Annotated in this window: 460 protein-coding genes, 3 tRNA genes and 1 pseudogene (2 of these 464 only partly in view); 251 read left to right on the top strand and 213 right to left on the bottom strand. The window is 62.4% G+C overall.

The window, feature by feature from the left end:
- Positions 1-586 carry the 3' end of a cytochrome P450 gene (locus D1227_RS03995; protein ID WP_119403860.1) on the top strand. 749 nt of this gene lie to the left of the window's left edge, so 586 of the gene's 1,335 nt are visible here — the last part of the coding sequence; its start codon lies off the left edge, out of view; its stop codon occupies positions 584-586.
- A 91-nt stretch (positions 587-677) separates the two neighbouring features.
- Here D1227_RS03995 and D1227_RS03990 read toward each other — a convergent pair whose 3' ends face one another.
- The 3 genes from D1227_RS03990 to D1227_RS03980 form a co-directional block, all read right to left on the bottom strand.
- On the bottom strand, positions 678-1,448 hold the full coding sequence (locus D1227_RS03990) for an SDR family NAD(P)-dependent oxidoreductase (protein ID WP_119403859.1): 771 nt from the start codon (positions 1,446-1,448) through the stop codon (positions 678-680).
- 61 nt (positions 1,449-1,509) lie between these two features.
- Positions 1,510-1,677 carry a YdcH family protein gene (locus D1227_RS03985; protein ID WP_119375934.1) on the bottom strand — a complete coding sequence of 56 codons (168 nt, stop codon included), beginning with the start codon at positions 1,675-1,677 and terminating at the stop codon, positions 1,510-1,512.
- 115 nt (positions 1,678-1,792) lie between these two features.
- On the bottom strand, positions 1,793-2,428 hold the full coding sequence (locus D1227_RS03980; protein ID WP_233349609.1) for a GGDEF domain-containing protein: 636 nt from the start codon (positions 2,426-2,428) through the stop codon (positions 1,793-1,795).
- A gap of 165 nt (positions 2,429-2,593) precedes the next feature.
- Between D1227_RS03980 and purE the strand changes: the two genes are divergently transcribed.
- Together purE and D1227_RS03970 are read left to right on the top strand one after the other, a co-directional pair.
- Complete coding sequence (gene purE, locus D1227_RS03975; RefSeq protein WP_119403857.1) at positions 2,594-3,085, top strand: 5-(carboxyamino)imidazole ribonucleotide mutase; 492 nt, start codon at positions 2,594-2,596, stop codon at positions 3,083-3,085.
- A complete protein-coding gene (locus tag D1227_RS03970) occupies positions 3,082-4,158 on the top strand; it encodes a 5-(carboxyamino)imidazole ribonucleotide synthase (RefSeq protein WP_119403856.1) in 1,077 nt (358 codons plus the stop codon). Before purE ends, D1227_RS03970 begins: the two co-directional genes overlap by 4 nt.
- Before the next feature lie 13 nt (positions 4,159-4,171).
- Here D1227_RS03970 and D1227_RS03965 read toward each other — a convergent pair whose 3' ends face one another.
- Positions 4,172-5,416 (bottom strand): APC family permease, encoded by a 1,245-nt coding sequence (locus D1227_RS03965; RefSeq protein WP_119403855.1) that lies wholly within the window; start codon positions 5,414-5,416, stop codon positions 4,172-4,174.
- A gap of 121 nt (positions 5,417-5,537) precedes the next feature.
- On the opposite strand from D1227_RS03965, the gene D1227_RS03960 reads away from it, so the two are divergent.
- Positions 5,538-7,169 (top strand): DUF389 domain-containing protein, encoded by a 1,632-nt coding sequence (locus D1227_RS03960; RefSeq protein WP_119403854.1) that lies wholly within the window; start codon positions 5,538-5,540, stop codon positions 7,167-7,169.
- 120 nt (positions 7,170-7,289) lie between these two features.
- Positions 7,290-7,889, top strand: coding sequence for an NAD(P)H-dependent oxidoreductase (locus tag D1227_RS03955; protein ID WP_119403853.1), 600 nt, complete (start codon positions 7,290-7,292; stop codon positions 7,887-7,889).
- Here the strand turns inward: D1227_RS03955 and D1227_RS03950 are convergent, their stop codons facing one another.
- Positions 7,890-8,513, bottom strand: coding sequence for a COQ9 family protein (locus D1227_RS03950; protein WP_119403852.1), 624 nt, complete (start codon positions 8,511-8,513; stop codon positions 7,890-7,892).
- A gap of 120 nt (positions 8,514-8,633) precedes the next feature.
- Here D1227_RS03950 and rpsU point away from each other — a divergent pair, with 120 nt between their 5' ends.
- Entirely contained in the window at positions 8,634-8,843 is a 210-nt protein-coding gene (rpsU, locus tag D1227_RS03945; RefSeq protein ID WP_026180774.1) for a 30S ribosomal protein S21, read from the top strand.
- Between the two features lie 346 nt (positions 8,844-9,189).
- On the opposite strand, the gene D1227_RS03935 is transcribed toward rpsU, so the two are convergent.
- Positions 9,190-10,650, bottom strand: a complete 1,461-nt coding sequence (locus D1227_RS03935; RefSeq protein ID WP_119403850.1) for an ABC transporter permease — start codon at positions 10,648-10,650, stop codon at positions 9,190-9,192.
- A complete protein-coding gene (locus D1227_RS03930) occupies positions 10,650-11,618 on the bottom strand; it encodes an ABC transporter ATP-binding protein (RefSeq protein ID WP_119403849.1) in 969 nt (322 codons plus the stop codon). The genes D1227_RS03935 and D1227_RS03930 overlap by 1 nt, the downstream gene beginning before the upstream one ends.
- Positions 11,619-11,720: 102 nt before the next feature.
- Here D1227_RS03930 and D1227_RS03925 point away from each other — a divergent pair, with 102 nt between their 5' ends.
- On the top strand, positions 11,721-11,975 hold the full coding sequence (locus tag D1227_RS03925; protein WP_119403848.1) for a TraR/DksA family transcriptional regulator: 255 nt from the start codon (positions 11,721-11,723) through the stop codon (positions 11,973-11,975).
- Between the two features lie 169 nt (positions 11,976-12,144).
- Here D1227_RS03925 and D1227_RS03920 read toward each other — a convergent pair whose 3' ends face one another.
- Genes D1227_RS03920 through D1227_RS03910 form a run of 3 tightly spaced genes read right to left on the bottom strand, consistent with a single transcriptional unit; the run spans position 12,145 to position 14,104 of the window.
- Complete coding sequence (locus D1227_RS03920) at positions 12,145-13,107, bottom strand: acetyl-CoA carboxylase carboxyltransferase subunit alpha (RefSeq protein WP_119403847.1); 963 nt, start codon at positions 13,105-13,107, stop codon at positions 12,145-12,147.
- 41 nt (positions 13,108-13,148) lie between these two features.
- Entirely contained in the window at positions 13,149-13,688 is a 540-nt protein-coding gene (locus tag D1227_RS03915; protein WP_119403846.1) for a GNAT family N-acetyltransferase, read from the bottom strand.
- The gene (locus tag D1227_RS03910) at positions 13,685-14,104 is read right to left on the bottom strand and encodes a nuclear transport factor 2 family protein (RefSeq protein WP_233349611.1); all 420 of its coding nucleotides are present in this window, start codon (positions 14,102-14,104) and stop codon (positions 13,685-13,687) included. Before D1227_RS03910 ends, D1227_RS03915 begins: the two co-directional genes overlap by 4 nt.
- Before the next feature lie 139 nt (positions 14,105-14,243).
- Here D1227_RS03910 and D1227_RS03905 point away from each other — a divergent pair, with 139 nt between their 5' ends.
- Positions 14,244-14,444 carry a dodecin family protein gene (locus tag D1227_RS03905; RefSeq protein WP_119403845.1) on the top strand — a complete coding sequence of 67 codons (201 nt, stop codon included), beginning with the start codon at positions 14,244-14,246 and terminating at the stop codon, positions 14,442-14,444.
- Positions 14,445-14,500: 56 nt separating this feature from the next.
- On the opposite strand, the gene D1227_RS03900 is transcribed toward D1227_RS03905, so the two are convergent.
- The 10 genes from D1227_RS03900 to D1227_RS03855 all read right to left on the bottom strand — a co-directional run bounded on the left by D1227_RS03900 (position 14,501) and on the right by D1227_RS03855 (position 22,621).
- Entirely contained in the window at positions 14,501-14,932 is a 432-nt protein-coding gene (locus D1227_RS03900; protein ID WP_119403844.1) for a hypothetical protein, read from the bottom strand.
- Between the two features lie 33 nt (positions 14,933-14,965).
- On the bottom strand, positions 14,966-15,505 hold the full coding sequence (locus D1227_RS03895) for an energy transducer TonB (protein WP_119403843.1): 540 nt from the start codon (positions 15,503-15,505) through the stop codon (positions 14,966-14,968).
- 94 nt (positions 15,506-15,599) lie between these two features.
- The gene (locus tag D1227_RS03890) at positions 15,600-16,142 is read right to left on the bottom strand and encodes a hypothetical protein (protein WP_119403842.1); all 543 of its coding nucleotides are present in this window, start codon (positions 16,140-16,142) and stop codon (positions 15,600-15,602) included.
- A gap of 41 nt (positions 16,143-16,183) precedes the next feature.
- On the bottom strand, positions 16,184-17,242 hold the full coding sequence (locus D1227_RS03885) for an HpcH/HpaI aldolase/citrate lyase family protein (protein ID WP_119403841.1): 1,059 nt from the start codon (positions 17,240-17,242) through the stop codon (positions 16,184-16,186).
- An 85-nt stretch (positions 17,243-17,327) separates the two neighbouring features.
- On the bottom strand, positions 17,328-17,849 hold the full coding sequence (locus D1227_RS03880) for a hypothetical protein (protein ID WP_147373372.1): 522 nt from the start codon (positions 17,847-17,849) through the stop codon (positions 17,328-17,330).
- Positions 17,850-17,899: 50 nt separating this feature from the next.
- Positions 17,900-18,127 carry a hypothetical protein gene (locus D1227_RS03875; RefSeq protein ID WP_119403839.1) on the bottom strand — a complete coding sequence of 76 codons (228 nt, stop codon included), beginning with the start codon at positions 18,125-18,127 and terminating at the stop codon, positions 17,900-17,902.
- 89 nt (positions 18,128-18,216) lie between these two features.
- Positions 18,217-19,128: a tyrosine recombinase gene (locus D1227_RS03870; protein WP_119403838.1), complete on the bottom strand. Its 912-nt coding sequence runs from the start codon at positions 19,126-19,128 to the stop codon at positions 18,217-18,219.
- Between the two features lie 193 nt (positions 19,129-19,321).
- Positions 19,322-21,097 carry an alanine/glycine:cation symporter family protein gene (locus D1227_RS03865; protein ID WP_119403837.1) on the bottom strand — a complete coding sequence of 592 codons (1,776 nt, stop codon included), beginning with the start codon at positions 21,095-21,097 and terminating at the stop codon, positions 19,322-19,324.
- A 134-nt stretch (positions 21,098-21,231) separates the two neighbouring features.
- Positions 21,232-21,801 carry a hypothetical protein gene (locus D1227_RS03860; protein WP_233349613.1) on the bottom strand — a complete coding sequence of 190 codons (570 nt, stop codon included), beginning with the start codon at positions 21,799-21,801 and terminating at the stop codon, positions 21,232-21,234.
- Between the two features lie 88 nt (positions 21,802-21,889).
- Positions 21,890-22,621, bottom strand: a complete 732-nt coding sequence (locus tag D1227_RS03855) for a glycosyltransferase family 2 protein (protein ID WP_119403836.1) — start codon at positions 22,619-22,621, stop codon at positions 21,890-21,892.
- A gap of 142 nt (positions 22,622-22,763) precedes the next feature.
- On the opposite strand from D1227_RS03855, the gene hrpB reads away from it, so the two are divergent.
- Positions 22,764-25,208, top strand: coding sequence for an ATP-dependent helicase HrpB (hrpB, locus tag D1227_RS03850; RefSeq protein WP_119403835.1), 2,445 nt, complete (start codon positions 22,764-22,766; stop codon positions 25,206-25,208).
- Positions 25,209-25,273: 65 nt separating this feature from the next.
- On the opposite strand, the gene D1227_RS03845 is transcribed toward hrpB, so the two are convergent.
- The 3 genes from D1227_RS03845 to D1227_RS03835 all read right to left on the bottom strand — a co-directional run bounded on the left by D1227_RS03845 (position 25,274) and on the right by D1227_RS03835 (position 29,536).
- Positions 25,274-25,939 carry a hypothetical protein gene (locus D1227_RS03845; RefSeq protein ID WP_119403834.1) on the bottom strand — a complete coding sequence of 222 codons (666 nt, stop codon included), beginning with the start codon at positions 25,937-25,939 and terminating at the stop codon, positions 25,274-25,276.
- 187 nt (positions 25,940-26,126) lie between these two features.
- On the bottom strand, positions 26,127-27,998 hold the full coding sequence (locus D1227_RS03840; protein ID WP_119403833.1) for a ribonucleoside-diphosphate reductase subunit alpha: 1,872 nt from the start codon (positions 27,996-27,998) through the stop codon (positions 26,127-26,129).
- A gap of 263 nt (positions 27,999-28,261) precedes the next feature.
- A complete protein-coding gene (locus tag D1227_RS03835; RefSeq protein ID WP_119403832.1) occupies positions 28,262-29,536 on the bottom strand; it encodes a serine hydrolase domain-containing protein in 1,275 nt (424 codons plus the stop codon).
- A 50-nt stretch (positions 29,537-29,586) separates the two neighbouring features.
- Here D1227_RS03835 and D1227_RS03830 point away from each other — a divergent pair, with 50 nt between their 5' ends.
- Positions 29,587-29,901 (top strand): hypothetical protein, encoded by a 315-nt coding sequence (locus tag D1227_RS03830; RefSeq protein ID WP_119403831.1) that lies wholly within the window; start codon positions 29,587-29,589, stop codon positions 29,899-29,901.
- A gap of 9 nt (positions 29,902-29,910) precedes the next feature.
- Here the strand turns inward: D1227_RS03830 and D1227_RS03825 are convergent, their stop codons facing one another.
- Both D1227_RS03825 and putA read right to left on the bottom strand, forming a co-directional pair.
- Positions 29,911-30,768: a DUF3298 and DUF4163 domain-containing protein gene (locus D1227_RS03825; RefSeq protein ID WP_119403830.1), complete on the bottom strand. Its 858-nt coding sequence runs from the start codon at positions 30,766-30,768 to the stop codon at positions 29,911-29,913.
- Between the two features lie 32 nt (positions 30,769-30,800).
- Positions 30,801-33,926 carry a bifunctional proline dehydrogenase/L-glutamate gamma-semialdehyde dehydrogenase PutA gene (putA, locus tag D1227_RS03820; protein ID WP_119403829.1) on the bottom strand — a complete coding sequence of 1,042 codons (3,126 nt, stop codon included), beginning with the start codon at positions 33,924-33,926 and terminating at the stop codon, positions 30,801-30,803.
- A 119-nt stretch (positions 33,927-34,045) separates the two neighbouring features.
- Between putA and D1227_RS03815 the strand changes: the two genes are divergently transcribed.
- Positions 34,046-35,155: a glycosyltransferase family 4 protein gene (locus D1227_RS03815; RefSeq protein WP_119403828.1), complete on the top strand. Its 1,110-nt coding sequence runs from the start codon at positions 34,046-34,048 to the stop codon at positions 35,153-35,155.
- Positions 35,156-35,164: 9 nt separating this feature from the next.
- Here the strand turns inward: D1227_RS03815 and D1227_RS03810 are convergent, their stop codons facing one another.
- Entirely contained in the window at positions 35,165-36,256 is a 1,092-nt protein-coding gene (locus D1227_RS03810; RefSeq protein ID WP_119404034.1) for a substrate-binding domain-containing protein, read from the bottom strand.
- A 55-nt stretch (positions 36,257-36,311) separates the two neighbouring features.
- A complete protein-coding gene (murI, locus tag D1227_RS03805) occupies positions 36,312-37,196 on the bottom strand; it encodes a glutamate racemase (RefSeq protein WP_119403827.1) in 885 nt (294 codons plus the stop codon).
- A 217-nt stretch (positions 37,197-37,413) separates the two neighbouring features.
- Here murI and D1227_RS03800 point away from each other — a divergent pair, with 217 nt between their 5' ends.
- Positions 37,414-38,037 (top strand): hypothetical protein, encoded by a 624-nt coding sequence (locus D1227_RS03800; protein ID WP_147373254.1) that lies wholly within the window; start codon positions 37,414-37,416, stop codon positions 38,035-38,037.
- Between the two features lie 85 nt (positions 38,038-38,122).
- Here D1227_RS03800 and aguB read toward each other — a convergent pair whose 3' ends face one another.
- From aguB to D1227_RS03785, 3 genes are all read right to left on the bottom strand, one after another.
- A complete protein-coding gene (gene aguB, locus D1227_RS03795; protein WP_119403825.1) occupies positions 38,123-38,968 on the bottom strand; it encodes an N-carbamoylputrescine amidase in 846 nt (281 codons plus the stop codon).
- A complete protein-coding gene (locus D1227_RS03790; protein WP_119403824.1) occupies positions 38,965-39,969 on the bottom strand; it encodes an agmatine deiminase family protein in 1,005 nt (334 codons plus the stop codon). The genes aguB and D1227_RS03790 overlap by 4 nt, the downstream gene beginning before the upstream one ends.
- 92 nt (positions 39,970-40,061) lie before the next feature.
- Positions 40,062-43,142 carry a TonB-dependent receptor gene (locus D1227_RS03785; RefSeq protein WP_119403823.1) on the bottom strand — a complete coding sequence of 1,027 codons (3,081 nt, stop codon included), beginning with the start codon at positions 43,140-43,142 and terminating at the stop codon, positions 40,062-40,064.
- 212 nt (positions 43,143-43,354) lie between these two features.
- On the opposite strand from D1227_RS03785, the gene D1227_RS03780 reads away from it, so the two are divergent.
- The 9 genes from D1227_RS03780 (at position 43,355) to D1227_RS03740 (ending at position 54,144) form a co-directional block, all read left to right on the top strand.
- Complete coding sequence (locus D1227_RS03780; protein ID WP_119403822.1) at positions 43,355-45,076, top strand: ArnT family glycosyltransferase; 1,722 nt, start codon at positions 43,355-43,357, stop codon at positions 45,074-45,076.
- A 51-nt stretch (positions 45,077-45,127) separates the two neighbouring features.
- The gene (locus D1227_RS03775) at positions 45,128-47,866 is read left to right on the top strand and encodes a helicase-related protein (protein WP_119403821.1); all 2,739 of its coding nucleotides are present in this window, start codon (positions 45,128-45,130) and stop codon (positions 47,864-47,866) included.
- Entirely contained in the window at positions 47,863-48,156 is a 294-nt protein-coding gene (locus D1227_RS03770) for a S4 domain-containing protein (protein WP_119403820.1), read from the top strand. Before D1227_RS03775 ends, D1227_RS03770 begins: the two co-directional genes overlap by 4 nt.
- Positions 48,156-48,599, top strand: coding sequence for a tellurite resistance TerB family protein (locus D1227_RS03765; protein ID WP_119403819.1), 444 nt, complete (start codon positions 48,156-48,158; stop codon positions 48,597-48,599). The genes D1227_RS03770 and D1227_RS03765 overlap by 1 nt, the downstream gene beginning before the upstream one ends.
- A gap of 67 nt (positions 48,600-48,666) precedes the next feature.
- Positions 48,667-49,008 (top strand): ferredoxin FdxA, encoded by a 342-nt coding sequence (gene fdxA / locus D1227_RS03760; protein ID WP_119375897.1) that lies wholly within the window; start codon positions 48,667-48,669, stop codon positions 49,006-49,008.
- A gap of 156 nt (positions 49,009-49,164) precedes the next feature.
- A complete protein-coding gene (locus D1227_RS03755; protein WP_119375896.1) occupies positions 49,165-49,692 on the top strand; it encodes a CarD family transcriptional regulator in 528 nt (175 codons plus the stop codon).
- A 184-nt stretch (positions 49,693-49,876) separates the two neighbouring features.
- Entirely contained in the window at positions 49,877-50,761 is an 885-nt protein-coding gene (locus D1227_RS03750; RefSeq protein ID WP_119375895.1) for an RNA polymerase factor sigma-32, read from the top strand.
- A 193-nt stretch (positions 50,762-50,954) separates the two neighbouring features.
- Positions 50,955-53,582, top strand: coding sequence for an ATP-dependent chaperone ClpB (clpB, locus tag D1227_RS03745; protein ID WP_119403818.1), 2,628 nt, complete (start codon positions 50,955-50,957; stop codon positions 53,580-53,582).
- 211 nt (positions 53,583-53,793) lie between these two features.
- Positions 53,794-54,144: a UrcA family protein gene (locus D1227_RS03740; protein ID WP_119403817.1), complete on the top strand. Its 351-nt coding sequence runs from the start codon at positions 53,794-53,796 to the stop codon at positions 54,142-54,144.
- A 98-nt stretch (positions 54,145-54,242) separates the two neighbouring features.
- Here the strand turns inward: D1227_RS03740 and D1227_RS03735 are convergent, their stop codons facing one another.
- Positions 54,243-55,601, bottom strand: coding sequence for a peptidoglycan DD-metalloendopeptidase family protein (locus D1227_RS03735; RefSeq protein WP_233349615.1), 1,359 nt, complete (start codon positions 55,599-55,601; stop codon positions 54,243-54,245).
- 208 nt (positions 55,602-55,809) lie between these two features.
- Here D1227_RS03735 and D1227_RS03730 point away from each other — a divergent pair, with 208 nt between their 5' ends.
- The 11 genes from D1227_RS03730 to rimM all read left to right on the top strand — a co-directional run bounded on the left by D1227_RS03730 (position 55,810) and on the right by rimM (position 64,681).
- Positions 55,810-59,109: an intermembrane phospholipid transport protein YdbH family protein gene (locus D1227_RS03730; RefSeq protein WP_119403815.1), complete on the top strand. Its 3,300-nt coding sequence runs from the start codon at positions 55,810-55,812 to the stop codon at positions 59,107-59,109.
- Between the two features lie 54 nt (positions 59,110-59,163).
- Entirely contained in the window at positions 59,164-59,373 is a 210-nt protein-coding gene (locus tag D1227_RS03725; RefSeq protein WP_233349617.1) for a YnbE family lipoprotein, read from the top strand.
- A gap of 9 nt (positions 59,374-59,382) precedes the next feature.
- Complete coding sequence (locus tag D1227_RS03720; protein ID WP_119403814.1) at positions 59,383-59,736, top strand: YdbL family probable chaperone protein; 354 nt, start codon at positions 59,383-59,385, stop codon at positions 59,734-59,736.
- A gap of 8 nt (positions 59,737-59,744) precedes the next feature.
- Positions 59,745-59,984 carry a hypothetical protein gene (locus tag D1227_RS03715; RefSeq protein ID WP_119403813.1) on the top strand — a complete coding sequence of 80 codons (240 nt, stop codon included), beginning with the start codon at positions 59,745-59,747 and terminating at the stop codon, positions 59,982-59,984.
- 77 nt (positions 59,985-60,061) lie between these two features.
- On the top strand, positions 60,062-60,718 hold the full coding sequence (locus tag D1227_RS03710) for a histidine phosphotransferase family protein (RefSeq protein WP_119403812.1): 657 nt from the start codon (positions 60,062-60,064) through the stop codon (positions 60,716-60,718).
- Positions 60,719-60,783: 65 nt separating this feature from the next.
- The gene (locus tag D1227_RS03705) at positions 60,784-61,149 is read left to right on the top strand and encodes a response regulator (RefSeq protein WP_119375886.1); all 366 of its coding nucleotides are present in this window, start codon (positions 60,784-60,786) and stop codon (positions 61,147-61,149) included.
- 72 nt (positions 61,150-61,221) lie between these two features.
- Positions 61,222-62,061 (top strand): CheR family methyltransferase, encoded by an 840-nt coding sequence (locus D1227_RS03700; protein ID WP_119375885.1) that lies wholly within the window; start codon positions 61,222-61,224, stop codon positions 62,059-62,061.
- Positions 62,062-62,258: 197 nt separating this feature from the next.
- The gene (locus D1227_RS03695) at positions 62,259-62,879 is read left to right on the top strand and encodes a hypothetical protein (protein WP_119403811.1); all 621 of its coding nucleotides are present in this window, start codon (positions 62,259-62,261) and stop codon (positions 62,877-62,879) included.
- Positions 62,880-62,889: 10 nt separating this feature from the next.
- Entirely contained in the window at positions 62,890-63,201 is a 312-nt protein-coding gene (locus D1227_RS03690) for a winged helix-turn-helix domain-containing protein (protein ID WP_119403810.1), read from the top strand.
- A gap of 119 nt (positions 63,202-63,320) precedes the next feature.
- On the top strand, positions 63,321-64,064 hold the full coding sequence (locus tag D1227_RS03685) for a beta/gamma crystallin-related protein (protein ID WP_119403809.1): 744 nt from the start codon (positions 63,321-63,323) through the stop codon (positions 64,062-64,064).
- Positions 64,065-64,117: 53 nt separating this feature from the next.
- Positions 64,118-64,681: a ribosome maturation factor RimM gene (gene rimM / locus D1227_RS03680; protein ID WP_119403808.1), complete on the top strand. Its 564-nt coding sequence runs from the start codon at positions 64,118-64,120 to the stop codon at positions 64,679-64,681.
- On the opposite strand, the gene D1227_RS03675 is transcribed toward rimM, so the two are convergent.
- Complete coding sequence (locus tag D1227_RS03675; RefSeq protein ID WP_119375880.1) at positions 64,678-65,802, bottom strand: glycosyltransferase; 1,125 nt, start codon at positions 65,800-65,802, stop codon at positions 64,678-64,680. The two genes, rimM and D1227_RS03675, sit on opposite strands and share 4 nt — an antisense overlap.
- 122 nt (positions 65,803-65,924) lie before the next feature.
- Here D1227_RS03675 and D1227_RS03670 point away from each other — a divergent pair, with 122 nt between their 5' ends.
- On the top strand, positions 65,925-66,929 hold the full coding sequence (locus D1227_RS03670) for a glutathione S-transferase family protein (protein ID WP_119403807.1): 1,005 nt from the start codon (positions 65,925-65,927) through the stop codon (positions 66,927-66,929).
- 70 nt (positions 66,930-66,999) lie between these two features.
- Here D1227_RS03670 and D1227_RS03665 read toward each other — a convergent pair whose 3' ends face one another.
- Positions 67,000-67,488, bottom strand: coding sequence for an Hsp20 family protein (locus tag D1227_RS03665; protein WP_119403806.1), 489 nt, complete (start codon positions 67,486-67,488; stop codon positions 67,000-67,002).
- Between the two features lie 182 nt (positions 67,489-67,670).
- On the opposite strand from D1227_RS03665, the gene D1227_RS03660 reads away from it, so the two are divergent.
- Both D1227_RS03660 and D1227_RS03655 read left to right on the top strand, forming a co-directional pair.
- Positions 67,671-68,624 carry a class I SAM-dependent methyltransferase gene (locus D1227_RS03660; protein ID WP_119403805.1) on the top strand — a complete coding sequence of 318 codons (954 nt, stop codon included), beginning with the start codon at positions 67,671-67,673 and terminating at the stop codon, positions 68,622-68,624.
- Between the two features lie 144 nt (positions 68,625-68,768).
- On the top strand, positions 68,769-69,380 hold the full coding sequence (locus tag D1227_RS03655; protein ID WP_119404033.1) for a TIGR02466 family protein: 612 nt from the start codon (positions 68,769-68,771) through the stop codon (positions 69,378-69,380).
- A gap of 3 nt (positions 69,381-69,383) precedes the next feature.
- Here the strand turns inward: D1227_RS03655 and D1227_RS03650 are convergent, their stop codons facing one another.
- Positions 69,384-70,052: a hypothetical protein gene (locus D1227_RS03650; protein ID WP_147373253.1), complete on the bottom strand. Its 669-nt coding sequence runs from the start codon at positions 70,050-70,052 to the stop codon at positions 69,384-69,386.
- A gap of 163 nt (positions 70,053-70,215) precedes the next feature.
- On the opposite strand from D1227_RS03650, the gene ppa reads away from it, so the two are divergent.
- Together ppa and D1227_RS03640 are read left to right on the top strand one after the other, a co-directional pair.
- Complete coding sequence (gene ppa, locus D1227_RS03645; protein ID WP_119375874.1) at positions 70,216-70,749, top strand: inorganic diphosphatase; 534 nt, start codon at positions 70,216-70,218, stop codon at positions 70,747-70,749.
- Positions 70,750-70,770: 21 nt separating this feature from the next.
- The gene (locus tag D1227_RS03640; RefSeq protein ID WP_119403803.1) at positions 70,771-71,391 is read left to right on the top strand and encodes a LysE family translocator; all 621 of its coding nucleotides are present in this window, start codon (positions 70,771-70,773) and stop codon (positions 71,389-71,391) included.
- Here the strand turns inward: D1227_RS03640 and D1227_RS03635 are convergent.
- A complete protein-coding gene (locus D1227_RS03635) occupies positions 71,388-72,011 on the bottom strand; it encodes a carbonic anhydrase (protein WP_119403802.1) in 624 nt (207 codons plus the stop codon). The two genes, D1227_RS03640 and D1227_RS03635, sit on opposite strands and share 4 nt — an antisense overlap.
- A gap of 152 nt (positions 72,012-72,163) precedes the next feature.
- Between D1227_RS03635 and D1227_RS03630 the strand changes: the two genes are divergently transcribed.
- Positions 72,164-72,775 carry a TetR/AcrR family transcriptional regulator gene (locus D1227_RS03630; protein WP_119403801.1) on the top strand — a complete coding sequence of 204 codons (612 nt, stop codon included), beginning with the start codon at positions 72,164-72,166 and terminating at the stop codon, positions 72,773-72,775.
- Here the strand turns inward: D1227_RS03630 and tsaD are convergent.
- Together tsaD and D1227_RS03620 are read right to left on the bottom strand one after the other, a co-directional pair.
- The gene (gene tsaD / locus D1227_RS03625; protein ID WP_199288302.1) at positions 72,772-73,848 is read right to left on the bottom strand and encodes a tRNA (adenosine(37)-N6)-threonylcarbamoyltransferase complex transferase subunit TsaD; all 1,077 of its coding nucleotides are present in this window, start codon (positions 73,846-73,848) and stop codon (positions 72,772-72,774) included. The genes D1227_RS03630 and tsaD overlap by 4 nt on opposite strands.
- A 24-nt stretch (positions 73,849-73,872) precedes the next feature.
- Positions 73,873-74,877, bottom strand: a complete 1,005-nt coding sequence (locus D1227_RS03620) for a glycoside hydrolase family 5 protein (RefSeq protein ID WP_119403799.1) — start codon at positions 74,875-74,877, stop codon at positions 73,873-73,875.
- Between the two features lie 127 nt (positions 74,878-75,004).
- Between D1227_RS03620 and hemC the strand changes: the two genes are divergently transcribed.
- From hemC to D1227_RS03595, 5 genes are all read left to right on the top strand, one after another.
- Positions 75,005-75,967 carry a hydroxymethylbilane synthase gene (hemC, locus tag D1227_RS03615; RefSeq protein ID WP_119403798.1) on the top strand — a complete coding sequence of 321 codons (963 nt, stop codon included), beginning with the start codon at positions 75,005-75,007 and terminating at the stop codon, positions 75,965-75,967.
- A complete protein-coding gene (locus D1227_RS03610; RefSeq protein ID WP_119403797.1) occupies positions 75,960-76,682 on the top strand; it encodes a uroporphyrinogen-III synthase in 723 nt (240 codons plus the stop codon). Before hemC ends, D1227_RS03610 begins: the two co-directional genes overlap by 8 nt.
- A gap of 51 nt (positions 76,683-76,733) precedes the next feature.
- Positions 76,734-77,894, top strand: a complete 1,161-nt coding sequence (locus D1227_RS03605) for a COG4223 family protein (protein WP_119403796.1) — start codon at positions 76,734-76,736, stop codon at positions 77,892-77,894.
- 10 nt (positions 77,895-77,904) lie between these two features.
- Complete coding sequence (locus D1227_RS03600) at positions 77,905-79,377, top strand: heme biosynthesis protein HemY (protein WP_119403795.1); 1,473 nt, start codon at positions 77,905-77,907, stop codon at positions 79,375-79,377.
- 76 nt (positions 79,378-79,453) lie between these two features.
- A tRNA-Thr gene (locus D1227_RS03595) sits at positions 79,454-79,529 on the top strand.
- 244 nt (positions 79,530-79,773) lie between these two features.
- Here D1227_RS03595 and thpR read toward each other — a convergent pair.
- Positions 79,774-80,310 (bottom strand): RNA 2',3'-cyclic phosphodiesterase, encoded by a 537-nt coding sequence (gene thpR, locus D1227_RS03590; protein ID WP_119375863.1) that lies wholly within the window; start codon positions 80,308-80,310, stop codon positions 79,774-79,776.
- A 75-nt stretch (positions 80,311-80,385) separates the two neighbouring features.
- The gene (locus D1227_RS03585) at positions 80,386-80,718 is read right to left on the bottom strand and encodes a DUF2853 family protein (protein ID WP_119375862.1); all 333 of its coding nucleotides are present in this window, start codon (positions 80,716-80,718) and stop codon (positions 80,386-80,388) included.
- A gap of 386 nt (positions 80,719-81,104) precedes the next feature.
- On the opposite strand from D1227_RS03585, the gene D1227_RS03580 reads away from it, so the two are divergent.
- A complete protein-coding gene (locus D1227_RS03580) occupies positions 81,105-81,887 on the top strand; it encodes a Bax inhibitor-1/YccA family protein (RefSeq protein WP_233349419.1) in 783 nt (260 codons plus the stop codon).
- A gap of 119 nt (positions 81,888-82,006) precedes the next feature.
- A complete protein-coding gene (locus D1227_RS03575; RefSeq protein WP_119403793.1) occupies positions 82,007-82,441 on the top strand; it encodes an MmcB family DNA repair protein in 435 nt (144 codons plus the stop codon).
- Here the strand turns inward: D1227_RS03575 and D1227_RS03570 are convergent.
- On the bottom strand, positions 82,432-82,875 hold the full coding sequence (locus tag D1227_RS03570; protein ID WP_119403792.1) for a hypothetical protein: 444 nt from the start codon (positions 82,873-82,875) through the stop codon (positions 82,432-82,434). The two genes, D1227_RS03575 and D1227_RS03570, sit on opposite strands and share 10 nt — an antisense overlap.
- A gap of 79 nt (positions 82,876-82,954) precedes the next feature.
- On the opposite strand from D1227_RS03570, the gene D1227_RS03565 reads away from it, so the two are divergent.
- Positions 82,955-83,503 (top strand): hypothetical protein, encoded by a 549-nt coding sequence (locus D1227_RS03565; protein WP_119403791.1) that lies wholly within the window; start codon positions 82,955-82,957, stop codon positions 83,501-83,503.
- A gap of 21 nt (positions 83,504-83,524) precedes the next feature.
- Here the strand turns inward: D1227_RS03565 and D1227_RS19885 are convergent, their stop codons facing one another.
- A complete protein-coding gene (locus D1227_RS19885) occupies positions 83,525-83,665 on the bottom strand; it encodes a hypothetical protein (protein ID WP_158586557.1) in 141 nt (46 codons plus the stop codon).
- A 36-nt stretch (positions 83,666-83,701) separates the two neighbouring features.
- The gene (msrB, locus tag D1227_RS03560; protein WP_119403790.1) at positions 83,702-84,226 is read right to left on the bottom strand and encodes a peptide-methionine (R)-S-oxide reductase MsrB; all 525 of its coding nucleotides are present in this window, start codon (positions 84,224-84,226) and stop codon (positions 83,702-83,704) included.
- A 155-nt stretch (positions 84,227-84,381) separates the two neighbouring features.
- Here msrB and D1227_RS03555 point away from each other — a divergent pair, with 155 nt between their 5' ends.
- Entirely contained in the window at positions 84,382-84,633 is a 252-nt protein-coding gene (locus D1227_RS03555) for a DUF2312 domain-containing protein (protein WP_119375856.1), read from the top strand.
- Between the two features lie 3 nt (positions 84,634-84,636).
- Here the strand turns inward: D1227_RS03555 and D1227_RS03550 are convergent.
- Positions 84,637-85,839, bottom strand: a pseudogene (locus D1227_RS03550) (FAD-dependent oxidoreductase).
- A 94-nt stretch (positions 85,840-85,933) separates the two neighbouring features.
- Here D1227_RS03550 and D1227_RS20015 point away from each other — a divergent pair.
- The 4 genes from D1227_RS20015 to D1227_RS03530 all read left to right on the top strand — a co-directional run bounded on the left by D1227_RS20015 (position 85,934) and on the right by D1227_RS03530 (position 88,598).
- Entirely contained in the window at positions 85,934-86,440 is a 507-nt protein-coding gene (locus tag D1227_RS20015) for a hypothetical protein (RefSeq protein ID WP_199288301.1), read from the top strand.
- A complete protein-coding gene (locus D1227_RS03540; RefSeq protein ID WP_119403789.1) occupies positions 86,430-86,894 on the top strand; it encodes an ASCH domain-containing protein in 465 nt (154 codons plus the stop codon). Before D1227_RS20015 ends, D1227_RS03540 begins: the two co-directional genes overlap by 11 nt.
- Before the next feature lie 37 nt (positions 86,895-86,931).
- Positions 86,932-87,789, top strand: a complete 858-nt coding sequence (locus tag D1227_RS03535) for an SDR family oxidoreductase (protein WP_119404032.1) — start codon at positions 86,932-86,934, stop codon at positions 87,787-87,789.
- Positions 87,790-87,860: 71 nt separating this feature from the next.
- The gene (locus tag D1227_RS03530; protein WP_119403788.1) at positions 87,861-88,598 is read left to right on the top strand and encodes an enoyl-CoA hydratase/isomerase family protein; all 738 of its coding nucleotides are present in this window, start codon (positions 87,861-87,863) and stop codon (positions 88,596-88,598) included.
- 11 nt (positions 88,599-88,609) lie between these two features.
- On the opposite strand, the gene D1227_RS03525 is transcribed toward D1227_RS03530, so the two are convergent.
- Both D1227_RS03525 and D1227_RS03520 read right to left on the bottom strand, forming a co-directional pair.
- Positions 88,610-89,506 (bottom strand): tyrosine recombinase XerC, encoded by an 897-nt coding sequence (locus tag D1227_RS03525; RefSeq protein WP_119403787.1) that lies wholly within the window; start codon positions 89,504-89,506, stop codon positions 88,610-88,612.
- 306 nt (positions 89,507-89,812) lie between these two features.
- Positions 89,813-90,598: an enoyl-CoA hydratase/isomerase family protein gene (locus D1227_RS03520; RefSeq protein WP_119403786.1), complete on the bottom strand. Its 786-nt coding sequence runs from the start codon at positions 90,596-90,598 to the stop codon at positions 89,813-89,815.
- 127 nt (positions 90,599-90,725) lie between these two features.
- Here D1227_RS03520 and D1227_RS03515 point away from each other — a divergent pair, with 127 nt between their 5' ends.
- The 5 genes from D1227_RS03515 to atpD all read left to right on the top strand — a co-directional run bounded on the left by D1227_RS03515 (position 90,726) and on the right by atpD (position 97,857).
- Positions 90,726-92,894, top strand: a complete 2,169-nt coding sequence (locus tag D1227_RS03515; protein ID WP_119403785.1) for a primosomal protein N' — start codon at positions 90,726-90,728, stop codon at positions 92,892-92,894.
- 173 nt (positions 92,895-93,067) lie between these two features.
- On the top strand, positions 93,068-93,628 hold the full coding sequence (atpH, locus tag D1227_RS03510) for an ATP synthase F1 subunit delta (RefSeq protein WP_119403784.1): 561 nt from the start codon (positions 93,068-93,070) through the stop codon (positions 93,626-93,628).
- 7 nt (positions 93,629-93,635) lie between these two features.
- On the top strand, positions 93,636-95,171 hold the full coding sequence (gene atpA / locus D1227_RS03505) for a F0F1 ATP synthase subunit alpha (RefSeq protein ID WP_119375847.1): 1,536 nt from the start codon (positions 93,636-93,638) through the stop codon (positions 95,169-95,171).
- Positions 95,172-95,199: 28 nt separating this feature from the next.
- Entirely contained in the window at positions 95,200-96,084 is an 885-nt protein-coding gene (locus D1227_RS03500; protein WP_119403783.1) for a F0F1 ATP synthase subunit gamma, read from the top strand.
- A gap of 345 nt (positions 96,085-96,429) precedes the next feature.
- On the top strand, positions 96,430-97,857 hold the full coding sequence (atpD, locus tag D1227_RS03495) for a F0F1 ATP synthase subunit beta (RefSeq protein WP_233349543.1): 1,428 nt from the start codon (positions 96,430-96,432) through the stop codon (positions 97,855-97,857).
- Between the two features lie 65 nt (positions 97,858-97,922).
- Here atpD and D1227_RS03490 read toward each other — a convergent pair whose 3' ends face one another.
- Positions 97,923-98,714, bottom strand: a complete 792-nt coding sequence (locus D1227_RS03490) for an enoyl-CoA hydratase/isomerase family protein (RefSeq protein ID WP_119403782.1) — start codon at positions 98,712-98,714, stop codon at positions 97,923-97,925.
- Positions 98,715-98,826: 112 nt separating this feature from the next.
- Between D1227_RS03490 and D1227_RS03485 the strand changes: the two genes are divergently transcribed.
- Positions 98,827-99,234: a F0F1 ATP synthase subunit epsilon gene (locus D1227_RS03485; RefSeq protein WP_119403781.1), complete on the top strand. Its 408-nt coding sequence runs from the start codon at positions 98,827-98,829 to the stop codon at positions 99,232-99,234.
- A 101-nt stretch (positions 99,235-99,335) separates the two neighbouring features.
- Here the strand turns inward: D1227_RS03485 and D1227_RS03480 are convergent, their stop codons facing one another.
- Positions 99,336-100,517 (bottom strand): PrnB family protein, encoded by a 1,182-nt coding sequence (locus D1227_RS03480; RefSeq protein WP_119403780.1) that lies wholly within the window; start codon positions 100,515-100,517, stop codon positions 99,336-99,338.
- A 104-nt stretch (positions 100,518-100,621) separates the two neighbouring features.
- On the opposite strand from D1227_RS03480, the gene D1227_RS03475 reads away from it, so the two are divergent.
- Positions 100,622-101,074: an Lrp/AsnC family transcriptional regulator gene (locus tag D1227_RS03475; protein ID WP_119403779.1), complete on the top strand. Its 453-nt coding sequence runs from the start codon at positions 100,622-100,624 to the stop codon at positions 101,072-101,074.
- Between the two features lie 7 nt (positions 101,075-101,081).
- Here D1227_RS03475 and D1227_RS03470 read toward each other — a convergent pair whose 3' ends face one another.
- The 5 genes from D1227_RS03470 to D1227_RS03450 are packed head-to-tail and all read right to left on the bottom strand — an operon-like array spanning position 101,082 to position 105,417.
- Positions 101,082-101,867: a thioesterase family protein gene (locus D1227_RS03470; RefSeq protein ID WP_119403778.1), complete on the bottom strand. Its 786-nt coding sequence runs from the start codon at positions 101,865-101,867 to the stop codon at positions 101,082-101,084.
- 18 nt (positions 101,868-101,885) lie between these two features.
- Positions 101,886-102,206, bottom strand: a complete 321-nt coding sequence (locus D1227_RS03465; RefSeq protein ID WP_119403777.1) for a 2Fe-2S iron-sulfur cluster-binding protein — start codon at positions 102,204-102,206, stop codon at positions 101,886-101,888.
- 14 nt (positions 102,207-102,220) lie between these two features.
- Positions 102,221-103,462, bottom strand: a complete 1,242-nt coding sequence (locus D1227_RS03460; RefSeq protein ID WP_233352883.1) for an NAD(P)/FAD-dependent oxidoreductase — start codon at positions 103,460-103,462, stop codon at positions 102,221-102,223.
- Between the two features lie 18 nt (positions 103,463-103,480).
- Positions 103,481-104,158, bottom strand: a complete 678-nt coding sequence (locus D1227_RS03455) for a TetR/AcrR family transcriptional regulator (RefSeq protein WP_119403776.1) — start codon at positions 104,156-104,158, stop codon at positions 103,481-103,483.
- Positions 104,158-105,417: a cytochrome P450 gene (locus D1227_RS03450; RefSeq protein ID WP_119403775.1), complete on the bottom strand. Its 1,260-nt coding sequence runs from the start codon at positions 105,415-105,417 to the stop codon at positions 104,158-104,160. The genes D1227_RS03455 and D1227_RS03450 overlap by 1 nt, the downstream gene beginning before the upstream one ends.
- Positions 105,418-105,575: 158 nt before the next feature.
- Between D1227_RS03450 and D1227_RS03445 the strand changes: the two genes are divergently transcribed.
- The 9 genes from D1227_RS03445 (at position 105,576) to D1227_RS03405 (ending at position 117,425) form a co-directional block, all read left to right on the top strand.
- Entirely contained in the window at positions 105,576-106,685 is a 1,110-nt protein-coding gene (locus tag D1227_RS03445; protein WP_119403774.1) for a cystathionine gamma-lyase, read from the top strand.
- The gene (gene tsaE / locus D1227_RS03440) at positions 106,682-107,134 is read left to right on the top strand and encodes a tRNA (adenosine(37)-N6)-threonylcarbamoyltransferase complex ATPase subunit type 1 TsaE (protein WP_119403773.1); all 453 of its coding nucleotides are present in this window, start codon (positions 106,682-106,684) and stop codon (positions 107,132-107,134) included. The genes D1227_RS03445 and tsaE overlap by 4 nt, the downstream gene beginning before the upstream one ends.
- Entirely contained in the window at positions 107,124-108,218 is a 1,095-nt protein-coding gene (locus D1227_RS03435) for an aminoglycoside phosphotransferase family protein (RefSeq protein WP_119403772.1), read from the top strand. Before tsaE ends, D1227_RS03435 begins: the two co-directional genes overlap by 11 nt.
- Positions 108,218-108,940: a nucleotidyltransferase family protein gene (locus tag D1227_RS03430; protein WP_233349422.1), complete on the top strand. Its 723-nt coding sequence runs from the start codon at positions 108,218-108,220 to the stop codon at positions 108,938-108,940. The genes D1227_RS03435 and D1227_RS03430 overlap by 1 nt, the downstream gene beginning before the upstream one ends.
- Entirely contained in the window at positions 108,937-111,990 is a 3,054-nt protein-coding gene (gene addB / locus D1227_RS03425) for a double-strand break repair protein AddB (protein WP_119403771.1), read from the top strand. The genes D1227_RS03430 and addB overlap by 4 nt, the downstream gene beginning before the upstream one ends.
- Complete coding sequence (gene addA, locus D1227_RS03420) at positions 111,983-115,483, top strand: double-strand break repair helicase AddA (protein WP_158586556.1); 3,501 nt, start codon at positions 111,983-111,985, stop codon at positions 115,481-115,483. The genes addB and addA overlap by 8 nt, the downstream gene beginning before the upstream one ends.
- Before the next feature lie 56 nt (positions 115,484-115,539).
- Positions 115,540-115,857: a thioredoxin gene (trxA, locus tag D1227_RS03415; RefSeq protein WP_119375831.1), complete on the top strand. Its 318-nt coding sequence runs from the start codon at positions 115,540-115,542 to the stop codon at positions 115,855-115,857.
- 353 nt (positions 115,858-116,210) lie between these two features.
- A complete protein-coding gene (locus tag D1227_RS03410; protein ID WP_119404028.1) occupies positions 116,211-117,002 on the top strand; it encodes an SDR family NAD(P)-dependent oxidoreductase in 792 nt (263 codons plus the stop codon).
- A gap of 132 nt (positions 117,003-117,134) precedes the next feature.
- Positions 117,135-117,425 (top strand): GIY-YIG nuclease family protein, encoded by a 291-nt coding sequence (locus D1227_RS03405; RefSeq protein ID WP_119403769.1) that lies wholly within the window; start codon positions 117,135-117,137, stop codon positions 117,423-117,425.
- A 134-nt stretch (positions 117,426-117,559) separates the two neighbouring features.
- On the opposite strand, the gene D1227_RS03400 is transcribed toward D1227_RS03405, so the two are convergent.
- On the bottom strand, positions 117,560-118,321 hold the full coding sequence (locus D1227_RS03400; RefSeq protein ID WP_119403768.1) for an SDR family oxidoreductase: 762 nt from the start codon (positions 118,319-118,321) through the stop codon (positions 117,560-117,562).
- A gap of 157 nt (positions 118,322-118,478) precedes the next feature.
- Here D1227_RS03400 and D1227_RS03395 point away from each other — a divergent pair, with 157 nt between their 5' ends.
- Positions 118,479-118,937: a hypothetical protein gene (locus tag D1227_RS03395; RefSeq protein WP_119403767.1), complete on the top strand. Its 459-nt coding sequence runs from the start codon at positions 118,479-118,481 to the stop codon at positions 118,935-118,937.
- A 107-nt stretch (positions 118,938-119,044) separates the two neighbouring features.
- Here D1227_RS03395 and D1227_RS03390 read toward each other — a convergent pair whose 3' ends face one another.
- From D1227_RS03390 to D1227_RS03360, 7 genes are all read right to left on the bottom strand, one after another.
- Positions 119,045-120,313: a bifunctional folylpolyglutamate synthase/dihydrofolate synthase gene (locus D1227_RS03390; protein WP_119403766.1), complete on the bottom strand. Its 1,269-nt coding sequence runs from the start codon at positions 120,311-120,313 to the stop codon at positions 119,045-119,047.
- On the bottom strand, positions 120,310-121,293 hold the full coding sequence (locus D1227_RS03385; RefSeq protein ID WP_119375825.1) for an acetyl-CoA carboxylase carboxyltransferase subunit beta: 984 nt from the start codon (positions 121,291-121,293) through the stop codon (positions 120,310-120,312). Before D1227_RS03385 ends, D1227_RS03390 begins: the two co-directional genes overlap by 4 nt.
- 36 nt (positions 121,294-121,329) lie before the next feature.
- Positions 121,330-122,154, bottom strand: coding sequence for a tryptophan synthase subunit alpha (gene trpA, locus D1227_RS03380; protein WP_119375824.1), 825 nt, complete (start codon positions 122,152-122,154; stop codon positions 121,330-121,332).
- On the bottom strand, positions 122,154-122,483 hold the full coding sequence (gene cutA, locus D1227_RS03375) for a divalent-cation tolerance protein CutA (RefSeq protein ID WP_119403765.1): 330 nt from the start codon (positions 122,481-122,483) through the stop codon (positions 122,154-122,156). The genes trpA and cutA overlap by 1 nt, the downstream gene beginning before the upstream one ends.
- Positions 122,484-122,625: 142 nt before the next feature.
- Entirely contained in the window at positions 122,626-123,018 is a 393-nt protein-coding gene (locus D1227_RS03370) for a VOC family protein (protein ID WP_119403764.1), read from the bottom strand.
- A gap of 2 nt (positions 123,019-123,020) precedes the next feature.
- The gene (gene trpB, locus D1227_RS03365; protein WP_119403763.1) at positions 123,021-124,232 is read right to left on the bottom strand and encodes a tryptophan synthase subunit beta; all 1,212 of its coding nucleotides are present in this window, start codon (positions 124,230-124,232) and stop codon (positions 123,021-123,023) included.
- 12 nt (positions 124,233-124,244) lie between these two features.
- Positions 124,245-124,907 carry a phosphoribosylanthranilate isomerase gene (locus D1227_RS03360; protein WP_119403762.1) on the bottom strand — a complete coding sequence of 221 codons (663 nt, stop codon included), beginning with the start codon at positions 124,905-124,907 and terminating at the stop codon, positions 124,245-124,247.
- Between the two features lie 206 nt (positions 124,908-125,113).
- Here D1227_RS03360 and D1227_RS03355 point away from each other — a divergent pair, with 206 nt between their 5' ends.
- The 4 genes from D1227_RS03355 to D1227_RS03345 all read left to right on the top strand — a co-directional run bounded on the left by D1227_RS03355 (position 125,114) and on the right by D1227_RS03345 (position 129,890).
- Positions 125,114-126,292, top strand: a complete 1,179-nt coding sequence (locus D1227_RS03355) for a CaiB/BaiF CoA transferase family protein (RefSeq protein ID WP_119403761.1) — start codon at positions 125,114-125,116, stop codon at positions 126,290-126,292.
- 406 nt (positions 126,293-126,698) lie between these two features.
- The gene (locus tag D1227_RS20010) at positions 126,699-127,529 is read left to right on the top strand and encodes a glycine/sarcosine N-methyltransferase (RefSeq protein WP_199288199.1); all 831 of its coding nucleotides are present in this window, start codon (positions 126,699-126,701) and stop codon (positions 127,527-127,529) included.
- Positions 127,519-128,361: a class I SAM-dependent methyltransferase gene (locus tag D1227_RS20005; protein WP_199288300.1), complete on the top strand. Its 843-nt coding sequence runs from the start codon at positions 127,519-127,521 to the stop codon at positions 128,359-128,361. The genes D1227_RS20010 and D1227_RS20005 overlap by 11 nt, the downstream gene beginning before the upstream one ends.
- 170 nt (positions 128,362-128,531) lie before the next feature.
- Positions 128,532-129,890, top strand: coding sequence for an NAD(P)-binding protein (locus D1227_RS03345; protein WP_158586555.1), 1,359 nt, complete (start codon positions 128,532-128,534; stop codon positions 129,888-129,890).
- Between the two features lie 36 nt (positions 129,891-129,926).
- On the opposite strand, the gene D1227_RS03340 is transcribed toward D1227_RS03345, so the two are convergent.
- Positions 129,927-130,820, bottom strand: a complete 894-nt coding sequence (locus D1227_RS03340) for a LysR family transcriptional regulator (RefSeq protein ID WP_119403759.1) — start codon at positions 130,818-130,820, stop codon at positions 129,927-129,929.
- 102 nt (positions 130,821-130,922) lie between these two features.
- Between D1227_RS03340 and D1227_RS03335 the strand changes: the two genes are divergently transcribed.
- From D1227_RS03335 to D1227_RS03325, 3 genes are read left to right on the top strand one after another with little or no spacing between them, the layout of a single operon-like run.
- Positions 130,923-131,471, top strand: a complete 549-nt coding sequence (locus D1227_RS03335; RefSeq protein WP_119403758.1) for a carboxymuconolactone decarboxylase family protein — start codon at positions 130,923-130,925, stop codon at positions 131,469-131,471.
- Positions 131,472-131,531: 60 nt separating this feature from the next.
- Complete coding sequence (locus D1227_RS03330) at positions 131,532-131,996, top strand: nuclear transport factor 2 family protein (RefSeq protein ID WP_119404027.1); 465 nt, start codon at positions 131,532-131,534, stop codon at positions 131,994-131,996.
- 2 nt (positions 131,997-131,998) lie between these two features.
- Positions 131,999-132,631, top strand: coding sequence for a pyridoxamine 5'-phosphate oxidase family protein (locus D1227_RS03325; protein WP_233349424.1), 633 nt, complete (start codon positions 131,999-132,001; stop codon positions 132,629-132,631).
- Between the two features lie 67 nt (positions 132,632-132,698).
- Here the strand turns inward: D1227_RS03325 and D1227_RS03320 are convergent.
- Positions 132,699-132,789: transfer RNA gene (locus D1227_RS03320), tRNA-Ser, on the bottom strand.
- Between the two features lie 108 nt (positions 132,790-132,897).
- On the opposite strand from D1227_RS03320, the gene msrA (D1227_RS03315) reads away from it, so the two are divergent.
- The 4 genes from msrA (D1227_RS03315) to D1227_RS03300 are packed head-to-tail and all read left to right on the top strand — an operon-like array spanning position 132,898 to position 136,958.
- Entirely contained in the window at positions 132,898-133,551 is a 654-nt protein-coding gene (gene msrA, locus D1227_RS03315) for a peptide-methionine (S)-S-oxide reductase MsrA (protein WP_119403757.1), read from the top strand.
- A gap of 21 nt (positions 133,552-133,572) precedes the next feature.
- Entirely contained in the window at positions 133,573-134,418 is an 846-nt protein-coding gene (gluQRS, locus tag D1227_RS03310) for a tRNA glutamyl-Q(34) synthetase GluQRS (protein WP_119403756.1), read from the top strand.
- Positions 134,419-135,363 (top strand): DMT family transporter, encoded by a 945-nt coding sequence (locus D1227_RS03305; RefSeq protein ID WP_119403755.1) that lies wholly within the window; start codon positions 134,419-134,421, stop codon positions 135,361-135,363.
- The gene (locus tag D1227_RS03300) at positions 135,360-136,958 is read left to right on the top strand and encodes an alkaline phosphatase (RefSeq protein WP_233349425.1); all 1,599 of its coding nucleotides are present in this window, start codon (positions 135,360-135,362) and stop codon (positions 136,956-136,958) included. The genes D1227_RS03305 and D1227_RS03300 overlap by 4 nt, the downstream gene beginning before the upstream one ends.
- Here D1227_RS03300 and D1227_RS03295 read toward each other — a convergent pair.
- Genes D1227_RS03295 through ykgO form a run of 4 tightly spaced genes read right to left on the bottom strand, consistent with a single transcriptional unit; the run spans position 136,943 to position 139,268 of the window.
- On the bottom strand, positions 136,943-137,902 hold the full coding sequence (locus D1227_RS03295; protein WP_119403753.1) for an alpha/beta fold hydrolase: 960 nt from the start codon (positions 137,900-137,902) through the stop codon (positions 136,943-136,945). The genes D1227_RS03300 and D1227_RS03295 overlap by 16 nt on opposite strands.
- Positions 137,899-138,435 carry a tetratricopeptide repeat protein gene (locus tag D1227_RS03290; protein ID WP_119375810.1) on the bottom strand — a complete coding sequence of 179 codons (537 nt, stop codon included), beginning with the start codon at positions 138,433-138,435 and terminating at the stop codon, positions 137,899-137,901. Before D1227_RS03290 ends, D1227_RS03295 begins: the two co-directional genes overlap by 4 nt.
- Before the next feature lie 60 nt (positions 138,436-138,495).
- Positions 138,496-139,104 (bottom strand): HAD-IA family hydrolase, encoded by a 609-nt coding sequence (locus D1227_RS03285; protein ID WP_119403752.1) that lies wholly within the window; start codon positions 139,102-139,104, stop codon positions 138,496-138,498.
- 38 nt (positions 139,105-139,142) lie between these two features.
- The gene (gene ykgO, locus D1227_RS03280; protein ID WP_084396372.1) at positions 139,143-139,268 is read right to left on the bottom strand and encodes a type B 50S ribosomal protein L36; all 126 of its coding nucleotides are present in this window, start codon (positions 139,266-139,268) and stop codon (positions 139,143-139,145) included.
- Positions 139,269-139,377: 109 nt separating this feature from the next.
- Here ykgO and D1227_RS03275 point away from each other — a divergent pair, with 109 nt between their 5' ends.
- A complete protein-coding gene (locus tag D1227_RS03275) occupies positions 139,378-140,763 on the top strand; it encodes a lytic murein transglycosylase (protein ID WP_119403751.1) in 1,386 nt (461 codons plus the stop codon).
- Here the strand turns inward: D1227_RS03275 and D1227_RS03270 are convergent.
- Positions 140,760-142,058, bottom strand: coding sequence for an MFS transporter (locus tag D1227_RS03270; protein WP_119375807.1), 1,299 nt, complete (start codon positions 142,056-142,058; stop codon positions 140,760-140,762). The two genes, D1227_RS03275 and D1227_RS03270, sit on opposite strands and share 4 nt — an antisense overlap.
- Positions 142,059-142,189: 131 nt before the next feature.
- On the opposite strand from D1227_RS03270, the gene D1227_RS03265 reads away from it, so the two are divergent.
- The 3 genes from D1227_RS03265 (at position 142,190) to D1227_RS03255 (ending at position 145,647) form a co-directional block, all read left to right on the top strand.
- On the top strand, positions 142,190-143,077 hold the full coding sequence (locus tag D1227_RS03265; protein ID WP_119404025.1) for a motility-associated protein: 888 nt from the start codon (positions 142,190-142,192) through the stop codon (positions 143,075-143,077).
- A gap of 89 nt (positions 143,078-143,166) precedes the next feature.
- Entirely contained in the window at positions 143,167-143,691 is a 525-nt protein-coding gene (locus D1227_RS03260) for a hypothetical protein (protein WP_119403750.1), read from the top strand.
- A 24-nt stretch (positions 143,692-143,715) separates the two neighbouring features.
- Positions 143,716-145,647, top strand: a complete 1,932-nt coding sequence (locus D1227_RS03255) for a cation:proton antiporter (protein ID WP_119403749.1) — start codon at positions 143,716-143,718, stop codon at positions 145,645-145,647.
- A gap of 10 nt (positions 145,648-145,657) precedes the next feature.
- On the opposite strand, the gene D1227_RS03250 is transcribed toward D1227_RS03255, so the two are convergent.
- Positions 145,658-146,377 (bottom strand): M48 family metallopeptidase, encoded by a 720-nt coding sequence (locus tag D1227_RS03250; protein ID WP_119375804.1) that lies wholly within the window; start codon positions 146,375-146,377, stop codon positions 145,658-145,660.
- Positions 146,378-146,442: 65 nt separating this feature from the next.
- Between D1227_RS03250 and D1227_RS03245 the strand changes: the two genes are divergently transcribed.
- Both D1227_RS03245 and D1227_RS03240 read left to right on the top strand, forming a co-directional pair.
- On the top strand, positions 146,443-148,029 hold the full coding sequence (locus D1227_RS03245; RefSeq protein WP_119403748.1) for a hypothetical protein: 1,587 nt from the start codon (positions 146,443-146,445) through the stop codon (positions 148,027-148,029).
- Between the two features lie 86 nt (positions 148,030-148,115).
- Complete coding sequence (locus tag D1227_RS03240; protein ID WP_119403747.1) at positions 148,116-148,940, top strand: TIGR00282 family metallophosphoesterase; 825 nt, start codon at positions 148,116-148,118, stop codon at positions 148,938-148,940.
- Here the strand turns inward: D1227_RS03240 and D1227_RS03235 are convergent, their stop codons facing one another.
- Positions 148,941-149,771: an EAL domain-containing protein gene (locus D1227_RS03235; protein ID WP_119403746.1), complete on the bottom strand. Its 831-nt coding sequence runs from the start codon at positions 149,769-149,771 to the stop codon at positions 148,941-148,943.
- A gap of 157 nt (positions 149,772-149,928) precedes the next feature.
- On the opposite strand from D1227_RS03235, the gene D1227_RS03230 reads away from it, so the two are divergent.
- Both D1227_RS03230 and msrA (D1227_RS03225) read left to right on the top strand, forming a co-directional pair.
- Entirely contained in the window at positions 149,929-150,681 is a 753-nt protein-coding gene (locus tag D1227_RS03230; protein ID WP_119403745.1) for a YebC/PmpR family DNA-binding transcriptional regulator, read from the top strand.
- A gap of 95 nt (positions 150,682-150,776) precedes the next feature.
- Positions 150,777-151,433: a peptide-methionine (S)-S-oxide reductase MsrA gene (gene msrA, locus D1227_RS03225; RefSeq protein WP_119403744.1), complete on the top strand. Its 657-nt coding sequence runs from the start codon at positions 150,777-150,779 to the stop codon at positions 151,431-151,433.
- 67 nt (positions 151,434-151,500) lie between these two features.
- Here msrA (D1227_RS03225) and D1227_RS03220 read toward each other — a convergent pair whose 3' ends face one another.
- The 4 genes from D1227_RS03220 to amt all read right to left on the bottom strand — a co-directional run bounded on the left by D1227_RS03220 (position 151,501) and on the right by amt (position 157,049).
- Positions 151,501-151,938 (bottom strand): FKBP-type peptidyl-prolyl cis-trans isomerase, encoded by a 438-nt coding sequence (locus D1227_RS03220; protein WP_119403743.1) that lies wholly within the window; start codon positions 151,936-151,938, stop codon positions 151,501-151,503.
- A gap of 202 nt (positions 151,939-152,140) precedes the next feature.
- A complete protein-coding gene (locus D1227_RS03215; RefSeq protein ID WP_233349427.1) occupies positions 152,141-152,995 on the bottom strand; it encodes a LolA family protein in 855 nt (284 codons plus the stop codon).
- A 140-nt stretch (positions 152,996-153,135) separates the two neighbouring features.
- Positions 153,136-155,532, bottom strand: coding sequence for a DNA translocase FtsK (locus D1227_RS03210; protein WP_119404023.1), 2,397 nt, complete (start codon positions 155,530-155,532; stop codon positions 153,136-153,138).
- A gap of 182 nt (positions 155,533-155,714) precedes the next feature.
- Entirely contained in the window at positions 155,715-157,049 is a 1,335-nt protein-coding gene (gene amt / locus D1227_RS03205; RefSeq protein WP_119403742.1) for an ammonium transporter, read from the bottom strand.
- 189 nt (positions 157,050-157,238) lie between these two features.
- Between amt and D1227_RS03200 the strand changes: the two genes are divergently transcribed.
- The gene (locus D1227_RS03200) at positions 157,239-158,474 is read left to right on the top strand and encodes an FAD-dependent oxidoreductase (protein WP_119403741.1); all 1,236 of its coding nucleotides are present in this window, start codon (positions 157,239-157,241) and stop codon (positions 158,472-158,474) included.
- Here D1227_RS03200 and D1227_RS03195 read toward each other — a convergent pair whose 3' ends face one another.
- The 5 genes from D1227_RS03195 to trxA (D1227_RS03175) form a co-directional block, all read right to left on the bottom strand.
- On the bottom strand, positions 158,475-158,876 hold the full coding sequence (locus D1227_RS03195; protein ID WP_119403740.1) for a hypothetical protein: 402 nt from the start codon (positions 158,874-158,876) through the stop codon (positions 158,475-158,477).
- Between the two features lie 28 nt (positions 158,877-158,904).
- Positions 158,905-159,210, bottom strand: coding sequence for a gamma-butyrobetaine hydroxylase family protein (locus D1227_RS03190; protein WP_119403739.1), 306 nt, complete (start codon positions 159,208-159,210; stop codon positions 158,905-158,907).
- 5 nt (positions 159,211-159,215) lie between these two features.
- Complete coding sequence (locus D1227_RS03185; RefSeq protein ID WP_119403738.1) at positions 159,216-159,443, bottom strand: Trm112 family protein; 228 nt, start codon at positions 159,441-159,443, stop codon at positions 159,216-159,218.
- Positions 159,440-160,090 (bottom strand): LON peptidase substrate-binding domain-containing protein, encoded by a 651-nt coding sequence (locus D1227_RS03180; protein WP_119403737.1) that lies wholly within the window; start codon positions 160,088-160,090, stop codon positions 159,440-159,442. Before D1227_RS03180 ends, D1227_RS03185 begins: the two co-directional genes overlap by 4 nt.
- 128 nt (positions 160,091-160,218) lie before the next feature.
- Positions 160,219-161,118, bottom strand: a complete 900-nt coding sequence (gene trxA, locus D1227_RS03175; RefSeq protein ID WP_119403736.1) for a thioredoxin — start codon at positions 161,116-161,118, stop codon at positions 160,219-160,221.
- A 115-nt stretch (positions 161,119-161,233) separates the two neighbouring features.
- Here trxA (D1227_RS03175) and D1227_RS03170 point away from each other — a divergent pair, with 115 nt between their 5' ends.
- Positions 161,234-161,608, top strand: coding sequence for a hypothetical protein (locus D1227_RS03170; protein ID WP_119455209.1), 375 nt, complete (start codon positions 161,234-161,236; stop codon positions 161,606-161,608).
- On the opposite strand, the gene D1227_RS03165 is transcribed toward D1227_RS03170, so the two are convergent.
- Positions 161,609-162,115 (bottom strand): prolyl-tRNA synthetase associated domain-containing protein, encoded by a 507-nt coding sequence (locus D1227_RS03165; protein WP_119403734.1) that lies wholly within the window; start codon positions 162,113-162,115, stop codon positions 161,609-161,611.
- 51 nt (positions 162,116-162,166) lie between these two features.
- On the opposite strand from D1227_RS03165, the gene D1227_RS03160 reads away from it, so the two are divergent.
- From D1227_RS03160 to D1227_RS03125, 8 genes are all read left to right on the top strand, one after another.
- Positions 162,167-162,919 carry a DUF695 domain-containing protein gene (locus D1227_RS03160; protein ID WP_119403733.1) on the top strand — a complete coding sequence of 251 codons (753 nt, stop codon included), beginning with the start codon at positions 162,167-162,169 and terminating at the stop codon, positions 162,917-162,919.
- A gap of 3 nt (positions 162,920-162,922) precedes the next feature.
- The gene (locus D1227_RS03155) at positions 162,923-163,660 is read left to right on the top strand and encodes a DUF6065 family protein (RefSeq protein ID WP_119403732.1); all 738 of its coding nucleotides are present in this window, start codon (positions 162,923-162,925) and stop codon (positions 163,658-163,660) included.
- Between the two features lie 131 nt (positions 163,661-163,791).
- Positions 163,792-163,866, top strand: a tRNA-Gly gene (locus D1227_RS03150).
- Between the two features lie 87 nt (positions 163,867-163,953).
- A complete protein-coding gene (locus D1227_RS03145; protein ID WP_158586554.1) occupies positions 163,954-164,655 on the top strand; it encodes a metallophosphoesterase family protein in 702 nt (233 codons plus the stop codon).
- An 87-nt stretch (positions 164,656-164,742) separates the two neighbouring features.
- Complete coding sequence (ruvC, locus tag D1227_RS03140; RefSeq protein WP_119404022.1) at positions 164,743-165,231, top strand: crossover junction endodeoxyribonuclease RuvC; 489 nt, start codon at positions 164,743-164,745, stop codon at positions 165,229-165,231.
- Entirely contained in the window at positions 165,228-165,851 is a 624-nt protein-coding gene (gene ruvA, locus D1227_RS03135) for a Holliday junction branch migration protein RuvA (protein ID WP_199288299.1), read from the top strand. Before ruvC ends, ruvA begins: the two co-directional genes overlap by 4 nt.
- On the top strand, positions 165,848-166,879 hold the full coding sequence (ruvB, locus tag D1227_RS03130) for a Holliday junction branch migration DNA helicase RuvB (protein WP_119403730.1): 1,032 nt from the start codon (positions 165,848-165,850) through the stop codon (positions 166,877-166,879). The genes ruvA and ruvB overlap by 4 nt, the downstream gene beginning before the upstream one ends.
- A gap of 14 nt (positions 166,880-166,893) precedes the next feature.
- Positions 166,894-167,322 carry a hypothetical protein gene (locus D1227_RS03125; RefSeq protein WP_119375735.1) on the top strand — a complete coding sequence of 143 codons (429 nt, stop codon included), beginning with the start codon at positions 166,894-166,896 and terminating at the stop codon, positions 167,320-167,322.
- Here D1227_RS03125 and D1227_RS03120 read toward each other — a convergent pair whose 3' ends face one another.
- Together D1227_RS03120 and D1227_RS03115 are read right to left on the bottom strand one after the other, a co-directional pair.
- Positions 167,323-167,706 (bottom strand): hypothetical protein, encoded by a 384-nt coding sequence (locus D1227_RS03120; protein ID WP_119375734.1) that lies wholly within the window; start codon positions 167,704-167,706, stop codon positions 167,323-167,325.
- Positions 167,707-167,803: 97 nt separating this feature from the next.
- A complete protein-coding gene (locus tag D1227_RS03115) occupies positions 167,804-168,037 on the bottom strand; it encodes a BolA family protein (RefSeq protein WP_233349431.1) in 234 nt (77 codons plus the stop codon).
- Between the two features lie 76 nt (positions 168,038-168,113).
- Between D1227_RS03115 and D1227_RS03110 the strand changes: the two genes are divergently transcribed.
- The 11 genes from D1227_RS03110 (at position 168,114) to leuB (ending at position 177,448) form a co-directional block, all read left to right on the top strand.
- A complete protein-coding gene (locus D1227_RS03110) occupies positions 168,114-168,734 on the top strand; it encodes a J domain-containing protein (RefSeq protein ID WP_119403728.1) in 621 nt (206 codons plus the stop codon).
- A 36-nt stretch (positions 168,735-168,770) separates the two neighbouring features.
- Entirely contained in the window at positions 168,771-169,499 is a 729-nt protein-coding gene (gene trmD, locus D1227_RS03105; protein ID WP_119403727.1) for a tRNA (guanosine(37)-N1)-methyltransferase TrmD, read from the top strand.
- Positions 169,486-170,049, top strand: a complete 564-nt coding sequence (gene rplS, locus D1227_RS20440) for a 50S ribosomal protein L19 (RefSeq protein WP_119403726.1) — start codon at positions 169,486-169,488, stop codon at positions 170,047-170,049. The genes trmD and rplS overlap by 14 nt, the downstream gene beginning before the upstream one ends.
- Positions 170,050-170,352: 303 nt before the next feature.
- Positions 170,353-171,756 (top strand): hypothetical protein, encoded by a 1,404-nt coding sequence (locus D1227_RS03095; RefSeq protein ID WP_119403725.1) that lies wholly within the window; start codon positions 170,353-170,355, stop codon positions 171,754-171,756.
- Between the two features lie 143 nt (positions 171,757-171,899).
- Positions 171,900-173,297, top strand: a complete 1,398-nt coding sequence (leuC, locus tag D1227_RS03090; protein WP_119404020.1) for a 3-isopropylmalate dehydratase large subunit — start codon at positions 171,900-171,902, stop codon at positions 173,295-173,297.
- 102 nt (positions 173,298-173,399) lie between these two features.
- Complete coding sequence (gene cysK / locus D1227_RS03085) at positions 173,400-174,386, top strand: cysteine synthase A (RefSeq protein WP_119403724.1); 987 nt, start codon at positions 173,400-173,402, stop codon at positions 174,384-174,386.
- A 12-nt stretch (positions 174,387-174,398) separates the two neighbouring features.
- Complete coding sequence (locus tag D1227_RS03080; RefSeq protein WP_119403723.1) at positions 174,399-175,241, top strand: VOC family protein; 843 nt, start codon at positions 174,399-174,401, stop codon at positions 175,239-175,241.
- A 9-nt stretch (positions 175,242-175,250) separates the two neighbouring features.
- Entirely contained in the window at positions 175,251-175,883 is a 633-nt protein-coding gene (gene leuD / locus D1227_RS03075) for a 3-isopropylmalate dehydratase small subunit (protein ID WP_119403722.1), read from the top strand.
- A 15-nt stretch (positions 175,884-175,898) separates the two neighbouring features.
- Complete coding sequence (locus D1227_RS19880) at positions 175,899-176,045, top strand: hypothetical protein (protein ID WP_158586553.1); 147 nt, start codon at positions 175,899-175,901, stop codon at positions 176,043-176,045.
- A complete protein-coding gene (locus tag D1227_RS03070; protein WP_119403721.1) occupies positions 176,042-176,338 on the top strand; it encodes a putative quinol monooxygenase in 297 nt (98 codons plus the stop codon). Before D1227_RS19880 ends, D1227_RS03070 begins: the two co-directional genes overlap by 4 nt.
- Before the next feature lie 54 nt (positions 176,339-176,392).
- Positions 176,393-177,448 carry a 3-isopropylmalate dehydrogenase gene (leuB, locus tag D1227_RS03065; protein WP_119403720.1) on the top strand — a complete coding sequence of 352 codons (1,056 nt, stop codon included), beginning with the start codon at positions 176,393-176,395 and terminating at the stop codon, positions 177,446-177,448.
- Positions 177,449-177,471: 23 nt separating this feature from the next.
- On the opposite strand, the gene D1227_RS03060 is transcribed toward leuB, so the two are convergent.
- A complete protein-coding gene (locus tag D1227_RS03060) occupies positions 177,472-177,855 on the bottom strand; it encodes a nuclear transport factor 2 family protein (RefSeq protein ID WP_233349433.1) in 384 nt (127 codons plus the stop codon).
- A gap of 176 nt (positions 177,856-178,031) precedes the next feature.
- On the opposite strand from D1227_RS03060, the gene D1227_RS03055 reads away from it, so the two are divergent.
- Positions 178,032-179,066 carry an aspartate-semialdehyde dehydrogenase gene (locus tag D1227_RS03055; protein ID WP_119375721.1) on the top strand — a complete coding sequence of 345 codons (1,035 nt, stop codon included), beginning with the start codon at positions 178,032-178,034 and terminating at the stop codon, positions 179,064-179,066.
- Between the two features lie 160 nt (positions 179,067-179,226).
- Positions 179,227-180,138 carry an EamA family transporter RarD gene (gene rarD / locus D1227_RS03050; RefSeq protein WP_119403719.1) on the top strand — a complete coding sequence of 304 codons (912 nt, stop codon included), beginning with the start codon at positions 179,227-179,229 and terminating at the stop codon, positions 180,136-180,138.
- 151 nt (positions 180,139-180,289) lie between these two features.
- Here rarD and D1227_RS03045 read toward each other — a convergent pair whose 3' ends face one another.
- Both D1227_RS03045 and D1227_RS03040 read right to left on the bottom strand, forming a co-directional pair.
- A complete protein-coding gene (locus D1227_RS03045; RefSeq protein WP_119403718.1) occupies positions 180,290-180,907 on the bottom strand; it encodes a LysE family translocator in 618 nt (205 codons plus the stop codon).
- 57 nt (positions 180,908-180,964) lie between these two features.
- A complete protein-coding gene (locus tag D1227_RS03040; protein ID WP_119403717.1) occupies positions 180,965-182,083 on the bottom strand; it encodes a serine hydrolase domain-containing protein in 1,119 nt (372 codons plus the stop codon).
- A 137-nt stretch (positions 182,084-182,220) separates the two neighbouring features.
- On the opposite strand from D1227_RS03040, the gene D1227_RS03035 reads away from it, so the two are divergent.
- The 9 genes from D1227_RS03035 to D1227_RS02995 all read left to right on the top strand — a co-directional run bounded on the left by D1227_RS03035 (position 182,221) and on the right by D1227_RS02995 (position 189,637).
- Entirely contained in the window at positions 182,221-183,111 is an 891-nt protein-coding gene (locus D1227_RS03035; RefSeq protein WP_119403716.1) for an HpcH/HpaI aldolase/citrate lyase family protein, read from the top strand.
- The gene (locus D1227_RS03030) at positions 183,112-183,459 is read left to right on the top strand and encodes an ArsC/Spx/MgsR family protein (protein WP_119375716.1); all 348 of its coding nucleotides are present in this window, start codon (positions 183,112-183,114) and stop codon (positions 183,457-183,459) included.
- Positions 183,460-183,531: 72 nt separating this feature from the next.
- Positions 183,532-183,789, top strand: coding sequence for a hypothetical protein (locus D1227_RS03025; protein ID WP_119403715.1), 258 nt, complete (start codon positions 183,532-183,534; stop codon positions 183,787-183,789).
- 40 nt (positions 183,790-183,829) lie between these two features.
- Positions 183,830-184,864 (top strand): MaoC family dehydratase, encoded by a 1,035-nt coding sequence (locus tag D1227_RS03020; RefSeq protein WP_119403714.1) that lies wholly within the window; start codon positions 183,830-183,832, stop codon positions 184,862-184,864.
- Between the two features lie 9 nt (positions 184,865-184,873).
- Positions 184,874-185,284 (top strand): hypothetical protein, encoded by a 411-nt coding sequence (locus tag D1227_RS03015; RefSeq protein ID WP_119375713.1) that lies wholly within the window; start codon positions 184,874-184,876, stop codon positions 185,282-185,284.
- Positions 185,285-185,329: 45 nt separating this feature from the next.
- Positions 185,330-186,139 carry a diaminopimelate epimerase gene (gene dapF / locus D1227_RS03010; protein WP_119375712.1) on the top strand — a complete coding sequence of 270 codons (810 nt, stop codon included), beginning with the start codon at positions 185,330-185,332 and terminating at the stop codon, positions 186,137-186,139.
- 101 nt (positions 186,140-186,240) lie between these two features.
- Positions 186,241-187,521: a tRNA (N(6)-L-threonylcarbamoyladenosine(37)-C(2))-methylthiotransferase MtaB gene (gene mtaB, locus D1227_RS03005; RefSeq protein ID WP_119403713.1), complete on the top strand. Its 1,281-nt coding sequence runs from the start codon at positions 186,241-186,243 to the stop codon at positions 187,519-187,521.
- Entirely contained in the window at positions 187,518-189,008 is a 1,491-nt protein-coding gene (ftsY, locus tag D1227_RS03000) for a signal recognition particle-docking protein FtsY (RefSeq protein ID WP_233349435.1), read from the top strand. The genes mtaB and ftsY overlap by 4 nt, the downstream gene beginning before the upstream one ends.
- Entirely contained in the window at positions 189,005-189,637 is a 633-nt protein-coding gene (locus tag D1227_RS02995; RefSeq protein WP_119403712.1) for a 5-formyltetrahydrofolate cyclo-ligase, read from the top strand. The genes ftsY and D1227_RS02995 overlap by 4 nt, the downstream gene beginning before the upstream one ends.
- A gap of 11 nt (positions 189,638-189,648) precedes the next feature.
- On the opposite strand, the gene D1227_RS02990 is transcribed toward D1227_RS02995, so the two are convergent.
- The 4 genes from D1227_RS02990 to argH are packed head-to-tail and all read right to left on the bottom strand — an operon-like array spanning position 189,649 to position 195,226.
- Complete coding sequence (locus D1227_RS02990; protein ID WP_119403711.1) at positions 189,649-192,267, bottom strand: DUF4175 domain-containing protein; 2,619 nt, start codon at positions 192,265-192,267, stop codon at positions 189,649-189,651.
- On the bottom strand, positions 192,255-193,520 hold the full coding sequence (gene lysA / locus D1227_RS02985; protein ID WP_119403710.1) for a diaminopimelate decarboxylase: 1,266 nt from the start codon (positions 193,518-193,520) through the stop codon (positions 192,255-192,257). The genes D1227_RS02990 and lysA overlap by 13 nt, the downstream gene beginning before the upstream one ends.
- Before the next feature lie 12 nt (positions 193,521-193,532).
- A complete protein-coding gene (gene lptM / locus D1227_RS02980; protein WP_119403709.1) occupies positions 193,533-193,811 on the bottom strand; it encodes an LPS translocon maturation chaperone LptM in 279 nt (92 codons plus the stop codon).
- Positions 193,808-195,226, bottom strand: a complete 1,419-nt coding sequence (argH, locus tag D1227_RS02975; RefSeq protein WP_233349437.1) for an argininosuccinate lyase — start codon at positions 195,224-195,226, stop codon at positions 193,808-193,810. Before argH ends, lptM begins: the two co-directional genes overlap by 4 nt.
- Before the next feature lie 28 nt (positions 195,227-195,254).
- On the opposite strand from argH, the gene D1227_RS02970 reads away from it, so the two are divergent.
- Positions 195,255-195,845 carry a TlpA family protein disulfide reductase gene (locus D1227_RS02970; protein ID WP_119403708.1) on the top strand — a complete coding sequence of 197 codons (591 nt, stop codon included), beginning with the start codon at positions 195,255-195,257 and terminating at the stop codon, positions 195,843-195,845.
- Here D1227_RS02970 and D1227_RS02965 read toward each other — a convergent pair.
- Positions 195,842-196,672: a hypothetical protein gene (locus tag D1227_RS02965; RefSeq protein ID WP_119403707.1), complete on the bottom strand. Its 831-nt coding sequence runs from the start codon at positions 196,670-196,672 to the stop codon at positions 195,842-195,844. The two genes, D1227_RS02970 and D1227_RS02965, sit on opposite strands and share 4 nt — an antisense overlap.
- Positions 196,673-196,720: 48 nt before the next feature.
- Here D1227_RS02965 and D1227_RS02960 point away from each other — a divergent pair, with 48 nt between their 5' ends.
- On the top strand, positions 196,721-197,419 hold the full coding sequence (locus tag D1227_RS02960; protein ID WP_233349439.1) for a Fe2+-dependent dioxygenase: 699 nt from the start codon (positions 196,721-196,723) through the stop codon (positions 197,417-197,419).
- Here D1227_RS02960 and D1227_RS02955 read toward each other — a convergent pair.
- Both D1227_RS02955 and cobT read right to left on the bottom strand, forming a co-directional pair.
- Positions 197,416-198,276, bottom strand: coding sequence for an esterase-like activity of phytase family protein (locus D1227_RS02955; RefSeq protein ID WP_158586552.1), 861 nt, complete (start codon positions 198,274-198,276; stop codon positions 197,416-197,418). The genes D1227_RS02960 and D1227_RS02955 overlap by 4 nt on opposite strands.
- A gap of 249 nt (positions 198,277-198,525) precedes the next feature.
- On the bottom strand, positions 198,526-200,538 hold the full coding sequence (cobT, locus tag D1227_RS02950) for a cobaltochelatase subunit CobT (protein ID WP_119404017.1): 2,013 nt from the start codon (positions 200,536-200,538) through the stop codon (positions 198,526-198,528).
- A 137-nt stretch (positions 200,539-200,675) separates the two neighbouring features.
- Here cobT and D1227_RS02945 point away from each other — a divergent pair, with 137 nt between their 5' ends.
- The gene (locus tag D1227_RS02945; RefSeq protein ID WP_119403705.1) at positions 200,676-204,314 is read left to right on the top strand and encodes a hypothetical protein; all 3,639 of its coding nucleotides are present in this window, start codon (positions 200,676-200,678) and stop codon (positions 204,312-204,314) included.
- A gap of 6 nt (positions 204,315-204,320) precedes the next feature.
- Here the strand turns inward: D1227_RS02945 and cobS are convergent, their stop codons facing one another.
- Together cobS and rpmB are read right to left on the bottom strand one after the other, a co-directional pair.
- A complete protein-coding gene (gene cobS / locus D1227_RS02940) occupies positions 204,321-205,304 on the bottom strand; it encodes a cobaltochelatase subunit CobS (protein WP_119375702.1) in 984 nt (327 codons plus the stop codon).
- Between the two features lie 290 nt (positions 205,305-205,594).
- On the bottom strand, positions 205,595-205,888 hold the full coding sequence (rpmB, locus tag D1227_RS02935) for a 50S ribosomal protein L28 (protein ID WP_119375701.1): 294 nt from the start codon (positions 205,886-205,888) through the stop codon (positions 205,595-205,597).
- A gap of 215 nt (positions 205,889-206,103) precedes the next feature.
- On the opposite strand from rpmB, the gene D1227_RS02930 reads away from it, so the two are divergent.
- Entirely contained in the window at positions 206,104-206,973 is an 870-nt protein-coding gene (locus D1227_RS02930; protein WP_119375700.1) for a DUF3108 domain-containing protein, read from the top strand.
- 70 nt (positions 206,974-207,043) lie between these two features.
- Complete coding sequence (locus D1227_RS02925; protein WP_119375699.1) at positions 207,044-207,859, top strand: exodeoxyribonuclease III; 816 nt, start codon at positions 207,044-207,046, stop codon at positions 207,857-207,859.
- On the opposite strand, the gene D1227_RS02920 is transcribed toward D1227_RS02925, so the two are convergent.
- Positions 207,856-208,545: a response regulator transcription factor gene (locus tag D1227_RS02920; protein ID WP_119375698.1), complete on the bottom strand. Its 690-nt coding sequence runs from the start codon at positions 208,543-208,545 to the stop codon at positions 207,856-207,858. The two genes, D1227_RS02925 and D1227_RS02920, sit on opposite strands and share 4 nt — an antisense overlap.
- 107 nt (positions 208,546-208,652) lie before the next feature.
- Between D1227_RS02920 and D1227_RS02915 the strand changes: the two genes are divergently transcribed.
- Entirely contained in the window at positions 208,653-209,162 is a 510-nt protein-coding gene (locus D1227_RS02915; protein ID WP_233349443.1) for a L,D-transpeptidase family protein, read from the top strand.
- Here D1227_RS02915 and D1227_RS02910 read toward each other — a convergent pair.
- Entirely contained in the window at positions 209,159-209,827 is a 669-nt protein-coding gene (locus D1227_RS02910) for a YggS family pyridoxal phosphate-dependent enzyme (protein WP_119403704.1), read from the bottom strand. The genes D1227_RS02915 and D1227_RS02910 overlap by 4 nt on opposite strands.
- Between D1227_RS02910 and D1227_RS02905 the strand changes: the two genes are divergently transcribed.
- Positions 209,826-210,464, top strand: coding sequence for a thiamine phosphate synthase (locus D1227_RS02905; protein ID WP_158586551.1), 639 nt, complete (start codon positions 209,826-209,828; stop codon positions 210,462-210,464). The genes D1227_RS02910 and D1227_RS02905 overlap by 2 nt on opposite strands.
- On the opposite strand, the gene D1227_RS02900 is transcribed toward D1227_RS02905, so the two are convergent.
- The gene (locus D1227_RS02900; protein WP_119403702.1) at positions 210,461-210,901 is read right to left on the bottom strand and encodes an NtrZ family periplasmic regulatory protein; all 441 of its coding nucleotides are present in this window, start codon (positions 210,899-210,901) and stop codon (positions 210,461-210,463) included. The two genes, D1227_RS02905 and D1227_RS02900, sit on opposite strands and share 4 nt — an antisense overlap.
- A 49-nt stretch (positions 210,902-210,950) precedes the next feature.
- Positions 210,951-212,111, bottom strand: a complete 1,161-nt coding sequence (locus D1227_RS02895) for a porin (protein WP_158586550.1) — start codon at positions 212,109-212,111, stop codon at positions 210,951-210,953.
- A gap of 112 nt (positions 212,112-212,223) precedes the next feature.
- Between D1227_RS02895 and D1227_RS02890 the strand changes: the two genes are divergently transcribed.
- From D1227_RS02890 to holA, 4 genes are read left to right on the top strand one after another with little or no spacing between them, the layout of a single operon-like run.
- The gene (locus D1227_RS02890; RefSeq protein ID WP_119375694.1) at positions 212,224-212,655 is read left to right on the top strand and encodes a DUF3576 domain-containing protein; all 432 of its coding nucleotides are present in this window, start codon (positions 212,224-212,226) and stop codon (positions 212,653-212,655) included.
- 43 nt (positions 212,656-212,698) lie between these two features.
- Positions 212,699-215,260, top strand: a complete 2,562-nt coding sequence (gene leuS, locus D1227_RS02885) for a leucine--tRNA ligase (RefSeq protein ID WP_119403700.1) — start codon at positions 212,699-212,701, stop codon at positions 215,258-215,260.
- Positions 215,257-215,742, top strand: coding sequence for an LPS assembly lipoprotein LptE (lptE, locus tag D1227_RS02880; protein ID WP_119403699.1), 486 nt, complete (start codon positions 215,257-215,259; stop codon positions 215,740-215,742). Before leuS ends, lptE begins: the two co-directional genes overlap by 4 nt.
- Positions 215,739-216,791: a DNA polymerase III subunit delta gene (gene holA / locus D1227_RS02875; protein WP_119403698.1), complete on the top strand. Its 1,053-nt coding sequence runs from the start codon at positions 215,739-215,741 to the stop codon at positions 216,789-216,791. The genes lptE and holA overlap by 4 nt, the downstream gene beginning before the upstream one ends.
- On the opposite strand, the gene D1227_RS02870 is transcribed toward holA, so the two are convergent.
- From D1227_RS02870 to hemE, 8 genes are all read right to left on the bottom strand, one after another.
- A complete protein-coding gene (locus D1227_RS02870) occupies positions 216,769-217,686 on the bottom strand; it encodes a ParB/RepB/Spo0J family partition protein (protein WP_119403697.1) in 918 nt (305 codons plus the stop codon). The two genes, holA and D1227_RS02870, sit on opposite strands and share 23 nt — an antisense overlap.
- Positions 217,686-218,501: a ParA family protein gene (locus D1227_RS02865; protein ID WP_119403696.1), complete on the bottom strand. Its 816-nt coding sequence runs from the start codon at positions 218,499-218,501 to the stop codon at positions 217,686-217,688. The genes D1227_RS02870 and D1227_RS02865 overlap by 1 nt, the downstream gene beginning before the upstream one ends.
- Positions 218,494-219,114, bottom strand: a complete 621-nt coding sequence (rsmG, locus tag D1227_RS02860; protein WP_119403695.1) for a 16S rRNA (guanine(527)-N(7))-methyltransferase RsmG — start codon at positions 219,112-219,114, stop codon at positions 218,494-218,496. Before rsmG ends, D1227_RS02865 begins: the two co-directional genes overlap by 8 nt.
- Positions 219,115-219,116: 2 nt before the next feature.
- Positions 219,117-220,991, bottom strand: a complete 1,875-nt coding sequence (gene mnmG, locus D1227_RS02855) for a tRNA uridine-5-carboxymethylaminomethyl(34) synthesis enzyme MnmG (protein ID WP_119404016.1) — start codon at positions 220,989-220,991, stop codon at positions 219,117-219,119.
- A gap of 78 nt (positions 220,992-221,069) precedes the next feature.
- Positions 221,070-222,326: a tRNA uridine-5-carboxymethylaminomethyl(34) synthesis GTPase MnmE gene (mnmE, locus tag D1227_RS02850; RefSeq protein ID WP_411710427.1), complete on the bottom strand. Its 1,257-nt coding sequence runs from the start codon at positions 222,324-222,326 to the stop codon at positions 221,070-221,072.
- A 75-nt stretch (positions 222,327-222,401) separates the two neighbouring features.
- Positions 222,402-223,703, bottom strand: coding sequence for a transcription termination factor Rho (rho, locus tag D1227_RS02845; protein WP_119375686.1), 1,302 nt, complete (start codon positions 223,701-223,703; stop codon positions 222,402-222,404).
- Positions 223,704-223,852: 149 nt separating this feature from the next.
- Positions 223,853-224,278 (bottom strand): CopD family protein, encoded by a 426-nt coding sequence (locus tag D1227_RS02840; protein WP_119403693.1) that lies wholly within the window; start codon positions 224,276-224,278, stop codon positions 223,853-223,855.
- A gap of 27 nt (positions 224,279-224,305) precedes the next feature.
- A complete protein-coding gene (gene hemE, locus D1227_RS02835) occupies positions 224,306-225,349 on the bottom strand; it encodes a uroporphyrinogen decarboxylase (protein ID WP_119403692.1) in 1,044 nt (347 codons plus the stop codon).
- Positions 225,350-225,704: 355 nt separating this feature from the next.
- Between hemE and D1227_RS02830 the strand changes: the two genes are divergently transcribed.
- From D1227_RS02830 to dnaQ, 5 genes are read left to right on the top strand one after another with little or no spacing between them, the layout of a single operon-like run.
- Positions 225,705-226,538, top strand: a complete 834-nt coding sequence (locus D1227_RS02830) for a pyruvate, water dikinase regulatory protein (RefSeq protein ID WP_119403691.1) — start codon at positions 225,705-225,707, stop codon at positions 226,536-226,538.
- Positions 226,535-227,134 (top strand): Maf family protein, encoded by a 600-nt coding sequence (locus D1227_RS02825; protein ID WP_119403690.1) that lies wholly within the window; start codon positions 226,535-226,537, stop codon positions 227,132-227,134. The genes D1227_RS02830 and D1227_RS02825 overlap by 4 nt, the downstream gene beginning before the upstream one ends.
- The gene (locus tag D1227_RS02820; RefSeq protein WP_119403689.1) at positions 227,131-227,955 is read left to right on the top strand and encodes a shikimate dehydrogenase family protein; all 825 of its coding nucleotides are present in this window, start codon (positions 227,131-227,133) and stop codon (positions 227,953-227,955) included. The genes D1227_RS02825 and D1227_RS02820 overlap by 4 nt, the downstream gene beginning before the upstream one ends.
- On the top strand, positions 227,952-228,557 hold the full coding sequence (coaE, locus tag D1227_RS02815) for a dephospho-CoA kinase (protein WP_119403688.1): 606 nt from the start codon (positions 227,952-227,954) through the stop codon (positions 228,555-228,557). The genes D1227_RS02820 and coaE overlap by 4 nt, the downstream gene beginning before the upstream one ends.
- Positions 228,554-229,258 carry a DNA polymerase III subunit epsilon gene (gene dnaQ, locus D1227_RS02810; protein WP_119403687.1) on the top strand — a complete coding sequence of 235 codons (705 nt, stop codon included), beginning with the start codon at positions 228,554-228,556 and terminating at the stop codon, positions 229,256-229,258. The genes coaE and dnaQ overlap by 4 nt, the downstream gene beginning before the upstream one ends.
- Positions 229,259-229,262: 4 nt before the next feature.
- Here dnaQ and secB read toward each other — a convergent pair whose 3' ends face one another.
- The gene (secB, locus tag D1227_RS02805; protein ID WP_119375678.1) at positions 229,263-229,814 is read right to left on the bottom strand and encodes a protein-export chaperone SecB; all 552 of its coding nucleotides are present in this window, start codon (positions 229,812-229,814) and stop codon (positions 229,263-229,265) included.
- A 125-nt stretch (positions 229,815-229,939) separates the two neighbouring features.
- Here secB and D1227_RS02800 point away from each other — a divergent pair, with 125 nt between their 5' ends.
- The 4 genes from D1227_RS02800 (at position 229,940) to D1227_RS19875 (ending at position 233,063) form a co-directional block, all read left to right on the top strand.
- Complete coding sequence (locus tag D1227_RS02800) at positions 229,940-230,545, top strand: Tim44/TimA family putative adaptor protein (RefSeq protein ID WP_119403686.1); 606 nt, start codon at positions 229,940-229,942, stop codon at positions 230,543-230,545.
- Between the two features lie 67 nt (positions 230,546-230,612).
- Complete coding sequence (locus D1227_RS02795; protein WP_119403685.1) at positions 230,613-231,227, top strand: glutathione S-transferase family protein; 615 nt, start codon at positions 230,613-230,615, stop codon at positions 231,225-231,227.
- A 396-nt stretch (positions 231,228-231,623) separates the two neighbouring features.
- The gene (gene mltA, locus D1227_RS02790; protein WP_325048689.1) at positions 231,624-232,526 is read left to right on the top strand and encodes a murein transglycosylase A; all 903 of its coding nucleotides are present in this window, start codon (positions 231,624-231,626) and stop codon (positions 232,524-232,526) included.
- A 264-nt stretch (positions 232,527-232,790) separates the two neighbouring features.
- Positions 232,791-233,063 (top strand): Smr/MutS family protein, encoded by a 273-nt coding sequence (locus tag D1227_RS19875; protein WP_158586549.1) that lies wholly within the window; start codon positions 232,791-232,793, stop codon positions 233,061-233,063.
- Here D1227_RS19875 and hisE read toward each other — a convergent pair.
- From hisE to hisH, 4 genes are read right to left on the bottom strand one after another with little or no spacing between them, the layout of a single operon-like run.
- Positions 233,060-233,416, bottom strand: a complete 357-nt coding sequence (gene hisE, locus D1227_RS02780) for a phosphoribosyl-ATP diphosphatase (protein WP_119375673.1) — start codon at positions 233,414-233,416, stop codon at positions 233,060-233,062. The two genes, D1227_RS19875 and hisE, sit on opposite strands and share 4 nt — an antisense overlap.
- Before the next feature lie 11 nt (positions 233,417-233,427).
- The gene (gene hisF / locus D1227_RS02775) at positions 233,428-234,192 is read right to left on the bottom strand and encodes an imidazole glycerol phosphate synthase subunit HisF (RefSeq protein WP_119403683.1); all 765 of its coding nucleotides are present in this window, start codon (positions 234,190-234,192) and stop codon (positions 233,428-233,430) included.
- Between the two features lie 6 nt (positions 234,193-234,198).
- The gene (gene hisA, locus D1227_RS02770; protein ID WP_119403682.1) at positions 234,199-234,939 is read right to left on the bottom strand and encodes a 1-(5-phosphoribosyl)-5-[(5-phosphoribosylamino)methylideneamino]imidazole-4-carboxamide isomerase; all 741 of its coding nucleotides are present in this window, start codon (positions 234,937-234,939) and stop codon (positions 234,199-234,201) included.
- Entirely contained in the window at positions 234,936-235,580 is a 645-nt protein-coding gene (gene hisH / locus D1227_RS02765; protein WP_119403681.1) for an imidazole glycerol phosphate synthase subunit HisH, read from the bottom strand. The genes hisA and hisH overlap by 4 nt, the downstream gene beginning before the upstream one ends.
- A 109-nt stretch (positions 235,581-235,689) precedes the next feature.
- Between hisH and D1227_RS02760 the strand changes: the two genes are divergently transcribed.
- Positions 235,690-237,123: an amidohydrolase gene (locus D1227_RS02760; protein ID WP_119403680.1), complete on the top strand. Its 1,434-nt coding sequence runs from the start codon at positions 235,690-235,692 to the stop codon at positions 237,121-237,123.
- A 34-nt stretch (positions 237,124-237,157) separates the two neighbouring features.
- Here D1227_RS02760 and D1227_RS02755 read toward each other — a convergent pair whose 3' ends face one another.
- Together D1227_RS02755 and hisB are read right to left on the bottom strand one after the other, a co-directional pair.
- Positions 237,158-237,613, bottom strand: coding sequence for a helix-turn-helix domain-containing protein (locus tag D1227_RS02755; RefSeq protein ID WP_119375668.1), 456 nt, complete (start codon positions 237,611-237,613; stop codon positions 237,158-237,160).
- Positions 237,614-237,792: 179 nt separating this feature from the next.
- Positions 237,793-238,389, bottom strand: a complete 597-nt coding sequence (gene hisB, locus D1227_RS02750; protein ID WP_119375667.1) for an imidazoleglycerol-phosphate dehydratase HisB — start codon at positions 238,387-238,389, stop codon at positions 237,793-237,795.
- A gap of 223 nt (positions 238,390-238,612) precedes the next feature.
- Between hisB and D1227_RS02745 the strand changes: the two genes are divergently transcribed.
- From D1227_RS02745 to hslU, 3 genes are read left to right on the top strand one after another with little or no spacing between them, the layout of a single operon-like run.
- The gene (locus D1227_RS02745; RefSeq protein ID WP_119403679.1) at positions 238,613-240,508 is read left to right on the top strand and encodes a putative bifunctional diguanylate cyclase/phosphodiesterase; all 1,896 of its coding nucleotides are present in this window, start codon (positions 238,613-238,615) and stop codon (positions 240,506-240,508) included.
- 50 nt (positions 240,509-240,558) lie between these two features.
- Entirely contained in the window at positions 240,559-241,128 is a 570-nt protein-coding gene (gene hslV, locus D1227_RS02740; RefSeq protein WP_119375665.1) for an ATP-dependent protease subunit HslV, read from the top strand.
- Positions 241,128-242,432 carry an ATP-dependent protease ATPase subunit HslU gene (gene hslU / locus D1227_RS02735; protein WP_119375664.1) on the top strand — a complete coding sequence of 435 codons (1,305 nt, stop codon included), beginning with the start codon at positions 241,128-241,130 and terminating at the stop codon, positions 242,430-242,432. The genes hslV and hslU overlap by 1 nt, the downstream gene beginning before the upstream one ends.
- Here the strand turns inward: hslU and D1227_RS02730 are convergent.
- Entirely contained in the window at positions 242,422-242,769 is a 348-nt protein-coding gene (locus tag D1227_RS02730; protein WP_119375663.1) for a winged helix-turn-helix transcriptional regulator, read from the bottom strand. The two genes, hslU and D1227_RS02730, sit on opposite strands and share 11 nt — an antisense overlap.
- A 48-nt stretch (positions 242,770-242,817) precedes the next feature.
- Here D1227_RS02730 and D1227_RS02725 point away from each other — a divergent pair, with 48 nt between their 5' ends.
- Together D1227_RS02725 and D1227_RS02720 are read left to right on the top strand one after the other, a co-directional pair.
- Entirely contained in the window at positions 242,818-243,546 is a 729-nt protein-coding gene (locus tag D1227_RS02725; protein WP_407646970.1) for an SDR family oxidoreductase, read from the top strand.
- 24 nt (positions 243,547-243,570) lie between these two features.
- Positions 243,571-244,173, top strand: coding sequence for a 2-hydroxychromene-2-carboxylate isomerase (locus D1227_RS02720; RefSeq protein ID WP_119375662.1), 603 nt, complete (start codon positions 243,571-243,573; stop codon positions 244,171-244,173).
- Here D1227_RS02720 and D1227_RS02715 read toward each other — a convergent pair.
- Together D1227_RS02715 and D1227_RS02710 are read right to left on the bottom strand one after the other, a co-directional pair.
- Positions 244,170-244,907, bottom strand: coding sequence for a response regulator (locus tag D1227_RS02715; RefSeq protein WP_158586548.1), 738 nt, complete (start codon positions 244,905-244,907; stop codon positions 244,170-244,172). The genes D1227_RS02720 and D1227_RS02715 overlap by 4 nt on opposite strands.
- 158 nt (positions 244,908-245,065) lie before the next feature.
- Positions 245,066-246,064, bottom strand: a complete 999-nt coding sequence (locus D1227_RS02710) for an adenosine kinase (protein ID WP_119403677.1) — start codon at positions 246,062-246,064, stop codon at positions 245,066-245,068.
- 90 nt (positions 246,065-246,154) lie between these two features.
- On the opposite strand from D1227_RS02710, the gene D1227_RS02705 reads away from it, so the two are divergent.
- Positions 246,155-247,021, top strand: a complete 867-nt coding sequence (locus D1227_RS02705; protein WP_119403676.1) for an ATP-grasp domain-containing protein — start codon at positions 246,155-246,157, stop codon at positions 247,019-247,021.
- Here the strand turns inward: D1227_RS02705 and fsa are convergent.
- The 5 genes from fsa to D1227_RS02680 form a co-directional block, all read right to left on the bottom strand.
- Positions 247,018-247,668, bottom strand: coding sequence for a fructose-6-phosphate aldolase (gene fsa / locus D1227_RS02700; protein ID WP_119403675.1), 651 nt, complete (start codon positions 247,666-247,668; stop codon positions 247,018-247,020). The two genes, D1227_RS02705 and fsa, sit on opposite strands and share 4 nt — an antisense overlap.
- A 76-nt stretch (positions 247,669-247,744) precedes the next feature.
- The gene (locus D1227_RS02695) at positions 247,745-248,269 is read right to left on the bottom strand and encodes a hypothetical protein (RefSeq protein WP_119403674.1); all 525 of its coding nucleotides are present in this window, start codon (positions 248,267-248,269) and stop codon (positions 247,745-247,747) included.
- Between the two features lie 64 nt (positions 248,270-248,333).
- Positions 248,334-249,848 (bottom strand): phosphomannomutase/phosphoglucomutase, encoded by a 1,515-nt coding sequence (locus D1227_RS02690; protein ID WP_119404015.1) that lies wholly within the window; start codon positions 249,846-249,848, stop codon positions 248,334-248,336.
- An 86-nt stretch (positions 249,849-249,934) separates the two neighbouring features.
- Entirely contained in the window at positions 249,935-250,654 is a 720-nt protein-coding gene (locus D1227_RS02685) for a type 1 glutamine amidotransferase (RefSeq protein ID WP_119403673.1), read from the bottom strand.
- Between the two features lie 56 nt (positions 250,655-250,710).
- Positions 250,711-252,516 carry a DUF885 domain-containing protein gene (locus D1227_RS02680; RefSeq protein WP_119403672.1) on the bottom strand — a complete coding sequence of 602 codons (1,806 nt, stop codon included), beginning with the start codon at positions 252,514-252,516 and terminating at the stop codon, positions 250,711-250,713.
- A 121-nt stretch (positions 252,517-252,637) separates the two neighbouring features.
- Between D1227_RS02680 and sdhC the strand changes: the two genes are divergently transcribed.
- From sdhC to D1227_RS02660, 4 genes are read left to right on the top strand one after another with little or no spacing between them, the layout of a single operon-like run.
- Positions 252,638-253,006, top strand: coding sequence for a succinate dehydrogenase, cytochrome b556 subunit (gene sdhC, locus D1227_RS02675; protein WP_233349452.1), 369 nt, complete (start codon positions 252,638-252,640; stop codon positions 253,004-253,006).
- Positions 253,007-253,015: 9 nt separating this feature from the next.
- The gene (gene sdhD, locus D1227_RS02670; protein WP_119403671.1) at positions 253,016-253,408 is read left to right on the top strand and encodes a succinate dehydrogenase, hydrophobic membrane anchor protein; all 393 of its coding nucleotides are present in this window, start codon (positions 253,016-253,018) and stop codon (positions 253,406-253,408) included.
- Positions 253,409-253,435: 27 nt separating this feature from the next.
- Positions 253,436-255,223: a succinate dehydrogenase flavoprotein subunit gene (gene sdhA / locus D1227_RS02665; RefSeq protein ID WP_119375652.1), complete on the top strand. Its 1,788-nt coding sequence runs from the start codon at positions 253,436-253,438 to the stop codon at positions 255,221-255,223.
- 9 nt (positions 255,224-255,232) lie between these two features.
- Complete coding sequence (locus D1227_RS02660) at positions 255,233-256,015, top strand: succinate dehydrogenase iron-sulfur subunit (protein ID WP_119375651.1); 783 nt, start codon at positions 255,233-255,235, stop codon at positions 256,013-256,015.
- 53 nt (positions 256,016-256,068) lie between these two features.
- On the opposite strand, the gene D1227_RS02655 is transcribed toward D1227_RS02660, so the two are convergent.
- From D1227_RS02655 to D1227_RS02635, 5 genes are all read right to left on the bottom strand, one after another.
- A complete protein-coding gene (locus D1227_RS02655) occupies positions 256,069-256,692 on the bottom strand; it encodes a 2-hydroxychromene-2-carboxylate isomerase (protein WP_233349453.1) in 624 nt (207 codons plus the stop codon).
- Positions 256,689-257,399: a VIT1/CCC1 transporter family protein gene (locus tag D1227_RS02650; RefSeq protein WP_119375649.1), complete on the bottom strand. Its 711-nt coding sequence runs from the start codon at positions 257,397-257,399 to the stop codon at positions 256,689-256,691. Before D1227_RS02650 ends, D1227_RS02655 begins: the two co-directional genes overlap by 4 nt.
- A gap of 87 nt (positions 257,400-257,486) precedes the next feature.
- Positions 257,487-258,242 (bottom strand): hypothetical protein, encoded by a 756-nt coding sequence (locus D1227_RS02645; protein ID WP_147373252.1) that lies wholly within the window; start codon positions 258,240-258,242, stop codon positions 257,487-257,489.
- Positions 258,243-258,336: 94 nt separating this feature from the next.
- On the bottom strand, positions 258,337-258,690 hold the full coding sequence (locus D1227_RS02640; protein ID WP_119403669.1) for an endonuclease domain-containing protein: 354 nt from the start codon (positions 258,688-258,690) through the stop codon (positions 258,337-258,339).
- A gap of 194 nt (positions 258,691-258,884) precedes the next feature.
- The gene (locus tag D1227_RS02635; RefSeq protein ID WP_119375646.1) at positions 258,885-259,877 is read right to left on the bottom strand and encodes an NADPH:quinone oxidoreductase family protein; all 993 of its coding nucleotides are present in this window, start codon (positions 259,875-259,877) and stop codon (positions 258,885-258,887) included.
- Between the two features lie 135 nt (positions 259,878-260,012).
- On the opposite strand from D1227_RS02635, the gene D1227_RS02630 reads away from it, so the two are divergent.
- From D1227_RS02630 to folK, 6 genes are read left to right on the top strand one after another with little or no spacing between them, the layout of a single operon-like run.
- The gene (locus tag D1227_RS02630; RefSeq protein WP_119403668.1) at positions 260,013-260,885 is read left to right on the top strand and encodes an isoaspartyl peptidase/L-asparaginase family protein; all 873 of its coding nucleotides are present in this window, start codon (positions 260,013-260,015) and stop codon (positions 260,883-260,885) included.
- Positions 260,882-261,226: a hypothetical protein gene (locus D1227_RS02625; RefSeq protein WP_119403667.1), complete on the top strand. Its 345-nt coding sequence runs from the start codon at positions 260,882-260,884 to the stop codon at positions 261,224-261,226. The genes D1227_RS02630 and D1227_RS02625 overlap by 4 nt, the downstream gene beginning before the upstream one ends.
- A 5-nt stretch (positions 261,227-261,231) precedes the next feature.
- Positions 261,232-261,717: an RNA methyltransferase gene (locus tag D1227_RS02620; RefSeq protein ID WP_119404013.1), complete on the top strand. Its 486-nt coding sequence runs from the start codon at positions 261,232-261,234 to the stop codon at positions 261,715-261,717.
- A gap of 42 nt (positions 261,718-261,759) precedes the next feature.
- A complete protein-coding gene (gene folP / locus D1227_RS02615) occupies positions 261,760-262,554 on the top strand; it encodes a dihydropteroate synthase (protein WP_233349461.1) in 795 nt (264 codons plus the stop codon).
- Positions 262,541-262,924 carry a dihydroneopterin aldolase gene (gene folB / locus D1227_RS02610; RefSeq protein ID WP_119403666.1) on the top strand — a complete coding sequence of 128 codons (384 nt, stop codon included), beginning with the start codon at positions 262,541-262,543 and terminating at the stop codon, positions 262,922-262,924. The genes folP and folB overlap by 14 nt, the downstream gene beginning before the upstream one ends.
- A complete protein-coding gene (gene folK / locus D1227_RS02605) occupies positions 262,921-263,406 on the top strand; it encodes a 2-amino-4-hydroxy-6-hydroxymethyldihydropteridine diphosphokinase (RefSeq protein ID WP_119403665.1) in 486 nt (161 codons plus the stop codon). The genes folB and folK overlap by 4 nt, the downstream gene beginning before the upstream one ends.
- A 378-nt stretch (positions 263,407-263,784) precedes the next feature.
- Here folK and D1227_RS02600 read toward each other — a convergent pair whose 3' ends face one another.
- On the bottom strand, positions 263,785-264,552 hold the full coding sequence (locus D1227_RS02600; protein WP_158586547.1) for a LytTR family DNA-binding domain-containing protein: 768 nt from the start codon (positions 264,550-264,552) through the stop codon (positions 263,785-263,787).
- Positions 264,553-264,717: 165 nt separating this feature from the next.
- Here D1227_RS02600 and D1227_RS02595 point away from each other — a divergent pair, with 165 nt between their 5' ends.
- The 8 genes from D1227_RS02595 (at position 264,718) to odhB (ending at position 275,230) form a co-directional block, all read left to right on the top strand.
- The gene (locus tag D1227_RS02595) at positions 264,718-265,134 is read left to right on the top strand and encodes a DUF2141 domain-containing protein (RefSeq protein ID WP_119375639.1); all 417 of its coding nucleotides are present in this window, start codon (positions 264,718-264,720) and stop codon (positions 265,132-265,134) included.
- Positions 265,135-265,170: 36 nt separating this feature from the next.
- Positions 265,171-265,719: a DUF2306 domain-containing protein gene (locus D1227_RS02590; protein WP_233349463.1), complete on the top strand. Its 549-nt coding sequence runs from the start codon at positions 265,171-265,173 to the stop codon at positions 265,717-265,719.
- Between the two features lie 75 nt (positions 265,720-265,794).
- Complete coding sequence (locus tag D1227_RS02585) at positions 265,795-266,991, top strand: alkaline phosphatase D family protein (protein ID WP_119403663.1); 1,197 nt, start codon at positions 265,795-265,797, stop codon at positions 266,989-266,991.
- 51 nt (positions 266,992-267,042) lie between these two features.
- Positions 267,043-268,281 (top strand): MFS transporter, encoded by a 1,239-nt coding sequence (locus D1227_RS02580; protein WP_119375637.1) that lies wholly within the window; start codon positions 267,043-267,045, stop codon positions 268,279-268,281.
- Between the two features lie 127 nt (positions 268,282-268,408).
- Positions 268,409-269,602 carry an ADP-forming succinate--CoA ligase subunit beta gene (sucC, locus tag D1227_RS02575; protein WP_119403662.1) on the top strand — a complete coding sequence of 398 codons (1,194 nt, stop codon included), beginning with the start codon at positions 268,409-268,411 and terminating at the stop codon, positions 269,600-269,602.
- A gap of 57 nt (positions 269,603-269,659) precedes the next feature.
- A complete protein-coding gene (gene sucD, locus D1227_RS02570) occupies positions 269,660-270,562 on the top strand; it encodes a succinate--CoA ligase subunit alpha (protein ID WP_119403661.1) in 903 nt (300 codons plus the stop codon).
- Between the two features lie 89 nt (positions 270,563-270,651).
- On the top strand, positions 270,652-273,660 hold the full coding sequence (locus D1227_RS02565) for a 2-oxoglutarate dehydrogenase E1 component (protein WP_119403660.1): 3,009 nt from the start codon (positions 270,652-270,654) through the stop codon (positions 273,658-273,660).
- A 28-nt stretch (positions 273,661-273,688) separates the two neighbouring features.
- Positions 273,689-275,230 carry a 2-oxoglutarate dehydrogenase complex dihydrolipoyllysine-residue succinyltransferase gene (odhB, locus tag D1227_RS02560; protein WP_119404011.1) on the top strand — a complete coding sequence of 514 codons (1,542 nt, stop codon included), beginning with the start codon at positions 273,689-273,691 and terminating at the stop codon, positions 275,228-275,230.
- A gap of 625 nt (positions 275,231-275,855) precedes the next feature.
- Here the strand turns inward: odhB and D1227_RS02555 are convergent.
- Together D1227_RS02555 and D1227_RS02550 are read right to left on the bottom strand one after the other, a co-directional pair.
- Positions 275,856-276,392 (bottom strand): phosphoribosyltransferase, encoded by a 537-nt coding sequence (locus tag D1227_RS02555; RefSeq protein ID WP_233349464.1) that lies wholly within the window; start codon positions 276,390-276,392, stop codon positions 275,856-275,858.
- A complete protein-coding gene (locus D1227_RS02550; RefSeq protein WP_119375632.1) occupies positions 276,389-277,102 on the bottom strand; it encodes an MJ0042-type zinc finger domain-containing protein in 714 nt (237 codons plus the stop codon). The genes D1227_RS02555 and D1227_RS02550 overlap by 4 nt, the downstream gene beginning before the upstream one ends.
- A gap of 66 nt (positions 277,103-277,168) precedes the next feature.
- Here D1227_RS02550 and ftsE point away from each other — a divergent pair, with 66 nt between their 5' ends.
- Genes ftsE through D1227_RS02535 form a run of 3 tightly spaced genes read left to right on the top strand, consistent with a single transcriptional unit; the run spans position 277,169 to position 279,500 of the window.
- A complete protein-coding gene (gene ftsE / locus D1227_RS02545; protein ID WP_119403659.1) occupies positions 277,169-277,882 on the top strand; it encodes a cell division ATP-binding protein FtsE in 714 nt (237 codons plus the stop codon).
- Positions 277,882-278,751 (top strand): cell division protein FtsX, encoded by an 870-nt coding sequence (locus D1227_RS02540; protein ID WP_119375630.1) that lies wholly within the window; start codon positions 277,882-277,884, stop codon positions 278,749-278,751. The genes ftsE and D1227_RS02540 overlap by 1 nt, the downstream gene beginning before the upstream one ends.
- Positions 278,748-279,500 carry a lysophospholipid acyltransferase family protein gene (locus D1227_RS02535; RefSeq protein WP_119403658.1) on the top strand — a complete coding sequence of 251 codons (753 nt, stop codon included), beginning with the start codon at positions 278,748-278,750 and terminating at the stop codon, positions 279,498-279,500. Before D1227_RS02540 ends, D1227_RS02535 begins: the two co-directional genes overlap by 4 nt.
- 9 nt (positions 279,501-279,509) lie before the next feature.
- On the opposite strand, the gene D1227_RS02530 is transcribed toward D1227_RS02535, so the two are convergent.
- Positions 279,510-280,103, bottom strand: a complete 594-nt coding sequence (locus tag D1227_RS02530) for an HD domain-containing protein (protein WP_119376063.1) — start codon at positions 280,101-280,103, stop codon at positions 279,510-279,512.
- An 88-nt stretch (positions 280,104-280,191) separates the two neighbouring features.
- On the opposite strand from D1227_RS02530, the gene D1227_RS02525 reads away from it, so the two are divergent.
- Together D1227_RS02525 and D1227_RS02520 are read left to right on the top strand one after the other, a co-directional pair.
- Positions 280,192-280,836, top strand: a complete 645-nt coding sequence (locus D1227_RS02525) for a DNA-3-methyladenine glycosylase family protein (RefSeq protein ID WP_119404010.1) — start codon at positions 280,192-280,194, stop codon at positions 280,834-280,836.
- Between the two features lie 172 nt (positions 280,837-281,008).
- A complete protein-coding gene (locus D1227_RS02520) occupies positions 281,009-281,572 on the top strand; it encodes an HNH endonuclease (RefSeq protein WP_119375628.1) in 564 nt (187 codons plus the stop codon).
- A 70-nt stretch (positions 281,573-281,642) separates the two neighbouring features.
- On the opposite strand, the gene D1227_RS02515 is transcribed toward D1227_RS02520, so the two are convergent.
- The gene (locus D1227_RS02515; protein ID WP_119403657.1) at positions 281,643-282,080 is read right to left on the bottom strand and encodes a hypothetical protein; all 438 of its coding nucleotides are present in this window, start codon (positions 282,078-282,080) and stop codon (positions 281,643-281,645) included.
- Between the two features lie 205 nt (positions 282,081-282,285).
- On the opposite strand from D1227_RS02515, the gene pyk reads away from it, so the two are divergent.
- Positions 282,286-283,692 carry a pyruvate kinase gene (gene pyk, locus D1227_RS02510; RefSeq protein WP_233349465.1) on the top strand — a complete coding sequence of 469 codons (1,407 nt, stop codon included), beginning with the start codon at positions 282,286-282,288 and terminating at the stop codon, positions 283,690-283,692.
- Positions 283,693-283,707: 15 nt separating this feature from the next.
- Here pyk and D1227_RS02505 read toward each other — a convergent pair whose 3' ends face one another.
- The 6 genes from D1227_RS02505 to D1227_RS02480 all read right to left on the bottom strand — a co-directional run bounded on the left by D1227_RS02505 (position 283,708) and on the right by D1227_RS02480 (position 289,481).
- A complete protein-coding gene (locus tag D1227_RS02505) occupies positions 283,708-284,199 on the bottom strand; it encodes an RNA pyrophosphohydrolase (RefSeq protein ID WP_119375625.1) in 492 nt (163 codons plus the stop codon).
- 17 nt (positions 284,200-284,216) lie between these two features.
- Positions 284,217-285,518, bottom strand: a complete 1,302-nt coding sequence (locus D1227_RS02500; RefSeq protein WP_119403656.1) for a divergent polysaccharide deacetylase family protein — start codon at positions 285,516-285,518, stop codon at positions 284,217-284,219.
- 82 nt (positions 285,519-285,600) lie between these two features.
- Positions 285,601-286,923 (bottom strand): S41 family peptidase, encoded by a 1,323-nt coding sequence (locus tag D1227_RS02495; RefSeq protein ID WP_233349467.1) that lies wholly within the window; start codon positions 286,921-286,923, stop codon positions 285,601-285,603.
- Positions 286,924-286,948: 25 nt separating this feature from the next.
- Positions 286,949-288,166 (bottom strand): murein hydrolase activator EnvC family protein, encoded by a 1,218-nt coding sequence (locus tag D1227_RS02490; RefSeq protein WP_119403655.1) that lies wholly within the window; start codon positions 288,164-288,166, stop codon positions 286,949-286,951.
- An 83-nt stretch (positions 288,167-288,249) separates the two neighbouring features.
- The gene (locus D1227_RS02485; RefSeq protein WP_119403654.1) at positions 288,250-288,882 is read right to left on the bottom strand and encodes a hypothetical protein; all 633 of its coding nucleotides are present in this window, start codon (positions 288,880-288,882) and stop codon (positions 288,250-288,252) included.
- Positions 288,879-289,481 carry a hypothetical protein gene (locus D1227_RS02480; protein WP_119375621.1) on the bottom strand — a complete coding sequence of 201 codons (603 nt, stop codon included), beginning with the start codon at positions 289,479-289,481 and terminating at the stop codon, positions 288,879-288,881. Before D1227_RS02480 ends, D1227_RS02485 begins: the two co-directional genes overlap by 4 nt.
- Positions 289,482-289,602: 121 nt before the next feature.
- On the opposite strand from D1227_RS02480, the gene D1227_RS02475 reads away from it, so the two are divergent.
- The 5 genes from D1227_RS02475 (at position 289,603) to D1227_RS02455 (ending at position 293,559) form a co-directional block, all read left to right on the top strand.
- On the top strand, positions 289,603-290,742 hold the full coding sequence (locus D1227_RS02475) for an AGE family epimerase/isomerase (RefSeq protein ID WP_119403653.1): 1,140 nt from the start codon (positions 289,603-289,605) through the stop codon (positions 290,740-290,742).
- Positions 290,743-290,910: 168 nt separating this feature from the next.
- Complete coding sequence (locus tag D1227_RS02470) at positions 290,911-291,408, top strand: hypothetical protein (protein WP_119403652.1); 498 nt, start codon at positions 290,911-290,913, stop codon at positions 291,406-291,408.
- Between the two features lie 126 nt (positions 291,409-291,534).
- Positions 291,535-292,251, top strand: coding sequence for a 2,3-diphosphoglycerate-dependent phosphoglycerate mutase (gene gpmA, locus D1227_RS02465; protein ID WP_119375618.1), 717 nt, complete (start codon positions 291,535-291,537; stop codon positions 292,249-292,251).
- Complete coding sequence (gene purU, locus D1227_RS02460; protein ID WP_119403651.1) at positions 292,211-293,119, top strand: formyltetrahydrofolate deformylase; 909 nt, start codon at positions 292,211-292,213, stop codon at positions 293,117-293,119. Before gpmA ends, purU begins: the two co-directional genes overlap by 41 nt.
- On the top strand, positions 293,116-293,559 hold the full coding sequence (locus D1227_RS02455; RefSeq protein WP_119375616.1) for a bifunctional diaminohydroxyphosphoribosylaminopyrimidine deaminase/5-amino-6-(5-phosphoribosylamino)uracil reductase RibD: 444 nt from the start codon (positions 293,116-293,118) through the stop codon (positions 293,557-293,559). Before purU ends, D1227_RS02455 begins: the two co-directional genes overlap by 4 nt.
- Here the strand turns inward: D1227_RS02455 and D1227_RS02450 are convergent.
- The 3 genes from D1227_RS02450 to D1227_RS02440 are packed head-to-tail and all read right to left on the bottom strand — an operon-like array spanning position 293,529 to position 294,885.
- Entirely contained in the window at positions 293,529-294,308 is a 780-nt protein-coding gene (locus D1227_RS02450) for a glycosyltransferase family 2 protein (protein ID WP_119403650.1), read from the bottom strand. The genes D1227_RS02455 and D1227_RS02450 overlap by 31 nt on opposite strands.
- Positions 294,305-294,610: a cell division protein ZapA gene (gene zapA, locus D1227_RS02445; RefSeq protein ID WP_119375614.1), complete on the bottom strand. Its 306-nt coding sequence runs from the start codon at positions 294,608-294,610 to the stop codon at positions 294,305-294,307. Before zapA ends, D1227_RS02450 begins: the two co-directional genes overlap by 4 nt.
- Positions 294,610-294,885 carry a DUF4164 family protein gene (locus tag D1227_RS02440; protein ID WP_119376060.1) on the bottom strand — a complete coding sequence of 92 codons (276 nt, stop codon included), beginning with the start codon at positions 294,883-294,885 and terminating at the stop codon, positions 294,610-294,612. The genes zapA and D1227_RS02440 overlap by 1 nt, the downstream gene beginning before the upstream one ends.
- 90 nt (positions 294,886-294,975) lie before the next feature.
- On the opposite strand from D1227_RS02440, the gene tkt reads away from it, so the two are divergent.
- Entirely contained in the window at positions 294,976-296,949 is a 1,974-nt protein-coding gene (gene tkt / locus D1227_RS02435; protein ID WP_199288298.1) for a transketolase, read from the top strand.
- Here tkt and D1227_RS02430 read toward each other — a convergent pair.
- Positions 296,946-298,076: a citrate synthase family protein gene (locus D1227_RS02430; protein ID WP_119404008.1), complete on the bottom strand. Its 1,131-nt coding sequence runs from the start codon at positions 298,074-298,076 to the stop codon at positions 296,946-296,948. The genes tkt and D1227_RS02430 overlap by 4 nt on opposite strands.
- Positions 298,077-298,152: 76 nt before the next feature.
- On the opposite strand from D1227_RS02430, the gene D1227_RS02425 reads away from it, so the two are divergent.
- From D1227_RS02425 to purT, 3 genes are all read left to right on the top strand, one after another.
- Positions 298,153-299,220: a citrate synthase/methylcitrate synthase gene (locus tag D1227_RS02425; RefSeq protein WP_119403649.1), complete on the top strand. Its 1,068-nt coding sequence runs from the start codon at positions 298,153-298,155 to the stop codon at positions 299,218-299,220.
- Between the two features lie 86 nt (positions 299,221-299,306).
- A complete protein-coding gene (locus D1227_RS02420; RefSeq protein ID WP_119404007.1) occupies positions 299,307-299,768 on the top strand; it encodes an ABA4-like family protein in 462 nt (153 codons plus the stop codon).
- 1 nt (position 299,769) lies between these two features.
- Complete coding sequence (purT, locus tag D1227_RS02415) at positions 299,770-300,954, top strand: formate-dependent phosphoribosylglycinamide formyltransferase (RefSeq protein WP_119403648.1); 1,185 nt, start codon at positions 299,770-299,772, stop codon at positions 300,952-300,954.
- A gap of 21 nt (positions 300,955-300,975) precedes the next feature.
- Here purT and D1227_RS02410 read toward each other — a convergent pair whose 3' ends face one another.
- The gene (locus tag D1227_RS02410; RefSeq protein WP_233349471.1) at positions 300,976-302,922 is read right to left on the bottom strand and encodes a putative bifunctional diguanylate cyclase/phosphodiesterase; all 1,947 of its coding nucleotides are present in this window, start codon (positions 302,920-302,922) and stop codon (positions 300,976-300,978) included.
- A gap of 365 nt (positions 302,923-303,287) precedes the next feature.
- Between D1227_RS02410 and gap the strand changes: the two genes are divergently transcribed.
- The 6 genes from gap (at position 303,288) to thiE (ending at position 308,458) form a co-directional block, all read left to right on the top strand.
- A complete protein-coding gene (gap, locus tag D1227_RS02405; protein ID WP_119375611.1) occupies positions 303,288-304,295 on the top strand; it encodes a type I glyceraldehyde-3-phosphate dehydrogenase in 1,008 nt (335 codons plus the stop codon).
- A 21-nt stretch (positions 304,296-304,316) separates the two neighbouring features.
- Positions 304,317-305,513 carry a phosphoglycerate kinase gene (locus D1227_RS02400; protein WP_119403647.1) on the top strand — a complete coding sequence of 399 codons (1,197 nt, stop codon included), beginning with the start codon at positions 304,317-304,319 and terminating at the stop codon, positions 305,511-305,513.
- A 190-nt stretch (positions 305,514-305,703) separates the two neighbouring features.
- Positions 305,704-306,597, top strand: a complete 894-nt coding sequence (locus tag D1227_RS02395) for a fructose bisphosphate aldolase (RefSeq protein WP_119375609.1) — start codon at positions 305,704-305,706, stop codon at positions 306,595-306,597.
- 78 nt (positions 306,598-306,675) lie between these two features.
- Positions 306,676-306,906, top strand: a complete 231-nt coding sequence (locus D1227_RS02390; RefSeq protein ID WP_119375608.1) for a DUF1272 domain-containing protein — start codon at positions 306,676-306,678, stop codon at positions 306,904-306,906.
- A gap of 58 nt (positions 306,907-306,964) precedes the next feature.
- Entirely contained in the window at positions 306,965-307,750 is a 786-nt protein-coding gene (locus tag D1227_RS02385) for a glutathione S-transferase family protein (protein ID WP_119403646.1), read from the top strand.
- 42 nt (positions 307,751-307,792) lie between these two features.
- A complete protein-coding gene (thiE, locus tag D1227_RS02380; RefSeq protein WP_119403645.1) occupies positions 307,793-308,458 on the top strand; it encodes a thiamine phosphate synthase in 666 nt (221 codons plus the stop codon).
- Here the strand turns inward: thiE and D1227_RS02375 are convergent.
- Positions 308,455-308,721 carry a DUF4282 domain-containing protein gene (locus D1227_RS02375; protein ID WP_119403644.1) on the bottom strand — a complete coding sequence of 89 codons (267 nt, stop codon included), beginning with the start codon at positions 308,719-308,721 and terminating at the stop codon, positions 308,455-308,457. The genes thiE and D1227_RS02375 overlap by 4 nt on opposite strands.
- 151 nt (positions 308,722-308,872) lie before the next feature.
- Between D1227_RS02375 and efp the strand changes: the two genes are divergently transcribed.
- Positions 308,873-309,439: an elongation factor P gene (efp, locus tag D1227_RS02370; protein ID WP_119375604.1), complete on the top strand. Its 567-nt coding sequence runs from the start codon at positions 308,873-308,875 to the stop codon at positions 309,437-309,439.
- Between the two features lie 8 nt (positions 309,440-309,447).
- Positions 309,448-310,260 (top strand): inositol monophosphatase family protein, encoded by an 813-nt coding sequence (locus D1227_RS02365; protein WP_119403643.1) that lies wholly within the window; start codon positions 309,448-309,450, stop codon positions 310,258-310,260.
- A 3-nt stretch (positions 310,261-310,263) separates the two neighbouring features.
- Here D1227_RS02365 and D1227_RS02360 read toward each other — a convergent pair whose 3' ends face one another.
- Positions 310,264-312,102, bottom strand: a complete 1,839-nt coding sequence (locus tag D1227_RS02360) for an ABC transporter transmembrane domain-containing protein (protein WP_119403642.1) — start codon at positions 312,100-312,102, stop codon at positions 310,264-310,266.
- Between the two features lie 133 nt (positions 312,103-312,235).
- Here D1227_RS02360 and rpmE point away from each other — a divergent pair, with 133 nt between their 5' ends.
- Complete coding sequence (rpmE, locus tag D1227_RS02355; protein ID WP_119375601.1) at positions 312,236-312,454, top strand: 50S ribosomal protein L31; 219 nt, start codon at positions 312,236-312,238, stop codon at positions 312,452-312,454.
- Positions 312,455-312,512: 58 nt separating this feature from the next.
- On the opposite strand, the gene zapE is transcribed toward rpmE, so the two are convergent.
- Genes zapE through D1227_RS02340 form a run of 3 tightly spaced genes read right to left on the bottom strand, consistent with a single transcriptional unit; the run spans position 312,513 to position 314,779 of the window.
- Positions 312,513-313,658, bottom strand: coding sequence for a cell division protein ZapE (zapE, locus tag D1227_RS02350; RefSeq protein WP_119403641.1), 1,146 nt, complete (start codon positions 313,656-313,658; stop codon positions 312,513-312,515).
- A gap of 3 nt (positions 313,659-313,661) precedes the next feature.
- A complete protein-coding gene (locus D1227_RS02345) occupies positions 313,662-314,282 on the bottom strand; it encodes a rhomboid family intramembrane serine protease (protein ID WP_119403640.1) in 621 nt (206 codons plus the stop codon).
- Positions 314,283-314,341: 59 nt separating this feature from the next.
- On the bottom strand, positions 314,342-314,779 hold the full coding sequence (locus D1227_RS02340; protein WP_119375598.1) for a DNA-binding transcriptional response regulator: 438 nt from the start codon (positions 314,777-314,779) through the stop codon (positions 314,342-314,344).
- A gap of 227 nt (positions 314,780-315,006) precedes the next feature.
- Between D1227_RS02340 and D1227_RS02335 the strand changes: the two genes are divergently transcribed.
- Complete coding sequence (locus D1227_RS02335; protein WP_119375597.1) at positions 315,007-315,933, top strand: GNAT family N-acetyltransferase; 927 nt, start codon at positions 315,007-315,009, stop codon at positions 315,931-315,933.
- On the opposite strand, the gene secA is transcribed toward D1227_RS02335, so the two are convergent.
- Positions 315,930-318,704 carry a preprotein translocase subunit SecA gene (gene secA, locus D1227_RS02330; RefSeq protein WP_119403639.1) on the bottom strand — a complete coding sequence of 925 codons (2,775 nt, stop codon included), beginning with the start codon at positions 318,702-318,704 and terminating at the stop codon, positions 315,930-315,932. The genes D1227_RS02335 and secA overlap by 4 nt on opposite strands.
- 191 nt (positions 318,705-318,895) lie before the next feature.
- On the opposite strand from secA, the gene D1227_RS02325 reads away from it, so the two are divergent.
- The 5 genes from D1227_RS02325 (at position 318,896) to D1227_RS02305 (ending at position 322,945) form a co-directional block, all read left to right on the top strand.
- Positions 318,896-319,861, top strand: a complete 966-nt coding sequence (locus tag D1227_RS02325; RefSeq protein WP_119403638.1) for a peptidylprolyl isomerase — start codon at positions 318,896-318,898, stop codon at positions 319,859-319,861.
- The gene (gene argJ, locus D1227_RS02320; protein WP_119403637.1) at positions 319,858-321,108 is read left to right on the top strand and encodes a bifunctional glutamate N-acetyltransferase/amino-acid acetyltransferase ArgJ; all 1,251 of its coding nucleotides are present in this window, start codon (positions 319,858-319,860) and stop codon (positions 321,106-321,108) included. Before D1227_RS02325 ends, argJ begins: the two co-directional genes overlap by 4 nt.
- On the top strand, positions 321,105-321,509 hold the full coding sequence (mutT, locus tag D1227_RS02315) for an 8-oxo-dGTP diphosphatase MutT (RefSeq protein ID WP_119375593.1): 405 nt from the start codon (positions 321,105-321,107) through the stop codon (positions 321,507-321,509). The genes argJ and mutT overlap by 4 nt, the downstream gene beginning before the upstream one ends.
- A gap of 8 nt (positions 321,510-321,517) precedes the next feature.
- Complete coding sequence (locus D1227_RS02310) at positions 321,518-321,691, top strand: Flp family type IVb pilin (RefSeq protein WP_119375592.1); 174 nt, start codon at positions 321,518-321,520, stop codon at positions 321,689-321,691.
- An 87-nt stretch (positions 321,692-321,778) separates the two neighbouring features.
- Positions 321,779-322,945 (top strand): epoxide hydrolase family protein, encoded by a 1,167-nt coding sequence (locus tag D1227_RS02305; protein ID WP_119403636.1) that lies wholly within the window; start codon positions 321,779-321,781, stop codon positions 322,943-322,945.
- 9 nt (positions 322,946-322,954) lie between these two features.
- Here the strand turns inward: D1227_RS02305 and D1227_RS02300 are convergent, their stop codons facing one another.
- From D1227_RS02300 to D1227_RS02285, 4 genes are all read right to left on the bottom strand, one after another.
- Positions 322,955-323,257: an aa3-type cytochrome c oxidase subunit IV gene (locus D1227_RS02300; RefSeq protein ID WP_119375590.1), complete on the bottom strand. Its 303-nt coding sequence runs from the start codon at positions 323,255-323,257 to the stop codon at positions 322,955-322,957.
- Between the two features lie 96 nt (positions 323,258-323,353).
- Positions 323,354-323,791 carry a DUF1178 family protein gene (locus D1227_RS02295; protein ID WP_119403635.1) on the bottom strand — a complete coding sequence of 146 codons (438 nt, stop codon included), beginning with the start codon at positions 323,789-323,791 and terminating at the stop codon, positions 323,354-323,356.
- A 15-nt stretch (positions 323,792-323,806) separates the two neighbouring features.
- Entirely contained in the window at positions 323,807-324,067 is a 261-nt protein-coding gene (gene grxC / locus D1227_RS02290; protein ID WP_119403634.1) for a glutaredoxin 3, read from the bottom strand.
- A gap of 31 nt (positions 324,068-324,098) precedes the next feature.
- A complete protein-coding gene (locus D1227_RS02285; RefSeq protein WP_119375587.1) occupies positions 324,099-324,869 on the bottom strand; it encodes a ComF family protein in 771 nt (256 codons plus the stop codon).
- Between D1227_RS02285 and D1227_RS02280 the strand changes: the two genes are divergently transcribed.
- Positions 324,868-325,776, top strand: coding sequence for a methyltransferase domain-containing protein (locus D1227_RS02280; RefSeq protein ID WP_119403633.1), 909 nt, complete (start codon positions 324,868-324,870; stop codon positions 325,774-325,776). The genes D1227_RS02285 and D1227_RS02280 overlap by 2 nt on opposite strands.
- A 168-nt stretch (positions 325,777-325,944) precedes the next feature.
- Here D1227_RS02280 and D1227_RS02275 read toward each other — a convergent pair whose 3' ends face one another.
- Positions 325,945-326,613: a DUF1013 domain-containing protein gene (locus tag D1227_RS02275; protein ID WP_119403632.1), complete on the bottom strand. Its 669-nt coding sequence runs from the start codon at positions 326,611-326,613 to the stop codon at positions 325,945-325,947.
- A gap of 327 nt (positions 326,614-326,940) precedes the next feature.
- On the opposite strand from D1227_RS02275, the gene D1227_RS02270 reads away from it, so the two are divergent.
- Positions 326,941-328,377, top strand: a complete 1,437-nt coding sequence (locus D1227_RS02270) for a S41 family peptidase (protein WP_119403631.1) — start codon at positions 326,941-326,943, stop codon at positions 328,375-328,377.
- Positions 328,378-328,381: 4 nt separating this feature from the next.
- Here the strand turns inward: D1227_RS02270 and D1227_RS02265 are convergent, their stop codons facing one another.
- The 3 genes from D1227_RS02265 to D1227_RS02255 all read right to left on the bottom strand — a co-directional run bounded on the left by D1227_RS02265 (position 328,382) and on the right by D1227_RS02255 (position 332,520).
- Positions 328,382-329,926 carry a DUF4332 domain-containing protein gene (locus D1227_RS02265; RefSeq protein WP_119403630.1) on the bottom strand — a complete coding sequence of 515 codons (1,545 nt, stop codon included), beginning with the start codon at positions 329,924-329,926 and terminating at the stop codon, positions 328,382-328,384.
- Between the two features lie 79 nt (positions 329,927-330,005).
- Positions 330,006-331,415, bottom strand: a complete 1,410-nt coding sequence (locus D1227_RS02260) for an HWE histidine kinase domain-containing protein (protein WP_119403629.1) — start codon at positions 331,413-331,415, stop codon at positions 330,006-330,008.
- Between the two features lie 124 nt (positions 331,416-331,539).
- The gene (locus D1227_RS02255) at positions 331,540-332,520 is read right to left on the bottom strand and encodes an NAD(P)H-quinone oxidoreductase (RefSeq protein WP_119403628.1); all 981 of its coding nucleotides are present in this window, start codon (positions 332,518-332,520) and stop codon (positions 331,540-331,542) included.
- 115 nt (positions 332,521-332,635) lie between these two features.
- Between D1227_RS02255 and D1227_RS02250 the strand changes: the two genes are divergently transcribed.
- Together D1227_RS02250 and D1227_RS02245 are read left to right on the top strand one after the other, a co-directional pair.
- Complete coding sequence (locus D1227_RS02250; protein WP_119403627.1) at positions 332,636-332,806, top strand: DUF1192 domain-containing protein; 171 nt, start codon at positions 332,636-332,638, stop codon at positions 332,804-332,806.
- A 109-nt stretch (positions 332,807-332,915) separates the two neighbouring features.
- Positions 332,916-333,467: a DUF1465 family protein gene (locus tag D1227_RS02245; protein ID WP_233349480.1), complete on the top strand. Its 552-nt coding sequence runs from the start codon at positions 332,916-332,918 to the stop codon at positions 333,465-333,467.
- 187 nt (positions 333,468-333,654) lie between these two features.
- On the opposite strand, the gene D1227_RS02240 is transcribed toward D1227_RS02245, so the two are convergent.
- The gene (locus D1227_RS02240) at positions 333,655-334,113 is read right to left on the bottom strand and encodes a winged helix-turn-helix transcriptional regulator (protein ID WP_119375578.1); all 459 of its coding nucleotides are present in this window, start codon (positions 334,111-334,113) and stop codon (positions 333,655-333,657) included.
- Positions 334,114-334,226: 113 nt separating this feature from the next.
- Here D1227_RS02240 and D1227_RS02235 point away from each other — a divergent pair, with 113 nt between their 5' ends.
- The 4 genes from D1227_RS02235 to D1227_RS02220 all read left to right on the top strand — a co-directional run bounded on the left by D1227_RS02235 (position 334,227) and on the right by D1227_RS02220 (position 337,002).
- Positions 334,227-334,625, top strand: a complete 399-nt coding sequence (locus D1227_RS02235; protein WP_119403626.1) for a hypothetical protein — start codon at positions 334,227-334,229, stop codon at positions 334,623-334,625.
- Positions 334,626-334,722: 97 nt separating this feature from the next.
- Positions 334,723-335,685: a malate dehydrogenase gene (gene mdh / locus D1227_RS02230; RefSeq protein ID WP_119403625.1), complete on the top strand. Its 963-nt coding sequence runs from the start codon at positions 334,723-334,725 to the stop codon at positions 335,683-335,685.
- A 150-nt stretch (positions 335,686-335,835) separates the two neighbouring features.
- On the top strand, positions 335,836-336,426 hold the full coding sequence (locus D1227_RS02225; RefSeq protein ID WP_119403624.1) for a peroxiredoxin family protein: 591 nt from the start codon (positions 335,836-335,838) through the stop codon (positions 336,424-336,426).
- Positions 336,427-336,495: 69 nt separating this feature from the next.
- Complete coding sequence (locus D1227_RS02220; protein ID WP_119403623.1) at positions 336,496-337,002, top strand: hypothetical protein; 507 nt, start codon at positions 336,496-336,498, stop codon at positions 337,000-337,002.
- A 162-nt stretch (positions 337,003-337,164) separates the two neighbouring features.
- Here D1227_RS02220 and D1227_RS02215 read toward each other — a convergent pair whose 3' ends face one another.
- Positions 337,165-337,647: an arsenate reductase ArsC gene (locus D1227_RS02215; RefSeq protein ID WP_119403622.1), complete on the bottom strand. Its 483-nt coding sequence runs from the start codon at positions 337,645-337,647 to the stop codon at positions 337,165-337,167.
- On the bottom strand, positions 337,644-339,365 hold the full coding sequence (locus D1227_RS02210; protein WP_119403621.1) for an amidase: 1,722 nt from the start codon (positions 339,363-339,365) through the stop codon (positions 337,644-337,646). Before D1227_RS02210 ends, D1227_RS02215 begins: the two co-directional genes overlap by 4 nt.
- Before the next feature lie 79 nt (positions 339,366-339,444).
- On the opposite strand from D1227_RS02210, the gene D1227_RS02205 reads away from it, so the two are divergent.
- Positions 339,445-341,661, top strand: a complete 2,217-nt coding sequence (locus D1227_RS02205; protein ID WP_119403620.1) for a prolyl oligopeptidase family serine peptidase — start codon at positions 339,445-339,447, stop codon at positions 341,659-341,661.
- A 409-nt stretch (positions 341,662-342,070) separates the two neighbouring features.
- A complete protein-coding gene (locus D1227_RS02200; protein WP_119375570.1) occupies positions 342,071-342,955 on the top strand; it encodes an SDR family NAD(P)-dependent oxidoreductase in 885 nt (294 codons plus the stop codon).
- On the opposite strand, the gene D1227_RS02195 is transcribed toward D1227_RS02200, so the two are convergent.
- Positions 342,952-343,248 (bottom strand): hypothetical protein, encoded by a 297-nt coding sequence (locus D1227_RS02195; protein WP_119403619.1) that lies wholly within the window; start codon positions 343,246-343,248, stop codon positions 342,952-342,954. The genes D1227_RS02200 and D1227_RS02195 overlap by 4 nt on opposite strands.
- Between D1227_RS02195 and D1227_RS02190 the strand changes: the two genes are divergently transcribed.
- The 3 genes from D1227_RS02190 to D1227_RS02180 all read left to right on the top strand — a co-directional run bounded on the left by D1227_RS02190 (position 343,247) and on the right by D1227_RS02180 (position 346,233).
- Positions 343,247-344,221, top strand: a complete 975-nt coding sequence (locus D1227_RS02190) for a DMT family transporter (RefSeq protein WP_119403618.1) — start codon at positions 343,247-343,249, stop codon at positions 344,219-344,221. The genes D1227_RS02195 and D1227_RS02190 overlap by 2 nt on opposite strands.
- Positions 344,222-344,307: 86 nt before the next feature.
- On the top strand, positions 344,308-345,087 hold the full coding sequence (locus D1227_RS02185; RefSeq protein WP_119403617.1) for a hypothetical protein: 780 nt from the start codon (positions 344,308-344,310) through the stop codon (positions 345,085-345,087).
- A gap of 129 nt (positions 345,088-345,216) precedes the next feature.
- Positions 345,217-346,233: an SDR family oxidoreductase gene (locus tag D1227_RS02180; RefSeq protein WP_119375566.1), complete on the top strand. Its 1,017-nt coding sequence runs from the start codon at positions 345,217-345,219 to the stop codon at positions 346,231-346,233.
- 3 nt (positions 346,234-346,236) lie between these two features.
- On the opposite strand, the gene D1227_RS02175 is transcribed toward D1227_RS02180, so the two are convergent.
- Both D1227_RS02175 and D1227_RS02170 read right to left on the bottom strand, forming a co-directional pair.
- On the bottom strand, positions 346,237-346,776 hold the full coding sequence (locus D1227_RS02175) for a hypothetical protein (protein ID WP_119403616.1): 540 nt from the start codon (positions 346,774-346,776) through the stop codon (positions 346,237-346,239).
- Between the two features lie 174 nt (positions 346,777-346,950).
- Positions 346,951-347,136 carry a DUF1674 domain-containing protein gene (locus D1227_RS02170; protein ID WP_119375564.1) on the bottom strand — a complete coding sequence of 62 codons (186 nt, stop codon included), beginning with the start codon at positions 347,134-347,136 and terminating at the stop codon, positions 346,951-346,953.
- A gap of 111 nt (positions 347,137-347,247) precedes the next feature.
- On the opposite strand from D1227_RS02170, the gene htpX reads away from it, so the two are divergent.
- From htpX to tilS, 15 genes are all read left to right on the top strand, one after another.
- Positions 347,248-348,156, top strand: a complete 909-nt coding sequence (gene htpX, locus D1227_RS02165; RefSeq protein WP_119403615.1) for a zinc metalloprotease HtpX — start codon at positions 347,248-347,250, stop codon at positions 348,154-348,156.
- Positions 348,153-349,436 carry an RsmB/NOP family class I SAM-dependent RNA methyltransferase gene (locus tag D1227_RS02160; protein WP_119403614.1) on the top strand — a complete coding sequence of 428 codons (1,284 nt, stop codon included), beginning with the start codon at positions 348,153-348,155 and terminating at the stop codon, positions 349,434-349,436. Before htpX ends, D1227_RS02160 begins: the two co-directional genes overlap by 4 nt.
- Before the next feature lie 112 nt (positions 349,437-349,548).
- On the top strand, positions 349,549-350,046 hold the full coding sequence (locus D1227_RS02155; RefSeq protein ID WP_119375561.1) for an outer membrane lipoprotein: 498 nt from the start codon (positions 349,549-349,551) through the stop codon (positions 350,044-350,046).
- A gap of 93 nt (positions 350,047-350,139) precedes the next feature.
- Positions 350,140-350,808 carry a ribulose-phosphate 3-epimerase gene (rpe, locus tag D1227_RS02150; protein WP_119375560.1) on the top strand — a complete coding sequence of 223 codons (669 nt, stop codon included), beginning with the start codon at positions 350,140-350,142 and terminating at the stop codon, positions 350,806-350,808.
- Positions 350,809-350,833: 25 nt separating this feature from the next.
- Positions 350,834-352,561 (top strand): heparinase II/III family protein, encoded by a 1,728-nt coding sequence (locus tag D1227_RS02145; protein ID WP_233349486.1) that lies wholly within the window; start codon positions 350,834-350,836, stop codon positions 352,559-352,561.
- Positions 352,558-354,435, top strand: a complete 1,878-nt coding sequence (locus tag D1227_RS02140) for a polysaccharide biosynthesis protein (RefSeq protein ID WP_119375558.1) — start codon at positions 352,558-352,560, stop codon at positions 354,433-354,435. The genes D1227_RS02145 and D1227_RS02140 overlap by 4 nt, the downstream gene beginning before the upstream one ends.
- An 87-nt stretch (positions 354,436-354,522) precedes the next feature.
- Positions 354,523-356,109 carry a bifunctional phosphoribosylaminoimidazolecarboxamide formyltransferase/IMP cyclohydrolase gene (gene purH / locus D1227_RS02135; RefSeq protein WP_119403613.1) on the top strand — a complete coding sequence of 529 codons (1,587 nt, stop codon included), beginning with the start codon at positions 354,523-354,525 and terminating at the stop codon, positions 356,107-356,109.
- Between the two features lie 12 nt (positions 356,110-356,121).
- Positions 356,122-356,556: a YbgC/FadM family acyl-CoA thioesterase gene (locus D1227_RS02130; RefSeq protein ID WP_325048687.1), complete on the top strand. Its 435-nt coding sequence runs from the start codon at positions 356,122-356,124 to the stop codon at positions 356,554-356,556.
- Positions 356,557-356,743: 187 nt separating this feature from the next.
- Complete coding sequence (gene tolQ / locus D1227_RS02125; protein WP_119375556.1) at positions 356,744-357,481, top strand: protein TolQ; 738 nt, start codon at positions 356,744-356,746, stop codon at positions 357,479-357,481.
- A 3-nt stretch (positions 357,482-357,484) separates the two neighbouring features.
- A complete protein-coding gene (gene tolR / locus D1227_RS02120; RefSeq protein ID WP_119375555.1) occupies positions 357,485-357,925 on the top strand; it encodes a protein TolR in 441 nt (146 codons plus the stop codon).
- Positions 357,926-357,929: 4 nt separating this feature from the next.
- The gene (locus D1227_RS02115) at positions 357,930-358,841 is read left to right on the top strand and encodes a hypothetical protein (protein ID WP_119403612.1); all 912 of its coding nucleotides are present in this window, start codon (positions 357,930-357,932) and stop codon (positions 358,839-358,841) included.
- Positions 358,842-358,866: 25 nt separating this feature from the next.
- Positions 358,867-360,228 (top strand): Tol-Pal system beta propeller repeat protein TolB, encoded by a 1,362-nt coding sequence (tolB, locus tag D1227_RS02110; RefSeq protein ID WP_119375553.1) that lies wholly within the window; start codon positions 358,867-358,869, stop codon positions 360,226-360,228.
- A gap of 139 nt (positions 360,229-360,367) precedes the next feature.
- Positions 360,368-360,925: a peptidoglycan-associated lipoprotein Pal gene (gene pal / locus D1227_RS02105; protein ID WP_119376053.1), complete on the top strand. Its 558-nt coding sequence runs from the start codon at positions 360,368-360,370 to the stop codon at positions 360,923-360,925.
- Between the two features lie 104 nt (positions 360,926-361,029).
- On the top strand, positions 361,030-361,968 hold the full coding sequence (ybgF, locus tag D1227_RS02100) for a tol-pal system protein YbgF (protein WP_119403611.1): 939 nt from the start codon (positions 361,030-361,032) through the stop codon (positions 361,966-361,968).
- Positions 361,956-363,173, top strand: a complete 1,218-nt coding sequence (gene tilS / locus D1227_RS02095) for a tRNA lysidine(34) synthetase TilS (RefSeq protein ID WP_158586546.1) — start codon at positions 361,956-361,958, stop codon at positions 363,171-363,173. The genes ybgF and tilS overlap by 13 nt, the downstream gene beginning before the upstream one ends.
- Here tilS and D1227_RS02090 read toward each other — a convergent pair.
- The gene (locus tag D1227_RS02090) at positions 363,154-363,924 is read right to left on the bottom strand and encodes a formyl transferase (RefSeq protein ID WP_119403609.1); all 771 of its coding nucleotides are present in this window, start codon (positions 363,922-363,924) and stop codon (positions 363,154-363,156) included. The two genes, tilS and D1227_RS02090, sit on opposite strands and share 20 nt — an antisense overlap.
- Positions 363,925-363,987: 63 nt before the next feature.
- The gene (glmM, locus tag D1227_RS02085; protein ID WP_119375549.1) at positions 363,988-365,334 is read right to left on the bottom strand and encodes a phosphoglucosamine mutase; all 1,347 of its coding nucleotides are present in this window, start codon (positions 365,332-365,334) and stop codon (positions 363,988-363,990) included.
- A 140-nt stretch (positions 365,335-365,474) separates the two neighbouring features.
- On the opposite strand from glmM, the gene D1227_RS02080 reads away from it, so the two are divergent.
- Together D1227_RS02080 and glmS are read left to right on the top strand one after the other, a co-directional pair.
- Positions 365,475-366,035, top strand: coding sequence for a hypothetical protein (locus D1227_RS02080; protein WP_119375548.1), 561 nt, complete (start codon positions 365,475-365,477; stop codon positions 366,033-366,035).
- A gap of 152 nt (positions 366,036-366,187) precedes the next feature.
- Complete coding sequence (gene glmS, locus D1227_RS02075; RefSeq protein WP_119403608.1) at positions 366,188-368,026, top strand: glutamine--fructose-6-phosphate transaminase (isomerizing); 1,839 nt, start codon at positions 366,188-366,190, stop codon at positions 368,024-368,026.
- Between the two features lie 318 nt (positions 368,027-368,344).
- On the opposite strand, the gene D1227_RS02070 is transcribed toward glmS, so the two are convergent.
- Complete coding sequence (locus D1227_RS02070) at positions 368,345-368,959, bottom strand: TetR/AcrR family transcriptional regulator (RefSeq protein ID WP_119375546.1); 615 nt, start codon at positions 368,957-368,959, stop codon at positions 368,345-368,347.
- A 77-nt stretch (positions 368,960-369,036) separates the two neighbouring features.
- Between D1227_RS02070 and D1227_RS02065 the strand changes: the two genes are divergently transcribed.
- The 3 genes from D1227_RS02065 to D1227_RS02055 are packed head-to-tail and all read left to right on the top strand — an operon-like array spanning position 369,037 to position 371,000.
- Positions 369,037-370,026 (top strand): NAD(P)H-dependent glycerol-3-phosphate dehydrogenase, encoded by a 990-nt coding sequence (locus tag D1227_RS02065; protein WP_119403607.1) that lies wholly within the window; start codon positions 369,037-369,039, stop codon positions 370,024-370,026.
- Positions 370,027-370,326 (top strand): YciI family protein, encoded by a 300-nt coding sequence (locus tag D1227_RS02060; RefSeq protein WP_119403606.1) that lies wholly within the window; start codon positions 370,027-370,029, stop codon positions 370,324-370,326.
- Positions 370,323-371,000 (top strand): glutathione S-transferase, encoded by a 678-nt coding sequence (locus D1227_RS02055; RefSeq protein ID WP_158586545.1) that lies wholly within the window; start codon positions 370,323-370,325, stop codon positions 370,998-371,000. Before D1227_RS02060 ends, D1227_RS02055 begins: the two co-directional genes overlap by 4 nt.
- On the opposite strand, the gene D1227_RS02050 is transcribed toward D1227_RS02055, so the two are convergent.
- From D1227_RS02050 to D1227_RS02025, 6 genes are all read right to left on the bottom strand, one after another.
- Positions 370,978-371,793 (bottom strand): sulfotransferase family protein, encoded by an 816-nt coding sequence (locus D1227_RS02050; RefSeq protein WP_119375542.1) that lies wholly within the window; start codon positions 371,791-371,793, stop codon positions 370,978-370,980. The genes D1227_RS02055 and D1227_RS02050 overlap by 23 nt on opposite strands.
- A gap of 41 nt (positions 371,794-371,834) precedes the next feature.
- Positions 371,835-372,368, bottom strand: a complete 534-nt coding sequence (locus tag D1227_RS02045) for a TerB family tellurite resistance protein (protein ID WP_158586544.1) — start codon at positions 372,366-372,368, stop codon at positions 371,835-371,837.
- Positions 372,369-372,456: 88 nt separating this feature from the next.
- Entirely contained in the window at positions 372,457-374,673 is a 2,217-nt protein-coding gene (locus tag D1227_RS02040) for a PQQ-dependent dehydrogenase, methanol/ethanol family (RefSeq protein WP_119403603.1), read from the bottom strand.
- A gap of 112 nt (positions 374,674-374,785) precedes the next feature.
- Positions 374,786-375,667: an orotidine-5'-phosphate decarboxylase gene (gene pyrF / locus D1227_RS02035; RefSeq protein WP_119403602.1), complete on the bottom strand. Its 882-nt coding sequence runs from the start codon at positions 375,665-375,667 to the stop codon at positions 374,786-374,788.
- Entirely contained in the window at positions 375,664-376,494 is an 831-nt protein-coding gene (locus D1227_RS02030; RefSeq protein WP_119375538.1) for a S1 family peptidase, read from the bottom strand. Before D1227_RS02030 ends, pyrF begins: the two co-directional genes overlap by 4 nt.
- A gap of 14 nt (positions 376,495-376,508) precedes the next feature.
- The gene (locus D1227_RS02025) at positions 376,509-376,940 is read right to left on the bottom strand and encodes a DUF350 domain-containing protein (protein ID WP_119375537.1); all 432 of its coding nucleotides are present in this window, start codon (positions 376,938-376,940) and stop codon (positions 376,509-376,511) included.
- 77 nt (positions 376,941-377,017) lie between these two features.
- Here D1227_RS02025 and D1227_RS02020 point away from each other — a divergent pair, with 77 nt between their 5' ends.
- A complete protein-coding gene (locus D1227_RS02020) occupies positions 377,018-377,803 on the top strand; it encodes a 3-hydroxybutyrate dehydrogenase (protein ID WP_119375536.1) in 786 nt (261 codons plus the stop codon).
- Positions 377,804-377,807: 4 nt separating this feature from the next.
- Here the strand turns inward: D1227_RS02020 and D1227_RS02015 are convergent, their stop codons facing one another.
- The 4 genes from D1227_RS02015 to D1227_RS02000 all read right to left on the bottom strand — a co-directional run bounded on the left by D1227_RS02015 (position 377,808) and on the right by D1227_RS02000 (position 382,260).
- On the bottom strand, positions 377,808-379,202 hold the full coding sequence (locus D1227_RS02015; protein ID WP_119403601.1) for a vWA domain-containing protein: 1,395 nt from the start codon (positions 379,200-379,202) through the stop codon (positions 377,808-377,810).
- A gap of 78 nt (positions 379,203-379,280) precedes the next feature.
- Complete coding sequence (locus D1227_RS02010) at positions 379,281-380,552, bottom strand: HlyC/CorC family transporter (protein WP_119403600.1); 1,272 nt, start codon at positions 380,550-380,552, stop codon at positions 379,281-379,283.
- A 3-nt stretch (positions 380,553-380,555) separates the two neighbouring features.
- A complete protein-coding gene (aroB, locus tag D1227_RS02005) occupies positions 380,556-381,674 on the bottom strand; it encodes a 3-dehydroquinate synthase (protein ID WP_233349488.1) in 1,119 nt (372 codons plus the stop codon).
- A 4-nt stretch (positions 381,675-381,678) separates the two neighbouring features.
- Entirely contained in the window at positions 381,679-382,260 is a 582-nt protein-coding gene (locus D1227_RS02000) for a shikimate kinase (protein WP_119375532.1), read from the bottom strand.
- Positions 382,261-382,354: 94 nt separating this feature from the next.
- Here D1227_RS02000 and D1227_RS20315 point away from each other — a divergent pair, with 94 nt between their 5' ends.
- Together D1227_RS20315 and D1227_RS01995 are read left to right on the top strand one after the other, a co-directional pair.
- A complete protein-coding gene (locus D1227_RS20315; RefSeq protein WP_267896304.1) occupies positions 382,355-382,489 on the top strand; it encodes a hypothetical protein in 135 nt (44 codons plus the stop codon).
- Positions 382,479-384,239, top strand: a complete 1,761-nt coding sequence (locus tag D1227_RS01995; protein ID WP_147373251.1) for a hypothetical protein — start codon at positions 382,479-382,481, stop codon at positions 384,237-384,239. Before D1227_RS20315 ends, D1227_RS01995 begins: the two co-directional genes overlap by 11 nt.
- Here D1227_RS01995 and D1227_RS01990 read toward each other — a convergent pair.
- Entirely contained in the window at positions 384,236-385,042 is an 807-nt protein-coding gene (locus D1227_RS01990) for an enoyl-CoA hydratase/isomerase family protein (RefSeq protein WP_233349489.1), read from the bottom strand. The two genes, D1227_RS01995 and D1227_RS01990, sit on opposite strands and share 4 nt — an antisense overlap.
- A 202-nt stretch (positions 385,043-385,244) precedes the next feature.
- Between D1227_RS01990 and D1227_RS01985 the strand changes: the two genes are divergently transcribed.
- A complete protein-coding gene (locus tag D1227_RS01985; RefSeq protein WP_119403597.1) occupies positions 385,245-386,570 on the top strand; it encodes a dicarboxylate/amino acid:cation symporter in 1,326 nt (441 codons plus the stop codon).
- A 24-nt stretch (positions 386,571-386,594) separates the two neighbouring features.
- Here D1227_RS01985 and D1227_RS01980 read toward each other — a convergent pair whose 3' ends face one another.
- Both D1227_RS01980 and lepA read right to left on the bottom strand, forming a co-directional pair.
- Positions 386,595-387,686 carry an alkene reductase gene (locus D1227_RS01980; RefSeq protein WP_233349491.1) on the bottom strand — a complete coding sequence of 364 codons (1,092 nt, stop codon included), beginning with the start codon at positions 387,684-387,686 and terminating at the stop codon, positions 386,595-386,597.
- Positions 387,687-387,769: 83 nt separating this feature from the next.
- Positions 387,770-389,575 (bottom strand): translation elongation factor 4, encoded by a 1,806-nt coding sequence (lepA, locus tag D1227_RS01975; RefSeq protein ID WP_119403595.1) that lies wholly within the window; start codon positions 389,573-389,575, stop codon positions 387,770-387,772.
- Positions 389,576-389,683: 108 nt separating this feature from the next.
- On the opposite strand from lepA, the gene D1227_RS01970 reads away from it, so the two are divergent.
- Entirely contained in the window at positions 389,684-390,796 is a 1,113-nt protein-coding gene (locus D1227_RS01970) for an aromatic ring-hydroxylating oxygenase subunit alpha (protein WP_119403594.1), read from the top strand.
- 3 nt (positions 390,797-390,799) lie between these two features.
- On the opposite strand, the gene D1227_RS01965 is transcribed toward D1227_RS01970, so the two are convergent.
- On the bottom strand, positions 390,800-391,678 hold the full coding sequence (locus D1227_RS01965; RefSeq protein WP_119403593.1) for a 3-hydroxybutyryl-CoA dehydrogenase: 879 nt from the start codon (positions 391,676-391,678) through the stop codon (positions 390,800-390,802).
- Between the two features lie 216 nt (positions 391,679-391,894).
- Here D1227_RS01965 and D1227_RS01960 point away from each other — a divergent pair, with 216 nt between their 5' ends.
- Positions 391,895-392,638 carry an SIR2 family NAD-dependent protein deacylase gene (locus tag D1227_RS01960; RefSeq protein ID WP_119404003.1) on the top strand — a complete coding sequence of 248 codons (744 nt, stop codon included), beginning with the start codon at positions 391,895-391,897 and terminating at the stop codon, positions 392,636-392,638.
- Positions 392,639-392,710: 72 nt separating this feature from the next.
- On the opposite strand, the gene D1227_RS01955 is transcribed toward D1227_RS01960, so the two are convergent.
- The 6 genes from D1227_RS01955 to D1227_RS01930 all read right to left on the bottom strand — a co-directional run bounded on the left by D1227_RS01955 (position 392,711) and on the right by D1227_RS01930 (position 396,112).
- The gene (locus D1227_RS01955) at positions 392,711-393,640 is read right to left on the bottom strand and encodes an electron transfer flavoprotein subunit alpha/FixB family protein (RefSeq protein WP_119403592.1); all 930 of its coding nucleotides are present in this window, start codon (positions 393,638-393,640) and stop codon (positions 392,711-392,713) included.
- Entirely contained in the window at positions 393,640-394,386 is a 747-nt protein-coding gene (locus D1227_RS01950; RefSeq protein ID WP_119375522.1) for an electron transfer flavoprotein subunit beta/FixA family protein, read from the bottom strand. The genes D1227_RS01955 and D1227_RS01950 overlap by 1 nt, the downstream gene beginning before the upstream one ends.
- A gap of 188 nt (positions 394,387-394,574) precedes the next feature.
- Entirely contained in the window at positions 394,575-394,832 is a 258-nt protein-coding gene (locus D1227_RS01945) for a DUF3297 family protein (RefSeq protein WP_119375521.1), read from the bottom strand.
- 49 nt (positions 394,833-394,881) lie between these two features.
- Positions 394,882-395,310 carry a hypothetical protein gene (locus D1227_RS01940; RefSeq protein WP_119403591.1) on the bottom strand — a complete coding sequence of 143 codons (429 nt, stop codon included), beginning with the start codon at positions 395,308-395,310 and terminating at the stop codon, positions 394,882-394,884.
- The gene (locus tag D1227_RS01935) at positions 395,303-395,884 is read right to left on the bottom strand and encodes a cob(I)yrinic acid a,c-diamide adenosyltransferase (RefSeq protein ID WP_119403590.1); all 582 of its coding nucleotides are present in this window, start codon (positions 395,882-395,884) and stop codon (positions 395,303-395,305) included. Before D1227_RS01935 ends, D1227_RS01940 begins: the two co-directional genes overlap by 8 nt.
- A gap of 24 nt (positions 395,885-395,908) precedes the next feature.
- Positions 395,909-396,112: a twin transmembrane helix small protein gene (locus D1227_RS01930; RefSeq protein ID WP_119375518.1), complete on the bottom strand. Its 204-nt coding sequence runs from the start codon at positions 396,110-396,112 to the stop codon at positions 395,909-395,911.
- Between the two features lie 405 nt (positions 396,113-396,517).
- On the opposite strand from D1227_RS01930, the gene D1227_RS19870 reads away from it, so the two are divergent.
- Together D1227_RS19870 and rpoH are read left to right on the top strand one after the other, a co-directional pair.
- A complete protein-coding gene (locus tag D1227_RS19870) occupies positions 396,518-397,123 on the top strand; it encodes a hypothetical protein (protein WP_158586543.1) in 606 nt (201 codons plus the stop codon).
- Positions 397,124-397,241: 118 nt separating this feature from the next.
- A complete protein-coding gene (gene rpoH / locus D1227_RS01920) occupies positions 397,242-398,129 on the top strand; it encodes an RNA polymerase sigma factor RpoH (RefSeq protein WP_119375517.1) in 888 nt (295 codons plus the stop codon).
- A gap of 3 nt (positions 398,130-398,132) precedes the next feature.
- On the opposite strand, the gene D1227_RS01915 is transcribed toward rpoH, so the two are convergent.
- Positions 398,133-399,335 (bottom strand): hypothetical protein, encoded by a 1,203-nt coding sequence (locus D1227_RS01915; protein WP_119403589.1) that lies wholly within the window; start codon positions 399,333-399,335, stop codon positions 398,133-398,135.
- Positions 399,336-399,497: 162 nt separating this feature from the next.
- On the opposite strand from D1227_RS01915, the gene D1227_RS01910 reads away from it, so the two are divergent.
- On the top strand, positions 399,498-400,304 hold the full coding sequence (locus tag D1227_RS01910) for a TrmH family RNA methyltransferase (protein WP_119403588.1): 807 nt from the start codon (positions 399,498-399,500) through the stop codon (positions 400,302-400,304).
- 7 nt (positions 400,305-400,311) lie between these two features.
- On the opposite strand, the gene D1227_RS01905 is transcribed toward D1227_RS01910, so the two are convergent.
- The 6 genes from D1227_RS01905 to D1227_RS01880 all read right to left on the bottom strand — a co-directional run bounded on the left by D1227_RS01905 (position 400,312) and on the right by D1227_RS01880 (position 407,514).
- Positions 400,312-401,607, bottom strand: coding sequence for an adenylosuccinate synthase (locus D1227_RS01905; RefSeq protein ID WP_119403587.1), 1,296 nt, complete (start codon positions 401,605-401,607; stop codon positions 400,312-400,314).
- A gap of 83 nt (positions 401,608-401,690) precedes the next feature.
- On the bottom strand, positions 401,691-403,157 hold the full coding sequence (locus D1227_RS01900; protein WP_119403586.1) for a flavin-containing monooxygenase: 1,467 nt from the start codon (positions 403,155-403,157) through the stop codon (positions 401,691-401,693).
- A 78-nt stretch (positions 403,158-403,235) separates the two neighbouring features.
- A complete protein-coding gene (locus D1227_RS01895) occupies positions 403,236-403,823 on the bottom strand; it encodes an acyloxyacyl hydrolase (protein WP_119375512.1) in 588 nt (195 codons plus the stop codon).
- Between the two features lie 69 nt (positions 403,824-403,892).
- Positions 403,893-404,504, bottom strand: a complete 612-nt coding sequence (locus D1227_RS01890; protein ID WP_119403585.1) for a flavodoxin family protein — start codon at positions 404,502-404,504, stop codon at positions 403,893-403,895.
- A gap of 108 nt (positions 404,505-404,612) precedes the next feature.
- Complete coding sequence (gene serA, locus D1227_RS01885; RefSeq protein ID WP_119403584.1) at positions 404,613-406,208, bottom strand: phosphoglycerate dehydrogenase; 1,596 nt, start codon at positions 406,206-406,208, stop codon at positions 404,613-404,615.
- 133 nt (positions 406,209-406,341) lie between these two features.
- Positions 406,342-407,514, bottom strand: coding sequence for a phosphoserine transaminase (locus D1227_RS01880; RefSeq protein WP_119403583.1), 1,173 nt, complete (start codon positions 407,512-407,514; stop codon positions 406,342-406,344).
- Between the two features lie 189 nt (positions 407,515-407,703).
- Between D1227_RS01880 and D1227_RS01875 the strand changes: the two genes are divergently transcribed.
- Positions 407,704-408,609, top strand: coding sequence for a DMT family transporter (locus D1227_RS01875; RefSeq protein ID WP_119403582.1), 906 nt, complete (start codon positions 407,704-407,706; stop codon positions 408,607-408,609).
- A gap of 72 nt (positions 408,610-408,681) precedes the next feature.
- Positions 408,682-409,524 (top strand): TauD/TfdA dioxygenase family protein, encoded by an 843-nt coding sequence (locus tag D1227_RS01870; RefSeq protein WP_119403581.1) that lies wholly within the window; start codon positions 408,682-408,684, stop codon positions 409,522-409,524.
- A gap of 64 nt (positions 409,525-409,588) precedes the next feature.
- On the opposite strand, the gene D1227_RS01865 is transcribed toward D1227_RS01870, so the two are convergent.
- The 4 genes from D1227_RS01865 to ftsH form a co-directional block, all read right to left on the bottom strand.
- Complete coding sequence (locus tag D1227_RS01865; protein ID WP_119403580.1) at positions 409,589-410,401, bottom strand: PhzF family phenazine biosynthesis protein; 813 nt, start codon at positions 410,399-410,401, stop codon at positions 409,589-409,591.
- Between the two features lie 139 nt (positions 410,402-410,540).
- The gene (locus tag D1227_RS01860) at positions 410,541-411,206 is read right to left on the bottom strand and encodes a peptidoglycan DD-metalloendopeptidase family protein (protein WP_119403579.1); all 666 of its coding nucleotides are present in this window, start codon (positions 411,204-411,206) and stop codon (positions 410,541-410,543) included.
- Complete coding sequence (gene thiD, locus D1227_RS01855; protein ID WP_119404002.1) at positions 411,203-412,030, bottom strand: bifunctional hydroxymethylpyrimidine kinase/phosphomethylpyrimidine kinase; 828 nt, start codon at positions 412,028-412,030, stop codon at positions 411,203-411,205. The genes D1227_RS01860 and thiD overlap by 4 nt, the downstream gene beginning before the upstream one ends.
- 69 nt (positions 412,031-412,099) lie before the next feature.
- Positions 412,100-414,019, bottom strand: a complete 1,920-nt coding sequence (gene ftsH, locus D1227_RS01850) for an ATP-dependent zinc metalloprotease FtsH (protein ID WP_119403578.1) — start codon at positions 414,017-414,019, stop codon at positions 412,100-412,102.
- Positions 414,020-414,228: 209 nt separating this feature from the next.
- On the opposite strand from ftsH, the gene D1227_RS01845 reads away from it, so the two are divergent.
- On the top strand, positions 414,229-415,533 hold the full coding sequence (locus D1227_RS01845; protein WP_233349492.1) for a TAXI family TRAP transporter solute-binding subunit: 1,305 nt from the start codon (positions 414,229-414,231) through the stop codon (positions 415,531-415,533).
- Between the two features lie 7 nt (positions 415,534-415,540).
- On the opposite strand, the gene D1227_RS01840 is transcribed toward D1227_RS01845, so the two are convergent.
- Both D1227_RS01840 and rlmN read right to left on the bottom strand, forming a co-directional pair.
- Positions 415,541-416,008 carry a hypothetical protein gene (locus D1227_RS01840; RefSeq protein ID WP_147373250.1) on the bottom strand — a complete coding sequence of 156 codons (468 nt, stop codon included), beginning with the start codon at positions 416,006-416,008 and terminating at the stop codon, positions 415,541-415,543.
- A 131-nt stretch (positions 416,009-416,139) separates the two neighbouring features.
- Positions 416,140-417,297 (bottom strand): dual-specificity RNA methyltransferase RlmN, encoded by a 1,158-nt coding sequence (rlmN, locus tag D1227_RS01835; protein ID WP_119403575.1) that lies wholly within the window; start codon positions 417,295-417,297, stop codon positions 416,140-416,142.
- 106 nt (positions 417,298-417,403) lie between these two features.
- Between rlmN and D1227_RS01830 the strand changes: the two genes are divergently transcribed.
- Positions 417,404-419,224: a flavin-containing monooxygenase gene (locus tag D1227_RS01830; RefSeq protein WP_119403574.1), complete on the top strand. Its 1,821-nt coding sequence runs from the start codon at positions 417,404-417,406 to the stop codon at positions 419,222-419,224.
- On the opposite strand, the gene D1227_RS01825 is transcribed toward D1227_RS01830, so the two are convergent.
- On the bottom strand, positions 419,221-419,721 hold the full coding sequence (locus D1227_RS01825; RefSeq protein ID WP_233349493.1) for an invasion associated locus B family protein: 501 nt from the start codon (positions 419,719-419,721) through the stop codon (positions 419,221-419,223). The genes D1227_RS01830 and D1227_RS01825 overlap by 4 nt on opposite strands.
- Positions 419,722-419,957: 236 nt before the next feature.
- On the opposite strand from D1227_RS01825, the gene D1227_RS01820 reads away from it, so the two are divergent.
- A complete protein-coding gene (locus tag D1227_RS01820) occupies positions 419,958-420,476 on the top strand; it encodes a sigma-70 family RNA polymerase sigma factor (RefSeq protein ID WP_119375498.1) in 519 nt (172 codons plus the stop codon).
- A 102-nt stretch (positions 420,477-420,578) separates the two neighbouring features.
- Complete coding sequence (locus D1227_RS01815) at positions 420,579-421,250, top strand: ChrR family anti-sigma-E factor (RefSeq protein ID WP_119375497.1); 672 nt, start codon at positions 420,579-420,581, stop codon at positions 421,248-421,250.
- A gap of 7 nt (positions 421,251-421,257) precedes the next feature.
- Here D1227_RS01815 and D1227_RS01810 read toward each other — a convergent pair whose 3' ends face one another.
- Positions 421,258-421,605 (bottom strand): DUF2794 domain-containing protein, encoded by a 348-nt coding sequence (locus tag D1227_RS01810; protein ID WP_119403573.1) that lies wholly within the window; start codon positions 421,603-421,605, stop codon positions 421,258-421,260.
- 357 nt (positions 421,606-421,962) lie between these two features.
- On the opposite strand from D1227_RS01810, the gene D1227_RS01805 reads away from it, so the two are divergent.
- From D1227_RS01805 to D1227_RS01790, 4 genes are read left to right on the top strand one after another with little or no spacing between them, the layout of a single operon-like run.
- The gene (locus tag D1227_RS01805) at positions 421,963-422,691 is read left to right on the top strand and encodes an ABC transporter ATP-binding protein (RefSeq protein WP_119403572.1); all 729 of its coding nucleotides are present in this window, start codon (positions 421,963-421,965) and stop codon (positions 422,689-422,691) included.
- On the top strand, positions 422,688-423,452 hold the full coding sequence (locus D1227_RS01800) for an ABC transporter permease subunit (protein ID WP_119375494.1): 765 nt from the start codon (positions 422,688-422,690) through the stop codon (positions 423,450-423,452). The genes D1227_RS01805 and D1227_RS01800 overlap by 4 nt, the downstream gene beginning before the upstream one ends.
- The gene (locus D1227_RS01795; protein ID WP_119403571.1) at positions 423,449-425,338 is read left to right on the top strand and encodes a Gldg family protein; all 1,890 of its coding nucleotides are present in this window, start codon (positions 423,449-423,451) and stop codon (positions 425,336-425,338) included. Before D1227_RS01800 ends, D1227_RS01795 begins: the two co-directional genes overlap by 4 nt.
- Positions 425,335-426,393 (top strand): DUF4340 domain-containing protein, encoded by a 1,059-nt coding sequence (locus tag D1227_RS01790; RefSeq protein ID WP_119403570.1) that lies wholly within the window; start codon positions 425,335-425,337, stop codon positions 426,391-426,393. Before D1227_RS01795 ends, D1227_RS01790 begins: the two co-directional genes overlap by 4 nt.
- Here D1227_RS01790 and D1227_RS01785 read toward each other — a convergent pair whose 3' ends face one another.
- From D1227_RS01785 to D1227_RS01755, 7 genes are all read right to left on the bottom strand, one after another.
- Positions 426,394-427,224: a glycosyltransferase family 2 protein gene (locus D1227_RS01785; RefSeq protein WP_119403569.1), complete on the bottom strand. Its 831-nt coding sequence runs from the start codon at positions 427,222-427,224 to the stop codon at positions 426,394-426,396.
- Positions 427,221-428,492, bottom strand: coding sequence for an O-antigen ligase family protein (locus D1227_RS01780; RefSeq protein WP_119403568.1), 1,272 nt, complete (start codon positions 428,490-428,492; stop codon positions 427,221-427,223). The genes D1227_RS01785 and D1227_RS01780 overlap by 4 nt, the downstream gene beginning before the upstream one ends.
- 34 nt (positions 428,493-428,526) lie before the next feature.
- Positions 428,527-430,500 (bottom strand): threonine--tRNA ligase, encoded by a 1,974-nt coding sequence (gene thrS / locus D1227_RS01775; RefSeq protein ID WP_119375489.1) that lies wholly within the window; start codon positions 430,498-430,500, stop codon positions 428,527-428,529.
- Between the two features lie 13 nt (positions 430,501-430,513).
- The gene (gene yidD, locus D1227_RS01770; RefSeq protein ID WP_119375488.1) at positions 430,514-430,840 is read right to left on the bottom strand and encodes a membrane protein insertion efficiency factor YidD; all 327 of its coding nucleotides are present in this window, start codon (positions 430,838-430,840) and stop codon (positions 430,514-430,516) included.
- Between the two features lie 123 nt (positions 430,841-430,963).
- Positions 430,964-431,413, bottom strand: coding sequence for an iron-sulfur cluster assembly scaffold protein (locus D1227_RS01765; RefSeq protein ID WP_119375487.1), 450 nt, complete (start codon positions 431,411-431,413; stop codon positions 430,964-430,966).
- Positions 431,414-431,468: 55 nt separating this feature from the next.
- Positions 431,469-432,107, bottom strand: a complete 639-nt coding sequence (locus D1227_RS01760; RefSeq protein ID WP_119375486.1) for an exopolysaccharide biosynthesis protein — start codon at positions 432,105-432,107, stop codon at positions 431,469-431,471.
- The gene (locus tag D1227_RS01755) at positions 432,088-432,645 is read right to left on the bottom strand and encodes a SixA phosphatase family protein (protein ID WP_158586542.1); all 558 of its coding nucleotides are present in this window, start codon (positions 432,643-432,645) and stop codon (positions 432,088-432,090) included. The genes D1227_RS01760 and D1227_RS01755 overlap by 20 nt, the downstream gene beginning before the upstream one ends.
- Positions 432,646-432,754: 109 nt before the next feature.
- On the opposite strand from D1227_RS01755, the gene D1227_RS01750 reads away from it, so the two are divergent.
- Positions 432,755-433,204: a DUF3617 domain-containing protein gene (locus tag D1227_RS01750; RefSeq protein ID WP_119375484.1), complete on the top strand. Its 450-nt coding sequence runs from the start codon at positions 432,755-432,757 to the stop codon at positions 433,202-433,204.
- Here D1227_RS01750 and cysS read toward each other — a convergent pair.
- Positions 433,201-434,586, bottom strand: coding sequence for a cysteine--tRNA ligase (cysS, locus tag D1227_RS01745; protein ID WP_119403566.1), 1,386 nt, complete (start codon positions 434,584-434,586; stop codon positions 433,201-433,203). The two genes, D1227_RS01750 and cysS, sit on opposite strands and share 4 nt — an antisense overlap.
- Positions 434,587-434,956: 370 nt before the next feature.
- Here cysS and folE point away from each other — a divergent pair, with 370 nt between their 5' ends.
- Positions 434,957-435,571 carry a GTP cyclohydrolase I FolE gene (gene folE / locus D1227_RS01740; protein WP_119376049.1) on the top strand — a complete coding sequence of 205 codons (615 nt, stop codon included), beginning with the start codon at positions 434,957-434,959 and terminating at the stop codon, positions 435,569-435,571.
- Positions 435,572-435,735: 164 nt separating this feature from the next.
- Positions 435,736-436,113, top strand: a complete 378-nt coding sequence (locus D1227_RS01735; RefSeq protein WP_119375482.1) for a VOC family protein — start codon at positions 435,736-435,738, stop codon at positions 436,111-436,113.
- A gap of 26 nt (positions 436,114-436,139) precedes the next feature.
- Here the strand turns inward: D1227_RS01735 and D1227_RS01730 are convergent, their stop codons facing one another.
- Positions 436,140-436,688: an RDD family protein gene (locus tag D1227_RS01730; protein ID WP_119403565.1), complete on the bottom strand. Its 549-nt coding sequence runs from the start codon at positions 436,686-436,688 to the stop codon at positions 436,140-436,142.
- Between the two features lie 103 nt (positions 436,689-436,791).
- Between D1227_RS01730 and D1227_RS01725 the strand changes: the two genes are divergently transcribed.
- Positions 436,792-437,217 carry a hypothetical protein gene (locus tag D1227_RS01725; RefSeq protein WP_119375480.1) on the top strand — a complete coding sequence of 142 codons (426 nt, stop codon included), beginning with the start codon at positions 436,792-436,794 and terminating at the stop codon, positions 437,215-437,217.
- A 15-nt stretch (positions 437,218-437,232) separates the two neighbouring features.
- On the opposite strand, the gene D1227_RS01720 is transcribed toward D1227_RS01725, so the two are convergent.
- Together D1227_RS01720 and D1227_RS01715 are read right to left on the bottom strand one after the other, a co-directional pair.
- Positions 437,233-439,395, bottom strand: coding sequence for a TonB-dependent receptor (locus D1227_RS01720; RefSeq protein WP_119403564.1), 2,163 nt, complete (start codon positions 439,393-439,395; stop codon positions 437,233-437,235).
- 70 nt (positions 439,396-439,465) lie between these two features.
- Positions 439,466-439,771, bottom strand: coding sequence for a hypothetical protein (locus D1227_RS01715; RefSeq protein WP_119403563.1), 306 nt, complete (start codon positions 439,769-439,771; stop codon positions 439,466-439,468).
- A 122-nt stretch (positions 439,772-439,893) separates the two neighbouring features.
- Between D1227_RS01715 and D1227_RS20310 the strand changes: the two genes are divergently transcribed.
- Positions 439,894-440,724: a transglycosylase SLT domain-containing protein gene (locus D1227_RS20310; RefSeq protein ID WP_147373248.1), complete on the top strand. Its 831-nt coding sequence runs from the start codon at positions 439,894-439,896 to the stop codon at positions 440,722-440,724.
- 7 nt (positions 440,725-440,731) lie between these two features.
- On the opposite strand, the gene D1227_RS01700 is transcribed toward D1227_RS20310, so the two are convergent.
- The 3 genes from D1227_RS01700 to D1227_RS01690 form a co-directional block, all read right to left on the bottom strand.
- The gene (locus D1227_RS01700; protein WP_119403561.1) at positions 440,732-441,370 is read right to left on the bottom strand and encodes a hypothetical protein; all 639 of its coding nucleotides are present in this window, start codon (positions 441,368-441,370) and stop codon (positions 440,732-440,734) included.
- Positions 441,371-441,397: 27 nt separating this feature from the next.
- Positions 441,398-443,614, bottom strand: a complete 2,217-nt coding sequence (locus tag D1227_RS01695) for a tetratricopeptide repeat protein (protein WP_158586540.1) — start codon at positions 443,612-443,614, stop codon at positions 441,398-441,400.
- Between the two features lie 111 nt (positions 443,615-443,725).
- A protein-coding gene (locus tag D1227_RS01690; protein ID WP_119403559.1) for a YiiX/YebB-like N1pC/P60 family cysteine hydrolase crosses the window boundary here: on the bottom strand, positions 443,726-443,884 show its 3' portion. 564 nt of this gene lie beyond the right edge of the window; only the last 159 of its 723 coding nucleotides appear in the window; its start codon lies beyond the right edge, outside the window; the stop codon is at positions 443,726-443,728.

The following is a 443,884-nucleotide window of genomic DNA, read 5'->3' as shown; positions in this document are numbered from 1 at the left end:
CCTGATCAGCCTGCTCGCGCATGGCGAGAAGACCCGGAACATGACGCCGATGGAGTTGCTCGGCAACGTCATCCTTCTCATTGTCGGCGGCAACGATACGACGCGGAACTCGATGTCGGCCTCGGTCTACACGCTCAACAAGTGGCCGGATCAGTATGACAAGCTGAAGGCCGACCCCTCGATCATCCCGAACATGGTGTCCGAGGTCATTCGCTGGCAGACGCCGCTCGCCTATATGCGCCGCACCGCGCTGGAAGACGTCGAGATGCACGGCAAGACGATCAAGAAAGGCGACCAGGTCGCCATGTGGTACGTCTCCGGCAACCGCGACGAGCGTTTCTGGGACGAAGACCCCAACCGCCTGATCATCGACCGCAAGCAGGCGCGTAACCACCTCTCCTTCGGCTTCGGCATCCACCGCTGCGTGGGCAACCGCCTCGCCGAGCTGCAGCTGCGCATCCTGTGGGAGGAGATCATGGAACGTTTCGAGCATATCGAAGTGCTCGACGAGCCGGAGCGCACCCCGCACTCCTTCGTGAAGGGCTACACCTGGATGCCGGTGATCCTGCACCCGAAGAAAAAATAGGCTGACCGACAAGCCAGACAGACAAAGCCCCGCAAGCTGACGCTTGCGGGGCTTCTACTTGGGACCTCTGATGTGATGAGGATGAGGCCCCTTACTCATCGACCTCGATCAGGCCGGACAGGCGCGTTCGCCCGCCATCCATGACCAGGGTCTCGCCTGTTATGATCGCGCTGGCCGGCTGGGAAAGGTAGAGCGCGGCATCCGCGATCTCGTCCGGCTGGCTGGCGCGGCCCATGGGCGTGCGTCTTTTCAGCCATTCACTCTCGACACTTTCGGCACGCGGGCGCAGCGCGCAGATCGCATTGACCCGGATACGCTTCGGCGCCAGCTCCACGGCGCCGGCCTGCATCACCCCGAGAATGGCATTCTGGACAACGGCATCGCCGAAATCCCCGTAATTCATCTGCTTTGCCGACAGCGACATGATGAAGGTGACCGTCCCCATCTGGGCGCGGCGGCCCATCGTGTCGCCGGCTTCCTCGACACGCGCAGCGACATGTTTCTCGAAAATCTGCAGCGTCATCACCGCGCCGCGCACAGCCCGCAGCTGCAGCTTGTCGAACTCGCCGGTTTCCAGCTCGGTCAAAGGCATGGCGGGTGCGACAGGCGGAATGCAGATAAGATGGTCGACCTGGCCATAGGCCTCGATCGCAGTGGACAGGCAGTTCTTGAGGCCGATCCGGGTGTGCAGCTCTTCATGCTGGACGATGGCCCGGTCGCGCAGGCTGTCGGCGACCCGCTCGACGCGCTTGGGCTGCGGGTCGCAGGCGATGACAGCGTGCCCGGCTTCGCAAAAGCGCCGGGCGATCGCCTCGCCGGTCTGTAGCCCGAGGCCGAGAATGAGTGTGACAGGTTTTTCCATGGTGTCTCCTGATCCGGCAGGATCAGACCGTCCGGATCAGGGTACGCCGGTCTGGTCTTGCCTAGTTCGGGCGGAGAGTGACCAGTTCCTCTTTAATCTTCAGTTTCTTCCTCTTGAGATCATGCAGTCGGATCTCATCGGCAGCAGGACGCTTCTGTTCTTCTTCAATGGCCTCATCAAGCTTGCGATGGCGCGTGTGAAGTTCTTCGATACGACCTTGGATTGACATAGATCAACCTCCTTGCTTGCTGCTGAAAAACTGTGTCTTTCGCATCACAGTAAACCACAAGAAATCGGACTGGTCACGGGGATTCAGATGAAAATCGAGCCAGAAAACGACTCTTTCAGACCCTGGCTGATTTCCGGGCAGTCTTGGCGCGAAACATGGCTTCGTCGGCTTCTGCAATAAGCAAATCAGCAGAGGGCTGGCCGGTCCATTCAATGACCCCGCAGGAGGCGCCAAGCTGGACGGGTGCGGCATCAGGGTCGGCGCCGCTGACGCTCAGCCCGTCGATGCGCTCAACCAGGGAATCGGCCTTCTGGCGGGCATCGGCAAGCCCGGCATGGGTCAGGATCACACCGAACTCGTCACCGCCAAGACGGCCGACAATGTCGGTCTGGCGAACCTGCGCAACGAGGATGTCGCAGACCTGCTTGAGCGCGGCGTCGCCGGCGGCATGGCCGAACCGGTCATTGACCTCCTTGAAGCGGTCGAGGTCGATATAGACGAGGCAGAGCGGCGCGCCATGACGGGCCGCCAGCGCAATCTCGCGCATCAGCTCCCGCTCGAAGGCACGCCGGTTGAAGACCGGGCAGAGCGAATCGCGGTCGGCCAGCGCTTCGACCGCATCGAGACGATGGCGCAGGCGCGCCTCTTCTTCCCGTAGCCAGATGACCTCTTCGGCCAGCGCGCGAAATGCCGCCCGGGCCGCGACATCATGGTCAGACAAGTCGACGCCGAGGGCGTCCAGCAGGTCCATGGCAGGTGATCCGGCCGCGGATTTCACCCTGGTCTGCCTGCCATTACCGGTCTCATTCCCCATACGATTCCTATACGCCAAACTGCCTTGTGCATCCAGCGATCACAGCCGCTTGACGGGGCAAGGCCCTCGCCTATTTTGGGCCGCTTCCTGAAAGGGGGCCAAATGAGCGAACGGGATCCCGTTGTCGGTGTCATCATGGGCAGCCAGTCTGACTGGCCGGTGATGAAGCTTGCCTGCGAAATGCTGGAGACGCTTGGCGTGGCGCATGAAGCGCGGATCGTTTCGGCGCACCGCACACCGGACCGGCTGGCCGACTATGCGAAAGCCGCAAAGGACCGCGGCCTCAAGGTGATCATCGCCGGCGCCGGCGGGGCCGCTCACCTGCCCGGCATGACCGCCGCCATGACCCCGCTGCCCGTGCTCGGCGTGCCGGTGCAATCGCGCGCGCTGAGCGGCCAGGACAGCCTGCTCTCGATTGTGCAGATGCCGAAAGGTGTCCCGGTCGGCACGCTGGCCATCGGTGAGGCAGGCGCAGCGAATGCCGGCATCCTCGCCGCGTCCATCATCGCGCTGGAAGATCCGTCCGTTGCCGCGAAGCTGGACGCCTTCCGCCAGGCACAGACCGAGAGTGTGGCAGAGGTTCCGGAAGGATGACTGCCCTGCCGGCAGGCGCCGTGATCGGCATCCTTGGCGGCGGCCAGCTTGGCCGCATGCTCGCCTCGGCAGCTGCCCGGCTCGGCTTTGACGTGCACATCCTCGCCCCCGAGGACGATCCGCCTGCCGCGCGCGTCGCCGCCAAACACTGGCAGGCCGCCTATGAGGATGAGGACACGCTGACGGCGTTCGCCAGGGCCTGCGATGCCATCACTTATGAATTCGAGAACATCCCGGTCGCCTCGGTCGAGTTCCTCATGGAAAAGGGCGCCATCGTCCGGCCCGGTGCGAAATCCCTCGAGGTCTCGCAGGACCGGCTGAGCGAGAAGCGCTTCCTCAATTCCATCGGGATCGAGACCGGCCATTTCGAAGCGGTGGATTCCGCCGATGACCTGGAAAAGGCGCTCACCCTGCTCGGCGGTGAGGGCCTGCTCAAGACCCGCCGCGATGGCTATGACGGCAAGGGTCAGGTCCGCCTGAAGACGGGCGATGACCTCGCCGCCGCCTATCGCGCCATCGGCGACGTGCCGGCCGTGCTGGAAGCCTTCGTGCCGTTCGAGCGGGAGATCTCCGTTGTGATCGCACGCATGGAAGACGGTACAACCGCTGCGTTCGAACCCAGCATGAACGACCATTCCGGCGGCATCCTGCGCACATCCATCGTGCCATGCGGGCTTGGCGAGGACATTATCGATCGCGCCCGCAGCCTGGCCGAAACGCTGGCCCGGGAAACCGGCCATGTCGGCGTGATGGCGCTGGAACTCTTCGTGCTGGAAGACGGCACGCTGCTCGCCAATGAAGTGGCCCCGCGTGTCCACAATTCCGGCCACTGGACGCCTGAGGCCTGCCTGACAGGCCAGTTCGAGCAGCATATCCGAGCGGTTGCCGGCTGGCCGCTCGGCCCTGTGACACGCGTCTTCGATGCCGAAATGCGCAACCTGCTCGGCAAGGAAGCCCTTAGCCCCCCCGATACCTATACCGAGGATGCGGTGCTCACCCTCTATGGCAAGCGCGAGGCGAAGGCAGGCCGCAAGATGGGCCATGTCGTCTGGCGGACCGGGCGCGCCTCGTAAGGCGCGGAACCCGTCAGAGAAGCGACGTCGAGAGCAGGCCGAGGCAGGATACCAGCCCCACCCACGGCACCCAGCCAGGTACGCTGAACACCCATGGGGCGGGCCTGTCGCCCTTACGCTTCAGCTGGACCAGCGCGAAGTTCACGATGGCAAAGACGCTGAGCACCAGCGCGGATGTCGTCTGCGCAAGCGCCTGCACCGGCAGCAGGAGACTGAGCACAAGCGTCGCCGCAACGACAAGGCCTGTCGCGACCAGCGGTGTGCGCGTCGTGGGATTGACCCGCGCCAGTACCGGCGGCAGGCGCCCCCTGTCGGCGAGGCCATACAGCACGCGCGAGGCCATGATCATCTGGATCAGTATGCCATTGAGCGCCGCGATCCCGGCCACCAGCGCAAGCCCGCCGCGCGCGACATCCGCGTCCGCGCCAAAGACGAGCGTCAGCGGCGCGGTCGACTCGCGCAGCGCCTCCAGCGGCACGGCCAGCACGATGACGGAGGTCACGGCAAGATAGAGCAACGTCGAGATGGCCAGCGTGTAGAGGATGGCGCGCGGCATGTTTTTCTGCGGCGCCTTTGCCTCCTCGGCGACATTGACCAGGTCCTCGAAGCCGACAAAGGCGAAGAAGGCGATCAGGCCGCCGGATGCGATGCCCGTCCAGACAGACAGCTCCAGCGGCGGGACGAGTTCGCCGACCCGCGACAGCAGCTCCGGATGGGCGGTCAAGGCATAAGCGATGACGAAGACCAGCCCACCAATTTCGATCAGGGTGAAGGCGGCTGCAATGGCGACCGATTCCAGAATGCCCCAGGCCGCCAGCACGCCAAGGCCGAGCACAATCACAGCAATCAGCAAGGCCGGCGGCCCGGGCACAAGCTGCTCGATATAGGCGGCAGCCCCGATCGACACTGTTGCCGCCGAGACCAGACCAGCCAGCGCAATGGTCAGGCCGACCAGCAGGGTCAGCCATGGCAGGCCGAGCCCGCTCTCGACAAAGACTGCCTCGCCCGCGCTGACCGGATAGCGGGTGCTGAACTCGGCATAGCTCAGCCCGCTGAAGGTCACGATGGCCGCCGCCAGCAGGAAGGAGAGCGGCGCGTACATGCCCGCCTCTTCAGCCGTCAGCCCGATGAGAACATAGATCCCTGCCCCGATTGTGACGCCGAGGCCGTAAAGCACCAGCAGCGGCAGGGTCAGCCGCCGGCTGAGCGCATAATGCGGCGGAGCGGCCTCAGGCGGGGTCGGGTCGCTGGATGACATGGTGTGACACTAGCGGCTCAAGCCACCGCAACCCAATAAGGACAAGGCCGTATGCGCCCGAAATATAGCTAATTCCCGTTACTGGAATATGTTTGATCCTGATCGCATCGGGGGGGCCTGAATGGCTGAAGAAAAATCGACGTTCGGCCGGCCGCTCAAGGCCTTGCGCATCCAGTTCCGCTGGCTCTTGCGCAAGATGTCGAACAGCATCGACCATACAGAAGTCATCGACCATGTGCGCAGTGAAGGCCTGCTGTCCGGCCGATACGTTTTCATGATCGTGATGTCGTGTGCGATTGCGACGCTCGGCCTCCTGCTCTCCTCACCGGCCGTCATCATCGGCGCCATGCTCATTTCGCCGCTCATGGGACCAATCATGCTGATGGGCTTTTCGCTCAGCATCCTGGACTGGCCGGCCCTGCGGCGGGGCATGCTGTCCATGGGATGCGGAACAGTTGCAGCAATTGCCATCTCCTTTCTGATCACGCTGGTTTCGCCATTGAGCGATGCGACACCGGAAATCCTCGCCCGCACGCGGCCGAATTTCTTCGACCTCCTCGTCGCCGTCTTTTCCGGTCTCGCCGGCGGATATGCCGTGATCAACCGCAAGGGAGAGACGATTGTCGGTGTTGCCATCGCCACCGCCCTGATGCCGCCTTTGGCGGTAACCGGCTTCGGGCTTGCGGTCGGATCGCTGTCAATTGCGGGCGGGGCCTTTTTCCTTTTCATGACCAACCTCTTGGCGATTGCCCTGTCGGTAACCATCCTGTCGCGGCTCTACAGTTTCGGCGCCGAGCACGGCTCGAAAAGCACGCTCTGGCAGACGGCGCTGGTCGTGTCGGTGTTTGCCGCCCTGTCGATTCCGCTCGGCCTCGCCCTGCGCGACATCGCCTATGAAACGCGGGTGCTGAACCTGGTGAAGTCATCGCTGCTGGATCCGTTCCAGGAAAGCAGGGCCCGCGTGGCGGACGTCTCTGTCTCCTTCCCGAAAAATGGCGACCTCACCGTTCAGGCAACTGTGCGCACGCGCCAGCAGGTCGCGGGCGCGGAAGCAAGCCTCGCTGAGAAACTCTCGGCGGAGCTTGGCCGGCCGGTCCTTGTCGATCTCGACCAGGTTCTCGTGGATGAGGACAAGGCGCTGGAAACGGAGAGCTTCATGCGCCTGGCTGACAGCTCCATCGGTGCGCCGCTCAGGGAAGAGATTTCCCGACTGGAGTCGATGACCCGACAGAGCCAGGGCGCAAGCGCACTGCGCGCGGCCATCCCGTTTGAATACACAGCGGCAGACATAGACAGCGACGCCCTGCGCGCGACGATTTTCGCCAAGCCGACGGACACGCTTTCCCTGTCAGCCTTCAGGACCATAGAATCTCGAATGTCCTCCAACTTCGCAGACTGGACGGTCGTCATCATTCCGCCCGTCAGTGAACTGCCTGCCATCGCGTTCGAAACCGGTAGCGCCGACATCAGCGACCAGGGCGAATCGGTCCTTGGCGACAGCGTCTGGGCCTTGCAGCGCTGGGGCGCCGGCGCGGTGGAAGTCGTCGGCTATGCATCGACCTCGGGCGAGGTGCAACGGTTCGACAATCGCAGTCTGGCAATCCGGCGCGCACAGGCGGTTGCCGATCGGCTGCAGGCGCTTGGATTCGAGGCGACGCCCATCGGCGAGTACCGTGCCTTCCGCCAGACCGCCGACGAACGCGAACGCGGCTATCGCAGTTTCCAGGCAGTCATCATCCGGCCCGTCAGCTGACCGGTCTCACGGCGGGCGGCCTGCTGCAGACTGGTCAGGATTGAACCGGACCAGGCCCGTACACCGCATTCCGTCAGCGGAACGGTTGCGCCGCAGGTCCAGGCCTGCTTGCTGGGCCGGATGACCAACATCCTGCTGATCAACGGCCATCAACCCTTCCCGACCTCCCCCGGCAAACTCAACGCCGCGCTCACCGCCTTCGCCGCCGATTTCTTCGCGGCCAGGGATTGTCCGGTGCGCTGCGTGGAAACGAAGTCGGCCTGGGACCTGGAGACCGAAATCGGCAACCAGCTCTGGGCTGACCTGATCATTGTCCAGTTTCCCCTGAACTCGATGGGGCTACCCTGGTCGCTGAAGCGCTATTTCGATGAAGTCTACACAACCGGCATGGATGGGCGCCTGGCAAAAGGCGACGGCCGCACCCGGTCGGATCCCGGCCGGCAGTACGGGTCTGGCGGGCGCATGCAGGACACGCGGTACATGTTGTCGGTGACGTCCAACGCGCCTCAGACAGCTTTTGAAGATGCGGCGCAGACGCTGATTTCCGGCCGGTCGATCGATGACCTGCTCAGCCCGGTGCATATCAACTTCGCCTTCTTCGGCGCATCCGCCTGCCCGACCTTTGCCGCCTATGACGTCAGCAAGGGCGGCAGGACGGCTGAGGATTTCAGACGGTATGAACACCACCTTCTGGCGGTTTACGACCTGCTCAGGGCCTGATCAGCCCCGCCCGCGCAGCCGGTCGAGCAGCTCAAGCGCCGGCTTGGCGAATTTCGAGCCGGTCTGGCCGAGTTTCATCGCCCCCTGAAGGCGCTTTTCGATGAAGGCGTCGAGATCGTCCTCCGAGGGCTCGTCGAGCCAGTAGAGCACGATGGGCGGCAGCACGGTCGAGAGCAGGCCGCGCTTGGTCTCGCGGTTATAGTCCGTGGCGGTATCGCCCGCGGCAGTCCAGATCGTATCGGCAACCTTCCAGGTGCGTTTCGCCGCATCCGGGGCATGCCAGGGCAGGAAACCGCGCGTCGAGGCGCGCTTCACCGCTGGCCGGTAGGGCGCGAGCGCCGCGAGCCAGGCCTTGATGCCCTCTGCCACCCGTTCATGCGTGCGCAAGCCGGAGAGATCGGCGGAGGCGAGTGTCTCCAGCATCTCTTCCTCGGCCCGGTCGAAGAAGCGCTCGATCAGGTCCGCGACGCCATTGGGCGCGGCGAGTGCTTTTTCTTCGGAACTTATGCCCGCCTCGCGCGCTGATAGGGTAAGGGCGTGGTCCGTCCAGCCTTCGTCTTCGACGATGGGCAGGAGGGCATCGAGCCACTTGTCCTGAAGCTGGAGTGATGGTCGTACTGTCATTGCTGGCTCCGGGAGTAGGCAAGCCTCATATTTGGTGATATAGGCCCGCCATTCGTCGTTTCACGCCAGAATTCCGTTCGGGCTCTGACAGGCCCGGGCAAAACCAATGGAGATTGACCCATCGTACAGATCGTTGTCCGCGACAACAATGTCGAACAAGCCCTTCGCGCGCTGAAGAAGAAAATGCAGCGTGAGGGCCTTTTCCGGGAAATGAAATCCCGTACGCATTTCGAGAAGCCTTCCGAGAAGAAGGCTCGCCAGAAGGCAGAAGCTGTGCGCCGCGCTCGCAAACTTGCTCGCAAGCGCGCCCAGCGCGAGGGCCTGGCATAGACACCAGCCCGCCAGTTCTGGCGTAGAGATGAGACCCCTTCGGCGCGAGCCGGAGGGGTTTTTCTTTTGGGGTCAGCGCGCACAGCGCTTCAAGGCGCACGGCCGTACCGCCAATGCCAGAGAACAATCATCGCTCCAACCGGGAGCCCAACGGCAACTGAAAAGTTGGGTGTGACATCCCATGTCGCGACGATCACAACCCCAAGACTTAGGACGAACCAGAGCCACTTTCTCCGGAACTTGCTTGAGCTGAAAATCTGACGAACAGCAAATGCCCATACCGCCAAGCCAAAAATAATCACTGAAATGAAGATGGCTGGCAGGAACATAATGCTTCAATACAGGTCTAGCTGCCCGCCTCGCCCTTCTTCCCCGGAATGAGCTTCGTGAACCACTTACCGACATCGCCGACGCCCGCGCCGTGCACAGCCCCGGCCCGGTAAACGCGCGAGGCGAGCCACAGCACCAGCAGCGTCGCGGCGACCATCATCACCAGAAGTCCGACCACTTCCCAGAGCGGGGGTTGGGCCGGCACCCGCAGGATGAGCAGGAAGGGCGTGAAGACCGGGATCCAGCTCATCACCGACAGGATCGGCGATTCCGCATCCGAGATCGCGACCACGATCATGAACATCGGCACCATCAGCATCACGATGAGCGGCGTCATCAGCGTCTGGGCTTCCTGGATCGTGTCACAGAGCGAGCCCAGCGCGAGGAAGACCGCGCCATACATCAGGTAGCCGAGGATGAAGCTCAGCACGGCCGGAACGAGCAGGCTGGGCTTGGCAATGGCACTGACCACGGTGAACAGCATTTCGCGCGCTTCGGGCGGCATCGCGCCGGAAAAGGCATTGCCGACCACGAGCGCACCGATCACCCAGACGCCCATCAGCGTTAGCGCGACAGCCAGCACCGCCAGCAGCTTTCCCGCCAGCATGTCCGGCAGCTTCACCGAGGTCAGCAGCGAGTCGAAAATCTTGTTGGACCGCTCCTCGATCGTGCCCATGAGCAGGTAGTTCACGACCGAGAAGATCAGGAACCAGAGCAGGAAGGCGAGCATCACAGCCGCGAAGAAAGGCGCGCGGTCGGCCAGCGTGACCTGTGAGCCGGTTGCAGCAGCAGAGGCCGGGCGGGCACGCTTTTCTGAAATGCCCCGGCGGCGGCTTTCGGCCTCACTCAGGATACGCGGGCTGACGCCAGCCTCGGCAAAGACGCGCCGTTCCGTCAGCGTGCGCTCGGCTGCGCGCACCTTGGCGAGCAGCGACTGGGCGGTGATATTCTCGCTCCAGTATTCGATGTCGCCGTCACCTTCGGGCACGAAGATCGCGGCAAACAGGGTCTGCGGCCCGTTCGGGCTGTCCACGGCGCGCTCGCCCAGCAGGTAGGGCTGGATCGCCTCTTCGGTGCGCCCGGGCGGATCGACATAGATGAAATCGGCCTGCGGCAGCTCGATGGACGTCCCGCCCGCCTCGGCCAGCGCCTCGTCGACCGTGGCGCCATTGTCGATGGCGGCATCGAACGCCTCCACCTTCTCATTCGGTTCACCATTCAGCACGCCGACAGGGTCAAGCGCGGTGCGGGCGATGCTGATCCGGTCTTCCTCGATCTCGGCCTTCAGCGCATCGGTAAAATCGGTGCCGCTCTCGATGACGGTGTAGTAGCGTGTCGGCTGCGAGGCGGCCGCCCAGGTCGGCGCCATCATGCCGACGCCCATCAGGATCGGGGTGAGCAGCAGGCCGAGCCAGAAGCCCCAGGCCTGCACATAGCCGAGATAGTCCCGGCGCGCGACGAGATAGATGGACCGCATCAGGCTGCCTCCTCCTTGGCTGCATGGGTGGCGAGCGACTGGCGCAGATCCTCGGCCTCGGCGTCGGAGACGAGCGAGACGAAGACATCGCGCAGGCGTGCATCCTCGGGCCGGAAACTGGTGATCGGCGCGCCGGTATCGATGGCTGCCCGCAGCGCATCCTGCGCATCGCGCCCTGACGGCAGGGAGACACGCCAGGTATCGCCATGCTTCTCATTCTCGCCAAAGCCCTTGGCCGTCATGGCGCCATCGAGGTCAAACCCGTCGCTGACCCCGATCAGCACGGCCCGGCCGAGCGCCCCGAAGGCCTCGTCCAGCGTGCCGTCAAAGACCTTGCGCCCGCGCGCCATCATCACGATGGAATCGCAGAGCCGCTCGGCATGCTCCATGACATGGGTGGAGAAAAGGATCGTCGCGCCGCGTTTGTGTTCCTCGATGATCAGGTCTTCCAGCCCCTGCTGGTTGACCGGGTCGAGGCCGGAAAACGGCTCGTCCAGGATCAGGAAGTCGGGCCGGTGGGCGAGCGAGGCGAGGATCTGTACCTTCTGCGACATGCCCTTCGACAGCTTGGAGATGCGAGAGCGGCCGAACTCGGTCAGCCCCATCATCTCGAGCAGCTCGTCGGCGCGCTTGCGGCTTTCGCCGGCGCTCATGCCTTTGAGCCGCGCGAAATAGGAAATGATCGCGCGCGGGCTCATCTTCTTGTAGAGGCCGCGCTCTTCCGGCAGGAAACCGACATGCCGCAGGGATTCGATGTTCGGCCGCTCGCCGAACAGGCGCACCTCGCCTTCGTCGGGCGACAGCACCCCAAGCGCCATGCGCAGGCTGGTCGACTTGCCCGCGCCATTTGGCCCGAGAAAGCCGACAATGGCCCCCTGCGGAACGTTCAGCGACAGGTCACGGACGGCGGTAAAGAAGCCAAACCGCTTGGTCACGTTTTCCATTTCGAGGGGTGCTGACGAGGTCATGCGGCCTCCACTTTGCCGAGTCTTCTCGACTCTCGATAATCTATGACCCACCTATTCGACTAGCCCTTGCCAAGCGATTAAATCGGTCGCAGGCTTCAGCAGATGAAGTCTCCACTAGATCATCGCCAGGCCGACAGGATCGGCATGTCCAGCGCTCCGTCCGACCATGCGTGCGCGGATAGTGAGATCACGGGCGGCCAGGCCCGGGAAGACGACATCAAGCGCATCGACGCCGCTCTGCGCCGGCTTGAGGATGGCCGTTTCGGCCTCTGCCTCTATTGCGGCGACCAGATCAGCATGAAACGCCTCGACAAGGACCCGGCCATCATGAGCTGCGGGACGTGTAACGAGGACTAACGTCCGACCCCACCCCGACCCTCCCCCAAAGGGAGGGGGCGCAAGCCTGACAAACAACGCTCACCAAGCAGGCGAGTGAACTGACATATGACCAGATCGCAACGCCATCCCCCTCCCCTCTGGGGAGGGTCGGGGTGGGGCCATTGCAGCAAATCCAGGAAAAAAGGGCCTAGTTCAGCCCCTCGCGGCCGATGGCGTAGAAGCGGTCGCGGCGCTGGCGCTTCAGTTCTGCCGGTGACAGGCCTTCCAGCTCGCCCAGCGCCTTCTCAATGGCCCGGCCGGCCTGGCTGATCGCGCGCTGCGGGTCGCGATGGGCGCCGCCGACCGGCTCCTTCACGATCGCGTCGATGACTTTCAACTTCAGGAGGTCGTCAGCCGTGATCTTCATGGCTTCGGCCGCATCGCGGGCCTTGGCCGCGTCGCGGTAGAGGATGGAGGCGCAGCCCTCCGGCGAGATCACCGAATAGATGGAATGCTCCATCATCAGAACCTTGTTGGCCGCCGCGATGGCAATCGCCCCGCCCGAGCCGCCCTCGCCGATGATCAGCGAGACCATGGGCACGTCCAGCGTCAGGCAGCGCTCGGTCGAGCGGGCAATCGCCTCGGCCTGGCCGCGCTCCTCGCCGGCCTTGCCGGGGAAGGCGCCGGCTGTGTCGACAAAGGACAGGACGGGCAGTTTGAACCGGTCGGCCAGCTCCATCAGGCGCACCGCCTTGCGGTAGCCTTCCGGGTGGGCCATGCCGAAATTGTGGCGCAGGCGGCTCTCTGTCGTGCGGCCTTTTTCATGGCCCATGATCATCACGCTGCGGCCCCGGAAGGTCGCCAGGCCGCCAATCACGGCCTCGTCATTGCCGAACACCCGGTCACCGGCCAGCTCCTGGAAATCATCGAACAGGTGCTCGATGAAATCGGTGCAGTGCGGGCGCTCGGGATGGCGGGCCACCTGCGTCTTGCGCCATGGCGACAGCGAGGAATAGGTGTCCTTGAGCTGCTTGGCAGCCTTGTCCTTGAGCTTTTTCAGCTCGTCGGAGATGGACGGGCCTTCACCTGTCGTGCTCAGCGATTCCAGCTCGGCAATCTTGGTCTCGAGCTCGGCAATCGGCTTTTCAAAATCGAGGTATGTCGTCGGCATGGGGAATAACTAGCGGCAGTCGGCGCAGAATCCTAGAGTTTTCAACTGCCCCTTGTGCGCTCGAAATAAAGGACATCCTTGCCGTCTAGGCGGACCGTCCCGGCCTGGTGATAGCCGATCCGGGCCGCAATCCGGCGCGAGGCGTGGTTCTCCTCGTCGATGATGCAGACGCTTTTCGGTTCATCGACCTCGATATCGAACCAGTCGTGGATGGCTTTCACCGCCTCGCTCGCATAGCCCTTGCCGTGCAGGGCTGGCGAGATGACCCAGCCGCATTCCGGCAGGCCCCAGAAATCGGGTTCGGAGTCGCGGTGGAAATCGGCAAAGCCGACCTCGCCGACAAAATCGCCCGTGCGCCGGTCCTCGACGAACCAGTAGCCATAGCCGAGCGTCGCCCAGAGGCCCCGGCTCCCCAGGATGCTCCGCGTCCAGACCAGCTGCGGCGGGCGGGCAAGCCCGCCAATGAAGCGGATCGTGTCGGGATGGCTCCAATGCGCCCTCAGCGTCTCGAAGTCGGAGGCCTCGACGCCGCGAAGCCTCAGCCTTTCAGTCAGGATGACCGGGACCGGCCGTCCGCTCATCCCTGGCCGGCTTTCATCTGTTCGAGCATCGCCTTCATCGCGCCGTGCACGGCCTGCATGCCCTTGAGCGGGCGGACCATGACCTTGAAATCGGTGATCAGGCCAGCCTCGTCCCATTCGATCATGTCGATGCCGTTGACGGTGATCCCGTCCATCTCGCACTCGAATTCGAGGACGGCCCTGTCTTCGCAATCGAAGACGCGGACATAGCGGAACGTGTCATTGGCGAGCGTCTGGCCGGCGGCGCCGAGATACATCATCGTGATCGCCTTGCCCTCCTGCGGGGTGTGGACGACCGGGCTCTGGAAGACGACATCGTCATGCAGCATGCCCGAGAGCTCTGCCGGGCCGTGCGAGCCGTGGAAATAGTCCATCCAGCGCTGCACGTTTTTCGAATATCCGGTTGTCGCGACCATTTGGGGCTCCCTCTCTTTACCTGTCTGCATAGCCTGAAGCGCACCGCCTGCGATAGCCCTGGTGCTGGTACAGTCGGCCACCCTGTGGTTTGGTAGCGATCAGGCTGGGGTGGCGCTTCAGGCAAAGGAGGGCCAACCGATGAGTGTTGCCCGCGTTACAGAGATTACCGCCAGCGGAAAGTCGATCGAAAAGGCCATCGAGGAAGGCATCGAGCGCGCATCCGACACGCTGAAGAATGTCGAGCATGTCTGGGTGTCCGACATCAAGGCACGCGTGAAGAATGGCAAGATCAACGACTATTACGTCACGATGAAAGTGACGTTCGTTCTGACTGACTAGGCGCAAACGCCAACCGGCCCTCGCCCTTTGAGAAACTCAGGGTGAGGGCCCCGTGCCTATTCCCCCCGGATCGGCTCGCCGGTGAGGAACTCGCTCGGCTGCTCGAAACAGTAGCCCCGCTGAATGACCCAGCTGGAGGGAAAGTCCGGCTGCACGAAGACCATGTCGAACGTGCCCCAGTTCCAGCGCGCGTCGCCGGTCTCGGGGTCGGTGATCGCGAAGTCGCAGCGTTCGACTGCGGCATGGTCGGGCTCGATCCAGATCCCGGAATAGGCCCCGCGGCCCTCGGTCTGGCCAGCCAGCCCAGTGACATAGCCAATGCCGAGCACGGCACTGCCCTCGATCGGATAGGTCAGCACGGCATGGCCTTCCGGCGTGTCATGGTCATAGACAACCTCGCCAATCGGCGTATTCCACGCCTCGTCGGCCCCGGCCAATCCCGCAGCCAGGCCGGCCGCAAGGCCGGCGGCGATCAGAACTCGTTTCATGTGCGTCCCCTTTTCAGATGATGGACAGCGCCCTCAGCCCTGAAGGCAATAGGTCAGCGGATAGACAACATTAAGGCGGCGCACCTGGCGGCCATCGACCACTTTCGGCGCGAAGGTCAGCGTCTTCGCCGCCTCATAGGCCGATGCATTGAAGGCCGCCGACGAACAGGCCGTGAGGATGTCCTCCGGAACGCCGGACGGGGTGACATCCATCATCGCATAGCACTGGGCCTCCAGCCCCATGCCCGCAGCCGATTGCGGATAGACCGGACGCGGCGGGGAGACCGGCCGGTCATCGCGCGCCACGACTTCGGTCGTGACCGGACCGCCGAGCAGTTCGTCGTCGGACATCGTCTTCTTCGCCACTTCCCCAAGACGCTGCTGCCAGCCATCGGGATAGACCACCTCGGCAGGCGGCGCGCCGACATGGCCGCAGGCGGCAATCTTTCCCGCCAGCGAAACCGGGCCGGTCGCGGATGCAGACACCGCCGTGTCTGGCGCAGGCGGAGGCGTTGCACAGGCCGCCGCAAGAAGACCGGTGGCGGCAAGGGCAGCGAGGGAAACGGGCTTCATGGGGACGGCCTCACATCATGGTTAATGAAAAACCGACCTTACCAGCCCAGCCCGCGCCGCCAAGCCCGCCACGCGCCGTTTGGGCGCGGACGGCCTATTCTTCCTCTGGCGCCAGGCAGTACTGGACCGGGATGATGATGTCGTCGGTCGCCGAGGTATCGGCGCCGTCGCCGGGCGTGAATTCCAGCGGGCCGATCATGGCGCGGGTAGCGTCCGCGAATTGCGGCAGCGTGCAATTGGTCATGATCTCTTCGGTGGCGCCGTCTTCATTGACGTCGAACATCACCTCGCAGACGCCCTCGACGCCGAGAACGTTGTAGAGCGCGGGATAATCCGGCGCGAGCGCTTCGGTCGGCACCGGCATGATGACGTCGCCGCCGGGCATGTTGGCGGACTCGATGCGTTCGTCCCAGCCGTCCGGGGTCTGCATGGTGACGGTCTTGGTGCCGCCGCAGGCCTCGATGTCGGTATGCTGGCTCAGCACGGCGAGAACCTCACCGGTCAGCGGCTCGGCCAGGCGCTCATTCAGCGAGTCGACGGTTTCCTTATTGAAGCCGTGATAATCCATTTCGGCCTGGGCCGTACCGGCGACAAGCAGGCTGGCAGACAGGACGGCGATGGAGGGGATGAGTTTCATAGGCGTGTCTCCTTGATTGCTCTTGGACCACGCCCCCTATCCTAACCACCCGCATAGGCCTTTGCCAAATCGGGGTCTTTTTCCGCCACCAGGTCGGCCAGGTCGGAGATCACCTTGGCCTGCTTCCAGGTCGCATCATCCTGCATCTTGCCGTCGAGCATCGCGACGCCCGTTCCGTCCGGCATCGCTTCAAGGATGCGGCGGGCGAACTTCACCTCATTCGGATCTGGCGAGAAGACGCGCTTGGCGATGTCGATCTGGTTGGGGTGCAGCGACCAGGTGCCCGAACAGCCGAGCAGGAAGGCATTGCGGAACTGCTGCTCGCAGGCCGCGTTGTCGGAGATGTCGCCGAACGGGCCGTAAAAGGCATTGATCCCGGCCATGCGGCAGGCATCGACCATGCGCGCAATCGTGTAGTGCCAAGGGTCCTGCTGGGCGCTTTCGCGGGCCGAGCCATCCTCATTCGGATCGTCGATCACGCGGTAGAAGGGGTGGCCGCCGCCAACGCGGGTCGTCTTCATCTTGCGGTCGGCGGCAAGGTCTGCCGGGCCGAGCGAGATGCCCTGCATGCGCGGGCTGGCCAGCGCAATCTCCTCGACCAGCGCCATGCCCTGCGCGGTCTCGAGAATGGCGTGGAACAGGATCGGGCGCTTCAGGCCCGCCTTGGCTTCCAGCTGGGCGACATACTGGTCGGCGAAATGGATGTCCCACGGGCCTTCGACCTTGGGCAGCATGATGACATCAAGCTGATGGCCGGCCTTCAGGACCAGTTCGGAGACATCATCCTGGAACCAGGGCGAGTTCAGCGGATTGACCCGGCTCCAGAAGCCCGTGCCCTTGCCCTGCCAGTCATACATGGACGCCATCTCGATGGCGCCGGCGCGCGCAGCATCCTTGGCGTCGGACGGGATGGCGTCTTCCAGATTGGCCAGGACCACATCAACGGTCGGCGCGATGTCCGGCACCTTGGCGCGCACCTTGTCGAGGTGCGAGGGCACGAAATGGATCATCCGCTCTAGCCGGACCGGCAGCTCGCGCATCGGTGCGGGTGCGCCGATCGCCAGTGGCTTGAAGAAATTCCGGGGTGTTTTCCGTGACATGCGCCTCTCCTCCTGCTTTTGCGGTGCAACATAGAGGAGCGCGTGGGCCGGTCAATCGGTTGACGCTACGCGAAGGCGCAGGACTTCAGGGCCGGGTGAAGCTGTAATGATTTTGCCGGAAGAAGGCCTCGTCATCCTGCGGCTTGATCATCTTGGTGATCTCGAAGGCGTGGTCGCCGATGAGGTAGGTGTACTTGCAGGCGCCCGGCTCGTCATTCTCCTGGCATTCGGCCTGCGCGACCAGCATCAGGCCGTCTTCGGTCTTCATCCGGCGGATCAGTGTCTCATCGTTCAACCGGCGGCCATCGTCCGACACGGTGATTTCCGCGCGGCCACCGGCTTGTTCATTGTCCGGGAAAGTGAAATGGAGCTCGAACGTCCGCTCATTCTGGCCGACCAGCAATTCGACCGGCACGGTGACCTGGCTCTCACCGTCGCGCGGATCGAGATAGGTCAGCTCGCCCTCCCAGTCATCTCCGACCAGGACGGCAAAGTCGTCAGGACTGGCCGTCGGCGCAAACGGAGCCTCGGTGCCGTTGCCCGAACTGGCATTGCCGCAGGCCGCCAGAAAGGCAAGCCCGGCGAGAGCCCATCGATTGCGCAACATGAAATCGTCCCTGCCCATCCCCTCATTTACGCATGAGGCGCGTCCGGGTTTCAATCCTCGATCGGACGGCTTGCAGTTCGCTCATAGGCCAGGGCGCTGCGAAAGAAGAGCGCGCAGCCATAAATCACCAGGCACGCGGTGATGGCTTCCAGCCCCCAGAAGATCAGCCCGTGCACATGCAGGGCATACAGGACCAGCGTGACAAAGCCGAGCGCGAACGCACCGGCGACTTCAGCGATGAGAATGGTAGCGGCAATGGCCTTGATGACGGCGAACATGATCTCTCCAGCAATCGACAGTCTAAACGACCGAAGCAATAATATACGCGATCCCCGGCGCTGTGGGAGAGGCCGCGTGCAAAATCTCTTCAGCGCGCCAGCGGATGGGCCGTCTCCAGCAGTTCTGCCAGCTCGTCAGTGAGGACGTGTGTATAGATCTCGGTGGTGGAAATATCAGCATGGCCGAGCAATGTCTGGACCGATCTGAGGTCGGCGCCGCCCTGCAGAAGGTGGGTCGCATAGGCATGGCGAAGGGCATGCGGATGCACCCGGTCGGGGTCGAGCCCGGCAGCCAGGGCGAGGTCCTTCAGCAGCTGGCCGAGGCGCCGGCGCGTGAGATGGCCCTCCTTGCCGCGCGACGGAAACAGGTAGGCGGCCGCAGACTTCGCCTTCAGCGTGCCCTTGGGCAGGGTCTCCTCGCGCTGGGCCAGCCAGGCGAGGATGGCGTCGAGGGCGGGTGTACCGAGCGGGCAGAGCCGGTCCTTGCCGCCCTTGCCGCGAACGATGATGTCGCTGGTCTCCCAGCGGTCGCCGCGCCGGCGGGGCAGGTTGCCGAGTTTCAGGCTGACCAGTTCCGAGACCCGCAGCCCGGCGCCGTAAAGCAGCTCGACCAGGCAACGCAGCCGCATGTCATCGCCGCACGCCTCGATCAGGCGTGACATCTCCTCGCGCGAAAGCACATCGGGAATGTCGCGCCCCGCTTTCGGGCCTTCGAGTTTCGAGGTCGGGTCGTCCTTGCGGTCACCCTCCTCGAACAGGAAGCGGCAGAAGCGGCGGAGCGAGGACAGCTTGCGGGCCTGGCTGCGCGGAGCAAGACCCTGGTCGGCAAGCCAGCGCGCATAGCGGGCGACATCTTTCGCAGAAGCGCGGGTGAGCCGTCCTTTCAGAAAAGAGGAGGCATCGGCCAGGTCGCGGCCATAGGCATCGAGCGTATTGGCAGAGGCGCCGCGCTCGGCGCTCATCATTTCAAGAAAGGCATCGATGCGGGCCGCGTCACTCATCGCAGGGAGTCTGGCGCGCAGATGCTTAATATCGCGCTTATGAAAACGGGCGCGACGTAGCCGCCGCGCCCGGATTTTGTGGTCTCCGGCCTGAACCAGACCGGAAATAGACTGGAATCATACCGGATTCATACGGAAATTGTACTGTTTCCGGACTCCCCGAGCGGGCGAGTTTCCAACAGTGCGTCCCGGCTTACTCCGCCGGATTTTCCTCCGTCTTGTCGATCACCGGATGACCATGATCCGGATCGTCATTCATCCGGTGCATGGCCAGAACGACACCCGAAAGGGCGAGAATCGCAATCAGGTTCGGGAAGGCCATCGACGCATTGGAAATATCGCCGAGCAGCCAGAGCCAGTCGGCCGAGGCGACGGTGCCCAGGAAGATGATCACGACCCAGACATAGCGGAAGGGGTGCGTCGCCCACTCGCCGACCAGATATGTCGCCGCCTGTTCACCGTAATAGGACCAGCCAATGATCGTGGTAAATGCAAAGAAAAACAGCGCTATAGGCACGATGAACTCACCGCCCGGGAAGGCGGCCCCATAGGCGCGGGTCGTAATGGCGGCGGAGTTGGCGTCGGTCTCCCAGGCATGGTCGACAGCGACCATGGACTTGTCGATTTCCGCCTGGAGCGCCGTCCAGGCTTCGCCGCCCTCGGCCTCAAGCGCCGCGACCTGTTCGACGGTCATCGACTGAAGCGCCGGCGGATGGGCCGCCTCGATGGCGATGTCCTCAAATGTCACGCCCGAGGCGCGGCACTCCTGCAGCCAGGCAGCGGCAACCGCCCCATTCTGGGCAATCGTGCGCTCGCGGCCTTCGGTATAGGCACTCGGGAAAAGTGCCCCCTCATCAAGGCCTTCCGGCAGTGCGTAATCAGCTGCGATACAGCTGTTCGCCGCCATAAGGGCGGGGCTTTTCTTGAAGTCGCCAACCACGGTCAGGATGACCAGCGCGGTCATTGTGCAGATCACGATCGTGTCGATGAAAACGCCGATCATGGCGATCTCGCCCTGCTGGACCGGGTTCTTGGTCCGGGCGGCCGCGTGCGCAATCGGGGCAGACCCCTGACCGGCCTCGTTCGAGAACAGGCCGCGTGCGATACCGTAGCGAACCGCCTGCATGACCCCGTAGCCAGCTGCGCCGCTTGCGGCTTCATGCCAGCCAAATGCATGGCTGAAGATTTCGCCGAAGGCGCCGGGCACCTTGTCGATATTGATGATCAGCACGATCAGGGCGGCCAGCACGTAGAGCCCCGCCATGACCGGTACCACCTTGCCGGCAAAGCTGCCGATGGACTTGATGCCGCCGATGATGACGGCGAAGACCAGACCGGCCAGAACGAGCCCGATGGCCCAGGGCGGAATGGACAGGCCGAGCGTCGATGAGCTCGTCTCGGTGACCGATTCCATGATCGAATTGGCCTGGATCGCGCCGCCTGTCGCCGCCGCCGAGAACAGCGTACCGAGACAGAAGATGACGGCCAGCCAGCCCCAATGCTTTCCGAGGCCGTTCTTGATGTAATACATCGGGCCGCCATTGATGCGGCCGTATTCGTCGGTCTCACGATACTTCACGGCGAGCGAGCTTTCCGAGAAGGCGAGCGCCATGCCGAAGATGGCCACGATCCACATCCAGAAGATCGCACCCGGCCCGCCCAGCGTGATCGCCGTTGCGACGCCAGCAAGGTTACCTGTACCGACCTGGCCCGACAGCGCCGTTGAAAGGGCCTGCCAAGGCGTGATCGCCCCGTCCTCGCCCTGGGCCTTGCGGCCCTGCCAGACTTCGACCAGCGCCGGCACGAAGCGGCGCAACGGCCGCGCGCCGAGGCGGATCATCATGAACAGCCCGGTCCCGAGCAGGACTACGGCAAGCGGACCGATCTGGCCCGGAACGACGACGGCGTCGCCCCATGTGCCGCCCCAGATGAATCCGGCGACATTCTCGATGAGTGTGATGATATCCAAAGCTGGCCTCCCCGGCTCCCTGAAGCTCCTGTTGGGTGACCGACACTAGACGTGTTTTCGCCGCTGTGAAGCAGGACGGGGCAGATTTTACATCTGCCCCGCCCGTTGGTGATCGATTTTTGCCCGGATTCAGGTCAGGCGCTGAAACCTTCCCCGACACCAAAGTCGCGGCGGGCCGAAACAATTGTCACAACAACACCGGCCAGCACATCGAGCAGGGTCATGATCATGATGATGAAGAAGACCGAGGTCGCGAAATTCGGCAGGAGCAGGAATTCAACGAGGCAGACGATGAAAAGGATCATCGAGATCGCGTGATTGATGATCGTCGCCGTGCCGGTCGAGGTCGATTTCAGGATTTCCATGAACAGGAGCGCGATCGAGAACAGGATCAGCATCTCGCCATTGGTGACCGCCCAGTTGACGCCGGAGATCATCGGCATCGTCAGCATCGGATTGTTGAGCAGGTCGAGAATCGGCGATGCATTCGCGATCACGGCACTGTCAGGGTCGCCGGAGCCACCGAAAGGCAGCGCAATCAGGTTGTAGATGGCAACCGGAATGACCAGTAGCGGAAAAATACCGAGTAGCACACGCATGATGAATCCCCTGGCTGTTGTGGGACGGCGCTCAGCCGCCGCGCGTTTCTTGCGGCCCTCGGCCTGGGCGATTGCCGCCGCACCGAAGAATCCTTTCATACTCATGCCTAGCGTCCCCTTTCGCTGCTGTTAAGCACGAAGTTCTACATCAGAAGGCGCAAAGACGGCAGAATTCAGGTCAGGGAAGATACGGTCAGATCTCGTCCGCGCCCTCGGGATTCCGGCGCCGCCGGATCAGCCAGGTGACGCCGCGAAGGTCGGAGAGCGCCGCCCAGAGCCGTCCGAAATTCGTGTACTTGGACCGGCCCGCGCCACGTTCACGGTGATTTACGTCCATATATTCAACGTCATAGCCATCGGCCCGGACGAGCGCTGGCATGTAGCGGTGCATGTGATCAAAATAGGGAAGCGTCAGGTAAACCTCGCGCCTGAGCACCTTGATGCCACAGCCGCTGTCATCGCAATCGTCGCGCAACATGCGCTTGCGGATCGAATTGGCAAAGCGCGAACCGAAACGCTTCCAGGCGGTATCCTTGCGGCTCGCGCGGCGGCCCATCACCATGGCGAGCTTTTCAGGGGCGTCCTGCCGCGTCAGGGCGCGGTACAGGTCTGGCAGGTCGGCCGGGTCGTTCTGGCCATCGCCGTCAAGCGTGCCCACCACCCGTCCGCGGGCCGCCTGAACACCGGTCCGGATGGCACGGCTCTGGCCGGCATTCTTGCGGTGGCTGAGGATGCGCAGCGCCGGAAAGGTTTCCTTCAGCTCAGCGAGTTCAGAGCGGGTCTCATCGGTTGAAGCGTCGTCGACGAAGATCATTTCGTAGGCGCGTCCATCCAGCGCTGTCGCGATCTCGCGGGCCAGCGCTTCGACATTTCCGGACTCATTATGCACCGGTACGACAACGGAGAATTCTAGCGTTTCTGCCACGGCTTCTGGCCTCCCGCGGAGGATCTTGGGGTCTGACTGGTGGCCCTCTTTAAGCGCTTCGCCGGAAAAGCGAAACCATGGAAAGCCGCGCCGGCTGCCAGTGCCCGTGTCAAAGCGCAGCGATTCGGCTAGACGGGCGAAGATGGCCAGCCCGACCGACCTGCCGATTGAGCCGCTGCTTGCAGACATCTGCGAGGCCGTTCGCACGCACCGGCGCCTGGTGCTGGCCGCTCCGCCCGGGGCCGGCAAGACGACACGCGTCCCGCTGGCGCTGGCCGGTCTGATCGATGGGTTCAAGGCCCTGCCCGGCAAAGTGGTCATGCTTGAGCCGAGACGGCTTGCGGCGCGGATGGCGGCCGAACGCATGGCCGCAACGCTGGGCGAGAAGACCGGCGGCCGGATCGGCCTTGCGACCCGGATCGAACGCAAGGTTTCAAAAGACACCGTCGTCGAAGTCATCACGGACGGCCTGTTCACGCGCCGCCTGCTCGCAGACCCGACGCTGGAGGGCGTTTCGGCCGTGATCTTTGACGAGATCCACGAGCGCAGCCTGAATGCCGATCTCGGCCTCGCGCTTGCCCTGGAAACACAAGCCGTGTTTCGCGACGACCTGCATATCATCGCCATGTCAGCCACGCTGGACACCGGGAAGGTCGCCGCGAAGCTGGAGGCACCCGTGATCGAAAGTCGGGGCCGGCAATACCCGGTCGAGACGAAGTATCTCGGCCGAACGCGAGAGCGGATCGAAGACCAGATGGCCACCGCGATCGACAAGGCCGTGCGCGTCGAAACAGGCTCTGTCCTCGCCTTCCTGCCAGGGGCGGGCGAGATCCGGCGGACCGCCGAGCGGCTTGGTAGCCTGCCGGGCGGTGTCACCGTCCACCCGCTTTTTGGCGCGCTCTCACCCAGGGAGCAGGATGAAGCCGTCCGGCCTGCGCCCGAAGGCCAGCGCAAGGTTGTGCTTGCAACCGACATTGCCGAAAGCGCGCTGACAATTGATAGCGTCCATGTCGTCGTCGATTCCGGCCTCGCCCGCGTGCCGGAATTCGACCCAGCCAGCGGGACGCAGGTTCTGCGCACCATCCGGGCGGCGCGGGCCAATGTAGACCAGAGGCGCGGACGGGCCGGTCGGCTCGGCCCCGGCGTCTGCTACCGGCTTTGGGACGAGGAAGAGACACGCGGGCTGATTGCCGCGCCATCGCCGGAAATCCTGAATGCTGACCTTTCGGGGCTGATGCTATCCCTGGCCGAGTGGGGCGAAGACGACCCGTACCGCCTGACCTGGCTGGATGCTCCGCCGAAGGGCCGTATCGACGCGGCCCGGGAGGCGCTTACAGCCTATGGCGCGCTGGACAGCGCCGGCAAGCTCACCGCCCGGGGCAAGCGCATGGCCGCCCTGCCGCTGGACCCGAAATATGCAAGCCTTGTCGCGAGCGCGGACACCGAAGGCGAACGAGCGCTTGCGGCCGAAATCGCCGCACTGGCCAGCGAAGCCGGAATCGGCGGCAGTTCGGCCAATCTCCTGGACCGGCTGGCCGGTTTCAGACGCGATAGCAGCCCGCGCGCCAAGGCGCTGAAGCAGCAGGCGCGCCGCTGGGCCGGAAACGCTGAGGCGTCCGGGGACCCGGCGCTGCTGCTGGCAAAAGCCTGGCCCGGACAGATTGCAAGGCGCCGCGACGGATCGCAGACGAGTTACCTGCTGGCGAATGGCCGGGCTGGCGAGCTCGCAGCCGACTCGGCCCTGGCCAAGGCGCAGTGGATCGTCGTGGCCGATATGGTTGGCGCGGCAGGACGCGCCCGCATAACGCTGGCAGCACCGATTGGCGAACAGGATGTCCTCGCCCTGCAGCCCCCTGTCACCGAAGAATGGGCAAGCTTCGAACCGGCATCCCGCAGCTTCAAGGGGCGCCGCGTGAAGGCTATCGGCCGGATCGTGCTCTCCGAGACGCCGCTGCCGCAGCCTTCCGGCGATGTGGCGCGGGCCGCCTTTATCGAATTCGTGCAGCAGGAAGGGTTTGAAGCCGCGGGCCTGGATCAGCCCGCGCAGACATTCCTCGCGCGGCTGCGCCTGCTGCATGAGGCTTTCGGCGATGACTGGCCCGCGCCGTCCGAAGCAGAGCTTGCCGCGCGCGCCGATGACTGGCTCGCCGCAGCGCTCGGCGGCGGCGCATTCCGGATGCCGTCGGACGGCGCGGTGCTGAACGCGCTGAAACAGTCGCTCGGCTGGCCGAAGGTACAGGAGATCGACGCCCTTACGCCAGCTTCTATCCCGCTGCCCAGCGGGCGGGACGCACCGGTCGACTATCTCGATGACAATGCCCCGCTGGTCGAGGCGAAGGCGCAGGAGCTCTACGGCCTGACCCGGCAGCCTGCCATTGCAGGCGGACGCGTACCCGTGACGCTGCAGTTGCTCTCGCCTGCGGGCCGGCCGATCGCGGTGACGAAAGATATCGCGGGGTTCTGGGCGGGCGGCTATCGCGACATGGCCAAGGATATGCGGGCCCAGTATCCCAAGCATGACTGGCCCGACGACCCGGTCAAAACAAAGCCGCATGCGGGCATGACCAAGAAAAGGCTCGGCAGATAAGCGGCATACCCATCGGCAGCCCTCAGCCAATGGCTGCAGGCGGGATGGCGTGTCTCAGCGCTCGTTCAAGTGGTCTGTGCGGTAGCGCCTTCCAGGCGAGACGCCGCGTCTGCCGTCTGCAGGGCTACAATCTTCCTCACCATGCTTGAGGCGTGGAAGAAGAAGGCGCTGAAATAAAGGGCTGAGGCGGTCAGCTCCAGATATTCCTCCGCCGTCCGGTGGACATGGTTTGGTAGAGGGACCTGAAAGTAGTCGCCGTCTCCCATATCCATCACCAGATAAAGGATGTGGGCAAGAAAACCGGCGACAAGCAGGCCGAGCACCACACCGCGCAGTGTCTCGATCCGGTTGAGAACAAAGATGCCGATACCTGCGCTCGCGATGAGAAGCATTTTAGGATGATCATCGTCGCCTGTGATCTTCACTGAATGCTCGTGGATCATGAAGAGCTCATCCAGCGCAACAATCCCGATAACGGCGGAGCCCATCAACCACAGGGTGGCAATCCTGGGCTTTCCGATGCGCAATACGCCTATCATCAGCGCCATGGAGGAAGCCGCCCAGAGCATGCTGCCGTGCATGATGTCGAGCGGCGACCCTTCCATCCAGACAACCTCATCGGTACGAAGCTGGAAGACCGTTGCTGACATGAAAAAGGCCGCCAGGAAGCCAGCCAGGATAATGGCGGTCCACTGATCTTCGCGGCTGAACCCAGCTGCAAGCTTTCTCATCACGTCCTCTGGAAGTCCCCACCCCGTTTATTTCACTTTTATTACACATCCTCCACCACAGCAAGAAACATTCCGATGTCGGATCAATAGTGCATCGAGTTGCAGGTCCGGGAGCCCAGGCTTGGACAATAAAAAACCCCGCCAGTTGGCGGGGTTTTCCAGAATGACCCTGGATTGAGGCGGTGCCTTACTGGCAGGCCAGGCATTCGTCATAGTCGGTCTTGGGGACCTCCATGCCTTGCGCCTTTTCCTTGTCTGCCGCACCAGCCCAGCTGGCGCGCTGGACGGACTTGGACCGGCAGTAATAGAGCGACTTCAGGCCCTTCTCCCAAGCGGACCAGTGCAGCATGTGCAGGTCCCATTTGTCGATATCGGCCGGCAGGAAGACGTTGAGCGACTGGCTCTGGCAGATATAGGGCGTGCGATCGGCGGCCAACTCGATAATCCAGCGCTGGTCGAGCTCGAAGGCAGTCTTGAAGACGGCCTTCTCATGCTCGTCGAGCGCTTCGAGATGCTGGACCGAGCCTTCATTCTCCAGGATGGACGACCAGGTCTCATCGGTATCGAGATCCTTGGCGGCAAGCACGCGCTGCAGCTGCGGATTCTTCACGGTGAAGGAGCCAGACAGCGTCTTGTGCGTATAGACGTTCGCCGGGATCGGCTCGATGCCCGCTGAGGTGCCGCCGCAGATGATCGAGATCGACGCGGTCGGCGCGACGGCCATCTTGTGGCTGAAGCGGGCCATCATGCCGGCATCGCGCGCATCCTCGCAGGGGCCGCGCTCCTTGGCAAGCTTGACCGAGGCCTGGTCGGCGCCGGCGCGGATGTGCTTGAACATCTTCTCGTTCCAGACCTTCGACATCGCGCTTTCCATCGGCACGTTCATCGTCTGCAGGAAGGAGTGGAAGCCCATCAGGCCGAGACCAACCGAACGCTCGCGCTTGGCAGAATAGACCGCGCGGGCCATCTCATCCGGCGCGCGCTCGATGAAGTCCTCAAGGACGTTATCGAGGAAGCGGTAGATGTCTTCCAGGAAGTTCTCGTCTTTCGACCATTCGAGGAATTTCTCGGCATTGACCGAGGACAGGCAGCAGACCGCCGTGCGGTCCTCGCCCTTGTGGTCGACACCGGTTGGAAGCGTGATTTCCGAGCAAAGGTTCGACTGGCGGACCTTGAGGCCAAGCTTGCGCTGGTGCGCCGGCATGGCGTTGTTCACCGTATCGGTGAAGAGCAGGTAGGGCTCGCCGGTCTGGATGCGCAGCTCAAGGATCTTCTGCCAGATCTTGCGGGCATTCACCTTGCGCAGCACTTCGCCATTCTTGGGCGAGCGCAGGCCGAACTCTTCATCATTGCGGACCGCTTCCATGAACTCATCGGTGATGTTGATGCCATGGTGCAGGTTGAGGGACTTGCGGTTGAAGTCGCCCGACGCCTTGCGGATTTCCAGGAACTCCTCGATTTCCGGGTGGTGGATGTCGAGATAGCAGGCCGCCGACCCGCGGCGCAGCGAGCCCTGGCTGATCGCCAGCGTCAGCGAGTCCATCACGCGGATGAATGGGATGATGCCGGAGGTCTGTCCGTTCTGGCCGACTTTCTCACCGATGGAGCGGACATTGCCCCAATAGGTGCCAATGCCGCCGCCATTCGAGGCGAGCCAGACATTCTCCGTCCAGGTCTCGACGATATCGTCGAGCGAATCGCCAACCTGGTTGAGGAAGCAGGAAATCGGCAGGCCGCGATCGGCGCCTCCATTCGACAGGACAGGCGTTGCCGGCATGAACCAGAGGCGCGAGATATAGTCATAGATGCGCTGGGCGTGATCCTGATCGTCAGCGAAGGCCTTCGCGACGCGGGCGAACATGCCCTGATAGGTCTCACCCGGAAGGAGGTAGCGATCCTCGAGCGTCTTCTTGCCGAACTCGGTCAGCAGCGCATCGCGCGAATTATCAATCGTGATTTCGATGTCTGAAACCAGCTTCAATTCAGGACGCGCCTGACCCTTCGGCTTACCCCGGCGAAGGCTGGCTTTCGTGGTGGTGGCAGCATTGCTCGCAGACATCGTCTAACCTCTTCATCGGCCCGTTAAATATAGGGATGATGCCCCTGAAGCGCCATATATCCGGTGCCTCAGCCCTTCCCCAATACTAGATATAGTGTTCCCAAGGTTAATGCTTGGTCAATGGGGCACACGGAAGATTCAGCACCTAAGCGGTGGAAAACGGGTAAAGCGAACGTTAACACGCCCCCGCCATGCCCACCATGATTGACAATCTGTCATGCACAGAAATGCGCCGGCCTGTGGATGGCCGCGCGAAGAAAAAATCAGAGTGAATTTGTTTCGGTGCCAGACTCATCGGGAATCGATGCGAATCGGGTTTCGGGGAAGCGCGCGGCGAGCGACTGATTCCATCTAAAGAGCTCAGGCCAGTTCTCCCCTTCATTCGACATCAGCCCCAGACGGACGATGACGAGGTCGCGCGAAGGCACCACGAATATCGTCTGGCCCTCATGGCCCTCGGCAGCGAAGCTGTCCCAGGGCGGGGCGTTCCGCTTCTGATAGGATGGGACAGGGTCCGCGCCGCGCGTCGTGATCCACCAGCCAGCCCCGTAGACATTGGCATCCGTGGCGTCGGGGTCCGTGCGGGAGAAGTCGACCCAGCCTTCGGGCAGGAGCCGCTCACCCTCCCACACACCGTCGCGCAGATAGAGATAACCGAACTTCGCAAAGTCCCTGGCCGACGCCCAGACCAGCGAGCCGCCGAGATATGTCCCAGCCGAATCGAATTCCGGCTGGGCGTCCATGCCGAGGGGGTCGAACAGTAAAGCTTTGATCACTTGAGCAGACCAGCTTGGGCCGCTTCCAGCTTCGGAACACAAATCCAACTTCGGGTGACTGCAATTGGTTTTATCGCTGATGGTTTTCTGCAGCGCCCGTCCGAGCAGGTGGTACCCCGCCGTCGAATAGTTCCACACCGTCCCCGGCTCGTGGATGAGGGGGAGTTCGGACACAATATATTGTGTCACGTCGAACCTGCCCGGCCCATACATCATCTGGATGACGTCATTCTCCGCCATGCTGGTCGCGCCGATCTCGAGATAGTCGAGCCCATCGGTCATGGTCAGCCACTGGCGCCAGGTGATTTCGCTGCGCGGATCGTCAGCCTCGAAAGGCGATGGCATCGGCGCATCGATATCTTCGATCAGGCCGAGCTGAACGGCACGGCCCGTCAGCGCGGAGGTGATCGACTTCGCCATGCTCCAGGACACCTGTTTGGTGTCCGGACCGAACCCGTCGCGATAGGCTTCGAGCACAAGCTTGCCGCGATGGATGATGACGACGCCCCGCGTCTCGCCCATCACATCACTGAGCTCGCGCGCCATCGCTTCGTCGATTTGCGCCCGGACATCATCCGCGATCCCGGGCGGCAGCTCGCCCTGCTCCCAGCCCTCGGTCGGCCAGGCAAGCCCGTCGGGCTGCGGCGGAAGCGGCACGAGGGACTGGGCAGTGGCAGGCAGAATGGTGGCAAAAGCGAGCGCGAGGCTTGCCAGCAACCGCTTTTGGCCAAGCCAGAACCGGCCATATCCCTTGCCCAACATACCGCGCCTCCCTATCCCTTTTATCGCTGAGGGCAGATTAGGGGCGTGTGATGAAGCTCGTCAAAGTGTTTGCGGTGATTGCCGTCGTGCTCGCGATCGGCGCGGGGGTCGGTTGGCAGGTCTGGCTCAAGGACCAGGTCGCCTATGCCAAGGTCGCCACCGCCTATGGCGCCAAGATGGTCTGCTCCTGCCGCTTTGTGGCCGGGCGCGAAATGGACAGCTGCATGCAGGATTTCACGGCCGATATCAGCGCCGTCACAGTGTCCGAAGATGAGGCGACGATCACGGCCAGCGTCCTCGGCGGCGCGATCAAATCGAGGGCCGTCTTCGAAGACGATCTCGGCTGCGCGCTGGTAAACGACTGACGCCTGGGGTCAGGGCAGGATGGGCTCGCCGCCAAAAGCATCCGCGTAGGCGGGCTTCAGCTCGCTTTCAAAGGCTTCGTAGCTGACGCCAACCTCGTACACGCCTTCGGCATAGGCGCCGACTTCATAAGGCGCGAAATGGTAGATCATGCCCCCCGACCTGGCCGGATCGGACGAGCGGGCGAAAGTAAACCCCTGGAAAACGCTCTCATTGCCCTCGAAAGCCGGGCCGACCCAGGCCGTCATCATTTCGTTCTCGCTGATCCCTGTGCCCTCCAGCCGGATGCGTTTCTGTTCCAGAAGGCCGTCCTTCAGGGCGAGGGTCATGGCTGCACGAGCCGCTTGCGGATCATCGAAGAGATCCTCGAACGTGACCAGAATGCTGTCTTCCCGGTCCCAGTTGAGCACATCGAAGAAAACATTCGGATGCGCGCCGCCCGTATAGGTCGCATAGGTCCCGAGATAGGCGGCGAGACGACCCTCGCGCGGGCCGACCTCGATCCACTTCACGTCGAGCGAGTGCGGCCGGAAGTCATAACCTTTTTCCGCAGCCTCGGCCTTGTCGGCTTCGGCAGTGGCGATGAAGGCCTCGGTCCCGCGATTGGCGCGGCTGCGAATCTCATCGGCGAGGTCAGGATGAAGGGTATCCAGGTCCTTGGGTAGGCTGATATCGATCGTCGCGGCCTGTTCGCCGTTCACGATCGCAACTTGCGGCGAGGAATTGAACAGCTCGTCCGTACTCGCAGCCGTGCCCTTTGCATTGGTCTGCGTGTCTGGCTCGGCAAGCTCGGACGATGATGAAGGAAGCTGTTCGGCCCCACAGGCCGCGACGGCGAACGCCGCAATTAGTCCTGACCAGCGAAACACTTAACGACCCACCATTGCTGTTTACTCAGCTGTTATAGACTCAAAAGTTCGGGGTCACCACCTTGGGCCGTAATATTGTTGGTTAACACACGTTCTGCCGCAAACCGTAGCAAATAGTGCGGTCCGCCCGCCTTCGGTCCGGTCCCTGACAGGCCCTCGCCGCCAAAGGGCTGGACGCCGACAACAGCCCCCGTCATGGAGCGGTTTATGTAGGTATTGCCAGCATGAACCACCGCGCGGACCTTCCGGGCGAAACTCTCAAGCCGCGAATGGACCCCGAGCGTCAGCCCGTAGCCTTTCGCCTGCAGCGCTGCGCCCACCTTGTCGATATTGTCGGGGTCGTAGCGGATAATGTGAAGGACCGGGCCGAACGTCTCCCTTTCGATCTGGTCCAGGCTGTTGAGCTCAATGATGGCGGGACCAAAGAAGTGCCCGCCATCCGGCGCATCCATTTGCTTGAGAAGTGTCGCTTCGCCTTTCATGCGCGCAACATAGCTGGTCAGCATCTCGTGCGCTTCGGCGTCGATGACCGGCCCGACATCGGTATCGGCATGGCCGGGATGGCCCAGCTTCAACTCGTCCATGGCACCCATCAGGCCGTCGATCAGCAGGTCAGCGGTGTCATTCGGCAGGAACAGGATGCGCAGCGCCGAACAGCGCTGCCCGGCAGACCCGAAGGCCGAGACCAGCACATCGTCAATCACCTGTTCGCGCAGCGCCGTCGTATCGACGAACATGGCGTTCAAGCCGCCCGTCTCCGCGATGAACGGAATGATCGGTCCATTCCGGTCGGCCAGCGTCCGGTTGATGAGACGCGCGGTGTCCGTGCCGCCGGTAAAGCAGACGCCGGAAACGCGCGGATCCGCAGTCAGCTTCGCACCGACCGTTTCGCCGCGTCCCGGCAGCAGGTGTAGCGCCTCGCCCGGCAGGCCAGCGGCCTGGAACAGGCGCACGGCCTCATAGGCGACCAGCGGCGTCTGCTCGGCCGGCTTGGCCACCACCGTATTGCCCGCACCCAGCGCCGCTGCGATCTGCCCGGTGAAAATGGCCAGCGGGAAATTCCAGGGCGAGATACAGGCAAAGACGCCCCGGCCATGCAGGGAGATATGGTTTGTCTCGCCAGCCGGTCCCGGCAGGCGCGTCTGTCCTTCGAATTTTTCTTCGGCCTGGACGGCATAATAGCGGCAGAAATCGACGGCCTCGCGCACTTCGGCGACTCCATCGCCAAATGTCTTGCCGCCTTCTTCAGCCATCAGGGCGCAGAGGCGGTCCATATTGTTTTCGAGCGCATCGCCCATCGCGGCCAGAATCCGCGCGCGGGCCGCACCGCCGCGCTTGTCCCATTCCGGCTGGAAGCGGACAGCCACGTCCAGCGCTGCATCGACATCGGCCTCGCTGGCTTCGAGCACTGTGCCGAGCGTGCGCGACAGGTCGAAAGGCGGCGAGACTGGCTGGCCACCCGTTGTCTTTGGTTTGCCGGAGATGATCGGCCCTGCTTCCAGCGCCGGGCCTGTTTCCAGCTTGGCGACATTCTGCTCGAGCACATCGCGCTCGCCAGCCTGTGAAAGATCCACGCCGATCGAGTTGCGGCGAAGCGGCCCGTACAGACGCGGCGGCGTCGGTATGCGCGGATGCCGCCGCGGTCCCGCTTCAACCTTGGCAATCGGGTCGTCGACAACTTTCTCGACCGGCACATCCGGATCGAGGAAAGAGTGAACGAAGCTCGTATTGGCGCCGTTCTCCAGGAGACGGCGAACGAGATAGGGCAACAGGTCCTTGTGGGCGCCAACGGGCGCGTAGACGCGGACCTTGCCACCCTTTTCGGCCGCGCCATAAAGCGGCTCACCCATGCCATGCAGGCGCTGGAACTCGTAATTCGTGACGCCCTCATCCTCGGCCATCATCAGGATCGCCGCCAGCGAATGAGCGTTGTGCGTCGCAAATTGGGGATAAAGGCGCGGGCTTGCCCGCAGCAGGGCGTGGGCGCAGGACAGATAGTTGAGATCGGTGCCCGGCTTGGTCGTGAAGACCGGGAAGTTGACCATGCCCTCTTCCTGGGCGTGCTTGATCTCAGTGTCCCAATAGGCGCCCTTCACCAGCCGCACCATCAGCCGCGTGCCGGTCTCGCCAGCGAGCTTCGACAACCGCTCGATCACTTCATGGGCGCGTTTCTGATAGGCCTGCACGGCGAGGCCAAGCCCCTGCCATCCCTTCAGGACGGGCTCTCTCATCAGACGTTCCAGCAGCTTCAGCGAGATGACCAGCCGATCGGCTTCCTCGGCATCAATGCACAGATTGATATTATGCTTGGATGCCTCTTCGGTGAGGGCAAGGAGCTTTGGATAAAGCTCCTCCATCACCCGGGCCTGGTTTACCGCTTCATAGCGCGGATGCAACGCTGACAGCTTGACCGAAATGCCATTCTTTTCTTCCGGCGCGTATTTCGGGTCGCCATCGCCGCCGACCGTCTTGATCGCCTCCATATAGGCGGTGAAATAGCGCTCGGCGTCCTCGCTCGTGCGGGCCCCTTCGCCCAGCATGTCGAAGCTGAAATTTGCCGCGTCGCCTTCCTTGATCATGCGCCGGCCGCGTTTCAGCGCTTCCTTCACCGTGCGGCCAAGGACGAACTGCTCGCCCATGATCCGCATGGCCTGCAGCATTGCCGTCCGGATGACCGGTTCGCCGCTCTCGCGGATCAGGTTGTGCAGGAAGGTCGCCGGCCCCTTGCGGGCATCCTCCGGCGGGCCGATCACCCGGCCGGTCAGCATCAGCCCCCAGGTCGAGGCGTTGACCAGCCAGCTGTCGGACTGGCCGGAATGCGCGCCCCAGTCGCCGGATCGGATCTTCTCGGCAATCAGCTCATCGCGCGTCTCGGCGTCAGGCACGCGCAGCAGGGCTTCGGCAAGGCACATCAGCGCGAGGCCCTCGGCATTCGAGAGGCCGAACTCCTCGAGGAAGCTCTCCATCATGCCTTTCGGCCGACCAGCCGCGCGGGCTTTTTCCACAAGTTCCCGGCCGCGCCGGACCGAGGCGGTCCTTGCCCGCTCATCGAGCGGAAACGATTTCAGAATGTCCGCAACGAGGGCTTCCTCATCGGCGAACTTGCGGGCATCCAGCGTATCCCAGCTGCTTTCGGCTGTGTTTCCAAAGTCTGGCATGGTTGTGCTCCCTGCTCGAACCTGCTGCACTCTCGTTATAATTACAATCTTCCCGCAGGTTTACGCCCGCTGGAATGCGCCTAAAAGTGTCGCGCTGCGGACAGCTGCAAGGAGACCCGATGCGTATCATGCTCATTACCGATGCCTGGGAACCTCAGGTGAACGGTGTCGTACGCACGATGAAACGGGTGATCGCCGAATGCGAGGCCATGGGGCATGAGTGGGAAGTCGTCTCGCCTGCCGACGGTTTCACGACCATCCCGCTGCCGACCTATAGCGAAATCCGCCTTGCCCTGTTCGCCCGCAAGGCCATTTCCGAACGGTTTGAAAGCTTCCAGCCCGATGCCGTCCATATTGCAACCGAGGGCACGCTGGGCCTCGCGGGCCGCGCCATGTGCCTGAAGGAAAAGCACCCCTTCTCGACCTCCTATCACACGCGCTTCCCGGAATATGTCTCTGCGCGGTTTCCCATCCCGACGGCCTGGGGGTATGGGTTCGTCCGCTGGTTCCACAAATATTCCGGCAAGGTGATGGTCGCGACACCGTCCATGCGCAAGGAGCTGGAAGATCACGGCTTCAACAATGTCGTCTCATGGACGCGCGGCGTGGATGTCGACCTGTTCCACCCCTCGCGGCGCATCGAGGAGGGCCAGCCAGGTGACCCGTTCGAGGGCCTGCCGCGTCCCATCTTCCTGAATGTCGGCCGTGTCGCGGTCGAGAAGAATATCGAAGCCTTCCTGAAACTCGACCTGCCCGGCTCGAAAGTCGTTGTCGGCGAAGGCCCGCAGCTTGAAGAACTGAAGCGGAAATATCCGAAGGTGAAATTCCTCGGCGCGAAGTTCGAGGAAGAGCTGGCGACCTGTTTTGCGAGCGCTGACGTCTTCTGCTTTCCAAGCCTGACCGACACGTTCGGCCTCGTCATCCTGGAAGCGATGGCCGCCGGCACACCGGTCGCCGCCTATGACGCGCCGGGCCCGCGCGATATCATTCCTGGGTCGAATGCCGGCGTCATCGGTGAGGACCTGCAGCAGGCCTGTGTCGACGCGCTGAAGCTCAGCCGCGAAACCGCGCGCACCTATGCCGAGGGCTATAGCTGGAGAGCGTGCGCTGAGGCCTTCATCGAGAATCTTGATCCGCTGCCGGTGCCGGAACGCAAACGCTTCTGGCAAAAGATCCGCCTGCGCCGGCGCAAGAAGAAACCGCCCGTGGAAACGCCGCCAGAGGCTTAGCCCAGCTGCCTAGCTGTCAGCGCCCATCGGGATCATGGCGAGGGCATGCTGGCGCTCGGCTTCGCGCTCTTCGGCCGAAAGCGGAATAAGCCCCTTTTCCACCAGGTAGCCCGTCGGACCCCAGGCGTCTTCCTGGGTGAACTCGCTGACGAAGCCCTCAATGCCCGGCACGAGCGGGAGGTTCTGCTTTTTCACGTAGAAGAACATGGACCGGGAAATGCCATACCGGCCGCTGGCGATCTGATCGAAAGTCGGATCGGTGCCCTCGATATGCGCACCTTTCAGGCGGTCGAGATTCTGCTCCAGGAAGGAGTAGCCCATGATGCCAATACTGTCGGGGTTCTTCATCAGGGTCTGGACGATGGCCGTGTCGTTCTCGCCGGAATCGATCCATTTGCCGTCCATCCGGATGGTGGTGGCGCGCTTGGCAAAAAGGGCCTTGTCCGTTTCCTTCAGTGCGGCGACTTCTGGAATTTCCTCGGCGCCGCCTTCCATGGCCAGCTCCGCAAAGGCGTCACGCGTACCAGAGGTCGGCGGTGGGCCGGAAACGAGGATCGGCATGTCCGGCAAATGGTCTGCGACATCCTTCCAGGTCTGGTGCGGATTCTTCATCCAGCCGCCTTGGCCGTCCGGAATCTGTTCGGCCAGCGCCAGGAAAATCTCCGCCTTGGTGAGGTCCAGTTCGGGCGAGCCTTTGGCATTGGCCAGAACGATGCCGTCATAGCCGATTTTAACCTCGACGATCTCGGTGATACCGGCCTTGCGGCAAAGCTCGATCTCGGAGGGTTTGACCGGGCGGGAGGCATTGGAAATCGATGGCTGGTCCGGTCCGATACCCTGGCAAAATGCCTTGAAGCCGCCGCCCGTACCGGTCGTCTCCACGATCGGCGTCGGAAACTCTGAAATCGCCCCGAACTGTTCGGCGACCGTGGTCGAGAAGGGCGCAACCGTTGAGGAGCCGACAATCTTGATCTTCTGGTCTGGCGACGCTGCAAAGACAGGTGGGGCGCCGCTCTGGGCATCGATCTGCGAGAGGTCGACCTCGGGTGCACACGCGGCAGCGGTGAATGCGAGGCTGAGCAGGGCGAGAAGAGACCGCATGAAGAGCACCTTCCTGAACTTCAAGTCTGCCTCAATTATCGAAGTTTTGTGACAGTCAGATGTGAGCCGACCGGTTTTCTGCATGCGCGGTGTCATCGAGCCCTATGGCAGTTCCGAAGCCGAAGCGGCGGCAGACCTTTACCAGCCGCTCACTGTCCGCTGGCGGGCCGCTCAGGAAAACACGCCCGCCCGGCATCTCAGTCGCTGATCGTCCATCGACCTGGCGAAACAGCACCCGCAACGTCTGACGGGCTATGGCTGCGCCTGAGTCGATGTACCTGACCGGACGCGGCGCTGCCGCCGCAAGCTGATCGCGCACCAGCGGAAAATGCGTGCAGGCGAGGACGATGGTATCGAGCTGGTCGCCGCCTTCTGCCTCGAAAAGCGGGCGCTGCGCTTCTGCAAAACCGTTGGCGTCATAGGGCTCACCTGCCGCATGGGCCTCGGCAAGACGGACAAGTTCAATGCTGCCGTGCAGGATCACGCTGACATGGCTGGCAAAATCGCGAATGAGGTCTGCCGTGTACTGGCGCCGGATTGTGCCAGGCGTCGCGAGCAGGCCGATAACGCCGGACTGGCTCTCCGCCGCAGCAGGCTTGATCGCCGGGACCGTACCGACCACCGGGATGGACAGCGCCGCGCGAACCTGGTCCAGCGCCAGCGTGCTCGCCGTGTTGCAGGCAATCACGAAGACATCCGGACGTGCGGCATCAACCAGCCGCGAGGCGATCTCGGGCAGACGCTCGCGAAGCGCTGCATCGGATTTGTCGCCATAGGGAAAGAAGCCGGTATCGGCCGCGTAGTCGACCGCGATGCCGGGCGCCCGCGCCATAATCTCACGCGCCACGGTCAGGCCGCCCATGCCAGAATCGAAGACCAGCACGCGTCCGGCCTCCGGCACGGGCACAATGCGGCTCGACAGGATGGTTTCGTTCGGCATCAGTGCGAGACCTCCGGTTCGAAGACCATAGGATGCTTCGCTTCAGGCGTTAATATGGCGTTGGCGCGACATCGGCCTCGGCCCGGACCGCGGCCCGGCAGGCGCACAGAATGCTGCACCCGCGAAGGTCCGCAGGTGACGCTTGCGCAAAAAGCTTGAAAAAGCACTCAATAAAGGTTATGTTGCACCGCAGCATACGCGCAAAGGAGCGCCTTTGATGACGACCGCCGAAGCAAAACTCAATCCGATCGACCTCTGGACCGAGTCCCTTGCGGCATGGACAGATCTCAGCCGAAGCGCTGGCGAAGCCTGGCTTGAGACCGTCCTTTCCATGCATCCGGACTCCGAAAAGACGACCTCGGAAGACCTGACCCGCGACGTCTTCCGCAAGCTGGCAGATCTCAACCTCCAGCACTGGGAAAATACGGCCAAGGTCCTCGACGCCATGCCGAGCTGGATGCGCTGGCCGCAGACCGTTCCGGGCGGCGTGGTGACCGACTGGTTCGACCAGGTGCGCCGCAACGGGCCGCAAGTCGACTTCACGACAATGTTCGACATGTCGAAATTCATGCCGGAAGCGGCCGGCGACGTGCTTCGCCGCCCGACAGGCATCGAGGCGCCTGACGGCAGTGCGGACGACCTGACCCGCATCAAGGGGATCGGCCCGAAACTGTCCAAGACGCTGAACGATCTCGGCATCTACCACTTCCGGCAGATCGCTGCCTGGGAAGAGCCCGAAGCCAAGTGGGTCGATGACTTCCTCGCCTTCAAGGGCCGGGTGGCTCGTGAGCAGTGGATCGAGCAGGCGCAGAAGTTCATGTCGAACGGCGCGCTGCACTAAGCCGCCGCAAAAAGTGTATAGTAGAAAGCGGGCCGGGTCTGATTGACCGGCCCGCTTTTTTTATTCCGCCGCGCTCAATCGCGCTTCAATCGAACAGGACGTCGTAGAGATCGGTGCGCCGGTCGCGAAAGAAGCCCCAGGCGGCGCGATGGCGGTCGAGGAAGTCGAGGTCGAATTCGGCGGTAATGACGCCTTCTTCGTCCCGGCCAAGCTCGGAAACGATCTCGCCGGCATGGTCGGCGATGAAGCTCGTTCCGTAAAACACCTGTCCTTCCTCGTCTCCGGTCCGGTTGGCGGCGACGACGGGAATGACATTGGAGACGGCATGACCCTGCATCGCCCGGCGCCACCGGGCGGCCGTATCCAGGCTTGCATCATGCGGCTCCGAGCCGATGGCTGTTGGATAGAACAGGATGTCGGCGCCCATCAGCGTCATCGCGCGCGCGGCCTCCGGGAACCACTGGTCCCAGCATATGCCAACGCCGAGCCGCCCTTTCATCGTGTCCCACACCCGGAAGCCCGTATTGCCCGGCCGGAAATAGAACTTCTCCATATAGCCTGGCCCGTCCGGGATATGGGACTTGCGGTAAACGCCGAGCGGGGTGCCGTCAGCGTCAATGATGACGATGGAATTGTAGTATTCCGGCCCGTCCTTTTCATAAATCGAGACCGGGATGACGACGCCGAGCTCTTTCGCCAGGACTGACAGCTGCTCGACCGCCGGATGCTCCGCCCACGGATAGGCTGTAGCAAAGAATTTCTCGTCCTGGACCTTGCAGAAATAGTGGTCGCAGAAGAGTTCGGACGGCAGGATCACGTCGGCGCCTTGCGCGGCGGCATCGCGGATCAGGCCCGATACCTTGTCGATATTGGCCTGCATATCCTTTGAAAAAGAGGCCTGCAGCGCGGCAACCGTCAGCGTACGGTTCATGGAAGGGCTCCTTCGGTTTCGGGGACCTGCTGTGTCATGCAGTGAAAACTGCCGCCGCCGGTCAGGATGTGATTGGCCGGAAGCGAGATGACCTCGTGGTCCGGCATGATCGCTTGCAGCTCCGCCTCTGCGCGCTTCGAATGCTCGTCTTCATAGACGGGCAGAATGACCCGGCCGTTCGAGATCAGAAAGTTCATGTGGCTGGCCGGAACAGGCTCCCCATCCTCATCCTCTATCCGTCCGGGCGAGGGGATGGTCGAGACCTGGAGCTCGGCCGCGCGCAGTTCGCTTTCGATCGCGCGCAGAATGTCAGCATTCGGATCATCATCGCCGGACGGCGTCTGGCAGATCACATGACCGGGGGCGACGAAGCGGGCAATGTTATCGACATGGCCATCCGTGTGGTCGCCGAGCAATCCGTCGCCAAGCCAGATGATGCGCTGGGCATTGAAGGCCTCTCTCAGCGCGGCTTCAGCCTTGTCTTGCGTCCACCCCGCATTGCGGTTGGGATTCAGAACGCACTGTCGGGTCGTAATAAGATTGCCCTCGCCGTCCTGTTCCACAGCGCCGCCTTCAAGCACGAAGTCGAGACGCTTGAGCGGGTGACCTTCCAGTCGCGCAATGGCCGCAGCGGTTTCTGTGTCGCCTTCCAGCTCATACTTGCCGCCCCAGCCATTGAAGGTGAAGCCAAGCCCCTCCAGCCGGTTGCGGAACTTCACGAAGACCGGTCCGATATCGCGTAGCCAGATATCACCCATGGGCGCGTCGTAAAGTTCTGCCAGGTCCCCGATCAGCTCGACGGCCTCGGGCCGCGAATGCGGCGCGCCGATGACCAATTTCACCGTCACGACAGGGGCCAGTGCCTTGATCAGCGCCGCGATCTCGCGCTGGGCGCCTTCATAATCTTCGGCCCAGGCCTCGCGCAGGTGAGGCCAGCCAACCCAGACGGCGGACTGGGGCGCCCATTCAGGCGGAGTGTGAGCGAGTGTAGTCGTCTTCATGTGGCGCGACTTGCCATAGCTTCCCCAAAAGAGAAAGGGCGGCCCGCATGGAGCCGCCCTTCCGTATTGTATTCGCGCGGTTAGCGACGAGCTTAGAACTCGTAACGCACACCGAAGCGGATTTCGTAGCGCGACGCATCGCCCTGACGGGTTTCGCAAGGCTGGGTCGGCGTACCAGAGGCATCGACCGTGCAGACCGACGGGAAGCCAGGCTCGCGAAGGATGCCCCACTCGTCGTTCAGCAGGTTGGTGAAGTTGTCGACCACCATGAAGCCGGACACGGTGTGATCGTTCGGCAGCAGGAATTCCTGCTCGACTTTCACATCGACCTTGCCCCACCAGGAGCCTTCTTCGCCGTTACGCACAGCGCCGGCGGCCAGGAAGGGATTGCCTTCGAGGAACGGCGTGAAGCCCGTAACAGAGTTCGGATCGATATCCGCGACCAGGCTGTAAGGACGGCCCGACGAGAGCTGACCGAAGGCCGAGAAGCTCGTCACATTGTCACCGAAGAAGGCACGCTCATAATTCACGAGGCCCGTGAAACGGTGCTTGGTGTTGTAGTCGGAGATCGCAGCACTGGTGTCCTGCGGGTCGCCGAAGGCACGGTTCACATAGTTGGAGAAGGCCACCGACGAGGTCATCGGGTGCACATCTTCAGCGTCGGTGTAGGCGTAGCCCAGCGACCAGTCGAGACCGAAGTCGTACTCTTTGGCGATGGAGCCAGACAGCACGAGGGATTCAGCATCGCTCGGGGAGTTCGTCAGCACGAATGCCGGCTCACGAACACTCGAGTAGGTCGGATAGACACGGCCATCCGGGCCGGTCGTCGTACCGGTCTGCTCGAGGTCACCGCGGATCCAGACGGCGCTGTTCTCGGTGATCGTGTAGAGCGCGTCAGCAGACACGACATACTCGCCACCCAGGGCCGGAACGTCGACGAATTTGGTCGCACCGAGCGCCAGCTTCACTTCGTACGGAATCTCGAAGTTCGGATCGAGATAGTTGATCTCGAAGTTGGAGCCTTCGCCAGCGGCAACAGCGTCGATCATCACTTGCGGGACGCAGTAGCCCGGGCCGGTCGGAACGCCGTCTTCACACATGCCGTAGGCAACGTCGGTCAACAGCGAGGTCACGCCGTTTTCGAGACCGAAAGCTCCGCCGTCGGCACCGAACTGGAGAACGTTGTTCGCCGAGTAGGTGTTGGACAGCCAGACATTCGGGTTGCCGCCGGAGTAGATGCCGATACCGCCGCGAACATCCAGGTCGTCATTCACGTCCCAGGTGAAGGCAACACGCGGTTGCAGAAGGCCTTCGCCATCCAGGGTCTGGCCGTTGGAGAAGCCGTAATCAGCCAGGAAGTCCGGGTTGGTTTCCGGCTTGTCATCGGTCGTGTACCAGTCATAGCGCAGACCGGCGATGAGCGTGAAGCCGTTTCCGAAGTCGTACTCGTCCTGGGCGTACAGCGTGTTGATCGCATAGCCCCAGTCTGCGGCCGCATCGTTCGGATCACCGGACGGTGCGTTGTTGTAGTTGACGTTGTCGGCTAGGCCGAGGCGGAAGTTCTCGATCGCCCGGTCAAAGGCGCCAACCGTATTCGGGTTCCGGTCGAAATCGATTTCGGTTTCGACGTGCTGGACGAACAGGTTGAACACGTCGAGCGACTCTTGCTCATAACCGAACGAGAAGTTGTGAGCGCCAGCCGTGTAGAAGCCCTTCAGTGCGAGGTTGAAGGTTTCGTAGTACAGCTTGTTCGCCTGACGCGAGTCGTCGCCGCCAAGGTAGACGTCGACGTCGTCGGTTTCGATCGTGATTTCACCGAAGTCCGTGCCGCCGACAGAATTCTGACGGTTGTCGAGTTCGGAATAGCCGACGCGGATTTCCGTCGAGAAGTTGTCGGTCCAGTCCGAATAGAGCGAGCCGACATAGGCCGTCAGTTCCGCACCACGCTCATAGAGGTGATTGGAGAATTCCAGCTCGTCACTGTCACCGTCGGACTGGCTGATGTTGAAGCCATCGTTCCAGTTATAGGTGAAGCTGGCACGGTGGTCGTCGGTGATGTTCCAGTCGAGCTTGACGAGGATCTTCTCGTCTTCGTTGTCGAAGCTGGACGGGATTTCGCCCGGATCGTAACCGTAGATGTCGCGAGCGATCGCTGCGATCTCGTCGACTTCGGCCTGCGTGATGTTCACTTCGTTCACGGCACCCGAGCCAATCGGGCCGCGGTCGAAGAGGTTTGCACCTTCGAGCTTTTCGTAAGCGGCGAAGAAGAACAGCTTGTCCTTGATGATCGGGCCGCCAAGACCGAAGCCATAGCGGTACTCGTCATAGTCGCCGGTCGTGATCTCGTCGCCTTCAAGGCTGTCGGCGCGCAGATCGTTGCTGGTGTAGTCGCCGAACGCGTAACCATGGAACTCGTTCGTACCCGACTTGGTGACGGCGTTGATGTTACAGGCCGAGAAGCCGCCATACTGGACATCAAACGGTGCCAGTTCGACAGAAACCTGGTCGATCGCGTCATAGGAGAACGGGATACGCTCGGTCGGGTAGCCGTTGGAGTTGAGGCCGAAATTGTCGTTGAGCTTCACGCCATCGACGGTCAGCGAGTTGAAGCGCGAGTTCTTGCCGCCACACTGAACGGCGTTGAGGTCGCCGCGGGACTCATCGACATAGACGCGCGGGTCGAGACGCAGAACGTCGGTGATGTTGCGGTTGATCGCCGGAGCGCTCTGCAGGGTCTCGAGGCCGAAAGAGGCCGACGGACCGACAGCAACCGGGGCCAGCTGGGAAGCTGACGCCGTGACAACGATCGTATCCATCGTACGGTCGCCCTCGGAGAGAACGAAGTCGAAGTCGGACGTGTTGCCCAGGCTGAGCAGGACGCCCGTGATTTCCTGGCTCTGATAGTCGTCAGCCATGACGGTCACGGTATAGTCGCCGCCAACGCCGAGGTTGCGGATCACGAACTGGCCGGCCGACGTGGTCGTGGTCGTCCGGGTAAGCCCGGTCGCCTCGTCACGGACGATGATGTCGGCATTTGCAATCGGCGCGCCTTCGGAATCGACGACGTTACCGCGGATGCCGGACGTGGTGACCTGCGCCTCGGCAGGTGCGACGATCGCGGCGGTTGCCATAATGGCCGCAGCGACGCCGGAATGAAGCTTCCAGTTTGACATGAAGAACCCCTTCTTCGGTTGGACGGCTTCGGCCCCTTCAGACACATGCCAAAGCCAATTACAGCGGGCTCTATTAGCCATGTGTAACAGTTTTGTGACAGATTCATAACGCTTCTGTGCGGTGCAACATTCGCCCATAAACCCTTGCAAAAAAGCCACACCAGCCGAGCGGGGCTGGTCAAAGTCTGACGCCCGCGCTAGCAGCATTCCAAATGGTAAACAGCGTACACGACAGAGACACGGCCGCGCGCTTTACAGCCCTGATTCTTATCGGGCTTCTGATTGTACGCCTCATCTGCATACTTTTGACGCCGCTCGAGCTCTACGCCGATGAAGCTCAATACTGGCGTTGGGGTCAGTCGCTGGAGTGGGGGTATTACTCCAAACCGCCGCTGATCGCCTGGCTCATCCACGCGACCACGTCGGTGTTCGGCGACTCTGCATGGGCCATTCGCCTGCCCGCACCGTTTCTGCATACCATTGCCGCCTGGTGCCTTTTCCTGCTCGGCCGGAACATGGCCGGTCCCAAGGTCGGGCTCATGGCCGCCATCGGTTACGCGCTCATGCCGGCCGTCTTCCTGTCATCGACGGTCCTGTCGACCGATGGCGTGCTGATGCCCATCTGGGCACTGGCGCTCTGGCTGACCTGGCGCGTCCGGCAAGGCGAGGCGGGCTGGATCGGCTTTGTCTCGCTGGGCCTCGCCATCGGCGCAGGCTTCCTGGCGAAGTATGCGATGCTCTACTTCGTGATCGGGCTTGCGCTGATCATCGTTTTCGACGGCCCGTCACGACGCCATTTCCTGAGCCTGAAAGGCGTGGCCGCCGCGCTCACCGCGCTCGCAGTCTTCGCGCCGCACCTTGTCTGGAACGCACAGAATGATTTCGCGACCGTCGGCCACACGGTCGACAATGCCAATCTTGGGGGCGACCTTTTCAATCCCGAGCACGCCTTCAAATTCCTCGCAGACCAGATGGGTGTCTTCGGCCCGATCAGTTTTCTCGGTCTGGTCGCCGGGCTGACCTTCATGAACCGAACGGTCAGCGGAGAGGCGGCGCGCAAGGAATTGTGGCTCGCCTGCTTCATCGTGCCAGTCCTGGCGATCATCCTCGGCCAGTCGATCCTGTCGCGCGCCCATGCCAACTGGGCCGCCACCGCCTATCCGGCGGCGTCCGTCTTCATCGCGCTGGTATTCCTGCGGGCGAAACCCAACCGGCCGCTCTGGTTCTGGATTGCAGGGCTGACCGCCTTCGGCTGCCTGCTGATACCGGATTTCACCATCATGGCGCGGCTCGGCCTGGGGCTCACTTTTGCGGCCGCCATCACGGCCGCCGCCTTCCTGGCCCGCTTCAAGCCGGAAGGCCTGTTCTGGACGGGGCTCGGCATTCACACGCTGATCGGTTCCGCCACAATGGCGATCATGATCTTCGCCAACACCATGGTCGGCCCGCTGGGCCTCGACAATGCCTTCAAGCGCACGCGAGGCTGGGACGCGATTTCCGACCAGCTTGTCGGTTTCGTTGACGAAAACGGCACGCCCAGCGCGCTCGTCGTTGACGAACGCGAAATCTGGCACGGTCTGGACTTCTACCTGAAAGACCGCATCGAGGCGCCGCTCCTGCTGTGGCGCTACAATGAAGGCGCCCACAGTTTTGCCGAGCAGCGCCCGCTGACCGATGCGCTGGACGACAATGTCCTGATCGCCAGCTACAGGCCCAACCGGCGTCCGGCGATCGCCGCAGACTTCGAGACCTTCGCGAGAGTCGGCGAGGTCAGTGTCGATCTGGGTGAACGTTCGAATGGCTGCCCCATCGTCCGCCGCCTGGTGCTGTATCGCGCATCTGGCTTTGACCCGCTGCCAAGGACGCAGGACTGGGTCGAACGCTTTGACAACCAGACGATGGGTGCACCCGAGCCTTGCCCGGCTGCGGATTGATCGCCACTCTTTCCTTGAACCTTCCCCCCTTTCCCTGAGACTCTCGACGATATGAGTTCCCTGAAGGCCGTTCTCGGGCCGACCAATACAGGCAAGACGCATTATGCCATCGAGCGGATGATGGGCCACGCCACCGGCATGATCGGCCTGCCGCTGCGCCTGCTGGCCCGCGAGGTCTATGATCGCGTGGTCAAGGCGAAAGGGGAAAAGGCCGTTGCGCTCATCACCGGAGAAGAGCGGATCGAGCCACCGAATACGCGCTACTGGATCTGCACAGTCGAGGCGATGCCGGTCCACAAGCGGGTCGACTTCCTGGCCGTGGACGAAATCCAGCTCGCCGAGGATGATGACCGGGGCCACGTCTTCACGGACCGGATCCTGAAAGCGAGAGGCATGTCCGAGACCATGCTGCTCGGCGCCGAAACCATGCGCGGCGTGCTCCGCGAGCTCGATCTCGAAGTCGACACGACAACCCGCGAACGCTTTTCCGAGCTCCATTATGCCGGCCCGGCCAAGATTACCAAATTGCCCAAGCGCTCAGCCGTCGTCGCCTTCTCGACCGAACAGGTCTACGCCATTGGCGAGTTGCTGAAGCGCCAGAAAGGCGGGGCGGCAATCGTCATGGGCGCGCTTAGCCCCCGCACCCGCAATGCCCAGGTCGACCTCTACCAGTCTGGAGAAGTCGACTATCTCGTTGCTACAGACGCAATCGGGATGGGGCTCAATCTCGATGTCGACCGGATCGCCTTTGCCGCGCGCTCGAAGTTCGACGGGCGCCGTCACCGCTGGCTCTCGGCCGCAGAAGCCGGACAGATTGCCGGGCGCGCCGGACGCTTCCGATCAGACGGCGAGTTTGGCGAGACCGGTGACTGCCCGCCTTTCGAGGAAGACGTGATCCATGCCATTGAGGAGCACCGCTTCGACCCTGTCGATGAGCTGCAATGGCGCAATTCCGACCTCGACTACCGCTCGATCAAGACGCTGATCGCAAGCCTTGCCCGTCCGTCCGGTCACCCGTCGCTGCGCCAGAATCCGCATGCGCTCGACGAATGGGTGCTGCGCCGGATGGCCGAGGATGCCGGGATTGGACCCGATGTGCGCGGCGAGGCGAAGGTTCGCCGTCTCTGGGACCTCGCCCGCCTGCCGGACTTCCGAAAGGCAGGCCATGAAGGCCATGGGCGCCTCGTGCTGGGCCTCGCTGAAACGCTGGCCGATCCGGATGCCCGCCTCGGTGACACGGCCATGGCCAGACGCCTTGAGAACCTCGAAGCCAATGTGCCTGACATTGCCAGTCTCCAGCACAGGCTTGCCATGATCCGCACTTGGACGTATGCGGCCCACCGCGATGACTGGCTCGAGAATCCAGCCTATTGGCGCGACAAAACACGTGAAATCGAAGACAGATTGTCTGATGCCCTTCACGCCGCGCTCACATTGCGCTTTGTTGACCGCCGCACGACGGCCCTGCTTGCCGGACTGAAGAGGGAAGACCTGCTAGTGACCGAATTGTCGGAAAATGGCGAAGTGACTGTTGAAGGCCACGTCGTCGGCAAACTTGTCGGCCTGCATTTCGAGCCGGCCTCGACGGCCAAGACGCTCGAGGGCAAGGCCGTGCGCTCGGCCGCCGTCTCGGCGCTGGGGCCGATCATGGCCGAACGTCTCGGCGAGATCGCTGGCGCGCCGGCCGAAGCGTTCAACCTGACGGATGCCGGGACGATCACATGGAAGGATGCCGAGATTGCGCGCCTGCTGCCCGGGCCGGACTGGCTGGCGCCAAGGCTGGAGCTGATCGGCGCCGACGATGCCGAAGCCCATCGCAAGGACGCCGCCCTGAAGCGTGTCGAAGAATGGCTCGGCGCCGAAATGCTGCGCGTCCTGCCAACGCACGCCAAGCTGAAGACCGGCGAGACCGGCAAGGAACTGGAAGGGATGGCGCGCGGCCTCGCCTTCCGCCTGCTTGAAAGCGGCGCAGCGATTGATCTGCGAGAGGAAAGCCCGCCGCCGCACGTCACCAAGGAACAACGCGAGGCCATGAAAGCGGCCGGGCTGCGGACAGGCCGCGTGGCAGCCCATATTCCCGAAGCGCAAAAGCCGGCAGCCCAGCGCATGATCGCTATCCTGCAGGCCAGCCAGACCGGCGAAGGCCGCCGTGTCGCTCCGGAGGGAGCAGGCTCCTTTCCGCTCGATGGCGAGTGGGCCGAAAGCGAGCTGCACTCACAGGGCTATCTGCGGTTTGGCAAGCGCGCCGTACGGGCCGATCTCGCCGAACGCCTCGGCTGGGAGATTTCCAAGCGTCGCAAGGAAGCAGGCACCCCGGCTTTCGAACTACCGGCTGAGCTTGCCTCTGTCGTCTCCTGTCCGGGCGACGAGTTTCCCGCCATCGTGAAAGGCTTTGGCCTCGCGCCGGCTGAAAAGGATCCGGAGACCGGCGCCGTCACCAAGTGGCGCTATCTTTCACGCCATCGTTCTGACGGGCCGCCGCGCGGCAACAAGCCCGCCGGCAATCGCCCGCCCAAGGGCAAGCAAGGCAAGCCGCCAAACAAGGGCCGTCCGCAACGCGCCTCGCGGCCGGCACCGCGCCAGCCGGATCCCGATAGCCCGTTCGCGGCCCTGGCGAGCCTTCTGCCACCGCCACCGCCCCCTAAGCCGAAGAAGAAGAAAAAGAAGAAGCCGCCCCAACCGCCTTCTAATTCTGCGCCTGAGGCCCCGGCAGAGACCGCCAGCGATACGAAGGATGCGCCGGCAAACCCGCCACAGTCCCTGCCCGAGACGCCGGAGGCTTCCTCATAAGCGAGGATGTCCGCCTCGATGTCTGGCTCTGGCGCGCCCGTTTCTTCAAGACGCGGTCGCTTTCCTCGGGCTTCATTTCAAGACGGGGCGTGCGCGTCACCCGCGATGGCGTGACAAGAAAACTAAACAAACCAGCGAGCAGGCTTGCAGTCGGAGATGTTGTAAGTTTGCCGCTGGGTGCGCAAATAATAGAGCTGCGTGTGGTAGACTTCGGTACGCGCCGCGGCCCTGCTAGCGAGGCTCAGCAGCTATATGAAAGGCTCGAAGCCCGGGATACAGGAGATGGGTGATGCTTGAAGCGCTGAAAAGATGGTTTGCGGGACGGTCGGCACCGGTCGATCGCGACCTTGATCCGCAGGTCGCTGCGGCAGCATTGCTGGTCGAAGCCGCGCTGGTCGACGGCGTGTACGCCAATCTTGAAAGCGATCAGATCGCTGAAATCCTGCTCGAAAGCCTCGGCCTTGATGCTGATCGCGTCGATGAAGTCCTAGCGCAGGGCGAAGAACTTGCCGAGGATGCTGCGGGCGCCCACCAGTTCACCCAGCATGTGAAGAAGCTGCCACTGCTCGACCGCGTGCGCGTCATCGAGGGCCTCTATCGTGTATCGCTGACCGATGGCGCTGCCTGCAAGTTCGAGGAAGCTTTCATCCGGCATGTCGCCAGCCTGCTGCATGTCGATGACATTCGCCGGGCCCAGGCCAGGCGCCGCGCTGAATCGCGCCAGCCTCAGTGATTGACACCGAAGGCCGAAGCCGCCAAATGCTGCGCGCAAAACTCCAGAACAAAGCCCAGAAACGCCCATGACCTATATCGTTGTCGACGCCTGTATCCGCTGCAAATACATGGATTGCGTCGAAGTCTGCCCGGTCGACTGCTTCTATGAAGGCGAGAACATGCTCGTCATTCATCCCGATGAATGCATCGATTGTGGCGTCTGCGAACCGGAATGCCCGGTCGAGGCGATCAAGCCCGACACCGAGGACGACCCGGACTCCAAGTGGCTGAAGCTGAATACAGAATACGCCAAGGTCTGGCCGAATATCACCCGGATGAAAGAGCCGCCTGCCGACCGCGAAGAGTTCGCGCAGGAAACGGGAAAACTGGAAAAATACTTCAGTTCGAATCCGGGCACTGGCGACTGAAGCAAACTGCTCGTCACAAGGCAGTTGTGAAATAGTCGTTTTTCTGATATATATTAACGGTCAAACCGTTTGAGGGAGCCCGAACACATCTCCGGATCGACTTAAGATGTCACCGGAGGGTGAGGGCTCTTGTTGCGTAGAAAGGCACACGATTCCATGGCAAAACAAGCACAGGGTGATATCCAGGAAATGGACTTCAAGATCAGTCAATCCGTCGTCTACCCGGCACACGGGGTCGGCACGATCACCGCGATCGAGAAGCAGACAGTCGCTGGGATGTCGCTTGAAGTGTACGTTGTTTCCTTCGACCAGGACAAGATGATCCTTCGGGTTCCGACCAACCGTGCAGAAGCCTCCGGCATGCGCGCCCTGGCCGGCTCCAAGCTCGTCGACGACGCCCTGAAAACACTCGGCGGCAAGGCCCGCATCAAGCGGACCATGTGGTCACGCCGCGCCCAGGAATACGAAGCCAAGATCAATTCCGGTGACCTGATCTCGATCGCGGAAGTCGTTCGCGACCTGCACCGCGGCGAAGACCAGCCGGAACAGTCCTATTCGGAACGTCAGCTTTATGAAAGCGCGCTGGACCGCATGGCGCGCGAACTGGCCGCTGTCGAGAACACCGACCACGAGACGGCCATGGAGCGCCTGGCCAAGTCGCTGGCCAAGAAGAAAGCCGCCTAGGTCCGGTCAACGGCCCAGCGCCGATCAGAAAATTGGAAGCCCCGCCTTGATGAGGTGGGGCTTTTTCTATGGCTGCTATTGGAAATATCATTCCTTCACGGGCGGACTGCGGGTGATCCGCCTCTCATGGGAACCCGTAAGAAGGGCGTTAGGAACAAACAATTGCACCAGCAAGGAGTGACCCATGGCCTCTTCCACCCTGTCCGAACCCGCAGATCGCAGCTTTGTCCGGAGCGCCATGAAAAAACCCATGCTCAGCCAGGAGCATGAGCAGGATCTCGCAATACGCTGGCGGGATGAACAGGACGAGGCCGCCCTCCACGAATTGACCGGCGCATATATGCGGCTGGTCATCTCCATGGCGTCTAAGTTCCGTCATTACGGCCTGCCGCTGGCTGACCTGGTCCAGGAAGGCAGCGTCGGCCTGATGCAGGCTGCTGCCCGTTTCGACCCCGACCGGCAGGTTCGCTTTTCAACTTACGCCTCCTGGTGGATCCGGTCTTCGATACAGGATTACGTCCTGCGGAACTGGTCGATCGTGCGCACCGGCACGACGGCGGCTCAGAAGTCCCTCTTTTTCAATCTCAAGCGGCTTCGCGCGAAAATCGACGACACTGGCGACGGCGTCATGAGCGTCGAGAACCGAAACTGGATTGCGACCCATCTCGGCGTGCCGGAGCGCGATGTCGAGGCGATGGCCTCCCGCCTGTCAGCCTCAGACCGTTCGCTGAATGCGCCGCTTGCGACCGACAGCGAAGCCCAGTGGCAGGACCTGCTGGAGGATGAAACGGCGGTTACGGAAGAGCGCGTCATGGAAAGCCGCGATGGCGAGCGTCGCAAGCAGTGGATCGCTGAAGCGCTCAAGACGCTCAACGAACGTGAGAACCTGATCATCCGCGAGCGGCGCCTGACCGACACCACGGTCACGCTCGAAGTGCTTGGCAAGCGGCTCGGCATCTCCAAGGAACGGGTTCGCCAGATCGAACACCAGGCGCTCGGAAAGCTGCGCAAGGCGCTCGTTTCCATTGTGGGCGACCCGGAGGACACAGGCCTTATTCCTGTCAGCTGACGCCGGCCGGAATCTGTCGTCCATATTTCGTATCCAGACTTCAGGGGGCCATCTTGCGGCCCCCTATGTATATTCCCATATCCCTTTCGAAGCCTGTTGCCGCTAAGCGGGACAGGTGGAATACACGTCCGGCGTGCGCATTCTCCATGGCGGCTGGATGGACACGACAGTCTGCCTTTGAAAGGGGATAAACATGAATTTCGACACCTATACCGAACGGGCGCGCAGCGTGCTGCAATCGGCGCAAACCGCCGCACTTGCCGCCGGCCACCAGATATTCCTGCCCGAACACATCCTGAAAGCCCTGCTCGAGGATCGCGACCAGCTCGCGGTGAACCTGATCCGCGCGGCGGGCGGAAAGCCCGAGCTCGTCCAGCAGAAGACCGAAGAAGCCATCCGCGCACAGCCATCCGTATCGGGGGGAGACGCGGGGCTGCGGCTCGACCAGAAAACAGCCAAGCTCTTTGCCGACGCCGAAGCGGGCGCCAAGAAAGCCGGCGACAGCTTCGTCACAGTCGAACGTATTCTTGTCGCCCTGGCCGCCCTCACCGGCTCGAAAGCGGCCGATGCCCTGAAGACGGGCGGTGTGACGCCGCAATCGCTGGAAACGGCCGTCGCACAATTGCGTCAGGGACGGACCGCCGACAGCGAGAATGCCGAGGAAGGCTACGAAGCCCTCAAGAAGTACACACGCGACCTGACGGCCGATGCTCGCGCTGGCAAGCTGGATCCTGTTATTGGACGTGACGAGGAGATTCGCCGTGCCGTCCAGGTCCTGTCGCGCCGCTCGAAGAACAATCCCGTGCTGATCGGTGAGCCCGGTGTCGGCAAGACCGCCATCGCCGAAGGCCTCGCGCTGCGCATCATCAATGGCGATGTGCCCGAAAGCCTGAAAGACAAGCGTCTGCTCGCCCTCGACATGGGCGCGCTGATCGCGGGTGCGAAGTTCCGCGGCGAGTTCGAGGAACGGCTGAAAGCCGTGATCAAGGAAATCGAACAGGCCGAAGGCGGCGTGATCCTGTTCATTGACGAAATGCACACCCTGGTCGGTGCCGGCAAGACCGATGGCGCCATGGATGCGTCCAACCTGCTGAAGCCGGCACTCGCGCGCGGTGAGCTCCACTGTATCGGCGCGACGACGCTCGATGAGTATCGCAAGTATGTGGAAGGCGATCCGGCCCTCGCCCGCCGTTTCATGGCGGTCTATGTCGATGAACCGACTGTCGAGGACACGGTGTCGATCCTGCGCGGCCTGAAAGGCCGTTATGAAGCCCACCATGGCGTTCGGGTTTCGGATGCAGCCATTGTATCCGCTGCCACGCTGTCCAATCGCTACATCACGGACCGGTTCCTGCCGGACAAGGCCATCGACCTGATGGACGAGGCTGCGTCCCGCCTGCGGATGCAGGTCGACTCCAAGCCGGAAGCGCTCGACGAGATCGACCGGCGCCTGCTGCAGCTGAAAATCGAGGCCGAAGCCCTCAAGAAGGAGAAGGACCAGGCCTCGATAGACCGGCTGGAAGCCATCGAGACACAGATCGACGATCTGCAGGCCCAGTCCGACGAGCTCACCACCGCGTGGGCCGCCGAGAAGGATAAGCTGAAAGGCGCCGCCTCCGCCAAGGAGGAGCTCGACCGGGCTCATGCCGAAATGGCGGAAGCCCAACGGCGCGGCGACCTTTCGCGGGCCTCGGAGCTGAAATACGCCGTTATTCCCGAGCTTGAGGCCCGCATTGCCGCGGTCGAAAGAAGCGAAGGCGATGATGGTGAGGCCAAGGAAGGTCTGGTCTCGGAGGTCGTGCGGCCCGAGCATGTCGCCGCCGTCGTGTCCAAGTGGACCGGCATCCCGGTCGACAAGATGATGGAAGGCGAGCGCGAGAAGCTGCTGCGCATGGAAGACGAGCTGCGCAAGCGGGTTGTCGGCCAGGATGAGGCGCTGGAAGCGGTCTCGAATGCCGTCCGGCGTGCCCGGGCCGGCCTCCAGGATCCGCACCGGCCTGTCGGCTCGTTCCTGTTCATCGGCCCGACCGGCGTCGGCAAGACCGAGCTGACCAAGGCGCTCGCCGAATTCATGTTCGATGACGACACCGCCGTGCTGCGGCTCGACATGTCCGAGTTTCAGGAGAAGCACTCCGTTGCCCGCCTGATCGGCGCCCCTCCGGGCTATGTCGGGTACGAGGAAGGCGGCGTGCTGACCGAGGCGGTCCGGCGCCGGCCTTATCAGGTGATCCTGTTCGATGAGGTCGAGAAGGCCCACCCGGACCTGTTCAACACCTTGCTGCAGGTCCTCGACGACGGTCGTCTGACCGATGGCCAGGGCCGGACGGTCGACTTCCGCAACACGATCATCATCATGACGTCGAACCTCGGCGCCGACGCCCTCGCAACGGGTGAGGCTGGCGAGATCAGCGATGCCCAGCGCGAGGCTGTGATGGGCGCTGTGCGCGCACACTTCCGCCCTGAGTTCATTAACCGGATTGATGAGATCGTCTTCTTCAAGCGGCTTGGTCGCGCAGAGATCGACCATGTTGTCGACATCCAGATGGACCGCCTGGCGAAACTTCTGGCCGACCGCAAGATCAAGGTCGACCTGTCCAAGGCGGCTCGCGACTGGCTGGCCGACCGCGGCTACGACCCGGTTTACGGCGCCCGTCCGCTCAAGCGGGTCATCCAGAAAGAGCTGCAGGACCCGCTTGCCCGCCTGGTGCTTGAAGGCAAGGTCTCTGACAACAGTACCGTAACGGTCGACGTTGAAGGCGGCAGCCTGTCGATCAATGGTGTTCCCAACGACTTTGCCAAGGGCGCTGCAGCGCTCAACTAAAGCCCGGTATCACCTCACTTTTTGTTTCAGCCCCGTCAGTGCTTTGGCGGGGCTGAACTTTTTTCGGTATGTTCAAATGCATGGGTGTCCTGCACTTTTATGCCTTTAAAAATGCTGCGGGTGCGAGAAAGTAATATTGCACCCGCGAAAAGCAGGGCACTCAGGGGCGGACAACGATCCGCAATGCTCAACTGCAAAAAGGGCAATTACCATGAAGAAAAGCGTTTCCTCCATTCTGTTCGCACTCTCGATCTTCGGCGGCGTCGCACATGCCGACACCGTGTACTCCGAAGTCAGCGCGACATTCACCTATGACAAGGCCCTTCTGGCATCCGAAGACGGTGCTGCGAAGGTGCTCGACAGCATTGAAACCCAGGCCGAACGGGCCTGCCGCAAGGTTTCGGCCGTTTCCCTCGGCCTGACCGTGGACAAGGTTTGTGCACAGGACCTCGTGTTCCAGGCTGTCGATCAGATTTCCAACACGAACCTGTCGTCGCAATACGCGTCTTCGGTCTACTACACCGACTCCGTATCCGAGCGTCTGCAGCTGGCTTCGCGCTAAGCCGCAGAAACGAAGCCTGCGCGCTTCGCAAAAAAATAGAGAACGCCCCGGCCTTTGATTTCGACCGGGGCGTTTTTTTATGCGCGGCAATTGAGCAATCAGGGCGCCGGCGGTGTATCGCCCGGTTCGATGGCCGTGTCGCGGTCCCCGGACGCCATCATCTGGCCGCCCAGGCGGAGCGCATCGATGCTGGCGCGAACCTGTTCAAACTCAGCCAAGATTTCCGGGCTCTCCGACAGCTTGCGGCCCGTCGGCAGTTTCAGCGTCATCGCATTGACCTGCTTGCCATTGATCAGCACCTCATAATGAAGGTGCGGCCCTGTTGATGCGCCGGTGGAGCCGACATAGCCGATAATATCGCCCTGGCGGACCCGGCGCCCGGACCGGATGCCCGGGCCAAAGCGCAGCATGTGCGCATAGGCCGTCTCATAGCCATTCTTGTGCTGGATGCGGACATAGTTGCCGTAGCCGCCATAGCGGTTCGCCCGTTCAATCGTACCATGTCCGGCCGCATAGATGGGCGTTCCGCTCGGAGCCGCGAAATCGGTCCCCTTGTGGAGCTTGTTGTAGCCGGAGATCGGGTGGCGCCGGTATCCGAAATTTGACGACAGGCGCGCGCCATTGATTGGCGTCTTCATCAGGAACTTTGTTGCCGCATCACCATTGGTGTCGAAGAAGTCCGTCATCCCGTCATCGCCGGGCGTGAAGCGGTAATAGGCCTTGTCGAGCGCCTTGCCGTTGATCGCCGCGTAGATCACATCGCCGGTCCGCACATGATTGCCGCGCTCATCGACAATTTCTTCGTACACCATCTCGAATTCGTCACCGGGATGGATGTCGCGCTGGAAATCGAGGTCGAAGGCGAAAACACGGGCAAAATCGACCACCTGCTGGTCACGGGCGCCCTTGCTCAGCGCGGTTTCGTAAATGCTGGTATCGATGGTTGCCGTGATACGTCTTGCGACCGGCTCGGTGTGCGCGCGCAGGAGCAAAGGGCGGAAACTACCATCCGGCATCCGGCGCGACATGATCTGCTTGCCAGCCTCATTCGACATCGACAGCGAAGCCAGCTGCGCCGTCTCACCGTCCCCGCGGAAATAGGCATTCACCTTCAACCCGGCAGGAACGCGGCGCGGGTCGACAAGGTCTGCTTCATAGAGCGCCTTCAGCGACAGGGCCGCATCGGACCGGTTCGCACCGAGATCCTCAACGAGTTCGATCAGCGTCTGGCGCGGGCGCAGCGCCGCCTCCCGGCGTTCAGCCACCACCGGATCGCCAAGCTCCTCAGCCGTCAGCACCGTCGCCGCCAGCGGCGTTGCGAGCGTGACAGGCACGGGCGTCTGCGCCTCGGCTTCGCGCGACTGGCCGACAAGGTAAAGCGTCGAGACCGTCGTTACGCCGGCGAGGGCGGTCAGGAGGGCGAGGCTGGTCATGCCTCGTGACAAACTGATACTCAACTGGAGGGCCTCCTTGGTCAGTATTCCATCAACCCGATGGGGTAACAGTATAGCAAACCCCTATCGGCATCTCCATCCTCGCCATTTTAAGGCGAAAGGATTAAGTAAACCGGCCCGGAAGCGTTTTAATTTCGCGACCGGCTTTCACGCAAGTGGGCTGATGCGTTTGAAAGCAGCAACAGTCATTAAACTTTGGGCAGGTTAGGATATGGCGAAACAGGGTTCGCGCGCACGGCCATGGCTGCTTACCGCCCTGATCCTGCTTGGCGGTCTCCTGCTTTTGATAGCCGCAAGCTGGGCTTTCCGGCGACCCCTGGCCGGCTGGGCTGTCTCACGCTGGTGCACTTCGCAAGACTTTGTCTGCACGCTGAAAGTCGACGCGCTTGGCCCCGGCGGGATCGAAGTTCGCGACCTGGTCATGACCGGGCCAGACGGCAGCGTACCGCTGCAGGCGGCAGCGGCGCGGATTGATCTTGATTGGCCCGGCCTGTTGCAGCCCCAGCCCCGCCGGGTCACGGTAACCCGGCCTGTCTTGAGAGGGCAGTACGAGGCTGAAGGCGACACGCCGGTCAGCTTTGGCGGCCTCGAAACACTCATTCCGACGAGCGGGGCCCCGTCGGCCGATCCACCGACCGTGGCCATTTCGGACGCGCGTCTTGAACTGTCCACGCCGGCCGGACCGCTCGTGGTCAGCGGGCAATTTACCGGCCGTCTGCCTTATGAAGGCGAGGTCCGGGTGGAGATTGAACCGGTGGAGTTGAACACAGGCGATGAACGCCTGATCCTGAAGACCGGCATGGTGGATCTCAGCTTTTCCGGCCTGCGGGTTGATGGTGACGCCACCCTTGATCTTGTCGAGGTGGAGTTCGAAGGCCTGTCTGTGCGCGATGCACGGCTGACGCTGGATATGGCCGGATCGCTCCAGCCAGCCGCCAGCTGGACAGCGGGCATCGGCCGCCTTGCCTATCGCGGCATGAGCCTGACCGGCGCAGATTTCTCCGGCGAGATGAAGGCGCGCGGCCCGTCTCTCGGTCCACGTGAGCGTGCGCTGTCGGGACTGGAATCGCTGAGCGTATCGGGGACGGTCGAAACAGTTGAAACGGCCTTTCTGTCTGCTGGCCATTCAGACGTGTCCATCGATCTTTCCCGCGAAGGTAAAGACCGGTTGATGGCTGATTTCGCCCTCGATAGCGCCGACCTCCAGCAGGCCCGGCTGGCAGCGAGGCGGGCGACCTTGTCCGGTCAGCTTCACACCGAAGACAGCCTCTCGGCCTTCGATGCCAGCGGCGATCTTGTCCTGGAGGGCGCGGCGCTGAGCGCATCGCTGCGCGAAGCGATCACCAGGCGGCTCGCCCTCGATATCGCTTTCGATGCGCATGCAGACGCTTTCGCCGGCTGGCTCGACAGGGCCGCCTCGCAGTTCAGCTTCGGAAGCGGTGTGGAGGCCCGATGGGGCGGCGAGGATGCCTGGTCCGTGGTCTCGACTGGCACCGTCACCGCGAAAGGGCCGCAAGGGGCCGTCCTGACGCTTGCGCCGCAGGGCACCCAACCAGCCGTCAACCTGTCCGACAGCGGGACGGAGCTGACCGGCCTCATGAACCTGACCGGCGGCACCGCGCCGCGGATCGCCGGCCTGATACGGTCGTTGCGGTTTGGCGGCGGCACGCCTTTGCGGATCGAAACCGGCGGCGCATCGCTCAAGCCCTGGACGGCCGGCGGGCTGACCCTGGCAGCAGACCTCAATGAGATCGGCCTTACAACGGCAGGCGCTGTGCCGCGCCTGAAAGCAGTTGGCGAGATTCGCGTCGATGGCCCGCTCTACGGCATGGACCTGTCCGACACGCGCCTTTTTGGCGGGGTCGACGCGGTATTCGACAAGGCCGGCCTGCGGGTTCAGGTCTACAAGACGCGCTGTCTTGGTCTCGACACAACGGGCGTTCGCGTCGGCGGCGGCATAAGCATCGCCGACACGACCTTGCAGCTTTGCCCAATCGACGGGCGCGTCATTCAAAGGTCCAACGGCGTGGCCTCTGGACGCTTCGACCTCAGTTCGGTTTCCATACCGTTCTCGTCGAATTCGACGGATGGCATGTTGTCGCTGGAAGATGCGACGCTGGACTGGCGCGCGGGTGACCGGGCCGCCATCGAGATTGAAGCCAGCCGCATGAGTGCGCCGCTGACGATCGGCGGCAAGACTCTGGTGATCACATCCAGCGACCCGACTCTGGGCCTCGAAAGTGGGCGGCCCATCACGCTCCGTGCGAATGTCGGATTCAGCGAGTTTTCGGGCAGCATCCTGCCGGCCGATCTGAGCCTGGCCAGCGCCTCACTGGATGCAACCCTTCCACCTGCCGGCCTGCGCGGATCCGGACAGGCCGTTGATGTCAAAATGCGCGATCGAGGCGACGACCCGCTCTATGAACCGCTGACAGGACAGCTCAGCGCGACGTTCCGGGATGGCATCATGACGGTCAGCGGTCCGCTGACGACCCCGCGCGCCGGCCAGACCGTGGCCAATGCCGAACTGTCGCTCGCCCTCGACACACTTGATGGGACGGCCAGCGTCTCCACGCCGCCACTGGTTTTCCAGCCGGGCGGCTTTCAGCCCACTGCACTGAGCGAACGGGTACGCGGCTTTCTTTCGAACGCCCAGGGAGAGCTGTCCGCCCATGCCGACTTCACGATCGATGGCGGCAAACCATCGGGCACTGGCTGGGTCTCGGTCTCGGACTTTGGGTTTGACACACTTCGCCTCGGGGCCGTGCGAGGCGTCAATGGCCGGATCGCGTTCGATAATGTCCTGACACTGTCGAGCCCGCCCGGCCAGGAGATCAGGATCGGGCAGATCAACCCGGGCATCCCGCTAGAAAACGGGCTGATCGTCTTCCAGCTGATCAGCGCGACGGAAGCCATCCTGGAGCGCGCGCAATGGCCCTTCGCGGGCGGGCATCTTTTGGCAGGCCGGTCCAACTGGACGATTGCCGGCACGCGAGACGTAATCAAGGTTTCCGCCGAAGCGCTCAGCCTCACAAGCCTGGTCGATGTCTTCAACCTGCCGGACCTGAAGGCTGAAGGGACGGTGTCGGGCACCTTCCCGGTCGAGATCGCAGGCCCCAACACCTATATCCGCGACGCGGTCCTGACGGCGGACGATCAGGGGGGAACAATCGCCTATACCGGCAAGGCAGCCGAGTCGGCATCCAAAGCCGACAGTCGCGCGGAGCTCGCCTTCAATGCCCTGCGGGACTTCCGTTTCTCGGTGCTGGAAATCCGCGCTGACGGCAATCTCAGCGGAGACATGCTGATCACGATGAAGCTTGCCGGTTATTCACCGGCCGTACTGCAAGGCGCGCCCTTCGTTTTCAATATCGGCGTGGATTCAAAGCTCATGCAGCTGATCCGCTCGAGCCAGAGAGCGACCGGCACCGACTGGCTATATGACGTCGTGGCCGAATCTGTCGCCGCGCGGAACCAGGCAACACCTGAAAACGCTGAGCAGAGTGAATAGACAAGTCACGAGCCATTCAATTATCGTTCAGCGCACACAAGCCATGATGGCAGGATGACCAGAAAGATGACCCACTTGAAACGCCTCCCCGTCCTTGCCCTTGGCGCAGCCGCGCTTGCTGCGGCATGCACCCCCACCGTCCGCCTGGAAGCCCCGCGCGAGCCGATTACGATCAATCTCAATGTGAAGATCGACCAGGAAGTCCGCGTGAAGCTCGACAAGGAAGTCGAGGACCTCATCTCTTCCAATCCAGACCTGTTCTAGGAACCCGCCATGACCGCTTTTTTCCGTATTCTGATAACAGCCGTCCTGGTGGCCGGGGCCGCCGTCATGTTTGCCGGCAGTGCCAATGCCGGTGACCCTCAGATCGAGGCCGCCAAGGACCAGGGAGTCGTTGGTGAGCGTATCGACGGTTATCTGGGCATCGTCGATGGGGGCGCTGACGCCTCGCTCATGCGCCTTGTCCAGGACATCAACAACAAGCGGCGCGCTGCTTATGACAAGCTGGCCGAACAGACCGGCACAACGACAGAGCAGGTTGCCCGCGTCACGGGCGAAAAGCTGATCAGCCAGGCCGCGCGCGGCGAATATGTGATGGATGAATCCGGGACCTGGACGAAGAAATAGGTTTCTTCATGACACGCACCACGATCGCGACCATAGCCGGCGCCATCATCGCTCTCCTTGTTGCGGGCTGGGCCGTCGCGGCGATGTGGAGGGATATGGGCGTCACGCTCAGCCTGCATGGCTGGATCGCCTATGGCCTGGGCGCCGCAGGCAGCCTTGCGCTCTCTGGCGGCCTGTTCTGGCTACTTTTCCACTCCGCAAGATCCGGACATGACGATCTTGAGCGCCCGGAAGACCTCGACGGGTGACAAATCGCCCGCTTTAGGGCAAGCCAAGGGCCAAACGAATCGGTTAGCGTTTCTGCCTGACCTAAAGGGGCCAAGCCATGCAAGCCACGATCGACCCGGCACACCTGTCTGCCTATATCGCATCGCGAATCTGCCACGACCTCGTTTCATCTGTATCGTCCATCACCAACGCGCTCGACTTCATGAACGAGCCGCAGGAATCGGAGATGCGGGCGCAAGCTGAAAAGCTGCTGCATGACGGCGCCGACAGCGCGGCCTCGAAACTGAAATTCCTGCGCTACGCTTTCGGCTCGGTCGGCCTGTCGAAGGGCGCCGCCGACATCCACGACGCCAAGACGATCACCGAACGTTTTGTTGAAAGTCACAACTACAAACCAGCCGTGGTCTGGGACATCGAGACCGAGCATCTCAGCTTTTCCCATGCCCGCCTGATCATGAATATGGTGATGATGGCCGTCGACTGCCTGCCGCGCGGCGGGACGATCACGGTGAAGGTCCGCAACCAGCCCGAGGGGCTCGGCGTCAGCGTCACGGCCACAGGTGAGCGCTTCAAGCTGCGCGACGACACCGCCGATGCCGCCGCCGGCAAGGAGCCGCAGGACGGCTGGTCGGCCCGCACGGTCCAGCCGCTTTTCACGCGCATCATCGCAGAAGGTCTTGGCGGCCAGCTTTCGGTCGAGAAGCGCGACGCCGAGATTGCGGTCCTCGCGACCGGCCTGAGTGCCGAGGGATAAACGGAGCGTTAACTCGATTGGCGTCAACTGGCGTCTTGATCGACGGTACATACCGGGGTGAGGCAATGAGATCCTGTTTGATCGTTGATGATTCGCGCGTGGTCCGCAAAGTCGCCGGGCGCATCATCCGTGACATGAATTTCGACGTCATCGAAGCAGGAGACGGCAAGGACGCACTCGACTCCTGCCGGTCGAACATGCCCGATGCCATCCTGCTCGACTGGAACATGCCGGTGATGAACGGGCTGGATTTCCTGCGGGCGCTGCGCCGCGAGGAAGGTGGCGACAAGCCAGTCGTCGTGTTCTGCTCAACCGAGAATGATGCCGAACACATCGGTGAAGCCATGCGCTCCGGGGCCAATGAGTACATCATGAAGCCCTTCGACGCAGACATCATCGAAAGCAAATTCGCGGAAGTCGGCCTCGTCTAAAGCAATTTATTAACCTGAAGGCGCCATCTGTTAACGCCTGAAGAATCAAGATGGGCCGTCGGAAGACCGATCATGGACGAGTCAGTGTATCAGGAAATAGCCGACCTGGCGCGCGAAGGCGCCGGCCTGCTCATTCCGCAGTCCCGGTCCTATCTTATCGAGGCCCGGCTCGCGCCGATCCTGCGACGTGAAGGCTTTTCCGAGGTTGCCGAACTGGTCGCCTGTCTGAAGGCCCGCCCGAACACGAAGCTTCACAAGGAAACCGTGGCGGCGCTGACCTCGAAGCTCACGAGCTTCTTCCGCGAACGCGACATGCTGGAGCGTATCGCCTCGCATATCCTGCCGATGATGGCGGAATCGGCGGGCGAGGAGCCCTTGCGCATCTGGTGTGCCGGCGGCGCGGGCGGCCATGAAGCCTATTCACTGGCAATCCTGCTCGAGGAATCCGACCAGCTCCGCGACCGGCCGATTGAAATCCTGACAACAGATATCTCGGACGCCTGCTCGGAAGCGGCCCGGGCCGGCAAGTTCGGCCATTTCGATGTCCAGCGCGGCCTCTCCATCCACCGGTTGCTCGAACACTTCGCCCGCCAGCCGGACGGCCAATGGCAGGTGACCAGCACGCTGGCAGACCGCATCGGCATTCGCACGCACAACCTGCTGGACGATGCCAGCGGCCTGGGCCTGTTCGATGTCATCCTGTGCCGCAATGTCATCAAGGACATGACCCGCGAGGCGCGTAACCAGACCCTGCTGAACCTGGCCCGCCAGCTCACTGACGGGGGCGTGCTCATCCTCGGCAAGGATGAGACGGCGACCGGGCTGATCGACGGTCTGGAGCCGTCACGAGACCTGCGCGGCGGGTACACCCGCAAGGTCGCCCGCGGCGCGCTCGCGACAAAAGCCGCCTGACGGCCAGACGCGCCGGCGCATCGCGCCCTGAAGCCCTTCCCTGAAATCATTGCGCGGCACGGCGCTGGCGACAGCGCGCCCGAACCCATACCCGCCGCCCTCTCCCGCAAGACATGTCGACCGGCCACGACAAGACGGGCTTGATTTTCGAACATCACTCAATTACTTTGTAATTCAAAGTTATTTGGAGAGCGAAAATGTCAGCCAATTTTTCCGATGATCTGGCCTATGTGCGCGAAGTCGCCGAGTCCGGCGCATCCGCTCCGCTGCTGGGCGGCCGTTTCCTTGTCTGGTGGGGGCTACTCGTCACGGCGGCCTATCCTGGACACTACGCCATCCTCAAGGGCGCCGGCGGCCTGAACGCCGATGCCATCGGCATGATGTGGATCGGCTTCATCGTCATCGCCCTGGCCGGCCATTTTGCACTGGTCTTCCTCTTCCCCTCCAACAAGCCGGGGGCGTCCTCGGCCGGAAACCGGGCATCGGCCAATGTCTGGATGGCATCGGGCTTTGTGCTGTTTTCCTTCTTTACCGGGGTCATGATCAAATCCTTCCTGGACGGCGCCGCATCGCCCGGTTTCAACTGGTCAATCCCGCTGGTTCTCGGCGTCTACGGCATCTCGCAGCTCGTCAGCGGCCTGATGGCGCGCTCATTGGGGCTTATCGTTGCTGGCTGGGGCGGGATCGCCTTTGTCGGAATCACCGTCATCATGATGCACACGCCGGAACTCTTTCTTGCCGCCGCCGTCGCCGCCGCGCTGATTGTCCTGCTGCCGGGAATCATGATGCTTCGTGAAGAACCGTCCACGACGGTCTGAGGAGGCTGTCATGAGCGACGACAACCCGTTCGACCATAGCCAGATCGATGACGTCATCCATGGCCGCCTGCGGCTTGGGGTCATGGCCTATCTGTCATCGGTCAGCCCGGCCGTGTTCGGAGAACTGCGTGACAAGGTCGGCGCGACGGACGGCAATCTTTCGACCCATCTGAAAAAACTCGAAGAGGCCGGCTATGTCCGCCAGGAAAAGCGCTTTGTCGGCAAACGCCCGCAGACCCGCGTGTTCCTGACCGATGCGGGCCGCAAGGCCTGGCTCGACTGGATCAGTCGCATGCGCGCGATCATGGACGCAGCCGAATAACGATTTGGTCATGATCGGAACGCCGGCTGGCACGCCCTGTTACCTGAAGGACAGGTTGCGCGGCGTTCAGCCGGGCCTTGCTAGAAAGAGGGGGTAGAAAGACAGGAGCACAACCACTCATGGCCCCTCTTAAACGCCTTGGATTAGTCCTCGCATGCACGACCGCTCTCGCCGCGCCAGCTGTGGCGCAGCATTCCTTCCACCGCGGTGGTGATGGCGCAGCCATCGTCTATGCCCACCCCGACTTTCGCGGCCAGTCACTGCGCGTCACCGGCCCGATCACCCACCTCAACCGCTACCGCTTCAACGACAAGGCCTCCTCCATCCGCGTGACGGGTGGCAGCTGGGAAGTCTGCGTCGATCCAAACTTCCGCGGCCGCTGCGAGATCATCAGCTACCGTGAGGGCCAGCTGAACGACTATCGTCTGAACGACAAGATCACATCGATCCGGCCGGTGACCTATCGTGGCGGCCGCTATGATCGCGATGACAGGTATCGTGACTGGGACCGTGATCACCGCCGCGGCGATGACCACTACCGGGGCGGGCGCGATCACGAATATGGCCGCCGGCATGGCGGTTATGCCCGCAATGCGCCGGTCGTCCTGTTCCAGCATCCCGGCTTCCGGGGCGACGCGCTGCCCGTCGATGGCGCGATCCCGCATCTCAACCGGCTGCGCTTCAACGACAAGGTCTCGTCAATCGCCATCAATGGCGGCGCCTGGGAAGTCTGCTCGGATCCAAACTTCCGCGGCCGCTGCGAGATCATTACAGGGTCGGTGGACAATACGAGCTATTACCGGCTCAACGACAACATCACCTCGATCAGGCCCGCCGGGCGCCACTATGGAAAGCGCTGGTAGTGAGGCTCATCAAGGGGCTTCCCGGCAGCGCCCGGCGCGGCTAGGAAGCCCCGATGAGCAAGACCGACGCGAACGCGGACAGACTGATCGTGCTGGGCATCATCGCCGGCGCGCACGGCGTTCGCGGCGACGTGCGGGTCAGGAGCTTTACTGAGGTGCCTGAAGACATCTTTTCCTATGGCCCGCTTCTCTCCAATGACCGCGACGTCCTGCTCGAGGCGAAAAGCGTCAAACCCGCCAAGGATCACTACATCGTCACCCCGAAAGCGCCGAGATCGAAAGAGGACTGGGACGATCTGAAAGGCGCGCGGCTGCATGTGCCACGATCGCGCCTGCCGGCACCCGACGATGACGAGTTCTACATCGAGGACCTGGTCGGCCTCGACGCCGTCTCGCGAGACGGCTCAGCGATCGGCAAGGTGAAGGCGGTGCACGATTTCGGCGCCGGGGACCTTTTGGAGATCGCCCCTAAAACGCCCGGTGAGCCGACTTTCTTCGTGCCGTTCACGATGGAGGATGTTCCCGAAGTCCACTTCGCGACCGGGCAGGTCATCATCCTTGATGCGGCAAGCTGGGCCGACAGGTCGGATCCGCGCGAGGAGGACAAGGGCGACTAGATCGTCCCGGCATCCTTTGCGAGGTCCAGCAGGTAGGATTCCAGCTTGCGGCTCTGCTTCTGGAGATTGAAGCTCTCCATCGCGAATTCACGGCCAGCCTCGCCCATTCTGGCCGTGCCGTCGACATCGCTCAGCATGCGGGCCAGTCGGTCGGCGAGGGTGACCTCATCGCCTTCATCGACCAGGTAGCCGGTCTCGCCATCCTTCACGCACTCGGTAATCCCGGCATGGCGGGTCGCCGCCAGCGCGCAGCCCGACAGCATGGCCTCGATACAGACCAGCGGCAGGCCTTCGGCATCGCCCGATTTCGCCCGCCGCGACGGCACGACCGCGATGCGCGCCTCGGCCCAGTGTTTCGGCATGTCGTCGGCTGGCACCCAGCCGGGCAGTTCGGCGACGATTTTCGCCGCCTGCAGCTTCTTGACCAATTCGTCCTTGAGCTCGCCATCGCCAATCAGGCGGATCGTCCAGCCATCCAGTTCCTCGCCGAGGCGAGACAGGGCGCCGATCAGCGTGTCGATGCCTTTCTTTTCCGTCCAGCGGCCGGCAAAGACGAGCAGGTTCTTCTTTTCGCCCGGCTGGAAACGGTCGGGATCGGCGGTGTTGTGATGCACCACCATTTTCTCCTCCGGCGCCCCCTTGGCGAGGAGTTCGCGGCGTATGAAGTCCGAACAGGGCAGGATAAGCTGCGCCTCGTTCCACAGCTTCGCCCGGCGCCGGTTGTAGACCCGCACGAAGCTGTCCTTGGTGTTCGATGTCTTGGTGGCGTCACCGCCATAATACGTCACCGCCAGCGGCAGATTCAGCTTGCGCGCGAGCGGCAGCGCATAGGCGCCGGACTTGCCGAAACTGGCGTGGATGGCGACCGGGGACACAGCCTTCAGCACCTGCTCCAGCTTGGCCGAGACGGTGCCGAGCTGCTTGAAGGCCGATTCCCCACCTGGGCCATGCAGGCGGCCAAGCTGGATCACCTCGGCGCCGTCTGGCACCGGGCCCTTCAGTTCGTGACCGATATAGACGGGTTTCAGCTTGGAGAAGGCCGAGTAGCCTCGCGGAATGAAACTCTCCGACGGTGTGAACAGCTTGTCGCAATAGGCAAGGAAGCGCTTCGGCTCACTCACGATAAGCACCTCAATCTAGGAACCATCGTTGAGTATGGCAGCTGACAGCAACCGTCAAACACGTCTTGGCAGCAATAGCAGCTTCGCCTAAGACCCCGCTTCAGTCTGAGAAGGACACCGACATGACTGCTTACCGTTTGTTCGGCGCCGAAACCTCTCCATACTCGCTCAAAGTGCGGTCTTTCCTGACGTACAAGGGTATCGATTTCGACTGGATTGCCCGCTCTCAGGCGACCGAGGAGGAATTCCAGTCCTTCGCGCGCGTGCCGACCGTACCGCTCCTGGTCTCGCCAAATCGCGCGCCGAATCAGGATTCGACCGATATCCTGTCCTGCGTCGAAAACGACCATGCCGAGCCTTCGTCTGTGCCGGACGACCCGGCCTGCGCCGTGCTGGCCCTTATCCTGGAAGACTATGCCGATGAGTGGCTGAACAAGGTCATGTTCCTGAAGCGCTGGGGCCAGAAGCCGGACCGCGAAGCCGCGGCCGACCGCACCATGGAGCAGCTTTTCGACGGCAAGCTTCCGCGCGCCAAGAAGAAAACCCGTGACCAGATCATCAAGCGGATGCGGGACCGCCTGCCGCTGGTCGGGGTCGAGAAAAAGAACGAGAAGACGCTGAATACCTCGTTTGAGCGCTTTGCGACGCTGCTGAACAAGCATCTCGAGCACAATCTCTTCATCTTCGGCGGGCGCCCGTCCGTCGCCGATTTCGCACTCGCTGGCCAGTTCTCGCAGATGCTGATCGACGAGACGCCGGGCGCCTGGCTGCGTGAGAACACGCCCTTCGTGACGGCCTGGTGCGAATTCATGGATTCTCCGAAAGCCGGTGCGCCGTTCAAGCCGCTTGAAGAGCTGAAGGAGACCCTTCTACCGATCTTCAAGGACGAGATCACGCAGACCTACCTGCCCTGGGCGAGCGCCAATCTTGCTGCGGCCCAGGACAAGCAGGACCGCACATCGGTGAAGTTGGAGAAGAAGGCGTTTGAGCAGGTCACCCAGCACTACGCGGCGACCTCCTTCAAATCAGTCCAGAAAGCCGTGCGGCGCCTCAACGAGAATGAAGCCTTGTCGAGTTTCCTTGATGAAGCTGGCGCGAAGGATTTCTTCGAGCCCTCGAAGAACTGACCACCTGAAAAAAAACACCCCGGACCTTCCGGCCCGGGGTGCTCATTCCTGTCAGGGAAATCAGTGACGCTTAGGCGGCAGAGACTTCCTTCTTCTCGCCTTCGACCAGTTTCGGCTTCGACTTCTTGGCCGAAACCGTACCGATTTCGATCTTGCGCGGCTTCTTGGCTTCGGGAAGCTCGCGGACCAGATCGATGCGCAGCAGTCCGTTCTTCAGGCTGGCACCGGTCACAATTACGTGATCAGCGAGCTGGAAACGGCGCAGGAAACCGCGCTCGGCAATGCCGCGATGCAGGAACTGGCGCTCATTGGCGGCCTCGTCCTGAACCTTCTTGCCAGCCACGGTCAGCAGGTTTTCATTGGTTTCGATTTCGAGATCTTCCTCGGCAAAGCCGGCAACGGCGATCTCGATCGCGAAGGCATCATCGGCCACACGCTCAATGTTGTAGGGCGGATAGCCTTGCGTGCCGTCGAGACGGCTCGCAGAATCGATGAGATTCGCCATACGGTCGAAGCCCACCATGGTGCGGTAAAGGGGGGTAAGGTCAATCGTGCTCATGTCACAGTCCTCTCTAAGCAACTGCGTCCGGCGACCGGCCGGACTCGAGTTTTCGGCTCATCTGTCGCTCCGGCCCGTTCATCGGCACCGGCAGATTACCGGTCCGGACCCGCTTGGCAGCGCCCGGACATAATGTATTTGGGAAGACTCAACTGCTGTTCAAGAACCTGAAAGGATGCAGGATGAAACGGATTTTAGGAACGAGCCTCATTGCGCTGGCGCTGGTTGCGTGCAGCAACGAGCCGGAATTGAACGAATCGGCATCGGCCCCGACACCACCGGCTGAGACGCCTGAAGCCTCCGCAGACACCAGCGAGCCTTCCACAGATGAGCAGGCGAGCTTCACCGTCGCGGATGCCATGGCCGGCTCCTGGCGCACCGACGAGGAAAAGGCGCGGGACGCATTTCGGCACCCAGCAGAAACGCTGGAATTCTTTGGTGTCGATGGCGATGAGACCGTTGTCGAGATCTGGCCAGGTGGCGGCTGGTACTCCAACATCCTGGCGCCCTACCTGCACAAGAATGGCGGCCAGTTCGTCGCCGCGACCTTCGACCCGGCCGCATCTGAACGCGCCGCCGAAATCGTCGAATCCTACAAGGCGAACTATGCCGCGAGCCCGGAAACGTTCGGCGATATCCAGTATGTCGTCTATGGCAGCGAGGCCGCGCCGATGGGCGAGCCGGAGAGCGCAGACATCGTTCTGACCTTCCGCAATGTCCACAACTGGATGGGCGGCGGCCATGCCGACAAATTCTTCGAAGAGGCCTACCGCATCCTGAAGCCGGGTGGCACACTTGGCGTTGTCGAACACCGCCTGCCCTCCTCCATGGAGCAGGATCCGTCTGCCGCCAGCGGCTATGTCCATGAGGACTATGTGAAGGGCCTTGCCACGGCGGCCGGTTTCGAATTCGTGGAAGCCAGCGAGATCAACGCCAACCCGGCCGATACGGCCGACCATCCCTTCGGGGTCTGGACGCTGCCGCCCGTCTCGCGGACGGCAGACAGGGATGGCAATACGCCCGAAGGCTTCGACCCTGCAGCGTATCTCGAGATTGGCGAATCCGACCGGATGACGCTGAAATTCGTCAAGCCTGCTCCGGCTGAAACGCCAGAAGAACCAGCTGACGGCGAATAGACCGCCGGCACATCATTAGCCGCTCTCTCCGCCCTCGATACATTACCGGGTGGGGAGGGCGGCTTTTCGTTGCGCGCCACAATTCAGCAGCCGTCAAAGGATGACGGCTTCACGCAGCCGCTTCTTGTGCCTAAAAGCCCGGCCATGACGATCCGCACCCTGTTCCCGACCAGCCTTTATTCCGCCCGCCTGCCGGATGATGACTGGCTTGAGGCGCTGGAAGAGGCGTGCTGGATGATCGAGGAGGGCGACGCCGCCGGGCATGCCTGGTGTGAGGAGAAGGGCTACCCCGGCTACACCTCATACGCCTCGCTCGACGACCTGCCCGCCCGGGCAACGGCTTTCGAGGTGCTGGCCGAATGGCTGGAGGGGCAAGCCTGGACCTTCGCGAAGGCGCTGCACTGGGACGTCGATCGCAAACAGCTGAGCCTCGACGCCATCTGGGTGAACATTCTGGGCGAGGATGGCCACCATTCCGGCCACATCCATCCCGGCAGCATCATTTCCGGCACGGTCTACATCACCATGCCAGACGGCGCCGGCGACATTAGGTTTGAGGATCCGCGTCTGCCGATGATGATGGCGGCACCGCCGGAGACGGACGATGCGCCGGAGGCGGCGCGCCGTTTTGTCTATGTGCCGCCCAAAGCGGGCGACCTTCTCATGTGGGAAAGCTGGCTACGCCACGAGGTGATGCCCGGGCGCACCGAAGACGCCCGGATATCGGTCAGCTTCAATTTCGGCCTGAAACGCTAAGGCCTACTTCGTGCGGCGCACCTTGTAGGTTCCCGAAGGCCCATCATCGAAGCTTAGGCCCGGGCTTCCGACCAGAGACTCCTTGATCGTCGCTGCAGCAGGAAGCGAGCTTGGCGGGCGGACAGTCGCCGCCATTGTCTGCTCCCACTCTTGCCCATCAGCGGTAATAAAGAAGTGACGGCCGGCATTGTTGCGCAGGATACGGACGACGGAAACATTGATAGAATCGTCAGCGCCCGAAGTCTCATCGCGCTTGAAGACGCGCGCCCAGATTGGCGTACTCTCGTCCTCGGCCTCGGCTTCAGCCGGCGCCTCGGGTTCCGGCGCCGGCGGTGCGGCGGCCCAGTCCGGCACAGAGGCCGTGTTCCGGCCATCGCCAGAGCTTGCGGCTTCACTGGTCGCGTTCGCGCCCGGCGCTGTCGCAGCGACATTGGCGGCAGGGCCCGACGCATCCGCGCTGGCCGGCGAATCCGCCATGGCCGCATCGTCATCGAGCGCATCTGACAGGCTGCGCGCCGCCGCCTCGAAACAGGCGAGGCGTTCTGCCGCATCTTCGATACTCAGACAGGCTGCGGTCCGCTCGGCAGCGCTATTGAGGTCCTGCTCCTGCGCCTGAACGGGCAGGAGCACTGCGAGAGAGAGAGCCGCCAGGGCGAGAAATCTATTTTGCACGATAAGTGTCCACCATTACCTAGATGTCTGCTTTTAGGCGCTATGGCGCCGAATTCCAAACGTTCCGCGCAGACTGCACCCCTTGACGGTCTCGCCCGTCTTGTGCAGTGCAGCGCGGTTGATGCCGGGATGGCCCCGGCCTGACCGTTTGACAGGAACTGACATGGACATTTCGAAGATCGCTTCCGGAAACAATGTGCCGGACGACCTCAACGTGCTGATTGAAGTCCCGCTGGGGGGCGAACCGATCAAATACGAGATCGACAAGGCTTCGGGCGCCATGTTCGTCGACCGCTACCTCTACACATCGATGCGCTATCCCTGCAATTACGGTTTCGTGCCCCACACGCTCAGCCTCGACGGCGATCCGATTGACGTCATGGTCGTCGGCCAGCGTGCCCTCGTTCCGGGCGCCGTGGTCCGTGCTCGTCCGATCGGTGTCCTGCTGATGGAAGACGATGGCGGAGAGGACGAGAAGATCCTGGCCGTGCCGCACCAGAAACTGACGCGCTATTACGAAAAGATCCACAACTATACCGACCTGCCGGAAACGCTGTGCGACCGGATCGAACACTTTTTCGCGCACTACAAGGACCTTGAGCCGAACAAGTGGGTCAAGATCACGGGCTGGGAAGGCGTCGAGAAGGCGCGTGAACTGATCAACGCATCCGTCGAGCGGTTCAAGCAGACCGGCTAGCCAGGCAGGAGGCCCGCTGAGGTGGAGTTCGGCGTCTGGCTCGCCATGATTGGCCTGTTCCTGGCGGGCGGACTCACACCGGGTCCGGCGGTCATGCTGGTCGTCTCCTCCTCGCTGCGCTACGGCTTCCGGCCGGCCATGCTGCCGGCGATCGGCGTCTCGACCGCCAATCTCGTCTGGATTTCTCTGGCTGCAGGCGGTGCTGCTGCCATCGCTGCCCAGTTTCCTTCAGGTTTCCTCGTCCTGAAACTGGCCGGACTATGCTTTATCGGCTGGCTCGCCATCGGCCTGATACGGGCCAGGCCGCGCGACCTTCGCCTGTCACGTGAAGCCATGCCGAAGCGCGCCGCGCTTTTTGGAAAGGGGCTCGGTCTTCAGCTTGCCAATCCGAATGCGCTGGTCTTCTTCGGCGCGCTATTGCCCGGCTATTTCGACGCCAGCCGACCGCTGATCCTGCAGGTCGTGATCGCCATCGCGACCATCACCTTCACCGAAATGCTCGGCCTCGCTTTCTATGCCGCCGGAGCCGACCGGCTGGCGCGCAGCTTTGCGACGCCCAGCTTTGCCAAGTGGTTCAATCGGGGCGCAGCCGCGCTGATGTTCAGCTCGGCCGCCTTCGCGGTCTGGGCGACCAGTCGTTAGGCCTCGACCACCGAAAACTCACCGTTATCGGAATCGCGCCAGTGCAGCTCTCCTTCGGCAATGGCGAACCATGCGCCGTGCAAGTCGAGCTCGCCGGCTTTCACCCGTTCCTCGACGAAGGGGAAGGTCATCAGGTTTTTCAGCGACGTGTCGATGCCGGCAAATTCAAGCGCCCGCTGCGGGTTGTTTGCCTTTTTGGCCAGGATGTCGTCTCGCGCCTTGTCGAGCAGGCGGACCCAGGGGGCGATGAACTGGCCGATCGGCTTGTCGCGCGCAGCAGACAGCGATGCATTCACCCCACCGCATCCGCCATGCCCCATGACGAGGATATGCTTGACCTTCAGCGCCGTCACGGCGAATTCGAGCGCCGCGCTGACACCGTGGAGGCCCTCGGTCGTTTCGTAAGGTGGGACAAGATTGGCAACGTTACGGACAACGAAAAGCTGGCCGGGCGCCGCGTTGAAAATGTCGGCCGGCTCGGCACGGCTGTCGGCGCACGCAATGATCATGATGTCAGGATCCTGCCCGCGTCCGAGTTCCTCATAGAGGTTTGCCTGGTGCTTGTAGACGCCACGGCGAAACGCGCGGTAACCGTTCTTCAGATCTTCTGGTGTGCGCATTCATCACTCCTTGGTCGCAGATTTGCGCAGGCAATAGTCAGGCTTTCCACTTTCTGCAAGCAATCATGAGACGGTCCGTTCACTTTCGCCCAACCATTTCGGAGTATCGAGGTCATGGCCGCCCCTGTCCATGGCGGCTAACGGAGATCCACATGGCCGAAGCCGAAAAGACGACAACGCGGAAGAAGACGACGCGCCGGCGTCAGGGGCCACGCCGCAGCGAAGCCTCTCGCGCGGCCATCCTTGATGCGACCCGCGAAGAGCTTGCCACCGCGGGCTGGCGCAAGTTCAGCGTCGACAGCATTGCCCGGCGCGCCCATGCCTCCAAGCAGACCATCTATCGCTGGTGGCCGGCGACTGGGACGATGTGTCTCGAAGCGGCGACCTCGCTGCTGCAGCCGACGCAGACCTCCGGCACCGATCCGGTCGAGCGGATCGCCTCACTGCTGATGCCATTCGAAGCGGCCACGCGGACCGGCAACGGTCACGCTGTCCTTCGCGGCGCGCTGATGGCGGCCTCCGATGAGAAGGAAGCGGGCGATGTGTGGCGCAACTGGATGAAGTCGAACGTTCGCGCGCCCTTGCGACTCATCCTGGCCGAATTGGCCGCGAAGAAGCGTGTGCGGCGTGACTACGACCTCGATGAAGCCGTCAATGTGCTGATCTCGCCAGCCTGGCACAATCTGCTGATCATGCGCGCGCCCCTCAAGGATGGTTTTGCCCAGGAGCAGGCCGTCAGGCTGCTACGCGTCCTGGCGCCCTAGGCTTTCGCGCCGCGCTTGCCGCCGCCATAGGCCGGATCGGACATGGCGCGGGCCTCATCGAGCGGCCAGCGTGGGCGGGCCGAAAACATCATCGCGTCAGCCGGGACATCGCCAGCCGACAGCCGCTCGGCGCCAGCCAGCGCGATCATCGCCGCATTGTCCGTACAGTGACGCAGGGGCGGTGCAATCAGCCGCGCGCCATGTCGCACCGCGACCTCATCGAGGGCCTTTCGGATGGCGGTATTGGCGGCAACGCCGCCGGCCACGACGAGTCGCTCGCCATCGAAGCCGGCCATGGCCCGGTCCGCCTTGACCGCCAGACAATCGGCTATGGCCGTCTGATAGCTGGCGCAGAGGTCAGCCACATCCTGCTCGGACAGGTCTTCGGCCTCGATGATGCGGGCCGCCGCTGTCTTGAGGCCTGCGAAACTCATGTCGAGGCCCGGCCTGTCGAGCAGCGGGCGCGGCAGCTTGTAATGTGATGGATCACCCGCCTCAGCAGCCTTTTCCACGGCCGGTCCCCCGGGAAAACCGAGATGCAGGAGCTTGGCGAGCTTGTCGAACGCCTCGCCCGCCGCATCGTCGATGGTCGTGCCGAGACGCGTATAATTGCCAAGGCCCTTGACGAGGATGAACTGGCAATGGCCGCCCGACACAAGCAGGAGCAGGTAGGGAAACGGGCAGTCCTCGGCCAGGCGAGGCGAGAGCGCGTGGCCTTCAAGGTGATTGACCGGAATAAAGGGTTTGCCCGCGGCAAGCGCGATCGCCTTGCCGGTCATCATGCCGACCATGACTCCGCCAATCAGGCCCGGCCCCGACGTTGCCGCGACAGCGTCGAGATCGGTCACGGCCAGCCCGCTTTCCTCAAGCGCCGCGGCCACCACCTTGTCGGCAATATCGGCATGGGCACGCGCTGCGATCTCCGGCACCACACCGCCATAGGGCGCATGCGCCTCGACCTGGCTGCGGACAATCTCCGAGAGGATGGTTGCCTTTCCGTCCTCCAGGCGCAGAACGGCTGCGGCGGTCTCGTCGCAACTGGTTTCGATGCCGAGGACGGTATGGCGTGTCATGGCGCTGATTTAGGCGCTGGCGGTCTAATCGTCCATCAACGCCGACAGCATCGAGTGAATCCACGTCTCGCGATCGAGATTGTAGGCCCTGAAGGTCGTCGCAAAGTCCCAGTAGCACCAGCCGATGTTCCGCTCCTCGGCGAATTCGCGCATCGCGCGGGTCCAGCCGACGCGCTGGTCGAGCGGGACGTCCTCATAGACACCGAACTCGCCGAGCAGGATCGGATAGCCCTGCTGGTTGGCGAAGCTCGCCGCCATGTTCGCGCCCATTTCCATCAGCTCGCGGTCCTCGTTCGAGCCCCAGCGCATGCCGACCGGCGGCGGATCGTCGGAGAAGGACGCGCCCTGGTGGGTAAAATCGTAGGGTTCATAGGAATGGAAGGTCAGGATGATCCGGTCGTCTTCCGGCGGCCGGCTCTTGAGCAGCGCATCAAGCCCACCCCATCCGGCGCTGCCGACAACCACCCAGCGGTCGGGATGCTTTGCGCGGACAATGGCCAGAAGTTCGCGATTGATCGCATCGGTCTTGCGAACCGTCATCCGGTCGTTCGGCTCGTTAATGAGTTCGAAGATGACGCTGTCCGGCGCGCCTTCAAAATGGTCTGCGATCTGCGTCCAGATGGCACCGAGACGGGCGCGATGGGCATCCGGCTTCTTCATCAGCGCGTTGTAGTGATGCACATCGACGATGATGTTGAGACCGGCCTCCGTCGCATCGGTGACGATCTCGTCGACCCGGTCCATGAGATCCGGATCGATCGTGTAGGGCGCGCGCTCATCGGTGTGTGCACTCCATTTGACCGGAAGGCGAACCGTGTCGAAACCGGCTTCCTTGAGGCGGACAAGATCGGCCTGCCGCACGGTGTAGCCCCAGTCGCCCTCATTCGGCGCTTCCAGCGCGCCGCCAAGATTCATGCAGCGCTCGACCGGCGAGGGCTGGGCACGGGCGATCTCTTCGGCACTGGCCGAGGGCTCGCCCTGGGAGCAGGCGGCAAGCAAGAAAGCAAGAGCGGCAATAAGCGGTCGCATGGCGTCCTTCTGACCTGATTTCGTTAAGAAAGCGCCTGTCCGGCGCGCACTGCGCCGCAGCCCCGCTCTCTTGTCATGACAGGTGTCTCACTTTAGCAGGGCCAAATCTGGACAGGCAGGAGGCAGGATGACGGCAGTATCCTCATCGAAGCTCACCTTGAAGATCGGCACGCGCGGATCGCCACTGGCGCTGGCGCAGGCGAACGCCGTGGCGGCCGACCTCGAGCGGCTCTCGAACGGCGCGGTAACGGGCGAGATCGTCTCCTTCACCACGGGCGGCGACAAGCTGACCACCGAGCGCCTGATCAATGCCGGCGGCAAGGGCCTCTTCACCCGTGAGATCGACGCGGCCGTCGATGATGGGCGCTGCGATATCGGCGTTCACAGCCTGAAGGACGTGCCGGGCGCGCTGCCTCACGGCCAGGCGCTGCTGGCTTTCCCCGAGCGCGAGGACCCGCGCGACGGCTTCATCAATCGCGACGGCCTGAAAGGCCCGAAGGACCTGCCGAAAGGTGCAACGGTCGGCACGGCCAGCCTGCGCCGCGAGTCTCAGACGCTCGCCATGCGCCCCGACCTCAACATCGTCACCTTCCGCGGCAATGTGCAGACCCGGCTGAAGAAGCTCGACGATGGCCTTGCCGAAGCCACCTACCTCGCCATGGCCGGACTGAACCGCCTCGGCATGGCGCATGTCGCGACGCCGGTTCCGATCACGGAAATGGTCCCCGCCGCCGGACAGGGCATCGTCGCTATCGCTGCACGCCCGGACGACCTCGACCAGGACGTGCTTGACCTCATCCACCAGCTCAACCACCCCACAACGCGTCTGGCCGCCATGGCCGAGCGCGCCTTCCTCGTCGAACTTGACGGCTCATGCCGGACAGCCATGGGCGGGCACGCCTGGCAGGAAGACGGCGTCTGGAAGTTCGCCGGCGAAGTGCTGAAACCCGACGGCTCGCACCGCTGGGCCTTCCAGGGCGTGGCCCAGGCTGACGCCAGTGAGAGCGAGATGGCGGCGCTTGGGCGTGGCGCCGGCCAGCAGATTCGGGCGTCTGCGGGCGGCAACCTCCCCGCCTTCGACGATGGCTGACACCGCCCCGCCCATCATCGTCACCCGTACCGAGCCCGGCGCATCCGAAACAGCAGCACGCCTGCGCGAGAAGGGCCTGGAGGCGATCCTGTCGCCAGCCCTTGAACTGACCAGCCGCGATGAAGCCTTGCCCGACCTCTCAGAGTTTGGCGGCCTCGTCTTCACCAGCGCGAATGGCGTGCGCTTCTTTGCCGAGGCAAGCGAGGCGCGCGACCTGCCGGCCTGGTGCGTCGGCCCTGCCACCGCATCCGAAGCGCTGCGCGAGGGCTTCAGCCCGGTGCACCAGTCCTCGGGCAATGCCCATGACCTTGCCCACTACATCGCCCATCACTGGTCCGGGCCACGCAAGGCACTGCTGCACGTTGCCAACGCGGCGGCCAAGGGGGACCTTGCCCGCGCGCTGGAAGCCGAAGGGTTCGTGGTGACTTTCGCGGCACTCTATGAAGCCCGTCCGGCCCCGGCCCTGTCGCCGGACGCGCTGGCCCAGCTCAAATCCGGCGCGCGCACGATCTGTCTTGTCCACTCCGCAAAAGGGGCAAACGCCTTCCTTTCCCTTGCAAATGGTCTCAATCTTTCGAAAACGGAGTTTGTCGTAATTTCACCGCAAGCGGCGGCGAGTCTGGAGCAGGTCCCATCGGGGGGCGTTCATGTGGCCAGGCACCCCGATGAGGCGCACCTGATGGCCTGCCTCGACGAGGCGCTTGCCGGGCGGTGACAGGACGACAATGACAAGGACAGGCGGCTGGGGAGCGTGAAGAGGTAAAGCATGAGCGACCATCCAAGCCATTCCGTCCCGATCGATGCGGAGTATGAACCCGCCGATCCGGCCGAAACGCCCTCCACCAATGAAACGTCAAAGAAATCCGGCGGTCCGGGCTGGATATCCCTGACCATTGTTGGACTGCTGGCCCTCGGTGCGCTTGGTATGTCTGTCTGGTCCTCCGGCCTTCTCGACACAACCGACCTGCCCGGCCCGAACGAGACGGCGCTGGATGAGATGCGTGACCAGCAGGCTGATTTGCAGACGCGCATCGCCAATGTCTCCGCGCAGGTCGAAGGCCTCATCGACCGGATTGATAGCGAGATCACACGTATCGACGGACAGATCGCGAGCCTGCCGTCTGCCGCGTCGGCAGAGAGCACCGACTTGCCGGACGGCGTCGACGCCCGTCTGGCCGGCCTCGAATCGCAGATCGCCACCCTATCCGAGAACCAGACCGGCGGGATCGATCCGGCCCGGATTGACGCCATCGAACGGGCGCTTGAGCGCGCGAACCAGGGCGGCGGCGCCAGCAATGCCCAGCTGGTCAGCCTGCGCACGGAGCTCGAAACCCTCCGTTCGGAACTCGCCACGCTGGAGGCAACCCAGCGCGACCTCGCAACGGAGCTCAATGATGTGCGCACGGACTCGGCGGCTGCGCAGCGCGCGTCCACCTCTGCCGTGAGTGCGTCGCTCGCCCTGTCGGCCATCCAGGCGGCCGCCAACCGCGGCGAGACCTTCGAGGCCGAATACCGCCAGCTTCGCGAAGCGCGCCCGGACGACCCGGACATTCAGGCCCTCTCAAGCCTGGCTCAGATCGAGGTTCCAACCCTGGCTGCCCTGAAGGCCGAATTCCGGCGCCTACAGAACACCGCGGCGGCGCGCGATACCGAAGACGCGTCCGGCATGGGCTGGGTGAGCACGGTGTTCGGGGATTCCGTCAGCATCCGGCGCACATCCTCCGACAGCGACACTGCCGACCGGCTTGCCGATGCCGAAGCCGCGCTCGCCCGTGACGACCTTGCGATAGCCATCGACGCAGTTGAAAATCTGCCGGGTACGACGAAGCCGATCTACCAGACATGGCTGGCCGATGCGCGCCGCCGCGCCCGGCTGGAACAAAGTCTTGAGGAATTGCGCCTTAAATTGATCGCAGCGGGACAATAGATACTTATTCATGATCGTACTCTTTCTCGTCATCCTCCTCATCGTCCTCGCCGGAGTTGCCGTGCTGTGGGCGGCCCGCCTGCCCGGCAGCGTGCTGATCACGCTCGGCCCGGAGACTGCTGTGGAGCTGAAGCTCGTCGTCGCGATCCTCGGTGTCGTTCTGATCGGCGCAGCGATGGCGGTGATCTGGGGCGCCCTGACGGGCCTGCTGAGGCTTCCGGGCCGCTTTTCCGAAGCGCACCAGGCCAAGAAGGCGCGCAATGCCAACAAGGCGCTGGCTGACGGGCTTCTGGCTGCTGAGGCGGGCGACGTGCGTCTCGCCAAGAAGTACGCCAGCAAGGCCGACAAGCATGCCGATGACGAGCGGCTGAAGCTGCTGCTGGAAGCGCGCACGGCGGAAATCTCCGATGACTGGTCGGGCGCCGAGCGTGCCTGGGGCCAGCTTGCCCGGCTTCCCGGCGGACAACTCGCTGGCCTCAAGGGCGCCGCCACAGCCGCCTCCGAGCGCGGGGACGTCGCCGCCGCCGAAGCCCGCGCCCGCGAAGCGCTGGCCCTCAGAACCGAAGCCGACTGGCCGTTCAACGCCCTGTTCGACAGCCAGATCGCACGCGGCCACTGGCAGGAAGCGCTCGACACACTGGCCACAGGCGAAAAGCGGGGCGCCATCAAGGGCGACAGCCTGCGCCGCCGCCGGGCCGTTCTCTACACCGCGCAGGCCTGCAGCCTGCCCAATGCCGAACGCCGCGACGCCCAGAAACTGCTGGCCGATGCCATCCGCTCGGCCCCGACTTTCCCGCCGGCTGCCTATCATGGCGCGCGCCACCTGATGATCGACGGCAAGGTGAAGGCCGCCCAGGGCGTGCTCGAACTTGGCTGGAAGGCCAATCCGCACCCGGCCCTGGCCCATCTCTGCCGCCGCCTCGACCCGGCCGACACGCCAAAGACGCAGATTGCCCGGCTGGAATCGCTGATCGCGACCAATCCCGAAGCGCGCGAAAGCCGCATCCTCAAGGCGGAGATCGCCATGGCGGGACGCGACTGGATGAGTGCCATCCGCATCCTTGCCCTGCTGGTCGAGGAGAAGCCGACCGCGCGCCTCTGCCTGCTGCTGGAACAGGCGCTCAAGGGCTATGGCGATGCCAAGGAAGCCGAGCGCTGGGGCCGTATGGCCGCGACGGCCTCACGTGAGGCCGAATGGTCCGACATCGACCCGAACGGCAATGCCTTCGACTATTCCCGCCGCGACTGGGCGCGCCTTGTCTACAGCTTCGGCGATGCCGGCACGCTGGTTCATTCGCGCTATGAGACCTATGGGCGTGAGCTCGAGGCCGGACGCCACATCGCCCTGCCCGCCCCGGCCCGCCGCGCCGCGCCATCGCGCCAGGTCGCCGCGGCCACGCCGCAGCTCGCCAGCGCGGAAAAGCCGGTCAAGCTGTCAGAGCCGCCGGTCGACTATGTTCAGGACGCTGAAGACGAGCGCTGAGCAAGGTTGGCGCGAGTGAAAAGCAGGCTTGCGGCGCGAGGCATCAAACGGTATGGAGGCGCCTCCAATTCGGATAGCCGCCTTAGCTCAGCTGGTAGAGCATCGCATTCGTAATGCGAGGGTCAGGTGTTCAAGTCACCTAGGCGGCACCATTCAAATCCATTTCGCTGCGCGAAAAAATCGATCCGGTGGATCGATTTTAGGATTTGAATGCCCCGGCAGGGGCTATGCTTCATTTGCGAAACACATACCCAAACTGAAGTACTAATGCGCCCACCAGAAAGAGCGCAACACCTGTCCAGCCACCCACAAGCAGCCAGAGCACCACGAGAAGAGCCAGTACTGGGATCGCGATCAAACAGCGCAACAGAAGTCCGCTTTTCCCTTTCATCCAGCTCACCCCAGCGGATACTCTGCCACCGCGTCGTACACGCTCTTCTTGCCCTCACGCGGGATGCTCTCGAAGAGATGGAATCGGTCGGCCGTCCAGGGGCCGGCGCGCAGGACCTGCCACCGCTCCGACCAGGCCATCGCCGCCTCAAGCGGGGTATTGTTGAGATAGGCGAGCGTGATATGCGGCTTGAACGGCTTGTCATCCTTGTCGAGCCCCATGCGCGCGGAGATCTTGCGGCATTCACGGGCAAGCGCGTCGAGCGCAGGCGTGCGTTTCACCGTGGCGAAGACGGCATGCGGCTCCTTGCGGCCGAACCAGCCGACGCCTTCGATCTCCAGGTCGAGCTGCGGCGCGGCCAACGCGCCGATTTCCTCGTCCAGCATTTCGGCGACCGGTTCCTTCATCTCGCCAAAGAAGGCCAGGGTAATGTGAAAGTGCTCGCGGTCGCGCCAGCGCGCACCGTCGAGCCCGGTGAGCAGCGGCTCCAGCCGGTCGGCAATCGGATCGGGGACGGGAAGGGCGGCGAACAGTCTGATCATGCAGTATCTGAAACAGAAAAAGCCCGGCCATCAAGACCGGGCTTCCCGAAATGATTGCGGTGCGACGCTGGTCGTTTAGCCGGCCAGTTCGTCCAGTTTTCCAAAGTGTTCGGCAAGCAGATAATAGAAGGTGACGCGGGACTTGTTGCCGCCCTCCGGTTTCATCTTCTCGCAGATCTTGCCCATTGCTGCATCGATCTCGTCATTCTTCTGGGCAAGCCCGAGCTTGCCACGGCAGAACTTTTCGCGGACGCGCTGAAGTTCGCCCGGATCGGAGCAGGAAACCAGCGACGAGTCACGGTTTCTCAGAGCAATACCCAAATGGCCGACGATCTTCTCAGCAGCCTTCTGGTTATATCCCTTTGCATATTTTTTTATGTTGTCAGCGTACGCCGATGCATCAGCCATAGGATCAATTCCCCTTCGAGTTAAACGTACGTCCCTGCTGTAGTTACCACAGCAAAGATATGCTGCTATCAGCTTTTGGCAAAGTCAAACCATACTTTTCGGGAGGCCTCATCCTGATCGCGCAACTGTAACGTGTTCGAATCTTTTCGGGCACTACGGCCTTTAAAGGCCAGGCACCCGCGAATACATCACTATTTTGCGGACTTTTGCGGCAGTGCAGCATAAGCCTAGCCCGGCCGGCATCTGAATCGGCTGTTAACCACTGCTCTGATTACAATACTGAAAGCTGAGTCGCGAGGACCGGTTTTCCTTGAAGTGGCGGGCCGTTTCGCCCATATTATCGACAATCGGCATAAGTGTATGCCGGCCTTTCGAAAGAGGGATAAATGAACAACTTCAACTCATCTGTCGCCCGCAGCAGGACTATGGATGCGAGCATTGACCAGGGCCTTCGGACCTTCATGCTCGGCGTCTATACGAAACTGACCTACGGCATCGCGCTTTCCGGCGTGCTCGCCTTCGCGGCCGGCACCTGGGACCCGCTCACCCAGCTGATCTTCGGCACGCCGCTCTATTACGTGGTTGCCTTTGCGCCGATCGCTCTGATCTTCGGCTCGATGTTCTTCATGAAGAACCCATCGCCAACCGGATCGGCCATCCTGTACTGGGCCATCGTGACCTTTGTCGGCCTCGGCCTTGGCGTCTATTTCTACATGGCGTCCAACAATATCAGCACGCAGACAGCCGGCGGCATTTCGCAGTCGCTCAACTACATGACGATCGCGAAAGCCTTCTTCATCACGGCGTCGGCCTTCGGTGCCCTGTCGCTTTGGGGCTATACGACCAAGCGTGACCTGTCGGCGATTGGCAATTTCGCCATCATGGCGATCTGGGCGCTTGTGGCAGTCTCGCTGATCTACATGGTCCTGCCGATGATGGGCATCCTGCAGCCGTCTTCCGGCATGGAATGGATGATCTCCGGTGGCTTCGCACTGCTCTCGGCCGTGCTTGTCGCCTGGCAGACCCAGGAACTGAAGGAAGGCTACTACCAGCTTTCGCATGATGGCCGCAGCCTGGCCGTGATGACGAACTGGGGTGCGCTCAACTTCTTCATCATGTTCGTGAACATGTTCCGCTTTGTGCTGATGCTGCTCGCCTCGCGCGAATAGCGCCGCACACATTCAGCATGCAGAAGCCCCGGAGCGATGGCTCCGGGGCTTTTTTCTTGACCTCGACCCGGCCCGATGACAGGCTGGAACAGAAAGGGAACCCGAGCAGGGAGGCTGCCATGGCGGATGATCATCTCAACCCTTGTGCCAGTGATATCTGCCGCGGCGTGCTGCGACTGTTCGCAGACCTGAATTTCGCCGGCGTCACGGAAATGACGCTCGCCAATGGCCGGCGCGCGGATGTCGCCGCGATCGGCCCGAAGGGTGAGATCACCATTGTCGAGATCAAGAGTTCGGTGGCCGACTTCCGCTCCGACGGGAAATGGCCGGAATACCAGCCCTTCTGCGACCGCTTCTATTTCGCCGTCGGCCACGCCTTTCCGCATGACCTGATCCCGCAAGACGCCGGCCTGATCGTCGCTGACGGGTTCGGCGGCGCGGTGCTGCGGCATCCGGAGGCGACGCCTCTCGCCGCAGCCCGGCGGAAGGCCGTCACCCTCCGGTTTGCGCGGCTCGCGGCCAGCCGTTTCGTGCAGCTATCGGCTCAGCCGTAAGCGCCGGAGACTGTGAGGAAGACGACGCATGCCGTCACGAACAGCGCAAACAACGCCGCATTCCGGGTCGAGGGCGCAACGGCGTCCGCTTCATCGCCCGACTGCCGGGTCCGGCGAGCCTGACGGGCGAAATAAAACAGCTGGTGGACCAGGAGCAGCAGGCAGAGCGGCAGGGCCAGGCGGCTTGCCGCCACAAGGGCGCACCCGGTTAGGAAGGTCAGGCCGGCGCCGGCCAGCAGCCAGAGGTCGCGGGCAGTATCGTCCGGAGCTTCATCCTGCAGCGCCTCGGGGTCGAGATCGCGCGTCGCAGCCTCGAGGTCACTGGTCATCCGGCCAAGCCGCCAGGAGAACCAGGCGCTGTGGACGCCAAATGCACCGCCCGCAATCCATAAGAGCCCGATGGCCCGCAAAAGCCAGACAAGGACGGTTTCCATGCACCGCATCTAGCCGTCGCGCAGCCCGCCGCACAAGCGGAGCTGGACGGGCTGACCCAAAATGCCTAGCTCAGAGCGCATGAGCCTTGCCTACCCCCTCGCCCTGACCGCAAAGGACGCCCTGAAAGGCGCAGGCAAGGCTGCGCGCACCCGCTATGACGCCGAGGCGCTGACGGATGACCGGCCCGTCCTGTCGCTGGAGACCGAGTGGCTGAAGCCGGACCCCGCCGAGGTCCCGGCGCTGGTCAAGCAAGCCGAAGCGGGGGAGGCGAAAGGCTTCATCCAGGTTTACGAGGATGCCGACGGCGCGCCCGTGCTGGCTGTCACCTACTGGAAGCTGGGCGACCCTGTCGCGAAGAAGTCGAAGAAGGCCGAACCGGAAGCGTCCCCAAAACCTGCGAAGGCCGAGAAGAAGCCGAAAGCAGATGAGGATCACACCGACGACCTCTATTTCCGCCATGGCCGCACCCGCAAGTCACGGCGCAAGAAGCATGTCGATCCGCGCCAGATGGACCTGTTCACCCGGCCCGACCAGCGCGGCTATGAGCGCGAAGACCCGAACAATCCCAATACGATGCTGACCGAAGAAGAAGGCGACGGCACCACGTTTGGCGGTTCAAGCGGCTGAACCGGTCACAAGGACGCCGCGCTAGAGCAGATATTGGGACAGCACGGCAGCAGCCGCCAGCGTCATGGCAATCATGAAGACGCCGAGCAGCACCTTGAGCGCAGGCCGCTCATCAAGCGGGACGTCCCGCCACCAAGACTGGAATGTATTTCTCTGAGCCATGCCGGCTGATTAGCAAATCGACCGGCAACCCTCAAATTACGCGGGCTTGAAGGTCAGCGCGACGCCATTGTTGCAGTAGCGCTTGCCCGTCGGTGCCGGGCCGTCATCGAACACATGGCCCTGGTGTCCGAGGCAGCGCGCGCAGTGATACTCTGTGCGCACAATGAAGAATTTGTGGTCCGGCTTGGTGGCGAGGTTGCCCTCGATATAGGACCAGAAACTCGGCCAGCCGGTGCCGCTGTCATACTTCCATTCGGACTTGAACAGCGGCAGGTCACAGCCCTTGCAGTGAAATACGCCGTCGCGCTTTTCGTCATTCAGCGGCGAGGTGAAGGCGCGCTCTGTATCTTCCTTGCGAAGGACACCGAAGGCGTCTGGCGAAAGGCGCTCGCGCCACTGCTCTTCCGTGAGCGCACGCCACTCGGTATCGGCGAAGACCGCCTGGGCCGCACTGGCCTCTTCAGCCTGGCCTTTTGAGTTTGTGCAGGCGGCGAGCACAGCGCCAGCCGCGCCGCCGAACAGGATGTTTCGTCTGGAAAAACGGGATGTCTTGCTGGTCATAAGGCCGATATAGGCGGCGTTTCGGCCCGGTCGACACACAAATGCGTGTGGAATTCTTGAGGTTTCGCGAGGCGCCCATGCAAAGCAGGGTCGCCAAGACCGCGGCAAGCCTCTAGAACCCCGCCCGTCGACAAGGGTTAACCGGAGCAAGCCCCATGGAAGATGGAAAGCTGACAGATGCCGCGCGCGAAAAGCTGCGCCTGACCGTCGAGCGCATCGAGCGCCTCGAAGTGGAAAAGAAGGAAGTCGCCGACCAGATCAAGGACGTCTATGCCGAGGCGAAGGCCATGGGCTATGACCCCAAGATCCTCCGCCAGGTCGTGCGTCTGCGCAAGCAGGACCGCGATGAGCGCCAGGAACAGGAAAGCCTGCTCGAAACCTACATGATCGCCCTCGGCGAGGCCTGAGGCTCAGCCGCCGCGCCAGTGTTCCGGGCGCGGACCAAGGCCGATCGCACGCGCTGGCAGCCGCCGGAGCAAGGGTACGGCGTTCAGCAGTTTCACCGGTCACGGCACCGGCAACTCGCCCTCTGCCTCGAGCGCGGGAATGACGAACCGGTTATGCGCAAGAACCTGGGCGGACTGGGTGATTTTCGCTGGCCATTCGCGCCGTTTCTGGACCGCTTCCAGCGTTTCATGACGAACCGATCCGGCTTTCAAATCCTTGGCAAGGATCCGCGCTGCGGCCACCGCATCCTGTAGCGCGAGGTTGATGCCCACTCCGCCAACCGGCGACATGGCGTGCGCCGCATCCCCGATGGCCAGAAGGCCTTCACGCCACCAGCACTCCAGCCGGCTGACCTGCACATTCAGCGTCTTGATATCCTCCATGCGCTCGATGGCCTCTGCCTCGTCGCCAAGATGCGGGGCAAGGTGAGCGATGCGGGCGCGGAACGCCTCCAGCCCTTCGCCACGCACAAGGGCATCCGCGCCTTTCCGGATAACCAGCGCGCACTGCCAGTAGTCACCGCGGTTGAGCGTTACGAGAAAGCCGCCAGCCTTCATGTAGCCGAGCGACTCCCCCTCGCCGTGACGGTCCTCGCGCGGCAGGCGGAACCAGAGCACGTCAATCGGCGCGCCCTTCTCCTCGATCTCGAATCCCGCCGCGGGGACCAGCGTGGAGTCGCGCCCGTCACAGGCCACGGTCAGCGGCGCATGGATTTCGAATGTCGTATCGTCCGTGCGCGCCCAGATCCCGCAGACGCGGCCCTCATCGACGAGGAGTTCGTCGGCACGGGTCGACATCATCAGGCGGAAATTCGGCAGCTTGCGCGCTTCGTCGGCGAGGAAATCCAGAAACTCCCATTGCGGAACAAAGGCGATGTAGCGGGCCGCGACCGGCAAGTGTGTGAAGTCGGCAATCTCGAAAGCCCGGTCGTTCAGGTGCAGGGCAACGCGTTCTGTCTTCTGGTGCGGGCGCTTCAGGAAAGCCTCCAGCAGGCCCAGCTCATCCAGCACCTGCATGGTCGACGGGTGGACCGTGTCGCCGCGAAAGTCGCGCAGGAAATCGGCATGCTTTTCGAGAACGGTGACGTCGATGCCCTGGCGGGCCAGCAGATAGCCGAGCATCATGCCCGCCGGTCCGCCGCCCGCGATGCAACACCCGGTTTCCATCCGCTCGCTCATCTTCCACTCAACCTCCCGACTGACTGAAGATAACGCTTCGCCTTTGTGTTCGGTTCAAACCGCACTAAGACCTCTTCCTGTCATGCCACGCGAAGTCGACGAACGGAAGAAGCGCAAGGCCCTGCGCAAACTGCGCAAGGCGGCTGAGCTGGCTGCGCGCGGCGAAGGCCCGCCCCTGTCGGACTGGGAAAGGGAGTTCCTCGAAGAGGTCGAGCAGCGCATCGAGGAATTCGGTTCCGCCTTCGCCGACCCTGACAAGGGCAGTCTCGAAGAGCCCATGTCGGCCCTGCAGACCCAGAAACTGCGCGAGATCGACAAGAAGGCGCGCGGCAAGGCCAGCGGCTTTAAGCAGCGCAAACCGCTCGGCGCAAAGAAGAAACCCGCCTACACGCCGCGCGTGCGCCAGCTTGATGAGGATATAGAAGAGGCCGGGAACAGCCCGCCGCCTCCGTCTCCACCCGAGAAAAAACGCCCGGAGCTTGGCATCGTGAAGGGCAGCGACCTGATGAAGAAAACTGCGCCTGCCCCTCCAAGGCCGCAAAAACGTCCGGCATTCCGCGTTATCGAAGGCGGCAAGGATGACGCCTGAGCAGCGCGCGGCCTGGGATCGCTTCCAGGCCGACACAGGCGATCTCAGAAAGCCCTATGACATCTTCGCTTTCGGCGACGGGCCGGAACTGGCGCGCGAGCTGCTGGATCTTGTCCTTGCCGGAACCAAGCAGGCGACAGCGAGCCGTTTCGGCCTCTACCAGAAGATCGGTCTCCGCCCGCCCGCCACGGGCGACCTTTCGCTCGTCCTCGATGAGCAGGACCGGCCAGCCTGCGTCATCGAGACGACACGTGTCGACATCGCGCCTTTCAACACCGTCACGGAGGATTTTGCCTGGGTGGAGGGCGAAGGCGACCGCTCGCTCGACTACTGGCGCGCCGCCCATCTGTCCTATTTCCACCGCGAGTGCGGGCGTGAGGGCACGATCTTCTCCGAGGACGAACCCATCGTCTTCGAGCGCTTCCGGCTTATCTGGACTCTCAACCCGGAATGACGGACGCTTCCGTCCAAAGCTAATGGAGCCCAAACCCATGAAGACAGTCGTGATCACAGGCGCCTCAACCGGCATTGGCCGGGCCGCTGCCGAACACCTCGCCGCCAATGGCTGGAAAGTCTTCGCGGGCGTGCGCAAGCATTCCGATGGCGAGCCCCTGAAGCAGGCGAGCGAGAACATCACCCCGCTGATCCTCGACGTCGCCAAGCCCGACCAGGTCAAGGCCGCAGTGACCGCCGTCTCCAAGGCGCTGGAGGGCAGGACACTGGACGGCCTCGTCAACAATGCCGGCATCGCCAATATGGGTCCGCTCGCGCTCCAGCCGCTCGACCAGATCGAGCAGCATTTCGAGGTCAATGTCTTCGGCCTGATGCGCGCGACGCAGGCCTTCCTGCCACTGCTCGGCATGGACGAGGCGCGTGAAGGAAAACCGGGACGGATCGTCAATATCACGTCGGTGGGCGGGCGGCTCTCGGCTCCGTTCCTCGGCGCCTATGCCGCCACCAAGCACGCTGTCGAAGCGCTGACAGACAGCCTGCGCCGTGAGCTGGTCGTCTACGGCATCGACGCCATCGCCATCGGCCCCGGCGCGGTCAAGACACCGATCTGGGACAAGGCCGAGGACATGAACAAGCACGAACCCTATGCCAATACGATCTGGGCAAAACCGATTGAAAAGTTCGCCGATGTCATGCTGAAAGGCGGACGCGAGGGTCTGGAGCCGAAAGTGATCGGCGAGACCATCGAAAAGGCGCTCAGCGATGACAGCCCCAAGGCCCGCTATGCGCCGGTCCCCAACAAGCTGACCAACTGGACGATCCCGACCCTGCTGCCCAAACGCACCGTCGACAAGGTCATGGCCAAGCGCTTCGGGCTTTCCGGCAAGGACGACTGACCGGCCCCTGCGTCACCAATTGATGGACGTGCCCGGCCCGCTAAGGTCCAGTCCCAAAAGGGAGGACCATCATGACCGAACTGGTGACACGCAGGGATGAAGACGGCATCTGCTGGCTGACACTCAACCGGCCGGACAAGCTGAATGCGCTGACGGTCGGCATGTTCAAGGCGCTGCGCAGCCATGTGAACGATTTGCGCTCAGATGACAGCATTGGCTGCGTCATCCTGAAGGGGGCCGGCAAGTGCTTTTCCGCCGGTCATGACCTTGCCGATATCGCCTCGGGTGAAGAGGTCCCCTCACGCGGCTGGCATTCGGAAACGCTGCGCCTGATGGAGAAACTGCCCAAGCCGGTGATCGCGGCGGTGCATGGGCACTGCTATACGGGCGCGCTGGAAGTGGCGCTGGCGGCCGACTTTATCCTCGCAGCGCAGTCGGCCCGGTTTGCCGACACGCACGCGAAATGGGCGCTCACGCCGATCTGGGGCATGAGCCAGCGCCTGCCCCGCCGCGTCGGTATTGCGACGGCCAAGCGCCTGATGTTCACCGCCGAGACGGTCAAGGCAGATGAGGCCCTGCGCATTGGACTCTGCGAAGCGGTGTATCCGGACGACAGTTTCGAGGCGGAGCTTGGCGCCTTCGCCCGGCGTATCCTGGAAAACTCTGCCTTCAGCCACGCCGCGAACAAGCGGCTTCTGGAAGCAACCGACATGGATGCCCTCGATGCCGGCCTGCAATGGGAAATCATGGAGAATGAAGGCGTCGGCCCGGACATGCAGGACCGCATCGCCGCCTTCACGAAGAAATAGGTCCGGTTTTCCTAGGCCCTCGGATGCGCCTTGGCGACGACGGCGCGCAGGCGTTCGGAATCGACCCCGGTATAGACCTGCGTCGTGGACAGGCTGGCATGGCCGAGCAGGGTCTGGATGGCGCGCAAATCGGCGCCTTCAGCCAGCAGGTGCGTTGCAAAGGCATGGCGCAGCGCATGCGGCGTCGCCGTCTCGGGCAGGCCGAGTGCACCGCGCAGAACAGCGACATTCTTCTGAACGATGGCTGGCTGCAGGCGCTTGCCGCGCACACCATAGAAAAACGGGGTATCCTTGCCGATCCGCCACGGACAGAGCGCAGCATATTCGTCCATCGCCTGTCGTACGGCCGGGATAAGCGGCACGATCCGCACCTTCTGGCCCTTGCCGTCGACACGCAGGCGCTCGGGCGCGGGCACGCTGTCGCCATTGAGGTTCAGCGCCTCGGATATGCGCAGCCCCCCGCCATAGAGCAGCGTCAGCACGGCGACATCGCGGGCGGCGACCCATGGCTCCTCGGCAAAGGCTTCGGCGGTCTCGATCATGTCGCGCGCCGCTGCCACGGAAACCGGTCGCGGCAAACGCGCGCCACGCTTGGGGCCCTGCAGGAAGGCGATCTCCGGATTCTCGATGCCATGATGATGGTCGAGCCAATGATAAAATGTCTTGATGGCCGAGAGCAGCCGCGCAATCGAGGCGTCCGAGAGCCCGTCGCGGCGGCGCCTGGCGAGGAAGGCGCGGATGTCGCTGGCGTGAAGGTGGCGGAAGATCTTGATGCCAACCTCTTCGCCCAGATGGCCCTCGAGGAAGCCGAAAAAGCTGGTGAGGTCATGGCCATAGGCCTCGACCGTATTGTCGGAGAGCCGCCGCTGCTGGCGGACATGCTCGAGAAAGGCGGACAGGATTTCCATCCGCCGGAGTGTCTGTGGAAGGGATTAAGGAGGGATTGAAGGCGCGTTTCAGCCAGAATTGATGGACATTGGCGCTAACGCCTTTCTGCCTAACCGCTGGATACTGCCATGATTAGTGAGACAATCATTACAAGAATGCCGACGAAAAAAGCTGGAAAGACGACGAAACCCGGGATTAGGTCCGCAGCGGCGAGCGCGACAGATCCGAGGAACAGGAGGTAAAAAGTGATGTACCCCGCCACCGCATATTTGTGGAACATCCACCGCAATATCTCGCTCCCGTATTCCCGATAGAAGATAACCGCCTTATCGCCCCGTGAACACCGGGTCGCGCTTTTCGATGAAGGCCGCGGCGCTCTCCTTGGCGTCCTCGGTCGCCATCAGCCGGCGGATTTCGGTAATCGCCCACAGCCCCGTATCGCGCCAGTCCGGGTCCAGCGTGCGGCGCAGGCCCGCTTTCAGCGCCTGAACGGCCTGGGGCGGGTTGGCAGCGATCTTCTGGGCAATCCCGAGCGCCGTCGGCAGGAGGTCGGCCTGTGGCACGACCCGGCTGACAAGGCCGATCTCCTTTGCCCGCGCCGCATCGATGATGTCGCCGGTAAAGAGAAGCTCGCTTGCCTGCTCGCGACCGACAAGCTGCGCCAGCCGGCCAAGCCCCGGCGCGTCGCAGCAGAGCCCGCGCTTGACGAAAATCTCCCCGAACTTTGCCGTGTCGGCCATGACGCGAATGTCCGCCATGATGGCGAGTTCAGCCCCCCAGCCGAGGGCGAACCCGTTGATGGCGGCGATCACCGGGATGTCGGTGTGCAACAGCGCGTCGGCTGCTGGCGTCAGCCCGCCCGTCTTCTGCGAGCGCTTGGCCATGCTTTCATCCGATGGCGCACCCTTTGAGAGGATCTGCTTCACATCATCGCCGGAACAGAAGGCCCGCTCACCCGAACCGGTGATGATCATGCAACGCGCCTCGCTTTCACGCACCGCATCCTCAAGCGCGGCATAGAGCGGATAGTCCAGCGCGTTCATCGCTTCCGGCCGGTTCAGGGTCAGGACGCTGACATGGCCATGCGTCTCGATCTTCAGGATCTCACTCATGCGTTCCTCCGCTTGTTCTTTTGCCGGGAAGCCTGCCACCACGGCCCGCCGCGTCAATCGTGACGCCGCGCCAAGCAGCAACCGATGGGTGACGGAATCGGCTGGCCGGACTAAACCCTGCTGACACATGAAACTCGCCCGCATCCTCTTCCCGCTGCCCCTGCCCGAGCCGTTCGACTATGCCATTCCGGACGGTCTCGACGTGCAGCCTGGCAGCTATGTCCGCGCCCCGCTCGGCAAGATCGAGCGGACCGGCGTTGTCTGGGAGGTGAAAGAGCGCGCAGAAGACGATACGCGAGAGCTGAAGCCGGTCCTCGATGTCTTTCCTGTCCCTCCGATGACCGAGGCGATGCGGAAATTCGTGAGCTTTGCCGCCCGCTACAATGTCGCCCATCCGGGCCATGTGCTGGCCATGGTGCTGCGTGCCCGTGGCGGGCTCACCCCGTCGCCGACGCAGACGCTCTACGTGCCGACGGGGCACCGCTCCAACCGGATGACGGATGCGCGGATCAAAGTCCTTGAGGCGGCCCGTGAGGCGGGCCCGACCAATGCCGCGGAGCTGGCCCGGCAGGCGGGTGTCTCGCCCGGCGTGGTGAAAGGCCTTGTCGATGTCGGCTCGCTGGAGGCCCGCGAGGTCGAGACCGACCTGCCCTACCCCCAGCCGACCAATTTCGCACGCGGCGAGCATCTGACAGGCGAGCAGCAGGAGGCCGGCGAGACGCTGCGCGCGGCCATCGCAAAAGGCGGTTTCCAGCCCTTCCTCCTCGATGGCATTACCGGTTCGGGCAAGACGGAGGTCTATTTCGAGGCCATCGCCGAGGCCCTGTCGAAGGCAGGGGACGCGCAAGTGCTGGTCCTGCTGCCGGAAATCGCACTGACACAGGCCGTGCTGAAACGCTTCGAAGCGCGCTTCGGCGCCCCGCCTGCGCCATGGCATTCCGGTCTCAGCGATGCCGAGCGCCGCCGCACCTGGCGCGAGACCGCGCATGGCCGCGCGCGCATCGTGATCGGCGCGCGCTCGGCGCTGTTCCTGCCTTTCCGGAACCTCAAGCTCATAATTGTCGATGAGGAGCATGACACCAGCTTCAAGCAGGAAGATGGCGTCACCTATCATGCCCGCGACATGGGCGTGATGCGCGCCAAACTGGAAGACGCGGCGATTATCCTGGCGTCCGCGACACCGGCGCTTGAAACCGTGGTGAATGCCGAACAGGGCCGCTACCAGCGCCTCAAACTCTCGGCCCGGCCTGGCGCGGCAAAGCTGCCGGACATAGAACTCGTCGACCTTCGCACCGATCCGCCAGAGAAGGGTCACTGGCTGTCCTCCAGGCTCACCCATGCACTGACTGAAACCTTCGAGGCGGGCGAGCAATCGCTGCTCTTCCTGAACCGGCGCGGCTATGCGCCGCTTGTCATCTGCAAGGCCTGCGGTGAGCGGCTGAAAAGCCCGGCGACGGAAAGCTGGCTGACCGAGCATCGCTATACAAACCGCCTCGTCTGTCACCTCACCGGCTGGTCGATGCCGAAGCCGGCGGCCTGCCCGATGTGCGGGGCAAAGGACTCGCTGATGGGGGTCGGCCCCGGCGTGGAGCGCGTGGCCGAGGAGGTGCGACAGCTGCTGCCCGGGGCCCGCGTGGAGATTTTCTCCTCCGATACCGCCCAGACCGGCGAGGATACGCGCGGCATCGTCGAGCGGATGGCCGCTGGCGAGATCGATGTACTGGTCGGCACGCAGATCGTCGCCAAGGGCCACAATTTCCCGAACCTCACCCTGGTCGGCATTGTCGACGCCGACAGCTCGATGAAGGGCGGGGATCTGCGCGCGGGCGAGCGGACCTTCCAGCTCCTGTCACAGGTCGCCGGCCGGGCAGGCCGCGCCGAACGGCCCGGCCGCGCGCTGGTACAGACCTACGCGACCGAGAACCCCGCCATGATCGCCCTGGCCGAGGGGGATCGTGACGGCTTCCTGCAGATCGAGCGCGATGTACGCGCCGAGCTTGGCCTGCCGCCTTTCGGCCGGATGGCGGCGCTGATCCTGTCGGCCCCTTCGGCGGAGATGATCGAGGAAGCGGGGCGCATCACCGGCGCGGCGGCGCCGAATGGCGAGGGAATCACGGTTTACGGCCCGGCCCCGGCCCCGATCGGGATCCTGCGCGGACGCCACCGTATCCGCTTCCTCGTCACCAGTACGCGCGAGATCGACCTGTCGGCTTACATGGCGGCTTGGCTGAAGGGACTGAAGCTCCCGACCGCCGTGCGAGTCTCCGCCGATATCGACCCATATTCCTTCCTCTGATTGAGGAATGTGCCAATCGGTCGCAATTCTACCGCTGCGGCCATGTTGTCAGGGTTCAGACGAAGTGCTAAGCGCCCCTCCATGCATCGGGTTGGGGCTCATTGCCTGCCAGCCCATATGCTTGTGTTTCACTCTCGGGGCACTTCCGCCCGACAACAGACGGAACTTAGGTCTTGGCCGCATCTTCCGCCTCCCATGCCAATGAAACGGCGCGCCGCTATGCGAGCGCCCTGTTCGATCTCGCCAAGGAAAAAGGCGAACTGGAAACGGTCTCGAAGGACCTCAAAAGCCTGATCGCCATGGCGGCAGGCAGCAAGGACCTGTCCGTTCTCCTGGAGTCGCCCGCCTTTGCGCGCGAGGACAAGGCCAAGGGCCTGGTCGCCGTCGCCGCCAAGGCCGGCCTCAGCAAGCTCGCTTCCAATTTCCTCGCCACGATGGCCACGAATGGCCGTTCCGACGAGGTCCTGGGCGCAGCGAGCTACTTTGACGAACTCTATGCGAAACATCGCGGCGTGAAGCGGGCCCTCGCCCGGACCGCCGAAGAGATGACCGCCGACCAGCGCAAGAAGCTTGAAGCTGTGCTGAAGAAAGCGGTCGGAAGCGATGTGGAACTTGAAACCGAGGTCGAACCTGGCCTCATCGGCGGCATCCAGCTGCGCGTCGGATCAACCCTGATCGACACCAGCGTCGCCTCGAAACTTGACCGTATGAACACCGCCATGAAGGGAGCTTAGAAGCTCGATGGACATCAGCGCTGCAGAAATTTCAGGCATCCTGAAATCCCAGATCGAAAATTTTGGCGTCGAGGCAGAGGTCTCCGACGTTGGCCAGGTGCTGTCCGTCGGTGACGGCATCGCCCGTATTTACGGCCTCGACAATGTCCAGGCCGGTGAAACGGTTGAGTTTGACGGCGGCATCAAGGGCATGGCCCTGAACCTGGAAGCCGACAATGTCGGCGTCGTGATCTTCGGCGACGACCGCGGCATCAAGGAAGGCGACACCGTCAAGCGCCTCAACGAGATTGTGGCCGCACCGGTCGGCAAGGGCCTGCTTGGCCGCGTCGTGAACCCGCTGGGTGAGCCGATCGACGGCAAGGGCGCCATCGCCGACGTCGCTTCGCGGAACCGCGTTGACGTGAAGGCCCCGGGCATCCTGCCGCGCAAATCCGTGCACGAGCCGATGATGACCGGCCTGAAGGCGATTGATGGCATGATCCCGGTCGGCCGTGGCCAGCGCGAGCTGATCATTGGTGACCGCCAGACCGGCAAGACCGCCATCTGCGTCGACACCATCCTGAACCAGAAGCAGACCAACGATGCCGCGAAAGACGACAGCGAGAAGCTGTTCTGCGTCTATGTCGCCATCGGCCAGAAGCGCTCCACGGTGGCCCAGGTCGTCAAGACGCTCGAAGAGCGCGGCGCCATGGACTACACGGTCGTCGTTTCGGCCACCGCGTCCGAGCCGGCCCCGCTGCAATACCTTGCTCCGTTCACCGGCTGCACGATCGGCGAATGGTTCCGCGACAACGGCATGCACGCGCTGATCATCTATGATGACCTGTCCAAGCAGGCCGTTGCGTATCGTCAGATGTCCCTGCTGCTGCGCCGCCCGCCGGGCCGCGAGGCCTATCCGGGTGACGTGTTCTACCTCCACTCCCGCCTGCTCGAGCGCGCGGCGAAGCTGAACGAGAACCATGGCTCCGGCTCGCTGACGGCCCTGCCGATCATCGAAACCCAGGCCAACGACGTGTCGGCCTATATTCCGACGAACGTCATCTCGATTACCGACGGTCAGATCTTCCTCGAGACCGACCTCTTCTACCAAGGCATCCGCCCGGCCGTGAACGTCGGCCTGTCGGTGTCGCGTGTGGGCTCTGCTGCGCAGACCAAGGCGATGAAGAAGGTTGCCGGCTCGATGAAGGGTGAACTCGCCCAGTATCGCGAGATGGCCGCCTTCGCGAAGTTCGGCTCCGACCTCGACGCTGCGACCCAGCGCCTCTTGAACCGCGGTGAGCGCCTGACCGAGCTCCTCAAGCAGCCGCAATTCTCGCCGCTGCAGATGGAAGAGCAGGTTGTCGTGCTTTACGCCGGTACGCGCGGCTATCTCGACGGTGTTCCGACCCGTCAGGTGACCCGTTACGAGAAGGAACTCCTGACCCACCTGCGCGGTGCGAAGAAGGACCTGCTCGCCAAGATCCGCAAGGAAAAGGCCCTGACCGACGAGATCGATGCCGAGATCAAGGCAACGCTCGACGAATTCACCAAGGCCTTCGCCTAAGTCCGACCACGCTATCAGGAGCTGAGCGATGCCCAGCCTCAAGGATCTGAAAAACCGGATCAACAGCGTGAAATCCACGCGGAAGATCACCAAGGCGATGCAGATGGTTGCTGCCGCCAAGCTGAAGCGTGCGCAGGAAGCCGCTTCGGCGTCCCGTCCCTATGCCCAGCGCATGTCGGCCGTGGTGGCCAACCTCGCCGGCTCGATGGGCGAGGGCGCGGGCGGACCGAAGCTGCTCTCCGGAACGGGCAAGGACGCCACCCATCTTGTCGTCGTGATGACCGCCGAGCGCGGCCTGTGCGGCGGCTTTAACTCCTATGTCGTCAAGGAAGCGCGCCGGGTCATCCGTGAGCTGATCACGGGCGGCAAGACGGTGAAGATCCTGACCGTTGGCAAGAAGGGCCGCGAACAGCTGAAGCGCGAATATGCCGAGCTGTTCATCGGCCATGTCGACCTCTCCGACGTGCGCGGCAATGACTATACCGACGCCGGCATCGGCCTCGGCAGCGAGATCACGCAGCGCTTCGAGGATGGCGAGTTCGACGTCGCAACGCTCGTCTACAGCCAATTCAAGAACGTGCTGACCCAGGTCCCGACCGCCCAGCAGCTGATCCCGGCAAAGGCGCCGGAAGATGCCGAGACGATCGACCTTCAGGGCGCGATCTACCAGTATGAGCCCTCGCAGGAAGAGATCCTCGAGACGCTGCTGCCGCGCTACATCAATACGCAGATCATCTCCGCAATGCTGGAAAGCGGCGCTGGCGAGCAGGCCTCGCGCATGTCCGCCATGGACAACGCGACCCGTAATGCCGGCGAGATGATCGACGACCTGTCGCTGCAATATAACCGGGCCCGTCAGGCCCAGATCACCAAGGAGCTGATCGAGATCATCTCCGGTGCCGAGGCCCTGTAGGATAAGACGATGGATTTCTGGGTTTACGAACACTTCTCCAACAAGCGTGCACGCATCCACGCAGGCGATTGCCGCTATTGCAATCATGGTCAGGGCGTCGGCGGCGACCAGACCAATGATGACGACAAGTGGCACGGCCCCTTCGCGACCTTCGCCGAGGCGGAAAAGACCGCCAAGTCGCTGAAGCAGAAAGACACCCGCGCCTGCGGCGTCTGCAAGCCTGCCGAAGCCGAAGCCAAGGCTCCGGCCGCTGCGCCCGCCAAAGAATCTGCCCCTAAGCCGGCGGCAACATCCAAGCCGGCTTCCAAGCCAAAAACATCACCCGCTCCCAAGGAGACGCCTTCCATGAGCAGCTCTGCAGCCGACGCCACCGGCAAAATCTCTCAGGTCATCGGCGCCGTCGTCGACGTTGAATTCGACGGCCAACTGCCGGACATCCTCAACGCCCTCGAAACGGACAATAACGGCACCCGCCTGGTGCTCGAAGTTGCCCAGCACCTCGGCGAGAACACGGTCCGTACCATCGCCATGGACTCCACCGAAGGGCTCGTTCGCGGCCACCCGGTGAAGGACCTTGGCGAGCCGATCCGCGTGCCGGTTGGCCCGGAAACGCTCGGCCGCATCATGAACGTCATCGGTGAGCCGATCGACGAGCGCGGCCCGGTCAACACCAAGCAGCGCGCGCCGATCCACGCCCCGGCCCCGGAATTCGTCGACCAGTCGACCGAAGCCGAAATCCTCGTCACCGGCATCAAGGTCATCGACCTTCTCTGCCCGTACGCAAAGGGCGGCAAGATCGGCCTGTTCGGCGGTGCCGGCGTTGGCAAGACGGTTCTCATCCAGGAACTGATCAACAACATCGCCAAGCTGTTCGGCGGGTATTCGGTCTTCGCCGGCGTCGGCGAGCGGACGCGCGAAGGCAACGACCTCTATTACGAAATGATCGAATCCAACGTGATCGATCTCGACGGCGAAAGCCGCGTGGCGCTGGTCTACGGCCAGATGAACGAGCCGCCCGGTGCCCGTGCCCGCGTCGCCCTGACTGGCCTCACCCAGGCCGAATACTTCCGCGACCAGGAAGGCAAGGACGTCCTGTTCTTCGTCGACAACATCTTCCGCTTCACCCAGGCCGGCGCCGAGGTGTCCGCCCTTCTCGGCCGGATCCCGTCCGCTGTGGGCTACCAGCCGACCCTGGCAACCGACATGGGTCAGCTGCAGGAGCGTATTACTTCCACGACCAAGGGCTCGATCACCTCGATCCAGGCCGTCTACGTTCCGGCTGACGACCTCACCGACCCGGCCCCGGCCACCTCCTTCGCCCACCTTGACGCGACCACGGTTCTCAACCGCGCGATCTCGGAAAAGGGTATCTACCCGGCCGTTGACCCGCTCGACAGCTCCTCACGGATCCTCGACCCGATGGTCGTTGGCGAAGAGCACTATGAAGTCGCCCGCGGCGTGCAGGAGATCCTGCAGCGCTACAAGGAGCTTCAGGACATCATCGCCATTCTCGGCATGGACGAGCTGTCGGAAGAGGACAAGATGGTCGTCGCGCGTGCCCGGAAAGTGGAGCGCTTCCTGTCCCAGCCGTTCGACGTGGCCGAAGTCTTCACCGGCTCGCCGGGTGAGCAGGTCAAGCTCGAAGACACGATCAAGGGCTTCAAGGGCCTCATCGCAGGCGAGTATGACCACCTGCCCGAGCAGGCCTTCTACATGGTCGGCAACATGGACCAGGCAATCAAGAAGGCCGAGAAGATGATGGAAGACGCGTAGGCGTCACTCCCACATCACTATTGAATTCAGCAGCCGCATCGGAAACGATGCGGCTGTTTTTTGTTTCAATTCCCCGAATAGTCCGGCTTGCGCCCCTCCAGGAAGGCTGCGACCCCCTCCCTGAAATCCTCTGACTCCTGCGTCAGCAGGAAGGCTTCGAGGTCGCGATGGGCTGTCGCGCGGGCGAGGGCGTGCGCGGCGACATTCACGTCCTGCTTGACCATTTTCAGCGCCGTCGGCGGCAGGCCGGACGCCCTCTCGGCGACCTCCAGCGCATGGCGCAGCGCGCCGCCAGGTTCGGTGAGATGGTCGCACAGCCCCCAATCATAGGCGGTCTGCGCCGGCACTTTCTCGCATAGTGCCGCGAGGCGCTTGGTGCGCGCGGGGCCAACCAGCGCAACGAAGCGGGGTATCGAGCCCCAGCTCATATTCATTCCGCGCTCGACCTCTGGGACGTAGAGCATGGCCTCGCGCGAAGCGACACGCAGGTCGCAGGCCGCCGCAAGCGCCATCCCGCCGCCCACGCACCAGCCCTCGATCGCGCAGATTGTCAGCGCGTCGACATCCTCCCAGGCCTGACAGAGGCGCGGGCCGGCCCGCAGCAGGATCCGCCGTTCGCTGAGCCCGGCATCCGCTGAAGCCGCCCGCTCCGGATCCTTGAGGTCCGCACCAAGCGTGAACTGGTCGGCCCGCCCGGTCAGGACGACCGCCGAGACGTCAGGCGCGTCATGGAACTGGCGCGCGGCGTCTGTCAGTTCCCGGATGAGGGCCTGGCTAAGCGCATTCGCACGCGTGCCCGTATCGAAACGAACGATTGCAACGCGGCCTTGCCGCTCGATTGTCACCAGATCGCCCATCGCTCCCTCCTTTCGCATCTCACCTTTCTCCCGCCGCGACAGCACGTCCCGGTGGACATTGGCGTCCCAATCAGTATTGAGATCGCAGCACAGTAATCCGGATTGACCTTCGATGGCTGAAAAACTTCACTTCTCGCTCGTATCGCCCGCCAAGGAGCTGTTCTCCGGCGAGGTGGACCATGTGATCGCGCCCGGCACCGAGGGCGAGTTCGGTGTGCTGGTGAACCATGCGCCCTTCATGTCGACGCTGAAGAATGGCGTTGTCCGCGTCCTCGAAGGCGACAGGACCACGATGCGCCTGTTCGTGCGCGGCGGCTTCGCCGATGTCACGCCGGCTGGCCTGACGATCCTGGCGGAAGAAGCCGTCGATCTCGCTTCGGTCAATGTGGCCGACGTCGATGCCGAGCTTGAGGAAGCGAAGACGAAGCTCCTGTCCGAAGGCAAGGACAGTCCGCATCACGGCGCGCTGCAGGCCCATGTCGACTATCTGAGCGACCTCAAGGCCGCCGTCGTCCACTAGGACACTACACCTGCTAAAGTCACGCCCGTCCCGTTCCGCCCGCCAGGGCGGACGACACGTTATGGCTGGTGCAATCGCGCATCCTCTGCGGCGCAACCCTCTCAGGCCAGCTCCAGCATCCGCGCCCGCGTCTCGTCGCGGTGCTTCTTCAGGTACTTCATGAAGGGCGTGCCGCCCGTACCGACATCGGTATCGTTACCGGCCGCCATGCGAGACTGCCGGTTGATATAGCTTGCCGCATATTCGAGGTGGCGGGTCCTGAAGTCCGCGACCGCCTGGATCAGGCCGTTATAGGCATCGATCAATCCCCGCGAACCGGCGCGCCGCACAAAGTCTCGCAAGCCGCTCGCCTCACGCACATCATCAATGAACGCGCGATGGTGCGGCGGGCGGTAAATATGTAGCTCATCGAGATAGGTACGCATCGGATCGGCGGCATGGCCGACCCCCAGCAGCGCATCCATGGCCGGCACGATGGAGGATTGCGAACCGGTCTGCCCGCGAAACGCGACAGGCTGGCCGTCATGCGCGCTGACACCTTCATAGACGATGCCGTCCGGCAGGGCCGGATTGTCCTTCCAGCCATGAATGTAGGGCCGTACACGCTCGAAATAGATATAGGGATCGCATTGTTCAGGCATGCGGTCGAAGATGGCATTGATCTTTGCCCAGACGCCCGCCATCACTTCGAGGCGGCGCTGCACCGTGCCAGCATCGCCTGCTTCGACGGCCTCGATCACCGGCCCGAAGGCGGCCAGTGCCTCGCCGGCGGCTGCTTCAATGGCAACATGGACGAGCACGAACCAGGCCTCGTCGATGCCGCTCGCGAAATTCTGGATCATGTAGACATTGTCGAGATCGATGGGCGCGGCCGCATCGAAGCGCGCCCAGTTGTCCAGCACATAGCCGCTATAGGGCAGGAGCGGCTGTTGTCCGAGCCTGTCGGCAAGCCAGCTGATCGGCTGGGCAAGCTGGCGCGGCAGCACGGACGGCGCTTTTGCCTCGCCCCAGACATAGGCCTGCACCATGAAGGAATAATGCACCATTGCCATACGCGCTTCAGCGTCGCTGAGCGCATCGACATCGCCTTGCCGGAGAGTATCGGGCAGCTTGTCGAGCAATAGCGCCCGCGTACGTCCGGTGGGCAGGATCTGCGGCAGCCTCATCGCGACGTCCCGTGCCTCGGCAAAAGCGCCGGGCAAGGTCACCTCGCCTGCCTCATACTTGCAGAGAAAACCGCGCTCGGCGGAAACGTCATAGGATTCGAGCGGCCGGATCGGCATTTGCGGACCTCCATTGCGTGTTCTTTATGATCGCCGCAATGATAATCCATTCTGAGGCGCTTTTTCTTGCTTTTCTCGTCTCCTGATAGCCATATATGCAATTAATGATCACACTAGACGACATGAACCGTCGAATATTGCACACCCTCGAAAACGAAGGGCGGCTAAGCAATGTCGATCTCGCCGCCCGGGTTGGCCTGTCGCCCTCGGCCTGCCTGCGCCGCGTCCAGGAGTTGGAGCGGTCTGGTATCATCAGCGGCTACCGCGCCATTATCGACCGTTCGAAACTCGGCTCCGCCATCACAATCTTCGTGATGGTCGGCCTGGCGGCGCACCTGAAGAAAGATGCCCGCGCTTTCGAACAGGCCATGAACCACGCCCCGGAAGTGCGCGAGTGCCATAACATCACCGGCAATGTGGAATATCTGCTTCGAGTGGAGGTGGCAGATCTTGCCGCCTACAAGGCCTTCCATGCCGACACGCTGGGCGTCCTGCCGCAGGTTGCCAGCATCACGTCATACATTTCGCTTGGGTCTTCGAAGGATATGCGGGCCTGACGGGCCGTTAGCCGAACACCGCCACAGTCTGACGGCCGATCAGGACCGGATCGCCGGAGGCGTTCCACAGGCGCATGGACTGGCTGGAATAGCCGTGACGGGTCGCCTGCGCCTCATGATGGGCGATGAACCAGCCTTCCGTGGTGGTGATCTCCTCGCTGAGGAATTCCGCCATCCATGTCATCGAGCTGATCGGCGCCGGCTCGGTCATCATCGACATCGCGGCTGGCGGCGGCGCATCGGCGAGCGACAGCAGCGTCGTCGCATTCCACAGCGCCCCTTCATCCTTGTGGCGCAGCCAGAGCGTCATGTCGCCATGTTCTGCGCCGCTCATCGGACGGTTCCCGCCCGCGAGGCGAATATTAAAATGGTTCGCGAAATTGGGCCGCCGCTCGCCGAAGAAGGATGGGCAGTCTTCCGGGCCCTTCACGTCCGGACAGGCCCGCGAGCGCTGGTCGAGCTTCGAGGGGCGCTTTGCTCCGAAGGTGAAGATGCAGCGCGCCATGATGCCTTCTTCAGTCACCAGGTCGGCATTCACGAAGGCCGATGACTTGCCGCGGCGAAGGACGCTGGGCGAGATCACGACGTCCCCGCCGACAGGCCCGATAAAGGCCACCTGGGCGGCGCGGACGGGCATGTCCGGAACCAGCTCCAGGGCCGATTCCAGGCACAGCGCCGCCGTCAGCCCGCCATAGGTGGTACGCCCCTGCAGCCAGTCGTCAGGAACCTTGGCCTCGATCCGGCCATGGGTGCCGCGCTTGAGACCGGCAATGAGTTCGCTGTAGAGCGGCATGGGCGCACGCGCGAGCAGCTAGTGCTGGCTCTCCGGCGTGGTCACGCGCAGGCCGTCCAGGTCATCCGAGACGGTGATCTGACAGGACAGGCGCGAATTCGCCTGAACGTTCTCAGCGAAGTCGAGCATGGACTGTTCCATGTCTTCCGGCTGGCCGACCTTGTCCATGAAAGCCTCGTCGACATAGACGTGGCAGGTTGCGCAGGCGCAGGCGCCGCCGCAATCGGCGTCGATGCCGGGCACGGAATTCTTGATCGCCGTCTCCATGACGGATTCGCCGTTCTTGGCCTCGATCTGGCGCTCGTTACCGTCATGGTCGATATAGATGATAGTAGGCATGCAGTCGGTTCTCCTCAGGCGGCTTCGGCCGCGATGTCTTTCATACTCTTGGATGTATCGCTGAGCTGGTCTGGTGCAATGACGGCTCCGTTCATGATCAGCTTCTTGGATGCGATGAATTCGGGTGGGCTGTTGACCGCGTCGACGGCGATCAGGCGGCCATTCTTCAGGTAAAAGGCTGCAAATTTATTTCCGGCCCGGTCGCCGCGCACCACCACCTCGTCATGGCCCTGCGACAGGCCGGCAATCTGCAGCTTGATGTCATACTGGTCGGACCAGAACCACGGGCAGTCGATGGCCGGGCGCGGCTTGCCCATGATGGCGGCCGCAGCGAGCTTGCCCTGCTCGATAGCATTGTGGACGCTTTCCAGCCGCCCGGTGCGGGCATAGTGGGCGAGCGGGCGCACGGTGCAGTCACCGGCCGCGAAGATGCGCGGGTCGGATGTGCGGGCATCCTCGTCGACAATGATCCCGTTCCGGCAGGGCAGCCCCGCCGCTTCGGCGAGCTCCACATTCGGCACGATGCCGATTCCGGCGAGCACCATGTCAGCGGGGATTTCCTCGCCATCGGCGAGCACCGCATGGGTGACCTTGCCGCCCTCACCCTTCAGCTTCGAAAGCCGCGCGCCGAGGCGGATATCGACGCCGTGGCCGCGGTGCAGCTCCTGGTAGAATTCGGAGATGACGGGGCTCGTCACGCGCTCCAGCACGCGGCCCGCCATTTCCAGAACGGTTACTTCAAGGCCAAGCTGGCGCGCCACAGCCGCCGCTTCCAGGCCGATATAGCCGGCCCCGACAATCACCAGCCTCGTGCCGGCGATCATTTTCGGCCGGATGTGTTCGACATCGGAGATGCCGCGCAGGTCGAAGACGTTTTCGAGATCCGCCCCCTCGACCGGCAGCGCGCGCGGGCGCGACCCGGTCGCGATGATCAGCGCGTCATAGGCCAGCTTGCCGCCATGTTCGAGATGAACCTCGCGCGCCGAGCGGTCAATCTTTTCGACGCGCTGGGAGAGCAGCGTCTCGACCTTGTTGTCCTCATACCAGGCGGCCGGTTTGAAATAGAGGCGGTCCTCGGCCATCTCGCCCTTCATATAGGCTTTCGACAGGGGCGGGCGCTGATAGGGCAGTGCCGTCTCGTCTCCGACCAGCGTGATCGCACCTTCATAGCCGAACAGGCGCAGCGACTGCACAGCCTGTGCGCCAGCCTGGCCGCCACCGATGACGACAATATTTTCTGCGGTCGACAGGTCCAAGGCCTGCACTCCCTCCCATTATGTTTCCGCTTTCATGACGCAGGCGTCACGATTTTTCAACCCAGTGCTTGCAAGTGCGCCAATACGTCCCTGCAGCTCAGTGTTTGCAGCGGGATTAAGCCGATAGGAGAGCAAGGTCAAATGCTGCCGAATGCCGCGGGAAACAGCGCCTGACCCCTCCGTATCAGCCTGTCCGGATTCCCGCAGGTATTCGAGCTGGTAACGGATGACGATGATCGAATTGATCGCCAGATCCTCGATCTCGTCCTCGCCGACATCGAGCAGACCGTGATCGCGCATCGCGCGGAAGAAATCGCAGAAATTCTCCAGCGACTGGCGGTAGATATCGGGCAGGCGCTCCTCCAGCGCGTCGGTATGGGCGCCATAGTCCGCCTGGTCACGGTAGAGGAAGCGGAAGTCGCGTAGCTCGCCCGCCAGCGCCTCGAGATAGCGGACATAGCTCGCGATCACATCCTCGCCGTCCGGGCGGATCCTGAGGCGCGCGGCATTGCGCTCGAGGAAACGCTCCGTGATCGCCTCCAGCAGGTCCCGCTTGGTCTTGAAGTGGTACCAGAGATTGCCTTCCGAAATGCCGACCGCCTCGGCCAGCATGGCGGTGGTGACATGGCCATAGTGCAGCCGGTTGAACAGCTGCCTGGCCGTGTCGACAATCTTCTCGCGCGTCCTCGCCGCCATCAGGTCTTCGGATGAAGCCGGACGGGCAGTTCGGTATAGCCGGTCACGAAATTCGAGCTGACGCGCACCGGCTCACCAACCAGTTCGATCCGGTCGAAGCGGGCCAGGATTTCCTCCCACAGGATGCGCAGCTGCATCTCGGCGACGCGGTTGCCCATGCAGCGATGGATTCCGAAGCCGAAGGAGACGTGGTGGCGCGCCCGCTCGCGGTCGATGCGGAACGCGTCCGGCTCCTCGATCACGTCTTCATCGCGATTGCCCGAGCAGTACCACATCACGACCTTGTCGCCCTTGCGGATCGTCTTTCCGCCGAGCTCGAAATCCTCCAGCGCAATGCGGCGCATATGGGCGAGCGGTGTCTGGTAGCGGATGATCTCGGAGACCATATTCGGGATGAGCGACGGGTCGGCCTTCAGCTTGGCATACTCCTCCGGATGCTTGTTGAGGAAATAGACCCCGCCGGAGATCGAATTTCGCGTCGTGTCGTTGCCGCCGACAATGAGCAGCATCAGATTGCCGAGCAGCTCCATCGGGTCATCGATCATGTGCCGCGTCTCGTCATTGTGGGCGAGCAGCGAGATGAAATCGAATTTCTGCGGCTGGTGGGCCCGCTCGACCCAGAGCCGGGAGAAATATTCCAGGCACTCGGTCAGGTGCTTCATCCGCCATTCCATGTCCGCGCCCTTGACGCCAACCGCATCCGACGTGGTCGCGACGTCCGACCAGAAGGGCAGCTTGTGGCGATCCTCGAAGGGGAAATCGAACAGCGTCGCCAGCATCTGCGTCGTCAGCTCGATCGAGACTTCGTCGACCCAGTTGAACGTCTCTCCAACCGGCAGCGAGTCGAGAATGTTGCACACCCGCTCACGGATCAGCGCTTCCAGCTCCGATAGCTGGCTCGGCGCGACCGCTGGCTGGGCCGCCCGGCGCTGAACATCATGCTTGGGCTGGTCCATCGCAATGAACATGGGCGGCTGGAAATTGTCCGTCGGGTCGCCGATCACGATGCTCGGCTCGGATGAGAAGACCTTGTGGTTGGAATCGACCGTGACGATGTCGTTGAACTTCGTGATCGACCAGTACGGCCCGAACGGGCTGTCGGGCAGGAAGTGGACCGGGTCCTCATGCCTCAGCCGGCGGAACACCTCATGGTGAAGGTTGTGTTCGAACAGCGCCGCTTCGCTCGGATCGACCGACTCGATCGGCCCCTTCAGGTTTCGCGACAGGATATCCTCATCGATCTGCATCGTGTCTGGCATGGTCTTCCTCCCTGTATATTTATTTTTTTAGGGTACATACCCTAGAAACTGATCATCTGCAATTCAGACCTGTCCCGGCCGGCATTTTTCTTTGTCCGGTGTCCGGCGCCGCGCTATGCCGGACGCATGATTGAACGACCCAGCTTTGAGGTGCAGCGATGACGGATACCGCCCAGCGGATGATGGCCATGCTGCATGCGCGCGCCGCAAAACTGCAGAAGGGCGAGAGCCTTGCCCCGCCCATTGTGAATGCCGCGAAATACGCCCTGCCGGGAGAGCCGGACCACGCCTTCCCCTATGGCCGGTTCGACAATCCGACCTGGGCTGCCGTCGAAAGCGCCATCGGCGTGCTGGAAGACGCGCCGACGATCTGCTTCCCGTCCGGCATGGCGGCGGTGACCGGCGCGATCATGGCGTGCCTGAAACCGAAAGCGAAGCTGCTCCTGCCATCGGATGGTTATTACACTGTGCGCGTTCTGATGGACGAATTCCTGCGCCAGCACGACATCGATGTGACCGAAATCCCCACCGCGCAGATGGACGCCCAGGACGTCACCGGCTTTGATCTTGTCTGGCTGGAAACCCCGTCCAATCCTGGCCTCGATGTCTGCGACATCGCCGCCATCGCCAAGCGCGTCCATGCCGCTGGCGGCCTCGTCTGCGTCGACAACACCACCGCCACCGCCCTCCTACAGCCCGTGCTCGACCTCGGCGCGGACCTGACAGTTTCATCCGATACGAAGGCGCTGTCCGGGCACTCCGATGTCCTCTTCGGTCATGTCGCGAGCCGCGACGCGGCGCTCATCGAGCGGGTCCGCACCTGGCGCAAGCTGTCCGGCGCAACGCCCGGCCCGGCCGAGGCCTATCTCGCCTATCGCGGCCTGATGACGCTGGACCTCAGGCTGGAGCGGATGTGCACCAATGCCGAGGCGCTGGCCAACCTCTTCTACACCCACAAGGCCGTTGAGGCCGTGCGCTTTCCCGGCCTTGCCGACGACCGGTCCTACAAAACCGCCTCCCGGCAAATGGCCCGCCCCGGCTTCGTGATCGGCATCACCTTTGCCGATGCCGCGACCGCCGAGCGCTTCATCGATGACTGCCCGGCCATCTTCGCGGCCACCAGCTTCGGCGGCATCCAGACCAGCGGGGAGCGCCGCGCGCGCTGGGGCGATGATGTGGCCGAAGGCTATGTCCGCCTGTCGGTGGGCTGCGAGCCGACCGGGGCGCTGGTGGCGGCGATCTCGGACACGCTGGATACGCTGGCATGAGCCACCTGGAAGTCTTCCTGCCGGATGAGGCCGCGACCGGCCGTCTCGCGCGGCGCCTCGCCCCGCACCTGAAGCCGGGCGATGTGATCGCGCTTCGCGGCGGGCTTGGTGCCGGCAAGACGACATTTGCCCGCGCGCTGATCTCGGCCCTCAATGGCAGCGAGACCGACGTGCCGAGCCCGACCTATACGCTCGTGCAGACCTATGACACGCCGGGCCTCACCGTCTTCCACTTCGACCTTTACCGGCTCGATGACCCGGACGAAGTCATGGAGCTTGGCTGGGACGAAACGATGGACGGCCTCGCCCTCATCGAGTGGCCGGACAAGGCGGGCAGCCACCTGCCGCAATGGCGCCTCGACCTCACCCTCGAACAAACCGTGGATGGGCGCACAGCGAGGCTGGAAGCTTTCGGCGAAGACTGGCAGGCTCGCCTCCATGGGATTTGACGCAAACAGGCTGCTGCAGGTCGAAGCGTTCCTGGCCCGTGAGGGCTGGGGCGATGCGGCCATCGACTGGCTCGGCCAGGACGCCTCCACGCGCCGCTATGCCCGGCTGACACGTGGCGGCGAGACCGCGCTCCTTATGGACGCGCCGCCCGTCGAGGATGACCCCTGCACGCCCGCCATGACCGATGCCGAGCGGCTGGCCGGCGGGTGGAACAAGCAGTCCCGCCTCGCCGCCTCCCGCGTCGAGGCCTTCGCGGCGATTGGCGGCTGGCTGCACGAGCATGGCTTCAGCGCCCCGGAAATCTATGCTGGCGACCCGGAGCTTGGCCTCGCCCTGATCGAGGATTTCGGCACGCTGAAGGAATTCGCCCGCCTCATCGAACAGGGCGAGGATGAGGTGACGCTCTACACCGCCGCCGCCGAAGCGCTGGCCGATCTGCATGCGCTGGAGCGGCCGGTCATCCTGAAAGGGCTCGGCTGCGACTGGCCGCTGCTCGCCTTCGATGACCTTGCCCTGCGCGTCAACGCTGATCTCTTCGCCGACTGGCTGCCCTTGCTCGATCCGCGCATGAAGATGTCGGATGCTGCGCGCACGCGGTGGGAAAGCGAACGCGACGCGCTGATCGACATGGCCCGCGACTTCCCGCGTGAGCTGACCCTGCGCGACTATCATGCCGAAAACCTGATCTGGTTGCCCGAGCGCGAAGGCCGCGCCCGGATCGGCCTTCTGGACTTCCAGGACGCGGTCATCGGCTGGGATGCCTGGGACATGGCGATGCTGGTGCAGGATGCCCGCCGCGAGGTGACGCCTGCCGCCCGCGACGCGGCCATCCGCACCTATCTGGAGAAGTCGGGCAAGGCCGAAGCGGATTTCCGCGAGCGGCTGGCCGTTATCGGCACGCTGAACGCGCTTCGCATCGCGGGGATATTCGCCCGTCTCATCGCCCGCGACGGCAAGCAGCGCTATCACGACTTCCTGCCCCGCCAGAAACGCCTGCTCGCCCGCAACCTCCAGCACCCCTCGGCTGCAGGCATGGCCGATTTCGTGCGCGACGTGGCGCCGTTTGTTTTCGAGGAGGCGTGATGACCGCGATCCCCCACACCGCCATGATCCTCGCCGCCGGCCTTGGCACGCGCATGCGGCCGCTGACCGACAACACCGCCAAGCCACTGATCGAGGTCGCCGGCAAGCGGCTGATGGACTGGCAGGTCGGCCCGCTGATCGAGGCCGGCGTGAAGCGGCTGGTGGTCAACACGCACTGGTGCGCCGACCAGGTCGAAGCGCATGCGAAGGGTTATGGCGGGGTCGAGGTCGTCTTTTCCGACGAACGTGAAGAGGTGCTGGAAACCGGCGGCGCACTCGCCAAGGCGGCGCCGCTTCTGGGCACGGACCCGGTCTTCGTGGTCAATACCGATGCGTTCTGGGCGCCGAATGATGCCGCCCCGCTCACCCAGCTCGCCGCCGCCTACGACCCGGCACGCATGGACGAGATCCTGCTGCTCGCCGACCGGGGCCGGTGTCTCGGCTTTGCTGGCGCGGGGGACTTCTTCCTCAGTGATGACGGCTCGATCCGCCATCGCGGTGAGGCCCCCGAAGCGCCCTGGGCCTATGCCGGGCTGCGCATCGTCAATCCAGCCCTGTACGCCGCGTACACCCCTGAACCGTTCTCCGCGTTCCGTATCTGGAGCGCGCTTTTGCCGAAGGGCCGGATGCATGGCGTCCCGCTCGACCGTTTCTGGCTGCATGTCGGTGATCCACAGGCGCTGAAGGATGCGAAAATGTGGATGTGGTGTCACGGCGCATGACGGCTCCCGGCCTCTTTGCTGACGGCGCGCCCCGCGTCTGGACCATCCCGCCGGGGGCGAACTTCCTCAAGGCTTTAGCGACGGCGCTGGCCGCCGAAAAGGGCCTTAGCGAGAAAGCCGATGCGCTTGCCGACGACCTGATCTATGTGCCAAACCGCCGGTCGGCCCGCGCCCTCGCGCTCGCCCTGTTCGAGGCGGCTGGCCACAAGCCGATCCTAATGCCGGATATCCGCCCGCTCGGCGATCTTGAAAGTGACGAGCCGCCGCCCGGTCCAGAATCGGCGCTGGCGGACCTGCCACCGGCCGTCTCGCCCGCCGCCCGGCTGGGCCGCCTCGCCGTACTGGTACGCGCCTTCTACGAAAAGCGCGGCACATCCATTCCGCCCGCCTCGGCCCTCGCCGCCGCCCGGGAACTCGCCCGCCTGCTCGACCAGGCCGCCCTCTCTGGCGGGGTCGACTGGGGCAAGCTCGACACGCTGGTCGCTGACCGCCAGCTTGCCATTCACTGGCAGCAATCGATCGATTTCCTCGAGATCATCGCAACGCACTGGCCCGAAGACCTCGAGCGCAACGTCCAGATGGACCCCTATGCCCGCCGCCTGGCCGCGGCCGAGGCCACCGCCGAAAGCTGGCAGGCCAACCCGCCAAAAGGCGACATCATCATCGCCGGCTCGACCGGCGCAGACCCGTCCGGCCGGGTCCTGATGAAGGCCGCCATGACCCTGCCGCGCGCGCTGATCGTGCTGCCGGGCCTCGACCGGAATGTCAGCCCGGAGGCCTGGGGCCGGATCGCGCGCGCCCCGAACCATCCGCAATTCACCATCGCGCGCACGCTCCGCACGCTCGGCCTTGCCCCGCACGAGGTCGCCATCTGGCCGGGCATTCGCACCGACGCCAAGGCCGACGCCCGCCGCGCCCTCGTCCACGAAGCGCTCGCTCCGGCGGATGACACCTCCGGCTGGCTCGACCGGCTGGACATCCTCTCCGGCACGCAGGACCGCGCCGCCTTCGCCCGCGACGGCTTTGCCGGCATGACGCTGATCGAGGCCGATGATGAAAGCGACGAAGCCTGGTGCGCCGCCCTCCTCCTGCGCGAAACGCTGGAAACCGAACGCGAAACCGCAGCCCTTGTGACACCCGACGCAGGCCTTGCCCGGCGCGTCTCGGCGCTGCTCAAGCAGTGGAACGTCAATGTCGCCCCATCCGGTGGTGTACCGCTGCTGCAGACGCCCGCCGGCAGTCTCGCCGCGCTTGTCATGGAATGGGCCTGCGACCCGACCGATCCGGTCGCCATGCTGGCCGTGCTGAAGCATGACCAGGTCGCCTTCGACCATGATGTGGCAGGCTTCGAGCGCTTCTTCCTGCGCGGCCCGCGCCGCTGGACGGACTGGGAAACGCTGGAAGCCCACATCGAGCGCACCGCCGCCGACGAGGAGAATGCGCGCCGCTCCGGCCTCCAGCCACATCATGGCGCAGCCGCGCTGAAACTGGTCGAGGCCCTGCAGGCCCAGATCGATGCGGCCGGATTTCCCGCAGACGATGCGCCGCTTGAGGGCCTTGCCTTCCTCGAAGCGGTCAGCGAACTGATGGGCAGCCTTGGCGCGACACCCCTGCCTTGGGCGGGCGCCGATGGTGCGCAGCTGTCCACGGCCATGCGCGACTTTGCCGATGTCACGGCCAGCATGGAGGCGGCCGGGCCGGAGATCTGGTCCGAACTCTTCAAGACCTATTGCTCCACCGTCCTGGTGCGCGAGGAGGCGCGGGATCATCCCCGCCTGAATATCTGGGGCCCGCTCGAGGCGCGGCTGCAGACCGCCGACCGACTGATCCTCGCCGGCCTCAATGAAGGGGTCTGGCCGGCCCAGCCGCCCGCCGACGCCTTCCTGCCGCGCGCCTTCCGCGCCGAGATCGGCCTGTCGGATCCCGATGAGCGGATCGGCCTTTCAGCGCATGACTTCGCCCAGCTCGCCGCCGCGCCGAATGTCACGCTTCTGTCGGCCCGGCGGCGCGAAGATGCCCCGGCAATCAGCTCACGCTGGCTGTGGCGGCTGACCACGCTCGCGCGCGGCGCCCTCGGTGAGGATGGAGCGAAAGCCGTGCTTGGGCCGGAAGCCGGCCGCGACCCGCGCGACTGGCTGGAAGGGCTGCGCCATCCGCCCGCACTGGAAGGCTTCAGCGCCGAGCCGCGCCCGAAACCATCGCTTGAGGCGCGCCCGTCCGGTCTGTCCGTCACGCGGATCGAGACGCTGCAACGCGACCCCTATGCCATCTACTGCCAGTACGTCCTTGGGCTGACGAAACTCGACGCCCTCGACATGCCGGTCGATGCGCGCCCGCGCGGCACTGCCATCCACGCCGCGCTGGAAAAGTTCGAGGAAAAAGACGTCGAGAAGTCCGCCGACAATCTCATCGCCATGCTTGAGGCGGAATTGCGGGCGGCAGGCGAAGCCGAGGAGGTCATTCTCGGCGCGGTTGCTTCACGGCGCAAGACCGCGGAGGACTATCTCGCCTGGCGCAAGGCGCGGCTGCACCTTATCGCTGGTGATCCGTATACGGAGGTCAAAGGCACCCTCAACGTCCCGCTTGGCGCCGGGCATTTCAGGCTTTCGGCCACGGCGGACCGGATCGAGAAGCATCAGGATGGCGCGCTCGCTATCCTCGATTTCAAGTCCGGCGCCCCGCCCGGCGAAGGCGAAGTGCGCACCGGCCTCAACCCGCAAATGCCCCTGCAGGCCATCATCGCCGCGGAAGGCGGATTTACGGACAAGGGCATCGCCGCAGCCCCCGTCCGTGAGCTGACTTATGTCCGGTTCGGAACGAAATTCGATGTCCGCCATATCGGCGACAAGGCGGGCAGCGCGCACCATGAGAAGCCGCTGGAAGAGATTATCGAGGAGACGCGCGAGGGCTTCCTGAAGCTGATCAGCCGGTTCGCGAATCCGGACCATCCCTATGTCAGCATGCCGCGCCCGAAATGGGCGAAGTATGGCTCCGACTATGCCCGGCTCGCCCGGCGCGACGAATGGGCGGCGGAGGATGGCGATGACTGACAAGGCCAATACCGCTTTCGTCAAGGCCATCCACGCGCAGGCGCTTGCGGCCCAGCCGGACCGGTCGGCCTGGGTCGAGGCACATGCCGGCTCCGGCAAGACCAAGGTGCTGATCGACCGGGTCGCCCGCCTGCTGCTGCGCCGCGAGGATGGCCGCAGGGGCGCAGACCCGGACACCATTCTCTGCATCACCTACACCAAGGCAGCGGCCAATGAGATGCTGAGCCGCCTGTTCGACCGGCTCGGCAGCTGGTCGGTCATGGAGGATGCACGCCTCGCCGGAGAGCTGGCCCGGCTCGAGCAGCGCGCGCAGGAGAGCTACTCGGCGGAAGATTTGCAGGCCGCGCGTGCCCTCTTTGCCCGCGCCCTGGAGACGCCGGGCGGCCTGCGCATCGAGACCATCCACGCCTTCTGCTCACGCATCCTGCGTCGCTTCCCGCTGGAGGCCGATGTCTCACCGGGCTTTGCGGAGATGGAAGACCGCGACGCCGACCATCTGTGGGATGAGAGCCTCGCCGGCGAGATTCTCGGCGCCGCCGAAGATCGGCTTCAGACGCTGGCGACGCTGTCCGAGGCCGGCGGCGGGTTTGGCGCAGCTGCCCCGCTCTCCAGCCTGCGCGGCGCGCGCGGCGTGCTGACCGGCGCCGATCCGGACGCACTCAAGGCGGCGATAAAGAACACGGTCGAAGCACCGGACGAAACGGTCGAGGAGATCATGGACAGGGCCGTCGGGACCGGCTTGCCGCGCGAGATGCTGGCCGGGATTGCCCAGGGCCTCGGCGACCTGTCCAAGCCGGGGGCGAGCGATGCGCGCCTGCTTGAAACACTCATCGTGATCCTGTCAGACGCGCCGCCGGACAAGCGCTGGGCGGCTTACCAGTCCATCTTTCTGACCAGCACCGGGGCCATGCGCGCCAGTAATCCGTATACGGCAGGCGCCGCAAAGGAGGTGCCGGGCCTTGCTGACGCCTTCCAGATGAAGGATGGCGAGGGCCGCGAAGTCGCTCGCTTCCGGGGCCTTCTGGGGGACATGATCGCCCGCCAGGCCTATGAACGCACCGCCGCGCTTGTCGATGTCGGCCTGCCGGTGCTGTCGGCCTTCCGGTCTGGCAAAGCGCAGCGCGCCGCCCTCGATTTCGACGACCTCATCCAGCAGACCCGCGCCCTGCTGACCGCCGGCGGGCTGGCCGAATGGGTGCTTTACAAGCTCGATGGCGGGCTGACCCATATCCTGCTCGACGAGGCACAGGACACCAGTCCCGCCCAGTGGGAAATCATCAATGCGCTGGTCGCCGAGTTCCGCGCCGGGGCCGGTGTCGAGCGCGCCGTCGATCCGCGTACGCAATTCACCGTGGGCGACAAGAAACAGTCCATCTACTCCTTCCAGGGCGCCGATCCGGATCGTTTTCTCGACGAGAAACGCCGCTTTGCCGAGGCCGAGGAAACCCTGCACGGCCAGGCAAACCTGCCCGACATGACCATGTCCTTCCGCTCGACCCCGGAAGTCCTCTCCTTCGTTGACACGGTCTTCAACAGTTCCCGTTTTGCGGGTGATCCGTTCTCGGAGCATCCCCCCGAAGAGGCCGACGATCTCGCCCATGTCGCCAACCGCGCCAGCGAGGCCGGACGGATCGACCTCTGGCCGATCGAGCCGCATGCGGAGGATGATGACAGCGACCCCTGGGACGCACCGATCGATCACCTGTCTGAAAGCTCGCCGAAGAACAAGCTCGCCACGCGAGTGGCGCGTGAAATCCGCCGCATGATCGATACGGGCGAACCTGTCTGGCGCGGCGGGAAACGCCAGCCCGCCAAGGCGGGTGACATGCTCATCCTCGTGCGCAAGCGCGGCACCCTCTTCGAAGCGCTGATCAAGGCGCTGAAAGCCGAACGCCTGCCCGTCGCTGGGGCGGACCGGCTCGTCCTGCTCGACCATATCGGCGTACAGGACTGCCTGAACCTTATCCGCTTCGTGCTGATGCCGGGCGATGACCTGACGCTGGCGGAAATCCTGCGCGGGCCGTTCTGCGGGCTGGTCGATGACGATCATGAGCTCTTCGCCCTCGCGCATGGCCGGGGCAAGGGAGAGCGCCTCTGGGACCGGCTTCGCACCAGCCCCGATCCGCGCTTTGCCGATGCGAAAGCCTTCTGCGAGGACCTGCTCGCAAACCGCCACCTGCCGGCCTTCGACCTGATCATCCGCGCCCTCGTCACCCGGCATGATGACGGCCTGTCGGGCTGGGATCGGCTGATACAGCGCCTTGGCGAGCCGGCGCGCGACCCGGTAAATGCGCTGCTCGACCGCGCGCTCGGCCATGCCATGGGCGAGGCCGCCAGCCTTCAGACCTTCCTTGCCGAGATCGAGGGCGATGCCAGCGAGTTGAAGCGCGACCTTGCCGAGGCCCACGGCCAGATCCGCGTGATGACGGTCCACGGCGCCAAGGGCCTGCAGGCGCCGATCGTCATCCTGCCGGACACAACATCCGGGGAGAAAGCCGACACGGCGAGCCTCTTCCTCGTCGATGACAATGTCCCCGTCTACAGCCCGCGCAAGGCCGACGATCCGCCCGTCATCGCCCGCGCGCGTGAAGCCCGCACCGCCGCGCAGGCGCGCGAAAGCCGGCGGCTGCTCTATGTGGCCCTGACCCGCGCCGAGGACCGGCTGATCATTGGCGGGGCCTTTGCCGGCAACCGCAAGGCATCCGGCTACGCCAAAGACAGCTGGTACGATCTCTGCCGCAACGCGATGCTGTCGCTGACCGGCGCCGAGGATGTCGGCGAGGGGCTGACCTATGGCGAGATCGCCGCGCCGCTCGGCAAGGGCAGGGGCGCCGGCAGCCGGCCGCCAGACGCGCCGGCCTGGGCAAGGCAGGCCGTCACCCGCATCGACACTGCCCCGCGTGTCACCGCCCCGTCGCGCCTGCTGACCGATACCGCACCCGTCACCCAGCCCTTCGGCAAAGCGCGCGCGGCGGCCCTGAAGCGCGGCCAGCTGATCCACGCCCTGCTGCAATACCTGCCCGAACGGCCCGAGGCCGGCCGCGAGGCCGAGGCCCGCGCCTGGCTGGACCGCCACACCGATCTTGCCCCCGACATCCGCGCCGAAATCCTCGCCGTCACCATGGCAACGCTGAACGAGCCCGGTTTCGCCGCGGTTTTCGCGCCGGGCGGGCGGGCCGAGGCCTCCGTCGTGGGCGAACTGACAAGCGGCGGCGAAAAACTCATCATCAATGGCCGCGTCGACCGGCTGGTCATCACCGGCACCGACATCCTGCTCGTCGACTACAAGACAGACCGGCCCGCGCCCGCCAGTGCCGAAGCCGTGGAACCGTCATACCTGCTACAGATGGCAGCCTATCAGATGGTGCTGGAAAAAGCCTTCCCCGGCCGCACGGTGCGCCCCGCCCTGCTCTATACGGACGGGCCGAAACTGTTCGAGCTTCCGCCCAGCCTTTTGCAGAACTCACGCAACCGTTTAGCTGGTGGCATTTGAAGAATCTTGGCAGTCACTATCTATAGACTGTAAGTTTCGAGCCAAAGGAGGCATGAATGGCCGCCGAACACATTACCGATGACAATTTCGACACCGCCATCGAGGGCGACCTGCCCGTCGTGGTGGACTTCTGGGCCGAATGGTGCGGACCCTGTAAGCAGATGTCGCCGCACCTGGAAGCCGTCGCCGAGGAACTGGCCGGCAAGGTGAAAGTCGCCAAGATCAATGTCGACGAGAACCCGGTCGCTGCGTCCAAGTTCGGCGTGCGCGGCCTGCCGACGCTGATGATGTTCAAGGACGGCAAGGTCGCCGCCACGCATCTCGGCGCGATGTCGAAGCAACGCATCGCCGAATGGATCAAGGAAAGCGCCTAAGCCGCGCGCTCTGACCAGGCAACGAAATCCAAAAGCCCGCCCGGTCCGCCGCGGCGGGCTTTTTCTTTGTTCAAGCCTCCTGAAACGCTTCACCACGGCTTGACCGTGGTGCCCATCTCCCACCGGCCCCTTCAGGAAGTCCACCCCTCTCACATCGTCATCCCGGATGTGCCGAAGGCGCTGTCCGGGACCCAGCTCGTCTATAGTGTCTGCTTGATCTGGGTCCCGGACCAAGCCTGAAGGCTTGTCCGGGATGACGGCCTGGAGAGCACCCTCCCCACAAATTCCCCATGGACGCCGCGCGCCTGCGCATTTACTTCACGGGTGAAGAAAAAATTGGAGGAGACCGTCCCATGGAGCCCTATCAGCCGCTATCCCGCTCGATCAAAGGCAAGACCGCCCTCATCACCGGCGCGGCCTCCGGCATGGGCCGGGCCACCGCCCACCTGTTCGCGCATGAGGGCGCGAATGTCGCCGTCACCGATCTCAGGCAGGACGCCGTCGACAAGGTGGTCGACGAGATCAAGGCCGCCGGGATCGACCATGTGAAGGGCTGGGCCATGGATGTTGGCGACGCCGAGGCCATCAAGCGCGTCGTCAAGGAAGCCGCCGAGCATTTCGGCGGGCTGGAAATCCTCGTCAACAATGCCGGTTTCGCTATCCCCGCCGATGTCGCCGAGGAGAGCTATGAGGACAGCTGGGGCCCCAGCATCAATGTCATGCTGACCAGCCACCAGCGCGCCATCCGCGCCGCCCTGCCCTATATGCGCAAGGCGAAGTTCGGGCGCATCGTGAACGTCGCCTCGACCGAAGGCCTCGGCGCAACGCCCGGCAATTCGCCTTATGTCGCCGCCAAGCATGGTGTGATCGGGCTTACCCGCGGGCTCGCCTGCGACCTTGGCCGCGACGAGGACACCGACATCACCGTCAACTGCATCTGCCCCGGCCCGATCCGCACCGGCATCACCGCCGGCATCCCGGAAGAACACAAGACCATCTACGCCAAGCGCCGCGTCCCGCTGCGCCGCTACGGCATCCCGGAAGAAGTGGCGAACATGACGCTGTCCGTGGTCCTGCCGGCCGCGAGCTTCCTGAACGGCGTATTCATCCCCGTCGATGGCGGCCTGACGATCAAGAACGCTTAGAAGCTGAAGACACACGTATCCGCAGATACCTGCGAACGCAGGTATCCATGGTGCGGATTTCGATGTGAGTGCTTGCCTTGCCACTATTTCCATGGACCCCTGTTTTCACAGGGGTCTGCGGAGAGGGAGGCCGTGAAACCATTCTACACCTACATGCTCGCGAGCCAGAAGAATGGCACGCTCTACACCGGCCATACCGACGACATCTCCGGACGCGTGTGGGCGCACAAGAACGGCCTAGGCTCCATCTTTACGCGCAAATATGGCGTGACGCGGCTTGTCTGGTACGAACCTCATGCGACCCGCGATGCCGCCAAGACGCGCGAATACCAGATCAAGAAATGGAAGCGCGTCTGGAAGATTGAACTGATCGAGGCGAGCAATCCGGAGTGGCTGGATCTCTACATGAAGCTAAACCACTGAGCCGCGTGGCCACTACCTCTCCGCCGGTACCTGCGAAAGCAGGTACCCAAAGTGCACACGGCCCCCCAAGAACAAGCGTTCACACCTTGGACCCCTGTTTTCACAGGGGTCTGCGGAGATGTGTTTCTGCGCCCCTACCCTTCCTCATGCAGCGGCAGGACCTGGCCGGTTACCGCGCCGCCGTCGATGACGAATTCGCTGCCGGTCGAGAAGGTCGCCTCGGTCATCAGGAAGCGCACCATGCGGGCGACCTCCCTGGCTTCTCCAAAGCGCGGCAGGGGCTGGGCGGCGACCACCTCATTGCCCATGCCTTCGGTCATCGGGGTCGCGATCGGGCCGGGATGGACCGAGACCACCCGGATGCCGCCATCGGCAAGATCGAGCGCCGCCGCCTTGGTCAGCCCGCGCACGCCCCACTTGCTGGCGACATAGGCGGCAAGCCCGCCATAGCCCTGCAGGCCCGCCGTCGAGGAGGTGTTGACGATCACCCCGCCGCCCGCCTCGCGCAGCGCCGGGGCGCAGACATGCAGGCCAAGGAAGACGCCGGTCAGGTTGATGTCGATCAGCTTGCGGAACGCCTCCGGCGAGCAGGCCTCGACGCTCGCGAAATCGGCGATCCCGGCATTGTTGAACAGGGCATTGAGCCCGCCAAACGCCTTGGTCGCGGCCTTCACCGCAGACCGCCAGTCCGCCTCGCGCGTGACATCGAGGTGATGGTAGACGGCCTTGTCGCCCAGCGCGGCAGCGAGCGCCTTGCCCTCCTTGTCGAGCACGTCGGCGATCATCACATGCGCCCCGGCCTCGGCGAGCAGGCGGGCGGTCGCCCCGCCAATGCCGCGCGCGCCCCCCGTGATCAGGAGTTTGAGCGTATCTGGGGCGATTGTGTTGACGGTCATTTTCCTCTCCTCCGCATGGGCCATTCGGCTCGTTTATCGGGCGAAGCCTAGCACCGGCGAGCGCGCAGCGCGCTTCGGGGAATCCCTTATTCGCTTTCGCGGCTTGCCCACCGGGCGAAACCTGGCAATCTTGGTGAATCACGACCGGGAGGGGAAAATGAAATCGCTTGTCGTTCCACTGGCCCTGCTGGGCCTAGCCGCCTGCGCCACCGAAACTGTCGCGCCTGCGCCAGAGCCAACCACACTATCAGATGCCGAATTCAAGACGCTCTGGAATGCGGCCTACAATTCGAAGCCTGAGTCCGGCGCCGAGACCGCCTTCACGGCGATGCTGGAGCGCGACGACCTCACGCCCGCCCAGCGCGGCGAAGTCTATTATGGCCGTGGCACAATGCGCGGCATCTATGTTCGCGACTGGCCCGAAGCCTTTCCGCAATGCGCGCTTGGCGACTTCATGAAAGCCAAGGACCTGCCGCTCTCCGAGGCGCGCATGCAGCAGATGAGACAGAGCATGGAGTACCAGGTCTCCCGCCAGCAATATTTCAAGGACGCCCCGAGGCTGTGCCAGGAATGGGCGGCCGAAGCGGCCGTGTGGCTGTACGCGCCGGCGGAGTGAGGCTCATTTCTGGGACCAGACCGGAATCAGACTGAAAATGTACCGGAATTGTACTGGAATCAGACTGTTTTAGTACCGTGCCGCCCCGGGGGAATTTCCGGGGACGTTCAGGCTGGCAGCTCTTCATTCAGGGCGAGGACTTTTCCCGCCAGATAGAGCGAGCCGCAGATCAGGATACGCTCCGCCCCGGCCCGGACCGCCGCTTTCATGGCCGCTTCGAAGCCCTGGTGGGCTTCGGCCTCGGCCCCCGCATCCCGCGCCGCACTGGCCAGCGCCTCAGGGCTGAAACTGTTGTCATTATTGGTAATCGGGCAGGTGAAGACGCGCAGGCCGGGGCGCTTCAGCGCCGCGAAAAAGCCCGCTGCATCCTTGTTGGCGAGCATCGCCGAGACCAGCATCGTCCGCTTGGCCGGCTCCTCCCGGTCGAGCGTGTCGAGCACCCCGGCCAGGGCGCGCCCGGCATGCGGGTTGTGTCCCCCGTCGAGCCAGACCGGCATGTCATCGGCAAGCGCCGTGACCGGGCCCGGCGAGAGGCGCTGCATCCGGGCGGGCCAGTGGGCCGAGGCGGCGCCGGCGCGGATCGCGTCGTCTGTAATGCCTTGAAGTCCCGACGTTTTCAGTGCTTTCGCCGCCAGCGCTGCATTGGCGAACTGGTGCTCTCCGGCAAGGCCCAGCGGCGGCTCGATGGCGGCGATTTCGGCGGCGGTGACAAAGTCGATCACGGTGCCGAGCTTCGCCGCCTCGGCCTTCAGCGCGGCCTCTGCCTCGCTGCCCTGGATCGCGGACACGGCGGGGCAGCCGGGCTTCAGGATACCGGCCTTGTCGGTCGCGATCTTGGTGATCGTGTTGCCGAGGAATTGCTGGTGATCGAGGTCGATCGGGCAGAAGACCGAACAGGCTGCCTGTGTAATGACATTCGAGGCATCGAAGCGCCCGCCCAGGCCAACTTCAAGGACCAGAAGGTCGGCCGGTGTCTCGGAAAAGGCGAGGAAACTCGCCGCCTGCGCCGCCTCGAAATGGGTGATCGGCCGGTAACCGAGCAGGGCAGCCTCGACGCGCTCGAGGCAGTCGACGAGATAATCGTTTGAAATCAGGGTACCAGCAAGCCGGATGCGCTCATTGAAGCGGACGAGGTGAGGCGATGTGGCCGTGTGGACGGTGAGCCCCGCTGCCTCGGCCATGGCGCGGATAAAGGCGACAGTGGAGCCTTTCCCGTTCGTCCCGGCGACGTGGATTGTCGGGGGAAGGTCGAGATGCGGATTGCCCAGCGTCTCCAGCACGACGAGCAGCCGGTCAAGCGCCAAGATCCGGTCGGACGGATTATATCGCTCAAACCGTTTAAGCGCCGCTTCGACGCCCAGCTGCGCGTCAATCAACCCTTGCCGGCCTTCTTGTCTTTCTGCGGCGCTGGCACGTCTGCGGAGGGTGCGTTCACCGGTCCGATGGCCGTGCTTTCGGAAGCGCGCTTGGGCAACAAGTGCCGGAGGATACGGCCCAGAACATCCTTCATCTCGCGCCGGTCGCAGACGATGTCGACCTGGCCTTTTTCGCGGAGGAATTCCGAGCGCTGGAAGCCTTCCGGCAGCTTCTCGCGGATCGTCTGCTCAATCACGCGGGGGCCGGAAAAGGCGATCATTGCGTCAGGCTCGGCGATATGGACATCGCCCAGCATCGCATAGGAGGCCGAAACACCGCCGGAGGTCGGATCGGTGAGAATAACGATATAGGGAAGGCCGGCATCGCGGACCTCGGAAATGGCGAGCGTGGTCCGCGGCATCTGCATCAGGGATAGCGTGCCCTCCTGCATCCGGGCGCCGCCGGAAGCGGTGCAGACAACAAACGCCGCCTTGCGGGCGACGGCCAGCTGGGCCGCGGCAATGAATGCTTCGCCTGCCGCCATACCGAGCGAACCGCCCATGAAGGCAAAGTCCTGCACCAGGATCACGGTCGGCTTGCCATTTACCCGGCCGAAGGCGGCGGCCATGCAGTCATCCTGCGCAACCGGCGGGCTGCCTTCCGGGCTTTCTTCCTTTTCGCGCCCGGCAATCTTCGCCTTCGCGGCTTTCAGGCGGGAGGGATAGGGCTTGTCGTCCTTGAACTTCAGCGGGTCCTGCGCAACAGGCGGAAGTTGCAACGGCTCCCAGCGCTCCTGATCGAACAGGAGGCGGAAGCGGCGGCGCGGCGAAATCCGTAGATGCGCGCCAGCCGGCGTCACATACCAGCTCTCCTCAAGGTCGGAGCGATAGACGAGTTCCCCGCTTTTCGGGCACTTCACCCAGAGATTGTCCGGGGTGTCTTTCTTCGAGGACAAGAATGTCTTCAATCCCGGCGTGCGGAAATTCGTAAGCCAATTCATTTCGCTGGACTCCCTGAATGGTCCAATACGTTATAGTTACGACGATACGCCTTTGAGCGCGGTCGACAACTCTTTGGCCAGCCCCCCAATCCGCCCGGCTATACTGCCAGTGTCTCCTGACTCAAGAGCCAAGCGCACATGATCCACGAAAGCGGTGCCAACCACAACCCCATCAGCGATACCGGCCATGGCGGCCGCCTGTTCACCTGTGCGCACGCCGAACCCGACGCAGACGGGAAGACCGGAGACTTTCTGGGCCCGCTCGACGCCTTCACGAATGTCTTCCGGATCGGCTGAACCTGCACCAGTTACGCCAGCAACAGCGACATAATAGAGAAAACCGGACGCGCCTTCGGCCACCTTGGCGATGCGCTTTTCCGTCGTGGTTGGCGTGGCCAGACGAATGACGGAAATACCATATTTTTCATAGGCTTCGCGCAGCTCATGATCTTCCTCGGGCGGCAGGTCGACAAGGATCGTCCCGTCAATCCCGGCATCGGCGGCTGATTCGGCAAACGCGGCATAGCCCATATGAAAGACCGGATTGGCATATCCCATCAGGATGAGCGGCGTTTCCTTGTCCTCGGCGCGAAACCGCTTTGCGAGGGCGAGGACATCGGCCAGCTTCGTTCCGGCCTTCAGGCTGCGCTGTCCGGCCAGCTGAATCGCCGGACCGTCAGCCATGGGGTCGGTAAAGGGCGCGCCCAGCTCAATGATATCGGCGCCATTGTCGCGCAGAGCGCACAGCGTCTGATAGCTCGTTTCGAGATCCGGGTCGCCCGCCATGACATAGGTGACGAGTGCGGCCCGCTTCTCGGCGCGCACGCGGTCGAACCGGTCGGTAATTCTCTGTGTGGGCATTACTGTGCGGGCGCCTTCGTATTCTCGTCGAGCCAGGTGGCGAAGGGTGCCGGCATTTGGCTGACCGGCATCGCGACCATAGCCGGGACATCATAGGGGTGGATATTATTGACGAGGGTTTCCAGCGCGTTCCAGCACGGCGCAACCGATTTCAGCCAGAGAACATGCTCGAAGGCCTGTTCGACAACGCCTTTCCAGAGATAGGTCGAGGTCACGGGCCCTTCGATATTGGCACAGGCGGCGAGCCGTTGCTCAACGGAGGCATCGGCGATCTTCTGGGCCACGTCCTTCGACGGGCAGGTAATACGGATGAGGAGGGCTTCGGTCATGTTGAAATCAGCCGGTTTTCTAGCGGTTATCCTAATCTGATCACCGATATTGCACACCGCCGGGCATGCAGAAACCCGGTTTAGGCGCAATCTCGGGCGAACATCTGCGATTCCATCACCTTCATGTCCTTAAGCTGCCCATTCATTCTGGATCGTGGCAGACGACGCACACCTTGTTGCCGTCAGGGTCCCGGAAGTAAGCTCCATAATAGTTCTCATGGTACTGGGGACGAAAACCAGGACTGCCCTCATTCCCTGCCCCGCCTGCCAGCGCCGCAGCATGCGCAGCATCGACAGCAGCCCGGCTCGGTGCCAGCAGCGCGATCATCTGTCCGTTACCAGAGGATGCTTCCTGTCCGTCAAACGGTTCCGCCAGTACAAAAAAGGGCCGTCCGCCATCGCGCCCGGTCCACATGACGAATTGCTTTGACTTCGCCGGGTCGCGCGGCGGATAGCCGAGCGCTGCCATGACAGGCGTATAAAACGCTCGCGCTCCTGCCTTGTTCTTCGTCCCCAGCGTGACGTGCGAGATCAAGATCAGATATCCATGCCCAGATGCTCGGCCACCGAGAAGATGTCCTTGTCGCCGCGCCCGCAGAGATTCATGATCAGCAGCCCATCCTTGCCGAGGCTGTCGCAAACCTCGCCCAGGCGGGCGATGGCGTGGGCGGGCTCAAGCGCCGGAATGATACCCTCAAGACGCGTGCAAAGCTGGAAGGCATCAAGCGCTTCCTTGTCGGTGCAGGTCAGGTATTCCGCCCGGCCGGTGTCGCGCAGGAAGGCGTGTTCCGGACCAATACCGGGATAGTCGAGCCCGGCGGAAATCGAGTGCGCATCGATGATCTGGCCGTCATCGGTCTGCAGGAGGTAGGTCTTGTTGCCATGCAGGATGCCGGGCTGGCCACCATTCAGGGCGGCGGCATGCTCGCCGGTCTCGATGCCATGGCCGGCCGCCTCGACGCCGATCAGGCGCACACCCTCATCCTCGATGAAGGGATGAAACAGGCCGATCGCATTGGACCCGCCGCCGATACAGGCCATGACGGCGTCCGGCAGGCGGCCTTCGCGTTCGAGCATCTGGCGGCGCGCCTCCTTGCCGATCACGGACTGGAAGTCGCGCACCATCTCCGGATAGGGGTGCGGGCCAGCGGCGGTGCCGATGACATAGAAGGTGTCGTGGACGTTGGTGACCCAGTCGCGCAGCGCCTCGTTCATGGCATCCTTCAGCGTGCCGGTACCGGAAGAGACCGGAACGATCTCGGCACCAAGCAGCTTCATCCGGAAGACGTTCGGCTTCTGGCGAACGACATCGGTCGCGCCCATGAAAACGGTACAGGGCAGGCCGAAACGGGCACAGGCCGTCGCCGTTGCAACGCCGTGCTGTCCGGCGCCGGTCTCGGCGATGATCCGCGTCTTGCCCATGCGCAGGGCGAGCAGCACCTGGCCGAGACAGTTATTGATCTTGTGCGAGCCGGTATGATTGAGCTCGTCGCGCTTGAAGTAGATCTTCGGTCCGCCGAAATGCTCGCTCATCCGCTCGGCATGATAGAGCGGCGACGGGCGGCCGACATAATGCTCCCAGAAATCGTCCATCTGGGCGGCGAAGGCCGGATCCTTCTTGGCGGCGCGGTATTCTTCTTCCAGCTCGAGGATAAGCGGCATCAGCGTTTCAGCGACATAGCGTCCGCCAAACTCGCCGAAGCGGCCTTTCTCGTCAGGCCACTGTGCCCATGTGTTAAGCTTGTTCATTTGACGCTCCCGTCAGGCGGCCTTCGCAGCAGCGATGAAGCTGCGGATCAAGACCTCGTCCTTTACGCCCCTCTCGCTTTCGACACCAGAGGACACATCGACCGCATCTGCACCTGTTGCAGCGATGGCGGCCGCGACATTCTCGGGTGTTAGCCCGCCAGCCAGCATCCAGGGCTTCGGCGCGGCCCAGCCCTGCAGGATAGACCAGTCGAAAGCCTGGCCATGCCCACCGGTCCGATCAGCGCCCTCTGGGGGCTTCGCATCGATAAGAAGCCTGTCGGCGGATACAAAGCGTGCGACAGCTTCGAGGTCGGCCCTGTTCTCAACGCCAACGGCTTTCCAGATTTCTGTGTCTTTCGGCATGGCGGCCCTGAGCTTTGCGACGAATTCCGGCGTTTCCTGCCCGTGCAGCTGAATAGCGTCTGGCCGCACCGTATCGGTCAGCGATTTCAGGACAGCGATGTCGGGATCGACGACGAGTACGACCGATCGCAGCTGCGCCTCTGCAGACACCTTCAGGAGGTCAGTCAGGCGCTCAGGTACGGGCTCGCCATGCGGGGCAATGAAGCGTGGGCTTTTCGGCACAAGGTTGAAACCAATCCAATCCGCGCCGGCCTCAGCCGCCACGTGGACCATCGCTTCATCCCGCACGCCACAAATCTTCACCTTTGCCATGGCGCGCTGGTTGGCGCGGGCACACTGGAGAGTCAAGCAAATGGGGCCGTAAAGCGCTTGCGGGCACAGTTTCAGGCGCAGGAGGCACAGGAGGCACAGGAGGCACAGGAGGCACAGGCGTGTTGACGCCGCGTCACTGAAACGCAAGGCATTTACGAACCGCGCCGCGCTGGCAAAATGGCCGGGTACAGACAACGGAGTTTCACATGCCTGCCGTTAGCCCCCTGTCCGGAATTCGTGTAGCCGACATGACAACCGTGCTGTTCGGACCCTACACGACGCAGACACTTGCCGACCTTGGGGCCGACGTGATCAAGCTTGAGCCGGAAACGGGCGACGCCTTCCGCCAGGTTGGAAAACCGGCCAACAATCGGGACATGGGCCCCTGCCATCTGACCGTGAATCGCGGCAAGCGTTCTGTTGTCTGGGACATGAAATCGGAGGCCGGCATGCGCGCTGTGCGCAAGCTGCTCGAGACCAGTGACGTCTTCATCCACAATATCCGGCCCGATGCCGTGGCCCGTCTCGGCCTGACCTTTGAGGAGGTCAAGACCATCAAGCCCGATATCGTCTACGTCCACTGTCTCGGCTTTGGCACGGACGGGCCCTATGCGGGCCGCCCAGCCTATGATGACCTGATCCAGGCATTATCGGGCGCGACAAGCCTGCTACCGCGTGTCGACGGCAATGAGGCGCCGCGTTTCCTGCCGACCGCCTTTGCCGACAAGGTCTCCGGCCTGCACGCCGTCCACGGGGCACTGGCGGCTCTGAGGCATCGCGACCGGACCGGAGAGGCGGTCCACGTCGAGGTTCCAATGCTGGAATGCGTGACGAGCTTCCTGTTCGAGGAACATTTCTACGAGGCGACCTTCGATCCGCCCGTCGGGCCGCACTGCTACCAGCGCCAGGTTGACCCGGCCCGCCAGCCTGTCCGGACCAAGGATGGCTGGGTCGCCATCGCGCCCTACATCGATAGCCGATGGGTAAAACTTTTCGATGTCATCGAGGCTCCAGAAGAACTCGAGGATGATCGGATCTCCGACTATAAGGGCCGCTACTACAATCAGGCCTACATGATGTCACGCGTGCAGGCCCATTTCGTGAACTACACGTCGGAAGAGATCCTGCGCAAACTGGCCGATGCGGACATTCCTGCGGCAAATGCGACTGATATCTCCAAAGTTCAGGACGACCCTCACCTAAAGGCGATCGATTTCTTCCAGCGCCGGGAGCATCCGAGCGAGGGCGGCTATTGGGAAGTGCAGCCGCCGCTCAAATTCTCGGGGCTGCCAAAGCGCGAAATCCCCCCAGCGCCGCGCCTCGGACAACACACCGAAGACGTTCTCGCCGAATTGGGACTCGCGCGGGAGTCGCTCGAAGATTAGTTATCGCGCCCGCCAATTCATGCCGTTTTGCGCCCAATCCTGCCCAAAAACCGCGCAAAATACTTTGACGCAAAAAATTCTTGGTTGTTTCACAGTTTATATCTGCAACTTACCGCGAAAAGCGCGATCTCTTTTTATACGTTGTTTTTAATATGCTTTATTTTCCCGCCAGAAACTTGGGAGCTTCGGCACACGCGTTAAGCGTGAAAAACGAAGCATTTCCCGAAGCCTTGGCGCTCAAAACTATTTTGACCTTTCGACCTATTTCTGAGACGTGAAACGTGTGGCCAGCGGCCGCAAGCCGCGTGAGCCGCCACACTGGATTTGATTGTGAGGTCCTTGGCCGGCGCGCCCATTCGGGTCGCCCACCTCACTGCGAAAACCTGAACTGCGAGAAGGAGCGATCATGGCATCTGCGTCCAGCACCGAAACGGCGGTGAACACCGAACAGAAATACGGTGACGACCCGCTGGCTGTCCGCGAGACAGATCACTATCAGGAAGAATACATCGAAGGTTTTGTCGACAAGTGGGACTCCCTGATCGACTGGGATTCCCGCGCGGAAGGCGAGGGCCAGTTCTTCGTCGACATCCTGCGCGCACGCGACAAGCACACCGTTCTGGATGTCGCGACCGGAACAGGCTTTCACTCCTGCCGGCTGATGGAAGAAGGCTTCGATGTCACCAGCGTCGACGGCAGCGCCGAAATGCTGATGAAGGCGTTCGAGAATGCCGGAAAGCGCGGCCAGGTCCTCAAGACCTGCCAGGCAGACTGGCGTTGGCTCAACAAGGATATCAAGGGCAAGTTCGATGCGATCATCTGCCTGGGCAATTCCTTTACCCATATCCACGACGAACTCGACCGCCGGAAGGCTCTGGCGGAGTTCTACGCCGCGCTGAAACATGACGGCATCCTGATCCTCGACCAGCGCAATTATGACCTGCTGCTCGACAATGAGGCTGCGAACAAGCCGAAACACAAATACTATTATTGCGGCAAGGACGTCGTCGCCGAGCCGGAATATGTCGATGAGGGCCTTGCCCGCTTCCGTTACAGTTTCCCGGACGGGTCACAGTACAATCTGAACATGTTCCCGCTGCGTCGGCGTTACGTGATGAAGCTGCTCAAGGAAGCCGGTTTCGAAAAGATTCATACCTATGGCGACTTCCAGTCGGACTTCGAGGAGAGCGAGCCGGACTTCTTCATTCACATAGCGGAGAAGCGCGATGAAGACTGACACACGCGCCGAAGACGTCGCCGTCGCTGAAGACTATTATGACAGCGACGACGCTGACCGCTTCTATTTCAATATCTGGGGCGGCGAAGACATCCATATCGGTCTCTATGAATCGTCGGACGAGGCGATCGCGACAGCAAGCCGGCGGACAGTCGAGACCATGACGAAGATGATGGGTCCGGCAGGCAAGGCCGCCCGCATCGCCGATCTCGGCGCAGGCTATGGCGGCTCGGCCCGCTATCTCGTTCGCGAAGCGGGCGCGCGGGAGGTCGTCTGCGTCAACATTTCCGAGACGCAGAACCGGATCAACCGGGAGAAGAATGAGGCGGCCGGCCTCAGCGACCGTATCGATGTGCTGCACGGCTCCTTCGATGATGTACCGGCCCGCGATGAAGCCTTCGACATTGTCTGGAGCCAGGACAGCTTCCTGCATGGGGCGGACCGCGAGCGTATCATTGTGGAATGCGAGCGCATCCTGAAACCCGGCGGACGGCTGATCTTCACCGATATCCTGCAGACGGCCAATGCCCCGGCGGATAAGTTGCAACCGATCTTCGACCGCATTCACCTGTCCAGCCTCGGCTCGATCGATTTCTACGATCAGGCCGCATCCGGCGCCGGACTTGTACCAGGCCCGCGCAAGGAGCTCGCCGAAATGCTGCCCGCTCATTATGGCCGTGTCCGTGAAGAGCTGATCTCGCGCCGCGAAGAGCTTAAGGGCCTCGTTTCCGACGACTATGCCGACCGGATGATCGAAGGGCTTGGCGCCTGGGTCGATGGCGGCAAGTCAGGCTGGCTCAGCTGGGGCATCCTGACCTACGACAAGCCCTGATCCTATCGGGCGTCCGGCAGGCCACATCATTCTAGCGCCTGCCGGCGCTATTCCAGGATCGCTTGACGTGAAACGCTGGATTGGAATTCCCCTCTCCGGAGTTTGCGCGCGACAAACCCTGCAAATGCAATAGAAGAGAAATCTTCTGGCACATTCCGGGGACCTTTGCGGTGAAGGACTTAAACGCGAGCACGCGCGGCAACAACGTGTCCGCCCTGCCGGAGCAGGCTGACTATGACGTGGTTGTTCTCGGGGCGGGTATTTCCGGCATCACACTGGCCTACGACTTCGTGCGGTCCGGCCGGTCCGTCCTGCTCGTCGATGAGTATGAAACGCCAGGCGGCAATCACATCTCTGTCAATCTGGATGGCCGCTCCTTTGATATCGGTGCCATCTTCTTCTGGACCGGTTATCCGCAGTTCGAGATGTTCCCCGGCCTGTCGGAGCTTGTTGTTCCGGTAAACTGGTCCCTGCAGCGGGTGACGCCCGACATGCGCATCGCCCGTTACCCGATCGATCTTCGCGGCGATCTGCTGGCGCGCCCGCTCAAACACAAGGCAAGGATGGCCCGCGACCTCCTTCGCATGCGCCTGCGTGGCCAGTCCCGCCGCAGCGCCCTGACCTTCCTTGAGTATTATCTTGGCCAGACACTGATGGAAGACAGCGGCATCCTCAACTATGTCGAGCGCTTCTATGGCGTTCCCGCTGACGAGATCAATTACGACTTCGCTCGCAGCCGAATGCGCCCGGTCGAGCGAGCCGCAAGCTTCTCCGGTCTTGCCTCGCAATCTTTCCGGAAAATGTTCGGCAAACGCCAGCACCTGGCCAGCGAGCAATGCGTGGCGCGCCCCAAATCGGGTTTTCCTGCCTATTACGACGCAGCCATCGGGCAGCTGCACGGCATGGGGGTCGAGACCCGGCTTGGTGCGCAGCTCGGCTGGTCTGCCTCGGCGCAAGCCAGGCACGCGCTTCGCATCGATGGCAAACCGGTGAGCGCCCACCGGATTGTCAGCACGATGCCGCTTGGCAGAACCGCCGAGCTGGCCGGCGTTGAGGCCGATGACGCCCCGCGCTCGAAAGGCCTGCATACCCTGTTCTGCCAGTTTCGCGGCCAGCGCGGCTTCGACTCGCTGATCCTCTACAATTTCCACAAGGCCGGTCGCTGGAAGCGGCTCACCATGCACTCGGACTATTATGGCAAGGCCGATGGCTGGGAGTACATGTCCATCGAGGTCACCGCCGATTCGGCGGAAGAGACGCCCGAGGCGCTTTTTGCAGACTTCCGCAGCACCGCCCGAGCCTTCGGCCTGTTCGATGGCGAGCTGGAACTTATGGGACACCGGCACACGGCCTTCGCCTACCCAGTCTACAGTCATGGAACAGCGCTCCGGCGTGACTCGATGATCGACGCGCTGGCGAGAGCCGGGATTGAAACGGCTGGCCGGCAAGGCCGGTTCCAGTATCTGCCGACGTCCGCCGAGGCCATCAAATCGGTCCGCGGCGACATAAGCGTGTTGCCCCAAGCGTGAGCAGGACGTGTGGCGGTGATGAGGAACAGCTCCGCCTCAGCCGGTATTGCCCGACAGTGCAGCGCTCAGGCGTGGCGCGGCGAAATCGATGAATGCGCGCAGCTTCTGGGGCAGGATCCCGCCTCCATAGAGTAGGTGAACCGGCCAGGCTTCGGGTTCATCGCCGGTCAGAACGATTTTCAGGCGTCCGTCAGCAACGGCTTCGGCGACCTGGTATGAAAGAACGCGCGTTAACCCCAGACCAGCCGCGGCCGCACAAATCGCGGCATCCGCTGTATTCACAATCAGCCGCGACCCGATCCGGACCTGCCGGTCACCAAACCGCCATCGATCCGCGCCCATCAGGTTTTCGAAGGTGATGCAATCATGATGCGCCAGATCCTCGGCACGCGCTGGCTCCCCCTGCGCGGCGAGGTAAGCCGGGCTGGCACAGACTACCTCCCTTACCGCACCGACCCGGCGCGCCCTGAGACTGCTGTCTGGCAGATGACCGATCCGGACAGCGAGGTCGACATGCTCTTCCTGGAAGCTGACCATCCGGTCGCCCTGGTGCAGGCGAACATCCACATCGGGATAAGCCATCAGGAACGCCGTGATCAGAGGCACCATGTGAATTCTGCCGAAGACGATCGGCGCGGTCACGGTCAGGAGGCCTCTGGGTGCACTGAACTCCCCGGCCGCGGCGCGTTCGGCTTCCGCCACCTGCTCCAGGATGCGCCGGCAGGCGGCGACATAGGTCACGCCCGCTTCGGTCAAGGCCAGGCCGCGCGTGGAGCGCGTGACGAGCTGGGCGCCCAGCCTCTCCTCCAGCTCCGCCACTCTGCGGCTGACCGTCGCCAGCGGCATTCCCAGTTCACGCGCTCCAGCCGTGAAACTGCCGGCGTCGACGGCCGTGACAAGGATGGACATGGAGTCGAGACGGTCGACCATTTCTACCACTTTTTGAGAGGCTATATCCCACTGATACGGCCTACATCCAGATTTTGGAAGCCATATCTTGGGGGTCCCGAAGACAAACCCAAGGAGACCCCTATGTCCCGTATTCAAATTCCCGCCACGATCGACGCCGCGCCCGAAGCATCGAGGCCCCTGCTGGAGCAGGTCAACAAGCAGCTCGGAAGCACGCCGAACCTGTTCCGGCTTGTCGCCCAGAGCCCTGCGGCACTGGAAGGCTATCTCGGCCTTTCCGGCGCACTCGGCAAAGGCCGCCTACCAGCTGCCACACGCGAGCGGATCGCCCTGGCTATCGCAGAGTACAATGGCTGCGGTTATTGCCTTTCCGCCCACACCTATCTCGGCACGAACCTCGCCAAGCTGTCGGCAGAAGAAATTGCGGCTAATCGCAAAGGCAAATCGACCGATCCCAAAGCCAATGCCGCTGTGGTCTTTGCCCTCAAGGTGGCCGAGAGCCGCGGGCATGTCGCCGATACAGACCTCAGCGCCGTCCGGGCGGCTGGATACGACGATGCGCAGATCATCGAGATCGTACAGAACGTCGCCCTGAACATCTGGACCAACTACATCAATGAAGTTGCCCGGACCGACATCGACTTCCCCGTTGCCGAGGGCGTTGCCGCCTGACCATCGCACAAGGGCGGCGGGTCTCGTACCCGCCGCCATTTTGAAATCATGGAGCCAGAGATGAGCCGCCCGCCGCTTCCCCCATTCACAGCCGAGACCGCAGCACAAAAAGTGCGCCTGGCCGAGGACGCCTGGAACAGTCGCGACCCCGAAGCCGTCTCGCTCGCCTACACGCCGACGAGCCGCTGGCGCAATCGTAACAACTTCCTGAACGGCCGCACGGAGATTGTCGCCTTCCTTGCCGAGAAATGGCGAAATGAGCATGAGTACCGTCTGATCAAGGAGCTGTGGGCCTTCGAGGATAACCGGATTGCCGTGCGGTTCGCCTATGAATGGCAAGACGGGACCGGCCAGTGGTTCCGTGCCTATGGGAACGAGAACTGGGCGTTCGATGAAAGCGGCCTGATGGCCAAGCGTTACGCCAGCATCAACGACCTTCAGATCAAACCGGAGGAACGGCTATTCTTCTGGCCGCAAGGCCGGCGTCCTGACGACCATCCCTCGCTGAGCGCGCTGGGGCTCTGATCGTGGCGCAGCATCCGAAAGTCCCCAGCGATATAGCCTTCTCACCCGCCGTGAAGGCGGTGCAGGACGCCAAGGGCTCACGCGAGGCCTATGCCCGCATGGAAGCGAGCCACCCCTGGCAGACCACGGTTACGCCGGATCTCGCCCGGTTCATCAGTGAACAGACCAGCTTCTTCCTTGGAACCGCGAGCGCTGCAGGCCAACCATATATCCAGCATCGCGGCGGACCGGCGGGCTTTCTCAAAGTGCTTGGGGACCAGCAACTCGGCTTTGCCGACCTTGCCGGAAACAGGCAATACATCACGCTCGGAAACCTTTCGGAGAACGCCCAGGCATTCATCTTCCTCATCGATTATGAGCAGGCGCGACGCGTGAAGCTCTGGGGCACGGCGCAAGTAGTTGAGGATCAACCGGAGCTCATGGCGCGCTTGAGAGTTGAGGGCGGAAAAGGCCGGCCTGAACGTGCGATCCTGTTCAATATTGCGGCCTGGGACGTAAACTGCCCCCAGCATATTCCGCGACGGATTGATGTGGCGCGCGTGGCGGCAGTCCTGGCCGATCGCGACGCGCAGATTGCCCGGCTGGAATCCGAACTGGACGAATACCGCTCGCGGCAGGGCAAAGACCGTCGCTGAGGGGCCGCAGCCCCGTCAGGCGTTCGCCCTGGAGGTTGGCAGAGAGGTCTGTATTTCGAAAGAAAACTGGCGGTGAGACAGGGATTCGAACCCTGGATACGGGGTTACCGTATACACGCGTTCCAGGCGTGCGCCTTCAACCACTCGGCCACCTCACCATAAGGGCGCGTCTATATCGGAAGGTTGCCTGTTCCTGCAAGCCTGAGATTGTTAATCTACTGCACTCGCCCCATATCACGCCCCAGACCAGCAAAGGACGCCTGACCATGTTCTTTTCCCGCAAGCCCGCAGACATGCCGAAAAAGGGCGAAGCCCTGCCCGGTCGGGACAAGCCAATCCCCACCGCCGATATCCATTTCGTCAATGGACGTCCCCTTGATGCGAAAAAGCCCGAAGGCTTTGAGGAAATCGTCCTTGGAATGGGATGTTTCTGGGGTGTGGAGCGTATCTTCTGGCAAATGGACGGCGTCTGGCTCACCCAGGTTGGCTATGCTGGCGGCGAAACGCCAAACCCGACCTACGAGGAAACCTGCACCGGTCTGACCGGCCACACGGAAGTTGTTCGGGTGATCTACGATCCGGCGAAGGCCGCCACCGCGTCCATCCTGAAAGCCTTCTGGGAAGGCCATGACCCGACCCAGGGCATGCGCCAGGGCAATGATGTCGGCACGCAGTACCGTTCCGCCATTTTCGCCACGACCGAGGACCAGCTGGCTGCGGCTGAAGCATCGAAACAGACCTATGAAAAGGCCCTCAAAGCGGCCGGACGCGGCGGCATCACGACCGAGATCGGCATGCTCGATACCTTCTACCACGCCGAGGACTACCACCAGCAATACCTGGCCAAGAATCCCGGCGGCTATTGCGGCATTGGCGGCACAGGCGTGTCCTGCCCGATGCCGACAGGTGTCAGCGCCTGAGCAGTCTGCTAGGCGGAGCGTGTGACCGCTTTCGTAACTCGCTTTGCCCCTTCGCCGACGGGCTACCTGCATCTTGGCCATGCGGCCTCGGCTTTCCATGTCTGGGATGCTGCCCGGCGCGCTGGCGGGCGGGTACTGCTGAGGATTGAGGATATCGATCCTGGCCGCTGCAAGCCGGAATATACCGAAGCCATATTTGAAGACCTTGCCTGGCTCGGCTTCGAGTGGGATGGGCCTGTACGCATCCAGTCCAAACATTTCCAGGACTATGAGCGCGTCGTGGGCCACCTGACCGCCCTCGGCCTGACCTATCGCTGTTTCCTGTCCCGCAGCGACATCGCCGATGAGCAGGCCGCTGCCGGCGTGCCGCCCGGCACACCATTCACCGGCTCAGCGCTGCCCGCCGATGCCGAAGCGGAAAGGCTGGATCGCGGCGATGCCTTTGCCTGGCGCCTGTCGCTGGAGAAGTGCAGGGACTATCTCGGCCCGGCCTATGACCAGCTATCCTTCGAGCTCATCACGCAGCCGGGGGAACACCAGACCATCAAGGCAAGGCCTGACATCCACGGCGATATCAATCTTACCCGAAAGGATTCGCCCACTGCCTATCATGTCGCGTCCACGCATGATGATGCGCTTCAGGGCATCACCCACGTAATCCGCGGCGAAGACCTGAAGGACGCAGCCCATATCCACGTTCTGCTGCAGGCGCTGATGGACTGGCCACAGCCGGTCTACACGCACCACCCTCTCGTCATGGGGCCGGATGGCAAGCGGCTCGCCAAACGTTTTGCATCTCAAAGCCTTGCGAGTCTCCGGGAAGACGGTCTATCGCCCGACGATGTGCGCCGACTGGCGGGAGTTTGAATGACCGAAACCGAGCTGCATCTTCCCCCGCCTCGCGCCTGGGTTGGCCCGCTGCTTCTGCTGGCGGGCGGCGTATTCATTGGCCTCGCCCCAATTGGTCTGCGCCTTGGCCTGGATCACCTGGGGCCGCAGGCGATTGCCTTCTGGCGCTACGTCTTCGCGATTCCGCTTCTCTTCATCCTGCTGGTGGCGATCGAGCGTCGCATGCCCGCGAGGATCAATGGCTATGTCGTACTGGCCGGGACATTCTTCGCCCTAGACATCGCCCTCTGGCACTGGGGCCTGACGCTGACGACGGTTGCCAATGCCACCTTCATCGTCAACCTCGGCAATGTCTGTGTCGGCTTCATCGCCTGGCTGTTCCTGAAGGAAAAACCGAAGCCGATCTGGTTCGCGGCAGTCCTCGTCGCCGTGATCGGCGCGGCGGCCCTGTCGCTCGGCGGGGAACCAGGCGGCAAGAGCGATATCAGGGGCGACGTCCTTGCCATTGGCGCCGCCATCATGGTGTCGGGCTACATGCTCTGCTCAAAGCTGGCGCGAAACCGGCTCGGTGCCATGGACGTGATCTTCTGGCTGACCGTTGTCGAGGCCGTCGTCGCCGGATTCATGGTCATCATCTCGGGTGAATCCTTCATGCCGCCCGCAATGGCAGGCTTTGTGGCCCCGGCCTTCCTTGCCCTTGCCGCGCAGATCGGCGGACAGGGCCTCATCATAGCCGGTCTCGGCCGCACGCCAGCGGCGATCGCCGGGATCATTGTGCTTATCCAGCCTGTCGTCGCGGCCGCGATATCGTGGCAGTTGTTCGATGAGTCACTGACCGCAATACAGGGCGGTGGCGCCGCGCTCATCCTTTTCGGTATATGGATGTCGCAACGCCGCCCGCGCCGGCGCCCAGCCGCACCTGAATCAAAACCGTTACAAGACGCCGTTAGGAACGCTCAATGAAACGACCGTCCGCACTTCATCGGGAGACCCGCATGCGCATTCTCTTCTTCACCCTTGCCGGGGCGCTGACCCTTGCCGCCTGCGCGACTTCCGTCGGCGCGACAGAAAACCGGGCGGCGACATCAGCGCCAAACGCGCCTGCGGGACTGGAGCGGGCCGGCACAACACCGCAGCAGTCCAGCGACAGCTATTACACGTCCGCCGCGGCCAGCGTCGCTCAGCGCGCCGGAGACGATTTCGCCCCGAAGGCAAAGAATATCATCCTCTTCATTGGCGATGGTATGGGTGTCTCGACCGTCACGGCGGGCCGGATCTATGCCGGCCAGCAAAAAGGCCTTGATGGCGAAAGCTACAGGCTGGCCATGGAGAGCCTGCCTTGGTCGGCCTTCTCCAAGACGTATAGCCACGACTCACAGGTCGCTGACAGTGCCTCGACGGCCACGGCCATGCTGAGCGGTGTTAAGACGCGTTCGCGCACGCTCGGCCTTCGCTCGGGCGTCTCATATGGCAATTGCGCCTCGCAGGACGGACAGGGCACCGACAGCCTCTTCGAGATTGCCGAAGCCGCCGGCCTTGCGACCGGTATCGTATCGACCGCGCGTATTACGCATGCCACGCCGGCGGCCACTTATTCCGAAGCCGCCAATCGCGACTGGGAAGATGATGCCGAAGTCGGAGACAGCGGCTGCAAGGACATCGCCAGTCAGCTCATCGAATGGCCGGCCGGTGACGGATTCGAAGTCATTCTTGGTGGTGGCCGCGGTGCCTTCATGCCCGCGAGCGTGACCGATCCTGAAACCGGCGAACCGGCTGGACGCCGCGTCGATGGCAAGAACCTGACAGACGTCTGGCTCGCCAAACCCGGCGAGCGGGCTTTTATCGTCGATCAGGCTGGCTTCGACGCGACCGATTTCAACAGTGAGGCAAGGGTGCTGGGACTGTTCCAGCCGTCCCACATGAATTACGAGCTCGACCGCGCCGGGGACACGGCTGGCGAGCCCTCGCTGGCGGAGCTGACGCGCGCGGCAATCACCCGCCTGTCACGCAGCGAGCAAGGCTATGTCCTGCTCGTCGAGGGCGGCCGGATCGACCATGGCCACCACGCGACCAACGCCGCCCGCGCACTCGGCGATACGGCCGCGCTTGACGAGGCCGTCGCCGCCGCCCTGGAGATGACGAGCGAGGACGACACGCTGGTCATCGTCACCGCCGACCACTCGCACACGCTTACGATTGCGGGCTATCCGGTCCGCGGCAACGACATCCTCGGCAAGGTCGCCTACGGCCCCGGCGGCATGGCGCGCGCCGATGATGGCAAGCCGTACACCACGCTCGGCTATGCCAATGGCAGCACTGGCTGCAAGCCGGGCGAAGAGGATTGCGCCCGCGAAGATCTCACCAGCGTCGACACGACCGACAAGGATTTCCACCAGCAGGCGCTGGTCTTCCAGGGCTCGGAAACCCATGCCGGTGAGGACGTCCCGCTCTATGCGCGCGGCCCGGGCGCCGAACTGGTGCGCGGCACGATCGAGCAGAACGAGATTTTCCACGTCATGGGCCGGGCCAGCGGCCTCGTGGCCTATGACGAGGACTGATCGCCGGCTCGTGCGAGGGAGCGGATCGCTTCGGCGACCGCTTCTCCGTGCGAGTGATGGGGCATGTGCCCGCCATCGGCCAGCGGGACGAGTGTGAAATCCGCGATCTGGTGCTTGATCTTGCCAGCATGGAGCGTCGGATTGATCACCGTATCCTTTGCCCCTGAAAACAGGATGACCGGGACGCTGATCTCGCCATACCGGTCCTGCTGGGCGGCGAGTTCCGCCTTGAGGGCATTCACGTCCCTGGCATTCGCGCGAAACTCCGAGGGCCGGAAAAGCAGGCCGAGGCCTGCATCCTCGTAATAACCATCAGGCGCGTCGCCCGGGTCGAACACGTCGTCGATCCCGTTCTTCACCTGCGCCGGTCCGGCGATCGGGGCGAGCTGCGCGAAGGCAGGCCCGACAAGCGGTGGTCCGGCATACTGATTGTACCACGCCACACCGCCGCTTCCCCAGTCGTGGGTGACCGGCGCCAGCAGGACAAGCCCTTCGACAAGGCCCGGATAATCGAGCGCCAGGCGAAGCGCGACAGCCCCGCCGAAGGAGTGGCCGACGATGACGGCCTTCTCGCCGGGCGCCAGCGCCTCAAGCACGCCCGCCATCTGCGCGGCCTGGACACCGAGCTCATTGCTGTTATCGGGGCGCGCTGAATAGCCATGACCCGGACGATCCGCCATCAGGACGCGATGGCCCTCATCGAGACGCGGCGCCAGTGTAAAGGTGAACTCACGGGCGTTCGCGGAAGCGCCATGGATCATCAGGACGACAGGACCAGCTTCGCCCGAGCGGATCACGTGGACGGCGCCGTCGTCCAGATCGACATGCTGGCCCGCAGCCGGCCACCGGTTCTCGGCGCGGCTTGTATAGATCGCGCTATGCACGCATGCGGCGGTGACGCTGCTCGCCAGCAGCACGAAGACAAGCGCGCCGAACAGCTTCAAAGCCCCTGACCGGTCTGCTCTTTTTCAAGCCTTGCAACGGCAGATTTCGCCGGGCCGAGCGTCGGATGTACGTTCAGGGCTTCCTTGTAGGCCTCAAGCGCCTCTTCTCTGGCCCCCAGCTCCTCGAGCACGCGGCCGAGTCCGGTCCAGGCGCCGAAGTGGCGCGGCTCAAGGCGCAGCGCCTCGTTCACGTCGCGCAGGGCCTCGCCCATCTTTTCCTGCTGCAGGAAGACAGAGGCGCGGCGGTTATAGGCTTCGGCATAGCCGGGCTGGATCGCGATAACGCGGTCATACAGCTCCCGGGCAAGGTCCAGGTCGCCGAGCGACTGCGCTGTGACGGCCCGCTCCATGACAAGATCGGCCGCCGCAGATCCACTCTCCATCCAGGCCGCCCAGATATCGAGCGCAACACTGGTCGCCTCTTCCTCGGTGGGGGCATTCTTCAGCTCTTCAAACATCTCGTCAGACGGGCCGAAACTCGGTCCGCTGACAAAGATGATGCTGGCAAGGGCGAGGGCCTGGAACATGGGCATAAGTATGAGCCTATAGAGGGCTCGGGCAAGGCCCGATTGCGGCGATGTGGGGGCAGCCGGCTACAGGAAGCCGCGATCCTTTAGCGCCGCTTCCAGATTAGCTGCGTCCTTGAAGTGATGGGCGTCGAAGCCGAGCGCCGCCGCGGCCTCGACATTCCTCAGGCTGTCATCGATGAAAAACACATCGCCGGGGGCCGGATGCCCCATCCGTTCGAGCGCAATCTCATAGATGCGCCTGTCCGGCTTCACCACGCCTTCTTCGCCCGAAACGACGACATCGCGAAGCCGCCTCGTGACAGGGAAGGCCTCAAGCATGTCGGGCCAGACTTCTGCCGGCATGTTGGAGAGACCGTAAAGCGGCTGGCCTGCGGCGTGGAGGCGCTCAACGATATCATCGGTCCCGTCGATATAGCCGTCGAACATGTCGAACCAGCGAAGCCGCCAGGCATCGATCGCGTCGGCATAATGCGGATAATCGGCTTTCAGGCGAGCGGCGTTCTCTTCCATGGGCACGCCAAGATCATGCTCGACATGCCAGGCAAGCGTGCACACCTCGTCGCAGAAGCGGCGGGCCTCTTCTTCTGTCGGGAAGATTTTGCGGTACAGGCGGATTGGCTGCCAATCCACCACAACATTGCCAAGATCGAACAGGACGATGCGCTCAGGCACAGGGAATGCTCCCCGGGCCACGAACGTTCATCTTCTGCTTAACCCTGTTTTGCTTTAAAGCGAGGATCGGTCTTGTTGATGACGTACACACGGCCCCGGCGGCGCACGACCTTACAATCGCGGTGGCGCGTCTTCAGGGCTTTGAGTGATGATTTGACTTTCATGGGGCTGGCCCTGCGATATCGTGGAAACTCGAAAGGCGCTCGAATAATCAAACGCCCCCGCAGAGTCAACGCCACAACCACACCAGAACGGTATAAGGACGTACCCTAGATGACGCGACTTCCCTCAAAACCGCAGCGCTGGGTCTATGCCGCGGCCTTGATCGCGCTGATCGGCGCCTGCGCGGCGACCCCGCAGACAAAGCCCGCAACACCCGGCAACGGCGCATCAGGGGGCAGCGGACCCTCTACACCGCCAGCATCTGGTCCAACGCCGGGCGATCCTGTCGGCACGCCGGATGTCGCTTTCAGCGGCGCGACCGGCCCGTTCACCCCGTCCGGCAATCGCGACATGGATATCTGGCGTGAGGACTTCGCCGACCGGGCCAAGGCGCAGGGCCGCAATCCGGCGGTCGTCTACGCCATCCTGGAAGGCATCAGCCCGCTGGAACTATATCTCAGCGAAGACGTGAACGTCGCAAGCACCGGCATTGCCGACCAGGCCGAGTTCGCCAAGGCCATCTGGGACTATCTGCGCACCGCGGTCACCGAATCCCGGCTTCAGACGGGCGCTCAGAAACTCGCTGAGTATGATGAGGTTTTCGATGTCCTCGAGGAGACCTATGGCGTCGATCGGGCCGCCATCAGCGCGATCTGGGCCATGGAAACGAATTTCGGCTCCTATATCGGCAACTACGATGCAGCAAACACGCTGTCCAATATGGCTGTCGAGGGCAGGCGCCGCAGTTTCGCGGAAGGTCAACTGCTTGCCCTGATGAAGATCGTCGAAAACGGTTTCGCCCGGCGCGAGCAGCTCGGTTCGGGCTGGGCCGGCGCAATGGGCCAGACCCAGTTCATGCCGTCGACCTATCTCAGCCACGCGCAGGATTACGACGGCGACGGCATCGCCGATGTGTGGAGCTACGCCCCGGACGCGCTCGCCTCGGCCGCGCACTATCTGGCCGCTTCCGGTTACCAGCTTGGCGAGCCCTGGGGGATCGAGGTACTCGCGCCGTCCGGCTTCGACTGGGCTTACGCAGACGGCAACGACCGGCGCATGTCGACCTGGCGCTCTCTGGGCCTGTCACCGATCCGCGGCGGCGCCTTCGGCGTGGATGATGGCGAATATGCGGAGCTCTGGCTGCCGGCTGGCGCAACCGGCCCGAAATACCTTTTGTTCCGGAATTTCGACGTCTTCAAGACCTACAACAATGCCAATTCCTACGCCCTCGCGGTTGGTTTGCTGGCGGACGGAATTCGTGGCCAGAGAGGCCCCGTCGCCGTCTGGCCCACCGACATTCCACGTCTCAGCACGCAAGAAGTCATGACGCTGCAGCAGACGCTGAACGAACTTGGTTACAGTGCCGGACCGGTTGACGGGATCGCTGGCAGCGGCACGCGAAAGGCTCTGCAGAACTTCCAGAAGGACCGTGGCATGGTCGCCGATGGCTATGCGTCCAGACCGGCTCTCGACGCAGTGCTGGCGGCGGCCAGCTAGTCGAAAAGTCCCGGCCCCTCATCATCGGGGTCGTCCTCGAGCACCTGATTGGCCGGGAACACCTTGCGTGCGGCAGCCGCCATCATAAGCAGCATCACGCCCGCGCCAATAAAGGGCGCGGCGGTATGGACGTTTTCGTACATCCAGGGTCCGAAGAACGGGCTCACGATGAAGCCCATTCCATTGGCTGAAATTACGAGACCAGCGACATTGCCCTGCAAGCTCGACCCGACGGCCAGCGATGCCCCGCTCGAAAACCCCGGCCGGGCCAGGCCCTGGCCAATGCCGACAAAGAACTGCGCGAGCACCAGCACGGCGAATTCGCGCGTTGGCACGATCAGGAAGGCACCGAGCGACAGGATCAGTGCGCCTGACACCATCAGTTCGCGATTGGTCATCTTCAGGCGTGGAATGATCACCAGCTGCGCGATCAGGGTGCCTGCGGCGCCAACTGTATAGGCCGGCCCGGTGAACTGCATCGCCTCGGCCCCATCGACATCGATCTTGTCCATGATGGCGAAGGCGAAGGTCTGGGTCAGCACGCCCGTCACGATCGACAGACTGATTGCAAAAAGCAGGAAGGGCAGGACACGCGGGTCGCGCCAGAGCCCGTCGCCCTCGCGCTTGCCGCCCTTGCGCAGGCCTGCCTCGCGCCGCGGCGGATTGTGTTCGGGCAGCCGGGTGAAGATCAGGAATGACATGACGGCCGCGATCGCGCTGATCATGAAGACCGGCGTCAGCAGCCCGAAAACAGCGCCAGCCGCCGCGGCGAAGGCCGGGCCGGCGACGGCGCCGAAGCTGAAGCCCGACGTCAGCGAGGCAATTTCCTCGGTTCGCTGATCGCGCCGCGTGCGGTCTGCGACATAAGCCTGGGCAGCCGGGTTGGTGCCCGAACCGAACAGGCCGAACAGCGTGCGTGAAAAAAGCAGGCAAAGGAAAATCGCAATGGCGCCCTTGATATGACCGGCCATGGCGAGCGCGGCGAACGTGCCGAAAAGCAGCATCGACACTGAGAAACCCAGCATGCCAAGAGCCGCTACCGGGCGGCGGCCCCAGTCATTGCTCTTCCGTCCCCAGAAGGAAGACGTGATCGCCCACATGGTGGCCGACAGCGAGAAGATCGCCCCAGCCATCCAGTCGGGCAGGCCAATCTCGCGCGACAATGGAGGCAGGATCGCGCTGACCAGCATGGTGTTGCCAGCCCCGACGGCGAGCAGGGCAAAGAACAATAGCCGGAACGCGCCGCGCCGGTCGGGCCGGTCCTGTCCAGGGTCTGGGATGGTCTCAGTCGACATGCTTCCTCATCGGCTGCCGTTCCGGAAAGATCAAGCAGCGACCTTGCGGCACGCAGCGGCCAATCCCGTGGAAACGCAATATAAAGCCTCGGCTGCCAGTGTTGGCGAATTCCAATGTGACCGGACCCTTCATGACGCAGATTCTCGGCCTCATCACCGTCTTCCTGATCATCATCGGCGCGCTCGCGTTCAGCGGCAGCCCGGCGATCGTCGACGCGCTTCCCTTCGAGCTCGCCCTGATTGGCGGTGCAGCGGCGGGCACGCTGCTTATCGGCAACTCGCCGCAAGTCGCAAAAGCCGCAGCAGGCGGGTTCGTCATAGCGATGAAGGGTCCCAAATGGCGCCGCAGCGACTATGGCGACCTGCTGACCGGCATGCATGATCTGATGCGGCGCGCCCGAAGGGGCGGGATCGTCGCCATCGAGGCCGATATCGAGGCGCCAGCCTCCTCGCCCGTCTTCACCAACCGACCCAAACTTCTGGCCGATGAGACGGCGCTGTCGATGATCGTGACCAGTTTCCGCCTGATGTCGCTCAATCCGGGCGGGCGATCGCCTGTGGCGCCGCACCTGCAGGAAAGCCTGACCACGGCCGCAAGCGAGCGGCACCGGGCCGTCTCCGCGCTGAACACGCTTGCCGATACACTGCCCGCGCTGGGTATCGTCGCTGCGGTGCTTGGCATCATCAAGACAATGAGCGCCATCGATCAGTCACCCGATGTCATTGGCCCCATGATCGCGGCCGCCCTGCTCGGCACCTTTCTCGGTGTCTTCCTGGCTTATGGGGTCGTCGGCCCGATCGCCGCGCGGTTCGGCCAGATCGTGGATGAGGACATGCAGTATCTCGAGACCATCCGGACGCTTATTCTTGCCTATGATGAGGGCAATGCGCCGATGACCGCGGTCGAACTGGCGCGGGCGCGCCTGCCCGTCCATGTGCGGCCCTCAGTGGAAGAAATGGACGCCTCGCTTTCGACCATAGAGAGCCTCCCGCCGCGCATGCGCGGGCGCATCGCCTGAACGCCTTGAAAAGAATGATGCTTGTGGCTGGTTTTTGACGTGGCGACGCCCTAGGTGTTAGCCGGTGACTGAGGGCAGAGGAGCTTGGGATGTCGCGTTTTGACGAGCTGATTACCACGGTCGAAGCCTATCAGGCGCTCGCTGCCGAGAATTACGCTCGCGTGCGTCAGATGGCCGAAGAAATTCGCGGCGGGCTTTGCGACTATCTCGATGCCGCCGACGGCATCTGCGTCCGGCTTGTTCCGCCTGCCGGTGAATTCCAGCCCAAGGACTATGGTGATCACGCCTTTTCGATGCCGCCGCGCGGCTTTCGCCCGCTTGGGCCGATTGCATTCGGACTGGCTGTGCGCGTCAGCCGCGGAACCGACTGGATCCGGGTCACAACCCAGTGCCAGAAAATTGGCGACTTCTTCATCCTGGACATCCAGGGCGGGGAATCCTTCAAATTGAGCCTTCCGCTAACGAAGGATGACTCCGCGACACTGTTCGAATATGTATATCAGCACGTACTGAACTGGTTCCAGTCGAAGATGGATCAATATCAGCAAGGGGAATACGGCACCCGCGAGATAGGTTTTGATTTCTCGCGCGAGCCTGAAAGCGCGAAGGCCTGACCTGGCCGCTCCGCAATCACGAAAATGCCAGATCTCAACCTCCACCTCGCTGCCGCAGGCTCCGACAGCCTGATCTTCGCCTGCGCCCTTATTGGCGCGCTGGGCCTCGGCGCCCAATGGCTCGCCTGGCGCCTGCAGGCCCCGGCCATCGTTCTCATGGCGCTTGCCGGCCTTGCCGCCGGCCCGCTCTTCCAGGTGCTTTTCGGCACGCCCCTCCTCGACCCGTCGGAAACCTTTGGTGACCTGCTTCGCCCAATCGTGTCGCTCTCGGTTGCCGTCATCCTGTTCGAAGGCGGGCTCATCCTGAAATTCGAGAACCTTCGCGATGCCGGTGCGTCGGTGCGGCGAATGGTGTTCTTCGGCGGCCCGCTGGCCTGGGTGCTCGGCTCATTCGCAGCGCGCTATGCCGCAGGCCTCGACTGGGCCAGCGCGATCGTCATAGCCGGCGTCATGGTGGTGACCGGGCCGACCGTCATCATGCCCCTGATGCGCCAGTCCAAGCTGTCGGGCCGGCCAGCCCAGTTCCTGAAGTGGGAAGGCATCGTCAACGATCCGATTGGCGCCCTCTTCGCGGTTGCCGCGTATGAAATCGTCCGCGTTGCCTCGCAGGGCGATTCCACGCTCTGGGCGGGCATGTGGATCCTCATGGCGGCCGGGATCGGCACTCTGCTTGGCATTGCCTTCGGGCTTGGCATGTCGCGCGCCTTCAGGGCCGGCTGGACACCGGAATACCTCAAGGCTCCGCTGATTTTTGCCTCTATCATCCTCTGCTATGCCATCGCCGAGGAAGTCGAGCATGAAACCGGCCTCGTGGCCGTGACCGCCTACGGTATGACGCTCGCCAATTCACGTCTCGCGGACCTTTCGGAACTCAGGAAGTTCAAGGAAGATATCGCCGTCCTCCTGGTGTCAGGCGTGTTCGTCATCCTGACGGCGGACCTCACACCGCAGATCATTGCATCTGCGCTGAACATGAATACGCTGCTCTACCTCGTCTGCATGCTGTTCCTGGTCCGCCCGCTTTCCGTCTGGATCGCGACGGCTGGAACACTCAGCCGCAATGAAGCCCTGCTGCTTGGCTGGATCGCCCCGCGCGGGATCGTGGCCGTCGCCGTCTCCGGCCTGTTTGGCTCGCTGCTGGTCGACCTGTCGCGCGAAGGCCGGTTCTTCTTCTCAGGCGCCGACCAGATCGTACCGCTGGCCTTCGCCATGGTGTTCACGACCGTTGTGCTGCACGGGTTTACCATTGGCCCCCTCGCCCGCCGCCTGGGCTTGGCGCGTGCCGAAAAACCGGGCGTGCTGCTGGTGGGCGCAAACTCCTGGAGCATAGAATTCGCCAAGGCCCTGAAAGCCAGCAAGATCGATGTCATCGTGGCCGACAGCAATTACCGCCGCCTCAGGCCAGCGCGTGAGGCCGGGCTCGATACTTTCCTCGGCGAAGTCCTGTCAGAAGACGCCGAGATCAAGCTTGACCATGCGCGCTTTGCAACCGTTGTCGCCCTGTCGACCAACGACTCCCACAATGCGCTGGTCTGCAACCAGTTCGCCCCGGAAGTCGGACGCCACCGTGTCTACCAGCTTTCACTGTCTGAAGGCGATGAAGTGGACGAGAAGTCCGTGGGCTCGGCCGCGCGCGGCCGCACGCTCATCCGTCGGGGCCGGACCTATGACGGCCTGATCCGCGACCAGTATCGCGGCTGGAACTTCTCGCGCACGCGCCTGACAGACAAGTATACGCTGGAACAATTCCTGGCCGAGCGGCCCAAGGGCGACCTCGTCGCGGAAATCCGGCCGGACGGCACGCTTGTGCTCCTCGGCCCGAGCCGTGAAGCGCGCGGCGGTGAAGGCGCGACGATCATCAGTTTCGCCCCCGACCAGCAGCCGACGACCCAGCCTGCCAAGCCGGTCGAGACCAATGGCGAGCAAAAGCTGAAAGCCGAAGGCGACAAGGCCTGAATGAAGCCGACTAGGCAGCGACCGCGTGCAGGTCGCTGCCATGCTTGCGCAGCCAGGCGCGCTCGCGCTTCCAATGCGGCCGGCAGCGCGCCACATGCGCCCAGAAGCGCGGACTGTGGTTCATTTCCAGCAAGTGGGCGCACTCATGCGCAGCGACATAGTCGAGCACGTCCGGCGGCGCCATGATCAGGCGCCAGGAAAAGGCGATCCGGCCATCCGAGGTACACGACCCCCAGCGCGAGCGCGTATCCTTGATACTGACACGGCGCACATCGACGCCCAGGACACCGCAATAGGTTTCGACCGCCCGTGTCAGGTCTTCGCGGGCCGCAGCCTTGAGAAAGCGCTCGGCACGCCGGCCGATCGTTCCGGCATCGCCTGGCAATGAAAGCGTCATCGGGTCGCCATCCAGAAGGCGGGCGCGCCGGCCTGGCCCGTCCAGGCTGATCCGGCAGTCCATCCCGCGCAGGCGGAAAGTCTGTCCGTCGGCGAGCCGGACCTGAGGCGGCAGGGCGCGAAGCCGGCTCGCGGCCCAGTCGATCCGGTCCCGGGCAAATCGCGCGGCATCTTTCGCGAGGCGCTTCGATGGCGCAACCGCCACCGCTTCTCGGCGCTTTTCATCCAGCCTGAGAATGAGGCGGCGTGCCCGCGGATTGATCTCAATGCGTACTGGAACCTCAAATCCGCACGACGAGGTAAGGATCACGGTCTGGTCATCGGCGCCAATCATGCTAATCCTCGACTCACGGCGCTATAGATTCTAGCCAATGGATACACTCTAGGGGAACCCAACTCATGAAATATCTTCTTTGCGGTGTCGCCGCAGTCGCGGTGCTGACCGGCTGCAACAAGACGACAGAGCCGGGCGAGGAACCGCTTGGCGAGATTTCGCTACGTGCCGGTGACCCGGCTGAGGCGGATGCCGTCATTACGGCAATGTCTCTGTCAAACTCCGGCGACGGTATCGTCCAGTATGGCAGCAAGTCTGTCGATGGCGCGAAAGCAACCTTTTCAGACGTCACGATTACCGGCGATGAAGACGCCGCCGTGACCGCCAGCTCGCTCGAGTTTGAAGGTCTCGACATGGTCGACGACAAGGCCTCCTTCTCGCGGATGACTCTGAACGGCATCAGCATCGCTGACCCGGAAGACGACACCGGCAGCGTCAAGGTCGCCAAGATCGAAGTGCTGAACCCGACACCGGAGCTGGCCGCATGGCTGTCCTCGAGCTTCGGGGCTGGCGAACCTGCGCCTTTCCCATCGGCCGACATGCTCGGCTTTGCGTCCTGGTCGATCAGCGACGTCTCGGCCGCCTTCTCCGATGAAGATGGCGAAGGCACCTTCTCGATCGCGAACTTCGAGGTTCGCGACCTGGTTGACCAGAAGGCCAAGAAGGCCGTCCTGTCAGGCCTTTCATTCGACTTCATGGCCGACGAAGGCGGCGAAGAAGTCCCGGTCAAGATGAGCCTCGACAGCGTATCCCTGGCGAATCTTGATCTCGGCATCCTCGAAGTCGTCCAGCAGAACATGGGCAATGAGGACGAACTGGCCTCTGCCGTCATGAGCAAGATGTACGAAAATCCGATGGAACCGGGTTACGACAAGATCACGCTGAACAACTTCTCGCTGGAAGCCGCCGGGGCAACTTTCAAGATGCCGTCGATGGATGCTTCCGTTGAGCGCAACAGCGATGGCAAGCCGGTCAAGTTCGTGACCAAGCCGTTCTCTATGACGCTGGACGCTGACCCCGATGGCGGCGAAGCCGGTGCGGGCCTGGCCCAGGGTCTCAGCATGGTCGGTTATGAAAGCGTCGAGATCAAAGGCGCAAGCGTCGCCGATTATGATCCGGAAAGCGACATCGTCGAGATGGACGCGAAGGACAACTATTTCGAGCTGGTCGACGGCGCGAAATTCTCCTTCGGCGCCAAGCTTGGCGGTTATGCCGCTTACAGCAAGGCCGCCGCCAGTTCACTCGACTTCGACGCCCTGGCTGAAGGCGCAGAGCCCGACCCGATGGCCTTCCAGAACGCGATCAGCGAACTCGACTTCTACGACTTCGAACTGTCCATCAAGGACAACAGCCTGATGAACCGCATCTTCAATGCGACGGCGGCCCAGTCCGGCCAGGATCCCGAGCAGATGCGTCAGCAGGTTGCCCAGATGGCCCAGATGGCACCGATGATGGCCCAAGGCTCCGGTGTGGACATGGCCATGGTCAGCGAGCTTTCGCAGGCTGTGTCGGCCTTCATCAGCGATCCGGGCACGCTGACGATCAAGCTGAACCCGGAAGAGCCGCTGTCGGCTGAAACCCTGGCGGCGATGGAAGATCCCAGCATGCTGACCAAGGACTATCTGGGCTTCTCGGCGACACACAAGAAGTAAGCCGACCCCAGACCCTGATTGAAGGCGCGCCGGCAAACACACCGGCGCGCCTTTTCATTTGTACAGATGCGGCGCATATCAGCCGCATGAGACTCGCTTTTTTTGGAGATGTGGTCGGCAAGCCCGGCCGCGCCGCCGTCCTTGACTACCTGCCGGGCCTGCGGCGGGATCTATCGCTCGACTTCGTCGTGGTGAACGCCGAGAACGCCGCAGGCGGCTTCGGCCTGACGGAAACCATCGCCATGGACTTTTTCCAGGCTGGGGCCGATTGCCTGACCCTCGGCGATCATGCCTGGGACCAGCGCGAGGCGATGACCTATATCCAGCGCGAGCCGCGCCTGCTGCGCCCGATCAATTATCCCGATGCGGCAGAGGCGCCGGGCAAGGGGGCCCATGTCTTCGTTCTTGATGACGGCCGGCGCGTCGGCGTGGTGCAGCTCCAGGGCAATGTTTTCATGCGCCAGCAGCTGGAGAATGCCTTCCACCATGCCGATCGCGCACTCGATTCCATGCCGCTCGGCGTGGCCGTCGATGCATTGATCGTGGACATGCACTGCGAAGCCACCAGCGAAAAGATGGCGATGGGCCATTATTGCGATGGACGCGCCAGCCTCGTTGTCGGCAGCCATACGCATGTGCCGACGGCGGACCTCATGATCCTTGAGAATGGCACGGCCTACCAGACCGATGCCGGCATGTGCGGGGATTATGACAGCGTGATCGGCATGAAAAAGGACAATTCCATCAGCCGCTTTGCCACCCAGCTGCCTGGCGACCGCTATGCGCCCGCACTGGGCGAGGGCACGCTTTGCGGCGTGTTTGTGGAAACCGATGATCGCACCGGCCTCGCCCTGCGGATCGAACCTCTTCGCATGGGCGGACGGCTTGCCGCCTCAGTGCCGCAAGTCTAGTCAGGCGCTCTGCTTTTCGGGGTGGCGGGTGTCCGGAACGGCCACTTTTGAAGCGCGCGTGGCTTCTCCCATATGCGTCGCCTTGCCGAACAGCCCGCCCTGGATCAGTGAACCGGCGCATTCGCGCGCCCAGTGAAGCTCGCGCGGGGTCTCGACGCCTTCAAACAGAAGGTGGGCGCGGATTTCATGCAGCTTCAGGATGATCTGATGGGCAAAGCGGCGCGTGTCGTCGCCTTCCATCATGTGCCGGAACCAGCCGGCATCGATTTTTACAATATCCGGCTTGATGTCGACGACGCGCAAAAGGTCGGAACTGCCGACCCCAAAATCATCGATGGCGATCTGGAAGCCGAGATCTCGCAGCTTCTCGGTGATCCGGATTAGCGCATCCTTGTCGCCGCCCTCTTCCTCGGTGATTTCGAAAACCACTTTTGCAGGCTGGACGCCTTGCTCGCGCACGAGGTCGGCATATTGGTCCAGCCCGGTCAGCATCTGGTCGAGATAGTCGCAAGAGCCGGGATTAAGATTCACGAACAGGCTGGTATTGCCGAGCTGCCAGGCTGCCGTATTGGCGATATGCAGGCACAGGCAGGCCCAGTCAGCCACGAAACGGTCGCGCGAGGACAGGCGCGAGAAGAAGTCCATCGGCTCGATCGGCTTGCCCTTGAAGATTGGCCTGGCCAGCGCCTCGACCCCATAAAGCATGCCGGCATTGTTATTGATCGCGTAGATCGGCTGGAACGCGGAGCGTATCTCGAACAAGCCGAAATCGAAGGCCCGGTGTCCGCCATCGAGCTCGAAAATGCGCTGGGTCAGCCGGGCAAGGTTCATAAGATTTCCCTAATGCGTCACAGGGCGTTTTTCGCAGGCTCGAATTAACATCTTCCTTGCAGAAACTGTCAGTCTGCATCGATATCTTTTATTATAACGCTGCCTCGGTTAGATCGGCGGCACCTCTGAACCAAGCCCTCCAGGAGAAGAACTTCACATGGCTGGACATTCAAAGTGGGCCAACATCCAGCACCGTAAAGGTGCCCAGGACAAGAAGCGCGCGGCGCTCTTCGCGCGCCTGTCGAAGGAAATCACGATTGCCTCCAAGCTTGGCGGACCTGACCCGGACGCCAATCCACGTCTCCGGCTCGCCATTAACAATGCGCGCGGCCAGTCCATGCCGAAGGACAATATCAAGCGCGCCGTCGACAAGGGCCAGGGCGGCGCCGGCGAGGAATATTTCGACATTCGTTATGAAGGCTTCGGGCCGGGCGGCGTCGGCATCATCGTCGAGGCCTCGACCGACAACAAGAACCGGGCCGCGAGCGAGATCCGCGCTGCCTTCTCCAAGAATGGCGGCAATCTCGGCGAGACGGGCTCTGTCTCATTCGGCTTCGAACAGGTCGGTGAAATCGAGTATCCCCCGGAAGCCGGTGACGAGATGGAAGTCATGGAAGCGGCCATCGAGGCGGGCGCGACCGATGTCGAAAGCGACGAAAGCGGCCACTGGATCTATACTGAACGAGAAGACCTGATGGACGTCGCCTCGACGCTGGAAGGTAAATTCGGCGAGGTTGAAGCCAAGTCGACCAAGCTGATCTGGAAGCCGCAGAACATGGTTTCGGTCGAGGGCGACCAGGCCGATACGCTGATGAAGCTGCTGGATGTGCTCGACGAGCTCGATGACGTGCAGAATGTTTACGACAATTCGGAGCTTTCTGAAGCCGAAGTTGAAAGGCTCTCGAGCTGAACACCTTTGCGTGAGCCAGCGCACCTCTGCCCTCCAAACTGGTACAATTTGTGCCATATAGAGCGGGAGTTTAGTAAACAGGGGCGCTGGATCCGATGACCCGATCGCAATCCTTCTACATAGCCATTGTTGCCGGAGTCGCAGCGGCCACTACCGGATTCGTATGGAGCGCCGTCGCCGATCAGTCCGCAACCGATGTGCCCAGCGAGGAAACGCGTCTTGAAACCGCGATCTTCGCTGGCGGCTGTTTCTGGTGCACCGAGGCCGACTTCGACAAGGTCGATGGCGTGATTTCGACCATTTCCGGCTATACGGGCGGCACGGTCGAGGAGCCCACCTACAAGCAGGTCACGCGCGGCGACACCGGACACTATGAGGCGGTGAAGATCAGCTACAACCCGCAGCAGGTCAGCTATGAGGAGCTGGTCGAATACTATTTCCGGACCATCGACCCGACCGATCCGCGCGGCCAGTTCTGCGACAAGGGCTCAAGCTACCGCACGGCGGTCTTCGTCAGCAGCGAGCGCGAGCGCAGCGTTGCCGAGACCGAGATCGAGATGATCACCCAATCGGGCCAGCTGCCGGGCCCCGTTGTCACCAAGGTGCTCGATGCGAGTGAATTCTGGCCGGCCGAAAGCTTTCACCAGAACTATTACCGGACCAATCCGATCCGCTACAAATTCTACCGCGAGGGCTGCGGGCGTGACGAACGCCTGAAAAAGCTCTGGGGCGAAGACGCCGCGATCAACTAGGTCCGATCGACGCCATCAACAAAGAAACCCCGCGCAAGTTGGATGCGCGGGGTCTTTTTATTCTGTTTCAGGCGGCTGGTTTGATCTCGACCAGTTTCAGCCCGAAATGCAGGTCTTCACCGGCCAGGGGATGGTTGCCGTCGGCCGTGACCGTCTCGTCATTCACCGCGACGATCGTCAGGTTCAGCGTGGAGCCATCCTGCTGTTGGGCGGCCAGCGTCATGCCGGGTTGGGGCGTATTGTCTTGCGGCAACTGCGCACGCGGGATGTCGATGACCATTTCTTCGCGGCGTGGGCCGAAGGCGTTGTCAGCACTTATGGTGACCGAACGCTCACCGCCGACTTCCATTCCGTCCAGTGCGGTTTCGACTTCCGGGAATATTTCGGCGCTGCCAATGGTAACGGCGACAGGCGCGTTTTCTTCGGTCTGCCCGACGACCCGTCCATCGGAGGTTTTAACGGTGTAATCGATAAGGACGGTGTCGCCCGTTTTTGCGGCTTGCATGGTGATGAATTCCTATCTGGAGTGACAAGGTCAGGCGCGCCAGGGACGACGCACCGGCGCGAATGCGGGCGCCTGCGATCAGTATTGGTCGCAACCCAGGCCCTGACTGTCAAATTCACACCCCATCCGGAGCCCCCGGGGCTGGGCCGCCCCCCCCCCCGACAACAAGGCGGCGCCAGCCCGGACTCATTGGACAGACGGTCTACCGCTCGTCTTCCTCTTCATCCGCCGGGTCTTCAAGAATGAAGAGCCGCGGATCGAGGCGCACATTGGTCTTCACGTCATCAAGACGGACAAGCGTCGTCTGGCGGTTCGCATCCAGCGCATTCCAGCTCAGCAGCGCATAGGTCTCGCTGTCGAAATAGAGCGTCAGCTGTCCTTCGGCCTCATCTGACCGGCTTTCCAGGGTGATGGCCACCTGGTTGTTGCGGCTTCTTACATCGATGACCCGTGCATCGGTCTGGAAATCAAGCTCGTCATCCAAGATCAGGCCGAGCGGGGTCGAGGCCAGCGGAACCCGGTCAACGGTCTCAAGCTCGCTGTCTTCCATCGCGACGGTCGTGCCGTCGGCAACGATGAGGATCGGTGTCGGATCGTCATAGTCAAACCGCATCCGGCCGGGACGGCGCAGGGCGAAGTCACCGCGCGTCACGCTGCCATCGGGTGAGACCTGGACGAAACGCCCCTTCGCAGTCTTGGCTGCGGCGAGCGCACTGGCGGCCTTGTCGAGAATGGCCTGGCGTTCCGCGCCGGTGAGACTGCCATTGCTGGCAGGCGCAGGCGGAATGACCTTTTCCATGGTCTCGTTCGGTTGTGAGGATTCTTCGGGTTCCGGCTGATCGTTCTCGAAAGTGATCGGGGCCGGTGTTTCGGCTTCAGCTTCGTCAGCCTCGGCATCATTGCCCGACGGCTGCTGGGTCTGCACCGGTGCGGCCTGCGCGCTGTGAATCACGACAGGCGAGGCAACCGGCATGAGAAAAGCCGGGTCCACCTCGAAGGCGAGGGGTACGCCACTCATCATGATGACGGCGGCAAAAGGTGTCAGCAAAGACGTCATATCGTCCTCCTGTATTGGCACGCTGAGATAATCAACGCACCCCACAGAAAACAGGGCCGAAAAAAGGTATTTCCGCCGCGATTCGTTGTGCCGCGTTCAGATTCTGGCTGACCGGTTGCGCCCGGCCCTGGCCATTCCAGTCAGTCGGACGGATTGTCCCTCGCCAGGATCTCGCGCTTGCCGGCATGGTTGGGCGCGGAAATCACGCCTTCTTCCTCCAACCGCTCGATGAGCGTGGCCGCCTTGTTGTAGCCGACCTTGAGCCGCCGCTGCAGGTAGGAGGTCGAAGCGCGCTTGTCCCGGATGACGATCGCCATCGCCTGCGCGTAGAGGTCATCGTCGCCATCACCCGTCGACACGCCGAGCATCGCATCCATGATCGCACTGCCGGTGCCGCCTTCCTCGGGCTCTTCGAGGATTTCGGTGTTGTAGTCCGGTTCGCCCTGCTCCTTCAGCCAGTTCACGACGGTCTCGACTTCCTCATCGGAAACAAACGGACCGTGCAGGCGCTTGGTCTTCACGCCGGCCGCCTGGTAGAGCAGGTCGCCCATGCCGAGCAGCTGTTCCGCGCCCTGCTCGCCAAGGATGGTACGCGAGTCGATCTTGGTCGTGACCATGTAGGAGATCCGGGTCGGGAAGTTCGCCTTGATCGTACCCGTGATGACGTCCACCGACGGGCGCTGCGTGGCGGTGATGAGGTGAATACCGGCGGCCCGCGCCATCTGCGCCAGGCGCTGGATGCAGCCTTCGATCTCCTTGCCCGCGACCATCATCAGGTCGGCCATCTCGTCGATCACGACAACAATGTTCGGGATATGATCGAGCGGGAGCATCTCCGTCTCGTGGATCGGCTTGCCGCGGTCGTCATAGCCGGTCTGGACCTTGCGGGTCATATGCTCACCGCGCTCTCGGTACTTCGCAGCCTTCTCGTTGAAGCCGGCAAGGTTCCGCACGCCGGCCTTCGACATCAGCTCATAGCGGCTTTCCATCTCGCGCACCGCCCATTGCAGGGCGCAGACAGCCTTCTTCGGATCGGTCACAACCGGCGCCAGCAGGTGCGGGATGCCCTCATAGATGGAGAGTTCCAGCATTTTCGGGTCGATCATGATGAAACGGCACTGCTCGGGCGTCAGGCGGTAGATCAGCGACAGGATCATCGCGTTCACGCCGACCGATTTACCCGAACCGGTCGTACCCGCGATCAGGAGGTGAGGCATCTTTGCCAGATCAACCACGGTGGGCGTGCCGCCAATATCCTCACCAAGCGCCATCGGAAGCGAGGCTTTCGAATTCGTATAGGCGCCAGCCGAAAGCAGCGAGCGGAAATAGACCGTTTCGCGTTCCTCATTCGGCAGTTCGATACCGATGGCATTCTTGCCCGGAATGACAGCCACGCGCGCCGACACAGCACTCATTGAACGGGCAATGTCGTCGGCGAGAGAGATCACGCGGGCCGATTTCACCCCGGCCGCCGGCTCCAGCTCGAACAGGGTGACAACCGGGCCGGGGCGGACTTCCTTGATCCGCCCGCGCACGCCAAACTCGCGCAGCACTTCCGACAGGCGGTTGGCCTGGGCGAGCAGGCCGTCCTCATCAACCGCCGCACGGCGCTCCGCTGGCAGCTGCAACAGGTCGATCGAAGGCAGGATTTTCGCGCCGCGGCGGGACTTCTTGCGGATGGACGGGCGCTCGGGCTCGGGCGCCGGGCTCTTCGCCGGTGTCAGCTTCGGACGGGTGACTGCACTCGGCAATGCGTCCTCATCGTCGTCCAGCAGGTCCTCATCCGCATAATCGTCATCCAGCTCAGGCTCGATGGTTTTGCGCTTCGAGGGTGTCTCCGCCTTGCCCTGGATACTCGGGGCATAATCGTCCTCGTCCTGCTTACCGCGCCGGGCGAGACCGCCAAACATCGACCGGCCGAGGCCACCGAACCGGCGCAGCATCCGTCCGCCGGAACTGGTCGCCGCGCTTTGTAGCAGGCGGGCATCGCCGCGCCGGAAACCAAGGGCACTGAAGGCCAGGAAAGCCGCGAAGACGCCAAGGAAGAAGCCGGCCAGGACAGACGGGAAGGGCAGGAGCAGGGCCTTGAAGGGCACCACCGCCACGTCATAGATCCAGTCGCCGACGACGCCGCCAAGCCCGGACCAGAGCGGCCAGGAGGCAGGAACCGGGAAGGATGCCAGTGCACCGGCAAGGACCGGGATGAACAGGACGCCATAGGCCCAGCGCCGGATGCGCGGCGCACCGATCAGGACCGCACGCATCGCGCCGCCGACCATCAGGGCAAGGCCTGCCATCCAGGCCGCGAAGCCGAGCACCTGCAGGGCAAGGTCGGCGAGGATCGCCCCTGTCCCGCCGAAGAGGTTCTGCACCTCCATGCCGGTCGCCGCATTCCAGCTGGGGTCCGTAGATTCATAGGTGCCGACGCTGCCGCACAGGAAAACGCCGATGCCAAAGGCCGCCGTTCCCGTGAGAATCCGCCAGACGGGGTCAGTCGCTTCGCGTACGCGCTCGCGTTCTGCAATCGAATTAGCCATGTCGCTGTCCACCATCCTGATAGATGAGATTTTCGGACAAATTGCCCGGATGCTCTTAACACCGCGCAAACGCGGCAGGCTTGAGGCCGCAAAAAGACTCAAAAAAAAATCCCCGGCCAGTTGCCTGGCCGGGGAGGTCTGGGAGGAAACGCTTCCCGAGAAGAAGCGAACCCGTGGAGGCGTTATCCGAATTCCGGATAGGCCTCGAGACCAACTTCGGACTTGTCCATGCCGGCGAGTTCTTCTTCCTCGCTCGGGCGGACGCCGATGGTAACTTTCAGAGCCATCCACACGACCGCCGAGGCAATCGACACGAAGATGCCGCAAGCCAGGACGCCGATGAACTGACCGAGATAGCTCGGCGTTGCGGCATCGGTGGTGTCGATGCCGAAGCCACCGCCATGCGACAGCGGAACGATCATCGTGCCCCAGATACCGCACACAAGGTGAGCCGGGATGGCGCCGACGACGTCGTCGATTTTCAGCTTGTCGAGCAGCGGAACCGTGAGGACGACCAGCACACCACCGATCGCACCGATCAGGATGGACAGACCCATGGACGGCATCAGCGGCTCAGCCGTGATGGACACCAGACCACCGATGGCACCATTGAAGGCCATCGTCGCATCGACTTTGCCCTTGTAGAGGATTGCCGTCAGGATCATCGCGGCGAGCACACCGCCACAGGCAGCCATGTTCGTGTTGGCGAAGATGATGGCAACAGCATTGATGTCATCGAACGTGCCGGCAGCAAGCTGCGAGGCGCCGTTGAACCCGAACCAGCCGAACCACAGGATAAACGTACCCAGCGCGGCCAGCGGGATGTTCGAACCCGGCATCGGGTGGACTTCACCGTTGACGAACTTGCCGACGCGCGGGCCGATGATGATGGCACCGACGAGAGCTGCCCAGCCGCCCGTGGAGTGCACGAGGGTCGAACCGGCAAAGTCAGAGAATGCGAACTGTGCATCGAGCGCACCGCCGCCCCACTCCCAGGACGCCACGATCGGATAGATGAACGCGGTCAGGAATGCCGTGAAGATCAGGAACGGCCAGAGTTTCACGCGCTCTGCGACCGTACCGGAAACGATGGAGGCGGCCGTCGCGACGAACACCATCTGGAAGAACCAGTCTGACGCGGACGCATAGCCCGTTCCAAGGTCGTCAGCAGGCGACCAGATAAAGCTCGGAACACCGAACCAGCCGCCGGCAATCGTGGCGCCCGGATAGGCCATGTTGTAGCCGACAAGCCAGAACATGATACCGGCGACCGAAAACAGGGCCACATTCTTCATGGACTGCATGGCCGCGTTCTTCTTCCGCACGAGGCCTGCCTCGAGCATACAGAAACCCGCCGCCATGAACATGACGATGAGACCGCCGATCAGGAACAGATAACTATTGTCTACATATGCGCTTACTTCGGACGCTTCCTGCGCGGACGCCCCTAGCGCCCCGAAGGCAGCGAGCGGCACCAACGCCATGCCCCGCTTTATGCCCTTAACCAAACTACTCATGCCCTTCTCCCAATTGGTTGGTATGACGTGGGCCAACTAAACGGACCTGCCCCGGCATCGACCAGTGACATTAAGCTGGCGTCATATAGCGGTCGTTCGAGTGACCAAAATTCGGGCACCCTGCGACCCAAACGCCCGTTTCGGCGTCAACTCTGGACCCGTTTACCGGGTCTGCTAAGAACCGGAGCCATGAGCGCGAAAGAGACAGAAGTCCTTATAATTGGTGCTGGCCCCGCCGGGGCATCGCTCGCGCTTGCCCTTGCAAAGGCGGGGTTCGAGACCCTGGTCGTCGATGCCCGCGACCCGAAAGGCAAACGCCCGGCGGACACCCGTAATTATGCCGTGGTGACAGGGAGTTGGCGCCTGCTGAAGCGGATCGGCATTGCCCCTGTGCTTGAAGGACAGACCCAGCCGCTTCATGGCCTGGAAGCCACCGATGGCGGGACCCACTGGTTCGGCCAGCCGCATGTCCTTTTCGACGACGAGGACCTGCCAGACCGCGAAGACGGCGAAACGCTGGGACACATGGTGGAAGCGCCCGTCCTTCAGGCAGCTCTTGATGCCGCCATGGCCGAGCAGGAGGGCCTTACCCTGCTCGCGCCCGCCCGTTTCGTCGGCTATGAGGCCGGTCCGGGCGGTGTCACCGTCACCCTGGACTCGGGCGAGACGATCCATGCGCGGCTTCTCATCGGCGCCGACGGGGTTAACTCACCCGTCCGCGAGGCGGCTGGAATTCAGACCGAAGGGCGCGACTACCAGAAGTCGGTCTTCGCCGCGAACGTCACCCTGTCGCGCCCGCATGACGGGATCGCACGACAGCTTTTCACACCGGAGGGCCCGTTCGCGACGCTGCCCCTGCGCGGCGATCGCGCCAATCTCGCCTGGTATATGAAGCGCGGGGCCGCCGAGGCGCTGGCAAAGATGACGCCGGAGGCCGTAGAGGCCGAGCTCAATCACCGCTTTGCCGACTTTGCTGGCGAGATGAAGATATACGGACCGATGGGCTCCTATCCCCTGATCCTGAAGATCGCCGAGCATATGGTGGACACGCGCGTGGCCCTGGTGGGCGATGCCGTGCGCCGGATCAACCCGCTGGCCGGGCAGGGGCTGAACCAGGGCTTTCGCGATATCGCCGCGCTCTATGATGCCATTATGGATGCCGACCGGGCCGGACTTGATATCGGATCGGAGCAGACGCTGTCGGCTTACCAGGCGTCGCGGCGCTTCGGCGCAAACACCGCCGCACTCGGCATGGATGTCATCGACCGGCTTTTCTCCAATGACTCGATGCTGACCAAGCCGGTCAGGAGTCTCGGCATGCTGGCGGCTGAGCGGATCGCGCCGGTCCGCAAGCGGCTGGCCGGCATCGCAAGCGCCTCATTTGAAGGGCTTCCAAGCCTGATGCAGCCGCTCGATGCGGCCTGATCAGCCCCACAGGAAAAGCCCGCCGAGGATCAGCAGCGGGATGACCGCCAGGCCGAACGTGTTACGGGCGAAGACGAATTTCTCGATCCAGGCGTCGAGGCGCGGATCGCCGCTGGACCGGGTCCTGGTGACCATCTCGACATTCTGACCTTTGATCTCTGTATCGTCGCTGATGATGTAGCTGGTCAGGGACCCTTCCGCGATGAGGCACCCGAAATAGAAGACCGCGGCCCAGGCAATCGCACCGAAAGCGACGGCCATGACCGTCCAGCCGATCTCGAATGCCTGGAATTGTCCGAGCTGCCAGAGCGACACGATGAGGACCGTAGCGCCGACGATCACGGCCAGCAGCATCAGGGATCGCAGCTTGCCAAAGTCGACGCTCTTTTCTTCTTCGGCCATGTCGCGTCCCCTCTTGCGGTCTTGCCAGTCAGGCGGCCTCGCCCAGCTCGCGCAGGTACTTCCATGTGTAGAGCCCGCTCGAATGCCCATCAGAGAAATGGATCCGTACGGCATAGCGCCCGACCGGATCGGCCTTGGTCACGCTGATATCATCGGCTAAGGGCGGCTGCGGCGGACGCGGCCCGGCGCCATGCCCGCGCACTTCGGCTGACGGGCTCTGCTCACGCAATTTCTTGAAAGGGATGTCGAACGTCGCGTCGTCCTCGAACGTCACTGACAGGACACCGGCTCCGCGGCGGAACTTCAGCTCTGTCGGCCATGGCATGACGGTCATCGCGACTAATCCTCGTCCAAGGCGCGCGCTTCACTTTCGAGCATGATCGGCAGGCCGTCGCGGATCGGAAAGGCGAGCTTGGCTTTCGACGAGACAAGCTCCTGCTTTGCCCGGTCATAGGTGAGGGGCGCGCGGGTCACCGGGCACACCAGCATTTCCAGCAGGCGCGGGTCGGTCTTCGCGCCAGCGTCCTCTGTGGGCGCCTCAGGTTCGGGTGAATTTGTCTCGTTCATTGCAGGGTCGATGAATCGTCGCCCGAGATGTCCATGTCAAGCAAGGCGATGAGCGCATCGCAACGCCCGCACAGGTCAGACGCCTCAAGCAGGGCCTGCTTTTCCATGGGCGAGAATGGGCAGCCCGCCGCCAGCGCATTGACCAGCGTCTCCAGCGGCGCGGTCTCGACGGCGTCCCAGTCCACCTCCATCTCATTTACAGCCACATATTTCTTGAGCGCTTCAGCCAGGTGTGCCCGGTCCGGCAGGCAGGTCGGCTCCGGTTCGCTCAGATCGGCGGCAAACCGGCTCCAGTCCGCGCGGACCTGACGATAGGGCGTGGTAACGTCGAGTTCCTCGACCACGCTGAACCGGCAAATGCCCGACAGGTTGATCAGGTAGCGCCCGTCTTCGGTTTCGGAATAGGAGGTGACGCGGCCCGCACAGCCTACTCGTGCAAGGTGCGGCGCCTGCTTGCTGCCGCCCGCCGGCTGGATCATGCCGATCAGCCGATGCCCCGACATCGCATCATCAATCATGTTGAGATAGCGCGGCTCGAATATGTTCAGCGGCAGGGACCACCGCGGGAAGACCAGCGCACCGGCGAGAGGAAACACTGGCAGCGTATCCGGAAGGTCTGCTGCCTTTCTGTAGCCGTGTCTGGTCATTGGAACGGGTCCTCCTGACAACAGCCCCTTCCCCCATGGTGGCGCGAAATGTCTGAAAGTCGAGGGCTGCGCCGCTAATTCGCTGCACTGTTTCAGCGAGGGCGAAGCTTTCAGGCCCCGCCCAGCCGTCAGGCGAACATCAGGGAAGACAAACGCCGGCGGCCCTCAATCGTTGCAGGCGATTTCGGCCCCGCAGCTTCGAACAGCTCAAGCAGCTTTGCTTTCGCCTTGCCGTCTTCCCAGGCGAGATCGTCGGCCAGGATTTTCAGCAGGTGGTCGGCCGCTTCCTTGTGCTTGCCACGCGCGATCAGCGCTTCAGCGAGCTCGAAGCGCAGCGCATGGTTCGAACGGTCTTCTGTGACCTTGTCGATCAATGCGTCGAGTTCGTCATCCTTTGGTGCATCGGCGCTCAACTCAATGGCCGTGCGCACGCCCTTGATCGCCGGATCAGACTGCTTGTCCGGGCCAGCCATGTCGAGAATCTGCGCGGCGCGTTCGGCATCGCCATTGGCAAGGTAGCAGCGCGCCAGGCCGGCGATCGCGGCAACATTCTTCGGATCGGCTTCGACGACAGCGCCGTAATACTGGGCGGCCTGGGCAACGTCGCCGCCCTGAAGCAGCTTGTCGGCCTCTTCGATGGCAGCCTGCAATTGCTGGCCCTGATCGGTTCCGCCGAGAATCTTGGAGATGAATTCGCGCAGCTGGCCTTCCGGCAAGGCGCCCTGGAAGGCATCGACCGGCCGGCCCTTGTCGAAGGCAAAAACGGCCGGAATGGACCGCACACCCAGCTGGCCGGCGATCTGCGGGTTTTCGTCGATATTGATCTTGACCAGCTTAACCTTGCCCTGCTGGTCGTTCACGACCTTTTCAAGCACCGGCGTCAGCGATTTGCACGGCCCGCACCACGGCGCCCAGAAATCAACGAGCACCGGCGCCTCTTTCGAGGCCTCGATGACGTCGGTCATGAAGGTCTGGTCGGTGCTGTCCTTGACGTTACCGCCCGGTGTGCCGAGTGAGATGTCTTCCATAGCAAAGCGCCTTTCGAACTTGTCGCCGCGAATTTGGGATCAGACCCGGAAAAACGCAACATCGCGGGTTCATTCGGGCAGCACCTCGTCCGGCGGCTGTGCTATGAAGTACCGCATGGACCCAAAGATCACCGGCTTTGACAGGATCAAGTACCTGCTTGTCGCGCTTGGCGGTGCGGCGGTCGGTGGCGTCGTGATGTTTGGACCGGCAGAGCTGCGAGAAGAGATCCCATGGCACCGCGAACTTGGCATGGGGTTTATTGCTTTTGCCGCGCTGATGCTCGCCGCGCTTTTCTTCGTGCGCGCCAAGGCCCTCCTCCTCGCCATCGTCTCCGGACTTGTTGCGGCCGGTGCCATCTTCACGGGCGCCGCTGGCGAAGACCTTGCGACCTGGCAGCGCGGCCTCTTCATCCTGCTGGGGGCCGGCGGCGGCATCTTCGCCATGGCGTGCCTGGTCAGCGTGTTTTCTGGCGAGGACCCGTCGGCCTGATCAGCCGGTCACAAGCGACGCAAAATCGACTTCTGTCATCTCATGGCCAGTCAGGGCAACGAATTTACGGAAATCCTCTCTTGGGATGGCGGTCGTTGCTGTGTTCACCAGCGGGTGAAAATTCAGCGGATCGCACCGCATCAAAGCCGCATCCACGATGAACCGCACGCGCTTGCCTGTGTCGTTCATCAGCGCGAAGGCGGTAACAGAGCCCGGCGTCACGCCAAGGCATTCCACCATCAGCTCGGCACTCGCAAAGGAAAGCCTCCGCGTACCGATCAGCTTGTGCAGCTGGTTGAGCTTCAGCTCGCTGTCGGCATGCGCGGAGATAAGGACGATGGTCCCGTCCTTGTCCTTCATGAACAAATTCTTGGTATGCCCGCCCGGCATGCTGGCCTTCAGGTCGCGCCCCTCCTCGACCGTAAACGTCGCCTCATGCCAGCGGGTCTCATGGCGAAGGCCATGCTTATCAAGAAAGGCGAATAGGTCGTCAGGGCTTGCGGTCATGGCGGTGTTTCAGGCAATCAGGGCTTGACCGTCAAGCAGGGGCCACTGCGAATGAGTGACAATTGGGGTCTTTATTGTGCAGATATGGCGGGCCACACCGCTTTCATTCTGTTTGATGACGGAATCTCCGACGAAGTAGATGACCTGCCACAGTCATTCGGGTTGAAGATCCGGGTGAAGCTCAAAGATCCCCGGCCCGACGGCCTGACGACGAACGAGGAAGCGCCCACGCTGAATGAGCTGGAAGACCGGATCAAGGAACGTGTTGGTGACCGGGGCGGCATCCTGCTTGGCCGCGTGACCACGAACAGCATCCGCTGGATCCTCGGCCTAGTCCATTCCCCTGACGTTGAGCCCGATATCCGGGGCGTACTGGACGCGGCCGGCTACACCGCGGACATTTTCATTTCTCCCGACCCAAAGAAGAGCGTGTACTGGGACGATCTTTATCCCGACGTCGAAAGCCGTCGCGTACTGAAAGATATGCTGGTGCTGGAGCAATTGGCCGAGCATGGCGACGATCAGGATATCGTTCGACGGGTCGATCACTGGTCGTACTTTGGAAGCAAATCGACAGCACAATTGTTTCGCGATCGGCTGGAGAGCGACGGTTACTCAATCGCGGCGTTCGAAAAGCTGGGCCCGCCCCTGAAAAGAGAGTGGCTTGTCCATAGCCATAATGAGTGCTCGATGCGCCTGTCAGACATTACCCGCCACACCCTGCGCCATCTCAGGAGTGCCATTCATTATGGCGGCAGGTATGATGGCTGGGAAACGCGCGTCGAACGTAATGAAGAGGCCTGACTTATGCACCTGGATTGCTACAAGATCTATGACCGCGCGCCGGAGATCGTGCCCGGCCGCTCGCAGCGCGAATGGATGGATGCCTTCCCGGACCGTCACCCGTATCGCTGCCTGCCGCTGACCATGGCAAACTCCACCGGCTGGGAAATCCTTTGCCCGATGGATCTCAAGATCGTCTGGGATGGCGGGCCGATGGAGCACAATCTGCACCTGTTCACCCGCAAGGCCGACCAGCGCTACTTGCCCTCCTTTGCCGACAGCCACTTCCGGCGCGGCATTGTGACCATGCATACCGGCCACCTGTTCCGCACGCCGCCCGGCTGGGGCATCTGGGCGTCCGGCCCGCCCAACTTCCCGAAGGATGGCATCGCGCCGCTGACGGGCCTCGTCGAGACAGACTGGCTGCCCTTCCCCTTCACCATGAACTGGCAGATGACCCGGCCCGGCGAAGTCGTCTTCAAGAAGGGCGAGCCCTTCTGCTTCATCATGCCCTTCGAGCATGGCAAGACCGAGCAGATCCAGCCCGAGCGCAAGATGCTGCACTCCAATCCGGAGCTGGAAAAGGAATATCATGCCTGGCAGACCAGCCGCGGCACCTTCAATGAAAAGCTCAAGGCGCTCGATTCCGAGACGGTGAAGGCCGGCTGGCAGCGCCATTACATGAAGGGCCAGAAGGTCACGGGCGACAAGGCCGAGGCGCACCAGACCAAGCGCCGCCTCAAGCCGCCCGTGGACGTGTGAGCCCGCAGGGCAGGGGCGTACGAAGACCGATTGCACCTTTGCGTGCGAATCCCCCTTGCAAGCCCTCCGCTTTTGCGCTTAAAGCCGCGGTCTCGCTGGTCGGCACGTGCTGGTCAGCTACCCCATCGGATGCGGGCGTAGCTCAGGGGTAGAGCACAACCTTGCCAAGGTTGGGGTCGTGAGTTCGAATCTCATCGCCCGCTCCAGTTTTTCTGCACACGCGACCGGCCGACATGCGCCTGTCTTGCGCCTTTAAGGTTGGCGCCACATGTTTTGTGCCGGAAGGAGTGATCATGACTGAAGCCATCATTTATGCCATCGGCGATGTGCATGGTGAGGCTGAACGCCTGATGGCGTTGCATGAAGCGATCTTCACCCGCCACGCATCGCGCAGCGATGACCGTCCGATAAAAATCATCCACCTCGGCGACTATGTCGACCGGGGGCCCGACAGTGCTGGTGTCATCGAGATACTGCGTGATCTCGAGAAGCGCGCAGATGCCGGAATCGTCAATCTGCGCGGCAATCATGAGCAGATGATGATCGATGCTTATGACATGGGCTCCGATGAGCGCCTGCACTGGTTGATGAATGGCGGTGACGCGACGATCGAGAGCTATGCGCGCCGCGGCTTTTCGGATCCGCCCGAGGCGGACCTCGACTGGCTGCGCAATCTGCCGACGTTACACCTGGAAGCGGATTCGAAGATCGCCTTCGTCCATGCCGGCGTCGACCCGCGCACCTTCCCCGATTGCGAGGAACGCATCCACATGTGGACGCGCTCGCCGCGCTTCATGGACCCGAGCCGCTGGGATATAGGCGGCCTTGATGGCTGGCGCGTCGTGCACGGCCATACGCCCACCCAGGATTTCGAGCCGAAGGTCGCGGGCGAACCGGCGCGCCGGTTCAATCTCGACACCGGCGCGGTCTATGGCGGCAAGCTGAGCGCCGGCATCTTTGCGCCCGGCGAACCTGTGGAGTTCCTCTGCGTCTGACGCTCAGCTCTTGCCACAGAGAACAAATGCGGAAAATTTGGGCGGTGTTAACCGAACCGGGTTTCAGCTTCGCCTATGACAGACGCCATTCGCATACTCGGAATCGACCCCGGCCTGCGCAATACGGGCTGGGGCGTGATCGAACAGGCCGGCTCCAGGCTTTCCCACATCGCCAATGGCGTGATCCGGATCGACCCGAACCTGTCACTGGCGGCGCGGCTGGGCGGCATTCACCGCGAGATCTCCGACCTCGCCAACGCCTACTGGCCAACCTGCGCGGGCGTTGAGGAAACACTGGTCAATGCGAACCCCCGATCGGCGCTGAAGCTTGGCCAGGCCCGAGGCGCGGCGATGGCAGCGCTTCACAGCGCCGGGCTTGCCGTCCATGAATATTCCCCGCGCACCATCAAGCTCGCCGTGGTCGGCACGGGTGGGGCGGACAAGACGCAGGTTGCCTTCATGGTTTCGCGGCTGCTGCCAACCGCCGGAAAGCTGGCTTCTGACGCCTCCGACGCGCTCGCCTGCGCCATCTGCACCGCCCACCATGTCACGACCCGAACCCGGGGGGCGGCATGATCATCGGCCGGTTGAGGGGTGAGATCGCGACGGTCGGCACCGACAGCGTGATGATCGATGTCAACGGCGTTGGCTATGTGGCGCTGGCCGGTGGACGGCTGCTTGGCAAGCTGCAGCCCGGCAAGGAAGCAACGCTGCATATCGAGACGCGTGTTACCGAAAACTCCATAACCCTCTTTGCCTTTGAATCCGACGAGGCGCGCGCCTGGTTCGTCCGCCTGCAGGATGTACCCGGCGTGGCTGGCAAGTCTGCCATGGCGATCATGGACGCGCTGTCGCCTGCCGAACTGCAGGACGCCCTCGCGCTGGGAGACGCCGCCTCGATCACGCGCGCCAAGGGTGTCGGCAAGAAGCTGGCCGAGCGCATTGTCGGCGAACTGGCCGGAAAGGCCCCGCCCATGGGCCGCTTCGGCGCTTTCCGCCCGCATACCGAAGCCAATGGCGCAGCCCCCGAAGCCGCCATAGCGACCGGCACGCGCAGCGAAACGATCTCGGCCCTGGTCAATCTTGGCTATTCCCAGTCCGATGCGGCCCGCGCCGTCGCCACGGCCATTCGCGAAAAGCCTGACGCCGATACCGGCGCCCTCATCAAGGCGAGCCTCAAGGAGCTGGCACCGTGAGCCGCGAAGGCAGCCTCAACGATCCTGAACGCCAGGCCGGCGATGCGCTCGACCGCGCGTTGCGCCCGCAGAGCTTCGCCGACTATGTCGGTCAGGAAGCGATCAAGTCGAACCTGAAAGTCTATGTCGAGGCTGCGCGTGGGCGCGGTGAGGCGCTCGACCATGTCCTGCTGTTCGGCCCGCCCGGCCTTGGCAAGACGACGCTTGCGCAGATCGTGTCGAAGGAACTCGGTGTCGGCTTCCGGTCCACCTCCGGGCCGGTGATCGCGAAGGCGGGTGACCTCGCCGCGATCCTTACCAATCTCGAGGAAAACGACGTCCTCTTCATTGACGAGATCCACCGCCTGCCGCCCGCCGTGGAGGAGATCCTGTATCCCGCCATGGAGGACTATGCGCTCGACATCGTGATCGGGGAGGGGCCGTCGGCGCGGTCGGTCCGGCTGGACCTTGCCCCCTTTACCCTTGTCGGCGCGACAACCCGCGCGGGCCTGCTCGCCAATCCGCTGCGCGACCGGTTCGGCATTCCGATGCGGCTCAACTTCTATGAGCCAAAGGAGCTTGCCCGCATCCTGATGGCCGCAGGACGCAAGATGGGCGCCGACCTGTCGGAAGATGGGGCGCTGGAAATCGCAGGCCGGGCGCGCGGCACACCCCGGATCGCGATCCGCCTCCTGCGCCGGGTCCGCGACTTTGCCGAGGCCGAAGGCGCCCGGATCGACAAGGCGGCGGCTGGCCGGGCCCTGTCACGCCTTGAGATCGACGAAGACGGCCTCGACGCGCTGGACCGGCGCTACCTTGCCGCCCTGGTGAAAACCTATGCCGGCGGGCCAGTTGGCGCCGATACGCTGGCAGCCGCGCTGTCTGAAGCGCGCGATGCCGTGGAAGACGTGATAGAACCCTTCCTCATGCAGAAGGGCTATGTCGCACGAACGCCGCGCGGACGCATCGCCGCCCCGCTTGCCTATGAGCGAATGGGCCTCTCCGCACCGGACATCAAGAGCCAGCCAGGGCTCTTCACCGAGAAGTAAGGGACACATCGAGGATGCTGGACGGATTGCGGGATTTGGCTCAGGCGCTGTCGATCGCGCTGTTCGGATTTTCCAGCGGCTGCGCCTGGATTGCCGCCATTGTGGCGCCGAACACATCATATGACCGGCTCGACTACAGCCGCGCTGACGGCCATGTCCGGCTGTTGCTGGTCAACGCCTCCGGACATGTTGCCTTTGTTCTGTTGGCCGCGTCTGCGCTGGCTTTTCTGTCTGGAGCCGTCGGTGCGGGCATTGTTGGCGCGCTGGCCGCTGGCGGCTTCTTCTCCAACCGCTGGACGCTCGCCCCGCGCACCAAGGCCGAGAAGGCGCCGAAGGGCATTCGCGCCCGCGACAAGACAAAACGCGTCGTGGCCGTCTCGCTGACGCTGATCTTTACGCTGGTGGCCGTGATCGCGACGGCACTGGCCATCGCCCGGATCTAGCTACTGCTGGACCAGCCAGAGCACGCCGATTGTATGCAGGTAGAGGAATGCCTCGGTCGAGCGGCGGGCGGCGCGCATCGCGACTTCACCGGCACGCTTGCGATTGACCGCAATCATCAGGACGCAGGCCACGAGGCCCGGAATGACGATCCACCAGGCTATCGCGAAGGCTGCAATGACGGACGCAATCAGGATCGCATAGGCCACCGCATCGAGCGCCCGGGCCGTGAATTCGTGGTGCCGGCTGAACGTGTTCAGGAGTTTCGGATTGCGATGCAGCTCGTCAGCGTCGATCGCAAATACGCGGTCCTCTTCCTGCTGGAAGCGGACCACCCGGGCCGGACGACCCTGGTCATGGGGATTCGGAGCTGTTCTCAGGAACATGGGACAGGACCTCTTCTTGGATCCGACCATAACCCAAAGCCCTTAACGCTTGTTCGGTGAAACAAATGGAATTTTCCGATTGCCCGGTAAGCTTCGTTTAAGCCGTTTCCGACCGCGCCTTTATCGATAGCGCATGCAGCCCGGCTTCGAATTCCTCGGCCAGCGCCTTGTTCACCGCACGCTGGATGGCGACGCGGTTCATGCCGTCAAACTGGCTGGAAACGATCTTCACTGTATAGTGGGTCTCGCCTTCCGGGCTGGCACCGGCATGGCCCGCATGTTTTGCACTGTCATCGATCACTTCCAGCGATGACGGGGAAAAAACCTGCATTAACCGGGTCCGAATCCGTTCTGATCTGCTTGTCAATTCTAGCCTCGTTAACGTCTACGCACTATGTTCCTGCGCCATGGCTGACGCATTCTCATACCGTGTGAAGTTCACCGATATAAGGGTCAAACCGCCCAAGGAGGATACCGAACGGCAGAAAGCAGCCGAGACACGCGAGTGTCATCGGGAAGGCTGCGACCTGGCCGGCTCGCATCCGGCGCCCAAGCCGCGCGGGCTCGAAGGTGTCTACTGGTTCTGCCAGGCGCATGCCGGTGAATACAATCGCAATTACGACTTCTTCGCCGGCATGTCCGAGGCTGAACTCGCGCAGTTCAATGAAATGGCGCGCCACGGCTTCCGCAAGACCTGGAAGTTCGGCACCGGCCCGATGGGCAAGGACAAGGCCGCTCAAGCGCACGACCCTCGCCACTGGCGGGGCCGGGACTTCTTCGAAGAGAACTCTGCCGCCCGAAAGGCCCGGCGCAAGGAGCAGCAATCCGCGGGTGTCACCAACCGTGCCCTGCAAGAGCTTGACCTCGAACCGGGGGCAACAGCCGTCGAGATCCGCACGCGCTACAGCGAATATATCCGCAAGTTTCACCCCGACTCGAATGGCGGCGACCGCTCGACCGAGCACATGCTGGCCCGTGTCCTGCGCGCCGGCAAAACGCTCAAGGCGGCGGGCATGATGAAGGGCTAGGCTTTTCAAGCCGGCTTTTTCCTGCACAAAGCGCCCATGTCCTTCGACGTCTCGATCATCACCCTCTTTCCGGAGGCCTTTCCCGGCTTGCTGGACGTGTCCATTCTTGGGCGCGCCAGGGCCGAGGGCATCTGGTCGCTGGATGTGACCGATCTCAGGACGTTCGGCCTTGGCAAGCATCGCCAGGTCGATGAAGTCCCCGCAGGCGGCGGGGCCGGCCTTGTGCTGCGCCCGGACGTGGCTGCCGCTGCGATCGACAGCCTGGAGCGCAATGACCGCCCGCTCATCTATCTCAGCCCGCGCGGAAAGCGGTTCGACCAGGCCATGGCGCGCGAATTCGCCGCCGGGCCGGGCCTGATCTGCTTTTGCGGGCGGTTCGAGGGCCTCGACGAGCGGGTGATCGAAAAGCGGGACATGATCGAGGTCTCGCTCGGCGACTTCGTGCTTGCCGGAGGCGAAGCCGCTGCGCAGGCCGTGATCGAGAGCACGGTGCGGCTGCTGCCGGGCGTTGCGGGCAACAAGGCTTCGCTCGAAGATGAAAGCTTCTCGAACGGGCTATTGGAATACCCGCAATATACTCTGCCCCGCGTGTGGGAGAATGAGGGCACGCCCGAGGTGCTGCTCTCGGGAGATCATGGGAAGATCGCCGAATGGCGGCTCAACCGCAGTAAACTGTTGACAGAAGCCCGCCGTGTCGATTTATGGGCCGCTTACCTCAACGGGCAAGATTTACGAGCGTCGGAGACGGACGATGAACATGATTGAGCAGCTCGAAGCTGAAGAAGTGGCCCGCGTCACTTCCGGCAAGGACATTCCGGAGTTTTCACCCGGCGACACGGTCTCCGTGAACGTGCGTATTCGCGAAGGCGACCGTGAGCGCGTGCAGCGTTTTGAAGGCGTCTGCATTGCCCGCGCCGGTGCCGGCATCAACGAGAACTTCACGGTTCGCAAGATTTCGTTCGGCGAAGGCGTCGAGCGTGTCTTCCCGGTCGTCTCGCCGATGATCGAAAGCATTGAAGTCAAGCGCAAGGGCCATGTCCGCCGCGCGAAGCTCTATTACCTGCGCAACCTGCGCGGCAAGTCGGCCCGTATCGCAGAGCGGACCACCGGCCACGGCGTCGAGACCCAGGAAATCACCGTTTCCAAGACCGAGCGTCAGCGCCAGCGCGCCGAGCAGAAAGCCGCCCGCAAGGAGCAGGCTGCCAAGGACCGCGCCGAGCGCGAGGAAGCCAAGCGCAAGGAAGAGGCGGCCGCTGCAGCCGCTGCTGAGGCCGAAGCCAAGGCCGCTGAAGAAGAAGGCGGCGCCGAGGAATAGGCCGCTTCCTTTTTCGCAAGACAGATCGAACCCCGCCCTCAACCGGCGGGGTTTTTTCTTGGCCGGTTCCCGGGCGGCATCCCGACATGCTTGACGCCGAATTTACCTCGGCACAGCGCTTGCAATTCGGTCCTCAGAACAGGCATTACGGCAGGCTTTTCCCGGAATCGGACAGGCCCGGCAGGTTTGCCCGCTCGCCTGCGACGCGAATTGCCTTCGGTTCTGGGCGTTCGTTTCGTATACGAAACAAAGAGTTGAACGCGATGGCCGCAGAGCCGGCCCTCTCGCAACGGGGAAAGTAGAATGACGTTGAACTCGAAACTTCTGTTGAGTGCCGCCCTGATTGCAGCGCTTCCGTTGACCGCCCAGGCCGATGGCGAAAAGGGCACCTGGGACAAGGAAGCGGTCGGACAGCGCTATGTGCCGGCCGGCTCCGACACCGACGAGCGCATCCTGACCGAAGAACAGGTCCGTGACATTGTCAGGCGCAGCGGCAATGAGGGCCCGGCCGATGTGCGCTATCTCGGCGGGCCGGAAAAGGCCGTCGACAGCGAGCTTTGCTGCGAGACTGTCGAGGAGCAGGTCACCGAAGAAACCGAAATCGAGGAAACGACCACCTATTTCGACGCCGTCACCCGGCGCGACATCATCCAGCCGGTTGAGCGCACCATCATCCAGCCGGTCGAACGCCGCATTGTCAATGAGCGCGTCGAGGATATCACCGAGCCGACCCGCTATGAGGAAGAGCGCCTGCCAGTCCGCTATGAGAAGGACCCGGTCCCGCCTGTCCGCGAAACCGTCACCGAGGATGTGACCGTTGAGGAAGTCGAGGACGTCACGGAGTCCTATTATGACGTCGTCACCCGCCGCGACGTGATCCAGCCGATCGAGCGCACCACCATCGTGCCGGTCAAGCGCCGTATTCTGCGCCCCGTCACCGAAACAATCGTCAACGACACCCGCTACGAGACCCGCCGTGCGCCGCTCATCATCGAAGCCGACGATGTCCCGCCGGTGAAGGAAACGATCACCGAACAGGTCAATGAAACCCATCGCGAGGACGTCAACGAAACCGTTGTCGACGCCGTGTCCGAGCGTAACATCTACCAACCGGTCATTCGCACGCAGGTGCAGCCGATCGAGCGTCACATCCTGCGCCCGCAATCGGAAACGGTGACCAATCCGGTCCGCTACGAGGAAGAGCGTCTGGCCAAGCGCGTGGAGACCAAACAGGTCGCGCCTGTCCAGGAAAAGATCATCCCGAAGGTCACCGAGCGCACCGTTCTCGAAGTGCAGGACGAGTATGCCGACCAGATCCGCCGCACCGTGATCCAGCCTGTTGTCATCACCAATGTCCAGCCGGTCGAACGCCGCATCCTGCGTCCGCAGACCGAGACCATCACGGCCCCGACCCGCTATGAGGAAGAGCGCCGCGCGGTCCGCATGGAAATGCAGCTAATCCCGGAAACCCGCGAGACCTATCATGAGCAGGTGACCGAAGAGTATCGCGAAGAGGTCAGCGAGACCTATTTCGACGCGGTGACCGAGCGCCATGTGATCCAGCCGGTCACGCGCCGCATTATCCAGCCGGTCGAGTATCGCTATCCGAACCCGGTGACAGAGACCGTCACCGCCCCGACACGCTACGAAACACGCCGCGCCTCACTGGTTGTGCTGCAGGTCGGCGAGAGCTGCGGCTGCAACTAGGCCGCCATCGCAAGACTCATCCTTGAAACAAGGGCCGGCCCGCAAGGCTGGCCCTTTTGGCGTCTGCTGTAACGCGCCGCGAGGCATATCTTGCCTATTCGGATGAGACATGGTGTTTTGCGCCGCAACAGGAAGTGGACCCCATGGCAGGCAAGACACTCTACGACAAGATCTGGGATGCGCACGTCGTCCGGACCGATCCGGACACCGGTGAATCGATCGTCTATATCGACCTGCACCTCATTCATGAGGTGACGACCCCGCAGGCCTTTGCGGGCCTGAAGGCCAATGCGCGCAGCGTGCGCCGCCCGGAACTCACACTCGCCGTTGCCGACCACAATACACCGACCGAAAACCAGGCCGCTGGCCTCGCCGGGGTCAAGGACGAAGCCGCCCGCAACCAGCTGACGGCGCTGACCCGAAATGTCGCCGAGTATGGCATCGAGTTTTTCCCGATGGGCGACATCAACAATGGCATCGTCCATGTCGTCGGCCCCGAACAGGGCCGTACCCAGCCCGGCATGACCATTGTCTGCGGCGACAGCCACACCTCCACCCATGGCGCGTTCGGCGCCCTGGCCCATGGCATCGGCACCTCCGAGGTCGAGCACGTTCTGGCCACGCAGACGCTGCGGGCGCGCAAGTCGAAGAACATGGCGATCGAGGTCAGCGGCGAGCTGCGCGAAGGCGTGACCGCCAAGGACCTCGCCCTGCATCTGATTGCCGTCATCGGGACCGCTGGCGGGACCGGTCATGTCATGGAGTATCGCGGCAGCGCCGTCGAAGCGCTGTCCATGGAAGGGCGGATGACGCTCTGCAACCTCTCCATCGAGGGCGGCGCCCGCGCGGGAATCGTTGCACCGGACGAAAAGACCTTCGACTACATGAAAGGCCGTCCTTCGGCGCCCAAGGGTGCGGCCTGGGACATGGCGCTCAATCACTGGCGCACGCTGAAATCCGATCCGGACGCCGCGTGGGACCGCGTCATCGAAATCCGCGGCGAAGAGGTGGAGCCCACCGTCACCTGGGGCACGAGCCCGGAACAGGCGATTCCGCTGTCGGCCAAGGTGCCGGACCCGGCGAGCATGCGCGACCCCGTCAAGAAAGCGGCTGCCGAGCGCGCGCTCGACTATATGGGCCTTGAGCCCGGCGCCCCGATTACAGGTACGCCGGTGCAGCGTGTGTTTATTGGATCCTGCACCAATTCCCGTATCGAGGATTTGCGCGCAGCGGCAAGAATTGCCGAAAACTCAAAGGTTGCCGAGGGCGTTCGCGCCATGGTCGTACCGGGCTCCGGCCTTGTGCGCGCGCAGGCCGAAGCCGAAGGGCTCGACAAGGTCTTCATCGAGGCAGGGTTTGAATGGCGCGAGCCGGGCTGCTCCATGTGCCTTGGCATGAACCCCGACATCCTCGCCCCGGGTGAGCGCTGCGCCTCAACCTCGAACCGGAATTTCGAGGGCCGGCAGGGCCGGGGCGGTCGCACGCATTTGATGAGCCCGACGCTGGCAGCCCGCGCTGCGATCAATGGCGTGATCGGCTAGGACCGGCAGGCCAGTCAGATGTGAGGGCCGTGTCCATCCGGTCCGGTTCAGCTGGCCTATTTCGCTCCCGCCTGACATATAGATCCCAGAGGGAGAGACGACATGACCAAGACAATTGACCTGACCGGTGGGGTGACTCTGGATGGCCCGCGCGGGCGCACCTATGCCTCCATCCTTGAAACCGTGGGCTCGACGCCACTCGTCGCCGCGCCGAAATTCGCCGCTGCGAAGAACATCAAGGCGGATCTTTTCTTCAAGTGCGAGTTCTTCAATCCGCTCGCCAGCGTGAAGGACCGGATCGGTCTCAACATGATCCTCGCAATGGAGTCGGCGGGCACGATCACCCCCGGCAAGTCGACCCTGGTCGAGCCGACTTCAGGCAATACCGGTATCGGCCTGGCTTTCGCCGCCGCCAATCGCGGCTACAGGCTGATCCTGACCATGCCGGAATCCATGTCCATCGAACGGCGCAAGATGCTCGCCTTTCTCGGTGCAGAGCTTGTCCTGACGCCGAAGGAAAAGGGCATGAAGGGCGCTATCGCCAAGGCGCAGGAGATTATCGAGACAACGCCCGGCGCTGCCATGCCGAGCCAGTTCGACAATCCGGCCAATCCGGCGATACACGAGAAGACAACCGCGCTGGAAATCTGGGAGGATACAGGCGGGGCGGTCGATGCCGTGATTGCCGGGATCGGGACGGGCGGCACGCTGACCGGTTGTGGCCGTGTCCTGAAAACAAAGAAGCCATCGCTGCAGATGATCGCCATTGAGCCTGAAGACAGCGCGGTCCTCTCCGGCCATGAGCCCGGCCCGCACATGATTCAGGGCATCGGCGCGGGCTTCATTCCGCAGAATGCCGATACCAGCTTGATTGATGAAGTCGTCACCGTGACCAATGAGGAAGCCTTCGCCACGGCGAGAGAACTTGCGCGCCTTGAAGGGATTCCGGGCGGGATATCGTCCGGCGCGGCCGCTGCGGTCGCGGCAAAGGTGGGGGCGCGTGAGGAATTTGCGGGCAAGACGCTCGTCGCGATCCTGCCGAGCTTTGCCGAGCGCTATGTTTCGACGGCCTTGTTCGAAGGAATCTGAGGCGACGCCCGAATGATAGACGCACTCGACCATATCGTCCTTGTCTGCCCGGAGATCGAGGCCGGTGTGGCCATCTACAGTTCACTTCTCGGATGTGAGCCCAGCTGGCGGGCCAGGGCTGACGGCGCCGCTACAGCACTGCTCAGCGTCCAGAATACAGCCTTAGAACTGATGGCCCCGTACGGGGCCGGCCCGGTGGCCGACAGATTGCGCGAAATCATCGCGGAGCGCGGCCCCGGGCTGACCAGTCTTGCCTTCCGGACCGGCGATATTGCCGGAACGCACCACAAACTCGCCCGCAGGGGCCTTATGCCCGACGATATTACGGATGGCGAAAGCACGAATCTCGGCGATTCCTCCGTCCGGCGCTGGAAACGCTTCCGCTGCAGCGATGAAGCCATGGCCGGAATCAAGACCTTCATCCTGCAGCCGGAATCCGCACTCAAGATCGCCAAGCCAGCGTCTGGCGCGGTGCAGTCACTCGACCATATCGTGATCAACACGCCGAATCCTGATCGGGCCCTCGGCCTCTATGGCGCAAAGCTGGGTCTTGATCTGAGACTTGATCGGACGGCTGAGCAGTGGAAAACGCGCTTTCTCTTTTTCACGACAGGCGGGCTCACCTTCGAGGTTATTCACCGGCTTGGTGAGGCGCATGATCCCGATGGGCCAGACTCGATATGGGGCCTGACCTGGGCGGTTGACGATCTTGCCGCCACCCATGCCCGCCTAAGCGAAACCGGCCTCGACATCTCAGACATCCGTACCGGCCGGAAACCCGGTTCCTCGGTCTTCACCGTCCGGAATGGCACACTTGGCGTGCCGACCCTGTTCATTTCACATTCGCCGCGATAAAGAGCCTGCATGAAAGCCTTCACGACCCTGACCTCCACCGCCGCTCCGCTGACCCATCACGGCCGGCTGATGGCCAATGTCGATACCGACATGATCATCCCCAAGCAGTTCCTGAAGACGACGGAGCGCGAGGGCCTGTCGGAGGGTCTGTTCTATGAACTCAAGACCAAGGCTGATGGCAGCCCGGATCCGGACTTCGTGCTGAACAAGCAGGCCTATGCCAAGGCGGGCATCCTGATTGCAGGCGAGAATTTCGGCTGCGGCTCCTCGCGCGAACATGCGCCATGGGCATTGCTGGACCAAGGCATCACTTGCGTGATCGCCCCCTCCTTCGCCGATATCTTTCACAATAACTGCTACAAGAACGGCATCCTGCCGATCCAGCTCCCCTTCGAGATCTGCGAGCAGCTCGCCGGTCAGGCCGGCGGCGCGAACCACAAATTCACCGTCGACCTGCAGCACCAGCTCATCACGACGCCGGATGGCCAGGAGATCAGTTTTGAAGTCGACCCCGGGCGCAAGGCAAACCTGCTGGAGGGCCTGGACGAGATCGGCCACACGCTGAATGCCGCGAGCGCCATCGAAGATTTCGAAACGCGCCGCAAGTCGGCCATGCCCTGGCTTGCTGCCGAGGCCAGCTAGGGCCGTTCGACCGCCATGAAACGCCAGACCGTTCTTGCCCTGATTGCCAGCCTGCTCTTCGCAACCGCCTGCGCGACGGATGTTCTGTCGACCGAGCCGGAGGTCGATATCGACCCGGACAAGGTCAACAACCCGACCTATCCGCCCGAGGATCCGGAATGATTGTCATCGAGGGCACCGTGCGCATCGATCCCGCCCGCATCGAACAAGCCCGGCCCGAAATGGAAGCGATGATCAAGGCGAGCCGCGCCGAGCCGGGCTGTATCGACTATGCCTACGCCATCGACATGCTGGATCCGGGCCTTGTGCGGGTCGCAGAACGCTGGGAAAGCCGTGAGGCGCTTAAGGCGCATTTCGCCAGCCCCCATATGGCCCATTGGCGCAGTGTGATAGCCGGTCTCGGACTGACCGACCGGTCCCTGCGCCTTTATGAAGCCGACCCGGAAGATATCTGATCGCAAGTCCGGTCTGGACATTGCGCACCATCCCCGCCTAAAGCGACATCCGACATGACACAGACACTCCTCCTCCTCCCCGGTGACGGCATCGGTCCTGAAGTGACCGCGGCTGCTCAGCGCATCGCCGAACTTGTTGCTCCGGACGTCACGATTGAAAGTGCCCTTGTGGGCGGAGCGGCCATCGACGCCTCGGGCGTGCCGCTCACCGATGAGACGCTGGACAGGGCCAAGCGGGCTGACGCGGTCCTTCTGGGTGCGGTTGGCGGACCCAAATGGGCCGACGTTGACCGCGACAAGCGCCCGGAAATGGGCCTGCTGGGCCTTCGCAAAGGCCTCGATGTCTTTGCAAACCTGCGCCCTGCCTATTGTTTCGAAGCGCTGGTCGATGCCTCCAGCCTGAAGCGCGAGCGCATTGAGGGGCTCGACCTGATGATCGTGCGCGAGCTGACATCGGGGGTCTATTTCGGCCAGCCGCGCGGCATCGACACTGACAAGAACGGTGTGCGCCGCGGCTATGACACATCGGTCTACACCGCGCCGGAAATCGAGCGCGTCACCCGTGTCGCCTTCGAAATCGCCCGTGGCCGCGATGGCCGGGTCTGCTCGGTCGAGAAATCAAACGTCATGGAAAGCGGCCTATTCTGGCGCCAGGAAGTGACCGCGCTCCACAAGACTTTCGGCGAGGGTGTCGAGCTCAGCCACATGCTGGCCGATGCCTGCGCGATGGAGCTGGTGCGCAACCCCAAGCAGTTCGACGTGATCCTCGCCGACAATTTGTTCGGGGATCTCCTGTCGGACGAGGCGGCCATGCTGACGGGGTCGATCGGCATGCTGCCATCAGCGAGCCTCGGCATTGAAGGCACGCCCGGCCTGTTCGAGCCGGTTCACGGCTCGGCGCCGGACATTGCAGGGCAGGGCCTTGCCAATCCGTGCGCGGCGATCCTGTCGCTGGAGATGGCGCTACGCTGGTCGCTCGGCCGCCCGGACGCCGCCGACCGGGTGATGAAAGCCGTCGCCGACGCGCTGAAATCCGGCGCGAAGACCCGTGACCTTGGCGGCGACATGTCCACCACCGCCATGACGGACGCGATTATCGACTGTCTGTAGATACGCGGAACGGCGACCTGATCCTAGCTGTAATCGGCAATCCGGCTCATCAGCTGGCCGCGGAATTCGAAGAAGCTCGCCCCGCGCACCTTGATCGTCTCGCCAGCCTTCACGCCATTCGGCAGGTCGACAGCTGCCTTGCCCTCGAACTCGATCTCGGCGGCGGCCTTGCCCTGGCCGATCACCAGGCTGACCAGCTTCTGGCGCCGGTATGAGAAGGCGTTTCCGGACAATTCGGCGACCTCGCCCATCTTGTCCCGCCCCTCAAGCGTCATGGTCTGGCCGGAGTTCGAGATGTTCTCGAAGACGACATCCTCGGTCACGCAATCGAGCATGCCCTCGATATCGCGGGAGTTGTAGGATTTGATATATTTCGAGATCACGTCTTCGATCAGGATCGTCTCCATCGGTGATGCGTTACAGGTGGCGCACTCAACATTTGCCGAAAGTGCATTACATGCAGGTGAAATCAAGCCTGAGACTGCGGCGCGGCCATTCGGGCCGCTGACGCAAAAGACTGACAATTGATTGAGAAGCGGCCTTTTCTCGGCTATTGGGGGCGCTTCGGAAAAGGACAGACAATATGGCACTCAAAGTCGCAATCGTCGGCGCAACCGGAAATGTGGGTCGCGAGCTCCTCAATATCATGGAAGAGCGCGATTTTCCCGCAGATGACGTCTTCGCTGTCGCCTCACGCCGTTCGGTCGGCCGTGAAGTCAGCTATGGTGACCGCAAGCTGAAATGCCAGGTCCTCGATGACTTCGACTTCTCAAAGGTCGATGTCGTCCTCATGTCAGCTGGCGGCAGCACATCGCGCCAGTGGGCAGAGAAAATCGGCAAGACCGGCGCTATCGTCATCGACAATTCCTCAGCCTGGCGCATGGACCCGGACGTCCCGCTGGTCGTGCCGGAAGTGAATGGCGAGGATGTGCTCGGCTATTCCAAGAAGAACATCATCGCCAATCCGAACTGCTCGACAGCGCAGCTCGTCATGGCGCTGAAGCCCCTGCACGATGCCGCCAGCATCAAGCGCGTCGTTGTCTCGACCTACCAGTCGGTGTCCGGCTCAGGCAAGGCGGGCATGGACGAGCTCTGGAACCAGACCAAGGGCATCTTCGTCAACGACCAGCCCGAACCGCAGGAGTATCCGCGCCAGATCGCCTTCAATGCGATCCCGATGATCGGTTCCTTCCTCGACAATGGCTTCACAGACGAGGAGGCCAAGATGTGGAACGAGACCCACAAGATGATCGACCCGGCCATCAAGCTGACGGTCACCTGTGTGCGTGTTCCGGTCTTCGTCGGGCACTCGGAATCGGTGAACATCGAATTCAACAAGGCGATCACGCCGGAAGAGGCGCGTGAGGCCCTGCGCAATTTCGATGGCGTGCAAGTGATCGATAATCCGGAAGAAGACCAGTACATCACCCCGGTCGAATGCGCCGGTGAATGGGCAACCTTCGTTTCGCGCATCCGCAAGGATGACACGGTCGAGCACGGCCTGTCGCTCTGGGTCGTGGCCGACAATCTTCGCAAGGGCGCAGCGCTGAACGCTGTCCAGATCGCCGAGGAGCTGATCAAGCGCGGCGTGCTGAAGCCTGAGAGCGTGAACGCCTAGAAAACGGGCAAAGGCGGGGGCACCCGCCAAACCTCAAAAGACTGAAAGCGCTGCCTGTCCGGGCAGCGCTTTTTCTTTTGGCGGCCGGCACTTTCCAAGAGCAGCATTGGCCGCAAGAAACAGGTAGCCATCAGCTTGGCGTGGTACTACTTGCCAGCGCATGACGCGCGAGCTTCGCCTTGGTTTTCTATGCGCCCTGGGCGCGTACCTGCTCTGGGGCGGGTTGCCGCTCTATTTTCGCGCGCTCGACCATATCGAACCGCAGGAAATGCTGGCCCATCGCATCCTGTGGGGCCTTCCGACCGGACTGGTCTTCATCATCATTGCGCATCGCTGGAAAGAGTTTCGCGGCGCGCTCACGCGGTCAAACCTGACCTGGCTTGCCCTATCGGCCATACTCATCGCGACCAACTGGCTGATCTATATCTGGGCCGTTTCCGCCGAGCGGGTGACCGAAGCCAGCCTGGGCTATTTCATCAATCCGCTGGTCAGCGTCCTGATGGGAATGGTGTTCTTCTCCGAGAGCCTGCGCCGGGCCCAGTGGGTCGCCATTGCCATTGCCGTTGGCGGCGTCAGCGTGATGACATGGGAACTCGGCCGCCTGCCCTGGGTCTCGCTTTGCCTCTGCTTCAGCTTTGCCTCCTATGGCGCGGTCCGCAAGAAGGTCGCGATCGACAGCCGGGCCGGTTTCACCATTGAGACAGCCATTCTCGCCCCGCTGGCCTTCGCCTGGCTGACCTGGTTCCAGTCAACGGGGCAAGGCGGCTGGGTCGGTGACTATGGCTGGGACTGGCTCACCCTGCCGCTGGCCGGGCCGATCACCGCCGTCCCGCTGATCCTGTTTGCCCTCGCCGCCAAGCGGCTGAAACTCGCGACGATCGGCATGATGCAATACATGACGCCCACCTTGCAGTTTCTCATCGCCGTGCTCGTCTTCCGCGAGCCTTTCAGCAGCGTGGAGGCTATCGCTTTCGGTCTGATCTGGACGGCGCTGATTGTTTTCACCACCGACAGCGTAATCGGTGAACGCAAGGCACGACGCCTCGCGCGGGCAGCGCGGCTGGCGGAGTAGGGGGGCCAAAAAAGGGAAACCCCGGCTCCATGGGGGACACGAAGCCGGGGCAGTGTATGATGGTGAAGATGGGAAGTCCAAATTCCCCCGCAAAGAAGCAAGTCCCGTGCCAAATTCTCCCCACAGGGGAATTTCAATTTTCGGAAAAATTTCATCCCGGGTGTGTAGAAATCGCTATCCATAGGGCGATGGATGCCAGCGCGGCGGCAAAGCCGATCCGAACGCCAAGCGCCTGTCTCCACTCCGAAATTTTCTCGCCAAGGCCTGAGCCGAGCAGGACCAGTAAAACGTGAACGGCAATCGCCACGGCGATGTGCAGGCTTCCCAGAATGAGAACCTGTCCCGCAACAGGCCACTGCTCGCATGTTGCGAATTGACCCACCACAGCAACGTAGAAGACGAGCGCCTTGGGATTGAGGAGGTTGGCAATGAAACCGCGCCGGAATCCGGCCATGTGATCGGCCTCGCCGACGGCTTTCTCGCCGCCATCGGCAAACGCCTCCCAGGCGAGGTAGAGCATGAAGGCCACCCCACCCCAGCGCAGCGTGTGATAGATGGCCGGATTGGCCGATACGATGGCGGAAACCCCCGTGGCCGCTGCGACCAGCTGCACCGCGAGACCGAGCGTGATCCCCAGCACGGCCATGAACCCCGTCCGCCGGCCCTTCTGAGCCGAGAGCGCGGTCAGCCAACCCATGTTCGGGCCGGGCGTCAGCTCAACGACAGCCATCGCGACAAGGAATGCAAGCCAGTCAATGTTGCAAGGCACGTTGGTCTCCGGAATTATACTGGATTCAGACCGTTTCTGGACTGTTTTGGTACCGGGTCAGAGACAACCGTAAAGCGCATCGACCAGCCGCCGGGCACGGGGGTCACCCTGCAGGAAACTCGACTGTCGATTCATCACATACGCCGCCGACAGGTGCCGGTCGGGATCGCCGAGGGCAAGCGATCCTCCCCAGCCAGAATGAGCCAGCGTCTCGGGATTGGGGCCGTAAATTCCCAGATTGTTCCGCATGACGCCGGAGGCAAATTCAGTCACGAAGGGCAGGACGAGATCCTCGCCCATCACACGGCGCCGGGTCAAGGCAGAGAACGACTCCTCTGGAATCAACGTCTTGCCGCCGAGCGTCCCCTGATTGGCATAAATGCCGTAGAGCTGGGCGACCGACTTCGCGCTACCATGACCATTGGCGGACGGAATCTCGATCTCCCGCCAGATCGCGCCGCCACGGTCCGGCGAGGCCCACTTGGTGAGGAAGGCTACCTTCTTGAATTCATTGATGTCACCGAGCTGCGGCATCTCTCTCGGCCGCATGATCTCAGCGACCCGCTCATGATCCTCAGTCGGCAGGCCGATCTGAAAATCGATTCCGTTCGGCGTACAGAAATCCTCGCGGAGGATGGTGCCAAGGCTGCGGCCGCTGATGCGCTGGACAATTTCCCCGGCAAGGTAGCCCCAGCTCAGCGGGTGGTACCCGTGCGCCGTCCCCGGTTCCCAGAGCGGCTCCAGTTCGGCCAGCGCTGCAGCAAGGGCGGGCGGATCGAGCCAGAGCGCCGGATCGATCGGGTCCTTGAACCCGCAGAGGCCAGCCTGGTGAGAGAGCATCTCCGCAATGGTGACATCGCCTTTCCCTCCGGCGGAAAACTCTGGCCAGATGGCGCTGACCCTTGTCTCATACCCGTCCTCCAGCGCGCCGATAGCAGAGGCGATGACCAGCGCAGCGATACCTTTTGTCGTGGAATAGACCGGGACGATTGTGTTTTCATCCCACGGCGCATCCTTCTTGCGGTCGGCATATCCGCCCATGAGGTCCACCACGATCTCCCCATCGAGTATGGCCGCAAATCCGGCGCCGAGTTCTTCGCCGGCGGCGAAATTTTCCTCGAAGACTTCCCGCACAGGCTCGAAGCCCGGGGCCACGGTTCCGCGAATCTCGCTCATGAACCAACTCCTTCAAACTTTCCCGGGAGCGATACACAAGCGAGCCGGGAAGAAAACCCTGCACATTCCGCCGCACTGGACAGATTGCGGCGGAAAAGGCATCGAAAGCGCCAAAGCGTTTGAGGGATGAAAGCAGAATGACCACACAGACCACCCATCGCCCCCGCCGATCCTGCCTCTACATGCCCGGCGCCAATCCACGCGCCCTGGAGAAGGCAAAATCACTCCCCGCCGACACCGTTATCCTCGACCTGGAAGACGCGGTTGCACCAGACGCCAAGGAAGAAGCGCGCGAGACGGTGTGTTCTGCAGTAAAAGCGGGCGGATACGGCAAGCGCGAAGTGGTCATTCGCGTTAATGGACTCGACACGGAATGGGGCCTCGACGACATGAAAGCTGCCGTCGCGGCTGGCCCAGACGCCATTCTCGCCCCAAAGGTGATCGACGGGGGAGACATCGACCGGCTCGATGATGCCATGAGCCGCGCAGGCGCGCCGAAAGAGATGGGTCTCTGGGTCATGATCGAGATGCCCAAGGCCATCCTCAACATCATGGATATCGCCGAAGCCGCCGGCCGTACGCGCCTTTCAGCCTTCGTCATGGGTACGAACGACCTCGCCAAGGAACTGCGCGCCGTCAACGATCCTGCCCGCACCGCCTTCCAGACATCGCTCGGCCTGACTATGGCGGCCGCCCGGGCCTTTGACATTGTCGCAATCGACGGCGTCTACAACGATATCTCGAACGCCGAAGGCCTGGAAAACGAAGTCCGTCAGGGCCGCATGCTGGGTTTTGATGGCAAGACCCTGATCCACCCTTCACAGATCGAAACCACCAACCGCATTTTCGCCCCTGAAGAAGCCGATGTTCAGCAGGCCCGCGACGTCATCGCTGCCTTTGCGGATCCGGGCAACAAGGGCAAGGGTGTTCTGAAAGTAAACGGAAAAATGACCGAGCTCCTCCACCTCGAAGAAGCAAAACGCATCGTCGCGGTTGATGAGGCTATAAAGGCAATGGAGTCCGCATAGATGACCTACACCCTGCTTCACCACACAGGCTGCAGCACTTCGCGCAATGGCCTCGCCCTGCTGGAGGAGAACGGCATCAAGCCCGAAATTCGCAAATACATGAACGCTGGTGATGCCCTTACAGTTGACGACCTCAAGGACATCGCAAAGAAGATGGGCGATGTGTCGCCGCGCGCCTTCCTGAGGGAAAAGGATGCGAAGAAATTCGAGATCTCCGACACGCTGGGCGATGAAGAGCTCTTTGAGGCTATGGTCCAAAACCCTCGGCTCATTCAGCGTCCGATCGGCATAAAGGACGGCAAGGCGGTTCTCGGCCGCCCCATCGACAAGCTGCTGGAAATTGCCTGACTCCGCACCGATCCGTAAAATTCAACACATCTCGTAAGAGCGGCGGAAAAGTCTGTTTGCCATAAGGCACGCATGACAATCGCCCTGTTCATCGCCGCCGCTCTGTTTGGCTTGTCGCTGCTGCTCTTTTTTGGGCCGCAAATGGTCGCCTATGGCAAGGCCGGCTTGCGCGATGCGCTTGACCGGCCCGAAGCGAAGATCATTGCCAGCGGTCTCGTCACGGCCATGGCCCTGCTGCTTTTTGCCCCGCTCGTTGGTTCCGGCTTGATTTCAGACGGAGAGACAGGGCAGGTGGTCGCAACAACTCTGACGGGGCTATTGCTTGGCTGATTGCCGACGCTCGCCCCAGAAAATCTTCCGAGGGCAAGCCATGACAAAATCCAATCCGGGCCATTATTTCGAAGACTTCAAGCCAGGCATGGAGCTTGTCCATGCAACGCCGCTCACAGTGTCGGCGGGCGACATTTCGTTGTATCGCGCCCTGACCGGTGCGCGCCATGCGCTGTACTCAGCCGAAACGTTCGCCGCCGCCAACGGCTTTCCTGCCCTGCCGGTCGACCCGCTGCTCGCCTTCCACGTGGTCTTCGGCAAGACGGTACCGGACATCTCGCTGAATGCGGTTGCCAATCTCGGTTATGCGGACGGGCAATTCCTGAAGGACGTTTATCCGGGTGATACGCTGACGGCGATCTCCGAGGTGATCGGAATCAAGGAGAACTCCAACGGCAAGACCGGTGTCGTCTGGGTCCGCACGCGCGGCGAGAACCAGAAAGGCGAAACGGTACTCTCCTATGTCCGCTGGGTGATGGTGAACAAGAAGGATCCTTCCAGTCCGGCGCCCGACCCTGTCGTGCCGGACCTACCGGATGCCGTTCACGCGTCCGCGCTCACCGTCCCGGCCTATGACGATTGGGACGATGCACTGGCGGGATCGAAATGGCGTTATGGCGACTATGAGATCGGCGAGAAAATCGACCATGTCGACGGCATGACCGTAGAGGAAGCAGAGCACCAAATCGCCACGCGCCTCTACCAGAATACAGCGAAGGTTCACTTTGACGCCCACGCGCAGAAAGAAAGCCGGTTCGGCAAGAGATTGATCTACGGCGGCGTCGTCATCTCGATCGCCCGCGCCCTGTCATTCAACGGACTGGAAAGCGCTGCACAGATGCTGGCCATCAATGCGGGCACCCATGCCGGACCGCTCTTCTCAGGCGACACGATCTACGCCTGGTCGGAAGTCCTCGACAAGGCCACGCTGAATGACACGACCGGCGCCCTTCGCCTGCGCCTGGTGGCGGCGAAGAACCACCCGTGCACCGATTTCCCGCTACGCGGCGAAGACGGAAAGTATGCGGGCAATGTCATTCTCGACTTCGATTACTGGGCTGCCATCCCTATCTAGTCGCACAGAATGATCAATCTCCTCGAAGGCCTTTCCCTGTTTGGCGTGGCGATCGCCACCATGCTGATGGCCATTGCCAGCCTGCTTGGCACAATGACCCTGAAGCAGGTCGTCGAGCTGGGCCATGTCGATGCACGCATTCTTTGCAACCTGACAGGCATCACCGATCCGCGCGAATTGCAGGATGTCTTTGGCCCACCGACCATGAACCGCGTCTGGCATGGGCTGACACTGGCCGATATCGAACGTGAGCGCCGGCCAGCCGGCTATCTCGTCAGTGACGACCGCGTTGACTGGATCTCGATCGGCGTAGCGTTCCTTGCTCTTTTCTGGCGGCACCCCGTTGCGGACCTGTTGCTGATCGTTGCTGCGGTGTCACAGATTGCCGGCTGGGTGATCGCATCGAAGCTGCCGAAGTAGATTCCGGCTTTCTCTGTTCTCATTCGCACCCTACATGACCTATCCATGAAGGTCTGGAAAATGAATGGCGCAGGCAATGCCTTCGCGGTCTTTGACGCGCGGGACAGGAAATTCGCGCCCGATGAAAATCGCATCCGCGCTATAGCGGAACAAATGAAGGCCGACCAGGTCATGTCGATCGAGCGTGACGCGACCGTCGATGCCTTTCTGCGCATCTGGAATTCTTCGGGCGAAGAAGTCAGCGCCTGCGGGAACGGCACGCGTGCTGTCGCGCACCTGCTTCTGGAAGAGTCCGGAAAACCGGAAGTGAAAATTCGCACCCAGGCCGATGTACTGAAAGGTCGGCGCGCGGGCGAAAACCTCGTCACCATCGACATGGGTTCTCCACTCATGGCGTGGGAAGACATCCCGTTGTCAGAAAAGATGGATGTACGCGGCGTGGACGTCCGCATCGGCCCGATGGACAAGCCCTATCTTTCCAAGCCCGCCGTTGTTTCCATGGGAAATCCGCACGCAGTGTTCTTCGTCGACGATGTCGATGCCTATGACATCCCGCAGATCGGACCTCTCGTCGAGTGGCACCCGCTTTTTCCAGAAGGCACGAATGTCGGATTTGCACAGGTGATCGACCGGCAGACCATTCGCCTGCGCGTCTGGGAACGCGGGGCAGGCCTCACCAAGGCTTGTGGGACCGGGGCCTGTGCGGCGCTGGTCTGCGCCGCACGCGCAGGCAAGACTGACCGCAAGGCCAAGCTCATCCTTGATGGCGGAGAGTTGACCATCGACTGGCGGGAAAGCGACGATCATGTCTTCATGACCGGCCCGGTCGAGCTGGAGATGACGTTCGAGGTCTGACGGCGGGCCCTGAAGACCAAATTCGCTGACCTCCGATCCTCCGCCCGCAGCTGATAAGTCTTGAATAAGCGGGCCAGACGCGCGATCTGAGCGGCTTGGCCATGACGACGAAGCCCCCCTCCCTTGCCCAGCCCCAGGTAATCACACTGGGCTGCCGCCTGAACTCCTATGAGTCCGAGGTGATGAAGGGGCATGCCGAAAAAGCCGGGCTCGAAGACGCGATCATCGTCAATACGTGCGCCGTGACCGCCGAAGCCGTCCGTTCGGCGCGCCAGACGATCCGGCGGGCCCGGAAGGACAATCCGGATGCGCAGATCATTGTGACCGGCTGCGCCGCGCAGATCAATCCGGATGAATTTGCCAATATGCCAGAGGTCAGCCGCGTGATCGGCAATCAGGAGAAGATGCAGGCCGGGACCTGGTCCTCGCCAGCACTGCGCCATGGCGATACAAAAGTGCTCGTCAACGACATCATGTCGGTCAAAGAAACCGCGGGCCACCTGATCGACGGCATGGAGGGGCGCGCCCGGGCCTATGTCCAGGTCCAGAACGGCTGCGACCATCGCTGCACTTTCTGCATCATCCCGTTCGGCCGGGGGAATTCGCGCTCAGTCCCGGCCGGAGACGTCGTCCAGATGATCCAGCGTCTTGTCGACACTGGCCACTATGAAGTCGTGCTGACTGGGGTCGATCTGACCAGTTGGGGAGGCGACCTGCCCGGAAAGCCCCAGCTTGGAAACCTGGTGCGCCGCGTCCTGAAACTGGTTCCGGACCTCAAGCAGCTGCGGATTTCGTCAATCGACGCGATCGAGATGGATGACGCCCTGTTCGAAGCGATGGCCGATCCGCGCATGGCGCCTTTCATGCACCTTTCCCTTCAGCATGGCGACAATCTCATACTGAAGCGAATGAAGCGCCGGCACTCGCGCGAGCAGGCGATTGAGCTGGCCCAGAAGCTACGGGGAATTCGGCCCGACATCGCCCTCGGTGCGGATATCATTGCCGGATTTCCGACCGAGACCGAAACTGCGTTCGAGAACTCCCTCAAGCTTGTTGATGAGTGCGGTCTCGCCTTCCTTCATGTCTTTCCATACAGCCCGCGGCCCGGCACACCGGCCGCCCGGATGCCTCAGCTGGAAAAGGCCGTGATAAAAGCGCGCGCATCCCGGCTTCGAGCGGCGGGCGCAGCAGCGCTTCACCGCCATCTCGATCGTCATGTCGGTCAGCTTCGCAGCGTCCTGGTGGAGCAGGAAGCCAGTGGCCGGCTGGGTGATTTTTCTCAGGTCTGGCTGCAGGGCTTCGACCGGCTTGAAGCTGGACGTCCGGTTGAGGCAAGGATAGTCGAGCACGATGGACAAAAACTGATCGGTGAGCCCGCATGATCCTCTGGTTCGGAAAAAAGAAGAAAAAGAAGGAACTGGAAGAAGCCGGCACAGAGATGCAGGCGCCGGAACTGTCGGCCGACGAACTCGCAGCTCGCGAAGCTGCTGAGAAGGAAGAGGCTGAACGCAAGGCCGCCGAACAGGCCGAGATTGAACGAAAGGTCGCCGAAGCCAATCGTGCATGGGAAGAGCGTCAGCAGCGCGAGCGAGAGGCCGCGGAAGCTGAACGCCGGCGACTTGCCGACGAGGCCCGAAAAACTGAAGAGGCGCGCGAAGCGGCCCGAAAAGCTGCGGAAGAGGCCCGCCAGAAAGCTGAGGCTGATGAGGCAGCCCGCCAAGCGGCCGAAGAAGCTGAAGCGGAGGCCCGGCGGCTTGAGGAAGAAGCCGAAAAGGTTCGCCAAGAGGAAGCCGAGCGTGTCGCAGCCCAGCAGAAGGCCGAAGCTGAACTCAAACTCCTGGAAGAACGCCGCCGCGCCGAAGCAGCACGCGAAGAGGAAGCGCGCCGCAAGGCGGCAGCTGCGGCTGCCGAACCAGACCCATATACCGAGGTCAAATCACCCGGCTTCTTCAGCAAGCTTACCACCGGGCTTTCGAAATCCTCATCCAAGCTTGGTGCCAGCCTGACGGGCGCGTTTAACAAGCGCAAGCTGGACGATGACGCCCTGGAGGAGCTGGAAGACCTTCTGATCACATCCGATATGGGTGCGCGGGTGGCGGCAAAAATCACGTCCAACCTTGCGAAGACCCGTTTCGACAAGGACGTCACTGATCAGGAAATCAAGGAAGCGCTCGCTGAAGAAATCGAGGCCATCATGGCGCCACGCGAGCAAGTCGTCGACTTCTCGGATGGCCCAACACCTCGCGTCGTTCTGTTCGTCGGCGTGAACGGTTCGGGTAAGACCACCACAATCGGCAAGATTGCGTCGAAACTCAAAGAACAGGGCGCCAAAGCCGTTCTCGTCGCCGGCGACACGTTCCGGGCGGCCGCTATCGAACAACTTACGGTCTGGGGTGAGCGGGCCGGAATACCTGTCATGTCAAAGCCAACCGGTGCGGATGCCGCCGGACTGGTCTACGAGGCCATTGAAAAGGCAAAGGCCGACAACCTGGACTTGGTCCTTGTCGACACGGCAGGCCGCCTGCAGAACAAGGCGGAGCTGATGTCGGAACTGGCGAAGATTGTGCGCGTAGCGCGCAAGCTCGACCCTGAAGCCCCGCACGATGTGATCCTCGTTCTGGATGCAACTGTCGGCCAGAACGCCCTCTCGCAGGTGGAGGCATTCCGGCACACAGCAGAGGTTTCCGGGATCGTCATGACCAAGCTCGACGGCACGGCGAAAGGCGGCGTGCTCGTCGCGATCGCAGAAGCACACGACCTGCCTATCCATTTCGTCGGGGTTGGAGAAAAAGCCGAAGACCTGCAGCCTTTCAGTGCAGCCGCATTTGCGAAAGCCCTTGTCGGAATGGACGAAAAGGAGCCGGCGTGACCGCGGACGGCAAATCCACGCTCCGCGCAGACCTGAAAACGCTGCGTGAAGAGCTTCATGCCCGCGATCCGGATGCTGGAGAGACGCTTGCGGCGAAGTTTCCCCTGAAATTGCTGGAGCGGTATGGGCCGATCGTGTCTGGCTACTGGCCAATCAGCAGCGAGATCGACCCGCGCCCGCTTATGCAGAAGCTCGCACAGGCTGGAGCGAAACTGGCGCTGCCGCGCATCGATGAGGACGGCACCATGTCCTTTCGTCTCTGGCACGAGAAGGATCCGTTGGAAGCGGGGGCATTTGGACTGAATGAGCCGCCGCATTCAGCCCCCCGCGTCCAGCCCACGCTCATCCTCATGCCGCTTCTTGCCTTCGACAAGGTCGGCAACCGGATCGGCTACGGAAAAGGTCACTATGACCGCGCGCTTGCATCACTCCGGGCCGATGGGCGGATCTTCGCATGCGGCCTCGGCTTTCACGGCCAGATGATGGACGAACTGCCAGCCGAACCGCATGACCAACCGCTCGACTGGGCCGTGACTGAGCGCGGATCCGTCCCAATCTTCATGATGCGCAATTTCGGCAACAACGACGATAGTGACGGCACCGGCGGAAACGGCCCCAGCGCCGCCTGATCCAGACGCCGCTAGAACCGGTCGAGCAGACGCTCCAGATAGTCGCGCTCTTCCTCATCGGGTGTCTCGCCATAGCGCCGGCGAAGCTCTTCAAGGATGTCCTTGGCGCGCTGGCGTTCTGCCTCGTCGGGGATGTTCACATCGCGCCCGTCAGACACGCCACCAAGCGGTCGCCCGAAGGGATCGGTTTCGTTTGACCCGCCACCATACTCGTCACCAAGGCGCTCACGGCGCAAGTCGTCTAGCTGACCGGCCAGCCCCTGGGCGAGATCGAGCAGCGATTCGGTAGCTTCATCCTGGTTGCGCTGAGCACGCATCGTATTGCCGTCCCGAAGCGCGTCGGCCGCACGGCGCTGGGCGCGTTCAATGGCTTCAATCGTCTCCTCATCCAGCTCGCCAGCAAGACCGCCGAAGCCTTCGCCATCTTCATCCTCGGCGCTGCCGCGCCCGAGACGTTCAGCAAATTCTTCGACCCGGTCACCGAGCCCATCCTGGCGATTGGCCAGATTGCTTCCTTCCGAGCCTGGATCCTCGCTTCCCTCACCGAACGGTGATTGACCGGGCTGGGTTCCGGACCCTGGACCTTCGCCACGCTGTTCGGCCAGAGTGTCGTCGTTCAATTCGCGCTGTTCGCGCAGCAGATCCGACAACTCCCGCAGCGTTTCCGACAGGTCCTGTTCTTCCTGCGGAACGTCTTCCTGGTTTTCGCCCTGCTGCTGGCCCGGCATGCCAGGTAGGCCGTCGCCACTGCCGCTACCCTGCTGGAATTGAAGGTTCTCCAGCATGTTGGTGATGTCGGCGAGCAATTGTCGCGCCTGATCCGTCGCGCCTGTTTCCGTCAAATCGGACAAGGCATCAAGCATGTCGGCAAAGTCAGACCCGCCGAGGCCTTGTCCGCCACCTTGCTGGGCACTGTCGGTATCGTTGGGCGGCGCCTCGAGTCCATTAGCGAGAGCCTCAGCCATCCGGGCGGCCAGATAATTCTGCGCCGCCTGCTTGAAGGCCTCGAGGCGCCGATTGATCTCGGCTTCAGAGGCGCCGTCCCGGAGCGCTTCTTCCAGCGCCTCGCGCGCCGCCTGCAGAGCGCGAAGCGCATCGGCGGCACTGCCGTATTCCGCGCGGAGGGCCAGCGACCAGAGAATGGGCTCGGTCGTGTCCGCTTCATCAGTGGAGTCCGCGACCTGAAGCATCGACTCCACATGCCGCAGACCGAGATAAATGCTCACATCCTCGAAATAATAAGCCGGCTTGTAGGTCACCGCCTCGATCATGCGGGCCGCGCGCTGGATACCGTGAGGCGCATAACCGATACGCTGCGTGGCTGCGGTGTAGACGGCGCCCGCAGTCAGCGCCTCGTCATTTACCGGAATCGCATCATAGGGGGCATCTTCGCGCAGGATGGTTACGCGGATATCCTGGATCGCGCGAGCGAGTGGTTGCAGCAGCAGCTTCTCCGGGATGACGAAATCGACCGGTTCACTAAGACCTACCTGGCCAGCGCCATCGGTTGCACGAAGGCGCATTTCGGTCTCAAGACCCGCCCAGCGGTGACGGGTCAGATCGATTGCGGTTGTATCTTCGGCCTCCTTCGGCGAAATCGCCGGCATCTGGACCGCGACGGAATCGGGCTCTCCGTTCCCGCCGGCATCTGTTCGGGAAAAAACAAGCTCAAGGCGCTCAACCCCGTAATCGTCGGAAATCTTCCAGCCGAACTCTGTCTTGTCGTTTGGCAACAACTCGGGCGCGGACACCCATTCGACGCTCGGCGGCGCATCGGGTGACGCCCTGACCACCCAGGACGCCCGCTTGCCCCACCAGGTGACGCGAATCTCGCTATCCGCGTCGATGATGGCTCGGGCCTCATAAGCGCCTTCAGGCGTAACATCGAAACGCATACGCTGGTCGTTGCCGGCTGAATCGACAAGCAGCTTAGGCGCAGACGGAGCCTGGGCCCGGACCGTAATTTCCGATCCGGCAGGGACACGAACCGGCTTTTGGGCATCGCGAAGGAAGATTGGCGGACGCCCGGTATGCCGCGGCGGAGTTATCCAAGCTTCGATGCGTATCGAATCCGCGCCAAAGAGGCTGCCGATATCCGGTGAAAAAGCGCGCTGCATGCGTTCACCGGCGGAATTCCATGCCATCAGAAGGGCGACGGCGACGAGGCCCGGCACAATGTAGCGGAGGTAAAGTGGGTCAAAGGCCTTCCATTCGGCAGCAAAGCTCGGAACGTTCAGGCGTCGCGCCGCATCCGTGAGGCGCGTCTCGTGCGCCCGCCATAGTGACACCCCGTCCGCATCCGGCCGCGAGGGCCGGTCTGACAGCGTTGTGAGTGGTCGCAAGTCTGACTGACGATCCAGCGCATCAACGGCCTGCTTACGCGTCGGACCGGCATAACGTGCCCAGCCAAGTCCGCCGAGTACGACCAGGCCTGTCACGAAGACGATCAACGAAAGCGAAGCGAATTTCTCGCTTGCCGCGTCGAAGACGCCGGTCAGCGCAAAGATCAGGAAAAGGCCGACCAGAATCGCGAATGGCCAGAATGCGCGCGCGGCGGCCAGACGCCAGAGATTGCCGCGTGTTCGCGCGATCTTTGGTTCAACGCCGGGGATACGCTTCAGGTCAGCCAATCAGGTGTCGTCTCCAGGGCAATCATCTCGTCAAAGGTAGGCCGCCTGCGGACAATGGCATACTTGTCGCCATCCACAAGCACCTCAGCGACCAATGGTCTCGCATTGTATTGCGACGAAAGAACGGCGCCGTATGCACCCGCAGACATGAAAGCGAGGCGCTCGCCCGGACGGATGACTGGCAAGGGCCGCTCGGTCGCAAACTTGTCAGTCGACTCGCATATCGGGCCGACAACATCATAGTTGATCTGCTCCGTGCCGTCTGGACGCTCCTCCAATGGCAGAATATCGTGATGCGCCTGATAAAGCGCGGGCCGCATAAGGTCGTTCATACCAGCATCGACAATCAGGAAGGTGCGCTTGGGCGCTGGCTTTGTGAACAGGGCTTCCGTGATCAGGACGCCTGCATTCCCCGCAATAACGCGGCCAGGCTCCAGAATGACCTCAACGCCAAGCCCCTCGGTTACCTGGCGGATCATGTTTGCATATTCGGACGGCGGTGGAAGGTCGTCGCCAGGCTTGTAAGGGATTCCCAGGCCGCCCCCAAGGTCGAGCCGCGTGATGGCGTGCCCGGCATCGCGCAGGCGGCGAACCAGCGTAACAACACGCTCAAAGGCTGCCCGCATGGGCGCGATGGCATCGATCTGGGAGCCGATATGCACGTCGACCCCCACTGCCTCGACGCCGTCGAGCTCTGCAATCCTGGCATACAGCGCGTCGGCCGCTTCCCATGGCACACCAAACTTGTCGCCCGCCTTGCCCGTGGAGATATTCGGGTGACCGCCAGCAGCCACGTCCGGATTGACGCGAACGGCAATCTTGGCAGTCTTGCCTAGTGACGAAGCAACATCCGATAGCACTTCCACTTCGGCTGCACTTTCAACATTGAACTGATGGATTCCTTCTTCGAGACCGAGCCGCATTTCCTCCCGTGTCTTGCCAACACCTGAAAAGACAATCCGTGAAGGAGGTATGCCGGCGGCCCGCGCGCGTTTCAGCTCTCCGCCGCTAACAACATCCGCTCCGCAGCCTTCCGCGGCCAGCGTCTTCAGGACGCCGAGATTGCCATTGGCCTTGACCGAATAGGCAATCAGGCAGGACATTCCATCAAACGCCTCACCAATCACCCGGGCATGCCGCCTCAAAGTCGCAGATGAATAGACATAGACCGGCGTTCCGACCTCGTCGGCAATCGCATCGAGCGAGACGTCCTCACAATGGAGGCGTCCGTTCCTGTAATGAAAATGGTGCACGTACGTTCTGGCTCAGCCGGGTTCGATCTCGCCGAGGCCGCCTTCGTCCACATCCACTGTCGGATCCGGCTTGGGCGTCTCGCCGCCTATAGAATTGTAATACGCTTCATCCTGCGGCTTTTCGGGCGCGAGCGCGAATTCGACAGGTGCCGCGACCGGCGTCTGGGCCTCTTCAGTCGGCGGGTCGGAAAAGATTGGTGGTGGCCGCTGAAGGTCACCACGAATGCCGCAGGCTGTCAGAAGGGCTGTCGCGCCCAGTGCGAGGGTCAGCTTGATGGGTGTTCGTTTCATTCGGGTGTTCCGGCCTCCAGGCCCAGTCTGGTCTTCCACAATTGCACCTGCTCGCTGACGCGGACAGGTGAAGTACCGCCATAGCTCTGACGGCTGGCGGCCGAGGCTTCAACGCTTAGCACGGAGAATACGTCTTCCGTAAGGCGTGGTTCGACTGTCTGCAGTGATTGTAATGGCAACTCTGACAGGTCCTTGCTTTCGGATTCTGCCATGGCAACGATTCTGCCGGTAACATGGTGGGCGTCACGAAAAGGCATTTTAAGCTCGCGGACGAGATAGTCGGCAAGGTCGGTCGCAGTAGAAAAACCCTTGGCGGCGGCGTCGCGCATCCGGTCCTTGTTGAAGGCAACGGTGTCGATCATCCCCGCCATGGCCCTCACGCAGAGTCCAAACGTGTCGAAGGCTTCAAACGTCAGCCGTTTGTCGTCCTGGAGATCCTTCGCGTAGGCAAGCGGCAGCGCCTTCACCGCGCCCTGAAGGCTAGCAAACTGTCCGGCGATCAGGGCTGCCTTTGCCCTTATAAGCTCGGCCGCATCCGGATTGCGTTTCTGTGGCATGATCGAAGATCCTGTGGACCAGGCATCAGACAGGGTCGCAAAGCCAAACTGGGCGCTGGTCCAGAGAACCAGCTCTTCAGCCAGCCGCGACAAATGCGTCGCCGCAATCGACAACGCCGCCAGCGCTTCAAGCGCAAAGTCACGCGCCGAGACTGCGTCGAGCGAATTCGCCATCGGCCGGTCGAAGCCAAGCGCCTCGGCTGTCATGTCTCGATCGACCGGGAAGCCTGTACCTGCAAGCGCCGCTGCGCCAAGCGGGGATTCATTGAGCCGAACGGCCGCATCGCGCATCCGTCCTCTGTCGCGCTCTGCCATCTCGACATAGGCCAGCAAATGGTGGCCCAGCGTAACAGGCTGGGCGGTCTGCAGGTGCGTGAAGCCTGGCATGACGGTGTCGGTGTGCTCACCTGCCCGGCTGATAAGGATCTTCTGCAGCTCCAGCAGGCCTGATTGCGCTTCGGTCAGCGCACCCCGCGTCCAAAGTCGGAAATCCGTGACCACCTGGTCATTGCGCGAGCGGGCTGTGTGCAGCCTGCCTGCGGGCTCGCCAATGATCTCCTTCAGCCGCGCCTCGACATTCATGTGAATGTCTTCCAGTTCGACGCGATAGGGGAAGGCTCCCGACTTCACTTCTTCCAGAACCTGGTCGAGACCGGCCTGGATCGCTTCATTGTCTTCTTCAGTGATGATCGCGCATTCTGCGAGCATGTCCGCATGGGCCCGGCTGCCAGCTATGTCCTGGACGGCCATGCGGCGGTCAATGTCGATCGAGGCGTTGATGGACTGCATGATATCGGACGGTTGCGCGGCAAAGCGTCCCCCCCACATCTGCTGGCCTTTACTGTCCTTATTGCTCATATCTCTGTCCTGAAACTCGGAGCGACCAATGACCCGCATAGCGAAATACGCCATACCGGCCATGATCCTCGGACTCGTTCTCGCGGTGTCTTTTGCACTGCTGAGCGCGACATCCAAGGGGGGACGTTCCGATCCGGTCGCAAAACTTGCCACAGGCACGCTTTCGAAGCTCGATGTTAGCGACCGCGGCAGGGCGATTTCAGGCGCAACTTTTGAGGGTCCGGACGGAGAATCGATGACGTTGGCGGATTTCGGCGGCAAGGTGACGCTGGTCAATTTCTGGGCGACCTGGTGTGGGCCTTGCGAACGGGAGATGCCGTCCCTTGCTGCACTGGAACGGGAAAAGGGCAGCGAAAAGTTCCAGGTTATCGCAATCAGTGTCGATGCCGCCGAGGACAAGGATTATGCCCGCGAACGCCTGGGCGAACTTACCAGTGGCGTACTCGATTTCTATTTCGCGCCGCCCGAAAACTGGGACATTGTCTATGAGAGTGGCACCAAAGGATTTCCAACGACCGTAATCTACGATGCCAACGGCAAGGAAATTGCGCGGCTGGCCGGAGAGGCCAATTGGAATTCCTATGAAGCGGCCGCCCTGATCGACGCCATCACCGACTAGTTTACGCCGGACAGCTCAAGCTGAACTCGGGAAATCTGTGCCGCGACCTGGTCGACAGGGGCTGGCGCAGAGTTGGCCAGGGGCGCTTTCGGCCACATCGCTTTGAGCACGCCCAACTCCTGACGGACTGAGTCGCCCGCGGGCCCCTCAAGATCGCCCGCATAGTCCTCTGCGACTGTCACGAAACCGTAAGCGTCCGCAAATTCCCCCGCATTGACAATCTCGCCATCTGTCACGCCGATGCGATACTCTTCAAGCGTGGTGTCGAGCAGAAAGTTGAGGATGTCCTTGCTGGAACCGCCAACCTCGTCGGCCAGCACGGAAAGATTGTCTTCTGCTTCTGCGAGTTTTTCCTCGATCTCTTCGGACGCTGTTCCCGCCTCGAGGGCGTTCGATATTTCTACGAAGAGGTCAGCCTTGAACCCGCGCTCATCGAGACCGGCGCGCTCCTCAGCATGGGTTTCCGAAACAGGATGGAGCAGATGCTTGGCGGCCTGGTCGGGCGCACCGGCACGATAGAGCGCAAGACCTGCCGCAACGTGGCCGCGCATGAAGGCCAGGCGATTCTCGATAGGCAGCGTATCCATGCCGTGCGCGCCATTCTCGCCGCCTTCGCCTTCACCGCCCTCACCGCTCTCGCCACCTTCTCCGGCATAACCCGCCTCGCCGGCATAGCCGGGCTGGCTCGTATCGCTGGATGCCTCACTGGAACTGTTGACCTGTGTTGCGGCATCATCTCCCTGGCCGCCGCAGGCGGCGAGGGATGTCGACCCGAGAAGGGCCGCCGTGAGACCGAAGCGAACCATGTCACGGGGCGTAAATGTCATTGCGGGCTCCAAGAATGTCTGGGATGTCTCTATAGTAACGTTCGTTTAATGCAATTCATTCTCAAGCTCAACGGCGGTTCCATGTATTTTTCAGTGCCCGGCCTTCTGACCGCGGAAGATGTCGCAAGGGTTGGGGAGAAAGCCGGCCAGCTCGACTGGGCCGATGGGCGCTCGACTGCAGGGCGCACAGCAAAGACGGTAAAATCGAACCTTCAAGCCGACATGAACAACGAGCTGGGTCTGGGCGTCCACGATTTCCTTATGCGCGCCATTTCGGGAAGCAGCCTGGTCAAGCGGCTCGCCCGGCCAAAACGATTCTCTCGTCTCATACTCAGCCGAACGGAGAATGGCGGGCATTACGGCTTTCACGTCGATAATGCCATCATGGGCAGGGATGGGCACCAGTTGCGGACCGATCTGTCCTTCACACTGTTCTTATCGGATCCTGGCTCCTATTCCGGCGGAGAGCTGAACCTTGCCATGTCTTCCGGCGACATCGACGTTAAACCAGAAGCCGGGACACTGATCCTCTACCCCTCCGGCGCCATTCACCAGGTCCGGCCTGTCACGTCGGGATCGAGGCTTGCCTGCATTGGCTGGATCGAAAGCCGGATCCAGCGGGCCGATCAGCGCGAACTCCTGTTCGACCTCGAAACCGTCCGCTCAAGCCTGAAGGCGGCCCATGCCGACCAGCGGCTTTTGCTCGACAAGTCGATATCCAATCTCACAAGGATGTGGGCGGACTAATTGCCGCGCGGTCGAAGCCGGAATGCGAATAGAAGCGTCCGCTGGCGGTCGCTGAAATTGTCGTCAGCGATGATGAAGAGCCGGCGCTCACCATCTGGTCGATCCACGACAGCAATCCCCTCAAAATTATCGACGGTCAGCGGTTTGGACAGCCTCCCAAGCACGCGCATTGTGCCATCGTCTGCAGTCTCTGAAACCAAAATCGAATTGCCCGTCAGAGGGTTATAAGCCCTGTGCAGGCTGAAGAGCGTGCCATCCAGCGCATCAAGGCCGACGAGCGGCAAGCCTTCGCCGTCCAGCCAGGGCCGGGCGGCAAATTGAACCTCGCCGCCAGCATCGACGACCGCAACAGGCCCGAGCTGGTCGATCACGCTTTCCAGTCCGATCATGAGCCGGCCTGATTGCATGGAAAGCGCCTCGGCGCCGGAATTGTTACGAATGGACGATCCAAGCGAGGGTGGCGCGTCGGGGATCTCGGCGACAGGGACGGCCCGCGCATTGCTCCCGCAAATACCGCGTGCAAAGGCCATGACGCGGTGATGCCGCTCAAAAATGACAAGCGCGATATCACCCGAGAGTTCGAGGCCCTCGGCATCGGCCTCCAACTTTCCCGTCAGGATCTCGCCGCTTTCATCTCGCAGAAAAGCGAGGTCGGCGCGCCACGTGGGCGTCAGCGTATTCTGATCAAAGCCGATTTCGACGAAGGCGCCCCCATCAGAGATTGCCAGCAAGTTGCCGCTCGCCATGACTTTCAGTCCCGACAAGCCGCCGAACGAGCTGGGCGAGGCCGACAAGGTCCAGCCGCCAAGAAAGTCCATACCGGGAAAGGCCTTGGCTATCGCGTCCGGCTCGCCCAACGAAACGGGCTCAGCGGACAAAAGAAACGACAGTTCAAAGCCGTCGTCTGGACCATTGGGGCATGAATGGCGAATGATGTCCTGGCGATGATCGGCAAGGTGCCACACTTTTTCATCAGGAAGCGGCGCGAACTGTTCAGGCGCAGCTCCTCGGCAGCTGCATGCCATCAACGCCGACAGAGCCAGACCTATACACGCCGACACCCTCATGGCTCACGCTCCCTGCAAGCGACGGCCGGGCTAATCGGCCTAGGACTTGGATGCCTTCCGGGCAATCTCCTGGAAACTTGTCGTACGCACATCGCGTCCGGACCCGATTTTCGAACCATAGCGCGGTCCGCCCGCACCCGAACCGGACACGCCGCTTGAAAAGCTTCGCGTCTCACCACGCAGAGGCGGCACGGACATCGCCGTCGGGTCTGGCGCGTTACCTTTCTCATCGAAGAGGCTGGCGAGCTGCTCCGTCATCGCGCCACCGAGCTGTTCGGCGTCGACGATGGTCACGGCCCGGCGATAGTACCTTGTCACATCATGGCCGATACCGATCGCGATGAGCTCGACCGGACTGCGGTTTTCTATCTCGGCAATGACCTGTCTGAGATGGCGCTCAAGATAGTTTCCGACATTCACGCTCAGCGTGGAATCGTCGACTGGCGCCCCGTCCGAAATCACCATCAGTATCTTGCGCTGTTCCGGGCGGCCGAGCAGTCGGTCATGTGCCCAGAGCAGCGCTTCGCCGTCGATATTTTCCTTCAGAAGCCCCTCACGCATCATCAGGCCGAGATTCTTCCGCGCCCGGCGCCATGGAGCATCCGCCGACTTGTAAATGATGTGGCGCAGGTCATTCAGGCGCCCCGGGCCAGCCGGCTTGTTCGCCTTGACCCAGTCCTCCCGGGACAGGCCGCCTTTCCAGGCCTTGGTTGTAAAGCCCAGAATCTCCACCTTGACGCCGCAACGCTCCAGCGTGCGGGCCAATATGTCGGCGCAGAGTGCCGCAACCATGATCGGGCGGCCGCGCATGGAACCGGAATTGTCCAGCAATAGCGTGACAACGGTATCGCGGAACTCGCTATCATCTTCCTGTTTGAACGAAAGCGGGACAGTTGGATCGGTGATCACCCGGGTCAGGCGCGCTGTATCCAGAACACCTTCCTCAAGGTCGAAGGACCAGGACCGGTTCTGCTGCGCCATCAGCCGGCGTTGCAGCCGGTTTGCCAACTTCGAAACGGCGCCCTGAAGCGACTGCAACTGATGGTCCAAATAGGCGCGCAGGCGCGTCAGCTCCTCTGCATCGCAAAGATCCGGCGCATTGGCGACTTCATCGTGGGCCTTCGTATAAACCCGGTAGACGAAGGACTGCTTTTCATCGCCGTCGCGGAAATTCGGCCGCAGCGGCTTCGACCCGTCATCGGTTTCGTCGACGTCCTCGTCACCTTCGGCCTCGGCGTCAGCATCAACTTCGACATTGCTTTCTTCGCCTTCGACTTCGTCGCTGTCGCCAGCCTCCATTTCCTCGGTGGAGGTGCCCTCGGTGTCTTCGCCGGAATCGGGTTCGTCGCTTGAGGTGTTCTGCTCTTCGGTTTCGGCCTCGTCTTCCGACTCGCTTTCGTCTTCAGAGTCTTCACCGGACTCGTCGCCCTCGGTCAGATCCTTGATGAGCTTCTGAATGGTTTTCGCAAAAGCTCGCTGGTCATCGAGCTGATTGACCAGCGTTTCGAGCGACTCGCCACCGCGCTCATTGATCTCGTCGCGCCAGATCGAGGCAATGCCCTCAGCTTCAGGCGGTAGCGGGCGACCTGTTAGTTTTTCGCGCAACAGGAATTCGACAGCCGGCGCGATGGGCGCTTCGGTGCGGTCTTCCATACGCGTGTAGCCAGCCTTCTCGCAGCGTGCAGCGAGCGCCGCATCGAGGTTGCGGGCCGTACCGTCCATGGCCCGAGAGCCGATTGACTCGATCCGGGCGCGTTCTGCCGCATCATAAACCTGGCGCGCCATCTCACCTTGAGGCCGATCAGCATTATGGGCAACGGGGTCATGGTGCGCCATGCGAAGCGACAACGCGTCGGCCTCGCCGCGCGCGCGGGCGGCCTGCTGTTCAGTCAGTTCACGAGGCGGGGTTTGCAGGACCAGCCGATCACCTTCGGCTCGTCCGGCCTCCGCACTGAACGATGCCTCGACGTCACGCGTCTGGCTCATCGCCTTGGCTGTTGCAGCAAGCGCCTGCTTGAAGAGTTCGAACGGCGTATCGTCGGTCTTGGCCATAGCAATCACATAGCGTGCCATGGCGCCGTTGCGAAGACGCAACGCTGGGAAAAGCAGACAGGAATCCGCCCTCCGCAGCGTTATGCCCTTCAGGGGAATTATGATAAAAACTTCGCGTGTCAGGAGGGGACGCAAAAATGAGAGCAAGAAAGTGGATTCCGCTGGCGGCGGGCGCGACCGTTTTTTCTATGGCCAGCTGGGGGTTTGGGGGTGAAGATGTCGCTCAGGGACACCCTTGGCATCATGAAGATATCACCGAACGTGCCCTGACCGGAGCAGACGCATTATACGCTGATCCGCCCGTCGAGTTTACGGCAAGCGCCGCCGCATCGATTGCCTGGCACGCGGATTTCATCGATTCCTATCTCTATAATCCAGTCTTTTGGGCCCAAGGCGCGTATCAAAGCTCTGCGGTCCAGCGCACCAAGGCGGCCCTGGTTGGATTTAAGGATCTCGCGAAGCTCCACTTCGACGACACGTTTACCAATAGCGGTTTGCAGGCCAATTGGGAGCGCTATGCGATGGGCACGCTCATTGGCCTGGTCTGGGCATCGGAGCTTCCGGAGAATGAAGGGATCGCGGCCGGCCACAACATTCTCGGTGTCTCATTTCATGCCGTGCAGGACTTCTATTCCCATTCAAGTTGGGAATCCGACACGCGTTATCGATGCCTGACCTACTTTCAGACACCTAAGGACCAGCGCGACCGCCTGAATCTATACTCGGGCGCTTATGAAAAGCCGTCCTCCGGCGCACCGGCTCATCACGGGGCATACTCGCTCTCGTGCAGCATCCTGCGGGGCGATGACATGGATTCGGCCCTCGGCACGCTGTGTGGTGGTCTGTCCCCACTCCAGAATACGAGCATTTGCGACAAGTTTCGCGCCTGTAGCGGTGCAGAGCAGGTGATCGCCCGCCTGGAAGACCCAGTCTCAGACGGCCAGACGACAATCTGGACCAACCCTCCGGGCATTGCCATCGACAATACCGCCCTCACCCGCGCGCAGGCTCCCAATCGGGGGCTGATCGGCGCAGACGGGCAGTTTCTCGATGGCAGGGACGGTATCCATTTTCCGAAGGAGCGTTGCACCACCATCATCGCATCGGAGGGCGGCTCGGTCTGCCAGGCGGGTGGCCACGAAGATGCCGACCTTGTGTTCGCGGCCGGCAAGGACGTCGCGATCCGCGCAACGCAGGAATGGGCCGACTATCTCGAAACCCAGATGAACAAGCTCGGCAAGGGTGCCTTCTGGAACAAGCTCAAGACCCGCGGCTCAGCAGATGCCGCCCGTTACGCTCAGTTCGAGGACTTCTCCAAGCTGCCCTACCAGTTCCTGGCCGCTGGCGATTACCCAATTGGCAATCCGCGCCGGGATCTTGATCAGCCGGCATCCGCGGCTCGCGGATGGTTCCTGCGCCTGCGAATTCGCACCGCCGACGAAATCGGCGCGGGCACCGATGCGGATATCTATGCCCGCGTCACCACAGAGAGCGGCACGCAAGATGTCTTGCTGGACTACCTGCCCACCGACGACAAGGACGGCAGGACAACAAACCGGTTGCTAGTCTACAATGACTTCGAACGCGGGGACGATGACGTCTACACTATCGGCCCTTTTCAATCCCGCCCGGTTTCGATCGCCTTACACAACGAATCAGCCGGTTTCACGGATGTCCTCGATGCCTTGGCTACTGATTTTACGAACGGCGTCAGCGAAACACTGACAGATGCACGGCAGGCGCTGATCAGCCTGATTGGCGGCAAACCCGACTTCGTCGGTTCGCGGAACAGAAATTATACCGCCGAAACACTGAAGCAGCGCATGAGTGGCGGTCAGTTTTCAGACTCGCTGGATGTCGATGGCGGCGATGAAGGCCACCATGCCGTTCACTTCACCATCCGTGACCGTTCATCCACGCTGACGGAAGACGAACGCGAAGATGGCTGGGTCGCCGCGGAGGTGAGGCTCGTCAAGCTCCATACAATCGAGGAATCCGAGGTCGACCGCGGTTCGGATTCCGACGAGCCATTCGTCATTTTTCATATCGCCCCGCTGAACGGGCTGCAGAACCAGTCTTACACGTATTTGTCTGCGCCCTTCGAAGACATGGACGATGATGAAGAGGAACCTTTCCCGTCCAATGACAAGACCCGTCGAACCATCAAGATTCCGCCCGAAGGAATCCTGGTTTTATCGACCGCCGTCTACGAAAGCGATGACGAAACCAGCGGTGACCGCCGAACACTCATGACCAAATTCGTCACCGGCATGGATGAGGCAACACAGCGCCCGGCCTCCGAGTTCACGGATGCGCTCGGCCGGTCGATCGCAGAGGACTGGGTTGTCGACTCCATTGAGGCCTACGCATTCCACCGCAGCGCTCATCCACTCGCCGGGCCAGTTCTGGCGCGCACCCAGGTCGGCGAAATTGACGGCGACGAAACCAGCGAGGCCTATGTCCTCGACTGGAGCCAAATGACCGATTTCGCGGCCGCCGGCGTCGATCCGATTCTGAGCCTGGAAGCCGAAGCCCCAAGCGCGAAGGCAGTGCTTGAAGGCAAGTGGCATTCCAACAAGTTCCAGTGCGGGGGCGAACTACCTTATGTCCGTGTTGAAATCGATCTGAAGGAAGACGACTCGCCGCGCGATATCATCGCCCGCAAGATCGATGCGGAAGGCGACGAGTGCATTAACGAGGAAGATGGCGAAGAGGGCCAGACCTTCCGCGGCCGCTTTGAGAATGGTGTGATCATGGGCGAGCGCTTTATCAGGCCTCCGCCGGAACACCGTCCGATGGAATACGACCCCGACTCTCGGCCGCTCGATCGCATGCCCAATTACGCCGATACAGCTGACGATCCACAAATTGCTCTGGAAGGCAACTGGTTCGTTACTTGGAGCAATTCTGACGAAGCGCCCGCGTTGGTTGCTCTGACCAAGGGCGGGTCTCGCAAGTGCTGGGACTACGAAGATGGCTGCTGGTACCACTGGAAGCGCGAGCCTGATGCCGCATGGAAGGCCATCCTTTTCCAGCCCGACGGCTCAAGCAGCTCGTCTGACGAGATTACCATGTCTGCCGGCGGCGCAATGACTGTTGACTGGTCTTATTCCCACCTTGGGAACTGGGGCGGCAAATCCACGCTTCAGGCCTCAGACAATTCGATTCGTGGCTCATGGCGATACAGCGACGAGGAGAATGGTGAGGAACACTGGGTCAGGATCAACAGCGCGATCAACGAGGTCGAAGTGCGCCATGGCGACGAGATCGAAAGAAAGCCAGTTGGCGAGCCTGTCACAGTGCGCACCCAGTGGCGCAACACGACCTATCACATGCGCGGCAATCGCTCAGGCTTCAGCATCCGATTCTTCGGGCCAAACCTGTGGGGCGTGCAGCGCGTTTTCATGCCGCGTTATCGAGACCTCGAAGTGAGCGGAGTGCGCTATGTCTGCGAATGGGACGGCGAAACCGGCTATGAAAGCCACCCCAATTGGGGAGTCTGCATTGACCAGGGCGGCGTTCGCGGCATTCAGGTGAATTTGAACGTCTGGCCAAAAGCAACAACCGGCCCGCATGAAATCTTCATCAATGGCGAAGCGATACCTTTCAACCTCGTCGTAGAAAACGAGCCGCTACGGTATCCGGAGTGGCAACCGATGAAGATGGAATTCCAGTCCTGTTCGGTCCTGCAGGAGGTCGACCGGGGCTGGGACGATCAGCCGTTCAGGTTGGTCCGGCAGGATTTCAGACCTCGCGAGGAACGAGGCGAGGACTGACGGGCGTCAGGCGACACGCACCATCAACGCGCTTTCCGGCAGCTCCTCATTGAAGCAACGCTGGTACATCTCTGCGACCAGTGGCCGCTCAAGTTCGTCGCACTTGTTGAGGAAGGTCATCCGGAATGAGTGACCGAGGTCTCCAAAGATCTTGTAGTTCTCCGCCCAAGTGATCACCGTCCGCGGGCTCATCACGGTCGAAATATCGCCGTTCATGAAAGCGTTCCGTGTGAGATCTGCCAGCCGCACCATCTTTGACAGCAGTTCCTTGTCGAGGTCTGGTGCTTTGGTCGCAACGATCTCCACCTCGGCATCGTGCTCGAGATAGTTCAGGGTGGTCACAATGCTCCAGCGGTCCATCTGGCCCTGATTGAGCTGCTGGGTACCGTGGTAAAGACCCGTCGTATCGCCAAGGCCGACCGTGTTTGTGGTTGCAAACAGCCGGAAATAGGGGTTTGGCGAGATGACGCGGTTCTGGTCGAGTAGGGTGAGGCGGCCCGAGGCCTCCAGCACGCGCTGGATAACGAACATCACATCAGGCCGGCCGGCATCATACTCGTCAAAAGTGATCGCAACCGGACGCTGCAGCGCCCAAGGAAGGATGCCCTCACGGAATTCGGTCACCTGCTTGCCGTCGCGCAGGACAATCGCGTCCTTGCCGACCATGTCGATCCGGCTGACATGGCTGTCGAGGTTGATCCGGATCATCGGCCAGTTCAGCCGCGCGGCGACCTGCTCGATATGGGTCGACTTGCCGGTACCGTGATAGCCCTGAACCATCACTCGGCGATTGTGTTCGAACCCGGCAAGGATCGCCATCGTCGTCTGGGGATCGAACCGGTAAGCTTCATCGATTTCCGGAACGTACTCCGTCTTCTCCTTGAAGCCATGAACGACCATGTCCGTTTCGATGCCAAAAACGTCTCGGACCTTGATTTCTTCTGTTGGCTCAAGGCCGGTCAGAGCATCCGTGTCGCTGGTCAGGCTCATAGCATCTTTTCTCCGAACATCACTTCTCGTCTGTGAGATGGGGTTCTAACACGCGAATGGAATGCGACTAGTGCGACACAGCGTAAAGATCAATTACCCGATTTCCAGACGACTTTGGCGAGAGCGACTGTCACTAAAGGGCCTGGAAGAGGAACCCCATCAAAGGACAGGATCTGCAGCTCGCAGTGAAAAATGACCCAGGACAATCTCGCAACCTGGCTCCGCGCTGGTGATCGGCCAAAAAAAATGCGCCCCAAGGGACGCATTTTTATTTCGTGAGCCTAAGGCAATTAGGCTTCGACACCCTCTGCCTTCTTCGCGATATCGCGCTTGATCTTCAGTGCCTTCTCGGAAAGCTTTTCGTCCTTCGCTTTTGCGAGGTAAGCGTCCAGCCCGCCCAACTTGTCGACGGTGCGCAGGGTCTTGGCCGCGATCCGCATCGGAAAGGCACGGTCCAGCGCTTCGGAGCGCAAGGTAACTCTCACCAGATTCGGCAGGAACCGGCGTTTGGTCTTGATGTTCGAGTGGCTGACATTGTGGCCGATAATCGGCTTGACGCCAGAAAGTTCGCATTCGCGTGCCATGGGGCGCTCGCTCAATCTATGTGATAGGAGTAAATCTGAAGCGGCGCTCATACGCGGCGCGGCGGCATCCGTCAACCGCCAGGCTCAGCATCAGCGGCATGGCGCAACAGTGATTTATTTGCGGCAAATGGAAGGCCCCCCTGTTCAGGTCTCATTCTGGAAGGCACATATAGGGTCTATCGGTCGATAGGAGATAATGAAGGACATTCGCGACCATGAAAAAACTGATCGCTGCAACCAGTCTCGTTGCCCTTGTCTCGGCCGGAGCCGTCATGGCCGACACGGTGCCAGACGCATCCCCGCTTACCGCCATCAAGTCTGGTGAGCCCATTCGCATGACCTACGAGGTCAAGGCATCAGCATGGGCGCTGATCATACCGATTACGGGCAAAGCCAATTTCCGGCTGGACATGAAGCCAAACACCTACGCCATCAAGGGCAAGGTGAAGACGACCGGTCTCGCTGACATCCTCGTCAATTACGACATGGATCTCGCTGCAAGTGGCTACGTTCGTGACGATGAACTTCAGACCTACGCCTATGTCTCACAGAACAATGACGGCAAGAAAAACCGTCGGGTCGAGATGACCTATGGGCAAAGCGATGTTGCAATGACAGCAACCCCAGCGTTCGGCAATCTTGGCGAACCGCCGGCGACGCCCGAGCAAAAGCTCGATGCGCGCGACCCGCTGACCGCCTTTCTCGGACATGGCTTCATTCCGCGCGCCGCGGGCGACGACCCATGCGGCGGACCGATGAAAATCTTCGACGGGCGCCAGCTGACCTGGCTTCACTTCGAGAACCACGGCCTGAAGAAGGTGAAGACGGACGGTTTCAAGGGTGAGGCCTATGAGTGCCACGTCTCCATGGACAAGATCGCCGGATACAAGAAGGGCGAAGCCAACAAGGATACGCTCACCGGTATCGATGGCCCGCTCCGGATGTGGATGGCGCCCTTGCCGAACGGCACAATCATGCCCGTCAAGATCCAAGCGGACACCGACAAGATTGGTACCGTGACGCTGCAGGTTTCGAAGCTGAAATTCGAGCCGCTGGAAACGGAAGTCGCCGCAGGGTCGAACTAGTCTCGAGGCGCCCGGCGGCCCTGCGCGCCCGCGTTGACCAGAAGTGGCGGCGCGGGCTAAGGGCACTGTTATGGCTCTCCACCCCTTCAAGATAAGCACTTGGAACATCAATTCGGTCCGCCTGCGCGCGCCGAATGTCCAGCAATTTCTCAAAGCTGAAGCACCAGACGTTCTCTGCCTTCAGGAGATCAAGTGCCAGACCGGCGAGTTTCCGGCGAAGGCCTTTAATGAGGTTGGATACACTCATCACCAGGTTCTGGGGCAGGGCGGCGGACATCACGGCGTCGCAATCGTTTCGCGCCACCCGATCGAAACCCTTGAACCACAGCCGCTTTGCCGGGAGGGACATGCCCGGGTACAAGCAGCGCGGATTGAGGGCTTCGAGATTCACAATATCTATCTGCCGGCTGGCGGCGACGTCCCGGATCCGGACGAGAACGACAAATTTGCACACAAGCTGGACTTCCTGGCCAGCATGGCGCGTGACTACTCAGCGCTGGCGTCAGACGCCTCCCCCCGAATCCTGGTTGGCGACCTGAATGTCGCGCCTCACGAGAATGACGTCTGGTCGCACAAGCAGCTGCTGAAGATCGTCTCGCATACACCGGCGGAAACAGAAGCCCTTGAAAAGGCGCGCGAGGCGGGAGGTTTTTTTGACATCGCGCGGGAACTTCATGACGACGGCCAGAAACTCTACACTTGGTGGTCTTACCGCGCCAAGGACTGGGCAGCATCCAATCGCGGGCGCCGGCTCGATCACATCTGGGCCAATGATGCGGCCATGGGCCTGGCCGACCTCGACAGCTATTCGATCCACCTGGCTTGGCGCGGCGGCTGGAAGCCATCCGACCACGCGCCCGTCAGTTCGAGCTTTCAGCGCCCCTAACCGGCGTGCAGGCGGTAGCCGCCGGTTTCCGTGAGAAGAAGTCTGGCGTTGGCGGGATCGGGTTCAATCTTCTGGCGCAGCCGGTAAACATGCGTTTCCAGCGTGTGAGTGGTGACCGCAGCATTGTAACCCCAGACCTCTGAAAGAAGCTCATCGCGCGGCACTGACTTTCCACCCGCTCGATAGAGATATTTCAGGATGTTGGTTTCCTTCTCCGTCAGCCGGATCTTGCGTTCATCCTCGCGCACCAACAGCTTCATCGCCGGATGAAACTCGTACGGGCCGAGCATGAAAGTCGCATCTTCGCTCTGCTCGAAACTGCGAAGGTGAGCTCGCACGCGCGCGAGCAGAACTGAAAAGCGGAAGGGTTTGGTTACATAGTCATTCGCACCAGAGTCGAGGCCGAGGATGGCATCGGCGTCTGTATCCTGGCCCGTCAGCATCAGGATCGGGGCACGCACACCGCGGGCCCTCATCAATTTGCAGGCCTCGCGACCATCCATGTCAGGCAGTTCGACATCAAGGAGAATGAGGTCGAGGCGGTCACTTTCCGCTCGGGACAGAGCCTCGGATGCTGTTGCCGCTTCTACAGTTTCGAAACTGTCGTGTACCCCGAACTGTTCGGCGAGAGCAGCGCGCAGGTCTTCGTCGTCATCGACAAGCAGGATTGTCTTCTTGCTCATCATTGGCCATCTCCAAGGCTGGGTAGTGAATGAAACTGCGTTGCAAACCGGATGCACGCTATCAGCAAATCTTTAGATGACGGTCATATCACATTTTTGGGAGCGATCTCGTGACGGCACACTTTAGGGCATCTGGAAATGGCAATCTCGTGGGCGAGGGCCTTGCCATGAATTGCGCCTATGGCAAGAGCGGCATGATCGATGCGAGCGTGAAGGCTGAAGGTGACGGCGCTTCGCCCGTTGGACTCTGGGCAATGAAACGAGTGTTCTGGCGGCCCGACCGGCTGGCTCGGCCCCAAACCGGCCTGACGACCGTCCCGCTGCGGCCCCATGATGGGTGGTGCGATGCACCGAACGATCCCATGTACAACAGGCCAGTCCGCCTGCCTTACCCTGCGAGTTGCGAACGTCTGTGGCGCGAGGATCCGGTCTACGACGTCATCGTCGAACTCGACCACAATTCTGCGCCCGTTATCCCCGGCGCCGGCAGCGCCATCTTCTTCCATCTGGCTCATGACGACTATCGCAGCACCGAGGGCTGCATTGCGGTCTCAAAGTCCGACATGCTGGAAGTGCTGTCGCGCTGCGGTCCGGGCAGCATCCTTGAAATTGCTGACTAGTCGGATTCCCGCTCGCCGAAGAAAGCGCTGCCCACACGAACATGAGTCGCACCGAATGATGCTGCCAAAGCGTAATCGGCGCTCATTCCCATTGAGAGCTTCTCAAGTCCATGCCGCGCCGCCAGCTTCGACAGCAACGCAAAATGCGGCCCGGCCGGCTCATCGACCGGCGGAATGCACATCAAACCAACCAGCCGCCCAGGATAGGTGTCTCGCGTGAGGGCGACGAAGTCAGCCAGGCCGGACGGCAACACGCCGGCCTTCTGCGGCTCCTGGCCGGTGTTGACCTGGATAAACACATCCGGTGTGCGACCGATCTTCTCTGCAGCCTGCGCAAGTGTTCGCACAATCTTCGGCCGGTCGACTGTCTGGATAACATCGAACAATGCGACCGCATCCTCGGATTTGTTGCTTTGCAACGGCCCAATGAGGTGGAGCGTCAATCCCTCGATATCACGACGACCTCCCCAATGCTCCTGAGCTTCCTGAACACGGTTCTCACCAAAAATCCGGTGCCCGCATTCAAGCGCTGCTTCAATTCGCTCATCGGGCTGGCGCTTGGATACGGCGATCAGTTCGATCGGGTTATCAGACGCCGCCTCCATTGCTGACAGAATGGAAGCGCGGTTTGCGGCTATCGCATCAATAAGGGTGGTGCTAGGCATGAGCGCGATGAAGCATGAAGCTGCGGCCGACCGCAAGTTCAGGAATGCCGTGCGTATCGCGCGCGGCCATCTGCCGCCATCCTTGCCGGCTGGGCTGTTCGTCACCGATCCCGATCGAACGCCTGACTTGCTTGAAACGATTGAGGCGCTACCTGCTGGAATTGGCGTTTTATTCAGGCATTTCGGCCGTCCTGACCAATTGAAACTGGCCCCGCAGCTGGGCAAACTTTGTCGCGCGCAGTTTCGGCAGCTTATCGTGAGCGCGGATCCGCTTCTTGCTATCCGTATTGGTGCGGGCGGTGTTCACTGGCCTGCCCGGCTTACACTTGCCGCCACCAAAGTCCTGCGCTCCCAGAAGCTTGGCATACAGACAATGAGCGTCCACTCAGTCGAAGAGTTGCGCCGCGCGCGATGCCTGGGGATGGACGCGATTCTGGTATCTGCGATTTTCCGATCTGACAGCCCAAGCGCAGGAACGCCAATCGGGCTTTCACGGTTTGCCTCATTCGGGCGCAACGCCGGAATGGCCGTCTACGCGCTGGGAGGGGTCACATCAGAAAATGCCGAGCGTGTCAGCAAACTGTCGGGCTTCGCCTCGGTATCAGGACTGGGCGAAGTCTACAGGCCGGAAGCTTAGAACTTAAAAGCAGACCGCAGACGGATGCCAGTTTCAACCGCCTCATCCTGCAACTGGTCGAAAGCTCCGTTGAGCTCGTTCGCGCCAACACTGACGGAACCGCCAACACTTATGCGCGGCGTAATACGAAACTCTGCACCGGCGCGCATTTCCTCACGGGCCAACGGCGAGTCGTCTGGGCGAGACGTAAGGTCGACGCTAAGTTGCCACTTGTCGCCTTTCACCCAAGCCAGCCGAACTTCCTTGCTCGGACTCGTCTGCCAGATGGGCATTTCGCTTGACGGCGAACTGAGAGTGAACTGCCGATACCAGTCGGGCTCCGCCTCATCAGTCTCTGCAACCGTGGGCGCACCCAGCTCAACGGGCTCAGCCTGCGCGGCCGCATGGCCCGCAGCGCAAAGCGCAATCGCTGAAACTGTTGCTATTCTCAGTCGCATGACTCACCTTCTCGTCCCCAATTAAGCAGTAAAACGCGTTAAGAGAAGATTAATTGCTGTTTATCCTCAAGAAATCGCCCTTCAGTGTGATTTCTACCACAACACCCCGGCCCCCAAAGTCTCTGCCCGCAGATGAGAGGACCTCGTCCTGGTACGCAACTGCAAGCTCCAGACCATTTGCAATGTCACGACGCGCGGCAAGGCTTATGCCATCGCCCACCAGGCCCGCAAGATCATCCTCTGCCTCACCATAGTTGAGCGAAATCTCCGTATCGGCCAGTTCTGTTGCGACGCCAATCTCCCAAGCCGTGTAGTCGGCGCCAGCAAAGCCATTGTCGCTTTTGATCCAGGATCCACCGACCTCGAAGCTGTCGAATTCGAGATTGGCGCCCGCCGACCATGTTCCAACACGGTCGCGCGCGCTGGAACCAGCAAAGTCGATTTCGGCTCTCGACCAGGCTAATCCCGCATCGATTCGGACGCCAGAGTCACGCAGCCGCCGCGACAAGTTCAGCGCTAATTCTACCGCATCGGAGAGGTCGGCAGACATGTCCCGTACATTCCGATCCAAACCCGCCGCCTCTGCGTCCGGGGTAAACGATGCGCCCGCCCGGAGGCCCAAAATTCGAGGCGTAGCATAGCTAATTTTTGCTGATGGGCCGGTCAGGTCATGATTGGTCCGGATAATCTTGATGCCGTCTGGATCGAGATACGCGTTGCTAATCGACGCGTGAGTCAGAGCGCTCGGAGCGCCCTCGCAGAACCGCGCCGCGGCTCCACGATCGCGGCCAATGCGCAACTCGCCATAACCGCCATCGAACTCAAGATACGCCGCCTCAAGCTGGCCGCGCGCACCCGTATCTCTCGTCGATCCCTCTCCTGAAAGGCCGGAATAAGCACCACTAGGCCCGGGCGCTCCACCAAACCGACCGAGGAAACCGGGCCGCGCCGGATGATCACGCTGTCCACGAAGTGTAAGCCTGCCGCCGATCTGAAGCCCATTCTGGAGAACCTTTTCAAACCGGTTGTCCAGCGTGACTTCATAAAGAACGTCCTCGCTATCGGTCCCCGCCCTGGTGTCATGGAACGCCGCAATGACGGTTACGGCTTCAAGATCGGACTCGAACTCGATCGGCGCCGATTGCGCCATGGCCAATGGAGAAAGCGCCGCTCCAGCAAGCATTGCGCCGCCCAATACCGTAATCCTCATGCCTTGGCCTCCAATAGTTTCTGCCGCCGACCGCAGAACGGCTCTGGTCCGTGAAGTCCCAAATGCTATACAGACCCGGAATGATAAAGATATTGCCGACAGGATCCGTGTCATGAAGCGTACAATCCAGACGTTTGTTGCAGTCGCCAGCGCCTTTGCCCTCTCCGGCTGCCTATTCGGAGGCGGGAGCGGTGACCAGCAATCCAGCGTCGTCCAGGACCTCCGCGGCGGGGTGAACCCCTATCTCTGGCGCGCCAGCCTCGATACGCTGAGCACATTGCCGCTCGATGGCGCCGATCCCGTTGGCGGCATCATCAACTATGACTGGAAATCCTATCCGGGTGCGGAAGGCGAGCGGATCAAGGCAACAGTCTACATCCTAGATTCCCGGCTTCGCGCCGACGGCGTCAAGGTTTCGGTTTTCCGCCAGGTCAATGACAATGGCGAATGGCGAGACGCGGAAGTTGATCCGGAAACCGGAATCCAGCTTGAGAATGCGATTTTGACGCGCGCACGCGTTCTGAAATCTTCTGAGCTCAGCTAACCAGTCCACACTGAAGAAAATCATTTGTCGGGAGGGGCCGAGAGTGCCGTCTCGTTACGATCCGCAGGCTGCAGAAGCCCATTGGCGTCAGGCCTGGAAAGAAGCCGACCTGTTTCGCGCGAAATCGCCCAGCGAAGCCGGCGATAAGCCGAAGTGCTACGTCCTTGAAATGTTCCCGTATCCATCGGGACGCATCCATATGGGACACGTGCGAAATTATGCGATGGGCGACGTCGTTGCCAGGCACAAGCGGGCGCATGGCTACAATGTGCTCCACCCGATGGGCTGGGATGCATTCGGGCTTCCTGCCGAGAATGCCGCAATAGAGCGCGGCATTCATCCCGGTGACTGGACTTACAAGAATATCGCCGCCATGCGGGCCCAGTTCGACAAGCTGGGCCTCACTCTGGACTGGAGCCGGGAGTTCGCAACGTGCGACGAAGCCTACTATGGCGAACAACAGAGGATTTTTCTCAAACTCCTTGAAGCCGGGCTGATCTATCGTAAAGCCAGCAAGGTCAACTGGGATCCAATAGACAATACCGTGCTCGCCAACGAACAGGTTATCGACGGCAAAGGCTGGCGAAGCGGCGCGCCGGTTGAGCAACGCGAGCTGACGCAGTGGTTCTTCAAAATAACGGACTATGCGGAAGAGCTGTTGAGCGGCATCTCGACCCTTACGAATTGGCCGGAGAAAGTCCGGACAATGCAGGCAAACTGGATCGGCCGTTCCGAAGGCCTCCAGATGCGCTTCCTTTTCGAAGGCGGCGCCCCCGACGGCTTTGAAGAGGGAATCGAAATCTTTACGACGCGGCCGGACACGCTGTTCGGCGCAAGCTTTGTCGCCCTGTCACCAGATCACCCTCTGACCCTGCAACTCGCCACCAACGATTCTCGCATCGAAAGCTTCCGGAAGGATGCCGCCCGGATCGGCACCAGCGAAGAAGCAATCGAGAAAGCGGAGAAAGTCGGCATCGATACAGGTCTTCGGGTGGCCCACCCGTTCGACCCAGCTGTGACGTTACCCGTGTGGGTCGCCAATTTCGTTCTCATGGGTTACGGAACCGGAGCAATTTTTGCATGCCCTGCACACGACCAGCGCGACCTTGATTTCGCGCGCAAGTACGACCTGCCGGTCAGACCGGTCGTCCTTCCGCCCGAGGCAGATGCGACGAGCTTCGATGTCGACAGCGAGGCTTATGTCGGCCCCGGGACAATTTTCAATTCGGACTTCCTGAACGGTCTTAGCATTGAGGACGCTAAGTCTGAGGCGACCAAGCGCATCGAATCCATGGGCCGGGGTCACGGCACCGTAAACTATCGGCTTCGGGACTGGGGCGTGTCTCGTCAGCGCTATTGGGGCTGTCCGATACCGGTCATCCATTGCGGGGACTGCGGCATCATTCCGGTGCCCGAGGCCGAATTGCCGGTTGTCCTGCCAAAGGATGTTAGCTTCGACAAACCGGGCAATCCGCTGGCCCACCACCCCTCCTGGAAACACGTAGCCTGTCCGAAATGCGGCAAAAAAGCCGAGCGCGAGACCGATACACTCGACACCTTTGTCGACTCTTCCTGGTACTATGCGCGCTTTGCCAGCCCCGAAAACCGTGAAGAACGAGACTATTGGCTCCCCGTTGACCAGTATGTCGGCGGCGTTGAACATGCGGTGCTGCACTTGCTTTATTCGCGCTTCATCGCGCGCGCCCTTCGGGATGTCCGCGAACTCGACCTGCCGTCCGGCGAGCCTTTTTCCGGTCTCTTCACCCAGGGCATGGTGACCCACGAGACCTACAAAGGCCCCGATGGAAAATGGGTGGAGCCGTCCGAGGTTGAGAAACGCGGCGAAGCATTTGTGCTTGCGGGCACAGGCGAACCTGTGACCGTTGGGCCCATCGAGAAGATGTCCAAGTCGAAGAAGAACGTCGTCGATCCAGACGAAATCATCGCGACTTTTGGCGCCGATACGGCCCGCTGGTTCGTTCTTTCCGACAGCCCACCGGAGCGTGATGTAGAGTGGACCCAGTCAGGCGCGGAAGGTGCGGCACGTTTCGTCCAGCGTGTCTGGACCATATTTGATCGTATTTGCGAGGCAGGCCCGGCAGACGAAACCGCAAACGCCACGCCATTGGTCAAGTACTCCCATCGCATGGCAGCAGCAATCGACAAGGCAATTCTCGAGTTTCGTTTCAATGCCGCGATCGCGGCCTGCCATGATTGGGTCAACACGCTCAAGAAAGCCGAGAGCGCTGCAGAAGAAACAATCGCAACCCGCAAACTAAGCGCCCGGATGCTAGCCGTCTGCCTGACCCCCTTCATGCCGCACCTGGCGGAAGAATGCTGGATAGCGCTGGGCGAGAAAGGTTTCGTTTCGGATGCCGCATGGCCAATGTCGGACCCGGCCCTGATGGAAGAAACAACCGTTACACTTCCCATTCAGGTCAACGGCAAGCGCCGGGGCGAGATTGCGATTGAAAAGTCAGCGGCCAAGGACGAGATCGAGAAAATCGCACTCGCGAGCCCGGATATCAAAGCTTTCCTTGATGGAAAGGTAATCAAGAAAGTGATTGTCGTCCCGGGCCGGATCGTGAATATCGTAGTGGCATGAAACGGCTTATCTCCGTCCTCCTCGTCGCCACGCTAGCGGTCTCCGCGTGCGGATTTCGGCCCCTGTATGCTGGCCAAGATCCCTCAGGCTCCTTCTCGGGCCAATCAATAGCGGTAGACAATATACCGGGACGTTCAGGCTACATGTTGCGTCAGGCCCTTTTGCGCGACCTGGCGATCGGATTGCCCGGAATTGAAAGCGGCGCGGTCCTAACCGTTACGCTTGACGAGCGCGTTGAGCGCGCAACCCTGCTTCCAGACGGTGCGGTATCACGGTCGTACTACACGGCTACGGGTGATTACGTCCTTCAGACAATTGACGGCCCGATTATCGGCAATGCCGAATCCCAGGTTCCGTTTGCAGCGACCCAGTCTCCCTACACAGATGTTTCAGCGCAAAGTTACGCAGCCGAGCGCGCGATGGAAGAGTTGGCGAGAACAATTGTCGACCGCCTTCGCATCCAGGTACAGTCCGAACAATGATCATCAAGGGTTCTGCGCTGTCTGGCCAGATCCGAAGCCCTGATCCCGCCATCTGGTGCGTCCTCGTTTTTGGCGACGATGACGGCGTTGTAAGTGACACGGCAGATCAGATTGCTGCGGGCTGGTCGAAATCTGCAGGCGGACAGGCAAATGTCCTGACGCTCGACGACGACGACGTTCGTCGGGATCCAGCGCTACTGTTCAATAAAATCGAGACATCCTCTTTGCTGGGGGAAGTCGACATCGTTCGGATCCGGACCTCGGGAGAAAAGGTCGCCAAACCGATCCTGGACCTGGTTGAGCAGGCCGATGCCGCTGGAACACCATTCACCAACAAGCTCATTGTGCTGAACGGCGCCCTAAACAAACGGTCGAAACTCCGATCAGGACTGGAATCAGCTAAGTCAGCTGCAGCTATTCACGTTTTTGCTGATAGCGAACAATCCATGCGGGATCTGGTAGCCTCCCGGCTTGAGGCGGATGCTGTAGCAATTGAAACAGATGCACTAGACCGGTTCACAGCACAATTGCCGGGTCACCGCGGCCTGGCCAACCAGGAAACCGAAAAGCTCGCCCTCTATGGTCGCAATCTTGGTCGAGCGATTTCGGTGGATGACATCCGGCGCCTTTCCCTCACCGACGCCGACTCAAGTCTTCGTGACATGATTCAGCACGCCTTTGACGGAAACGGGCCGGCTTGCCTGTTGGAGTACGAGCGCGTCATGGAAGCGGGTACGTCAGCGATTTCGATTCTGCGCCTCATTGATATGGAGGCCAAACGCCTGCTACAGGCTCGCAGCCTGTTAGGCACAGGAGGAAACATCGGCATGAAGCTGAAACCCCCGGTGTGGCAGTCGGAATGGGCCGCCTTCCGTTCGAGATTGGATCGGTGGTCAGCAGCCGCGCTGACAAGGCTTCTCGCCTCGCTCAACGATCACGAACTCCAGGCAAAGGAAAGCGGACCAGCGGCAGACGCTGCAATCCGGATCCTGCTCTTGAATATCGTCAAGTCTGCGGCGGGACGCGCTAAGATGACCGCTTCGCGGTAAGCTTCCGGCAAAGATCGTCCAGTTGCTCCAAGTCCCTGTATTTTATGCGTAATTCACCACCCGTCGCTTTGTGGCGAATATCAACGTCCAGGCCGAGCGCGCGCGACAAGTCCGCTTCAAGCGCTTCTGTATCGACATCCTTTTCGCTTGTTCCAACCTTCCGAGCGATCGCATCCAGAGACCCGTCATCCTTCGCGCGCTTGACCAGGCCCTCCACATCACGAACGCTTAGATTCTTCTGGACCGTCATTGCGATTACGGCATCCGGATCGGGCGCACCCAAAGCGGCTCTCGCGTGACCGGCTGTAATGCGGCCTTCTCGCAGGTGATTGCGCGCTGTTTCTGACAGGTTGAGCAAGCGTATCGTATTAGCGATATGGGCCCGGCTCTTGCCGACGCTTTCGGCCAGTCCTTCCTGCGTGCGACCGAACCGCTTCATCAGTGCGCCGTAGGCTTCGGCTTCCTCAATCGGATTAAGGTCGGTCCGTTGAACGTTTTCAATAATCCCGATCTCGAGCAATTCGAGTTCATCGAGATTCCGAATCATAGCTGGTATTTCGGTCAGACCCGCCTGCTTCGCAGCGCGCCACCGGCGCTCCCCGGCGATAATCTGGTATTTCCCGGTCTCCTTCGGATCCGGCCGGACAAGTATGGCTTGCAGCACACCCTTTGCCCGGATGGATTCGGCCAACTCCGTAAGCTCTGTCTCGCCAAAATAGCGTCGCGGCTGTTGCGGGTTTGGCCGAATGTCGCGGATGGCGATCGTGGACGCGTCGGTGACCGGCGGCGCCTCACCCTCTTCACCCGAGTAGGAACCAACCCCCTCGACCTCACCGATCAGGGCCGACAGGCCACGTCCAAGCCGTTTGGCTTTTGGTTTGGGTTCTGCAGCCATTACGCAGCCGCCCTCATCCGTTCCCGTTGCAACATCTCGGACGCCAGGCGGATATAGGCCTCGCTGCCCGGGCAACGATAGTCATACAGCAAAGCAGGCTTGCCAAAGCTTGGCGCCTCGGAAAGACGGACATTGCGAGGAATCACCGTCTTGTAAACCTTGTTCCCAAGGACTTCGCGCACCTCATCCGCGACCTGGTCAGAGAGATTGTTGCGCTTGTCGTACATCGTCAGAACCACACCCTGTATATCAAGCTGGGGGTTGAGTCCGGAGCGGACCACTTCCACTGTCCGAAGCAACTGGCTCAGGCCCTCCAGCGCCAGAAACTCGCACTGCAACGGAACCAGCAAGGCGTCCGCGGCGGTCATCGCATTAATCGTTAGTGACGATAGGGATGGTGGGCAATCGATCAATATAAAGTCATAACGCTTATCCGGATCATGGGCGACCTTCGCCACGTGGTCCCGTATGGCTTCTCGAAGGCGGTAGGACCGGCGCGGATCTTCAGCAAGCTCCGTTTCAACCCCTGAAAGATTTTCGTCGCCCGGGACAATTTCCAGACGCGGAACAAGCGTGGTCAGGATCGCCTCGTCAAGAGGAGTCCGATCTACAACGACATCATAGCTCGTCAGCCTGCGGTCGGCACGCATAATTCCGAGCCCCGTCGATGCATTGCCCTGGGCATCAAAGTCCACAACCAGGACCCGCCTGCCGACAGCAGCCAGCGCCGTTCCGAGATTAATGGAGGTAGTCGTCTTGCCGACGCCCCCTTTCTGATTGGCTATTGCCAGAATACGGGTGCCGGTATCAGACACGTGTCGCCTCCATTATCTTTAAAATGACCCCGGTCTCATTTGCACGACTCGGAATCGCCTCATAGGCGAGATTCCAGCATTCCTGTGCTTGCGTCAATTCTTCTCGCCAGTGCTCGCCTTTAAAGAAGAGAGCTGTTGCACCTTTGCCGATCCAAGCCGAAGCGTATTCAATCAGCCGAGGCAGCGGCGCCAGAGCGCGAGCTGTAACAAAGTCAGCGGGTTTGACTTCGAGCGCCTCGACACGGTTGTTCGATACACTTGCCGACAGGCCCAGGTCCGAGATGACCGCAGACAGAAAAGCGCACTTCTTCCCCACCGATTCGACCATGGTGACATGTCCCTCGCCATCGGCTGCTGCGCAAGCCAATACCAGACCGGGAAAACCTGCGCCTGAACCGATATCCAGCACCTGCGAATCCAGCCCCACCACAGGAATAAGTTGGGCGCAATCGAGGACGTGGCGGGCCCATATGTGATCCATCTCCCTGGGCCCGATAAGATTCATACGCTGCCGCCATTGCTCCAGCAGCCCCACATAGCGCTCCAGTTTGACCTTTGTTTCACGTGAAACACCGAGCGCGTTTAACGCTCGTTTCGCCTCGAGCTCAGTCATACCTAACCTGCCGCGCGTTCTGGCTGGCGACGCTTGACATGGGCAAGCAGTGACACGAGTGCGCCCGGCGTGACCCCCTCAATCCGGGCGGCGTGTCCAAGGGTGGCCGGGCGAACCGCTTCAAGTTTCGATCGAACCTCGTTCGACAGCCCCCCGACGGCAGAATAGTTTAGGTCTTCCGGAATCTGCAGATTTTCGTCGCGTCTCAACTGCTCAACATCGGCTTTCTGACGCTCGAGGTATCCAGCGTACGTCGCTTCAATCGCGAGCTGTCGGCGAACCCTTTCCGTCAGACCCCCTGCCTCGGGAAAAGCGGCGATGATCTGATCAAGAGAAATATCTGGATAGGCCAGATAATCCCAGGCGCTGCGACGCTGGCCATCCTGATTGACCTTCCAGCCAAGCTTCGAGGCCTCGTTTGGCGTGAGAGAGAGCGACTTCAGTAGTTGGCGTCCGCTTTCGAGACTCTGGTGTTTCACGTGAAACATCTTCGCGCGGGCACTCCCTACGACGCCCAGGTCGATTCCCTTATTCGTTAGTCGCTGGTCCGCATTGTCGGCCCTCAAGGCCAATCTGTACTCCGCGCGCGACGTAAACATCCGATAGGGCTCGCTGACGCCATGAGTAATCAGGTCATCAATGAGAACCCCAATATAGGCTTCCGCCCGGTCGAATGCGGCGGCGGGCTCTCCACGAACAAGCCGTGCCGCATTCAGTCCGGCGACAAGACCCTGTGCACCGGCCTCTTCATACCCTGTTGTCCCGTTGATCTGGCCGGCGAGAAACAGGCCCGGCATGGATTTGACTTGAAGACCGTGAGTAAGAGCGCGCGGATCGACATAATCATATTCGATCGCATATCCCGGCTGTATGATCCGCACATTCTCAAGACCAACAATTGTGCGGATAAAGGCCTCCTGAGTCTCGGTCGGCAAGGACGTCGATATTCCGTTCGGATAAACAGTGTTGTCGTCCAGTCCTTCGGGTTCGAGAAAAACCTGATGACGATCTTTGGAAGCAAACCGATGAACCTTATCCTCAATTGACGGGCAATACCGGGGGCCGCGCCCCGCAATCGCCCCTGAATAAACGGCAGAACGGTGGATATTGTCCGCGATGACCTTGTGCGTTTCGGGGTTGGTAAAGGTAATGCCGCACGAAATCTGAGGAACGCCGATACGCTCGCTAGCGAAAGAAAACGGTGTTGGCTCATCATCAGCCGGCTGTAACTCAAGCTGGCTCCAGTCGATCGTCTTTCCGTCCAGGCGGGCAGGCGTGCCGGTCTTTAGGCGGCCCATGGGTAGGTCCATCGCGTAAAGCCGGTCGGACAACCCAATTGCGGGCTTCTCGCCAATCCTTCCGGCCTCGATTCTCTCCTCGCCCCGGTGGATTACTCCCTTAAGGAAGGTTCCTGTCGTAATCACAACAGCAGAGGCCCGGTAGCGCTTGCCGGTCTGTCCAACCACTCCACCCGCCTTACCGCCCTCAACGATCAGATCTTCCACGCCATCTTCGACAAGAGTGAGATTCCCGTAATCAGCCAGCTCTGACTGCATGGCCTCTCGATAGAGTTTCCGGTCAATTTGAGCTCTTGGTCCCCATACCGCTGGGCCCTTCGAACGATTCAGCAGTCGAAACTGTATACCCGACTGGTCCGCCATTCGTCCCATGAGACCGTCGAGTGCATCGATCTCGCGAACGAGATGGCCTTTACCAAGACCGCCAATCGCCGGATTGCAGGACATCTCTCCAATCGTCGAAAGCTTGTGAGTGATGAGTGCCGTGTTCGCCCCGGTACGCGCAGCCGCAGCCGCAGCTTCACATCCGGCATGCCCGCCCCCCACTACAATAACATCAAAATCAAATGCGCCTGGCATTCGCGGCTCCGCTAAATTGCAAAGATCGATGAGCGGGCCGCTATACAACATCTAATCGTCGAAACACAGGGGCGCGACTCATTTCCCAATACAGAAGGACGAGAATACGGCGCCAAGAATCTCTTCTACGCCGATTTCTCCAATAAGCCCGGAAAGCTGCCGGGATGCTAGCCGCACATCTTCCGCCACCAATTCCGCCCCACCCCCGCGCGTTATCAGGTCGCTTGCCTGTTTCACGTGAAACAGTGCGGATTCCAGAGCCAGCCTATGCCGGCGCCGTGTAATAAGGGGCGCCCCAACTGATCCGGCCTTTGCGCAGATTATGTTTGCAATTATGCGCTCCAATTCACGGATCCCATCTCCTGTTATCGCGGAGATCACCATGGCACTATCGGGCCACTTAGCGTTTTCACCCGCCAGATCGATTTTGTTGACCACGAGAAGGTCGTCTTCTCCACACTCGGAAAAGTCCGTGCGATCGTCGGCAGCGCGAACCTGGATCCGGAGATCTGCGGAGGCCGCCCTTTGCTGTGCTCTCCGAACGCCCTCGGCTTCGATCACGTCGGCAGCCTCCCTCAGGCCTGCGGTATCCGCAACCCAGGCGATCTGACCACCGATTTTCAACCGAACCTCAACCACATCCCGAGTCGTCCCCGGAATATCGGAGACAATGGCTGCCTCCCGGCGCGCGAGCTTGTTCAATAATGACGATTTTCCTGCATTCGGCGGACCAACGATCGCGATATGAAAGCCATCCCGAATTCGTTCACCGACCGAGTCATCGGCCAACGCCTTCTCGAGACTCGCCTCCATCTCGCGAAGTGTCCGCGCAACTGGTTCTCTGGTTTCATCGGGCGCATCGTCTTCGTCGGGAAAATCGATGCTCACTTCCAGCAACGCTAGAGCGTTTAGAAGCGACGATCGCCAGACCTCATATTGCCTGGACAATCGGCCGTCGAGTTGATCGAGGGCTAAGTGCTTTTGCGCGCGGGTCTCCGCATCGATCAGGTCCGCAACGCCTTCAGCTTCTACCAGGTCAAGCTTTCCATTCTCAAACGCACGCCGGGTGAACTCGCCGGCTTCCGCAAGCCGGGTATCCTCGAAACTGCAAATAGCGTCGAGCGCATGTTCAATAACCGCAGCGCCACCATGCAGATAGAGTTCCGCGGTATCTTCTCCGGTGTACGACGCAGGCCCGGGCATGAAGACCGCCAGTCCTTCATCGATCACTTCACCGGATCTGTCCCGAATACGGCCATAGACTGCCTTTCGCGGCGCAGTCCATCCAGGCACAAGTAATTGGTTGCATATGACACGAACGCCAGGACCACTGATGCGAATGATCGCGATCGCGGATGGCGGCGGCCCGGAAGCGAGCGCGCAGATCGTGTCGCGCGCAGCCGTCATCGCCTAGTTCTTCATTGCCTCGAAGAATTCGTCGTTCGTCTTGGTCTGACGAAGCTTGTCGAGCAGGAAGTCCATAGCATCTGACGTCCCCATGGGATTGAGGATGCGGCGCAAGATATAGACTTTCTGCAGCTGCTCCTTCGGCGTAATGAGCTCTTCCTTCCGGGTACCCGACTTCATGATATCCATGGCCGGGAAAGTCCGTTTGTCGGCAATCTTCCGGTCTAGAACGATTTCAGAGTTACCCGTACCCTTGAATTCTTCGAAGATAACCTCGTCCATGCGCGAGCCGGTTTCGATCAGCGCTGTCGCAATGATGGTTAGTGAGCCACCGTGTTCGACATTCCGAGCTGCACCGAAAAACCGTTTCGGACGCTGGAGCGCATTGGCGTCTACACCACCTGTCAGGACTTTCCCTGAACTTGGCACCGTTGTGTTATAGGCGCGACCAAGACGCGTAATCGAATCGAGCAGGATGACGACATCACGTCCATGCTCGACAAGACGTTTGGCTTTCTCGATCACCATTTCCGCGACTGCCACGTGACGTGTTGCGGGTTCGTCGAAGGTTGACGAGATAACCTCGCCCTTCACAGACCGCTTCATGTCAGTCACTTCTTCCGGACGCTCATCAATCAGAAGAACGATGAGATAACATTCCGGATGGTTCTCCTCGATCGACGCAGCCACGTTCTGGAGGATAACGGTCTTACCGGTGCGCGGCGGAGCGACGATCAGTGCGCGCTGACCCTTACCAATCGGAGCAACGATATCGATTACGCGTCCGGTCCGGTCCTTCTTAGTCGGATCCTGGCTCTCCATCTGAAGGCGCTCTTCTGGATAAAGAGGCACGAGATTGTCAAAGTGAACTTTCTGGCGAGCCTTTTCGGGTTCCTCAAAGTTCACCGAGTTAACACTCATCAGCGCGAAATAGCGCTCGCCATCGCCCGGCTCCTTGATCGGGCCCTCAACCGTATCACCGGTTTTCAGACCGGCCTGCTTCAAAAGCTTCGGATTTACATAGATGTCGTCCGGGCCGGGAAGATAGTTGGACTCTGGCGACCGCAGGAAACCAAACCCATCAATCAGAACCTCAAGGACACCCCGCCCGATAATAACAATGTCGCGCTCTGCGAGCTCGCGCAAGATCGCATAGAGCATGTCTTGCGTTCGCAGTGACGACGCATTTTCCACTTCGAGACTCTCGGCATAAGCGAGTAGCTCAGTCGGGCTCTTTGCTTTGAGATCGCGAAGATAAACGTGGCGTTGGGAGTCGGTTTCAGATTCAATGACGATGTCGGACATGGACACTCTGTATGGGGATACCGGCCGATAGGCTGGAACAGGGAAATCATAAGTCGCAAGGGCCCAGGACGGGCAGGGACTTTATCTGCCTGCTTATGATCTCTGACAACCGCCGCGTCAAGACGTCATCGCCAGCAGCATGCCCGTCCTCAGAACGGCCGGACGATCACCATAACAACGATGACAATCATTAACAGAAACGGGACTTCATTCAGCAATTTCAGTTGCTTTGCCGGCAGCGTCTCGCCGTTGTCGATCTTCTTTCCCATCGAGATAAAGTAGCCGTGCAATCCGGTCAGGATCAGGACAAAGAGGAGTTTCACGTGAAACCATCCTTGCGATAGCAACCCGTGATTCATAGCCACCATCGCAATTCCCAGGACCCATACGAGGATCACGGACGGATTCAGAATAATTATCCGCAACTTGTTGGAAGCAGACTTCATCGTCTCGAAAAGCGGATCTCCGGCCTTCGCTGTCAGCTGATGCAACTTGTAACGCGGATAAATCAACATGCCCGCCATAAAAGCGATCACAAAAATAAGGTGGAATGCCTTCAGCCAGAGGTATGTCATTAATTTAATCCGTATACTGAATGACGTTCATTTCGCCCGGTTTCGGATTATCTCCAGCACCCTTTCAACATTCTTGATCGGGGTTTCTGGCAGGACACCGTGGCCCAGATTAAATATATGGGGCCGGTCACGATAGGCCTCGATCAACTCAATGACGCGCCGATCCATCTTTTCCCCGCCTGCGAGGAGCAGCAGAGGATCCAGATGACCTTGAACAGGAAATCTGTCCGGCAGTTCCCGATTTACAAAGCCAGGAGAAATCGCCGTGTCCAGGCCAACGGCATTGACGGCGGTCGCATCGACATAGGCGGGCAGCATCGTCCCTGCCCCACGCGGAAAGCCAATGATGGGCACGTCGACACCAAGCTCACGCAGGCGCGATACAAGCTTGCGATTGGGTTGTACAATAATCTGTTCGAATACGTCATTCGCTAGACCCTCCGCCCAGGATTCGAACATCATCAAGGCATCAACGCCAGCTTCCGCCTGCGCAGCCATGTAATGAGCGGTCACTTCGACGAGATCGTCCAGTAGAAGATCGAGCCCTGCCGGGTTTTCATGCGCCCAGAGCCGAGCCGTATTCTTGTCGGTCCCGCCTCTTCCTTCAATTGCATATAGCCCGACGGTCCACGGCGCACCGGCAAAGCCAATCAACGTCTTTGACTGATCGAGCTTGTCCCGCACACGCGACACCGTTTCATAGACAGGTGACAACCTTTCTTTGGCTGTCTGTACAGGAACCTTGTTGAGCCGGCCGCCAGGCTCAACAGGTTCAACGATTGGTCCCACACCTTTTTCAAACCGCACGCCCTGTCCGAGCGCGTCGAGCACCAAAAGAATGTCCGCGAACAGAATTGCACCATCCATGTCATAGCGTTCAATCGGCTGAAGGGTAGCTTCTGTCGCCAGCGATGGCGTGTAACAGAAATCAAGAAAATTCTTCGCGCGTGATCTTAGCTCTAGATATTCTGGAAGATGTCTGCCCGCCTGCCTCATCATCCAGACGGGAACGGGGTCATGTCTGTTGCCAAGCAGTACGTCCAGCAGAGGTTTTGTCACGTCGTTAGCCATCTGGCTCCCTTCAAACTTTCCATTAGATTCGGCTCTTATCACTCTTAGCCACTGGAAATCGTGGACAAACCGTCTCAGGCGGTGTTGTCAGCATGAATTCCACAGCGAGTCCAACGGCGGTGCTAGAAATTTACCCTTCATTAAACCTTTGGAATCGCCGTTAATTTTTGCTTAACCATTTAGGCGCGGTCCACCGCTTGGAACAGGATGAGACTCCAGCCTGTTGGAATCAGCTGCATGTGGATTGCCGGTGAACAATAGTGGGCAAAATGATTCTCCCACAACGTGTCCACAGGGGTTGTCGATTTCATCGCTTCCCGGCAGTTTCGCGCGAACCTCATGGTCCGGAGAATCAATGCGCCCGAGCATATACTTCAATGTCCACCTTGTTTCGGATTCAACTGGCGAAACGCTGAACGCAGTCATGCGTGCGGCTGCTGCGCAGTTTGAAAATGTTATTCCGCTTGAACACAATTACTACCTGGTTCGTTCCGAGCGCCAGCTGGAAAGGGTCATGCGTGATATCGAAGCGGCACCGGGGGTCGTCTGGTTCACCATTTCGGACGAGGCGCTTCGAATGAAGCTGGAGCAATTCTGCCGGGCCAAGCAGGTACCAGTGCTGGCCGTACTCGACGCTTCGATCCATCTGCTGAGCCGACATCTCGGCGTCGCAGCAACCGACCGGGTGGCTGGTCAACACGCGCTGAATCAGGAATATTTTGAGCGCATCGAGGCAATTAACTTTGCACTCGCACATGATGATGGCCAAAACCTGCAGGGCCTCATCCATGCTGACGTGATTCTTGTAGGTGTCAGTCGTACGTCAAAAACCCCAACCTGCGTCTATCTCGCCAATCGGGGCGTAAAGGCCGGAAACATTCCGCTTGTGCCGGGCGTGCCGCCGCCTGCTGTTCTCGATCAGATTGATCCAGTGAATGGACCGCTTGTGATCGGTCTCAAGATTGGCGTTGAGCGCCTCGTCCAGATTCGTAGCCAGCGGCTTATCGCCCTCAATGAGACTTCAACAACCGATTACACGGACGAAGAAGCCGTCAGGTCCGAAGTGACCGAAGCGAGCCGCCTTTTCCAGCGCAAGAAGTGGACGATGATCGACGTTTCCCGGCGAAGCGTCGAAGAAACGGCCGCCGCCATTCTGAACAAACTCAATGAGCGCCGGGGACAGGGATGAACAAACTTTCTGTGATTCTGGCGTCTGGCAGCGCCAGTCGACGAAGCCTGCTCGCAAATGCGGGTGTCGAAGCAACAGGCATTAAACCCAATGTCGACGAAGACGCCGCCAAAGCGGCTTTTCGGGCGGAGGGCATGCGTGTCGCTGACCAGGCGCTGCGCCTGGCCGAGCTAAAGGCCATAAAGGTGTCCCGCAATCATTCAGGTCTCGTCATTGGCGGCGACCAGATGCTGAACTTGGACGGCGAGCCGCTCGACAAGCCTGCCGACATGGCCGAGGCGGCCCGTCATCTTCGGCGGTTCTCGGGCAAGGTTCATCGGTTGGAAACGGCAATTGTTATTGCAGAGAACGGCGAGCCCGTCTGGCGGCATCTGACGTCTCCAAAACTGACGGTTCGCCCGCTGGATGACACCTTCATCGATCACTATCTCAAGGCTGCAGGACCGGATATCCTGAACACGGTCGGTGCCTACCAGCTGGAAGGTGTGGGAGCACAACTGTTCAGCAGAATCGAAGGTGACTATTTTTCGATCCTTGGGCTGCCCCTGCTGCCTTTACTGGATTATTTGCGTGTTCGAGGCGTAATAGCAGCATGATGCAGCGTTTAGCCGTCATCGGAGATCCTGTCGGGCACTCCTTGTCGCCGCAAATCCATATGACCTGGATTGACGCGCAAGGACGCAAGGCCTCCTACGAATCCATCCGTGTACCAAGGGGCGAAACCGCGGCGGCACTCGCGGATTTTTCCCGAAAGAAATTCCGCGGTCTGAACGTCACCTTGCCGCACAAGGAAGCCGTACTGGAAACCGTTATCGACACTTCGCCGGCCGTTGCGGCCATCGGCGCCGCCAATACCTTGACCAGGAACACGGACGGAAGCTGGCGGGCTGACAATACTGACGCACCCGGACTAATGGCGGCACTGCGGCGCGCGGGCATTGGCGACGTGTCAGACAAGACCGTTCTTGTTCTTGGCGCGGGCGGGGCTGCGCGCGCGGCGCTCTATGCGCTCGACCGGGGTAGGGCAAACCTGATCGTCCTTAACCGGACGGTTGAAAAGGCAGGCAAGGTGATTGGAGCGTGTTGCCGTCGGTCCCATCGTTTCGGTCCATTAGAGGACCTCGCGCTACATGCAGTCAAAGCTGACTTCATAATCAATACAACAAGCGCCGGTCACGGCGGGGAGTTTCTCGATCTACCTGAAGGAAAAGGCCGTCTATTTTTCGAAATGAGTTACGGCGCGCCAGCGAAAGCTCAGCTCGCGCAAGCCAGACGTATGGATTGGATTGCGGAAGATGGGCTGGGCATGCTGGTCTGCCAAGCCGCAGAAAGCTTCGCCATCTGGTTCGATTGCGCATTGCCAGATGTCGAAATCGCCCTTGAAGCTTGCCGTGAAACGCTGAAACTGAACGAATGATCATTCTCGGTCTGACCGGATCCATAGGCATGGGGAAAAGCGCTACAGCGGCCATGTTCGCTGAGGCCGGCATACCTGTTTATGATGCGGACGCGGCGGTCCACTCGATTTACCAGAAGGGCGGACTTGCGGTCGAACCGCTCGGCGAGCGCTTTCCCGGAGTCGTCGTCGACGGGGCGATCAATCGTCAGCGCCTGCGGGACTTCGTAATGGAAGATCCGGAGGCAATGAAGGCACTTGAAGCCATCGTTCATCCTCTTGTTGGCGAAACTCAGGCGCGCTTTCGAAGGGATGCGGTTCATTCGGGAGCCGCTCTGGCGGTTCTGGATATCCCGCTTCTTTTTGAGACGGGCGGCGACCAGCGTTGCGACTATGTAGCCGTCGTGACCGCCCCGCCCGAAGTGCAGAGGGCGCGTGTGATGGCGCGGAACGAAATGAGTGAGTCGGATTTCGAGAAGATCGTCGCCAAGCAAGTACCCGATGCCGAAAAGCGGGCCCGAGCGGATTTCGTTATCTCTACAGCCTTCGGTTTCGAATTCACGCGAACCCATGTACACGCAATCATAGAATTGCTGACCCGGATGGAGCATGACGAGCGATGACGACTCTTCTGCGCGAAATCGCCTTTGATACGGAAACAACTGGTCTGGACTGGGCGGGCGAAGACCGCATCATTGAGGTCGGTGCGGTGGAACTCATCAACCATGTCCCGACGGGCCGGACGTTCCATGAGCGGATCAATCCGCGCCGGTCCGTTTCGGCGAAGACGATTGAGATTACCGGTATCACCGACGACATGCTGGTGGACAAACCCTACTTTGAGGACCCCCGAATCGCTGATGCGCTGATCGAATTCATCGGAGATTCGCTCATCGTCGCGCACAACGCGGCCTTCGACCGCGGGTTTCTCAATGCCGAGCTGACCCGCTGCGAAAGGCCCATCTTTCCGGATGAGCGGTGGGTCGACACGCTCGATATTGCCAAGAAGCGCTATCCCGGCGCGCCTGCTTCTCTGGATGCGCTCTGCAAACGGTTTGATATTGGCCTTGAAGCGCGCTCACTCCATGGCGCTCTGCTCGACAGCCAACTTCTGGCTGAAGTCTACCTTGAGCTTCGCGGAGGAAGGGCGCGCAGTTTCGATTTCTCTGATGGTATGTCCGACGGCGAGCGTGCGCGTTTCCGATCGGCACGACAGCGTCCGCAGCCGCTCGCCTCTTTGATCACCTCAGCAGAGGCCGAAAAGCACGCTGCGTTCGTTTCCGAGCTTGGCGAAAGCGCGATCTGGTCGCGCTACAATCGCTAACCGATCAGAACTGGTTTCCGCCGCCGTTTTCCGGCAGCGTCTCGGCCGGACCTGATTGCGGCTGCGGCTCAGTCGGCTGAGGCTGGCCAGCAGCTTGCGCGGCGGTACCCTGCTGACGCTGCTGACGATAAAGAGCAGTGAAGTCGACTGGATCGATACGAAGGGCCGGGAATCCGCCCTCTTGCGTGAGGTCTGCAACAATTCGCCGCGCAAAGGGGAACAAGAGCCGCGGGCATTCAATCAGGAGCATCGCCTCCATGTCAGCCTGGGAAGCGCCACGCACCTGGAACATACCGGCATACTGAAGCTCGATCAGGAAAAGGGCATGGTCCTGCGTTCCAGCGCGAGCATTCAGTTTGAGGATGACCTCGAAGACGCCATCCTGTTGATTCTGCGGTATCGCCTGGACATCGATCCCGAGGTCGACATTCGGCTGCTCGTTGACGCGGACGCCAGGATTTTCGAAGGACAGGTCCTTGATATACTGATTGAGAACCCGCAGGCTGGGTCCTGTTGGCTGCTGCGGTTGTGGTGCTGCGTCCGACGTGTCGCTCATGAGCAGATTTTCCTCTACAATCTGGGTGTGGCGCCTACCATGTGCCCAATACTTGCGCAACACTGGGTGGCACAGCGGAAAAGTCCCCTATATGGGAAGAGTAACATAACGCTTTCGGAGACTGCATGTCGTCCTCGATCATAGAACTGGCCCTTTTGGCTGCGATTGCTGCATTTGTAGGCTGGCGCCTGTATACGACGCTTGGCAGCGACAATGGCGCACCCGACGGGCGTGCGCGCTCTGAGGCACCATCGCCGCGTCCGGTCAACGAAACGCCGCGCCGCCCAGCGGATAGCCCGCTGCGCCCGGCCTTCACGGGACCGGCAGCCGCTGGGCTTGAGGCCATTCATGCTGCAGACCCCTCTTTCGACCCGAATGAATTCATTCAGGGCGCCCGCGGTGCATACGAAATGCTGGCCGGCGCCTTTGCTCGCGGGGACCGTGATACGCTGAAGCCGTGGCTCGATACCGATGTGTACGAAGCATGGGATGGAGCGATCTCGGAGCGCGAAAAAACCGGGGCCGAAGCGCCTCAGCTCCTGCGTATTCGCCACAGTGAAATCGAGGAAGCCCGTCTTGATGGAGACATTGCGCGCGTCACGGTCCGTTTTGAAGCTGAACTCGGTGATGGGGACCTGACGCGAAAGTCCGAGGAGTACTGGACCTTCATGCGCAATATTTCTTCCGATGACCCAAACTGGTTGCTCGACGACGTTGATATTGCGGGCTGATCCGGAATTGCGGTGACTCGGGGCCGCAATCAGCGCATTCTGCGGCGCGCTACCTTGGAGGCGCCCGATGAGCTCGGATCTCAAATTCTACACCAATCCCATGTCGCGTGGCCGGATCGTCCGATGGATGCTCGAGGAGGTCGGCGTACCATACGAAACCATCGTGGTTGAGTATGGTGATGCGATGAAGGCGCCGGACTTTTTACGAATCAACCCGATGGGCAAAGTGCCCGCAATTCGGCACAAGAGTTCGATTGTCACAGAGTGTGCAGCTATATGTGCGTATCTGGCCGACATTTTCCCCAATGCAGGGCTTGCGCCCCCGATCGATAGAAGGGCGGCTTATTATCGCTGGTTCTTTTTTGCTGCGGGGCCTGTCGAAGCCGCCACAATGAACAAGACTCTGGGTGTCGTTCCGACGGATGAACAGCGCAGGATGGTTGGTTATGATCGTCTTGAAACCGTGCTTGATACGCTTGAGGCGGCGGTAAAGGATACACCGTACCTTGCAGGAAGCGACTTCTCGGCAGTCGATGTTTATGCGGGATCCCAGATCGGATGGGGCCTGCAGTTCGGGACGCTCGAAAAGCGACAGGCCTTCATCGACTATTGGGATCGGTTGAGTTACCGGCCGGCAAAGGTTCGCGCCGATGAACTCGATGACGCACTGGTTCCGAACTGACCCTCTGAACCAAGAAAAAAAGGACCGCGATTTGCGGTTGTCGGCGTCGCAGAAGCTGGGCACTCTCTGCTCATGCGTGCTACCCTCGTCTTTCTCGCATCGCTGCTTCTTGTATCGGCTTGCGCATCCGCGCCTGAACCACCTTCCTTCCCGTCAGGACCGAATGGAAGAGGCCCTGCGGATGAAACCTACACTCCCATGCGGGCGCCAGTCCCGGCGGCATTTGCGGCCCTTCCCGGCTGGCAGTCTGCTGACCTGATGCCGGGCCTGTCCGCTTTCCGCAAAAGCTGCGAGCAGTTCGAAGGGAGAAACAGTGCTTCCTATCTATCAGATTCCGCACAATGGGCTGGCCGCGTAGAGGATTGGTTGCCTGCCTGCGCGACCTTGGATGTCGCGATGGACTCGGAGAGTGCCCGTGCCGTGATGCAGGCATTGTTTCAACCGGTGGAAATTCGGAGTGCGAATGGCGAGTCGCGTTTCACAGGCTACTTCGAACCGGTCTATGAGGCCCGCTACAGCCCGCAGTATCCATTTACCGAACCGGTGCCAGCGCTTCCTGGCGACCTCGTCTCCGAGGGCGGAAACCGCGTATATCAAAAGCTTTCCAGAGGCGGGCGCAGGCCGTATCCGGCGCGCAAGGAGATTACGCAGCGCGGCGTCACCCCGCTGGCCTATGCGCACCCGGCGGACGTCTTTTTTCTGCAGATCCAGGGGTCGGGGAAACTCGTATTTCCCGATGGGCGCACAGTGAAAGCCGCCTATGCCGCCCACAACGGGCAGCCATTCAAGTCCACGGCCAATTGGCTTTTTGAGCGCGGCTGGATCTCGAGCGGCGAACGTTCAATGCAAGGCATACGCGCCTGGATGGACCGGTCGAGTCCGGAGCGCGTCCGCCAGGCGATGAATGCCAATCCGCGCTTTGTGTTTTTCAAACTGGAACCGGCTGACAACAATGCCAGTGGGCCGAAAGGCGCGATGAGCGTTCCTTTGACCCCGCTGGGATCCATGGCGGTTGATCGCTCGCACCACCCGCTCGGAGTCCCTGTCTTTGTGAAGACGAAAGCACCGGGTCTTGGCGGCGAGTGGTCGGGGCTGCTGAACGCGCAGGACACCGGCGGCGCGATCAAGGGTGCTGTTCGCGGTGATATCTATTTTGGTACTGGCCCCGCTGCAGGTGACCGGGCTGGTACCATGAATGCGCCCGGCCGGCTTTGGGTCTTGCTTCCACGGGCTGTCGCAGCCCGCTTGGCCGGGCCCAGTGCACAAGCCGGCCTTGGTCCGAAGACCAGCGCGCCTTAAATCGCACGAATGAGCAAGCGGCGACTTTCCGAGGAAGAACAGAAGGTCTGGGACCGGGTCCGAAAATCCGTTCGCCCGCTAAAACCCGGCCGGCCAGCCAAAGCCATTCAGGACCCGGGAGATCCCGGCTTGCTGAAGCGGTCCCGCTCTGCGCCAGCGGCACTTTCATCGACGAGGGAAGGCTCCACGGGGCCGACTGAACCGAAGCGAAGCGCGCCAGTGCCTCAAGACCGTGGCTCAGAGAAGAAGATCCGGCGCGGCAAAATGGAAGTATCAGCAAGCTTCGACCTTCATGGTCATACTCAGGAATCGGCCTGGTCTGCCCTCCCGGCATTCCTCATCCGGGAGCAAGCGCGCGGTTCGCGCTGCGTTATCGTTATTACGGGCAAGGGAAAGCTCGGCGAGGGCGTTCTACGCCGGAACTTCCTGCATTGGCTGGACATGCCAGAAGCGAGGCGCCTTGTTTCTGGCTATGCGCAGGCGCACCCGCGCCATGGAGGAAAAGGAGCGTTCTACGTGTTCATCCGCCGGCGTTAGGCTTTCGTTTGCCGGGCAGCCTTCTCGGCCAGGCCCGACACGCCGCGCCGTTCGGCCAGGGCGTCGGCCACCATGTCGAGCGGTACGCCCTTCGCCCTCAATCCGACAAGCAGGTGGAAGATCAGATCGGCCGCTTCAGACGCCGTTTCCTTGCGCCCCTCTGCAGCAATTGCGAGCGCAACTTCGGCTGCTTCTTCGGCGATTTTTTTGCCGCAACGTAGTTCACCGCTGTTGAGCAGTTTGGCCGTATATGACTTTTCGGGGTTCCCGCCAGCACGGCTGTCGACGGTCTCAGCCAGTTTGGCGACAAGGCCTGTCAGGCGGTCGGCGGAGCCAAGTGGTTGTTTAGCCATGTTTGTCTGCCTCAAGTCTCGAAAGGTCTGACCGGAGCGCCCGCATCTGCGAGCGCTTGGCGTGCTTCAGCAAGTGTCACCTCTCCGAAGTGGAAAATCGAGGCCGCAAGAACAGCATTCGCGCCGCCTTCAAGCACGGCTGGTGCAAGATCCTGCGCTGAGCCAGCGCCGCCCGAGGCCACAACCGGAATGGACACTGTCTCTGTGATCGCCTTGAGCAAGGGTATGTCGTAGCCCGACTTCGTCCCGTCCTTGTCCATGCTGGTAAGCAGGATTTCGCCGGCACCGCGCCGCTCGGCTTCTGCTGCAAACTCTACCGCATCGATACCGGTTGGCTGGCGACCGCCATGCGTGAAGATTTCCCAGCTATCGCCGGATTTGCGGGCATCGATCGCCACCACAACCGCCTGGCTGCCGCCTTTGGCGGCGCATTCGGCAATAACCGCCGGGTTTGCAACTGCCGCGGAATTGATCGCGACCTTGTCGGCGCCGGACCGGAGCAGTTGAACAAGGTCTGCCGCCGATCGCACTCCGCCGCCCACGGTCAGCGGCATGAAGCACTGCTCAGCGGTTCGCCGCACAACGTCCAGCATTGTTCCGCGGCCTTCGTGACTGGCGGTGATATCCAGAAAGCAGAGCTCGTCAGCGCCCTGCGCGTCGTAAGCCTTTGCAAGCGCAACCGGGTCTCCCGCATCGCGCAAGTCCACAAAGTTGATGCCTTTGACGGTGCGTCCGTCTTTCACATCGAGGCAGGGAATGATGCGGGTTTTCAGCATGGCACGTCAGGCCTTCGCCGCCGCAATGGCTTCGGCGGGCAGGATGTCTCCGTCATAAAGTGCGCGACCCAGTATCGTGCCGGCAATTGGGCGTTTTCCGCCAGCGCGACGCAACGATTCTATATCTTTTACGCTGGCAACGCCGCCGGACGCGATCACGGGAATCGAAACAGCGTCGGCTATCTCACTGGTGAAAGCGACGTTAACCCCGGTTTTCATCCCGTCCCGAGAAATATCTGTGACGACGAGACCGGCAACGCCGCATCCCTCAAAGACCCTGGCGAGCTCAACGGCTTTCATATCCGATGTTTCGGCCCAGCCCTCAACGGCGACATAGCCGTCTTTCGCGTCGATGCCGACGACAATGCGTCCTGGCAATTCACGCGCTGACGACTTCACGAGATCCGGATCGCGCAGCGCGGCCGTACCGAGGATCACCCGCGAGATGCCGGCTTCCAGCCAGGCGTCGATCTGAGCGCGCGTGCGGATGCCTCCTCCCAGCTGGACCGGGACATCGGTCGCCCTGAGGATGTCGCGGACGGCCTCTCCATTGGCGCTGTTACCCGCGAAAGCGCCATTGAGATCAACCACATGGAGGCGGTCAAACCCGATTTCCCTGAAGCGGGACGCCTGGTCTGCCGGGTCCGGATTGAACGCCGTCGCTTTATCCATCTCGCCCCGCAGCAAGCGGACACACTGGCCGTCCTTCAGGTCGATCGCAGGATAGAGATTAAACGCGGTATTCATGACGGGTCCCAGTTCAGGAAATTTGCAAGCAGCCGCAAGCCGACCCGCTGGCTCTTTTCCGGGTGAAACTGAGTGCCAAAAAGATTATCTCGCGCAACGGCTGCCGTGATGGGCCCGCCGTAGTCTGCCGTGGCAGCAATGTCTGCCTGATTGGCAGGGACCATCGCATAGGAATGCGTGAAATAGACGTGAGGGTCATCGCCAAGATTCTTCAAAACCGGATGATCCTGTTGCAGCACAAGGCCGTTCCATCCCATATGCGGAACCGCAAGGCCTTCGTCTGGCTCTATTCGTCGAACGTCGCCAGCAATCCAGCCAAGCCCGCGCGTTTTGCCGTCCTCTAGGCCCCACTCGGCCATGAGCTGCATGCCGACACAAATCCCGAGAAACGGTTTGCCCCCCGAAATTACAGCAGCTTCCAAGGCATCCGTCATGCCATCGACAGCCCGCAAACCTGCAGCGCAATCGGCAAAGTGTCCGACGCCGGGAAGGACGATGCGGTCTGCTCGCGCGACCCGGCCGGCATTGCTGGTCACATCAATCACGATATCTGAACCGGCAAGCGACGCGGCTGCGCGCAGTGCACGTTCGGCAGAGTGCAAGTTACCGGAGCCGTAATCGATAAGGGCAAGCGTGGTCATCACGCGCGCTCATAGCGGCGGCGGCGACGCGTGGAAAGAGGCTGCTACCTTGATCAGATGATTTCACTGCAGCAAGCTGCCGCAATAAAAGACCCTCAGGAGCCCCCTCATGCGTGCCTTTCCTTCAATATGCCTAGCTACGTGCGTTGCCCTTTTGCCCGCTTGTGCAACGGCCGACCCATCCACGAACCAGGCGACAAGTCTGGTCGAACAACGTTCAGGCCTCACAGCCAATGTCGCGACCAAACTCTGGGACTGGGCGGAAGTTGGCTACCAGGAAACGAAATCCTCTGGATTGCTTCAAGATACGCTTGCGGGTGAGGGTTTTGACGTGGAAGCGGGCGTAGCCGGAATTCCGACGGCATTCGTGGCTGAATATGGAACGGGCGAACCCGTTATCGCCATACTCGCAGAATTTGATGCCCTGCCCGGTATCAATCAGAGTAGCGCGCCTACGCGTGACCCCGTTGAAGGAAAACATGCCGGACAAGCCTGTGGCCATAATCTCTTTGGCGCCGGATCTGTTTCTGCCGCCATCGCAGTCCGCCACTGGTTGGAGAGCACAGGCACCGAGGGCACGATCCGCGTCTACGGTACACCGGCAGAGGAAGGCGGAAGCGGCAAGGTCTATATGACGCGCGCCGGTCTTTTCGACGATGTCGATATCGCGATGCACTGGCATCCGGACGATCAGAACTCCGCTGCGGCGAACACATCGCTTGCCAACCGCTCTGCCAAATTCCGGTTTCACGGCATTTCGGCTCATGCAGCCGGCGCGCCAGAGCGTGGACGCTCAGCACTGGATGGCGTCGAGGCGTTCAACATGATGGCCAACATGATGCATGAGCACATGCCGCAGGATGCGCGGATGCATTATGTCATCACGGCCGGCGGCAATGCTCCCAATGTAGTGCCGGATTTTGCCGAAGTGTTTTACTATGTGCGTCACCCCGAGGCAGATGGCGTGGACGAAATCTGGGCCCGCCTCGAAAAGGCCGCTGAAGGCGCAGCGATGGGCACGGGCACGACCGTCGACTGGGAGGTCATCCATGGCAACAACCCGCTTCTCGTGAACGAGACGCTGGCCCGCATGATGGACAGAAAACTGCGCGAAATGGGCGGGATTTCCTACACTGCCGAAGAACAGGCCTATGCTGAACAGATCGCAGCGAGCTTTGACAAGCCTGACCTCAGCCTTGGCTCACAGGAAGAAATCCAACCATTCGAGATCTCACTTGGTTATGGCTCGACTGATGTTGGTGATGTTTCCTGGGCAGTGCCGACCGTGGGCCTGAGGACCGCAACCTGGGTACCAGGAACATCGGCCCACAGCTGGCAGGCGGTGGCCGCGAGTGGGATGTCCATTGGCCACAAGGGTGCTCAGCTCGCCGCCGAAACCCTGACAGCAGCAGCGATCGAGCTTTACCAAAACGAGGACCTTATCGAATCTGCCTGGACGGAGTTCGAAGACAAGCGCGGACCGGACTATGAGTACAGGTCCCTCCTGGGTGATCGCGACCCACCCCTTGATTATCGAAAATAAGCCTGGCGATTGCGGGCTTTGCAACGAAGCTTTGTCACACGCTTTCGGTCTGCTGGTAGCGTGTCACAAGCTCGACAATGACAAGGGTGAGGGCGTGGCCCGCCACGCCCACGGTCCACCAGATCGAGGGCCAAAGCATTAGATACGTCCCGCCGCCAGCACCTATGCTGATCCCGGCAAACAGGATCATGCCGAACACGTAGCTTGCGAGACTGATCCAGAAAGAAAGCCGGAGCGCGGCGAGCCCCTTCCTCTGTTTTTCTTTTCGTTTCCGGGCGGCGTCGGCCTTCGTGTCTGCCGTCAGCACATACACATCGACATTAAAAGCGGCAGCCAAAGCCATCAGCGATTCCCTCGAGGCGGCCTCTCCATTCTCGATGCGCTGGATTGTCCTCACGCCAATCCCGGCCAGGTCCGCCAGATGTTCCTGGGACCAGTGGCGTTCATCCCGCCACCTTCTTATTTTCGCTGCATCCGGGTTCAGTCGCATGCCCTGCTTCTCCTCGGCATTAATCTATTGTGCGGGCCGAGAGTGGCTCGAAAACCCTGCCAGGACCACGTCAGACAGGCGTCACCGGTCCGCCAGTAGACTGCCGCGTGCACGACAAAAAGGCTTCGGCACCGAGATGTCCGATGATCGGCCAGTCGACGATGGTTCTTGTGCCGAATTTAAAGGCTTCCTTTGGTGCTGGCGGGCTTACCCTGGAGGCGCGGGTCGGGGGCGACTGCCATCCGGAGGGCACGGGCCGTCGCCTTGAAGCAGCTTTCGGCGATGTGGTGATTGTTCTCACCGTAAAGATTTTCAACGTGAAGGCACATGCCGCCATTGCCGGCCAGGGCATGGAAGAACTCCTTGAAGAGTTCGGTATCCATTTCACCGATCTTGTCGCGCAGGAAATCTACCTTCCAGATCAAGTACGGACGCTTGCAGAGGTCGATCGAGGCCCGGCTAAGAGTCTCGTCCATAGGAATGTAGGCGTGCCCGAACCGATTGATGCCGGCAAAATCGCCAAGCGCCTTCTTGATCGCCTGGCCAATCACAATCCCCGTATCCTCGACGGTGTGGTGGAAGTCGATGTGCAGGTCGCCTTTGGCCTTGACGGTTAGGTCGATGAAGCTGTGGCGCGACAGCGAGTCCAGCATGTGATCGAAAAAGCCCACACCAGTTTCGATGTCGGACTTTCCGGTTCCGTCGAGATCGACGGTCACAGCGATGTCTGTTTCGCGCGTTGTGCGCGTAACGGTGGCGGTTCGATGATCAGTCATGTCGTCCCAAATAAGGTGTCGAGAAGTATTCAGCTACAACAGATTCATTCACGGAATTCTAAAGTTTCAGTGGGACGGATGAGGTCGAGATACTTTAGTTTTAGTTTCAGAACCATTGAGGCCGACCCTGCGAGGACTCGTAAATCTCTCCCGCCTGCTTTCCAAGGCCCGATTTGCAATCCTTTTGCCCGCCAGCGCCGCCATTGCGGCTTTGGGGTTGTCGATGCTGTTCGACCTTGCCTATCTGTCTGCATCCGGTTCGCGGATGGATGCACAGAATGCGCAGGTTGCAGAGCGGCTTGCGAAGCTGGTAGGGCCGGAAATCGCCACGGGCGATATGGAAGAAGCGACCCGGATCATGGCGCAAATGGCTCCGGACGCGGCGCTCGTTGCTGATGCTGGCGGTAATGTTCTTGCGGGAAGTGCCCCCGAAAAGTTGATCCGGCGCGGAGATGCATTTCCTGTGCTCGGCCCGAATGGTGAGCGCATCGCGACCTTGTATGCGGGCAACATTGTACCGCGCGGTCTGCTCATACCGCTGCCAATCATGCTCAGTACAACACTGATTGTAGTGGGAATCGCCTATTGGTTGGCCAGTTATTTTTCACGCACCACGAGTGGGCAAGTGGAAGGTCTGGCAGAGACGCTGCGCCAGACGGCGGAAGGGCGCCTGTCGCGGACGAGTTCCCCGAATATTGTTTTCGAGGAGTTCCGTAGGCTCCAGGTCGTGATCGTCCGAACCATCCGCAAGCTGCGGGCAGACAATGAGCGTTTGCTGCAGGCCGCTTTCACCGATGAGCGCACCGGGCTCGGCAATTCCGCGAGGCTGACGCAGGAATTGACGGAAACGATCGCCGCGAGCTCCTTCGAGGAACCGGCAGCCTATGTCTTGCTTGAAGCCGAGGGGCTTCAACAGTTTTCCGAGGGCCATGGTACCCTGCTTCCTAACGAGGTCCATACCGCCATCGCCAAGCGGCTGACCCATTTTGTGTCAGCACAGGAAAAAGACTACTCCATGCCGCTCGGCAGCTGGCCGGTGTTTTCGCTCCAGTCTGATGAATTCGCAATTCTGGTTGATCGTATCGGTGGGCGTGCCGAAGTCATGCGTTTTGTGCGCGCCGTTCTCGATGCGCTCCGTCAGCCATACGAGATCGCAGGTCAGAGCATCCGGCTCCCGGCGCGCGCCGGGATCGTGATCATCCCCGAGGATGGTCAGGCGCCGCAAGAGATCAGGAAGCGGGCCGAGTCGGCGCTTTACCAGTCAAGGCGCGCGGATGACCTCGATATTCAGTTCTACTCTCCCAAGCTTGATCGCCAGACGGCTGCGCGAAAGCGCCTCGAGTCTGAAGTGCGCGCCGCCGTTGAGCAGCGCCGGTTCATCCCCGTCTTCCAGCCCAAGATCGATCTGCGAACAGGTCGCATTGCTGGCGCTGAAGCCCTGGCGCGCTGGAAACTCGAAAGCGGCCGCATTGTCTCTCCGGGCGTGTTCATCCCGGTCGCCGAGTCAACGGGTCTGATCGGTGAAATCGGTATGCAGATTACCGAACAAGCTTGTCGAGCGGCCGCCATGTGGCACAGCCGCGGTTTTCGCGACGTATCGGTTGCGGTGAACGTCTCGCCCCTGCAGTTCGAGGATGATGATCTCGGTGCAATGCTCATTCGTGCGATGAGCGAAGCGGGCCTTCCGCCTCGTCTGCTGCAGCTCGAGATCACGGAAAGCGTTGCAGTGTCCGACCCGGAACGTCTCAAGGACGTCATCGGACCTCTAAAGACGATGGGTGTTCGACTGGCCATCGACGATTTCGGCACGGGTCATTCCAACCTGTCCATGCTGGGCCGTTTGCCATTCGACGTCTTCAAGATCGACCGCGCCTTCATTTCCAGTCTGTACACAGACAAGCAGGCACCCGCCATTGTCGAAATGATTCTCGGCATGGCTGAAACCCTGGGCATGGAGACGGTTGCCGAAGGCGTTGAGACCGAAGCGCAGGAATCCTTCCTGCGCCAGAGGGGCTGCGACCAGTATCAGGGCTTTTATTACAGTCCTCCGGTCTCCCTTGAAAAATTCATCCAGATGCTGGCGGCAGACCGGGCCGGTGCTGCAAGCCAGGCTGGCTAAAGGCCGCACGGCCCTTGCGATTTGGCGCCGCGTGCGCCACATCACCTGCCGTGACAGATAACGAAACTTCCCGCTCCCCGCTTTGGCATGGCACGACAATTCTCGCCGTGCGCACCGAAGATAAAGTTGTCATCCTGAGTGATGGTCAGGTCTCCATGGGCCAGACCGTCATGAAAGGAAATGCCCGCAAGGTGCGCCGCCTTGGCAGCGACAACGCAATCCTGGCCGGCTTTGCAGGTGCAACCGCCGATGCTTTCACCTTGTTCGAACGCCTCGAACAGAAGCTCGAGCGTCACCCTGGCCAACTCCAGCGTGCCGCCGTTGAGCTGGCCAAGGACTGGCGCACCGAGAAGTACCTGCAAAAGCTAGAGGCGCTTCTGATTGTTGCCGACAAGGACGTGACACTCGTCATTACAGGCGCAGGCGATGTGCTAGAACCGGAGCATAATGTCGTCGCGGTCGGATCGGGCGGAAATTATGCCTTGGCGGCAGCGCGAGCCCTTTATCCTTATGAAAAGGATGCTGAGACGCTTGGTCGGCAGGCAATGGAAATAGCTGCCGACATCTGCGTCTACACAAACTCGAATTTCACGATTGAGACATTGGACCTGAAAGCCTGATGGACATGCTGACCCCAAAGGAAATCGTTGCCGAGCTGGATCGCCACATTGTCGGTCAGGCCGATGCCAAACGGGCCGTGGCTCTGGCGCTGCGCAATCGCTGGCGGCGCAAGCAGGCGCCGGAAGAGCTGCGCGATGAGATAACGCCGAAGAACATCTTGATGATCGGCCCTACGGGCGTCGGGAAGACGGAGGTCTCGCGCCGTCTGGCAAAACTTGCCAACGCACCTTTCCTGAAAGTTGAAGCGACGAAGTTCACTGAGGTTGGTTATGTTGGGCGCGATGTCGAGCAAATCGTTCGTGACCTCGTTGAGTCAGCTGTGAGCATGGTCAAGTCGCAGCGCCGAAAGGCGGTTGAAGACCAGGCCCGCGAAGCAGCCGAGGACCGGCTACTGGACTCTCTCGTTGGGGAAACGGCCCAGAGCTCCACCCGTGAAGTTTTCCGACGCAAACTCCGCGACGGGGAGCTGGACGACAAGGATATTGACATCGAACTCGCTGATACAGGCGGGTCGATGCCGATGATGGACCTTCCTGGCGGCAACGGTTCGATGGGCATGGTCAATCTCGGCGACCTCCTTGGAAAGGCCATGGGCGGACGTACCAAAAGGGTACGGACAACTGTCCGCGACGCCTACAAGCCACTTATCGGCGAGGAGGCTGACAAGCTGATCGATGAGGAGAGTGTCACGCGTGAGGCGATACGGCTTGTCGAATCCGATGGCATTGTTTTCCTTGATGAGATCGACAAGGTCGCCGGCGCGAACCAGAGAAGTGGCGCAGATGTTAGCCGCGAGGGTGTCCAGCGCGACCTGTTGCCCCTGATCGAAGGAACGACCGTGTCGACACGGCGCGGACCGGTCCGGACCGACCACATCCTGTTTATCGCGTCCGGGGCCTTCCATGTTGCCAAGCCATCGGACCTGCTGCCGGAGTTGCAGGGTCGCTTGCCAATTCGTGTCGAACTGAAGGCCCTGACGCGCGACGACATGCGGCGGATCCTGGTCGAACCCGAGGCCTCGCTCATTCGCCAGCATGAGGCGTTGATGAGTTCCGAGGGCATCGAACTGAAATTCGAGGATGCTGCGATCGATGCGCTGGCCGATATTGCCGTGCGCGTGAATGATACGGTTGAGAATATCGGCGCGCGGCGTCTGCAGACCGTCCTTGAGCGGTTGCTTGACGAGATCAGTTTCACCGCGCCCGATCGTTCAGGCGAGACGGTGACGATCACACAGGATTATGTCGAAGCCCAGCTTTCCGATCTTGCCGGCAATACGGATCTCTCGAAATTCATCCTTTAGCGGCGATGACAGAACGGCGAACCGGCAGGTGCTTCTTTCCCCAGTCCCGGAAGGTGACCAGGGCCGGCGCAAACTCTCTGCCCTTCTCGGTCAGAAGATACTCATAGCGCTTGGGGCGTTCGACATAGAGCTTGCGCTCGAGGATTCCGGCGTCCACCAGCCGCTTGAGCCGGCTTGAGATGATGTGCCGGGTTGCACCGGTGCTGGCGGCAAACTCTTCAAACTTGGAACTGCCAAGGAAGCAGTCCCTCAGGATAAGCAGTGTCCACCGATCGCCGACCAGGGTCAGCGTGCGGGCGACAGGGCACCAGTTTTCGTCAAGCTCGGACCATTTCATGATGACAAACCATATACTGATTTGGTAAAGTTCCAAAATGGAATGGAAATTGGCATGAAGCAGGCAGCAGTTATCATTGGCGCAGGAGACGCGACAGGCGGGGCAATTGCAAGGCGGTTTGCGCGCGGCGGATTGACCGCAGTTTGCGTTCGCCGGACCAAAGAGATGGTCCAGCCTCTGGTCGAAGAGATCCGAAACGCAGGCCGTGAGGCCGAAGGATTTGGGTGCGATGCCCGCTCCGAAGAAGAGGTGATCGCCCTGTTCGACAAGGTAGAGGCTGACATCGGAGCGGTTCAGGCGGTTGTCTTCAATATTGGCGCCAATGTGAACTACCCGATCTCTGAAATGACAAGCAGGACTTATCGGAAGGTCTGGGAGATGGCGGCGTTTGCGGGCTTTCTGACGGGTCGGGAAGCTGCACGAGTGATGCTACCACGCCAGGCGGGAACGATAATTTTTACCGGTGCGACGGCGTCGCTGCGCGGCGGGGCGGGCTTCTCGGCGTTTGCTGGCGCTAAGTTTGCCCTGCGTGCGCTTGCCCAGTCCATGGCCCGGGAGCTTGGGCCTCAGGGCATCCATGTGGCGCATACCGTCATTGATGGCGCGATTGATACAGCCTTCATCAGGGACAATTTTCCTGACCGCTATGCCCTCAAGGAAAAAGACGGCATTCTTGATCCCGAAGCCATCGCCGAGAATTACTGGGTTCTACACAATCAACCCCGGTCCGCCTGGACCCATGAGCTTGACCTGCGCCCGTGGATAGAAAAGTTCTAAAACGAAACTGAAAGGGTCTGCATCATGTCACGACCGCTCGAATTCTGCTTCGACTTCATAAGCCCATACTCCTACATCGCGTTGCATGCACTTCCGCGCTTTGTCGAAGGAAAAGACATCGACGTGGTATACAAACCCGTCTTTCTAGGCGCGATCATGAGGGGCACAGACAACCGTCCTCCCGGTTTCGTGCCAGCGAAGAATGCGTACATGCAGACAGATATTCAGCGGAGCTGCCGGCGCTATGGAATTGGATTTCGTATGCATCCCAGCTTTCCCATGATGAATACCCGACCGGCGTTACGCATAGCCTGCGCTCTGGCCGGCTCTCCGTCGGATCAGTCAGACTTCATCCGGGCTGTGTTCCACGGTGTGTGGGCGGCGCCCGAACCGCTCGAAACCGACGATCTCGAGCAGATTGGTGCTGCCTGCCGCGCGGCCGGACTGGATGCTGAGAGATTGGTTTCGCTTGCTGATGGCGCTGAGGCGAAGGCGCTACTGGTACAAAATACCGATCAAGCGATCGCGCGCGGCGCTTTCGGGGCGCCGAGCATGTTCGTTGGTGACGAGCTGTTCTTTGGTCACGACCGGCTGGACTATGCGGTCGAGGCTGCGGTTTCCGCCTAGGCCCCGGGCCGGCTTCGGCTTTTGCCCAGCGCCCTGGAGATCATGACGCGCACCGAATCTGCCCGGAACGGCTTTTCAATAAGGTAAGCCGGCTCACCCTTCTCGCCCCGAAGCAGTGACTGGGGAAAGGCCGTGATGAAAATCACAGGAATACCGTACATGCTGGCAATGTCATGGGCAGCGTCAGCGCCCCGCCTTTCGTCGCCGAGCATAACATCCGACAGAAGCAGGTCTGGCCGGCGCTCCCGGCATGCACGTATCGCGTCGCTGGCAATACCTGTCGTCCCTATCACATTGTGGCCCATCTCCCGCGCAATTTCCGCTAAATGAGCAGCGATCATCGGTTCGTCCTCAATAATGAAAATGTCCGCGGGATCGGAGCTTGCATCGCCAGAGCGAGAGGTTTCCAGCAAATTCCGGATTTCGCTTTCTGTCATACCGGAAAGGCTGGCGGCGTCCGAGGCTGAAAGCCCTGCAATACTCGTCAGGAGTTGCGCGCGGCTGGGAAGCGGCGCCACCCCTTCGAACGGTCCGCTGTTTCCCGAACGAGCCAGCACCTGCTCGATGGATCGAAACAGATCGAGTCGTTCAAGAGAAGATGGGGCATTGTCGGCTTCGAACGGTTTCAGTGCTTCCTTGACGATTGCATCGCCGGTTTCCTGGCACCCCGTGGCGGCCCTGGCGTAGCGCCGCAGACCGGGAAGCTCTGAATCGATGTAGTCTGCGTGTTTCACAACACTTCTCTTGTCTACTTTGCCGGAGGCGAGGGACCGGAAAAGATATAGGCTCAGTCGCCAGCAAAGTCTGCGTTTTGCACGCAGTGTGCGGTCATGAAATTGCAGTTGGACCGCGAAATCATCTGCCGCCGCAGCCTATCGGGCCAGGCACGGGCTCAAACCGAAATCGCCGCTTTCCGGGCAAGCTCAGCATATGGCGTTTCAGGTCTTGGTCCGTAGTGGGAGATAACCTCGGCGGCGGCGATGTGACCCAGCTTTGCGCACATGGTCAGCGGAAGGCCCTTTGACAGTCCGAACAGGAAGCCAGCCGCGTACTGGTCACCAGCACCCGTCGTATCGACGACTTTGTCGACGGGCTCGGCGGCGACGGATACTGGATCGCCGTCGCCAATCACCACAGATCCTTTCTCGGACCGGGTCACCGCCGCGAGCGCGATATCGCCGCGAAGCCGGGACACCGCGTCGTCAAAGTCTTCTGTCTCGTACAGGAAGAGGAGCTCGTCTTCGTTGGCGAACAGGATATCCACGTGATTGCGGATGAGGTGGAGAAAGCTGTCGCGGTGACGTTCAACGCAGAAACTGTCTGACAGGGTCAGCGCAACACGCCTCCCCGCAGCCTTCGAGATCTCCGAGGCGTGGACAAAGGCCGCCTTGGCCGGCTCCTGATCGAAAAGGTAGCCTTCCAGGTAAAGGATCGACGCCTTGCGGACCATGTCTTCCTGAACGTCTTCAGGCGAGAACATGACTGACGCTCCGAGAAAAGTGTTCATGCTGCGAGCGCCATCAGGCGTCACGAAGATGATCGACCGAGCGGTGGCTGGACCGTCGAGAAGCGGTGACGTGGTGAACGGAATGCCGCTATCGTTCATGTCCTTGCGGAATACCTGTCCAAGGGCGTCATCAGCGACCTTGCCAATATAGCCAGCGCGTGCGCCGAAGCTTGCGAGTCCGGCAATCGTGTTCGCGCCGGACCCGCCCGACGTTTGATGGGCATTGGAAACCGCGCGAGTCAGCTCGTCGGCACGCGGTTCATCGACCAGGGTCATACCTTCCTTGCGAATCTCATACTCCGTCAGGAATGTCTCTTCCACGGGGGCGATGACATCAACGATCGCATTTCCCAGACCAACGACGTCGAACTCGGTATCAGACACACATGCCTCGCTTCGCTACTTTAAACCCTCGCTGGCTTCGCAAACATAGACCATGGACGCAAGCCAAGTCGTCATATATCGCCCTTCGCGATGAAGATCGCCTATCTTTGCTCCCAGGACACTTTACCCGGCTCTCCCGACCGGCGGGCTGATGCGTTCGAGCATGACCTGATCGTGGCGCGAATGAGGGAGGGGTTTGGCGGCCATGGTGCTGAGATCACAGCGGTTGCTTGGGATGGGCCGATTTCCCAATGGAAGGCTTACGATGCCGCGCTTGTCGGGACGGCCTGGGATTACTGGGACCGGGTCAACGAGTTTCTCAACGCGCTCGACTGGATCGGGGCAGCAATCCCGCTTTTCAATTCAGCTGAAATTATTCGCTGGAACTGCCGAAAGACTTATCTGAGGACACTGGAAGAACGCGGGGCGGATCTGATACCGACGGTTTGGCTGGACGACCCGTCCGGCGTTGATGCGGCAGGACTGTTTGATGCGCTCGACACCGACAGGCTGGTTTTCAAGCGGCAGACCGGAGGCGGTGCACATGGCCAATTCAGGCTGAGGCGCGGCGAGGCGCTTCCCCAAATGACCCAACCCATGATGGTCCAGCCCTATCTGCAGACCATTGAACGCGAGGGCGAGCTCAGCTTCATTTTCATAGATGGGCAGCTCTCCCATGCGCTTCTCAAGCGGGCTGCACCGGGCGATTATCGAATCCAGTCGCTCTATGGCGGCACGGAGACGGCGATCGAAGCCAACAATGCCGATGTGAACGCAGCCCGAGGAATACTCGAAACCCTGGATCAGTTGCCGCTTTACGCACGGGTCGACATGCTCCGCGGCAATGACGGGAAACTCCTGCTGATGGAACTCGAACTCATCGAGCCTTATCTCTATCCGCAGGAGGGCCCGGGCGTCGGGCGAATGATGGCCGACGCCCTGATGAAGCGGCTCTAGACCGAAATGCCGGCCTTTTCCGCGTCGGCCAGGAAGGCGGCAAGCCCCTTGTCCGTCAGCGGGTGGTTGATCAGCCCGCGCAGTACGCTAGGCGGCACGGTTGCGACGTCTGCGCCCGCCAGCGCGGAGTCTTTCACGTGATTGGCATTGCGGATCGAGGCGGCGAGGATCTGTGTCTCGAACATGTAATTATCGTAGATGGTTCGAATATCCTCTATCAGCTCCATGCCATCGATGTTGAGATCGTCGAGCCGGCCAATGAACGGCGAGATGTAGGTAGCGCCGGCCTTGGCAGCGAGCAGCGCCTGGTTGGCTGAAAAGCACAAGGTGACATTCACGGCAGTGCCTTCATTCGTCAGCGTCCGGCAGGCTTTCAGCCCATCCATGGTGAGGGGCAACTTGACCGCGACATTGGGCGCGATCTTCTGCAGCGTCCTGCCTTCGCTCACCATGGCGTCATACTCTGTCGCAACAACTTCGGCGCTGACATGCCCGGGTGTCAGCTCACAGATTTCGGCAATGACGTCGGAAAATTTGCGGCCCGACTTAGCCACCAGTGACGGGTTTGTGGTCACACCATCGATCAAACCGGCTTCAGCCAGCTCCTTGATTTCACTGGTGTCGGCGGTGTCGACGAAGAATTTCATGTCAGGCTCCTCGAAATTTCAGTGGCGGGTCATATCAAGATGCCGGCGCCGCCGCTAGGCCGGAGCGGTTTCCTGCTCAGTTGGCAAGCGGCTCGAAACTGGCAAACAGGCCAGTACCTTCGAAGGCGACACTGCCGCAATCCTGGTCCTCCGCACCGGTCTCGGCCGAAGCCTGGCAGCGCAGGTCCTGAACGCGCAGTGAAACTTCCGCGCAATTGGTATCCGGAGAGAGGCGAAGCTCTGTGGCATTGGTCAGGCGGTCGACGAACAGGAAATCCCGGACAGACACGCTGGAACTGACAAGACGGCCTTCATCCGTCACGGCGCCAAAGGTTATGCGCGGCCTCTCGAAGCCAAGGGGTGCGACGAATACCGCTGCGACAGTGCAGCGCGCGCTGTCGTCGCCTGGAAGAGCGGCAAACCTGATCGTCAGGCCGTCACTGGGCGTTGTGGCACAGGACTGCGAAATCTCCACTTCCTGAAGCGTTGATCGCGGTTCCTGTTCGGTACGCTGGCAGACGGAAGTTTCGGTTTCGCCTCCACCGCCACAGGCGGTTGCAAGGCCGGCAAAGCTGGAGAGGGCGAGGACTTTCAGGCGCATCGACGCTTCCTTCCTGTGATTGCTGCAGTCGCCCTACGTCAGGCGATGCGGACGCCGGGCGCGATCAGATTTCCTGATTGTAGGCGCCGACTTCCTTGTGCTTGCCTAGGCGCGGTTTGACCTCCTTGTGGAAGAGGTCACGCATGTCATCGGCCGACTGCAGGCTTTCTACGACCACGACCAGCTCCGGCTTGTTCGAAGACGCGCGCACCAGCACCCATGAGCCGTCATCCAGCGTTACACGGGCACCGTTGACCGTGTTCACATCGACAACCTTGCGGCCAAGAATTTCGCCGCCGGCCATGCCTTCATATTCGGCAACCATCTTGTCGATCACGCCATACTTGAGCTCGTCATCGCAATGCGGCGACATGGTGAGCGAGGTATAGGCTGTTCCGAGTTCGTCGCGCAGGTCAGCCATCGTCTTGTCCGGATTGCGGTCGAGCATCTGCAGGATCGCACCCGCCGCGACCAGGCCATCATCGTAGCCTAGCCCGATCGGGGGGCGGAAGAAGAAGTGGCCCGATTTCTCGAAGCCGGCCAGGGCGCCAAGATCGGTCGTGCGGCGTTTGATATAGGAGTGGCCGGTCTTGTAATAGTCGACCGTCGATCCGTTTTCTTTGAGAACGGGATCGGTCTTGTAGAGGCCTGTCGACTTCACGTCGACGACGAAGTTCGCGCCGGGATGAACGCGTGAGAGGTCACGCGCGAGCATCAGGCCAATCTTGTCGGCGAAGATTTCCTCGCCCGTATTGTCGACCACGCCGCAGCGGTCGCCATCGCCGTCGAAGCCGAGCGCAACGTCCGCGCCGTGTTCCTTCACGGCCTTTGCCATGGCGTGCAGCATCTCGCTGTCTTCGGGGTTGGGGTTGTACTTCGGGAAGGTATTGTCGAGGTCGCAATCCATCTCGATCACTTCGGCGCCCATAGCCCGCAGCGCTTCCGGCGCAAACGCCCCGGCCGTCCCGTTGCCGCAGGCCGCGATGACCTTGATCTTCCGCTTCAGGCTGATGCCTTCGGCCACCGAGGCGATGTACTTCTCTCGCAGTCCGTCCACGCGAAACGTACCGCCGCCTGCGCGGGGCTGGAAGTCACCGTTCAGGACGATTTCCTTGAGGCGGCCCATTTCGTCCGGCCCGAATGTAAGCGGTTTGTTGGCCCCCATCTTCACGCCGGTCCAGCCATTCTCATTGTGGCTTGCGGTGACCATCGCGCAGCAGTCGGCGTCGAGCTCAAATTGCGACCAGTAGACCATCGGGCTAAGCGCAAGGCCAACATCCAGGACCTCACACCCGCCCGCGACGAGGCCGAGCTTCAGCGCGTTCTTGATTGGCAGGGAAATGGACCGGAAGTCGTGGCCGGTCACCACTTTCGGCGTGACGCCCAGCTCGTGAAACAGCGTTGCCATGCCCAGGCCGAGCGCTTCGGCGCCAAGCAGGTTCAGATCAGGTGCCTTGGGGTTATCGGGGATGCCGAACCACCAGCGCGCATCATATTCGCGAAAACCGGTCGGTTTGACGAGCGGCAAGGTCTCGAACTCGATTGTGTTCGGGGCGATGTCGGCGCGCGGTTTCGGCATCATGGGCGGTCAGCTCCTTTAATCCTGTGCGTGTGGATTTGCACGGAAGCGTGAACAATTTCCAGCCCCGGCGGGACTTATTTCCGTCAGCGAGCCGATTGCGACAGGAATTGTGCCATCCAACGGCCGACCAGGGCATTGTCCACCGGCACTTCCAAACTGTCACACGCCTCATCGACGCGCTCAGCGCTGAACGCGGTGCCCCGGCGGACATTGTAGAGCGCGCAGCAAAAGCCTGAAGAGAATTCCGGGTGGCCCTGAAAGCTGATCGCGGGCGTGTCACCATAGTCGAGCGCGGCGAAGGGGGTAAAATCAGAGCGTGCGACGACTTTCGCACCGTCAGGCAGGCTCAGCACCTGGTCCTGGTGGCTGACCCCGAGCGAGAAAGTCTTGCCATTAAGACCGGTCATCCAGTCCGGCTGGTGGCAAACATCATAGATGTGCCGTCCAAGGCCCCAGCCCTTGTCAGATTTCTCAACCCGCGCACCCATGGCGGCAGCGATGGCCTGGTGTCCGAAGCAGACGCCAATCTGCGGGATCTTCGCATCGCCCGCCCGGCGAATGAAGTCGAAGAGCGGCGCCATCCACTCATGGTCTTCATAGACCCCCGCCGCGGACCCGGTGACGAGCACGGCTTCGACGGTGTCGAGCGACGGAAAGGGCGCGCCTTCGACAACCGGGGCGCTCTCAAAGGTGATGTCCGGCAAGTGCGGGCCAATCAGGCTCTCGAACATGGCCGGATAACGAGGCCAGTCAGCCCGGATCGCCTGCGGCGGAAGGCCTGTTTCAATGATGGTTAGCTTCATGGCGCTTGCGTTAGCCGAATTCCGGAAGCTGTAAAAGCGGCGAAGATTGTCGCCAGTCAGGGGGCGCTGTTTCCTGCCAGCGGTGACTGGCCATCCGGCGTTTGCTCGATCCACGTATCGATCCTGTCCTCAAGCGCATCGAGCGGCATGGAGCCGGCTCCAAGGAGCACGTCGTGAAAGGCGCGAATGTCGAAGTCCTCACCTAGCGCGTCTTTCGCGCGGGCGCGCAGCTCTAAAATCTTCAGCTCGCCCACCTTGTAGGCCGTCGCCTGGCCGGGCCAGCCGATATACCGGGTGACTTCCGTCTGGATGTTCAGCGGCGCGAGCGCTGAGTTTTCCTTGAAGCAGGCTTCGGCCTCCTCGCGCGACCATCCATACCAGTGCATGCCGGTATCTGCGACGAGCCGGCAGGCGCGCCACATCTCGTAGGAGAGCGCCCCGAATTTTTCGTAGGGCGTGCGATAGATGCCAGCTTCTCCAGCCAGCGTCTCGGCATACAGCCCCCAGCCCTCCCCGAAGGCTGTTGCGTAATAGCTACGGCGGAACCGGGGCATGTCCTCCATCTCCTGAGCAAGCGCGATCTGCAGGTGATGGCCGGGCACGGCCTCATGGGCTGACAGCGCTGGAAGCTCGTAGAGCGGCCGCTGGTCCAGAGCATAAGTGTTGACGAGATAAGTGCCCGGAATTCCCCGCGCCGGATCACCGCCTGAATAACGCCCTGTGGTATAGCCCGGCGCTATCGATGCCGGCACGGGTTCGACGCCATAGGTCAGGCGGGGCAGCTTTCCAAAATAGGCAGGCAGGATCGCGTCCAGCCGTTTGGCAATCAGGGCCGCCTTCTCTAGCAGGTCTTCCGGCGACTTCGCGTAGAACTGAGGATCGCTACGCAGGAAGACCAGGAACTCCTCGAACGTTCCCGGATAATTCACAGCTTCCATGACGTCGTGCATCTCCGCCCGGATGCGGGCGACTTCGGCCTCGCCGAGCGCATGGATCGCTTCTGGTGTATACCCGGCCCCGGCCGTGTGATGGGCGATGGCGGCGACGTAGTAGGCCTTGCCATCCGGCAGGCTGCCGATACCGGGTTCGGGACGAGCCTGCCCGGCGTATTCATCTTCCAGGAAGCGTTGAAGCCTCCGGGTCGCCTCGACGGCGCGGGTCACGGCCTTGCGGCCAGCCGCGCGCAGCCCTTCCTTGGTCGATCCGTCCAGTCCGGGAGGTAGCGTCTCGAATGGCGCCCAGAGGCCGCTGTCCTCGGGGTGGTCGACAATCTGCGCAGCGACTTGCTCCATCACGGTTTCAAGTGGGTCAGTATGCGATACCCATCCCGTCCGAAGGCCGCGGCGCATGTTATGGATGTTCTGGTCGAAATAGCGCGGCAGGTCATTGAGCCTGGCAATCCACGCCTCCGCATCTTCGACAGTATTCAGCCGCAGACTGCTGGCTGCAAAGAAGGGCTCAGCATGGAAGCCCCAATCTCCGGTGAACGGGATGCGGGCGGTATCGAAAGTATCCTGCATGATCAGTTCGTCGAGCAGGGCGTCGAGGATTTTCGTGTCGATGGAATCCGGTTGCCCCAGCGCCGCAAGCCGCCCCTTGAGGAGGCGGGCGTGATTGGCAAGCTGAGCTACACGCGTGCGCGAGACATCAGGCCAGCGCCTCGGCGCACGATCTTCCATCTCGGCGCGCTCGCCCGGGCTGACGGCCGAGACCATGGCTTCGTATTCAGCAATGATGGAGGCGAGCGGCGCGGCCTCCTCGGCATTGGCCTGTTCTCCGGCGGACGAAGGACGGAAATCCTGTGCGGACGCAGCTGACGTAAGGGCAAATATGCCCAGAAGCGCTGAAATGACTGGCTTCATCGCATGAAGGCCCTTCTTGTCGCGTTGACACGGCGGCGCACAATTCTAGAACCCGCATAGCAAACCAGCAGGATTCGGGAGAGGCTTAATGTCAGGCTCAGAGTGGACGGATCCCCGTCCAATGTCACCCCACCTCCAGATCTGGAAGTGGCACTGGACGATGGCCGCATCGATTTTTCATCGGGTGACGGGCGTCGGCAATTATCTTGGCGCCTTCCTTATCAGTGTGTGGGTCATATCGATCGCCGCAGGCCCGGAAGCCTACGGTGTCGTCGAGGGCATCATGCTCTCGCCGGTCGGGCAAATTCTCCTCTTCTTCTGGCTGACCTCGCTTCTCTTTCATTTTGCAAATGGCATACGGCACATGATCTGGGACGGCCCGAAGGCCGGGTTCAACCCCAAGACGGCGAGTGCCTGGTCGGTTTTCAACTTTGCCTTTGCCATTGTGGCAGCAGCAACGATCTGGTCGCTCGCGACCAATCTGTTCTAGGGGGCGAGGATGAGCACTGACTTCAAGACACCCACCGCCGCCGCCCGGGGCCTCGGATCGGCCAAGTCTGGTACGGAGCATCATATCCGCCAGCGCGTCTCCGCTATCGCGCTTGCCTTGCTCGTGCCGTGGTTTCTGTTCGCTGTTATCGCGGCTAGCCGGTCCGGTTTCGACGGCGCAACGGCCTTTTTCGCACAACCATGGAACGCCATCCTGATGATCCTGACACTGGGTGCGGCGTTCTATCATATGCGCCTCGGTATGCAGGTCGTCGTCGAGGACTATCTCGGTAAGGCAGGGATGAAGCAGGGCCTGCTCATCCTGAACACATTTGTCTGTGTCGGGCTGTTCGCCGCTACGGCGCTCTCGGTCCTGAAGATCTGGATTACGGCCAGCGTTTGAGGCGCGGCCCCCGAAAGGTAAGGCATCATGTCTGACTACAAATTCGTCGATCACACTTATGACGTTGTCGTTGTCGGCGCCGGCGGCTCCGGCCTTCGTGCGGCGCTCGGCGCGGCCCAGGCCGGCCTCCGGACCGCTTGCATCACCAAGGTTTTCCCGACCCGCTCGCACACAGTTGCCGCCCAGGGGGGTATCGCCGCCTCGCTCGGCAACATGTCCCAGGACGACTGGCGCTGGCACATGTACGACACGGTGAAGGGCTCTGACTGGCTCGGCGACCAGGACTCCATCGAATATCTCTGCCGCAACGCCCCTCAGGCCGTTTACGAGCTTGAGCACTGGGGCATGCCTTTCTCGCGCACCGAGGAAGGCAAGATCTATCAGCGCGCCTTTGGCGGCATGACCAAGAATTTCGGCGAAGGTCCGGTCCAGCGGACCTGTGCCGCGGCCGACCGGACCGGCCACGCCATGCTGCACACGCTGTATGGTCAGGCGCTCAAGAACGATACCGAGTTCTTCATCGAGTATTTCGCGCTCGATCTCATCATGGATGAGGAAGGCGCCTGCCGCGGCGTGACCGCGTGGAAGCTCGATGACGGCACGCTTCACCGGTTCCGCGCCCAGCGCACCATCCTGGCGACCGGCGGCTATGGCCGGGCCTTCTTCTCCTGTACGTCTGCCCACACCTGTACGGGCGATGGCAACGCCATGGTGCTGCGCGCCGGCCTGCCACTGCAGGACATGGAGTTCGTCCAGTTCCACCCGACCGGCATCTATGGCGCAGGCTGCCTGATCACCGAGGGGGCACGCGGGGAAGGCGGCTATCTCACCAATTCCGAAGGCGAGCGCTTCATGGAGCGCTATGCGCCATCGGCCAAGGACCTCGCATCGCGCGACGTGGTCTCCCGCGCCATGACCGTGGAGATTCGCGAAGGCCGCGGCGTCGGCGAGGAGAGCGACCATATTCACCTTCACTTGGAACACCTGCCGCCAGAGACGCTTGCCGAGCGCCTGCCGGGCATCTCTGAGACCGCACGGGTCTTCTCGGGCGTCGACGTTACCAAGGAGCCGATCCCGGTCCTGCCGACCGTCCACTACAATATGGGCGGCATCCCGACCAATTATCATGGCGAAGTCCTGACCAAGAAGGGCGCCGACCCGGACAGCGTCGTGCCGGGCCTGATGGCCGTCGGCGAAGCGGCCTGTGTGTCGGTGCATGGCGCCAACCGTCTCGGGTCCAACTCGCTGATCGACCTGGTTGTCTTCGGTCGTGCTGCCGGCCTGCGCTGTGGCGACACAGTCGATGCCGGCGCGAGCCAGCCGGAGGTTCGCGATGCGCAGACCGATTCGCACCTCGCCCGCTTCGACCGTATCCGCAACGCCTCGGGTGACCAGCCGGTCGCAAAGCTCCGCCTGGAGATGCAGCGGTCGATGCAGACCAACTGCGCCGTCTTCCGTACCGGCGAAGTCCTGGAGGAAGGCGTCAAGAAGATCGAGGACGTCTACTCCAAGCTTGGCGGGATCGATGTGAAGGATCGCGGCATGATCTGGAACACCGACCTGATCGAGGCGCTGGAGTTCGACAACCTGATCGGCCAGGCCGCCGTGACCGTGAACAGTGCGGCCAACCGCAAGGAAAGCCGCGGCGCGCACGCCCGCGAGGACTTCTCCGACCGCGACGACAAGGAATGGATGAAGCACACGCTTGCCTGGGTCGACGAGGCCGGCAAGGTCACCATCGATTACCGTCCGGTGCACGAGTACACCATGTCCAACGACATCGAGTACATCGAGCCCAAGGCCCGCGTTTACTAGGAACTCATCATGGTACAGCTCACCCTCCCGAAAGGTTCCGCGCCCAAGAAGGGCAAGGAGTGGCCGAAGCCCGAAGGCGCCAAGAACACCCGCGCGTTCAAGGTCTACCGCTACTCGCCCGAAGAGGGCGGCAACCCGCGCTGGGACACCTATCATGTCGACATGGACCGCTGCGGTCCGATGGTTCTCGACGTCCTCATCTGGATCAAGAACAATGTCGACCCGACCCTCGCCTTCCGCCGCTCCTGCCGTGAAGGCGTCTGCGGGTCCTGCTCGATGAACATTGGCGGCCAGAACTCCATCGCCTGCACCAAGGGCTGGGACGAGGTGGCCGGACGCACCATCACCATCGCCCCGCTGCCGCACCTGCCGGTGGTGAAGGACCTGATCCCGGACCTCACCAATTTCTACGCCCAGCACGCCTATGTGCAGCCCTTCCTCAAGACCGACACGCCGGAGCCTGAGAAGGAGTGGAAGCAATCCGAGGACCAGCGCAACGAGCTGAACGGCCTCTATGAGTGCATCCTGTGCGCCTGCTGCTCGACCTCCTGCCCGTCCTACTGGTGGAACGGCGACAAGTATCTCGGCCCGGCCGCGCTGCTGCAGGCCTATCGCTGGCTGATCGACTCGCGCGACGAGGCGACCGGTGAGCGGCTCGACGACCTTGAAGATCCCTTCAAGCTCTATCGCTGCCACACCATCATGAACTGCGCCCAGGTCTGTCCGAAGGGGCTGAACCCGGCCAAGGCCATCGCCAAGATCAAGCACATGATGGTCGAGCGGGTTGCCTGATCGGCGCAGTACAAACCAGACATCAGAAAAGCCGGGCCCCAGAGCCCGGCTTTTTATTTGGCGCGCGCCCGCTTCACAGCGTCGGCGACCAGGACCAGCCGGTCATTCCCGAAATACATGTCGTCGCCGACAAACATGGTCGGCGAGCCGAAGCCGCCACGCGCGATCAGTTCATCTGTGTTGGCGCGGAGGGCGTCCTTGATCGCCGGGTCCTGTATCCCGGCCATCACGGCGTTAGCATCGACACCGGCCCGCGCGCAGACTTCGCGGACGACTTCGTCCTGAGAAATGTCGAGATCATCGGTCCAGTAGGCCTTGAAGGCGGCCGTGGCGAAATCGACAAGTTTCCCTTGTGGTTTCAACAGGATACAGGCGCGCATCACTTTCACGCTGTTCACCGGGAAGACGCTTGGCGGCATCTTGATCTCAAGGCCTGAATAACGCGCCCAGTCCTGCAAATCCTTGCCGTGATAGCGCGCCTTGGGGTTCGGCCCGGCCTTGCGGGCCTCGTAGACGCTCTGGTTCACCGCATTGAAGACGCCGCCAACCAGGATGGGCCGCCAGTCCACCTCCACATCCAGCTCCTCCGCGAGCGGCTGGGTGTTGTGAAAGCCGAGCCAGGTCCACGGGCTGGAGCAATCGAAATAGAAGGTGATCGTGTCGCCCGGCCCGCTCAAACCACGCCTCCGAACAGCCGTCCGACACCGGCTGTCAGCGCCATGGCCGCAGCGCCCCAGACGACGACACGGATCACCGAGCGGGTCTTCTTCGCCCCGCCCGCCCGTGCGGACACAGCACCGAGCAGGGCGAGGCTGGCCAGCGATGCAGCGACCACGGATGGCGCCACATAGGCCAGCGGGGCAAACGCGGCGGCGACGAGCGGCAGGGCCGCGCCGACGGAAAAGCTCGCCGCCGACGAGACGGCCGCCTGCACGGGTCTCGCCTCGACGATCTCCGACAGGCCGAGTTCGTCGCGCGCATGGGCCTTCAGCGGATCTTTCTCCATCAGCTGTTCGGCGACCTCGCGCGCAGTGTCCCGGCGCACGCCGCGGGCGACATAGATATTAGTGAGTTCTTCCAGCTCCTCTTCCGGCATTTCGCGTAGCGCCTTGGCTTCCTTGGCGAGGTCGGCCTTTTCGGTGTCGCTCTGCGAGCTGACGGAGACATATTCGCCGGCAGCCATGGACATGGCGCCCGCCGCGAGACCGGCAAACCCGGCGAGCATGATGTCGGCCCGCCCGGCCGAGGCCGAGGCAAAACCGACGACGAGGCTCGCGGTCGAGACGATCCCGTCATTGGCGCCCAGCACGGCGGCGCGCAGCCAGCCGACGCGGTGCACGTTATGATGTTCTTCATGGCCTGAATAAGAGGCGACTTCTGTCATGCGCTTTGCCCTTTTCACCCACCTCTAACCGTTTCATCCCCACAGCCTATCCGTACTTCCCCGCACATGGGGCGGGCAAGCCTGTCGTCAGGATAGTGTGAGCCGGGCAGGCGTGGGCCTCGGCGGCCCGCGCTGGGCTTCGATGCCGATAAACAGCAGCAGTTCCTTCAGGTCCGGCGGGGTATGGTGGCTGCGCATCCCCGGCGCCGGGCCGGGACGGATCGGGTTGATCCGCCCGGGCAGCTGGTTGGAGCGGCGATCACGCTCAAGGAAAATGGCATGGCGCCTGGCGATCTTTTCCGGTGCTGCGAGCGCTTTTTCCAGCGCCCGGATGCGACCCGTCAGGGAGCTGGCACTGACGTCCGGTGCTGGTGCAGGTGTTACAGGAAAGGGCCGGTCGAAAGACAGGATGCGCGGGCCGGCGCCTTTGGGTTTCGGGCGCGCGGGCACGGCCGTGTCAGCAAAGATGGAGCGGGGGATGCGCAGCGGTTCGAAGAGGATGAAGTGGTTCTTGGGCTGATCCCCGCGGGGCTGGGCCTTGCGATGAATCGGGCTCAAGGCTGAGCCCATGGTTTGGCCACCGCTGCGCGCAGCTTCGCGACAGGGTTTGTTCAGGGCTTCGGTGACGTCCATCTCCCGCGCTATCAGCACGATGAGGTGCCGGGTCAACGCTTCGGCCGGGCGCAGGATGCGAAGGACGGCGATGCGCACGCCGCGGCTGACGCGCTCGGGCGCGCTGTCCTCATCCATGCCCAGCATGCCGGCCATGACCAGCACCATCCGCCGCAAAAGCGGCCAGGCTTGGGCCATGGCGCCCTGAAGGTGTCTGTCGAGTCCCGTCATGGTCTCGCCAGAGTACATTTATGGGCTGGCTGTGGGATATTTTTGCTGGGACGGATGTGTCGCGGCCCTCTCCCGGGTCAGGGGAAAGGGAGGACTATTGCTGCAACCTTTCGATTTCATCTTGTATGGCGGTCAGAAGATGATCCGGACTCATTGCGATCTCCGCGGAAAGCCGGAGGACCCTCCATCCTTCATTGACAAGGCGTGCATCGCGCTCCGCGTCATTGAGCTTTACAGCTTCGAGATCATGAATACTGCCGTCGACTTCGATCACGAGGCGAATTGAGCGAATGGCAAAGTCTACGGTCAGCCCGGCGATCGGAACTTGCCGCCGGACGGCAAAGCCTTCGCGGCGTAGCTGGCGCAATGTTTCCCAGGCTTTGCGCTCCGGTAGGTTAGCCGACCGCCGTAGGCGCCGGGCGCGCTGAATCTCGGTATAGTCGGGCATGGTCCCCAGAATACATCCGCGCGCTTGTTTGGCTAGCGACCAGCCCTCATCCCCGACCCTTCTCCCGCTCTCGGGAGAAGGGGGCGATGGCGGCCAGGTTTGTGTGGCACGTTAAGGCGGGCGCTTTCCCCTCTCCCGGGTTCGGGAGAGGGGCAGGGGTGAGGGCGACGACGTTAGATGGGGAGACCAGCCATCTAAACCGTCACGACCACCTTGCCCTTGGCCTTGCGTTCCATCAGTTCGGTGATGGCGTCCGGGGCCTTTTCGAGCGGGTAGGTGTTGGAGACGTGCGGCTTGATCTTGCCGGCTTCATACATCGCGAAGAGTTCCTTGATGTTCTCTTCATTGGCCTTCGGATCGCGGGCCACGGCCGCGCCCCAGAAGACGCCGACAATGTTGCAGGACTTCAGCAGCGTCAGGTTCAGCGGCATCTTCGGAATACCGGCCGGGAAACCGATGACAAGGAAGCGGCCATCCCAGTTCATCGCGCGCAGGGCCGGCTCGGCATAGTCCCCGCCCACCCCGTCATAGATGACGTCGACGCCGCCGCCGCCAAGCTCCTTGATCTTGTCGGAGAAGGCTTTCTGCTGGTCCCGGTCGAGCGGGCCGCGCGGATAGACGATGCCGTGGGCCGCGCCCTTTTCCTTGGCGAGGTCGACCTTGTCCTGGCTGGAGGCGGCCGCGATGACTTCCATGCCCATCGCCTTGCCGAGCTCGACAGCTGCAAGGCCCACGCCGCCGGCTGCGCCGAGCACGAGCAGCGTCTCGCCGGGCTTGCACTGGCCGCGATCCTTCAGCGCGTAATAGGAGGTGCCGTAGGTCATCAGCAGGGCCGCGCCTTCCTCGAAGGACATGCTTTCCGGGAAGGGGCGCACGCGGTTCTGGTCGGTGACGACCTCCTCGGCCATGCCGCCCCAGCCGATCGAGCCCATCACCCGGTCGCCGACCTTGACCTTGGTCACCTTGTCGCCGACCGCCTTCACGATGCCGGAGATTTCCCCGCCGGGTGAGAAGGGCCGCTCGGGCTTGAACTGGTACTTGTCCTGGATGATCAGCACGTCGGGATAGTTCACGCCGATCGCCTTTACATCGATGACGACATCGTCCGCGCCGGGGGTCGGGCTGGGCACATCTTCAAGCACGAGGCTATCGGGGCCGCCGGGGGTCTTGGATAGAAGGGCTTTCATGAGCGTGTTCCTCTTGCTGGTGTCTCTTGGCACTGTCGTGTGGGACTTGTATTTGACGGCGCAAACCTATCCATGGCACCGCGCGCTGTGAAGCATGACGCGGCGAAAACAATCGCGCTAGTACAAGGATGTAGAATGGCGAAGAACTGGGCGCTGGCATTGCATGGTGGGGCGGGGCCGCTTCGCAACCTCGACCATGCGCGCGCCGAGCGGCATATGGCCGGCCTGCTGCGCGAGGGCGAGACGCGCCTGGCGCGCGGCGAGGCGGCGCTTGAAGTGGTGCACCGGCTGGTCGAGGCGCTGGAAGCCTGCGGCCTGCACATTGCGGGCAAGGGCTCGTCACCGAATGCCATCGGCCAGTGGGAGCTGGATGCCGCGATCATGGACGGGCGCTCGCGCAATGCCGGGGCGGTTGCCTCGCTGCGCGGCTACAAGAGCCCGATCACCGCAGCGCGGCTGGTCATGGAAAAGACCCCGCACGTGCTGATCGTCGGCAAGGGCGCGGCAGCGATTGCGCGTGAGCACAAGCTGGAGCGCGTTCATAGCCCCAAGCAATACTACACGCCCGTCATCACGCGGCCGGTCAAGAAGGGCGAGCTGGCGCATGGCACGGTCGGCGCGGTGGCGCTTGACCAGCACGGACGGCTGGCGGCGGCCACCTCCACGGGCGGCCTGCTCGGCAAGACGCCGGGCCGGGTCGGCGATACGCCGATCATTGGCGCGGGCCTCTGGGCCGACGAGCGCGTTGCGGTCTGCTGTACCGGCCAGGGCGAGTACTTCCTGCGCACGAATGCCGCCGCCGACGTCTCCTCACGCTTGCGCTATGCCCGTCAGGGGCTGAGCGAGGCGATTTCCGGGTCGCTGGAAGACCTCAATCTGCTCGGCGGGGATGGCGGCATGATCGGCATTGACGTGCTCGGCCATGTCGAGGTCGTGTTCAATGCCGAGACGATGAAGCGCGGTGTGGTCACCAGCAATGGCCGGTTCGAGGTGGCGACGAAGCGATGAGTGGACGCGATCTCGGTTTCTTCATAGCGGGGCTGCTCGTCTTTTTCGTCTTTGCGCTGGCCGTGCAGATGCGGATCATGACCGGCATCGTCCTGAAGCGGGCGGCGAAGGCGAAGTTCGAGGGCCTCGAAGAGGGCCCGGCGCGCTTTGCCGTCGTGGCGGCATCGCGGGAGCAGGCGCTGGAGGGCGGTGATGTTGCAGGCGATGCGGCGGCCTGGCTGGCCTCGGAATATCCGCGCGCCATTGGCCACCTCCGGCTGGCGCGCAAGGCGAGTATCATGCTGGGCGGGCTGTTCCTCGGCGTTGTCGCGGCTTGGAGGTTTACGGGAGGCGCGGACTGATGGCGATGCGTGGTTATTTCGCAATCGGGGCGGAGGGCATTTCCAAGCCGATGAACCTTGGTGCGCTGATGCGCACGGCGAATGCGTTCGGGGCGAGCTTCGTCTTCTCGGTCGGCGCCGAGCCGAAGCTGAAAGTCGCCTACAAGGCCGACACATCGAAGACGTTCGAGAGCGTGCCCTATTATCAGTGGGATGCGATTTCCGACATGGCGCTGCCCAAGGGCTGTCAGCTGGTCGGCATCGAGCTGACCGACGACGCGGTGGAGCTGCCGGAGTTCCGCCACCCCAAGGCGGCGGCCTATGTGCTTGGGCGCGAGCGGGGAGACCTCAGCCCGGAGATGCTCGCCAGGTGCGACCATGTCGTGAAGATCCCGACCAAGTTCTGCATCAATGTCAGCCTCGCCGGGGCGCTGGTGATGTATGACCGGGTGCTGTCCATGGGCAGCTTCCGCGACCGCCCCGTCATGCCCGGCGGGCCGAAGGAGGGCTAGGTCATCAGACGCGAAGACCGCATCCGCCTGAGAGACGAACTATTGGCCGAAGCCAAACGGCGGACGCTCATCATGGGCATCCTGAATGTGACGCCGGACAGCTTCTCCGATGGCGGCCAGCATGACGGCTTCGAGGAGGCGCTCGCCCATGCCTGCCTGATGGCGAGCGAGGGCGCTGACATCATCGATGTCGGCGGGGAATCGACCCGGCCGGGCGCTGAAAAGGTCAGCGAGGAAGAAGAGCTCGCCCGCACGATCCGGGTCATCGAAGCGATTGCCGGGGCAGACCGCGCGCCCGTCTCCATCGATACCTACAAGGCGGGTGTCGCGCGAGCGGCCTGCGAAGCGGGCGCGGTCATCATCAATGATGTGACCGGCGCCTCCGATCCTGGCATCGTCCCTGCGGCTGCAGAGGCCGGCGCCGCCTATGTGCTGACCTATCATCGCGGAGCAACGGATCCTGAGGTCAATGCGGCCAGGGACATGCTCACCTTCTTCGAGAAAGCCATCGCCCAATGCGAGGCCGACGGCCTGCCGCGCGATCATATCATCCTCGATCCTGGCGTCGGTTTTGCGAAGACCTATGAGCAGAATTTCCAGGTGCTCGGCGCGGTCGACGGCCTTGTGCGCACCGGTCTTCCGGTCCTCATCGGCGTGTCGCGGAAATCCTTTATCGGCAAACTCTATGGCGCGGATGTCGGCGACCGGCTGACCGGCTCACTGGCCGCCGGGCTCGACAGCGTGCGCCGGGGCGCCCATATGCTGCGCGTCCATGATGTCGCCCAGCACAGACAGGCGATCCAGATGTGGGAGGCAATCGAAAATGCGGCGCACTGAGCGGGTCTTTGTCGAAAATCTCGGCATTCACGGCTTTCACGGCCTTTTCAGCGAGGAAAAGACCCTCGGCCAGAAATTCTATGCCGACATCGAATGCCTGATCGCGCGGACCGAACCGCCATCGGATGCGATGAAGGATGCGGTCGATTACGGCAAGCTGTGCGACCTCGCTCATGACATTTCCGCCAGCGGACCGTTCAACCTGGTCGAGACGCTGGCCGAACGCATCGGCCATGGCGTGATGGAAAACTTCCCGCTGGTGAAAAGCGTGCGGGTACGCATCCGCAAGCCGAAGGCGCCGATCCGGCACTTCCTCGACAATGTCGGTGTCGAGATCACGCTGGAGCGGGATGCCCCCTCACCGGTATGAAGGAAGCCGCCCTCGCCTTCGGCTCCAATCTGGGCGACAGCCGCGCCATGATCGAGCGGGCCATCGCCGTGCTCGGCGAAATGGCGGCGGTTCGTGTAACGCGGATTTCCAGCTTTTACCGAACGCCGCCCTGGGGCGTCGAAGACCAGCCGGATTTCATCAATGCCTGCGCGCTGGTCGAGACGAGCTACTCGCCAGAAGCGCTGCTGGCGGCCTGCAAGGATATCGAAAAGGCGCTTGGCCGCGAGGACGCCACGCGCTGGGGCCCGCGCCTCATCGATGTGGACGTGCTCTGGATGGCGGGCGAGACGCGCGATACCGCCATCCTCTCCCTGCCGCATCCGCGCCTGACCGAGCGGGCCTTCGTCCTGGTGCCGCTGGCGGAAATTGCGCCGGACCTTGAGATCGGCGGTGCGCGCGTGCAGGCGCACCTTGCCCGTTTGAAAGCCGATGATCGCGATGCCGTGATTGCCCTGGAATAGAGGTACAGGCCAAGCGTTCGCCCGAAGGCGTTGCGCCTGACCTGATTGTCCTGAAAATTCTCCGGCCCGCCTACAGCGGAGCGCCGGGCCTAGCCGTTATAGATCGAACCTGCCGGTGCAAAGGCCATGATCATGGTCACTGCGGCGAGAAAGCCGAGGACGGCGAGACTGAAACCCTTTGCGAGGAGCTGTGTGATGTGCGTTGTCATTTTATTGTCGCTTCCTGCGTGTCTGAACCCTTCCGGGGGCCATTCTTGTTGCGGCCCTTCAGATAGGAACTTGTCCTGCAAGCAACATGCTCAGTTCGGAATAGGTTCCATGTCAGGCGAGAATGAGGCCGTTTCCGGGCAGTTAACAATAAGTAAATGACCGGATGCCTTACGGAGCAAGTCCGGCATCTTTGACCGCGCCCTGATAGGATCGTGAGACGGGAACATCTTCGCCCGACTTCAACTGAAGCAAGACTTTTGCGCCCTCCCGGCGTGCCGATTTGATCCCGCTTCGGGACACCCACCAGGACCGGTGGACCCGCAGGCCGTCGACGCTCTCAAGCTCCCGTTCGGCGTCTGACAGCCGCATCAGGATGAGGTCGCTGCCAAGATTGGTGTGGACGCGCAGGTAATGGTCTTCCGAGGAGATCGCCCAGAGTTCGGCTGTGCGGAACTTCACCGGCATGCGCTCAAGGAAGGCAGCCATCGCGTCGCGATCGTTCACCCGGTGTGCGAAGTCCGGCCCGGCCATGTTGAAGGCCTTTGACAGCGTATAGCCGAGTAGGGTCATCGCGGTGGAAATCACCAGTACGTAGCCGTAGAGGATGAAGATCGGACCGGCTGTCACGCTGATATAGCCACCCGACACGTATTGCATGCCCAGCATGACCAGCGTGACGCCAGCGGCCGTGACCAGCGATGTGATGATGATCATCAGCCAGGCCGGCCCATTCGGTCTCAGCTTGTAATAGGCCCAGACAGTCGTCTCGCCGAAGATCGAGCCGGCAATGATCAGCAACCACCAGAAACCGAATATGACCCAGAGCGGCGCGTTCAGGCTGGTGCCGAATGGCCGCAGGAAAGCCAGGAACAGGGCAATGCCGCTCAGAATGGCGAGTTCGCGCAGCCGCTTCTTCCAGTCAATCGCGATACGCAAGCGGAACTCCCTTTTCCATTCACGCTTCGCGAATGACATTGACGTCATTTGGCGAAGGATTCCAGCCATTTGGCGCATTCCGGCTCGAAGCGTCCAGAGGGCCGCGCCAGTCTCTCCCTGTCGGCAGCGACCTGCCGCCTGTTCAACAGATCAAGGGAGATCCCCATGAAACGTATCGCGACTGTCCTCGGCCTCGCGGCCTGCCTCTCACCGGCCGCCTGGGGCGCCAGTCTTGAGCTGACCGTCACCAATGTCGAAACCGCCGATGGCGCGGTTCATGTGGCCGTGTTCGACAGCCAGAATGGCTGGAAGTCCAACAGCGCGGTCGAAGGTGCCGTCGTCGATGCCGCGACCGGCAGCGTCACGCTGACAATCGATGGCCTCGCGCCCGGCGAGATCGGCATCAAGCTCTATCACGATGTCGATGGCGACGGAGACCTCGACACGCGCAGCTTCGGCATACCGTCAGAGCCCTATGGCTTTTCCAATGACGCGCCGGTGCGTTTCGGCCCACCCGGCTGGAAGAAGGCGAAGTTCACGCTCGGCGACGGCGCCAACACCCACACGATCAAGCTGCGCTAGGCCGCAGCCGCGACACCCTCTTGCGGAGATAAAATCATGAGCCTCACAGACGTTTCCTCCCAACCCACGCTTAAATCCCGCCTTGGCCGGATATCAAAGAATACGTGGATGATCTCGATCGCGCTGGTGGTCTACGCCGCGCTGAGCATCGCGATCCTGATGCATTTCCAGGCGGTGCCGCGCTTCCGGATCGACCTGTCGCCACTGCTGCGCTCGGAGACGGCGGTCCAGATCCACGTGGCAGCCGCGGTAACGACGCTGCTGGTCGGCACGGTGCTGATGTTCGCGCCGAAGGGCTTCCGCCTGCACCGTACGCTCGGCTGGACCTGGGTCGTCGCCATGGCCGTAACGGCCGGCTCGTCCTTCTTCATCACCATGATCTTCGAGACCCATTTCAGCCCGATCCATGCGCTCTCGGCCTGGACGATGATCGGTCTGCCCATGGGCATCGCCGCCATCCGCCGGCGCGATGTCGCCAAGCACCGCAAGGAGATGACGGGCATGTTCGTCGGCGCGATGCTGATTGCCGGCCTGTTCTCGATGCTCCCCGGCCGGCTGATGTGGGAGGTTTTCTTTACCACCTGAGCCAGTTGGACCCTTTCGGACATCGGCGACGCCCGGCATAAAGGCCGGGCGTTGTCATTTTCGAGGGAGGCATTCATGGCGGTCAGGGCGGTAACGGGACTATTGGCGGGCGCACTGATGCTGTCGGCCTGTGTGACGCAGGAAGGCGGGTCTGTCCTGCCAAACATCTTCGAACCGGCCCCGAAATCCGCCGTCGAGGCGCTGAATCGCTATTATGATGATGTCCCCGCCTCAAGCCTGCCGCGCGCGCCGGAGGGCGTGGCGCTGCCCGGCGAGGATGCCGTCATCAGCCGCATTCTCGTGGCCTCCTGCAATGATGAGGAGCTGGAAAGCCCGACCCTGGCGCAGCTCGCCAGCGAAGAGGCCGACCTTTTCCTGATGATTGGCGACAATGTCTATGGCGACCGCGACGGGCGCGCCTATTCGATCAATGAGCCGGAGCTGGACGAATTGCGCGAGAGCTTCGCGGAGCTGGCCACCCGCGAGGAATTCATCGCCGCACGCGAGAAATTCCCGATGATGGTGGCCTGGGACGACCACGACTATGGCGCCAATGATTCCGGCAAGAACTTTCCTTTCAAGGCTTTCGCCGAACGCATTCACGAGACCTTCTGGGGCCTCGACGGCGAGGATGTCGGTCAGTGGCCCGGCACCTATTATGCGCGCAGCTTCGGCCCCGAGGGTCAGCGCGTGCAGGTCATCGTGCTCGACACGCGCTTCTTCCGCTCCGACCTGACGCCGACCGACGAGTACGGTGCGCCCGGCAAGGAGCGTTACATCCCCACCCCAGCCGATGAGCCGCAGGACATGCTCGGCACCGAACAGTGGACCTGGCTGGAAAACCGGCTGCAGGACCCGGCTGATATCCGCTTCATCGTCTCATCCATCCAGGTGATGCCGACCGTGCACGGCTGGGAGGCCTGGTCGACCATGCCGGTCGAGCGCCAGCGCTTGTTCGACCTGGTGAAGTCCACCGAGGCCGGCGGCGTCGTCTTCCTGTCCGGTGACCGCCATAGCGGCTTCGTTTATGAAGAGCGCGGCGCGCTGCCCTATGCGGCCAATGAGCTGACAGCCTCCTCGCTGAACCTTTCCTTTGCAACCGAAAGCGATGAGCGCGATACGCGCCAGATCGGCGCGGCCTTCCCGCCGGAGAATTATGGCGCCGTCGAGATCGACTGGGCCGGCAAGACCGTCTCGCTCATCCTCAAGGATGGCGAAGGTAAGACGGCACGGCGCAACGACATTGCCTTTTCGGACATTGGGGTAGACTAGACCGCAGGAAGACCGGCGCCGATTCGCGCCGCGTAGCGTTGAGGAACGGCCATGGCTGACTATCGCAATGTCTGGGCGCTGATCGCGGCAGCGGCGTTCCTGCAGCTGGGCGGCGGCATCCTTGGCGTGGTGACCCCGCTTGGCCTGGAGACGCTGGGCGTCTCGCCAGGGCTGATCGGCGCGATCGCGGCGGGTCATGCGGTCGGCTTCATGGTCGGGGCCTGGTACTCCTCCACGGCCATTATCCTGTTCGGCAATATCCGCGTCTTCTCGGCGGCGGCTGCCGTCTGCGGGGCCAGTGTCCTCGCAATGCAGCTGGCGCTCGACCCGATCGGCTGGACCATTGTCCGCATTATCCAGGGCGCTGCGTTTGCCTGGATGTTTTCCTCCATCGAGTCCTGGCTTGGCGCGACGGTGTCGGCCAAGAGCCGGGGCAGTGTCAGCGGATTCTACCACCTGATCGCCAAGGTCTCGCTCGTGCTCGGCCCGTTCTTCGTCGCCGGTCTCGCGCCCATCGATTTCCGGCCATACCTGTGGTGTGCGATCTTCCTGGTCCTGTCGCTGCTGCCGGTCTGCCTGACGCGCCGGGGCGAACCGCCGCCGCCTGGCACCGAAGCCTTCCGGCTGACGCGCCTGTTCAAGCTCGCGCCGGCTGCCGTGATTTCGGTGTTCCTGGCGGGTGTCATCAATAGCGGCACCATGGCCCTCCTGCCTATCTATGCTGGCGTCGCGCTGCCGGATGTGGCGGGCGGCGCGACCGGGGCAGCCGCCCTGGCAGCCGCTGCTGCGTGGATCGGCGGCCTGATCAGTCAGTGGCCGGCCGGACGTATATCGGACCATTTCGACCGTAGGGTCGTCATCGCGGCCATGGGCGCTATTGCAAGCCTCGCCGCCCTGGTGCTGGGCCTGATGCCGGGCCTGCCCTCGAACATCATTCTCGTCGCACTGGCGGTCTGGGGCGCCGGGTCGCTGTCCTTCTACGGCATCGGTGTCGCGCATGCGATCGACCGGGCCGAGGCGCCGCAGATTGCGCGCGTGATGGCGGGACTGCTCTTTGTCTGGGCCTTCGGCTCGGTGATCGGTCCGCCGCTGTCCGGTTTCGCCTTCAACCTGCCCTTTACGCAGGGAGGCCTCTTCCTGCTGGCCGCAATTCTGTCCGCCCTGCTGAGCTTTTCAATGCTGTGGCGACGGGCCTCACGCAAGGATGTGCCCCAGGAAGATCAGGAACCGTGGAATATTGCGCTTCCGTCCACCGCAGAAGTCGCCGAAATCGACCCGCGTACGGAATAAACGGAGGCTGGGTTCATCTAACGGACCCATTCGGTTGCACCAGCAGTTTGCGGTGATATAAGGCGACGAGTTTTACAGGGCCATCCGGGCCCGCAATGCCCATTGATCCAAGAGGCGATTTCCACTCATGAACATTCACGAATATCAGGCCAAAGCCGTCCTGAAATCCTATGGCGCGCCCGTTGCTGCCGGTGTGCCGGTCCTTTCGCTCGACGATGTCCAGAAGGCAGTCGATACGCTGCCGGGGCCGCTCTGGGTCGTCAAAAGCCAGATCCATGCAGGCGGACGCGGCAAGGGCAAGTTCGTGGAGGCTGAAGCCGGCGAAAAGGGCGGTGTCCGCCTCGCCTTCAACAAGGAAGACGTCTTCAAGTTCGCCGAGCAGATGCTGGGCAAGCACCTCGTCACCGCGCAGACCGGCAAGGACGGCAAGCAGGTCAACCGCCTCTATATTGAAGACGGCGCCGACATCGACCGCGAGCTTTATCTCTCCCTGCTGATCGACCGCGCGACCGGCAAGCCGGCCTTCGTCGCCTCGACCGAGGGTGGCATGGACATCGAGGAAGTCGCGCACGACACGCCGGAAAAGATCCTCACCCTGCCGATCGACCCGATGGCGGGCGTCACCGACAAGGACAGCGCCCAGCTCTGCGATGCGCTGAAGCTTGAAGGCTCGGCGCGCGAAGACGGCATGAAGCTCTTCCCGATCCTCTACAAGGCCTTCACCGAGAAGGACATGTCGATGCTGGAGATCAATCCGCTCATCGTCATGGAGGACGGCCATCTGCGCGTCCTCGACGCCAAGGTTTCGTTCGACGGCAATGCCCTGTTCCGCCACCCGGACATCCAGGAGCTGCGCGACAAGACCGAGGAAGACGAGAAGGAAATCGAGGCCTCCGAATGGGACCTCGCCTACATCGCCCTCGACGGCACGATTGGCTGCATGGTCAACGGTGCGGGCCTGGCCATGGCGACCATGGACATCATCAAGCTCTACGGCGAAGAGCCGGCGAACTTCTGCGATGTCGGCGGCGGCGCCGGCAAGGAGAAGGTCGCAGCGGCCTTCAAGATCATCATGAAGGACCCGAATGTGAAGGGCATCCTGGTCAACATCTTCGGCGGCATCATGAAGTGTGACGTCATTGCCGAGGGTGTGATCGCCGCGGTGAAGGAAACCAACCTCGCCGTGCCGCTGGTTGTTCGCCTCGAAGGCACGAATGTCGATGAGGGCAAGGCCATCATCGCCAATTCCGGCCTCAACGTGATCCCCGCCGACGACCTCGACGACGCGGCGAAGAAGATCACCGAAGCCATCCGCGCCTAAGCCAAACAGGATTGACGCGCCTCAACAGCGCGCGAACAGATTTCAGGGACCACATTCATGTCCATTCTCATCGACAAGAACACCAAAGTCATCGTGCAGGGCCTGACCGGCAATACCGGCTCGTTCCACACCAACCAGGCACTTGAGTATTACGGCACCAAGATGGTTGCCGGTACGCACCCCAAGAAGGCCGGCCAGAAATGGGTGTCCGACAAAGGCGTCGAGCTGCCGATCTACGCCAATGCCGGCGAGGCCAAGGAAGCCACCGGCGCCACGGCGTCGGTCATCTATGTGCCGCCGGTCGGCGCAGCCGCCGCCATCGAGGAAGCCATTGACGCGGAAATCCCGCTGATCGTCTGCATCACCGAAGGCGTCCCGGTTCTCGACATGGTGCGCGTGAAGGCCAAACTCGAGAAGTCGAAGTCGCGCCTCATCGGCCCGAACTGCCCGGGTGTGCTCACCCCGGAAGAGTGCAAGATCGGCATCATGCCGGGCAAGATCTTCCAGAAAGGCTCTGTCGGCGTCGTCTCGCGTTCCGGCACGCTGACCTATGAAGCCGTCTTCCAAACCTCGAATGTCGGCCTCGGCCAGACGACGGCGGTCGGCATTGGCGGTGACCCGGTCAACGGCACAAACTTCATCGACGTGCTGGAACTGTTCCTCGCCGATGACGCCACCGAATCGATCATCATGATCGGTGAGATTGGCGGCTCGGCTGAAGAGGAAGCTGCACAATTCCTGAAGGACGAGGCGAAGAAGGGCCGCAAGAAGCCGATGGTCGGCTTCATCGCTGGCCGCACGGCGCCTCCGGGCCGCACCATGGGCCATGCCGGTGCCATTGTTTCGGGCGGCAAGGGCGATGCCCCGTCCAAGATCGCAGCAATGGAAGAAGCCGGTATCAAGGTGTCACCGAGCCCTGCGCGCCTCGGCGATACCATGGTAGAGGTTCTTAAAGGTTAGTCCCGGACTATATCAGGTTCGGATGGCGGCCAGACGAGGCCCAAAAGACCCCGCCGGGCCGTCCACACAAGTAACAGGACGGTGTTGAGATGGCAGATGACGGATCACCGGTAACCGGAAAGCGCAGCGCGCGTAACAGCGCCATGCTTGATACGGCATTCCTTTATGGCGGCAGCGCGGTCTGGATCGAGAAGATGCAGGCCGCTTATGCCCGTGATCCCGGTTCGGTGCCGGAAAGCTGGCGGGATTTCTTCCGCGAGCTCGGCGATGGCGGCGATGCAGCCGAACGCAATGCCGATGGCGCAAGCTGGAAGCGTGATCGCTGGCCGGCCCCGGCCGATGCCGACCAGGTCGCAGCCTTTGACGGCAACTGGGCCGCGCTTGAGCCGAAGCTTCGTGACAAGATCAAGGCTGACAAGCCGGGCGCCTCGGAGGCCGATCTCGAGATCGCGGTGAAGGATTCAATCCGTGCCGTGCAGATGATTCGCGCCTACCGCGTGCGCGGCCATCTGGCTGCCCAGCTCGACCCGCTGGCCATGGAGAACAAGGACACCCAGCCCGAGCTGGATCCGGCAAGCTATGGTTTCACTGCGTCCGATATGGACCGGCGCATCTTCATCGACGGCTATCTTGGCCTCGACTATGCGACCATTCCAGAAATGGTCGACATCCTGAAGCGGACCTATTGCTCGACCATCGGTGTCGAGTTCCAGCACATCTCCAACCCGGTCGAGAAGGCCTGGCTGCAGGAGCGGATCGAGGGCCCGGACAAGGGCGTGGCGTTCACGCCGGAAGGCAAGAAGGCGATCCTCGCCAAGCTGATCGAGGCGGAAACCTTCGAGCGCTTCCTCCACCGGCGCTATCCCGGCACCAAGCGCTTCGGCCTTGATGGCGGCGAAGCAGCTGTCCCGGCGCTGGAGCAGATCATCAAGCGCGGTGGCGCGCTCGGCGTGAACGAGATCGTCATCGGCATGCCGCACCGCGGACGCCTCAACATGCTGGCCGCCGTGATGGGCAAGCCGTACGAGAAGATCTTCCACGAATTCCAGGGCGGCTCAACGCAGGGCGCTGAAGGCTTCGGCTCCGGCGACGTGAAATACCACCTCGGCGCGTCCTCCGACCGCGCCTTCGACGGCAATGACGTCCACCTGACCATGAACGCCAACCCCTCGCACCTCGAGGCGGTGAATCCGGTCGTGCTCGGCCGCGCGCGCGCCAAGCAGGCGATGGAAGCCGAAGAGACCGGCACGCTGGACCGTTCGCACAAGCTGCCATTGCTGCTGCACGGCGATGCGGCCTTTGCCGGGCAGGGCGTCGTGTCGGAATGCTTCGCGCTGTCGGGCCTGGCAGGCTATCGCACCGGCGGGACGATCCACTTTATCGTCAACAACCAGATCGGCTTCACGACGAGCCCGATGTATTCGCGCTCCTCGCCCTATCCCTCGGACGTTGCGCTGATGGTGCAGGCGCCGATCTTCCACGTAAACGGCGATGATCCCGAAGCGGTGACCTATGTCGCCAAGGTTGCGACCGAGTACCGGCAGAAATTCGGCAAGGACGTCGTCATCGACATGTTCTGCTACCGCCGGTTCGGCCACAATGAGGGTGACGAACCGATGTTCACCCAGCCGGTCATGTACACCAAGATCAAGGGCCATGAATCGACCCGCGAGATCTATGCCAAGCGCCTTGTTGAAGAGGGCCTGGTCACCGCTGACGAAGTCGAACAGCAGATCAAGGATTTCGAGGATTTCCTCGACAAGGCGTTCGAGGAAGGCAAGGGACTGAAGACCGAGAAGGCCGACTGGCTGGACGGTGAATGGTCCGGCCTCGGCCTGCCTGAGGATGATGAGCGCCGTGGCAAGACCGGCGTTGCGAAGAAGAAGCTCCAGGAAGTCGGTGAAAAGATCACCACGATCCCGGACAATGTCGATGTCCACAAGACGCTGCGCCGGGTGATCGATGCGCGCCGCGAGGCGATCACCTCCGGCAATGGTCTCGACTGGGCCACGGCCGAGCACCTGGCCTTCGCCACGCTGCTCGATGAGGGTTTCCCGGTTCGCCTGTCGGGCCAGGATTCCGGCCGCGGCACCTTCTCCCAGCGCCACAGCCACTTCGTCGACCAGCATAGCGGCGACCGCTACACGCCGCTGAACAATCTCGGGCCGGACGCCGCGCACTATGAAGTGATCGACTCGCTCCTCTCCGAGGAGGCGGTGCTGGGCTATGAGTATGGCTATTCGCTGGCCGATCCGAACTGCCTTGTCCTCTGGGAGGCGCAGTTCGGCGACTTCGCGAATGGCGCGCAGGTCTTCTTCGACCAGTTCATCTCCTCGGCCGAGCGCAAATGGCTGCGGATGAGCGGCCTGGTCTGCCTGCTGCCGCATGGCTATGAGGGCCAGGGTCCGGAGCACTCGTCTGCCCGGCTCGAGCGGTTCCTGCAGATGTGTGCCGAAGACAATATGCAGGTGGTCAATCTCACGACGCCGGCGAACTATTTCCACGCCCTGCGCCGCCAGATCCACCGCGATTTCCGCAAGCCGCTGATCATCATGACGCCGAAATCGCTTTTGCGTCACAAGCTGGCAGTGTCCTCGCTGGACGACCTGAACACCAAATCCTCCTTCCACCGCGTTCTCTGGGACGATGCCGAGACGCCGGGCCGCGAGGGCAAGGTGAAACTCGTCAAGGATGAGAAGATCCGCCGCGTCGTGCTGTGTTCGGGCAAGGTCTATTACGACCTGTTCGAGGCGCGCGAGGAAAAGGGCACCGACGACATCTACCTGCTACGCGTCGAGCAATTCTACCCCGTGCCGCGCAAGTCGCTGATCCAGGAACTGAAGCGGTTCAAGGGCGCCGAGATGGTCTGGTGCCAGGAAGAGCCGCGCAATATGGGCGGCTGGACGTTCATGCGCGATGAGATCGAGTGGACCAGCAATCAGGCCGGCTGCAAGCATCCGCGCCCGAAATATGCGGGCCGCCCGCCATCGGCGGCAACAGCGACCGGCCTGCTCGCCCAACATAACAAGGAAAAAGATGCTCTCATCGCTGCTGCGCTGGGTGACCAGCCGGTGGAAGACAGCATCGTCTCCGCCTGACCAGAACAAGATACGAAACGGACTAGACATGACTGACATTATCGTGCCGCAGCTCGGCGAAAGCGTCACCGAGGCGACCGTCGGCCAGTGGCTCAAAAAGGCAGGCGATTCGGTATCCAAGGACGAAGTCCTGGTCGAGCTTGAAACCGACAAGGTGTCTGTAGAGGTTGCCGCAACGGCAGACGGCACCCTGTCGGAAATCGTCGCCAAGGAAGGCGACACGGTCGAGATTGGCGCTGTCCTCGGCCGCCTTGGCAGCGGCAATGGCGCCGCAAAGTCCGCCAAGAGCGACGACAAGAAAAGCGAAGAGACCAAGGAAGAAGCGCCCAAGCCGAAAGCCGAACCGGCCAAGGCCTCTGGCGGTGGTGACCTGGTCGACGTGGCCGTGCCGGCCATGGGCGAAAGCGTGACCGAAGGCACGATCGGCGAGTTCCTGAAGAAGGTCGGCGACAGCGTCTCCAAGGATGAGACCATCGCCGAGATCGAAACCGACAAGGTCGCCCTTGAAGTCCCCGCCAGCGCCGATGGCACGATTGCCGAAATCCTCGTCAGCGCAGGCGACACCGTGTCGCCGGGCTCCGTCATTGCGCGGATCAGCGCCGGGGCGGGCGGTGCAGCTGCCGCATCCTCCGGGTCGAAGCCCGCCGCGGCTGCCGAATCGGCAAAGCCGGCACAGTCGACCGCCGATGACCGCCCGGTTTCCCCGTCCGTGCGCCGGATTTCATCCGAAGCCGGTGTCGATCCGCAGAACATCCCCGGCTCCGGCCGCGATGGCCGCGCGACCAAGGCCGATGCTCTGGAATTCGTGAACAAGGCGGCCCAGCCGGGCGGGTCCCAGCCGCAGCAGTCGAAAGCCCCGCGCGAGATTGGACCGCGCGAGGAGCGCGTGAAGATGACGCGCCTTCGCCAGACCATCGCCCGGCGCCTGAAAGAGGCGCAGGACACCGCCGCCATGCTGACCACATTCAACGATGTGGACATGTCTGCCGTGATGGACCTGCGCTCGCGCTACAAGGATGTCTTCCTCGAAAAGCACGGTGTGAAGCTCGGCTTCATGGGCTTTTTCGTGAAGGCCTGCGTCAATGCGCTGAAGGAAATCCCGGCGGTCAATGCCGAGATCGACGGCTCTGACATCATCTACAAGAACTTCTACGACATGGGCATCGCGGTCGGCACCGACAAAGGCCTTGTTGTGCCCGTCGTGCGCGACTGTGACGAGCTCTCGCTGGCCGGTGTCGAGAAGGCGATCGGCGAGCTTGGCAAGAAGGCCCGCGACGGCTCGCTCTCGATTGGCGACATGCAGGGCGGCACCTTCACCATCACCAATGGCGGCGTCTATGGCTCGCTGATGTCGACGCCGATCCTCAACCCGCCGCAATCGGGTGTGCTCGGGATGCACCGCATCGAGCAGCGTCCGGTAGCGATCAATGGCAAGGTCGAGATCCGCCCGATGATGTATCTCGCGCTCTCCTATGACCACCGGATCGTGGACGGCAAGGAAGCGGTGACCTTCCTGGTCCGCGTCAAGGAAGCGCTTGAAGATCCCGAGCGTATGGTGCTCGACGTCTAGGCGCTGTCAGACCAACGTCTTTGAAATGCGTCCCCTCGGCCTCGCCGCGGGGCCCATTCCCAAATTTCTCCGCAGATTACAGGGCGGGTGATGGGCACCATGGGCAAACCGTGTTGAAGTGAGCACTTAGCCATGCCGCACAATAGCAATGATCGCGGCAGCGCTAAGAATGATGCTGCTTGCAATGACCGCCACGCTCTCGACTTTTGACAAGCTTGGAAATTTCACGGTTCTCTCCTTTCAAAATCATGAAACCGAGAAAACCGATTAGTTATGTGGGGCAGGTTTTTTTGGGCAGGTCAAGCGAAAGCACGGAGGGTATGAAGGTTGGGCAGCTGACTTTTAATCAGGTGCTCTCCAAAAGATTTCCTATCTTTTTCCGTGCCTTATGTGACCCTGCTCCACAAACCGAGATGCTTAAGGGATCGAAAAAAAGCCCATTAAAACCGTGCGCTATAAGACTTTTGGTTTTGGGACTTAGTCCCACAAACCACGGCTCATCACGAATTGTTACAGGCCAGACTTCTGCCTGACACCAAGCTCTTACGCTTTGTTGTTCTCGTCGCCGTTTGGCGGGCTCGTGGAAGGGGTCTCTTCAGGGCTGACCCGACTTGGAAAGCCTTTCCTAGTCCAGCGCGCCGACATAGGGCAGGCCGCGATAGAGCCCGGCATCGTCCATACCATAGCCGACAAGAAACCGGCCCGGCGCATCGAAGGCGTGGAAGTCGACATCGTCCTCGCCTTTGGGGGCCCATGGCTTGCGCGCCAGGGCGACCGTGATCACCTCGCGCGCGCCCTTCGTCATGAGGTGCGAGCGGGCAAAGGCGAGTGTGCGGCCGGTATCGAAAACATCGTCGATCAGGAGGACGCCGCGATCCTTGACGGGCCGGACAATATCAGCGCGCACCAGCACCCGGCCGGAGCTTTCGCGCTCATCGCGATAGCTTTCCAGCCACAGCGCGTCGAGCATCGGATGGATATCGCGCCGGGCGAGCGCCTTCATCAGGTCGCTGGTGAACGGGGTGGCCCCGACCAGGATGTTGATCGCCGTCCAGTCACCCTGAAGGCGCGGCGCAAGCCGCTCGGCCAGGTCGTCCACCCGCGCCATCAATTCGTCTTCGGGCAGGACAACGTCGATTTTCGGCAGGGTCTTGGCAGTCAATCGTCCACTCCGGCTTGCAACTCGTCGTCTGAAGTCCCGGCGTCCGCCACAGATTGCGGGCCGCCGCTCGCTTCATCCTCTGTTGCGAACTGCAATTCAAGCTCGAATGCCTCGAAAGGCGGGTTTTCGACCCGGGTCGAGAAGCTGGCGGTGCGTCCGGCGGGGATCTGGCCCGGCGTGATCGGAGCAAAGGATTCGCCGATCATCGCGCCGTTCTCGTCCAGAAGCAGCACGCGCACAAAGGGCGCCCGGCGCTCGCGGCCCGACGTGTTCTCGACCTGGCCGGTGATTTCGAGGATCGGCGTCGTGCCGTCGAAATAGCGCTCGGCTTCGGTTTCGAGGAATTCCAGTCCGAACCGGTTCACGTCGAGGCCAATGGCCTTGAAGGTCGCCGCCGATTGCGGCCAAGCCTCCACGACCCGGTCGCGGAAGACGATACCGCCGGCCAGCGTTGCACCGAACAGGCTGCCAACAATCAGCCAGGCCATGACCGCGGCCGAGCGGCTGGCACGCAGGCGCCGCTGGCGGACTTTTTCACGATACGCCTCATGCGCCCCGGCAATCGGGCCCTTTTCGCCCTCGGCCTGTCCTTCCGGCCCGACAAACCATGAGTGATCGCAGGCAGCGCACTTCACCGTGCGGCCCGATTCACCAATTGTCGATTCATCGGCGAAATACTGTGTCTCGCAGTTCGGGCAGGTGAGGATCATGGCTTGGACATTCGCGCAATTCGCTGGAATAGTCGATTACAACCTTGCAGGATTGAAAGGTCGTTAATGAACCGTTTCAACCCGGATATGACCGGAGAGCCGGCGGTCGAACTCAATGCGGTGTCGCTTCGCTACGACACGGCGGACGAAGTGCTCAGTGACGTGAATATCCGCTTGCGGCCAGGCTCATTCACCTTCCTGACCGGTGCATCGGGGGCCGGCAAGTCCTCTCTGCTGAAGCTGATCTACCTCGCGCATGCGCCGACGCGCGGGGAAGTACGCCTGTTCGGCCAGTCCACCGGCATGCTGAAGCGCCGACAGCTGTCCGCACTGCGGCGCCGGATCGGCGTTGTCTTTCAGGACTTCCGCCTGCTGGAGCACCTGACGAGTTTCGAGAATGTCGCCCTGCCGCTTCGCGTGCTCGGCCAGAAGCCGGAGCAGTACCGCGACGAGGTCGCCGACCTGTTGCGCTGGGTCGGCCTCGGGGAACGGATGCATGCGCTGCCGCAGTCCCTCTCTGGCGGGGAGCAGCAGCGCCTGTCGATTGCGCGGGCCCTGATCAACAAGCCCAACCTGCTGGTCGCCGACGAGCCGACCGGCAATGTCGACCCGGAAATGGGCAAACGCATCTTCCGCCTGTTCGTCGAACTTAATCGGCGCCTCAACACGACGATCATCATTGCGACCCATGATCTCGGACTGATCCGGGAGTTTGAAGCCCCGGTCCTTCGCCTGCAGCATGGCCTTATCGTTCAAGACGTGGAACACCAGCCAGCCTGATGCCCAAGCCCACACCCCTCCTGCCGGAAAGCGATGCCCGGGAAGCGGCGCTGTTTTTTGTCGTGGCCGCGCTGTGTTTCCTGGCGGTGCTCGCCACGCTGACGGCTCGTGGGACCTATACGGCCGCGCGGGCCTGGTCGGCGCAGGTCGAGGGCGAGATGACAGTACGCCTGAGCGACACTGACCGGCGCGGGGCCGAAGAAGCGGCGACTATCATTCGCGGGATGAGCGGGGTCCGCTCGGCCGACGTGCTCTCGCAGGAGGATCTGGAGCGGCTGCTGGAGCCGAGCTTCGGGCCGGGCGGCATCCCGGCCGGCGTGCCGATGCCCTTGCTGATCGCCGTCGAGACCGCGCCCAACAGCGTCACCACCGCGCTCGCCATCACCAATGCGCTGACGGCGCAGGGCTTCAACGCCGTCGCCGAATCGCACGCCGACTACGCCGCTGAAGCAAGGAGTGCCTTGGGCACACTCCGGGTCGCGGCCATCGGCATCGTCGTCCTGCTTACCGCCACCGCCATTGCAGTCATTGCCTTTGCAACCCATGCTGCCCTGCTGGCGCGCAAGGATATTGTCGACGTGCTGCACCTGGCGGGCGCGGAAGACCGGTTCATCGCCCAGCTCTTCGAGCGGCGGTTCTGGACGCTCGGCCTCAAGGCCGGCGCGGCCGGATCGGTGGCGGCGCTCGCGGCGACGGCCTTGATCATCTTCTCAGCCCAGAGCAGCGCTTCGCAGAACCAGCTCCTGCCGCAATTATCGCTCGATTTCTGGGATCTCGTCATTCTCGCCGTCACACCAATTGCTGCGGGACTCGCGGCGCGGCTGGCGGCTGGCGGAACGGTCAATCACGCGCTAAAGGCGGTGTTGTGAACACGCTCCGGTCTATTGTTTTCGTTGTCTGGCTGTATGCCGGTATGGCCGTAATCGGCATCGGTGCACTGCCGACCATGCTGCTGCCGCGCCGGATCGCCCTGGGTGCGATCGCCTTGTACGCGCAGTATATTCGCGTCGGCCTGCGGATCATCTGCGGCATCCGTGTCGAGCTGCGCGGGCGGGAGAACATTCCGGACGGGCCGCTCCTCGTCGCCGGCAAGCACCAGTCCATGCTGGACGTCTTCATTCCCTTCATCCTGTTCCGTGACCCGGCCGTGATCATGAAGCGCGAATTGCTCTGGTACCCGGCGCTCGGCTGGTATGCGCTGAAGACACGGATGGTCGCAATTGACCGGGCGGGTACGTCGAAGACGCTGAAAATGATGCTGAAACAGGGCGAGGCCTGCGCCAAAGCCGGCCGCCAGCTGCTCATCTATCCGGAAGGTACGCGCACGAAGCCCGGCGATGCGCCGGACTACAAGTCGGCCGGCCTCACCGCGCTCTACAACCGTATGAATGTGCCCGTCCTGCCGCTTGCGACCAATTCAGGCCTCTGCTGGAAGGCGCGCGGCCTGACCCGGCGTCCGGGCCTCATCGTCTATGAAGCCCTGCCGCCGCTCGAAGCCGGTCTCGACCGCAAGACCATGTTCGCCCGTTTGCAGGAGGAGCTTGAGGCGGCGTCGAACACGCTGATCGATGAGGGCCTCGCCGTCCAGGGGCGCACCCGGGACGACCTGGCTGGATAAGCCCGCCGTTCAGTCCTTGTTGCGCAGGTAGATCGAGTTCTTCGGCTTGGAAAAGACGCGCTCCACCATCGGTTCGAAGAATTCCAGCGGTTCGCTTTCATACTCCGGGTCGAAGGCGGCCTGGTCGTATTTGTGGCAGAACTCGGCGCACCGCTGGTAATAGGGGTGGTCCTTGAACTGCTCGCGCATATTCTTGTCGAGGCCGAGATATTCGAAGAAGTAATAGCCCTGGAACACGCCATGATTGGCGACCATCCAGAGGTTTTCCTCCGACACGAAGGGCTTCAAGATCGCGGCGGCGACGTCGGGATGGTTCATGCTGCCGAGTGTGTCGCCGATATCGTGCAGCAGGGCGCAGACGACATATTCCTCGTCCCGGCCGTCGCGATGGGCGCGGGTTGCGGTCTGCAGCGAATGCTCCAGCCGATCGACCGGAAAGCCGCCAAAGTCGCCATCGAGCAGGCGCAGGTGGTCGAGGACGCGCTTGGCGAGCCCCTTGTTGAAGATGCGCGAGTGCTCCGCGATAATTTCCCAGTCTTCCTTCGTGCCTTCCAGCATTTCGCGGAACTGGGCGCGCCCGCCTGCTGCGTGTCCGTCAGCCATGGTTTCCTCCGGTTTATCTGTTCTGCCGGGCAGGATACCGTCTCTGGCAACTTGTTCAATCTCCATGACACGGGATCTGCCCTTCGACATGACCGGACCCAGCAGCGAGACCTTGATTGAAGCCTGCGAACACCTGTCTGCCCGCGATGCGGCGCTGGCGCGTGCCTTTGCTGACTATGGCGTGCCTGCATGGCGTACGGCAGAGCCTGCCTATGCCACCATTGCCCGCATGATTGCCTTCCAGCAGATCACGACCAAGGCCGCGCGGACCATCTGGGACCGGGTCGAGGCGCAGCTTGGCACGGTCTGCACCGAGGCTGTGCTCGGCGAGGATGAAGACGCCCTGCGCACCTGCGGCCTGTCACGCCCGAAAATCCGGCATCTGCGCTCGATTGCCGAAGCCGTCGAAAGCGGCGCCCTCGACCTTGAACGGGTCCACGCCGCCGAAATGGACGAGGCGCGTGCTGAACTCGTTGCGGTGAAAGGGATCGGACCGTGGACGGCGGACTTGTTCCTGATGGCGTGCGGACGGCTGGATGCTTTTCCGGCGGGCGATGTCGGCCTGATGGAGGCCTATCGCCTGTTGCGTGACCACGATGAGCGCATGGAGTCGAAGGCCTTCACTACGCTGGCTGATTCGTGGCGGCCCTATCGCGGTGTCGCGGCGCACCTGCTCTGGGCGTGGATCAATGCCGAGCGGGCGAAGAATTATGCTGCTGACGGCGGTGGCTGATCCCAGCAGTGGCAACAGGTTCGGGGATTTATGCCCTCCAGCTCTAGCCAAAGTCCGAAACTGTCATAAACTCTTCGTCAGGAATCATTATTGATCCTTTCAAATCAATGGAGGTGCGTGTTCACTAGCCAGGTGCGAAAACCATTGAGCAGGACAATTGGAGGGCTGAGATATGCCTGAGGTCCTGACGAGCCCGCCCCAGGGCCGGCCAGCCCTTGTATTGAACGCGGACTACCGCCCACTCTCCTATTATCCGCTATCGCTCTGGCCCTGGCAGGACGTCGTAAAGGCCGTCTTCCTCGACCGGGTCGATATCATCGCTGAATACGATACGGTCGTGCGCTCCCCCAGTTTCGAGATGCGCCTGCCATCGGTCATCGCGCTGCGCGAATTTGTGCGCCAGGACCGCTCGCCAGCCTTCACACGGTTCAACGTCTTCCTGCGCGACGGCTTCCAGTGCGTCTATTGCGGCTCACGCGAGGAGCTGACCTTCGATCACGTCGTCCCGCGCTCCAAGGGCGGGCGCACGAGCTGGACCAATATCGCGACGGCCTGTTCGCCCTGTAACCTGAAGAAGGGCGGGCGGATGCTGTCGGAATCGGGCATGCACATCACGCGCAAACCGGTCCGGCCGTCGAATTACCAGCTGCAGGAGATCGGCCGGCGCTTCCCGCCCAACCACCTGCATGAGACCTGGATGGATTATCTCTATTGGGACGTCGAGCTGGAGCCGTAGGCCGCCCTGGGTCGTCGAAAAAAAGCCCCGCCGCCGGGAAGGCGCGGGGCTTTCGTCTGTCTGGCCGGTATTATTCGTAGGTCAGGTCACTTTTTGAGATTGTATCGATATCGGCGACGGCCTCAGGCCCAGCCTTCCGGATCTGCCCGATCTCATATTTGGTCAGGGCATCAGGGATATCGCCCTCGATCCTTGCCGATGACCTGGCATCCATTCTGGCTTTGCCGTCGAGCGCGGCGCTCTGGCCGGTGCGGTCCTCTACGGTCATGCCAGCCTGAGTTTGTGCGCGAGTATCAGCACCGGTCTTGCTGTCTGGCATGTTGTACTGGCCCGGATCGACCTTGATGTCTGCACTGACACCCGTGCGGGTTTCGGCGCCATCATTGGCAAAATCGGTTTCGATACTGGTGTCGGTATCGATTTCCGCCTCTCCGCCGACAACCTGCGCGGCAGCCGGTGTCATGGCGAAGGCGAGGGCGGTTGTTGCGCTCAGCAATGTCCGTTTCATGGCATGTCTCCTTATAGCTTTCTGCTCACTTGATTAACGGAGAGCTCGCCGCCGGTGTTCCGGTCGCCAACACGGGTTTCGGGACTGCGCTGCCAGATAGCCTGCCATGGCTGGGCTATCCGGACTGACAGAATTTATGGTAGCGCTCCCTTTTTAAACGCCGAGAATGCGGTTAGGTCTTTCGGAACAGCTGGAGGAGGCTCCCATGGCGTCAGGATTGCCGCGTCTTCGTGGACGAAATGCGAAGATCGTCGCCACGCTCGGACCCGGCAGCCGGGGCGCGCGAACCGTACAGCTCCTGGCTGAAGCGGGCGCGGATATTTTCCGGCTGAACTTCAGCCATGGCAGCCATGAAGACCATCGCCGCTCGCTTGAGGCGGTGCGCATGGCGGAAAAGGCCATCGGCCGCCCGCTTGCGGTGCTGGCGGACCTGCAGGGCCCGAAGGTCCGCGTCGGGGACTTTCCTGACGGCAAGCTGAAGCTGACATTTGGCGGCACCTACGCGCTCATTGCTGCGAGCGAGACAGACCAGCCGGAAACCATTCCGGTTCCCCACCCGGAAATTCTCGGCGCGCTGGACGTCGGCGACCGGATTCTCTGCAATGACGGCATGATCATCCTTGAGGTCATCAAGGCGGGGAAGCATCCGGTCGTGAAATCCGACCTGCCGGGGGAACTTGGCAATCGCAAGGGGTTCACCGTCCAGGGCAAGGCACTGCCCGTCTCCGCGCTGACGGAAAAGGACCGTGAGGATCTCGACTATGCGCTGGAGATTGGCGCCGACCTGATCGCGCTCAGCTTCGTGCAGTCCGTGGCCGACCTCAACGAGGCCCATGCGATCATACAGGGGCGCGCACCGCTCATCGCCAAGCTGGAAAAGCCCGCCGCTATTGCCGATCTGGATGCCGTCGTCGCGGCGGCCGATGGCGTGATGGTTGCGCGCGGCGATCTCGGCGTCGAGTTCCCCGCCGAAGAAGTCCCGATCATCCAGCGCCGTATCGTGCGAACCGCGCGCTCCAAGGGGAAGCCCGTCATCGTCGCGACCCAGATGCTGGAATCCATGATCGACAATGCCGCCCCGACGCGCGCGGAGACCGGCGACGTGGCTACCGCCGTTTATCAGGGCGTCGATGCGGTGATGCTGTCGGCGGAAACCGCGGTTGGGCGTCATCCGGCCACCGCCGTCGCCATCATGGGCAAGATCATCCAGGCGACCGAGCATGCCGAGGACTATCGCGACTCGCTTAAACAGTTCATGGGCGACCGGAGTGTGGAACTGACGGTGGACGTCATCGCACGGGCCGCCCAGTCGCTCGCCTATGCGGAAAAGGCAACAGCCCTCGCGCTGCGGACCGGCTCGGCGCTCCGTCTTGCCCAGTTCTCCAAGCATCGCGGGCGGTACATGATCCTTTACGGGTCTGCCGATGAGGCACGCCTGCGCAAGGCGCAGTTGCTCTGGGGCGTGCATCCGATCCATGTCGCAAACATCGAGGCGGGCGACTGGCCCGTCACCCTCCTGAAGACCGCCGAACTGGACGGTTCGGTCGCCTATGCGGCCTGGAAGGGCGATGATGATGAAGCGGCCTGGGAGATGGGCGTGCGGCGCGGCTAGGCTGGTGCGGCTGCGCTAGGCAACATCCGTCCACTGGCGGAACCGCTCGGCAACGGCTTCATAGACCGGCCGCTTGAACGGGACGATCAGGCCGGGAGCTTCGTTCAACCGGGCCCAGCGCCAGGCGTCGAATTCCGGCGTGTGCTTGTCGAGGCGGATGTCGCTGTCGGAGCCCTTGAATCGCAGGGCGAACCATTTCTGGCGCTGGCCGATAAAAGGCCCCGGCATCCGCCGGCGGATTTCGGCCGGAAACTCATAATGCAGCCAGTCCTCGGTCTCTTCGAGAACATCGACGAGTTTTTCCGAAACGCCGATTTCTTCTTCCAGCTCGCGCAGCGCGGCGTCGGCCGGGTCTTCACCTTCGTCGATACCGCCTTGCGGCATCTGCCATTGGAAAGCCCCGCGTCCGTTGATACGGCGCCCAAGGAAAACATGACCGGCTGCCGAGAACAGCGCGAGTCCGACATTCGGGCGGTAGAGTTTCGGGTCGAGAGCGGTCTGTGTCACCTTAGATTAGGTAGCCCTTATCCGCCGGTTTGCCCACCCTGCGCTGTATCAATTCCAGCAGTGTCGATGACCGGGGTTTCGCTCTTGATCGTCCGTGTGGCCGCCGAGACCGGGGCGAGGGCGATACCCTTTTCGTCAAGACGTGCCGTCCAGGCTTTCAGGATGTCGATGGTGATGGGATAGGCAAAGCCGGTGCCGAGTGCGCTGCCGTCTTCCATGGCCAACGCTTCGAGTTCCAGCAGCTTGGTCTCGATGTCCTCGCCATCCGGGCGGGCATCGATGGGCGTATTGGCGGTGCGAAAGCGCAGGCCGGTTTCGCTCGCGGCGTCCGGGAAGGTCGAGCGCGACAGGCTGCCATCCTCGACGAAGGCAATGCCGCGCGCTTTGAGCAGGCCGGCGAGTTGGGCGGTCGCTTCCGCTTCCGTCGCAAACTTGCTGCCCTGATAGTTGATGACGCCGAAATAGCCGGTCGCGCGGGACATCAGATAATTCAGATTGCTGGTCAGCTGGCTCTCGCTGTGGCCGCCGTAAAGCGTCTGCGGGTGCGGGCGCTCGCGTCCAAACTCGTAAGGTTCCATCGGCACTTCGAGCAGCACTTCATGGCCAGCGGCCCGGGCCTGGTCGATCCAGCCCTGCAGGTTGCGGGCGGTCGGTGCGAAGGACAGGGTGACCTCAGGCGGCAATTCCTCGATCGCCGACTGGGTGTGGCGCCAGTTGATGCCGAGGCCGCCGACCACGATTGAAACCGTGGGGCGGTTTTCAGGATTGGCGAATGGACGGGCATAGGCGCCGGCCGGAGTGCGGCCATCGTCTGCGATTTTCGGCAGGTAGCCAAGCGAGGTGCGTTCCGTCACCGCTGAGATCGGTGCGCGGGACAAAGATTTCAGTTCGCGGGTTTCCTGCCAGGACCGCCCGGCGGAAACCGAGACGCCGTTGATGCGGACGGTTTCGGCATCGTCGGCGCTGGCCGAAGCCTTCACCACAGGGGCGCTGTCACCGGAATAGGAAACGCCGAGGCTCGGCCCTGATTCGTCGCCAGAATCATCTGCCGTGCCGTCGGTCTCGCTCGCGCTGGCCGTCACGATCGGGCGCATATCGCCGTCGCTCGATGCAAAGCGTGTCTTCAGCCGTGGCCGGTCTGGGCCGGCCGGTTCGAACAGGGCGATCTGGCGGGCCGGGCTCGCCTCGCTGGCGTCGCCAGTGACATGGATGATGCCGCCGACAGACAGGGCAAGCGCTGAAAACGCCAGGAAACTCAAAGCTGTATGGGCGACTCCGCTGCGAAACGGCGACGGGTCCCTGGCCGCACGATTACTCATGAAACGCCTCTTGCAACTCGACAGAAATCTGACAGCGAACGTTCAGATTGCAGCCGATTGGTTAAGAAGTCGCAAAGACTTCTTAACCGGCGTTAGGATTGCGCGCGGCTGTCAGCTGTCCACCATGCAGGACTTCGAGCGCCCGGTCGAGCTGGTAATCCTTGCCGTCATAGTCTTCCGGTGGCTGGTCGTCCGGCAGATGCGGAATACGACGCTGGGCGCCTTCCTCATTGGAGAGGGCGTTGGGAAGGTCGGCCTCGGAATACCGGCGGATCTTGTCCAGCTGGTCTTCGGAGATGCGCGACTGGGCGACTTCCAGGTCCGGCTCGATGCCGGTCGCCTGGATGGAGCGCCCGGACGGGGTGTAATAGCGCGACGTCGTCAGCCGGATGGCGCCGCGGTCCGAGCCAAGCGGAATGACGGTCTGGACCGAGCCCTTGCCGAAGCTGGTCGTGCCGAGAATGGTGGCGCGACCACGATCCTGCAGGGCGCCGGCAACAATTTCAGAAGCTGAGGCGGACCCGTTATTGATCAGGACGACCATGGGCACGTTCTTGAACACTTCGCCGCTGCGGGCATTGTAGCGGGCGATGTCGCCCGGCCGGCGGCCGATCGTGGAGACGACTTCGCCGCCCGACAGGAACTTGTCGCTGATCGAGATGGCCTGGTCGAGCAGGCCGCCGCCATTGTTGCGAAGGTCGAGAATGATGCCTTTCGGGCGTCCGTCGATCGCGCGGCTCGATTCCTCTATGGCGTCCTCGAGCAGGTCGGTTGTGCGCTCATTGAAGGTCGAGATGCGGAAATAGGCGATATCGCCATCCTTGACTTCCCAGGTCACGGATTTCGGACGGATCACTTCGCGTTTCAGCGTGACGTCAAACGCGTCCTCGCCTTCGCGCAGCACCGTGACGATGATTTCAGAGCCGGGCGGGCCGCGCATGTCGCGCACCGCATCGTCGATGTTGAGGCCGACGATTGGCTGGCCGTTAATCGCGGTGAGCAGGTCACCGCTTTCCAGTCCGGCGCGGCTGGCGGGCGTGTCGTCCATCGGGGTGACGACCTTCACGAAGCCGTCTTCCATGGTGACCTCGATGCCGAGGCCGCCATATTCGCCGGAGGTCTGCACCTGCATCGCTTCGAAATCGTCGGCGGACATATACGAGGAGTGCGGGTCGAGCGAGCCGAGCATGCCATTGATGGCCGCTTCCATGGCTTCTGCTTCGTCGATCTCGGTGACATAGTCGGCGCGGGCGCGCGCCAAGACTTCGGCAAAGAGGTCGAGCTGTCTGTAGGTTTCCGCACGGCTGTCTGCCGGTTTCGATTCCGGCCAGGCGAAGGCTGAAACACCGACGGCCAATCCACCCAGCACCACCCCAATGGCTGCACCTGTAAGCATTGCCCGCATTGTCTGTTTCTCCCTTTCAGCGGCTCTAGCCGCCCTTCATCCAGCGCGCTGGATTCATTGGTTCGCCCGCCTTCCTGACTTCTAGATAGAGTTCAGGCGGCGGAATTTCACGGTTTGGCATGCGACCAACCGGCTCACCGGCCTTCACCGTCTGGCCGGGCGTGCCGTAAATACGGCTCATCCCGCTCAGTAGAATATGGTAGCCATCACTTGTGGAAATGATCAAGAGCTGGCCGTAAGTGCGGAACATGCCGGCATACTCGATCGTCCCGTCGACGGGGGCGACAACGCCCGAATCCGGACGCGGCTGTATGTAGAGCCCTTTCGAGGACTCCCCGTCCGGCAATTTCTGGCCCCAGCTTCGCGAGACCAGCCCGCTGACGGGGCGCAGCAGTCCGCCAATCTTGTCCTGGCCAAGCGGCGCAAGGTTTGCGGCCGCCGTTGAGGCACGCGGGGCATCGGACCGGATGCCGGAACTCGTCCGGTTGGCCGCGAGCATGATCCGTCCGTCCGGTTTCATGCCGGGGGCGCTTGGTGCGCTGTCTTCGAGGGCGACCAGCAGCTGGCGCAGCGTCTTGGCTGCGGCGCCGATCTTGTCGACCCGCATGCGCAGCAGTTCAGCCTCGTTGCTGACGCTTTCGAACTGGGCGCGCTTGGTTGCGACGAGTTGTTCGATCTCCGCCTTCTTCAGTGACAGGCGGGCTTCATTGGTCTCAAGCCGGGCTTTTTCCCGCCGGACCTGCGATTCGAGAACCTTCAGCTCGGTGATCTCGGTGGTCAGCCTGTCAGTGCGCTCTTTCAGCACGGGGGCTGTGGCACCCATGACAATGGCTGCCCGGATGGCGTCATTGGCTTCATGCGGTGAGGCGATGAGGGCAGGGGGATGGTGGCGTCCGGAGATGGCAAGACTGGCCATGATGTCTTCAAGATGCTCATCGCTGGCGATCAGTTCCTCGCGTGCGGCCCGCAGGCGCACGGAAAGGTCGATCAGCTTGCGTTCGGATGCGGCGGCCTGTTCCTCCCGGCGGCGGCTCTCCATGGCGGCAGCGATCAGGCTGGATTCGAGGTCGGCGACACTGCGAACGGCGGTGTTCTCGGCCTCTTCCAGCGCTTTCAGCTGCCGCAGGGCCGCATCGCGTTCGGCCTCAAGCGCCTTCAGCTCCTCACGCGTGAATTCGCGCGGGGTCGCCGCCAGCAGCAGGCCGGCCATGGACAGCATGAGAAGGCGCAGTCTGAATGACATTCCGTTGAGAATGCCACAAAGTGAATGACCGCAACATTAATCAGGGCGGCGCAATCAGCAGTATCCTGTGGTTTGCCGGGCGTTTATTCCTCGCCGGTCAACGCATCGATCTGAGCGGACCAGTCCCGCGTCTGCACCGCCGGGACGTCGCAGCGTCTGGAGAGGTTCCCGACAAGGGCTACGCCAAGCAGCTGGTCGAGCTGGTCGCCATGTTCAATGCCGCTATCAAGCCAGGCCTGCAGTGCATCCGAGGCCGGCGCGTCAAGCATCTGCAGCGCATAGGTTTCATCGTCTTCGAGTGTGCAGTCTTCCGGTATGCCGCTGCCATCGAAGGCTGCTCCGCGCGGAATGAGAAACAGCGTCACATCCGTCATGGCCGTGTCTGACGTGGAGATAAATTGCGCCCAGCCATAGGCGCGCGCCTCGCCAGCTTCGGCCATGAGCGCGGCCCCGTCGACATAGACCCCGCTCGCGGGCAGCACCACCTCGCTCCGTTTCCGGGTAAGGGCGGCAAGCTGGAATTCGCCCAGCGGGCCGGTTTCGGCGGAAATATCGGTGCCCGGCGCTGAAACGCGGGCGCCTGTCGCCGGCTCGCCTGATGCCAGGTAGACAACCTTACCCACGGTGGCGGGGACAATTGTCACGGTCCGATTGATGCAGCCGGGCAGGAGTGCCAGGCCGGTAAGCAGGAAGAGGCTGGTGACAGGTTTGATCATTCTGAATTCGCGCCTGGCTCAAGCGGCTGCAGCGTGACAGCCGACACGAAGAGGGCGCGCTCCTTTTCGGGCACGACCGGACGAATGGCGATATAATCGTAGCCCGGGTCGGTGCCCTGATTGCGGGCGGGTGGTTCGTAGACGAAGGAATAGTCCTGCAGGGTACGGGTCAGGTTGAAGGTCTGCCAACCGGAGCCTTCGCCGCTGCCGGCCCAGTAATGCAGGCGCATCTCGGAGGCGCCATACTTGTCTGCGGCCCGGGCGGTCACGGTCACGCGGACGGGACGGCCGGCGAAGGCGACTTCGAGATCCGGCGCGAGGACGAAATGCGGGCCCTGCAGCGGATCTTCGCTCAGCGTATCGGCCAGCGCTCCGATCCTGACGACATCGCGTCCGTCTGCGCGCATCAGGTCGATGTCGACATCGCCGCCGGCGACAATGCGGCTGAGCTGCGGCCCAGACACTTCAATGCGTGAATAGTCCGTCCCGCCACCGCTGACCGGTCCGCTCGGATCCTCGCCAAGCCCGGGCGCCAGGCCAAGGACAACCATGAAGACGGCGACCATGAAGGCTGCGATGAAAAAGACCCTGTCAGACATGCGTTCGGTGTGGTCCCGGCTTTGCGAGGGCGGTCGTGGGTGAAACAATGTTGACGGCTTGATAGCAATGGCGGCACCAAGAGGCGAGCCGAAAACCCATGAAATGTGAGGGGAATCGCGAATGACATCATCTGCGCTGAAGCGCCGGGCCAGAGAAGCCCGTGACTGGATGATCGAGTCCTGCTTTCCGCTTTGGGGCAAGGAAGGCTCGGCCGGCCACGGCCTCTTCCGCGAAGCCCTGGACATGACGCACCGACCTGTCGAGGCCGACTCGACCCGGGTACGCGTCCAGGCACGCCAGACCTATCTCTTCTGCCTGGCCCAGGATTATGGCTGGGACCGCGACCGCGCCGAACGGCTGGTGCAGATGGGCGTGAACGCGCTGAAGGGTGCGTGCCTGCGCTCCGATGGCCTGGCCGGGCGCATCCTGGCGACGGACGGGTCGGGCCTGACCGATGCGCGCGCCGACCTCTACGACACCGCTTTCGTACTGTATGCGCTCGCCAACGCCGCCCGCCGCGGACAGGAGGCAGCCCTGCCAGCGGCGCACGCCATCCTGAAATCGGTCGATACGATGCTGGCTGATACGGCGCATGGCGGCTACGCCGAGATGCTGCCGCGCGGCAGCCAGCGCCTGCAGAATCCGCACATGCACCTGCTGGAGGCCTGTCACGCGCTGCACGCCGCCGAGCCGGAGGGCGCCCACCTGAAGCGCGCCGGTGCGATCGTCGACCTGTTTGCCTCGAAAATGCTCGATCCGGACACCCACACGCTGGGCGAATATTTCCGCCCGGACTGGTCTGCTGAAACGGGTGAGGCGCATGATGTCGTTGAGCCCGGGCACCAGTTCGAATGGGTCTGGCTTTTGCAGCGGCATGCGGCGTTGACCGGGGAGGACCTCAACCCGGCCATGGTTCATCTCTACGATTTCGGTCTTCGGACGCTCGATGAGGAAGGACGCGCCTTCACGGGTGCGAAGCGTGACGGTTCCGTATGTGATCATTCGCGGCGCACCTGGATGCAGACCGAGGCGCTGAAAGCTCACCTCGCCATGCTGGAGCTCGACCGCGATGATGAGGCGCATGACCGCCGGGCCGTCCAGTGTTTCGACGTCCTGATGGACGAGTATCTGACGCCCGAAGGCGGGTGGATCGACAAATTCGATGAAGACGGCCATGTCGCAACTGAATCCATGCCCGCCTCGACCGGCTATCACGTCGTCCTGGCCTTCGATGAACTGATCCGGGTCACCGGCGTCTAGATTTCGCAAAGCTGTAGTGAATACTGCGATTGCCGGATTCTGGTGAAGGGCTGCACAGTTTCCCGTGGCGCGGGACTGCCAGGGAAGCGCGGTACGCCTTCCGGCTTACGGTTTTTTAAGTTCAGGCGGCAAGATTCGGCGGACATCAACTGCAGTGCTAGGATTGCCATGCAAGTTACAAATACCTCCTCGATTGTCGCCTCGATCGCGGCGCAACCAAATCAGCCCGTGCACACGGCCGGGATCAGCGAGCAGGATTTCGGCAAGGCCGCGACCGGAAAATTTGGCGAAATCCTCGAGAATTACGACCTTCAGAACATCACGCCGCGAGACATCGACAAGCTTGCCGATCAGCTCACGGAAGCCGTTTATCCCTTCAGTATGGACATGATGCTCCTGCGGGCGCGCGGCGCGGAGTTTCAGTCGCATATGCCGGACTTCGGGGGCGTGCCAGCCAGCCCCGACGAGCCGGTGAACCTCATCCGTTCGGTTGAGACCAGCATCGAAGCCTCCCGCCGCCATGGCGATCCGACAGAGGCGGCCCAGCACCTGCTCGATTTCCTGATCAAGCTCGACGAGGCGCCCGATCTTATCCTTGCCCAGCAAGGCCCGTCGAGCGCGCATGAGAGCATGTATCGCCAGTTTGTCGAGGCGAGTGCAGCCTAATGGATGCGCCGGGTATCTGGCGAGCAAGCCGCACGTTTCTTGCTTTGCATGGGCGCCAGTCGCTTGGATTCGGCATGATCATGCTCTAAACGGCGGCAACTTGCAGAATTTGAGACAGGAAGACCGATGCCAACGCTTGCCTTGATCCGCCATGGCCAGAGCCAGTGGAACCTTGAGAACCGCTTCACCGGCTGGTGGGATGCAGACCTGACCGAGAAGGGCGAAGCCGAAGCCCGGCATGCGGGAGAGCTGCTGCGCGAGGCCGGATTTGCGCCGCGTCAGGCCTTTTCCAGTGTCCAGACCCGCGCGATCCGCACGCTCTGGCTGGCACTGACGGAAATGGGCCTGGTCTGGCTTCCGGTCGAAAAGAACTGGCGCCTGAATGAGCGTCACTATGGCGGGCTGACGGGCCTCGACAAGAAAGAGACCGCCGAGAAGCATGGCGATGAACAGGTCCATATCTGGCGCCGCTCCTATGACACCCCGCCGCCGCCGCTGGAGAAGGGCTCGAAGTATGATCTGTCCGGTGACCCGCGTTATGACGGGGTCGATGTGCCGGACACTGAAAGCCTTAAGCTCACCCTCGAGCGCGTCCTGCCATTCTGGCACGAATCGATCGCACCCGTCCTGAAATCGGGCACCGATACGGTGATCGCGGCCCACGGCAATTCGCTGCGCGCGCTGGTCAAACATCTGTTCGAGGTCCCTGATGAGACGATCACTGGCGTTGAGATCCCGACCGGCAACCCGCTCCTGATCGAGCTCGATGACAATCTGAAGCCGATCAGCGCGCGCTACCTCGATGCCTCGCGGGCGACCGAGCTGCCAGCCATTCCGGGCTGAGGACGAACAGGTCTTGCCGAATTCACGCTACATCCTGCGCGCGGCTGCGCCCGACGCGATCGGCATTCTCGCCGATGTCGCGGGCTATATCGCACGCGCCGGCCTGAACGTGATCGAGAGCCAGGATTTCGGCGACAGCGACACCGCCCGCTTCTTTATCTGGGTGGAGTTCGAATCGCCGGATGGCTTCGACCGTGCGACCTTCGAGGCCGGATTCAATGCGCTGGCCGAGAAGCGCTCCATGACCTGGTCGCTGCGCCGCAAGGCGGACCGGCCGCGTGCACTGATCATGGTGTCGAAGGGCGATCACTGCCTGAACGACCTGCTCTATCGCCACCGGCGCGGCCAGCTCGGCGCGGAGATCACGGCGATCGTATCCAATCATGAGGATGGCCGCTGGCTGGCTGAGCGCCATGAGCTGCCCTACCACTATGTGCCGGTCACACGGGACACAAAGCTGGAGGCCGAGGACAGGCTGCGCCAGCTGATCAGAGAGACGCAAAGCGATTTCGTTGTGCTTGCGCGCTACATGCAGGTGCTTTCGGATGGCCTGTGCCGGGAGCTGGAAGGCCGGTGCATCAATATTCATCATTCCTTCCTTCCGAGCTTCAAGGGCGCCAAACCCTACCACCAAGCGCACAAGCGCGGGGTCAAGCTGATCGGCGCTTCAGCACATTACGTCACAGCCGACCTCGATGAAGGTCCGATCATTGCGCAGGATGTCTCGCCCGTGGATCATCGTCTCACGCCGCAGCGCATGGCGGAGATTGGCCGCGACATCGAGGCGCGTGTCCTTTCGCGTGCTGTTACGGCACACGCGGAAGGCCGAGTGTTTCTGAATGGCATAAGAACGGTGGTGTTCGAATGAAGACACAGGATGAAGGGCATATGCGACGGGCGATCGAGCTGGCGCGTGCACAACATGGCCGGACCGGCCAGAACCCTTCCGTCGGCTGTGTCATTGTCGGGCCCGATGGCCGCAGGATATCGGAAGGCGCCACCGCGGATGGCGGGCGCCCGCATGCCGAAGAGATGGCGCTCGGCCCGCTGCAGGGCCGCGGTGCCAAGGGCGCGATCGCCTATGTCACGCTCGAGCCCTGCCGTGAACGCACCAATGGCGAATCGGCGTGCTCGAAGCGCCTGATCGAGGCAGGCGTGTCGCGCGTCGTGATTGCGGTGATGGACAAGCACCCCAAGGGCTCCGGCGGCAAGGCCGCGATCGAGGCGGCCGGAATCAGCGTCGAAACGGGCCTTTGCGAAGCCGAAGCGGCCGCTCTTTATGAGGACTTCTTCGCCTCGCTTGCCTGATCGCCTGCGCGCGGATCATCCCATTCGGCGGCAATGCCGGGCTGGCCGCGCCGCACCAGCCAGAAGACTCCGAACAGGTCGAAAATCCCGGCGCCGAGACGGCCCAGGAAGCCGTATTTTGACGCGCCATGCCAGCGCCGCCGGTCATTGACCAGCTCCTCGCGGACCTCCCAGCCTGCACGTTTCATCAGCGCCGGCAAAAAGCGGTGCATGGAGGCGAAATAGGGCAGCTCCCGGAAGGCATCGGTGCGCATCAGCTTCCAGCCGCAGCCGGTATCGGTCGCATCGTCACGCAGCATGAACCGGCGAATGCCATTGGCGACGCGAGACTGCAGCCACTTGAAGCCGGAATCGTTGCGGCTCTTTCGCTTGCCCGCGATCAGGCCGAGCTTGCCGGTCCCGCCGGGCGCGACGATCTCGTCCCAGAGGCGGCGCGTGTCGGCGATGTCATTCTGTCCGTCGCCGTCGAGCAGCTGCGTCCAGCGGCCGCTGACAGCCCTTAGGCCTGTCATCAGGGCGGCGGACTTGCCCGCCCGCTGGACATGGGTGCGCACGATAATCCGCTCAGGCGTGGCGGCCTGCGCTTCGGCGAGTTCGTCGCCGGTCGAATCATCCGAACAGTCATTGACGCAGACGATTTCATAGTCGAGCCCGTCGAGGGCTGCGTGAACCTCGTCGATCAGGGGAAGGACGTTTCCGGCTTCATTATAGAAGGGGATGAGGACGCTGAGATCGCGCTGACGCGTCACTGGCCGGCCTCGATGCGTTCGGCGAGCGCCTCGATCCGGGCGGCCGCGTCGGCCAGCGCCGAAGCCGCTTTTTGCTGCGACAGGTCTGCCGGTGTGCCACGATGGGCCGCTTCCAGCTCATCGAGCAGCGACAGCGCTGCAACCAGAAGCAGGCGCGCTTCGCCTATGTCTCCGACCGCTTCGGCAATCTGGCGCACACGCTTGTCGAGATTTTTCGACAGGGCGACCAGGCGTTGTTCCTGTCCCGGCGCACAGGCGACCGAGTAGTCGCGTCCGCGAATCGTGATGTCCGCCTTGGCCATCAGCTTGATCCTTCCCGGTTCAGGGCCGCACGCACTTCCTCAATGGCCGCGCCGAGCGCTTCGGAGGCTTCGTCGGCGAGAGCCTGCAGCTGGCGTTCGCGGGCGAGCGAAGCATCCAGTTCGTCGGCCAGACGTGCACGATCGGCGACCATGGCTTCAAGCTCCCGGCGCACAACGCCGGGGTCGCCAGCCCTCTCGAAAAGGCTTTCGAGTGCGCCCTCCAAACGGGACAGCGCGGAATCGAGGCGATCTGCAGCAGCGTTGACTTTGTCCATGACATTTTCCGATAGCAGGATGCAGGCCAAATCGCCAAGCAGGTTGACAGCAAAGCCTGCACCCGTCCAAAGCGAAACAAACAACGGGGAATGATCATGTCAGTCGAACACAAGGACATGGCGAACGCCATCCGAGCTCTTTCCATGGACGCGGTCGAACAGGCCGAATCAGGACATGTCGGTCTACCGCTGGGCATGGCTGATATCGCTACCATCCTATGGACGCATTACCTGAAGCATGACCCGGCCGATCCAGCCTGGCCAGACCGCGACCGGTTCGTCCTGTCGGCTGGCCATGGCTCGATGCTGATCTATTCGCTGCTGCACCTGACAGGCTATGAAAGCGTCAGCCGCGACGACATTCGCAATTTCCGCCAGCTCGGGAGCAAGACGCCCGGCCACCCTGAGAACTTCGTGACTCCCGGTGTCGAGACGACGACCGGACCGCTCGGGCAAGGCATAGCGACGGCCGTCGGCATGGCGATTGCCGAACGCCACCTGAATGCGCGCTTCGGGGACGATCTCGTTGATCACAAGACCTGGGTCGTCGCGGGCGATGGCTGCCTCATGGAGGGCGTCAGCCAGGAAGCGATCACGCTCGCCGGGCATATGAAGCTCAACAAGCTGATCGTGCTGTTCGACGACAACGCGGTCACCATCGACGGCTCGACCGACCTTTCCGACAATACCGACCAGTGCAAGCGCTTCGAAGCGGCTGGCTGGGCGACGAAGAAGATTGACGGCCACAACACCGAAGAGATCTACGAAGCGCTGGAATGGGCGCAGAAGCAGGACAAGCCGGTCATGGTCGCGTGCAAGACGATCATCGGCTATGGCGCGCCGACCCTTGCCGGCACGGGCAAGGCGCATGGCGGCCCGTACGGCGCCGATGAAGTGGCTGGTATTCGCAAGAATATCGGCTGGGACCATCCGCCCTTCGAGATTCCGGAAGACATCGAGCATGCCTGGAAGCGCGAAGGGGCGCACGCCCAGCCGCTGCATGCCGAGTGGTCGTCCCGGCTTGCCGCGTCCAAGGACAAGGCCGCGTTTGAGAAGGCGATTGCCGGCGAGATCGGTGACATCTCCGCCGTCGTGCGCGCGCACAAGAAAGCGGTTGTCGAAGGCGGCGAGAGCAAGGCGACCCGGCAATGGTCCGGCGCTGTGCTGGAAGAGCTGACCAAGGCTGTCCCGGAAATGGTCGGCGGTTCGGCGGACCTCACCGGTTCGAACAACACCAAGACAAAAGCCACTGAGCCGATGACACCGGCGAACTGGGGCGGACGCTACATCCATTATGGCGTTCGCGAACATGGCATGGCGGCCGCGATGAACGGCATGTCGCTGCACAAGGGGATCATCCCCTATTCCGGCACCTTCCTTGTCTTCGCGGACTATTCCCGCGCGGCCATCCGGCTCGGCGCGCTGATGGGCGCGCAGGTCGTGCATGTCATGACCCATGACTCCATCGGCCTCGGCGAGGATGGCCCGACCCACCAGCCGGTCGAGCAGGTCGCAAGCCTGCGCGCGATGCCGAACATGCTGGTCTTCCGCCCGGCGGACGGTGTCGAGACGGCGGAATGCTGGGAACTGGCGCTGAAGAACCAGACCGGCCCGTCGACCATCGCACTGACGCGCCAAGGTGTTGCCAGCGTGCGGACCGAGCATGTCGAAGAGAACCTCTCGGCCCGCGGGGGCTATGTCCTCTCACCGGCGAAGGGCGACGAGAAAGTCGTGCTGATCGCAACCGGATCGGAAGTCGGCATCGCCGTCGAAGCGCAAGCCGCGCTTGAAGCCAAGGGGATCGGTGCGCGCGTCGTCTCCATGCCCTGCATGGAGCTGTTCGAAGCCCAGGATGCTGCCTATCAAAGCCGGACGCTGGGTGGTGAGCTGCCCAAGGTGGCCGTCGAGGCCGGTGTCCGCTTCGGCTGGGACCGCTGGATCGGGCATGATGGCGGCTTTGTCGGCATGGACAGCTTCGGTGCCAGCGCCCCTTACAAGGACCTATACAACAAGTTCGGCATCACCACCGACGGTGTCGTGGCCGCCGCCGAGGCGCTCGTCTAGTCACCTGTATAGGTTGCGCGCGGACGGATCAGCTGGCCCGAGGTCAGCTGTTCCATGGCGTGCGCCAGCCAGCCGACAATCCGGCCGCTCGCGAACAGCAGGAAAGGCGCATCATCTGGAAGGCCAAGCTTCAGGGTGAGCGCCGCGAGCGCCATGTCGACATTGGCCAGCTTGCCGGAGGCCTCTTGCGCGGCCTCGATGGCGGCCTTGAGCGGGTCCCCTAGATCCATCCAGTCGAGTAGTGCTCGCGCCCTGGGATCGCCATCGGGATAAAGCGCGTGCCCGACAGCAGCCATATATTCTCCCCGCGCCGCGATTGCGCCGAGCGCCGCCTCAGGGCCGTCGCGGCACGCGGCTTTCAGATAGGCGAGCGCACGGGCCGACGCTTCACCATGTCTTGGGCCGGTCAGTGTGGCGCATCCAGCCAGCGCGGCCGCGGCCAGCGAGCTGCCCGTCGAGGCAGCCACGCGCGCGGCAAAGGTGGACGGGTTGAGTTCGTGATCGGCCACCAGCACGAGCGCCCTGCGGATGAGGTCGCCTGCCTCGTCCCCGACCAGCCAGTAGCTTGCAAGCCGGCCGTGAAAGGCGTCCGGGCCGGATGACCGCGTGATCGCTTCGGCGGCGCCATTGAGAATGACCGCGCCGTCCCGTCTCAGTGCGGCCGGGCTGCGGCCATGACCCGGCAGATCCCTTGCGGCCCGGGTCGCCAGCCATGACAGCAAGCGCGCCTTGCCCGTCTCGCCGCGCGCCGGTGATTGCGGCGTCGAGGTCGTATCAAGGCTATCGGCTTGCCAGAGCAGGGCGGCGGCTTCTTCCAGCGGGGCAGTTTCAGCGAGCGTTACCGCGTCCGTTCCGCGATAGATGAGCTGGCCGTCGCGCACGGTCGTAATCGCGGTCTGCATGACCGGATCGCCCCAGGCGATGGTGCCCTCTGCAATCGCGCTACGCGCCCGGCCTGTGCGCCGCCGTTTCAGGAAGGCGTCGATATCGGACCCGGAATAGACGCTCGATCGCGGATCGTCTTCAGCGGGCTGCGACCTGATCAGCCCTCGGCTGACATAGGCGTAGAGCGTCTGCGGCTTTACGCCGAGACGGGCAAGGGCAGCATCGCGGGTCAGCCAGCTCATATATTGATTATATTGATCAAGATTGACGTTAACCAGACTCCATAGCCATTTCTCGCCGCAGAGAAGGAGAAAAGTCATGGATAGTGGACTTGAGAACATCGTCGCCGCCGAAACCGTCCTGTCGGACGTCGACGGGCAGGCTGGACGCCTGATCGTCCGGGGCTGGCCCGTGGAAACGCTCGCAGCAGACAAGCCGTATGAGGCCGTCCTCGGCCTGCTCTGGGATGGATTCTTTCCCGAACTCGGCAACGATGCAGAGATCCAGGCGCAGCTTGGCCGAGCGCGCGCGGCAGCCTTCGCGCTTGTCGGCACCTTTCCGATGGAGAGCGGCGTGGTCGAGGCGCTGCGCACCGGATGGTCGCTGCTGAACGATAGCGAGGCTTTTGATGACGCCATCGCTTTTCCGGCTGCGGCGGCGGTCTTCACGGCGGCGGCTGTGCGTCATGGCCAGGGCCTGCCGCCCATCGCGCCTGACCCCGCCCTGTCGCAGGCGCAGGACCTGCTCCGGATGATGCGGGGCACACCCGCCAGCGATGCCGAGGCGAGGGCGCTGGATGCCTATCTCGCGACGGTCAGCGACCACGGCCTCAACGCCTCGACCTTTGCGGCCCGGGTGATCGCCTCGACACGCGCCGGGCTTGGCTCAGCGGTGCTTGGCGGGATCTCGGCGCTGAAAGGCCCGCTGCATGGCGGTGCGCCCGGCCCGGTTCTCGACATGGTGGACGATATCGGAACACCGGATGCGGCCGAGAGATGGATCGATGCAGCGCTGGCGCGCGGCGAGCGCCTGATGGGGTTTGGCCACCGCGTCTACCGGGTCCGTGACCCGCGAGCCGACGCCCTCAAGGCAGCCGTCTCGAAACTGCCGGGCACGGCCGGACGGATTGCATTCGCCGAGCATATCGAGACAGTCGTGCTGCAACGCCTGGCGCGTAAGTATCCCACCCGACGGCTGGAAACGAATGTCGAGTTCTACACTGCCGTCCTGCTCGAAGCGCTCGACATTCCGCGTGAAGCTTTCACCGCCATCTTCGCGACCGGGCGTGTACTCGGCTGGATCGCTCATGCGAGCGAGCAGATTGGCGAAAAGCGGATTGTCCGCCCCAAATCGGTGTATCGCGGCCCGGTCCCGGAATACGCCTGACGCGTCATTTGCTTTCGCCCCTTCCATCCGGGCGTGATTTGTGGCTCTTGGCCCGCATCAGGCTGAAGGAAGGGGCGAGCTCGCTGATGACCTGGGAATTACTGTTCACACTGATTAATGCCGTGGTGGTGCCCGCATGGCTGCTGCTTGTTCTGGGGCCGACTTGGCGCACGACGCAGATCGTCGTGCATTCCGGCATCTATCCGCTCGCACTCGGCTCGATCTACGCCATCTGCCTGATCGCGTCGCTCTTTTTCGGCGTGTCCTCGGACGGCGTTGGTTTCACCTCGATCGCCGGTGTTTCGGCCCTGTTCGACCACCCGAACGGTGTGATCATCGGCTGGTCCCATTACCTCGTCTTTGACCTCTTCGTCGGCGCGTGGATCGGCCGGGATGCCATGCGCCGCGGCCTGCCGCACCTGGCCGTGGCGCCCTGCCTGATCGCCACCTTCATCTTCGGGCCGGTCGGCCTGCTGGCCTACATGCTCGTACGCTTCAGCCGTGGGCAGGGCATCAGCCTGTTTGAAACCGGCCAGGACGAGCGCTGACATGATTTCGATCGGTACGCCGCTAACCGCGTCCGCCACGCGGGTCATGCTGCTGGGGTCGGGCGAGCTTGGCAAGGAAGTCGTCATCGAACTGCAGCGCTATGGCGCCGAAGTGATCGCGGTCGACCGCTATCCGAACGCGCCCGCCATGCAGGTCGCCCATCGCTCGCATGTCATCGACATGACCGATCCGGCGGCCCTGCGCGCCCTGGTCGAACAGGAGCGCCCTCACCTGATCGTGCCCGAGATCGAGGCCATTGCCACAAATGAGCTGGCAAAGATCGAGATGGAGGCCGTCGCGACGGTCGTGCCGACGGCCCGGGCAACGCAGCTGACCATGAACCGCGAAGGCATCCGCCGCCTCGCAGCCGAGGAGCTTGGCCTGCCGACCAGCCCGTACGCCTTTGCATCATCCGGCGATGAGCTTGCCGAAGCGGCAGACAAGATCGGCTATCCGGTGTTCGTGAAGCCGGTCATGTCGTCCTCCGGCAAGGGCCAGTCGCATGTGAAGCACCCGGCGGAGATCGACCATGCCTGGGTCTATGCTCTGGAGGCCGGGCGTAAGCGCGAAACACGTGTCATCGTGGAAGGCGAGGTCGATTTCGACTTCGAGATCACGCTGCTGACGGTGCGCGCCGCCAATGGCACGGTCTTCTGCGAGCCCATCGGCCACCGCCAGGAAAGCGGCGATTATGTCGAGAGCTGGCAGCCTCAGCCGATGAGCGAGGCGGCGCTGAAGGCCGCAAAGGACATGGCCAGCAAGGTCACCGACGCGCTGGGCGGGCTCGGCCTGTTCGGGGTGGAGATGTTCGTGAAGGGAGACGAGGTGTGGTTCTCGGAGGTCAGCCCCCGGCCCCACGATACCGGTCTTGTCACATTGGCTACGCAAGCCCAGAGCGAGTTTGCCCTGCATGCGCGTGCGATCCTCGGCTTGCCGGTTGATGCGAGCCTTTCAACGCCCGGTGCCAGCGCGGTCATCTATGGCGGCGTTGATGCAGAAGGCGTGACGTTCGAGGGCCTCGACACGGCGCTTTCGGTCCCGCAGTCGCAGCTGCGCCTCTTCGGAAAGCCGGAGAGTTTCGTGCGCCGGCGCATGGGCGTGGCAGTTGCGGGTGCTGACAGTGTCGAAACGGCCCGCGAGCGGGCGCGGAAAGCAGCCGGGGCAGTCAAGGTCAAGGCTGACTGAGCACCGCGATTCGACGCCTGGTCAGACCGCTGATTGTTTGAGGCGAGGCTCTGGAAAGAAGCGGGCGACCTCGGCTTCCGGGACAGGCGGTGCGTAGAAATAGCCCTGGATCAGCCGGCCGCCCAGTTTTTCCAGAACCGCCGGCTCTTCCTTCTTCTCGACGCCCTCAATCACACAGTCCAGGCCCATGTCGCGGCTGAGAGTGAGAAGCGACTTCACGATCTTGTGGCTCGCCGGGGTCTTGTCGATGCAGGAAACGAAACTGCGGTCGATCTTGATCTTGGTCAGCGGCAGGGCGTGCAGCTGGCTGAGACTGGAAAAGCCGGTACCGAAATCATCGAGTGCAATGCCGCATCCAAGTTGCCGCAAAAGCTCGACGGCGGCCTTGGCCTGATCGAAATCGTACATCATCGCAGTTTCAGTGATTTCAAGATCAATGCGTTTGGGGTCGATCGCGCTGGCGTTGATAATCCCCAGAATCCGCACGATCCCCTCGGACGAACTGATATCATGCGTCGAAAGGTTGAAGGACAGGCGCATCTCGTCGGGCCACTGTTCTGCGGCGGCGAGCGCCTTCTCCAGCAGGACCCGCGTCAGTTTCTGGACAAGGCCGGCGCGTTCAGCGACCGGAATGAACAGGCCTGGCGATACCCGGCCGAGAACGGGGCTGGTCCATCGTGCCAGCGCTTCGAAGGCCACCGCCTTTCCCGTGCCGCTGTCGACGATGGGCTGGAAGTAGACCGCCAGTTCCCTGGTAAGGTCCGCCTCGCGCAGGACCCGTTCGATGCGGGTGCTCTGTTCGATCTGCAGGACATGCCTGGATGAGAACAGCATCGCGCGGCTCCTGCTCTCGCGCTTGCTGCTATAGAGCGCGTAATCTGCCTTTTCGTACAGATCCTGCGCGCTCGTCCCGGTGTCCGGAAAAATCGCGAGACCAAGCGACCCCGTTATGCGGATCGTCGCTTCGGGCATCACAAAGGGGGCGCGCAACTGCGCACAGATACGCTCGCCCTGGGCCAAGACGTCTTGATTGCTGCTGCAATCGGGGAAGATCAGCGCAAACTCGTCCCCGCCCAGCCGGGCGACCAGCATTCTCTCGCCAGAAAAGGCCTCAAGGCGCTTGCCGACATTGGTCAGCAAGGCATCGCCGACAGCGTGACCGTAGACATCGTTGACCGGCTTGAACCCATCCAGGTCGAGCACGCCGACGGCAAGGCGCGTTCCATTGGCCTGCGCTTCGGCAAACTTTTCCTCCAGGTGGGCAAAGAACTGCCGGCGGTTGCTGAGGTCTGTCAGGCTGTCGAGATTGGCCAGCCGAAAATTCTCCCGGTTTGCAGCCTCAAGCTTGGTTTGTGCCTCGACCGAACTGGCGAAGTGTCCGGACTGCACGAATACAACCACTACCAGAGAGATCACCACGACAAGCATGATGAACGCCATGGCAACATGAGATGGTGAATCGGACAGGCTATACATTGCGACGAAGGGAATGTTCGCGCCAATCGCCACAATGAAGGCGGCCGATCTCATATGCAGGAGGCAAATGACGACGCTGACGCCGGTGATGCCGAGAAAGAAGGCGATGATACTGTCGATTTCCCGCGACGAAAATTGCGACAGGGTCAGCGCCCAGGCCGTGATTGACAGTGCCATCACCGCAGCGAGAATATTGGTCCGAACCAGCGCTCTGCGGGCAACCTCGGCTGGCGGGCATTCATGTCTGGATTTCCACCAGCTCAGCAGACGGATCACGCAAATCAGCGAAAAGGCCGCGGGCACATAAAGCGTGAGCCATCGGGGCGCGGAGCCCCAGGAGACCACGGTCAGCGCCCAGGCATTCACGAGGACGACGCCGTACATCATCGGGACCTGGCGCGAGAAGACCTGGAACTGTGCCTTGACGAGTTCCGGTTTGTTCCTCGGAACAGCCAGGAGACTGCCGACCCGTTCTGGTATGAACTTCAACAATTCGGGACGCCCCTCCCAACGATCTTCCGGAACTGCGAATCCGGTTGTCTGTTACCCTGGCAAGAATTTCTGAAATTTAGGTTTAACTTTACTGTCGAAAGGTGGTCTATTCTGTAGCTTGAACTGCAGAGGTGAGCTGACAGTATTTACTCGGAAATGTTGACCGGCCGCCGGGAATCCAGAGGCGCAGGTTAGCTACAGATTGTCCGGATGCATCCGCCGAGCGTCAAAAAATGCGGCAGAAAGCGCGACACAAGGCCCCCTTCTCTAGGGCAATGCTGGACGTGTGCGCGCGAGGCGTCTAAACCCCGGCGCAAAGCCGCAATTCTGCGGACGAGACATTTATCTTGAATGGAGAGGAAAACATGGCGGTTCGTGTAGCCATCAACGGATTTGGCCGGATTGGCCGGAATGTATTGCGGTCGATCCTCGAGCATGGGCGCACGGATATCGAAGTCGTCTCGATCAACGACCTCGGCCCTGTCGAAACCAATGCGCACCTGCTGAAATACGACTCGGTCCACGGCACGCTGCCAATGGACGTCACGGTCGACGGCGACACGATCAAGGTCGGTGGCCAGTCCTTCAAGGTGACGGCGATCCGCGACCCGAAAGAGCTGCCGCACGCAGCCAACAATGTCGATATCGCGATGGAATGCACCGGCATCTTCACCGACAAGGAGAAAGCGTCGATGCACCTTGAGGCGGGCGCCAAGCGCGTTCTCGTCTCGGCCCCGGCTTCGGGCGCGGACAAGACGATCGTCTATGGCGTGAACCATGACGTGCTGACCAAGGACGACATGGTCGTCTCCAACGCATCGTGCACGACGAACTGCCTCTCGCCGGTCGCCAAGGTGCTGAATGACGTCATCGGTATCGAGAAGGGGATGATGACGACCATTCACTCCTATACGGGTGACCAGCCGACGCTCGACACGATGCACAAGGATCTTTATCGCGGCCGCGCGGCAGCGACCTCGATGATCCCGACCTCGACCGGCGCCGCAAAGGCTGTCGGCCTCGTCCTGCCGGAGCTGAATGGCAAGCTGGACGGCTTTGCCATCCGCGTACCGACCCCGAACGTTTCGGTGGTCGACCTGAAGTTCATCGCCAAGCGCGCCACGACGGTCGAGGAAATCAACGACGCGATCCGCGCCGCCGCCGATGGACCGCTCAAGGGCATCCTCGGTTATACGGATGTGAAGAACGTCTCCATCGACTTCAATCACAACCCGCATTCCTCGGTCTTCCATACCGACCAGACCAAGGTGATGGACGGCACGCTCGTCTCGGTCCTGTCCTGGTACGACAATGAGTGGGGCTTCTCGACCCGGATGAGCGACACCGCCATCGCCATGGCGAAACTCATCTAGCTGACACCCCGGAGCGTCTTAATGACTGACTTCAAACGCATCGACGACGCGGACCATCTGGCCGGCAAGACGGCGCTGGTCCGCGTGGACTTCAACGTGCCGGTCGCCAATGGCAAGGTGACCGACGACACCCGGCTCCGCGCCGCGCTGGACACGGTGAATGCCCTGTCAGGCAAGGGCGCGAAAGTCGCTTTGCTCGCCCATTTCGGGCGGCCGAAGGGTGAAGTGAAGCCGGAGCTCAGCCTCAAGCCGGTCGCCGAAGCGTTTGCGGGCGTGCTCGGGGCACCGGTCGCGTTTGCTGCTGACTGTGTCGGCGAAGTGGCCCAGCACGCGATCGACTCCATCCAGGGCGGCGGCGTCGTCCTGCTGGAGAATACGCGCTTCAAGCCGGGCGAAGAGAAGAATGACGAGGCGCTCGCCACGGAAATGGCGAAGCTGGGCGACCTCTACGTCAATGATGCCTTCTCGGCGGCCCACCGCGCCCACGTCACGACAGAGGCGCTGGCCCGCAAGCTGCCGGCCTATGCCGGACGGGCGATGGAGCGGGAACTCGACGCGCTGGAAGCCGCGCTCGGCAATCCTGAGCGTCCCGTGCTGGCCGTTGTTGGCGGCGCCAAGGTGTCGACCAAGATCGATCTCCTGAAGAACCTTGTCAGCAAGGTCGACGCTCTGGCGATTGGCGGCGGCATGGCCAACACCTTCCTCGCTGCGCGCGGCCAGCCCGTTGGCAAGTCGCTGTGCGAGCATGACCTTGCCGGTACGTGCCGCGAGATCGAAGCCAATGCCAAGGCAGCGGGCTGTGACATCATCCTGCCGCAGGATGTCGTCGTGGCGAAGGAATTTGCTGCCAACGCCCCGCATCGCACCTGCCCGGTCGGCGACGTGGCGGACGACGAAATGATCCTCGACGCCGGCCAGCAGACGGTAGGCATCATCACGATCGCCATGGATGCGGCCAAGACGCTGGTCTGGAATGGCCCGCTCGGGGCATTCGAGATCGAGCCCTTCGACAAGGCGACGGTCGCAGCTGCCCGTGCCGCTGGCGTGCGCGCCAAGGCGGGCAAGCTGGTCGCGGTCGCTGGTGGCGGCGATACGGTCGCGGCCCTCAACCATGCCGGTGTGGCCGACGATTTCACTTTTGTCTCCACCGCCGGTGGCGCATTTCTTGAATGGATGGAAGGCAAGGCACTGCCAGGTGTTGAGGCGCTAAAGGGATAGACATGACGGTTCGAAAGCCGCCGTTTCAGGTAGATCTTGAAGCGGGGGCCGGAGCCAACATGCTGGTAGCGCTACCAACCAATTTCAGACAAGCCAGGTCAGATGCCCCGCGATTCCCGTTGGAATCGCGGGGCGTTTCGTTTTGGCGCAACTCAATGACTTAACTCCCGGGACAAGAAGAGACGGACCCATGCAAAACGAAAAAATGACAAAGCAGGCAGCGGAAAAAGACGGCTTTATTGCCGCGCTCGACCAGTCGGGCGGTTCGACGCCGAAGGCGCTTCGCCTCTATGGCATTGAGGAAGACGCCTATTCGAATGACGAGGAGATGTTCGGCCTGATCCACGAGATGCGCGCGCGGATCATCAAGTCGCCGGCCTTTAATGGCGACAAGGTCATGGGAGCGATCCTGTTCGAGCGTACCATGGACGGCGATATCGATGGTGTGCCGACCGCGAAGTATCTCTGGGAAACCTGCAGCGTCGTGCCATTCCTGAAGGTCGACAAGGGCCTGGCGGATGAAAAGAACGGCGTGAAGGTCATGAAGCCGATGCCGGATCTCGACGCGCTGCTTGAGCGGGCCGTCGCCAAGGGAATTTTCGGCACCAAGATGCGCTCCGTCATCGACGCGGCGAACAAGGACGGCATTGCTGCCGTCGTCCACCAGCAATTCGATATCGGCCGCCAGATCCTGCAGCACGGCCTGGTTCCAATCATCGAGCCGGAAGTAACGATCTCCATCGCTGACAAGGCCGAAGCCGAAGAGATCCTGCTTGCCGAGATCAAGCAGCAGCTCGATGCCCTGGGCGCCGACCAGCAGGTCATGCTGAAGCTGACGCTCCCGGAAAAGGCAAACCTCTACAAGCCGCTGGTCGACCATCCGCGCGTGATGCGCGTCGTGGCCCTGTCCGGCGGCTATTCGCGCGAAGAGGCGTGCGAGCGCCTGTCGAAGAATACTGGCATGATTGCCAGCTTCTCGCGCGCCCTGACCGAAGGCCTCTCGGCCCAGCAAAGCGATGAAGACTTCAACAAGACACTCGGCGAATCGATCGACAGCATCTACCAGGCCTCGAAAGCCGGCTGATCCAAGCCTGACAAATGTTTAAGCGAAAAGGCAGTCTTTCGGGGCTGCCTTTTTTCGTGTCTCGCTTAGGCTGTCGGCATGCTCGAAATGCGCCCTTCCTGTGAGACGTGCGACAAGGACCTGCCGGCCGACCAGACCGGCGCGATGATCTGCTCGTTTGAATGCACCTTCTGCCAGGCGTGCGTGCGCGACGTCCACAAGGGCGAATGCCCCAATTGCGGCGGCGGGTTCTCGCCCCGGCCGCGCCGCAAGGGCGAAGCGCTGGAGAAATACCCCGCCAGCACAAAACGGATTCACAAACCGAAATAGGCTTGCTTTCCGCAAGGCGACGAGAGGCCCAGTCCTTCGCGAAAAGGAAGGACACCTTATGCTGATCGTCTACGAACACCCACTTTCGCCCTATGCCCAGAAAGTGAAGATCTCGCTCCGGGAGAAAGGCATCGATTTCGAAACCCGCCTGCCCAGCGGTATCGGGACAGGTGATACGCCGGACGAGTTCATGAACGGCAATCCGCGCGGCGAGGTCCCTCTGCTGCGCGATGGCGATACCGCGATCTTCGATTCGACGGTGATCCTTGAATATATCGAAGACAAATGGCCGATCCCGCCAATGCTGCCGGCCGCCCCTGCCGACCGTGCGCGGGTGCGCATCATCGAGGATGTGATGGACTGCCATTACGAGCCGATCAATTGGGGGCTCGGCGAGCTCAACCACTTCAAGCGCGCAACGGGCGCGCTGAAGGAAAAGATCGAGTCGCGCGCGGCCCAGCAGGTGGCCGGGCTGCATGCCTGGCTGGAGCGCGAACTGGGCCGGCGCGACTGGTTCAATGGCGAGACCTTCGGCTGGGGCGATCTCTCGGTTATTCCTTATGTGAACGGTTCGGCCGGGTTCGGCCTCACCCCGCCTGAAGGCAGCGCGCTGGCCGCCTGGCAGGCCCGGGCCATGGCCCGCCCAAGCGTTTCGACGGCCGCCCAGGAAGCCCTGGACTCCATCTCCGGCATGCAGGATGTCAGCGGCGCTGTCGAAGCGGGCCTGTTCAAGCGTGAATACCGCGACCATCGCCTCGAATGGATGATCAAGTCAGGCGGGCTCGACGTCGTCCTGAAAGGGCTGGAGAAGGACAATATCCGCTTCACGCCGGACTTCAGCTGAGCGGGCTTTCCTCTTCGCGCCCGGCGGTCTAGTCAGGGCGCCATGACAGAGCCGAAACGCCAGCGCACGCGCCTTTACCTGATCACCCCGCCGGACATCGAGGATGTGGCGGGGTTCGTGCGCCTGTTCGAGGCCGCGCTGGAAGGCGGCGACGTGGCCTGCTTGCAGGTGCGCATCAAGCCGGACGGGCAGGTGGACGAGGCGAAGACGAAGGCCGTGGCTGAGGCGCTGCTGCCGCTTTGCCGGGACCGCGACATCGCGCTCATCATCAATGACAGCGTCGGTGTCTGCGCCGAAATCGAGGCGGACGGTGTTCACCTCGGCCATCTCGACATGCGGGTGAAGGATGCACGCAAGCGCCTCGGCAAGGCTCCGATCATCGGAGCGACGGCGAAGAACTCACGTCATGTGGCGATGGAAGCTGGTGAGCAGGGCGCCGACTATGTTGCCTTCGGGGCGTTCTTCCCAAGCCAGACCAAGGCCGACACCGTGCCCGCCGAGCCGGAGCTGCTCTCCTGGTGGCAGGCCGTGATGGAAATTCCGTGCGTCGCCATCGGCGGGATCACGCCGGACACCGCAAAAGAGATATCGCTGGCGGGGGCTGATTTCGTGGCGGTGAGCGCAGCCGTCTGGTCGCACGCCGATGGTCCGGCCGCCGCCGTGGCCGCTTTCAATGCCGCGCTGGATGAGGCCGAAGCCGCGTTCTAGGCCTTCGTCTTGTCGAGCCGCAGGACCGACAGGGCGAGCTCTGCACCGACCCGCAGGGCCAGCAGACGCAGGATGGTGGCAATCGGTGTCCAGATGACGCCCCAGAGCGCGCGGTCCCAGTCATTGTCGAAATACATGATCCAGTGCCACTCGGTGCGCAGGCCCCAGAGCACGATGAATATGATCCCGACATAGAAGAGGAACTTGGTCAGCACCTCGCCCATTGGTTTCTCGAAGCTCAGGAAATTCGACAGCATATCCATGTGTTTCCCCGTTGCGCTGGCCTGCTGCAAGTCATTCAGAAGAAAGCTGAAAATTCAGTGAGTGTCCATACAAGCAGCCAACCGCTTCTTGACCAGTGCGGGCCACGCGGCTACCTCGCGCCCACTAGGACCAGCAGGAGTCTCTACGAAGATGGCCAAGATCAATGGCAATGAAATCAAGCCGGGGAACGTGATCGAGCATCAGGGCAGCGTCTGGCGCGCCGTGAAAACGAACTCCGTGAAGCCCGGCAAGGGCGGCGCATTCAATCAGGTCGAGCTGCGCAATCTGATCAACGGATCGAAGCTCAATGAGCGGTTTCGTTCCTCCGAGACCGTGGAGAAGGTCCGCCTCGAGCAGCGCGACTACCAGTTCCTGTTCGATGCCGGTGAGGCTTATGCCTTCATGGACCAGGAGACCTTCGAGCAGATCGAGATCCAGAAGGATTTCATCGGCGACCAGGGCGACTTCCTGCAGGATGGCATGACTGTGGTCATCGAATTCTACGAGGAAAAGCCGATCGGCATTTCCCTGCCCGACCAGGTGATCCTGACCATCGAGGAAACCGAGCCGGTCGTGAAGGGCCAGACAGCGGCCAACAGCTTCAAGCCGGCGGTCTGCGAGAACGGCATCCGTGTGATGGTCCCGCCATTCGTGGGCGTGGGCGAGCGCATCGTCGTGCAGACCTCCGACACGACCTATCTCAAACGCGCTGACTAAGGTCTGACATGTCCAAACCCTCACCCGTCGGAACCGTGATGATCAATGCTGCCCGCCTGGCCGGTCGCTCGCTTGCGCGCGACTTTGGCGAGGTGGAGAATTTGCAGATCTCCAAGAAAGGCCCGGCGGACTTTGTCTCGAACGCGGACCATCGCGCCGAGGACATCATCTATGACAGCCTCTCCAAGGCGCGCCCCGGCTATGGCTTCGTCATGGAAGAGCGCGGCGTGGTCGAGGGTACGGACAAGTCGAACCGCTTCATCGTCGATCCGCTCGATGGTACGCTGAACTTCCTGCACGGCCAGCCGCACTATGCGGTCTCCATCGCGCTAGAACGCGAGGGCAAGCTGTTCTGCGGTGTCGTCTATGATGTCGCCAAGAATGAGATCTTCTGGGCCGAGACGGGCCGCGGCGCCTGGCTCGACCAGCGCAAGCTGATCGTCGCGGGCCGCAAGCGCCTTGAGGAGGGCGTCTTTGCGACCGGGACGCCCTGGGTCGGCAAGGGCGAGCATGCCCACCGCACGTTTTCCCAGGAAATCGCGTCTGTCACGCCCGTGACGGCTGGCATTCGCCGTTATGGGTCTGCGGCGCTGGATCTTGCCTATGTCGCGGCCGGACGGTTTGACGGCTTCTGGGAGCGCGGCCTGAAGCCGTGGGATATCGCTGCCGGCATCGTGCTGGTGCGCGAGGCCTATGGCCAGGTCGAGGAAATCGATGGCGGCGACGTCCAGACGACGGGCAACATTATCGCCGCGAACGAAGCCCTGCTGCCGAAGCTGAAAGAGCGCCTGCGCAAGGCCAAGGCTTTCGGCGAGGACTAAGGCCTACTCCGCCGCCTGAGCGGCGAACTGCATCTCGGCCAGCCGCGCATAGAGCCCGCCTTGTGCGACGAGCGCATCGTGCGTGCCCTGCTCGACGATCGCGCCTTTGTCCATGACAACGATCCGGTCGGCCCGGCGGATAGTCGACAGGCGGTGCGCGATGACGAGCGTCGTGCGCCCTTCGGCTGCCGTGGAGATGGCCTTCTGCACCAGCCGTTCGCTTTCGCTGTCGAGGGCGGAGGTGGCCTCATCCAGCAGCAGGATCGGCGCTTCGCGGACCAGCGCGCGGGCAAGCGCGATGCGCTGGCGCTGGCCGCCCGACAAGGAGCGCCCTTTCTGGCCGATATGTGCGTCGAGGCCGCCTTTCTCCTCCAGGAAGCTCCACGCCTCAGCCATCTTCGCAGCCTTGACCAGCTTTTCGTCGCTGACCGGGCCGACCGACCCGAAGGCGATGTTCTCACGCGCCGTACCGGTGAAGAGGGCCGATTCCTGTGGGGCGTAGGCAAAGAGGCTCCGCCAGAGGGCGGGGTCGATGCTGGCAGCGGCGACGCCATCGACAAGGATACGCCCCGACTGCGGGTCGAACAGGCGCAGGGCCAGCCGGAAGACCGTCGACTTGCCAGCGCCCGACGGGCCGACCAGCGCCACGAATTCACCGGGCTCAATGTCCAGCGAGAAGTCTTTCAGCGCCGGCAGGTCGCCCGTGTCATAGGCAAAGCCGACCTTGTCGAAGACGAGATGGCCTGTGGACGGGCTGGCGAGCGGGGCAGACTGTTCCGGCGCGCGGATGTCGGGCGTTTCCTTCAGGATTTCGCTTGCCCTGTCCGAGGCGCCGGCTGCGCGCATCACCTCGCCCCAGACCTCGGCCAGCATGCCGAAACCCGAGCCGGCATAGAAGGCGTAGAGGATCATCTGCGTCAGCTCACCCGGTGTCATGGTCTCATTCGCCACAGCGCGGGCGCCGAGCCAGAGGATGCCCACCATACCGCCCAGCAGCATGATCGAGACCGCCAGGATCATGAAGGCGCGCGCGGTGATGCGCTTCAGCCCGGCCTTGAAGACGGCTTCTGCGGCGGCCGTGAAGGACAGGCGCCGGCGTTCTTCCTGCCCATAGGCCTGAACCAGTTCGATCGCATCCAGCGCTTCGCTCGCATCGGCCCCGGCTTCGGCCAGCCGCGATTGCGCCTTGCTCGAGGCGCCCCGGATGATGCGCCCGATCACGAGGACAGGCAGCATGGCCAGCGGGATCATCAGGAGCAGCGTGCCACCGAGCTGCCAGTTCGTGACCAGCATCATGATGATGGCACCGGTCGTCGACAGCAGCGTGCGCGAGGCCAGCGAGGCCGATGAGCCAAGGAAGGTCTCGATCAGGGAGACGTCCGCTGTCAGCCGCGAGACCGCCTCGCCGGAGCGGATCGATGAATGAAAGCGCGGCGACAGGCTGAGCAGCTTGGCATAGAGATCGGTCCGCAGGTCGGCGGCAACCCGTTCGCCGAAACGGGAAACGAAGTAGAAGCGCAGCGCGCTCAGCACGCCCATCGCTACCGCCGCGGCGAGGACATAGAGAAAATAGCGGTCGATCGTCGCCAGCAGTTCTGCGCCGCTTGCGCCGCCCCGGCCTGCATCGACAGCTTCACCGAACAGGAAGGGGATGGCGAGCGATGCCATGGTCGCCACGACAAGGAAGACCAGGGCAATGAGGACCAGTCCGATATGGCGCTTTACATATGGCCAGAGCAGGGCCAGCGGCTTGATGCTGCGGGCCTTCGGGCGGTTCTTGATCGCGTCATCGGACGCCGTTTCCCGGCGGTCTTCGGTTACGCTGTCGCTCGTCTCGCTCATTCCATTACACCTTGCTTGCCGTCAGCCCCTTGCAGGCGTGGCGACTTTCCCTTATGACGCCGCTTTCCGAATTTCACAGAGGCCAATGCGCGCAGGTAACGCGATTGGCCGCTGACGCGAAGGACTAGAGACGATGAAAGCCGAAGGCCATCCCGACTATCACTTCATCACTGTCGTCATGACTGATGGAACCGAGTACCAGACCCGTTCGACCTACGGCAAGGAAGGTGACCGCCTCGTGCTGGACATCGACCCGAAGGTCCACCCGGCCTGGACCGGCGGCCAGCAGAACATCGACCGCGGTGGCCGCGTGTCGCGCTTCAAGGACAAGTTCAAGGGCTTCGGCGTCTAGTCGCGCGCGTTCCGAACACACTGTGTTTCTGAAAACCCCTGCCCGCCGGCGGGGGTTTTTATTTGGCGTCTCGCTCCAGGTCCTCCGCACGCGGGGGCACGCGATGTTCGAGCGCCAGATATTCCTCCGAACGCATTTCATGCAGGCGGCTGGCCGTGCGCTGGAATTCGAAACTGCCATCGCCGGATGGGTAGAGATCGTCGGGCTCTGCCGCTGCCGTGGCAACAAGTTTGACGCGGGCCTCATAAAGCGCATCGATCAGGGCGACGAAGCGGGCGGCCTCATTGCGCTTGTCCGGTGACAGCGTGGGCACGCCGCCGAGCAGGACGGTGTGGAAATTGGCCGCGACGGCGAGATAGTCACGCGCGCCGAGTGGCTTCTCGCACAGCTCTGAGAAGGTGAAGCGCGCGACGCCGGCCGCTTCCTTGGGCACCAGGATCTTGCGCCCCTTCACATGCAGGAAGCACTGGTTTGGATGCGCGCCCAGCGTCAGCCGGTCAAAGGCCTCATCGAGCCGGGCTTCGCCATCGTCACCCGTCAGGACGTGCCAGACAGGCGCCTCGGTGAGGCGTTCAAGCCGGTAGTCGCGTTCCGACGACAGCTCGAAGACTTCGCACTGTGCCTTGATCATCTCGATGAAGGGCAGGAAGAGCTGGCGGTTGAGCCCATCCTTGTAGAGATCGTCCGGATGGCGGTTCGAGGTCGCGACGACGGTGACGCGATCCTCGAACAGGTGCTCGAACAGGCGCCCGAGGATCATGGCATCGGCAATCTGGGTGACCTGGAACTCGTCGAAGCAGAGCAGTTTCGCCTCGGACGCGATCAATTTCGCCACTGGCGGGATCGGGTCGCTGCCGGCACCTTTCACCCGGTGAGCGGCTCGGCGGCGCTCGCCCTCGTCCATTTCGCGCCAGGCGTTCATCTCGTCATGCACCCGGCCCATGAATTCGTGGAAGTGGACGCGCTTGGATGCAACGGGGGCCAGTTCATGGAACAGGTCCATCAGCATTGATTTTCCGCGGCCGACACCGCCCCAGAGGTACAGGCCGCGAATGTGCGGAGGCTTGCGGAAAAGGCCGCCGGATGGCGCATTGCGGATGCGGTCGAGCACGCCGTCCAGCTGGCGGGCAGCGGCGAGCTGGGCCGGGTCTTCGCTGAGCTGGCCGGCCTTCGCGCGCTGGCGATAGGCGTCTTCAACACTCATGGCTCAGCCTCCTCCAAAGAAAGACGAGACCTGGCTGGCGAAATAGGACAGCGATGCCGGCTCGACGGCGATGGTTGCGAGGACGCCGGCCAGCGCGCCGCCAATATGCGCTTCATGCCCGAACATGCGGTTCTCGCGCTGCGCCAGTATGGTGCTGATCACGATGAACAAGACGGCGAAGACGAATGCCGGAAGCGGCAGGATGAAAAAGATCCAGAGCAGGGTCAGCGGCGCAAACAGGCAGAAAGAGAAAACGACACCTGATACCGCGCCCGAGGCGCCGAGGGCCCGATAGGTGGGCGTCCGGAAATTCTCCAGCAGCGCCCAGAGATTCCCGCCCAGCAGCGAGGCGGCGTAGACGATGAGGAAGCCCGCCGTCCCGATCGTGGTTTCAACAACAGCGCCGAACTGGAACAGCACGAACATGTTGATGAAGAGGTGGAAGGTGTTCAGGTGCAGGAAGCCGGACGTCACGAGCCTGTGCCATTCGCGCTTCTCACGGATCGCCGCAATATCGAACACATTCGCCATCAGGAAAGCCGGGTTCAGCCACGCATAGAGGCTGGCCAGCACATTCGCCGCGATAAGCGTCAGCGTTGCCGGAAATAGCGATAAGGACTCCATGTCTTCTGCCTAGCTCAAGCAGTCCTGAAACGCATGGAGTTTTTGTGTGGTGCGCTGTCTCAGGCGGCCGTGCGCGAGGATTGCGCGCCTGCATTCTCCATCAGGTCGAACATGAAATCGAGCATCGCTTCCGGCCGCTGGATGAACCGGTTATAGGGCAGACCCGCCTTGAAGACCGGTTGCGGGGCGATATTGCAGCCGCAGCGCACAGCCGTCTCGACAATCTTGTCGCGGTCGGGGTTGGCTGTGGAGACAGCGATCCGGTGACCGCCCATATTCGCGATACGCGCAATGGTCATGTCGCCATCATAGCTGTCCGGCAGCGTCAATTCGGTGATCACCAGATCGAATCGCTCAAGCCTCAGGCGGCGCTCGGCCTCCATCAGGGTGTGAGCCAGGACCAGGTCGATCTGGACACGCGCCCGCGCAGCCTTGTCAGCCGCGATGTTCAGCATGTCCCGGACCGGCTCCTGATCTTCAATCCAAAGAACTTTCATTGACTCTACCCTGTTCAAGCAACTCCGGAGCACCATCAGCGCTCCCCCTCAGTTGTGAACAGACTGGCAGCTACGCATTACGGGTTGGTAAAGCGAAACTTGCTGAAATGTTTACAATTCAAAGTCTTGCATGACCGCTAGAGGGGCGGTGCAGGGCCCGGAAACTGTGTTAGAGTAAGGGTTTGAGGGAGATGTGGCGTGGTTTTGCAGCCCGCTGAGCACGTGAGATGACGGAAGAAATTCTCAAAAAAAATTCCACCGCGTCGGCTTTCCTGAAAGACCTGGACGAGCCTGATCAGCATATTGTCGATACGCTGATCGAGGAGCGCTGCCCGAGCTTTGCCGGCCACTGGAGCTGGCCCATCGTGCGGCCGGTCCTGTATTCGGCGCTCGGCTACCGAAAAGCGCGGCGCATGGCCGATACGTTGATGACGCTGTCCGGGCGCCAATCGTTTGAATATCTGTCGCAGCAGCTGAATGTCAGCCTCGATCTGCGCCATCTCGACCGGCTCCCGGAAAAAGGCCGCGTCGTCATCGCCGCGAATCACCCCACGGGCCTGGCCGACGGGGTCGCTGTCTGGGATGCGATTGTGCGCAAGCGCGAGGACGTCGTGTTCTTCGCCAATGCCGATGCGCTGCGCGTCAATCCGGCTTTCACCGACGTCATGATCCCGATCGAATGGGTTGCGAGCAAGCGCACACCGGCCAAGACGCGCGAGACGCTGCGCATGGCGGCCGAAGCCTTCGAACAGGAAAAATGCATCGTCATCTTTCCTTCGGGCAAGCTCGCCAAGAAGATTGATGGTGAACTGACCGAGCAGGAATGGTTCCCGACCGTGGTGAGCCTGGCGCGCAAGCAGAAGGCGCCGATTCTGCCGCTGCATATCGAGGCGGCCAATTCCTGGCTGTTCTACAAGCTCAGCCAGATCAATGGCGAGCTGCGCGATATTACGCTCTTCCATGAATTGCTGAACAAGAAACGTGCCGAATTCGACATGGCGTTCGGCCCCATCATCCCGCCCGAGCGTCTATCCGGTGATGCCACCATCGTGACGGAACTCCTGCAGGAGCACGTCGCTTATGCGCTGGGGGAGACGCCAGACCTGGACTTCATGCCAACGCGCCCGGCTGCGACAGCCGTACCGCCAGCCTAGAGGCGCTGCTGGTCGGCGCCTGTAAGCGAGCCATGGCAATGCTTGTACTTTTTGCCTGAACCGCAAGGACAGGGCGCATTGCGCGGCGTTTTCGACCAGTCGGCCTCGGCCTGGTGCAGCGGTGGGCCAGCATGCGGGTCGTTCGGCCCTTCCACGACATCCGGGGTCATCTCATTGTCGCCGGTGTCGGGATCGAGGTGTGTTTCCCGCACGCCTTCGCGATTCAGGAGCTGCTCTCGGGCGGCAGCCAGTTGCGCGCGCTGCTCGTCAGTCGGCGGCGGAGCAATGCGGATATTCATCAGGATGCGGGACACTTCGACACGCATCGTGTCGAGCAGGTCGTTGAACAGCTTGAAGGCTTCTTCCTTGAACTCGTTCAGCGGGTCGCGCTGGCCGTAGGAGCGCAGGTGGATGACAGACCGCAGCTGGTCGATCTGTTGCAGGTGCTGGCGCCAGCGCTGGTCGAGGACCTGGAGCAGGACCTGCTTTTCCACCATCTTGATCTGCTTGGCGCCGGCCTGTTCGACCTTCTGTTCGAAATGCTGGTCGGAGGCGACGCGGATACGCTCGGCGATCTCTTCATTGGCAACGCCTTCCTCGGCGGCCCATTTCGCGATCGGCAGGTCGAGGTCGAGCTCGTTCTTCAGCGTCTCGGTGAGCCCGTCGACGTCCCATTGCTCGGCAAAGGCCTTGGGCGGCATGGCGCGGGCAACCCAGCCATCAATCACATCGTGGCGCATGTCGGTGACAACGTCGGTGACGTTCTCGGCCACCATGAAGTCGCGGCGCTGCTCGAACATCGCCTTGCGCTGGTCATTGATGACATCGTCATACTTCAGGACGTTCTTGCGGATCTCGAAGTTGCGCTGCTCGATCTTCTTCTGGGACGTCTCGATCGCCTTGTTCATCCAGGGGTGCGTGATGCCCTCGTCTTCCTTGATGCCGAGGCTCTTCATGATCGAGTTGAGGCGGTCGGCAGCGAAAACCCGCATCAGATCGTCTTCAACGGAGATGAAGAATTTCGACTTGCCCGGGTCACCCTGGCGGCCTGTCCGGCCGCGTAGCTGGTTGTCGATGCGCCGGCTTTCGTGGCGCTCGGTGCCGATGACGAAGAGACCGCCCGCGGCGAGGGCTTCCTTCTTGCCGACTTCAATGGACGCCTTGATCTCGGCTTCCATCTGCGCGCGCTCTTCCTCGGTCGGCTCGCGGCCGTGCTTGGACTGGAATTCATCCTCGGCCTTCCACATGCGCATTTCGAAGTTGCCGCCAAGCTGGATGTCGGTGCCGCGGCCAGCCATGTTGGTGGCCACCGTGACAGCGCCGGGCAGGCCAGCTTCTGCGATGATCTCGGCTTCGTGCTCGTGGTGGCGGGCGTTCAGCACATTGTGCGGAATCTTGGCCTGGGTCAGCAGCGTCGAGATGATCTCGGATTTCTCGATCGAGGCGGTGCCGAGCAGGACCGGCTGGCCCTTGGCGCGCGCATCGCGGACTTCCTTGATGATTTCCTGGTACTTCGCCTTGGCGATCCGATAGACGACATCGTCCTCGTCGATCCGCTGGACCGGCTTGTTGGTCGGCAGCTGGAAGACTTCGAGTTTGTAGATGTCGGCAAATTCGTCAGCCTCTGTAATGGCCGTACCGGTCATGCCGGCCAGCTTTTCATAGAGGCGGAAATAGTTCTGGAACGTAATCGAGGCGAGCGTCTGGTTTTCGGGCTTGATATCGACGCCTTCCTTGGCCTCGATCGCCTGGTGAAGGCCTTCCGACAGGCGGCGGCCTTCCATCATGCGGCCTGTAAACTCGTCGACCAGCATCACCTGGTCATCCTTCATCAGGTAGTGCTTGTCCTTGAAGAAGAGCTTGTGGGCCCGGAGCGCCTGGTTGGCGTGGTGAACGATGGTGATGTTGTGCGGATCCCAGAGCGAGCCTTCCAGCAGGCCTGCTTCCTCGAGCATCCGCTCCATCTTCTCCATGCCGTCCTCGGTGTACATCACCGAGCGCTGCTTTTCGTCGAGTTCGATATCAGTCTCGTCGTCGAGCTGCGGGATCAACTTGTCGATGGTCCGGTAGAGGTCGGAGCGGTCGTCGGTCGGACCGGAAATGATCAGAGGCGTGCGCGCTTCATCGATCAGGATCGAGTCGACCTCGTCGACAATCGCATAAGCATGGCCGCGCTGCGCCATCTGCTCGATCGAATATTTCATATTGTCGCGCAGATAGTCGAAGCCGAACTCGTTGTTCGTGCCGTAGGTAATATCGCAGGCATAGGCCGCCTTGCGCTGCTGGTCGTCGAGGCCGTGCACGATCGTACCGGTCGTCAGGCCAAGGAAACCGTACAGCTTGCCCATCCATTCCGCGTCGCGGCTGGCGAGGTAATCGTTGACGGTGATGACGTGGACGCCCTTGCCGGCGAGCGCATTGAGGTAAACAGCGAGCGTGGCCACCAGCGTTTTGCCCTCACCGGTGCGCATTTCCGCAATCGCGCCCTCGTGCAGGACCATGCCGCCGATCAGCTGGACGTCGAAATGTCGCATGCCGAGCGAACGTTTCGAGCCCTCGCGGACCACTGCAAAGGCTTCCTCAAGCAAGTCGTCGAGCTTCGCGCCCTGCTCGAGACGCTCTCGAAATTCTGTGGTTTTGGCCCTTAATTCCTCGTCGGAAAGTGCCTCCATTTGTGGCTCAAGCGCGTTGATCTTCTCAACACGCTTGCGCATCGGCTTGATTTTCCTGTCATTGGAAGAACCGAAGAGTTTACGGGCAACTGAAAGCATTGAACCGGGTACCAAACTGCGCTGTTGACTTGGTTAGGCCCTCCTGCCTTCAAGTGATTGACAGAAGGTGCACACTAGCTTCGCGTGCGCGCCGGGCAAACTAACCTCTCGACCAGTCGCCGCCGGAGACTTAAGAAGCCGCTCAGGGGGTGTCAATGCAGGCGGCTGCAGCATCAACATTGGGAATTTGCATGAAATCCTCCCGTTACTTCATTCTGGGCGCCGCGCTCAGCGGCATGCTGGCTCTGACCGGATGCGATCCTGTCGGCACGCCAGTCCGCGACAGGCAGGTCGGTTTCGACGCCTCAACAGCAGCTGTCGTGAACGGAGAGCCGATCTATATCTCGGACGTTGAGCTTGAAGCCGTCGCCCAGGGGCGCATCGAAGCCGGCGAGTCCTTCGGCCCTGACCATACCGAATACCAGACCGTGCTTGAGCAACTGATCGACCAGCGCCTGCTGGCCCAGGAAGCGGTGCGCCGCGGTCTCGACCGGTCCCCCCAGGCCCAGCGCCGGCTGGAGACGGCCCGCGAGCGCCTGCTGGGCAATTTCCTGATGGAGAACCTCGTTTCGACCGAAGTCACTGAGGCGGCCATCGACAAGATGTATGACGAGCAGGTCAAGCTGCAGCAGCTCGATGACGAGGTGCGCATCCGCCATATCCTCGTCGAGACGCAGGAAGTGGCCGAAGAGGTCCTGCGCAAGGCCCGTGGCGGCGCCGATTTCACGACGCTCGCCTTCGAAAACTCCAAGGACACCCGCACGCGCCTCGATGGCGGCTCTTTTGGTTGGGTCGCCCCGAACGAGATGATCGATCCGTTTCCATCGGTGATCGCCGACACGCCCGTCGGCGAGATTTCCGAGCCGTTCGAGTCCGAACAGGGCTGGCATATCCTGAAGGTCGAAGAGCGGCGCACGCGTCCGCCCAAGACGAAGGACGAGATGCGCCCGGAAATCGTGACCTATCTGACCTTCACGGAGATCAGCAAGATCCTGCGCCAGCTGCGCGCGGACGCATCGATCCAGCAGCGTGATGGCGGCCCGCCGGACCTGTCCTACCTGGAAGAGCCGGACCCAACCGAGCTGCTGGACGAGCCGGACGCCAGCAGCGAAGACCCGGCCCCATCTGAAAGTGCCGAGGACGAACCGATTCAATGAAGCTGAAACCGTCTCCCTTCGCCCCGGCGGCGTTTCCCACGCTGCCGGCCGTCAAAGGCGTGCTCGCGGCGACCGCGTCCCGGGGATTTTACGCCAGGCGCGGTGTCGAGCGCGACGATGTCTTCCTGTTCGTCCTGCCGGACGGCACAAGCACGGCCGGGGTTTTCACGCGCTCGCACACGGCTTCGGCGGATGTCGACTGGTGCCGTGTGGCGCTCAAGGCGGGAAAGGGGAAGGCGAGGGCGCTTGTCGTGAATGCCGGCAATTCCAACGCCTTCACTGGCAAGGCCGGTGTGCTCAAGAACGATGCGACGCTGAAGGCGATGGTCGAGACCCTGGGTGTTCCGCGCGAGGAGTGCTTCCTGGCAGCGACGGGCGTGATCGGCGAGCCGCTGCCGGACCCGAACTATATGGGCCAGATGCTGCCGGACCTGTCGGGCCGGCTGGCGCCGCCGGACTGGGAAGCGTGCACCCGCGCCTTCATGACCACCGACACATTCCCGAAAGCCTCCGGCGGCAGTTGCGAGATCGACGGGGTCGAGGTGTCTGTTGCCGGCATTCTCAAGGGCTCGGGCATGATCATGCCGAACATGGCGACGATGCTCTGCTACGTCTTCACCGACGCCGCCTTGACGCCCGAAGTGCTGGATACGCTGTTGCGCGGCTCGGTGGACCGGTCGCTCAATTCGGTCACGGTCGATGGCGATACATCGACATCGGACAGCTGCATGCTGTTTGCGACAGGCGGGTCCGGCGCGCCGCTCATCGAATCGGCCGACGATCCGCGGCTGGAAGCCTTTCGCGCGCTGATCGACGAGACGTTCCGCGACCTTGCCCACCAACTGGTGAAGGATGGGGAGGGGGCCTCGAAATTCGTCGAGATCCGTATCGAAGGTGCCGTCAGCGAGGCGTCCGCAAAGACGATCGGGATGCACATCGCGAACTCGCCGCTGATCAAGACCGCGATGGCAGCGGGCGATGCCAATTGGGGCCGGATCGTCATGGCGGTCGGCAAGTCGCTGGAGCCGATCTCCAAGGATGAGATGCGTATCTGGTTCGGGGACCATCTAGTCGCCGAGGGCGGTATGCGTTCGCCCGGCTATGACGAGGCAAGAGCCAGCGCGCACTTTGCCGGAGACCACATATCGGTCCGCGTCGATGTCGCCGCCGGGGATGCTGCCTGGACGGTCTGGACGTGCGATCTCACACACGCCTATGTCGACATAAACGGCGCCTACCGGACATGACAAAACCTCTGGTTTTCGTCGTGGCTGCAGCGCTCATGGATGCGCAGGACCGGGTCCTGCTGGCCCGTCGCCCCGAGGGTAAATCGATGGCCGGTCTTTGGGAGTTTCCCGGTGGAAAGGTGGAATCCGGCGAAACGCCAGAAGCGGCGCTCTGCCGCGAACTGAAGGAAGAGCTACAGGTTGAGGCAGCGCCGGGTGATCTGCAATCCTTCAACTTTGCCAGTTTCGATTATCCGAAATTTCACCTGTTCATGCCATTGTATATACTCAGGGTTTGGAAAGGCGAACCTGTTCCGCTCGAAGGCCAGGCCATCGAGTGGGTCAAGCCCACCGACCTGAAGACTTATCCGGCCCCGCCAGCGGACATCCCGCTTTTCGAGGCTTTGTCAGAGCGTTTTTAGGGGGCGGCATGGTCCAGCGTCTCATCAGCAAGTTCCGGCGGAGCGACAGCGGCGCAAGCGCCGTTGAGTACACGCTGCTGATCGGCCTTCTCGCGCTCGCGGTTGTCGGCGGCATTGCGGCCATTGGCGACACGACTTCCGGACACTTCAATTCTGTGAATGAAGGTTTCCCTGACGCCTAGGATTCGGTCGGGACTTTCCCCAACGCGACATTGACGCCCTGAGGCGGGCCTGCCTTTCTGCCGGTAGCAAGACACCGGGAGGACAGGATGGGCGAAGCACGGCCTTTCAAAATCGACATTGCAGACGAGACGCTCAAGCGCATCCGCGAGCGGATTGCTACCTATCGCTGGTTTCCCGCGCCGGCGGCGGGCGGCCCATGGCAATTTGGTATGTCAGCCGATGTGATGAAGGATATCCAGGCGCACTGGCTGGACCGCTATGACTGGCGGGCGGCCGAAGCCGAGCTTAACCGCTACCCACACTTCAAGGCGGAGATTGACGGGCTCGATATCCACTTCCTGCACATTGTCGGTGAAGCTGAAGGCAAGCGGCCGCTTCTGATGACCCATGGCTGGCCGGGTTCCTTCTTCGAATTCTATGACGCCATCGGCCCGCTCGCTTTCCCCTCGCAGCATGGCGGCTCCGTCGCCGATGCCTTCGACCTCGTCATCCCTTCATTGCCGGGCTACGGCTTTTCCGGAAAGCCCACAGCACCCATCGGCCAGCGAAAGACGGCGAACCTGTTCAACACGCTGATGCGTGAGGTGCTGGGCTACGAGACCTATCTTGCGCAGGGCGGCGACTGGGGCAGCCTGGTCACCTCATGGCTCGGATTCGAGCATCCGGCGAGTGCGCCGCAAGGCGGCTGCCGGGCAATCCATCTCAACATGATGGGCCTGCGCCCGGCCGCTGCCTCACCGCAATCGGACGCAGAGAAAGAATGGGTCGCCAAAAGCCAGGCCAGCATGCAGGCCGAGGGCGCTTACCTCATGGAGCAGGCGACCAAGCCCCAGACACTGGCGATGGCGCTGATGGATTCACCGCTCGGCACCGCCGCCTGGATCATCGAGAAGTTCCACGGCTGGTCGGACGTGCCCGACGGCAATCTCTTCAGCGTCTATTCGAAAGACCAGCTCATCACCAATGCGATGATCTACCTGGTGAATGATGCGATCGCGACATCGGTCTGGTACTACGCGGCGTTCTTCCTGGAGGGCGGCGGGACACTGCCTGAGGGCCAGCGCATCGAGGTGCCGACCGGTTTCGCCAATTATCCCGGCGACACTTACATGCTGATGCCGCCGCGCAGCTGGTGCGAGCGGGCCTACAATATCCAGCATTGGGCGGACATGCCAAAAGGCGGGCACTTCGCAGCGATGGAAGTGCCAGACATGTTTGTCGATGATCTCAGAAAGTGGGCGCGGCCACTTTGAGGGGGCTTGCTAGACGACCAGCCCGATCAGGAAGATCAGCAGCTGGATGAAGATGGCAAGGCCGGCCAGCGCAACCACCGTTGCGATCCAGGCGCCGCCCATTCCCATGATCATGCCAATCGCGATACCTGCGCCGGCGCAGAGAACCAGCGAGACCAGCCAGTTGATGCCCATCGACAGGGTAAAGACCATGTAGCCAACGGAAATCAGCAGGATCAGCGCGCCCCAGGCGCTGGCCTTCATGAAGCCGTCATACATTTTCGACTGGGCGTCGATCTTCATTTCGCCGTGCGTGTATTCGCTCGAAGCCATCTGGCGCTCTCCGTACCTGAATCGAAGCCGTTTTTATTGAGCATGCGCGCGCCGTCAAGCGGCCAAGCCGTCGCATCTGTCCGGTTTGGACAGTTCCTAGTTGAGTTTTGACTTGTCGTCTTGGCGCGGCGGCACGAAAGCGGGCGGTAGCGGGGCGGCCGGCACGCCTTCTTCCTGCAGCGCCTCGCGTTCTTGCGCGGTCGTCTCGCCCCAGATCGGCCGGTGGTCGCGCTCGCCATAATACATGCTGCGTGCTTCCTCGGCGAAGCCGTCGCCCACATAGTCATAATTCTCGGCGATGTGCTGGCGCGCCTTTGCCGCGAGCTTGCCGAACACCCGTTCCGGGTCGGAGGCGCCAGACTTTTCCGAAGGGCGCACCGATGGTGCCATGATCTGCTTGCGCACGTCGGCGCCGCCGCAGTTCGGGCATGTGATAAGATGCCTGTCACGCTGTGTCTCGAAGGCATCAGAAGACGCAAACCAGCCCTCGAAACCGGCCTCGCAATCCCTGCATTCCAGTGCATAGCGGATCATCGATTATGCTCCCCGTCAGACGGCCTCGATCATCGGATCGAGCTTGCCAGCGCGTTCGAGGGCCATCATCTCGTCGCAGCCGCCAATATGGGTGTCACCGACGAAGATCTGCGGGAAGGTCCGCGCGCCATTCGCCCGCGAAACCATTTCCTGCTTCTTGTCAGGGTCCATACCGGCATCGATTTCTTTGAAGTCGACGCCCTTCTGCTTCAGCAGGCTGATGGCCCTTGTGCAAAAGGGGCAGAAGGCGCGTGTGTAGATGGTGACCTCTTGCATGTCTGCTCCGGAAAATATCCTGTTGAGCCCTCTATATGGTGACATCCGTCGGCCTGACAACGCGCGCCAGCACCAGCACGCTGACTGAGGCCGCCTTGCCCTTTTTCAGGGCACGGGTGCATGCCGAAAGGGTTGCGCCGGTCGTGTAGACATCGTCCACCAGCAGCACATGCGCTCCTTCGATCCGGTCGGCGCGCGACGGGCGCACGGCGAAGGCGCCCCGCACGTTCCGGCGCCGCTCACGGGCGGTGAGACCGCCTTGGGTCGGGGTTGGCCTGCGCCGGACAAGCGCGTCGGCCGCGAAGGGCTTGCCAGTGCGCTGTGAGAGGGCGGCCGCCAGCCAGCCGGACTGGTTGAAACCGCGGCTGGCCAGGCGCCTGTAGTGTAGCGGTACCGGAACAATCAGGTCGGCCGCCGGGAGGATGTCGGCGGCCGAAAGTGCCATCCAGGCGGCATAGACAGGCAGGCCGTCACGCCGGCCCGCGCGCTTCAGGTCCAGCACGGCCTTGCGTGAGGCATCGTCATATTCGAGGGCCGCGCGGGCCGCCTGCCACGGTGGCGGCTTGGCCGCGCAGGCGCCGCACAGCGTCGCATCACCGAGATCGCTCTCGGCTGGCATCGCGCAGAGGCGGCAGCCGCTGCCATTCAGGAAGCTGAGCTTCGCGAAGTCTTCCGGCGGGATCAGGCCCGGCCCGACATGGCTCTGGCCGGTCAGCAGCGAGCGCGGCGGCCAGATGAAATCACCGAGTGAGCGCAATCCGGCCTTTGCTGAACGGCTCAGCCGGTCCATATCGAGCCCCATGGCCACTGCCCCACCCAAGCTGTTCGACCGAAACCTGGTGCGTCTGCACCGCGACCGGGCGGCTGCCCGTTACGATGACTATGCCTTCCTGAAGGAGCGGGAGTCGAGTCAGCTCGTCGAACGGCTGATGGACACGACCAAGACGTTCGAGCGCGCGCTGGACCTTGGCGCCCATGTTGGCCGGGCCGCGCAGAAGCTGCGGGCCTCCGGCCGGGTCGGAGCCGTGGACGCGGCGGATGCTTCGGCGGAATTTGTCGCCAGGATGAAAGCCGACGGCCTTGAGGCGTTCCAACTCGACGAGGAAGAAGATGCTTTTGAAACAGGGCGGTATGACCTTGTGACGTCGGTGCTCAGCCTGCACTGGGTGAATGATCTGCCGGGGATGCTGGTGCGGATACGGCAGGGGCTGAAGCCGGACGGGCTGTTCCTTGGCTGCCTGTTTGCCGGCGGGACGCTGGCCGAGCTCAGGGCCTGCCTGATCGAAGCTGAGTCGGAGATCCATGGCGGCGCGTCGGCGCGGCTTTCGCCGCTGCCGGGCCTGCAGGACATGGCAGCCCTGATGCAGCGGGCTGGCTTTGCCCTGCCCGTCGCGGACATTGACACGGTGACGGTGCGCTATGACGACCCGCTCAAATTGATGCGTGATATCAAGGGGATGGGTGAGCAGGCCGCCTTCCTGACCGGCGAAAAGGGGCCGCGGCGGCCGCTGTCACCGGCCGTGCTGATGCGGATGAGCGAGCTCTATGCCGAGCGCTACAGTGATCCGGATGGCCGCCTGAGGGCGACCTTCAACATTGTCTGGCTGTCCGGCTGGGCCCCACATGAGAGCCAGCCCAAGCCCCTGCGCCCGGGAAGCGCGCGCCATAGCCTGGCGGATGCGGTCAAGAACTTCCCGCGGAAGGATTGAGGAGCGATTGTGGGACGGACGGTCTTAAAACAGTACGATTCCAGTACATTTTCAGTCTGATTCCGGTATGGCTGCCGTCTGTTCCTGGCCCCCTCAGCCCGACAAGCAAAGAAAAAGCCCGCCACGAGAGTCGCGGCGGGCTCTTTAACGTCCGGATGCGGAACGCGGCTAGTTCTTGAAGGCCGAGAAGATATCGTCGGCGTTCGGCTCTTCCTTGTTCCGGTCGTCTGAGGCCGCCTGCGCGTCGGTATCCTCGGCGGGCGCGAGGCCCGGGCCTGAAACTTCCGACTGCTTCTGAGCGTCCATCTTGCGGCGCTTGTCGGCGGCCTTGGCGATCACTTCGTCGAGTTCGATCTGCGAGCACAGGCCCAGCGTCACCGGGTCGACCGGTTTGATGTTCTGCGAGTTCCAGTGCGTCTTGTCGCGCACATTGGTGATCGTCGCCTTGGTCGTGCCGATCAGCTTGGAGATCTGCGCATCGGTCACTTCCGGGTGGTTGCGGATGAACCAGGCGATCGCATCGGGCTTGTCCTGGCGGCGCGCCACCGGGGTGTAACGGGCGCCCTTGCGCTTGGGCTGCGGGATGTGGGCGATCTTCGACTCGGCCTTTTTCAGCACATAGTCGGGGTCTGCCTCGCCCTTGCGGATTTCCTCGCGCGTCAGCTCGCCGCCGGAGATCGGATCGACGCCGCGCATGTTCTCGGCGACGTCGCCATCGGCGATGCCCTTCACCTCGAGCGTATGCAGGCCACAGAAGTCGGCGACCTGCTTGAAGGTCAGCGTCGTGTTGTCGATCAGCCAGACGGCCGTCGCCTTCGGCATCAGAATATCGGCCATTTTGGGCTCCGTTTGCTTGGTCCCTGAAACGCAGCCGCCCGGCCTTGCGGGCCGGGCGGTCAGGGTTCCGGGACGGAATAGTGTCCTAACGACGCGTAGTATAATGGTTCGGGGTCGGATTGGGAAGTCAGGGTTTGTAGTGAGGCCGGCTCCACGGAATTTAATTGCCCGGCGGTGACGTGCAGGAGACGTCCGGTCGACGGATGGCGCAGGGATGGCGGAAGCCGATGATGACGGTTGCCTGCATTACGCCAAATGACGAGCCGCCATACGCAATTGACGAAGCAGTAAGCGGCGCATAGCCAGTCACGTCCTGGAGAGGAAGCGATGACGATGGTGAGAGCTCTGATCGTGGCGGTGACGGCTTGCCTGGCCGCGGCCTGCGCAAGCGAAGAGAAGGCGCCCGCCTTCGACCGCGCCGCATTCGGCGACACGCAGGAGATCACCGGCTTCGCAGCCTTGCCGGAAGATGTGCTCGGCCTCTGGCGGTCTGAGGGCTATGGCTGGATTTTCGACATCACGCCGGACGGCATGACCCAGTACCAGGTCACGCAGTCCTTCTGCTTCGAGACGCCTGAAGCCGCCCGGGGTCTAACCGATACGCTGGCGCTGGACTACCGTTATTACCGCGCCGGGCCGGGCGGCGATGCGCTGATCCTGCAGCTGCTGCCCGATGACACCGAAATCTTCAACACGCGGATCGATGCGCTGCCCGGCGCCTGCACGGACGTTTCGCCTGAACGCGCAACGCCGAGCGCCGTCTTCGACTATTTCGCCGAGCTGGTGGCGGAGAATTATGCCTTCTTCGAGGTGCGCGATATTGACTGGCAGGCCCGTGTCGCGGCTGCGCGCGGCGACGTGTCGGACGATATGGCCGACGCGGCGCTGTTCGATGTCCTCGCCGGCATGATCGACGGGTTCAGCGACTCCCACACCAAGCTGATTGCGCCAATGGGAGAGGGGCTTCGCCGCCAGCAGGACGGGCTTGGCGAAACGCTCTCCTTCATCCGGGGTGAGGGCCGCGAGACCGAATGGCTGATCGGCATCTTCACGGCGCTGCAAGAGGAGATCCTGGACGCCGGCAGCCAGCATGTCGGCAATGACCGCATCCTCTGGGGCACGATCGGCGATGGCCGGGTCGGTTACATCCAGATCCTCCAGATGGGCGGGTTCAGCGGTGTGGACATTGGCGATCCCACCTTTCGCGAGGCCGAGTTTTCAGTCTTCGACGAGGTGATGGACGCGGCGCTGACGGCCATGGCCGAAAGCGAGTTCGTCATCCTCGACCTCTCCAATAATCGCGGCGGCTATGACGCCATTTCCCGCCGCCTCGCCAGCCGTTTCGCTGACCAGGCCTTCGAAGCCTATGCGACCGAGGTTCCGGGAACGGGCGTGCCTGCGCGTGAGCGGGTCATCGCGCCCGCCGGCCACATTCGCTACACAGGTCCGGTCAAGCTGCTGACCAGCGATGTCACGGTAAGCGGCGGCGAGATTGCCACGGTTGCCCTGCGCCAGCTGCCGAATGTGACGCATTACGGCGCCACAACGCGCGGCAGCTTTTCCACGGTGCTGTCAAAACCCGTGCCGAATGGCTGGGTGGCCGAGCTGTCGAACGAGCGCTTCCTGTCGCCCGATGGCGTGCTGTACGAGGAAACCGGCATCACGCCGGACGTGGCGCTGGAGGTTTTCCCCCTCGATGACCCGATTGGTGGACACCGGCGCGCGGTCGAGGCGCTGCTCGCGTCGGGCGAACCGGCGGAGTGAGCCGCTAGACGGCCTCTTTCGCAAGTTCGATCCAGTGCAGGACTTCTTCCGGGTCGGGCGCGTTGTTGTCATTGATGATGCGGCGCGTCTCCGGCTTTTCGAAGTGCGCCTTGGCGGCGGCGAAGAGCTCGCCGGCCCGGGCCTCTGCGACATCGTCGATCGAGCGGAAGCCGGCGCCGACCAGAAGCTGGACATCGTGAACCCGAAGGCTCGGCAGCGCCATTTTCAGCGCGGTCTGGTCCTGCCAGTCGAGAACGGTTTCGGCGGTGATGTGGCCAACATCAAGGGCTTCGGCGGTGGTCACCGGATCGATCCCCATCAGGTCCCGGATGGTCTCGATCCCGATGGCGTTGAGCCGGGCGGCCGTCTTCTTCCCGATGGACGGCGCGTCCACGACATCGCTGTCGAGCGTCAGGCGGGAGTCCTCGGCCACGTCCGGCTCTGCGCGCGCGGGGGCTTTGGGCGCAGGTGCGGCTTCGGGCGTTTCGGTGACGGCTTTTTCAACCGCGGCAGAGGATTTCGGCGGCGCTGAAGCGCGAGTCGCATCTTGCGATCCTGTAGCAGTCTCGGGCATGGCGGCCCGGGGCACATGTTTCGAGCCGAGCGGGGCGAGCGGCTTCGCATCGAGCTCTTTCAAGGGCACGCGCAGCACGGTTTTGGCGTGCATTGCGCGGATGGCCTTGTCGTCATCGGGCAGGGTTTTGACCACCTTGCCGGTCTCGGTCAGCTCCTTGTACATCGCCGCCACCGTCTTGCGGTCGGCCGCGTTCTCCATCTTCTTCGTGACCCACTGGACCGGGATATCGAGCGTAGCGAGATAGCCGCGCACGGTGATGTTGACCTTTTTCGGCGTCACGGCGGCCTCGGCGAAGGCGCGTGAGAACAGGACGCTCATCCCCTTGGTCGCATAGGCAACGAGGTCGGAAATGATCTCGAGCAGTGTCTCGTCGAGGCCGGCTGGCGGGTTCTTCGCCCCGGCATGGATGTCGTAATGGTCGATGAAGTCCTGATAGTGCGGATGCGAGCGCTGCGCGCCGGCGAGCACCATGTCGGAGACAAAGCCGGACCCCATGCCAGCCTCAATGTCGGGATAGCCCTTCAGCTCGATCCGGCGGACGATCTCCGCCCGGGACTTTGCGATCGACCATTCCAGGGCGCGGTGAATGGCCCCTTCTTCCTCGCTCTGGCCGGTATGGAAGGGCTGGATCGGGTCGGCGTAATAGTGGCTGAGCACGCCGAGCGCATAGGCGGCATGGCTCCACTTCTTCTCGCGCAGGGCGCCGACGGCCTTGCCATACCATTCAGCCGCCGCGTCGCGAGCCCCGCCCCATTCGCCTTCGGAGACGTGCAGGACGTGATTCCGGAAATCCTTGAATTCGGTATCGGGAGCCTTGGCGCCCGCCAGCAGCGAGGCATGCTCGCTCAGCATCAGGTCATGCCAGCCGTCTGCGTCCTTGGCGTCCAGCAGGCCGAGCGCATCCATCACGATGAAGTGGTGGGTCGAGCGGCAGTGATGGGCGGTGATGACGTTTCGCAGCAGATTGGCCATGGCGCGTTCCCCGGATTAACCCGTTGATAACGCCAGTATTCTGGTTAATGTGCGCTTAACCCTGGTTAACCTTTGGGGCTCAGCCCTGCGGGCGGCCGGGCGGCTTCATGGCCGCCGAGATCGTGCCGAAAAGCGTATCGTTGCGGAAGGGTTTCGGCACGATCGCGCATTCGCGAAGGATGTCGGGCAGCTCGTCCAGTTCCTCATATCCGGTGCAGAAGACAACCGGGATACCGGAGGACACCAGGTCCTCGGCCAGGCCGTAGGACCGCTCGCCCGAAAGATTGCTGTCGAGCAGCGCGATGTCGAGTTTCAGGTCGCCGATCATCTCCCGCGCGCTGGCGACGGAGTCGACCGGGCCGATCACTTCGAATCCAGCGTCCTGAAGGCGGACCTCAAGGTCCATGGCGGTCAGCGGCTCATCCTCGACGACCAGTATCAGAGGCTGCGCCTTGCGAGGCTGGGTTTGTTTTTTGGATTCGGCTTGCCGCGCCATTTCGTCAGGCTGGGCATCGCTTGCGGCGATCTCGATATCGACCTGCAGCCCGGTCTCATGCCAGGTCCGCTTGAGCGTGCCGCCCGGCGCGCCGGCAATAATCCGTTCCAGCAACCGTGTGCCGAAGCCAGTCTGCTCGGGTGCGGCCACCGCCTGTCCGCCCGATTCCCGCCAGCAGATATGCACCGCATCGCGCTCGCTGGTCCATGTCACGTCAAGGTGGCCGCTCTGATGCGACAGGGCGCCATACTTTGCGGCATTGGTGGCCAGCTCGTGGAAGATCAGCGCCAGCGACTGGGCTGCGTCAGGGGCCAGCAGCACACTGTCACCCTTGAGCGTGACCCGGCATTCGTCACCAGAATTGAAGGGTTCGGTCTCCTCCTGCAGCAGCGCGTGCAGGTTTGCGCCGTCCCAGCGGGACGCGGCCAGGAGACTATGGGCGCGGGTGAGCGAGCCGATGCGGCCCTCAACGGCTTCCTTGTAGCCTTCAACTGTTTCAGCACGCGTCAGGCTGACGACCGATTGCGCGACAGCGAGCACATTCTTCGCTCGGTGGTCGATCTCCCGCATCAGCAGGGCCTGGCGTTCCTCCAGGCGCTTCTGTTCGGTGACGTCCGTATTCGTGCCAAACCAGCGGATGATATTGCCGTCGCTGTCGCGGATCGGAACGGCGCGTGACAGGAACCAGCGATACTCCCCGTCCTTGCTTTTCAGCGGGAAGGTGTCTTCCCACGGCTCGCCTGTCTCGAAGGCCTGGCTGATCCGTTCGATGACACGGTCGACATGGTCGGGATGATGGACCTGCCGCCAGCCCCAGCCCTGCATCTCCTCCAGCGTGGTTCCAGTGTAGTCGAACCACCGCTGATTGTACCAGAAGATCCAGCCATCCGGCCGGGTCATCCACGCCAGTTGCGGGATTGAATTGGCCAGCATGTGGAAGTCGGCTTCCAGCTGTTCATAGCTGTGCTGAAGGGCCTTGTAGCGTTCGGGCATCGCCTTCCTGCGGTCGCGGTAACAGCAGGCATATCCCTGCGCAGGGATACTTTTACACACTCATAGCGTGTGAACCAGTCGATTCATGAGGTTCGCTGCGGGTGACCGGCGGTGCCGGGGGAAATCAGCCCGCGACGTTGAGCAGAATCTTGCCGATATGTCCGCCCATGGCCATTCGCGCCTGCGCAGCCTCAGCCTCGTCGAGCGGATATGTCTGGTCGATGACGGGGCGGATGTCGCCAGAGGCCACGAGCGGCCAGAACTGTTCCTCGATGGCCGCCCGGATTTCCGCTTTTTCCTCAACGGGACGCGCGCGCAGCGTCGTGCCGGTCAGGATCAGCCGCTTCATCATCAGGTAGATCAGGTTCACCTCGACCTTCGAGCCGTTAAGGTAGGCGATGTTGCAGATCCGGCCGTTCACGCGGGCGGCGGAGATGTTCTTCTGGACATAGTCGCCGCCCACCATGTCGAGGATGACATCGGCGCCGCCGCCGGATTTGACCACCTCTTCGAAGTCCTCTTCCTTGTAGTTGATGGCGCGGGTCGCCCCGAGCGTCTCGGCGGCCTTGCACTTGTCCGCCGAGCCAGCCGTCGTCCAGATTTCGCTGGCGCCGGCCTGCTTGACCATCTGGATCGCCATCGAGCCGATGCCCGACGTGCCGCCATGGATGAGCACGGTTTCGCCCTTCTTGAAGGCGCAGCGCATGAAGATGTTGGCATAGACCGTCATCATCGCCTCAGGCAGGGCAGCGGCCTGCAGCAGGGTCAGGTTTTCCGGCACCGGCAGGAGCAAACCTTCATCGACGGCGCAGAACTGCGCATAGCCGCCCCCAGCCAGCAGCGCGCAGACGCGGTCGCCTTCGCTCCAGCGCGTCACCTTTTCACCGATGGCTGCGACGGTGCCCGAACATTCCAGCCCCATGATCTCGGAGGCGCCAGGTGGCGGGGGATAATGGCCAGCCCGCTGGACGAGGTCGGCACGGTTGAGGCCGGCAGCGGCAACCTTCACAAGCACCTCGTGCGGCCCGATCTCCGGGCGGGGGACGTCTGCCAGCTGCAGCGGCTCGTCATCCTTCACCACAATCGCCTTCATTGTCTCGCTCATGTCCTGTCCTCCTGGGGCGCGGTTAAGCCTGACATCCGAGTTCAAGGCTTGATTTCGCCGCGCGCCTGTCCTTGCCTGAGGGCAGAAGGCCTATAGGGATGGAGGCGCGCAATCAATGTTCGAGGACGAACTCCCGAAACCCGCCAAGCTCGACCTGGAGAAAATGTCGGTCGACGAGCTGGAGGCGCGGATCGAAACGCTGAAGGCGGAGATCGCCGCCTGCGAAGCGGAAATCAGGAAAAAACAGGCGCACAAATCGGCCGCCGACGATTTCTTCAAGCGATGAGCGTGCAATCTTTAAGACCCCTTAAACCTCGCGCGCGTTAGATTGTTGGGTGGACTCGCGTCCACCCCAGCATGCGCTGCAGATCACAGGCAAAGACCCGGAAGACTTCATGGCAATCACACCCGACCACAGACTGGACGATACTGACTGGACCATGCCGGAATTTGCCGCGAGCCGCGTTTTCGAACGTGTCTTTGTCGACGGCATGGCGCTGGTTGAGGAAACCGCTGCCTATCTGGACGGGCCGGGCCGTGACATGGCCAGGACACTGCCGCGCGAGGCGGGGCTGACCTATGCGGCCTGGAGCATGGAGCTGACCTCCAAGCTCATGCAGGCGGCGAGCTGGCTGGTGATGCAGAAGGCTGTGCGCGACGGTGACATGCCGCGCGAGGACGCGCTGGCGCACAAATACCGGATCAGCCGCGACGGCCCGCCGCTCAATGTTGCCGATCAGCGCGGCCAGGGCCTGCCCGATACATTCCTGAACCTGGTCGAGAATGCCGAGAACCTGTTCGGCCGGATCTGTCGTCTGGACGCTGCCATCTATGTCGATGGCCATTCGGGCGAAGCGAGCCCTGTGAAGCGCCAGATCGAGGAGCTGAAAGCGGCCGCCGAAGACGGGGCGTTCGACCCGCTTCGCATCTGGGGCCGCGCACGGTAGACGCACTTTCGTCCTGAGCGCCCCACCCCGACCCTCCCCAGTGGGGAGGGGGATGATGCTGCACGCTGGTTTGACGTTAGTGCGCACGCCCGTGGTTCGACTTCGCTCACCATGCGGGCTTTGGAATATGAGAGATTTTCGCCCCCTCCCCACTGGGGAGGGTCGGGGTGGGGCACTGGTGCCTGGCCTAGCGCCGCAGCACGATCCGCATGTTCTCGACCGAGACTTCGCGTCCGTCTTCGGTGACGAAGGCGATGCGAACGGCCTGGCGGCTCTGGCTGTCGGTGAAGCTGATGGGCGGCTGGCCCTCGCTTTCGAGCCATTGGTCGCCCCACTGGTTGAGCGCGATCAGCACGGGGCGCAGCGCTTCACCCTTGGTGGTGAGTACATATTCCGGACGTGCCCGGCGGCCTTCGACCTTGTAGGTGCGCTTGGCGAGCAGGCCGCTGTCCACCAGGCTTTTCAGGCGCCCTGACAGGATGGTGCGCGGTGTGCCGAGCTCGGTCTGGAAATCGTCGAACCGGCGCACGCCATACAGGGCCGAGCGCAGGATGAGCAGCGTCCAGCGGTCGCCGATCTGGTCGACGGCGCGCGCCAGGTTGCAGCGGTCGGGCGGGACGGGCGATTTGCGTGATAGCGGAACCATACCGCAGTCTTGCATGGGTTCGTCATCCAAATCCAGCTTCAAATTCGGATTCCGTCGAGACACCCGGCCGGCGATCCGCTAGATTGACGCCGTCCAGCAAGAGAGCGCCTGTCATGCCCGCGCCCAAGAAATACATCGACAAACGCATCGCGAACGCCCTGATCCCGAAAGCTCAGGCCAAGGGGCTGATGGGCGGGCTGACCGGCGCGGTTGCCAAGCAGACAATGGGCGGGCTCTGGGTTGGCGGGAATGCCTGGCTGACGGCGAAAGAGATCAGCTTCGAGCCGAATGGCCTGAACCGCCGCTTCCATCTCAATCCGGACGAGCTGTCAGCCTCGGTCAGCCTGTCCGAGGTAACGGCGGTGAACTGGCGCAAGGGGCTGTTCACCAGCATCATCGACATCGAAACCGAAGACGAGCGGCTGACGCTGCGCTGCTACAAGTCGAAAACCTTCGCCCGGGCCATTGAGGACGCTGTTTCGGCCGCAAAAAACGCGTCAATCGGCGCCTGAAGGCGCCTTGCGGCGATGGTCGCAGTTTCCTTCATCGAAAATCTGATCTAGGTGGACGGCAACTCTGGATACAGACACTGCAGGAAGGAGGCCTTTGATGGCTCGCAAGAAAATTGCACTTATCGGTTCAGGCATGATCGGCGGCACGCTCGCCCACATCGCGGCGCGCGAGGAGCTCGGTGACGTGGTCCTGTTCGACATCGCCGAGGGCCTGCCGCAGGGCAAGGGCCTCGATATTGCCGAGTCGACGCCGGTCTACAATTCGTCCGTCGACCTGAAGGGCGCCAATGACTATGAAGGCATCGCAGGTGCCGACGTCTGCATCGTCACCGCAGGCGTGCCGCGCAAGCCGGGCATGAGCCGCGATGACCTGCTCGGCATCAATCTCAAGGTCATGAAGGCCGTTGGCGAGGGCATCAAGGCCCATGCGCCGAACGCCTTCGTCATCTGTATCACCAACCCGCTCGACGCCATGGTCTGGGCGCTGCAGCAATTCTCCGGCCTGCCGCACAACATGGTGGTCGGCATGGCAGGCGTGCTGGATTCCAGCCGGTTCGCCTACTTCCTGTCGGAGAAGACCGGCGTTTCTGTGGCCGACATCCACGCCTGGACGCTCGGCGGCCACGGCGACACGATGGTCCCGATGGTGCGCCACTCCACGGTTGGCGGCCTGCCGCTGCCGCAGCTGGTCGCGCAGGGCTGGATGACCCAGGAAGAGCTCGACGGCATCGTCGACCGCACGCGCAAGGGCGGCGGCGAGATCGTTGCGCTGCTGAAAACCGGCTCGGCCTACTACGCCCCGGCCGAATCGGCGATTTCCATGGCCAAGTCCTACCTCAAGGACCAGAAGCGCGTCGTTCCGGCGGCCGCTTACTGCAAGGGCCAGTTCGGTGTCGATGGCATCTATGTCGGCGTGCCGGCCCTGATCGGCGCAGACGGCGTCGAGAAGATCGTCGAGTTCGATCTCAATGACGACGAAAAGGGCATGTTCCAGAATTCGGTCGACGCCGTGAACGGCCTGATTGACGCCTGCAAGGGCATTGACGGCTCGCTGAAATAAGCGCGGACCCAGCGCTCTGAACTCGAAGGCCGGGCCGAAAGGTCCGGCCTTTTTTGCTGTCTTCACGACCGTGTGAGCGCACGGCTTTGTCATGTGCGCGCCGGGCGGGGCTGTACTAGCCTGCGGGCATGGATTGAAGGAGACCCTGACATGTTCCGTAAACCCCTCGCCGCCCTCGTCTTTGCCGCCGCGCTCGCCCTGCCGGGGGCTGCGCAGCAAAGCGCCGTTACGGCAGATGAGATGATCGGCCCGATGGTCGGGGCGCAGGCGCCCGCCGGCACGGTGGTCACGGCCGCTGGCGACGAGACGGGCCTTGCCGCCCTCGCTGGCGAGAACGGCACCGCCATCGCCTTTGTCCGCTCGCTCGACTGGTGCCCCTATTGCAAAGCGCAGGCAAAAGGCCTCGAAGCGGCCCGGGCCCCGCTGGAAGAAGCGGGCTGGTCGCTCGTCCTGGTGTCCTATGACAGCCCCGAGACGCTGGCAGGGTTCGCCGGGAAGAATGGGCTCACCTACACCATGGTCTCAGATGCGGACTCAGAGGTGATCCGCGCCTATGGCCTTCTCAATGAAGAAATGCGCGAAGGCTCGAAATACTGGGGCATTCCGCATCCGGCCGTCGTCTTTGTCCGCACCGATGGCACGGTCGGGGCCGTGCTGCGCGAAGAAGGCTACGAAAAGCGGCCGGAAGTCGAGGCAATCACCGAGACAGCATTGTTGCTCAACGAGGCAGCGGGCAGCTGACCGGCACTTCGCCAGCCGGTTCCCGGAATGACTGGCCAAGCCATGCCGGTGTGCGTAAGGCTCGCTGGCATGGCGACGACGCTGATTCAACAGATAGAGGAAGCCGCGCGGTTTACGGCCGTTCACGCAGCCTCTGCGCCGGAAGACACCGCATCGGTGCCCTGGCTGCTGACGGGTGCGGTCTTGATGGTCCAGCAGGCCTGCACGCGGGCGCTGAGCGAGGCGGGCGCCGAGCTGCCGGCCATGCCCGGCCCGGCGGAACTGGTCGCGCGCGTGGCTGATGCCGAGCACCTGGCCCAGCCCTATACGGCGCCGCTCAAGCCGGCCCATCACCGCGCGCTGGACGCCGTCATTGCCGCGCGCAACAGCTTCATGCATCCAAGGCCCGATGGCCTCGCGATCGATGCGCGCGCCCTGCCGGATGGCCTTGAGGTCGCGACCGGGCTGGTGCGTCACTTGCTGCTGACCCAGCCTGTGCGCCCATCCATGGTAAGCGAGGCCGAAGCCGCCTCGATCCGGCATTCGCTGGATCTCATCGACATGTCACTGGATTTCTGGCGGACGGTCCTGGCCTGACCCCGGCCCCGCCCCGACCCTCCCCTATGGGGAGGGGGATGATGTTGCAATCTGGTTTGACGTCAGCGCGCACGCCCGTGGTTCGACTTCGCTCACCATGCGGGCTTTGGAACATGGGAGACTGTCGCTCCCTCCCCTCTGGGGAGGGTCGGGGTGGGGTTGCTAGCGCGTCGTGTGGATCGCCTGCGCGGCCGCTTTCAGCTCGGTGTCCGACAGCCCGTCGAAATCGAGCGCGGCGAGTTTCTGCAGGCGTTTTTTGAGGTCCGAATACACGTCCTCGAAAGCGAGGCGCTGGCGCATGGTCGATTCGATATAGGCGGGGTCTGGCATGCCCCAGTGCACCTGGACCGGATGTCCGGGCCAGTATGGGCAGGATTCGCCGGCCGCACTGTCGCAGACCGTGATGATGACATCCATTTTTGGCGCATCCGGCCCGGCAAAGACATCCCAGCTTTTCGACTCCAGCCCGGACACGTCATGCCCCTTGGCTGACAGCACGCTGAGGGCCATGGGGTGGACTTCGCCGCGCGGCCGCGAGCCTGCGCTATAGGCTTTCAGCCCCGGTATCGAATTGGCCACCACTTCCCCGACGATGGAGCGGGCGGAATTGCCTGTACAAAGGATCAGGATGTTGCGTGTCGTCAAAGCACCGGCCGTGTATCTGCCACGCCCAGTTCCTGTTCCAATGCGGCGCCAAATGCAAGCAACTTTGCTTCCTCGAAAAGCGGGGCCCAGAGCGACACGGCGACCGGCGTCTGTGCCGGGGCGGCATCGGGGGCCTGTTCGGCGCCGAAAATGGTCCGCGGCCTGGTCTCCTGGAAGCCTGCCCGCATCACCAGGCAGGGATGGCCGGTGAAATTTGTCGGGGTGAGCATGCCGGAGGCAAAATTCGGCCCGATGACGAGATCGACCCCCTCAAAAGCTGCCTCCATGTCCTGCATCCAGCGCCGCCGCAGCCGGTCGATCTGGATGAGGTCGACACCGGTCAGGAAGCGGATGGCGCGGAAACTGTTCGGCCAGGCGGCTTCTTCCTGCCAGACCATCAGGTCGTCCTGGCCGGACAGGGTCAGCTCCTCGAAGGCGGCGGCGGCTTCGGCGAGCAGCTGCTGGACCAGCGGGGCAGACGGCAGTTCCGGCAGCCTGAACTCCACCACCTCGGCACCGAGTGCCAGGGCCCGGTCGAAGGCGGTGAGCTCCGCTTCGGTCGCGTTCTCGCGCCAGGCCTCGTTGAAGCCGAGCTTCAAGCCGGAGAAATCGCTCATCGGCGCATAGGAGAAGCTGGTGGCAAGCGAGCTGGCATCGGCCGAATCGTGTCCGTTCAGGGCCCACATGACCATGGCGAGATCCTCGACGCTGCGGGCCATGGGGCCGACCTTGTCGAGCGACCAGCAAAGCGCCATGCCGCCGGCGCGCGATACACGTCCAAATGTTGGACGCAGGGCCGAGCCACCGCAGCGGTGCGAGGGCGAGACCAGCGAGCCGAGCGTCTCTGTGCCGATCGCAAAGGCGCAGAGGCCGCCTGCGACCGAGCTGGCAGACCCGGCGCTGGAGCCGGACGAGCCTTCGCGCGGATCAAACGGATTGCGCGTTACCTCGCCGAACCAGATGTCGCCATAGGCGAGCGCCCCGCAGGTTGTCTTGCCGAGCAGGACGGCGCCGGCCCCGGCGAGCTTCTGGACGATCGTGCAGTCTTCATCCTTGACCGGTGTATTCTTGTAGGGCGCCGCGCCCCAGGTCGTCGCCGCGCCTTTCGCGTCGAACAGATCCTTCAGGCCGTAGGGAATGCCGTGCAGGGGGCCGCGATAAAAACCGGACGCGATCTCGGCATCGGCGGCGTCCGCTTCGGCGCGGGCGCGGTCCGGCATTACGGTGATCCAGGCGTGAAGCGTCGGGTCCAGCCGCTCGATGCGGGCAAGATAGATGTCGGTCAGCTGGCGCGATCTCAGCAGGCCCGCCTTGATCCAGGCCGCCTGCTGGGCGACGGGCGCGAAGGCGATGTCGGCTTCGTCGGCCGGGACCGGGCGTTGCGGCAGGTCCGCGGTGCGCAGCGTGCTCTCTGTTCCGGTCGGATAGGTCTTGCCCGGCAGGCGCGGATCGAAGGTCTGCGCCGGAGCGAGGCTGTTGGGCTTCTCGAAGGCGCGCAGCTGCTGGATTGCGGTCAGCTGGTCCTCGATGGTCGGGATCATCTGCTCGCGCTCGGCCTCAGTGTAGGCGACCCCCGCGAGCTTTTCGGCTTCCGCGATCCTTGCCGGTGTCATCGTGCCGGCTCCCTCTTCCTGGGCGCTTGCCCGTCCTGCAGCGGCCAGCCCGGTCAGTCCGGCTGCGCCAATCTTCAGCAGGTCCCGTCGCGTGTTCTTTTTCATGACATTCCCTGTTTTCGTAGCCCGCGAGGAGACTAGAACCATTTCCAGGAAATACCAGACGATACCGGAGACCCGTTTGATGAGACTGTTCCTGCTTGCTGGCGCTGCCCTGTTGGCCGCCGCCGGTTGTCAGACCGCCTATGAAACACCAGACACCGAGGATGCTGCGACCACCGTGACCACTGCAGACAACGCCACCGCGACCGATACGGCCCCCTTGCTGCCGAACGGCGAGCAAGACCCCTACCTCTGGCTTGAGGAGGTGGAAGGCGAGGATGCGCTCGCCTGGGTGCGTGCGCAGAATGAACGCACGCTTGGTGAGCTGCAGGCCGACCCGCTCTATGAGGGCTACTACCAGGACGCGCTCGATGTGCTGACCTCCGACGAGCGCATTCCCTACGGCACGATCCGTGACGGCATGGTCTACAATTTCTGGCAGGACGAGACGAATGTCCGCGGTCTTTGGCGCCGCACGCCGCTGGAAAGCTATGCAAGCGACAGCCCGGACTGGGAAACCATCGTCGATTTCGACAAGCTCGCCGAAGAAGAGGGGAAGAACTGGGTCTACAAGGGCGCCAATTGCTTCCAGCCGGAAGAGGGCGGCAAGTGGCTTTGCATGGTCTCCCTGTCCGATGGCGGCAAGGATGCCGTGATCCAGCGAGAGTTTGACCTGTCAACCAAGACGTTTGTGGAAGATGGCTTCATCACCCCGGAGGCCAAGCAGGGCGTGGCCTGGGCCGATGCCGACACGCTGTTGATCGCGACCGACTGGGGCGAAGGCACGACCACCCAGTCCGGCTACCCCTTCATCGTCAAGCGCTGGACACGCGGCACGCCGCTCGCCGAGGCCGAGGAAGTCCTGCGCGGCACGGAGAACGATGTCGGCGTCTGGCCGGTCGTCTTCGAGAAGGAAGATGGGACACGCCTGCAGGGCGCCGCCGAGGCCGATACCTTCTTCACCTCGACCTATTGGTGGCTGCCGGACGGCGAGCGTGAGCCGGTGCAATGGCCGATCCCGCCGAAATCCTCGCCACAGGGCATCTATCAGGGACAATTCCTGCTGACCCTGCAGCAGGACTGGGCACCTGAAGGCCAGCCGGTGGCCTTCAAGTCCGGCGATCTCGTCGCCTTCGATCTTGAGCTTTTCCTCGAAACCCGTGCGCTTCCGGCCGTCGAGCTGATCTTCAGCCCGAATGAAAGCCAGGCGGTGAACGGCGTGGCTATCGCCGATGGCGCCGCGCTCCTGTCGATCGACGAGAATGTCGTCGGCAAGGTGCTGAAGCTTGGCCAGGGGCTAGGCGGCTGGACCACCAGCGAGATCGAGCTGCCCGGCAAGGGCCAGGCTGGCATCGCCTTCGCGGACAAGGATGTCGACACGGTCTTCCTCAATTATGAGGGCTTCCTGACGCCGGATTCGCTTCTGCGCTACGATGTGAAGACCGGCGAGGCCTCACCGCTGAAAAGCCTTCCGGCCAAGTTCGACACAGACGGCCTCGCGGTCGAGCAGTTCTTTGCGACCTCGACCGACGGCACGAAGATCCCGTACTTCATCATCCACCGCGAGGACATGCCGCTCGACGGCACGACGCCGACGCTGCTCTATGGCTATGGCGGCTTCCAGGTCTCGATGAACCCGTCCTATTCGGCGGTGCGCGGGCGTCTCTGGCTGGAGCAGGGCGGGGCCTATGTCCTCGCCAATATCCGCGGCGGCGGCGAATTCGGCCCGGCATGGCACCAGGCCGGCCTGAAGCAGAAGCGCCAGATCATCTATGACGACTTCATCGCTGTCGGCGAGGACCTGATCGCGCGCGGCATAACCTCCAGCGACCATCTCGGCATCATGGGCGGCTCGAATGGCGGCCTGCTGACGGGCGTGATGCTGGTCCAGCGCCCGGACCTCTGGGACGCCGTCGTCACCCAGGTGCCGCTGCTCGACATGCTGCGCTATCACAAGCTGCTGGCCGGGGCCTCCTGGGTCGATGAGTATGGCGATCCGGACGTGCCGGAAGAGCGCGCCTTCCTGGAGACGATCTCGCCCTACCAGAACTTCGATCCGGACGCCGATTATCCGACGCCGTTCTTCCTGACATCGACCAAGGATGACCGGGTCCATCCCGGTCATGCGCGGAAAATGGCAAAACTGTTCGAAGTGACGGAAAAACCGTTCTTCTATTACGAGAATATCGATGGCGGTCATTCGGCGGCCGCCAACCAGAAGGAAACGGCCCGTCGCTCGGCCCTGGAATATGTCTATCTCCAGCGCCGCCTAACAGTGACAGGCTCCGCACAGGACTGATGAGGCGGGCCCGGCTCGCCGAGCCGGGCTTTCCTGTCCCATTTCGGGACTCGCCTGCCTGATGAATTCCGTTTGGCCGGAAAAATGCCGGTTCGCCTGAAAGGCGTTTTCTGTAGTGTTTTCAACAGGTTCGGCGGCACAAGGGGCTTGCTGAACTGGCAAAAAGGCCGTATACGTATATTCACGGGGGTCGGGCTGCGCTTCAAGGCGATGAGCCGCATTGGGCGCGATTTTACCTCAAGCTTAGACACAAGAACCGTCGGCTCTTCCCCAAAGGCCGGTCGGTAACGTCCCCAGCCGGCTCCTGCCTGACGAGGCAGGAGCCGGTACCTTCCACCTTTCCGTAACGCGAGTCTTGACTAAGCCGCCCGGCGGGCGCCCCTTCGCAAGAAACAGTGCGGAGGAAAACATGGGCGACCTATCGGGAAAAACAGCGATCATCACCGGCGCGGCGAGCGGCATTGGCTATGCCGGCGTCGAGGTCTTCATGCAGGCGGGCGCGACCATTGTCGCCGGTGACCTGCAGGACGAAAAGGGCAAGGCGCTGGAGACGCGCTTCGGCTCGGACCGGGTGCGCTATGTCCATTGCGACGTCACGAAGACCGATGATCTCAAGACGCTGTTCGCGACCGCCGAGGACGCATTTGGCGGGGTCGATATCCTCTGGAACAATGCCGGCCATGGCGGCACGCCGACCGGTGTCGAGGAGCTTGACGAGGACGGCTTCGACCAGACCGTGGCCCTGCTGCTGAAATCGGTCTTTGTCGGCACCAAGCTCGCCGTGCCCTACATGAAGAAGCGTGGCGGCGGGTCTGTGATCAACACCTCGTCTATCTCGGCCGTCTGCGCGGGCTATGCGCCGATCACCTATTCGGTCTGCAAGAAGGGCGTCGCGCATTTTTCCAAGCTGGCCGCGGCCGAGCTGTCGAAGCACAAGATACGCGTCAATGCGATCCTGCCGGGCTTCATCGCGACCTCGATTTTTGGTGCGTCGCTCGGCCTGTCGCGCGAGCAGGCCGATCAGATGGCTGCCCTTGTCGAACAGCAGGGCGGGCGCATGCAGCCAGCCGGACGCACGGGAACGGGCAAGGATATTGCGGAAATGGCCGCCTTCCTGGCGAGCGAGAAAGCGAGTTTCATCACCGGCGGCGAATTCCTCGTCGATGGCGGCATGACGGTCGGCCCGCGCCATAGCTGGGACGAGACCGATGGCGGTCCACTGCTCGACGCGCTCGGCATCACGCCGGAACAGGCCGAGCAGATGCAGTTGGCGATGCAGGCCCAGGACGGTTAGTCGCCGTTCTCCTGCGCGGCCGAATCGGCCAGGCCCGGAATGCTCTCGACCGCGCGCAACAGGTCGTTGAGCGTTTCGGCATCGGCAACGGGCCGTCCCCGTTCGTCGAACAGGGCGAATCCATTCTCTGTCTTGCGCAATGGGAATTTGCGCCAGTGGGCACGCGTGCGGTACAGCCATATTTCTTCCGGCTCCGCACCGCTCGCCGACCATCCTGTCCAGACATGATCCGCCGGGACACTGCGCCAAAGCTGGTCGATCTCGTCGAGGTCCTGTTGGGAAAACCGTTTCATGAGTGACAGTCCGCCTTCCGATCCTGCTTCAGAACCTAAGCGCCCGCGCTTGTCTGGCAATGCCCTGGGCGCGGTGTTCATGGTCCTCTCGGGAATCGGATTCACAATCTATACCGTTCTGGCCAAACAGCTGTCGGTCGACGTCCATCCGGTCTTCCTGGCCTTCTGGCGGTCGGCCTTCGCGCTCATCTTCTCGGTGCCCGTCATCCTGCGGGTCGGCCTGCACCAGATGAAGACGAAACGGCCCGGCCTGCTGTTCGCCCGGTCCCTGTTCGGCACGCTGGGCTTCACGCTGGCCATGGTGGCGGTCTCCGACCTATTCACCCTGTCGCTGTCCCAGTTCAACGCGATCAGCTTTTCGCGGTCGCTCTTCGTGACGGTGCTGGCCGCCATTATCCTGCGCGAAATGGTCGGGCCGCACCGCTGGGGCGCGGTCGCGGTCGGTTTTGTCGGTGTCCTGATCATGGTGGTGCCGGGCGTGTTCATGTTCTGGAACCCGGAGGCCGGGTCCGGCTTCCAGCTCGATGGCGGTACGCTGAGCGCCATTGGCAGCGCCTTCTTCCTCGCTTTCGCGATCGTGCTGGTGAAGACGCTCAGCGCCGAGCTGTCGGCGGTCGCGCTGCTGACCTATGCCAACATCCTCTCCACCGTGCTGCTGCTGCCCTTCGTCTTCGTCTTCTGGTCCATGCCGGACCTTGAGACCTGGGGCTGGATCTTTTTCATGGCGATGACCGGCTTCGTTTCGCAATTCTGCTATATATCGGGCGTCAGCGTCGGCGATGCGTCTTTCATTTCGCCGCTAGATTATCTGCGCCTGCCGATGGCGACTGTGGCGGATCTTCTCGTTGTCGGGCTGTTGCCGGGCATCAATGTCTGGATCGGTGCGGGCATCATTATCGTGTCCGCTGTCTACATCACGATCCGCGAGCGCAAGCGCCAGGCCCAGCCGGTCACGGTCCTGAAAGAACGCTAGTTTCATGAATTTCCGGACAGGATTTTTGATTGCGAAGATGTCACGTCTGTGGTCGTCTGGACCTCAATCCAAGGCTGGAGGGTTATATGGCGGATCGCAATCTTGATATCGGTTATGTCTTCGAGAAGACGTTCAGCATCATCGGGCAACGGTTCTCGGAACTGGCGCTCTTGTCGCTGATCTTTGTCGGTATCCCGAACATCATATTGGCCTGGCTGTCGGCACAATGGCTCGAGCAGGCTGTTTCCTCCGGCAGTGCATTTGCCGCTTTCTCGCCCGGCTTCCTGATCATGAATTTCCTGGTTGGCCTGTTGCCACTGCTGCTGCAGGCGGCGGTGGTTCATACGACGGTCGAGACCATGTCCAACCGGCCATCGGACGTGGCCAGTTCCATGTCCGTCGCGTTCGGCGTGTTCCTGCCGCTGATCCTGCTCTCGATCATCCTCAGCGTTGCCTATGGCATCGGCCTGATGCTGCTGGTCGTGCCGGGCCTCATCCTGATGACGCTCTGGGCGGTTGCCGTCCCGGCCTTTGTCGCTGAGCGGACCGGGATCATCGGCGCGCTCAGCCGCAGCTTCGAACTGACCGAGGGCCAGCGCTGGCGGATCTTCGCCCTGATGGTGCTCGCCTTCATCGCCATGATGATTGCCGGGCTGATCATCGGCATGCTCAGCTTCGGCGCCATGGCGGGCAGCCAGTCCTATGAGAGCTTTGCCAGCTTCAGCCTCTGGAGCGCGCTGCTCAACGCCATCCTGGCCATGGCGGCCGGCGTTGTGGGCGCAGTCGGTGTGTCGGTGCTGTATGTCCACCTGCGCGACCTAAAGGAGGGCACGTCGCTCGAATCGATCGGGGATGTGTTCCGCTAGGCATTGAGGGCGTCACTGGGCGCGCACACTGGCCGGTGCGGCCTCACCGTTCGGGAGCGATAAAAAAGCTCAGCGAACGCTGAACAAGTCTGTTATTGTTCAAGGGAGTTTTGCCCCAGGAGGCTCCCCATGAAGACAGTTCTTGTGACCGGTGCGACCGGTTTCATCGCCTCGCATCTCATATTGAAATTGCTGGACGCAGGTTACGCGGTTCGCGGAACGGCGCGATCGGCAAGCAAGGCGGAGCGCCTGAACGAGGTGCTGTCGAACTATGCCGGCAAGCCTGTAAACATCCAGGTCGTTGCGGCCGATCTCAGCAAGGATGATGGCTGGGCCGAAGCGGTCGAGGGGTGTGCCTATGTCCAGCATGTCGCCTCGCCGTTTCCGGAAGTTCAGCCCAAGAACGATGATGAGCTTATCCGGCCCGCGCGCGATGGTGCGCTTCGGGTGCTGAAGGCGGCCAAGGCAGCCGGCGTCGAAAGGGTCGTCATGACCTCTTCGATGGCGGCTATAGGCTACGGCTGGGGCGATCAACGGCCAGCCAAATTCGATGAGAGCCACTGGTCGAACGCCGACAATATCAGCGACAACACGGCCTACACGCGATCCAAGACGATCGCGGAGCGGGCTGCCTGGGACTATATCGACGCAGAAGGCAAGGGGCTGGAGCTCGCCGTCATCAACCCGGTCGCCGTTCTTGGACCGGCGATGAGCGAGGATGTCTCCTCGTCGCTGCAACTGATCAGTCAGCCGCTGGAGGGCAAGTTGCCAGCCTATCCGAAACTGAGTTTCGGCATTGTCGACGTTCGCGATGTCGCCGAGGCCCATCTGCGGGCGATGACGTCAGCCGAGGCCGCCGGAAAGCGGTTCATCGTGGGCGACAGGGTGATGTGGATGGAGGAGGTCGGTGCGGTGCTTCGCGAGGCCTATCCCGACCGAAAGATCCCGAAAGGGGTTCTTCCCAACTGGCTGGTGCGGCTCTTGTCATTCGCCAATCCGCCGCTGAAGCAGATCCTGCCGGAGCTTGGCCAGGAGCGGGACTTTTCGAATGACCGATTGAAGCAGGTGCTGGGCATCACGCCGATACCAGCCGAGGATGCGATTCGGGCAAGCGCTGACAGTCTTATCCGGCTCGGCGCGGTGTGAGGCTTACTGGCAGCCGCAGGGGCCGCCGCCACCGCCTCGCTTGCCGCGCTTGCCCTTGAAGCCGCCGCGGAAGGAATAGCGGAACGCTGCCGAGGCCGAGGCACTGGCCGATGCGGATGCCGAGGCGCTGGCATAGGCAAACCCGCCGCCACCGCCATAATAACCGCCATCGACACCTGCGCCGACGCCGCCATCAAAGCCTGAAATATTGATCGACAGGCCGCGCTCGACCGGCATGTGATAGACAACCTGCTTGGGCGGCGCTGCTGGCGTGCAGCACGCCCCACCCGTCGTGTAGCGGCGAACGTATTGGCGGGTCTGCGACTCGTCGACATACCGCCGGGTGACCGTCTCGGATGGCGGGCAATACCAGTCGCTGCCGCCGATCAGTTCACAGCCTGGCGTCGGTTGGGTCGTGGTGTGGGCCTTGAGCGGCGCGGGGCCCTTCTGCACGGGCCGGCCGGGATAGCCGTCCGCGAAGGCGGGCGCGGCAAAAAGGGCCAGCGCCGCGGCGCACGCAGCAAGGCTGTAGCATTTTGGCATGCGATTCGCCTCCTGAGCGAAATCTGCGATCAACTCATCGCAGGTCGAGCAAGGCCGGGGCCAGTCCCGGCTTCCGTTCAGTAAACGCTTCAGGTCAGGCCGGTGCAAACAGGTTAACCCAGCAGGCGAATCGGGTTCGCGGCTTGCGTGGTGGCCGCGACGCAGCGCCGGGCGTCAGAAATCGTAGGCGATGCCTTTGCGTTCCCAGTCTCCGAACCGGGTTGGCTCGACAGCCTTCGGACCGCCGGTTTCCTTCTGGCGCTGGGCTTCCAGCTCGGCTTCGAGTTTTTCCTGTTCCTCGCGGCGGGCCTGGGCTTCGGCGAGGGCACGTTCGGCTTCTGGGGTCAGTTTCCGGCTCATGACTTTTCTTTAATTCCGCTGAAGGAGGACTCCCACATGCGTTAACACTTTCCATATACTCGCTTGTCAGACACTTAAACTGAAGCCGATACCGATCAAGGAGCTGATCCCGTGGGCACAATGAAGACCTTCCTGCTGCTGGCGGTCATGACCGCCCTGTTTATGGCGGTTGGATACCTCGTGGGCGGCGTGACAGGTATGACCATCGCCTTCGGTGTTGCGCTGGTGATGAACATCTTCTCCTGGTGGAATGCCGACAAGATCGTGCTGCGCATGCAGGGCGCGCGGGAAGTCACCGATGATGAGCGCTCGCCGGTCCTGCGCACCTTCGTGAACGATACGCGGGCGCTGGCAGAGCATGCCGGCATGCCGCAGCCCAAGGTCTATGTGATCGATACCCCGCAACCCAATGCCTTCGCCACGGGCCGCGACCCGAAGCACGCCGCTGTCTGTGCGACCACCGGCCTGCTCAACGCGCTCACCCGTGAGGAAGTCGCCGGCGTGATGGCGCACGAGCTGGCCCACGTCCAGCACCGCGACACGCTGACGATGACTGTCACCGCGACCATTGCCGGTGCCATCGGTATGCTGGCCAATTTCGCGCTCTTCTTCGGCAATCGTGAGCGCGGCGGCCTGATCACATCCATCGCCATCATGATCTTCGCGCCCATGGCGGCCGCGCTGGTCCAGATGGCCATCAGCCGCTCACGCGAATATGAGGCGGACCGGCTGGGCGCGGAAATCTGCGGCAATCCACACTGGCTGGCCTCGGCGCTGGAGAAGATCGACCGCGGGGCCCGCTCGACGCTGAACCAGCGTGCGGAAGCCAATCCGGCCATGGCGCACATGTACATCATGAACCCGCTGGCGGGCAAAGGTGCCGACAATCTCTTCTCGACGCACCCGTCCACCGCCAACCGTATCGAGGCGCTGCGCAAGCTCGCCGCCGAGATGAATATCGCTCCCTCGGGCAAGCTTGCCGAGCCGGAACCGGCCCGCGCCGCCGGCCCCTGGGGATGAGTGGGGCGAAGGCAAGACAGGCTGCTGCAGACCTCCTGATCGAGACGTTCGACAATCGCCGGACGCTCGATGAGGCGATGACTGTTTCAGAGTCCTATTCCCGGATGCAGGGGGCTGATCGCGGCTTCGCGCGAGCCATGGCCAGCGCAGCCCTGCGCCAGCTGGGCCGGATCGACAAGGGGCTCGCGCCTTTCCTCAGCCGCCCGCTCGAGACGGCCACACCGCCCGCGCGGGCCCTGCTGAGGGTCGGTGCGGCGCAGGCCTGGCTGCTCGGCACGCCGCCCCATGCCGTGGTCAGCGAGACAGTTGCCGCCGCCAAGGGATGGGCCCGGGCCCGCTCGGCATCGGGCTTTCTCAACGCCGTCCTGCGCAAGGCCGTGAATGACCGCTCCCACTTCGACAAGGCGCCCGTCACGGCCGTCTGGCCGGACTGGCTGACGGTCGAGATGATGACCAGCCTCGGTATCGAGGCCGCAACCGCCCTGGCGGAGGCGCAATCGGTTGAGCCGGAGCTTCACCTCACGCCAAAGGATCCCGATGAGATCGAAGCACTCGCCGCGCGCCTCGGCGGGAAGGTGCTGTCCGGCATGAGCATAAGTGTGCCCGCAGGCGACGTTTCGGCCATCGATGGCTATGAGTCTGGCGAATGGTGGGTCCAGGATGTGGCCGCAGCCCTGCCTGTGCACCTGCTTGGCGTGCGGCCGGGCGAGGCTGTCCTCGATCTCTGCGCGGCGCCCGGTGGCAAGACAATGCAGCTGGCGGCAACGGGGGCGCAGGTCACCGCGCTCGACCGCTCGGCCACGCGGCTGGAGCGCGTGCAGGAGAACCTTGCCCGCACAAAGCTCGATGCAAATGTCGAGATCGTTGCCGCGAAGCTTGAAGACTGGACGCCGCCAGCGCCCGCCGACAGGGTCCTGCTGGACGCGCCCTGTTCGGCGCTCGGCACCCTGCGGCGCCATCCCGAAGGGGCCTGGATCAAGTCATCGGACGATATTGCCCGCTTTCCCGAGGTACAGGCCCGGCTCCTGCGCAAGGCGGCCGGCATGCTGCGTCCGGGCGGAACGCTCGTCTATTGCGTCTGCACGCCGCTCAGCCGCGAGGGCCGTGACGTCGTCAATGAGGTGGTCGCTGACGGGCAGCTGAAGCGCGTGCCGATCAGCCCGCAAGAGGCCGGCGACTTTGCCGGCGGCCTGACGCCTGAGGGTGATCTCGTCACCCTGCCCAATGCATTGTACGGGCATGATGTTTTCCACATTTCGCGTCTTGAGCGAGCTGTTTGATTAAAATCATGAAAGCTTCGCGTGATCGCCTTAAATTCGCCGCCGCGGGTTCATACCTCGTTCAGCGGCCAGATCCGATAATCGTCGGGTTCTAAGTGCAAAGGAGCACCCTATGACGACTGAAACAGCAACCGTTAAGACGCCGAACAAGATGATGGCCGGCGCCTTTGCCGCCCTCACGCTTGCGCTCGCGGGCTGTGCCAGCGGTTATGGCGCAAATACCGTCAACTCATCCGATGTCGGCTATGCATCGACTGTCCGCGAAGGCACGGTGACCGCCGTGCGCGAAGTCGTGATCCGTCCCGACAAGTCCGTGATTGGCGTGGCGACCGGCGCCGTCCTCGGCGGCCTTGCCGGTTCCGAACTCGGTGGCGGCGACAAGGCCCAGACGGCCGGTGCCATTGGTGGCGCGGTCCTCGGCGGCATCGCCGGTAACGAGGTTGGCAAGGGCGTCAATACCCGCAAGGGCTTTGCCTACACGATCCGTTTCGACAGCGGCGAAGTGAAGGAAATCGTCCAGGGCAACGACATCTACATCCAGCCCGGCACGCGCGTGAACGTGACTTTCCGCGCCGACCAGGTCGTGGTTTCGCCGGCTGGCTACTACTAGGCCATAGCCTGAAGGCCACAGGGCCTTCACGAACGACATCCGCTAGCCGCCGTCAGCCTTGTGCTGGCGGCGGTTTGGTTCTAGGCGATAGACATGCGTGACGTCCTCATTTCCCCCTCCATACTGTCGGCTGACTTTGCCAAGCTTGGCGAGGAGATCCGCGCCATAGACGCCGCGGGCGCCGACATGATCCATATCGATGTCATGGACGGGCACTTCGTCCCGAACCTGACATTCGGCCCGCCGGTGATCGAAAAGCTGAGGCCGCACTCCGACAAGCCGTTTGATGTGCACCTGATGATCGCACCGGTTGATCCCTTCATCGACGATTTCGCCAAGGCCGGCGCCGATATCCTGACCGTTCACCCTGAAGCCGGGCCGCATATACACCGGACGCTGCAGGCGATCCGGGCGGCGGGCATGAAGCCAGGCGTCGCCATAAACCCCGGCACGCCGGCCGATGTGGTCGATCCGATCATTGACGATGTTGATCTAATTCTGGTCATGTCCGTCAATCCAGGGTTCGGAGGCCAGAGTTTCATTGACAGCCAGCTGCGCAAGATCGAAGCCTTCCGCAAGAAAATCGACGAAAGCGGGCGCAAGATCATCCTGGAGGTCGATGGCGGGCTCAATTCAGAGACAGCCCCCAGGGCTATCGACGCCGGCGTTACGGCGATTGTTGCAGGTTCCGCTGTTTTCAAGGGCGGGCCTTCCAGTTACGCGGGCAACATCGCGGCCCTTCGTGGTGAAATGGTCAGCTGAACCGAACAAGCGGATCGGGCGATTGATGTCAGCCGAGTATGCGAAATCTGGCTCCCAGCCGCGACGTAGCGCCGAAGAGGACGCTGAGCTATGGGCGCGTTTTACCGGCAAGGCGGGCGAGGAAGCCACGGCGAGTCCGATCCATCGCCTGAAGATTGCCGGATCGGCCCCAGACGGTTTTGGGCTCTACCCCCGCCCGGCTGCCCCGCCTGACGAATTGCGCGGCGAAAGCCTGATGCGCGATATCTGGCGCATCGGCATGGCCAAGGTCGAGATGCCCGGCGGGCGCCCGCCCTGGTCGGAGCCGCTCCCCTCGCGCCACTTTACCGACCGCGTGCACCGCTTCGACTGGCTCGGTGACCTGTTCACGCAGGGCGATGCCGGCGCTGACCGGGCGCGTTACCTGGTTGATGACTGGATCGAGAATTTCGGCCGCTTCAATGGCTTTGCCTGGCGGGCCGGCTGCACCGCAGACCGCGTCTGGAACTGGATGCTCTGCGGGCCGGGCCTGTTCGAGCACGGCCCGGAAGAGGCGGTGCAGCACCGGCTGGAAGTGTTCGGCCGGCAGGTCCGACATGTCGACGCCCTGCACGAGGATTGCAGCGAGCCAGCGGCCCGCTGGCGGATTGCCGCTGTCATGGCCGCGCATGCGATCTGCGTGCGCCGCGGCAAGGGGCTCGATGAAGCTTTCGAGCGGCTCGACAATGAATGCACCGCGCAGATCCTTCCCGATGGCGGGCATGTCAGCCGCTCGCCCGCACGGGGCTTGCGCACCATGCTCGACCTCTGCGTCCTCAAGGACCTGACCGAACGATCAGAGCGTCCGGTGCCCGAATTCATGCTACGGTGGATTGAACGGCTGGGCGGCATGATCGGATTCTTCAGGGCAGGAGACGGTGCATTGCCTCCGTTCAATGACAGCCAGGAAAGCCTGCCCGAGACCGTGGATGCTGCGCTTTCGAGGCTGCAGGCTCCGCCGCGCCGGTTCACTGTTGCGCCCAAATCCGGCTTTCACAAACTCCAGAAGGGTGAGACCTGCCTCATCCTTGATGCGGGCAACGCGCCGGAAGAGCCGTTTGGCGACGGGGCCCATGCGGGCGCGCTCGGCTTCGAGCTGCATGATGGCGAGGCCCGCCTCATCACCAGCTGCGGCTACAGCCCGGAAGTGGACATCGACTGGCAGGCAGCCGTCCGGCGCACCGGCGCCCACTCGACCCTGATTATCGCGAATGAGGATTCAGCCCCCTTCCGGCGCAATGAGGACACCGGTCTGGTGTTTCCGGTCGGCCCGGAAGGGATTTCGGCCAAGCGGCTGGAAGAGGCAGACGAGATCTGGCTCGACGCCCAGCATGGCGGCTACAAGAAGACATTCGGGCTGCTGCACCGGCGCCGGCTGTTCATGAGTGGCGATGGCCGCCGGCTGACGGGTGAGGATTCACTGGCCCGGCCGGTCTCGCAGGGCACCGCCGACAGTGACCGGACCATTCCATACGTTGTACGATTCCACCTCCACCCAACGGTGACGGCGACGATGGGCGACACCGCCATCCGCCTCGAAAGCGAGAGCGGCTCGGTCTGGCGGTTCAAGACCAGCCATGAGGCTGCGCGGCTGGAGAAGACAATCTATCTCGCGCGCGGAATTGTCGAACAGAGCTGGCAGATCGTCCTTAGCGGCCGGGCCAATCCCGACAGCGACGGGTCAACCCCGCCCAATGCCGTGCGCTGGGCCTTCCTCAAGGATCGGCCCGCATGACACCAAGGAATGAAGCCCGCCGCGCCATGGCGCTGACGCTCGCCTTCGACACGATGGCAGCGACGATTGCGATGGCGGTGGCGATCTCGATCCGCTGGCTGGCCACCAATGGCGCGCCGCCAGATGCCTGGCGGTCCGGGGCCATGGCCACGATCACATTCGCGATGGTGGCGCTGACCGCCTTCTACATCATGCGTGTTCACCGACAGGTCTGGCGTCATGCCGGCTGGCCCGATGCCGTGAAAATCATCCAGGGCGTCTGCGTCGCCACGCTGATGTTCCTGCCGATCATGTTCCTCTGGAACCGGCTTGTCGGCTTTCCCCGCTCGGCCATCATCATTGCCGACATCCTCTGGCTGAGCCTGCTCTTCCTCGGCCGGATGGTGGCGCTGGCGCGCTCGACGAACCGCCCGTTCCAGATCTTCTTCTCCAATGCCCGGGCCGATGCACCGATCGCCGTACTGATCGCGAAGGCGACCGAAGCCCCCGCCATCCTGCGCAAGGTGAATGAGAACGATGAAGGCGCGCGCGTGCGCATCCTCGGCCTCATCGAACCGGACGGTGTCGAGCTTGGCCGCGCCATTCGCGGGGTTCCGGTGATGGGCGGGCTCGACGATCTCGGCAAGGTGCTGGACGTCCTGTCGGTCCGCTATGGCAAGACACCGCTCGTTGCCGTGGCCGGTGTCGCCCGTGAGCGCGTCTACATGACCCGCATCCTCGAGGAGGCGGCCAACCAGAAGGCCGAGATCATGACGCTCGAGGCCGGCGGCGAAGGAAACGGCATGCTGCCGGTGCGCCCGTCGGACCTGCTGCGCCGTCGCGAACGCGTGCTCGACAGCCGCCCGGTCGGCGAGCTGATCGAGGGCTCGAATGTCTTCGTCACCGGCGGCGGCGGTACGATCGGGTCGGAGCTGGCGCGCCAGTGCGCGCGGATGAACCCCGCCTCGCTGACGATTTTCGACGCGTCGGAATACAATCTCTACGAAGCTGATCTCGCCCTTCGAAACGAGTTCCCCAATATCGACATTCATACCGAGCTTGGCGATGTGCGCGACAGCCACAGGGTGACGAGCCTGATGCAGGCGATCCAGCCCGACATCGTGATCCACGCCGCGGCGCTGAAGCATGTGCCGCTGATGGAACGCAATGTCTGCGAGGCCATCCTCACCAATGTCGGCGGCGCGCTGCAGACGGCACGGGCGGCGGTCGACTGCAAGGTCGGCAAGCTGGTTTTCGTCTCCACAGACAAGGCGGTGAACCCGGACAATGTCATGGGTGCGACGAAGCGCCTGGCGGAGATCGCGATGACCCGGCAGGCCGAGGCGTCTGACCTCGCCGTCTCCATGGTCCGCTTCGGTAATGTGCTTGGCTCGTCCGGGTCGGTCGTGCCCCTGTTCGAGCGCCAGATTGCCAATGGCGGCCCGGTGACGCTGACCCATCCGGATGTGACGCGATACTTCATGACCGTGGAGGAGGCCTCCGCCCTGGTCCTGCAGTCGGCGACGCATAACGGCATGCCGGGGACCGCATCGCTCTATGTGCTGGACATGGGCGAGCCGGTGAAGATCAAGGCGCTGGCCGAGGCGATGATCCGCCTGAAAGGCCTGGTGCCCGGCCGCGATATCGAGATCCGCACAACCGGCCTTCGCCCGGGCGAGAAGATGCACGAAATGCTGACCTACAACCATGAAGAGGTCTACGCGATCGGCATCGAGGGCATCTACAAGGTCGGCTCGCGCCAGGTTGTTGCCAATGACTTCGACGAGCAGCTCGACGAACTGCTCGACATGGCCCGCCAGCGCCGGCGGAAAGAGGCCATCGAGATCCTTTCGCGGCTGGTGCCGGAGTACAAGCCCAAGCGCATGCCTGCCTGACGCCATATGCCAAGTTGACCTTGCGGGGGTTCATGATACGGCAGGCGCGTTGTTCTCTGCCCAATTCAGGAAAAGTGTCCCCAAGCCATGTCCGAGCGTTTCCAAGTCCGCCGCGCCCTCCTGTCTGTATCCGACAAGACGGGCCTTGTTGAATATGCGCAGCGCCTGGCCTCGCACGGGGTCGAGCTGGTCTCGACCGGCGGGTCGGCCCGCACCCTGAAAGAGGCGGGCCTCGCTGTGAAGGATGTGGCAGACCTCACCGGCTATCCGGAAATGATGGAAGGCCGGGTCAAGACGCTCCACCCCGCCGTGCATGGCGGCCTGCTTTACCTGCGCGACAAGGAGAGCCACGTCGAGGACGCCGAGCGGCACGGCATCGAACCGATCGATCTGGTCTACATCAATCTCTACCCCTTCGAGGCGACGGTCGCGTCCGGCGCCGGTTTCGAGGAATGTATCGAGAATATCGATATTGGCGGGCCGGCCATGCTGCGCGCAGCTGCCAAGAACGGCCATTCGGTTGCCGTCTGCACTGATGCCGATGACCTGGCGGGCGTCCTTGCCGAGATGGACGATAATGATGCGACCGTCTCCGCCGAACATGGCCGCCGGCTTGCCGCGAAGACCTATGCGCGTACGGCCGCCTATGACGCGGCCATTTCCGGCTGGTATGCGAGCCAGCTGGAAGAGACCGCGCCGGATTGGATCGGTTTTGGCGGCGGGCTGCTGCAGGGGCTTCGCTATGGCGAAAATCCGCACCAGTCGGCAGCCTTCTACCAGACGGGCGAGAAGCGCCCCGGCGTTGCCAATGCGCGCCAGGTCCAGGGCAAGGAGCTGTCCTACAACAATATCAACGATACCGATGCGGCCTATGAGCTGATCGGTGAGCTGGGCGAAGAGACCCCGGCCGTCGCGATCATCAAGCACGCCAATCCGTGCGGGGTGGCGCTCGGGGAGTCGCCGATCGAGGCCTATCGCGAGGCGCTGGCCTGCGACCCGACCTCGGCCTTTGGCGGCATCGTTGCGCTGAACCGCATGCTCGACGAGGCAACGGCGGAAGAGATCACCAAGATCTTCACAGAGGTCGTGATCGCGCCGGGCGCGGACGAAGGCGCGCTGGCTGTGTTCGAGAAAAAGAAGAATTTGCGCCTGCTGCTTGCCAACGGCCTGCCCGACCCGGCGGCGAAGGGCCGGATGGTCAAGACGGTTGCGGGCGGCCTGCTTGTCCAGGACCGCGATTTCGGACGCATCACGCGCGATGAGCTGCGCGTCGTGACGGAAAAGGCGCCCGATGAGTCCCAGATGGATGATCTTCTCTTTGCCTGGCGCGTTGCCAAGCATGTGAAGTCCAACACGATTGTCTATGCCCGCGACCGCGCGACCGTCGGTATCGGCGCTGGTCAGATGAGCCGCATCGACTCTGCCCGGATCGCTGCGCGCAAGGCCGAGGATGCGGCGGAAGCCGCTGGCTGGGATGCGCCTCGCACCAAAGGGTGTGTCGCCGCCTCGGACGCCTTCTTCCCCTTCCCGGACGGCTTGTTGCAGGCTGCCTCGGCCGGGGCGACGGCGGTCATCCAGCCGGGCGGGTCCATCCGCGACGATGACGTGATCGCCGCCGCCAATGAAGCTGGCATCGCCATGGTCTTCACCGGCATGCGGCACTTCCGGCACTAGGAGGGCGGGCTTGTGACCTCTCCCTTCGACGAACTGAGACAGCACTGGCTGAACGTCCGGGTCTATTATGAAGACACCGACTTCACCGGCATGGTCTATCACGCCAACTATCTGCGCTATTTCGAGCGCGGGCGTTCGGAATTCCTGCGCGATGCCGGGGTGGCCCACCAGGCGCTGCTCGACCGGCCTGACCCCGCCGCCTTCACGCTGACCAATGTGAATGTCGATTACAGGCGCGCCGCCCGGATCGACGACCTCCTGTCCATCCGCTCACGCTATCTCGGCTGCCGGGGGGCAAAGGTCATTTTCCAGCAGACAGCGTTCCGCGGCGAGGAGGTCATCGCCGAAGCGGACATCACAGCGGTGATGATTCATGCCGACGGGCGCCCCCGCAGGCCGATCCCGGATGTCGTCGAAAAGCTGGCCGGATTTGTCTACCAGCCGTGAAACCGGGCGGTTTACTGACAAAACGTTAACCAGATCACTCCATTGCTGCACCCGCTGCCATCCTCGGCAGTAGCGTCAAGTTTCCGCCTGATTCTCATTGGATATGGGACAGGCTTGCCTGAACGGGCCCCATTCGGCTGCGTGCCTGGCGCACCGGCTGATGCAGAGACATGGAAAGAGGACCCTCATGAATTTACTCGCGCTTGCGCAGCAAATTGGCGACGGAGAGGCGCTCGGAGCGGCCGCGACGGAAGGCGGCTTTTCCTTCTTCGGCCTCCTCATGGAAGCCGACATCGTCGTCAAGTTCGTGCTGATCGCCCTTTTTGTCGCCAGCCTCTGGTCCTGGGCGGTGATCGTCGAGAAGCTTTTCACGGTGGGCAGCGCGCGCAAGAAAGCCAAGCAGTTCGAGGATGCCTTCTGGACCGGCCGGGCCGATGATCTCGATGGCCGTCCCGGCACAGGCAACAGCGATCCGGCCTCCCGGCTGTTCGCCTCGATCTCGCGTGAGTGGAACGATGCGCGCCGGCTCGGCCCGTCAGACGACCCATCCATCTTGGTCGACCGTGCCGAACGCTCCCTGCGGGCGGGTGTCGACCGTGAAGTCGGACGGGTCAGCAAGGGGCTCGGCGTCCTGGCGACCATCGGCTCGTCCTCACCCTTTATCGGCCTGTTCGGCACGGTGTGGGGCATCATGAACGCCTTCATCAACATCGCTGAGAAGCAGGACACCAGCCTGACCAACGTCGCCGGCCCGATTGCCGAGGCGCTGTTTGCGACCGGCCTTGGCCTGATCGCGGCGATCCCGGCGGTCATCTTCTACAACAAGTTCACCGGTGACCTGAACCAGTTCGCCGACCGCCTGGACACCTTCTCGCAAGACCTGCTGGTGCGCCTGTCGCGCCGCTCGACCGACGGAGGGGCATAAGCCATGGCCGGAAGCTGGGCATCTGGAACGCCAGGCAAGTCGCGCGGGCGCCGCGGCCTCGCCGCAGAAATCAACGTCACGCCGCTGGTCGACGTCATGCTTGTGCTGCTGATCGTGTTCATGATCACCGCGCCGCTGCTGACCACGGGTGTCGAAGTCTCGCTGCCAAAGGCGAGCGCGGAGAACCTCCAGGCGCCGAAGTCGCAGCCGCTTTCCGTTTCGCTGAACGCCAGTGGCGAGATCTTCATCCAGGATACGAAGGTCGGCCCGGATGAGCTTGTCTCCACCCTCTATGCCATTGCCGGCGAGGGCTATGAGGAGCGCATCTACCTGCGCGCCGATTCCGGCGTGAACTACGGCGACGTGATGAACGTCATGACCCGCATGCAGCGCGCCGGCTATCGCAATATCGCGCTCGTGACCGACCCGAAGGTGAACCAGTAAGCCCATGATCCGCGGACTCCCCGCCTCCATTGCCTTGCACGCCGTCGTCATCGGCGCGGGCTACCTCGCCTGGCCCTATGTCGGGACCAGCGTGGTCGAGGACGAGTTCGTGATCGTTCCGGTGGAGCTGGTCGATGTCGGGGAAATGACCAATGTCGCCCCGGTCGTCGAGCCGCCGGAAGAGATCGAGCCCGAGCCTGAGGAAGAGCCCGAACCGACCCCGCCGGAGCCCGAAGAGTCCGAGGCCCCGGAAGAGATCGAGCCCGATACGCGCGACCTTCCCGAAGATGATGTCTCAACCGCCTCGCAGGCCGCGCCCGCCGAGGAAGAGCCCGAAGACGTGATGCCGGACCTCGAAGCCGAGCCTGAGGAAGAGCCCGAGCCTGAAAAGAAGGAGCCGGAACAGCCGAAACCGGAGCCGAAGGCCCCCAATCCGGTCCAGAAGCGCAACCCGCTGGACGATTTCCTGAGTGATGCGGAATCGACCTTTGAAAGCGAGCGCCAGACCAAGCGCGAGACCCAGCCGCCCAAGCTGCCGGAGCGCCAGCTGCTGAACAACACGCCGCCTGCGCAGGACCCGCGAAAGGGCGCCGGCGAGCGCACGGCCAATACGGTGCGCATCGAACAGCTGCTCTACAATCAAATTTATCCGTGCTGGGATGGCGTCGCCGACCAGCCGGATCCCGAGCGCTTGAATGTGAGCATGCGCGCTGAGCTGGATGCCGAGGGTAACCTCATCGATATCGAACTTGTGCGCCCGTCGCGTGCGCCGATTGGCGACCGGTCAATGTCACTGGCCGTCGAGCGGGCCCTGCGGGCAGTACGCAAGTGCCAGCCTTACAGGCTGCCGCGCGACGACTACGAAATCTGGAAAATTGCGAACATCAACCTTGGTCCCGCGTTCACCGCTGACTAAAGACTAACAGGCGAGGAGCCATGATATGCTGAACAAACTAGCCGCCAGCCTGCTGATCGGACTTGCGATGCTCGTCCCCGCGGCGTTTGCGCAAGTGACCGTGAACATTTCCGAAGGCGTCCTGAAGCCGACACCGATCGCGGTGCCGACCTTCAACGTCTCGAATGGCGCGGACGAGCAGCTCGCCGCCGAGATCACCAAGGTCGTGCAGAATGACCTGGTCTCAACCGGCCTGTTCACGATCACCCCCGAAAGCGCGCATATCCAGCGCGACCTGTCCATCGATAACCAGCCGCGCTTTGCCGACTGGAAGATCATCCAGACGGATGCGCTCGTCGTCGGCCAGATCGACATGGTGACCGTGGAGGGCGTCGAGTTCGTGCGTGCCTCGGTCCGCCTCTGGGACGTCTATGGCGAGGAGGTCATGCGCCTGGAGGGCCAGGCCGGGCGGCGTTTCACGGCTAAACCCGAGGACTGGCGCCGTATCGCGCACAAGATCGCCGACACGATCTATACGCGCCTGACCGGCGAGGATCCGTATTTCGACACGCGGATCGTCTATATCGCCGAAACCGGACCGAAGGATGCCCGCGTCAAGCGCCTTGCCATCATGGATTCCGATGGTGCGAACGTGAAATACCTCACCTCCGGGACCTTCACCGTGCTGACGCCGCGCTTTTCGCCGTCGAACCAGCAGATCACCTACATGTCGTATGAGAATAACGAGCCGCGCGTCTATCTCTTCGACATCCAGAATGGCCGTCAGGAAGTGCTCGGCGATTTCGAGAACATGACCTTCGCCCCCCGGTTCACCCGCGACGGCGAATCGGTCCTGCTGACCCAGGCGATCGAGGGCAATTCGGATATTTATATCCGCAATCTCGTCACCCAGCGCACGCGCCGGCTGACCGACCATCCGGCCATCGATACCTCGCCGTCCATGTCGCCGGACGGCCAGCAGATCGTGTTCAACTCCGACCGTGGCGGCAGCCCGCAGCTCTACATCATGAACGCTGACGGATCGCCCCTGACCTGTCCGTCGGGCGGGCGCGACACGGCGTGCCGGATCACCTTCGGCTCGGGCCGCTACTCAACACCGGTCTGGAGCCCGCGCGGGGACCTGATCGCCTTTACCAAGCAGTCGCGCGGCCGTTTTCATATCGGCGTTATCGGCGTCGACGGGAAGGGCGAGCGCATCCTGACCGAATCCTATCTCGATGAAGGTCCGGAATGGTCGCCGAACGGCCGCGTCATTACGTTTTTCCGCGAGCAGGCGCCGGGCGCCGGTCCGAAACTCTGGTCGGTTGACCTGACAGGACGCAACCTGCGTCCGATCCCGACCCCGACCGATGCATCGGACCCGGCCTGGTCGCCGCTTTTGAATTAAGTCTTGCGGGCCGCCCGCCATAGTGCTGAAAATGTCACGTCCCAGCTGCCTCGGCAGCAAACGGCATGGCTTCAGCCACGAAGTTGACAAAATCGGCGACTACACGCGCTCGCTGAACGACCATAGCAAGGAGTTATCAATGCGTCGTATTGCTCTTACCACCTCCGCAATAGCGCTCTTTATTGGCGCCGCTGCGTGCTCTTCCACGCCAGAACCGGAGCCGGTACAACCTGAGCCGGTTGTCGAGACCAACACGGCGCCTGTGGAACCCGTCCAGGAAGAAACCATTGAAGAGCCGAAGCGCGTCGTTGACGCCGGCCCGGCTGCTGGTTCGATCCAGGACTTCACCGTGAACGTCGGTGACCGCGTCTATTTCGATCTCGACCAGGCAAGCCTCGATCCGGACGATCAGGAAATCCTGCAGCGCCAGGCGGCATGGCTGCAATCCTATCCGAACGTCCGTATCCTCGTTGCAGGCAACTGCGATGAGCGCGGCACCCGCGAGTACAACCTCGCCCTCGGTGCACGCCGCGCCAACACGGTGAAGCAGTACCTGCTCAGCCTCGGCGTTGACCCGGCCCGCATCGACACTGTTTCCTACGGCAAGGAGCGTCCGATCGACTCCCGCTCGAACGAAGCAGCATGGGCCCTGAACCGGAACGGCTTCACGCAGATCCTGTCCGGCGCCAGCAGCTAAGACAATCTGTCTTCTGTAATGATTAAGCCGGGCGCCATATTTTGGCCCCGGCTTTTTCGTATGCAGATCAATTAGAGTTCTACGCAGTCTGGAGTGCCTCGATCATGGTGCGTTTCGCAACGGTCGCCGTCCTTGCAATGACCTTCTCCGCTTTAAGTCCGCTGGCCGTCGCCCAGAGCGCGCCGATCCAGCGGGGGGCAACAAGCGGTGACCTGGCCCAGCAGATGGCCGATATCCGTCAGCAGAATGCCCAGCTCATGGTTGAGAATGACCGCCTCGAGCAGGAAATTGCCGATGCGAACGGCAAGGTCGAGACGCTGGAATTCCTGCTGTCCCAGACCCGCGAAGAAATCAACCGGATGCAGGAGGACGACTCCCGCATCGGGTCTGCCATCGAATCCCTCAACACCGAGAATGAACGGCTCACCGAACGGGTGAAGGCCCTCGAATCCGATTTGTCGGCCGTGATAGCCATGCTCGAAGCCGGCAATGCGCCGGAGGGTGAAGCGGCTGCAGAGCCAGCGGAGGACGAGGCCGGAACGGACGCGCAGCCCGAGCGGCGCGTGGTCACCCAGTCGTCGGCAAGCAGCGATGGCGGCAACAATCCGCAACTCCAGGGCTCGCTCGGTACGTTGAAGGCGAGCAACCTGCCGGGCGAGGCAGGCCCGCTCTTTTCCGCCGCCAAGTCCAAGCTCCTGAATTTCGATTTCGAAGGCGCCGAAGAAGCTTTCCGCGCCTTTCTCGTCCAGTTCGGCGACGATCCACAGGCCGGTGAAGCGCAATACTGGCTGGCCGAGTCGCTCTACCAGCAGGATGCCTATGCCGAATCCGGGCAGGCCTATACGCAGATGATCCGCGAATATCCCGACCATGCCCGCGCCCCGGACGCACTGGTAAAGCTGGCACGGTCGATGCGCATCGTCGGTGACCTCGACAAGGCGTGCAATGCGCTCGACATCCTGCCGCAGCAATATCCCAATGCGTCTGGCGTGACCCGCAACCTCGCGGCGCTCGAGCGTACGCGTGCAGAGTGCGACAACTAGAAACTTATATTTCCGATCTGATCGACCGAATGGCGGCAGGCACGAATGGCCCTGTCGCCATTGCTGTTTCCGGCGGCAGCGACTCGCTCGCCCTGATGCTGCTGGCCCAAGCCTGGTCGCGGCGTAGCGGGCGCGACCTGATCGTGCTGACAGTCGACCACGGCCTGCGGCCGGAAGCGCGCGAGGAAGCCGAATGGGTCACCGCCAAAGCTGCATCGCTCGGCCTTTCTGCGCGCGGCCTCACCTGGACGCCGGACAAGCGCAGCCAGGACGCCGCAAGGCAGGCGCGCCATTCCCTCCTCGCCGCTGCGGCGCGCGAAGCGGGGGCAGGGCTGCTGCTGCTCGGTCATACGCGCACCGATGTCGAGGAAACCCTGCTCATGCGCCTTGCCAGGCCCACCACGCTGGCTGGCGCTGTCGGGCCGCAACCAGTCTCGGTTTCGCCGGTCTGGCCTGAAGGGCGCGATATCCTGCTTGGCCGTCCGTTAATCGCGGTAAGGCGCGGGCACCTCATGGCAATGCTGGCCGAGCGCGGCGAGTCCTGGGTACAGGATCCGAGCAATGAGTCCGACGCTTATGAGCGCGTTCGTATGCGAAAGCTGGCCGGACAGCTGGACGCGGCCCGCCTCAGCCGGATCACGGATGATGCGATGCGCCTGCGGGCCGTCGAGGACATCCAGCTGGCGGACATGCTGTCGGCCTGTGTGCGTATCGATCCAGCGGGCCTTGTCGAGCTGCAGATGGGCCGACTGGCCGGCAGCCTGCGCCTTCGCGCCCGGCTCCTGTCGATCCTGCTGCAAGCGGCTGCTGGCAGTGACAGCCCGGTCGCGCCTCAGCCTTTGCTGGCGCTCGCGAGTGACCTCGCCAGTGGCGGTCCGAAGAGCCGTCTCACCCTCGGCGGTGCCTGGCTGCAGAGACGAGGCGGGACGCTGATGATCGGACGCGATCCGGGCGAGGTCTGCGCGGGCTGGCAGGATGGCATCTGGGATGGGCGTTACCGGCGCGCGGCGCCAGGAGGCGCAGACGTGGAGGAAAGCCCGTTCCTGGTGCGTCATGGGATGCCGGACGACCCTTACGAGGAAATCCTGACCGGTCGGCTCGTCCTATGGGAGAAGGCTCTTCGGATGGGTGCTGGTCTGGGCGTTGAGCTTGCCGGTACGGGCGCGCAATCGCCTTCTCCAGTCGCTACCACACGCCCCGGCTGAGGCCAGTCCAGACATAACCGCCGAGCGTGGGCGCAAACCATTGGCGCGATGGCAGGTTTACGTGAACCGGCGAGAGCGTGCCGGATACCGCATCTTCCATGGCCTTGATGACGATGTCGCGGCTCCCGGCGGCAAGGCGCCAGAGATAGGTGTGGAAATTGTCGCCGGGCTTCGGCTCAAGGCGGGACTGGTAAAGGATGCCGCCCGTATCGACGCCTTCGTCGACAAGATGAACGGTTGCCCCGAAATGCTCCGGCTCACCGTTGGCGAGCGCGAAATAGCCGCCAAACATGCCGCGATAGGCCGGATTGATGCCTGAATGGTAATTGATGAACGGGGCGTTGACGGCGCCCAGCGTCTTCTTGCCGATCATTCGCGTCGACACGACAAAGACAGCCGACGGATCGAGTGTTTTCAGAGCGCCGCGGCAGGCCTCCGAATTCACGGACGGGACACGAATAATATCGTCTTCATCCGGCGCCTCCGGCTTCAGGCCTTCAGACGCAATGAGATCATCGATGATCGCTTGCGTGCCGCGCTTGGTCAGCTTCATCGGGATGCGCGCAGCCTGCATGCTGGCGACCTTGAGCGGGCCCAGCATCTTCATCCGCCGCTTCCAGAGCACCGATTCCGGCTCGCCGTCTTCCGTGATGATGGCAAAAGGGCCAAAGCGCTCGCGAAGCGCATTGATCATGATCCAGCTGTGCGGACCGCCGGCGGTCAGCGCGACGATCGAGTGGGGCGAGGACATTTTTGAACTCCCGAAACGGTCCAGTCGGGATTTCGCATGCAATTCGCGTGCTAGGGGAAATCGTCAGCTTGCGGAGCGAACAGCGTCTGCCACTTCGTTCACCGCCTTTTCCATGTCATCAGCCTTTTCGGCTTCGGCCATGACGCGAATGAGGGGTTCGGTGCCCGACTTGCGGATGACCAGACGGCCTGCCTTGCCGAGACGGCCTTCGACGGCCGAGATCGTTTCCTGAACGGTTTCATTCTCGAGCGGATCGCCGCCCGAATAGCGGACATTGACCAGTTTCTGCGGGATCGGTTCGAAGACCCGCGAGATTTTCGAAAGGGGCTTCTCGCTGCCAACCATGACAGCGAGGACCTGAAGTGCAGCGATCAGGCCGTCACCAGTTGTCGTATAATCGGACAGCACGATGTGGCCGGACTGTTCCCCGCCGAGATTGAAGCCGCCATCGCGCATGCGCTCGACGACATACCGGTCGCCCACCTTGGTGCGCTCGAGAGAAAGACCCATCGCCGCCAGGTGCTTTTCGAGGCCGAGATTGGACATCACCGTCGCAACAACGCCGTTCTTGGCCAGCAGGTCACGCTCTTTCCAGTGCGTTGCGATCATGCCGATCAGCTGGTCGCCATCGATTGTGTCGCCTTTCTCGTCGATCAGGATGCAGCGGTCGGCATCGCCGTCGAGCGCAATCCCGATATCGGCGCGATACTTCAGCACCGCTTCGCGCAGGGCGCGCGTGTCGGTGCTGCCAACCTCGCTGTTGATGTTGAAGCCATCCGGGGACACCCCGATCGGGAAGACTTCGGCGCCGAGTTCATAAAGGGCTGTCGGGGCGACCTTGTAGGCTGCGCCATTCGCGCAGTCGACGCAGACGCGCAGGCCAGACAGGCGCATGCCACGCGGGAAGGTAGCCTTCACGATCTCCACATAGCGCGCCTGCGCATCGTCGACGCGGCGGGCACGGCCGAGGGCGGAAGGCGCAGCCAGCTTGTCGTCGAGCGCGCGGTCCATGCGGCTTTCGATTTCCAGCTCGATCTCGTCCGACAGCTTGTAGCCATCCGGCCCGAACAGCTTGATGCCATTGTCTTCGAAGGCATTATGGCTGGCCGAGATCATAACGCCGAGATCGGCGCGAAGCGAGGTCGTCATCATCGCAACGCCCGGCGTCGGCAGCGGCCCGAAAAGGGTCACATCCATGCCGACCGAGGTGAAGCCCGCGACCAGTGCCGGCTCCAGCATGTAGCCGGACAGGCGCGTATCCTTGCCGATGACGACGGAGTGGCGCCGGGACTCGTCGCGCCGGAAGTACTTGCCGGCGGCCATGCCCAGGCGCATCGCGATTTCAGGCGTCATGGGCGGCGTATTAGCCCGTCCACGAATGCCATCGGTGCCGAAATATTTGCGCGACATGTCCTGCTCTCCGTTCGTGCCATCGGGGCCACGCTCAAGCCAATGCCAGCTTCGCGGTGCCCTGCCAAGCGGGGTTTGCTCTTGCACAGACGGCTTAGGATTGCATGAATGGGGCCATAGAAAGACAAGGGAGAATGGTAATGGGTGCCTTCAAGACCGTAATCGCCCTCGCCGCAGGTGTATTCATGGCGGCGTGTGCAACGTCCATTCCAGGAGATCAGAGCGTTGCGGACTATTGTGCTTCGTCTGATCGTGCCGGCGAGGCCGTGTGCCGCCTGAATGTTGAAGTGGATGGCAATACGACGGCCATCGCGAACACGAAGCTCAGCCTTGAGGAGGCTCAGGCCCTGGCGGCTGCCGCCAAGACCTCGGCCGATGAAGCCGGCGCTGCCGCGGCGCAGGCCCAGGCGTCTGCAGACGCGGCGATGTCCCGGGCCAACCAGGCGCTGAACATGAGCGACCTCGACTGCATGACAAACACGATCAACCAGTCAGCCGTTGGCTCGTGCCCGACGGGCTACACTGTCATGGGCTGCAGCCAGACGCGCTACACGCATGCGGCAGGCGGGCTGTCCTTCCTGCGCGAGGTGAACAATGACCAGTGCCGCTTCAACAGCAAGGTACTGGAAATGGATGTGCGCTGCTGCCGCCGGGCTGATGCCGGCGCATCACAGCAATCGAGCATGCCGGACAATTCCTGAGCGTCATTGCTGCGCTGCACAAGTCAGGGCCGCCCCATTGAGGGCGGCTCTTTGATTCCTGTAACAAATCGGCATGTTAATTGCAGTGACGAGGGCCCGGCCTGTTTCCTAAAGGCAGTGCCTGAAGAGTAAAATTAGCGAGTTGAATTGGCATGTGCGGAATCATCGGAATTCTTGGAAACGAACCGGCAGCGCCCCGCCTGATCGAGGCGCTGAGGCGTCTGGAATATCGCGGCTATGACAGCGCCGGTATCGCCGCGCTGAGCGCCACCGGCGCGCTGGAACGCGTGCGGGCGCCCGGCAAGCTGAAAAATCTCGAGGCCGAACTTGAAACCACGCCGCTCCAGGGCACCCAGGGTATCGGGCATACGCGCTGGGCGACGCACGGCTCGCCAACCGTCGGGAACGCACACCCGCACGTGTCCGGCAAGGTCGCCGTCGTGCACAACGGTATCATCGAGAATTTCCGCGACCTTCGCCAGATGCTCGAGGGCAAGGGCCACAAGTTCGAAACCCAGACCGACACTGAGACCATCGCCCACCTGATCGCCGCCAACATGCAGGAGGGCATGAGCGAGGTCGAGGCTGTCAAAGCCGGCCTGTCGAAGCTGGAAGGCGCCTTCGCGCTGGCTTTCCTGTTCGAGGACAAGCCGGACCTGATGATTGGGGCGCGCAAGGGCTCGCCGCTGGCGATTGGCGTCGGCGACGGTGAAATGTATCTCGGCTCCGACGCGCTGGCCGTCGCGCCCTTCACCAACCGGGTGATCTACCTGGAAGAGGGTGACTGGTGCGTCCTTCATCGCGAGAGCTATGAAATCTTCGACGCGAAGGGCCATCCGGTCGAGCGCCCGGTGACCATCGTGCAGGGCGCAGGCGCGGCTGCCGAGAAGGGCAATTACCGCCACTTCATGCAGAAGGAAATCTTCGAGCAGCCCGACTCCACCGCGCGCACCATTGGCGCCTATCTCAACGTCCTGAACCAGACGGTCACGCTGCCGGAAGAAAATGGCGAAGCGATCGACTGGAAGGAGATTACCAGTCTCCAAATGGTCGCCTGCGGGACCGCACACTACGCAACGCGTGTTGCTGAATACTGGTTCGAGCAGGTCGCCGGGATTCCGGTGAAGACCGACATTGCGTCCGAATTCCGCTATCGCGATCCGGCCCTGCCGCGCACCGGTGGCCTTGCCATCTTCGTCAGCCAGTCCGGCGAGACGGCCGATACGCTGGCGGCGCTGCGCTATTGCAAGGCGCAGGGCCTGAAGACGGCGGCCGTCGTCAACGTGCCGACCTCGACGATTGCGCGTGAGGCCGACCTTGTCCTGCCGACCCTGGCCGGTCCGGAAATCGGCGTGGCCTCGACCAAGGCCTTTACCGCCCAGCTTTCCGCGCTGGCGGCGGTTGCGATTTCAGCGGGCCGGGCCCGCGAAATGCTCTCGCGCGATGCAGAGATCCGCCTGGTGCGCGCGCTGACCGAGTTGCCGCGCCTGATCTCGACCACGCTGGCCCTCGATGAGCGTATCGAAGCGCTGGCTCGCGATATCGCCAAGGCAACCGATGTCATCTATCTCGGCCGCGGCGTGCATTATCCGATCGCGCTGGAAGGCGCTCTCAAGCTGAAGGAAATCAGCTATATTCACGCTGAAGGCTATGCCTCCGGCGAGCTGAAGCACGGGCCGATCGCGCTGATCGATGAAGAGACGCCCGTCGTCTTCGTCGCGCCGTTCGATGGCCTGTTCGACAAGTCGCTCTCGAACCTGCAGGAAGTTGCGGCCCGCCGCGGTGAGGTGATCTTGATTTCCGATGAGGCGGGCCTGCGCGCGGCGGGTGAAGCACCCGCTCACAGGATTGAGCTGCCCGACTGCGACCCGTTCATTGCGCCAATCCTGTATTCGATCCCGGTGCAGCTGCTGGCCTACCATGTCGCTGTCGAGAAAGGCACGGATGTCGACCAGCCGCGCAATCTCGCCAAGTCCGTGACGGTCGAGTAGCGCCTTCGCTTTCAAGCCATTGAAAAAGCCCCGGCAGCGTCATGCTGTTCCGGGGCTTTTGTTTATGCGTCGGGTTGGGCTTCTGGGAGGAAACCAGGTCAAACAATCGATCCGGCCATGATGATGGCCAGTCCGGTCACGCAGACAGCCAGCGGCAGGCTGAGCATGGCGGCGATGAAACCCTGTTTTGCTTCGGCGTGGGAGGAAACGCTCATTGTTATTATCCTTCTTGGGTCTGCAGGACGGACATCTCGTCCGCCCTTGCATATCCATATAGCAAGGGTCGGAATAATAATCAATGAATGATTTGAAAAATATTCAGCGTTCAGGTGTTTTGGTGAATTCCACGCCGTGTTTCAGGCCTGCGATCAGGATGTCCAGCACGCCATAAAGCTCACGTCTGAGCTTCTGGAGCGTCAGCAGGGAATAGAGCTGCGGAAAGCGGAACTTCATCAATGCCGACTGGATCATCTCGGAGACGAAGGTCACATCCTCCATCGGGGCAAAGATGCCCGCCGCTATGCCGTCTTCCAGGATCTGGTTGAGATAGATGCGCTCCTGCGCCAGGCCCTCATTGAAGAAGAGCGGGCGCTCATCACTCAACACCTCTGCCACCTCAAGGATCTTCGCATCCTTCTGGATAGCGTCGAAGGTGTGCGTCAGGCCGTGATTGAAGAATTTGCGGAGCCTGTCCGGGGCGGGTATCGTTTCGCGCGCAATCTCGGCATATGTCTGATAGAGTTCAACATTGAACTTCCGGGCCATCGCCTCGGCAATGTCGATCTTGGAGGCAAAAAATCGATAGATGTTGCCAGCAGACATGCCGCAATCACTTGCGATTTCAGACATCGTCGTCTTGCCGTAACCGTAGTGAACGATACGGTTCATTGCAGCTTCGAGGATTTGCTGTCTGGTATCGGTTTTGTCATTCATGGGACACAGATTAAGGGAAAAGTCTGAATGATCAACGAATTCTTCAGCGCATTCGCCGTCGAATGCAGCGGGGCCGTATGCAGACGATAGGCGTTCTCGGCGCCGGCGCCTGGGGAACGGCGCTGGCCTTTACCGCGCTGGAAGCCGGGCGCTCGGTGCGGATCTGGGCCCGCGAGGCCGATGTGGCGGGCAGTCTTTCGCGCGGTGACGGCAATCCGGCCTTCCTGCCGGGCATCGACCTGCCGTCTATGCCGGCCTCGACAGACCTGTCCGACATGAAGGGCGCCGATGCGCTGCTATCGGTCGTGCCGGCCCAGTTCGCACGCGGCGTCTTCACCGAACTTGCCCCGCATATCGCAGAAGGCACGCCCATCCTGCTGTGCTCCAAAGGGATCGAGCAATCCACGCTGAGCCTGATGACGGATGTCCTGGCGCAGACGATCCCGCAAGCCGTGCCCGCCGTCCTGTCCGGGCCGAGCTTTGCTGCAGACGTCGCGCGGGGCCTGCCAACCGCCGTGACCCTCGCCTGCCGGGATCGCGCGCTGGGTGACAGGCTGATGGCGGCCATCGGCCGGCCGACCTTCCGGCCCTACTGGTCGCGCGACCTGATCGGCGCGGAAGTGGGAGGCGCCGTCAAGAATGTCCTCGCCATCGCGTGCGGCATCGTCGAAGGCCTGCAGCTCGGCAAGTCGGCTCACGCCGCCCTGATCTCGCGCGGCTTTGCCGAGATGACGCGGCTGGCCGTCGCAATGGGCGGCGAGGCACAGACCATGGCGGGCCTGTGCGGGCTTGGCGACCTTGTCCTGACCTGCTCGTCGGTCCAGTCGCGCAATATGAGCTTCGGCAAGGCGCTCGGCGAGGGCCAGTCCGCCGAGTCGATCCTGGCCGCGCGCAATTCCGTCACAGAAGGCGTTGCGACCGCCCCGGCCCTGATCGAGCTTGCAAGAAAACACGAGGTGCAGATGCCGATCTGCCAGGCGGTGGATGACATCCTCGCCGGCCGCTCCAGCCTCGATGACGCCATGACGGCGCTTCTCTCCCGGCCGTTCACACAGGAAGGACTCTAGATGCCGCTTTTTCTGCTCAATGCCCGCGACAAGCCCGGTGCCCTCGACGTGCGGATGTCGAACCGCCCTGCCCATCTCGACTGGGCCAAGGCACATGCAGACCGCATCCTGATGGCAGGCCCGGTCTTTGCTGACGATGGCGAGACCTTTGCCGGCTCGACCTTCGTTGTCGAATTCGACAGCCTGCGCGACGCCGAAGCCTGGGCCGCGCAGGATCCCTATGCGAAGGCCGGCCTGTTTGCGAGTGTTGAAATCATGCCGTTCAAATGGCTGCTCGGCGAAGGGAAGCCCTCCGCATGAGGCGCTTTGTCAGCGGCAATCTCAATTATTCGAGCTGGTCGATCCGGGCACTTCTGATGGCCCGGCATGTCGGCCTTGAAGTCGAGGAAGAGATCGTCCCGCTCGATTTTCCGGACACAACCGAGCGTCTGGCCAGGATCAGCCCGACCCGCAAGGTGCCGCTGCTGATCTGGGACGATGAGGCGGTCTGGGATTCGCTGGCCATCATCGAGTGGCTGGCCGAGCGGTATCCCGGCGTCTGGCCTGCGGATGCCCGGGCGAGGGCGCGCGCACGTTCGATTTCCGCCGAGATGCATGCCGGCTTTCCGACCCTGCGCCGCGCCTGCCCGATGGATATCCGGGCGCGCCATGACACGCCTGAAATGACGGCGGACCTCAAGGCCGATATCGCTCGCGTTGACGAACTCTGGAGCGATGCGCGCGCCGAATTCGGTGAAGGCGGCCCGTTCCTGTTTGGCGAATGGTCGGCCGCTGACGCCGTCTACGCACCGGTCGTGACCCGCTTCATCACCTATGACCTGCCGAGGAGCGAGGTGGCGCAGGCCTATATGGATGCCGTCATGGCGCATCCCCTGATGGTCAGGCTGGCGAAAGAGGCCGAGGCCGAACCCTGGTGGATCAAATATACGCCGGATGGGCGAAGCTCGGGCTTTATCCCTTCGGAAAGCTCATGAGGTCGTAGCCGAGATCGTAGCGGAACAGCTCCTTGACCTTGCTGCGGTAGATCTCCAGCGCTTCGCCGGAGAACTGCTCCTCGATCGGGGTCTTTCGGAACTGCAGCACATTCGCTTCGGCGGTGGGGTCGACCTTTTTCGCCATGGCTTCCTTGGTGCCGGCCTTCAGCGCGGCATCGATCGACTCAGGTGTCAGGGCGATTTTCCAGTGGGCGGCCATGCCGCCAAGGATGGCGCGGGGATTCGCGCGCGTGTCCTCGTAGTGGACGCGGTAAATCTTGTCGCCGGCCGATTCCATCACCTCGCCCCAGCGGTTCCAGAACCGCGCCAGCCAGTAAAGGTCACAGCGATAGACCGACCCTGACGGATCGCCGCGCAGATAGTCGAGCCAGTCGACATTCAGCTCGTGATTCCACTTGGCATGGTGGCTGGCCAGGATGCTCATCGGATGGCGCACGAAGAGCACGTATGGCGGCAGGCCGGCCAGACCCCGCGCCCAGCCCCAGTCGGCGAGGCGATGCGGGATGGTGTGGCTGAAGGCGAGGCGCGGAAGGGTCTTGAAGGTTGGCTTGTCCTTGGGCCAGCCGATATAGGGCCGCACTGCATCCTCGGAGAAATATTTCGGGCGCTCGACACCGAACGTGTCGGCCAGCGCGACCGAGAACATGTACTTGACCCAGTGCGTGCCGGAATTCTTCGATGTCACGAGAATGCCGTCAAAGGCGCGGTGGCGCAGGATGGAGAAGTTTCCCCAATTGTCCTTGCGAAGGCGTTTGGCGTAGCTGGGTTCCATCAGACCGCTTCTATTGATGGCCGCGCCCGCTGCCAAGCACTTCAGTTCAGGCCGGCCTTGCGGCGCCAGATCTGGATGAGATCGCGCTCATCGGTGGTGACCCGGCCATCGGCGACGGCGACATTTTCCAGCATCGCGCAGAGATCGTCGAATTCCTTCGGCCCCATGCCGGGCGAGCGGACGATGACATCGCTCATCCGGGCCATGACGGCATGCGGGGCAGGGGCTTCGCGTGCGCGCCAGCCCGCTTCCGTCAGCCATTCCTGCGCCTCTTCATCGGTGAACCCGAAATGCTCGATCATCTCGGTGCGGATGGCGGCTTCCTGCGTGTCGCTGATCGTGCCGCGTGTCCGGGCGATTTCCAGCATCATGATGGCGGCTGCCTCGCGCGGGTCAGTGACCGCGCGCAGCCCCGCCTGTCGGGCCTTGTTGCGAAAGCCGTGCTTGCGGGGAAGGTTCGCCACGGTCTTGGCCGCCTCGTAACCGCCGCGGGCAGCGCCGGATATCATCTTTATCCGCCAGTACCAGACGGCGAGGAAGGTGATGAGACTGATCAGGGCGAGCAGGATATGCATTCTAAAAAACTCCCCGGCAGGAGGGCCTGCCGGGGAGTGTAAGCCTTGCGCCTCGCGATATGAAGCGTCGAATTGTTGCTGACGGCGGTTACTGTCCGCCGCCGTCATTGCCACCCATCTCGGCCTGGGCTTCCTTCATGTGGGCCTGCGTCACGACATAGGCCCGGATCGCTTCGGCATCCTCAGGCGTCAGCACGTCGGCGAAGGAGACCATGCCGATATCGTTCAGATTGCCGTCGATCACGACGCCCTTCCAGGCCTCTTCGCTGGCGGTGTAGGTCGACCAGCGCAGGTCCGGCAGAACGCCCGAGCTGATGCCGAGCATGCCGTGGCAGACTGCGCAGTTGCGCGAGAAGTGGACGAGGCCGGCTTGCAGCATCTCCTCGTCGCCGAAAGCCTCGGCCTTGGGCTCCGGATTGACCAGCAGGCTGGTATCGAGCGGCGGAATTGTCGCCTCGCCGCCCAGCTTGAAGGTAACCACCTTGCCGACAGCCGGCGGGACGGCATCCTTGAACATCATGCCGGCCGCAAGGCCAAAGGCATGACCCCAGCCGGTCGTGATCGTTACATATTGCTCGCCATCGATCTCGAAGGTGGACGGGCCGGACAGGGCGCCCGAATTCAGCTGCGCGCTCCAGAGCTGTTCACCGGTTGCCGCATCATAGGCGATAAGCGATCCGTCCAGCTTGCCCTGGAAGACAAGGCCGCTTGCTGTCGACAGGAGACCACCATTCCAGGCGGCTGTGTGCTCGACCGTCCAGCGGGCTTCCTGCTTGACTGGATCCCATGCGACCAGCGTACCGGTCGCCGCTGCCCGCAGGGCCTGGACCGTGCCCGCCGGATAGCGAAGCGGCATGCCGGCGGAAAAGTCCATGCCGGTATTCCACTTGGCTGGTTTCGACTTGAAGCGCGGGTCGGTGATATAGGCCTGGCCGATCGTCATGGCCGGGATATAGACCAGACCAAGGTCCGGGTTCATCGCCATTGGGTGCCAGTTGTGCGCGCCATAAGGGGCAGGCACCTGGATGAAGCCATTATAGGTTGCCGGGTCATTGTTGCGCGCTTCCGGATTCTCGATCGGGCGGCCGGTCTCGTCCAGGCCTTCAGCCCAGTTCAATGTCGAGTAGGGCTCGCCGGAAATGAATTCGCCGGTCTTGGCGTCCACGACGTAGAAGAAACCGTTTTTCGGTGCCTGCATGGCCACGCGGCGCGTTTCGCCGTCCGGGCCGAGAGGCAGGTCGGCCAGCATGATGTGCTGGGTCGCCGTATAGTCCCAATTGTCGCGCGGGGTCGTCTGGAAGTGCCAGTTGTATTCGCCTGTGTCGGCATCCACGGCGACCATGGACGAGACGAAGAGATTGTCCCCGTCGCTGCTCGGGTCGCGCAGGTTGGCATTCCACGGCGAGCCATTGCCGACGCCGAAGATGACCTGGTCGTTGACGGTGTCATAGACGATCGAATCCCAGACCGTGCCGCCGCCGCCATCGGTGACCCAGGCGCCATCATCGCCCCAGGTGTCGTTCGCCAGCTCGGCGAAGATGGCATCCGAGGCCGCGCCGTCAGGCTCCTTGTTCGGATTGGGGACGGTGTAGAAGCGCCATGACAGATCGCCTGTCTCGGCATCATAGGCAGACAGGTAGCCGCGCACGCCAAGCTCGGCGCCGCCATTGCCGATCAGCACATTGCCCTTCACGATGCGTGGTGCGCCTGTGATGGTGTAAGGCTTCGACTGGTCGACAGTGACCTTGCTCCAGACGACTTCGCCGGTCTTGGCGTCCAGGGCCTGCAGGCGGCCATCGATCACGCCGACATAGACCTTGCCGTCATATACCGCGACGCCGCGATTGACGACGTCACAGCAGGCTTTCACGCCAACGGCGCGGTCGACGTCCGGGTCGTGAACCCATAGCTCTTCACCGGTGACCGGGTCGAGCGCGTAGACGACCGACCAGCTGGAGGTCAGGTACATGACGCCATCGACCACGATCGGCGTCGACTCCATACCGCGCCCGGTTTTCAGGTCATAGGTCCAGGCCGGTGCCAGTTCGGAGATGTTCTCCTTTGTGATGCCGGTCAGCGTGGAATGGCGCTGCTCGTCATAGGTGCCGTTATAGGTCAGCCACTCTTCCGGTGTCGCGGCCGCATTGAGCAGGCGCTCATCGTCGACGGCTGCAGCGCCTTTTTCAGGGCTGGTTTCCGTTCCTGCCGGTGTTTCCGGCGTGGTCGGCTCATCGGCCGGATTGCCGCATGCCGAAAGCCAAAGGGCTGACATTGCTGCGGTCGCTAGTACTCGCCTGATTGTCATGGTCGCTCCCCGTCATTTCCTCTCTCGCTGCTCCGTCTGTTTTGCGAAGTCAGCCTCACAGAGGCATGCTACGGGATTGGTGTTCATTGTCGAGATAGACGCAAGGTAAGGCTCAGGTGCCGGCTGCAGCGACCAGGTCGGCCTGGGCTGCAGCAATCGCTTCAGTGACCGCGATACGCCAGCCGTCGAGCGTGTCCGCTTCAGCAGAGCCGGCCGGGAAGTTCACCGAGCGCGATGCGCTGACAACGCCGCCGACCAGCCGGTTTCCCTGTTGGCGAAAGCCGGCAAGCGCTTCTGCGGCGCCAGCGCCCTGTGCGCCATAGCCGGGCACCAGGAACAGGGCGTCAGGCGCGAGTTCTCGCAGGCGGCGGGCCTCTTCCGGGCCGGTCGCGCCGGTCACCAGCATCAGGCCCGACCAGCCGCAGTCGCCCTTCAGCCGCTCGACCATCGGTGCCAACGCTTCGACGACGCGCTCGAAGAGCGGCGCGCCTTCCAGCGATTTCGACTGGAAGTCCGCCGATCCGGGATTGGAGGTCCGGGCCAGAACGATCACGCCTTTGCCGTATTGCTCGGCGGCCGCGACATGCGGCTCGATCGTGTCGAGACCCATATACGGGTTGATGGTCAGCGCATCGCAGGGGAAGGGCGCGCCGGCTTCCAGGAAGGCCGAGACATAGCCCTGCGCGGTGGACCCGATGTCGCCGCGCTTGGCGTCCATCAGGACGACCAGACCGGCCTCACGCGCTGCCTCCAATATGTGGGTCAGCGCGCGCATGCCTTGCCATCCATGGCGTTCGAAAAAGGCCGATTGCGGTTTGATGACGCCGGCCCGGCCCCTGACGGCCTCGACCATGGCAAGGCCCCAGCGCTCTACCCCTTCGGGCGTGTCGCCCCCGAACAGCGCTGGGATACGTCCCTCATGCGGGTCGATGCCGACACATAGCGGGCCGAACCGGTCAGCGGCTTCAAAAAGCCGGTCGGCAAATGCACTCATGAACTGTTTCCGACTTCGCAGGCCACTTTCACCACCTGCAGGCTCTGGCGGGCCCGGTCGGCCATGCCGCCATAGGAGTCCGGCGTGATCGGGAGCGGGCGCTCACCAAGCGGCTCAATGCCCTGGTCGTCGAGGAACCGGCTGATCGCTTCCGGCGAGGCGCTGTAGATGCGTCCGCGGCGCGGGCTTTCGGCGATGATCACACCGCGCACCCGGCCTTGATCGTCATAGACGGGGCCGCCGCTGAGGCCGCCAAGCGGGCCTTCGAGGTCGCTGGTGCGGCCGGTTTCAGCCCAGGCGAGCACCGATTCCTCGCCGCTGCGCAGCCCGCTCATGACAAGGCGCGAGCGCGCGATCAGGCGGGACGAGGCTTCGCCAGGCCGGCCCTGCGGATAGCCGACATGGAAACCATAGGACCCGATGCGCAGGTCCGGGGACGTGTCGAGCGCGACGGGGGCAAGGCTGGGCCTGGCCACCAGCAGGGCGAGGTCGCTACGCTCGGAGACCGAGACATTCTCGACCGGCAGGTACTGTCCCGGCGCAACGAGCAGCGAGACATCATCACACCCTTCGACGACGTGGCGGGCAGTCAGGTAATGGCCTTGTGTATCGATCGAGAAGGCGGTGCCGATCCCGTCCTTGGGCGATTCGACGCGGACGAGGACGGTTTCATCGAAAGCGGAAGGCGGTGGCAGTGTGGCGCCTTCCCGCTCAACGGAGTCCGGCGTGGCGGGCGGTGCGTCCTCGTCCGGTGTATTGGCGAACACGCCGCCGACAATCGCGAGCAGAGCGAGCGTGTAGACCAGCCAGTCGGGGATGAAACGCAAAAGCCGTCCTCCTCCTAGAACCTCTGCAGCGCCGGATCCCAGAGCCCGGCGGCCAGAAGCATTGCACTCGCAAGTTTGGTCGAAATCAAGACTATTGCGGCGCCTGCCTCATCATCCTGTATGCGTTTTGGAAGGTCGCGGAGCAAGAGGTCGGTCAGACGATAGGCCAGCAATTGCAGGATCAGCGCGACAACGCCCCAGAGGATCAGGTCGAGCAGTGAAACGCTTGAGGCCAGGCAGGAGGCCAGCGGGATGGCGAGGCCGATGAAAGCCCCCGCCAGCGCCAGGCCGGCGGTTGCGTTGCCACCGCGCACCAGGGCGAGTTCTTTCCACGGCGTCAGCAGGACATAGATCGTCGCCGCAAGGATAAACAGCGCGCCGGCTGTCCCGGTCCAAATCAGGAAAACAGGAAATCCCGCCTGAAAGGACTGCAAAACTGAACTCATGCGCGCCTCGGTCTGTTGTCTTGTAAAGCTTTGTCCTAAACAAGCCGGAAGCCTCACTCAAGAACATAGGAGCAAACATGCTGCATCGCGGTAAGACGGCGCTGGTCACTGGATCCACGAGCGGAATTGGAAAGGCCATTGCCGAGGCACTCGCCGCGGAGGGCGCGAACATTGTCCTGAATGGGCTCGTCAAGCCGGGCGAGGACGACGCGCTGGTTGCCGACTTCGAAAAGCGCTTCGAGGGCAAGATCGGCTTTTCAGGCGCCGACCTGACCGATCCTGAGGCCATTGAAGGCCTGATCGGCTATGCCGCCCGCGACTTTGGCGGGGTCGACATTCTCGTCAACAATGCCGGTGTACAGCATGTTTCGCCGATCGAGGATTTTCCCGTCGCCAAATGGGATCTGATCATCGGGCTGAACCTGACGGCTGCCTTCCATACGACGCGCATGGTGATGGGGCCGATGAAGGAGAAGGGCTGGGGCCGGATCGTCAATACGGCGAGCGCGCATGCCCTCGTCGCCTCGCCCTTCAAGGCTGCCTATGTCGCGGCCAAGCACGGCATTGCCGGGCTCACCAAGGTCGTCGCGCTGGAAGGAGCCCAGCATGGCGTGCGCTGCAATGCGATCTGCCCGGGTTATGTGCACACGCCTCTGGTCGATGCGCAGATTACCGATACCGCCAGAGCGCGCGGCATCTCCGAGGAGGAGGTAAAAAGAGACGTCCTACTCGCCGCTCAGCCGACCAAGCAGTTCGTCACGGCCGAACAGGTCGGCGCCATGGCCGTCTTCCTGACAAGCCCGTCCGGCGACCAGATCAACGGCGCGCTGATGCAGATGGATGGCGGCTGGGTCGCGCAGTAGCGCGCTAGCTCTCCGCACCCTCCACTTTGCAGATGCCGGCCTTGTAGTCGCCGACAATGCGGATGACGTCGCCGCCGTCGGGCTCCTCGCGCTGGCCGGTGACCAGCTCGTTCAGCACCCGTTCGACCAGGCTGTCGAGGCGGGTGACGACATAACAGTCCACCGTCGGTTCGGCGTGCGGATTGCCGACGCCGCTATCGTCGGTGAGGAAGAGGTAGCGCCCGCCGGTGATCTGTCCCATGGCGCGCATCAGGAATTCGGCGGTGTCGTCGACGCCAGAGGCGGCCAGTGGAACGATATGGATGCCGCGCGTGCGTGAGAAGAGCGCGCTGTCCCAGGTCGCCTGGATGTCTTCATCGTGCGGCGGCGCGTCGGCGACGAGCATGTTCACCTTGATGGCGCCGTCGCGCCAGTCGAAGTCCAGACCGGCCTTCATGGCATCCTGCATGGCCTCCGGAAAGTCGCCGCCGCCCTGGGCTTTCTGGGCCTCGAGATCCGCCATGAAGGCCTCGAGATCACCGGTGAAGTCGAATTCGCGCACGACGTACTGGTCGCCTTCATCGCGATAGACGATCAGGCCCGCATGGATGTCCAGCGACCCATGGCCTTCGCGCACGCGGTCGAGAATGGCGAGGAGTTCGCTCTGCAGGTAGCGCATCTCGTCGCTCATCGATCCGGTGGCATCGATGGTCAGCAAGAGGTCGAGCTTCTCGATCTTCGGCGCGTCGCTGGCAAAGCTCAGCGTCAGCTTGTCGGGCGCGCTGTCACCGCTGAGATCGAGCGTGTGGCTGATCCCCTGCGAACCGGGCGCAGACGCCTTCAGCGTGACCGCACCGCCGAGGGCATCGAATTGCGGATAGAGGAAGACGCGGCCCTTGGCGCCAGTCACCAGCGGGAACATGGTCTCGCCATTACCGTCCTGGACCAGGATTTCCGCAAACGGCATCGGCTTGCCGAGCCGGTCGGTCAGGACGATCTCGATCCGGTCGGCCGCATCGACGAAGGGCAGGTCCTTGCGGCCAAGCGGGCCCTGCAGCGCCTTGTCGAGATAGGCCTTGTAGAGGCCGGGATTGAGGACGTCGTCATAGTCACCGGCGGTCAGCGTCCCTGACTGGGGAAGCGGGCGTTCGCGTTCAGCATCAGGCGATTCCGGTGCAGGCGCGATCATGCCATCTGCCTTGGCAGACGGTGCCGCCTCTTCAGCCATCACAGGAGGTGGCGGAGGTGGCGGGGGAGGCGGTGGCGGGGCGGACGGGACCGGCGCGGGGCCGGCATCGTCGCCGCCCGAACCTGTTACGACAACATCATCCGGCCCTGCGGCGGTGACATCGCCCGTGGCGCAGGCGCTCAATCCTAGCAGGCCTGCAACGGCCAGTGCGCTCCATGATACCGTCTTCATCTGTGTCCCCTTCGATGGCTTGCCCCGAAGCTAGTCTGCGAAATCTGACACAATCAAGGCGTTGGGGAGGCGATCTCGTCAGACAGGCTCCGGTTCTTCGGGGATGGGCGAGACACGCAGGCCGGTAATCTGGTTGCGGGTCTTGCGGATCACATCGAAGCGGTGGCCGTGAAAGGCAAAGCGCTGGCCCGGCTCGGGAATGGTCTGGGCCTCGTGGATGACGAGGCCGGCAACGGTTACGGCTTCGTCGTCGGGCAGGTTCCAGCCGGTCGCGCGGTTGAGGTCGCGGATCGTGACCCAGCCTTCCACCATGACGGACCCGTCCGATTGCGGCCGCACGCCCTGAACGGGCACGTCGTGCTCGTCGCGGATGTCGCCGACGATTTCCTCCAGGATGTCTTCCAGCGTCAGCAGGCCCTGAAGCTCGCCATACTCGTCCACGACAAGGGCAAAGTGGTTGCGCTCGGTCAGGAACAGGTCGAGCTGGTCCTGCAGCGGCGTTGTCTCGGGCACGAACCAGGGCTCACGCAGGAGATCCTTGAAGTCGATATCGTCGATCGTGCCCTTCTGCTGCACGACCGCGCGCAACAGGTCCTTCATGTGAAGGATACCCGTGATCTCGTCTTCCTCTGCATTGTAGAGCGGGATGCGCGTATGCGGGCTGTTGAGGGCCTGGCGTATGATGTCGCCGGGCGGCAGGGAGGCGTCGAGCATGGTGATGTTCTTGCGGTGGATCATCACCTCTTCGACGGTCATGTCCTTCAGGTCGAGCGCGCCGACCAGGCGGTGACGGTCCGCCTCGTCCACGCCGCCTTCGGAATGGTGGAAGTCGATGGCGCCGCGGATTTCCTCCTCTGCCGTGAAGGAGGCATCGGGCGCGCCGGCGCCGACCATGCGCAGCGTGGTATTGACCACGGCCTGGATGAGCACCGTGATCCAGGCAACGGCGGCGACGAGCCAGCTGATCGGCTTGCCAACGGACATCGCCATGGAGTCGGCGCGCGTAATGGCATAGGTCTTGGGCAGCACTTCCGCGAAGACGAGGACGAGGACGGTCATCACGGCTGTTGCCACGGCCACACCCATGCCGCCGGGCATCAGGCTCGCGAACAGGTTCGTGGCCAGTGCGGAGGCAAGGATGTTGACGAGGTTGTTTCCGAGCAGGATCGCGCCGATCAGGCGCTCCCTGTCGGAGATCAGCGAATTGACCACCGCGGCGCGTTTGTTTCCTTCGCGTTCGAGCGCGTGAATCCGGTTGCGGGAAGCGGCGGTGAGGGCTGTTTCAGAGCCCGAAAAAAAGGCCGACATCCCGAGCAGAAGCAGGATGGCGACAGCGGTTCCGATAATCATGGCTCAGCCCTGCTGAAGCTCCTCATTGAGAAATTCGCGGACATCCGAAAGATCGGCGTCCGGTTGTATGAAGGCCTGGCCCAGTCCCCGCGCCAGGATGAGTGGAACCCGGCCGGCCCGGACCTTCTTGTCCTGCTTCATGGCTTCCGTCAGCCTGTCTGCCGGGTAAGGCCCCCCGTTCAGGCGCTTTAATTGTGTCACAAGCCCTGCCGATTCAAGCAGGCGCGATGCGCGGTCTGCATCCTGGCCCTTCATGAGGCCCTGCCGGACCGAGTAGCGCAGCGCGAGCGCCATGCCGGCGGCAACCGCTTCGCCATGGAGCAGGGATGGCTGGAATCCATTGGCCGCTTCGAGCGCATGGCCGAATGTGTGCCCGAGATTGAGAAGGGCGCGCACGCCCGCCTCGGTCTCGTCCTGCGACACGATCCGCGCCTTGGCCGCGCAGGAGACCGCAACGGCCTCGCTGAGCGCTTCGGGCTGAAGGGCGACCACATCCTTGCCGTTGCGCTCCAGCCAGTCGAAGAAGTCCGGATCGTCGATCAGCGCGTATTTCACGATTTCGGCATAACCCGCCAGCCGCTCGCGCTCGGGCAGGGTTTTCAGGGCGGCTGTGTCTGCCAGCACCAGCTGGGGCTGGTAGAAGGCGCCGATCAGGTTCTTGCCCTGGCTGGCATTGACCGCCGTCTTGCCGCCAACCGAGCTGTCGACCTGCGCCAGCAGCGTGGTCGGGACCTGCACGAATTTCATGCCGCGCTTCATCAGCGATGCGGCGACGCCTGTGAGGTCGCCGACAATGCCGCCGCCCAGCGCGACCAGAACATCGTCCCGGCCTGCGCCCTCCGACAAGAGCCAGTCGAGCACGTCTCCTAGCACGGCCCAGGATTTCGAGCCCTCGCCCGGCGGGACCGATTTCATCCGCATCGCAAGGCCGGCGCGCGACAGGCTTTCAGAGAGGGTGTCTGCGTAGAGCCCGCCCACCGTGTCATCGGTCAGGACGAAGACGCGCGGCTGACGCACCATGGGCGCAATCAGCGTGCCTGCCTCTGCCAGCAGGCCTTCGCCGATCAGGATGTCATAGCTTCGGTCGCCGAGTTCGACCCGGACGCGTTTGGTGTCACTCATCGTTTCAGGCATGGCGGGCTTTCGACCAGTCATCAAGGGCGCGCAGGATCGACTCGACGGTCGCCTTGTGCGGGCCTTCCTCGCTTCGCACGACCAGGTCGGCCTGCTCATAGATCGGGGTGCGCTCGGTCAGGAGGCGGCTGAGAACGCCCTTCGGGTTTTCGGCTTTCAGCAAGGGCCGGTGGCCGCGCCGGGAGACGCGCCGCCAGAGTGTTTCCAGGTCTGCATTGAGCCAGATCGTCACGGCCTTCTCGCGCAGCAGGTCGCGTGTTTCGGGGTCGAGATAGGCGCCGCCGCCCGTCGCCAGGACATGTGGTTCTTCATTCAGAAGGCGTTCGAGCACGCGTCGCTCCCCGCGCCGGAACTCGGCTTCGCCATGCAGGGTGAAGATGTCCGAAATGGAAAGGCCAGCGGCCTTCTCGATCTCATTGTCGCTGTCGTAGAACTGGCGGTTGAGCCGGTCGGCGAGCCTTTTCCCGACCGTTGACTTGCCCGCGCCCATCAAGCCGACCAGCGCGATTGTGCGGTCGGAAATGGCCGCCTCAATTCTGCCAGCGTCTATTGCGTTATTGCGGTGTGCGCTCATCGGGTTTTCGCTTCTCTACTGACTGTCCTATACAGTCTCGCACGAAGCGGGCAACAATTCCGGCAGATTCGATCTGCGAGAAAGAGGTTTGGCATTGCGCAAGTGGCTAATTCTGTTCGTTGTCCTGATTCTGGGCGTCATCGGTCTTCTCTGGTGGCTCGGCAATCAGGTCGATCAATCCATGCCTGAAGATGGCGAGGTCCGCATGGAGATCGACAATGTCTTCTAGGTTCAGGGCTTTGGCCCTGGGGCTGGGCGCGGTTCTGATGGTCCTGCCCGGGCAGGCGCAGATCGAATCGAGCGGTCTGGGCGATGTCGACCCGTGGGGAGCGAAATTCCTTGAGCGCGGCGAGCGCGGCTTCGGACAGGGGCTGTGGTCGTCGTCGGATCCCGAATACCTGATCGCGCTGTTCGAGCGCATGGATGTCTCGCTGATGTCCGAAAGCGAAAAGGCGCTGCTCAGCCGTGCCTTGCGCTCGCCATCGGCCTCTCCGGGCGGTGATCTTGCGCCGGCCCTTCAGGAACTGCGGATCGAGCTGCTGCATGCACTCGGTGAGCGCCGGGCGGCCGCCAGCCTGGCAGAGCAGGTCGATGTGCCGCCAGCGGATGTCGATCCTGACATCATCCTCTCCGACAATCGCCTGGCGCGCGGCGAGGTCGATCTCGTCTGCGCGCAGATGAATACGACCGGTGAGGGCCGTTTCTGGTCCGAGCTGCGGGCGATCTGTGCGCTCAAGGCCGACGCACCGGAAACCGCCGAACTTGCCATCGAGATTGCCGGACAGCAGGAAGGCGCCGAGCCCTGGTTCACCAATGTTGCCTTCGCCATGCTGAGCGAGGCAGAGGATCGCCCGCCGGCCCGGTTCGGGTCCGGGCTGGAACTGACGATATCGCAGATGGCCGGGCTTGAGCCGGACAGCGAAAGCCTCGCTGCGGCGCGCCCCGATATTGCGGCGCTGATCGCCGAGGATACCGAGCGTCCGATCCGTTTGCGTCTGGCCGCTGCTGGCATCGCCGCAGAAGCCGGTGAGATTTCCGCTGTCCAGCATCGCCAGCTGTACAAGACCCTGATCGAGGAAGAGGGTTTCGAGCCGGAATCGGCCATAGAGGCCGCTTTCGTCGTGCTTGCAAAGGCGCCCGAACCCGAACCGGTCGTCCCGGACCTGGCGCCGGTGACATCGCCGCCGACGGGCCCCGTTGACCTGCGGGCCATGGCAAACGCGGCGCCCGAGCCTGCCGCGCCGGACGTCCCGGCCCCGGAAGAGGGCGATGCGGTTGACGAGATTTCGCTGGCCGAGGAGCAGGCGCTGGCCGTGCGCGAGGCACTTCGCGAAGCCGCCATCGATCCGGTCAGCTTCGCGGCCAGGGCTCGCCTGTTCGCCCCGGCCCTTCAGTCCATACCGGCCAATGAAGATACTGCGCAGGCTGCGATCCCCTTCGCGGTTGCAGCGCTTTCCAACGGGACGGTCAATGTCGCCCGGAAATGGCTTGCTGGCGTGCCGGATGATGCCGATGACCGCGTTCGCTTCGAAGCGGCCATGCTGGAAGGCTACAGCCTCCTCCTCGCGCAGCAGCGCTCATCAGCAGACACCGCGCGCATCGTCGCAACGCTGCTGGAGACCGGCTATGAGCGCGAGCAGATTTCGGATTCGCTGCAGCTCTTCTCCGTCTGGGCCGGCTTTGACGTCCCGATGCCCGTCCTGGCGCGGTCCGCTCTGGCCCAGTCGCAGATAGAGGCCCGCCCCGTGGAGCCGGGTATCCTGCTGGCCATCGATACGGCCCAGCGCGCCGGCGCAACGGGTGAGGCCTTGCTGACCATCCTCACGCAGACCGACGGACAGGTCGAGACGCTGTCGGGCGGCGCGCTTGCCGGCTTGCTGAATGCGCTCGTGCGGATGGGCGCAAGCGACGAGGCACGCGCGCTCGCCTTCGATGCCGGCCAGCTCTGGACTTATGCGGCTGGCCCGGCCCGCCGCTAGCGGCCCTTGAAGTTTGCCGGGCGTTTCTCGAGGAAGGCCATCATGCCTTCGCGCGCATCTTCAGACCGCATCAGCGGCAGGAGCTGCAGGAAGACATGGTGGACATGTTCGGTGAACGGCTCCGACAGGCCCATACGCATCAGGCGTTTGGTGGCCTGGACAGCCAGCGGGGCGTTGGAGGCGATTTCCGCCGCCATGGCACGGGCTTCGTCCATCAGGCTGTCATGGGCGACCACCTTGAAGCAGAGGCCATAGTCGAGGCACTCCTCGGCGCTGAGCGTGCGGCCGGTGAAAATCAGCTGCGCGGCCTTCTCCCAGCCCAGCATGCGCGGCAGGAACCACGTGCCGCCGCTTTCCGGCAGGATGCCGCGTTTGGTGAAGGCGGCCGCCATCTTGGCCTTGTCCGACATGATGCGGATGTCGCAGCCAAGGGCGGTGTCCATGCCATAGCCGGCCGCGCCGCCATTGATTGCGCAGATGGTGGGCGTGTCCATGTTGAAGAGGATGGTCGGCGGCGTGTTGCGAAGGTCCAGATGCGCCGATGAGACGGCGCCGGAGCCGATGCCTTCGCCCTTGGTCGCGCTTTCAAGGTTCAGCCCGGCGCAGAAGGCCCGGCCCGCCCCCGTCAGGATCACGCAGCGCACGTCCGGGTCGGCGTCGGCCTTGAGCAGGGCCTCGCTGAGCCCGTCCAGCATTGGCCCGGAAATCGTGTTCATCCGGTCCGGTGCATTGAGGGTGATGGTCGCGACATGATCGCTGACCTCATAGATCAGCTCTTCAAAACTGGCGGCGGTGTCCGGCATGGCGGTCTCTCCCATTTGTTTTGGCGCAGTCTACCGGCACCGGCCCTGGCTGCCTATCGGTGACGTTGCGGCGGCTATCCGGACTTTTGCGGATATCCGTGCGTATTGGGGCTGGTAAGAGTTCGCCCCGCCGGGCCTTTGATCGTTGGGGCCTGTCTGGCAAACAAACGTGATCATTAATCGGAGGCCGGTGGGGCACACGATGAACAGAATGCTTCGCCTGAGCGATATTCGCGGCCTCATCCGGTCCCACCTCTGGGCCCAGATCCTTGTCGCGATGATCTTGGCGATCGTCGCCGGCATTCTTCTCTCGCCGGGGTCTGGCAGCGTTTTCGCGGTGCTGCCGGGCCAGGTCGACAATCTCGGCGAATGGGCTCGCCTGCCCGGCCGAATTTTCCTCAACATGATCCAGATGGTGGTGGTGGCGCTGGTCGGTTCGTCGATCATTCTCGGCATCACGTCCTCCAGCGATCCGGAATTCCTGAAGCGGGCGGCCTCGCGGATCGTGCCCTACTTCGTGTGCACATCGGTGCTGGCCGTGCTGATCGGTATTGCGGTGGCGAAGCTGATCGAGCCGGGCCAGTATATCGACAGCACCACGCTGGATATCGTCAATTCGGGCAGCGCGGCCGGGGCCGGCGGTGTGGCGGCGATGCCTGAATTCTCGGCGACCGACCAGATCGCAGAGCTCATTCCCTCCAATCTCCTCTCGGCGGCCGTCACCAAGAACATGCTGCAGATCGTGGTGGCGGCGGTCTTTACCGGCATCGCGCTGATGTCGCTGCCTATCGACAAACGCGAGCTGGCGCTGCGCCTTGTCCAGCTGGTCCAGGATGTCTCGCTCAAGATTGTCGGCTGGGCGATGCGGCTTGCGCCGCTCGCGGTGTTTGGCCTGATCATGGATTTCGTGCTGCGCGTTGGCCTCAGCGCGCTGCTGGGCCTGTCAGCCTATATCGCCACCGTCATTACCGGCCTGATCATCCTGCTTCTGGTCTACCTGCTGATCGTGCTGGTCTTTGCCGGGCGCAATCCGCTGAAGTTCGCCGGCCAGATCGCCGATGCCCAGCTGCTCGCCTTCTCGACGTCCAGCTCGGCGGCAACCATGCCCCTGTCGCTGCGGATCGCTGAAGACCGGCTGCGGGTCAGCCCGCCGGTTTCGCGCTTCCTCATTCCGCTTGGCGCGACGGTCAACATGGACGGCACGGCGCTTTACCAGGTCGTCGCCGCCCTGTTCATCGCTCAGCTCTACAATGTCGACCTGTCCACCGTCGAACTCGCCGTCCTGATCTTCACCGTGGTCGGCGCCTCGATCGGCAGCCCGTCAACGCCCGGCGTCGGCATCGTGATCCTCGCAACCATCCTGCAGGGGCTGGGCATACCGCCAGATGGGGCCGCCATCCTGCTCGGCGTCGACCGGATTCTCGACATGTGCCGGACCTCGGTAAACGTGTCAGGCGACCTGACCGCCTGCGTCGTTATGGACAAGTGGCTGGGCGAACGCCACGCCATGCCGGAAGCGGTTCACTGACGAGGCGGCTCGGGGCGCGCCCCGTCACGCTTCTTCCATGGTCGGAAAATCGGTGTAGCCGCGTGCGCCGCCGCCATAATACGCCTTGAGCGGGGCTTCATGTAGCTCGGCATCGGCTTTCAGACGTTCGACCAGGTCGGGATTGCCAATGAAGGGGCGGCCGAAGGCGATGATGTCGCCGGTATTCTTTTCGCGCGCCTCGATCGCCATGTCCCGTGTGTAGAGGTTGTTGAGGATCGTCGGCCCATTGAACTGCTCGCGCAGCTTCAGTACGTCAAAGTACGGCTCGGGTTTGCGGGTGACGCCCGTGTCGCCTTCCACCAGATCAAGCCAGCCAATGCCGAGTTCGTTCATCACGTCGATGACATGTGTAAAAAGCGGCTCCGGATCGGTGTCCCAGGTGCCATAGGCGTGGCCGAGCGGTGCGAGGCGGACCATGATGCGCTTGCCATCCCAGACCTTGAGGCAGGCCTCCAGTATCTCTTTGAGGAAGCGCGCGCGATTCTCGATGGAGCCGCCATATTCGTCCTCGCGCTTATTGGTCATGTCGTTCAGGAAGGCCGAAATCAGGTACGAGTGCGCCGCGTGGAGCTCGATGCCATCGAAGCCGGCCTCTTTCGCGCGGGTTGCGGCGGCCTCATAGGCGCCGACCATGCCCTTGATCTCCGGTTTCGTCATGACGTGGACCGGCTCGTAAGGCTGCGGCCCGGCCTCGGTGAAGATCTCGCCGGGCTGGCTGTACTCGGACGGGGCCACGGGTGCGCTCTTGCCGTCTGCGCTCAGCGATGAGTGGCTGAGGCGCCCGGCATGCCAGAGCTGGCTGAAGATGAGGCCATTCTTCGCGTGGACCGCGTCCGTCACCTCTTTCCAGCCCGGAATCTGGGCGTCTTCCCAGAGGCCCGGCAGGAAGGGGCCGCCCCGCCCGCCCGGAACGACGGCGGTCGCCTCGGTGATCAGGAGGCCGGCACTGGCGCGCTGTGAATAGTAGGCCGCCTGAAGCTCCCCAGCCTTGCCATCCTGCGTGGCGCGCGCCCGCGTCAGCGGCGACAGGGCGATCCGGTTCTTGAGTTTCAGGCCGTTGAACTCGACAGGGTCGAACAGGTCTGTGTGCGCCAATTTTGCCTCCCGCATATGTCTTTTACGGGCGACTCTATCAGCGCGCAGGCCGAGTTCTATCCATCACGTCGGGGGAGCTGGCCTCAATCGTCATCCATCCGCAGGGCCGCGACGAAGGCTTCCTGCGGGATTTCGACCTTGCCGAACTGGCGCATGCGCTGTTTGCCGGCCTTCTGCTTGTCGAGCAGCTTGCGTTTGCGGGTCGCGTCGCCGCCATAACACTTGGACGTCACATCCTTGCGCAGGGCCGAGATGGTCTCGCGAGCGATGACGCGCCCGCCAATGGCGGCCTGGATCGGGATCTTGAACATCTGCCGGGGGATGAGATCCTTCAGCCGCTCGCACATCTGGCGGCCACGGCCCTCGGCGCGGTCTCGGTGGACGAGCATGGAGAGGGCGTCGACCGGTTCTTCATTCACCAGGATCGACATCTTCACGAGGTTGCCAGCGCGGTGGCCGATGATCTCATAGTCGAAGCTCGCATAGCCCTTGGAGATGGATTTCAGCCGGTCATAGAAGTCGAAGACGATCTCGTTGAGCGGCAGCTCATACTTCACCATCGCCCGGCCGCCGACATAGGACAGTTCCTTCTGGATGCCGCGCCTGTCCTGGCAGAGCTGCAGGATCGAGCCGAGATATTCGTCCGGCGTGTAGATGGTTGCGGTGATCCATGGTTCGCGGATTTCGGCGATCTTGACCACATCCGGCATGTCGGCGGGATTGTGCAGCTCCATTTCAGAGCCGTCGGTCATCGTCATCTCATAGACCACGGATGGCGCCGTCGCGATCAGGTCGAGGTCGAACTCGCGCGAGAGGCGCTCCTGTATGATTTCAAGGTGCAAGAGGCCGAGGAAGCCGCAGCGGAAGCCCATGCCAAGGGCGGCGGAGGTTTCCATTTCCCAGGTGAAGGACGCATCGTTTAGGCGCAGCTTCGACATCGCCGCGCGCAGATCGTCGAAGTCGCCCGCATCGACCGGGAAGAGGCCGCAGAACACCATCGGCACGACTTCCTTGTAGCCTGGAAGCGGCGTGTCGGTCTGGTTCTTTTCGTCCGTGATCGTGTCGCCCACAGCCGTGTCGGCGACTTCCTTGATCGAGGCGACGAAGAAGCCGACCTCGCCCGGCCCGAGCTCGTCGACATCTGTCGGCTTCGGGCTGAACACGCCGACCTTGTCGATCTCATAGGTCGACTTGGCGCGCATCATGCGGATCTTCTGCTTCTTCTTCATCACGCCATCGACGATGCGCACGATGACGACAACACCGAGATAGGGATCGTAATAGGCATCGATCAGCGAGGCCTTGAGCGGCTTGTCCGCATCGCCTTCCGGCGGCGGGGGCAGGCGCTTGACGATGGCTTCGAGGACATCCTCGGTGCCGATGTTGTTCTTGGCCGAAATCTCGATAGCGTCCGAAGCGTCGAGGCCGATAATGTCCTCGATCTGCTCTTTCACCCGTTCCGGCTCGGCAGCTGGCAGGTCGATCTTGTTGAGGACGGGCACGATCTCGTGGTCCTGCTCGATAGCCTGGTAGACATTGGCGAGCGTCTGCGCCTCGACGCCCTGGGAGGCGTCCACCACCAGCAGAGAGCCTTCGCAGGCCGCCAGGCAGCGCGAGACTTCGTAGGAAAAGTCGACATGGCCGGGCGTGTCCATGAGGTTCAGGACATAGGTCTCGCCATCCTTGGCCGTGTAGTTCAGCCGGACGGTCTGGGCCTTGATCGTGATGCCGCGTTCCTGCTCGATATCCATGGAATCGAGCACCTGTTCGCGCATCTCGCGATCGGAGAGACCGCCCGTGACCTGGATCAGCCGGTCAGCGAGGGTCGACTTGCCGTGGTCGATATGCGCCACGATGGAAAAATTGCGGATCTTGTCGCGGGGTGTCATGAGGCGGCATATAGCGGGGCTCGGGCCTTCCGCCTAGCGTTTGCGTGCTGTCAATCGTGAAGACTACGCGCTTTCTGCACCTGATTTATCGGTATAGAAGACAAGCCCATGGCAGATACGCAGACCCTCATCGACCAGAAGACCGAAAGCCAGCCGGGAATCACGTCCGAAGGCTGGCTGACCGATAGCTGGTATCTCGGCTGCACCTCGAAGGAGCTGAAGCCCGGCGGGCTGCTCCACCGGATCATGCTCGACCAGCCGATCGTGATCGGCCGGACGGAAGCGGGCGAGGCGTTTGCGCTGCGCGATATCTGCCCGCACCGGCTTGTGCCGCTCAGCGCCGGCAAGATGCTGGACACTGATGGCGAGCCGACCGTCGAGTGCCCCTATCATGGCTGGCGCTTCGGGACGGACGGGGTCTGCCGCCACATGCCGTCGGTGCTGGAAGAACAGCCCTATGAGGCAAGCCGCTTCAAGGTGCGCCGCTATCCGGTGCATGAGAAGAACGGCATGATCTTCGTCTTCATCGCGCATGATCCGAAAGTCTCGGGCGAACCGGACGTTCCGCCGCCGGATTTTGGCGAGCTGCCGGACAAGCCAAAATTCGTCATTCAGGAAGACTTCAACGCCCACATGGACGACGCCGTGGTCGGCCTGATGGACCCGGCGCACGTCGCGTTCGTCCATTCGCAATGGTGGTGGCGCCCGCCAAGCGTTGGCCTGAAGCTCAAGGAAAAGCCCTTCGTCCCGCGCGACCGGGGCTGGGCCATCGACCGTCACCAGCCTTCATCGAATTCGCTCGCTTACAAGGCGGTATTCGGCGGCAAGGTGACAACGGAAATCATTTTCCAGCTTCCCGGCTATCGCTGGGAGATCGTCGAGAATGAGACCGCCCGGCTGCTGACGCTGACCTGCCTGACGCCGATCTACAAAAAAAAGACGCGCATCACCCAGGTCACCTGGTTCTTCGGTGCGCCGCTGCTCAATCTCGCCATTCCGATCTTCAAGCCGGCCGCCCGGAAATTCCTGCGCCAAGATGGCGATATCGTCGACCTGCAGAATGAGGGCATGAAGTATCAGAAGGCGATGATCTGGATCGACGATATCGACGTCCAGGCCAAATGGTATCGCACGCTGAAGAAGGAATGGACCGCCTCACGCACTGAAGGGCGTTCTTTCGAAAACCCGATCGAACCGGTCACGCTGCGCTGGCGCAGCTGATATCTAGCGTGTCGGGACGGGGACGTCGCCGCGATAGTCGTAGAAGCCGCGCTTGGCCTTGCGGCCGAGCCAGCCGGCCTCGACATATTTCACCAGAAGCGGACAGGGGCGGTACTTTGTGTCGGCAAGGCCGTCATGCAGCACCTGCATGATCGAGAGGCAGGTGTCGAGGCCGATGAAGTCCGCCAGTTCCAGCGGGCCCATTGGGTGGTTCGCGCCGAGCTTCATGGCGGTGTCGATGCTCTCCACGGTGCCGACGCCTTCATAGAGCGCATAGACCGCCTCATTGATCATCGGCACCAGGACCCGGTTCACGATGAAGGCCGGATAGTCCTCGGCATTGGTCGTCGTCTTGCCCAGCGCCTTGGCGAAGCCGAGCGCCATTTCATAGGTGTCCTGGTCAGTCGCGAGGCCGCGGATGACTTCCATCAGCTTCATCAGCGGCACAGGGTTCATGAAGTGCAGGCCGATGAACTTTTCCGGACGGTCCGTTGTCGCTGCAAGACGCGTGATCGAGATGGACGAGGTATTGGTCGCCAGATAGGTCCTCTCGGGGACAACATCGCAGAGCGACTTGAAGATCGCTTCCTTGACTTCGCGCTTCTCGGTGGCCGCTTCGATCGCCAGGTCCACCTTGCCGAACGGTTCGAGCGAGGTGCCGGGCTGGATGCGTTTCAGGGCCGTTGTCATGTCATCAGGCGAAATCATCGAGCGCGAGACCTGGCGGCTCATGTTGGCCTCGATGGTTTTCATGCCTTGCTCGAGGGCGTCCTCGGAGACGTCATTGAGGAAGACATCATACCCGGCGAGCGCACAGACATGCGCGATCCCGTTGCCCATCTGGCCGGCGCCAACAACGCCTACAGTGCCGATATTGCTCATTCCGCCCTCCGAGAGGCCATCCGCTCTGTCAATCTCGTAATCTCGTAGACTGATTGTGCGGCGCAGAAAAGATCAAGGCCTGTCAGCAGATGTGTAATCAGTCGCCAGAGGGTTGTGACCCACCGGGCACAGGCTCATGGAGGCGGACTGGCGCACAGGATGTTGTTTGCGGCGGGAGTCTGGATGCGCCCAAAAGCCTCGTATAAGATCAGCTGCATGAGCAAAGCCAAGGAACTCGCGGGCCTGATCCGGCGCGCAGAACGCGTCATGGTGTTTACCGGCGCAGGAATTTCAACCGAAAGCGGCATTCCGGACTTCCGGTCACCGGGCGGTGTCTGGAGCAAAATGAAGCCGATCTACTTCCAGGACTTCGTGTCGGACCGTGACGCCCGCCGCGAAGCCTGGACGCGTGTCTTCAACAAGTCGGCCGGGTGGGTCGGCGCCCAGCCGAATGCCGGTCATCATGCGATCGCTGAACTCGTCAGGCAGGGCAAGGTCAGCGCCGTCGTGACGCAGAATGTCGATAACCTTCACCAGGAGTCCGGTGTGCCCGACTACAAGGTGATCGAGATCCACGGCAATGCGTCCTACGCAAAATGCCTGCAATGCGGCATGCGCTACGAGCTGGAGGAGCTGCGCGCCCCGTGGGAAGCCGATGAGGAAATCATCTGCGTGAATTGCACAGGCTTGATCAAGACGGCCACGATTTCCTTCGGCCAGTCCATGCCCGAAGTCGAGATGGAGCGCGCGACCGCCGAGGCCGAGGCCTGCGACATGTGCATCGTCCTGGGCTCGTCGCTCGTCGTCTATCCGGCGGCGGGTATTCCGGTCATGGCAAAGCGCGCCGGGGCAAAGCTGGTCATCATCAATCGCGAACCGACCGACATGGATTCCTATGCCCACATGGTGCTGAACGTCGAGATCGGGGCCTTCCTCGACGAGGTCATGAAAGAGCTCTAAGCGGCTTGAGATGACAACAAAAAAGCCCCGGATGAAGCATCCGGGGCTTTCTGAACTTGGGTTGCCGGGCGCCTAGAGCGCTTCGGTCAGCTCCGGCACGGCGTTGAAGAGGTCCGCGACCAGGCCATAGTCGGCAACCTGGAAGATCGGGGCTTCCTCATCCTTGTTGATGGCAACGATGATCTTGGAGTCCTTCATGCCGGCAAGGTGCTGGATCGCGCCGGAAATACCGATCGCGATGTACAGCTCAGGGGCAACGATCTTGCCGGTCTGACCGACCTGGTAGTCGTTCGGGGCGTAGCCCGCGTCGACGGCAGCGCGCGAGGCGCCAACACCAGCCCCCAGCTTGTCAGCCAGCGGAACGATCAGGCGGTCGAACTCTTCTTTCGAGCCGAGCGCACGGCCACCAGACACGATGGTCTTTGCGGAGGTCAGTTCCGGGCGGTCAGACTGGACGATCTTCTCGTCGACAAAGGCCGATTTGAACGGACCGGCCGGGGCGTCGATGCTTTCGACCGATGCCGAGCCGCCTTCGCCGGCCGCGTCGAACGACGTGCCGCGAACGGTGACGACCTTCTTTGGATCGGAAGACTTTACCGTCATCATCGCATTGCCGGCATAGATCGGGCGCTCGAACGTGTCGGTGCCTTCGATGGCCGTGATGTCGGAGATCTGCATGACGTCAAGCTTGGCCGCGATGCGCGGGGTAACGTTCTTGCCCATCGTGGTGGCGGGCGAGAAGAGGGCATCATAGCCATCCATCAGCGGGACGATCAGCGCTTCCATGGCTTCGGCGAGCTGCTTTTCGAGGGCATCGCCTTCGGCGTGGAGCACCTTGCGAACGCCATCGATCTTCGCGGCGGCTTCGGCAACCGCGCCAGAGCCTTTGCCAGCGACCAGCACATCGACGTCGCCGCCGAAAGCCTTTGCCGCCGTGACGGTCTTGTGGGTCGCGTCGAAGAGCGACTCATTGTCGTGATCTGCAAGTACCAGAACAGCCATTAAATCGCTCCTTCAGCTTTGAGTTTCGAGACAAGCGTGGCGACGTCCTCGACCTTCTCGCCAGCTTCGCGTTCCGGCGGCTCGGTCACCTTGACGACGGTCAGGCGGGCGGCGGTATCGACGCCATAATCGCCCGGCGCCTTTTCATCGATCGGCTTTTTCTTCGCCTTCATGATGTTCGGCAGCGAGGCATAGCGCGGCTCGTTGAGGCGCAGGTCCGTGGTGACGATGGCCGGGGTCTGCAGCGAAAGGGTCTGCAGGCCGCCATCGATCTCGCGCGTGACGTTTGCCTTGCCGTCTTCCAGGACGACTTCCGAAGCGAAAGTGCCTTGCGGCCAGTCCAGCAGAGCGGCAAGCATCTGGCCGGTCTGGTTGGCATCGTCATCGATGGCCTGCTTGCCGAGGATAACGAGGTCCGGGCTCTCTTCGCCAACAACGCCCTTGAGGATCTTGGCGACGGCCAGAGGCTCCACCGCATCGTCCGTCTTGACCAGGATGCCGCGGTCGGCGCCCATGGCGAGCGCGGTGCGCAGCGTTTCCTGCGCCTGTTGCGGGCCAATCGAGACCACGATGATCTCTTCGGCGGCGCCTTTTTCCTTCAGGCGGACCGCTTCCTCGACGGCGATTTCGTCGAACGGGTTCATCGACATCTTCACATTGGCGAGGTCGACGCCTGTCTGGTCCGACTTTACGCGGACTTTTACGTTGTAATCGATCACCCGTTTGACGGGCACGAGCACCTTCATCGGCTGGCTCCCATAATTGCGATCTTGAAGTCTGGCGTTGACCTAGAGAACTCGCGGGAAACAATCAAGCTTCCCGCTAACGTAAAGGTCAATTCGTCGCGCAAATTTGAGATACAGGAGGCTTGCCAGCCGGAAGCGCTGGCCCCTTGGCAACGATTGGCGTTGCAATGGGTGTGGCGAGAACTGCCTCAGTCTTCGGTCTTGTTCTCGACATCCTCAAACCAGACCTCGACAGGGCCTTTCAGGGTCAGGGTCAGCGGATTGCCGCGCCGGTCGAGGGACTTGCCCGCGACGACCTTGATCCAGCCTTCCGACAGGCAGTACTCGACGACATTGGTGCGTTCCTGGCCCTTGAAGCGCACGCCGACGCCGCGCGAGATCAGCGCCTCGTCATAATGCGGGCTGCGAGGGTCAAGGCTCAGGCGGTCTGGTGGTGTATCGCTCATGGCGCGATGGTTTGCCCTGAAGCCGGCAAATGCTCAAGCCCTGATGCTGCTAGCCGCGCTTGTAATAGACAGACCGGTTCGACGGCGCAGAGCCATCCGGCAGGTAAACGGTCTGCACGATGCGCATGGTTTCGTCGTCGATCAGGGTGCGGGTCGCCTGCATGAGCTTCTCGCCCTTGAGATAGGCCGACGAGTTCAGCTCGCTCGGGCTTTCGGCAGTGATCACGAAACTGTCGATCAGGTCGGTCCCCTCGAACGGCACGGCGACACCATCGGCCTTGCCGCTGAAGGATGCGGTATGGGCGTCGCCGGCCTTGTCTGTCCATGCCATGTCGAACACGAGCAGGCCGACTTCCTCGCGGATGATGTACTGACCCGAGGCGGGCGGATCGCCTTGCTCATACCGGCAGGAGGCGGGGTCGAGTTCCCAGTGGCCGAGAAAGCGGGCATATGGCGGCGCCGGCGAGGATTCAGCCATCGCCGCGATTGGCCCCGGGCACCCATTTTATGTCGGCCGCACCATTTTCATTGGCGGCCCTGCAGGCCACGAACAGCCAGTCCGACAGCCGGTTGATGTAGGCGAGGGCGGGTGCGCTGACCGTTTCGTCTTCAAGCCCCGCCAGCCGGGCAATATCGCGTTCGGCGCGCCGGCAGGTCACGCGGGCGACATGCAGATAGGCTGCGAGGGCCGAGCCGCCTGGCAGGATGAAGCTGTCCAGCGGCGGGATGTCCGCATTCATCGCGTCAATTTCCCGTTCCAGCCGCTCGACCTGGGCCTGGACGACCCGCAGGGGCTCCCAGCCAAGATCCTTTCCGCGATCCGGCGTTGCCAGGTCGGCGCCGAGGTCGAACAGGTCATTCTGGATGCGATGGATGGCTTCTGCCAGGTCGCCTTCCGCGGTCGTGGCCGCAACGCCGAGCGCCGCGTTCACCTCATCGACACTGCCATAGGCGGTGACGCGCGGGTTCCACTTGTCGACCGGCTCGCCCGTGGCCAGGCGGGTCTTACCCTTGTCGCCGGTGCGGGTGTAGATCTTGTCGAGCTTGACCAAGACAGGCCTCCATTAGTGGCGCGGTCAGCCGAAGGCGCCTGCGACGAAGCCGATCGCGCAAAGAAGGGCGATGGCAATCGCCTGGACGAGGACGCGCATGCGCATGAGTTTGTTCGACCGGCTCGGCTGGTTTTCGTCCGTCCGGGTCAGGTTGACGAGGCCAAGCACAAGGATGACCAGCAGGACGGCCAGCGCCAGGTAAAAGCCGATTGTAAGAAAATTCGCCATGTTGAGTCTTTCAGTATGGTTCTCGCTACTTAGGGCGTCTGGCCGGTGAAGTCATGCCCGCCCGGTTGCGCCCCCTCGTCGCAAGCGGCCAGGCGCAATGGAGCTAACGAAGATTTCACCTCGCACGCCGTTGCGGCAAGCAATCGAAAGACGTATTTTACAACTGCTGGAACATTTCGTGACAGTGCTTGAGAGGCGCAATAGTAAAGCCTCAGTCTACAAGGCAACCGCGATGCAATCGCAACAGAACAAGCCTTCAACAAAACCGGCAGCCAAGCCAGCTGCAAAGCCCGGCAAGCCATCGATCCCAGGTAAGCCCCGGGCGAAGTAATTCAGCAGGCAGGCGCCTAGACGAGACCCGGATGCCGCCCCCGCATCCGGGTCTCAATCGTCTCGAATACAGTGATGATGGAGTGCAGGGCTTTTCAAACCTTGAATTCCTTTAATTTTTATTTGGTTGCACGTTCTGAAAACCAGTATCAAGATTCGAATGTCCCGACTGATTCGGTGACGCTAGAAAAGTATAGTCCCGTTTCACTTTGCTCGGGGGTAATACATGCCAGCAAAAGCCACAAAACCGGCAGCAAAAACGGCTGCCAAGACTGTCGCCAAGAAGGCGGCTGTGAAACCAGCGGCGAAGAAAGCCGCCGCCAAGCCGCCAGCCAGGAAACCAGTCAAGACAGCTGCGGCGAAGGCCAAGCCAGCCACAGCCAAGGCGGCGAAGCCTGCTGCGAAGGCCGCCGCCGTGAAGAAACCGGCTGCGAAGAAGCCGACGACCAAAAAAGCTGCAACATCCAAGAAGGTGGTCGCCGCAAAGAAGCCTGCGGCGGCCAAGAAACCTGCAGCGAGGAAGACGGCGCCCAAAAAGGCTGCCTGATGCCCGGTTCTGGACCGAATGAGGCTGTTCGGCCAGAACCGGCCGGACAGCCTCTTTTTTTTTGTCGAAAAAATTCGCTGCGGCCTTCATTTGGCCGGGTTCATCGCCCATTTATGAGCATACGTGATAAATGAGATGCGCAAACGGGGGAAAGACGCCGCCAATGATTGGGGCTAGACACTTTCTTCAGAACCGATGCGGAACTGATGCCGGACTTTTGGGTCAGTCTCCGTAGACAGGAGAAAAACGCCGATGGCAAAGACAACATCAATCGCCCTCAGCCCGGAACAGGGCCTCAGCCGGTATCTCACAGAGATCCGGAAATTTCCCATGCTCGAAAAGGAGCAGGAATTCATGCTGGCCAAGCGCTGGCAGCAACATGAGGATACCGACGCCGCCGAGCAGATGGTGACCTCCCACCTTCGCCTCGTCGCCAAGATCGCGATGGGCTATCGCGGCTATGGCCTGCCGATGGCCGAGGTGATCTCCGAAGGCAATGTCGGTCTCATGCAGGCCGTGAAGAAATTCGATCCGGACAAGGGCTTCCGCCTCGCGACATATGCCATGTGGTGGATTCGCGCCGCGATCCAGGAATACATCCTGCGCTCCTGGAGCCTCGTGAAGCTTGGCACCACGGCCGCGCAGAAGAAGCTGTTCTTCAATCTTCGCCGCATCAAGGGCGAGATCAATGCGCTGGAAAGCGGCGATCTCAATCCCGACCAGGTGAAGGAAATCGCCGAGCGCCTGAATGTGTCCGAGAAGGACGTGCTCAGCATGAATGGCCGGATGAGCGGATCTGACGCCTCGCTCAATGCGCCCATGGGCCAGGAAGGCGACATGGAATGGCAGGACTGGCTGACCGATGACGATCCCGGCCAGGCCGAATCCTATGCCAACCGGCAGGAATTCGACAGCCGGATGACGCTTCTCCAGGAAGCCATGGCGGACCTGTCGGAGCGCGAGCAGCACATCCTGCAGGAACGCCGCCTGACCGATGAGCCGAAGACGCTGGAAGAGCTGTCAGAGGTCTACAATGTCAGCCGTGAGCGCATTCGCCAGATCGAGGTCCGCGCCTTCGAGAAGATCCAGAAGGCGATGAAGCGCATGGCGAAAGAGCAGGGCCTGCCGGCGGGTGGCTGACACCTAGTCCGCCAGACCCGGATCTTCCTTGTCCTCGGCCTTCGGGTCGAGGAATTCCGGCGCCTTGACGCCCATCAGGACCGCCGCAATCAGCGCACCCACCGCCACAGTGAAGACAATGACGGCCACCAGGCCGCCACCGACCCCGAGCGTGCGGCTGAGATAGTTCACGATATCCTCATACCGGAACACGCCGATGGCGGCGGCGATGGCGCCTGCCGATTTCAGCGCGGTCTCGATATGGCTGGGATAGGTGCGCAGGTGGAAGAAGATGAGCAGCATCGCCCAGACCCCGAAGCCAAGCGCAAAAAGCGGCGCGGTAATCCGGTAGGCGTTGGACAGCCCGTCACCGGTCAGCAGGGATGAGGTGGAGAGATAGGCCGCATTCATCAGTGGCCACAGCAGGACGAGCGCGCCGCCCGCTGCCAGCGGGAAAGATACCTGCTGGACCGTCTTGCCATAGAGCTGGGTCAGCGGCTTGCGCAGCCAGACCAGCAGGATGCCGATAAACAGCAGGGTCAGCAGGAACACCATCTTAACCGGTAGCACATAACGGTGAACCGAGGCGAGCAGGGATGGGTGGCTGGCCTTCATCGCATTTACCCGGGCGCGGAAATCGGTCTTGGCCTTGCAGCAGGCTTCGATGCTGGTCACCGTGCCTGTCGGAAAGCAGAGCTTCTGTTCCTGCGCGGCAACGCCATAGCGCAGCCATTCGTCTTCGCAGCGGGACTGGAAACGCTGCAGGCCGCCTTCGCTGGCCGCATTGATCTTCAGCTGGATCAGCACCTCGCCAATCGCCGCGCGCCGCAAGGCCGGGTCTTCGGAGGGCACGCCCTCGTCGCTGACGATGGCATCGGGCGCAACCTCGAACAAAGACCGCGTATTGGACCCGGCAAAGGCGTTCGACAGGGACCAGGAGAGGAAGCCGATGATCCCGGCCACGGCAATCAGCGTGATCCGTCCGTGGGGAACCCGGCCTGCCGCCAGCGCATCCACGATCAGGACGGCAGGCCGCCAGAAGGCGATCAGGGCGAGCGCGCCTGCAACCGGGAAGAACAGGAAATTGTGGGCGAACATGGTCGCCATCTGCAGGGCGAGGCCATCGGGGCCGAACTCATAGACCAGCACGCCCGTCTCGAACAGGAAGGCCAGATAGATCAGCGCGAAAAGCAGTGTGACCGCAATTCGCGACCCGGCATGTGTCATTGTCTTGTCCCTCGCCCGCGCCCCTGCGGCCATTCGGGACACTAGCCGGAATGGCACGATTGGGGAACCGGCTGGTTAATCCGGGCCTCGCGCTGACGCGCATGCTTCGCTAAACGGCTGTCTTCGCCAGTCCAGACGTTCGCCAGGAGTGCTCCTTTCCGCATGAATGAGGTCATCCATATCGACGATCCCGCCGATCCGCGCGTGGCGCCCTATGTCTCGATCCGCGAGCGGGACCTCACCGGCCGGCCCGACGGCCGCTTCATTGTCGAGGGAAAGGTAACGCTTTCAATCCTGGCCGAGCGGTCGCGCTTCACTATCGACAGCGTTTTCATCGGCGAGACGCGGCTTGAACCTCTGGCGGATATTCTGGCGGGCCTGCCAGGCGATGTGCCCATCTATGTCGCGCCGCAGACAATAATGGATGCGGTGGCCGGATTTCCCATTCACCGCGGCGTGCTGGCCTGCGCGCGAAAGGGTGAGCCGATTGGCCTGGAAAGTCTGCTCAGCGGCGAGACACTGCTGGTCCTCAATGACATCTCCAACCACGACAATGTTGGCGCGGCTTTTCGCAACGCCGCGGCCTTCGGCGTGGATGGGATCATCCTTGATGAACGCAGCTGCGACCCGCTCTATCGCAAGGCCATCCGTGTGTCCGCCGGCAGCGCGCTCTGGATGCCCTTCCACCTTGGCGGGACGGGGGCCGATCATATCGCCGCCCTGAAGGACGCAGGCTATGACATCTGGGCGATGACGCCGCGCGCCAGCGCCACGCCCATCGGCGACATGCCGGTTTCAGGGAAGGTCGCCGTGCTACTCGGGGCTGAAGGTTCGGGCCTGCCGGATGGGCTGATCGGAGCGGCGCATCCCGTACGCATTCCCATGGCGCCGGGCTTTGACAGCATCAATGTCGCAACAGCCGGTGCTGTCGCCCTCAGCCGGATTTTCGAGGCGCGGCAAACCGCTTGAAGGATGGTCAGGCCCGCTCGAACGGGTCACGCATCAGGATGACGTCTTCGCGTTCCGGCGAGGTGGACACCAGCGCACATGGCTTGCCGACGAGTTCCTCAAGGCGGCGGACATATTTGACCGCTTCGGCCGGCAGGTCTGCCCAGCTGCGGGCGCCGCGCGTGGAATCCTTCCAGCCCGGCATGCTCTCATAGACCGGCTCGACGGCGGCCTGGTCGGTGAGACCGGCCGGGAAATAGTCGATTTCCTTGCCATTCAGCTTGTAGGCCACGCAGACCTTGATCTCCTCGAAGCCGTCGAGAACGTCGAGCTTGGTCAGTGCAAGGCCGGTCACGCCCGAGGTTGCGCAGGCCTGGCGGACCATGACGCTGTCGAACCAGCCGCAGCGCCGGGCCCGCCCCGTGACGGTGCCGAATTCATGCCCGACGGTGCCGAGGCGCTGGCCGATTTCATTATCCTGTTCTGTCGGGAAGGGGCCCGAGCCGACGCGTGTCGTATAGGCCTTGGCGAGGCCGAGCACGTAGGAAATCGCGCTGGGCCCGACGCCGGACCCGGCCGAGGCATTGCCCGCCACGACATTCGATGAGGTCACGAAGGGGTAGGTGCCGTGATCGACATCGAGCATGACGCCCTGGGCGCCTTCGAACAGGATGCGGCGGTCGAGCTTGACCTGCTCATCCAGTAGTTTCCACACGGGCTTGGCAAAGGGCAGCACTTTCGGCGCCAGCTCCAGAAGGTCCACCTTAAGCTTCTCGGCATCCGGTTCAGGCAGGTCGAGACCGGCGCGCAGCGGACGGTGGTGTGCCAGCAGGCGCTCCAGCTTGAGGTCAAGAGCGGCCGGATCGGCGAGGTCGGCAACCCGGATGGCGCGCCGGCCGACACGGTCTTCATAGGCCGGGCCGATACCGCGCTTCGTGGTGCCGATTTTGGAGTCGCCGAGCGCCGCCTCGCGGGCGGCGTCGATATCCTTGTGCCAGGGCAGGATAAGGCAGGCATTGTCGGCCAGGATCAGGTCGTCCGGGCCGAGCATCACGCCTTCCTTCATCATGCCATCGATTTCCGACAGCAGCTGCCAGGGGTCTACGACGACGCCATTGCCGATCACCGAGAGCTTGCCACCGCGCACGACGCCCGATGGCAAGAGGTTCAGCTTGAAGGTCTTGTTGCCAATGACCAGCGTGTGGCCGGCATTGTGGCCGCCCTGGAAGCGAACAACCGTATCGGCCCGGCTCGACAGCCAGTCGACAATCTTGCCCTTGCCCTCATCGCCCCATTGGGCCCCGACAACGACCACACCTGACATGGGCTCATACTCCTTGAAATCCCGTGCGCCACAGACAGTGTTTGCACGCGAATATCAAGGGGCGAGTTGCGCTAGCGCGACGATCAGGCGAGTTCGTAATCCTCGACTTTCACGTCCTGCACGGCCGCAGCATAGTCCCGCGTGTGAGAGGACCAGTTCTGAGTGATTCGGCCGTCCTCGGTCTTGTACCAGGAATTGCACGCTGGATCGGCCCAGACCGTCTTCTGGAGCTGTTCCTGGATTTCCTTGTTCCAGCGGTCCTGCGCGTCCTTCTTCGGCATCATGGCCGACGCCGACTTTTCATCCAGCGTGAGCAGCGCCTTGATCATGTACTCGACCTGGCGCTCCAGCATGAAGGTGATGGAGTTGTGGCCGAGATTGGTGTTCGGGCCATACAGCACGAAGAGGTTCGGGAAGTCGGCGACCGTGATGCCGCGATAGGCCTCCGGGTGGTCGGACCATTCCTCGTTGAGATGCTTGCCGTTCAGACCTTCGACATCGACCGACCAGTTCCAGCCAGTGGTCTCGAAGCCGGTTGCAAAGACGAGGATATCGAACTCGCGGTGGACACCGTCCGGTGTCGTCACACCGGTCTCGTCGATCGACTTCGGCGCCTGGGTGACGAGCTCGACATTGTCCTGCTGGAGCGCGGGGAAATAGTCGTCGCCGATCAGGATGCGCCGGCAGCCCACAGGATAGTCGGGCGTCAGCTTCTTGCGCAGTTCCGGATCCTTCACCTGGTCTTTCAGGTGGTTGGTCGCAATCGCCGTATAGGCGTCGCGACCGGCCTGGGTCCATTTGAAGGCCTGCCAGAAGAAATGATCGGCATTGTCATAGATCAGCTGGCGGTTGCGGGCGCCAAGGTCCATTGCCGTTTCCGGCTCGGTGAACATCAGGGCCTGTTCCTGTTGCGTGATGGGGACATCGCGGCGCGGGATGACCCAGTTCGGTGTGCGCTGGAACACGGTCAGCTGCTTGGCGACCTTCGCAAGTTCGGGAATCAGCTGGATGGCACTCGCTGCCGAGCCGATGACGCCAACGCGCTTGCCTTCGAAATCGACGGAATGATCCCAGCGCGCCGAATGCATCTTCGCGCCTTTGAAGGCGTCGATACCGTCAATCTTCGGCCAGTTGGGCCGGTTGAGCTGGCCAAGGGCGCCGACAAGGATCTCGCCAGTATAGGTCTTGCCGCTCTCGGTCGTGACCGTCCATTTCTTGGTCTCGTCATCCCATTTCGCGCTCACGGCAGCATCATTGAGATGAAGGTTCGGCCTCAGCTGGAAGCGATCGGCGATTTCTTCTGCATAGGCCTGGATTTCCGGGCCCTGTGGATAGGCGCGGGTCCAGTTGATGCTCTGAGCAAAAGACAGCTGGTAGAGCGCTACCGGAACGTCGCAGGCGCATCCCGGATAGGTGTTCTCATACCAGGTGCCGCCGACTTTCGGGTTGCGGTCGAGCAGATCAAAGGAATGTCCCGCTTCCTGCAGCTTGATGGCAGCGGTCAGGCCGCCGAGGCCGGCGCCAATGATGATGGCATGTTTCTGCGCCATTCAATCCTCCCATGTCATTTGTTGACGGGGAGGATTCGCCTGATCTCGTCTGAATGCAAGTGTGACGGCGGGTAAGCCTTACCCGCCGAAACGGTAATAGGCGCGCAGCCCGATACTATCGACGCCCTGATTGCGCCCATTGCCGAGGATCTGGCCGTGGGACAGGTGCTCATACTGGAGCTGAAGGCCCCAATTCTCACCGATGTCGCGATTGACCGCGAGGCCGGTCCGGAAGAGGTCCTCCGATCCATACAGGACGTTTTCCTGCGAGAAGGCATTGCTTTCCGGGCTGCCTTGCGGGAACGGGCTGGCAACCGCGCCATCGTGGATGGCGTAGCCGAGGCTTGGCTCCAGCGACCAGTCTTCGGCAAAGTCCCAGTTCCACATCAGGCCGACCGCACCATAGCTTGTGTCGCCTGACACATTAATCGATGCCAGCGCGTAAGGGCGGGGTGCCCAGATGTATTTCAGAAACTCCGGTGAGGCGAAAACGATTTCGCCTTCGACCGTCGGGCCGTCCTCCTTGTCGGCGTTCTTGCAGTCGATCACGCAGATATTGTGCTGCATGACGCCAATGCGCGCTTCCTCGACGAGCTGGGCTTCTGCGGTCTGGGCAAGCGAGACGGCCGAGAGGGTAAGAGCACTGCAGACAAGGAGACGATTCATGGAAGGGACCTCTGAAAAATTGACCCGCCCCAGAAAGGCCGGGGCGGGCCTGAGGTCAAGTTAATCTCTTCAGGCGGTTTCCAGCGCCTGGTCCACTTTGCCGCGAACCCAGCGCTTTGTGGCCTCAGCGACACGGCGCCCGAAGTCTTCAGCTGTCTCGAGGTCTGCGCGGTCCGGGGTCTGATCGGCTGGCAGGTCCGTCAGCGACTGGGTGCCCAGCCCGATCATGTGGCCGGCCCGGTTCCAGGCGGTCTCGTAGTCGCTCTGGCTCGTATTGTAGCCGGGGAAGGCACCGTAGTTGACCCAGATCATACCTTGCTGGCCGGCGAAAATTGCCAGTTCCTGCAGCGTGTTGAGCTTGTCACCCGCCAGCGAGCCGGAATTGGTGAAGCCGGCGGCGATCTTGTCCCGCCAGCCCTGCGCCATCCAGACCTTCGAGGCCGCTTCCATGAACTGCTTAAAGACCGCGGAGGCCGAGCCCATATAGGTCGGAGCGCCAAAGACGATGGCGTCTGCCTCGGCGAGTTCGGACCAGGGGCCCTTGTCCGGGCTTGTCAGGTCGTCAGCCTTGTAGAGCGTGACGTCTGCGCCACGGACAGCCTGCGCGCCCTTGAGGATATGGCCGGCGACCTTGGCGGTGTGGCCATAGCCGGAATGATAGATGATGGCGACTTTCGTCATTGGGATGCTCCTTCGAAATTGCGTTCATCTGATGGACGCGAGATGGAGCAGCCCGTTCCGGCTTTCATCGGCCGGAACGGGCATAAGTCTTATGAATGGGATGTATCCCTAGAAGTGCAGGACCTTCGCGTAGCGTACATGCGGCAGCGAATCGATTTTCTGCGTGACGTCGGCGGCCGGTTCACCGTCGATGCCGATCAGCGCGATGGCTTCGCCGCCTTCAGCCTGCCGGCCGAGATGGAAGGTCGCGATGTTCACATTCGCTTCGCCCAGCATCACGCCCAGCGAGCCGATGAAGCCCGGCTTGTCGAGATTGTTCACGTAGAGCATGACCGGGGAGAAATCGCCTTCAAGCGGCATTTCCTTGACCTCAACGACGCGCGGACGCCCCGCCGATACGGTTCCGGCCAGCGAGCGCCAGCCTGCCTGGTCTGAGTTTGCCGTCTTCGGCACAAGCACCTTGATCCGGATCAGGCTGTCATAGACGGGGCTGTCCTCTGTGACGCTCTCGGAGAACTTCACGCCGGAATCGGCGAGGATGGCAGGTGCGGACACCATGTTCACATCGCCGCGCGAGGCCCTCAGCAGGCCCGCCAGGGCCGCTGCCGTGATCGGCTTGCGGTTCATGTCGGCCAGGTCGCCCTCATACTCGATGACGACTTCCTCGAAGCCATGATCGGAGATCTGGCCGGCGAACTGGCCGAGCTTTTCAGCAAGGTCGATGAAGGGCTTGAGGCGCGGGGCTTCATCGGCGGTGACCGACGGCATGTTGAGCGCGTTCGTCACCGCGCCGGTGAGCAGGTAGTCGCTCATCTGCTCGGCGACCTGCAGGGCGACGTTCTCCTGCGCTTCGACGGTCGAGGCGCCAAGGTGCGGGGTCGCTACGAAGTTCGGCGCGCCGAACAGGACGTTCTCTTTCGCCGGTTCTTCTGCGAACACGTCGAAGGCGGCGGCCTGGATATGGCCGGATTCCAGCAATTCGCGCACAGCGGCTTCGTCGACCAGCCCGCCGCGGGCGCAGTTGATGACGATCACGCCTTTCTTGGTTTTCTCCAGCGCTTCCTTCGACAGGATGTTGCGCGTCTGGTCGGTCAACGGCGTATGCAGCGTGATGACATCGGCGCGCGAGAGCAGGTGATCGAGATCCACCTTCTCCACGCCGAGCTCGACAGCCCGTTCCTCGGTGAGGAAGGGGTCGAAGGCGACGACCTTCATCAGGAGGCCCTTGGCGCGTTCGGCCACGCGGGCCCCGATATTGCCGCAGCCGATCAGGCCGAGCGTCTTGTAGGAGACCTCGGTACCGACGAAGTTCTTCTTCGGCCACTTGCCGGCCTGCGTACCGGCATCGGCAGCCGGGATCTGGCGCGCGGCGGCGAACATCATCGCGATGGCGTGTTCGGCCGTCGTGACAGCGTTGCCGAACGGCGTGTTCATGACGACGACGCCCTTTGCGGTCGCCGCCTTGATGTCGATATTGTCGACACCAATGCCGGCGCGGCCGATCACTTTCAGCTTCGAGGCAGCGGCAATGACGTCGGCGTCCGGCTTGCAGGCCGACCGCACGGCGAGGCCGTCAAATTCCGGGATGATCTCGATCAGCTCATCCTTGGTCAGGCCAACGCGGATATCGGTTTCGATGCCGTGATTTCTGAAGATTTCGACGGCGGCGGTGCTGAGGTCGTCAGCGATTAGGACTTTGGGCATGGGATTGTGTTCCATTTACAAGCAGGGGAAAGGCGTCATCCCGGCCGGAGCGCAGCGAAAAGCCAAGACCCAGTTGAACTGTTCGCACTGGGTCCCGGAGAAGCGCTGGTGCGCTTTGCGGGATGACGAGTAATCAGGCGTCCTGGAGTTCGGTCGCGGCTGTGGCGAAGGCCCAGTCGAGCCAGGGCAGGAGCTTCTCGACATCCGACGGCTCGACCGTCGAACCAACCCATATCCGCAGGCCTGGAGGCGCATCGCGGTAGGAGTTGAAATCGTAGGCGACGCCTTCCTTTTCCAGCATGGTCACCAGCTTCTTCACGAAGGCTTCCTGGGCATCATTGTCGAGCTTGGCCACGCGCGGATCGGCGATCCTGAACGTCACACCCGTATTGGAGCGCGTCACGGGATCAGCGCAGAGGAAGTCGATCCAGTCGGTCTTCGCGACCCAGTCTTCCAGGATCCTGAGGCTCTTGTCGGACCGTGCCTTGAGACCGGCCGGTCCGCCTTCGCTTTCGGCCCAGTCGAGGGCTTTGAGATAATCCTCGACGCAGAGCATGGACGGGGTGTTGATGGTGGCGCCTTCGAACAGGGATTCGTTCAGCTTGCCGCCCTTGGTCATGCGGAAGAGTTTCGGCAGCGGCCGGTCAGGCGTGAAGCTTTCAAGCCGCTTCACGGCGTTGGGCGACAGGATCAGCATGCCATGCGCCGCTTCCCCGCCGAGCACTTTCTGCCAGCTATAGGTAATGACATCGAGTTTCTCGAACGGGATGTCCTGCGCGAAGACGGCGGAGGTCGCATCACAGATCACGACGCGGTCCGGGTTCGGCTTGATCCAGCTATGATCGTCGACGCGCACGCCTGAGGTCGTGCCATTCCAGGTGAAGACGATATCGGCATCGTCGCGCGCCTTCTCGAAGGGCGGTAGCACGCCATAGTCCCCGACATAGACTTCGCAATTGTCGAGCTTGAGCTGCTTTTGCGCGTCCGTCACCCAGTCCTTGCCGAAGCTTTCCCAGGCAAAGATGTCGACCGGCTTCGCGCCGAGCATCGACCACATGCACATCTCGACAGCGCCGGTGTCAGACGCAGGCACGATGGCAACGCGATAGTCGTCGGGCAGCTTCAGGATCGCCTTGGTGCGGTCGATCGCTTCTTTCAGCTTCGCCTTCGCATCCTTGGCGCGGTGCGAGCGGCCGAAAGCGGTTGTCTCAAGTTGTGAGAGTGAAAATCCGGGGCGTTTGGCAGTCGGCCCGGAAGAGAAATGCGGGCATGCTGGACGCACGTCCGGCTTAGCGGGAATCGTCATCTGTTTTACTCCTATCCTTACAGATAGGCTGGCCCTCGTTGGGGAGGGCTGGCCCGCGGCCCGTATGCCAGATTTCAGGGGCGTGTGATAGGGGTAATTTCCGGACAGGCGGATGCGCCTGCGGCCTTGCCGCCTGCGTCTGCCGGTGCAATTGCAGGAGCGGAGATATTCGAGGACCGCCCCAGCCTGATGAACACCCAACGCTCACCTGCTGAATGGGCCCTGTTCCTCCTGCTCTCTTCCTGCTGGGCTGGCGCGTTCGCCATGACCAAGGTGGCTGTCGAGGACCTTCCGGTGAGTGTGATCATTCCGGGGCGGCTCGGTTGTGGCGCCGCTGTGCTATGGATTGCCATGCTGGCACGCGGAGAGCGCCTGCCGCCATTCTCGAACCGGCCCGCCTGGCTTTCGATCATCGGACTTGGCACGATCGGGACGGCGATGCCCTTCTACCTGATCACAATGGGGCAGACGACCATCGACTCTTCCCTTGCGGCCCTGCTGATTTCCGCCGCGCCGCTTTTCACCGCGATACTCGCCCACCTCTACTTCCGCGATGAGCAGCTCACCGGGTTCAAGGTGATCGGCCTGCTGGCCGGTTTCGCGGGTGTGGTGCTCCTGATCGGACCGGATGCGCTCAAGGGGCTCGGCAATGCCGATCTTGTTGCCCAGCTGCTCGTGCTTGGCGGCGCTCTCTGCTACTCGATCAACGGGATCATTGCCCGGCAGGCGCCGCGCCTTGCGCCGACTGTCATGCCGGTCGGATTTGTAACGGTTGCTGCGCTCTGTTCGGTGCCCATGCTGTTCTGGACGGACTGGTCGACGGTGACACTAACCCCTGAAAGCGCGGCGGCCGTGATCGGGCTCGGCGCCGTCTCGACCGGACTTGCCGGCATCATCCTCATCTTCCTGGTCAGCCGGACGAGCGCGACCTTCATTGCGCTGACAGGCTATGTCATTCCGATCCTATCGGCGATTATCGGCTTCTTCGCCTTTCAGGAGGTGCAAAGCTGGAGCGCGCTCGGCGCCTTTGTCCTGATCCTGTCAGGCGTCTGGTTCTCTCAGCGCCAGCGACGCCGCGCGCCGCGACAGGCCTGAGGATTGCGTCCGCCACCGGCTCGGCTAGGATCGGAAAACATCTGGCAGCAAGACCAGACCGGGAGGACAAACATGACCAGCGCCATTCAGGTAAAACCCATTTCAGGTGCGCTCGGCGCAGAGATCGAGGGGGTGGACCTTGCCAGTGACCTCTCGAATGAGGCCTTCGACCAGGTTCATCAGGCCTTCCTGGACCACCATGTCATCTTCTTCCGGGGTCAGCATGGCCTGACGCCGGAAAAGCACAAGGCGTTCGGCCGCCGCTTCGGGACGCTCAACGTGCACCCCTATGTGAAGGGCATGGAAGGCCATCCGGAGATCCTGGAGATCATCAAGGCGCCGGAAGAGAAGACCAATTTCGGCGGCGGCTGGCATACGGACATGTCCTTCCTGGAGGAGCCGGCCCTCGGCTCGATCCTGCACGCCATCGAAGTCCCGCCCTATGGCGGTGATACGCTCTGGGCAAACCAGCACCTGGCCTATGAGGCGCTTTCAGACGGTCTGAAGGAGACGCTGGAAGGGCTGACGGCCATCCATTCGGCCAAGGGTGAATACGGCCCGAAAGGACAGTCGGCGCTCAATCGCCAGTCCATGGAGGCGACAGCGGCCCCGGATGCCCCCGAATTCGAGCATCCCGTCGTGCGCACCCATCCGGAAACTGGCCGCAAGGGGCTCTATGTCAATCCGGCCTTTACGCTCCGCTTCAAGGGCTGGAGCCGGAGGGAGAGCCGCCCGCTGCTGAACTATCTGTTCGAGCATTCAAGGCAGGAGCCGTTCACATGCCGCTTTCGCTGGGAGGCTGGCTCGGTCGCCTTCTGGGACAATCGCAGCACCTGGCACTTTGCGCTGAACGACTATCACGGCCACCGCCGGCACATGCGGCGCGTGACCGTGAATGGAGACAAGCCTTTCTGAGCTTGCTTCCGTCTCGGCGCTCGCGCGCCTGATATGACGCGGGCTCAGGACTGCGTGTTCTGAGCTAGAGCGAGAATTTGCCTTCAATGACGGTCACAGCGTCCCCGCGCAGCTTCACGCGGTCGCCAACCAGCTCGACACCGATTTTGGCGCCGCGGCCGGGATAGGCCTGATAGCAGTCGAAGGCGCGCTTCAGGCGTGGCCCCATGATGGCTGCGACCATGCAATGCCAGCTGCCGGTGGCCGGGTCTTCCGGGATGCCGCTCGCCGGCGCGAAGAAGCGGCTCGTCACATCGACACCGTCACCGCCAGCCGCGAGCACGCCGAGATTGCCGCGATTGACATCCTTCATCACGCCGAGCTTTCCGATGAGGTCGATATCGGCCTGCATGCTCACGATGTCTTCGGGATCAGCGAAGACCGCTGCGTAAAATGGCCCGCCCCAGGCTTCGAGGGGCCACGCGCCAAGCGCGGCGGCGACATCTTCGGTCACGTCCATCTTGCGGATCTCTGGCGCCGGAAAATCCATCTCGTAACGGCCATCAGGCGTGCGCTTTACGGTGAGCCGGCCGGATTGGCGGGTATCGAATGCGACCTCCTCGCCATCATATCCAAGATGCGAGAACAGAGCGTGCGCCGATGCCAGCGTGGCGTGCCCGCAAAGCGGTACCTCGACGGTTGGCGTGAACCAGCGCAGGTCCCAGACGCCCTCGCCCGTCTGTACGATAAAGGCCGTCTCCGCGACATTGTTTTCAGCCGCAATGGCCTGCAGCGTCTCGTCTGGCAGGAAGCTGTCCATCGGCATGATGCAGGCCTGGTTGCCCTCGAAGGTGCGGCTAGCAAAAGCGTCAATTTGGTAAAAGGGCAGGCTGGTCATTGCGGGTCCCCTTGAACAGGAAGACGCGTACATAGTTCCAGAGAGGGGCCTGCACAAACCAGACTTTCTAAGCCATGGTTTAGTCGGCCTGCTCAGGCGAGCGAAAGGAAAGCCTCATCGCGGAACGGGTCGCCCGGCTTCAGATCAGTCCCAGCAGTGGTCTCGGATCCGGGCAAAGCGTTAGCCAGTCCGACTGCTCGCTGCGCCTGCAGACGCCCGGAAAATCGCCGGATTGACCGCGCAGGTCGAGCATCAGCTGGACATGCAGGTGCGGTGCCCAGCCGCCATTCACGGACGGGTCGCCGAGACGGGCGAGTTCGCTTCCGGCTGCGATGTCCTGGCGAGTCGCAAGGCCGTCGAGGCTTTCGGCGCTGAGGTGGCCGTAGAGCGACCAGATTGTCAGGCCGGGGGCGAGGGCGTGCTCAAGGATGATGGTCGGGCCATAATCCTTGGCATTGTCATTCACCTGAAAGCTGTGAACCTTGCCGGCAAGCGGGGCGTAAACAGCGCGTCCTGCCGGGGCAAAGATGTCGAGCCCAAGATGGATCGTGCGCGGCTCCTCGCCAGCAGGATTGAAGATCGGCGTGTCATAGATCGCCCGGTCCTCGCCATAGCCGCCTATGTGGAGATGGCCGTCTTCGGGGACCCAGTCGACAGGCAGGTCACTCCAGCCGCGCGCTCTCAGGCCGGCTTTGTCCAGCGGCAGGTGGAGGGCGTCGCCTATCCCCGCCATGATGTCCGCCGGCCTCTCGTCTCGCGCAGCGAGCCAGTCATCATAACGCTTGCGGGTTTCCGCGAGGCTCATCGCTCCACATCCGTTTGGAGCGTCCAGCCATGGTCGACCGGGCCATGGCCGCTGCCGAAGCCCTTCGCATGCTGGATGGCGCCATGAAGATAGTCGCGAGCCGTCTCGACAGCTGCGTCGATCGGCTGACCCTGGGCTATCAGGGACGCGATCGCGCTCGCCAGCGTGCAGCCCGTACCATGGGTCGATGTAGTCACGATGCGCTCGCTCTCCAGGAGCCACTCGCCATGCTCGGTCTGCAGGACATCCGTGATGACGCGGCCCGGAATGTGCCCGCCCTTGACGAGGACACCTTTTGCGCCGCGATTGAGCAGGGCTTCGGCCGCCCGCCGCTGGCCATTCACCCCATCGACGGATTTTCCGCTCAGCACTTCAGCCTCCGGGGCATTCGGCGTGAGAAGGGCGGTGCCGGGCATAAGCACGGACATCAGCGCCTCGACCGCGCGCTCGTCAATCAGCCGGTCGCCGGACGTTGCGACCATGACCGGGTCGACGATGCGCGGAACATCAGGTGCGCGCTCATCCAGCGTTTCGGCCACAAGCTCGACCAGGTCCGCCGTCCCGAGCATACCCGTCTTGATGGCGTCAGCCCCAATATCGTTCAGACAGACGGCCATCTGGCCGCGCACCGTGTTGAGTGGCACGGGATGGACATCATGGACGCCCGTCGTGTCCTGGACCGTGATCGCCGTAATGGCGGTCATGGCATAGCCGCCCGTTGCCATGATGGCCTTGATATCGGCCTGTATGCCAGCGCCGCCGCCGGAATCGGATCCTGCGACTACGAGAACGCGGCCGTTCGGGTCAGGTCTTTTCTCGGTCATGTCCTGCATGCTCCAAAGAAAAAGGGCGCGGCCATTCCGGCAGCGCCCTCTCATTGATGGGTTCGATGATCAGGCCGGGCTCGGTTCGCCGTCCGGCTCCCCGCCGCCAAAGCCCTTCCGGCGCTTGCCGGTGACCGGCACGGCGGAGGTCGGCCCCTGCGGCTCGTCCGGTTCTTCCGGGCGGTGCGGCGGCTTGCCGTTGAGCAGGTCCTTGATCTCTTCGCCAGACAGCGTCTCGTATTCGAGCAGCCCTTCGGCGACCGCGCTCCACTGATCGCGATACTTGGTCATGATCTCGCGGGCATCGTCCATGCCTTTCTGGACGAGTTTGCGGACCTCTTCCTCGATCTTCTTGGAGGTGTCCTCGGAGACATGGGACTTGTTCATCAGCTGCTGGCCGAGGAACACGTCGCCCTGGTCATCGGCATAATCGACCGGACCGATCTCGGAGGAGAGGCCCCAGCGCGTGACCATGGCACGGGCGAGCTTGGTCGCCTGCTGGATGTCCGAGGCTGCACCGGCGGTAACATTCTCCATGCCGAACTTTTCTTCCTCGGCGACGCGCCCGCCCATCATGATGGCAAGCCGTGACGTCATTTCGATCTTCGACATCGACATCTTGTCGTCTTCGGGCAGCTGCATGACCATGCCGAGGGCACGGCCGCGCGGAATGATGGTCGCCTTGTGGACCGGGTCGGCCGCCGGGACCTTGAGCGCCACGATGGCGTGGCCGGCCTCGTGCCAGGCGGTCAGTTCGCGTTCCTTGTCGGACATCACCATGGAGCGCTTTTCCGGCCCCATCAGCACCTTGTCCTTGGCATCCTCGAACTCGGCCATGGCCACGACGCGCTTGCCGCGCCGAGCTGCCAGAAGGGCGGCTTCGTTGACGAGGTTGGCGAGATCGGCGCCCGAGAAGCCGGGCGTACCGCGCGCGATGACTTTGGGATTCACATCCTTGGCCAGCGGCACGTTGCGCATATGCACTTTCAGGATGCGCTCGCGGCCAAGAATGTCCGGATTGTTCACCGTGACCTGACGGTCGAAGCGGCCGGGGCGCAGCAGGGCCGGGTCCAGAACGTCGGGGCGGTTGGTCGCGGCAATGATGATGATGCCATCATTGGCCTCGAACCCGTCCATCTCGACGAGCAGCTGGTTCAGCGTCTGCTCGCGCTCGTCATTGCCGCCGCCGAGGCCGGCGCCGCGCGAACGGCCGACAGCGTCGATTTCGTCAATGAAGATGATGCAGGGTGCATTGCGCTTGGCCTGCTCGAACATGTCGCGGACACGGCTTGCACCGACGCCGACGAACATCTCGACAAAGTCGGAACCGGAAATCGTGAAGAAGGGCACGCCGGCTTCGCCTGCCACCGCGCGGGCGAGCAGCGTCTTACCGGTGCCCGGAGGGCCAACCAGAAGCGCGCCTTTCGGGATCTTGCCGCCAAGGCGCTGGAAGCGGGCAGGGTCACGCAGGAACTCGACGACTTCCTGCAGCTCTTCCTTGGCTTCGTCCACTCCTGCGACGTCATCAAACGTCACGCGGCCGGATTTCTCGGTCAGCATGCGGGCGCGCGACTTACCGAAGCTCATCGCGCCGCGTCCACCGCCGCCGCCCTGCATCTGACGCATCAGGAACAGGAAGAGGCCGAGGATCAGCACCAGCGGCAGCAGATTGAGGAGCAGGCCGCTCAGGCTGAAGCCGGTATCGGCATCCTCGGTGACCTCTACGCCGAGGTCCGTCAGCTTGTTCGACGCTTCGAAATTGCTCGGCAGCTTTTCAGCATAAACCGTACTGCCGCCCTGAGTGATAGCCGTGATGCGGTCATTGGTAACCGTGGCTTCCGCAATCTGGCCTTCCTTGGCCATTTGCATGATCTCGGAAATCGGAACCTTTTCCGAACCGGCGGCGACTGAGGTACCCTGCATGGCGATCATCATGGCCACGACGAGGGCGGCGATGAGTCCCCAGACAGCGAGATTGCGCATATTCATTATCTAATCCGTCGATCCTGGTGTGTCTTTCAGAACACTAACATAGGCGAGGCATGACAAGAAAACGACTCAAATTGCGGTCATTTGCCTGCATTTGCTTCAGCGTGCCGCAGGCGAAGGCGCCATGGAGGCATTCGGGACACTCGACGAACCCGCAAGCGCCGCGCTAGGGTTGCGGTCTAGGTGGGCCCTTGCGCATGGACAAGAAGATGAAAGACGCTCTGAAGGTTTATGCGCCGCTCGCGCTGGTGCTGATCGCGAGCATCTGGCTGGCGTTGTCCCTGATCGACCCCGCGCCGCCGAAAAAGGTCACGTTCGCGTCCGGCGGATCGGGCGGGGCCTATTACTCGCTGGCCCAGCAATACAAGGCCGCCCTTGCCGAAAACGGCGTTGAAGTGGACGTGCTGGAAACGCGCGGATCGATCGAAAATCTCGACCTGCTGATGACCGGCAAGGCAGACATCGCCTTCATCCAGGGCGGGCTGGCCGGGCCTGAAAACCGCGAAGCGCTGCGCTCGCTGGCCGGCATGTTCCACGAGCCCTTCTGGGTGTTCGTGCGCGAGGGTGTCCCGGCCGATGATTTCGGCGATCTCAGGACGGTCCGTTTCGCCATTGGCGGCGAAGGGTCAGGCACACGCGCATTGGCAGTCGACCTGCAGGAAACATGGGGCGGCGACTGGACGCCGTCTTCGAGGAGTACGCCCAGCGGGCTGGCTGCGGCCAGTGCACTCAAGGCGGGCGACCTCGATGCCGCGGCTTTCTCCGCTTCCATCGATGCGCCCTATATCGCCGACCTTCTGGAAACGCCTGGCATCCGGCTGCTGCCATTCGACCGGGCACCGGCTCTGGCGCGTCGGACTTCAGCCCTCGATGAAGTGACGCTCTATCGCGGCATTCTCGACCTGGAGCGTGACGTGCCCTCCGCAGACATTCCGCTGATCGCATCAGTGGCCCAGCTTGCTGTGAACAAGGACCTGCATCCGGCGATCCAGTCGCTGCTGCTCGAGGCGTCGGAAGACATCCATTCGGGCAATTCTGCCTTTGCGCCCGCCGGGGCCTTTCCGGACAAGTCCCTCATCGACATGCCGCTGTCCGGTGAGGCCGAACGCTACTGGAAGAACGGGCCGTCCTTCCTGCGCAATTATTTCTCGTTCCATCTCGCCAACTTCCTGGAGCGGGCCTGGGTCTTCCTGATCCCCCTGATCACGCTGATGATCCCGCTGGTCCGGGTCGCGCCGCCGATCTACCGCTGGCAGGTGCGCCGGAAGATCTACATCTGGTACAAGGATCTGCGCGAACTTGAAGCGCGCGGCCGGGCGGCGACCACCAATGACGAACGCGACCAGGTCCTCGGTGAGGTCTCAGAACTCCAGAAGGAAGTGGGGGAACTGGACGTTCCGCTTTCCTATACCGAGGAAGTCTACCACCTGCGCAGCCATATCGCCTTTGTGAGAAATCTCGTTCAGGGCTTGTACGCGCGCGATGCAGGCGCGGCCGAGCACCAGACCGCCTGACCCGTCATCAGGCGGATTTGTTGTAGGCCGCGAAAGAGGCCGGTCCCTGTCCAGCCACGCTGCCGAGCTGAGAATAGGCACGCTCAACGAGGCCGGGGCCGTCTTCGGCGCCCTCCAGCAAGTGGGCCATGCTCGAGGGTTTTGCATTCAGCGTGATCAGGGCGCTGGCGAGGGAGGCACTCATGCGCGGCATGTCCAGGCGTTCGTTGCTACTGGCCCGGACCAGTGCCGATTGCGTGTCCTCGTCGAGGACCTGCTCAATGGTCTCGTCAGCCGGGCTATCCTCCCGGGCCGGAGTGACCATGATTGTCCATTTCCGCGCATTGTCGACCAGAGCAGGCGGCGGTCCAGCCGAGATGGGCTGGGGGTCTTTCGCGGCGGTGTCCTGTGTACGGGATGCATCGGCCTTTGGCCCCTGCGCAGCGGTGAGCGACGCCTGCATCGGACGCGTCTGCAAAAGAGAAAGAATTGACACCTGTGCCCCCACAAACCTTGAATAGCGGGCTTATCGCAGGCTTCTCTCTATGAATCGCGAAAGCGGATCGAAGGTTTTCATGGAGTCTTGCGGGTCCGGGTAAATCCCGGATTCACCATAAGCAGCAGGGATCAGGAATCGGCGGCCAGCGCTTCGCGGCGTTTCTCCGCCGCAGACTTCTTGACGCTTTCCGATCTGAGCTGTCCGCAGGCGGCAAAAATGTCTCGGCCGCGCGGCGTGCGGATCGGCGATGCATAGCCAGCCCGGTTCACGATTTCTGCGAAATTCTCGATCGTCTCCCAGTCCGAGCACTCGTAGGGAGAGCCCGGCCAGGGGTTGAACGGGATCAGGTTGATCTTCGCGGGCACGCCCTTGAGCAGCTTCACCAGGTCGCGCGCTTCGGCCGGCGAGTCGTTGATGCCCTTCAGCATGACGTATTCGAACGTAACCCGCTTGGAGTTGCCAAGATCGGGATAGGCGCGGATCGCCTCGAACAGCGTCTTCAGATCATACTTCCTGTTGATCGGCACGATTTCGTTGCGCAGGTCGTCGCGCACCGCGTGTAGTGAAATGGCCAGCATGGCGCCGGTGCGTTCGCCAAGCTCGGGAATCTTCGGGGCGACCCCCGCGGTCGAGACCGTAATCCGCCGGCGGCCAAGTGCGATGCCGTCGCCATCCGATATCGTGTCGATGGCCTCTGCGACATTGTCGAGATTATAGAGCGGCTCGCCCATGCCCATGAAGACAATGTTGGTGAGCTTGCGGTTCTCGGTCGAGCTCGGCCACTCCTGCAATTCATCGCGCGCAATCAGCACCTGGCTGACGATTTCCTGCGCGGTCAGATTGCGTACCAGCTTCTGCGTGCCGGTGTGGCAGAAGGTGCAGTTCAACGTGCAGCCGACCTGGCTTGAAACGCAGAGCGCGCCGGAACGGCCGACATCCGGGATGTAGACGCTTTCGCCCTCGACGCCCGGCTGGAAGCGGGTCAGCCACTTCTGGGTGCCGTCGACCGAGACCTTGTGCTCGGCGATTTCAGGGCGCGTCAGGACATACTTTTCCGCCAGTTCCGCGCGAAGCTCCTTGGCGATATCGGTCATGCCGGAAAAGTCCTGCACGCCGAAATGATGGATCCAGCGCCGCAGCTGCTTGGCCCGCATGCCGGCCTTTTTCGGATCCAGGCCCAAGCCTTCCATCTCCGCTTTCAGGGCAGGCAGCGACAGGCCTGCGAGGTTCGCAGGCGCAGAAGGACTTGCCTTGACGCGGCGTGAAAGGTCCAGATCATGTTTCATTGCGCTGCACATAGCATGTCCTTGCCGGAAATCTAAGAATTAGACGGCACTGCCACTGCAGCGAACAGATAAGAGGCCGCAAGGGCCCTCGACGGGAGGAAATACAATGGCTGACGGCAATGCTGGCCGTCTGGACTTCGATCCGGACACACTGCGTGAAAAATACAGGGCAGAACGCGACAAGCGGCTGCGCGCCGATGGCAATGAGCAATATGTCGAGATCCGCGAAGAATATGCGGGCTATATCGAGGACCCCTACATCGATGAAGAGATCGACCGCGCGCCGCTGAGCGACGAGGTGGACATCATCGTGATCGGCGGCGGATTTGGCGGGCTCCTGTCGGGCGCGCGGCTGCGCGAAGCAGGGATCAAGCACATGCGCATGATCGAGAAGGGCGGCGACTTCGGCGGGACCTGGTACTGGAACCGCTATCCTGGCGCCGCTTGCGATATCGAGAGTTACATCTACCTCCCGCTGCTCGAAGAGACGGGCTTCATGCCGGCGCAGAAATACACTCCGGCGCGCGAGATTCTCGGCCACAGCGCGCGCATCGCTGAGCATTATGATCTCTATGACGATGTCCTGTTCCAGACGGAAGTTACGCGTATGGACTGGGATGAGGCCGCAAAGCGCTGGACCGTTTCGACCAATCGCGGCGACGCAATGAAGGCGCGTTTCGTGATCATGTCGAATGGCCCGCTGCACCGCCCGAAGCTGCCTGGCATCCCCGGCATTCAGGACTTCAAGGGCCACACCTTCCATACCAGCCGCTGGGACTATGACTATACCGGCGGCGGGCCTGACGGCGGCCTCGACGGGCTGAAGGACAAGCGGGTCGGCATCATCGGCACGGGGGCGACGGCCGTTCAGTGCGTGCCGCATCTCGGTGAGGGCGCCAAGGAGCTCTTTGTCTTTCAGAGAACGCCAAGCTCGATTGATGTGCGCGACAACAAGCCGACCGATCCGGACTGGGCACGCTCGCTGGAGCCGGGCTGGCAGAAGAAGCGGATGGACAATTTCAATATCCTCGTCTCCGGCGGCTATCAGGCCGAGGACCTGGTGCAGGATGGCTGGACCGACATCATCCGCAATCTGCTTTTCATTGCGGCCGACCAGAACGGCGAGGAGATGTCACCCGAGAAGCTTCAGGAGATCGCGGAACTCGCGGACTTCAAGAAGATGGAATCGATCCGCGCGCGGGTCGACGAAGTGATCGCTGACCGGGAGGCCGCCGAGGCGCTGAAGCCCTGGTATCGGCAGTTCTGCAAGCGCCCATGCTTCCATGACGATTACCTTGCCACATTCAATCGCGACAATGTCACCCTCGTCGACACGAATGGACAGGGCGTCGACCGCATCACCGAGAAAGGTGTCGTCGTCGATGGCAAGGAATATGAGCTCGACTGCCTGATCTACGCGACAGGCTTCGAGGTTGGCACCTCCTATACACGCCGTTCAGGCTACGAATTGTACGGGCGGGGCGGAAAAGCCCTGTCGGACGCATGGGAAGATGGTGTCGAGAGCCTGCACGGCATATTCGTCCGCGATTTCCCCAACGTCTTCGTGATGGGCGGGGCCCAGGCGGCGTTTACGGCGAACTATCCTCACCAGCTCGACGAACAGGCTGTACACCTCTCTTATATCCTGTCGCGGGCACTGGATGAGGGTATCGTCCAGATCGAACCAACGCCGCAAGCCCAGTCCAAATGGGTCGAGACGATCATCGACAAGGCACAGATGCGCGAGCAATTCCTCGCTGAATGCACGCCTGGCTATTACAATAATGAAGGCCAGATCGCCGCGCGCGCCCGCCAGAATTCCTTCTATGGCGGCGGGTCGATGGAGTATTTCTCCATCCTCAAGGCCTGGCGAGAGGACGGCTCCTTGCCCGGGCTGGAAATCGTGCGGGAGTCTGTCGGCGCCTAACGGCAGAGCGCCGAGGCCTTGTCGATCGCGTTGGCCGATCCTGACAGGGAGAAATGGTAGGAAACCTTGGTGTCGCGTGCGGACACGGCCTCGACGCGCAGCTCGCTGCCGCGCCGCAGGGCCGAGACGAGACGTGGATCGTCCTGGTCTTCGGCAAAGGCTTCCTGACCGACGCCGTACAACGTCCAGCCGGACCGCCCGACCGAGGCGCGGGCTGGCAGGTCGGCGCGCAGCTCGTATCCGACTTTCAGGCTCGGCTGGCTGCGTGCCTTTCCGGACTTCCAATTCGACACAAAGAACCACACATCTCCGTGATCAGCCGCTTTGGGCGCCTTGTCGGTTGCTTCTGTCGCCGCATAACAAAGGGTCTCGCCGTTCACAGTTTCCGTGAACACCGTCCAGTCGTCATAGCGGCCAATCGCCGTAGGCGCTGCGGCTGCGGTCAGTGCAACGGTTCCGGAGAGAAGGAAGAGGCTGGTAAGTGTGCTGCGGATCATGGGGGCTGATTTGGGTTCGAACATCCAGGAGGGATTTAACGGGTCGAAACTGCCGGAAAGTTAAGGCTGAATTTTGGCAGAACGCATGACGTGTGGTGAAAAGCATTTTTGCCCCAAAAGGTTGCGTACTGCCCCCAGAATGTGATGTATAGTGTTGATCGGAAGCGCGTGGACGGGTCTTGACCTTAGCGAGAATTGATAGCGCCAGTAGCGACCGTGCGATCCATACAGCTTGCATGCGAAGGATCGCCGAGGAACAGTGCCGGACATCGTTCGGGCGGCTGTTCGAATACTATGCGCCCCGACTCAAGAGTTATCTCAAGCGCATGGGCGCTGAAGACGCCGGGGCAGAAGAAGTCGTTCAGGACGTGATGCTGACGGTCTGGCGCAAGGCCGGCCAGTTCGATGAAAGCCAGGCATCGGTTTCGACCTGGATATTCCGGATCGCCCGTAACCGGCAGATCGACCTGTTCCGCAAATCCGCCAAGCCTGAACTTTCGCCCGACGAACCCATGCTGCAGCCAGCCGGGGAGGCCGCCCCGGAAGAATCGCTGAACCGGTCCCAGATCGAAGCGTCCGTGCGCGAGCAGCTGGCAACGCTGCCAGATGAGCAACTCGATCTCCTCAAGGCGGCGTTCTATGACGGCCTCTCGCATTCGGAGATAGCCGAAGCGTTCGACCTGCCCTTAGGTACGGTCAAGTCCCGTATCCGTCTTGCCTTCAACAAATTGCGCGGCCGGCTGAACGCCGAATAAGCTGAAGAGTGTGATAAGTGGGGGCGTCCAGCCTTGACGAAAACGCGATCTCGGCAATATCGGCTATATAGCCTTTCGTCAGACTGTCAGTGAGCCCGTAAAGTGTCATCCGCAGAACCGCCATATGTATCTGAACTCTATAGCGCCTATGCCGCAGGCCGCTTGAGCCCGGCCTTTGCGCTCATGGTCGAGACGCAGGCGGCGATCCGCGCAGACATCCGCCGCGACCTCGACCTGTCAGAGGCGATTGCCGGAGCGATGCTGGAAGACGAAGAGCCGACCGTGATGTCGCCCAATGCCTTCGAATCAGCGCTGCGCGCGATTGATGCAATTGATGATGGCAAGGACCGCACCGTGCGCGCGGCCAAAAGCGCCGGCGCGGGGCTGCAGGAGCTGCTGAACCTGCCGGAGCCATTGCGCGAAAAGGCGCTCGAGGCCTGCGAGGCGCAAGGGTGGCAACGCCTGACGGGCGGTGTCCAGCGGCTGGACTTGGGAAGCAACCCGTCGGTGCACGCTCATCTCTATCGGCTCGACCCTGGCGCCTCCGTGCCACGCCACTCGCACCATGGTGATGAGTTCAGCCTCGTCCTGCATGGTGGATTCAGCGATGACGGCGCAAGCTACGGCCCCGGTGACATTGCAAGGCAGACCCCGGCTGATACCCACCAGCCTGTGGCCGACGACGACGGTCCATGTCTTGTGCTCGCCGTCAGCGAAGGCGGGCTGAAGTTCACGGGAGTTCTCGGTTTCCTGCAGCGCCTGGCAGGCCGGTAGCGCCGGCTCAGTCTGCCCGTCCGTTGATCACTTCAAAGCGCCGTGTTTCGAAGACGCGAAGGACCTGGCCGAGGTCATGTCCGCGCTTGAGAACCTGGTCCTGGCTTCCATAGACAATGTAAGCGCCCTGCTGGTTGCGCAGCGCCGGGACTTTCTCGATCCGCCAGGTGGGCGCTTCTGCATGCCGGCGGAAAATGGCGAACACGGCGTGATCGGCATGCATGCCAATCGCATAGTCCTTGGCCTGCCCGGACATGACCATTCGACCGTAAACGTCGAGGATTCGGCTCATTTCGGTTCGATGAAAGGCAACCTTGGGTGCTGGACCGGGCTGCAGTCTTGTCACGCTTCCCATAAAGTGAGATTACGCTCCCATTTTCTACCGCCATCTCATCCTGTCGCATTTTTAATGCGAAGAACAGGATTTAGCCGCATTCTCGCCTTGCGAGCGCCGCCGATTACATTCACCTTGCAATAGTCGGGTGTTGGTGTCTAGCAGGCATCCCGGACCCATCAGCCCCCCCAGCCCCCCGGGGAGCTTGTTCAACCAATACCCGACATCCTTCCCTTAAATCGAAGCCGCGTCAGGCTCTCGCAGGTGAAATTCCCTTCACCTTGAGCGCTCTGCCTGCGATTTGCGCAAACAGCCTCTGGCCAGCCTCCTGCGAGACGTTTACTCAGTGGTCCTCTGCGAACGCCAGCGGGTCCCGCCATGCTTGAACTGAAGCATCTCGTGAAGTCTTTCGGCGAACACATCGCTGTCGACAAAGTGGGATTCAGCCTGAACAAGGGCGAAGTGCTCGGGTTCCTCGGTCCGAATGGCGCCGGAAAGTCGACGACCATGCGTATGGTGGCCGGCGTCATAGAGCCCGACCAGGGCGATGTCCTGATTTCCGGACACTCGATCATCACCGCCCCGCGCGAGGCCCAGCGCCGGCTCGGCTTCCTGCCTGAAGGCGCGCCACTCTATCCGGACATGACGCCGGTCGAATTCCTGAATTTCATGGCGACGGCCTATGACCTTGACCGGGCCGAGCGCAAGCGCGCCATCGACCGGGTGATCGCAGATGCGCGAATCGCCAATGTTGCCTCGCGCCGCAACGCGACACTGTCCAAGGGCTATCGACGCCGCGTCGGACTGGCGGGCGCGCTGCTCAACGATCCTGACGTGCTTGTTCTGGACGAGCCGACAGACGGTCTCGATCCGGTCCAGAAGCGGGCCGTTCGGGCGCTGATTGCCCGCATGGCGCCCGAAAAGGCGATCCTGATTTCCACGCATACGCTGGAAGAGGTTCCGGCCATGTGCAACCGCGCCATTATTATCGACCGGGGCAAGATTGTTGCGGATGGCACGCCGGAAAGCCTGGCCAGCCAGTCGCCGGGCGGCCTTGAGGAAACCTTCATTACCTTGGCGGGCACGGCGGAGGCCGATGCTGCATGAGCCAGTGGTTCAAGGACACGCTGACCGGTGCACACGCAAGCTATGCGCGCGAGTTGCGCGCCTATTTCGCAACGCCGCTCGCCTATGTGTTCATCGCCATCTTCCTGATGATGCTCGGCTTTTTCACATGGGAGGCCTCGCGATTCTTCGATACCGGCGCAGCTGACCTGGAGCCCTTCTTCTACTGGCATCCCTGGCTGTACATGATCTTCCTGCCGGCACTGTCGATGCGGCTCTGGTCGGACGAAGCGGCCAGTGGCACGTCCGAGCTCCTCATGTCGCTGCCGGTCAGCATTACCGGCCTTGCCATTGGCAAGCTTCTGGCCGCCTGGACGGTCGCGCTTGTCACGCTCCTCCTGACCTTTCCGATGTGGCTGACCGTCAATTACCTCGGCGCGCCGGACAATACGGCCATTTTCCTCTCCTATTTCATGAGCCTCATCATGGCCGGCGCCTATCTGGCGATCGGCGCGGCTGTGTCCTCGCTGGTGTCCAGCCAGGTCCTCGCCTATGTCGTCGGCGTCGTCGCTGCCTTCATCTTCACGGCGGCCGGATGGCCGATGGTACTCGGCGCTGTGTCCAATGCGCTGGGGACCGGCATCGGCGAAGTTGTCGCGACCTTCTCCTTCCTTACCCATTTCGAGACGGCCGAGCGCGGCGTCCTGGAACTGCGGTCGTTGCTCTACTTCATCGGCGTTATCGCGCTCTGGATTGCGCTTAACGTCTTGTGGGTCAGCCAGCGGCGGAGCGGAGCGCGATGAGTTCCCGGACCTATCTCGCCGCCGCAACGGCCCTGATCGCGGTGATCTTCGTCGCTGCGACACTGATCGTGCAGCCGCTGCTCAGGACCGCGCGCATCGACTTCACGGAGAACAGCCTGTTCACCCTGTCGAAGGGCACAAAGTCGGTTCTCACCGAGCTTGAGGAACCGGTGGACCTTACCTTTGTCTACACGCGCCGCGTCGGCCAGGAGTTCCCGGCCGTTCGGGCCTATGCGACCCGCGTGCGCGAGCTGCTGGATGCCTACAAGGCCGTCGCCGGGCCGGACCTGCGTATCCGCGAGATCGACCCCGAGCCCTTCTCCGAAGCCGAGGACGAGGCTCTGGCGGCGGGCATCACGGCGGTGAATTCCGACAGTGGCGACCCGCTCTATTTCGGCCTCATCGGTCAGAACACGGTCGATGACCAGCGTGTCATCCCGTTCCTCGCGCCCGAGCAGGAAGAAACGCTCGAATATGACCTGACGCGCATGATCGCCCGGCTCAACCGGCCCGAGCCGCCCAAGGTCGGCGTCCTGTCGACCCTTCAGGGCATGAGCGGCACGGGCGACACGGGCGGCTATACTTTCCTGCAGGAACTGGCCAAGGGCTATGAGCTTGAGCCGATAGACGAGGACTTCTTCTCCCTTCCGGAGGACATGGATGTGCTGATGATGGTGCATCCGCCCGAGATGAATGACTGGCAGCTGTGGCTGGTCGACCAGTTCATCCTCCGAAAGGGCCGGGCCATCATTCTCGTGGACGCGGCCGCGAAGACCTCGCGCGGAAGCGACCTTGCCAGCATGGCCGGCCGGCAGGTCCGCTCCGACCTTGGCCCGTTTGGCGATGTCTGGGGCCTGCACCTCTCCGAGGAAGCGCTTGCCGATACTGAAAGCGCGCTGCCTATCCAGGCGCCCGCCGGCGAGGGGCGGACCAATGTCATCCGGCACCCGCTCTACCTGTCTGCAACGCCCTCGCTCATGCCGACGCGCAGCCTGATCACGGCAGACCTGTCGCGGTCTGTGAATTTCGGCGCGCCGGGCGGCCTGCTGCTTGATGCGGAGTCGCCGATCGACAAGGAGGTGCTCATCCAGACAGGGCCGGCGCCATCCTGGATCCCCGCCGATGAAGCCGTAACCGACCTGTCTGCGCCGGAGACCCTGCAGCTCTATTCGCCGCTCGGTGAGGCGGTGCCGCTGGCTGTGCGTGTCCACGGTGCCCTTGTCTCTGTCTTTGCGGATGGGCGTCCCGAGCCGGACATGCCTGACGACCCGGTGCTCGCGGAACTTGCGCGCGCGGCAGCGGAAGAGGCACTGCCGCACGTTTCCAGCAGCGAGCGCGACGCTGAAATCCTGGTCGTCTCCGATGCCGACATGGTGGATGACGGCCTGTATGTTAATCTCAGTTCGGCGACGGCGTTCGCTGACAATGGTGCCTTCCTGATGAACGCGCTGGATGTGCTGTCGGGCGATGCGGGCCTGCTCAGCCTTCGTGCGCGGGCATCGTCGCGCCGGCCGATGACACGGGTCGAGGCCATGCGGGACGATGCCCAGGAGCGCTTTTTCGATGAACAGGCGCGGCTCGAAGACAAGCTGGTCGAGTCGCAGAGCCGTCTGGAGCAGCTTCAGCAGCGGGGAACTTCAGATGGCTTTTTCAGCGGCGATATCGAAGCCACACTGACCGAGGATGAGCGCCTCGAACTGGCCCGCCTGCGCCAGGACATTATCGACACGCGCTCTCGACTTCGGGCCATCGAGCGTGATTTCCGCCGCGAGATTGACGGGCTCGAAGGCTGGCTGAAATTCATCAACATCTTTGGCGGGCCGATCCTTGTCGCGTTGCTTGCTGGCCTTGTCTGGTGGCGCCGCAGGCAGAGGGGGATCGCATGAGCGCAACCCTCGACACACGCAGACGCAGGACGATTGAGGTCCTCTCCATCATCGCGGCCGGACTGTGGATTTTCCTGCTCTTGATGAGCCTGTTTGCGCCGTCCGAGAATGATACCAGCCCGCGCACCGGAGAGCCGGTGTTGAAGAATTTCTCCGCCGTGCGCAGCGATACAGGCGCGATCCGTTTCACGATGGACGAGCTGAGCTACACGCTGGAACAGCGGAACGGGCAGTGGGTGATGGCCGAGACGGGAGGCTATCCGGTGCGCGAGGACCGGCTGACCACGCTGGCTGAAGGCCTCGAAACGATGACATGGGGGGAACGGCGCACCTCCGATCCCGACCGGTTTGGCCGCATCGGGCTCGGCGACCCGCGTGACGGCGGCAATGGCGTCCTGATCGAGGTGTTTGCCACCAACGGATCGAAAACGGCAGAGATCATAACCGGCCGGCGAAACGAGTTTCTCTATGCGCGCGAACCGGGTGAGAACGTGTCGTTCCGCGTCGAGGGAGACCTGCCGCCGCTCTATACGCGCGAGGCCTGGCTGGACCTGGATATCATCGATATCGACCCGTCGGCCATCTCGGCTGTCCGGCTCACGGATTCGACGCGCACCAGCCTCTATCTCACCCGGTCGCCCGGTAGCGGCGCGCGGAGTTTCTCGCCAGCGCCGCCTTACCAGAATGACCGGCTGCGCAGCCGCCTTGCCGCTTCGACGCCAGCGCTTGCCATATCCAGGCTGACGCCGATTGACGTGAAGCCCGCGAGTGAACTGACGAGCCGGCCGGTCGCGCGCCACATTACCGAGACCCATGACGGGCTCGAGATCGACCTGCGCGCCTGGCGCGAACCGGATGGCTTCTGGGTGACGCTGAGGGCGGTTGAGGCAGGCGAGGGCGCCCGCCGGGCCCAGACCATCAATGACCGGGCCGAGGGCTGGGCCTTCAAGCTGACCGAATATGACTGGCGTGAATTCACGCCGCTTGTCTCGTCAATCGTCCGGCGTGCTGATCCCGACGCACAAGCCCCGGGCGAGAACAATTTCCAGCCCTGATCAGTCCCGCGCGACCGCGGGCAGCAGCCATTTCAGCAAGGGCGTGAGGGCGAACCGCGCCGTCCAGCGCGACAGCGGGCCGCCAGAGAATTTCCGGAAATAGTAGCCGAGGCTTTCAGCCTTGTGCCGCGCGACCAGTTTTGAGGAAACGTCCGAGGTGCTGCCATAGTGAAGCGCGCCGGCATCCGGGCAGTAGATCACATCGCCGCCGGCCTCTCTTGCCCGTCTGCAAAGGTCGACATCCTCGACATGCAGGAAGTAAGCTTCATCGAAGCCGCCCAGCTGGCGGAAGCTCTCAGTGTCGGTCAGAAGAAAGGCGCCAGACACAGCGCCAACCGGCACGGGGCCGTCGGGCGCAGGCGACTTGTTCAGGTTCCACGTATCGAACCCGGCCGCGCTGGACAGCGCCCGCCACATCGTCAATTCACGCCGCCGGGCGCCGCGGCCTTCCTGGCCATCGAGGCCAAAGATCTTGCCACCGGCGATCCAGGGACGCTGCAGCGGGCCGGCTGCCGCGATCATGGCCGCGACGGCGTCACGCTTGATCACCGCGTCCGGATTGACCAGGAGGAGGAAGCCCGCCGGCGCCTCCTCGCAGGCGAGGTTCACACCCTTTCCGAAGCCGAGATTCGCCCCCGGATCGATCAGTGTGACCCGGTCCTGCCGGGCCGTGAAATCCTGAAGCCACTGAGACATGCCGGGCGGGTTGCCATTGTCGACAATCCGGATCGCCGAAACGTCTGGGCAGCCGATCAGGGCGTAGAGGCATTCGCGTAGCCTCGGGCCGGTATGATAGGAGACGACGATGGCAGTGACAGATGGCAGGCTCATGCTTGCGGCTTCTGGCGGTAAAGCAGGACAATCGCAGCTGCGACAAGGACGACGGTTGCCCAGAAGGCTTCATTCCAGAGGCTGTAGGACAGGCTGAACAGGGAAAAACTCGCCCCGATCAGGCCGGCGGCCGCAATCGTGACAGGCATGCCGAGGCTGGACGGCGGCGGCAGGGCGAGCGCCAGCAGGAGCAGGACCGTACACGCCAGGATCACGCCGACCAGGCCCGTTTCGGCCCAGAGCTGCAGGCCCATATTATGCGGGTGGCCCGGCAGGATGCGGTACTTCTCCCAGGGGATGTCGGTCAGGTCGGTGCTCTGGCGCATCAGCGCAAGCAGTTCCGGCTCGTCAGCAAAGGTTTCGCGCCATTCCTTGGATGCCTCGATCCCGTGGCCGACAAACGGTCGCTCATGCACCTTCTTTGCAGCCAGCGACCAGGCGAAGATGCGCGACTTGGTCGAGGATGGCAGCGGCAATTCGTTACGGACCGCAACCGGGGCTGCAGCCGGCAGGATGACCGGGGCAGCAATGATGGCCGCGCCGACGACCCCCAGCAGAATTCGCAGCCCGTTCTGCCGGAACAGAAACACCGTCCCGATGGCCAGCAGGACGAGGATGGACCCGAGCAGGGCGACGTCAGATCTCACAAGCAGGAAGGTCATGACGCCCAGCAGGAAGGCTGAGCCCGATGCGAGGAACCGCCATGGACTGGGCAGCATCCAGGCCGCCCCGATCAGGACGGGAACGGCAAGCGAAAAGGCGTTCGTGCTGCGCAGGATATTCTGCGGTGCTTCGCGGACCGGGTCGCTGAAGGGGGCATACAGGCCAAGTGCCGTATCGGGGAAAATTCCCATCAGCAGCATGCTGATCCCGTGCAGGGTGATGACCAGCAGGATGACGCCCAGGGCGATCCTGTTCGGCCCGCGTATACGAAGCCCGGCGCCGATGACAAGCAGGCTGGCAAGCGCGGTGAGAACAATGCGCAGGCCGGCTGCATTCACGCCGAAATTGCCCTCGGCAAGGTCGCCCGAAACGATGGCGTCGGACTCCGCTGACCAAAGGGTGGAAATCGCGGCCCAGACGACAAGCGCGAGAATAGCGGCTGAAAGCCAGCCGAAGCTGCGGTAACGAACGAAGAAGATGGCAGGAATGGCCGTTAGGGCCAGCAGGGCAGAATAGCCGCCCGCCCCGAACAGCGCGACCGGAATCCAGAGCAGGAAAGCCGCGGCCAGCACGATTGCATAGCTGAAGCCGCGGCTTTCACTCATTCGGTGTCTTTCCGTACGCTATTCGTCCGAGTCGCTAGGCTTTCGCCCGTTTCAGATCGGGTGCCGTTGCCTCATCGGACAGCTTTTCGGCCGTTTCTTCAAGCCCCAGAATTTCCTGTCCTTTCGAGCCAAACCGGCGCAGCGCCAGCGTGCCCTCTTCGGCTTCGCGCTGACCGACAACGGCAATCACAGGCACTTTCTGGAGCGAGTGCTCGCGAACCTTGTAGTTGATCTTCTCGTTGCGCGTGTCGACCTCGACGCGAAGACCGGCCTTGCGCAGGCGCTGGGCCGCCTTCTCGGCATAGCCGTCGGCATCCGAGGTGATCGTTGCGACAATAACCTGTACCGGCGCGAGCCACATCGGGAAAGCGCCAGCATAGTTCTCGATCAGGATGCCCATGAACCGCTCGAACGTGCCGAACACCGCGCGGTGCAGCATGACGGGGCGGTGCTTGGCGCCGTCAGAGCCCGTATACTCGGCATCGAGCCGCTCCGGCAGGACATAGTCGAGCTGGAACGTGCCGCACTGCCACGTCCGGCCAATCGCGTCCGTCAGGTGGAATTCGAGCTTCGGACCGTAGAAGGCACCCTCGCCCTCGGCATATTCGAATTCCAGCCCCGCTTCGGTGAGCGCGTCCGCGAGCGCTTTTTCCGCCCGGTCCCAGTTCTCATCCGTACCGCCGCGAACCTCAGGGCGCGTGGCGAGCTTGTAGGAGATCTCCGACAGGCCAAAATCGTTATAGACCCGCTCGAACAGTTTCAGGAACCGCAGCGTCTCGTCGGCAATCTGGTCTTCGCGGCAGAAGATGTGCGCATCGTCCTGCGTCATCTGGCGAACCCGCATCAGACCGTGCAGCGCGCCATGCGCCTCGTTGCGGTGACAGCAGCCGAACTCCGCCATGCGGATCGGCAGGTCGCGATAGGAACGCTGGTCGTGCTTGAAGATCTGAACGTGCGCCGGGCAGTTCATCGGCTTCAATGCCATCAGCTCGGCTTCGCCCGACAGCACGGGGGCGTCATCATCCGTCGACGGGATTTCGTCCGGCACGATGAACATGTTTTCGCGGAACTTGTCCCAGTGCCCCGAGCGCTGCCAGAAGACTGAATCGAGAAGCTGCGGCGTCTTCACTTCGACATAGCCGTCTTCGTCCTGCTGGCGGCGGATATAGGCCTCCAGCTGACGCCAGATCATGTAGCCGTTCGGGTGCCAGAAGACCGAGCCTTGCGCTTCCTGCTGGAAGTGGAAGAGGTCGAGCTGCTGGCCGAGCTTCCTGTGGTCGCGTTTCTCGGCTTCCTCGAGGCGCAAGAGGTGGGCCTTGAGATCCTTTTCATTCGCCCAGGCCGTGCCGTACATGCGCTGCAGCATTTCGTTGCGATGATCGCCGCGCCAGTAGGCACCGGCCAGCTTCATCAGCTTGAACGCCTTGGGCAGCTTGCCCGTCGAGGGCAGGTGCGGGCCGCGGCAGAGGTCAAACCAGTCGCCCTGCTTGTAGACCGTGATCGGCTCACCCGGTGGGATGATGTCGTCGATGATCTGCGCCTTGTAGTCCTCGCCGATCTTCTTGAAGGTCTCGATCGCGTCATCCTTCGACCAGACTTCGCGGATGATCGGATAGTCCTTGTCGACGATCTCTTCCATCTTCTTCTCGATCCGCTCGAAATCCTCCGTGGAGAAGGGTTCTTCGCGGGCGAAGTCGTAATAGAAGCCGTCATCGATCACCGGGCCGATCGTGACCTGAGTGTCTGGATAGAGCTCCTGTACGGCCTGGGCGAGGACGTGGGCGGCATCGTGCCGGATAAGCTCCAGTCCCTCCTCGTCGCGGGCCGTGACGATGGCGACCTCGGCATCGCCTTCAAGCGGGCGGTTGAGGTCATAGAGTTCGCCATTCACCTTGGCGGCAAGGGCGGCCTTGGCGAGGGATTTGGAAATGGATTCGGCAACATCGGCCGGGCTGGCCCCGTCCTCATATTGTCGCTGCGATCCATCGGGTAGCGTTACATTGATCATTGTCTCTGACTTTTCAGGTCTGGTCGGGCTCGCCGTCCGGGAAGGGCCGGTCCGTGCGGGCCCAGTCTCCGGCACGCCACGGTGCCCAGAAGGGTGAAGAAGGTTTGCTTTCCGGTACCGGGTCAAAGCCGCGCGAGCCGCCGGGGCGGCATCGAGACAGCCTGGCCAGCGTCATCCAGCCGCCGGTCCAGAGGCCGTGGCGGGAGACGCATTCAGCGCAGTATTCGCTGCAGGTCGGCACATGCCGGCACTGCGCTCCAAAGACCTGGAAGGCCGGAGACAGGGTCAGCTTGTACGTTTTCAGGGCCGCGTGGGCGGCCTTCCTGCGAATTGCGGACATGAGGCTTCGAAGCCCGGTTGATGTTTCGTCGAAAGCGGTTCTAGACGCGCGGGGGACAGCCCTCAACCCGCTAAGGCTGTGGCATATTCCGGAATGGGCTGCCGACCGGCTACGGCGGTGCGCTCAGGCCGCCGCAGCCCGCTTAGTTCGGGCGGTCTCGATGGCCTCGCAGGCCGCCTCGAAAGCGAGCATCGTGGAAGTGTGGCGCGGCGGATAATCGGCGACGCCGGCGAGGTGGCGCAGCTCTGCAAATCGCCCGGCTGGCGGCTCGCCGCCATCCTTCAGCATCGCACGCAGCGCGTCGCGCGCCGCAAAGATCTCTTCGACAGGCGCGCCGACGGCCTGTTCGGCGAGGACGGAGGTTGCTGCCTGTCCGAGCGCGCAGGCGCGCGGATCGACAGCAATCGCCTCGATCGTCTCACCGTCTTCGCTGAGCTTTACGTCCACCCGCACGACCGATCCGCACACACGCGAGACCTTCTCCACCGATGCATCGGCATCGGCGAGGGTCCCGACATGCGGAATATTGGCGGCCAGTTCCAGCACGCGATTATGATAAAGCTCTGCGCTCATGGGGCTTAGATCGTCCCGAAACAGCTGAAGATCAAGTGAATCTGCGCAACCCGTCTCAGCCGAACAGGGAATGAACCACGGCAAGGACGCGCGGCAGGACGCGAATGAGGATCAGTATGGCGCCGGTCAGCGCCGCCGCAGCCAGCAGCAGGAAGACGCCGTCACGCGCGGTCAGGCCGAGGCCGAACAGCAGGATGGTCAGGCCGGGAAGCACAGGGCCGAACGGAAACAGGCCGAGCGGGATGGTGATCAGCGAAGCCGCCACACAGATCAGCCCGATCAGCTGGACGAAGAGCGGGGCTGTGAGAATTGTGAAACGCGGCTTCAGATAGTAGTCGATCATGTGGGCGTATTTCCGGCCGGATTCGACGCCGTCGACGAGGTGTTTGCGCTTGAACTCGAATTTCAGGAACCGGCTCGGCACCCATGGGAATTTCTTGCCGACAACGATCTGGAGCGAGATCAGCAGCGTCACGAGGGCCACCAGCCAGGTCGCGCCGGGAATCAGCGTCAGCGGGCTGATCGATATGAAACCGAGCAGCAGCAAAAGCGGCCCATAGGACCGGCGTCCTGCGGCATCCAGCAGGTCGCGCACGGTGACCGTCTCGCCCTGGGTCTGCTCGCACAGGCTCGTCATCAGGCTTTCGAGATTGTTGACCGGAGGTCTCGGAGGTTTAGCCGCCGTTTGCGTCATAGCGCACTCCATACCGCCGGATGTCAGTGTCGACGGCGCCTGAACCAACCCCGTCGAGGACGTAGAGCCGGTCATATTCGCCGGCTTCGTCAATCTCGTTTCCCGGCTCGCCGCCGAGCAGGGCAGAAAGCGCCGGTGTGGTGTTCGAATGGCCAACGACAAGCGCCGTCTCGCCGCGGGACTCCAGCGTTTGTGCAAATCCCGGCAGGTCAGAGGGATCGTAGGTCTGCACATCGGCACCCAGCCGGTCTGCGAGCGGTTTCGCGGTCGATCGGGTGCGGACATAGTCCGATGACCAGACGGCCTCGACGCCTTCACCTTCAAGCAGGTCGGCCAGCGCTTCGGCGCGCGCCGTCCCGGCTTCGGTCAGGGCCGGGTCGCTGCCTTCCGCTTCCTTTTCGGCGTGCCGGACGAGGTAGATCGTGTAGGTGTTCTGTGGATCGTCTGCATCCGGCGGTGCAGAGGAGGGGTCGCACGCCGCAAGCGCCAAAATAGCGGCGCCAAGCGCCGCGAATCGTATCCACCAGCCAGAATTCATCCACGCACTCTTGCCTAAAGCCATCGCGCCGTCGACCCCTGCAAGCCGCTCTCACCCTTGCCTGCTACGCCTTTCTCCTTAACACTCAGGTGAGGTGGATGTGCGGAGGATGAGAAACTCGATGACGCTCAGAGCATCTGTGATTTTTTTGGCGTCCATTTATTTTGTGGCCACGTCAAATGCCGACCCCGTCAAATTCACGGCTGGAAACTGGGAGGCGACGGTTACGATGAGCCTTGCCGAGGGCGGCGAAGCGATCGTGACGGATGAGTTTAGCGGCTGCATGAGTGAAGCGGAGACCCGCAATTCGCCGTCAGAGCTGGCGGCCGCGTTCGCGGGCGGTGCGGAGTGCGTTCAGTCAAACGTCCAGAGTGTCGGCAACACAATCACTTTCGACATGGTCTGCGCCAAAGGTACGCTACAGAGCGCCAGCTACACGATGGAGCGGCAAAGCGACTACTTTTTGATGGCGGGACCGCAGAAGATCCGCCTGAAGAATGGAGCGCTGAAGGATATCTGGGGCACGATTTCGGCCCGGCGTACCGGCGCCTGCTCCTAAACGCGCCGCCACGTCGAGCCCTGCGGCCCGTCCATGATCTCAACGCCTTCCTCGGCGAGCTGGTTGCGGATGCGGTCCGCTTCGGCCCAGTTTTTCGCGGCGCGCGCATCGATGCGGGCCTGGACGAGGGCATCGATACGGGCCTTGTCATCGACACTGCCGCCCTGTTCCCATTCGCCCGGAGTCTGGCTCAGCAGGCCGAGCAGTTTGCCGGCCGCCAGCAGGTCGGCGCGGGCCTGCGCCATACGGGCCGTGTCTTTTGCGTCGGCAGCCTGGTTCGCTTCGCCGGCCAGCCGCGAAAGCTCGGCCAGGGCGATCGGTGTATTGAGATCATCGCTCAGCGCCTTCAGAACCGCGCCATCTCTTGCCACGCCGCCTTCGGCCTCCCAGACCCGGCGCAGCGCGCCATAGATCCGACCGAGCGTCGCCTTCGCCTGCTCCAGCAGGTCGCCCGTCCAGTCGAGCGGGGCGCGGTAATGGCCAGACAGCAGCGCCATGCGCAGCACCTCGCCTGGCCATTGCTCAAGCAGCTCGTGGATCAGCTTCACATTGCCCAGCGACTTCGACATTTTCTCCCCGTCCATGTCGAGGAAGCCATTGTGCAGCCAGTAGCGCGCCATCGGCTCGCCATGCGCGCATTCGGACTGGGCGATCTCGTTCTCATGGTGAGGGAATTGCAGGTCGATCCCGCCAGCATGGATATCGATTGTCTTGCCGAGATGCGCGGCGATCATGGCCGAGCACTCGATATGCCAGCCTGGCCGCCCGCGGCCCCAGGGGCTGTCCCAGATCGCATCGTCCGGCTCGCCGGGCTTGGCGAACTTCCAGAGCGCAAAATCAGCCGGATTGCGCTTTTCGTCCGAGACGGCAACGCGTGCGCCGGCTTCATTGTCCTCGATATTGCGCCCGGACAGTTTGCCGTAATCCTCCATCTGCGCGACATCGAAAAAGACGCCAGACGGTGCGGTGTAGGCATAGCCCTTCTTCACCAGCTGCTGGGTCATCCTGATCATCCCGTCGATATGTTTCGTCGCCCACGGTTCGATGGTTGGCGGCAGGACGTTCAGCGCGGCGAGATCAGCATTGTAGATGTCGGCATAGGTCCGTGTGATCTCGGGGATCGGTGTCCCATCCTGCAGTGAGCGGGCGATGATCTTGTCTTCGACATCGGTAATGTTGCGTGCATAAACGACATGCGCCTCGCCATAGGTCTGGCGCAGCAGCCGGAACAGCACGTCGAAGACGACAGCCGGCCGCGCATTGCCGATATGGGCGTAATTATAGACCGTCGGTCCGCAGACATAGAGCGTCACCCGCGAAGGATCCTGCGGAATGAAATTCTGCTTCGCACGCCCCAGCGTGTTGTAGAGTTTGATGGTCATGAAGGTCTTCTAGCGTCAGGAAGGTAAATTTAGGCGGAACGGGCGGACATCTCTCGATGTCCGGTGCATCAAACGATACGACAACACAAGCTGCGAGCGGCAATCGCCATTCCGGTTTCCTTTCAGCGCGCCCCTTATAAGCCTGAGGTCCGCGCCGTCCAAGCGCTTTATTGGCAGCCTGACTCAGGCCTGACGCCAAGGCAACACAGCGTTTTTCTGGAAAATGTGATCCAATTGCCCTATGTCCCAGTATACGCCCTGAGGGTACAACTCGGGCGGGCGTTAAGTCCGGTATTGGGGTGGTAATAGGGCTCACCCACAGAACATCTGGCTCGACCCCCGTCCCTCAGAACAGGAATGAACCATGGCGATGGATGCCATCACGACTGACAAAGAACTCGCCAAGGGAGAGCCGCTGACGCGCCCTTCGCAGGAAGAAGCCGAAGCGGCTGTTCGCACGCTGCTCGCATGGGCGGGCGACGATCCGCGCCGTGAAGGCCTGCTCGACACGCCCAAGCGCGTCGTCAACGCCTATCGCGAATGGTTCCAGGGTTATGACGAAGACCCGGTGAAATACCTTTCGCGCACCTTCGAGGATGTGCAGGGCTATGACGACATGGTCATGCTGCGCGACATCGACGTCGAGAGCCATTGTGAGCACCACATGGCGCCGTTCCTTGGCAAGGCCTGGGTCGCCTACATGCCAACGCAGGCCGTGGTCGGCATCTCGAAGCTTGCACGCGTCGTCGAGATCTACGCCAAGCGCCTGCAGACCCAGGAAACCATGACTGCGCAGATCTGCGACGCGATCACCGACAGCCTCGCCCCGTCGGGCGTCGCCGTGATGATCGATGCCGTCCACCAGTGCATGACGACGCGCGGTGTACACCATCCGAACGTCTCGACGATCACGACCCAGTTCACGGGCGTGTTCAAGACCGACAAGGATATGCGAGACCGCTTCCTGCGCCTGACGGGCCGGTAAGACGCGTCACTGGAAGACTCCAGGTAACCAAGGGCTGCGTTATAGGCGCAGCCCTTTTTTGTTTGGTGATGGGGCACACAGGCGATAGCCTCTTCAATGACGCAACGGACGGTTACGTTGAGCGCCCGGCGGCGTGAACTGGCCGCTCGGTCAAAGGGGGCTTCATGATGCAATCTGCACCCTTTTCCATTTTTCTGGCGACGACCGATGCCGATGCCAGTCGGCGTTTCTATGGCGAGACACTCGGGCTGAAGCTTGTGTCCGAGGATGATTTTGCCTTGGTCTTCCAGCTGGCTGGCGCCGAACTGCGCATCTCGAAGGTGCCAGCCTTCACCCCTCAGCCCTTCACGGTGCTGGACTGGCAGGTCACGGATATCGCCGCCGCGCAGGCTGGGCTGGCATCCAGGGGTGTTGAGCCCGTTCTCTTTGACGGCATGGATCAGGATGAGAGGGGTATCTGGAAGGTCCCTGGCGCACCGGTCCGGATCCTCTGGTTCAAGGACCCGGACGGCAATGTCCTTTCGGTCTCCCAGCGTGGCTAAGCCGCGCTGGCGATGCCAGGCCTCGGTCAGACGGCATGTTCCATGTCGCTTTTCACGACCCGTGTCTGGCTCAGCCGGTCATAGGGCGTGCGGCCATCCGACATGGCTAGGCTGGCCACCCAGGCGGTCACAAGCAGAATTGAAATGATGCAGACAGCGAGGTTGGCCGGAGCCATAGGGTCGATGAAGGGCTGGCCGGGCGTGTGCCAGATCGCGGCATGGGCCAGTTCCCAAGGGGCGAACTTGATCGCATTGCGCAACAGGGCGCGCGGGAAGGCAGGCGGCTTGCCGTCCGGACCGAGGACGCGAAGGCCCATGAGACGCTTGCCGAGGCTGGCGGCCCGGCCGCCGCTTTCCGTGATGGTGAAATAAAGCACGACCGGCAGGGTCAGGCTGAGGAAGGCCATCGCATGGCTGGTCATCTTGCCGGTCAGCGTGCCGGCGGAGAGAAACTGGCCGATGCCGAACAGGAAACTTGAAGCTGTCAGCACGGCGATATAGGCCGCCAGGACGACGTAATCGGCGGCGAACGCGGCAATTCGCTTGCTGGCGGGAGCCGGCATGAGAGCTGTCATCGAAAGGTTCTATTCAAATGGCGGCTGGTTCGCAAAGCGCTTGACGGCTGACGGCGCTCGAATTATCGTTTTTCAATAACACGATAATCGAAGGACACCTCCCATGCGCGCCGAACTTGTCCGTGTGAGCCTGCATCAGGTCGATATCAAGATCGTCACCGATGACGAGGAAATGCACGTCCTGCAATGGCGGCGCAACCTGCTCTGGGACGAGGTCCTGCTCGATGGCAAGCGCCAGGCGCATTCGGGCGGTTTCGGCCGCGAGCGCGTATACGGCCTTGTGTTCGACAAGGCTGTAGACGGCACAAGCGGCCGAAAGGTCATGCTGATCCTCGATCCACGCACCAGCTGGGGCAATTGGGGCAATCCGCACCAGCAGATAGCGGGCGTCCGCCTCGAGACCGCCGAAGGTCCTGTGGTCGCCTTCGGGACGCTCGATCCGAAAAACCTCCAGAAGCCGGCTACCTTTGCCGACTGGATGAAGAAGACGATGGGCATGGAGTGGGGCGACGACCGCCGCCCGCACTGACAAGCCCACGCCGCGTCAGAAGACGAGCCGCACACCTGCACGCACATTCCGGCCCGGCGCAGGCACCGTGTCCTTCAGGACCGAGGTCGCATAACGCACCTCCTCATCGGTCACGTTGCGCACGTCCAGGAAGAGCTGCGTGCCCGGCCGCCCGATGCCCCAGTCCGAGACGTTCAGGGCTGTCCGCAGGTCGAGCGTGGTGTAGCCGTCCGTTGGCAGCTCGCCTTCGCCCGGATCGTCCTGATCGCCGGCAACAGACAGGCTCGCCCCGGCGGAGACGAGGCCCCAGTCGGCGTCCAGGGACGCATTGAACGTGACCGGCGGCATGAGCGGGACATTGCCGCCGCCACCCAGCTCGGCGGATACGAGGTCGACGCTGGCCCGTGCCGTCCAGTCGGCGCCGGCCGGTCCGTCATTCAGCTCGTAGTCGGCATAGACCTCGCCGCCCGTGAAATTCGCATCCTGTTGCGAGAACAGGTAGACCGGCAGGCCGTCCACCTCATCCACGAGCGCGCCGTCATGCATGACGCTGCCGGGTGCAAGATAGATGAAGCCGTCGAAATGGGTGTAGAAAAGGTTCGCTCCGGCGCTGAAGCCGTCTCCGCGCCAGCGCAGCGTGCCCTCGATGTTGAGCCCGCGCTCCTTTTCGAGCGTGGCATCGCCAACCTCATACTGGCTGGTGGCAAGGTGCGCTCCGTCGGCGAAAAGCTCGCTCTCGTTCGGCGCGCGTTCGGTCAGGCTGACCTGGCCGCCGACGAACCAGCCGGACTCCCAGTGCTGGTGCAGGCCGAATGAGCCGGAGAAAAGATCGAACGACTTGATGCCCGCGTTCACATTGTCGAGTTCGGTGAGGTCATAGCGAAGTCCGCCCTCGATGCCGAAGCCATTGTCCCACTCCCGGGTCTGATAGGCGAAGAGGCCGGTGGAGACCGTGTCTGTCCGTGTGATGAAGGCCTCGTCACCGAAGGCGTCGAGCGTCTTGTCCAGCGCCTGGAGACCAATCGCGCCCTCAAGCTCGCCAAATGCCGTGCCGAGTTCGATCCGGGCCTCCGCGCCATCGCTTTCATAGCGTGTGCCCGGTTCGCCGGGCGCTTCGAATTCTGTGTGGTCGTAATCGGCGAAGGACATGTTGCCTGCGATGCGGGTGAACGGCCCTGCAGAGAGGTCCGCACCGGCGCGAAGGTCGATGCGCGTCTGTTCGAGGTCGATGAAGGGCAGCTCCTCACCATGCGCCTCGTGATCTTCCTCGGCGGGGTCTGCCGCTTCGCCTTCATCATGCCCGTCCCCATGAGCGTGACCGGGCAGGCCGTAGGTCGATTCCTGGCGCCGCACGGCAATCCCCGCAAAGGCTTTATCGCCGACCCATGAAAGACCAGCTGCCAGCGAGTTTGTCTCCACGAAGGAATTCTCCACCGTGCCGCGGCTTTCCTCGTGCTCTTCCTCGCCTTCGTGGGTCTCTTCTCCTTCGTGCTCATGTTCTTCAGAGGCCATGAGCCGCGCGGATTCGGCAAAGCCAGGAATGTCATAGTCGCCGAAGTCGCGGGCGGACGCCGACAGGGTGAGCACAAACGGACCGGTGGCAAAGCGGGTCTTGAGCGCACCCTCCTCGCCATCGTTCACGCCATTGACCGCGCCATAGGCTTCGCCGGAGACCGGCTCGTCCGGCAGGTCCTCGACGATCAGCCCGTCAATCACATTGACGACGCCGCCAATGGCTTGTCCGCCATAGGCCAGCGCCGCGGGGCCGCGGAGAATCTCGATCTTGTCAGCATCGATACCGTCGCCAGCGACCTGGTGGTCGGGCGAGGCGGCGGACGCGTCTATGACGCCGATGCCATTGGTCAGCACCAGGACGCGCTCGGCGCCGAGCCCGCGCAGCACGGGGCGGCTGGCAGCCTGTCCGAAATGCGTGGTTGAAACGCCGGGCTGGTTGTCCAGAGAATTGCCGAGCGAGGCAGACAGGGACTGCACGATATCATCGCGCGTGACGGCGCTGGCATTGCCGATCATCTCGTCGGTTTCGCGCTGCGGGCCGACACCGGTGACGATGACGGTGGACAGGGTTTCGGGCTCGTCTTCGCCGCCCTTGTCAGTGGTTTGTGCATGGGCGAGGGCGAACGAGCTGGTGCCCGCAATCAGGGTGGCCGCAAGCGTGCGGCGGATGGAACTGGAAAGCATGGGAGGAAAATCCTTCAGTCAACAGGGATGGCGCCCGGCGCCTCATGGCAGCGCGGGCAGCGGTCAGTCTCTATTGATGAAGGGCAGGTGGACTTCGCGGCGGCGGGGCGCGGCCAGGCGGCTGCGACCATGGGCGGAAGTCGCGGGTCGGCTGCTCGGCAGCAAGGATTGCACGGGGCGGCTTCGGCAGGGGCGGCGCCAGCGGCAGGGGAGCAACTTCGGCGTGGACGGCCGAGGTCAGCTCGCAGGAGACACCATAGTGGTCGTGCGGCTGCTCTCCATGCGCGGCCGCATCATAAAGGGCGGCCCCCTGAACCCAGAGGAACAAGGCAGTGAAGATCACCTTCACGGTCAGGGAAGCGGTCAGCCCATGCATAGTGTTATGAGATAACACAAGTGGTCTGCCGCGCAAGATGCTTGCTGCGCGTCCTGCGAATTCAGTTGCCGCGCCCTGTTCCGCCCCTAAGGTGCCGACCCTGAAGGACAAGGGAGGGTGGAGTGAAGAGACTGGTCCTGCCAAGCGCGATGCTGGCAATTCTCGTAGCGTGTGAAACGAACGAAGCGCCGACAGTGGTGGACACGCCGACCCCGCCGGTCGAGACAGCGGGCTCGCCGGTGACGACCGGGACTCCTGAAGTCCCGCCTGTGCCGGAGACCCCTGCCGCTCCCGAGGCGCCTCCAGCGCCGGAAGCTCCATCGGCGACCGAAACGCCAGAAGCGCCGGAAGTGCCAGATGCACCTGTGCCCGTCGCCGATGCCCAAGCCGGCATCGAAACCGACTGGGCGCACATGCCCCAATCGGATGCGTGGACCGCGCTTGCCGCCGGCTCAATCGACGCGATCGGCAGCCCGCTTCTGAAGACGGTGCCGTCTGACATCGACGCCTTTTGCCCGGCCTATGAGAGGCTCGATGATACGGGACGGCGCGCCTTCTGGGTCGGCCTCCTGTCGGCCATGGCGCGCTTCGAGAGCGGCTTCGACCCCAGCGTTTCCTTCGATGAGCGCGCTCATTGCCCGAGCTGTGACTGGGCGCTGACCCGTGACGGGCGCCACGTCATCAGCCGTGGCCTGTTGCAGCTCTCACAGGAAAGCGCGAATGCCTATCGCGGCTGCCCGGTTTCCATCGCCGACGAAGAAAAGTTGCACGAACCTGCGCTCAACTTGCGCTGCGGGGTGGCGATCATGAGCCGGCTTGTTTCCCGCGATGGTGTCATCAGCCGCAAGGACGGCCAGTGGAAAGGCGGTTCGGCCTATTGGAGCGTGCTCAGGCCAGGCAAGCTCGAGGCGATCCAGGCCTATACATCGACGACGGAGAATTGCGGAGGCTAAGGCGCACTCAGCTGCTGCTGCCGCAGGTCTCGGTCTCGACAATGCCGCGCAGCTGTAGGCTGCAGACCGCCTCGCCTTCAAGGCTGCAGACCTGTCCGCCGCCCTGCTCGGCACACATCCACTCCGTCACGTCGGCGCTGGCCGAATCCAGCTTGTAGGAGGCCGTCGACGCAAAGGACCGGCACATCTGGCCGGCTTTGCGGGTCGCCTTCTCCTGCGCCGCGTTTTTGGCCGAAGCCACATCGCCCGACGGATCGGGCCCGCCATCGACAAATATGGCGAGGCGGCGCTCAACTGGCTCCCAGCGTTCTGTCTCGATGGTCCGGCTTGCCTGCAGCAGGTCCGCTGCATCGTCGCGGAAGACACCGCCAGGAAAGGACTGGATATGCTGGCGCAGGGCTTCGCAGCTATTGGTATCGAGGGCGTCCCAGGCCAGGCGTTCGCGCTTGGTCGGCTTGCCGCCGGCGCCGATGGCCCCGCAGAGATCGGCGATTCCAGGCTGCGCGAAGCCGAGTGAGCAGACAGAGTCCTGAACCGACAGCACGTTTGCAAAAAAGCTCAGGCCGCCGCCGAGGATCAGGGTGAGGGGGATGCCGAACATCAGGCCCCGCCTTGTCTTCTTCTGTGCTCCAGTCGACTCGTTCATGTTCTGCCTTTCTGCCTCAGTCCTGTTCTAATCCAGACCGAGCTGCTGAAGCCGCAGGTCTGTTTCCGTTGCCGACACCATCATCTTGATATCCATTGCGTCCATGGTGAGTTCGATGTTGCCCAGATCATTCTCCAGGAGACGCTGGTTGATAGACAAGGCTGTTTGGTATTCGGCGAGCGCCGTTTCATAATCCTTGCGATCGCGCGCAATGCTCCCAAGCAGCGAGTGTGACTTCTGCACGTCGCGTTGGCGTCCAATATCCGATGGCGCCTGCTCAGCGAGGGACTGAAGGGCCAGATGGCTCTTGCGGGCGTAGGTCTCGGCCTGGTCGAACTGCTTTTCATCGCGATAGTGCGTGGCGAGAAAACGCCGGCACGTGGCGAGATCCTCTAGCGCCTGATCGTCGCCCGGCGACTCGGCGACGAAGCCCGACCATATCTGTTCGGCCTCTATATAGCGCGCGACGGCCTCCTCGGACCTGCCGGTCAGTCTCAGCGGCAGAGCAGAGCTTTGCAGGGCGACAGCGAGCATCTCGGCATGGGCCGTCCGGGTCTGCTCGCGTTCCTGCAGCGCCCGGGCCTCGGCGATCGATTCGTCGAACAGCGCGTTGGCGGCGTCATACTTCTTCTGTCCCATCAGCATGCCGGCAAGACGAATACGGGACCATGCCAGCTGTGTCTGGGCGCGAACATTGCCGCTGTCGATGGCAAGCACGCGCAGCAAGGCGGATTCGGCTTTCCGCTCTGCCGCTTCGCCACCCTTGTAGTCGCCGAAACCGACAAAGGCTGCAGCGTGCTGTGTCAGGGCGTATTGCAGGTCGAGCAGCCAGTTTGTGTTTGTGGGTTCGGTCTCGACGAGAGCCTCCAGCAGCCCTACGGCCTCCTCAAAATGGTCGGACGCGGAGACCAGGTCGACCTGTTGGTTATACCATCCAGCCAGCCGGATGTTGGTGATGGCCAGCGTGTGTTGCCATTCGGTGTTGCCGGGGTCGGTTTCGAGCAGCTCGGTCAGCAGGGCGCGGTGATCGCTAAGTGCGTCGAACCCACCCATCGTGGCCTTTATCGAAGAGATGCCGAGCCGCACCCGCGGCAGGCCCGGCACGCGTTCCAGCACGGCTTCGCGAAGTGCCAGCGCCTGGTTGAGTTTTTCGCGCTTTCCCGCCTCGTTCCCTTCCTTGCCGTCAACAAAGCCGAGAAAGGCCACGGCGCTTGACTCGCGCCAGGTAAAATTCGGATTGTCGGGTTCGAGGGCGACCAGCCGGTCGGCATGGGCTTCCGCGTCTTCATAGGCGCGGCGTGCGGCGCGAAGATCGCCCTGGTCCTCGTTCAGCTCTCCAATCAGCATTGACATTGCCGCCATGCCATCAAGGGCCGGAATACTGTCCGGATCGCTCGAAAGCACCGACTTCCAGGCATCGCTTGCGCCTGCAAGCAGGGCTTTGGCGCGTGAAAGGTTGCCCTGGTCCATGGCGACTTCGCTCGATGCGACGAGGACTTCGGCGCGCTCTGCCGGACCCGAGGCCAGCGTTTCGGCCTGATCCAGCGCCGCACTCGCCTGACCAAGATCGCCTGCGGTCTTGTAGAGGTCACCCAGCACCATCCAGTCGCGAAACCGAGTCGGATCAAGGCGGGTGACTTCCTCGAAGCGGTCGATGACCTGCGCGGTGGTGAGGGTCCCGCTGTCGATGGCTTCAAGCGCCAGGTAGGCGATGGACCGCGCGTCCATGGCGTTGGCCCGGTCCAGTTCAGCCTGGCGCGCCCGCTCCTTGGCGGCGCGAAGCTCATCCAGCACGGTGATGGCGGCGAGCTGGTCGCCATTGTTGAACATGTCGAGCGCCCTGAGCCCTTCCGGCGTCGAGGCGATGTTCTCGAAGGCTTCTTCCAGCGTCGAGACTTCGCGGGCATAGGCTTCATCCAGCTGCGCCAGCAGGTCGATGATCTCGCGCTGCTTGGCGGCAACCACGCTTTCAAGTTCCTCGACGCGTCCGGAATTGTCGGCGGCGGACGGTGCGGCCTTGATCTGTTTGCGCAGGGCATCGATCTGCTGGCGCGCTTCGAACAGTTGCTTGCTGTACTGGCGCTCCATTGCGGCCTGTGTCGCCGACGCGTTGTAGAGGGCCGCAGCCACTTCAGCGTCGACCGAATAGCTGGCCTGCGAAGCAGTTTGTGCGCGTGCTGGCGCCTGCGTTGGCGCGGCGAAAACGTACGCGGCGGCCAGTGGAATGGCGGCCAGGCGGCTCATGCGGACAGAAGACTTAAGGGCAGTTCTTATTCTGTTTTTTGGCATTTCTTCCCCTCTGAAGAGAAGATTTGCCACCGATTTTGCGAGGGGTCTACCCGCTTGCGCGTCTCACTATTGTTCGCAGTTGCTGCCGGGCGGGCAGTCGGACACGTCGAGGTCAACAAGCTCCTCTGCCAGCGGATGGCGGGACAGGTCCGACAGGGCGATATAGGTGCGGCCCATCCGATGGCTCTTCTGCGGGACCGCATCGGCGCCGAGGCCTTTCGACAT

This window comes from Henriciella mobilis (assembly GCF_003576315.1).
GTDB classification, from domain to species: Bacteria; Pseudomonadota; Alphaproteobacteria; order Caulobacterales; family Hyphomonadaceae; genus Henriciella; species Henriciella mobilis.
The sequence above is the reverse complement of the archived record's forward strand: the minus strand, read 5'-3'. Positions and strand labels throughout refer to the sequence as shown.

What these genes read in the sequence shown, in the direction of transcription:
- pyrF (WP_119403602.1), bottom strand. Translation starts at nt 375,667, where the DNA reads ATGAGTGCATTTGCCGACCGGCTTTTTGAAGCCGCTGACCGGTTCGGC.
- D1227_RS02270 (WP_119403631.1), top strand. Translation starts at nt 326,941, where the DNA reads ATGACGATGGTGAGAGCTCTGATCGTGGCGGTGACGGCTTGCCTGGCC.
- D1227_RS03095 (WP_119403725.1), top strand. Translation starts at nt 170,353, where the DNA reads ATGACGTTGAACTCGAAACTTCTGTTGAGTGCCGCCCTGATTGCAGCG.
- D1227_RS03300 (WP_233349425.1), top strand. Translation starts at nt 135,360, where the DNA reads ATGAAACGACCGTCCGCACTTCATCGGGAGACCCGCATGCGCATTCTC.
- D1227_RS03950 (WP_119403852.1), bottom strand. Translation starts at nt 8,513, where the DNA reads ATGACAGTACGACCATCACTCCAGCTTCAGGACAAGTGGCTCGATGCC.
- D1227_RS03395 (WP_119403767.1), top strand. Translation starts at nt 118,479, where the DNA reads ATGAAATCGCTTGTCGTTCCACTGGCCCTGCTGGGCCTAGCCGCCTGC.
- cysS (WP_119403566.1), bottom strand. Translation starts at nt 434,586, where the DNA reads ATGACCATCAAACTCTACAACACGCTGGGGCGTGCGAAGCAGAATTTC.
- D1227_RS03275 (WP_119403751.1), top strand. Translation starts at nt 139,378, where the DNA reads ATGACGCGACTTCCCTCAAAACCGCAGCGCTGGGTCTATGCCGCGGCC.
- ruvA (WP_199288299.1), top strand. Translation starts at nt 165,228, where the DNA reads ATGATCATCGGCCGGTTGAGGGGTGAGATCGCGACGGTCGGCACCGAC.
- D1227_RS02305 (WP_119403636.1), top strand. Translation starts at nt 321,779, where the DNA reads ATGGGCGAAGCACGGCCTTTCAAAATCGACATTGCAGACGAGACGCTC.
- D1227_RS03725 (WP_233349617.1), top strand. Translation starts at nt 59,164, where the DNA reads ATGACCAGAAAGATGACCCACTTGAAACGCCTCCCCGTCCTTGCCCTT.
- tsaD (WP_199288302.1), bottom strand. Translation starts at nt 73,848, where the DNA reads ATGACACGCCATACCGTCCTCGGCATCGAAACCAGTTGCGACGAGACC.
- D1227_RS02645 (WP_147373252.1), bottom strand. Translation starts at nt 258,242, where the DNA reads ATGACGGGACTCGACAGACACCTTCAGGGCGCCATGGCCCAAGCCTGG.
- trpA (WP_119375824.1), bottom strand. Translation starts at nt 122,154, where the DNA reads ATGCCCACACAGAGAATTACCGACCGGTTCGACCGCGTGCGCGCCGAG.
- mutT (WP_119375593.1), top strand. Translation starts at nt 321,105, where the DNA reads ATGACAAAACCTCTGGTTTTCGTCGTGGCTGCAGCGCTCATGGATGCG.
- D1227_RS02585 (WP_119403663.1), top strand. Translation starts at nt 265,795, where the DNA reads ATGGCGGTCAGGGCGGTAACGGGACTATTGGCGGGCGCACTGATGCTG.
- D1227_RS03165 (WP_119403734.1), bottom strand. Translation starts at nt 162,115, where the DNA reads ATGACCGCAAGCCCTGACGACCTATTCGCCTTTCTTGATAAGCATGGC.
- D1227_RS03835 (WP_119403832.1), bottom strand. Translation starts at nt 29,536, where the DNA reads ATGTTGGGCAAGGGATATGGCCGGTTCTGGCTTGGCCAAAAGCGGTTG.
- amt (WP_119403742.1), bottom strand. Translation starts at nt 157,049, where the DNA reads ATGAGTAGTTTGGTTAAGGGCATAAAGCGGGGCATGGCGTTGGTGCCG.
- D1227_RS03305 (WP_119403755.1), top strand. Translation starts at nt 134,419, where the DNA reads ATGACCGAAACCGAGCTGCATCTTCCCCCGCCTCGCGCCTGGGTTGGC.
- D1227_RS03055 (WP_119375721.1), top strand. Translation starts at nt 178,032, where the DNA reads ATGGCACTCAAAGTCGCAATCGTCGGCGCAACCGGAAATGTGGGTCGC.
- D1227_RS03360 (WP_119403762.1), bottom strand. Translation starts at nt 124,907, where the DNA reads ATGGCAAAGGTGAAGATTTGTGGCGTGCGGGATGAAGCGATGGTCCAC.
- D1227_RS02440 (WP_119376060.1), bottom strand. Translation starts at nt 294,885, where the DNA reads ATGGACAAAGTCAACGCTGCTGCAGATCGCCTCGATTCCGCGCTGTCC.
- D1227_RS01985 (WP_119403597.1), top strand. Translation starts at nt 385,245, where the DNA reads ATGAACAGAATGCTTCGCCTGAGCGATATTCGCGGCCTCATCCGGTCC.
- argH (WP_233349437.1), bottom strand. Translation starts at nt 195,226, where the DNA reads ATGAGCAATAAGGACAGTAAAGGCCAGCAGATGTGGGGGGGACGCTTT.
- D1227_RS02660 (WP_119375651.1), top strand. Translation starts at nt 255,233, where the DNA reads ATGGTACAGCTCACCCTCCCGAAAGGTTCCGCGCCCAAGAAGGGCAAG.
- D1227_RS03980 (WP_233349609.1), bottom strand. Translation starts at nt 2,428, where the DNA reads ATGGACCTGCTGGACGCCCTCGGCGTCGACTTGTCTGACCATGATGTC.
- D1227_RS02340 (WP_119375598.1), bottom strand. Translation starts at nt 314,779, where the DNA reads ATGAAAGTTCTTTGGATTGAAGATCAGGAGCCGGTCCGGGACATGCTG.
- D1227_RS01785 (WP_119403569.1), bottom strand. Translation starts at nt 427,224, where the DNA reads ATGAGCCTGCCATCTGTCACTGCCATCGTCGTCTCCTATCATACCGGC.
- D1227_RS02335 (WP_119375597.1), top strand. Translation starts at nt 315,007, where the DNA reads ATGACGGAAGAAATTCTCAAAAAAAATTCCACCGCGTCGGCTTTCCTG.
- D1227_RS03790 (WP_119403824.1), bottom strand. Translation starts at nt 39,969, where the DNA reads ATGAAGACGACTACACTCGCTCACACTCCGCCTGAATGGGCGCCCCAG.
- D1227_RS03155 (WP_119403732.1), top strand. Translation starts at nt 162,923, where the DNA reads ATGCACCTGGATTGCTACAAGATCTATGACCGCGCGCCGGAGATCGTG.
- D1227_RS03870 (WP_119403838.1), bottom strand. Translation starts at nt 19,128, where the DNA reads ATGAGTGACGCGGCCCGCATCGATGCCTTTCTTGAAATGATGAGCGCC.
- D1227_RS03160 (WP_119403733.1), top strand. Translation starts at nt 162,167, where the DNA reads ATGAGTGACAATTGGGGTCTTTATTGTGCAGATATGGCGGGCCACACC.
- D1227_RS02065 (WP_119403607.1), top strand. Translation starts at nt 369,037, where the DNA reads ATGCAGACGATAGGCGTTCTCGGCGCCGGCGCCTGGGGAACGGCGCTG.
- D1227_RS03555 (WP_119375856.1), top strand. Translation starts at nt 84,382, where the DNA reads ATGGAAGATGGAAAGCTGACAGATGCCGCGCGCGAAAAGCTGCGCCTG.
- D1227_RS02265 (WP_119403630.1), bottom strand. Translation starts at nt 329,926, where the DNA reads ATGGCCAATCTGCTGCGAAACGTCATCACCGCCCATCACTGCCGCTCG.
- D1227_RS03025 (WP_119403715.1), top strand. Translation starts at nt 183,532, where the DNA reads ATGACAATCGCCCTGTTCATCGCCGCCGCTCTGTTTGGCTTGTCGCTG.
- D1227_RS02925 (WP_119375699.1), top strand. Translation starts at nt 207,044, where the DNA reads ATGGCTCTCCACCCCTTCAAGATAAGCACTTGGAACATCAATTCGGTC.
- hemE (WP_119403692.1), bottom strand. Translation starts at nt 225,349, where the DNA reads ATGGCTAACGACGTGACAAAACCTCTGCTGGACGTACTGCTTGGCAAC.
- hslU (WP_119375664.1), top strand. Translation starts at nt 241,128, where the DNA reads ATGGACATGCTGACCCCAAAGGAAATCGTTGCCGAGCTGGATCGCCAC.
- D1227_RS03015 (WP_119375713.1), top strand. Translation starts at nt 184,874, where the DNA reads ATGATCAATCTCCTCGAAGGCCTTTCCCTGTTTGGCGTGGCGATCGCC.
- D1227_RS01990 (WP_233349489.1), bottom strand. Translation starts at nt 385,042, where the DNA reads ATGCCGGACACCGCCGCCAGTTTTGAAGAGCTGATCTATGAGGTCAGC.
- D1227_RS01730 (WP_119403565.1), bottom strand. Translation starts at nt 436,688, where the DNA reads ATGACAGCTCTCATGCCGGCTCCCGCCAGCAAGCGAATTGCCGCGTTC.
- D1227_RS03985 (WP_119375934.1), bottom strand. Translation starts at nt 1,677, where the DNA reads ATGTCAATCCAAGGTCGTATCGAAGAACTTCACACGCGCCATCGCAAG.
- D1227_RS03535 (WP_119404032.1), top strand. Translation starts at nt 86,932, where the DNA reads ATGAAGACAGTCGTGATCACAGGCGCCTCAACCGGCATTGGCCGGGCC.
- secA (WP_119403639.1), bottom strand. Translation starts at nt 318,704, where the DNA reads ATGCTTTCAGTTGCCCGTAAACTCTTCGGTTCTTCCAATGACAGGAAA.
- D1227_RS03800 (WP_147373254.1), top strand. Translation starts at nt 37,414, where the DNA reads ATGACGACCGCCGAAGCAAAACTCAATCCGATCGACCTCTGGACCGAG.
- ftsY (WP_233349435.1), top strand. Translation starts at nt 187,518, where the DNA reads ATGATCCTCTGGTTCGGAAAAAAGAAGAAAAAGAAGGAACTGGAAGAA.
- D1227_RS01965 (WP_119403593.1), bottom strand. Translation starts at nt 391,678, where the DNA reads ATGAGCAATATCGGCACTGTAGGCGTTGTTGGCGCCGGCCAGATGGGC.
- D1227_RS03470 (WP_119403778.1), bottom strand. Translation starts at nt 101,867, where the DNA reads ATGCCGCTCTACAGCGAACTCATTGCCGGTCTCAAGCGCGGCACCCAT.
- D1227_RS03635 (WP_119403802.1), bottom strand. Translation starts at nt 72,011, where the DNA reads ATGCGCACACCAGAAGATCTGAAGAACGGTTACCGCGCGTTTCGCCGT.
- fdxA (WP_119375897.1), top strand. Translation starts at nt 48,667, where the DNA reads ATGACCTATATCGTTGTCGACGCCTGTATCCGCTGCAAATACATGGAT.
- D1227_RS02530 (WP_119376063.1), bottom strand. Translation starts at nt 280,103, where the DNA reads ATGGCTGACGGACACGCAGCAGGCGGGCGCGCCCAGTTCCGCGAAATG.
- D1227_RS03720 (WP_119403814.1), top strand. Translation starts at nt 59,383, where the DNA reads ATGACCGCTTTTTTCCGTATTCTGATAACAGCCGTCCTGGTGGCCGGG.
- D1227_RS01860 (WP_119403579.1), bottom strand. Translation starts at nt 411,206, where the DNA reads ATGAGCCTCGCGGAAACCCGCAAGCGTTATGATGACTGGCTCGCTGCG.
- D1227_RS02115 (WP_119403612.1), top strand. Translation starts at nt 357,930, where the DNA reads ATGATCCGCGGACTCCCCGCCTCCATTGCCTTGCACGCCGTCGTCATC.
- D1227_RS03410 (WP_119404028.1), top strand. Translation starts at nt 116,211, where the DNA reads ATGGAGCCCTATCAGCCGCTATCCCGCTCGATCAAAGGCAAGACCGCC.
- D1227_RS02595 (WP_119375639.1), top strand. Translation starts at nt 264,718, where the DNA reads ATGAAACGTATCGCGACTGTCCTCGGCCTCGCGGCCTGCCTCTCACCG.
- murI (WP_119403827.1), bottom strand. Translation starts at nt 37,196, where the DNA reads ATGCCGAACGAAACCATCCTGTCGAGCCGCATTGTGCCCGTGCCGGAG.
- zapE (WP_119403641.1), bottom strand. Translation starts at nt 313,658, where the DNA reads ATGAGTGTTGAAGACGCCTATCGCCAGCGCGCGAAGGCCGGCCAGCTC.
- D1227_RS01800 (WP_119375494.1), top strand. Translation starts at nt 422,688, where the DNA reads ATGAGCCAGTGGTTCAAGGACACGCTGACCGGTGCACACGCAAGCTAT.
- D1227_RS03520 (WP_119403786.1), bottom strand. Translation starts at nt 90,598, where the DNA reads ATGAGTGAGATCCTGAAGATCGAGACGCATGGCCATGTCAGCGTCCTG.
- D1227_RS02070 (WP_119375546.1), bottom strand. Translation starts at nt 368,959, where the DNA reads ATGAATGACAAAACCGATACCAGACAGCAAATCCTCGAAGCTGCAATG.
- D1227_RS03830 (WP_119403831.1), top strand. Translation starts at nt 29,587, where the DNA reads ATGAAGCTCGTCAAAGTGTTTGCGGTGATTGCCGTCGTGCTCGCGATC.
- clpB (WP_119403818.1), top strand. Translation starts at nt 50,955, where the DNA reads ATGAATTTCGACACCTATACCGAACGGGCGCGCAGCGTGCTGCAATCG.
- cobS (WP_119375702.1), bottom strand. Translation starts at nt 205,304, where the DNA reads ATGAGCCTGACCAGCGACACGGATGCTCTGACCGGCCTTGAGCCAACA.
- D1227_RS03710 (WP_119403812.1), top strand. Translation starts at nt 60,062, where the DNA reads ATGCAAGCCACGATCGACCCGGCACACCTGTCTGCCTATATCGCATCG.
- D1227_RS03515 (WP_119403785.1), top strand. Translation starts at nt 90,726, where the DNA reads ATGAAACTCGCCCGCATCCTCTTCCCGCTGCCCCTGCCCGAGCCGTTC.
- D1227_RS02325 (WP_119403638.1), top strand. Translation starts at nt 318,896, where the DNA reads ATGAAATCCTCCCGTTACTTCATTCTGGGCGCCGCGCTCAGCGGCATG.
- D1227_RS02960 (WP_233349439.1), top strand. Translation starts at nt 196,721, where the DNA reads ATGCAATTCATTCTCAAGCTCAACGGCGGTTCCATGTATTTTTCAGTG.
- thiE (WP_119403645.1), top strand. Translation starts at nt 307,793, where the DNA reads ATGACAGAGCCGAAACGCCAGCGCACGCGCCTTTACCTGATCACCCCG.
- D1227_RS02220 (WP_119403623.1), top strand. Translation starts at nt 336,496, where the DNA reads ATGGCGACGACGCTGATTCAACAGATAGAGGAAGCCGCGCGGTTTACG.
- D1227_RS02195 (WP_119403619.1), bottom strand. Translation starts at nt 343,248, where the DNA reads ATGAAACGGTTTTCCCAACAGGACCTCGACGAGATCGACCAGCTTTGG.
- fsa (WP_119403675.1), bottom strand. Translation starts at nt 247,668, where the DNA reads ATGAAATTCTTCGTCGACACCGCCGACACCAGTGAAATCAAGGAGCTG.
- D1227_RS03630 (WP_119403801.1), top strand. Translation starts at nt 72,164, where the DNA reads ATGGCCGAAGCCGAAAAGACGACAACGCGGAAGAAGACGACGCGCCGG.
- pal (WP_119376053.1), top strand. Translation starts at nt 360,368, where the DNA reads ATGCGTCGTATTGCTCTTACCACCTCCGCAATAGCGCTCTTTATTGGC.
- D1227_RS01755 (WP_158586542.1), bottom strand. Translation starts at nt 432,645, where the DNA reads ATGAATTCTGGCTGGTGGATACGATTCGCGGCGCTTGGCGCCGCTATT.
- thpR (WP_119375863.1), bottom strand. Translation starts at nt 80,310, where the DNA reads ATGATCAGACTGTTCGCCGCCCTTCCCGTCCCCGATCCGATTGCCGAC.
- rsmG (WP_119403695.1), bottom strand. Translation starts at nt 219,114, where the DNA reads ATGACTGAGCTCGAGGCGAAACGAGCGTTAAACGCGCTCGGTGTTTCA.
- D1227_RS03035 (WP_119403716.1), top strand. Translation starts at nt 182,221, where the DNA reads ATGACCACACAGACCACCCATCGCCCCCGCCGATCCTGCCTCTACATG.
- D1227_RS03250 (WP_119375804.1), bottom strand. Translation starts at nt 146,377, where the DNA reads ATGATTGGCGCCGATGACCAGACCGTGATCCTTACCTCGTCGTGCGGA.
- D1227_RS01875 (WP_119403582.1), top strand. Translation starts at nt 407,704, where the DNA reads ATGAACACCCAACGCTCACCTGCTGAATGGGCCCTGTTCCTCCTGCTC.
- D1227_RS02690 (WP_119404015.1), bottom strand. Translation starts at nt 249,848, where the DNA reads ATGCCGAAACCGCGCGCCGACATCGCCCCGAACACAATCGAGTTCGAG.
- D1227_RS02140 (WP_119375558.1), top strand. Translation starts at nt 352,558, where the DNA reads ATGACACCAAGGAATGAAGCCCGCCGCGCCATGGCGCTGACGCTCGCC.
- D1227_RS02430 (WP_119404008.1), bottom strand. Translation starts at nt 298,076, where the DNA reads ATGAGCTGGCTGACCCGCGATGCTGCCCTTGCCCGTCTCGGCGTAAAG.
- D1227_RS02635 (WP_119375646.1), bottom strand. Translation starts at nt 259,877, where the DNA reads ATGAAAGCCCTTCTATCCAAGACCCCCGGCGGCCCCGATAGCCTCGTG.
- D1227_RS03960 (WP_119403854.1), top strand. Translation starts at nt 5,538, where the DNA reads ATGGCTGAAGAAAAATCGACGTTCGGCCGGCCGCTCAAGGCCTTGCGC.
- D1227_RS03605 (WP_119403796.1), top strand. Translation starts at nt 76,734, where the DNA reads ATGAGCGACCATCCAAGCCATTCCGTCCCGATCGATGCGGAGTATGAA.
- D1227_RS03215 (WP_233349427.1), bottom strand. Translation starts at nt 152,995, where the DNA reads ATGACGTCTTTGCTGACACCTTTTGCCGCCGTCATCATGATGAGTGGC.
- D1227_RS02180 (WP_119375566.1), top strand. Translation starts at nt 345,217, where the DNA reads ATGAAGACAGTTCTTGTGACCGGTGCGACCGGTTTCATCGCCTCGCAT.
- D1227_RS03890 (WP_119403842.1), bottom strand. Translation starts at nt 16,142, where the DNA reads ATGAAACTCATCCCCTCCATCGCCGTCCTGTCTGCCAGCCTGCTTGTC.
- D1227_RS01945 (WP_119375521.1), bottom strand. Translation starts at nt 394,832, where the DNA reads ATGAGCGATACACCACCAGACCGCCTGAGCCTTGACCCTCGCAGCCCG.
- D1227_RS01845 (WP_233349492.1), top strand. Translation starts at nt 414,229, where the DNA reads ATGAAAGACGCTCTGAAGGTTTATGCGCCGCTCGCGCTGGTGCTGATC.
- D1227_RS03235 (WP_119403746.1), bottom strand. Translation starts at nt 149,771, where the DNA reads ATGAACCTTGCCCGGCTGACCCAGCGCATTTTCGAGCTCGATGGCGGA.
- D1227_RS03915 (WP_119403846.1), bottom strand. Translation starts at nt 13,688, where the DNA reads ATGAGCGGACGGCCGGTCCCGGTCATCCTGACTGAAAGGCTGAGGCTT.
- D1227_RS02145 (WP_233349486.1), top strand. Translation starts at nt 350,834, where the DNA reads ATGTCAGCCGAGTATGCGAAATCTGGCTCCCAGCCGCGACGTAGCGCC.
- hrpB (WP_119403835.1), top strand. Translation starts at nt 22,764, where the DNA reads ATGGCCAGCCCGACCGACCTGCCGATTGAGCCGCTGCTTGCAGACATC.
- D1227_RS03500 (WP_119403783.1), top strand. Translation starts at nt 95,200, where the DNA reads ATGCCCAGCCTCAAGGATCTGAAAAACCGGATCAACAGCGTGAAATCC.
- D1227_RS01735 (WP_119375482.1), top strand. Translation starts at nt 435,736, where the DNA reads ATGATGCAATCTGCACCCTTTTCCATTTTTCTGGCGACGACCGATGCC.
- ftsE (WP_119403659.1), top strand. Translation starts at nt 277,169, where the DNA reads ATGAACCGTTTCAACCCGGATATGACCGGAGAGCCGGCGGTCGAACTC.
- D1227_RS03910 (WP_233349611.1), bottom strand. Translation starts at nt 14,104, where the DNA reads ATGGTCGCGACAACCGGATATTCGAAAAACGTGCAGCGCTGGATGGAC.
- D1227_RS02250 (WP_119403627.1), top strand. Translation starts at nt 332,636, where the DNA reads ATGTTCGAGGACGAACTCCCGAAACCCGCCAAGCTCGACCTGGAGAAA.
- D1227_RS01805 (WP_119403572.1), top strand. Translation starts at nt 421,963, where the DNA reads ATGCTTGAACTGAAGCATCTCGTGAAGTCTTTCGGCGAACACATCGCT.
- D1227_RS02060 (WP_119403606.1), top strand. Translation starts at nt 370,027, where the DNA reads ATGCCGCTTTTTCTGCTCAATGCCCGCGACAAGCCCGGTGCCCTCGAC.
- msrA (WP_119403744.1), top strand. Translation starts at nt 150,777, where the DNA reads ATGACCCGATCGCAATCCTTCTACATAGCCATTGTTGCCGGAGTCGCA.
- D1227_RS02225 (WP_119403624.1), top strand. Translation starts at nt 335,836, where the DNA reads ATGTTCCGTAAACCCCTCGCCGCCCTCGTCTTTGCCGCCGCGCTCGCC.
- D1227_RS03490 (WP_119403782.1), bottom strand. Translation starts at nt 98,714, where the DNA reads ATGGGCGATCTGGTGACAATCGAGCGGCAAGGCCGCGTTGCAATCGTT.
- D1227_RS02795 (WP_119403685.1), top strand. Translation starts at nt 230,613, where the DNA reads ATGAGCTCGGATCTCAAATTCTACACCAATCCCATGTCGCGTGGCCGG.
- gpmA (WP_119375618.1), top strand. Translation starts at nt 291,535, where the DNA reads ATGCCAACGCTTGCCTTGATCCGCCATGGCCAGAGCCAGTGGAACCTT.
- D1227_RS03845 (WP_119403834.1), bottom strand. Translation starts at nt 25,939, where the DNA reads ATGAGAAAGCTTGCAGCTGGGTTCAGCCGCGAAGATCAGTGGACCGCC.
- D1227_RS03660 (WP_119403805.1), top strand. Translation starts at nt 67,671, where the DNA reads ATGAAACGGATTTTAGGAACGAGCCTCATTGCGCTGGCGCTGGTTGCG.
- D1227_RS20015 (WP_199288301.1), top strand. Translation starts at nt 85,934, where the DNA reads ATGCCACGCGAAGTCGACGAACGGAAGAAGCGCAAGGCCCTGCGCAAA.
- rpmE (WP_119375601.1), top strand. Translation starts at nt 312,236, where the DNA reads ATGAAAGCCGAAGGCCATCCCGACTATCACTTCATCACTGTCGTCATG.
- odhB (WP_119404011.1), top strand. Translation starts at nt 273,689, where the DNA reads ATGACTGACATTATCGTGCCGCAGCTCGGCGAAAGCGTCACCGAGGCG.
- D1227_RS02025 (WP_119375537.1), bottom strand. Translation starts at nt 376,940, where the DNA reads ATGAGTTCAGTTTTGCAGTCCTTTCAGGCGGGATTTCCTGTTTTCCTG.
- D1227_RS03255 (WP_119403749.1), top strand. Translation starts at nt 143,716, where the DNA reads ATGCCAGATCTCAACCTCCACCTCGCTGCCGCAGGCTCCGACAGCCTG.
- D1227_RS01915 (WP_119403589.1), bottom strand. Translation starts at nt 399,335, where the DNA reads ATGACACATGCCGGGTCGCGAATTGCGGTCACACTGCTTTTCGCGCTG.
- D1227_RS02965 (WP_119403707.1), bottom strand. Translation starts at nt 196,672, where the DNA reads ATGACATTTACGCCCCGTGACATGGTTCGCTTCGGTCTCACGGCGGCC.
- D1227_RS03540 (WP_119403789.1), top strand. Translation starts at nt 86,430, where the DNA reads ATGACGCCTGAGCAGCGCGCGGCCTGGGATCGCTTCCAGGCCGACACA.
- D1227_RS03750 (WP_119375895.1), top strand. Translation starts at nt 49,877, where the DNA reads ATGGCCTCTTCCACCCTGTCCGAACCCGCAGATCGCAGCTTTGTCCGG.
- D1227_RS03905 (WP_119403845.1), top strand. Translation starts at nt 14,244, where the DNA reads ATGAGTGTTGCCCGCGTTACAGAGATTACCGCCAGCGGAAAGTCGATC.
- D1227_RS02420 (WP_119404007.1), top strand. Translation starts at nt 299,307, where the DNA reads ATGACCTGGGAATTACTGTTCACACTGATTAATGCCGTGGTGGTGCCC.
- D1227_RS02300 (WP_119375590.1), bottom strand. Translation starts at nt 323,257, where the DNA reads ATGGCTTCGAGCGAATACACGCACGGCGAAATGAAGATCGACGCCCAG.
- D1227_RS02310 (WP_119375592.1), top strand. Translation starts at nt 321,518, where the DNA reads ATGGTCCAGCGTCTCATCAGCAAGTTCCGGCGGAGCGACAGCGGCGCA.
- D1227_RS01890 (WP_119403585.1), bottom strand. Translation starts at nt 404,504, where the DNA reads ATGACGAAAGTCGCCATCATCTATCATTCCGGCTATGGCCACACCGCC.
- D1227_RS01830 (WP_119403574.1), top strand. Translation starts at nt 417,404, where the DNA reads ATGGCTGACGGCAATGCTGGCCGTCTGGACTTCGATCCGGACACACTG.
- zapA (WP_119375614.1), bottom strand. Translation starts at nt 294,610, where the DNA reads ATGGCCAAGGCGGACATCACGATTCGCGGACGCGACTACTCGGTCGCC.
- folE (WP_119376049.1), top strand. Translation starts at nt 434,957, where the DNA reads ATGGATGCCATCACGACTGACAAAGAACTCGCCAAGGGAGAGCCGCTG.
- pyk (WP_233349465.1), top strand. Translation starts at nt 282,286, where the DNA reads ATGGCGTCAGGATTGCCGCGTCTTCGTGGACGAAATGCGAAGATCGTC.
- D1227_RS03610 (WP_119403797.1), top strand. Translation starts at nt 75,960, where the DNA reads ATGGCTGACACCGCCCCGCCCATCATCGTCACCCGTACCGAGCCCGGC.
- D1227_RS03430 (WP_233349422.1), top strand. Translation starts at nt 108,218, where the DNA reads ATGACCGCGATCCCCCACACCGCCATGATCCTCGCCGCCGGCCTTGGC.
- D1227_RS03020 (WP_119403714.1), top strand. Translation starts at nt 183,830, where the DNA reads ATGACAAAATCCAATCCGGGCCATTATTTCGAAGACTTCAAGCCAGGC.
- atpA (WP_119375847.1), top strand. Translation starts at nt 93,636, where the DNA reads ATGGACATCAGCGCTGCAGAAATTTCAGGCATCCTGAAATCCCAGATC.
- D1227_RS02470 (WP_119403652.1), top strand. Translation starts at nt 290,911, where the DNA reads ATGCAAGTTACAAATACCTCCTCGATTGTCGCCTCGATCGCGGCGCAA.
- D1227_RS01865 (WP_119403580.1), bottom strand. Translation starts at nt 410,401, where the DNA reads ATGACCAGCCTGCCCTTTTACCAAATTGACGCTTTTGCTAGCCGCACC.
- D1227_RS03120 (WP_119375734.1), bottom strand. Translation starts at nt 167,706, where the DNA reads ATGTTCCTGAGAACAGCTCCGAATCCCCATGACCAGGGTCGTCCGGCC.
- D1227_RS02015 (WP_119403601.1), bottom strand. Translation starts at nt 379,202, where the DNA reads ATGAAGACGGTATCATGGAGCGCACTGGCCGTTGCAGGCCTGCTAGGA.
- D1227_RS01725 (WP_119375480.1), top strand. Translation starts at nt 436,792, where the DNA reads ATGCGCGCCGAACTTGTCCGTGTGAGCCTGCATCAGGTCGATATCAAG.
- trmD (WP_119403727.1), top strand. Translation starts at nt 168,771, where the DNA reads ATGTCCTTCGACGTCTCGATCATCACCCTCTTTCCGGAGGCCTTTCCC.
- aguB (WP_119403825.1), bottom strand. Translation starts at nt 38,968, where the DNA reads ATGAACCGTACGCTGACGGTTGCCGCGCTGCAGGCCTCTTTTTCAAAG.
- D1227_RS01910 (WP_119403588.1), top strand. Translation starts at nt 399,498, where the DNA reads ATGAATGAGGTCATCCATATCGACGATCCCGCCGATCCGCGCGTGGCG.
- D1227_RS01950 (WP_119375522.1), bottom strand. Translation starts at nt 394,386, where the DNA reads ATGAAGGTGCTCGTGCCCGTCAAACGGGTGATCGATTACAACGTAAAA.
- rho (WP_119375686.1), bottom strand. Translation starts at nt 223,703, where the DNA reads ATGTCCGACATCGTCATTGAATCTGAAACCGACTCCCAACGCCACGTT.
- D1227_RS03740 (WP_119403817.1), top strand. Translation starts at nt 53,794, where the DNA reads ATGAAGAAAAGCGTTTCCTCCATTCTGTTCGCACTCTCGATCTTCGGC.
- purU (WP_119403651.1), top strand. Translation starts at nt 292,211, where the DNA reads ATGCCTCGCGGGCGACCGAGCTGCCAGCCATTCCGGGCTGAGGACGAA.
- dapF (WP_119375712.1), top strand. Translation starts at nt 185,330, where the DNA reads ATGAAGGTCTGGAAAATGAATGGCGCAGGCAATGCCTTCGCGGTCTTT.
- D1227_RS03465 (WP_119403777.1), bottom strand. Translation starts at nt 102,206, where the DNA reads ATGCCTACTATCATCTATATCGACCATGACGGTAACGAGCGCCAGATC.
- D1227_RS03220 (WP_119403743.1), bottom strand. Translation starts at nt 151,938, where the DNA reads ATGCAAGCCGCAAAAACGGGCGACACCGTCCTTATCGATTACACCGTT.
- addA (WP_158586556.1), top strand. Translation starts at nt 111,983, where the DNA reads ATGACTGACAAGGCCAATACCGCTTTCGTCAAGGCCATCCACGCGCAG.
- D1227_RS03840 (WP_119403833.1), bottom strand. Translation starts at nt 27,998, where the DNA reads ATGTCTGCGAGCAATGCTGCCACCACCACGAAAGCCAGCCTTCGCCGG.
- D1227_RS02260 (WP_119403629.1), bottom strand. Translation starts at nt 331,415, where the DNA reads ATGCCCGAACGCTACAAGGCCCTTCAGCACAGCTATGAACAGCTGGAA.
- D1227_RS03115 (WP_233349431.1), bottom strand. Translation starts at nt 168,037, where the DNA reads ATGCAGGTTTTTTCCCCGTCATCGCTGGAAGTGATCGATGACAGTGCA.
- D1227_RS03230 (WP_119403745.1), top strand. Translation starts at nt 149,929, where the DNA reads ATGGCTGGACATTCAAAGTGGGCCAACATCCAGCACCGTAAAGGTGCC.
- D1227_RS03810 (WP_119404034.1), bottom strand. Translation starts at nt 36,256, where the DNA reads ATGCGGTCTCTTCTCGCCCTGCTCAGCCTCGCATTCACCGCTGCCGCG.
- D1227_RS03185 (WP_119403738.1), bottom strand. Translation starts at nt 159,443, where the DNA reads ATGAACGAGACAAATTCACCCGAACCTGAGGCGCCCACAGAGGACGCT.
- rpmB (WP_119375701.1), bottom strand. Translation starts at nt 205,888, where the DNA reads ATGGCACGCGAATGCGAACTTTCTGGCGTCAAGCCGATTATCGGCCAC.
- D1227_RS20010 (WP_199288199.1), top strand. Translation starts at nt 126,699, where the DNA reads ATGGCATCTGCGTCCAGCACCGAAACGGCGGTGAACACCGAACAGAAA.
- D1227_RS02930 (WP_119375700.1), top strand. Translation starts at nt 206,104, where the DNA reads ATGAAAAAACTGATCGCTGCAACCAGTCTCGTTGCCCTTGTCTCGGCC.
- D1227_RS02640 (WP_119403669.1), bottom strand. Translation starts at nt 258,690, where the DNA reads ATGCCCGACTATACCGAGATTCAGCGCGCCCGGCGCCTACGGCGGTCG.
- D1227_RS02970 (WP_119403708.1), top strand. Translation starts at nt 195,255, where the DNA reads ATGACCCGCATAGCGAAATACGCCATACCGGCCATGATCCTCGGACTC.
- D1227_RS03260 (WP_119403750.1), top strand. Translation starts at nt 143,167, where the DNA reads ATGTCGCGTTTTGACGAGCTGATTACCACGGTCGAAGCCTATCAGGCG.
- D1227_RS02515 (WP_119403657.1), bottom strand. Translation starts at nt 282,080, where the DNA reads ATGAAACGGACATTGCTGAGCGCAACAACCGCCCTCGCCTTCGCCATG.
- mltA (WP_325048689.1), top strand. Translation starts at nt 231,624, where the DNA reads ATGGACTCGGAGAGTGCCCGTGCCGTGATGCAGGCATTGTTTCAACCG.
- rplS (WP_119403726.1), top strand. Translation starts at nt 169,486, where the DNA reads ATGAACATGATTGAGCAGCTCGAAGCTGAAGAAGTGGCCCGCGTCACT.
- D1227_RS03450 (WP_119403775.1), bottom strand. Translation starts at nt 105,417, where the DNA reads ATGCCAGACACGATGCAGATCGATGAGGATATCCTGTCGCGAAACCTG.
- tolR (WP_119375555.1), top strand. Translation starts at nt 357,485, where the DNA reads ATGGCCGGAAGCTGGGCATCTGGAACGCCAGGCAAGTCGCGCGGGCGC.
- D1227_RS03480 (WP_119403780.1), bottom strand. Translation starts at nt 100,517, where the DNA reads ATGCCGATCCGGCCGCTCGAATCCTATGACGTTTCCGCCGAGCGCGGT.
- D1227_RS02080 (WP_119375548.1), top strand. Translation starts at nt 365,475, where the DNA reads ATGGGTGCCTTCAAGACCGTAATCGCCCTCGCCGCAGGTGTATTCATG.
- D1227_RS02890 (WP_119375694.1), top strand. Translation starts at nt 212,224, where the DNA reads ATGAAGCGTACAATCCAGACGTTTGTTGCAGTCGCCAGCGCCTTTGCC.
- D1227_RS03670 (WP_119403807.1), top strand. Translation starts at nt 65,925, where the DNA reads ATGACTGCTTACCGTTTGTTCGGCGCCGAAACCTCTCCATACTCGCTC.
- D1227_RS03190 (WP_119403739.1), bottom strand. Translation starts at nt 159,210, where the DNA reads ATGACCGTCATGCCATGGCCGACAGAGCTGAAGTTCCGCCGCGGAGCC.
- cobT (WP_119404017.1), bottom strand. Translation starts at nt 200,538, where the DNA reads ATGGCCAAGACCGACGATACGCCGTTCGAACTCTTCAAGCAGGCGCTT.
- purT (WP_119403648.1), top strand. Translation starts at nt 299,770, where the DNA reads ATGATTTCGATCGGTACGCCGCTAACCGCGTCCGCCACGCGGGTCATG.
- D1227_RS02680 (WP_119403672.1), bottom strand. Translation starts at nt 252,516, where the DNA reads ATGAAGCCAGTCATTTCAGCGCTTCTGGGCATATTTGCCCTTACGTCA.
- D1227_RS03180 (WP_119403737.1), bottom strand. Translation starts at nt 160,090, where the DNA reads ATGACCAGACACGGCTACAGAAAGGCAGCAGACCTTCCGGATACGCTG.
- D1227_RS03990 (WP_119403859.1), bottom strand. Translation starts at nt 1,448, where the DNA reads ATGGAAAAACCTGTCACACTCATTCTCGGCCTCGGGCTACAGACCGGC.
- D1227_RS03240 (WP_119403747.1), top strand. Translation starts at nt 148,116, where the DNA reads ATGAGACTCGCTTTTTTTGGAGATGTGGTCGGCAAGCCCGGCCGCGCC.
- D1227_RS03875 (WP_119403839.1), bottom strand. Translation starts at nt 18,127, where the DNA reads ATGTTCGCCGTCATCAAGGCCATTGCCGCTACCATTCTCATCGCTGAA.
- D1227_RS03815 (WP_119403828.1), top strand. Translation starts at nt 34,046, where the DNA reads ATGCGTATCATGCTCATTACCGATGCCTGGGAACCTCAGGTGAACGGT.
- lepA (WP_119403595.1), bottom strand. Translation starts at nt 389,575, where the DNA reads ATGACACCCCGCGACAAGATCCGCAATTTTTCCATCGTGGCGCATATC.
- D1227_RS02395 (WP_119375609.1), top strand. Translation starts at nt 305,704, where the DNA reads ATGCAAAACGAAAAAATGACAAAGCAGGCAGCGGAAAAAGACGGCTTT.
- D1227_RS03655 (WP_119404033.1), top strand. Translation starts at nt 68,769, where the DNA reads ATGACGATCCGCACCCTGTTCCCGACCAGCCTTTATTCCGCCCGCCTG.
- purH (WP_119403613.1), top strand. Translation starts at nt 354,523, where the DNA reads ATGTCCGAGCGTTTCCAAGTCCGCCGCGCCCTCCTGTCTGTATCCGAC.
- hisB (WP_119375667.1), bottom strand. Translation starts at nt 238,389, where the DNA reads ATGACTGATCATCGAACCGCCACCGTTACGCGCACAACGCGCGAAACA.
- lptM (WP_119403709.1), bottom strand. Translation starts at nt 193,811, where the DNA reads ATGAAACGAACACCCATCAAGCTGACCCTCGCACTGGGCGCGACAGCC.
- D1227_RS02820 (WP_119403689.1), top strand. Translation starts at nt 227,131, where the DNA reads ATGATGCAGCGTTTAGCCGTCATCGGAGATCCTGTCGGGCACTCCTTG.
- D1227_RS03475 (WP_119403779.1), top strand. Translation starts at nt 100,622, where the DNA reads ATGATCACACTAGACGACATGAACCGTCGAATATTGCACACCCTCGAA.
- D1227_RS02720 (WP_119375662.1), top strand. Translation starts at nt 243,571, where the DNA reads ATGTCACGACCGCTCGAATTCTGCTTCGACTTCATAAGCCCATACTCC.
- D1227_RS02280 (WP_119403633.1), top strand. Translation starts at nt 324,868, where the DNA reads ATGGCCACTGCCCCACCCAAGCTGTTCGACCGAAACCTGGTGCGTCTG.
- D1227_RS02455 (WP_119375616.1), top strand. Translation starts at nt 293,116, where the DNA reads ATGAAGACACAGGATGAAGGGCATATGCGACGGGCGATCGAGCTGGCG.
- D1227_RS01795 (WP_119403571.1), top strand. Translation starts at nt 423,449, where the DNA reads ATGAGTTCCCGGACCTATCTCGCCGCCGCAACGGCCCTGATCGCGGTG.
- D1227_RS03445 (WP_119403774.1), top strand. Translation starts at nt 105,576, where the DNA reads ATGACGGATACCGCCCAGCGGATGATGGCCATGCTGCATGCGCGCGCC.
- trxA (WP_119403736.1), bottom strand. Translation starts at nt 161,118, where the DNA reads ATGGAAGACATCTCACTCGGCACACCGGGCGGTAACGTCAAGGACAGC.
- tolQ (WP_119375556.1), top strand. Translation starts at nt 356,744, where the DNA reads ATGAATTTACTCGCGCTTGCGCAGCAAATTGGCGACGGAGAGGCGCTC.
- leuB (WP_119403720.1), top strand. Translation starts at nt 176,393, where the DNA reads ATGACACAGACACTCCTCCTCCTCCCCGGTGACGGCATCGGTCCTGAA.
- D1227_RS19885 (WP_158586557.1), bottom strand. Translation starts at nt 83,665, where the DNA reads ATGGCTCAGAGAAATACATTCCAGTCTTGGTGGCGGGACGTCCCGCTT.
- D1227_RS02055 (WP_158586545.1), top strand. Translation starts at nt 370,323, where the DNA reads ATGAGGCGCTTTGTCAGCGGCAATCTCAATTATTCGAGCTGGTCGATC.
- D1227_RS02170 (WP_119375564.1), bottom strand. Translation starts at nt 347,136, where the DNA reads ATGAGCCGGAAACTGACCCCAGAAGCCGAACGTGCCCTCGCCGAAGCC.
- D1227_RS03290 (WP_119375810.1), bottom strand. Translation starts at nt 138,435, where the DNA reads ATGCCCATGTTCCAGGCCCTCGCCCTTGCCAGCATCATCTTTGTCAGC.
- D1227_RS02050 (WP_119375542.1), bottom strand. Translation starts at nt 371,793, where the DNA reads ATGGAACCCAGCTACGCCAAACGCCTTCGCAAGGACAATTGGGGAAAC.
- D1227_RS01825 (WP_233349493.1), bottom strand. Translation starts at nt 419,721, where the DNA reads ATGATCCGCAGCACACTTACCAGCCTCTTCCTTCTCTCCGGAACCGTT.
- D1227_RS02175 (WP_119403616.1), bottom strand. Translation starts at nt 346,776, where the DNA reads ATGCCAAAATGCTACAGCCTTGCTGCGTGCGCCGCGGCGCTGGCCCTT.
- sdhD (WP_119403671.1), top strand. Translation starts at nt 253,016, where the DNA reads ATGAGCACTGACTTCAAGACACCCACCGCCGCCGCCCGGGGCCTCGGA.
- D1227_RS02275 (WP_119403632.1), bottom strand. Translation starts at nt 326,613, where the DNA reads ATGGCCGATATTCTGATGCCGAAGGCGACGGCCGTCTGGCTGATCGAC.
- hemC (WP_119403798.1), top strand. Translation starts at nt 75,005, where the DNA reads ATGACGGCAGTATCCTCATCGAAGCTCACCTTGAAGATCGGCACGCGC.
- sdhA (WP_119375652.1), top strand. Translation starts at nt 253,436, where the DNA reads ATGTCTGACTACAAATTCGTCGATCACACTTATGACGTTGTCGTTGTC.
- D1227_RS02755 (WP_119375668.1), bottom strand. Translation starts at nt 237,613, where the DNA reads ATGCGACTGAACCCGGATGCAGCGAAAATAAGAAGGTGGCGGGATGAA.
- D1227_RS03110 (WP_119403728.1), top strand. Translation starts at nt 168,114, where the DNA reads ATGGCTGACGCATTCTCATACCGTGTGAAGTTCACCGATATAAGGGTC.
- D1227_RS02365 (WP_119403643.1), top strand. Translation starts at nt 309,448, where the DNA reads ATGTCCAAACCCTCACCCGTCGGAACCGTGATGATCAATGCTGCCCGC.
- D1227_RS03755 (WP_119375896.1), top strand. Translation starts at nt 49,165, where the DNA reads ATGGCAAAACAAGCACAGGGTGATATCCAGGAAATGGACTTCAAGATC.
- D1227_RS03920 (WP_119403847.1), bottom strand. Translation starts at nt 13,107, where the DNA reads ATGCCGACGACATACCTCGATTTTGAAAAGCCGATTGCCGAGCTCGAG.
- D1227_RS03665 (WP_119403806.1), bottom strand. Translation starts at nt 67,488, where the DNA reads ATGAGCACGATTGACCTTACCCCCCTTTACCGCACCATGGTGGGCTTC.
- D1227_RS01960 (WP_119404003.1), top strand. Translation starts at nt 391,895, where the DNA reads ATGAGCAAAGCCAAGGAACTCGCGGGCCTGATCCGGCGCGCAGAACGC.
- D1227_RS02185 (WP_119403617.1), top strand. Translation starts at nt 344,308, where the DNA reads ATGGCGGATCGCAATCTTGATATCGGTTATGTCTTCGAGAAGACGTTC.
- D1227_RS03435 (WP_119403772.1), top strand. Translation starts at nt 107,124, where the DNA reads ATGGGATTTGACGCAAACAGGCTGCTGCAGGTCGAAGCGTTCCTGGCC.
- D1227_RS03965 (WP_119403855.1), bottom strand. Translation starts at nt 5,416, where the DNA reads ATGTCATCCAGCGACCCGACCCCGCCTGAGGCCGCTCCGCCGCATTAT.
- mdh (WP_119403625.1), top strand. Translation starts at nt 334,723, where the DNA reads ATGGCTCGCAAGAAAATTGCACTTATCGGTTCAGGCATGATCGGCGGC.
- hisE (WP_119375673.1), bottom strand. Translation starts at nt 233,416, where the DNA reads ATGGCTAAACAACCACTTGGCTCCGCCGACCGCCTGACAGGCCTTGTC.
- D1227_RS03685 (WP_119403809.1), top strand. Translation starts at nt 63,321, where the DNA reads ATGGCCCCTCTTAAACGCCTTGGATTAGTCCTCGCATGCACGACCGCT.
- D1227_RS02245 (WP_233349480.1), top strand. Translation starts at nt 332,916, where the DNA reads ATGGCAATCACACCCGACCACAGACTGGACGATACTGACTGGACCATG.
- msrA (WP_119403757.1), top strand. Translation starts at nt 132,898, where the DNA reads ATGTTCTTTTCCCGCAAGCCCGCAGACATGCCGAAAAAGGGCGAAGCC.
- atpD (WP_233349543.1), top strand. Translation starts at nt 96,430, where the DNA reads ATGAGCAGCTCTGCAGCCGACGCCACCGGCAAAATCTCTCAGGTCATC.
- dnaQ (WP_119403687.1), top strand. Translation starts at nt 228,554, where the DNA reads ATGACGACTCTTCTGCGCGAAATCGCCTTTGATACGGAAACAACTGGT.
- D1227_RS03170 (WP_119455209.1), top strand. Translation starts at nt 161,234, where the DNA reads ATGGACCCAAAGATCACCGGCTTTGACAGGATCAAGTACCTGCTTGTC.
- D1227_RS02480 (WP_119375621.1), bottom strand. Translation starts at nt 289,481, where the DNA reads ATGTCTGACAGGGTCTTTTTCATCGCAGCCTTCATGGTCGCCGTCTTC.
- D1227_RS02040 (WP_119403603.1), bottom strand. Translation starts at nt 374,673, where the DNA reads ATGACAATCAGGCGAGTACTAGCGACCGCAGCAATGTCAGCCCTTTGG.
- D1227_RS01750 (WP_119375484.1), top strand. Translation starts at nt 432,755, where the DNA reads ATGAGAAACTCGATGACGCTCAGAGCATCTGTGATTTTTTTGGCGTCC.
- D1227_RS03335 (WP_119403758.1), top strand. Translation starts at nt 130,923, where the DNA reads ATGTCCCGTATTCAAATTCCCGCCACGATCGACGCCGCGCCCGAAGCA.
- D1227_RS02540 (WP_119375630.1), top strand. Translation starts at nt 277,882, where the DNA reads ATGCCCAAGCCCACACCCCTCCTGCCGGAAAGCGATGCCCGGGAAGCG.
- D1227_RS19880 (WP_158586553.1), top strand. Translation starts at nt 175,899, where the DNA reads ATGAAACGCCAGACCGTTCTTGCCCTGATTGCCAGCCTGCTCTTCGCA.
- D1227_RS03955 (WP_119403853.1), top strand. Translation starts at nt 7,290, where the DNA reads ATGACCAACATCCTGCTGATCAACGGCCATCAACCCTTCCCGACCTCC.
- D1227_RS03575 (WP_119403793.1), top strand. Translation starts at nt 82,007, where the DNA reads ATGGCGGATGATCATCTCAACCCTTGTGCCAGTGATATCTGCCGCGGC.
- D1227_RS02205 (WP_119403620.1), top strand. Translation starts at nt 339,445, where the DNA reads ATGAGACTGTTCCTGCTTGCTGGCGCTGCCCTGTTGGCCGCCGCCGGT.
- D1227_RS02685 (WP_119403673.1), bottom strand. Translation starts at nt 250,654, where the DNA reads ATGAAGCTAACCATCATTGAAACAGGCCTTCCGCCGCAGGCGATCCGG.
- ykgO (WP_084396372.1), bottom strand. Translation starts at nt 139,268, where the DNA reads ATGAAAGTCAAATCATCACTCAAAGCCCTGAAGACGCGCCACCGCGAT.
- tkt (WP_199288298.1), top strand. Translation starts at nt 294,976, where the DNA reads ATGATCATGTCAGTCGAACACAAGGACATGGCGAACGCCATCCGAGCT.
- D1227_RS01720 (WP_119403564.1), bottom strand. Translation starts at nt 439,395, where the DNA reads ATGCTTTCCAGTTCCATCCGCCGCACGCTTGCGGCCACCCTGATTGCG.
- leuD (WP_119403722.1), top strand. Translation starts at nt 175,251, where the DNA reads ATGAAAGCCTTCACGACCCTGACCTCCACCGCCGCTCCGCTGACCCAT.
- folB (WP_119403666.1), top strand. Translation starts at nt 262,541, where the DNA reads ATGCGGCGCACTGAGCGGGTCTTTGTCGAAAATCTCGGCATTCACGGC.
- D1227_RS02490 (WP_119403655.1), bottom strand. Translation starts at nt 288,166, where the DNA reads ATGTCATTCAGACTGCGCCTTCTCATGCTGTCCATGGCCGGCCTGCTG.
- lptE (WP_119403699.1), top strand. Translation starts at nt 215,257, where the DNA reads ATGAAACGGCTTATCTCCGTCCTCCTCGTCGCCACGCTAGCGGTCTCC.
- D1227_RS02475 (WP_119403653.1), top strand. Translation starts at nt 289,603, where the DNA reads ATGACATCATCTGCGCTGAAGCGCCGGGCCAGAGAAGCCCGTGACTGG.
- serA (WP_119403584.1), bottom strand. Translation starts at nt 406,208, where the DNA reads ATGCCCAAAGTCCTAATCGCTGACGACCTCAGCACCGCCGCCGTCGAA.
- D1227_RS02830 (WP_119403691.1), top strand. Translation starts at nt 225,705, where the DNA reads ATGCGCCCGAGCATATACTTCAATGTCCACCTTGTTTCGGATTCAACT.
- D1227_RS01715 (WP_119403563.1), bottom strand. Translation starts at nt 439,771, where the DNA reads ATGCATGGGCTGACCGCTTCCCTGACCGTGAAGGTGATCTTCACTGCC.
- trxA (WP_119375831.1), top strand. Translation starts at nt 115,540, where the DNA reads ATGGCCGCCGAACACATTACCGATGACAATTTCGACACCGCCATCGAG.
- D1227_RS02155 (WP_119375561.1), top strand. Translation starts at nt 349,549, where the DNA reads ATGACGACTGAAACAGCAACCGTTAAGACGCCGAACAAGATGATGGCC.
- D1227_RS02945 (WP_119403705.1), top strand. Translation starts at nt 200,676, where the DNA reads ATGAGAGCAAGAAAGTGGATTCCGCTGGCGGCGGGCGCGACCGTTTTT.
- D1227_RS01955 (WP_119403592.1), bottom strand. Translation starts at nt 393,640, where the DNA reads ATGGCTGTTCTGGTACTTGCAGATCACGACAATGAGTCGCTCTTCGAC.
- secB (WP_119375678.1), bottom strand. Translation starts at nt 229,814, where the DNA reads ATGAGCGACACGTCGGACGCAGCACCACAACCGCAGCAGCCAACAGGA.
- D1227_RS02580 (WP_119375637.1), top strand. Translation starts at nt 267,043, where the DNA reads ATGGCTGACTATCGCAATGTCTGGGCGCTGATCGCGGCAGCGGCGTTC.
- tsaE (WP_119403773.1), top strand. Translation starts at nt 106,682, where the DNA reads ATGAGCCACCTGGAAGTCTTCCTGCCGGATGAGGCCGCGACCGGCCGT.
- rpe (WP_119375560.1), top strand. Translation starts at nt 350,140, where the DNA reads ATGCGTGACGTCCTCATTTCCCCCTCCATACTGTCGGCTGACTTTGCC.
- D1227_RS02630 (WP_119403668.1), top strand. Translation starts at nt 260,013, where the DNA reads ATGGCGAAGAACTGGGCGCTGGCATTGCATGGTGGGGCGGGGCCGCTT.
- D1227_RS03715 (WP_119403813.1), top strand. Translation starts at nt 59,745, where the DNA reads ATGACACGCACCACGATCGCGACCATAGCCGGCGCCATCATCGCTCTC.
- glmS (WP_119403608.1), top strand. Translation starts at nt 366,188, where the DNA reads ATGTGCGGAATCATCGGAATTCTTGGAAACGAACCGGCAGCGCCCCGC.
- D1227_RS03690 (WP_119403810.1), top strand. Translation starts at nt 62,890, where the DNA reads ATGAGCGACGACAACCCGTTCGACCATAGCCAGATCGATGACGTCATC.
- D1227_RS01940 (WP_119403591.1), bottom strand. Translation starts at nt 395,310, where the DNA reads ATGGCTGAATCCTCGCCGGCGCCGCCATATGCCCGCTTTCTCGGCCAC.
- D1227_RS03565 (WP_119403791.1), top strand. Translation starts at nt 82,955, where the DNA reads ATGAGCCTTGCCTACCCCCTCGCCCTGACCGCAAAGGACGCCCTGAAA.
- D1227_RS03700 (WP_119375885.1), top strand. Translation starts at nt 61,222, where the DNA reads ATGGACGAGTCAGTGTATCAGGAAATAGCCGACCTGGCGCGCGAAGGC.
- D1227_RS02345 (WP_119403640.1), bottom strand. Translation starts at nt 314,282, where the DNA reads ATGGAGTCCTTATCGCTATTTCCGGCAACGCTGACGCTTATCGCGGCG.
- D1227_RS02500 (WP_119403656.1), bottom strand. Translation starts at nt 285,518, where the DNA reads ATGAGTAATCGTGCGGCCAGGGACCCGTCGCCGTTTCGCAGCGGAGTC.
- D1227_RS03030 (WP_119375716.1), top strand. Translation starts at nt 183,112, where the DNA reads ATGACCTACACCCTGCTTCACCACACAGGCTGCAGCACTTCGCGCAAT.
- D1227_RS03570 (WP_119403792.1), bottom strand. Translation starts at nt 82,875, where the DNA reads ATGGAAACCGTCCTTGTCTGGCTTTTGCGGGCCATCGGGCTCTTATGG.
- D1227_RS02825 (WP_119403690.1), top strand. Translation starts at nt 226,535, where the DNA reads ATGAACAAACTTTCTGTGATTCTGGCGTCTGGCAGCGCCAGTCGACGA.
- coaE (WP_119403688.1), top strand. Translation starts at nt 227,952, where the DNA reads ATGATCATTCTCGGTCTGACCGGATCCATAGGCATGGGGAAAAGCGCT.
- hisF (WP_119403683.1), bottom strand. Translation starts at nt 234,192, where the DNA reads ATGCTGAAAACCCGCATCATTCCCTGCCTCGATGTGAAAGACGGACGC.
- purE (WP_119403857.1), top strand. Translation starts at nt 2,594, where the DNA reads ATGAGCGAACGGGATCCCGTTGTCGGTGTCATCATGGGCAGCCAGTCT.
- D1227_RS02625 (WP_119403667.1), top strand. Translation starts at nt 260,882, where the DNA reads ATGAGTGGACGCGATCTCGGTTTCTTCATAGCGGGGCTGCTCGTCTTT.
- D1227_RS02240 (WP_119375578.1), bottom strand. Translation starts at nt 334,113, where the DNA reads ATGGTTCCGCTATCACGCAAATCGCCCGTCCCGCCCGACCGCTGCAAC.
- D1227_RS02390 (WP_119375608.1), top strand. Translation starts at nt 306,676, where the DNA reads ATGCTCGAAATGCGCCCTTCCTGTGAGACGTGCGACAAGGACCTGCCG.
- D1227_RS19875 (WP_158586549.1), top strand. Translation starts at nt 232,791, where the DNA reads ATGGAAGTATCAGCAAGCTTCGACCTTCATGGTCATACTCAGGAATCG.
- D1227_RS02730 (WP_119375663.1), bottom strand. Translation starts at nt 242,769, where the DNA reads ATGAAATGGTCCGAGCTTGACGAAAACTGGTGCCCTGTCGCCCGCACG.
- D1227_RS02895 (WP_158586550.1), bottom strand. Translation starts at nt 212,111, where the DNA reads ATGAGGATTACGGTATTGGGCGGCGCAATGCTTGCTGGAGCGGCGCTT.
- D1227_RS03195 (WP_119403740.1), bottom strand. Translation starts at nt 158,876, where the DNA reads ATGGCCGAAGAAGAAAAGAGCGTCGACTTTGGCAAGCTGCGATCCCTG.
- D1227_RS02620 (WP_119404013.1), top strand. Translation starts at nt 261,232, where the DNA reads ATGCGTGGTTATTTCGCAATCGGGGCGGAGGGCATTTCCAAGCCGATG.
- tolB (WP_119375553.1), top strand. Translation starts at nt 358,867, where the DNA reads ATGCTGAACAAACTAGCCGCCAGCCTGCTGATCGGACTTGCGATGCTC.
- D1227_RS01790 (WP_119403570.1), top strand. Translation starts at nt 425,335, where the DNA reads ATGAGCGCAACCCTCGACACACGCAGACGCAGGACGATTGAGGTCCTC.
- D1227_RS03600 (WP_119403795.1), top strand. Translation starts at nt 77,905, where the DNA reads ATGATCGTACTCTTTCTCGTCATCCTCCTCATCGTCCTCGCCGGAGTT.
- D1227_RS02800 (WP_119403686.1), top strand. Translation starts at nt 229,940, where the DNA reads ATGTCGTCCTCGATCATAGAACTGGCCCTTTTGGCTGCGATTGCTGCA.
- D1227_RS03485 (WP_119403781.1), top strand. Translation starts at nt 98,827, where the DNA reads ATGGCTGAAAAACTTCACTTCTCGCTCGTATCGCCCGCCAAGGAGCTG.
- D1227_RS03580 (WP_233349419.1), top strand. Translation starts at nt 81,105, where the DNA reads ATGAACAACTTCAACTCATCTGTCGCCCGCAGCAGGACTATGGATGCG.
- D1227_RS01995 (WP_147373251.1), top strand. Translation starts at nt 382,479, where the DNA reads ATGTCTTCTAGGTTCAGGGCTTTGGCCCTGGGGCTGGGCGCGGTTCTG.
- D1227_RS02285 (WP_119375587.1), bottom strand. Translation starts at nt 324,869, where the DNA reads ATGGGGCTCGATATGGACCGGCTGAGCCGTTCAGCAAAGGCCGGATTG.
- D1227_RS02235 (WP_119403626.1), top strand. Translation starts at nt 334,227, where the DNA reads ATGCCCGCGCCCAAGAAATACATCGACAAACGCATCGCGAACGCCCTG.
- mnmG (WP_119404016.1), bottom strand. Translation starts at nt 220,991, where the DNA reads ATGCCAGGCGCATTTGATTTTGATGTTATTGTAGTGGGGGGCGGGCAT.
- D1227_RS01695 (WP_158586540.1), bottom strand. Translation starts at nt 443,614, where the DNA reads ATGAGCCGCCTGGCCGCCATTCCACTGGCCGCCGCGTACGTTTTCGCC.
- D1227_RS03040 (WP_119403717.1), bottom strand. Translation starts at nt 182,083, where the DNA reads ATGAGCGAGATTCGCGGAACCGTGGCCCCGGGCTTCGAGCCTGTGCGG.
- D1227_RS02385 (WP_119403646.1), top strand. Translation starts at nt 306,965, where the DNA reads ATGCTGATCGTCTACGAACACCCACTTTCGCCCTATGCCCAGAAAGTG.
- D1227_RS03895 (WP_119403843.1), bottom strand. Translation starts at nt 15,505, where the DNA reads ATGAAGCCCGTTTCCCTCGCTGCCCTTGCCGCCACCGGTCTTCTTGCG.
- D1227_RS01930 (WP_119375518.1), bottom strand. Translation starts at nt 396,112, where the DNA reads ATGGCGAATTTTCTTACAATCGGCTTTTACCTGGCGCTGGCCGTCCTG.
- sdhC (WP_233349452.1), top strand. Translation starts at nt 252,638, where the DNA reads ATGTCACCCCACCTCCAGATCTGGAAGTGGCACTGGACGATGGCCGCA.
- D1227_RS02010 (WP_119403600.1), bottom strand. Translation starts at nt 380,552, where the DNA reads ATGATTATCGGAACCGCTGTCGCCATCCTGCTTCTGCTCGGGATGTCG.
- folK (WP_119403665.1), top strand. Translation starts at nt 262,921, where the DNA reads ATGAAGGAAGCCGCCCTCGCCTTCGGCTCCAATCTGGGCGACAGCCGC.
- D1227_RS03780 (WP_119403822.1), top strand. Translation starts at nt 43,355, where the DNA reads ATGGTAAACAGCGTACACGACAGAGACACGGCCGCGCGCTTTACAGCC.
- ybgF (WP_119403611.1), top strand. Translation starts at nt 361,030, where the DNA reads ATGGTGCGTTTCGCAACGGTCGCCGTCCTTGCAATGACCTTCTCCGCT.
- D1227_RS03930 (WP_119403849.1), bottom strand. Translation starts at nt 11,618, where the DNA reads ATGACCTCGTCAGCACCCCTCGAAATGGAAAACGTGACCAAGCGGTTT.
- D1227_RS02295 (WP_119403635.1), bottom strand. Translation starts at nt 323,791, where the DNA reads ATGATCCGCTATGCACTGGAATGCAGGGATTGCGAGGCCGGTTTCGAG.
- D1227_RS01780 (WP_119403568.1), bottom strand. Translation starts at nt 428,492, where the DNA reads ATGAGTGAAAGCCGCGGCTTCAGCTATGCAATCGTGCTGGCCGCGGCT.
- D1227_RS01765 (WP_119375487.1), bottom strand. Translation starts at nt 431,413, where the DNA reads ATGAGCGCAGAGCTTTATCATAATCGCGTGCTGGAACTGGCCGCCAAT.
- D1227_RS02000 (WP_119375532.1), bottom strand. Translation starts at nt 382,260, where the DNA reads ATGAGCGCACACCGCAATAACGCAATAGACGCTGGCAGAATTGAGGCG.
- D1227_RS03525 (WP_119403787.1), bottom strand. Translation starts at nt 89,506, where the DNA reads ATGGAAATCCTGTCCGCCTTTCTCGAGCATGTCCGCCAGCAGCGGCGG.
- grxC (WP_119403634.1), bottom strand. Translation starts at nt 324,067, where the DNA reads ATGCAAGAGGTCACCATCTACACACGCGCCTTCTGCCCCTTTTGCACA.
- gap (WP_119375611.1), top strand. Translation starts at nt 303,288, where the DNA reads ATGGCGGTTCGTGTAGCCATCAACGGATTTGGCCGGATTGGCCGGAAT.
- D1227_RS01900 (WP_119403586.1), bottom strand. Translation starts at nt 403,157, where the DNA reads ATGGCGCAGAAACATGCCATCATCATTGGCGCCGGCCTCGGCGGCCTG.
- hisH (WP_119403681.1), bottom strand. Translation starts at nt 235,580, where the DNA reads ATGACCACGCTTGCCCTTATCGATTACGGCTCCGGTAACTTGCACTCT.
- D1227_RS03330 (WP_119404027.1), top strand. Translation starts at nt 131,532, where the DNA reads ATGAGCCGCCCGCCGCTTCCCCCATTCACAGCCGAGACCGCAGCACAA.
- D1227_RS02160 (WP_119403614.1), top strand. Translation starts at nt 348,153, where the DNA reads ATGAGTGGGGCGAAGGCAAGACAGGCTGCTGCAGACCTCCTGATCGAG.
- cysK (WP_119403724.1), top strand. Translation starts at nt 173,400, where the DNA reads ATGACCAAGACAATTGACCTGACCGGTGGGGTGACTCTGGATGGCCCG.
- sucD (WP_119403661.1), top strand. Translation starts at nt 269,660, where the DNA reads ATGTCCATTCTCATCGACAAGAACACCAAAGTCATCGTGCAGGGCCTG.
- D1227_RS03775 (WP_119403821.1), top strand. Translation starts at nt 45,128, where the DNA reads ATGAGTTCCCTGAAGGCCGTTCTCGGGCCGACCAATACAGGCAAGACG.
- yidD (WP_119375488.1), bottom strand. Translation starts at nt 430,840, where the DNA reads ATGTCCGCAATTCGCAGGAAGGCCGCCCACGCGGCCCTGAAAACGTAC.
- D1227_RS03935 (WP_119403850.1), bottom strand. Translation starts at nt 10,650, where the DNA reads ATGCGGTCCATCTATCTCGTCGCGCGCCGGGACTATCTCGGCTATGTG.
- D1227_RS03200 (WP_119403741.1), top strand. Translation starts at nt 157,239, where the DNA reads ATGAGCGCGAAAGAGACAGAAGTCCTTATAATTGGTGCTGGCCCCGCC.
- D1227_RS02485 (WP_119403654.1), bottom strand. Translation starts at nt 288,882, where the DNA reads ATGATCAAACCTGTCACCAGCCTCTTCCTGCTTACCGGCCTGGCACTC.
- sucC (WP_119403662.1), top strand. Translation starts at nt 268,409, where the DNA reads ATGAACATTCACGAATATCAGGCCAAAGCCGTCCTGAAATCCTATGGC.
- D1227_RS02905 (WP_158586551.1), top strand. Translation starts at nt 209,826, where the DNA reads ATGAGCGCGATGAAGCATGAAGCTGCGGCCGACCGCAAGTTCAGGAAT.
- D1227_RS03340 (WP_119403759.1), bottom strand. Translation starts at nt 130,820, where the DNA reads ATGGTCGACCGTCTCGACTCCATGTCCATCCTTGTCACGGCCGTCGAC.
- D1227_RS02360 (WP_119403642.1), bottom strand. Translation starts at nt 312,102, where the DNA reads ATGAGCGAGACGAGCGACAGCGTAACCGAAGACCGCCGGGAAACGGCG.
- D1227_RS03210 (WP_119404023.1), bottom strand. Translation starts at nt 155,532, where the DNA reads ATGGCTAATTCGATTGCAGAACGCGAGCGCGTACGCGAAGCGACTGAC.
- ppa (WP_119375874.1), top strand. Translation starts at nt 70,216, where the DNA reads ATGGACATTTCGAAGATCGCTTCCGGAAACAATGTGCCGGACGACCTC.
- thrS (WP_119375489.1), bottom strand. Translation starts at nt 430,500, where the DNA reads ATGATCAATGTAACGCTACCCGATGGATCGCAGCGACAATATGAGGAC.
- D1227_RS03925 (WP_119403848.1), top strand. Translation starts at nt 11,721, where the DNA reads ATGAAGTCTCCACTAGATCATCGCCAGGCCGACAGGATCGGCATGTCC.
- D1227_RS02400 (WP_119403647.1), top strand. Translation starts at nt 304,317, where the DNA reads ATGACTGACTTCAAACGCATCGACGACGCGGACCATCTGGCCGGCAAG.
- D1227_RS03245 (WP_119403748.1), top strand. Translation starts at nt 146,443, where the DNA reads ATGAAATATCTTCTTTGCGGTGTCGCCGCAGTCGCGGTGCTGACCGGC.
- D1227_RS03620 (WP_119403799.1), bottom strand. Translation starts at nt 74,877, where the DNA reads ATGCGACCGCTTATTGCCGCTCTTGCTTTCTTGCTTGCCGCCTGCTCC.
- D1227_RS02210 (WP_119403621.1), bottom strand. Translation starts at nt 339,365, where the DNA reads ATGAAAAAGAACACGCGACGGGACCTGCTGAAGATTGGCGCAGCCGGA.
- D1227_RS02090 (WP_119403609.1), bottom strand. Translation starts at nt 363,924, where the DNA reads ATGTCCTCGCCCCACTCGATCGTCGCGCTGACCGCCGGCGGTCCGCAC.
- holA (WP_119403698.1), top strand. Translation starts at nt 215,739, where the DNA reads ATGATCATCAAGGGTTCTGCGCTGTCTGGCCAGATCCGAAGCCCTGAT.
- D1227_RS02705 (WP_119403676.1), top strand. Translation starts at nt 246,155, where the DNA reads ATGAAGATCGCCTATCTTTGCTCCCAGGACACTTTACCCGGCTCTCCC.
- cutA (WP_119403765.1), bottom strand. Translation starts at nt 122,483, where the DNA reads ATGACCGAAGCCCTCCTCATCCGTATTACCTGCCCGTCGAAGGACGTG.
- glmM (WP_119375549.1), bottom strand. Translation starts at nt 365,334, where the DNA reads ATGTCGCGCAAATATTTCGGCACCGATGGCATTCGTGGACGGGCTAAT.
- D1227_RS02870 (WP_119403697.1), bottom strand. Translation starts at nt 217,686, where the DNA reads ATGGCTGCAGAACCCAAACCAAAAGCCAAACGGCTTGGACGTGGCCTG.
- D1227_RS02375 (WP_119403644.1), bottom strand. Translation starts at nt 308,721, where the DNA reads ATGGATATGCTGTCGAATTTCCTGAGCTTCGAGAAACCAATGGGCGAG.
- D1227_RS02045 (WP_158586544.1), bottom strand. Translation starts at nt 372,368, where the DNA reads ATGCATATCCTGCTCGCCCTGATCAGTCTCATCACCTTCCTCGCCGTC.
- D1227_RS02745 (WP_119403679.1), top strand. Translation starts at nt 238,613, where the DNA reads ATGCTGTTCGACCTTGCCTATCTGTCTGCATCCGGTTCGCGGATGGAT.
- D1227_RS03765 (WP_119403819.1), top strand. Translation starts at nt 48,156, where the DNA reads ATGCTTGAAGCGCTGAAAAGATGGTTTGCGGGACGGTCGGCACCGGTC.
- thiD (WP_119404002.1), bottom strand. Translation starts at nt 412,030, where the DNA reads ATGACCGAGAAAAGACCTGACCCGAACGGCCGCGTTCTCGTAGTCGCA.
- D1227_RS03070 (WP_119403721.1), top strand. Translation starts at nt 176,042, where the DNA reads ATGATTGTCATCGAGGGCACCGTGCGCATCGATCCCGCCCGCATCGAA.
- D1227_RS19870 (WP_158586543.1), top strand. Translation starts at nt 396,518, where the DNA reads ATGATGGAGTGCAGGGCTTTTCAAACCTTGAATTCCTTTAATTTTTAT.
- msrB (WP_119403790.1), bottom strand. Translation starts at nt 84,226, where the DNA reads ATGACCAGCAAGACATCCCGTTTTTCCAGACGAAACATCCTGTTCGGC.
- D1227_RS03455 (WP_119403776.1), bottom strand. Translation starts at nt 104,158, where the DNA reads ATGGCGGCGAGGACGCGCGAGAAGATTGTCGACACGGCCAGGCAGCTG.
- rarD (WP_119403719.1), top strand. Translation starts at nt 179,227, where the DNA reads ATGACGCGCGAGCTTCGCCTTGGTTTTCTATGCGCCCTGGGCGCGTAC.
- D1227_RS03355 (WP_119403761.1), top strand. Translation starts at nt 125,114, where the DNA reads ATGCCTGCCGTTAGCCCCCTGTCCGGAATTCGTGTAGCCGACATGACA.
- D1227_RS02020 (WP_119375536.1), top strand. Translation starts at nt 377,018, where the DNA reads ATGCTGCATCGCGGTAAGACGGCGCTGGTCACTGGATCCACGAGCGGA.
- D1227_RS02590 (WP_233349463.1), top strand. Translation starts at nt 265,171, where the DNA reads ATGAGCCTCACAGACGTTTCCTCCCAACCCACGCTTAAATCCCGCCTT.
- leuC (WP_119404020.1), top strand. Translation starts at nt 171,900, where the DNA reads ATGGCAGGCAAGACACTCTACGACAAGATCTGGGATGCGCACGTCGTC.
- D1227_RS01880 (WP_119403583.1), bottom strand. Translation starts at nt 407,514, where the DNA reads ATGACGATTCCCGCTAAGCCGGACGTGCGTCCAGCATGCCCGCATTTC.
- D1227_RS03385 (WP_119375825.1), bottom strand. Translation starts at nt 121,293, where the DNA reads ATGAATTGGCTTACGAATTTCCGCACGCCGGGATTGAAGACATTCTTG.
- D1227_RS01870 (WP_119403581.1), top strand. Translation starts at nt 408,682, where the DNA reads ATGACCAGCGCCATTCAGGTAAAACCCATTTCAGGTGCGCTCGGCGCA.
- D1227_RS02840 (WP_119403693.1), bottom strand. Translation starts at nt 224,278, where the DNA reads ATGACATACCTCTGGCTGAAGGCATTCCACCTTATTTTTGTGATCGCT.
- mtaB (WP_119403713.1), top strand. Translation starts at nt 186,241, where the DNA reads ATGACGACGAAGCCCCCCTCCCTTGCCCAGCCCCAGGTAATCACACTG.
- D1227_RS03785 (WP_119403823.1), bottom strand. Translation starts at nt 43,142, where the DNA reads ATGTCAAACTGGAAGCTTCATTCCGGCGTCGCTGCGGCCATTATGGCA.
- addB (WP_119403771.1), top strand. Translation starts at nt 108,937, where the DNA reads ATGACGGCTCCCGGCCTCTTTGCTGACGGCGCGCCCCGCGTCTGGACC.
- D1227_RS03125 (WP_119375735.1), top strand. Translation starts at nt 166,894, where the DNA reads ATGCTGGACGGATTGCGGGATTTGGCTCAGGCGCTGTCGATCGCGCTG.
- argJ (WP_119403637.1), top strand. Translation starts at nt 319,858, where the DNA reads ATGAAGCTGAAACCGTCTCCCTTCGCCCCGGCGGCGTTTCCCACGCTG.
- D1227_RS03900 (WP_119403844.1), bottom strand. Translation starts at nt 14,932, where the DNA reads ATGAAACGAGTTCTGATCGCCGCCGGCCTTGCGGCCGGCCTGGCTGCG.
- D1227_RS02425 (WP_119403649.1), top strand. Translation starts at nt 298,153, where the DNA reads ATGGATAGTGGACTTGAGAACATCGTCGCCGCCGAAACCGTCCTGTCG.
- rimM (WP_119403808.1), top strand. Translation starts at nt 64,118, where the DNA reads ATGAGCAAGACCGACGCGAACGCGGACAGACTGATCGTGCTGGGCATC.
- efp (WP_119375604.1), top strand. Translation starts at nt 308,873, where the DNA reads ATGGCCAAGATCAATGGCAATGAAATCAAGCCGGGGAACGTGATCGAG.
- D1227_RS03080 (WP_119403723.1), top strand. Translation starts at nt 174,399, where the DNA reads ATGATAGACGCACTCGACCATATCGTCCTTGTCTGCCCGGAGATCGAG.
- D1227_RS03060 (WP_233349433.1), bottom strand. Translation starts at nt 177,855, where the DNA reads ATGGAGACGATCCTGATCGAAGACGTGATCTCGAAATATATCAAATCC.
- D1227_RS02520 (WP_119375628.1), top strand. Translation starts at nt 281,009, where the DNA reads ATGCCTGAGGTCCTGACGAGCCCGCCCCAGGGCCGGCCAGCCCTTGTA.
- D1227_RS03880 (WP_147373372.1), bottom strand. Translation starts at nt 17,849, where the DNA reads ATGTTGCGCAATCGATGGGCTCTCGCCGGGCTTGCCTTTCTGGCGGCC.
- D1227_RS02565 (WP_119403660.1), top strand. Translation starts at nt 270,652, where the DNA reads ATGGCAGATGACGGATCACCGGTAACCGGAAAGCGCAGCGCGCGTAAC.
- D1227_RS02900 (WP_119403702.1), bottom strand. Translation starts at nt 210,901, where the DNA reads ATGCGACTGAGAATAGCAACAGTTTCAGCGATTGCGCTTTGCGCTGCG.
- D1227_RS03145 (WP_158586554.1), top strand. Translation starts at nt 163,954, where the DNA reads ATGACTGAAGCCATCATTTATGCCATCGGCGATGTGCATGGTGAGGCT.
- D1227_RS03970 (WP_119403856.1), top strand. Translation starts at nt 3,082, where the DNA reads ATGACTGCCCTGCCGGCAGGCGCCGTGATCGGCATCCTTGGCGGCGGC.
- D1227_RS03695 (WP_119403811.1), top strand. Translation starts at nt 62,259, where the DNA reads ATGTCAGCCAATTTTTCCGATGATCTGGCCTATGTGCGCGAAGTCGCC.
- D1227_RS03400 (WP_119403768.1), bottom strand. Translation starts at nt 118,321, where the DNA reads ATGACCGTCAACACAATCGCCCCAGATACGCTCAAACTCCTGATCACG.
- D1227_RS03860 (WP_233349613.1), bottom strand. Translation starts at nt 21,801, where the DNA reads ATGAGTATGAAAGGATTCTTCGGTGCGGCGGCAATCGCCCAGGCCGAG.
- rlmN (WP_119403575.1), bottom strand. Translation starts at nt 417,297, where the DNA reads ATGAAACATGATCTGGACCTTTCACGCCGCGTCAAGGCAAGTCCTTCT.
- D1227_RS02695 (WP_119403674.1), bottom strand. Translation starts at nt 248,269, where the DNA reads ATGCGCCTGAAAGTCCTCGCCCTCTCCAGCTTTGCCGGCCTTGCAACC.
- D1227_RS01895 (WP_119375512.1), bottom strand. Translation starts at nt 403,823, where the DNA reads ATGAATCGTCTCCTTGTCTGCAGTGCTCTTACCCTCTCGGCCGTCTCG.
- D1227_RS02255 (WP_119403628.1), bottom strand. Translation starts at nt 332,520, where the DNA reads ATGAGCGAGACAATGAAGGCGATTGTGGTGAAGGATGACGAGCCGCTG.
- D1227_RS01905 (WP_119403587.1), bottom strand. Translation starts at nt 401,607, where the DNA reads ATGTCAGGTGTGGTCGTTGTCGGGGCCCAATGGGGCGATGAGGGCAAG.
- D1227_RS02495 (WP_233349467.1), bottom strand. Translation starts at nt 286,923, where the DNA reads ATGCGGGCAATGCTTACAGGTGCAGCCATTGGGGTGGTGCTGGGTGGA.
- D1227_RS03270 (WP_119375807.1), bottom strand. Translation starts at nt 142,058, where the DNA reads ATGTCGACTGAGACCATCCCAGACCCTGGACAGGACCGGCCCGACCGG.
- D1227_RS02550 (WP_119375632.1), bottom strand. Translation starts at nt 277,102, where the DNA reads ATGATCCTCACCTGCCCGAACTGCGAGACACAGTATTTCGCCGATGAA.
- hisA (WP_119403682.1), bottom strand. Translation starts at nt 234,939, where the DNA reads ATGAATACCGCGTTTAATCTCTATCCTGCGATCGACCTGAAGGACGGC.
- D1227_RS02650 (WP_119375649.1), bottom strand. Translation starts at nt 257,399, where the DNA reads ATGACAGAAGTCGCCTCTTATTCAGGCCATGAAGAACATCATAACGTG.
- ftsH (WP_119403578.1), bottom strand. Translation starts at nt 414,019, where the DNA reads ATGAATATGCGCAATCTCGCTGTCTGGGGACTCATCGCCGCCCTCGTC.
- D1227_RS02190 (WP_119403618.1), top strand. Translation starts at nt 343,247, where the DNA reads ATGAGTGACAGTCCGCCTTCCGATCCTGCTTCAGAACCTAAGCGCCCG.
- D1227_RS20005 (WP_199288300.1), top strand. Translation starts at nt 127,519, where the DNA reads ATGAAGACTGACACACGCGCCGAAGACGTCGCCGTCGCTGAAGACTAT.
- D1227_RS03730 (WP_119403815.1), top strand. Translation starts at nt 55,810, where the DNA reads ATGGCGAAACAGGGTTCGCGCGCACGGCCATGGCTGCTTACCGCCCTG.
- trpB (WP_119403763.1), bottom strand. Translation starts at nt 124,232, where the DNA reads ATGAACAAGCTTAACACATGGGCACAGTGGCCTGACGAGAAAGGCCGC.
- D1227_RS03705 (WP_119375886.1), top strand. Translation starts at nt 60,784, where the DNA reads ATGAGATCCTGTTTGATCGTTGATGATTCGCGCGTGGTCCGCAAAGTC.
- D1227_RS03265 (WP_119404025.1), top strand. Translation starts at nt 142,190, where the DNA reads ATGACGCAGATTCTCGGCCTCATCACCGTCTTCCTGATCATCATCGGC.
- D1227_RS03885 (WP_119403841.1), bottom strand. Translation starts at nt 17,242, where the DNA reads ATGTCACGGAAAACACCCCGGAATTTCTTCAAGCCACTGGCGATCGGC.
- putA (WP_119403829.1), bottom strand. Translation starts at nt 33,926, where the DNA reads ATGCCAGACTTTGGAAACACAGCCGAAAGCAGCTGGGATACGCTGGAT.
- D1227_RS01810 (WP_119403573.1), bottom strand. Translation starts at nt 421,605, where the DNA reads ATGGGAAGCGTGACAAGACTGCAGCCCGGTCCAGCACCCAAGGTTGCC.
- D1227_RS02525 (WP_119404010.1), top strand. Translation starts at nt 280,192, where the DNA reads ATGACCGGACCCAGCAGCGAGACCTTGATTGAAGCCTGCGAACACCTG.
- D1227_RS01820 (WP_119375498.1), top strand. Translation starts at nt 419,958, where the DNA reads ATGCGAAGGATCGCCGAGGAACAGTGCCGGACATCGTTCGGGCGGCTG.
- D1227_RS01760 (WP_119375486.1), bottom strand. Translation starts at nt 432,107, where the DNA reads ATGACGCAAACGGCGGCTAAACCTCCGAGACCTCCGGTCAACAATCTC.
- D1227_RS02910 (WP_119403704.1), bottom strand. Translation starts at nt 209,827, where the DNA reads ATGCCTAGCACCACCCTTATTGATGCGATAGCCGCAAACCGCGCTTCC.
- D1227_RS03530 (WP_119403788.1), top strand. Translation starts at nt 87,861, where the DNA reads ATGACCGAACTGGTGACACGCAGGGATGAAGACGGCATCTGCTGGCTG.
- D1227_RS02760 (WP_119403680.1), top strand. Translation starts at nt 235,690, where the DNA reads ATGCGTGCCTTTCCTTCAATATGCCTAGCTACGTGCGTTGCCCTTTTG.
- aroB (WP_233349488.1), bottom strand. Translation starts at nt 381,674, where the DNA reads ATGAGTGACACCAAACGCGTCCGGGTCGAACTCGGCGACCGAAGCTAT.
- D1227_RS03585 (WP_119375862.1), bottom strand. Translation starts at nt 80,718, where the DNA reads ATGGCTGATGCATCGGCGTACGCTGACAACATAAAAAAATATGCAAAG.
- D1227_RS02200 (WP_119375570.1), top strand. Translation starts at nt 342,071, where the DNA reads ATGGGCGACCTATCGGGAAAAACAGCGATCATCACCGGCGCGGCGAGC.
- rpoH (WP_119375517.1), top strand. Translation starts at nt 397,242, where the DNA reads ATGGCAAAGACAACATCAATCGCCCTCAGCCCGGAACAGGGCCTCAGC.
- D1227_RS02920 (WP_119375698.1), bottom strand. Translation starts at nt 208,545, where the DNA reads ATGATGAGCAAGAAGACAATCCTGCTTGTCGATGACGACGAAGACCTG.
- D1227_RS01970 (WP_119403594.1), top strand. Translation starts at nt 389,684, where the DNA reads ATGGCAGATACGCAGACCCTCATCGACCAGAAGACCGAAAGCCAGCCG.
- D1227_RS01700 (WP_119403561.1), bottom strand. Translation starts at nt 441,370, where the DNA reads ATGAACGAGTCGACTGGAGCACAGAAGAAGACAAGGCGGGGCCTGATG.